This is a genomic window from Paenibacillus mellifer (assembly GCF_023195895.1).
Taxonomy (GTDB): domain Bacteria; phylum Bacillota; class Bacilli; order Paenibacillales; family Paenibacillaceae; genus Fontibacillus; species Fontibacillus mellifer.
The window spans coordinates 57672-519044 of record NZ_JALPRK010000001.1 but is presented as its reverse complement, the minus strand read 5'-3'; the positions used below and the strand labels follow the sequence as shown (position 1 = coordinate 519044).

Sequence of the window (461373 nt, the reverse complement as noted above, 5' to 3'; positions counted from 1 at the left end):
GTTTTCCTGTCCATAACACCAGTAAATAAAAGATCCCCGAAACGATGATCCCGAGCCGCAGGAATATCATTTTATCGCGTTCCTTCACCCATTTCCCGGCAATCCAAAAGACAAGCCCCAGCGCCAGCTGTTGGCTGAACGTAAACCAGGCGATCAAGCTGAAGTCCGGTTTGACTTTCCAGATGTAAACGTTCAGGAACGTGCCCGACAAGGCGCCGGCAAGCACGAACAGGCCGTTCACTGCCAGCAGCAGGATGGATTGGCTGTTCAGCTGTTTTTTCATGAATTTGCTCCCCCGCCAAACTTCGAGTTTCCCCCTGTAAGAGGTTGTGCAACTGTAAGATACCCAAAAATGGCCGAAGCATGAGACGTTCTCGGGAAGCCCGGGGACCCTTGGAAGCCAAAAAGCCCCGTCCGTAAAGGACAGGGCGTATCGCTGCCAATATTTTAATAACTTATTCGTTGTCTTCCTCACCAGAGATGGTGCGGATCATGGCGATCCGGGCCGGTTCATTCAAAAATCGGCTGACGTGGAAGCAAGCGGAGCAGACATATACGTTCAGCTCGGCCTCCTCCGGAAGGAGCGGGCGATCGCTTCCGGCCGGAATGGCCGCTTCAAACCCGCCGTCAGGGGAGATGAGCTTCTGCTTCCCGGCGTAAACCATATACTCCCGGCAATGCGGGCATTCCGGCACCTCGTCTTGTCCATCAAGCAGCTTCTCGACGCCGGTTTCGTATTTCAACCAATCACCGCCTGAAGCCGTAAACGCCTCGATGCGACGAACAGCGCCCAAATGTGCCTCCCCTTCTTCTTCCCAATACGACTCCCCGTCCTCGTCATCTTCATCGTGACGGTGCTTCCGATCCTGAAAGGGATGATCATTCTCTTCGTCTTCGAATTCCTCATCCCGGCCCAGCGAGATGTTGATCGTCCGATAGCCCTTCAATTCGTTGTGGCAGTGAGGGCATTCCTCCTCCGGCCCCAGTTCTTCATCCCAAACGATTTCCGTTTGGCACCATGGGCAAATCGTCGTTTCCATACCAAGTTCGTCCTTTCGTTACCAAATTAAGCATTCCATAAATAAATAATGCCCGCGGCCAAAAACAGGATAGAGGCGATAAATAACACCTTGACCAGGTTTTTCACGTCATTCTACTCCTTCAATTTAGATCCCTAACCGATACAAGCGCCGATCAAAAATGACACCGCCACCGAAACGGCCATCGCGATAAAACCGACACTCGAATTCCCTGCCGCAACTTCTTCATCGATGCGGAATACCGGTGTCAAAAACTCGAATAGCAAATAAGCGGCAAATAGCAGCAAGGCCCCGACCGAGGACCAAATCATAAAGTCATAAATGGACGGATGTGCCGCCGCATAACGAATGATGTTGGCTAGCCCAAATATTTTGCCGCCGGTCGCCAGCGACGCTGCCATGTTGCCGCGCTTAATCTCCTGCCAGCAGCGGTACCTTGCAAACAGTTCGAAGCAGGAAAGAAACACGATCAATTCCAACACCGCTACGGAAAAATATCCGATCATCAGCCCCAGCGGTTGCTCCAAGAGCGGATCAATGCTTTCCTTCATAGCGCCCTCTCCCCTTTGCCATGAGGCTATTCGTTTTTACTTCAGCTCGGCGACCGTCACACCGATACCGCCTTCTCCGTAATTCCCCAGGCGATAGCTCTTGATATGCTTATGCTTGCGAAGGTACTCGGAAATCCCTGTCCGTAAGATCCCTGTGCCTTTCCCATGAATGATATAAATCTGGCCTAAATTGCTTAAATAGGCTTCGTCAATGAAGCGGTCAACCTCGATTAACGCTTCCTCGAGGTTGGCACCTCGCAAATCCAGCTCGCTGCGAACGTTTTCATCGCGCGTACGTTTGACGTTTGGCGCCGTCCGTTGAACCGGCTTGCTGGCTGCCGGGGCTGCAGCGATCAGCTCCATGTCGTCCAGGCTCACCTTCATCTTCATGATACCGAGCTGAACAACCGCTTCTTTGCTGCCGGAGAGCTCCACGACATGGCCTTTCTGATTCAAACTGTACACCATGACCTCGTCGCCCGGTTCGATCTGCCGAGGCGGCTTCGCGGCTTTGTGGGCAGCCCCGGCTTTCTTACGACGCTGCGGTTCGGCTTCGTCCAGCTCCTTCCGAGCGGCGATCAGCTTATGCTCTTTGACGGCTGCGCCTTCCTCCAGCGCGAGTCGTCGCAGATCCGCGATGATCCGCTCGGCCTCCTGCCGTGCCTTAGCAATGATCGCCGACGCTTCCTCCTCCGCTTTCTCGAGGCGTTTATCACGCTGCTGCTCCAGCTTCTCCAGTTCCGTCTCGTGACGTTTGCGAAGCTCTTCCATCTCCCGCCGCAGCTGCTCGGCTGTCTCCCGCTCCTGTTCCGCACCGAGGCGGTTCTGCTCCAGCGAGGCGATCATATTCTCGACGCGCATGTCCTCTTCGGTCACTTCGCCGCGGGCATACTCCAGGATTCGCTCCGACAGGCCCAGCCGCTCGGCAATGGCGAATGCATTACTTCGTCCAGGAACTCCCACCAGCAGGCGATAGGTCGGACTTAACGTAGCGACATCGAACTCCATGCTGGCGTTGATGACGCCTTTCCGTTCGTAGGCATAGGCTTTCAGTTCGCTGAAGTGGGTCGTCGCGACCATCCGGCTGCCAAGGGAATGAATATGCTCCAGAATCGCGATGGCGAGCGCCGAACCTTCGGCCGGGTCGGTGCCCGCGCCAAGCTCATCCAGCAATACAAGGCTCTTCGGCGTCATCCGGCTCAAAATCGAAATGATGTTCGTCATATGGCTGGAAAATGTACTCAAGCTTTGTTCGATGCTTTGCTCGTCCCCGATATCGGCGTAAATGGCGTCAAATACGCAAAGCTGGCTTCCGTCTTCGGCGGGAACAAACAAACCGGACATCGCCATAAGACTGAGCAGACCAATTGTTTTCAGGGTGACAGTTTTGCCGCCGGTGTTCGGACCGGTTACGATAATCGTCGAGTACTGATTCCCCAGTTCTACGTCGATAGGCACGACCTGTTCGGCCGGAATCAGCGGATGACGGCCTTTCTTCAACTTGAGGTAGCCGCGGTCGTTCATACGTGGCAGTGTTCCCTTCAATTCCCGAGCCAGCCGGGCTTTGGCGAAAATAAAGTCCAGTTGGCCCAGCACGTCCCCGTCATACAGCAGCAGGTCCGCTTGCTCGCCGACCAGAGCGGTAAGCTTCTGCAGGATCACCTCGATTTCGCGTTCCTCGCGCAGCCGTGTCTCACGCAGCTTGTTGTTCATCGCCACAATCGATTCCGGCTCAATGAACAACGTTGCGCCAGATCCGGATTGATCATGTACGATCCCGCCGAAATGAGCGCGGTATTCCGCTTTAACTGGAATCACGAAACGGTCGCCGCGAATCGTAATCAGTTGATCCTGCAGCATCTTTGACACCGAGGACGAACGGATCATCGCGTCAAGCTTCTCGCGGATCCGCACCTCCCCGCCCCGCAGCTCTCGGCGGATGCTGGCGAGTTCGGAACTGGCCGAATCCAGTACCTCCGCGCTTTCATCAATGCAGCGCTTGATCGCGTCTTCCAAAGGCTTCTGTTCGCTTAAAGTATCGCTTAAATTAAACAGCAGCGGGACCTCGTGTTCCTCATGCATCGAAGCGACATACCGTTTGATTCGGCGCGCACCTTCCAGCGTAGTCGCAATGCCGAGCAGCTCGTGCGGATTCAACGTCCCGCCGATCCGAGCCCGCTTAACGGCCGGGGTGATGTCCACGATCCCGCCGAATCCGGGTGCGCCCTTAAGGCGATCCACCTTAAACGCTTCGTCAGTGGCTTGGAGCAGCCGCTTCACGTCCTCCAAATCGGTGACGGGCTGCAGCGCTTCCGCCGTTCTTTTTCCGAGCGCCGTTTGGGAATAGGCTGACAATTGATCTATAATTTTTCGATATTCCATGGTTTTAAATATTTTCTCGTCCAAGTACGTTCACAACTCCCCTCGGGCTATGATCTCATTATAGCGAAACCATTCATTTTTCGCCATTTACCCCACCGGACACATAAGAATGCACCTCGCGGAACATGCTAAATGCGTATAGCCAAACGTACTTACTTCTAAAAGGAGGCTATGTACCATGCATTTTCTGGGACACGTCGTGCGATTCATCGTCTCCGCCCTGGTTCTGCTGGTTGTGGGGTGGCTTGTACCGCAATTCAGCATCGGCGGATTCGGCAGCGCTTTGCTGCTCGCCTTGGTCATCGCCCTGTTAGGCTGGGCCATTGAGGGCATTTTCGGAACGAGGGTTACCCCGTTCGGGCGCGGAATTGTCGGTTTTCTTACGAGTGCGCTCGTGATCTGGCTTGCCCAGTTCATCATTTCCGGCGTATCCGTCTCCGTTATCGGCGCTTTGCTTGCCGCATTGGTGATCGGGATTATCGACTTGTTCATCCCTGTGGCAACTCCCTTTGACGCAGGTAAAGACAAAGCCAATCGTTAATGTTGGCGGTGCTCCAGATAAGAGACCGTTCCTCCGCAGATGTAACGTAGCGGAGGAATGGTCTCTTTCTCGATGTCATAAAAAAATAAACGTCTCACGGCAGCTTACTTATGACGGATGTCCCCCACGGATGTTCAACAATTCTTCAAACCTTGGGCATTCCGTCCCCTGCAAAATACGGTATGATATCCTTAAAATTGTCACATATATACTGTATCGCGAGGGATAATTGTGAAGAAAAGCATAGCCATCGTCGCAGGTTCCGTTTTGTTACTCCTTGTTACCGCTTGCAGCAGCGGGAATGCAGCTGAGACCAGCGGGTCTGCTGCCGATAGTAACATCAAGCCGGAAGCCGAGTTGGTCATTGAAGCCAGCAACTATCAATTCGATCAAACCGAATACCATTTAAAGAAGGATGTTCCGGTCAAAATCGTCTTTAAGAACGCCGCTGGCAATCATGGGGTCCTCATTCCCGGCCTGAAGCTGCAGCTTGACCGCAAGAACGACTCCGCCGTAATCGTCCCTACCGAAGTAGGCGAATTCGAAATGTCCTGCTCCGTGATGTGCGGCTCCGGCCACAGCGGCATGATCTCCAAGATCATCGTCGAATAAGCGAATCACGCATGCAACAAGAGCCCTCGGCGCACTGCCGGGGGCTCTTGTTGCATAATGCAATCCCTATCACCTTGTAGAGCTAATTCTGTTCAAGCAATTCGATCCATTCGTTATATTCCGATTGGAGTTTCGCATAATCGTCCTTCAGGCGCCGATATTCCTCATCCCGCTCAGCCTGCTGCTCCTGCTCTTTCTCCCGTTCGAGCTGCAGGAGCCGGAACTGATGGGATATCAGCTCGTAGCTGTCCGTGACTTCCTGCAGTTGCTCCGCTAACCGGCGTTTTTCTTCCTCGATTACCTCTACATCGCCGGCCATCGTCAATACACGCTCGCTTCCGGCTGCGCTCTCCTGCTGCCATTCTTCCAACTGGCGCTGCAGCTCGGATTCCTTCTCGCGCCAGGAGCTTAGTTCGCGTTCGGCCGAAGCCCACTGTTTCCGCCACTCCTGCTCCCGCTCCTCCGCTGCCTCGCGGTAGCGATCCAACTCGGATTCCAGCTCAGTGACCGCCTTGCGGCCGTCCTCAAGTTCCTGCAATCGCAGATTCAACTCGTCCCGTTCTTGCTCCAATTGCCGTTTCTCTTCTCCGGCTGTCTGCGCCGAAAGAAGGGCTTGTTCCCGCTCCTCCGCCGCACGCTCCGCCCGAGAACGCAGGGATTCCAGCTGAGCAGCTAATGCCCCGGCCTTATCTCGCTCTACCTGCAGCTCGGCTCTTGCTTCCTCCAGCCGGCTTGCTTCGGCCGCCAACTGCTCATTCAGTTGTTCGCTCTTGTCAGCGGCTTCGAGCAAGCTGATTTCCAGGCGGCTTAATTCCTCGCTGCGTTTCTCGGCCAGCTTCTGCCACGACTTCTCATTCTGCTGCGCCGTGCTCGCTTCGGCTCGGAGCTTGTCCTCCCGCTCCTTGGATTCCTGCAGCTTCTGCTGCAGTAGCTTGGTCTCCGCCTCCGCAGTCTGGAGCGTGCCCTGAAGCTGCTTGGCTTGCTCTTGAAGCTTCCCGCTTTGCTGCATCGCCCGCTGCTCGGCCGCCTTAGCGTCTTGCTCGCGCCGCTGCAGCTCGCTTACCTGCTTCTGCAGCTTGCCGGATTCCTCTTTCTCCTTCGCCGACTGCTGCTCGGCCTGGCGTAACTTGGTTTGGAGCTGCGAGTTGCTTCCTCGCTGCTCGTTCAACTGTCGCTCCAGCTCCTGCAACCGGGTGCGCAGCTTGCGAGTCTCCTCCTCCTGCCCCTGCAAAGAAGACTCCAGCTTCTCCGTTTGTCCAACGAGTTGGCGCTTCTCATTCTTCAGCTGCTGCTGTTCCTCCTGCAGCGCTTTATACATATTTTCCTGCTTGGCATGCAAATCCTGAAGGACGGAGTTTTCCTGGAGCAACACCGTTTTTTCCTGTTTGGCGTTCTGCAATTCGTTCTGCAACTGCTCGACCCGGATCGCTTCCTCGGCCATGCGCACGGCCGCCAGTACGGCTAACCGCGGCGTATCCAAATGGGGATAGGCTTGGGAGATGCTGCGCATATGTTCATCCACGCGGCGCGCCACCTGCTTCATATACTCCGCGCTGCTACCAACGATTTTATAAGAAGTTCCGTAAATTTCCACGTTTACGCTAATTCGGCCTTGGTTACTCAACGCTATGTGCCTCCTTCGGTCCTGTATGTCGTCTCTTAGATGCTGATATTTACACGAAAGTCACATCGAATCGGTCGTCCTTCAAATGATTCGATGTGACTTCGTGTAATTCCTGCTATTTTCTAAGTTCAGCCGCAAAAGTTTGCGACAGTCCTTCGACCACCCGGTCGTGGACCGAAGCCACTTCTTCGTCCGTCAACGTCCGTTCCATGTGACGATACACGAGCGATAAAGCCACACTCTTCTTCCTTTCGCCTAGTTTGGCTCCAGTAAAGACGTCGAATACCTCTACCGATTCAAGCAGTTCGCCTGCCGTTTCGCGAATCACGCCGATTAACGCTCCTGCTTCCACCTCGGAGCCGACAACGACGGCGATGTCGCGCTGCATCGCTGGATAACGCGGCAGCTCTTGGTAGACGTAAGCTTCGCCGGCGTAACGGTACAGCGGTTCAAGCAGCAGCTCGGCAACATACGTGTCGTCGAGATCCATCTCCCGCTGCAGCTCCGGATGAAGCTGGCCAAGCGAACCGATGCGCTCCTTCCCGGTTGTCCCGTTCAGGAACACCGAAGCCGAACGCCCTGGATGGAAGCCTTGCGGCCGATCCGCTTCATACGAAACTCGGTCAGCTAGGCCTAGGTACTCGAGCAGGCTCTCCAACGCGCCTTTGAGATCGAAGAAATCTACTTTCTCAGCCGGGGCATTCCAGCGTTTCTCCGCCCGATCTCCTGTCAATAACAGGGAAAGTACCGGCAGCTCGCTTGGCTGTTGAGTCAACTTCTCCTCCGAGGTCCGGAAAATCCCGCCGATTTCGAACAACGCCAGATTATCCTCCTTACGGTTGCGGTTGTAAACGGCGATATCGATCATCCCCGGCAATAGGCTGCCTCGCAGTACGCTGCGGTCCTCACTCATTGGCATAGCCAAGCGGATTTCCTTATCCCCTTCAACTAACTGTGGGAAGCTGGCGCTCACCCCTTCGCGGATGAAGGAGTAGCCCATGACTTCCTGCCAACCGCCATGTCCGAGCAAACAGCGAAGGGTCCGGCGCAGCGCCTGCGGTTTTGTGTAGCCGCCGATTGTCGTAACGCCTTCAATCATCGTTGTCGGGATGTTGTCGTAGCCGTACAGCCGAGCCACTTCTTCAATCAAATCAACGTCGCGCGTGATGTCACCGCGGCGTGTCGGCACACGGACCTCGATGACCTCCTCGGAGCCGGCACTTTCGAAGCGAAGCCGGGTCAAAATGGCTTTCGCCTCCAGGGAGGAGATGCTCGTGCCCAGGTAATCGTTCAGCTTTGCGAGCGACAAGGCGATAATCTTCTCTTCCGGCTCGCGATGAACGACTTCCACGATCCCCTGTGGCACATGGCCTCCAGCATGGGCTGCCATCAGCGCAGCCGCGCGATTCAAAGCTGGAATCACAGCCGCCGGATCCACCTCTTTCTCGAACCGTTGCGAAGCCTCCGAGCGAAGCCCCAATGTCCGTGACGTTTTGCGAACACTCCCGCCGGCAAATCTCGCCGACTCCAGCACGATGTTAACCGTTTGATCTGTCACTTCCGTATCGAGTCCGCCCATCACGCCGGCCAAAGCAACCGGACGATCCTCACCATCTACGATCAGCAAGGCGCCTGCTTCCAGCTCGCGTTCTTGACCGTCTAGCGTCACCAGCTTCTCGCCGGCTTTCGCCTGGCGCACGCCCAGCGTACTGCCGGCGATCTTGTCGGCGTCAAATGCGTGCAACGGCTGCCCGTATTCGAGCATCACGTAGTTCGTGATGTCAACGATATTGCTGATTGGCCGAATCCCTGCCGCCATCAATCGATTTTGCATCCACAGCGGCGAAGGGCCGATCTTTACGCCGGAGATGTAGCGCACCGCATAACGGCTGCACAGTTCAGGCGCGTCAATCTTCACTTGAATTCGATTCTTCGCCGACTCGCCTGGGTCGGCAAGCTTCGGCTGCGGCAGCTTCACGTCGCGGCTCAATATCGCCCCAACTTCATAAGCGGCCCCGAGCATACTCAAGCAGTCGGAACGGTTTGGCGTGAGGTCAAAATCCAGCACCTTGTCGTCCAGGCCCAGCAGGGCTGCGATCGGCGTGCCGATTGCAGCGTCCTCAGGCAATACGAGAATGCCCTCCTGCAGTTCCTTCGGCAGCAGCTTGTCGTTCATGCCCAGCTCCTTGGCCGAACAGATCATCCCTTGCGACAAGACGCCGCGCAGCTTGGCTTTCTTGATTTCCAGCCCGCCCGGCAGCTTCGCACCAACCAGCGCTACCGGAACCTTCTGGCCTGCGGCTACGTTCTTTGCGCCGCAAACGATTTGCAGTTCTTCCTCCTGCCCGGCGTCGACGAGGCAGATGTTCAGCTTGTCGGCATCGGGATGCTTCTCTTTGCTCTTCACAAAACCAACCACGACGTTAGTAACGCCTTGATTGCGATTTTCGATCGAATCGATTTCGATCCCGGAACGGGTGATTTGCTCTGCCAGCTCTTCAATGTTGACCCCTTCCAGGGAAATATAGTCGGACAACCACTCGGTTGATACTTTCATTGTCAGTTCCCTTCCCTCTTTACGATAAATTAAACTCTGGCAAACTGCTGCAGGAAACGCAGATCGTTATTGTAGAAGTAGCGGATGTCGTCGACGCCGTACTTCAGCATAGCGATCCGTTCCACGCCCATCCCGAATGCGAAACCGCTGTACTCTTCGGGATCATAACCGCTCATCTCCAGCACGCGCGGATGCACCATGCCGCTGCCGAGAATCTCCAGCCAGCCGGACTGCTTGCATACCCGGCAACCGTCGCCGCCGCATTTCATGCAGGTCACGTCAACCTCGACGCTTGGTTCGGTGAACGGGAAGAAGCTCGGACGCAAACGAATTTGCGTGTTCGGCCCGAACATTTTACGTGTGAACTCCAGCAGGGTGCCCTTGAGGTCGCTCATCCGGATTCTTTTGCCAACAACCAGCCCTTCAATTTGATGGAACTGGAACGAGTGGGTCGCATCATCGTCGTCCCGTCGAAATACGCGTCCCGGGCAGATGATCTTGACCGGCACTTCGCCTTGCATCGCCTCCATCGTACGCACCTGTACCGGTGACGTTTGCGTGCGCATCAACAGATCCTCCGTCAGGTAAAAGGAATCCTGCATGTCGCGGGCCGGATGGTCCTTCGGCAAATTCAGCGCTTCAAAGTTGTGGTAGTCGGTTTCCACCTCGGGGCCTTCCGCAATCCGATAACCCATGCCGATGAAAATATCCTCGATCTCCTGGATCACCTGGTTAAGTGGATGAATGCTCCCTTGTTTAAGCGGACGGCCGGGCAGCGTCACGTCGACTCTTTCGGCAGCCAGGCGCGCTTCGGTCTCCTGACGATGGAAGTTCGCTTGCTTCTCTTCGATCACCGCTTCGACCGCGGCTCTCACCTCATTGCCGACCTGGCCGATTACCGGCCGCTCCTCCGCGCTTAAGGATCCCATCCCGCGCAGGATTTCGGTTAATGCGCCCTTTTTGCCCAAATATTTGACTCGCAGGTCGTTCAAATGCCCGGCGTCCGTTGTTCCCGCCAGCTCTTTGAGCGCCTCTGCTTTTATTGCTTCTAGACGTTCTTTCATGGATTGCTCCTCCTAAAAATGTGATGAGCGCTGCTTCTCGATCGGTTTCTTACAAAACCTTTCCGAGTCCTAAGCGTCAGTTCAAAAAGTCAACCTCTTAAGACAAAATAAAAAGGCCTTCTCTCCCGTAAGGGACGAAAAGACCGTGGTACCACCCTTGTTAGAGCGCCGCATAACCTTCCTCAGCCTCAAGGCGCTGGGATTGCGCGTTGCTCTCACTTCAACGAAATAACGGCTCGTAACCGGTATCCCTTAATGTGCCGGCCTGCCCAACAAGCCTTACGGCTTTGCCCGTACAGCGACAGTTCAAGGAACTGCTCCGGAGCGAACTTCAGCAGCACCGGCTCCCTAGCGACGCTCTCAATCTTCGGCGTCCCTTCCCTGTTGGTCGGTTCTCTGCTTACTCTTCTCCATCAACGCATTTCATGTCATAATTAACTGCTATTATATGCTAAACCGGCTGCCGTTGGCAAGCCGCCGTGAAATTATGGTATCTTAGAGAAGTTATTTGGCTCCACAACCCTAACGCAAAGGAGAAACACGCCCATGAACGGCAATGAAAGAAAAAACATCGCGCCCGGCCTCACCGTGGACATCGTATTAAAAAAGGACCAGCCCACCGGCAAGCTGACCCGCGGCGTGGTCAAGGACATCCTGACCAATTCCGCTACCCATCCGCATGGCATCAAGGTCCGGCTGCAGGACGGTCAGGTAGGCCGGGTGAAAACCATCCTCCCGGGCAAAACCGAATAAACAAGGCGGCGATACAGCTATAGCCGCTTTACCGGATGCCGCAATACGGTTTTCATCTTCTCGGGCGCGGTTTTGCGCGGGTCCGACAAATAGATTTCATGATGTTTGCGAAGATCATCGAAATTCTCGGCTAATCCGTTCGCCTCAAGAAAGGAAGCCAACCGGGCCACCGATTCTTGTTCGGTCTTAAATGGACCCCTATGCATCACTTGGACGCAAAGCCCCTCCTCGAAGACGGCTAATCTTACGTCATTCAAATCGAGCTCGGGCTTCTTCTTCGCCGTCCGTACCTTCACCCGGTTCAGCAGCTCCTCTGTGACGAATTCAGGCTGGCGGATCATCGAGGTCCAAACCCACTTGTCCCGATTCGGATCAAACCCGATATTCTCCGAATCCCATAATCCCTCCAGCGGAGGAACGACATATTCGAAGTAACCGGCAGGCTTGTTTTCTCCCAATTTGCTCATTTTGATACCATACGATAAAGCGTACAGCTTCTGTACAGCCATTTGATAGCTCCCTCCATCGGGGTCGCCTTTACCGTCCACCATGAGGAACTGCATCGGCGGCACTCCAACCAGTACCGGCTCTCTCCCCGGTAGATACAAGTCTTTGTATTTCTTTTTGAAATCCAATTTATCTGCCATGATCCCACGCTCCATCCTAGTCTTGCTTCCAGCGCTTCAACGTCGGGAACCAGGCTAACATGGTCTCCTTCGCTTTGACCTTATCCGCAAACATGCCGGAATCCCCGCCAAACTTCAAGCATTGCTCGATCATTTCCTCCATCGTCACCTCGCTTGTGAACTGTCCTCCCTCGTAGCAGTACACGCAATACTCCTGATGTTTGCTGCCATCCCCGTTTGTGCCCAGTACCTCTTCGTTCGACAGCGGCATCCCGCAGCTTTGACAGAACGTTACGTTTCCCGTCTGATTCATATTCATATCCAATCCCTCCTCCTTAAGATGCCCTCATTTTAGCAAGGCGAATTTGACATCTGTCTGTCATATTAAGAAGGATTGGAATACATTTCGGCAATTTTCTTTGCTTTGGCTTGTAAAATATCCCGGATATGCGGCGGCGAAAGAACCTTCACATTCTCGCCAAAGGACAGTAGATAACCATATATCCAGTCATCCTCCGGATAGCTGGCCGTAACAAGGAAATAGTCGTCCTTCTGTTTGAGAATGCGGGTCCGCTCAAACTCATCAAAGATCCTGTACGCCATATGCGGGGGAAACAAGAGCTCAAGGTCCACGTAGGTGAATTGATCGTCCGGCATCGCGACATCCACAGGCTTAAGCTGAATGTCCCGGCGGAGCTCATACAACCGATCGGTGATCTCAAGCTCTTCAATCCGGCTGATTTTAAACGTGCGTAAATCTCGGCTCTGCAAACAATAACACTGCAAATACCATGAGCGGTTCTTAAACTGCAGCCTCATCGGCTCGACGTGCCGCTCCGTCCTCTTGCCATACGAGCTATAGTAAACAAACTTCGCAACCCGCTGCTCCAAAATGGCCGTCTTCAACAGTCCGAATTTGCTGCGCTCCACATCCCCGCTGTTCCAACCGGAGAAATCGACATCAATCCAGTGGACCTCCTCTTTTCGGAAAAGCGTGCTCAGTTTGGACAACACTTGGCTCGTCTGCAGGGCGTTCGTGGCTTCCAGACTCTGCAGTCCAAACAGGATTTCCTTCTGCTCGTCTTCTGACAACAGGGATTTGTTCAGGACAAAGTCCGGCAACAGCCCAATTCCGCCGCCTTTCCCTTTGCTGGCGTAGACGGGAATTCCCGCACCGCTTAACGTATCAATATCTCGGTAGATCGTACGGGTGGACACCTCGAACCGCTGCGCCAGCTCGGCGGCGGTCATCGTCTTGCGTTCCAGCAGCAAGTATACGATTTGGAACAGCCGGTTCATCTGCATGTGTACCCTCTCCTTTGAAATCAAGTATACCGGAGAAATGCGACATAGCAATGTCATATTAATAAAAGAAGGACTCTCGAGGAGAGCCCTTCTGCTTGGTTACTTCGTTACGCCATGTGCGGTTGTTTAGGCGCTGGGGTTTGCGTTCCAGCATCTTTTTTCTTATGAAACAGCTTGCGGAGGTAAGGAAGTACATAGTAGTCGAGGCCGATTTTGCCGGCGTTGGCCGCAGCGACGAGGACCAGGACTTCAAGAATCAACATTTGTGCGTTGGTGCTTACCGTACCCGAGAAGAGGAACGCGGCGTTCATCACGAAGCCCATCAGTGCGGCGAAGGTGGTGAAGGTACCGAGGATGAGACCGATGCCGACCAGGAATTCACCGTAAGGCACCAAGACATTGAAGAGGTCGACGTTTGGCAGGGCGAAGTGTTGTAAGAAGGTCGCCCACCAGCCTTGCACGGCGGGGTGTTCGCCGGTGCTGTTCGCGATCGCTCCGGTCAGGAAGCCCGCGGCATCGAAGCCGCCGGTCAGTTTATGATAGCCGGCTTCGATCCATTGATAGCCGAGATACACGCGGATGACGGTCAAGAGCCACATTGCCACTTTATTTGTTCTAAGGATATTGTTAAACATGATACCCACTCCTTTGGTTATGTACGATTTTGTTTTTCGGATGATCATCTTTGATGTCTTTATTATATGTGATATTTTTCACTATATATGTGATTTAAATCACAAATATTAAAAATTGTGTATTTAAATTTTTAGACGCCGCCGGTTCCAGCTTTAAAACGCAAAAAAATCCTTACCAGAGTAAGGATTTCGAATTCTTTCATATGGAGCGGGTGATGGGAATCGAACCCACGCTACCAGCTTGGAAGGCTGGAGTTCTACCATTGAACTACACCCGCAGATGACCTGCAACAGATAAAAATCATGAAGATCGGGACGACACGATTCGAACATGCGACCCCCTGGTCCCAAACCAGGTGCTCTACCAAGCTGAGCTACGTCCCGTTGTAAAATGCAGGCCCTTTTTGGGAAGGCAAAAATTAATATACCATGTTTCGAGGAGCGAAGCAAGCGGGAATTATTTACAATTTAAGATGAGCTGCGTAGCGCGAGCCGTGAACCAATAAAAAATCCTTAGCCGGCTAGCCGGCTAAGGAACTCGCTTTCCAATACGCCGGCAGGCACCGGCTTGCTAAATAGATATCCTTGTCCTTCGTGGCAACGCTGGAGCTTTAGGAACTCCAGCTGCTCCTCGTTCTCCACGCCTTCGGCCGTCACTTTCAGCTTTAAGTGATGAGCCATCGTGGTGATGGTGGAGACGATAGCTGCATCGTTTCCGTCGTACATGACCTCTTTCACAAAGGCCCGATCGATTTTCAAACGGTCGATCGGCAGGCTTTTTAAATAATAAAGAGAACTGTAGCCTGTGCCGAAATCATCAATGCTGATATGTATTCCTAAACGCTTCAAGCGATGGAGCTGGTCCAGCGCGGTTTCAATATCGTAGGTCATGCTTTCCGTCACTTCGAGCTCCAGATAACGCGGATCCATCCCAACCTCGCGCAGGATCGCGTCCACGCGCTCAGCCAAATTATATTGGCGGAACTGTCGCATCGATAAATTGACGGATACGCAAACCGGCTCAAAGCCGTCCAGCTGCCATTTTTTATTATGCAGACAAGCCGTCTTCAGCACCCATTCTCCGAGCGGAACGATGAGTCCGCTCTCTTCGGCCAACGGTATGAATTCGCTTGGCGGCAATAACCCCCGCTTCGGATGATTCCAACGGACGAGCGCCTCCATCCCGACCATTTTCCCCGTATCCAAACTGATCTGCGGCTGGAACTCCAGGAAGAACTCCTCTCGCTCCAACGCCTTGCGCATATCGTTCTCCAATTCCACCTTCGACTGGGTACGTTGCTTCATCGCCGCATCATATCGCATAAAGTCTACGCCATTCTCCTTGGCATGATGCACCGCCATATCCGCATATTGAATCATCTGATTCACCGCGTCCCCATCATTCGGAAACACGGATAAGCCCATGCTCAGGGAAATATGGTATTCGGTGTCGTCAATAAGCACCGCCGGATCCACGGAAGCCAGCAGCTGCTTGGCCCGCTCCTCAGCCGCCGCATCGTCCGGCAGTTCCGGGAAGATCACGGCGAATTCGTCTTCACCCATCCGATACACCCGTTGCTGCTGCCCCTCCAGCGCCGACAGGCGGCTCCCCAGCTCGGTGAGCAGCTTGTCTCCCGCGCTGTAGCCCAGGGAGTCGTTAATCGCTTTAAACCGGTCGATATTGATGACCGCGACGCCGGTGCAAGCCCTCGAGAACACCAGGAACTCGCCCAGCTGCTCTTTCATTTGTCGCAAATTCGGCAGACCGGTCAAATCATCGTGATAAGCCATATGCTTCATTTGGGCTTCCGCCAGCTGCTTGCCGCGCATCGGTTCCTCAATGGTCAGCCGGTAAACGCCTTTTAGTACGATGTAATAAGAAATGCCCATATACCATTGTCCCGCCGCTTGCGCCAAATCCCCGCCCTGTCCCGTTGGGAAGGTTAGCAGAACATGTCCCATCGCCATAAACAACAGCGCTCGGGTCACCGTCATGATAGCCGGCGGGCGTTCTGCGCGGTGCCGATACAATATCGCCATCGCGGTGATTACGTACAACAACGGAATGCCCGCTCGCAGGATGAACATCCCGAACTCCAAATCGAACAGAGACGGCAGGCTGGCTTGATACCGGTTTAAAAGAAGCAGTACCACTAAGGACAACAGACCTGCGCCTGTAAACATGGCGATCTTCTGATGTCCGTTCACCTGCTGATCCTCCGCGGCGAAAATTCGCAGCATCCCCAGCGCCCCCAGCGTATGCGAAATCACCAAAAACCAAGCCGCCAGACTTCCGCCCGGTTTGAATCCGAGCAAAGTGACGTCTCCGTGCGAAGCGGCGTAAAGAATATCCAAGATCCCGATCATGGTAAATAAAACGGCCGTATACAGCCGTTGCTTGGAAAGTTTATCGATAAACAGAATCCATCCCTGCGCAAATATGGCAAACGAAACAGCCAGGCACATCAACCCCGCCAGGAGATGCATCGTTTGAATGAGCGCGTCCGCCCCTGGTGGAAAATCGTTCCACGCCGACAGCCGGATCACCCCGACCATTGCCGCCAATCCGATTACCCCTTGGATGATTGTCGTTTGTTCCTCTGCCCTAATCCTCAATGCGTATCAACCTCCGGAGGTAAATTCTGTCTTCCGTCATGAAACTACTAATTCAACATATTCCGCTTATTTCCTGCCTTTTCTCCAAATTTGTCGATGAAAAAAAAGAAGCCCGAACGCGAGGCGCCGGGCTTGAAATCCTTATTTCTTTGTCCGATTAACCGTCGTCTCCGGTGTCGTCAGCTTATCGTAAAAATCGACGGCCTTATCCTTGTCCTCTGAAGCCCGAAGCGCCATCGCAGAGCGCGGATGCTCATCAAGCGTCCCCGTGATCATATAAGGGATCAAATACCCCCACTCCTCTTTCTCCCGAAGCGGGATGAGCAGCTCTTCTAAGACTTCCAGAATAGGGCGCAACTTATAATTTGTATTCTTCAGATGAGTCACAAGCAATTCGGTTGGGCAGTTGCCGGCCGCGCGTCCCATACCGTAAACGGAAGCATCCAGCAGCTCTACCCCGTGATCGGCGGCCACCAGGGTATTGGAGACCGCCAGCTGCATGTTGTTATGAGTATGCACACCTAATCGTTTTCCCGGCAGATGGGTTTTGAACTTGTTAACCAAATACTCCATGTCTTTATAGTCGAGACTTCCGTACGAATCCACGATGTAGACCACGTCAACGACGCTCTCCTTGATCATCTCGAACGCTTCCAGCAGCTCGTTCTCCATGACATTCGACAACGCCATAATATTCAGCGTGGTCTCGTAACCGCGGTCATGGAACAATTGGACCAACTGCAGTGCTTTGTCTACATCTTTTATGTAGCAAGCGACCCGAATCAAATCGAGCAGGCTTTCGCTGCGCGGTAAAATATCGTTTTCATCTACTCGACCAATGTCGACCAAAGCGGATAGTTTCGTCGTTCCTTTTTGAGGAATGACCTTGCGCAGGAATTCGTCGTCCAGAAACCGCCAAGGGCCAGCTTCATCCGCCCCCTTCAGGAGCTTGGGCGAGTTTTTGTAGCCGATTTCCATATAATCGACGCCTGCCTCATTTAAGCCTGCGTACAATTTTTGGACAAATTCTACGCTGAAGTCCCAGTTGTTCACCAGTCCTCCGTCACGTATGGTGCAATCGACGATTTTGCATTGGTTGGCTTTCATACCCGGCATATTCCTCTCCATCGTTTTACTATCCATCTTACTAAAGGTTGTTCGAAAAGTCATCTTTGCATCACGAAGATCTTTCAAAGAAGTTATGCGACGTCGAATCTTGAATTCAGCCGGGATTTCTGTTGCTCACGTAGATCTGTCAACGCTCCGCTATTCAATCCCTAACTTCATCCAGATATGAAGTTAATCACAGTACGGTTTGCCTGCTCATGATATATTACATTCAAATCCAATTGAGATTGATTCTCAATACCAATTGTCCAGCTAGAACCTACGCCGTTTACGGCTTACATACAAGACGCTACTGCTTACCATTTGATTAGGAAAAGGAGAGGTAATCCCATGACAACCTGTCGGTGCTGCCTGCTTGGATTGAAGCCCGGAACCTCATGTGCCATCACGCAATTCGGAAATATGGACCCGGTCCTGAAACGGCGCCTCGCCGATCTCGGCGTTCGGGAGGGAACTCGCGTTGTAGTGAAGCGCTACTGCCTCTGGGGTGGTCCGGTCACGTTGGAATGCGCCGGTCAACTGCTGGGCATCCGTCAGAAGGAAGCCGCCCATATCGAGGTGGCGGTCTCATGAACAATGCTGCATTGATCGGAAATCCGAATACCGGGAAAACCTCGTTGTTTAACACCTTGACCAGTTCCTACGAATATGTCGGTAACTGGGCCGGCGTGACGGTTGAGAAAAAGGTTGGCCAGCTGCGGAGCAAATCCGGCCAATTGACCGACCTGCCCGGGATCTACACCCTCCGCCCCCTCTCCCGGGACGAAGGAGTGGCGGCGGAATACCTGGCCGCTGAATCCCCGTCGGTGTTGGTGAACATCGTTGACGCTTCCAATCTGGAGCGCAATTTATATCTGACGCTGCAACTGCTCGAATATGGAAAGCCCGTGATCATTGGGCTTAATATGATCGATGTCGCCAAGGCGAACGGACTTCAGATCGATCCGGTGAAGCTGGCAGCCCGGCTTACAACTCCGGTTCTCCCCCTGATCGCCCGAACCGGGAAAGGCAGTAAAGAGCTGCTGCGGGCGATTGAGCAACGGCATCTTGAGGCGGCAGACGCCCCTCAGTATGCCATTCACTATGGCGAAGCGATCGAACGGGCGATCCGCGACATCTCCCGGGAGCTTACCGCCGGCTGGGAGGAGGGGCGTCCAGCCTTGCGCTGGATCGCTTTGCAGGTGCTTGAAGATAATCCAGCCGTCATCGCCGCGCTCCCGCCCCAAAGCGACTTGAACAAGCTGCAAGCCATCCGTGCTGAAGCGGAGAAGCAACTGGCCGCAGCTGGGTTCGACACCTCCGCAGAGGAGCATATCCGCAACGTCCGCACCAAGCACATTCGGGATATCTGCAGCGAAGCCGTTGACGCCTCCCAGAAGAAACCCCATACGATGACGGAACGTATCGACCGCATCGTCACCCATCCGATTCTCGGCATCCCGCTGTTTATGGCCTTCATGTTTCTTACTTTCCAACTGACGTTCGACTGGCTGGGCAATCCACTCTCCGACCTGCTCGATGGGTTTATCACCGGACCCCTGACCGGCGGTACGGAGAGTCTGCTGACGAATGTAGAGGCGTCGAGCTTCACGCATGCGCTGATCGTAGACGGTATCATCGGAGGGGTCGGCGGCGTGCTGGTATTTATTCCGCAGATCTTCATCATGTTCCTGATCATTTCCTTCATCGAAGACTCCGGTTATATGGCCCGCATAACCGTCATGATGGATAAATTGATGGAAATCGTCGGGTTAAACGGCAAGGCTTTAATCCCGTTTATCTTGGGCTTCGGCTGCAACGTGCCAGCCGTCATGGCTTCCCGCAGCATCGAGCAGCCAAAGGAGCGAATGCTGACCATGCTGCTGATACCGCTGATGTCCTGCTCCGCGCGGCTGCCGGTTTACGCTTTGTTTGCCGGTATCTTTTTTGCCGAGTCGCAAGGCCTGATCGTCTTTTCCCTGTATATGCTCGGCATCGTGTTGGCGCTTGTGCTGGCTAAAGTCTTCTCGATGTTCCTGTTCAAAAACGAACGTTCTTTCTTTATGGTCGAACTCCCGCCTTACCGAATGCCGCAAAGCGTTACTCTGTTCCGCAGTACCTGGGAGAAAGGCAAAGGCTTTCTGCGCAAAGCCGGCACCTTCATCCTCGGCGGTTCCGTGCTGATCTGGCTACTCACGTACCTGGGTCCGGGCGGTGTGGCGGAGAACATGGACGACAGTTTCCTCGCGGCAATCGGCGGTTTATTCTCGTCCGTTCTGCAGCCGTTAGGTTTCGGCACCTGGCAATCCGGAGCCGCCTTAATCACTGGCTTTATGGCCAAGGAGGTCGTGGTATCGACAATGAACATCATCTACCACGCGCCGGATATGGCTGGCCTGCAAGGCCAGATCAACGCATCCTTCACAGGGCTTCAGGCCTACAGCTTTATGGCCTTCGTCCTGCTCTACACCCCGTGCCTCGCCACGGTTGGCGTTCTCCGCAAAGAAACTGCTTCCTGGAAATGGACGTTCTTTTCGATCGCTTATTCGTTAACGCTTGCTTATCTCGTATCATTTCTAATTTATCAAGTCGGATTACGACTAGGTTTGGGTCTGGCTTAAAAGGAACGAATAGATCCGGAAACGAAAGGAGCAATTCATCATGATCGATATTGTGATCGTCGCCGCCATTTTCGGTTACGCCGCCTTTGTGTTATACCGCGGCTTCAAGAAAAGCAAAAAAGGCGCCTGCGCCTCCTGCTCGCAGCAGAAATCCTGTTCTGCGGCTTGCGGAAATTACGCGGCGTCCTCTTCGGTATCTCCGGCCAAGGGCCCAAAAGAATAAGCTATATGGCCAGCGGGAGCGAGATCACAAAGATCGTTCCCGCTCCTTTTAAGCTGTCCACGGTAATATTGCCTCGATGGTTCCTTATGATCCGGTAACTCACCGATAATCCCAATCCGGTTCCCTTCTCCTTCGTCGTAAAGAAAGGATCAAACAAGCGGCTTAGCATCCCTTTATCCATCCCGCCGCCGTTATCCTGCACCGAGATGTTCACCGATTTGCCTTCCATCTCCGCACGGATATCGATCACCCCTTGGTGGTCACCGCCTACCTCAGCGATCGCGTCCATGGCATTCTTGATAATGTTCAGCAGCACCTGCTTGATCTGCTTGACATCGATGGAAACGAGCAATTCCTCCTTCGGCTCATGAAGGATCATTTGGCACCCCTTCATCAGCGCCTCGCTTTCCGTGAGAAGAACGACCTCCTTCAGCAGAGAAGAAACGTTCACCGTCGATTTCTGCGGGGCTGACGGCTTGGAAGAATTAAGAAATTCGTGAATAATGTCGTTGGCCCGGTCGATTTCCGTCAAAATAATCCGAGCATACTCATCTTTGCCCAACTGGAGCAAATGCGGTCGAAGCAGCTGAATGAACCCGCGAATGGCGGTAAGCGGATTCCGAATCTCATGGGCAATCGCCGCCGAGATCTTCCCGAGCATCGCCAGCTTGTCGTTCTGATATGCCGTTTGTTCGATTCGCTTGAAATCGGAAACGTCCTTGACGCTTAGCAGAAAGTCTCCATCCATCTGATCCCCGTACGTGACCGTGATGAGCCAATGCCGGCCGTATTCGTCGATTAACTCATGATATTTTTTGCGATGAAAAATCGTCTCCCGGTAAATACGCAAAATCTTGCGTTTCTTAAATTGGTTGAGATGCGGGTGTCGCAGCATCTGCAGCAAGTTGCAGCCGATCAGGGATTGGCGCGGCATTTCGAGCAGTTTGGCCATCTGCACATTGATAAAGGTTAGAACCCCATCGCTGTCAAACAGCATTATTCCGCTGTCCAGGTGTTGGAGTACGTTCTCATACTTGTTTTTTACGAGCTGGGTCGATTGGTATGCTTTGACGGACTGGAGTAATGTCTCTTGAAATTCACTCAACAAGTGTGGTTCCCCCTTTACTCAAATGATCATACGATCACTACCTAGAAGAACTTACCCTGACTCGGCGCGTTTAACTCAACTTTCTATGCGATCTATGGCGTAGGATTTCACATCATGGCAATGGATGCATGTCCACGTAATCAAATCTAATAAGTCAAAAGCCACCTATTTCAATCATAGTCAAGTTTTCCAAATACCGTCAATCAGAGATACTGTCGAAAAAAGTTGGATGAGCGCAAAACGACTACCATAGTCCTAAAAAAGTGAAAATAGCCTCCCTTCCGGGAGACTATTTTCGAATCCATCAACGATTGTTGTGTTGAAGCCGAGCTCTACGCCGGCTCATGACAGCCAGCCTTTTTTTGAGTTCCTCCGTCCATTTCTCATCGCCGATTTGTTTGGCCACGGACAGGAGATCCAGCGAAATATCAATTTGGCTTTGTACGATCACCAAGGGATCTTCGTCTTCCCGATTGACGCAGTTTCCAAAGATGGACTCATCGTCCTCCATCACGAAATCCTGAAAGTCAATTTCCGAAACTCCGTCGCCATGCGCATATTCCGCCAGAATTTCGTATTCGTTCTCCACTTTATAATGAACCTCAACCCGATGGCACACTGGGCAAAATAACAGGGGTACATTATGAACCTGCGTACGATAATGCTTCAAAGTCCCCTTTGTTCCCAGCATGCTGGCTCCGCAGCAAAAACTCATTCCCCTTCACCCCTTCTCGCGTTCGGTTCATTCACGCCTCTCAGCCTTCTCAGGACGGGATTTCATATAATTTATTCGTGAAGCTTGCTTCAAATTCCTGCATAAGGCTTGTAAATCCTGGGACCCCATCCACTCCTCTACAGTCTCAGCTGTGGGGCAAAAAACCCCCGATTTGAGCTAAGCTCAAACAGGGGGTCCATCTTCTTATCTTTATCACATGGTAACATCGGCCATATGCAAAGTCAATTTTGTTGCTCGCTGCTGATTATTTCTTGATTGCGGCAACAATCAGGTCGCCCATTTCCTTCGTACCGACCGCCTGACCCTTGTCGACGGCGATATCGCCTGTGCGGTGACCGGCATTCAGTACGTCAGCGACGGCTGCCTCGATCGCGTCTGCGGCATCGGCATAACCGAAGGTCATGCGGAACATCAGCGCTACGGACAAAATCGTTGCAATCGGGTTAGCCAGATTCTGACCCGCGATGTCCGGAGCCGAACCATGAACGGGTTCATACAACCCGAAGCTGCCTTCGCCCAGGGAAGCCGAGGACAACATCCCGATCGAGCCGGTAAGCATCGCCGCTTCATCGCTCAGAATGTCACCGAACATGTTCTCCGTCACGATGACGTCGAAGCTGGCCGGACGGCGCAGCAGCTGCATCGCGCAGTTATCGACAAGGACGTGCTCCAGTTCAACATCCGGATATTCCGGTGCGACCCGATTCACAACCTCGCGCCACAACCGCGAGGTCTCCAGCACGTTAGCCTTATCGACGGAAGCCAGCTTCTTGCGGCGCTTCTGAGCAATCTCAAACGCCTGGCGTACGATCCGCTCGACCTCGCTGACGTTATACGCGCACGTATCAACGGCTTCCTGCCCCTGCTCCGTATCGCGGCGGTATTTCTCGCCGAAATAAATGCCGCCGGTGAGTTCGCGGACGACGATGAGATCCGTGCCCTCAAGCACTTCCGGCTTAAGCGTTGAAGCATCCTTAAGACAATCGAACACGACTGCCGGACGCAGGTTCGAGAACAAGCCGAGCGCCTTACGGATACCCAGCAGTCCGGTCTCCGGGCGTAGTTCCTTCGGATTGTTGTCCCATTTCGGACCGCCTACGGCCCCGAGCAATACGGCGTCGGCCTTTTGGCATACCTCCAGCGTCTCTTGGGGAAGCGGCGTCCCTTTCTCGTCGATAGCGATGCCGCCAAACAAGGCACGTTCCGTTTCAAACTTGTACCCGAACAGCTCCTCCGTCCGTTTCAACACTTTCTCCGCTTCGGCTACCACTTCCGGTCCGATACCGTCGCCTGCGATTACCGCGATTTTTTTGACTTCTGCCATTGCTTCCAGCTCCCTTTCGTGAACATCCTCTTCTTCAGTTGTAACACACCGGGTTAGGATAAACAAAGATATAGAATCTATTAAGGTCATAGGTTTTAACTATAAGCAGGCAAAAAAACAGCGAAGCTGAATAAATCAGCTCCGCTGCAACCGTCTCCCGGTTCGATTACGCCCGAATTGCGGAATTCGACTTTCTCTTCTCGATTAATCGGTTGAGCGCATCGACATAAGCGCGGGCACTCGCTTCCAAGATATCCGTGCTGACGCCGCGACCCTGCACGGAAGCGCCGTTCTGAGTCAGCACGACGTGAACCTCCCCTTGGGCATCCTTGCCGTGGCTCACCGATTTGATCGAGTAATCGGCCAGTTTGACTTCCTCGCCGGAAGCGAGGTCGATCGCGTTATAAATCGCGTCAACCGAACCGTTGCCTTCGGCTTCCTTCTCGATAATATCACCGGCAAGCGTGACCAGACGGACCTTCGCCGCCGGTGTCGCTTCGTTGCCGTAAGAGACGAAAATCGTTTCGAGGCGGAATTCCTCCGGTGTGTCGATCAGCTTCAGCTCGACGATTGCCAGCAGATCCTCGTCGGTGACTTCCTTCTTCTTGTCGGCCAGCGCTTTGAATTTGGCAAAAGCTTCGTTCAAACGCTCGTCGTCCAGCGAGTATCCCATATCCACCAGCTTCTCGCGGAACGCATGACGACCGGAATGCTTACCCAGAACGAGCTTGCTCTCCTTGAGCCCGATCGTCTCCGGGGACATGATTTCGTAAGTTGTTTTCTCCTTCAACATGCCATCCTGGTGAATGCCAGATTCATGGGCGAAAGCATTCGCGCCAACGATCGCCTTGTTCCCCGGCACGACCATCCCGGTCAAGCGACTCACCAGCCGGCTCGTACGGGCGATTTCCGTCAGTTCGAGCGACGTTTTCGCACCAAAGAAATCAAAGCGCGTTTCCAACGCTAACGCCACTTCCTCCAGCGCAGTGTTACCGGCCCGTTCTCCGATTCCATTGATCGTCCCTTCGATTTGGTCTGCGCCGCCTAAGATCGCAGCCAGAGAGTTCGCTGTCGCCAGACCCAAATCATCGTGGCAATGGGCGCTCAGCTGGATCTTCTCAATTCCAGGCACCTTCTCCTTCAGCGTGCGGAAGATGTTACCGTATTCCTCGGGATACAAATATCCGACCGTATCCGGAATATTCACTACCGATGCGCCTTCGCGGATCGCCATCGCCGTCATCTCGCAGAGGAAATCCAGTTCAGTCCGGCCGGCATCCTCACAGGAGAATTCGATCTTCGAAAAATACTTACTAGCATACCGCAACGCAGCCTGCGCCGTTTCCAGCACTTGGTCTTTGTCCATCTTCAACTTATATTTCCGGTGGATCGGACTGGTGGCTAAGAACAAATGGATGCAAGGATCCTCGGCCCCTTGCAGCGCTTCACGGACCGCATCGATATCCTGTGTACGCGACCGCGACAAACCGATGACCGTCGACTTCTTGACTGCACGTGCTACGGCATTCACCGCGGCCAAATCCCCGGGTGAAGCTGCGGGAAAACCCGCTTCGATTCGGTCGACCCCCAGCTTCTCCAGCTGATAGGCGATCTCCAGCTTTTCACGAGTATTCAGGTTCACGCCAGGGGATTGCTCGCCATCCCGTAGCGTCGTATCGAAAATATAGATTTTGCGCATGCCAAGCACCTCCTCCGAAAAGCTCCAATGCGGCTCACACAAAGGGGCGGCCGCATTGGGTATTCAGGCTTTTACTAATCTTACGTTATCCCCTAACGAGGGTATACCGTTTATTTCTTGATCCAGTGCATCAAGCCGCGAAGCTCTCTTCCGACCACTTCGATCGGATGGTTTGCTTCGTTGCGGCGAGTTGCGGTGAGGAACGCACGGTTCGATTGGTTCTCCAAGATGAAGTCGCGAGCGAATTTCCCTTGTTGGATATCGGAAAGCACAGCTTTCATCGCTTTCTTGGTTTCTTCCGTCACAACGCGAGGTCCTGTTACATAATCACCATACTCGGCTGTGTTGGAAATGGAATCGCGCATCGTTGCCATTCCGCCTTCATAGATCAAGTCAACGATCAGCTTCATTTCGTGCAAGCACTCGAAGTATGCCATTTCTGGAGCATAACCCGCTTCAACCAGCGTTTCGAAGCCGGCTTTGATCAGGGCGGTTACGCCGCCGCACAATACAGCTTGTTCGCCGAACAAATCGGTTTCGGTTTCTTCACGGAACGAGGTTTCGATGACCCCTGCGCGTGTACAGCCAATCCCTTTCGCATAAGCGAGGCCGATTTCTTTCGCTTTACCGGTAGCATCTTGGTGGATAGCGATCAGACCAGGAACGCCAAAGCCTTCCACATACGTGCGACGAACCATGTGGCCCGGCGACTTCGGAGCAACGAGCAATACGTCATTGTCCGGGGAAGGAACGATTTGACCAAAATGTACGTTAAAGCCATGGGCGAACAACAACGCGGCGCCTTTCTTCAGGTTCGGTGCGATTTCGCTGTTGTATACGGCAGCTTGCGTTTCGTCCGGCATCAGGATTTGCACTAGATCTGCGCGTTTGGTCGCTTCCGCAACGGACAATACTTCAAAACCGTCTTCCTTCGCTTTGTTGAAGGATTTGCCTTCCCGCAGGCCGACAACGACATTCAGTCCGCTTTCGCGCAGGTTTTGCGCATGGGCATGTCCTTGGCTGCCGTAACCGATGATCGCGATCGTTTTTCCTTTCAATACGCTGAGTTCTGCATCTTGTTCATAGTACAAAGTAACTGCCATTTCTTATGCCCTCCTAAGATTTGCGGGACAGTCAAGCTGTGCCCTTGATTAATATAAGTATGGTTTCCTCCGCCTGTGACGAGCGGGCGTTTCAATGGACCGACGCCTTTAAGCGATAAAGTGACATCTTGACTAAATCGATCCCCTCAAACACCCGCCCGTTGTCTGGCGGAGGGGTGAAGCCGCTGGTGGCGGCAAAATACGATTAGGTTTGAGCGCTTAAGCGTTCCCGCGGATCATGGCGGTGACGCCGGTGCGCGATAGCTCCCGGATGCCGTAGGGGCGAAGCAGTTCGATCATGGCGTCGATTTTCTCGGTATCGCCGACGACTTGGACCATCATGCTGTTCGTTCCGATGTCGACGACCGCGGCACGGAACGTTTCAACGACGCCCATGATTTCCGGGCGCTCCGCCGGCTCGGACTTCACCTTGATCAACGCCAGCTCGCGAGCAACCATCGGTCTGGAGCTGAGATTCACAACTTTGATGACATCAATCAGTTTGTACAGCTGTTTTTCGATTTGTTCAAGCGTTTTGTCATCGCCTTGCGTGACGATGATCATCCGGGACAATCCCTCTTCCTCGGATTGACCCACGGTGATGCTTTCGATATTGTAGCCGCGCCGGCCGAACAGACCGGCAACGCGCTGCAGAACCCCTGGCTGGTCGTTCACTAATACGGAAATCGCATGGTTTCTCATCATCATTCACTGTCCCCCATTAGCATTTGATCAATGGTGGAACCTTGGGTAACCATCGGATATACGTTTTCCTCTTTGCTGACCACGAATTCCACCAGAACCGGTCCCGGCGTGTCGAGCGCTTCCTGCCAAGCACGTCTGGCTTCTTCCTTGTTTGTTGCCCGCAGACCTTTCACCCCATAAGCTTCGGCCAACTTGACGAAATCCGGACTGCCTTCAAGATTGATATGGCTATAACGGTTGTCATAGATCAATTCCTGCCATTGACGAACCATACCGAGCACCTGGTTGTTTATAACGACTACTTTGACCGGGATCTTGTTGATGGCGCAGATCGCTAGCTCTTGGGCACACATCTGCATGCCGCCGTCTCCATTAATCGAGATGACCAACCGATCGGGATGCCCCATTTGCGCGCCGATCGCCGAAGGGAACCCGAAGCCCATCGTCCCGAGGCCGCCCGAGGTAATCCATGATCGAGGCTGGTTAAATTTGTAATACTGCGCCGCCCACATTTGATGCTGACCTACGTCGGTCGTGACGATCGCCTCTCCGCCTGTCGTGTCGTTAAGCAGCTCAATCACCCACTGCGGTTTCAGAACGGTATCCGAATCGATATATCTTAGCGGCTTCTCGATTTTGGAACGTTGGATCTGTGTTCTCCAAGCATCCGCTTTGTCCGCCCGCGAAACGATCGGGTTCAGCATCTCCAGCACGGTTTTCACATCGCCTACGATCGGAATGTCTGCGTGAACGTTCTTGCCAATTTCAGCCGGGTCGATGTCGATGTGCACGATTTTGGCCTTCGGTGCGAACCCGTCCAGCTTGCCGGTTACCCGGTCGTCGAACCGTGCCCCGATGTTGATCAGCAAATCGGATTGCTGAATCGATTGATTCGCTGTATAGGTGCCGTGCATACCGGGCATTCCCATCCATAGCTCGTGGCCGCTTGGGAAAGCGCCCAAACCGAGCAGCGTTGTCGTAATCGGAATTTGCGCCTTGTTCACGAATTCGAACAGCTGCTCATGTCCGCCGGAGTATACCACGCCGCCGCCGGCGATAATGACCGGGCGCTCGGCTTCCTGGATGGCCGCCGCCAATTTGTCCAGCTGCAGCCGATTCGGCACCACCGTCGGATTGTAGCCTCGCAGATTGATGGTCTGGGAAGGCTCGAACAAAGCCTTGTTCGCGGACACGTCCTTCGGAATATCGATCAGGACCGGACCTTTCCGTCCCGTGTTCGCAATGTGGAACGCTTCGTGGATAACACGAGGCAGGTCCTCAACGTTCCGAACAAGATAACTGTGTTTCGTAATCGGCATCGTGATGCCGGTAATGTCCGCCTCTTGGAACGCATCTGTGCCGATCAGGCTGGAGACGACGTTCCCCGTGATAATAACGAGCGGAACGGAGTCCATGAACGCGGTGGCGATCCCCGTCACCGTGTTGGTCGCTCCTGGACCGGAGGTGGCGATACATACGCCGACTTTCCCCGTGGCCCGGGCGTACCCGTCCGCCGCATGGATGGCGCCCTGCTCATGTCGGGTCAGCAGGTGGTGGAAATCGGTAAATCCGTACAACGCATCATAAATGTACAACACCGCTCCGCCTGGATAACCAAAGACGCACTCGACACCTTCCAAAAGCAAGCTGCGAAGCAGGATATCGGAACCTGTAATGACTTCCGGTTTCATCCATTTCTCTCGTAATTGTTCTGTGGACCGCGTTTCTGGAATTTGCGCGCTCATCAGTCATCCTCCTTCCAAATGATGTTCAAAAAGTCATCTTTCGATCACGATGCTAAATCATGCTGTGATTCGACGTCGAATCTTGAACTCACCCGGGCCTTCCGTTGCTCACGTACCCAATACGTACGCTCCGCTACTCAGTCCCTAGCTTCGTCCAACCTTCTCGGTGCTCGAGACCTAACTTTTTGAACTTGATCTAACTTTTTTCAAACCCCAGTACTTACCTAAACTAAAAAAACCTTCCGCCCGCCGGAACAGTTTCCTGCTCCGAGGGACGAAAGGTTTGATCCTCCGTGGTACCACCCATTTTCACCTGGCACCTCGCAGTGCCAAGCCTTGACGAGTAAAAGCGTGAGCCGCCTTACTCGTGGTCCGTAACGAGGACCAAACGATTTCCCCTAATAAGCTTTAGTCGCAATCGCCACCGCGGATGGATTGCAGCTTTTCAGGGAAACAGCTCCGAGGTGAGCTCGCAGTTAAGGGATTTTGGTGGTGGTCTCAGCAAATCCACCCACTCTCTGAGCAAAGAGCCCTTAAAGCTTCGTCCTCTTCATCGCCGATGCAAGATATGTCTTAAAATGTTTAGAAACATTATATGATTAGTTTACACCACGAGTCAATACCCTAAAGAATTAAAGTTTCTGACAGGAACCCATTCCCTCCTCCTTCTCATATGATAAAAGATAGCGCCTAAAATTATGCACGGTTAGGAGGAGATTCGCGCATGATTCGATACAGAAGGCCGAAACAGGACGATCCCATCATCCACGATTTGGTCCGTGGGGAGCTTGTCCCCTTCTCCCATCTGCCTCCACAGGACATCGAAACCGTCTTCAAGGATATCCCGCTGCGGCTGTCACGCGGCGTCTCGCTGGTGGCTTCCCCAACCTATGAAGCGGATCCGGTTGCCTTTATTCATTTTCTCATTCACGGCGATTTGTTATATATTGACATGATGGCGGTGGCGTCGGCTCATCAGCGGCAACGGCACGGCAAAACTCTGATGGCCCATGCGGAAAACTTTGCCACCTCCCGGGGATGTCTGCGCGCAAAAGTAATGGTGGACCGGGACAATACCCGAGCCCACCTATTTTACCGTAAATTGGGGTATCGAACCCAACGTTACGTCCCGTTATCCCAATGTTATGAACTGGAAAAAAGGCTGCCCAGTCGCACTTAGCGTTTTACCAGAAATACGGGTAAGGGTAACCTCCGCCATAGGGGACGCCACCATAGGGAACACCGCCGCCGTATGGAACACCGCCAAAGGCGTATGGAGCGGTGCCGATCGCCAGCAGATCGAACAAAACAAGCGGGATAATCGCTTTTGTTCTGACTTTCTTACCGGGGGCTTGGCGAACAATCAGACGATTGCCGCTGATTTTCACCAGTTTGCCCGTAACAACCGTACCATCTTTTTTATAAGCCGCGATCTGTTTGCCCAGCCATTTCTCGGCTTCTTTTCTCGTAACCGTTCTGCCCATCCTAATTCCTCCTGTCAGGTTAGATCCTATAGCCGCGAAAAACCGCTCTGGCCGAACCGTTTGAATCGGCTATTTTGTGTTCACCCCTAACCTATTCACTCGTCCCGATTCCTGCTTACACCATCGCCTTGTCTTCCAACAATCGGGCTTCTCCCCCTAAATAACGCAAAAAAAAAGGATGCTGCCCATGCAGCATCCTTTTGCTTCTTTCTAACGTTTCCCCGGATCGTATGGTGTACCTAGCGCCGCCGGCGCCGAGGAACGTCCTACCGCTCCAACGAGGACGATAATCGTCAACACGTAAGGGATCATAAAGATAAATTCCTGAGGAATGCTTCTCGACCATTCAAACAACTGTACGTAGTTGCGAATCGCCTGCGAGAAACCAAAGAACATCGCCGCTCCGAAAGCACCGAGCGGGTTCCATTTGCCAAAGATCATCGCCGCGATGGCAATAAAGCCCTGGCCGGAAATCGTGTTATGAGCAAACGTACTGGTCGTCGTCAATGTGATCGTTGCGCCGCCGATCCCCCCGAGCATACCGCTGAGGAGCACGCCGATGTAACGCATTTTCGTGACATTTACACCCAACGTGTCCGCCGCGCTTGGATGTTCGCCGACAGAACGCAGTCGTAACCCAAACGGGGTCTTGAACAGTACAAAGTAAATGACCACGACGAGGATCAATGCCAAATACGTCGTCGGATACGAGTTGAAGAAGCCCTCTCCGATAATGGGGATGTCGCGCAGAATCGGGATCGGGACTTTATGGAACACCGTAACGAGCGGGGTTTCGGCTGCCCCTTCAAACAGCAATTTGACGATGTATACGGTCAAACCCGCTGCCAGGAAGTTGATGACAATCCCGCTGATCGTCTGATCCGCCTTAAACGTGATCGTAGCAACGGCATGGATCAATGCGCCAATCGCACCCATCACCATAGCCGCAATGACCCCAACCCACGGTGAGAAAGCACCCATGCCTGCTTCTTGGGCATAATAGGTCCCTACGCCGGCGGCAAATGCGCCAAATATCATTAACCCTTCCAAGCCGATATTTACAACGCCGGATCGCTCCGAGAAAATGCCGCCAAGCGCCGTAAAGATCAACGCCGTCGAAAACACGAGGGTAGAGTTCAGCAATTGACCAAGCAGTGTAAGTACGTCCATCTTACGACACCTTCTCTTTCTTGCGCTTCAGGTAAAACGGCTTCAGCACGATTCTCACGATGCCCTGAGCGGCAATGAAGAATATGATCGAGCCGATCACGATCTTGATCAGCTCCGGAGGCACCCCGGCGCTGAAGCTCATCCCCGCCGAGCCGTAGGTCAGCACGCCGTACAGAATCGATCCAAGCACCACACCAAACGGATGGTTCATCCCAAGCAGCGCGACGGCAATGCCGTCAAACCCATACCCTGGAGAAGCCGCGAAGACCGATTGATAATGGAACACGCCAAGCACCTCGAAGGTCCCGGCCAGGCCGGCGAACACCCCGCTGATGAACATCGCTTTAACGATGTTTCGGCTAACATTCATCCCGGCGTATTCCGCCGCATTCGGGTTCAAACCAACGGAACGCATTTCGTAACCTTGCTTCGTTTTCCAGAGGTAAACAAAGAAGAATATCGCTGTCAGAAGAGCGATGACCGTTCCCCAATGGATCCGCGCATTGTTAAATACGTCATTCAGGAACGTCATCGAGGCGGAAGCTGCGATGTCTTCGGAACGGTTTTGGCCCTTCAGGAGATAGAAATTACGGATGACGTAATTTGATAAATACAACGCCGTCCAGTTCAACATGATCGTGGTAATAACCTCATTGATGCCCCGTTTGGCTTTCAGATAACCTGCAATGCCAGCCCAGAGACCGCCACCGATCCCCCCGGCAATCACTGCCAGAGGAACCAGGATGCCAGACGGTAGTCCTGAGAACGACAACGATACCGCCGTTGCCGCGGTCATACCGATTAAAACCTGGCCGTCCGCACCGATATTAAACATCCCGGAACGGAATGCAAACGCAACTGCTAGACCCGTAAACATAAGCGGCGTAATTTGCCGAATCGTTTCACCAAAGTCATAAGGATTGCCTACAACCCGCTGCAGCAGCGCGCTATACGCGACGATCGGATTGTATCCCCCGATCAGCATGACCACTGCGCCAACCAACAAACCAAGCACGATGGCAACCAGCGGCAGAATAACGCTGTCCAATGTAAATATTTTTCGCAATTTATCCAACGCTTTGACCTCCCCGTTCCAGGCTTCCCGCCATCATTAGGCCAAGCTCTTGATCGTTGGTTTCCTGTGGAAGCACTTCGCCGACGATCCGCCCTTCATAAATGACGGCAATCCGATCGGATACGTTCATAATCTCGTCCAGCTCGAAAGAGATCAACAATACCGCCTTGCCTTGGTCCCGCTGCGCAATCAGCTGCTTATGAACGAATTCGATTGCCCCAACGTCCAGTCCTCGCGTCGGCTGAGCTGCGATCAACAGGTCCGGGTTCTTATCTATTTCCCGCGCAATAATCGCCTTCTGCTGATTCCCCCCGGACAGGGAGCGCGCCTTCGTTTCCACGCTTGGCGTACGCACATCAAACGCCTCAACTAATTGCTTGGCATGTTCATCGATCGCCCGCTGATTCAGCAGACCACCCTTGCTGTATGGCGCTTGATAATATGTTTCTAGCACCATATTCTCGCTGACGGAGAAATCCAGCACCAAGCCATGCTTGTGACGGTCCTCAGGGATGTGGGACAACCCGCTTTCGATGACCTTTCGCGCCGGTAGATTGGTAATCTCCTTGCCCGAAAGATGGATCGAGCCGGATTCGATTTTGCGAAGTCCCGTGATTGCTTCAATCAATTCGGTTTGCCCGTTACCATCAACCCCGGCGATACCGACGATTTCTCCAGCACGCACCTCCAGGTTGAGTCCGTCCAGCACATGGAGGCCATGCTTGCCCTTGGCTTTCAAATCGCTTAGTTTCAAGACAGGTTGTCCAATTTGAGGTTCTTGTTTATCTACCTTGAAGGAGACTCCCCGGCCAACCATCTTCTCCGCCAACTCCTGCGGGTTCGTCTGATTCGTCACCACGGTATCGATGACTTTACCGCGGCGAATAATCGTAACTCGATCCGAAATCTCCATAATTTCCTTCAGCTTGTGGGTAATCAAAATGATCGATTTGCCTTCCGCCACCAACCGTCTCATGATGACCATCAATTCCTCGATTTCCTGAGGTGTAAGCACAGCGGTCGGCTCGTCAAATATAAGGATATCCGCGCCGCGGAACAGAATTTTCATAATTTCGACCCGTTGCTGCATCCCGACGGAAATATCGTGGATTTTTGAGTTAGGGTCCACTTGAAGGCCATACTGCTCCGACAATTTCGCCACCTGGGCGGACGCTGATTTATAGTCGATATTAAGTCCCTTTTTCGGTTCCATGCCAAGAATGATATTCTCGGTAACCGTAAAAGGCTGTACAAGCTTAAAATGCTGGTGAACCATACCGATTCCCAGCTTGATTGCCTTGTTGGGATTGTCGATCGTCACCGGTTGCCCGTTCATCTCAATCGAGCCTTCATCCGGCTGATAGAGGCCAAATAAAATGTTCATCAACGTTGATTTGCCCGCACCGTTCTCGCCGAGCAGGGCATGAATTTCGCCCTTTCGTAAGGTTAGGCTGATGGAGTCGTTGGCGACTACACCGGGAAAACGTTTTGTGATTTGCTTCAACTCGACTACGGGAGCTTCAGCGCTCATGAAACCACCCTCACCATTATGGGATTAACGCAAGCAACAAGGCCAGTTGATCCACTGGCCTTGCCTGCTTGAATGACTCTATTATATTCTACTGTCCATATGGACGTAAACGTCTCCGCTTGCTTTATTACTCGGCTGGTACTGTAACTTCGCCGTTAACGATTTTTTGCTTGAATTCTTCCACTTTGTCCAAGATTTCTTGGCTCACGTTTGGATTCTCTTCAGGCAAGCCTACGCCGTCTTCTTTCAGCGTAAGGTTAGTAACTTGACCACCTTTGAACGTACCGTCGATCACTTGTTGCGTTACGTTCTTAACGGCAACGTCAACGCGTTTCATCATCGAAGTCAATGTTACTTCGTCGCCGAATTCGAGCGATTGGTCTTTGTCGACGCCGATAACCCACAATTTGTTAGCACCGCCGGCTTGGTTGCGTGCAGTTGCTTCGTTAAATACGCCATTCCCCGTTTGTCCAGCAGCCGGGAAAATGATGTCGGCGCCATCGTTGAACAATTGAGTTGCCAAAGATTTGCCGATATCCGGCTTGTCATAAGCACCCGCATAAGTAACCGTTACTTTTGCGTCCGGGTTAACCGCTGCGACGCCTGCTTGGAAACCAACTTCGAAACGTTTGATAACCGGGCTTTCGGCACCGCCGATAAAACCGATTTTGTTCGTTTTCGTCGTCAGACCTGCTACTACGCCAACCAGGAAGGAACCTTCATTTTCGGCAAACGTAACGGATTCTACGTTTGGAGCGTCAACAACGTTGTCGATGATCGCCATTTTGACGTTTGGATTCGCGTCAGCGACCTGTTTTGTCGCATCGCCCAGATCGAAACCGATCGACCAAGTCAAATCGTAGCCGCCTTGTACAAATTGAGTCAGGTTTGGAACGTAGTCAGAGCTTTGGGAACTTTGCAGGTATTTGTGTTGGATCCCTTGCTCCTTGTTCATCGCTTCGAGCGCTTCCCATGCGGATTGGTTGAAGGATTTGTCGTTTACGCCGCCTACGTCGGTTACGAGACCAATCTTAAACTTCGATGCATCGGTTGCTGTGTTTCCGCCGTTACCCGCTTGCGTGTTGTCGGCCGTGTTGCCGGCGTTACCGGTATTGGCTGTACCACCGTTGTTCGCTGCATTGTTGTTGCCGCATCCCGCCAAAATCAGAGTAAATGCGAGCACCATGAGTAAAGATAGCTTGAAGGCTTTGTTCATTGCGGTTAATCCCCCTTAATATTTTGTGAGCCTTGTCTAAGTTGACCACACAGACCGATTATACCTGTAAAATATGCTAAAATCCATACTTTTAATAACCTTGGGTTAAATAATTTTCGTCTTTATTTTGAATAAAACGCTTACTTTTGACAAATTTATCATCCAATGTTCGCTTCATGTCAAGTCCATCCATAAACACTGCTATTCCCGAACACTCTGACGCATTTTCAACGAAATCTTCGGTATTCCCCCAGGTTCTTACGGATATGCGGATATGTTGTGCGGCTTACCTATAGCATTCCTAATTTCTCTATTTTCCATGCCTGCCCGGCGGATCTTTCGGCAGTGTTGGACAGTTCAGTTTGGCCCACCCCCACTAATTTCCAGCGAGAGTAAGATCAACAGCCGTTTCCTGCCGGGAGCCTGCCGGCTTCGCTTTATGTATCCGAGTTGCCTCGAAATCCCCAAAAAAAGCGCCGTCCCGGAATCAACCGGAAACAGCGCCTTAAACTTTTGAACTTAAGCGTTGATTTTTTCTTTAGCTACAGCTGCCAAAGAATTGAAAGCGTTCAGATCGTTTACTGCGAGATCAGCCAGCATTTTGCGGTTGATGTTCACTTCAGCGAGCTTCAGGCCATGCATCATTTTGCTGTAGGACAAACCGTTCATACGAGCCGCTGCGTTGATCCGGACGATCCACAGTCTGCGGAAGTCACGTTTTTTTGCACGACGGTCACGGTATGCGTACAGCAAGGATTTCATCACTTGCTCGTTAGCGGTTTTGAAAATACGGTGTTTCGAACCAAAATAACCTTTAGCCAGCTTCAATACTTTTTTATGACGACGACGAACGACGAATCCGCCTTTAACTCTTGCCATTTAAAAAACCTCCCAAAAAGTTGTGTTAATTGTATCTCGGTAATTACTTCAAGTTTGCCAGTTGTTGCTTCATGCGGCTAACGTCACCTGCGTAAGCAACAGGGCTGTTGGCCAAAACACGTTTTGCACGTTTCGACTTATGGGACAGCAAGTGATTGCGGTTCGCTTTGTAACGTCTTACTTTACCGGATCCGGTAATTTTGAAGCGGCCTTTCAGGCTGCTGTGAGTTTTCATTTTAGGCATTGTACTTCCCCCTCAAAGGTTTATGAACGCTAGCTTCCTCTTCCGAGTCATTCCACAGACGGAACGATCATATATAGAAGCAAACGCTTAGTTTTTCGGTGCCAAAATCATAATCATGCTGCGTCCTTCCAGCTTCGGAAGGCGTTCGATGGTAGAGATTTCCGCGACCTCTTCTTTGACGCGGTCGAGAATTTTCTTCCCGATGTCGGCGTGGGTAATTTCCCGTCCGCGGAAGCGTACCGAGCATTTTACCTTGTCGCCTTCTTTCAAAAATTTGATCACATTGCGAAGTTTCGTCTGGTAGTCGTGTTCCTCGATGTTCGCGCGGAACCATACTTCCTTGATGTCCACAATCTTCTGATTTTTGCGAGCTTCCTTCTCTTTCTTCTGCTGCTCGTAACGGAACTTGCCATAGTCCATAATCCGGCATACCGGCGGCTTGGCAGTCGGCGCAACGTTCACCAAATCCAGATTCAGGTCGATCGCCATCTGCAGCGCTTCGCGCAGCGGTGTAATTCCGATTTGTTCACCTTCGGCACCCACCAGACGGACCTCTTTCGCACGAATCTCATCATTGATCAAATGTTCCTTACTGATAATTCTCCACCTCCAAAAGGTCTTAAGTAATGACTTGGACCGGTACTCACACACATAAAAAGGATGCAGGTCCTCACCCGCATCCCTCATTGATCGTCGTTAGTCTTCATGAACATTCCATTCATAAATCAACGGATCAAGACCAGCCAACACGAACGTCGGTCAGGTGAGAAGCCGGGGCCTCTGCTTGCAATCCAATAACTTTCTTGCAACCTCAAATACTATATCATGTGCCTTGCGCCAAGTCAAGGGAAATTGAGAATGAAATCTTGCCTCCTCCCCGGTGTCCCTTCGAGTGACGTACGGCCATCCGATTTCGATCGGTTTGCGAATCGAATGAAGCGAATAAGGTGATTGAATCACCTTATAATCTCGATATCGATGTTTTGTAGGGAAATAGAGTGATTTTTTCACCTTATTTCGCTTAAACCACCCGAAAGTCCCTTGCCCGCCGTAAATAGGATGATGAAAGCACCTTATTGTACCAAAAATCCAGCGTCCTGCCGGAATAGCGTTACTATTTCACCTTAATCACACGGAGGCCCGGTTGAATTCAAGATTCGATGCCGAGCCCGCTACGTTAGCTATTACTTCGTGATCAGCCACCATGGTTTTGAACTACACTTTCAATCAAAAGTTAAAAACCGGCTTTTCAGCACCGAGAAGGTTGGATGAAGCAGGGACCGAGTAGCGCAGCGTAGGTGAGCCTACGTGAGTACACGGAGGGCCCGGCTGAATTCAAGATTCGATGCCGAGCCCACTTCGTTAGCTTATACTTCGTGATCAAAAGCTGGTTTTTAACTTACCTTGTTGCTTTGGACTTCTTCTAGGCGGACAACGCGCGTATGCTGCGTATGACTCCATTGCTTGTTGTTTTGCGTGAAGAACGCGTAGAACGTGATCGGCCACCAAGAAATCAAGTAAATCGGGAATAGGATTAGGTACGCATACACCTTCTTGGACTTCACCTTCTCCAGGAACATCGCCATCAGGAAAATAAAGACGTTCGCCACGATGGCCACGTAGGACACCCACATCGGCAGGTAACCGTACAGTGTATCGAAGTGTGGTCCGCGAAGCAGCGACTGGTCAACCCAGATAAACGCCGTCAGCAGGAACGTCAACAGCACGATATACACGTTAGCCCCGTAAAGCGCCATATCCAGCTTCACCATGTTCCGCTCCTTGATACTCTTCCAGAGGAGCGGGAAGAAGTAACGGCGCGCTACGGTGAAGTGACCTTGCATCCAGCGCAGGCGCTGGCGAGCCGACGCTTTAAACGTCAACGGCTTCTCGTCGAACAGCTTGGCGTCATAGTTAAATACCGGGTACACACCGCGCTCAACGCAGCGCATCGTAAACTCCAGATCCTCAACCAGACTAGTTGCGCCCCAACCGATTTCCTTGAGGAGCTCGGTCTCGAAGCACATGCCCGTGCCCCCGAGGAAGTTCGCCATCTTCAAGTTCGTCCGGGACAGCTGCCACAGACGGTTGCAATACCAATAGGAGATCCCGTAAGAAGCGGTGATCCAGGAATCCTCCGGATTCTTCGTGTCGATATAACCTTGAATGACCCGGGCGCCGGAGCAAAGATCGTTATTCATTTCACGCAGAAAATCCGGATGAGCTAAGTTGTCGGCATCGAACATTACGACCGCGTCGTATTGACGCGGCATTTTCCACAACTGTTTCAGCATCCATTCAATCGCATAGCCCTTCCCGCGCAAATTGGGATTGCTGCGCACGCAAGCATTCATGCCATGGCTGCGGACGATGCTTGCGGTATTATCGGTACAGTTATCACAAATGACAAACACGTCGTATAATTCTTTTGGATAGTTAAGCTGCTTCAAATTCTCCATCAAAGCTCCGACCACTTGTTCCTCATTGTGCGCCGCGACTAACACAGCAAAGGACTTGCTCGGTGCGTGCTGAACCTTGTTTTTCTTCCTGTACATGCCAAATAAAGCTAAACCAAATTGATACACCCCTACCACCGCAAGTACGACCTGCAGCGAGATCAAGATGACATCCAACATGATTTCTTGCCCCCTTTTACTCCGATGATTTGTTTTTGTTTGTTTTCGGAGTTTTTTTGTTTTTATGACCCTTTCGTTCTTCTTGCCCTTTTTTCATTGATACGAATAACCGGCTCTTTTGTTAAACCATTACGATTTTCCATGAGTTGACTGCTTTTGTCAAAACCACTGTGACCCCGCCGTCGCTCAAATACCTTGAAGTCCGGCAATTTTGGCACACGGGACCCCCGCATCCTGCTTTCAGGTACGGTTACATCTTATTTTCATCACTTTTGGCATTTTTTATTTCTATTTTCTTCTTTTTTTATCGACCGGCTAACGAAACATTGACGTTACATCTACATAAACGTGAGAACCCAGCAAAAAGTTTACAATTCTGCACCCTTTTTTTTAAACTTATTTGCTATGATTTGAATCATTGTACAGGGGCAATGGACGGAAAGTCAAAAAAGAGTACGGCAGGCAACACAAAAAACGTCCTTGAAAAGGCCATTGATTAAAAATATGATAAGTCTAACCTGAAAATGCCATGCTACTTGAAACGGACGGCCCTTGGACGGGCAGTTTTCAGGCTGATAGAACGCGGCCCAACATCGTGCGGAGGGATTTCATGATTCGTTTATTCCATAAGCTTCAACAACTTGACCGGCAGCTCTTTGTAGGGATCAACGGCCGCCTGCACCGCAGCTTCCTAAATTTCTGGCTGTACCATTTAACCCATTTGGGGGGAGCCTGGTTTACCATTCTCTCGTCCTTGCTCATTTGGTTGGCTGCACCGCAGCCGTGGAGCAAAATCGGCCTGCAATCCTGCGTTGCGCTTGCAATCAGTCATCTTCCGGTAGCGCTTGTGAAAAAAACCTATCCACGCCTCCGGCCCTACTTAACGTTGCCAGGCACGAACACTTTCCGAAATCCGCTGACAGACCATTCGTTTCCATCCGGTCATACAACGGCGATTTTTTCCGTCACTGTGCCGTTTATGGCGGCTGCGCCTGGTCTCATTTTGGTTCTTTTACCGCTGGCTCTGCTCGTCGCAGTTTCGCGCATTTATTTAGGTTTGCATTACCCTTCGGATACCCTGGCCGGAGCTGTGATTGGCTCCTCCGTAGCGCTCGGAACGGTTGCAATATGGGCTTAAAGGGGATATTGTAGACAGTAGGAAAACCTTGCAGGAAAAGGTGAAACCAGTGCAAAAACAGAGAGTCTTGCTTTTATCCGAGGGGTTTGGAGCCGGTCACACGCAAGCGGCCTACGCGCTCTCCAGCAGTTTACGAAAGATCGCGCCAAACGTGCAGACGAAAGTCCTGGAGCTTGGCAGTTTTTTAAACCCTAGAGTGGCGCCGATCATCATTACCGCTTACAAAAAAACGGTGTCCTCGCAACCTCGGCTTATCCGTATGATGTATCGCAGTAACTATAAAAAGTCTTTGAACCGATTGACGACGTTGGCTCTTCATCGGATTTTTTATACGCGTACGATTCAAATCATCCGTCAGCTTCATCCCGACGTGATCGTCTGTACCCATCCGATTCCAAGCGCGGTCATCTCACGCCTTAAACGGCTAGGCATGTTGGACGTCCCGCTTTGTACCGTGATTACCGATTACGATGTACACGGCGCCTGGGTTAGTCGAGAAGTGAATTGTTTCCTCGTCTCCACCGATCAAGTGCAGAAGAAACTGTTGGAACGCGGCGTAGACAAGAACAAAATTCGAATTACCGGCATACCGGTACACCCCAACTTCTGGGAGCGCCACCATAAGGAGGATATCCGCCTGCGATTCGGCTTGAAGGATATGCCTACGGTGCTCGTCATGGGCGGGGGCTGGGGCTTCATGAAGGATGAAGCGGTCAATTCGCTGCTCGCTTTGTACCGGGAGCAAATCCAGATCATCTTCTGCTTTGGTAACAATGAGAAATCGCTGGAGAAGATGAAGAAGGATCCCCGGTTCATTCATCCGAACATTCATCTGCTCGGGTTCACCAAGGAAATCGACAAGCTGATGGAAGTATCCGATTTGCTGATTACCAAACCGGGTGGCATGACCTGCTCCGAAGGGCTGGCTAAAGGCATCCCCATGTTGTTTCATAAGCCCCTTCCCGGACAGGAAGAGGAGAATTCTCATTATTTTACACAACAGGGATGGGGAACCCCCATCAATTCGTTAGACGACATAACCAATTGGGTCAAACGGTTAACTGAACAATACGACGATGTCGTTCGCAAGCGGGAAGAGGTCTTGAAACATATCGCCCTATTCCGGCCGATGCAAAGTGCCCAAGCTATCATCGATCTTCTAGCAAATACGAATTTCATCCGGAAATAAGCGGCCTGAAGGAAGGGCCTGTCGCAAAAAAAGCGGAGCTAAGGATATTCATCCTGCTCCGCTTTTGTTCGTTATTCAAACATCTCCATCTTCCGCTCCTGGTACCGCCGCACCGCCGCTTCACCAACCATGACCTCGCAGCGGTAAATCGGCATCCCTTGTCCAACGAATTTGCTCTCATACTCCGTCATGACATGGGCCTCGTTGATCCTGCCTTCATGCAAGCTGAGCGAGATGTCATTCATCTGCAGCCCCACAGCAGCGAAAGCATTCAGCGAGAACTCAAATAGCACACGTGAATCCGTCTTAAAGTGAATTTCACCGTTCTCATTCAGAAGCTGGCGGTACTTGTCCAGAAAACGCGGATGGGTCAGCCGCCGGCGCCAATGCTTCTTCTTCGGCCAAGGATCGCTGAAATTCAAATAAATACGTTCCACTTCCCCCGGCGCAAAAAACTCTTCAATCATTTCGATGTTGCCAAGCGCCAGACGAACGGTTTCCGGCTCCTTCGCTCCCTGCCCGTCCCACTTCGCGCGGACCTTCTCGCTAGCCCGGCGGATCAGCTCGTCGTACATATCCATCCCGATGAAATTCACGTCCGGATATTTCACACTCATGCCGCTGATGAACTGGCCTTTACCCATGCCAAGCTCGATGTGGATCGGCCGATCGTTGCCGAACACCTCCGCCCAGCGTCCTTTATATACCTGGGGATTCAGGACAACCAGCTCCTGCTGCTGTTCCAAATTCTCCCGTATCCCTTTTCTACCGCGTAAACGCATGTTATTCCTCCGCTTTCTTGTTATCCATTCCTTGCAATATTGTGCCGAAGATCGCCGCAAATGTAAAGCGCGTAATGAAAAAGGAACCAACCGTTCGCCGGGGAGACGAGACGAGTGATTCCTTTTTCGATATATTTTGGAATTGGGGTCCAACGTATTTGATATTTTCAAAATAACATATTCCGAAACCTGCCGCAAGGAATCAGGCAAGCACCCTTCCCCTTTTCGCGCGAAATTTGATACAATGAATCCAGTGGAAGCGGCGTAACGCGGGGCTTTCGCCGTTGTATAAATATGCATAAATTATTTTGCGACAAAATGAAGGAGCCACAATGAGTACACTGATGACGGACACTCCTACTTGGTGGGGAGACAAAAGATTTCATACATGGAATACCGAGATGCGACGCGAGTTTGGCGACAAGGTATTTAAGGTCATGCTGGATGCCGGATTCACTTGTCCCAACCGGGACGGCTCGATCGCGAAGGGGGGCTGCACTTTCTGCAGCGCTCGGGGATCGGGCGACTTCGCCGGGAGCCGAAGAGACGATCTGGTCACGCAATTTGCCACGATCCGCGACCGGCAGCATCAGAAGTGGCCGCATGCCAAGTACATCGGATATTTCCAGGCCTATACGAATACTTATGCGCCGGTGGTGGTCCTTCGTGAATATTACGAAGCGATCCTTGAGCAGCCGGGCGTCGTCGGTTTATCCATCGCCACGCGGCCGGATTGCCTGCCGGACGATGTCGTCGACTATTTGGCCGAGCTCAACGAGCGTACCTACCTCTGGGTGGAGATGGGCCTGCAAACGATTCACGAATCTACATCTACGATGATCAACCGGGCGCATGATACGCAGTGCTACCTCGATGCGGTGGAGAAGCTGCGCAAAAGAGGCATTCGCGTCTGCACGCATATTATTTACGGGCTGCCGCAAGAAACGCACGAAATGATGCTGGAAACCGGCCGCGCTGTGGCGAACATGGATGTGCAAGGGATCAAAATCCATCTGCTCCATCTGATGCGCAAAACGCCGATGGTGAAACAATATGAGGCGGGATTGCTGCGATTTCTGGAACAGGACGAATACGTCAAGCTGATCGTGGATACGCTGGAATTTCTACCGCCGGAAATGATTGTACACCGACTAACCGGGGACGCTCCGCGCGACCTACTGGTCGGACCGATGTGGAGTCTCAAGAAATGGGAAGTGCTGAACGCCATCGATGCGGAGCTTAAGCGCCGCGATTCCTGGCAAGGCAAGTTCTGGAGAGGACGCTGATCGAATATGGGCTTTCTCTCGGTATTAAGCTTCGCTCATAAGCTCGCGAGCGAGCGGCTTGCGCCCGGCGACGTCGCGGTCGACGCCACGGCGGGTACAGGCGCGGACACACTGTTCCTGGCCAAGGCCTGCGGACCGAAGGGGCGAGTTTTCGCCTTCGATATCCAGCCGCAGGCGCTGGCGCTCACGCGGGCTAGGCTGGACAAGGAGCCGTCGGACTCCATAGCCGGCGTGTCCCTGCTCCAGGCCAGCCACGCGGACATGACGGCCGTACTGCCGGCCGACGTTCACGGCCGGCTGGGCGCCGTGATGTTCAACCTCGGCTATCTCCCTGCCGAGGGCGCCGACCCGGCGCTGATTACGCTGCCGGACAGCACACTGCCAGCCCTAGAGGCTGGGCTCGGCTTACTGCGGCCGCACGGGATCTTAACCGCCGTCCTCTACACTGGCCATCCCGGCGGCGACGCCGAAGCGGCGGCGGTGGAAGCCTGGGCGGCGGCACTTCCCGCTTCCGCCGGACAAGCGATCCTCTACCGACAGCCGCAAAGGTCGGCAGCTCCGTATTTAATCGCAATCGAGAAGAGATAACAAACCATCAATTATTGGGGGTCATTCATATGGGGATTCGCAAAATCGAACATATTGGAATCCGCGTTTCGGCGCTGGAGGATTCCATTGAATTTTATGAACGAATTATCGGCATGAAGCTGCTATCCTCGATTGGTGAGGTGGGCGAACAGCTGCGACTGGCCTTCCTGACCTTCCCGGGGCAGGAATCGGTTGAAGTGGAGCTCGTATATCTCCGCGAAGGCGAAGATTTGCCGAATGAAGGCAAAGTTAATCACATCGCCTTTACGGCCAGTGATATTGAAGAGGAGTATGCCCGCATTTCCGCATTGGGCCTGTCGGGGCTCGATCCGGAAATCCGCAGTTTGCCCAACGGCTGCCGGTTCTTCTTCTTCAACGGCCCGGATGGCGAACGGATCGAATTGTTTCAACCGGCGTTCCTAGCTTGAGGTTCTTTATTAGTGCAAGTTCAAAAAGTCAGGTTTTCAGGGCCGAAGCGTATGCTTCCGAAGTGCGTTTTTTCAAAACGCTTTAGGTCGGATGAAGCTAGGGAGTGAGTAGCGGAGCGTACGTTTTGGGTACGTGAGCAACTGAAATGTTTCCGCAGGAAACATGCATCGGAAGCATAAGCTTGGGACCAGCTGAATTCAAGATTCGATGTCGAATCCACTTCGCATGCTCTGCTTCGTCATGGAAAGATGACTTATTGAACTACCTTTATTAAATTCAAGGAAAGAAGGGCTGTGCGTGGAAGAGCATACGTTTACCTTCGACAATGACACCGGCCATCGCGTCTTTGTGTACCGCTGGAGCGCTGTCGATTCCGGGGCTCCGCCGCGAGGCGTGTTGCAAATCGCCCACGGGATGGCGGAGACCGCCAAGCGCTACGAACGTCTGGCGCGGGTGCTGACCGCCCGCGGCTTCATCGTGTACGCGAACGACCACCGCGGCCACGGCCGCACCGCCAGGAGTCCGGAGGAACTGGGCTGGCCGGGCAAGCAAGGTTTTACCGGCATGGCGGAGGATATCACCCAACTCTCCGCCATCATCCGCCGGGAGCACCCGGACCTGCCGCTGTTTCTTCTCGGTCACAGCATGGGCTCCTTCCTGACCCAGAAGGTCATGTACCGGGCACCGGAGCCTTACGCCGGATTTATTCTCTCGGGGACGAACGGTCCACGAGGCCTGCTGGGCATCGGTCGTACCTTGGCCCGATTCCAAGCCCTGCTGCAAGGCGACAGCCACCCCAGCCTGTTGATGAACGCATTGACCTTCGGCAGCTTTAATCGGAACTTCCTTCCGGCGCGAACGCCGTTCGATTGGCTCTCCCGGGACGACAAGGAAGTGGATAAATACATAGCGGACCCGCACTGCGGTTTCTTGTGCAGCGCCGGCTTCTTCTTCGGCTTCTTCGGCCTGCTGCAGGAGATTCACCGTCCGGATAAGATGCGCGGCATCCCTAAGGAGAAGCCCATCTATATCTTCGGCGGCGATCTCGATCCGGTTGGCCGAAACGGTGCCGGCGTACGGCGGCTGGCCGAGTTATACACACGACTCGGCCTCAAGGATATCGCGGTAAAGCTCTATCCCGGCGGCCGCCACGAAATGCTAAACGAAATCAACCGTGACGAAGTGATGTCGGATGTGCTGGGTTGGCTAGAGAGCCGCATGCCGTCAGCCGCAGTTGCCGCAGAATAAAGACAAGAAAGCGAGCCTTCACACCGGAACCTCTAGAAGAGGAGACCCGGTCGCAGGCTCGCTTTTTTCTCTGTATTTTATACCATTACCCGTTTTAATTGCACCACATACCGCGAGCGAACTACCGCAAAGTACAGCAGCTGCGCCGCCAGGAAAGCACCAGTGGCCGTCAGCACCGGAACGGTGACATCCCCCAGCAGGAATCGGGCCCCTAGCAAAGACAAGACAACCATCGTCTGAATCCCCGAGATGACCACCGGGATGAAGAAGAGCAAGGCGATTTGCAGACTGGAGGAATAACGCATTTCTCGGTCTCCCAGCCCAATCTTCGACAACGAATGGTACATGCGCCGGTCCTGATTCAACTCGCTGTACAGTTTGAAATACAGAAAGCTGGCGGAGGACACCGAGAAAATTGCGGCGATAAAGATCCCAACGAAACTCAGCATCGAGAGCTGTTCCCGAGTTTCCGCATACGCCCGGCCACGGGAGCTCATGTAATTGTCGGTCACTCCGTTTTCAAGCCGGTTCATCATCCCATAATACAGGCTCTTCCCGATCACGATATTGGGGTCCTGAAGCCCAGGAGCCCCCTTCTGCTGCCAAGCCGGAATGTAGAAATCGATATTGCGATACAATCGATTCTGATTTTCTGCCGACAAGCCATTCTTCAACCCCGCAAAATCAGCGTCGGACAACACGACAACGGAGGTGTGGCTGTTGGTTCCGGTCAACGAAACCACGCTTGGCTGCAGCTCGAGCTGCAGGGGCTCCTCCAGAAACGATAGGGATAACGGGATCGTCTCCCCCTTCAGCACGTTCGCCGCCGCTGACCCCTCCATGGCATAAGCAATGGCCCGCCCCTTGCCTATCTCCGGTAAGGACTTCGCTCCCAGCAGTGCTGCAGCCTTGTTATATTCTGAACGTGAAACGACATCCACATAGAAATTCGATGAACCGATGTAGCCAAAGAACGACTCCCGCTCGAGGGTCTCATAACGGACTCCTTGTTTGGACAGCTGCTCATCAATCCAGGCCATGTCCGCCTCCACGAACTCTTGTTCATAGACGCCGTACGAGAAGGCAAATGGGTTGTCTGTATAAACCCGCTCATTTTGGGCATTGGCTGCCAGAATGACGCCAACGCTCATACATGCCAGCGAAATGGCAACGGTGACCATAAACAACATCCGTGCGTTATCTTTGATCTTGTAGGCCATTTCAGACACCCAAAGGAGCCGGGTCCCGCGCCATAACAGGCGGCGACTGCGCTTCAGCAGCCGGATGAGTGCCACCGTCACCTGGGTATAGAAAAAATAGGTCCCCCATATCCCCGTTGCGGCTGCCAGCATCACTTTAGAGAAGTCCAGGCCATCTCCGCCCTTCAGAAGCAGCACCGCACTGGTCAGCAGCGCTACGCCAAGCAGAGCCAACACCCAGGAAACCCGTGGCTCCGTCTTCGGCTTGCTACCGCCGCCGAGCAGTTCGATCACCCGATTTTTCCGAAAGAAGACCAATGTAAATACCGACAACACCACAAACAGAACGAGGAATGCAACCGCCGTGAATCCCATCGCCTTCCAAGGCATGTAGAACGGCAATCGGTTCATCCCCGTCACCTTCACGCTCAGTAGCAGGAACAGCTTGGACAGTAGAAGCCCCCCAGCCAAGCCCGCAGCGATGGACCCGACGCCAATGATCAGGTTTTCGAGGAATACAAGCCGATTAATAGAGCCGGTAGTCGCTCCCAGCAGCGACAACACGCCAAACTCCTTACTGCGCGCCTTCAAGAAACTGCCGATGGAAAATAACACGAACAGAATAGAAAACACGAAAATGATATATTCCGCCACTTCCATCCCAATCCCCGTCATCCGCCCCATTTCACTCTTTGCCAGATCCGGGTGAAAAATAAACATCGCATAGGTGAAAAAGATCATCACCATAAACGCGCTGCTCAGGAAATAAGCAAAGTAGGCCCGGGCGTTGCGTTTGACGTTGTTAAACGCGAATTGAAGAAAGTTCATGCGCATTCCCTCCCAAGTACGACAGCATGTCGATGATCTTCTGGAAAAAGGCCTGCCTGCTGTCACCCCGGTGGATTTCGTTCGTCAGCCTGCCGTCCTTGATGAACACAACTCGATCGCAATAGCTGGCTGCCAGCGGATCATGGCTGACCAGCATCATCGTGGTGCCTTCGGTGCGATTCAAGGTCTCCAGCAGCTCCATGACGTTGCGGGAGGCATTCGAATCCAGCGAGCCCGTCGGTTCGTCAGCCAACAGCAGTGAAGGCGAAGAGATCATTGCGCGTGCGATCGCAGCCCGCTGCCGCTGCCCTCCGGAAATTTCATAGGTTCGTTTGCCGAGAATGTCTGTGATCCCCAGCCGGTGAGCGATCGCCTGCAGCTTCTGCTCCATCTCCCGGAACGGACGATAATCCAGCGTTAAGGGAAGAACGATATTCTCCGCGACAGTAAGCGTGTCCAGCAGATTGAAATCCTGGAACACGAACCCCAGCTCGCGACGGCGAAAGGCGGCAAGCTCCCTCCGTTTCAAGGCATGTGGATTCTTCCTGTTGATCCGCACCTCGCCCGAGCTGGGCGTATCGATGGTCGAGACCAGATTGAGCAGGGTCGTTTTCCCGCTGCCAGAGGGTCCCATAATCCCGACGAATTCCCCTTTTTCAATCGTCAACTCTATGTCCTGCAGCGCGCGCGTCGCAATCTTTCCCGGGTATACCTTGTTTAAACCCTGGACCTTGAGCATTTCCATTTGTTACGAATCCCCTTTCGTGGAGCCTTCGGCGAGCTTGGTTATTGCCGCGGCTCGGGTGGTTATGGTAATACTCTAACCTATCGTCGGGTAGGGAGCCATCGAAGTAACTTAATGTAATCTTAAAAGTTTGTAAGGTTGTGTTCGGGCAAAAAAACACAGCGGTTCCGCTGATCCTTGAGAAACCGATCAACGATACCCCTGCGCTCTACAACGGCAGCTGCCGCTCAAACAGTAAGCTTACTGTCGTTCCTTGTCCCGGCGTGGACGCAAGTTCCACACGATGCCCCAGGCGGCTGCACACCTCATGGACCAAATAGAGCCCCATCCCGGTCGACTCGCTGTATTGCCGTCCGCGTTGTCCCGTGTAATAAGGCTCGAAGACACGGCGAATATCTTCTTTCAAGATGCCGATCCCATAGTCGCGAACGTCGAGTACCATCTTCTTGCCGCGTACGTACGCCGTAAACTCCACCTTGTCCCCTACCCCGGCCGAGTAATTCACCGCGTTCGTGATTAATTGGCCGAGCACAAACGTCAGCCACTTCTTGTCGGAATACACCTCAAGCTCCTCGCCGATGCGAATGTCCGGGTACACGCCCTTACGGATAAACCACTTGCGGTGGTCGGCAACGGCCTCATTCACCACATCCAGAAGCGGAACCGGTGCCACGTGAAAATCATGCTCGAACTGCTCCAGCCGGGAGGTGTACAATGCCATCTCCAGCCCCTTGCGTAATCGGTCAAGCTCCTCCTGAATGCTGTCGAGCACGGATTCCGGAAACGATTCTTTCTCACGTTCATTCTCCAGCGTGAGCTGGATGACTGAGATCGGCGTCTTCATCTGGTGAACCCAACGGCCCGAAAAGGCTAATTGCTGTTCGCGTTGCTTGCCGTTGCGATAAAACTCCGACTCATATAACCGGTACCCCGTCTCGAGCAGTTCATGCAAAGCCAAAGCAAGCGGAGTTTCCCCCGCCGGCTGCAGCAACTCCTCCAGTGTCTGCGGCGGTTCCATCATCCGCCGGTACACCCCCCGGTTGCTAACGTAACGGTAGATCAAGTAGAACAGCAGCAACGTAAAGCTAAGCAGTAGGGCATAAACGGCTATTTCGGCCTGGCGGTTCCCGGCCAACCAGTATAAGAAAGGAACCAACAGAATTTGCGGCACGAGAAACAGCAGCAGCGGGACATGTTCCTTCCAAAACAACCTCATTCCGAGGTCTCCCCGGCGTCAAGATGTCCATTCGCTTGCAGCAGATACCCTGCTCCGCGTACCGTCTCCACCGCTTCCTCCATACCTAACTCCTTCAGCTTTTTGCGGATGCGGGTGACGTATACGTTTAACGTATTGTCGTCGATAAAATGATGGCCCTGCCACATCAGATCCAGCAGCTTCTCCCGGCTGACGACGCGGCCTGCTTTTTGCAGGAGCGCTTCCAGGAGTACCGCTTCCTTCTGCGTCAGCAGCACGTTCGTCTCCCCCTTGGTCACGGTAAACCGTTCAGGGTAAAGGACTAGACCCGCCGCACTTACGGTCCGCTCCTCCTGCTTAGCGGAATAATCGCCATAGGCCCGCCGCAAGTGGCTGCGAATCTTGGCCATCACGACCTCGTAGGAGAACGGCTTGGTGATGTAGTCGTCGGCGCCGTTATCGAGCGCCATCACCTGATCCATCCCGCTTTCACGCGCAGAGAGGAACAGGATCGGGCAGGTGGATAACCCACGGATTTGCCGGCACCAATAGAAGCCGTCATATTTCGGTAAATTGACATCCAGCAGCACCATATCGGCGGCAGATTCCCGAAACTCGTCCAGCACCCGGCCGAAGTCGTTCACCCGCACCGCACGGTAACCATATTTCTCGATATGCCCGGATAACATCCCGGCCATTTTGGCGTCGTCTTCAACGATCAGGATCGTAAACATCCCTCAGTGCACTCCTCACTTGGCCAGGGTACGGTGCTGCAGGGACCAGGCACTTAAAGGCGCATGGAAGAACACCGGTTGCTCATCCGGCTCCTGCTGGTAGAGAACGACCAACAGCGTTCCTTGCGGCGTCCCTTCTGCGGTCCACGGCCCAGAAGAAATCTCCGCGTCTTCTCTAGTCAACACATCGCTTAGCGAGAACGGCAATTCCTCAATGCAGGCGTATTTCTGCAAGTCGCGTTCGTCCAGGCCGTATGACGCGAACCGTTCGGACAGGGCGGCCGGCGTATCTGCCAACGCCCGGAAATAATCGCTGCGACGGTCTTTGTCCATCCGGTCCTCCCACCATATTTTCCGCGGCTTGTACTTGTGTCCCAAGAGATAGTCGAGCTTCATCAGACCCAACATTATCTCCGGTTCTTTCAAGGACCGTTGGCCCAAAAATACATGAAGCCGGGAGAACAAATCCTCCAATTGATGACCGATGCGCTGCCAGCCTTGTTCCTCCCAATAATCGCCGAACCCTTGGAAGAAATCGAAAGGCGAGTCAAATTCATGGGTCACCAGGTATTCCAGCGTATGGTCCATCCGGTGAGCATTCCAATATTTCTCCAATACGTCCTCCAGCCGTTTCAGCCGGATCACATCCGTAAACGGCAGCACATCGTTGCCCAGGATTTCATAGGGTGCGTGGTCCATGAAAACATAGTTGTATTTGGCCGCGTCGTTGCGCAGCCCAGTCCCGCGCAGCATCTTCAAGAAGCCGAGCTGCAGTTCCTCGGGACGCATGGCGAACACGTCATTAAACGTCTTGCGGAACGTAGCGTAATCCTCTTCCGGCAGTCCGGCGATCAAATCGAGATGCTGGTCGATTTTGCCGCTCTCTTTGATTTTGGTCACGGTCCGGGTTAACTTGGTGAAATTCTGGCGGCGCTTCACCAGCTCATTGGTTGGATCATTCGTCGACTGGACGCCGATTTCGAAACGGAAGATCCCGGGCGGCGCGTTCTCCGCCAAATAATCCAACACCTCCGGCCGCATGATATCCGCGGTGATCTCGAACTGGAAGACACAGCCCTGATGGTTATTAATGAGAAATTCGAACATTTCCATCGCATAGCTGCGGTTAATATTAAAGGTACGGTCAAGGAATTTAATGATCTTCGCGCCATGCTCGATCAAGTACAAAATGTCCGCCTTCACCCGTTCAATATCGTAATACCGCACGCCTACCTCGATGCTCGAGAGGCAAAACTGGCAGCTGAACGGGCAACCGCGACTCGTCTCGAAGTAAACGATACGTTTGCCAAGGTTAGGGATATCCTCAGGGAAGCGATGCGGCGAAGGTAACGTGTTCAAATCGGACTTCGGCCGTCCCGGATTGAGCACGATCTCTTCACCTTTGCGGTAGGCCGCGCCAAAGACGAAGTGGAACTTCCGCTCTCCGGACAGTTCCTGCAGCAGATGGTGGAACGTCTCCTCACCATCCCCCATCACGATAAAGTCGACCTCTGGAGCACGCTCCATCCAATATTTCGTGTCATAGCTGACCTCGGGTCCGCCCAATACGATCTTCACTTCCGGCAGTACCTTCTTGAGTAACGCGACCAGTTTGATCGTCTCTTCGATGTTCCAAATATAGCAGGAGAAGCCAATCACATCGGGTTTGCGGCCAAACAAGTCCGCTACAATGTTCATGACCGGGTCCTTGATCGTGTATTCCGCCAGATCAATGTCAAACTCGTTGCCGCTGTAGGCCTTAAGCAGCCGGATGGCCAGCGAGGTATGGATAAATTTTGCGTTAAGCGTCGCCAATATGACTTTCACAAGCTCACAACCCTATTCCATATTTTGAAAAAACTCCAGAAACGGCTTTCCATATTTGCGATATTTCACTTCGCCGACACCTTTGATTCTCAGCATATCCGCTTCGTGGATCGGACAGACGACACTCATCTCGCGCAGCGTCGCATCGTTGAAAATAATGTAGGAAGGCACATGCTCCTTCTCGGCCAAATCGCGGCGGATCAGGCGCAGCTGTTCGAACACCGTCTCATTAACGGCGGACGGACCTTCGTCGTACCCGCGGCGCCGTGAACCGGAAGACGATTTGGATGGGACCGCCGGCTCCGGCGCGCGCATCATGACTTGATGGCGACCCTTCAGCACCTCGACCGCCAACGGCTGCAGCCGGACAACCGGGTACTGCCCTTCGGACAAAGCTAAATAGCCTTCCGCAACAAATACGTTGATCAGCTCGGAGATTTCCTTCTCCGTATGCGTTCGCAGCATGCCGTAGGTTGGCAGCTGGTCAAATCCATACTGCAGCACTTTCTTGTTCTGCGAACCCTTCAGCACGGAAGCGACAAGCGATACGCCAAATCGTTCTCGCATCCGGTGGATGCAGGAGAAGACAATTTGCGCGTCGCGGGTCATATCAACGAGCTCCCGTTCGTCTCGGCAGGAGCTGCAGATCCCGCAAGGCTTGTGGTCGTGAGCTTCGCCGAAATAATCCAGCATCGCCCACCGCAAGCAGCTGGTCTGATAGCAATATTCGATCATCTGCTGCAGCTTGCGATATTCGTTGCGCTTGCGATCCCCTTCCTGCGGATTTTGCTCGATCAGAAATTTCTGCGTCATGATGTCCTGCGGACTGAACAGCAGGATACATTCGCTGGGCTCTCCGTCCCGGCCTGCCCGCCCGGCTTCCTGTACGTAGGCTTCCATGTTCTTCGGCATATTGTAGTGGATTACGTAACGAACGTTCGATTTGTCGATCCCCATCCCGAAAGCGTTCGTTGCCACCATCACGCGAATGTCGTCATAGAGAAAAGCCTCCTGGCTCTCCTCACGCTCCTTGTCGGACAAGCCGGCATGGTAACGGCCGGCAGGAATGCCGGCGCGTCGCAGCCGCTCGTACAGGTCGTCGACCTCCTTGCGTGTCGCGGCATAGACGATGCCGGGCTGGTGGGCATGCGTGTTCGCGTAATTCAGGACAAATTCGCGTTTGTTCTCACCGCGCAGCACCGACATCGACAGGTTGTCCCGGCCAAGGCCGGTCACGAACACGGACGGTTCCGCAAGGCGCAACAGGCGGACCATGTCGTCCATGACCTCCGGCGTTGCTGTAGCCGTGAAGGCCGCCAGGATCGGCCGCTGCGGCAGCGACTCCACAAACGGGGAGACCGCCAGATAACTTGTCCGGAAGTCATGGCCCCACTGCGAAACGCAGTGCGCTTCGTCGACGGCGACGCAGGAGATCGTGAGCCCGCTCATTTCCTCGCGGAACCAATCCAGCTCCAGCCGCTCCGGGGCCACATACAGCAGCTTAATCTCGCCGCGGCGCGCCGCCCGGATGCGGTCGTTCACTTCCTTGCCCGACAGCGTGCTGTTGATGTAAGCGGCGGAGACGCCCATCGCCGTGAGCGCATCCACCTGGTCCTTCATCAACGAGATCAACGGCGACACGACCAAGGTTAGACCTGGCAGCATCAAGGCCGGGATCTGGTAACAGATCGATTTCCCGCCGCCCGTTGGCATGATGCCCAAGGTGTCCGCGCCGGTCAGAACGCTCTCAACGATCCGCCGCTGTCCTTCACGGAAATCGGGATAACCGTAATATTTTTGCAGCAGTTGCTGCGCATGTTCCATTGTTAGTACTTCCGTGCTCATTTCACCATTTCTCCTAACTTCCCATTAGGCCGTTATCCTCCCGGATTTCGGGACAGACCGGCTTTATGCACTTTTAAGTTTACCGGGGTTTGGGGAAATGGGCAACCGCTGCAGCGGGTACATAAACTTTTCCAAAAAAACCAACACTCTCTATTAATAAAGCGATAAGACCGGAGGCGGCGGATATGCTGGATTGGAAAGCCAATTACGAAGCATTTAAGAAAAAACATCCCTCACATCCAATTGAAACACCTTCTTCCTCAGACGCCTCCTCCGGCATGGGTAGCGAGCTGGGGCAGCTTGAAACCGATCTGGACGATAATTTGCGCTCGATTCAGAACAGAATAAGAAATTCTTCGGATATGGTAGTCCGCCGAGTGAAGATCATGGGCAGACGCAGCGCCGCTCTGCTGTTCCTCTCATCCCTGACGGATGCAAAGTTGATTCAGGAAGGGATTGTTGCTCCTTTGCAGGCTCCGCCTCTTGCCTTTGAGCCAAGAATAGAGGAGGATTTACATCGTCAAGTGGACCTATTTGATCTGGTATACCAAGAGCGGGTGCACGCCAACCTGGGTCAACGAAGCTCCGATTGGGACGTTCTCTTGGATCAGCTCATGAAGGGGCAAACGCTGTTGTTCATCGACGGCTATGCCGAAGCGATGACTTTCGATACCCGATTGGTTGAGAAGAGAGCGATCGAGCAGCCTCAGACGGAGCAGGTGATCCGCGGTTCGCGCGACGGATTTATCGAGCAGTTGGAGACGAACTTATCGCTCATCCGTTATCGCCTGCAATCCGCCGATCTAGTTATCGAAACCGGCGAGCTGGGCTCCCGCACCAAATCGAAGACGGCCGTCTGCTACATCGACGGCATCGCCAATCCAGATTTGATAAGTGAGGTGATGCGACGTCTGTCCAAAATCGATATTGACGGCATCATCGACGCCGGTTACATCGAACAGTTTATCGAGGATCAGCCGATTTCCCCGTTTCCGCAAATCCAAAACACGGAACGGGCGGACAAGACGGTAGCCGCCTTATTGGAAGGCAGGGTTGCCATCCTGGTGGACGGTTCCTCCTTCGCGTTAATTGCCCCTTCTTTGTTCGACCAATATTTCCAAACGATTGACGACTATTCGGAACGGTTTATGATCGCCAGCCTGCTGCGACTCGTCCGGTTGATGGCCTTGCTCTTCTCAGTGTTTTTTCCGTCTTTGTACGTCTCCGTCATCTCCTACAACCCCGAGCTCTTGCCAACCGATTTTGCCGTGGCGATATCCGGCGGACGCGCTGGTGTTCCCTTCCCCGCCATGCTGGAGGTGTTGATTATGGAAGCTTCGATGGAGATCCTGAGAGAAGCGACGATTCGCCTTCCGCAAATGATCGGCGGCGCGTTGTCGATCGTTGGCGTTCTGGTGATCGGACAAGCTGCCGTTTCCGCCGGCCTGTCGAGCCCGATCACCGTGGTGATCGTGGCCCTGACGACGATCGGCTCCTTTGCAACTCCCGCCTATAATGCGGCGATCGCCATGCGAATGCTGCGTTTCCCGCTGATCATACTGGCCGGCTTATTCGGATTGTACGGCGTCGTGTTGGGCAGCATTTTCATCATTAATCATATGTTGTACCTGGAATCGTTTGGCGTTCCGTTTCTGCAGTCCATCCTGGCTAAGAAACGCGCGGGGTTCGTGGATACGTTGATCCGGGCTCCCCTGTGGTGGATGGGGAAACGTCCCAGCTACCTTCATGCCCTAGATGATACGCGACGCGCTGAAGGTACATTCCAAGCGAATATCGATAAGATCTTTGATCCGGAGGAAAAAGCCGATGCAGAAAACGCAGAAAATCAGCACAACTCAGCTGGCCATCGTCATCAGTAGCACGATCTTTGGCCCCTACGTTCTGAGTTTTCCAAAAATTATCGCCGAAGCGGCCGATAACGCTGCTCCTCTTATGACCATTGCGGGCACCTGCTGCGCCATCTTCAGCTTGTTCGTGTATACCCGGATCAGCCAAAGATTCAGTGATCAGACGTTGTTTAGCTACAGTCAGATCGTGATTGGAAAGCTCCCTGCCCTGCTCGCTAACCTTCTTGTGTTCGCCTGCTTCTTCATCACATCGGCGATGTTATTCCGCCAGTTCGGGGAAGTGTTGTCTACCGTCGTCTTCCGAAGAACTCCCATCGAAATCAGTATCCTGATGATCTTGGTCCTGGTCGCCTTATCCTGCCGGAGGGATACGGTTAAATTCACCTATGTCCACCTGTTCTATTGGCCGTTTGTCATCCTGCCCTTCCTCTTCGTCATCATGATGTCCATGAAATCCGTGCATCTCCTAAATTGGCTGCCCCTGCTCGGCAATGACACCCCAAATGGGTTACCGGCATTGCTATCCCCGGCCTCCCTTTATTTGGGCTCCTTCATTATTACGATTATGCTTCCGATTACAGAGAAACCACGTCATGCGATGAAAGCGGCAATGCTGGGCATTACCGTCAGCGCCTGCTTATATCTGCTGTTGGTTTTGTCCACGATTGGGATTTACGGTGTTCAGGAGACCCTCCATTTGTTATATCCCACCTTGGAAATGGCGCGATCGATTGCAATTGGCGGTGATGTGATTGAACGTTTGGATGCGATTTTTATTATTATGTGGGTCATTAATGTGTACACGTCCATGTTTTCAACCTATTTTCTAACTTCTCTTTCATTAAGTCATATGTTTCAGCTACAAGACCATCGCCTTGTGACTACCTTGCTGATCCCTTTATTGTTTGCCGTTTCCTTACTTCCACAGGATCAGCTCCAGCTGTACAAATTCTCTCGAATCGCCGACGGGACCGGGTATCTCTTCCTGACCGGCTACGCTCTGCTTCTGTGGATCGTTGCCGTGATCAGACGAAAGGGCGGGCAGCCGCATGAGTAAAAAACAGGTTCGTTGGGTACTGGGCTTACTGAGCATGACTCTGGCGCTTCACTTGACCGGCTGCTGGGATCAGGTTGAAATTGAAAATCGTGCCCTGGTGCTTGGCTTAGCCATCGATGAGGCTCCTCCCGATACTGCGAAGCTGGAACCGGTCGTTTCCCATCAGAAGAATGAACCCTTACCGAAGAAGATGCTCCGGGTAACCGCCCAAATCGCAGTCCCCGGTCGAGTCCCCCTCGGTCCAAGCAACGGCGGCGCGGGGAGCGGCGGCGATGGAGAAAGCCCGGTGTGGGTTGTTCATGTATATGGGCATAGTCTGGACGAGGCGCTGAACAATTTGCAGCAGCAAATTGCCGATCCCCGTTACCTCATCCATTTGCGAGTGATCGTGATTAGCAAGGGCATCGCTGAAGACGGGCTGGACGAACTCAACGACTTTTTACGCCGTAATCCAGAAGTCCGTCGCCGTACGTGGCTGCTTGTCTCCGAGACCGAAGCGGCGAAGCTCATGAAGGTGGCTCCCCCGCTCGAGCGTGTGCCTACGCTATATCTTCAGGCAATGGTCGAGAAATCCATCATGATGGGAAAATTCCCTCCTAACTATATAGGCGAGTTTTGGATCGAGGAATCGAACTGGGGGCAAGACGGATATCTGCCTTACGTCACGATCCAAGGCAAGGAGAACATTCTCATTAAGGGGTTGGCTTACTTCAGCGGAGGACGTCTTGCCGGAACCAGCACGGCCGTTGATATCGGGGCTTATATGGCGGTCAAAGGATACAATCCCGGAGGTTATTCCGCTTTGATCCGAGTACCCGACCTCGGTTACGTCATGATCAAGATCACGGAACGGCATGCAAAAACCGATATTCGCATCGCTGGGGGTAAACCCCAAGTGAATCTCAAGATTCATGTCGAAGGGGTATTGGACGAGCATTTTGATTCAGGACGGAATGTCAGCTCTGAGACGGACATCGACGTCATCGAAGAAGCGTTTGAACATAATGCGACGAAGTTAATCCAAATGTTCTGCGAACAAACGCAGCGCCACCGTTCCGACATTTTTGGCTTTGGTGAATATGTGAGGGCTTATCATCCTGGATTCTGGAAGAGCAACATTCGCCAAAAAAGCGATTGGGAGCAAATGTATGCGGATATTCCGATCTCCATTAAACTAGCCATTTCGATCCGTCGAACCGGCTTAAAAGCAAAATAGGAGGTGTTGTTATGTATCGTGTCCTCGCTTATACCTCTGCCCTTTCTCTCTTCTCCGGGCTTGTCCTGCTCTTGGTAGATCACAGGGTTTATAAGGTTCGGCAGATGCCAAAAGAACAAAAATACGCGAGGATCTTCGGATGGGCCCAGCTCTCCTTGGCAATCGTTAGTTTCCTGATGAGCCTGCTGATGCAATAAGAGTCTATCAACACGGGCGGGTGATGGTGTCGGCGGGTTGCGCATGGTATATTGAGTCTAGTACAAACTTCAGTAGGATGGAGAATCGGGATAGATGAAAGAACGCAAATACTCCGGCAACCGCTCGGACAAAAAGCAGCAGCCCCAATCGAAGCCGTCCATCGCTAAACGGGAGCAGGCCGATGAGGTACGATCGGGCGACCGCATTGTCGTAACGATCAAGCGGCTTGGCATTAACGGAGAAGGCGTCGGCTATTACCGGCGGAAGGCCGTATTCGTCGAAGGTGGAATTCCCGGCGAGGTCATTAAAGCGGAAGTTACCCGCGTTGAACATAAATATATCGCCGCCGCGATTCGGGAGATCGAAAAACGTTCTCCGCATCGGGTGGATGCGCCATGCCCAGTGTTTGGCATCTGCGGCGGCTGCCAGATCCAACATCTGTCCTACGAGGGGCAGTTAGCCGGCAAAGAGGAGATCATCCGCGAAGCGTTTGCGCGTTATGCCGGCCTGCAAGAGGTGCGCCTCAAACCGATGCTGGGCATGGATCACCCTTGGGGTTACCGTAACAAAGCGCAGCTACAATTAGGCATGGCCCAGGAAGGAATGATCGCCGGCTTGTATGCCGCCGACTCCCATAAGCTGATCGATATTACCGGCTGCCCGATCCAGCACCCGAAGGTAAACGAAGTAGTGGACAAGACGCGGAACGTGCTGCAACGACTAGGTATTCCGGTATACAAGGAGAAAGGCAATCAAGGCCTTGTCCGTACGATTGTCGTCCGTGTTGGCTTTCAATCCAACCAATTGCAGGTCACACTCGTGACCGCAAGCGACAAGCTGCCGCGCCGGGAGGAACTGGTCAAAGAGCTGCGGCTCGCTATGCCGGTGCTGACCAGTATTGCCATGAACGTAAACCCGAAAAACACCTCGCTCGTCTTTGGCAACCGGACGGAAATTCTGTGGGGAGCGGACGGTATACAGGAATCGCTGGGCGATCTGGAATTCACCTTATCCCCTCGCGCCTTCTTCCAGCTGAACCCGCTGCAGACGGTCAAGCTGTATGAATCTGTACGTGCGGCCGCTGGATTAACGAGCCGGGAAACGGTCGTCGACGCATACTGCGGCACCGGCACGATCGGCCTGTGGCTAGCGCCTTATGCCAAGGAAGTCCGCGGCATCGAATCGATTCCCGAGGCCGTGGAGGACGCCAAGGCGAACGCCGCCCGTAACGGACGGAATAACGCTGCGTTTTACTCCGGTTACGCCGAGGAGCTTCTCCCCCGCTGGGTGAAGTCCGGCTTCGCACCGGACGTGATTGTCGCCGACCCGCCGCGCACCGGGCTGGATCCCCGCTTCCTTGAAGCGGTACTGAAGACGAAACCCAAGCGCTTCGTCTACGTCTCCTGCAACCCGTCCACGCTGGCGAAGGATTGCAAGGCGCTCCTGGACGGCGGTTATGCGCTGGAGTGGGTACAGCCGGTGGACATGTTCCCGCAGACGGCCCATGTGGAGACGGTTGTTTTGATGTCAAAAAAATAAATGACGGAGGCATGAATGCATGCCGGAGGAGTTTATTAATTTAACGCAGGAGAACCTGGTTGATGAACATTTATGTTGCATCATAAGAAGTAAGAAGCCTCATCCAGGGGTTGAAGCGAAAAGAGCATGGCTTGCAGAGCAATTGAAGGAAGGTCATGTGTTTAGAAAGCTAAACGCGAAGGGCTGCTGTTTTATTGAGTACGCACCCTTAAAATCAGCGTGGACTCCCGTGGTAGGCAATAACTATTATTATATTTATTGCTTATGGGTCTCAGGTGATTATAAAGGAAAAGGTTACGCGAAAGCACTGATGGATGATTGCATTTTAGATGCAAAAGAAAAAGGGATGTCCGGTGTTTGTATGCTTGGCGCAAAAAAGCAGAAGAACTGGCTTTCCAATCAGTCTTTTGCTAAAAAGTACGGGTTTGAATCGGTGGACACTACAGAAGACGGGTATGAATTATTGGCACTTTCATTTGACGGGACCCTACCGAAGTTTACAGATAAAGCAAGAAAACAACAGATCGAGAACCAGGAACTGACGATTTATTACAGTATGCAGTGTCCGTTTATCCTTCAGAAGATTGAAGATATTAAGCAGTACTGTAGTGATCATAAGGTTTCAGCATCAATGATTCAGATCAACTCGCTGGAAAAAGCAAAAGAGTTACCCGGTGTTTTTAATAACTGGGGTGCATTTTACAAAGGGAAATTTGTTACCGTAAACCTGCTTGATGTGGGCACGCTAGAAAAGATATTGAAGAGCTGACCCAGCCGTTTAGCCATGATACACTACCATTCTTTCTGCGATTCCAATGGATGAATTGCCTCGGAGTAACGTAACCTTAAATACGCTTCCTCTAGCCGAACACAACGCGACCGATCGTTGGGTCCTCCCCATCCCTTCCACCTTCATGATTGACGAGTCCGGCGTCATCCTCCGCGTACGTGAACCCGGATTTTATGAAAGCGCTGGGACCCGGAGGAGATTTTAGATGAATTAAGGAAGCTGTAAACCAACTTCGCCCGGCTCAAGAAATACACCCGTCTGATCTTTGGTTCAGTCACACAGATCCATACTGCCAAAAGAGTTTTGGCTTTGGCCGATCCTCTTTAACAGTTTGGATCTTTTTCGTATTTGCGTCTCATGACAGGTGACGAGCATTGTAGTACAATGCAAATATTGAATTTTTGCAAAGGGGAATTATCTTGATAAAGAAAGAAGTCGCTTATATCCGCAAACAGTTCAAGTTGGATCACGAAAGACTTAGTATTTACGACATTCTTAACGTCTATATTATGAAGGAAACGAATGAAATCTATCATTTTGAACGCACGCCGTTTGAGCTCTTGGAACGGGAGAAGCAGGAGCTGCACATGGGCAATTTCAAGAAGCTGCTGGCCGGTGATTTGGATCAGAAGCTGTTCGAGTTAAAGTTCCAGGAGCAGCCGGAATCGGACAAGCCGTCGCAGACGCTTCTCCATCAAGCCCTGGTCACCGGGGATACCGAGGAATGGCATGATTTAATGCTTCTGCTCGTGGAGAAAATGCTGGAGGATACGAAGTATGAACGGGACACGGTGATCACCTTCGTTCGCGGACAATACTACAAGCCAACCAAGGAACGTAACGAGGAAGCCGAAGAGAGCGAAAACGATGAGATGTTCGCGAATCCGTTTATTTTATGCAGCATCAATTCCACGGAACCGCAGCGCAAAACACTCATGTTTGACTATGTCGAACGCGAGTTCAAATACAATGTCATCGTCGATCCGATCATCAAGCTGCGTTCGCCGGAGCAAGGCTTCTTCTACCCTAGCGTAACGGACGGTTTCTCCGATGTGAATCGGGTGCTGTATTGCGCGGGCAAAGTAAACGATCCGAATCAGCATTTTATCGATCAAGTCCTGAATGCCGAGAAGACGGTAACCGCGCTAGAGGAGAGAGCGATCTTCGAGGATATCGTCAAGGAAATTGCGGGCGATCAACTTGACGCCTCCACGATTGCGAGCGTATACGAGGAAATTCAGCAGGTCATCGAAACCCATGAAGAGGAAGAACCGCCGAAGCTGGATTATAAAGATGTAGAGCGCGTACTGACGGCCAGCGGCGTAGAGAACGTAACTACGGAAAGGGTTGAGCTTGCCTACCAAACGGTCATCGACGACAAGAATTATGAGATCAAAGCGAGCAGCGTCGTGCCGAAGTTCACTTCGAAATCGATCAAGATCGATACGAAGGTGGCTACGATTTCGGTTAGCCCGCAGGATTTAAGATACGTGAAACAAGTTAATTATCACGGTAAACGATGCATCTTGATCGAGGTGGACGAGGACGCAGTGATTGAGGGCTTTACGCTCAATACGGAAGAACTATAGGGGTTAAGCATCAATAACTCTAAGGAGGCTTCATGATGGATAATATATCGCCCGAACAACTTGAAGAACTGCTCCAAGTTTTAAAAGCCCGTTTCGAGAATAATATGACCCGCCATCCCGGGTTCGAATGGATTCATGTCCAAGCGAAGCTGAAGGCTCAGCCCAAGAAGTTATGGTCGCTCCATGAAATGGAACGAACCGGCGGCGAACCCGATGTGGTAGGTTATGACGGCGAAACCAGCGTATACCTGTTCGTCGACTGTTCCGCGGAAACGCCGAAAGGCCGGAGAAGCATTTGCTACGATCATGAAGCGCTGGAATTGAGAAAGCAGCATAAACCGGAAAACAGCGCGATGAATATGGCGAAAGCCATGGGCATTGAGCTGTTAACGGAAGAGCAATACCGGGGCCTTCAGAAGCTTGGAAATTTCGATACGAAAACATCGAGTTGGGTCCAAACGCCGGCCCCGATCCGTAAACTCGGCGGCGCCCTCTTCTGTGACCGCCGTTACGATACGGTGTTCGTCTACCATAACGGAGCAGAATCCTACTATGGTGTTAGGGGATTCCGCGGCTCGTTGAGGGTGTGAAGTTCACTGCGAAACTGGAAAGTCAACAAGAGGAGTCGAGCATCATGGGAGAATCCGACGTGACCGTACAACAATCAGGCAACGTCATCTGGCAGGAGAAATGCATAGAAATTTCAAGTGAACATTGTTCGATAGCACTTCACCCAGAACGTTTTTCAAAGACACCGAAGCTGTTGAGTGAACTGCGAAATCGAGGTGTAGATACGGTGGGACAGCTGCCGAGCACGCTGGAAGCGTTATTGAAACTTCCAGCCGTCGGTTCGGTCGCTATATCGAAGTTTCTCGTTCAGCTTGAAGATCTGCTCTCGTTAGGGGATCAGCCTTCGGGGGGAGCTCTGGACAGAATAGCGGAACGGCCACTCGTTCATCAAACCGGATATATCATCTGGCAGGGAGAACGGTTAAACATTGGGGAGCAAGCTTTCCTACTAGAGCTCGAGCCTTCAACGTTTACGAAGACACCAAAGCTCACGGAAAAACTGGAGCAACGGGGAATTCGGACGGTGGGGAATCTCCCGGCTTCATTTGAAGAGTTGCAGCAATATAAGAGCGTTGGTCACAAGATGGTGACGAAATTTTGGGAGCAGCTCAAACATGAGCTTGTATCCCACCGGCAGCACTATGAAAGAGAACAAGCGGCCCACCGAAGCGAACAAGCCCTGATGAGGTTAACGGAAGAAGAACGCGTCACGAAGATGCTCCGGCGACTAGAAGCAAAATGGGCCGATTGGACCGGGCCCGAAGCAGCGGAGCATTCAACCGACCGAGCGATCCAGATGTTATACTACCGCTGGAGAAACCAAACGGACGGCAAGATTGCCACGCTGGAGGAAACCGGAGCCGCGTTTGGAATCTCGCGGGAACGGGTCAGACAGATCATTGTGAGGAAGCTGAAACGTCTTCAAGCGGATGTATCGGATTTAACGCACATGCTGCAGGTAGCTTGCGGGGAGAGGCGTTATTTCTGCTATCCGTTTCATCCAGAATGTAATTTTGCCCATAGCGTTATCGAACAAGTCCTCTCTTTGAATCAACTCATTTATATCGAAGAGTTAACGTATTGGACAACGGACTCCCGCCACCAGATCGATTTAACTTTCAAGGAGATTATAGCGTGGTTGCAACGACGGTATACGGGTGTTGTCGTCACGTCTTCCATGCTAACGGACGATTGCAAGGAATATGGAGCCAACCACGCCCTTCCCGAGCAGGTCGTAATGCTCATAGCCAGGGATACTTTGAGGCAGGCTGGAACCTTTGGCTATATTCTCGCAAACAGCCGCAAATATGATATCGTCGAAATGGTGCTTCGAGCTTTTCCGGAAGGTGTGGAGGTTCATAAACATTCGACTCAGCTGTTGACAATGGCCAATGGACTATCGGGTGGCCAGTTTGAATCGGTACGTGAATTGCTCTCCGTATTGCAACGCGATGAGTTCAGGGCAACTGCATATTTGTGGAGTCGCTGCACATATATCCATCATAGCTATGTTCAGGTTGATTTAGTGCTCCTTCGGGAGATAATTGAACAGGTGAATGACCGGTTCAATAAGAGGAGTGCGCGCTCGATGCAGGACTTCTTCGCCATAGAATCCTTGAGGCTGCAGCAAGCAGGGATTCCCAATGAACAGGTGCTATATGGGGTGATCAGGCGGCATTGCTCTGATTTGATTGAACATTACAGCTTTCCGGTTATTTGGTTTAAGTGAAACTGACAGGAGAATCGAGATCGAGATGAATGAAGCTACTCACAAACTATTCGCGCTCATGAGCAGTTACCTGAACCATGCGCCCGATCTGATCCAATCGTCGGAAATCGCCGAGGTCATGCAAAGCGGCGTCACGGCCGAATACGCGTTTAAGCTTCTGCTTGCTGCCAAGTTTGGGCTGGATATCGCCGGCCATACCCAGGACAAGGCGACTTTCAACACGTATTTTCATCACATGATCCATCAGCTCAATCCGGACGATTACGCACAAGACCCTTATTATCGCAATATTCGGTTCCCTGAAGCGCGCATCGGCGCTAGCGAACTTAAATACGAGACCTACCAACCCTATGAAGGATTCGTCTGCAATGATATCCTGTTTACGCCGGACGGTAGTCAGATCCCGCAAATCGGATTTTTTACATCTGAATTTAGGTATCCGGCAGTGTTGGAACAAGGCCGCATCTGGATGACAATTACGCCTAATGAAATCGAAACGATGAAGGAACCCATAGCCGGAGCCTTCGGCCGCGTTCTCACGTTTGGGTTAGGTCTCGGTTATTATGCCTATATGGTGTCGGAAAAGGAAAACGTCGACAACGTCACGATTGTAGAGATCAACGAGGACGTCATTCATCTGTTTTCACAGTACATCCTGCCTCAATTCAGACATCGAGAGAAGATCCGCATCATCCATGCCGACGCTTTTGATTTCGCTCGCACTCTACTAGGGACGAACTCTTACGATTACGTGTTCACTGATTTATGGCATGACGTTTCCGACGGGATCGCCCTGTATCTTCAGATGAAGCAGGTCGAAAGCCAGCATCCGGGAACTCCGTTCTCATATTGGATCGAAAAGTCGATCCAATGTTATTTATAGGACAAAGAAGAGAGGCGCGATTGCGCCTCTCTTCTTCTATATTTATAAATTCAAGGCAACCTTCTCCTGCACTTCGCTCATCACGTCTTCGTAAGTGATATTCAAGGCGATGGCCATCTCATTGAACAGGATGTTCTGGATTCCGAGCAGCAGTTGGTTATCCTGGTTGCCCAGCTTCTTATGATTCAGCTCGGCCCATTGTTTCTTTCGCATCAACGTACTGACGACTTTCCTAATCTCTTTTCGGTCCCCCGTTTTAACGATCGCGGAATAGCGGTGATGCCGTTCATTATTGTTATCAATCCATGGAATGCCCGGTGCCTGAAATGAATCGATTAATGTCTTGGCTTCCTCAGGGCCCATCAATTTCTGCATCAGCACCGATGCATTATCGACCGGAGTGCTAATTTTCAAGGTCTCGTTGCTGAGCGGATGCAATTCATAATAAGACTTGGAAACACCGGCTAGCGATTTGACGCAAACCTCGTCGATGCGGCAGACGCCATGCACCGAATAAATGATCAAATCCCCCTCATGAAACATGGTCGTGATCCCGCCTCTCTATTTTGTCAACTAAGTTGACTATTCTCAATATACTCGTTTTTCGACAAAATGTCAACTTAATTGACAATATACGGTTGTCTTTGTATAGTGTAGGAGAAATAGGACCAGGAACGGAATGGAGGAGCAGAGTGTACCTTGAATTCGAGGAATTGAATCTGATCGACCTGTTAAGCGAACGTCATGTCCAGCTTCGCTCCATCTGCGAGCAGTTGTGGAACGAACGTCATGTTATCTACATTTCGAATTCAGAGTGGTTTATTATGGCAAGGATTTATAAAAGAACTCCGACCATCTCGCAGGTGACCAGGCAAGTCGATATTTCACGGCAGGCTACCCACAAATTCATCAAAAGTTTGGAATCAAAAGGGCTGGTCGAGATTACCAAAGCCCAGAACAATAATAAGGAGAAATGTCTCAGGTTAACGCCGTTAGGCGAGAGCAGTTATGAGAAGAACACCTTAATAAAGGCATCGCTGGAGCAAAGAATTTCGGATGCTCTCGGAGCCGAACAGGTCGCCTTGTTGAAAAAGCTGCTCCAAGCAGATTGGGAACTTTGAACGAGGCATGAGTACTATCAGGAAGGAGGGGGCGCCTCCCTCCTTCCTGATAGTTACCTCCCGATAAACCCGTTTTACCGAAATTCCTCGATGAACTTCTGGGCCGCACTCGTAAGCGGCATATTACGCATATTCATGATCCCTACTTGCGACGGCGGCAGCTCCACGTCCAGCCGGATTTCAAACAACGAGCCCTCTTCCAGCTCCTTCGACACGAATTCCCGAGCTACATACGACACTCCCAGCCCTTTGCGCGCCAATTCGATCAACAGGTCAACGCTGCCCACCTCGATTTCCGGCTTCAACTCGTACCCGTACTCCTGGAACAATTCGGTGATCGCCATGCGAGCCCGGCTATTCCGCGAGAACAAGACGAGCGGATGCTCCAGCAGTTCAGCCAGCGGGATGACTTTATCCTTGAGATCGGCGTACGCGCAACCGGCCACGAAGCAATCTTGCAGTTGAATCCCTTCTCGCACCTCGATATGGGAATCAACGATTGGCATCCGGGCGACGCCAAGGTCGATTTTCCCCTCCTTCAAGTAACCCATGATTTCCGGCGTCGTGCCGTGAAGCAGCTGAATCCCGACGTCCGGATAACGATGGTGAAATCCCTCTATATACGGTAGCAAGTAGTGCTTGAATAACGAGTCGCTGCCGCCAATCCGCAATACTCCGGTATCGAGGTTTTTGAGCTCCGCCATTTTTTTCTCCGCAAGGGAGATGAGGATCTGCGATTGCTCGATATAGGAGTATAAGAGCGCGCCTTCCTGCGTTAGCGACACCCCTTTGGAGTTTCGGTAGAACAACGTGAGACCAAAGCTTTCTTCCAACTGCTTGATAGCATGGCTGACGCTCGGTTGCGTCAGGAACAACGCATTAGCTGCCTGAGTCAGACTGCCGGTTTTAGCCGCCCAATAAAACACTTTATATAATTCATAATTGTTTGTCATAAATACAGTCTATAGCTCCTGTCAAATATATTAATTTCACCTATGACGATATTCGTATTATAGTGGAGTCAGTCAAAATAATCCATAGCTTAGAGATGGGATTTAGGCGGTTACCCCGGAATCAAAACGGAGGCGCCCTCCCATGAACACATAGATGAAAAGCTATGCCGAGAGGAGAGAACCTGGATGGATGCCAATACGTTTGTATTGTTTGGGGCAACCGGGGATTTAGCGAAACGCAAAATTTACCCTGCCCTGTTTAACTTGTTTTTGGATGGAAAGCTGCCGGATGTTTTTTCCGTGATCGGCTTGGGCCGCAGAGAATGGTCCGACGAGACTTTTAAGGCAAACATCGAGCGGTCTCTGCACAGCTTTTCCCGGCGGGAAGCCAGCAATGCGGAGGCTGTGAACCAATTCCTCAGCTTCTTCCGCTATCATGTGCTGAACGTCGACCGTAAGGAAGATTATCAGAGCCTGCTGCAACGAGTCGAAGAAGGCGAACGAACCGCAGGAATAGCTCCGAACCGGCTATTTTATTTGTCGGTAGGTCCAGAGCTGTTCGAAACGATCGCCTCCCATATTGAGGAAAGCGGGCTTGGCGATACGAAAGGCTGGAAACGTCTTGTGATCGAAAAACCGTTTGGCCGTGATTTGCAATCCGCCCGGGATTTCAACGCGCAGCTTAGCAAAGCTTTTACCGAAGAGGAAATATTCCGCATCGACCACTACCTCGGCAAGCCGATGGTACAGAAGCTCCAGCTTCTGCAACAGACGAATCCGGTGCTCCAAGCTTCCTGGAACAACCGTTATATCGCTAACGTGCAAATCACGGCCAGCGAAACGGTCGGCGTCGAAGAAAGAGCCGGTTATTACGACCATTCCGGGGCGTTACGCGACATGTTCCAAAATCATATGCTGCAATTGTTGATGATGTTAGCCGGACACCTGCCAAAAGGTGACGATTCGGAGCAAGTGCGCAATAAGAAGAAACACGTCATGCAATCCTTGGAGCCATTGCTGCGTCAAGACGTCGCAACCCAGGTTGTCCGCGGTCAATATAGAAGCGGGTCGATTCAAGGGAAGCCGGTTGTTGGCTACAAAGACGAAGCCGGAATCCCGCAGGATTCCCATAATGACACGTTTATCGCCGCTAAACTGCAAATCGAAGATGATTTCTGGCGGGGGATTCCGTTTTATATCCGCACCGGCAAACGCATGAAGGAGAAAGCGACGCGGATCGTCATCGAATTCCGGGAGCCGATTAAGCAAATCGCTGCGGCCAACAACAGCGCACCGAACTTGCTCGTGTTCGAAATCAGCCCGAATGAAGGCATTTACCTGCGCCTGAATACGGAAGGCGAAGCGCAGCAGCAGGATCTCACGAAGGTCCTGATCGGTTCTCACAAGAGCGGCAGCGAAGTTCCTGAAGCTTACGAGAACCTGATTTACGACGCACTCCGCGGCGATTCATCCTTCTTCGCCCATTGGGACGAAGTGGAGTTATCCTGGAAATGGGTGCAACCAATCCTGGACGCCTATGCGGCGAATGATGTTCCATTACATGCTTATCCTGCGGGCAGCTTTGGCCCGAAGGCCGCGCAGGAGCTGCTTGCCAAAGACGGCTTCGAGTGGTGGTTCGATCAAGAAAGCGAAGCTGCATCCGCAAAAGTTCAAACAGGTACACCGTCGGTACAGGAACCCATGTCCATCAAATAACGGGGGATGACCGAGCTTTTCGCCCCGATATCTCAAATCTATATTTTACAAATTGGAGGGATTTGCGATGAAGTTTTTTGTTGACACAGCCAATCTGGAAGACATTAAAAAAGCCCATAAAATCGGCGTCTTATCCGGGGTGACGACCAACCCTTCTCTGGTAGCCAAGGAAGGCGTCAAGTTTGAAGACCGCATCGCCGAAATCCTGCAAGCCGTTTCCGACGTGGAATCCGTTTCGGCTGAAGTGACGCCGGATGCGCTCACGGCTGAAGAGATGATTACCCAAGCGGACGAGTTGATCAAAATCAACAACCGTGACTCGCGCATCACGATCAAACTTCCGATGACGTTGGCAGGACTTGAAGCAACCAAGTACCTGGCTCAGAAAGGCGTCAAGACCAACGTTACCCTGATCTTCACGGTCAATCAGGCCTTGCTCGCCGCCCGCGCCGGCGCTACGTATGTATCGCCATTTCTCGGCCGCTTAGACGATATCTCCGAAGATGGCGTGCTTTTGGTCGCAAAAATAGCGGAGTTGTTCCGGGTTCATGGCTTGGACACGCAGATCATCGCAGCCTCCGTTCGTCACCCGGACCACGTCACCCGTGTGGCATTAGCTGGGGCACATATCGCCACGATTCCGTTTGGCGTCATCGAGCAACTGGCTAAACATCCGCTTACGGATCAAGGGCTGGAAAAGTTCGCTGCCGACTGGACGAAGTCCGTTAAATAAGAGATTCCTTATAAATACTAGGATAGGTTTGGAGGTAAATTCGAATGAAGAAACAACAAATCGGGGTCGTCGGCCTGGCCGTCATGGGCAAGAACCTCGCCTTAAATATTGAAAGCAATGGCTTCTCCGTTGCCTTGTACAACCGTTCGGCCGAGAAAACCAAAGAGCTGCTGGAGGAAGCGCCGGGCAAAAATTTCGTCGGCACCTACAGCATCGAGGAATTCGTACAGTCGCTCGAAACGCCGCGTAAAATATTGATTATGGTGAAGGCCGGTAAACCAACCGACGACACGATTAACCAGCTCGTCCCTTATCTCGAGAAGGGCGACATCTTGATCGACGGCGGAAACGCGCACTTCCCAGATACGCAGCGCAGAAACAAACTCCTGGAATCCCAAGGCTTCCGCTATATCGGCGCCGGCGTGTCCGGCGGTGAAGAAGGCGCGTTGAAAGGGCCGGCGATCATGCCTGGCGGACAACGGGATGCCTACGAGCTGGTTGAGCCCATTCTGACGGCCATCTCGGCCAAAGTCAACGGCGATCCCTGCTCCACCTACATCGGACCGGACGGTGCCGGTCACTACGTGAAGATGGTTCATAACGGGATCGAATACGGCGATATGCAGTTGATTGGCGAAGCCTACCAGCTGTTGAAGGACGTACTTGGACTTGGCGTGGACGAACTGCATGACATCTTCACCGAATGGAATAACGGCGAGCTGGACAGCTACCTGATCGAAATCACCGCCGATATCTTTGGTAAGAAAGATCCGACTACCGGGAAGCCGATGGTGGACGTCATTCTCGATGCCGCCGGCCAAAAAGGCACTGGCAAATGGACCAGTCAAAGCGCCCTTGATCTGGGCGTCCCTCTGTCGATCATCACGGAGTCGGTGTTCGCGCGCTTCATCTCCGCGATGAAGGCGGAACGCGTCGCTGCCAGCAAACGGTTAAGCGGCCCGGCCGCCACGCCATACGCCGGCGACAAGCAATCATTCATCGAAGCGGTGCGCAAGGCTTTGTACGCCAGTAAAATCGCCTCGTACGCCCAAGGTTTCGCACAAATGCGGCTGGCTTCCGAGGAATATGGCTGGGACCTGAACTACGGTGCCATCGCCATGATCTTCCGCGGCGGCTGCATCATCCGCGCCCGGTTCCTGCAGAACATCAAGGACGCATACGATCGTGATCCGGAGCTTAGAAACCTGCTGCTGGACGATTACTTTAAGGACGTCGTGGAGAACTACCAAGACGCTTGGAGACAAGTCATTGCTACCGCCGTTACCCGCGGCATTCCGGTTCCGGCCTTCTCCTCCGCTCTAGCGTATTACGACAGCTACCGCTCCGAGCGGTTGCCTGCCAATCTACTGCAAGCGCAACGCGATTACTTCGGCGCTCATACATTCGAACGCGTTGACCAGGAAGGAACGTTCCATTTTCAATGGTTTGATAAATAATCGAAACAATAAGAAGCCGCGAGGTTCCTCCTCGCGGCTTCTTATTGCGCGTTTCTTATGCGAAAGGAACACACCCGGGATAATCTGTTCCCACTTTTGTTAAATAAATCCCGGAGCTCCTGAATGACTTGTTCCTGCTTGTTCATCGCCTGTCCTCCCGCCCGTTGTTGCATTATCCCAATTATAATTCTGCGGTATGTTCCAATAGATGGGCCTCACATCTGAAAGGAGGAACTCGGCCGACCGATGTCGAAACCTACTCTAGCATACTAGACCTGAGGTGAATTCATCATGACGATCTTACAAAACGACTGGGCCCCGTTCCTGGAGCCCGAATTCGAGAAACCGTATTATGTACAACTCCAGCAATTCTTGGCGAACGAATATCGCACCAAAACGATCTATCCCGATATGTATGATCTGTTCAACGCACTGCATTATACCTCCTTCGCCGACACCAAAGTGGTGATCCTCGGCCAGGACCCTTACCACGGACCGGGACAGGCGCATGGGTTCAGCTTTTCCGTGAACCCGGGCGTTAAAACCCCGCCTTCCCTGCAAAACATGTTCAAAGAACTGCGGGACGATTTGGGTTGCCACATTCCCAACAACGGCTATCTGGTTCCATGGGCTAAGCAAGGGGTACTGCTGCTCAACACCGTGCTGACCGTGCAGGCCGATACTCCCAACTCTCATAAGGACAAGGGCTGGGAATCGTTCACCGACAAGGTGATCGAAACGTTAAACGAGAAGCATGATCCGGTCGTATTCCTGTTGTGGGGCAGCCATGCCCAGAAAAAAGAAGCGCTGATCACAAACCGCGAGCATCATTTGATCAAGTCGCCCCATCCCAGTCCGTTGTCCGCCCATCGGGGATTCTTGGGAAGCAAGCCCTTTTCGCGGGCCAATCAATTTTTGCGCTCCAAAGGATTGGCTGAAATCGATTGGCAGATTCCCGATTTGTGATCGGATCGCCATAGAAAGGCGATTCGCTTAACCTCAAACGATGCTGCTAACCAATCCCCCGTCGATCCGCAGGGCAGCCCCATTGATCGCCGAAGAAAGCGGACTACTGATATACTTCTCTAGCATCCGCTGCAAATACCCGCGAGCTAGCCGCACCCCGCTCATCACGTTGACTTCAAAGAATCGGAACCTTTCCTCATCGGGAATGTCGAAGAACTCGGCCGGTTCGAAGATGCCTAGATTATTGATCAAAATGTCCAGATTCGGGTGTTCTTCCATCACTTTACGGCAGCCTTCCTCCGTGCCGAGGTCGGCGGCCGCAGGCTTCAGGACGGCTTCCGGCTGCTGCGCCCGGATTTCCGCGATCGCCTGCTCGACCTTCTCCGCGTTCCGGCCATTGATGATCACCGTTACCCCTTCCGCTGCTAACGAGACGGCGATCGCTTTGCCGATGCCAGCCGTAGATCCGGTGACGAACGTGATTTTCCCTTTCAATTGCAAATCCATGTTGGATCCGCCCCATAACAACACTGATATTTTTGACCCGTTATGTTATTATGCACCCGATAACCCTAGAATTAACAGTACGCACTTTCCGGTAACCTAGGTATCCTGAGGTGCCTTAGAAATGCTGCGTTCGCGGAATGAGGAGAACTAGGATGAAGCATTTAGCCAATGGCCTGACCTTAAGCCGCATGGTCTTGTCCTGCATCTTATTATTCACCCTGAACCAGCCTGCCGTATTTATCATCATCTATACGATTGCCGGAATTACCGATGTGCTGGACGGAAGTATTGCACGCCGAACGAGCACGGTTAGCGCGCTAGGGGCCAAGCTAGATTCCATGGCCGACCTGCTGATGTTTGGGGTAGCGACCCTCGCGATGGCCCGGTGGGCTGGAGAGGAGATGAGGATCATCTGGCCGTATTTGGCCGGAGCCATCACCATTCGCTTAGCATCTGCAGTTTATGCGGCCTGTAAATTTCGCACGGTAGCCATGATCCATACGTGGGGCAACAAAATCACCGGCTTACTCGTATTTGTCACTCCCTGGATGATGTTTATGGCGGGAAACCATCCGTGGGTGCTTATCGGGTTGGGTATCGTCTCGGCGGCGAGTGCCGCTGAAGAATTGCTGATTCACCTGACTTCAAAAGAGCTAGACCTGAATCGAAGAAGCTGGCTATAAGCGTCATGGAGAGAGATTATTTCGGCGTGCCCTGTTCTCCTGCCAGCGAAATTAGTTTACTTAACGTTTTCCAGTTACGCACCGTAGCATAGGCGTCCAATTTCTGCAGGTTCGCTGCCAATTTAGAATTCCGAACGCTTTCTTTAAATAACAAGTAAACCTCCCTGCCCGACGTGCGAAACAGCTCCTGCTCGTTGGCACAGGCCGCAAAGCGCTCCAGCGCTTCGGCGGTTGGTTCGCTCCTCAAAAAGGCGACATACAGGCATTCTCCTATCGATGATGCTTCCGCCGCGGCGATTTCTTCTGCCGTAAACGGGCAGTTTTCCGCCGTCGCCCGCAGCTCCGCCGCGGTTCGAAGGACCACCGGAACGTCCAGGCTAAAATCCCGGCGGATCACCTCTTCCAACCGCAAGCCCAGCGCCCCTTCCTCATCTTCCGAAGCGAATAGAATATTGCCGCTCTGGATATAGGTTTGTACCTCCCCAAAACCCTGTTCAGTTAGTGAACGCTTGAGCTCCGCCATTTTGATGATATTTTTGCCGCCGACGTTAATACCCCGCAGCAGCGCGATCCGGATGGTCATGATCATCGCCTCCGATTTATTAGTCTTGTGTAACCGGCGCCTCGCGGCGCACTCTTCTCATCAGCATGAAGCTGTATAGACAACCAGTGAGCGACAGTCCGGTCATAATTAGGTAAAGGACACGGCCTCCCCAATGGTCGAAAATAACCCCACCCGCAAATGAGGCTACAATCCCCGAAACCCCGAAGAACACAATCGCCAATATCGTCTGCCCTGTAGCGCGCCAAGCCTCTGGCACGATCGAATACAAATGCTGCATTGCCGCGGTATAAAAAAATACGAAGGTCACCCCTTGAAGCAGCTGCAGCAGAACAATCATCCCTGCCTGATCCGCGAAGGCGGTTAATCCGAAACGCAATACGTAAAACACGCCTGCGATAGCAATCAGCTTCAACTCGTTTCCCCGTTTCAAGAACCGGTGGACCACAGCGAAACCTAAAAACTCCACCATCGTCATGACAAACCAAGTTGTGCCGACAAACGAAAAACTCCCGCCCATATCCCGGATATAAATCCCGATATACGTGTCGTTGACGCGATGCGGCAGCGCTAGAAGAAAGATCAGCAGCAGGAAGGATACCGTCGATCGTTGGCCCAAAAAGGCCTTGAGCTCGCTAAGTTTCAATGGTTTCGTGCTTGCCTCTACATCCTCCAACGAAAACCCGATGATCCAGGTGGTCACGGCGTATCCAACAAAAACCCAGGCAAAGCCGGACGTCCCCGTCCAATCCGTCAAATAACCGATGGCAAATGAAGCCGTTGCATAGCCGAGCGCCCCAAACATCTTGATTGAGCCGTAATTCACCTTCCGTCTTAACGCGGATTGAAAGTTCAAGCTTTCCACCAGCGAGTCAGTGGGCATGAAGAAAAAGTACATCAACCCGACCAAGGGGACCAACGCCCAGGGAGAAGCTGTCCGAAACATCACAAAACCGACGATGGCCGAAATGGCCAGTGTGAGCAGAAGAATCCGGGTGATCGACTTCCTCCGGTCGCTGACCACGCCCCAAAACGGCTGGGAGAATAACCCGATGAACCCGCCCGTCCCAATCATCAGGCCGATCTCCGTTTCGGGCAGCCCGAGATTAGAGAGATACACCGGAAGGAAAGACAGAAAGATCGCGAATAGTGAAAAATAACTAAAATTGAACAACCGCAACTTAAACATGAGCTTCCATCCATTCCTTTCCATAACGGAAGAACCGCATTTTCGTTAGCGGCACTTCTTTTACTATACACCTACCCTAAGGCCTAAACCTAGGCTCGTCCAAAACGGAGATTCTGGTAACCGACGCCCACACGACGCATACGGTATAGGAAAACCGCCTAAGCGAAAGGGGAACGTACCTTGTTTAACACCTATTATCGGCAGTGCCCCGCAGAGCACTATCCTTATACCGTCCAGCCTGGAGACACGCTGAACTTGATTGCCTTCCGGCTGGAATCCAGCGTGATGCGCATCCTTACCGCGAACCCTGGACTTGACCCAAACAATCTTCAAATTGGCCAGATGATCTGCATCCCCTCCTGCCCGCCGAATCATGTCTCCCGCATCATTGAGCGCGGCGATACGTTGTTTCAGATCGCTCAGGATTACGGTGTCAGCGTCGCTAGTATCCTCGAAGCGAACCCGGGAGTGGATCCGAACTCTCTGCGGGTGGGGCAGCGGCTTTGCATCCCGCAGTTCGGCGGCGCTCCGGACGTGATCGGCCTGCGAGAAACGATTACTGCGATGCAAAGCGACATCCATATGCTGAAAGGGGATAACAGCGTACAGCAAACCCACGAGAGCAACTATGGATCGTCCACGCAGACAACCCGTGTCACTAGTGTAACCCCCAGCGAAATCCGGTTCGAGGCCGTACCGGTGACGTTTGCCGGCGCTTTCCGCGGTCACTTCACCGCCGGACGGCGTTACCCTTACTACCAGGACGCCTCCATGGGCGGGAGACGCACGATCACCGTCAAAGATAACTTCGGGGTATGGCACTCCTTCAATTATAGGGAACAGACACCCCAAGCCTGAAGTTGAGAAAACAGGGTAAAAAAAGGCGGAGCCCAAATATTCACCCAGGTTCCGCCTTTCTCTTCTATTTATCCTTCTCGATTTAACGTCCGCTTCAAAAACTCTCTCGTTCGCTCCTGTTTCGGGTCATTGAAGATCTGCTCCGGCGTCCCCTCTTCGGCGATAACGCCTTGATCCATAAACACGACCCGGTCTGACACCTCCCGGGCGAACTCCATTTCATGGGTAACCACGATCATCGTCAGACCGGAGTAGGCCAGCTCCTTCATCACCTTGAGCACCTCGCCTACCATCTCGGGATCCAGCGCTGAAGTCGGCTCGTCGAATAGCAGCACATCCGGATCCATGGACAAGGCGCGGGCGATGGCCACCCGCTGCTTTTGTCCGCCGGAGAGCTGTTTGGGCTTCGCATGAATGTATTGCTCCATGCCGACGTCCCGTAGGTATTTCATTGCGATCTCGGTCGCCTCTTCCTTGGAGCGTTTCAGCACCTTGACTTGTCCCACGACGCAGTTGCTGAGCGCGTCATGATTGTTGAACAGGTTAAACTGCTGAAACACCATCCCCAAATGCCGGCGGTACGACGAGACCTTATGCGAGTCCCCCAGGATGTTGTTGCCGTTGTAAATGATCTCTCCGCCGCTGGGCTTCTCCAGCAGATTGATGCACCGGAGCAGCGTCGACTTGCCGGAGCCGGAGGAGCCGATGATGCTGACGACTTCCCCTTTGCTGACCGATAGATTGATATCCTTAAGCACCTCGTTGGCGCCGAAAAATTTGCTCAAATGCCGAATTTCAATGACCTTTTCCATCCTCACTCCTGCTTTCTGCTAGCGCTGCAGCGTATAGCTTTCGGGGCCATCCAGCTTTTTCTCAATACGCTGTAATATCTTCGTTACGGCCAACGTCATAATCAAATACAGCACGCTGGCCACAAAAAATGATTCAAAGTACCGGAAGTTGTTCCCGGCAATCGACTTGGTCATAAAATACAGCTCTGATACGGAAATGACATTCAGGACTGAAGTATCCTTGATGTTGATAATAAATTGATTGCCCGTCGCCGGCAAAATATGTCGGACCACCTGCGGCAGCACCACGTTGCGCATCGTCTGCCAATGGGTCATCCCGATCGCATGAGCCGCTTCAAACTGCCCTTTGTCCACCGAATAAACGCCGCCCCGCACGATCTCGGCCATATAGGCTCCCGTATTGATGGAGACGATGAATACGGCCGCAAACGTCCGGTCCATATCGTAGTGAAACAACAGGGACGACCCGTAGAAAATCGCCATCGCCTGAACAATCATCGGCGTGCCCCGGAAGCATTCGATGTAAACGGTCAGCAGACCGTTCACGAGCTTGAGCAGCCAGCGCTTCATCCCGCGTTCCGGCAGCGGAATCGTACGGACAACCCCGGCCAGCAAACCGATGACCGCCCCGATGATCGTGCCGATCAGTGAAATGTACAAGGTGACCGCCGCTCCGCGCAAGAACATGGGCCAGTTATCGGAGATAATTTGGATAATCCACTCGTAAGTCATTTATTTTCCTCCCGCACTGCATAAAACCGACTGCAGTCCCGCTGCAGCCGGCTTACGGCAAATGCTTTAAATTAATTCGCTGCAGGTTGATTCTTGATGGCGTCGTTCATGATCGTGGCCCGCTCGTCTTCGGAAACGCCGGCCAGGATCTCGTTGATTTTCTCCGTCAGCTCGCTGCCTTTCTCCAATCCAACCGCGATGGCGGTATCATCGTCCGAGGTGGTGAAGCCTTCCTCGAATTCGACGTATGCGAAATTCCCGTTGGCCGCCGCGGCGCTGACGCCTTCCGGAAGCTCCGAGACATAACCGTCGATCGCACCCGATTCCAGGGCGACGCGCATCGCCGGGAAGTTGTCCATGGCCGGCTGTTTGTTAACTCCGTTAATTTGGTCGATGACCGAGTAGTGGAACGTATTCAATTGGGCCGTGATTTTGGCGCCGCTGAAATCTTGGATCGAGGTAGCCCCTTCATAAGAGCTCCCTTTCTTCACTACTATAACCAGGTTCGATTTATAATAGTTATCCGAGAAATCGATCGTCTTCTTGCGCTCCTCCGTCGGGGACATCCCCGCGATGATGGCGTCGATCTTGCCGGACGTCAGTGCCGGAACCAGACCGTCCCATTCGGTTTTCACGATGACCAGCTTCTTGCCGAGGCCGTCGGCAATTTTCTTGGCGATTTCCACGTCGTAGCCACCTGCATATTCAGCGCTGCCGTCAATCGGAACCCCGCCGTTCGCCTCACCGTTTTGCGTCCAGTTAAACGGAGCATAACCCGCTTCAAGCCCTACTTTAAACGTATTGTCGTCTTTGCTGCCAGAGTTGCAACCCGCCAGAACAAGCATTGCCGACAGCAGCATCAGGATAGATAAGGACCAAGTTTTTTTCATTTTTCTTCACTCTCCCTGCAAATAATAGATGAATAACAGAAACAAAAAAACGGCTTCGGGTATACTCCGAGGCCGTTTGATGGGTTCATTTCCGTCCTGACACCCACTTCTCCCCTCGACGAGATAGCGCAACTTGATAGATCGGGTAATCTATCAAGACAGTCCTGCAGTTCTTAACTGCAGACCCAGCAGCATACCGTGAGCCTGTACCCCGCTTCGGCGACATTTCCTTCTTCCCGGCTTCTTCGCTTGCTCAAGCTCCGCCGAGAACTGTTAAATACCGCGCCTCTACCTCACCATGAAGAACGTGAGGTCTTATTCAATTGTGTTTTAGGATACAATATCAACTCTATTCTGTCAAACTAACATCGGGTGGGAATTGAAGGAATTCAGCCGTTTACGCTACTCGATCGTTATGGAATTCATCTTCGACTTCTCATTGGCTCGCCCGGCTGCGGATCCGGTATTTACCTCCCCTGCCAACCGCTCCCTCAACGCTTCGTCCACCACGGTCAACAGCTCGGATTCGCGGGATTTGACCGTTTGCTTCACGGCTTCCGGCAGCGTATCGATCAATAGGTCGGCAACCCGGAATTTCAGCCGGATCAGCTCCTGCAGTACCGCATTATTCATGTTCCCCGCCTCCAAACCGGATTTTTAGCATATCCGCTTCGAATTTGGCCGCTTGAATGCCCAGGTTCAGCAGCGTCCGCGGCAGCGTTATATTTCTTTTGACGCTTCCGGCGCGAATGATCAGCTCCTCGCCTTTTTGGTTCAGGGCCAACTCCTTTTTCTCGGCGAAAGGCATGTAGATGGATAAGATATATTCGTTATCCTCCTTTACGACCTGTTGGGTTCGGGCACTATACTGGATACTTGTCGGATCCCCGTCCCCGAACGTGGCCTCGGCCATCCGTGACAACATTTCCAATCCGACGACTTCGCGTTCGAACAGCGGCGCTTCATAAACCGGTACTGGCGAGAAGCTTTCGAGCACCATCTCCTTATATTTGGCCTGAACCTCTTTCCAACCTCGAAAATAATCGTCGGTGATCTGCTGCGGGAACACTTTATTGATGACGATAGCGTCAACGTTATAGTCGTAAATGTTGAGATAGGTGAAGCTGCGCTGCGCCTCTTTGATCACCATCTTTTCGAGGTTTACCACGACGCGGATGCTCGTAATTTCCCGGTCGGACAGGATCTGCCGCATTTCGTCCAACTGGTTATAAATGTTCTCCAGCTCAGACATCACGCCGTCCGAAGGCATCGGAACGCCGAGCAGCGGTTCCACGATCGGCTTGACAAGCTTCACCGCCTTGCGTTTGACCGGGAACAGCTTCTCCATCCACCAGCGCAGTAGCTCGGGAAAGCTAAGCAAAGCCAGCGTTTCCCCGGTAGGGGCACAATCGATGATGATGACGTCAAACGTCTTCTCCTTGTAATACTGCAAGATCCGGAGCAAGCTCAACAAATCCTCCATCCCCGGAAAAACGGTCAACTCCTCTGTCGTAATATCCTTTACCGCCTTGGCCGTTAGCAGGGTGGTCAAATATTTCTGCACTTTTCCCCAGCTTTTCTCGACCTCGTGGATCGTATCGATTTCCTGCGCCCACAGGTTGTCGCAGATGAGCATCGGTTCGTTCGACAGTCTCACGTCCAGCGAATCCCCCAGGCTATGGGCCGGATCGGTACTCACCACCAGCGTCTTCCGCCCGCTTTGCGCACTTCGTAATGCCGTTGCCGCCGCGACGCTCGTTTTTCCGACTCCGCCTTTGCCGGTATACAATAAAATTCTCATTCAACCTGGCCTCTCTTTCATTTCGGATAACGAATATTTCGGATAACGAAATATTCGGCGAAAAGAAAACCTGTTTCTCCAAACAGGCTTAGTTATTCGATTTCGATTTTGGTGAGCGGGTTGGCCGCCGCTTCGCTTTCATGATCCGAAGCCGGTTTGGACGCTGTTCTGCTCAGGTTATCCAGCACCTTCAGGAAGATCTGAACCAGCAGCCGCTGCTCCTCTTCGCTGAGTCCTTGAACGAGGAGGTCGGTAAGCCGCCGGAGCGTATCCTTTAACTCCTCGGAGAGCGACGTTCCTTTACCGGTCAGTCGAATGGTCACGATTCGCCGGTCGGTTTCGCTCTTCACCCGAACGATATAGCCGTTCTTCACCAGGCGTTCGATCACGCCCGTCGCAGTGCTCATCGGCACGTTCATCGAGGACGCCAGTTGGCTCATCGTAATGTCGCCGTGTTTGTCGACCAACAGCAGCGCAAAGAGCTCTGCTTTGGAAAACTGCATATCCAGCGCAAGCCATTCCTCCGGATAGAAGATCTTCTTGAAATTGTCCAGTACCAAGTCAAACAAGCTGTCCGCCAACCTTTAATTCCTCCTTCGAATATTTCGCGCGCCGAAATATTATGGTTCCATCATAGCTTTTACGGACCCCCGTTGTCAATCCTGTCGGCAGGTCCCGCATAAAATTCGAGGTTTGCGGAACGAACGCCGATATACATCACTGCCGGCCGTCCCTGCCGGTGATATTCTCTACTCAACTTATGAAACGGAGCAGGGGAGGCTTGAGGCGGTGAAACCGGAAGTCGTGACCTATACGCTGCAGGCGAACGGTCTGGGAACGGAGGCCTACTATCGCGATGTCGCTCGGTTTGCGGATGAAGTACTGGAGAATGCCGGCGCGGAGCCTGGCATTCCCGAAATTGCCAAGTATGCTGTGAAGCGGGGCATGGAACCTGAGGACGTTCGGATTTCCGTACTTGAATTTCTGATGATCGGCGTGTTCTGGAGAAGCTACGGAAAGTTTGCGGCTCCCTTATCCCTGCGGGCGGCGAGTCGATGGCTGCCTCGGCTGTATGCCTGGAAAAGCAAAGGCCCCCGCGCCAGATGGACCGTCGACCTGCTGAAGGGCTGCTTGAACACGGCGCAGCTTAGGGTAAAACGGAGCGCGGAGCTTGGCATACATGTCCGCGGCTTCGGCAAATTGATTCGCTGGCTGCAGGCCTCCGGCGAATTCGGCCCGGAGTGCCGCAGACTGGCCGTCTGGCTGGCGTTTCTGCGAAGCTTGCCCGCGTCCGAGAGCCGGAACCTGCTGCTGCGGGCCATTCGCTTCGCGGGCTGGTTCGAGCGTAGAAGCCGATGCGAGCTCGGGAAATATACGCCGGAAGTAGATGCATTCATTAAAGCACGGCGGAACGCCTTGCGATGGAAGGAGAATTTGATGTTCTGCACGCGCGGACGGGTGGAATATCATCTGAATATGGTCGGTGCTGAACTGATGAATCGGGCTTACCGGGAGCGGTTTTTGCGAACAAAGAAGAGAAAGATGCTGCTTCCGATCTGCATGAGGTTAAAAGGCGAGGCAGCGTGCAAGGCTGTCCGGATGGATGAAGGATGGGTCTGCCAAGGCTGCGCGAAAGACTGCCAAGTGAACCGCATCTCGGCCATGGGGCGAGAGACGGGATTCACCGCGCTGATGATCCCCCACGCTTCGACCGCGTTCGATCGCCGCAATGCTGCAGACGTGCCGGGAGAAATCGGCATCATTGGCGTAGCCTGCATTCTCAACCTGATCTCCGGCGGCTACCGGGCGAAGGAGCTTGGCTTCGAGCCCCAATGCGTTCTCCTGAATTACGCAGGCTGTGTCAAGCATTGGCATCCTGAGGGGATCGCAACGTCGATCGACCTGAACCAGTTGCAGCGGATACTGCAAGATTCTCCGTAACTCGCTTCCTGATTTCATGCGGCATTGCCTTCCTGATACCTTAGCCTAACTCGGCCGTTTGACAAAACGGGCGAGTTCTATTGCTATCTGATTAGATCATTGTATAATTAGATATATGTTTAATTATTTGATTTGCGGAGGGATGCCATGATGCTGGAAGATCAACAAACGAAAATCAAGGAAAAGGTGCTCCGAAACTTTTTGGCTGAGGACGGAACGTTAAAGCACTTTCCCGCCCAGCTCAAGAAGAAACTGATCGTCCTGGAGCATTTGGCCGCCGGTCTGGAGGCTGGGCGAAGTTATACGGAACCGGAGATTAACGCGTATATCAAACGGTATGACGAGGATTATGCCACGATTCGCCGGGAATGGATCATCCACCGGTTCATGAGCCGGGAGCTGGACATCTATACCCTGAACCCGCCGGAGCAATGGACAAGATGGGATGAGCTGCATTAGCGGGACGTTTTTTTTCCAGAAGAAAAGGGAATAAACAATAGGGTACACCTATGCTAAGGGGGATTCCCTGATGAAGTTGACGCCGGAGCAGCGCATTCAGCTGCATGAGTTCAACAATCTGACCAAAACGTTAAGCTTCAATATGTACGATGTCTGCTACACCCGGACCAAAGAGGAACGCGAAGCCTATATCGCCTATATCGACGACCAGTACAATTCCGACCGCCTGACGAAAATCCTCAGCACCGTCTCCGAAATTATCGGCGCTCATATTTTGAATATCGCGAACCAGGATTACGTTCCGCAGGGGGCCAGCGTGACGATGCTGATTTCCGAGGGGCCCGTGGTGGAGGTGCCGACCGAGTCGTTTGACGAATCGCCAGGTCCGCTGCCGGACTCCGTCGTGATGCAGCTCGACAAAAGCCATATCACCGTGCACACGTATCCCGAATACGATCCGAACGAGAGCATCAGCACGTTCCGTGCCGACATCGACGTGTCGACCTGCGGGGAGATTTCGCCGCTGAAGGCGCTGAATTACCTGATCCACTCCTTCGAACCGGACATCATGACGATCGATTACCGCGTTCGCGGATTCACCCGGGACATCAACGGCCACAAGCTGTTCATCGACCATGACATCAGCTCCATCCAGAACTACATCCCCGACGAAGTGATCGAGCAATATCAGATGATCGACGTCAATGTGTACCCGGAGCATATTTTCCATACGAAGTGCAAGCTGAAGCAGTTTGACCTCAACAACTACTTGTTCGGGTATACGAAGGACGAACTGACCCCCAAGGAGCAGAAAGACATTACAGCGATGCTAGTAACCGAGATGGATGAAATCTTCTATGGCAAAAATATCGCTTCCGGATCACTGGAGGACACCTAAAAGAAGAAAAGCAGCCCTCGCCGCGAATCGGCTGGGGCTGCTTTGTGATTTCATAGCGAATCTCGGGCGAATTGCTACTCGTTTAGCGCCGCCTTCAAGGCATCGAGATTCTGGCGCATCAGCGACAAATAGTCTCGGCCCGCCGCTTCGTCATCGGCCGTTAACCCTTCGATCGGGTTAAGCACGGCCGTCTTCGCCCCGATTTCCCGGGCAATCGTTTCGGCTACTTTGGAAGAGACCAGCGTCTCGAAGAAGATCGTCTTCACCTGATGCTCCTTGGCGAACTTCACGATCTCCGTCATTTGCTCTGCCGACGGCTCCTGATCGGGGGCCAAGCCAGCGATCGGCACTTGGGTCAGCCCATACTCCCGGGCCAAGTAGCCAAATGCGGCATGCTGCGTAATAAAGTCTTTCCGTTTGGCCTTCGCCAATCCCTCGGTAAACTCCTGATTCAGCTGTTCGAGCTGAGCGACGTACGCGTCGGCATTGTGTTTGAAGTCGGCGGCATGCTCGGGGTCCGCCTTAGCCAAGGCTGCCTCAATGCTGCGGACTTCTTGGACTGCCAGTGCCGGTGACAACCAAACATGCGGGTCTAGCCCACCATGATCATGGTCGTGGTCATGCTCGTGAGCGGCTTCCCCAGCGTCGGCTTCATCATCCGGAGCTTGCCCCTCCTCGCCGGCATGTTCCTCCTCTTCGTGCGCATGCTCCTCTTCTTCTCCGCCTTCCATCATCGTGATTCCTTCACTAGCCTCTACAATCTCAAGCTTGCCGCTGGTCGTGGAGGCCTCCACCTGCTCCAGCCAGCTTTCCATCCCGGCGCCGTTCACGATCAGGAGATCGGATTCCACCAACTTCTGGATATCCTGTGGGCTTGGTTCCCAATCATGGGGCTCCACGCCGCCAGGAACCAGCAGCTCAACCTTCGCCAGATCGCCGGCAACTTGTCGCGTAAATTCATAGATCGGGTAGAAGCTGGTTTGAATCTGCAGTAGCTCCCCCTCAATGTTCCCTTTGTTGCTTGCCGCATTGCCCGTGGCATTGGCCTGGGTTGCCGTATTACCTCCAGCCTGCCCGCCACCGCCGCAACCGGCAATCATCAAAATTAAGCTCAGGCCGACCGCGGCGGCCGTCCGTTTTGCTACTCGCATCTTCATCCTCGTCTCTCTCCCTTATTCCATCGATAAATTTTCGCCTTCCTTGGCTGGTCGTTTCATAAATTCCGCGTTGCTTCGGGCAACGCGGTTAACGCTCCGGCCATTCCGCCGGACTAAACCGCTCCGAACCTTCTGCACCGAAATGCCGATCAGTAATAACAGCAGCAATATCAGTGCGATCGTCCCGCCCGGCGGCATATCCAGGTAATACGAAGCGGTTAACCCGCTGAATATCCCTGTTAGGCCGGCGGCGATCGAGATGGCGATCGCTGCGGCAAACCCGCGGGCGAGCCGGAGCGCCAGGGAAGCCGGCAATACGATCAGCGAAGACACCAGCAACACGCCGACGACCGGGATCGCCGCTGCTACCGCCATTCCGGTGAATACCGCAAATGATAACGACAGCCATCTCACCGGGATTCCGCCGATCCTGGCGGTCTCTTCGTCAAAGGTCAAGCTGTACAGCGGCCTCCGAAGCACCGTGAAATACACGGCGCCAACCAAGGCCACGCCAGCCATCAATCCCAGCTGAGTGTCACTCACCGCCACGATGGAGCCAAACAGATATGAGCTGAAGCTTTGGCTCAGGCTGCTGCGTAGGCCCATCAGCACGACGGCAAGTGCCAGCCCTGAAGTCATGACGATCGCCACCGGCATCTCGCTGTAAGCTCGGTAGCTTCGCCTTAACTGCTCAATCAGCAGGCCGCCGAGAATCGCCGCACCGAACCCGGCCATCGCCGGGTTCCAGCCCATCACCGCTCCGAGCGCTACTCCGGCAAGCGAAACATGGGACAACGTATCGGCCATCAAGGCCTGGCGTCGCAGCATCAAATAGACGCCAATCACCGGCGCGATGCTCCCGATCAACACACCGGCCCATAACGCACGCTGCATGAACGTGTAGTCAAACATTGCCATTCCTCGCTTTCCTGCTGTTCCAGAGAAACCAGGCGATCGAGATAGGTCTCCGTCTCCTCCGGCCCGTGGGTCACCATAATTACCGTCAAGCCGTGTTGGTCCGCCATATGTCGCATCAACTGATAAAACCCTTGACGGCTTTGCCGGTCCATCCCTGTTGTCGGTTCGTCCAGAACCAGCACCCCGGGCTGCCCGGCTAAGGCGCGGGCAATACAAATGCGTTGCTTCTGACCGCCCGACAGCTCGCCGATCTTCCGGTGGCGATGCTCCCACATGCCCACCTGCTTCAAGCTGCGTTCGACGAGCTGCTTCTCCTCCGGGCCAAACCGTCGAAACAAGCCAAGCCGGGGATAACACCCTGACTTCACCAGCTCCAGTACCCGGCTTGGGAACCCGCTGTTAAACGCGGCAACTTGCTGAGGAACGTAACCAACGTTTAATCGCCCTTCGACCAGCACCTCTTCGTTGATGCTCACACTCCCGCTCCAAGGCTTCAGTAGACCAAGCAGCAGCTTTAACAGCGTCGTCTTGGCCGCGCCGTTGGGTCCGGTAATGCCAACGAACTCACCGACGTCGATGTCGAGGGATACCCCGTCAATTACCGGTTTATCTTCATAACCAAACACGACGTTTTCCATTCTTGATAAAATCATGTTACCCCCTCTTCTTAAAGCGTAATTATTACGATTAACAGAGATGACAAGTCGCCCTTCTGCAGCTCAAGGTGAGGTCTCGTTATCGCGTCTCCCGATGAATCGTATATTTGCGCAGCCGCGGTGAATACTTTCGCAGCTCCATCCGTTCGGGATGCGTCTTCTTGTTCTTCGTTGTCGTATAGTTGCGATCTCCGCACTCCGTGCATGCCAACGTAATCACTACCCGCATGACATTCCCTCCTTCATCTAGTTAACGAATTTATTCGGTGCTCGCCGATGCCTCCGCTGACATCCACGGTAAAGGGTTCGGAAAAGCCGCCCAGTCCATCTGCATTTCCTCATCACTTAACAGGCAGCCGTCCAGCTCCTGTTCAATCCCAGAGCGATCCATCTCGATCCCGATAAACACCAGCTCGTTGATCCGGTCCCCCCAGTTCTCATCCCACCTGTTCCGCAGCTCCGGCTCTTGGGCAAACAGCGCCTCCCGCTCTGTCTCAGGCAGCGAGGCCAGCCAGTAACCCGCCGGACCAAATTGAATGGAAGGCCCTGCCTGACTAAGGTTTGCCGCCACATCTTGATCCGTCGCGATCCAAGCCAGACCTTTGGCCCGCACCACTTCCTCCGGCCAAAAACTCATGAACAACGCCAACCGCTCCGGATGGAACGGCCGTCTCCGTCGGTATACAAACGAACCGATGCCGTACTCCTCCGTTTCCGGCGTATGGCTCTCCTGCTGCAGCTCCTGGATCCAGCCGGCCGATTGACTGGCTTGCTCAAAATCAAACAACCCCGTGTTTAAGATTTCCTTCGGATCCACGCGGCCCATGGTTGAGCGAATCAGCTTGGCCGTTGGCTGCAGCTTGCGCAATACACCCTCCAGCTCCTTCAGCTCCTCCTCATTAACCAGGTCGCATTTGTTTAATATCAAGATATCGCATGTCTCGATCTGGTCGATCAGCAGATCAACTACATCGCGCGTATCCCCTTCTCCTGCCTGCTGTCCGCGTTCCAGCAGCGTGTCGCCGGAGGAGAAATCATGCCAGAACCGATAGGCATCCACCACCGTAACCAGACCGTCCAGCTTCGCCAGACTTGTCAAATCGACCCCCGATTCTTCATCCGCATAGGTAAACGTTTGAGCGATCGGCACCGGTTCGCTGATGCCCGTTGACTCGATCAATATGTAATCGAACCGTCCCTCGGCGGCCAGCTTCTGAACCTCTCGAAGTAAATCATCGCGGAGCGTGCAACAAATGCAGCCATTTGACAACTCCACCAGCTTCTCCTCCGTACGCGACAGACTCCCTCCTGCGTTGATCAGCTCCGCGTCGATATTGATCTCGCTCATGTCATTGACAATCACCGCAACCTTCAAACCCTGGCGATTGCTCAAGACATGGTTCAGGAGCGTTGTTTTGCCCGAACCCAAATATCCGCACAACACCGTAACCGGAATCTTACGCGTGGATTGTTCGTTCACGTTAACCCATCTCCTTTCTTTATCCAGGCCAAATGATCAGTCCATCGGGCTTTCTGCTTATTCGTAATTATTACGATTAACTTTCCATACTATATCTTCCTTCCCAGGGCTTTGTCAACAGCCAATACGATAATTCGCTCTATTCTATCAACACGGTTCTGAATGACCTTGGAAAATAATAGATATGATACTGCGCTGGATACCGAAAATGTCTATAAGGAGAACGCCATGTATAAACAAGCCTACACCCGGGTGCTTCCGATTCTTGTACCGGCTGCCTTTGCGCTCGCCTGTCTAACCGTCATGTACCCTTCTCTGATTCGGGCGGTGCCGCTGGATGAGCTGCAAACGTTCAAAACCAGCTTTCTCGGCATCTTGCTGGAGGCGTTGCCGTTCGTACTGGTCGGAGCGCTGCTGTCTTCGCTGCTGCACCTCTTCGTCTCCGAGAACACGCTGCGCCGCTTCATGCCCAAGCATCCCGTTCCAGGTATTCTATTCGCCTGCGTGCTTGGCCTGATCTTTCCGGTATGCGAATGCGGAATGATTCCGCTCATCCGCCGGATGATTCAGAAGGGGATGCCCGTTTACATCGCCGTCGTCTTCATCTTGTCCGGACCGATCCTGAATCCGGTCGTGTTCGGCGCCACTTACATGGCCTTTCGCCTGTACCCCGAAATGGTGTACGCCCGAATGGGACTGGCCTTTGTTGTATCCGCCTCAATCGGGCTTATCATCTACCTGACCTGGAAAGACAATCCGCTAAAGCACGCCTTCGCTGCCGGGGTGGATGCAGAAGGCGAACCCCATTCGCCCACCCATGGCGGAAGCAAGCTGGCTGCTGTATTCGTGCATGCTGCGGACGAAGTATTCGAAATGGGCAAATATTTGCTCATCGGCTGCATTCTCACCGCAGGCATTCAGTCGTTCGTCGCCCACGAGCAGCTCGCGAGCATCGGTGGCGGTCAGGTCAGCAGCTACCTGTTCATGATGGGTTTCGCGTTCCTGTTGTCCCTTTGCTCCACCTCCGATGCGTTTGTCGCTTCCGCCTTTTTGACGACCTTCTCCGGCGGTTCGCTGCTCGCTTTTCTCGTATTCGGACCTATGCTTGATTTCAAAAACCTGCTGATGCTGCTGTCCGTGTTCCGCACGAAATTCGTCCTGCTCTTGTCCTTCCTGATCTGTACCGTCGTGTTCACGGGTGCGGCGCTGGTCGGTACACTCTGGCTTCATCCCTAGTCGTCAGAAGCCCCGTCACGTCTGATCATGCATGAAAGGAGGCCACAAGTCATATGAACCATCCTCGGATCATCCGCCGGCATTATTTGGCCCGATCGCTGATCTTGCTTGGTTTTGCCTTATTCATCGCCCATCTGGTCCGGTCGGGTGCCCTGCATTATTACATCGGCCCCCGCATGGAGCCGTTGATTCGATTCTGCCCGATTCCGCTCGCCGTCATGGCGGTTTGCCTGGCTTACCAGGCGCTGTTCCAGCGGTCTGCCGTCCTCTGTGACTGCGAACGCCCTCTCTCTGTATCCAGATGGAGGAACGGGACGGTATACGGCTTGTTTCTGCTCCCTCTGCTGCTCGGGACCTTGCTTCCCGATCAGGCCCTCGGCAGCTCGGCTGCGGCCAAAAAGGGGATGAGCCTCACCTCGCCCCTGCTTGCAGCCGAACGGCTAGAGGAGGTCTTCCGGGCGCCGGATCCCTACAATTCTGAATTTGCCGAGCTGGCTAAACGGCTCTACCCGCAAACCATCGTCGAGGTGAAGCCGGAAATCTTCTCGGAAACGATTGGAGCGATGGAGCTGTTTGCGGAAGAGTTCCGCGGCAAAAGAGTCAAGCTAAGCGGTTTCGTCTATCAAGAGCCCAGCAGTCAAGGCAAGGCTAACGAGCTGATCCTCGGGCGGTTTCTCGTCCTGTGCTGTACCGCGGATTCCGCTCCGTTTGGTCTTGTGGTGACGTCGGATCAACCGCTTGTCGGGATAACACAAGACACCTGGCTTGAGGTAGAGGGAACGATCGAGCCGCAAACCCGCCAGGGTCAAGCAATCCTGACGGTCAAAGCGGAACGCATCCGGGAAATTACGAGGCCCAACACGCCCTACGTTTACCCTAGTGAGGACTCGGTGAAAGCTTGGAATAACCTGTCGGGGGTGGAAGATTAGCGGATATAGGCGTCTACACCGGTTTCATCACGGTCTAGTGAGCCGCTGCGGACGATCTCCACATAGACGCGGTTAGGTACGCAGATGATCGTTTCACCAGGCCGGGAGATAAAGCCCATCTGCATGGAGATTTTTTTCGGGCAATCGGCGTAGATCATTTGGATCCCGCCGTTAAAGACCTTTAGGGTATTGTTGCCGTATTCAGTGTGGATCTCAATCGTCTCCTCCCCGCCGCCCAACGGCACGCTGCGGTAGGAGTCTCCGTCCACCTTAATTTCGGCTCGCAGCGTTGCCGGATCGACCGACTCCCGGCTCTCCAGCACCTGACGCAGGAGGAGCCACGCCGAACCCAACAAGACCAGAATCACGATCAGCAGGACGTCGCCCCGTTTTATTTTCAGCAACCTCATCCCTCCTATCTCGGGTATTAAACGTAATTATTACGAATAAACATATCTTAGAAATAAGCTTTAGCCTTGTCAATGATCCATTCCGAAAGGAGTTTATTCATTCGATGAATACGGCGATGAAAATACCGGTTGTCATTCTCAGCGGATTTCTCGGCAGCGGCAAGACGACCTTGCTGATCAAGCTGCTGGAGGAGGCCGCCGCACGCGGGCTTAAGCCTGGTGTGCTCATGAACGAGTTAGGCAAAAGGGATATTGATGGGGAGTTGGTTACCCGCTCCACTTCAGCCCGCTTTCCGCTCGAGAAAATGTTGGACGGCTGCATCTGCTGCACCAAAAAAGACGAAATCCAGGCAGCCTTAGCCGGCTTGCTTCGGCAAGATCCTGATCTCCTGCTGCTGGAGCTCACCGGAGTGGCCAATCCTGAGGAAATCGTCGAACAATTGGCCGAGCCTAGTCTTATAGCCAAGCTGTACCTTCACCGGGTCATTACCTTGGTCGATGCCGAACATGCCTTGGAGTACAACAGCATTTTCGCCTCGGACAAACAACTCGTTCGCACACTGCGCAGCCAACTGTCCGCCGCCGATGATCTGATTATTAACAAAACCGATCTCATCCCGCCGGTCCACAGCAGCAAAGTCACTGAAATGGTCCGCAAATATAATGCCGAGGGACAGGTTCATTACGCCGTCAACGCGAATATCCCACTCACTTCCCTCTTCTCTACGATCCAACCGGCACCAAGCCGCTCCCCGCAGGCTACCGCAGCCGCAGGGGCTTCCCCGCGGGGAAGCCGTTCTCCGTTCCAGATCATACAACCGCACCCGCACCAACAGGCAACTCACACCTCAGCGACCGGTGAGGAGGCTTCCACCTCCTTCAGCCGTATCAACACGTTGAGTCTACCGATTCGCGAACCCTTGCAAATCCCCGCTTCCAAGCTGGAGCGTTTCATAAAGAAGTGGAGCCCCAGCCTGCTTCGTGCTAAAGGTTACGTGCGATTCACCCGGCCGGAGAAGGCGGCGTACCTGATGCAATATTCCGGCAAACGATTCAACTGGGAAGAGATCGATTATGACGGACCGCTGTACCTCGTGTTGATCGGTTATCGTCTTCCCGAGCAAGTGATCGCCGAAGAATGGGCAATTCTCCGTTGATCATTACAACCTCTATATGACCGATGTCGCATCTCCGCCTAAACATATCCAGATACAATAGACTTGATATCGAAATCGGTCGAATGGGAGGGTACGTGATGAGCACACTCATCGTTTATGCAGGAAAATACGGCACAACGGAAAAGTGCGTCAAAACCTTGGCAGCTAAGATCAACGACCCCGTGGAAATCCTTAATTTACGGCAGGAAGCCGTCCCCGATCTGACGGAGTTCGACAGCGTCATCGTTGGAGGCTCGATCTACTTCGGTCAACTTCAGCAGGCCTGCCGGCAATTTTGCCGTGATCATTCCACCGAACTCATGCGGAAGAAGTTAGGCCTGTTTATCTGCTGCGGAACCTTTGAGAAAACCGAAGATTTCCTGGACGCCTCCTTTCCGGCGGACCTGCTGGAGCACGCCACGGTCAAGGCCGGATTCGGCGGAGAGCTTAGCCTCAAGCAAATGAGTTTGTTCGACCGGTTTGTTGCCAGAATGGTCACACGTGCGGCCCGCAAGGAAGGGCGTTCGCTCCCGGCGATCCACTGGGATGAGGTTGAGCTGTTCTCGGCCGCAATCAACCGACAGGTCGTGTAAAACCTTCAGTTTAAGACGCAAAAAGGCCGTTCCTTCACGTCGGGTTATGACGTGAGAACGGCCCCTTTTCATTCAACGGTTATTTTTGATTTTGGCTGATAACGAGGTCCACGAGAATGTCGATTTGCTTCTCCAGATTCAGTCCGTCCACCATCCAGAACTCTTTGTTGTTCAGCAGATAGACGTGGTTTTTCTGAACCGCGGGGATACTTTTCCATACGGGTCCGTTCATGACTTCCTCTGCACGTTCCTTCCCGCCGTCCGGTTCATACACCGTCAGGAACATATGGTCCGCAGCATACTCTGGAACCACCTCCAGCGAAATATCCGCACCCGTGGTTGGGAATACTTCCTTCTCGATCTTCTCCTGCGGTTTCAGGCCAAACATTTCATACAGGTTATATCCGGCATCCCGAGTTTTCGGCCATACCCAGAAGTTCTTCGCCCAGATCGAATAGGTGCCGACGGTTTCGTTCGGACCGATAACCTCGCTAAGCTTTGCTTTGGCCTCTTCGGCTTTTTGCTTGTACCGAGTAATAAACTCTTCCGCTTGCTGTTCGCGGCCCAGCATTTCACCAACCGTCTTCACTTCCTCCAGCGGATCAATGCCTTCCCATCCGGCAGTCGCAAGCGTCACGACCGGAGCGATTTTCTTCAATTGCTCCACGATATCGGCCGGTGTGTAAGTCGGTACCATGATCAGGTCCGGTTGAAGCGCCAGTACCTTCTCGACGGAGATATCTCCGACGTTTTCTACGCCTTCCAGCTCCTTGCTCAGCAGCACCGAGTTTTCCAATGCGAGCGAGCCGGCGCCAATTGGCTTCACGCCAACAGCAAGCAGGTCACCCAGGTGTGTAACCGACACGATTCGCTCTGGATTCGTTGGAATTTCCACCTCTTGCCCGGTGAAGTCCTTATAGCTCTTCGTAGCCGCTTGTCCTTCAGCGCTATCGTTCGTCCCGTTGCCGGATTGCGTATTGCCCGCTGCGCCGTTGTTCGACGCGGCCGTATCATTTGCCGAGTTGCCGCTATTTTGGCCGCAGGCCGCGAGAATGACGGTCAGCAGCAAGACCATCGCCATTGTGAGAAAGCGGTGTTTAAAAACCTTCATCTGTATTGATCCCCCAATTTTCGTTGATAATGATTATCATTATACAGAAACCGGGACACATAATCAATCTTCCCCAAAAAAACAAAGGATCCTCCCAAGCCATCAACCGGATGACTCAGAAAGATCCCCCATCTGTACTTATCTACTCTGTCTATTCTCTAATGATCGTGATCCAACCTTCAGCGTCGAAGTCCACCGTTGCCCCGAGCGCCTCTGTCAGAAAACGCAGCGGTACATAAGTCGAACCATCTTTGTGCACAAAAGCAGGTTGGCTGAGCTGCACAACCTTGCCGTCCACCGTCGCTTGCTTCGAGCCGACCTTCAGGACGATCTGCTTGCCTGTAAGGTCATCGATTACGACCAATTGGCCGGAGCCCGGCGTCCATTTCACCTCGGCATCCAATTGCTCGGACAGGTAACGCAGCGGCACAAAGGAGGTGCCGTTCTTTGTGATGACACCATAGTATTCACTTTGGGTATCGAGCACAACCTGTTTATATCCCAATTGGAAATCTTCCTTGAGCAATTTATAAAGCGGTGTAACATCCTTAAAGTTGCGTAAAATTTGCCCCGGAGTTGGTTCTGTTTCGGTCACGTCGAGCACGCCTTCACGCGTATCCACTTGATCCGCGGTTACCGTCCCGCCGATGTTCCACATTTCACTGTCGCTGCGCACCTTGATCGCAGAGATCGGAAGGTCCTCGGAAGCCGGAAGCGTTACGTTCAATTCCATTGTTTGCTTGCGGATGTTCAGCTTGCTGTCGAAATAAAGATCCAGCTTCAGAACCGTATCTTTCCCGAACACCGTAGCAAGTTCCGGGGTTTCGGCGAACAAATCGGCCACATCTTCGTCGTAAGTGGCAAGCAGTTCTTCAATCGCTTGTTTAATTTCCGTGTACAGCTCATCGATGGCTTGTTTCTTCGTTTCCTGTGCCAGTTCCGGGGTAATTTCCGTATCCTCCGGAAGGTCTCCTAACGTGTTCAGGAAAGGAGTCAACACATCGTAATAGCCACCAATCAGATCCTTGAGCCCTTGCTCATCCTTCACCGCGCTGGAAAGAAATGGCTTAATCAGCCCGAACAGCTCGTCGCCACGCACTTCTGCGTGCAGATTCGTCAAGTTCAGCGTTTCCCCATTCACCTGCGTTGAGGTTTGCTTCACGGTCAATACCGAAGGATTCGGGAAATGCTTTAGAACAAATTCCGCCATTTTGACGGAAAGCTCCTGTGCCCCGGCTTCCATGTAGCTCGTATCTGCTAGGCCGGGAATAGCCGGCTGCAGGGATATGTACAATGGCTGCTTCGCGCCTTCAACCTCCAGCGCAATACCCTTGTCGTCCATGGAGAAGAGGAATGGAATCTTTTCCTCCTTCAATCCGACAGAGCCTTTCATGGAGATATGTTTGGTATCTTGCACCTTCGCGCTGTCGATATTCAGGGAGAACGAATTAATGAGATCGATCGCTTCTTGATCTTCTGCAGTCAGCTTTGCCGATGCAGCGGGAACAACTTCAACGGTAACGGTCTGCTTCGACTCGCTGCTCGTTGTCTTCACGCTGCTTGCCAGCGCCTTGGCCACGTCAAACCCGCCGACCGCCTGGCATCCTGTGAGCGCCACCAGCAGCAGGGCCAGTGGAATGGCCAGCCATTTGATTTTTCTCATGATATACCCTCCTTTAGTTAATCTCTTCCATTATCGGTTAATTCCTCTGGTTTGTGAACCGAAATTTCCTCCATTTTGTTAAAAAAATCGTTGATCTTCCCGGCCCTCCTCTCTTCCTAAACGAGCAAAATATGCTATAATGAGCTTTGTGCCTAGGGCCTTGTTCCCAAGCGCTTATGGAATTGAAGAAGAAGTCCATGTATCCCTGAATAGGGCGCATGGGAGAGGTTCGAGAACTCCCTCTATAAAAAACTATAAATGCCCAGCCTAGATTCGGCGGGTTCTTTCGTGCCCCTACGTTCGTTTGCTTATTCGCAACGAGACGCAGCGCCAAGGAACGCCATGCCGGTCGAACGGGCTTGTTTTTTTGTGATCAGTTCAAGAACTCTCTTTCTTCTGCCAATGAGCAGGAAAGCCACACTTTCCCGCTTCACTATTCAAGAAGACGGAGGGTTTTTTTATGCTTAAAAATGAAAAAGCCGTTGTTGTGTTCAGCGGCGGTCAAGACAGCACCACCTGCCTGTTCTGGGCCGTTCAGCAGTTCGGCGAGGTCGAGGCCGTGACCTTTGATTATGGCCAACGCCATAAGCTGGAAATCGATTGCGCCAAATCCATTACCGCCGAGCTCGGCATCAAACACACCGTGCTGGACATGAGCTTGCTCGGCCAATTAACGCAAAATGCTTTAACGCGCAGCGACATCGCGATTGAGCACCAGGAGGGCGAGTTGCCCAGCACGTTCGTAGACGGACGCAACCATCTCTTCCTAAGCTTTGCCGCCGTGTTGGCCAAAGGCGTAGGCGCCAAGCATATCGTCACCGGCGTCTGCGAGACGGACTTCAGCGGATATCCCGACTGCCGCGATGTTTTCGTCAAATCGCTGAACGTCACGCTGAACTTGGCGATGGATTACGAGTTCGTGATCCATACCCCACTCATGTGGATCGACAAAGCGGAGACCTGGAAGCTGGCCGATGAGCTTGGAGCCTTCGAGTTCGTCCGCGAACGGACGTTGACCTGCTACAACGGCGTCATCGGTGACGGCTGCGGTGAATGCCCGGCCTGCAAGCTGAGAAAAGCCGGGTTGGATAAATACTTGCTGGAGCGCCAGGAGGCGGATAATCGATGATCCGGACACCGGGAGAATTTCGCATCGTTGAAGCGTTGCAGAAGCTGGGCCAGGACATTGGCCAAGACCAGCTGCGTTACCACCGCCGCCGGGTGCTGGTCAGCAAGGAGTTCACTTTTGATGCGGCGCACCATTTACATGCTTATGACGGTAAATGCAAGAACTTGCACGGCCACACCTACAAAGTGGTGTTCGGCATCAGCGGTCGGCCGGACGAAATCGGCATGACCGTTGATTTTGGAACGATCAAGGAGATCTGGAAGAACGAAATCGAAGAGTACCTGGACCACCGTTATATTAATGAAACGCTGCCGCCGATGAACACAACCGCCGAGAATATGGTGGTGTGGCTGTTCGAGAAGATGGAGGAGGCGCTGCAATCCGAAGCCTACAGGAATCCGGCGCTTGAAGGCCGGACGGAGTTCGTTCGCCTCTACGAGACGCCGACCAGCTATGCCGAAGCAAGACGGGAGTGGATGCGGGATGAGTAAAGAGACTTCTGCTTCTGCACAGCTCATTGCACCGGAGTCATCCGTGCCTGTTCAAGGAACTGGAGAAACCCGCGAGCTGCCGATCCCCGTCCTGGAGATCTTTGGCCCCACCGTACAAGGCGAAGGCATGGTCATCGGGCAAAAGACGATGTTCGTCCGCACCGCCGGCTGCGACTACCGCTGCGCTTGGTGCGACTCGGCCTTTACCTGGGACGGCAGCGCGAAGGACATGATCCGCCGCCTAACCCCGGCCGAGATCCTCGGCGAGCTGCGCGACATCGGGGGCGACCGATTCGCCCACGTCACCTTGTCCGGCGGCAACCCCGCCCTTCTGCCGCAGCTCGTCGGCCTGGTCGAGGTACTCCATGCCGAAGGCATCGCCGTCGCAGTGGAAACCCAAGGCTCGCGCTGGCAGGAGTGGCTAGCCGCGGTCGACCAGGTGACGTTGTCCCCGAAGCCGCCAAGCTCGGGCATGGACACCGACTGGGACGTTCTGGACGACATCGTCGACAGGTTGGCCGCCCGCCCCCACCCGCTCGCCGTCAGCCTGAAAGTCGTCGTGTTCGACGATGACGACCTGGATTATGCGAATCAAGTGCACAGCCGATATCCCGCTGTGCCGATGTATGTGCAGGTCGGCAACCCGGACGTGAAACGGATGGACATCCAGGAGCATGCGTCTGACCTGCTGCGCCGTTACGAAGCGTTGATAGACAAAGTAGTCGCCACGCCGGACCTGAACAACGTCCGGGTATTGCCGCAGCTCCACGCCCTCGTCTGGGGCAACAAACGCGGCGTGTAGCGGTAGTTCAAAAATCGACCTTGGATCACGAAGCAGTTCGAAGAGACAAAGGCGGCGTCGAATTTTGAATTCAGCCGAGACCTCCGTTGCTCACACAGCTTCCAGCTACGCTCCGCTACTCTGTCTCGGGTTACGCTAGCTACCGAAGCCGCCTCCCTGCGGTTAACGGACTCCAGAGACGTTATTTGCCGCTCGGAGGGCATTCCCCGATTCTAACGGACTGAGGAGACCTTATTTCGTAGAAACGCAGCAAATCAGCTGCGATTAGGGCCAAATAAGGTCGCTGGAGTCCGTTACAGCGGGAAATGACCGGGAAATAGGCAAATAAGGGCTGTACGGTCCGTTAGAATCATCCGCCAAAGGCTTTGAGCGTAAAGCACAACACGCGACGCAAGCAACGCGAAATGAATATATTAAAAGGAGGGCCTCCCATGGCCGGAAGAAACCCCGAAGAAATGCAGGACGTCACGCTGCTGGGCAACCAGGGTGTGAAATATCCTTTTGACTATGCGCCTGAGGTGCTGGAGAGCTTTGACAATAAGCACCCGTACCGCGATTATTTTGTAAAGTTCAACTGTCCGGAATTCACCAGCCTGTGCCCGATCACGGGACAGCCGGACTTCGCCACCATCTACATCAGTTATATTCCTGACATCAAAATGGTGGAAAGCAAGTCGCTCAAGCTGTATCTGTTCAGCTTCCGCAATCACGGTGATTTCCACGAGGATTGTGTTAACATCATCATGAACGATCTGATCAAGCTCATGGAGCCGAAGTATATCGAGGTTTGGGGCAAATTCACCCCTCGCGGCGGCATTTCCATCGATCCCTACTGCAATTACGGACGCCCCGGCACCAAATACGAAGCGATGGCTGAACATCGCCTGATGAATCACGACATGTATCCGGAGAAGATCGATAACCGCTAATCAATCCCTTGACTTGAATCATTCAGACCTTCCCATTCGAGAGAGGAGTACATCATGAAACCGAAAGTGTTTATCTCCCGGCCGATCCCCCCGGAAGTCGAGAGTTACCTTGCCGAGCATTGCGAAATCTGCAAATGGCATGGAGACGAGCCGATGAGCCGTGACGAACTGCTAGCCAGTCTGAGCGACGCGGAAGGCTTGTTAACCGCAGACCGCAGTATTAATCAGGAGCTGCTGGACCATGCGCCTAAATTAAAAGTCGTCAGCAATATCAGCGTGGGCTACAACAACTTTGATCTAGATGCGATGAAAGCCCGCGGTGTAATGGGCACCAACACGTCAGCCGTCCTGAACGACACGGTCGCCGATCTTATCTTTGCCTTAATGCTGGACGTCGCCCGCCGGATATCCGAGCTGGACAAATACGTCAAGGCCGGGCAATGGAAACGCGGCGATGGCCAAAACCTGTTTGGGCTGGATGTCCACCACAAGAAGCTGGGAATCATCGGGATGGGTGAAATCGGCGAAGCCGTTGCCCACCGAGGGCAATTTGGCTTCGGCATGGATGTGTTGTACCACAACCGCAGCCGCAAACCGGAGGCCGAAGCCAAGCTGGGCGCCGTTTATTGCTCCTTAGACGATTTGCTGCAAGAAGCGGATTTCATCGTGCTGATCACACCGCTCACACCGGAAACCCGCAAGCTGATCGGTGCGCGTGAATTTGCCTTGATGAAGCCAACAGCCGTATTCGTCAACGCCTCGAGAGGGGCAACCGTTGACGAGCAGGCGATGACCGCCGCTTTGCAGAACGGACAAATCTACGGCGCAGGTCTCGACGTGTTCGAAAAGGAACCCATTGATCCGGACCATCCGCTGCTGAAATTACCCAACGTCGTAACCTTGCCGCATATCGGTTCGGCGACGGATCAGACCCGCAGGCAGATGGCGATGCGAGCTGCCGAGAACCTGGTCGCCGCACTGGAAGGCCGGACACCGCCGAGTCTGGTCAAGGAACTGCGGGTCTGACTGACGCAATCGATGGCAGTCCATTGTCCGTTGAAGGATGAAACAAGTTATACATTTCCTAACTAACGTACACCCTCCTCCTCGAATAAACGAAAAAACTCCCCTGGGAACGAACGTAAGCGAAAATCGCCTACGCTCCCCGGGGGAGTTTCTTATTCTTCTTCGTCCAGCAAATCGGCCGGATCGCGGTCGCCCAACCGCCCAGCCTCGGCATCCGCATAAAGTCGCTTCAGCCAGGCCAACTCCGTTCGGGCATGCTCGTAGCGACCGGCCATCAAGTGCAGTACGCTCCGCGGCACAATTCCGCGATGCTCTTCGTAGACCTGGTAGCTCAAATTCACCTGATGTTCCGCTTCCCGGATGCGATCCTCTAGCAAAGCCGCTACCTTGTCACGATCCCCGTGCCTAGCGAACACCAAAGCGACATGCAGCGGATGATAACCGGACACTTCCTCCTGAAAACGGTCGACCAGCAACTTGTGAAAATACCCCCGCCCTTTGTCCGTAATCCGGTAAACCTTCTTGTCCGGACGTCCATCGGTCTGGATGGTCTCCACCGCTTCGATATACGCAGCTTTGGCTAACTGGTCGACCGCGTAATACAGGGAGCCAATTTTAAAGTTACCGTGTTGATCGAGAAAGCGATCCCGGATGCGAATCAACATCTCGTAAGGATGTTGATCCTCCTCAAGCAGCAAGCCCAGGATGCAGAGGCGAATAGCTAACCCCTTCATATTCGCTTAACCTTGCTGATTTGAAGGCTTGGCCGTCATACGTTCGATCCGGTCCTTCGGCATCGCGATCACGACCAACACCGCGCAGACGGTCGGAACCAGCGCCCACATAAAGGTATTGGCGATCGAAGAGGACATCGCCTCCGTGATTTTATCCAAAATCTCTGGGGGAATCAGCGCTCTTTTCTCCGGACTTAACGCCTCCCGGGTATCCCCGAAATTCGCCCCGCCTTGTCCCATGCCGGCAAACGCATCCGTCATTGCTCCCGACATCAAGTTACGCTGCACGATACCAAAGATCGTAATTCCTAGCGTCATCCCCAGCGAGCGGAGAAACGAGTTCGTTGACGTCGCCGCTCCACGCTGCCGCATGTCGAAGTGATGCACGGACGCCATGCTGAGCACCGAGAAGGAGAACCCCACGCCAAAGCCCGTCAGTATGCTGTAAGCCGTAAGCAGCAAACGAGACGTATCGTTTGTTAACGTACTAAGCGCAAAGATCCCGCCGACGAAGCAGACAACCGACAAGGCCATCACCGTGCGGTAAGGAATACGCGAAGCCATCATTCCGCCCAGCATACTGCCGATCACCGAGCCGATCATCATCGGCATCAGAATAATACCGGAGTTGGTCGCAGAACCGCCGTATACCCCTTGCACGAAGATCGGGATGTATACCGTAGCGACGATAAATACACTCCCGTAAAATAAAGCCAGCAAACAGCTTGTTGCGTAAAGCCGATTTTTAAACATATCAAACGAAATAATCGGCTCTTGCGCTTTCGTTTCGAGCAGCATGAACGCGATGAAGAGCACGGCGAATCCCGCAAATAAGCCCAAAATCACGCCGGAATCCCAAGCGTATTTCTCGCCGCCAAGCTCCAGCGCAAACATCAGGCACACCACAGCTCCGACCAAGGTAAACGCCCCACCCCAGTCGATCTGCTGCTTCGCATGCGTGAGCGACTCCTTATAGTAGATAATGATCATCACCAGAGACACGATTCCAATCGGCACGTTGATGTAAAATACCCAGTGCCAGCTGAGCGCATCAGTGATGAAGGCTCCCAGCAGCGGACCGAAAATGCTGGACGTTCCAAATACGGCGCCCATTAGTCCGGTCATTTTCCCGCGCTTCTCTACCGGGAAGATATCGTAAATGATCGTAAACGCAATCGGCATCAGCGCGCCCCCGCCGATCCCCTGGATCGCCCGGAAGATGCTCAACTGCACAATGCTGCCGGCAAGGCCGCAGAGCACGGAGCCCAACAGGAACATCACGATGCCAAATAGGAAGAAGCGTTTCCGACCGTACATATCCGACAGCTTGCCAAAAATCGGCGTCCCTGCCATGACAGTAACCATATAAGCTGAAGTCACCCAAACGAATTGTTCCATCCCGCCGAGATCGGCGACAATCGTCCCCATGGCCGTCGTCACAATCGTGTTGTCCATCGCCGACATGAGAATCGCCAGCATCAGTCCGACCAGGATGAGGCGAGTATGATCTTTCTTGTCTGTAGCCAATATTTTCTCTCCTTTGTTTCTTATTCAAATTTGAATACATGACCTCTTCCTATTTTATTGAAAATATCTAAAAAGTAAACATTTTAATAATAATTCGCTTTGCTCTATAATGAAACAAGAGATCGAATGAAAGGAAGTTTTTTCAAAATGAATGAAAAATGGACCGAATTAGAACGCAAAATGCGCGAATCCGGCGTCAGCACGCTGCTAATTACAGATCCCAAGCATGTGTATTACCTCACCGGCTTCTTGAGCAATCCGCATGAACGCTTCCTCGGCGCCGTCCTTCAGTCGGGAAGCGAACCCTTCCTGGTTGTCCCGGCACTCGATGAGGAGGCAGCCCGCGAAGCGACCGACCTTACGGAGATCCTCACTCACGGCGATACGGACGATCCTTATGCCCTCCTGAATCAGCGACTGACAGGCGCGCTTGGCACGTTTGGCTTCGAGAAGGCGCAGGTATCCGTAGCCAACTTCGAACGGATGCAGGAGAAGCTGGCGTTCTCGAGATATATGGATGTCGGCCCCTGGCTCCGTGACATGCGGGTTCGCAAAAGTACGGAAGAGGTCGGCAAAATCAAACATGCCGTACATTTAATCGAACAGGTGCTCAGTCAATCGCTTCTGAAAGTGAAGGAAGGCGTAAGCGAAAGTGAACTCGTCGCCGAAGTGGAGTACCAGATCCGCAAGCTTGGCGCGGACGGTCCTTCCTTTGACTCGATGGTGTTGTCCGGTGAAAAAACAGCACTGCCGCACGGGGTTCCCGGCGACCGGTTGATCCGGCGCGGCGACTTGCTCATGTTTGACATCGGCGTTTACGCAGACGGCTACGCTTCGGATATCACCCGTACCTTTGGAGTCGGAGAGCTCTCCGGCGAGCTGATTCGCATTTATGAAACTGTGCTTGCCGCCAACGAAGCGGCGATCGCCGCCATTAAGCCAGGCGTCACCTTCGCCTCGATCGATCGCGCCGCCCGTGAGGTCATCGAAGCCGCCGGTTATGGACCTTATTTTATCCACCGGCTGGGTCATGGGCTGGGGATCGACGTACACGAATTCCCTTCTGTCCATGGAGAGAACGAACTGCTGCTGGCGGAGGGCAACGTCTTTACCGTTGAACCGGGGGTTTATGTCCCAGGGCTCGGGGGGGTCCGCATCGAAGATGATGTTCTGGTTACCGCGAGTGGCGTAGAAGTCCTAACGACTTACCCCAAACAGCTAACCCACCTCTAACATAGAATGTTACATTTATAGATAAAGAGCATTGCGATCCGAAAAACGAGTCGCAAGGCTCTTTTTTTCAACTTTTTCCGATCGATTTAGGTATGTATTTATGAAAGATCTTACGAAAACCAAAAAAAGTACGACTTTTTCGTTTTCAACGGACGTTTTTTCCTATAAAATGATACTTATGAACCATTGGTTAAAAAAGAGAGACCGCAGGTTCGATCCATGCATCGATATAAATCCATTATTTAAGGGGAACGGAGAGGATTTTCGTGTTCAAGGTCATTAATCGCTCCATAAGCCGCAGACTGATGAGTACCTATGCGGTGATCATTGTCGTATCATCTCTTTTGTTTAGTGTCAGCTTTTATAACATTTCTATGGGGATTATTGACCAGAATGTGCTGCCGCAGTTTGACAAAGTGTTGCAGACCAGTACCCAGGACATCTTCAAACGACTGGATACGACCCAATCCCTGCAATTGCTCAGCGGCAAAGATAATTCACGCTTCACGGTGGAGACGTATTTGACGAAGAGTGCCAAGGACTTTAACCTGAGCACCGCTTATCTGCTTCAGATTCAGGAGGATGGTGCTACCGTTTTGGCCACGAACGAGAATTCCGGCATGAAACCGGGCGACAAGCTGGACCTCCAACCGGCCATGTCCGAAGCATCCAAAGGCGGGGTACAAATCAGCGAGTTATATTCTGACGAATTCGGTTCGCACAAAACAGCTTTTATCGCAATTCCCGGCAGCAAAGCGATGTTGGCCGTAGGTCTGGATGCCACCTTCATCGATCAGAAGAAGGACCAAATTTTATACATATGTATCGGGATCACCCTGCTTGTCATTATCGCGGGGATGGCGGCGGCATACTTTGTCAGTACGCGGATCACGAAACCGATCAAGAAACTGGTGGCGATTACGGAGAAAATGGCCGGCGGCGATTTCCGTCAAACGATCGAAGTGAAGGGGAATGACGAAGTAGCCCAACTTGCCGGCAGCTTCCGGACAATGACCAACCAGCTTAAGGATATGTTCGCCGCCGTCATGGAAACGTCTCATGCGGTCGTAGGCGGCTCGGAAGATTTGTCTCGATCGGTTACAACGTTTGAGGATTTGATTTCGCGTTCGAGTGCAGCCACACGGGAAATCGAGGCTGGCAGCATCACGATTGCCTCCGCCGCAGCTGAAAACGCCCGGGCCATGGAAGAAATTTCGCAAGGCGTGCAGCATATCGCCGCTTCGTCCGGCGAAGTCACCGAACGGATCGGACAAGCTGCCGATGAAGCTGGAACCGGCAATACGTTGGCGCAGACGGCTGTGATGCAAATGCAGAACGTAGAGGATGCGGCCAACCGGACCCTTGAGCATATTCGCACCTTGAACGACCGTTCCGAATCGATTTCGAACGTTGTGGGGACGATTACGGAAATCACGAAGCAGATTAATATTCTGGCGCTCAACGCAGCGATCGAAGCCGCACGGGCCGGGGAGCACGGGAAAGGATTTGCTGTCGTAGCCGAGGAAGTCCGCAAGCTGGCCGAGCAATCCCGCCTGGCGATGGAGGAAATCGGGGAGAACCTGCTCAGCATCCGGGAAGAGTCGGAGAATTCTGTCAGCGCGATGCAACGAGCCAGCGAGGAGATCGTCTCTGGTACCGAGCGCGTGAAGCAAGCCGGACAAGCCTTCGAACAATTGACGGAGCTCATTCAGAACGTCAACTTGACGATCCAATCCGTCTCTGCATCCACACAGGAGGTGTCCGCCGGTACCGAGGAAGTGACCGCTTCCGTTGAGGAGTCGGCGAACATTACCGCCAAATCGTTGGCGAACATGGAGCAAATCGCCAATTATTCGCAGCAGCAACTCAGCGAAATGGAAAGCCACGCTCGCACGGTACGTTCGCTGCATGAACAGGCGTTGTCGCTGCAGGAATCGATTGCAAAGTTCCGTATTTAACGGACGACGCAAATCGAAATAAATGTACCCTGACCACTCCCCCAGAATTACCGGGGCTGACGGTCAGGGTACATTTATTTAACCGGTATAGGACATTTCGTTTACGGAATCAACTTCCTCCCACTCCCTCTCCGGCTTCTTCCAATAGGCTTCGCTGCCCGGTAGATCATCGAACCAAGCGGCCTCATCCGGACAAGGCAAGATCATGAATTTGCCATACTCATTGTCTCGCGACTGATGGTATTTGAGATAAGCATGGCCGTCATCGATCCCCAAAATTTCGATTTTGCCCGACGAATGACTCATCGACAGGCGCACCCGCTTGCCTAAACCCGATGTGCGAGCTTTCGCTTCCTCAACCAGCTGATACGCCCGTTTCAGCGGAATGACAAAGTCAGCATTTCCGGCGACCGGACGGTTGATGAAGAAATAATAAGGGGTGACGCCGGCCCAGGATAACCGATCCAGCAATTCGCCAAGCACGGCCGCATCGTCGTTAATGCCTTTGAGGATCGGGGTCTGATTAACCACAATTGCACCGGCGTCGTGCAGCGCCTGGAAGCCTTTCTTAGCCTCAGGGGTAATTTCGCGCGGATGATTGATATGCGCCATGACATAAATACGTTGGTCTACGGTCGAGAATTCCTTGATCAGATCCAACAGCTCCGGATCTTCATAGATTCGCATAGGATTAAAAACGGGGATTTTGGAGCCAAGCCGGATGATCTTGACATGTTCAATGGCCCGCAGCTGTTCGAGAATGGAACGCAGCTTTCTCGTGGCCAGGATCAGGCTGTCACCGCCGGTCAGCAGCACGTTGTTAATCTCGGGATGTTGAGCAATGTACTCAATGCCCGGCGTCACATCCGACATCGCCTCCTTCACATCGTTACGGAACAGCCGTTTGCGGAAACAATAGCGGCAGTAGGAGCCGCAAACCTCGGATACGATGAGCAGCGCGGTCGTCCGGTACTTGTGCTGGCAGCCGGGAACCGCATAGTTCGTCGCCTCGTCGGAAGCGTCCCAGCGCCCGTATTCTTTCAGTTCGCCCGTATTCGGGATCACCAGCTTGCGGATGGGGTCCTCCGGATCGTTCCAGTCAATCAGATTCAGATAGTAATCATTCACCCGAAAGACGAATTTGTCCGTTATCGGTTTCAGTTCCTGCCGCTCCTGCTCGGACAACTCGCTCACCTTGGCAATGTCGGTGATGTACTTCGGATTTGCCATAATCATCTCCTCCTTTAATGGGTCGATGGGTAAAGAAGAAGCCGGAAACCTTGCAGTGAATGTGAGTACTCCGCCGAATGCTCGGGTCATATCCCTTGAGAAACACAAAAAGACCCCGCTCAAATAAACAGGGTCATTAATTGATGACTGAATATATTTAAGATGACCCATCCACTGCAAACGAGGTTAGCTGACGGGCTCGGGAAAGATGGTTCCCTACGTTAGTACTAGCAACGATTCGCCCCAAAAAGTGGTTCCCCCGCTTTTCGACTTTACTCATCGAAAATTAAGCGTATTATCATGCTACCTTAGAATCACCTGATTTGTCAAAGCTTACCTTCTTCTACCCTCGGGCGAATTCCGGAGATTTCGTATACCAGGTCCATCCGCAAATGGCCGCGGACCTCATCGGCCAGTCGGTTGAAGGCCTCCTCCTTCCGTAAGGAGGACGCAAAGGTGGTCCCCAAGGGTTCTAGACCTTTGCCTGTACGCAGCCCATCCAACAAGGCACGTCGCCAAGCATCATTGTGGAATACCCCATGCAGATATGTCCCGAATACTCTCCCGTCTGCGCGGGCTGCTCCTTCCGGATGCGAATTCTCCTTCACTCCTCCTTGCCCTGGCTCTAGCCCTTCGGCTTGCAGCATAAACAAAGGGCGGATGTCCTGAAGCCGCTTCGTCGTGCCAGAGTGGATTTCATAACCCTCGATTGGGAGGAGGCGATCTGAAGGAACCAGCGGAACTGGCAGGTTGTCTACCGTATGGCCATAAACGCGGATGGTTCTCTTGCCCGGTACGAAGGTCGTCGATAAAGGCAGCAAACCGAGTCCCCTCGTAGATCTCGCTTGGCCGGATTCTACCGCTTCTGGATCATGCAGCTGTTCTCCCAGCATTTGATATCCGCCACAAATGCCAACTAGCTGGGTTTGGGTATCCCCTTCGATCAGTCTGCAAATCGCTCCTTCCAGTCCTTGTACCCGCAAGAATTCCAAATCCCCGATCGTGTCCTTAGTTCCCGGTAAAATGACGGCATCCGGACAACCAAGCTCCGAGGGGCTGCTCACATAACGAAGCGATACGTCCGGTTCGGCGGCCAAAGGTGCAAAATCAGTAAAATTAGAAATCCGCGGGTAACGAATAACCGCGATGTCCAACTCCTTGCCAACCGCCTTCTCCGAGCGGGTTGCGTAGGTATCCAGGACAACGGAATCCTCCGCTTCAATATCCAGATCTGGCAGGAAGGGAAGTACGCCCAGCACGGGAATTCCCGTTCGCTGCTCCAGCCAATCCAATCCAGGCTGAAGCAGGGACAAGTCGCCGCGGAACTTATTGATCATGAACCCTTTGACCCGGGCTCGTTCGTGCGGCTCCAGCAGCTCCAACGTACCGACGAGAAAAGCAAATACACCGCCTCGATCGATATCGCCAACCAGAATGACCGGAGCATCTGCCCACTCAGCCAGATTCATATTAACGATATCCCGCTGCTTCAGGTTGATTTCCGCCGGGCTGCCAGCCCCCTCCATGACAACGATACCGTGTTTCGTGCGTAATCTCCCGAGCGCTTCCATCACCAGCGACTTGGCGTGGGGCAGGAATTCCTCGCGATAGTCTGATGCGCTGAGATGTCGGTAAGGACGGCCGTGAACGACGATTTGCGAATGCATCTCACCCGTTGGCTTGATCAATACTGGATTCATGTCCGTGGTGGCATCGATCCCGCAAGCCTCCGCCTGGACCCCTTGCGCCCGGCCGATTTCGCATCCGTCAGGTGTAACGTAGGAGTTCAGAGCCATATTCTGCGATTTAAACGGAGCTGGACGAAGCCCATCCTGCGCGAAAATACGGCACAGCGCCGTCACGATGACGCTTTTTCCCACATCCGATGCCGTACCTTGGATCATGAGAACCGGGCTGGCCGCAGCGGCTGCAAACTCGTCAGACCCTTTGTTCACTTGAACTCCACTCCTTTCCGAATCGTGAGATTTGCTACCCCTGTAGGCGGCTTTGTACGATTATCCCTTTCGTTAAGGGTAAGCGCCCTTGTAACGTAATCAGCACCTTGAACATAAGGGATAATGGCGCAAAACCTGGGTTAGGACATGGACTTACCTCAACATTAACACCTGGGCCTTACCGCAATATCAACACGGCGAGCAGCAGAAGGACGGCCTCCAGCCCTTCACCAAGCGCCCCGTACGTGTCACCCGTCAAGCCGCCCAGCTTGGCACTGATCCGACGGGCCGCCCAGGTTCCCGCTGCCCAAGCAATCAAAGGCGCCACAACGATATAGAGTAATGAGCGAAGCAACGCGGTTTCGTCAGCTTCGCCCAGCGACAGGAGCAGGGTTAGCAGCAGCACCATGACGGTTAATGTGACTGCCATTATCGTGCCCCCCCAGGCATCCCGCTCACCGAAGCCGTGGAACTGCGCGGCTAACCCCTCACCTTGCCGCGCTTTCGGCCATCGATACATCGCCCGACTCATAAACCAGCGGCTCCATAAAGGGGCCATCAACAACACGAGCCCCATTGTCACCATGTCTCCTTGGAGGAGGGATGCCAACAACGAGGCCTTAAGCAAAAGCAAGAGAACGCAGGCCAATACTCCCATCGCACCAACCCGGCTGTCTTTCATAATCTCCAACATCTTCTCGCGTGACCGGTAGCTAAGCAGCCCGTCGGCCGTATCCATCCAACCGTCCAGATGCAGCCCTCCGGTTAACCAGACCCCGAGAATTAAGGCGAGTACGGCCGCCGGAAGCGGCGGAAGCAGCCAAGCGGCGAGCCAGCCTCCCGCCCAGACGGAGGCGCCGATCGCTGCTCCCACTAGCGGATAATAAGCGGTGCTGCGTCGCAACAGGTCCGGCGTAAATTCCAGTTCGGCCCGAACCGGGAAGCGGGACAGGAATTGGAAGGCGGCCAGCAACGGTTGCAGAGTACCCGATTTGTCCTTCCGGGCAGTAGTATCGCGTCTCGATACGGTCATAAGCGATACTCCAGGCTTTTCAGCTCGATGGGGATTCCCGCGGTGACCAGAAAGACCTGGTCCGATATTGACGCCATCGTGCGGTTCAGCAGGCCGGCCCAATCCCGGTATTGCCGGCCTAGCGGATACTCGGGAACGATCCCGCTGCCCACCTCGTTGGTCACCATCACCAGCGTGCCGGGAAAAGCTTCTACAGCAGCGGCCAGCCGCTCGATTTCCCTCGCCAACACGGCGTCGGAGGTATCCGGGCCATCACCTGCGCGAAGGAGCACGTTCGACAGCCATAGGGTCAAGCAGTCGATCAGCACGATCGGGCAAGTGACTTCCGAGACCGAGATCTCCTCCATCCTATCCGGTTGTTCACCTAACTCCTGCAACAGCTCAACCAGACCAAGCGGCGCTTCACGGGTTGTCCAAGCGAACCCGCTTTGCTCCCTCTGGAGACGGTGCAGGTTGATCCGGGCCTTCATCTCGTCGTCAAACGCTTGCGCCGTTGCCACATAACAGGCGGCCTTCGCCTGTTTCATCACCCAACGTTCGGCGAACGTGCTTTTGCCGCTGCGAGCGCCGCCGGTCACCAGGATTTTCATCGCGCCGTCTCCCCGTCATTTGCGCCCTGCTTGCCATCCGTGACGCCGGCGCTCTCGAACGTCGCCATCTCGGTCACGATGCGGCAGGCCGCATCGACGAGATGGAGCGCCAGCACGCCGCCCGTGCCTTCGCCCAGCCGCATGTCCAGCTCCAGCATCGGATTCAGCCCGAGCTCCTTCAAGAGGGCGCAGTGTCCTTGCTCGTGAGAGACATGCGAAGCGATCAGGTAACCGGCCGCCTCTGGCTTCAGCCGTACCGCCAGCAACGCGGCGACGGACGAAATAAATCCGTCGATCACGACCGGGCAGCGCCGGGCGGCGGCCCCCAGGATGACGCCGGTTAATCCGGCGATTTCCAGGCCACCCACCTTGGCCAGCACATCCAGCGGATCATCTGCATCCGGATGGTTAGTCTCCAGTGCCCGCTCCACAACCGCGATTTTGTGCAGCAGCCGTTCATCGTTGACCCCGGTTCCGCGTCCAACCGTCTGCTGCGGGGTAACTCCCGTCAGGCTGCTCATGATCGCAGCGCTGGCCGTAGTGTTGCCGATGCCCATCTCCCCGGTGACAAACAATCGTACGCCTTGGGACACCGCGGCATCAACCACCTCGACACCCACTAAGATAGCCGCCTCGGCTTCATCTCGGGACATTGCCGGTCCTTTAGCCATATTCCCGGTTCCGTAACGCAGCTTTCGCTGGACAAGAGCAGGATGCGATAACTCCGCATTCACCCCGATATCCACGCAAACGACGTCGGCCGAAGCCTGACGCGCCAGCACATTCACCGCTGCGCCGCCGGTCAAGAAGTTGTGCACCATCTGCGGAGTCACTTCTGCCGGAAACGCGCTGACCCCTTCCTCACAAACGCCGTGATCTGCCGCCATGACGATCACCGAACGTTTCGAGAACATCGGTCGGATCTCGCCCGTGATGCCCGCCAGCTTCTCAGCCAATTCTTCCAGCTTTCCGAGGCTTCCCGGCGGTTTCGTCAAACGGTCCACATGGACGCGCGCCCCTGCCATTGCGGCTTGGTCCAGTGGAGTTATCCCTTGTAACAGTTGCCCTAATGAATCATATCCCATAACTTTATTCCCCTCTCTTCCTTAAGCATTCCTTTCATACTTCCGACGCCTCTACAGCCGTTCCCTGCGCAGCAGCAGCTGCGGAACATCCGCATCCGGATGTATCACTTGATGAGCCTGAACCCCAAACACCGCAGCGACTAGCTCCGGCGACAGTATGTCCTCCGGCTCTCCCTGATCCACTATCCGGCCACCGCTCATAACAAGCAGATGACTGCAAAACAACGCGGCCAAATTCAGATCATGCATCACGGATACGACGGTAAGCCCTGCTTCACGCCGCCATTCGGCCACCAGCTCCATAAATTGCATTTGGTAACGCAGGTCCAGATAAGTCGTGGGTTCATCCAGCAATACCAACTCTGGTTGCTGGGCCATCACCTTCCCAAGCGCCACCCTCTGCCGTTGCCCCCCGCTCAGCACGTGAAGCGGACGATGCTCCAGCTCCTTCAAGTCGAGGCGATCCATAATTCCGTCGATGAGGCGACGGCCTGCTTCCGCCCCTCCGCTCTCCTTGCCGCGCCAATCCTGATGGGCAAATCGCCCCATTTCCACGACCTCGCGAACCGTAAACGCCACAGACGGAAGGCCGTCCTGCTGGAGCACGGCGACCTTACGCGACAATTCCTTGCGGGAGTAAGCAGCCAGCGAATGCCCCCCAAGCGCAATGGAGCCGACATCCGGCTGTTCCACGCCTGAGATTAGATTCAGCAAAGTCGTTTTGCCACTACCGTTTGGACCAATCAATCCCCAAAACTCACCGCGGCCAACCTGCCAGTCTACATCTTTCAACACCTCCAGCCGGCCAAACGCCTTCGCAACTCCCGACACCTCGATCAACGCAGTTCCTCCTCTCTTTGCTTCTTTTTCCGATACAGCAGATATCCAAAGAAAGGTGCCCCCACAAACGCGGTGACGATCCCCAGCGGAATTTCCGTGGGAGCCAGCAACGACCGGGCAGCCAGGTCGCTCCACATCATGAAGATCCCCCCGCCCAAGGCGGACAACGGGATAATCAAGCGGTAATCCGGTCCGGTGATTAGTCGGATCATATGAGGAACGACCAAACCCACAAACCCGATCACCCCCGACACCGACACCGCTGCCGCGGTCATTAGCGTGGCAACGAGCAGCACCGCCAGCTTCGTCCGTTCCACCGCCATTCCGGAATGAGAAGCTTGACGTTCGCCAAGAGTCAGCAGATTCAAGTGTTTAGCCCGGCTCCAGAGGAACAATGCTCCCAGCAGTAAATACGGCAAAAGGATGGCCGTATACGACCATCCGCGCAAGCTCAAACTTCCCATCGTCCAATAATAAATTTCATTGATCGTCTTCTTCGACATCGCCGTTAAGAAGGATACGACCGCACCTAGAAAAGACTGCATCACGACCCCGGACAAGACCAGGCTTTCGATCGGCAGCTTCCCGTTCTCCCGGGCCAACCAGATCACGATCCACAACGTAACCGCCCCCGTAACGAAGGCGATTATCGGTAACGTAAAGATGCCAAGCAACGAAAACTGCCATCCGAAAAAAATTAGCACAGCCGCACCAATCGCCGAACCCGACGATACGCCCAACGTGAACGGATCGGCCAGCGGGTTGCGCAGCACACCTTGAAACCCGGCGCCCGCCACGGCGAGCGAAGCGCCGACCAACATGCCGAGCAGCACGCGGGGCAGGCGAACCTGAACGACGATTTGCTCCGCTGCGGTGCTCCAATCCGGCGTAATCAGGCGACCAAGTCCCGGGAGCCGATGCAGCAGAATAGCCGCGATATCCCCGGCAGGCACATATACGGAGCCGATGCCGATGCAGAACAGCAGCGTCACGGCCAGCAGTACGAGCCCGGCCGCACCGTATCCTGCTAATCTGCCGCGCGTCATGGCTGGATCAAGTCCGGATGAACCGCCTTGGCGACTTCGATCAGCCCTTGCGTTACGCGAGGGCCTGTGCGGCTGAGGAGATTATCGTCTAAAGCGATAATTCGATTCTCCTTCACGGCCGTGATTTGGTCCCAGCCTGAACGACCTTTGATGATTTCGGCCAATGTCTTATTATTCTCGTCAATTACGCTTTTTGCATATAAAATGACGTCCGGATTCGCCTGGATAATCTGTTCCTCATTTATTTCGGACCACCCCTCGACATCGGAAGCGACGTTAATGCCGCCGGATAACGTGATCATCTCATCCATGAACTCGCCTTTGCCGACTGTCCAACCCGGGGAGAATTCAATATATACCTTTTGCTTCTGGTCCTCGCTCAGAGATCCAACCGCGTCGGTCACGGTTTGGATTTCCTGCTTCATCTTCCCGATCACCTCGGTCGCTTCGGCCTGCTGATTGGTAATTTCACCGATCGTTTGAATATGCTCCATCACCGCGTCAATCGTTTTCGGATTGGACTGTAAGACGGTTAGCCCCATATCTGTCAAGCTTTTGACCGTCGCCTCATCAATGAGATTAGCCGCCAGAATGAGATCCGGCTGCGCTGCCACGACCGCTTCAACGTTCACCTGGAATCCGCCCATCCGCGGTTTGTCCTTCACCGCTTCCGGATAGTCGTCTAAATCAGATACGCCGGCGACTTGTTCGTCCAGCCCAAGCGCAAACAGCACCTCCGTCTCTGAAGGCGCCAGCGAAACGATTCGTTCCGGCGCTGCGTTAAATGTGAACTCCTTGCCAGTGGAATCCGTTGCGGTATAAGGATAAGTCGTCTCCTGTACGGCCGGTTGATTCGCCTCCGCGTTCGTTCCTGCGTTTTGCGTTGGTTGCGCCGCCTCTGCTGCGTTCCTCGTTCCTTGGTTCACTGTGTTATTGTTACCGCAGGCAGCCAGCACCAGCAGTAATGCCAGCAAACCCAGGCTCCCGATTCGTCTCCAGTTCTTCATCTCCAAATCTCCCCTTTTTGTTCATTCCCGTTGGTAAAGAATCGCCTCGTGCTTCAGCGGTACGTCGTGCAGCCGGACTTCAAGTCCAGGCGAACACCATCCCGGCAACAAAGAAAAACCCCAATCCTGGCGGATGGGGTTACGTCTACAAAGTCATGCTGCGCGCCGACGAAGGGAAAATGCTCCACAGTCCGGCGCCAAGCCATGATATTCTTGGCAGAACGTTATCCTTTCCTCGAAGGACCGTCTTGATTTCCCGTGGCAGGTCTCCTGACTTCCAGGTATTGACGAAAGCTCGCCTTCCCATCTCCCTCGCGAGCGACAGTGGCATCATGAGCTCGTCCCTGTTTACAGTGGCGGGACCGTGCCGGATTTGCACCGGCTTCCCTTTTAACCCGAAGCGGCACGGCGTTCTTCACCGTTGCTTCAGGACCTACGGGCACAATTTGTACGCTTGTCTTAAGGCTTTCTTCTCTATTGGATTATAGGGGAAAAGAGGGCTACTGACAATATCTAATCCATTTCGCCATGAATTCGACTTCACTCCAGAGACAAATCAGCTCCCAGGACGCCGATCGCTTCGCCTCCGCGGCGGATGGGTACGGCCAGCGTCATACACCGCCGTTTCGTAATTGCCGAGATATACACCTCAGAGATGACTGTCTCCCCGGCAAGCGCACGGCGGAACCAATCCCGGCCTTTGGCGTTCAGCAGGCCGGCCTCCGGAATGGAAACGACAAAGGATCCATCCTCGCGGTTGGACCAAGCTGCCTCCAGGCCGGGTTCCGCGGTCAAGAGCTCTTCCAATGCCGCTCGGTGTCCAGCCGGTTCCATCGCCAGGAACTGTGGCTGATCGGCTGCTTGAAGCAGCTTCCGGGCATACACCTGCCCCAACGCCACCGTATCCTCACCTTCAGCGGCAGCATCCGCCCCCGAATACACCGAGTTAAGCGAAACCATCAGCTCGCCTTGCGCCCGGTCGAGTCCCACGACCACCGTCTGCAACTTGGCAATATGCTCGCGTTCGGACTCCATTCGAGTCAGCGCGCCCTCCACATGAATAATACTCCGGTTCAGAGCTTCATGGACCTCACCCAGCATGGCCTCCATGTTACGCGTCATTTCAGCTTGCTCCCGGCTGCGCTGCCCCGTCTCCGCAACCAGCCCGTTCACCCCAGCCACTTCCTCTGCAATGAAACGGATATCCTCCCCCATTCGCTTCATGAGGGTAATGCCCTCCATCGCCGAATCCCGACTTCCTTTTAACGTAGACTTCACGCGGTCAACGTCCGCAGTGATCTGCCGGAATAACGGCGCAGAGCGACTGATTGCCTCGGTACTTTGGTCCGCCAGTTGGCGCATGCGCACGGCTACCACATCGAACCCTTTGCCCTGGTCACCTAAGCGAGCCGCTTCGATCGAGGCATTTAGCGCCAGTAAAGCCACCTCCCCGGCAATCTCCTCCAGACTCCGGTACAACGTGCCCAGCTTGCGCGTATTGGTCTCCAACTCCTCCATCGGCTCGGCAATCGATTCCTGGGAGTCGGCCAACGAACGGATCGTGCCATCCGCCGTTTCAAGCGCCCCGGCCATACGCACCGCTTCGGCCCGGGTGTGCTCGCTGCGGCGAAGGAGATGCTCCGCGGCGTCATGGATTTGGGAAGCTGATGCAGCTACCTCTTCCATCGCTGCCAAGCTCTCCTGTACCTGTTCCAGCGAACGCTCGCTGCTGTGCTTCAGCTTCAAATCTTCCGCCGCTGCCACATCGGCTAATCTTTGCAGCTGCTCAAGGCTACCGCTCACTTCGCTGACCGCCGCCTGCAGCCGATCCGCTGCCACCAGCGATTCATTGACGACCGCCGTCCAATCAACCTCGTCCCGCTGATGTTCGCCGGCCCCTAACGCAATCGGCTTGTTTCCCAGCAACCTACTCCAGCGTGCAGACTCCCTGGTTCCCGCCTGCAGCATCGAGTATCCCCAGCAGAGAAGCATCAGTAACGTCAGAACCGTGATGTACCACGGCGTCTTCGCCCCTATCACATAAACCGCAAGAAGCACCGCCAATCCCGCCCCAAACCACGCGGCGTATTTTCCCAACCAACGAAGTCGATCCATGTCCCCACCCCTATATGTAAATTTTTCTAACATTATAGAATAGGACCAGAGTCATAGAAAGGGAAAAATTGGGGATTTCGAGCCCCTGTGCAAAAAATCGACGGATTTCTATAAATAAAAAAGAGGAGGGTAACACACTACGTTACCTTTCCCTGTTAACCACCCATACTTTTCGGACAAAATGGCCTTTGCTAACGGTACAGCGATCCGTAACAATCAATCCCGCTTCAGTCATATCTTGCTCCAGCGGCTCGGTGGAGACGATCACCGTTCTTGTCGAGATTCGCCTTACATTGTCCAGCATCCGCCGCCGCTCCACAGCAGGCAGCACCGAGCACAAATTGTAGGGAAGATCGACGATCGCAGCGTCGTACTCCCCGTCCAGCTCGTTCAAATCGCCGATTTTCACGATTGCTGTATCCTCATAACCGAAGTGACGCAGATTGCTTCTTGCTCCGCGGATTGCAACAGGATTGATATCCCGCCCAACGATGTCGATCCCCATCGACAACGCTTCGATCAGCACATTTCCCATCCCGCAGCACGGGTCGATCACTCGTTTGCCTTCCGGGTTGGGCACGGCAATATTGGCCAGCGCCCGAGCCACCACCGTCGTTAACCCGGTGGAATAGTTATTTGGCTTCTCCTTGTGCGCAAGCCAGACCGGTTCGGAGATGCGGCAAATCCCCAGTACCCAGTCGTCCTGCCGCGCCAGCAGTCCCAAGGTCACTTCAGGCTCGCGCATCTCCGCGATGCCGCGAATCCGGGCACCTATCCGGCGCTCGGCCTCACGCTCTCCTTCATAGGTTTGCCGCTGTCCACTTTTGAGATAACGGACCTTGAAGGTATAGCCCTCCAATTCCAGCAGCGACGCCAGTTCACCAAGCTCAGCCAAAGTAGGCGCGGTAAACAAAACATCTAACCGCAGCTGTACGAACGGACTGCGATTGGGCGGCAGCCGGAGCGGGCTTTCCAAATAGGCCGCTCCCTCTGAAGCCTGCCCGAACAGGGCGCGTTGCTCCATCAGACAGAGCTCCCGCTCGCTCTCATGGCTGGCAAAAGGATAAAAATACGTGATGGGGGATGAATTCAAATTGTAGCTTGGGTTCAATCTAGTGACATCCTCTCTTGTCCTTATCTCCCCATTGTACCAGAATGTTCAATCCTCCCGCATTTCGGTCAACTGCGCCCAGTATCGCTTGGGCATATGCGACATTTGCGCCCGCGGATTCAGCCGTTCCCGGATCGCCACGGTGTCGTAAAATTGCTTCCACAACCGGCGGTACACCCGTTCCTGCTCCCCCACTTCCGGCAGGACGAGCTCATCGAGATCCACGATTCCCGTCCGATCCGGAGTCGCCTCCTTCGGGCGGTGGATCAGCGCCTGACGATGAGTTTGATCGTAGATCAGAAACGCCTCCTGCCGATAACGGTTGCTAAAATGCGGGGCTAAGATCGGCAACACGCGGTTCTTGGGTTCAATCACCGAAACGAGCACATCGCCGTATACCGAGAAACGGACAAAACCCATCAAAGCGTGACTTTCCGTATTCAAATGTCTTACGGCTTTGCGCAGCCGATGCACCGTCGTCTCGGTCAGCATATCCATAACCGCCCGCCCATGCCGGAATCCAAGCCGCAGGAAGCGGTAGATCAGCAAATCCTTCTGCGGCTCGCAAGTCAGGAACCCACGGCGGACGAGCTCCTGGGCGTCCTGCGAGATGCTCCGCCTGATGGCGCTGTAGACCCTGGACGCCTTCTCAGGTGAGGTCTCCACCCACCTCGACTCAAATAACTTCACTTGCGGGTCATCGTCAGCTCGAAGATCGACCAGTTCTTCCTTGCGTTCATAGCTTTCGAATACACAGCTAAGCAGGCCGTCGAAGCTCCCGTCATAAGCGTAAGCCGCTCCCTTCATCCAAGCAGCCATGCGCCGAGCTCCCTTCCCGCTGTCCCCGCTAACTCCTCGTCGGAGAACAACGACAGCTGCTCCGCCTTCGGCTGTGGCAGGTACAGGTCCATTTCCTTGCGAGAAAGCAAGGATCTAAGAATTGTACTCTCGTTCACTTTCAACCCTTCCAGCCGACGGCCAGAACAAGTGAGGAAGTATTGCGCCCGCTTCAGCACGACACCCAGCTTCTTTAATCCATGAAAATCAAGCCGCCCCGTTCGCCGCGCCGCCACGATCCGTTTAGCGCTGCGTATGCCGATCCCGGGGACACGCAGCAGCGTTTCATAAGGAGCCGTATTGACCTCCACCGGAAAACGATCGATGTGCTGGACGGCCCAATGGCATTTCGGATCCATGAATAAATTAAAATTCGGCGTCCGTTCATCGAGCAGTTCCTTGGCTTCAAAGCCGTAGAAACGCAGCAGCCAGTCTGCTTGATACAAGCGGTGCTCCCGCAGCAGCGGGGGCTTGGTGTCCAGCGACGGCAACAGCGTATGCTCCGCCACCGGCGTATAGGCGGAATAATACACCCGCTTCAACTCATATTTGCGGTACAGCGCCTCCGTCAAATTCAAGATGCTTAGATCGCTGTCCGGCGTAGCGCCGATGATGAGCTGGGTACTTTGTCCGCCGGGCACAAACCGGGGGGCATGGCGGTATTTCACGAGCTCAGTACCGTTCTCGCGGATGCCTTGCCGAATGGCGCGCATCGGCTTCAGAATCGCCTCCTTGCTCTTATCCGGCGCAAGCTGAAGCAAGCTGTTCTGGGAGGGCAGCTCAATATTCACGCTCATCCGATCCGCAAGCAGCCCCAACCGGGCGATCAGCGCGGGGGCGGCGCCGGGAATCGCCTTCACGTGGATATACCCGGCAAATCCATATTGCTTCCTCAGCAGCTCCAGCGTCCGGATTAGCTGCTCCGTGGTATAATCCGGGCTGCGCATGATCCCCGAGCTGAGAAACAAGCCCTCGATGTAATTGCGGCGGTAGAAATGTATCGTCAGTTCCGCCAGCTCTTCCGGTGTAAACGCGGCACGGCGCGTGTCGTTCGAGCGGCGATTGACGCAATATTTACAATCATAAATGCAGGCGTTTGTCATCAGCAGCTTGAGTAGTGAGATGCAGCGTCCGTCGGCAGCAAAGCTGTGGCAGATCCCGCAGGCCACGGTATTCCCCACCGTCCGGCTGTCGCCGCTCCCCCCACTTCCCCGTTCGACGCCGCTAGAAGAACACGATACATCGTATTTGGCTGAATCCGTCAAAATAGTCAGCTTGTCATATAGATTCATTCCTGCAGCCTCCCTTTTGGCTGCATTATATTACGAACATACGTTCCTGTCAATGAACTGCCTCTCACGCCTAGCATGAGGAAAAACCTGCAATTGTGCAGGCTTTTGCCGCCAAAGGTCCCCTAAAAAGCAAAAAACCTGCAAAAGTGCAGGCTTTTGCGGCCAACAGGCCGATTTCCATCTATGACACGAAAAAAACTGTATTTTTGCAGGCTTTTTCTCCAGGACAGTCTATTCCACGAAAAAAGATGTATAATTGCAGGTTTTTGGTCAAGAGCACGAAAGCAGCAATCCCGACAGTCCTAGCAATCCCGTTTGTCACTTCACCTGCGACTCCTTCGTTCCGCCGCTGGCCAGCAAAATATTAATGTTCTGCTGCTGGCGGTATTCGTTAGGCGTCACGTGATATTTCTTGCGGAACATTTGCGTAAAATGACGCATGTCCTGATACCCAATGTATTCGGCGATCTCCGCGACCTTCAGCTTCGGGTTCAGCAGCAGCTGCTTCGCTTGCTCCAGGCGGAGCGAGGTGACGTACTCCTTGTAGCCGAGCCCAACCTTCTGCTTGAACAGCTGACTGAAATAGGCCGGATTCAGATAGACGATCGAAGCGACCTTTTCCAGGGAAATATCCTCGTTGTAGTGCTCCTTGATGAATTGCAAGGCGACGTCGATCGCTTTCTCCCCGCTGCCCTTCGGCGCATCCAGCAAGGTAACCGGCGAATCGGAAGCCTGCTTCATGCGCATGACCACCTGCGGCACGGCCTTGAAATCGTTGTTCAAGCCCGAGTGGACGATCTGGAAAGGCACCTTCAAATAATGCTTCATGTGTGCCTTCACTTCGTCTTGAAACTGGCCGATCCGTTCCGGATCCCGCGGCGTAATCAATCCCAGCAGACTTTGGCGGTCGTAGCTGACGACAAACCCCCGCCCATGCCGCTCGATCAGCTCGGACAGCACATTCTCCACGATGAAATGCTCCAGCCGCACGCTTTTGTCCCCGGCATCCATCTGGACCATCATCAAATAAAAACTGAGATGGTCCTCCATAAACGGAGTCAGGTCCAGATTCCCGATGTCCAGGCCGGAGGCCAGCCGCTGAAACACGCCTTCGCGCAAATATTTCAAATTGGCTTTCAAAAGTTCCTCTTCCTTGATCAGCTCGCCCTCCTCGCGGATTTCCGCCGCCAGGGTGCCGATAATCTCCTGCAGCCGGGTTTTCCCGATCGGTTTCAGCAGGTAATCTCTTGCCCCCAGCCGCACCGCTTCTTGGGCGTAGGCAAATTCGCTGTGGGCCGAGATGACCACCCACTTGACCTGAGGAAACTTGCGTTTGGAGATCCGCATGAATTCCAGTCCGTTCATCCCCGGCATCAAAATATCGGTCAGCACGATGTCAAATCGCTTCTCTCCCATCAGCTTGACCGCATCTTCCGCACCTTCCGCCAAATCCACCGCATATTCCGGATAGATCCGTTTGATCGTCCGCTTGATCCCTTCGCGAATCGCCCGTTCGTCGTCGGCAATCAGAATATTCACTTTGAAACGTCTCCTTCCATAGGAAGCGGCAGCATGACGGCTACCTTGGTTCCTTCATCGGGAACGCTCTCGATCTCCAGACCGTAACGTTCGCCGAACATGTGCTGGATACGGCGATGCAGGTTCTGCAGGCCGATGCCGCTGCTGCCCGTACCCGACTCTTTTGGGATTTGCCGGTTCAACGACTGTTTAAGCCAAGCCAGCCGCTCGGCATTCATCCCATTGCCGTTGTCCTCCACGATGATCTTGAGCACGTCCCCGACCTCCAGCGTATACAGTTTAAGCACGCCTTGTCGTTTCAAGGATTCGAGTCCGTATTTTACGGCGTTTTCGATGATCGGCTGAACGGTCATCTTCGGCAACCGGATATCCAACCAGCGCTCGTCAACCGACGTTTCCACCCGCAGCCGGCCCTCCAGCCGGATCAAGATGATCGTCAAATAATGATGAATCTGCTCCAGCTCTTCGCGTAACGTAACCTTGGCCCCGTCTTTCCACTCGCTGCTGTAGCGGAACATCGAAGACAATGACAAGATGAGCTCGCCTAGGCGGTCGTTCTCTTTCTCGTCGAGCAGCCAGTAAATCATGTCCAGCGTGTTATACAAAAAATGCGGGTTCACCTGCGACTGCAGTGCATGCAGCTCGGCATTTTTCTCGCTGACCGAGGAGACTTTGACCCGCTCGATCAACTCCTCGATCCGGCTAACCATCCGGTTAAACGAAGCGACGAGAATGTTGATCTCCTGGTAGGATGAGACATTCACCATCCCCCGAAAATTCCCGATCTCCACCTGTTTCATCTCGCGGATCAGCTGCTTTAGCGGCTTCGAGAACGTCCGGGACACCAGACTTGCGACGACGGCGGACACGATGATCAGGATCGAGATCACAATGAGCAAATACCGTTTCGTCTCCACCAGCTCGACGTTCAAATCTTGGCGCGGCGTGATGCTGACGACCGACCAGTCGGAGAAAGGCAGACGGGACGCAACCGTAATTCCGGAGTCCTTCTGCTCCACCACCAAATCGCGGGACGACTCCAGCTTGGGGAGGTTTGGCAGCACCGGTACCGGCTCGGTCAGCGACGAGACGACCTGACTCTGCTGGTTGATCAGATAGACCTCGCTATGCTCGCCCAGCTTCAAATTATCTAAGGCATCCAGCACAGGCCCGGGGTTCACCTCAAAGAGAGCAACCCCGATCGGCTTGTGTTCATTCAAATCGTAAATTTGCCTGCCAAAAGCAAATACCGGACTGTCTTCGTTCAAATCGATCAGTGAATGCGCATACACACCCAGCCACACCAGCTTCCCCGATGAATCGCGAAGCTGTTGATACCATTCTTCCTTCGGATAGCTTGAATCGAGCACATTCATCGAGTTGCCGTAATTATAGATTTTCCCCCGGTTGGTGATGACATGGATACCTACCAAATCGTCGCGCGAATAAAAAATCGCCCCAATAATGTTCGTAATCGATTGCTCATTAATATAAGCGATCGCTGGCTCGTCGGTTTTCTCGTTCAGCAGGCGGATCATTTCGAAATTGTTCGTGATCGACTTGGACAAGCTGTCGTACCCTTCGTACAGCAGGCTGAACAGCCCGGCGGTTTGAGCCACGTTTTTTTGCGACAGGTCGCTGATCTTCTCGTGATATTGCTCGGTGGTCCGGTTATAGTAAAGCAAGCTGACAATCAGCAAAATGCCCGACATGCAAAAAAGAAACAGCAAAAACAAAAGATGGTTGATGGAATGAAAGCCGTTTCGCAACTGTTTTCCCCCTCCCATCCTCGTGTCCTGCTGCTCCTCCATTATAAGTCCGCTTTCCTATTTTGCAAGATGATCCCTTTAACCTTTGACAGCCCCCGCAACCATCCCTTTCGTAATTTGATTCGACAGGAAGAAATAAATCAGAATGACCGGCAGCGCACCCAGCACGAGGAAAGCGCCGATCGCCCCATAGTTCACGGAATATTGGCTGACGAATGTATATACCCCAAACGGCAACGTCTTCAACTTCTCGGAAGAAATGAAGGTCGCAGCCAAGATATACTCGTTCCAAATCGTAATAAAGGTCAAAATACACACCGTCATCATCGGCGGCACGGACACCGGGATAATGATGCTGCGGAAGATCCGGTAAATGCTCGCTCCGTCGATAAAAGCCGACTCTTCGATTTCCGCCGGGATGCTCTTCATGAATCCGCTGAGGATAAACACGGCGATCGGGGTGGAAAAAGCGATATACGGCAAGATCAGCGACAGGTGGGTATTGAGAATATCCACGTTTTTGAAAATCACCATCAGAGGCAGCAGCGTGGCCTGCATCGGGATCATCATCCCCATCAGAAAGACGGTCATGACTAAGCCGCCGTACCTCCAGCGGAACCGCGAAATCGCGTAAGCCACCATCGAGCTGAGGAGGATGACGCAGATCATCGTGATCGCGGTGACCATCACGCTGTTGGATAAGTATTTCAAATAGCTGCCAGACTCGTAAGCGTCCTTGTAGTTGTGCCACTGCAGCGCCTTTGGCAAAGCGAAGAAGATTCCGCTCATGATCTCCTCATTCGTCTTCAAGGAATACAGCAGCAGCCACAACAGCGGGTACAGCTGAGTGACAACCGGAATCGCAAAGAGCAGGTATACGACTCCTTTTTTGATTTTGCGCATGGACCTCGCCTCCTTGGCTAGCTGTATTTTTTCTCAAGCTTGTTGAAGATGGAATTGATGATCGCCGTACAAACGAGGCACAACAGGACCAAGAACGTGGCAATCGCGCTGCCGTACCCGTACTTCAAGGACAGGAACGAGCTGTTGTACATATGCGTAGAGATGACATCCGTTGCATGCGCCGGACCGCCGGCCGTCATGACCATCACGAGGTCAAACGCCTGCAGGGATCCGATAAACGCCAGGACGATCGATATTTTAAAGATCGGGACGATCAGCGGCATCGTGATGTAACGGTCTGCTTTGAAACCTTCCGCCCCGTCGATTTTCGCAGCTTCATAAATTTCGTCCGGAATGTTCTGCACCCCGGTGTATTGGATCAACAGGTGGTAACCGAAATACTGCCACAGCGATACGAAATATAAGCTAAACATGGCGATCTTCGGCTCGGTCAACCAGTTATGCGTCCAACTGTCCAGTCCGAGAGCAATAAGCACCCCGTTCAACATCCCGCCCATCGAGGTCGGGTTATAGATGGTTTTCCAAAGTTGTCCGATAATAACGACCGACAAAATCACCGGCGTAAAATAAATCGATGCCAGCGTATTCCCTTTCTTCAAATAACGGCTGAGCAATATGGCAAAAAACAAGCAAAGCGGAATCTCCAGCATGGAGGCGACCGCATAAAGCAACGTTCTCCGGACCGACGGCCAGAAGACCGGATCATTCCAGAACATGTCGCGGAAGTTGGACAACCCCGTAAATTTCGCGGTGGTGATCCCGTCCCAATTCAACAAGCTGGTCCCAAATGATACGAGTATCGGAACAAACACCAGGCACACATACAACAACAGACAAGGCAATACGAAGACGGCTATTGTGCGTGCGGGCACCTTCAGTACTTTCATCTCTCCGCCCCCCAATAGAAATGCGATGCGAAGAAGCGCTCTAGCACGAATGCTCATAAGGCTACTTCGCATCGATGGAAAGGTAACTTTTTAGAATTGTTACGTTAGGGTTAGTTCATTATTGCTTATTGGCTTCGAAGGCGGTGTGATGTTCTTTGGCAACTTGAGCGGATTCCACTTTCTGTACAAACAGGTTTTGGATGCTGCTCAGGTGTACTTGCGCCGTTGCCGGATTCATCGTGTTGTCGAACGCCAGGTCGCCGCCCTTCACTTGGTTGAACAATTCAGCCACGTTAATAGCGAGGTCGGAGTAACCGGCTGCTTTCAGGTCGCCATCGACTTTTTGGCCGAGACCTACGGCGTTTTTGTTCTCAAATTGCTTCTTCGGGAAGTTCAGCGTAAAGAAGTTCAGGAAATCCTTCGTTTCCTGCAAATGCTCGCTATTCGCCGATACTGCAAACGCACTGCCCGGTGCGAGCATGAACTCGTTTGGATCCCCTTTGCCGTTCACGGTTGGGAATTGGAATGCGCCAACCTTGCCAGCTACAGACGAAGCATCGATGGCGCCTGTCTCCCAGGAACCGATCACCCACATCGCCGCTTGACCCGACTTGAAGATGTTGCCGCCAGCCGTTGCGTCAATGGAGGTTGCGCCGTCCGGGAACGCGCCGGCTTGCACCAGCTCTTGGAACTTGTCGACGGCTTCGATGAAGGCCGGATCTTCAAACGTCTTCTTGCCGTCCATCACGTCTTGCAGGAAGCCCGGACCGCCGTTCGTGCGAAGCAGGATGTTCATGAACAGGAACGAACCGGTCCAGGAGTCCTTCTCCCCGATCGCCAGCGGGGTGATGCCTTTTTCTTTGAATATTTTCACATCAGCCAGGAACTCGTCGAAGGTTTCAGGTGTCTTCGTGATACCGGCTTGCTCGAACAGTTCCTTATTGTAATAAACCACTTCGATATTGTTGCCGTCCGGCAGGGCATACACGTTGCCGTCAAAGCTGTAGTAATCCAACAATCCCGCTTGGTACGTGTCCTTCAGGCCGTTTTGGTCCAGCATATCGTTCAGCGGTGCCAGCAGACCGGCATCCACGAACGGTTTCATTTGCGCAGCCGGGTTTACGATCGTAATATCCGGAACCTCTTTGGAAGCGGCTTGCGTTTTGAGCTTGATTTTCTGCTGGTCAGTATTCAACGTGTCGAGCTCGATATGAATGTTAGGATGTGCTGCTTCATATTCTTCGACCAGCGCATGGATCGTTTTATAAGACGGAGTAGCCGGGTCTGGATAAATGTTCTGGAACGTAATGGTGATCTTCTCACCGCTGCTCCCGCTGTTCGCCCCGTTCCCGGCCGGCTCGTTCGCCGCTGCATTGTTCTTCGCCGCGTTTCCTCCGCAAGCCGACAAGCTCAGCGCCAGCACGGCGGTTAAAGCGATTGCCGAAGTTCTCTTCCATAGCTTCTTATTGACCATTGAATCATGCCCCCTGTGTTTAGGATAAACTCATTATTTCGCCTTTAAGCGCTTTCAACAAGGCGCGAACTTTGGATATCCGGTTGGTTTTTTTTAGGTATGTAGAAATTCCCCTGTTTCCTTGGAATTGGGAATGGGGGGGCGGGGGAGGGATGCGCGGGGGCTTAACTAATGTTGCAATTTCTGCAACATTAATGGCCGGCACTGGGTTGCCGACCTCATAATGTTGCATTTTGTACAACATTCCACAGTAAATCGGGCGTTCTGTCGCAAAAATGCTGCACTTTCTGCAACATTTAAGCCAGAACCCCGGTGGATCACGGTAAAATGTTGTACATTCTGCAACATATCATCAGCAGCACAGTTCGGCAAGAAGCCGATAGGAAAGCAGCCGTTCCTCGTAATCTGGGATCGGCGAGACGATCAAAAACTCGTCGTTAAGACACTCACGCTGCAGATTCTGCAGCTGTTCGCGGACTTGCTGTCCTGTCCCGACAAACCCTTGGTAAGGCGAACCTCCACGGGCGCGGAAACCTTCGGCCGCCTTCGCTGCCAGGGTTTTTGCCCGTTCTTCGGTCTCCGCGCAAACCACGCTCACGGCAAGCATGGCGGATGGCTCGGGGCGGTGAACGGAAGGGCCAAAGGCTTCGCGGTAGGTACGCAGGATCTCGGATCCGTCACTGTCGCTCATAAATTGGCCAAAGACGTAACCCGTCCCGAGCTCGGCCGCATAACTTGCGCTTTTGACATTTGTACCAAGCATCCACAGTTCCGGCGGGAGCTGAGGAATTGGCCTTGCGGTAACGGGATGATCCTCGTAGCGGTAACGATCCGCAAGCAGCTCAGAGAGATCCTTGGCGAGCTGCGGATAACGGCTTACCCGTTCCAGGAAATTGCCGCTTAACGCCATAGCAGCGTGCGCCTCCCCGCCGGGAGCTCTCCCGATCCCAAGGTCGATACGCCCCGGATACAGAGCCGCCAGCAGCCGGAAGTTTTCCGCTACCTTCAGCGGGCTGTAATGCGGCAGCAATACGGCACCTGATCCAAGTCGGATCGTCGGGTAGCCGCTCCAATAGCGGCCAGCAGCACCTCCGGCGCCGAGCTGGCCAGACCCTCCATATCGTGATGTTCCGCCGTCCAGTACCTTAGATATCCCAGATCTTCCGCTTGCCGGGCCAATCGGATCGCATGATCGAGCGCCGATTCAACCGCAGTCCCCGGCAGCCTGGGGACCAAATCCAGCACGCTTAGCTTCAACTTCATCTCAGGTTCATGCATCGAACTCCCCCTTCTCCCCCTCAGGTTCTCCTTGCCCCGGAAAATACAAACGTTGAACGCCGCCCGGCCCAACCCGGGTATCCCAGAAACCTAAACCTGGCTGCAACAGAGAACATAACATCGAGATTACGCCGCCATGGGTGACGATGAGCAAACGGATGGGTTCAGGGGGCTGTGATGGGGTTAGCGCCGAAGGCGGATGCCATCGAATCGTTGACGGCAGGGAGGTAGACCCCCGCAATCGGACGTTGGCTTGACCTGCTCCGGCCAAAGCTTCAGTATGTGCGAGTAACTCCCCGCACACTTCCGAGACACGTGCTTGGAAGGTCTGCCACGATTCGCCGTCAGGTGGCGTTACGGTCTGTGGGTCGTCTAGCCAGGCACGGTAGGACTCCTCATCCTTGAGCATCTCATAGGTCTGGCCTTCCCACCGGCCGAAATTTATTTCTCGCAGTCGAGCGTCATGTTGCGCGCCGTCTATTAGGTCCTGACGGACCCATGCCAGCGTTTCCCGGCAGCGCCGCAAATCGCTGGTGTAAACCGCGGCGAAGCTCAACCCCGCCAGTTCCCGGCGCAGCTCGGCCAAGCCCGATGCTTCACCCGGCAGCAGGGGGAGATCACTGTTCCCTTGATACCGGCGTTCGGCATTCCAGGCTGTCAGACCGTGCCGAACCAGCCACCATTCCACGTTGATCATCGTTCGTTCACCTCCCAAGGACTAAATCCAAACCCAATGACCGGTAATCGCGATCCAGATCGCCGTTCCTACGATCACCGTTGCATTCGCTGCCCAGAACATCAGCTTCGCCGTCTTCGCGACGTCTACGGGCGCCAGCTCTCGAGTCTTGTCGCCCATATAGGCGCGGAACGACACGACGCCGTGATAAGAATTTTCGCCGCCAAGACGCACGCCCAGCGCCCCCGCTACCGCCGCTTCCGGATAGCCGCTGTTCGGGCTCGGATGCTTGGCGGCATCTCGGCGCACCATTCGCCGCGCGCCGCGGGCATCCAGCCGCAAGGCCCATGCTGCGATGTAGAGCAGCAGCGCTGTCAGCCGCGCGGGGATGTAATTGGCGATATCGTCCAACCGGGCGGAAGCCCAGCCGAGATCGATGTATTTGTCGTTCTTATAGCCGACCATCGAATCGAGGGTGTTCACCGCCCGGTACGCCATCGCCAGCGGGGCGCCGCCCAGCAGGGCATAAACAAGCGGCGACACGACAGCGTCGACGATGTTCTCGGCGACGGTTTCGACGGCGCCGCGGGTGATTTCCGGCGCATCCAGGAGCGCCGTGTCGCGTCCGACGATCATGCCGAGCGCGCGGCGGGCGGCGGGCAGGTCACCGCGCAGCAGGTGCCCGGCCACGTCCATGCCCGCCTCGCGCAAGCCTTTGGCGGCGATCGTCGTCCAGATAAGGGCGGCCTCCACTGCGGCCGCCAGCCACGGGCTGACCTGGGCCAGCAGGCACAGCAGCGCCCAGGTCACGGCAAAGCCGCCGCCGGCGACGACCAGCGGCAGCAGCACCCCCGCCACCCGGTAGCGGCGGGGCGGAACGAGGCGGCGGATGGCCGCCTCGAGCGCGGCGATCGCCTTGCCCATCCCCACCACCGGGTGGGGAAGCCAGCGCGGATCGCCGAGCAGCCGGTCGAGCGCATACGCGACCGGCAACACCCACCACGCCGCCATCACCGACGTGCTCCCGCGCCCGCGCCTGCCGCCGCCGCGCGCAGCGACGCGCCTACGGCGGCGTACACCAGGCGGCCCACCGTGCCGCCCAGGTCCGTCGCGGTGCCCGCGTACGCGTGCAGCAGCGGCCAGTCGGCCCGCTGACTCACGCCAAGCGCGACCGCGTCGGTCGTGGTGCCGGTGGCCGCAAGCCCGTTCTCGGCGTCCAGCACGCCGAGATCGCTGAGCGCGGCCGTCTTGGCCTCCGTCGCCGTCATCACGGCGTTGACCATCGCCGCCGGCGTCAGCCGTCCGTCCACGGCCAGCAGCACATTGATCGTTCCCGGCGTCCATGAAGCCGGGAACGTCGTCCGCTGAACGCCGGCCCGCGCGGCGTTCGAAGCCCCTGCCGTGACGCAGCAGAAGACGGCGAAATCGTCGACCCGCTCCTCCGCCACCGCCGCATAGCGCATCGGCACCGCCGTCAACAGCCCGGCTGTTCCTTCAGCCGGGTGACCCCACTGCCCTAGCAGTTCTACGATATCTCTCGCAGGATCGTCGCAGCGGTATTTCCGGTCAACGTAAATGTTGACCATGCGGCGCAGCTGACTGAAGCCGCCGCCATATACCGCGCTGCTCAGGCCGTCCATCGCCTGCGGCGCCTCCAGCAGCAAATGGCGCTCCCCCAATTCCAGCTTCAAGCCGGGCCAGGCTTCGGATAGATAAGCTACACCCGGCTGCGCCTCCGCAAAAGGCATCTCCGTCCTCATTCTTCCCTTCCTCCCATCACCGCTTCTAACTCCCGCAGCAGCTTGCCGCAGGCCGGTTCATCCTTCACTGCCAAGCGGATGTCCCGGTTCGTCAGCCCCGGGTACATCGCGCAGCTGCGCACCAATACTCCGCGCCGTCCCAATGCGGTTTGCATCGCTTCGGCCGTCCAAGGCTCCGGCAGCCGGACGAGCAGGAAGTTCGCTTCTCCCGGCCAGTTGCGGCAGCCCAGCCGCGTTAGTTCTCCCATCAGCCGATCGCGCTGCCGCTTCACCAATGCCAATGTCGCCAGCTCGTACGAAGCATCTGCCCCTAAGCAATACTCTCCCGCCAACAAAGCCAGCGAATTGACGCTCCAGGTCACCTGCTTGTCCCGCATGCGCCGGGCCGTCTCCGGATGCGCGATCGCGTAACCTAGCCGGAGGCCCGGAATGGCGTAAAACTTCGTCATCGACCGGATCAGAATGAGATGCGGATATTCCCCCAGCTCCGGCAGCAGTGTCCGGCGCTCCGACTCCGGAATAAAGTCGATAAACGCCTCGTCCACCACCACGTACGTGCCGTGTCGCTCTCCGGCCGCGGCGAACCGCCGAAGCTCGTCCATCCCGTACTGCACCCCGTTCGGGTTGTTGGGCTGCCCGATGAACGTCAAATCCGTCTCACGGATCAGCCCTTCGATATCCTCCGGCGCTGCCCGAAAGGCTTGCTCCTCCGTTCCGAACACCGACAGCACCCGAGCGCCAAACTGCTCCGAAAGCGTGCGGTATTCGGAGAAGCAAGGCTCCACCACCCCGACCCTCTTCGGGGCGAGTCCGAGCAACGCCAGAGCCATATTTTCCGCGGCCCCATTGCCAACGGCCAGCGTCTCCTCCTCCACTTGAAGGCGGGACGCCAACTGCGTCACCAGCTTGCGATGACCGGGATCCGGATAACGTACAATGTCCGGCAGCGCCTCCCGAAGGGCATCCAGCAGCCCCGGCGGCGGCCCCAGCGGATTGATGTTGGCGCTAAAGTCCGTCCATTCCCCCGCCGCCACGCCGTACCGGGCCGAAGCCGTCACCAGGTCGCCGCCGTGGCCGTAAACTTCCAATTCCATGACTGATCCCTCTTTTCTTACGCTCTATGCAAAAATGAACGGATTTTTCAAACTCGTTCTAAAAAGTTCAGGTGTCCCCATTATCTGTTCCCGGTCACCTTCCGTCAATAAGGAAGCTTTCGGTTCTTTTTCACCAAATCTCCCTGCTCCCCCTTTGGTTTCGACACCAATTGGTTTACAATAAAATCGTATGCGTGTTTGACTATATACCGGGGCCTGAGATTCAGGCGGCCGGCCGCAAATAGGAGGATGGAGAACCATGCTGTTTATTGATAACGAAGGTATTACCGATGCGTCCGTCAATTTGGCCATCGAAGAATATGCCCTGAGACATTTGCCGCTGGAGGACGACAGCTATTTGCTGTTCTATATCAATGCCCCTTCCATCATTATCGGCAAGCACCAGAACACCATCGAGGAGATCAATCAGGAATACGTCAAGGAGAACGGCGTGCAAGTCGTGCGACGGCTTTCCGGAGGCGGCGCGGTATACCACGACCTGGGGAACCTGAACTTCAGCTTCATCACCAAGGATGACGGGCAATCGTTCCACAATTTCCGCAAGTTTACCGAGCCGGTGGTGCAGGCATTGAAATCACTGGGCGTGAATGCGGAAATGACCGGGCGCAACGACCTTCAGGTCGGGGAGCAAAAGATTTCCGGCAACGCCCAATTCGCCACGCGCGGCCGCATGTTCAGCCATGGCACGCTGATGTTTAATCTGAACCTCGACAACGTACAGGCATCGCTGCATGCCAATCCGGAGAAATTCAAATCGAAGAGCACCAAATCCGTGCGCAGCCGGGTCGCCAACATCATCGATTTCCTGGACCGCAAAATGACGATCGAGGAATTCCGCGCCGAGCTGCTGCGGCATATTTTCGGCATGGAGCCGAACGCGGTGCCTCAGTATAAATTGACGGAAGCGGATTGGACGAAGATCCATGAGATTTCCGCGCAACGCTATAAGAACTGGGATTGGAACTACGGTTTGTCGCCGGAGAGCAACGTGAAGCACGCGAAGAAGTTCTCGGTCGGCATCATCGACCTCCGCATGAACATCAAAGACGGGCATATTCAAGACATCAAGATCTACGGCGATTTCTTTGGCGTCGGCGACGTCGCGGATATCGAGGACAAGCTGAGAGGCGTGAAATATGAGGATTTGGCCGTACGCGCGGCGTTAAGCGGTGTCGATGTGAAGCACTACTTCGGCAATTTGGAGCTGGACGAATTCATCGGACTGGTTTTCCTTGAGGAATAACGAATCTGCTGTATCTTTGAAAAAGCCCACCATAAACCGGACCCGCTTGGCCGATATGGGCCTGCTGTTCGTCGCGTTCATGTGGGGCTGCACCTTCTTGATTGTTCAACACGCGGTGCGAGTGCTCCCGCCCCTGGCCTTTAACGCCATCCGCTTTATCGGGGCGGCGCTGCTGCTCGCTTTGATCATCGCCGCGTTTTATCGGCACGAATGGAAGCAATTATCTTGGAGCATGGCGGGGCATGCCGCGCTGCTCGGGTTGTTCCTGTTCCTAGGCTATTCGTTTCAAACGGTCGGCTTGCTGTATACCTCCACCTCGAACGCGGGGTTCATTACAGGCTTGTCGGTCGTCATCGTGCCTTTTTTATCGTTTTGGCTGCTAAAACATCGCATTTCCCGTTTCACCTGGATCAGTGCTTTTCTGGCCGCCCTTGGCCTCTATTTGTTGGCGTTCGCCGGCACCCGGGGTTTCGCTTTGAATCTCGGCGATGCTCTCGTGTTCTTATGCGCCATTGGCTTTGGACTGCATGTCGCCTACACCGGCGTATTTGCTCCACGTTATCCGGCGCTTCCTTTAGCCTCGCTCCAGATGCTGGTCGTCGGTGTTCTTAGCGCGGCCGGTTCGCTTCTGTTTGAACGTTCGACTTCCTGGAGCGAGACGGCCGGTCAACTGATGCAGCCGGAGGTATGGCTTGCACTGCTCGTTTCCATTGGACCGACCAGCGCGTTCGCGTTTTGGATTCAGACGGTAGCCCAGAAATTCACCAGCCCCTCCCGGGTTGCCGTCATCTTTGCCATGGAACCGGTGTTCGCCGCGGCGACCGGCGTGCTTTTCGGGGGGGAGCAACTAGGTTTGGCGGCCGGACTCGGCTGTTTGTGCATCTTGGGCGGTATGCTGCTGGCGGAATTGAAATCCGCCGGTTAGAGAGAGATCATTCATTTTTAAAGGAGAGAAACCATGTATAAACTGATTGCCATCGATATTGATGATACCCTAATTAATGACGACAAAGAGGTTACTCCCGCAACGCAGCAGGCGTTGGAGCAAGCGGTGTCCAAGGGAGTTGTCGTCACCCTGGCTACCGGCCGCGCCTATGCGTCGGCCCAAGCTATTGCCCGTCAGACCGGGCTGAATGTGCCGATTATTACGTACCAAGGAGCACTGGTCAAGAACCTGATGGACGAAAAGGTGCTCTACGAGCGTTACGTTCCGATGGAAGCGGCGCACAAGCTGTTCGAGTATTGCATCGAGCGCAACCTGCACCTGCAAACGTATATCGACGACAAGCTGTACGCCCGCGAGGAGAACCAGAAGCTGATCGACTATACCACGCTGAACCGGACCCGGTATTACGTGGAGCCGGATTTCGCCAAGTTGGTGGCCCAGCCGACCCCGAAAATGTTGATCATCGACGAGCCCGATTACCTGGACCAAATCGCGCCGGAGCTACGCGAGCTGTTGGGAGACGGCGTTCATATCACTAAGTCCAAGCCGAACTTCCTGGAAATCATGCATGCGGAAGGTACGAAAGGCCATGCCCTGCGTTTCCTGGCGGATCATTTCGGCTGCGACTTATCGCAAACGATCGCCATCGGCGATTCGTGGAATGATCATGAGATGCTGGAAGCCGCCGGCCTGGGCGTCGCGATGGGCAACGCCATCCCGGCGTTGAAGGACATCGCCGACTTCGTCACATTGAGCAACAACGAGGACGGCGTGAAGCATGTGATTGATCAGTTTGTGTTGAAGGTTTAGCGCGAAAAAAGACTAACCGGAGTTCCTCCCGTTAGTCTTTTCTTTTACATCAAGTCGATTTTTCGCATATAAATTGCCGCTAACGCTCCAATCTGCGAAATCTATTCGGTTTTTCATATAGATTCAGGGCATTTGAACCTGATTGGGGTGAATAAGTATGAAATTTCATATCCATTGGGTCCAAGTGACCTGTCGTGGGTGAAATGTATTCGAAATTTCGCATACATTCGGCAGAAAGTACCAGCAAAGGGCAAATTGTATTCGATTTTCGCATACATGATCCTCAAGCCCACCATCACTCCCCCGTCTGCAGCGCCACCCTCAACCCCGTTGCGGCAAACTCCACACCCTCCGGCAATCCATAATCACGGCGTAGGTCGATGTCATGCGACAGATGCGTGAACACCGTTTGTGCCGGGCGGACCTCGTTCAGGAGCTCCAGCGCTTCCTTCACATCATACACCGACCGGGTCGCGAACTCCGCCGTCTCGTGATAAAAGCTCGTGCCCAGCACCAGCAGATCGAGACCATGTAACGGCTCCTTTTGTTCCTCCGGCAAAGCGATCGAATCGGAGCAATAGGCCCAGGTGAAACCGCCTTTCTCCAAGCGATAGGCATACGAAAATCCGTTTTTGCCGTGGAACACCTTCCATGCGCGGATTCGCCACCCAGCCAGCTCGATGCCCTCATCGCCGATGGCGTGCAAATCCAAATGGCCGCCAAGCCACGGATATTGCCGAAGGATCGTCTCCAGTACCTCTTGCGGTGCATACAGCTGTCCTCTTCTTCCCAGCCAGCGACAAGCGTCCGCCCATTCGGGCAGCCCGCCAATATGATCGAAATGGGCGTGCGTGACCAGGATCTGCTCTGCAAAACGCTGCCCCCGCCGCTCCATGCCGGACCGCCAATCCGGGCCGCAATCAATTAAAAATCCGCCTTCATTGCCTTCAACCGCGACCAGAGCGCGATACCTTCGGTTCACGCCGCTGGTGCTTCGCGCTTCCCCGCAAACCACGCAATCGCAATACACCCTGGGAACGCCCATGGCGTCCCCGGTTCCGATAAACTCGAGCTGATCCATACCGAAAAAGTCTCCCTCCTGACGAGCCCATTGTCTATTTTTTACGTCGAAAGCTCCCGCCATCCAACCAGTCTGAAGGTTGACTAAGTCAAATACGCCGTATACTTATCGTCCCAGCAAATCCAACGAGATGGAATTCGGGACTTTATTCATGTCCTGCAACCCAGAAATCGGTTCAATCGTCAGCTCCAGATCGTCATCAACATTTAGCGTCCTATCCTTGACGTACAAATGCGCCCGATTCGCATGATATTGCAGCAGTCCCAAGCTGTCGCGTGCGCCTTCCTTCACGATCCAGACGCGGATCGTCTGCCCTTTGTCCGGGACGAGCCCGCCAACCAACATGAGCATTTCCCGAGAGGCTGCGTTGTACCACACCCTCCCGTTCTCCGGCTCCAAACGGCCCATCGCAATCGGATAAGAGATCGTATCTGGCTTGGACAGGACCGGCAGCGCTTCCGGCTCGTACGTTTGCACATAATGACCCCAGCCAGCCTCGGGCTGGTTCAGGTGATCCAAGGCGTATCCCATGCCCACCAGCAACATGAGAGCTGCTGCCATCGACACGGTCCACTTCCAACGTACCGTCAGCAAACGTAACGCCCGGCGCCGCCACCCGATCACTCTCACCCGACGACGCAAGCTGCGCCGAATCCGCTCGGAAGGAACGGCATCCGCCCAAGAGTCATGGCGCGGCATGGAAGGAGTGGTAGCATGTTCCGGCGAGTTCGGTCCCTCCGCTGACATGACTTGCGACAGATCCGGCTCTCCGGCTGTTGGCTTCCCCGGCATGTCCAGCTCTGATGCATCAGCGCCAGCCAACCCCAAGACGTCCTGCCAATATGTTTTCTGCCCCAGGCAGAACTTACAGGTGTCCAGATGTTTCGCCATTTCGGAGTGTTTCGCCTCCGTCAGCGTTCCCAGCAGCCAATCAATCCACTCCTGCTCGGAATACATCCGAAGGCATACACTCTCGTGTTCCGCACTACCGATGTTGCGAATATTATCTCCGGCTTGCCCGTTCATGCTCGTTCCCTCCTTCCAGCGGTTCTCCCCAGCCCTGCTTCTCCAGCTGCTTGCGTAAATTATTCAATCCGTAACGCACCCAGGACTTCACAGTACCGATTGGCACGCTCCAAGCCTCCGCCATTTCGCGTTGGGTCTGTAAGGCGAAATAGGAGCCCATAATCGCCTTCTTCTGCGGTTCCGGCAGCCCGTAAATCGCCGTGCGGAGCGCCTCCCGCTCCAACCGCGACAACGCTTCGTTCTCACCGGAGCCTTCTTCGTCCACCGCATCCCGGCGCAGCGCCTCGTCGCCCGGATACTGCAGTCGCGCTTTGCGCCGCAAGCGGTCCAAACTGCGGCTGCGGGTCATGACCGCCAGCCAGGCCTTGATCGAACCGCGTGACGGATCATAGTCCTGCCCGCGCCGCAGCACCTCCAGAAACACCTCATGGCAAATATCTTCGGCCTCCATCCGCTCCCCAACCAGACGGCAGGCCACCTGCATGACAAAAGGAAAATAACAGGCGTAGAACGTATCAAATGCCGACACCGAACCGTCGCACATTTCGCGCAGCCGCCTGGTCATCTCATCATTTTGCAGGTCCATGTTTGTCCCTCCCGCAAAATTTTCTCCTCTTCTTACCTCCCGTTTTATCAAAAATGGATTCGCTTGAAAACCCCAAAATTTTTTTGACTTATATAAATCCATGGGGGCGTTTCGTGCGTACCCTTGATGAACCATCAAAATTTTCATAGGGGGAACAAGAGATGTTTCAACAAACCTATCGAAAAGCGGCGTTCCTGCTGCTCATCCTGATCACGGCCATAGGCGGTGCTCTTTCCGGGGGTGGCAAAGCCTCGGCGGCCGGATCGCTGGAGCTCTACTCACCTTACTTAGAATGGTCCGCAGCGCCGGGCGAATCCGTGTCTTATACGATCGATCTCGTCAATCACGGCAGCAGTACAGCTTCGGCCAACCTCTCTTTGGAGACGCAAAGCAAGGATTGGACATACGAATTAACCGCAGGCGGACGCGAGATCTCGCGACTGGCGGTAAAGGCCGGCGAGACCCAAACCTTCAACCTCGACCTTGACGTACCCCTGCAAGTCAACAAGGGCCGCTACGTATTCAATCTCAAAGCGGATGAGGCCACGTTACCACTCGTCGTCAACGTTTCAGAGCAAGGTACCTTCAAAACCGAGCTGACCCTGGACCAGGCGAACATGGAAGGACATTCCGACTCCACGTTTACGTACAGCGCCGTGCTGCGCAACCGGACAACGCAGAAGCAGACCTATGCCTTCAGCGCGCAAGTCGAACAGGGCTGGGATGTCCGTTTCAAAGCGGACGGCAACAGTGTAACTTCGGTTGAAGTCGAACCGACCGCCGAGAAGACGATTACGATTGAAGTCAAGCCGCCGGAGCAAATCAAAGCCGGCACCTACGAAATCCCGATTGCGGCAACAAGCGGCGATTCCACAGCCAACGCCAAAATCGAAGCGGTCGTGACGGGGTCGTACGACATGAAATTTTCCACGACGGATGATCGGCTTAGCACGGACGTAGGGGCGGGCTCCGAACGTAAGTTGACCTTCGTCGTTCAAAATACCGGTTCCGCCGAGCTGCAAGATCTTTCCTTCTCCTCGTCCGCACCGACGGATTGGGAAGTATCCTTCGAGCCTTCGTCAATCACAACGATCGCCCCGGGCGAGAGCAAGCAGATTCAAGCCACGATCAAGTCGAGCAAAAAATCACTCCCCGGGGACTACGTAGTCAGTCTAACCGCCTCCTCCGCAAACAAAAGTGCGAACGCCGATTTGCGGGTGACCGTGAAATCGTCCGTATTATGGGGATGGGTGGGGGTTCTCATCATACTGGCAGTTTGCGGCGGCATCTACTACCTGTTCCGGAAATACGGGAGAAGATAATCCATGGTTACTAAGACCGGTATAAATATGGCACCCACCCTATCGGCCACCGGAGAACGTCCGGTCGTTGAGCTGATGCAGCTGACGAAGAAATATGTCGAGGCCACAGCCGTCGACCATCTGAACTTGAGCATCGCCCGCGGGGAGATATTTGGTTTACTTGGCCCCAACGGCGCAGGGAAAACCACCACGATCCTGATGATGTTAGGACTGACTGAACCCACCTCGGGGCAGGCGCGAATTTGCGGATTCGATCCGACGCGCGAGGCGCTTAAGGTGAAGCGGAAGGTGGGTTACCTGCCGGATGATGTCGGGTTCTACGAGGACCGGACGGCGCTGGATAATCTCGTGTACACGGCAAGGCTGAACGGCGTATCGCAACAAGAAGCTCTGCAGCGTGCCAAAGTGCTTCTGGAGAAAACCGGACTTGCGGACAATGCCGGCAAAAAGGTCGGAGCGTTCTCCCGAGGGATGCGGCAGCGCTTGGGTCTGGCCGATGTGCTCATCAAAAACCCGGAGGTCATCATCCTCGACGAGCCCACACTCGGGATTGACCCCGAGGGGGTGCGGGAGCTGCTCGCCCTCATCTCCTCGCTGAGCCGTGACGAGAAATTGACAGTGCTGCTGTCCTCGCACCACCTGCATCAGGTGCAGCAAATTTGCGACCGCGTCGGCTTGTTCGTTCAAGGACGGTTGATCGCCTCCGGCGACATCCGGTCTCTGTCCAAGCAACTGGATGCAGTCGGCAATGTCTATGTGGAGGTTGGCGCCAAAGGCTGGACGGAGGAGTTAGCCCGACAGATCTCCGGTTTGGAAGGTGTCCGCGACATCCGATACCCGGTTCAAGGCGACGATGATCATGAGCGCGGCGTAACTGCAACCGTAGTTTGTGATCGCGATCTTACCGCCCAAATCGCCGAAGCCGTCATTCACGGGGATGCGGAGCTCGTGTACATCCGCCGCAAAGAATACGGACTGGTTGACATTTATCATCGTTATTTTGAAAGAAGGAGTGAGCCATGATGCAGCCTAACAAAGCAGTCGAAAGCCGAACACTAAAGGAGCTGCTGCGCTTGAATGAAAGGCGGGAGCGCATAAGCAGATTGTGGGCGGAGCTGCGTCCCGCAGGCGAAGCGGACCGGCCACGGGAACGCTCGTCCTCCTCCTTTTGGGTCATGGTGCAGAAGGAAATCGGCGATCATTTGAGCAGTTGGCGCTTCGGAATTCTGATGGGCATTATCGTGCTGGCTTGCATCGGCTCGATTTATTCGGCCGCTACGGCCATTCGATCGGGTGGCAGTGCGGCTGACGGCGGAGTGGGCGATACGTTTCTGTTCCTGAAAATGTATACCTTAACCAGCTCCGCGCTGGCGGTTCCCTCCTTCTCCACGTTCCTGTCCTGGTTGGGACCGCTGATCGGGGCTACACTCGGATTCGACGCCGTTAACTCCGAACGGAATAAAGGGACCCTAGGCCGCCTGCTGTCGCAGCCTATTTACCGCGATGATTTCATCAAAGCGAAGTTCATTTCCGCTTTGGCGATGATCGCTGTCGTCGTATTTTCGCTCGGCTTGCTCGTGATGGGGCTTGGCTTGTTTACGATCGGGTATCCGCCGACGCCAGAGGAGTTTGCTCGCATCCTCATCTTTCTGCTCATCGCCGTCGTTTACATCGGCTTCTGGCTTTGCTTGTCGATCCTGTTCTCGATTCGCTTCCGCCAGGCGGCGACATCGGCGTTGTCGTCCATCGCGATTTGGTTGTTCTTCACCATCTTCTACAGCATGATCATCAACATGATCGACAGCGCGACGGCCGTGTCGCAGATGGCATCACCGGAAGCTCAGCTGCGGCAGATGAATCTCGTGCTGACGCTGAATCGACTGTCCCCGACGGAGTTGTTCTCGGAGACGATCTCGACGATGCTCTCGCCCGGTGTCCGTGCCCTTGGACCGCTGACGATGGATCAGCTCGTCGGAGCGATCGCCAGCCCTTTGTCGCTGGGCCAAAGCCTGCTGCTGATCTGGCCGCAGCTGACCGGTCTGCTCGCTGCCACGATGATCTGCTTTGGCTTGTCCTACGTCCTGTTCATGCGCCAGGAAGTCCGGTCGAGAGCGTAAACGAATACGAGAACGCAAAGAAGCCGCTGAAAAACCATTCAGCGGCTTCTTTTTCTTCCCGCCAAAATAGCGGTATTTGGGGGCCAATATTAAATCATCACGCTCAGCGGATCGCGCTTCAGGGGATTCTCGAGTATCCAGCTCCGCTCCTGGTCGAAGAGATAGGCGCGGTGCACCAGGACGCGCACCTCCTGGCCCGCCTTCAACGTTTCCTTCTCCAGGGAGCGAAACGTCGTCAGCGTATGCCCGCCAACCTCGACCTCCACCAGCCATTCGCTGCCTCGGAAGTGCAGGTGCTTCACGATGCCTGGGGCAGTTGCGGACAACAATGTAAATTCGTGATCGGTGCCCACTTCGATATATTCCGGACGGATCAAGGCTTTCGTCTCCGGCCCGCCGCTTTCCTCCTCGAAGCCCTTCAGGTCAACAGCACGCTCCACCAGCGTCGATTGCCCGATAAATGAAGCGACAAACGGAGTCTCCGGTTCCTTGTAGATATCCCACGGCGTCCCTTTTTGCTCCAGACGTCCCTGATTAATAATCATAATCTCGTCGGCCACTTCAATTGCTTCATCCTGGTCATGGGTGACGAAAATCGAAGTGATACCCACCCGTTCGATCAACTCCCGCAACCACGAACGCAGCTCCTGGCGGATCTTGGCGTCAATTGCGGCAAACGGCTCATCCAGCAACAACAGCTGCGGCTGCGGTGCCAAAGCACGGGCAAAGGCAACCCGTTGGCGTTGCCCCCCTGACAACTGATGCGGATAGCGATGCTCGAATCCCCGCAGTCCCGTCAACTCGACCAGCTCCATGACCCGCGCCCGCGTATCCGCCTTCGATACCTTCTTCACTTGTAATCCGAAGGCAATATTATCGAATACCGTCATATGCTTAAAAAGAGCGTAGCTCTGGAATACAAAGCCGATTCCGCGATCCTGCGGCGCCAGCTCGTTGACCCGCTTCCCATGGAACAGAATCTCCCCGCCATCCGGCTGCTCCAGTCCTGCAAGCATGCGAAGGATCGACGTTTTGCCGCCCCCGCTAGGTCCCAGCAAACCGATCAATTGCCCCTTTTTGATGCCAAAACTGACATTTTGGACGGCATGAAAGCTGCCAAAATGCTTATCTAAATTCCGCACTTCTACATGCATGCAAAACCACACATCCTTTCCGGTTTCGAAAGAACTGAATTATTATATATTCTGATGAATTTACTTGGATTTGTTTATAAGAATAGATTACCAAACCCCAAGCATTCCGTCAATCTGAAAAAAAGGTGTAGCCAAGCGGTTTTGGCGGCTTTTTTTCTCCAAATGTCACACAAAAAACCGGCCTGCCCCGAACATTTATGACGGGGTTGGACCGGTTTTGTCAATTAGTGTTATAAAGTATTGATGCAATAATGGTGTAATTGGATAAAGCGAGAAGTGAAAACAAAAACGCCTTATGACGTTATGCGGTAAATGCTGTGGCTTAACATTTTGACGTGCGCGACAGCGGCCGGCTTAATCTCTTCAAAGGTCAGCCGATCCTGGATGTAGTAAGAGATAAATCCATGCATACCCAAAAACATGCTGAGCGGAAGAGACGGATTGTTCTCCAGTGGATGCCTCTCCTCCTGCAAAAAACTGCGGATGATGGACTCAAACATATTGAAGCATTTGGCCTGTTCGCTGCGACAGTACGCCAATATTTCCTCGTCCCTGAGCATAAACATGATTTCGTATTGGTGCGGATGCTCCAAGCCGAATTTGATGAATTCCAGCATAAGCTGCTCCGCTTTGGTCAGCCCGTCGGTAGGCGGCCGCTTGGTCACCTGCTCGCACAGATGGGTCAGTGACTCGAAATCTTTCACCACGATGGCATAAAACAACTCGGCTTTTTCCTTGAAGTGATAATAAAGCGAGCCGTGACTGTATCCCAAATGCTGACCGATGCTCCTCATGGAAATCCCGCGGTACCCTTTGATAATGAACAAGTGCCGGGCCGCTTCCATAATTCTTTCTCTCGACAACTCCTGATCAACTGCTCTTCTTGCCATAGGCATTATTCCCCTTCAATAAAATAAACCTTTTCACCTTCCGTCATCACGGCCTGCCCTCCCGTCAAATCGGTCATCCAATCCTTGAAGGCTTGCGCCTCCGGATGATGCGGCAGACAGCATAGTGTCACCTTATCCGCAAACCCCGTATCTCCCGTAGTGATCCCGCGGTTACGCAATTCATTCTCCACTTTACCTAGCCAAGTGTAATCAAGCTCCACGAATACTTGCTGGTGAAGCACACGGGTAATGGCTTCCCCTGCTTCAATCGCTGCGACGGCTCCGTCAGTATATGCCCGAATGAGACCGCCCGCCCCCAGCATGATCCCTCCGAAATACCGGGTTACAACAATGGCGACGTTCTTGAGGCCCTGATTTTTGATCACCTCCAAAATCGGCTTGCCGGCTGTTCCGCTCGGCTCCCCGTCGTCCGATTGCTTCTGGATTTCATCCCGTTCCCCGATCATGTACGCGGAACAGTTGTGCGTGGCATTCCAGTGTTTCTTCTTGATCTCCTCAATAAACTGAAGCGCATCGGCTTCGGTTTCCACCGGTTTCACATGCCCAATAAACCGCGATTTCTTAATAACGATTTCTTGCTCTCCGGCTTGCCGAACTGTCTTGTACTTTTCCAACATATGAGACCATCCTTATGAATGTGCCAAGAAGCAGCTCCTCCGGTATGATCCGGCGAACTGCTTCCTGACAGTCTAACTTAAACGAATTTACCTGGCCTTACTTATTCGGAAAGACGAGCTTCCAGTTCGGCCTTTTCCTTCTCGTAACCCGGTTTACCGAGCAGCGCGAACATGTTTTTCTTGTACGCTTCGACACCCGGTTGGTCGAATGGGTTAACGCCCAGCAGGTAACCGCTAATGCCGCAGGCTTTTTCAAAGAAATAAACCAGATAACCGAAAGAATACGGTGTCATGTCCGGTACGTTCACAACCAGATTGGGAACTTGACCGTCGGTATGTGCCAGCAACGTACCTTGGAACGCTTTCTTGTTAACGAAATCAAGCGTTTTGCCGGACAGGAAGTTCAAACCGTCCAGATCGGCTGGATCGGATTCAATCGTGATGTGGCTCGGCACCTCAGTCACTTGAATCACCGTTTCGAAGATGTTCCGGTTGCCCTCTTGGATGAATTGACCCATGGAGTGCAGATCGGTGGAGAAATCAACCGAAGCCGGATAAATCCCTTTGTAATCCTTGCCTTCGCTTTCGCCGAACAACTGCTTCCACCACTCCGATACATAGTGCAAGGAAGGCTCGTAGTTTACGAGGATTTCCGTCACTTTACCCTTGCGATACAACGCGTTACGCACAGCTGCATATTGGTAACTGGCGTTCTCGGCGAGGTTCGGGTTGCTGAATTCCTTCGATGCATCGGCTGCGCCTTGCATCATTTCTTCAATATTAATACCGGCGGTCGCAATCGGCAACAGGCCAACTGCAGTCAGAACGGAATAACGTCCGCCCACATCGTCCGGAATCACGAACGTTTCGTAGCCTTCTTCGGTGGACAACTTCTTGAGCGCCCCTTTGGCTTTGTCAGTCGTCGCGTAAATGCGTTTACGCGCTTCTTCCTTGCCGTATTTCTTCTCCAGCGCAGCGCGGAAGATGCGGAAAGCGATCGCCGGCTCCGTTGTCGTCCCCGATTTGGAGATCACGTTCACCGAGAAGTCCTTCCCTTCAATCAGTTCAAGCAGGTGATTCACGTACGTCGAGCTGATGTTGTTCCCGGCAAAATAAACTTCCGGCGTCTTGCGCTTGTCCTTCGGCAGCAAGTTATAGAACGAATGGGACAACGATTCGATCGCCGCGCGCGCGCCCAGGTAGGAACCGCCGATGCCGATGACGATCAGAACGTCGGAATCGCTTTGGATCTTGGCTGCCGCTTTCTGAATGCGGGCAAACTCTTCTTTATCATAGTCGGTCGGCAGGTTAATCCAACCCAAGAAGTCGGAACCTGCCCCGGTTCCTTTATGTAGCTGCTCATGAGCCGTGCGAATCGGCTCCGCAAAATAATCGACCTCATGCTGCCCGACAAATTGCAGGGCTTTACTGTAGTCAAACGTCACTTTTTTGGACATTGCTGAAACTCTCCTCCGTCTAATATTTATCTCACTGACCTATCCAAGAGGAAACGTTCAAATGCTGCTGTCTGGTAAAAAAAGCCGGTCTGAACGCCGCCTCAAACAACTTAAAACTAGGATACTGTAAATTCCCGGCAATGACAAGGGCACAATATACAGGTTTCCACGCGCCGTGCTAAAATAATTAAATGATGTTCAATTCTTTTGGAAGATGGTGACGAACTTGAAAAAAATCGGATTTATCGGCCTCGGGACGATGGGTGCGCCTATGGCATCGAACTTGCTGAAAGCAGGTTATCCCGTAACCGTGTTTAACCGGACTACATCCAAAGCCGCCCCCCTTGCCGAACAGGGAGCCGCGGTAGCATCTTTGCCGAAGGAAGCCGCCGCCGGGGCGGACGTCGTAATCACGATGGTCAGCAACGATGAGTCTATCGTCGAAGTATATGAAGGTGAAAGCGGCGTAATGGCCGGAATCCGGCCCAGAACCACCGTCATCGACTGCTCGACGATCTCGCCCGCTCTTGTCCAACGGCTAGCCTCGCAGATCACTGAGCTTGGAGGCGCGTTCCTCGACGCTCCGGTCACCGGCAGCTCGCCGGCCGCGATCGACGGCACGCTTGTATTTATGATCGGCGGCTCCACGGACGCGCTCTCTCAGGTGATGGACTTGTTCGACACCATGGGCAAAAAGGTGCTGCACATGGGCGACAACGGCAGCGGCGCCGTCGCCAAGCTGGCCCATAACACGATCGTTGGCATCAACAATCTGGCGCTCGCCGAAGGGTTTGCTATCGCCTCCAAATCGGGTCTGCCAGCAGACCGCTTCCTGGAACTCGTGCAGTTGGGTTCCGCCGGCAGCAAAGCGGCGGAGCTCAAGGGACGCAAAATCATCGAGCATGATTTCACGAACCAATTCTCGCTGGCGCTGATGTTGAAGGATTTGAAACTGGCGTCCGCTTTAACCGACGGCTCGGGGATTCCGTCGCCGATGCTGAGTCTGGCCAAGAGCTTGTTCCAAGCGGGACAGACCCAAGGTTTCGGCGAGGAGGACCTCTCCTCCGTCGTCAAGCTGTATGAAGCTTGGATCGGCAAACAAATCGGCGAATAAGCTAACGGTAAAGAACATAAAGGCAGGTACAGCGAACAATTCGCTGATACCTGCCTTTTTGATTCGCTCAGGGGAGGCTTAAGCTCCTGCCCCATAAGAGCAGCAGTAATCGGTGACGCTGCGCACCTCCAGCTTGAAGGAAGACTTGGCAGGAACGGTGAACGTCCCGCGCCCGCTGATTTCCCGCCACAGCGTTTCGCCGGGAAGCAGCACTTTCAGATCTCCGGACAAAATGTCCATTACTTCCAGCGAGTCCGTACCGAATTCATATTCCCCGGGGAGCATGATCCCCAGCGTCAGTTTGTTTCCGTCCGGCAACCAAACGGTCCGGCTCGTGACTTTGCCGTCAAAATAAATGTTAGCTTGCTTCTCTACGGTCACATTTTGCAGTTGCTCTGTCACGTTCCCCTCTCCCTTCTTCCCCTTTAAGAGGTCCCTGCTATAACTTATTTCAATTGAGATTTCACGTGGTTAACGACGTTCTCTACGGTAAAGCCATACTCTTCAATCACTTTATCGCCAGGCGCGGAAGCCCCGAATTTATCGATGCCGATGACCGAACCTTTCTCCCCGACAAAACGATCCCATCCGAACGGGTGCGCCATTTCCACAGCAACGCGGGCTTTAACGTCCGGCAGGATAACGGAGTCCTTGTAAGCCTGATCCTGTTTATCGAACAGATCCACGCTTGGCAAGCTGATCACGCGGACATGGATCCCTTCTTCTGCCAGGGCGGCTTGCGCTTTAACTGCAAGCTGAACTTCGGAACCCGTTGCGATGATTTGCGCAACCGGTTTGCCGTCCTTCGCGTCGGATACGACGTAACCGCCGCGTTTGATCCCTTCGCGAGCCGCTTCCGCTGTTTTCTCCAGGATCGGCAGGTTTTGACGAGTCAGCACCAAGACCACCGGATTCGATTTGTTCTCTACCGCATAAGCCCATGCTGCCGACGTTTCATTGCCGTCCGCCGGACGGATGACCGTCAAGCCCGGGATGATCCGCAGGGAAGCAAGCTGTTCGATCGGCTCGTGGGTAGGGCCGTCTTCGCCGACCGCGATACTGTCATGCGTCAGCACGTAAGTGACCGGCAACTTCATCAGCGCGGACAAACGTACAGCCGGACGCAAGTAATCGGTGAACACGAAGAACGTGCCGCCGAACACTTTCAAACCGCCATGCAGCATGATACCGTTCATGGCAGCAGCCATACCGAACTCGCGTACGCCGAAATACAAGTTGCGGCCATCGCGGGTTTCCGGCGTATACATGGCCAGGTCGTTCAAATGCGTCATCGTTGAGCTTTCCAGGTCGGCGGAGCCGCCCAGCAGTTGCGGTACGTTCGGAGCAAGTCCGTTGAGCGCGTTACCGGAAGCTACGCGTGTGGAGACCGCTTTGTCGGTTACACTGTACTTAGGCAGCTTCGCATCCCAATCGGATGGCAGATCGCCGGCAATCGCTTGCTCGAATTGAGCGGCAAGCTCCGGATATTGCGATTGATATTTCTTGAAAGTTTCTTGCCAAGCTTGATACGCCGCAATCCCGCGTTCTTTGACTTTGGCAAAATGCTCGCGCACTTCTTGCGGAACATAGAAATCTTCTTCATAGACCCATTTGTAGTTCTCTTTGGTCAGCTTCGCTTCTTCAGCGCCCAGCGGGGAGCCGTGGGTACCGCCATGACCGCCTTTGCCTTGCTTGTTCGGGCTGCCGTAACCGATCACTGTCTTCACTTCGATCAGCGTTGGACGTTCGGTATCGCGTTTCGCTTCTTCGATCGCAGCTTCAATAGCCGCCAAATCGTTGCCGTCTTCCACGCGCAGCGTTTGCCAGCCGTAAGCTTCGAAGCGCTGAGCCACGTTCTCCGAGAAACTAAGGTTCAGCTTGCCGTCCAGCGAGATGTCGTTGGAGTCATAGAGGAAAATCAATTTACCCAGCTTCAGGTGACCGGCAAGCGATGCCGCTTCACTGGCCACACCTTCCATCAGGTCGCCGTCGCCGCAAATCCCGTACGTATAGTGATTGATCACTTTCAGATCGCCTTTATTGTATGTCGCCGCCAGTTGAGTTTCCGCAAGCGCCATCCCTACAGCCATCGCCAAACCTTGGCCAAGCGGACCGGTTGTCGCATCCACACCAGCGGTGTGGCCAAACTCCGGATGACCCGGCGTTTTGCTTCCCCATTGACGGAATTGTTTGATTTCTTCCATTGGGAGGTCATAACCAGACAGGTGCAGCAAGCTGTACAGCAGCATAGAACCATGGCCGGCGGACAAGACGAAACGGTCGCGGTTGATCCAGGTTGGTTCGTCCGGATTATGGTTCATCGTTTTAGCGAACAGCTGATAACCCATTGGGGCGGAACCCATCGGCATCCCCGGATGGCCGGATTTCGCTTTCTCGATCGCGTCGATCGCCAGCGTACGAATGGTGGTGATCGAGAGATTGTCGATCTTATTGTTGTCTGAAAGTGGCATTCGTGTTTCCTCCTTAATTATGAAAAGATCGTTGAAAACCATGAAACTTTTAACGCTCCGATTACAAAACAATCACTTTGAAAAAATCATTTTGACTTTATCTATTGTAGCACTTCCTACTCCCCTTTTCCATACCATTATTCCCAACCTTTCCCCCGCAAATGAGCTTTTTTGAGGTTGCTCCTGTCCGGTTATTAAATTCCTTGCTTTTTAAGAACACATGTTCTATACTATGTGAAAACATTCACCTCTAGATCTGGCACAAATCCTTAGAATTCAGGAGGCTTAAGATCATGATTACCCATTTTCCAACTCCGTTTAGCTATTCTTCCGCTGTCGCCGCCGGCGACTATGTATTTCTCGGGCTGCACCGAGGTTTTGGCGACGACTTCACCGCGCAAATTCACGATGTCTTTACTCATCTGAAATCCACCTTATCCGACTGCGGATGCCCGCTGGAACGGTTGGTGAAAGTGAATGTGTATCTCAAGCATATTCAGGACCTGCCCGAGATGGAGAAGGTATTTCTCGAGTACTTCGAGCAAAGTCATTGTCCAGCTCGCATGACCTCCACCACCGAATTCTTCGACAGCGATTGTCTGCTGATGATAGACGGGATCGCCTACCTGGGAGAAGTATAACGTAACAAAACCGGCATCTTGACGAGCGGACGCTCTGTCCATGATGCCGGTTTTGTTATTCATAATCATTTAACGTGGAGCCGGTTAATTGAACACGACCGTCTTGTTTTGATGCACCAAAATCCGGTCCTCGATGTGCCATTTCACTGCCCGGGCCAACACAACCCGTTCAATGGTCCGCCCGATTCGCTTCAACTCGTTCACGTCGTCGCGATGGCTGACGCGCTGCACGTCCTGTTCGATGATCGGGCCGCCATCCAGCTCCTCGGTCACGTAGTGCGCGGTTGCGCCGATGATTTTAACCCCGCGGTCATACGCTTGGGCATACGGCTTGCCTCCTACGAAAGCCGGCAGAAACGAATGATGAATGTTGATCAGACGGTTGCGGTACGGCTCGATCAACGCCGGGGATACAATTTGCATGTATCTCGCCAGCACGATCAAATCGACGTTGCCGCCGACGATCTCCAACTGCTTTTGCTCGGCTTCGCGTTTCGTCTCCGGCGTGACCGGAATGTGGTAATAAGGAATCCCAAACGATTCAACGTATTCCTTCATATCCGGATGATTGCTCACGACCATAGAAATTTCGGCGTCCAGATCGCCGGCTTGCCATTGCCATAACAGCTCAACCAGGCAGTGATCCTCCTTGGACACGAAGATCGCCAGCTTCTTCTTGCGGCTCAGCTGATGAATGTTCCAATCCATCCGAAACTGCGAGGCGATGACCTCGAAATCGCTCCTTAGCGCCGCAATCCGCCCATCTAATCCATCCAGATCGAATTCAACCCGCATAAAGAACATACCGCCCTCAGGGTCCATGGTATACTGGTCCGATTGCACGATATTCGCTCCATGCTCGTACAGGAAGCGAGATACCGCGGCAACGATCCCCGGCCCGTCCGGGCAGGAGATCAACATCCGCGCACGGTTGCTCTCATAAGGTTTGACGGGTTGTCCGCCCGTTTTGATATGCGTATCCATTGTTCTTCGATTCCCCTTGCACAAATGATGTCTTCGTTATTTACCCGCGCCGGCAAACCAAGCCACCAGGCGTTGGTTCACTTGCTCTTCCGTCAGCTCTGGGAACAGGCTGGCCTCCATCGCGAGGTCGTACAACCGTTCCATCGGTTCACGCGGATCCGCCTTCTTCGCTTTGGCGTCGTTCTTGAGCAGATTCCACGTATCCAATACAAAAGAACGTGCCCCGATGTCCTGCTTGTTGAAGAAATCAGCCAGACGTTCCACATCGCTCAGGAACGATTCGCCAAACCTTTCGCTTACGTTCCCGCGCAAAAGCGCGATCTCAACTTCGTACATCGGGCGCTGCGTTTTCGCATCCTTCCCAACCCAAGGTGTCTCCAGGATGAACGGCCGTCCCTGCAGCGATTCGTGATGAACAACGCGATTAATCGCTTCAAATCCAATCCAGCCGGAGCCGATGGGCGTATGACGATCTTTTGCCGCGCCTACCGGATTCTTGCTGTCATTGATATGAACCACTTCAATCCGCTTCAATCCAATTGTGTCGTCGAATTTCTTCAGAACTCCGTCCAAATCATTCACGATATCGTACCCGGCATCATGGATGTGACAGGTATCGAGGCAGATGGTCAGCCGCTCGTTGTGCTGAACTTTATCGATGATCTGCGCGATCTCCTCAAAGCTGCGGCCAATCTCCGTCCCTTTGCCGGCCATGGTTTCCAGCGCGATGCAAACGTCGGTTTCGCTCGTTCCGTTCAGCACCTCGTTCAGGCCTTCCGCAATACGGTTCACCCCGTACTCGGCATCCTTGTCCGTAAAGGCGCCGGGATGAAGCACAATGTTCCGTACGCCGAGCGCATGAGTGCGGCGGATTTCCTCCTGCAGGAAGTCTACGGCAAGCTGGTACGTATTGGATTTGTAAGAACCCAAATTAATAATGTAAGGCGCGTGAACGACGATTTCGCCGATACCGGCCTGATTCATCGCCGCTTGGCCTTCTTCAATATTCATTGATTCGATCGGTTTACGCCGCGTATTTTGCGGTGCTCCGGTGTATATCATGAAGGAGCTGGAGCCGTAGGTTACCGCCTCGGCCGTAGCACTAGGCAGGCCCTTGTCCGAGAACGAGACATGGGAACCAATTTTCAGCAAGGTATTTCCCCCCTTTTGGACATTAAATCGCTAAACAAACCTATTTTAGCTTGAATGCTGAAATAAATAAAGAAATAAGGTATAATTTTAGCAGATTATCTCAGTTTTAAAAGATTCAATTTCTACTATCATAATATCCGAATTTTTAGCAAAAAGCGAAATCCGTACCGAGGTGATGAATCGTGTTGCAATCTACCATTTACATATTAACCGCCCAAGGCCCGAATCGCTGGTTTATGAACAGCATCGCGTTTTGGGGTTTCGTGCTGCTTGGCATGATGACGATTGGCGGCTTCTTTATGTTCCGCAAATTTTTGAAGGTGCTCCCGAAGGCGGACGGCATGTCGAGGCTGGACTGGCAGAACCATTGGGTCGAGAAGAGCCGCCATCTATGGACGGACGAAGCCAAAGCGTTCCTCGATCGACTGGTTGAGCCTGTACCGGGGCCGTTCCGGGATATCGCCAAGCATTCGATCGCCGCGGAGATCGGCAAAATTGCGCTGCAAGAGGAAGCCTCCGAAGTAACCCAGGAGCATTGCATTCGAGGATATATCGTTGCCACGCCGAAACGCGACAACAAGTTCCTCGTCAAGTTTTTGGAGAATAATCAGATCGATTATCAACCCTACCGGCATTTGATGAACAAATAAGCGCATAAGTACAAATTTACATCCGGCTCCTTGTCTTGCACTAGGGCAGCCGGATGTTTTACGTTGAGGAGGATTTGGGAAAATATGAAAATGGTGATTTTCGGGGGTTCGGGGTTTATCGGCCGGGCGCTGACCGAATACTGGCTGAGCCTAGGGCATGAGGTAATGGTGGTCACGCGGGGAGGGGCCAGGGGAAATCGCTGGCTGCAGGAAGCTGCAATTTCCGAAGCGTCGTTTACTTCCGTAACGTGGGAGGAGCTTGAGGGAAAACCTTTGCTTCTGGAAGGCGTGTCAACCGTCGTGAATCTGGCCGGAGCCACGCTGAATCAGCGTTGGTCAAAACGGGCCAAACAGCGGATTTTGGAGTCCCGCTTGGAATCCACCCGGGCGGTTGCCCGTGCGGTTGAGCGAATGAACCAAAAACCCGAGGTTGTTGTACAAGGTTCTGCGGTTGGCATCTATGGTACCTCGCTTACAGACGCATTTAAAGAGAGCTCGGCTGTACCGACGCCTCCCGTCGATTTTCTCTCCGAAGTAACTTCGGCTTGGGAGAAAACGGCGGACCGGGAGTTCCGCGGAGTTCGCTTAATCAAGCTTCGCACCGGAGTCGTACTGGGGCAAGGCGGCGGCGCGTATCCATTGATGCGCTTGCCCTATCAGCTTGGCATCGGAGGCAGCATCGGCAGCGGCAAGCAATGGGTCCCATGGATTCATATTCAGGATATGGTGAGACTGATCGACTATTGCACGGCTCGTCCGGAAATTCGCGGTCCAGTGAATGCAGTGAGTCCACAGCCGGTGACGAACCTCGATTTCGGCCGCACCATATGCCGCGTGCACCACCGTCCCTTCTGGCTGCCGCTGCCGGCGCCGGTGCTCCGAACTGCGCTAGGCGAGATGTCCCTCCTGCTGCTGGAGGGACAGAAAGTCATCCCCCAGGCGGTACTAGACGCTGGATTCACCTTCGCATTCCCCGATTTAGAATCGGCGGTCGCCGATCTGAAGGCATAAAATGAAATACGGCCCGGTTGACTGGACTTCCAGTCTCCGGGCCGTTCGGATTATTAGATTTTCGACTTCGTAAGCAAATACAAGAAATAAGGCGCACCGATGATCGCCACCACGATCCCGGTTGGGATCTCTGCCGGCTGAAGCACCCAGCGGCCTAGTGTATCGCCTAGGATAACAAGCAAACCACCAGCCAGCGCGGAGGCCGGCAGCAAATACTCATGCTTGGGCCCAACCAACCGGCGGGCCAAATGGGGCGCAATCAGCCCGACGAAGGAGATTCCGCCGCCTACGGCAACGCAGGAGCCGGTCAAACCAACCGCGGCCGCCAGGAGACCAAGACGGGAACGCTCCAGTGGAGTGCCGAGGCCCGTCGCAGTTTGATCGCCCAGATTGAGTACATTTAATGCACGTGACTTCAAGAACACGTAAGGCAGCAGAACGATTAGCCAAGGCAACAGCGCCAGCACATACTTCCAAGACGTCCCCCAAATACTGCCAACCAACCAGATTTGCAGCATCTGAAAATTCTCCGGACGCAAGCGCAGCTGCAGCACGATCATGGCGGCGTTGATACCGGCAGCAACCGCGATCCCCACCAACACCATTCGGATGGGGAGTAGCCCGTAATTCTTTTTGAAGGAGAGCACGTAAATCAAGGTCGCAGCCCCGGCCGCACCAAGCAGAGCCAGTACCGGCATCAGATAGACGGGAGCGCTCGTCGTCGTCGGATAAAACGAAATAAACAAAGTGACCGCAAGGCCCGCCCCGGCATTGATGCCAAGTACACCGGGATCGGCCAACGGATTACGTGAAATGCCTTGAAAGATACACCCGGCAACCGCCATCCCCATTCCGATCAGCACGGAAATCACGATGCGCGGCAACCGGAATTCGAACAGAATCAGCTCTTGCTTATCCGTCCCGATACCAACCAAGGTCTTGAAGACATCGAGCGGCGACAGCCGGATATACCCGGTATTCATGCTAAAGATGAACACCGCAAGAATCAAAAGCGTAAACACAGTCATTACGATATAAGCCTTACGGGCTTTCTGCCGCAAATGCATAGGTGTTTCGATGCGGTTCATTCCAATCCCCCCTTCTGCTTCATGGCGAGGTAGAGGAAGAACGGCACCCCGATGACGGCGATCAATGCGCCAATCGGCGTCTCATGCGGAGGATGAACCATCCGCGCCAAAATATCCGCAAACACCATCAGCAAACTGCCAAGCAGGGCCGAGGACGGGATCACCCAACGGTAATCAACACCCACAAGAAAACGGGCTACGTGCGGAACCAGCAAACCAACGAATCCGATTGCTCCGACAATCGAAACCGCGCTTCCAGCTAGAACCAAAACGATGATCATGCTTAACGTTTTAATCAAGCGTATTCTTTGGCCCAAGCCGGTTGCCACCTCTTCGCCGAGGCTGAGCAGAGTAATCGATTTCGACAGCAGCAAAGCGCAGAACAACCCGGCGAACACCCAAGGTGAGACCAGTTTGATTTGCAGCCAGTTTGCACCGGCAATGGCTCCGGCGTACCAGAACGCAAGATCCTGTCCGATTTTGAAATAAATCGCAATCCCTTCGCTGATTGCAACCAGCAGCATACTGACGGCAGCGCCTGCCAACGTCAATCGAACGGGAGACATGCCCCCCTTGGATATAGACCCGATGCCAAATACGAGCCCGGCACCCAGCCCGGCTCCAATAAATGAATAAAACATCGTCACCAGGAATGAGGTACCCGGCATCAACGCGAAGCATATGGCCAGCGCCAGCCCCGCACCGGAGTTAAGCCCCAACAAGCCGGAATCGGCCATCGGGTTACGGGTCATCCCTTGCATGATCGCTCCGGCCACCGCAAGGGCAGCACCGATCAATGCAGCCGCCAGAGCGCGTGGAAGGCGCAACTCCATAATGATTTGATGCTGGGTTTGCTCCGCCTGAAAATGGAATAACGCATCCCAGACTGTAGCTAGCTTAATGTCCGCCGCCCCTACGGAAATCGAAAGACAAATGGCAAACAGCAGCAGCGCCGCACCGCCGAATAAGATCAAAGTAGCCGCAAGCGGGCGCGAACGGTAGCGTGATTTGGAAGATTGGGTTATTGCCGACATGTCGAGAACCATCCTTTAATCAATTTTGCCGAAAAATAAAAGCATTAAATATGTAATTGAGAATCATTCTCGTTCATTATACCCGCTTTTCCGGTGAGAATCTACGGCCATTTCAAATTTGATCGATAACCTTCCGGTCAGGTGTCTGCGAAGCCCCCCCTAATCCTTCTTCATCAAGAAACTTCCGCGCCGAATTTAAAGCTCGTTTCCGCTAAAATAAACATGTCATTCGCCTGCAACGGATATTCTTTATAAGGTGCCACACTCTCCCCGTTTAACTGAGTCCCGTTCTTTGATCCAAGATCCTTAAGTAAGCATCCTCGGGAAGTGACTAGGATCTCCACATGAGCACGGGAAACACCCGCAGTGTTCTCCACGTACTGAACGATCTCTTCAGAGCGGCCGATCACGAAGCTTCCTGGGGTTAGCGGAATCCGCTCCGGTGCACTGCCAGCGACTTCGAAACGCTCTAAATAGTAGTGCGGACTTCGGTCGCCTAACGATCCTTCTTGTCCCTGCAGCATGGACCGGCTCAGTAACACCGTAGGCGGTGATCCCTCCACTTCGGGTTCTGATTCGCTCGCTGCCGCTGCGGATTCCGACAGTCCATTCGATAGATCCACCCTTGGCACGAACGACTCCGCCGATGTCTTGGCCAGATAACCGCCAGAGGCCGACGTAAGAGCTCCCGCATTCCTGTTGTTAAATGAATAATCTGTTTGTCGTTCCACGGATAATCCAAGGAGTCCCGATACCCCCATTACCTCAGGAGCTTCCTCCAACATTCCCCCTTCCGCTTTTTCTTCCACAACCGTGGTATTCCGAAGGTTTCGCCAAAGAGCAAATCCGGCGACCCCTAGCAATATAGTAACTGCGACACTAAGCGATAACCCCAATAATCCAGGACGATCGAAGTAGAGAAGCTTCCAACCTAAAGCGTCCATAAGAAGAACCCCTAGCACAAGGTAGGTCGGTTTTATTCTCATCTCCTTCGGCACGTTCTCCTCTTCGAGGCCATGCCATGCTTCCCGTTTAGAGTTTGCATCATCAACGGCACCGCCTGTCCAAGTTCCCGACTCTTCCGGCCCTGGTAAAGGCAGATATTCCCTAACGAACGCAGAACGAGTTGGTTGAGGCGAAAGCGGAGAAGGCTCCGGCAGCCGCGATAACGGCTCATTAACTGCCGTTGGTGGTGTCCTCCTTACCACCGCATCGCTTTCCGGCTTGATGTCCGATTCGTCCGACAACAAACGCAACAGCATTTGTTTAAGTTCTCCCAAAGCAAAAAGCTCATCTCCACATAACCGCACCAGCTGCGGGATTCCATCCCCCTCGACACGGGAGACGCAAGTCAACAGCCGGGTTATTAACGATAACAGCATCTGGGACAGCGGGGGAGCGGCCGGTGCTTCCTTCCAAGGGACGTAGGTAAAATACATGGATCCGCTAGATAGCGGTTCCTCCACAAAAATATGCGCCTCGTCCAGCAAAAAGCAGGATGGCGACAACATATAACTCTTGCTGTCCTCCAGCACGGCAACAACCTGGAGCAGCAATCCGTAGAACTCCGGCATGCTGATTTTGTCACTGCGCAAGCATTGAGAGAGCATTCTTTTTCCCGTAATGTCGTAACGCAAACTGATCTGATAATCAACCTCGCGGATGTCCAGCCGCAACAGGTTTGGCACCGTCACCGCAGCCAACATGGCGCGCTGGACGCGATTTAATCGTTCGGGCTTCAGCCCCTCTTTGGCCTCCAGGATCATGTAGGTTCCGCCGTCCCTGACAAAATCGGCAACTAACTCCGGCATGGCACACCCCTCCTCGCACGTCACATATAGTAAATCGCCAGTATTGCTCCCGGCAGCACGGCTAACATAAATGGAAACTGCAGTTGGCCTTTGGCGGCCGCCTGGATGGGGGCCGCGCTTCGCAGCGCTGCCGCCCCAAGGACGCTGCCGGTGATCCGACGCAGACGAACCCGGGTCTCACCGCGCCAAATCAAGACGATTAAGCCGATGCAGCCTGCAGCCAGAATCGAGTACATCATCGTCGACAGAGTAAAAGCGATGCCCGTCCAAGCCCCAATACCTGCAAACAGCTTGACATCGCCACCTCCAACCGCGCGCAGTAAGTACAGTGCGAACATCAGCCCAAATCCGGTCGCTGCTCCGGCCACAGCGAACCAAGCCCCGCGCCAGCCCTCCGTCAATAGATGATAAGACAGTCCTGACCAGATTCCCGTTACCGTGATAACATTAGGAATTTTCATCGTCTTCAAGTCCGTGACGAAAGCCGCTAACAGTATCAATAAACAACCCCATACCTCAATCATCAACCCTTGCAACTCCCTCCTATTTCGAATGCGGACTAGCCACCTCAAACTGAGCTGTGGTGCGCAAGCCTTCACCCGTCTCAATCACGAAACTCCACGTCCCCGGCGTGGTGTTCCCCCCTACTAACCAAGTCCAAGTCATTCTGCCTTGATCATCCGCAATAGCTTCCCCCAAATACTTCGCCTGACTGGCTCCGCTTTTGTAATAAACGGTCAGACTAGCGCTTGCCCCAGGAGCAACCTGGGCAATGATCGTCGCCCGATGTCCGGCATACGCCGGGTCGGGCTTGGCGATCACAACCGCCGCTTCCCCGGTTTGGCCCTCTCCGCTTCCGGCTCCCGAATCTACCTCTCCGGTATCGCCGATCCATAAGCGCTCTTCTGCCCTCGTTTGCAGCACCATCCGCCAACCGGTAAACGGGACCTTCAGCGGAAGCTCGTAACTCACCTCAAGTCCGAAATAAGGTTGCTTGCCCGTCTTCAAGTCCGGAACCGTGACACGGCTTACATGCAAGCGATCTTCCTCCAGCAAGGTTCCCTGCAGAAACGGGCGTAATATCGGTTTGACCAACGGGTCCAAGACAGCCTCCGCCGCATTCGCCTTTAACTCCTGAAGCGGCTCGTCGCCTTTACGTGCGGCATCGGTTACCCAAGTCGATAGAGGGGCCGGAAGTTTTGCCGCATATTGTCCAGCCCATTCCTCCAGCGACAGGGACGGCATACGCCAGGAGAATGGGCCGTTCCCTGAAACCGTCCCTTTATTGCCGGAGTCCTCCGCTGCGATCGCCACCGGATAAATGTGAGCGGAGACCTGCTTAACGGCATTAGATACCGCCGTGTGCAATTGACCAGATAACAACGTCATATGGACAAGGAAAACAAACCAGAAAACGACCATCACGAATACCGGTGCGATTAGTGCAGCCTCTAAAGTAATGCTTCCTTCTGATCGCTTCTCCCGGAAGCGGCACGACCGCGATCTTTCAATACGAAAAGTCCGCTTGTTTGGCAACATAATACCGGCTTCCTTCCACGTTCCCTTTCAATACACCGACTTTCCCCAGCGCTTTGCATACTCCGGGCAAAAACCATAAAGGCATCGCCACCGTCACGCTCCCTTTGATGTATGTGGCCCGCTCCGCTGGATCGATTCCGGTATTCAGCGTAATAACAGCCAGCATTCGCGACAACCGTTGTTCGCTGCGGCCATGCAGCAGCAGGAACAACCGGAGATGATCCCGATAGGTCAGATCGACCTTGAGGTAGTCGCTCAACTGGATTTTCCCATCTCGCGTTAATGTCATCATATCCTGCTGGGCATGCTGCGCTCCGTACAGCAGGGCTGCGGCAAACACCAGCAGCGGATTTCCTTTGGCCGCGTTTTTGCTAAAGCCCTCCATCGTCCGAATCGCTAATCGCATGGCAAAAATCTCCCCGAACGCAGCGGCGATATTCCCTCCCGGATTGTGCATCCCGTACAAAATATACTCGACTTCTTGGCTCTCCGGCGCAAATTGCCCGCGGATCACCTCCAGCTTGTCTGCTTGGCCTTTGCCCTCGAGCAGACCATTCAAGGCGCTGACATCCAGGAAGTGAAAATAACTCGCAACGTACTCCATTTGAAATACGGAGTCTGACATCCCGCCCATCAGCCCGGCTAAACCACTGTACAATCCGTCCATGCTTGCCATGGAGGCTTGTCCCGCTTCGGTCGGATCATCATTTATTGCCGCTGCTGCAGACGCCTCGTCAGCAACTGATTGGTTAAAGGTTTGATTCGCCTCCATATTCGCTTCCAGCTGATCGAACTTGGCTTGGTGTTCTTTCAAACCGTTCTTGAGCTGTTCTATTTCACGGATCCAACCGGCCACCTCCTTCAATTTAGCGCTTGCTGCCTTCTCCGTCGCCTTTCGCTCCTTATCGGAAGACCGGTGACTTTCCAGCCGACGAGCGCTCGCATCCAGCACATTCGCTGAACTAGGAGTGACGAATTGCCGGAGATAGGCATCGCAAGCCCGAGCCGTGCTATTCACGCTCGAAGCGAAAGAAGGAGACGAAGCCGTCGCCGACAATACGGATCCACTTTGTGCTAGGAGCGAGGTTCCGGTGTTCCGGAGCCCGGCGAATGCCGCCGACTGCCGATTGATATCTGCGGCCAGATCGGCAAACGTCTCCTCCGATAGTAGCAGCGATCCGGCTTGAGACCGGATATCAGCGATGACATTGCCGTCGCCGACCGGAGCGGCGTTGCCACCGCGGGTGCTCGTCCCGGCTGACACTTCGTTATAACCCGCCTGCTCTGGACGCCGCTCCGCCTCTTCAATCGTTTGCCGCATCTGATCATTGTTCCGACGCGCTTCCTCCAGCAGATCCCGGGCCAGTGACAAGTGCGACGCATGTTTCTCCTCCGCACGATGCTGATTGCGATCAAGTTCCGCAAACAAACCGCTGGTAGCTGAGCGGTAGCGGCCGATTTCCGCCGTATACATCCGATCCTCGGGTTCCTTGTCCGCATCCGCCTCGACTTGGCTGACATATTCGGGAAATTCCGCCGCGGCATCGGACAGCGTGGAGATGTTGCTATTCCAGGCTCCCCCACGGGTCCCGCCGCCTCCCCCCGACAGGACTTCAGCATAAGGTGCCACCGTATCCGCTGCCTGCCGCTGCTTCTCTAGGAGTTCATCCAACTTGGCTTCACGCTGGTCGTACAACTTTTGTAATTTCCCCAACAAATCCACCGTATTCGAAGCTTCCTTCATCACTCCGGCCATGGGTTTAAAGCGATTTAACAGATCTAGAGTTACGTCAATCGGTGCCCGGTATTTCATTTGTTCGCGAATTTGCTGCTCAAACACGGGATAGATCCCGATGGGACGCAGCATTTCAATTGCGGAGGAATCCAGTTTGGCTTCTAACAGAGGCAGCCCCTCACTACGCTGGACCAGTTCGAAATGATCCTGAAGCACTTTCGACATGATGTAGTTCCCATCGGTTTGCCCATACGCAAATAGACCGTACCGTTCGGCCAACTCCCGGTCGTAAGCGGACAGGACAGACCTCGAAGCCGCATGCGTCAAAGCTTCTGCTTTGGCTTGCAAGGCGAACATTCTGGCAAAATCGATAAACAGGGCGACAAATGCGAATACTGCAGCAAATATCACGATAAAAAATACCGTAACCGCCCCTTGCTCCGAGCGTTTCTGTTGAAACACCGCCATCCGCCTCCTTTCCCCTCTTCCCGATTATTTGCCGAATAACTTCAGTGCTTCCTTAGCCTCCTGTTTATCCGTCCCGCCTTGTCCCTTGTCGCTCCGAAATTTCTCGCCGAAATAACGAGCAAGCTCCACCGTTCGGATCCATTCCACCGGCTCGACAACATAAGCCTCCGCGCGCACGCTCTGGTTGACATCGCCAATCCAGCCCTCCAACGGGGCCAGCGGGACGAGCCGTTCCAAGGCAACGCTCACTTTACGCAATAACAGCCGATTGTCGTAGCGCATCTCCCCGCTGATGCCTTCTGGCAATCCAGCCCCTGTCCGACTCAGCTTCTGAAGCGGAAGCGACTGACCCGCCTCCTCATTTCCTCCGGGCAAATCCAGCTTGACGGTCCCTCCCTCGCTGTTCCAGTCAAAGATGGCCTGCAGCATCCCGTCGTCTCCCAGACGCCAATAAAGAGAATCGTATTGACCTTCAGCGTTAGCACCGGTCAGCACATTCTTGTGGCTGTTATCCCAGGTGTAGGCAGTTCGCTCGGCTGCAACGGTGGCAGCCTGACCCAAAAGCACATGCTGGTAAAGATAGAGGCAGAAGAATAGAAGAAGGAGCACCGTGTAAAAAATCATCGGAAGCACCAAGGAGGCTTCGATCGTAAAGCCCCCACGTTGATCCCGCCATAGCCGCCTCACTACTCTCCGTCCATAAAGTCTTCGGTCTTCGACTTGGCTTTCCCGAGCAAGCTCTCGACGATATCTCTCAACTGATCGCGGAAGATCACTGCTATAATGACAATCACCGCAATGATCAGGATCATTTCAAGCATTCCCAGCCCTTCTTCATTGCGCCAAGCCCCTTTGAGTTCCTTGCGAAATGCAGTCAACATCTTTATTCCTCCTCTGCTTGAATTATAAGTTCATAATCATAAACGCCGGTGCGCCAACTAGAATCAATACGGCCATAAACAGCAATACCATCGGAAACACCAGCTTGGACGAGGCCTGCTCGCCTAGCGTCTTGCCAACGGCTTTGCGTTTCTCCCAGAGTGAATGAGACAAGTCCCGCAGAGCTAACGCAAAATCTTCCCCGCCACGGCGGTAATTTAATAGAACCGACGTCGTAAAGGCCGAGACCTCTTGAATTCCACAACGTTTACTGAACCCTTCCATCGCTTGCTGAAATGAATCTCCTCCTTCCCATTCCTTCTGCATTTGCAGCAGCTCCCGATATAATGGATGGTCCGTCTGCTCTCGCTTGCGCTCCAGACATAACTTGATCGCCTGCTGAACCGTGGAGCCGGCTCCCACCAGCAATACGATCTTGTTCAGCAGCTCTGGTAATTCCAGCAAGACAACCTGTTCCCGCCGCTGCACCTTTCGATGAAGATCGTTAATCAGTGCCATCGGCACCAGCACGGCCAGCAGACCGCCGATCGCCAAGCCGGTAGCGCCATTACTCAACAGCGCCATCAAGCATCCAAAAATGAGAAACAGAAAACCGTACGTCAGCGCTTCAGCTAAAAACAACAACGTCAATTCACCGCTGCGGCGGTTGCCGCTGATTTTCTGCACGGCGCGCTGGACCTTAAAGAAGACGCCGGGGAACCGCTGCGACACCTTGACGCGTTCCAAGAGCAGCAACATGGGGGGCGATATGCGGACAAGCCTTAACCCCTCCATGGTGAGTCCCACGTAACCGCGGTAGAGGACGCGGGTTTTCTGATAGGCAACTAGCCAGCTTCCTCCTAATATGAACAACAGCAATCCCGATACCAACAGGTACATCTCCGCAAACGCCCCCCCTCTATATCCGTATATCGATGATCTTGAGCATCAACCAGGCGCAGACCGCAAACAACACTAACGCCAGACCAGAGATCAACAACCCGACTCCTTGATGCAGAGGACGCATATAGTCAGGGGAGGTCATTTGCATAAATAGCAGAAACAATACGGGGGCCGCCAGCATCGCCTTGGCTTCGAACCGCTTCTGAGCGATCATCACGCCGATTTCCTGGCTAATCTCCAGCTTCTCTCCGATGAGGTTCGAGGTTCGCCGGACGACTTCCACCAAATCTCCACCGGAACGCTTACAGGTCGTAAATACATCCGCAAAGTTCTCGATATCCTCCAGTGCGGCACGGCGGCTGAAATCGAGAAGAGCTTCCTCAACCGGCTGTCCATAATCCATACGTGCGCAGATAATCGCAAGCTCCCGCATGACATCGTTGTCTCCATCCGGATAAAGGAGCTTTAAGTCGTCGATCGCTTCGCGAAAGCCATTCTCCACCGAGCGGCCGGAGGCTAGTGATGAGGACAGCGAATACAGCGCCTGCTTAAAATGCAGGCTCAGGTTCTGCCTTCTCCGACGCAACAGGTAGCCGCTCCAATATTTCGGCGCATATGCGCCGCAGAGCGATAACAGCAGCGCCAGCGGGACGACCCGGAAGAAAACAAATCCCAAGGTAAAGAAGGCCGCTCCGCCAACCAGCATGCAGATGACTTTTTGTCGCGGGGTCAATGGATACACCCGATAATCCGCCAGTTTTGCCGAGTTTTCTACAGAATGGAGCCCAACCTTCCATTGTTGCAAATTCGTCCGTCCTCTTAGCAACAAACCACCCCTCTCCTTCCTGCGCATTAACTGAGAGACATACCCGCCATGCGCAGCTTGTCCGTATGAATTAATCCCGTTTCGCTGCTTTGTAAGTTACCGACGATTCGGCCGTTCTGTTCCCCCTCTTCCCGGAACATAAACAGCGGCTGAAGCACCACCTCCCCTTCCCGCAGACCAACAACCTCAGAGATTTCTGTTACCCGGCGTGAACGATCACGCAGTCGCGATAAATGTACGAAAACATCGATGGACGAGGCGATCTGCTGCCGTACGACCGGAAGCGGCAATTCAGCTCCGCTCAACACCATCGTTTCCAGCCGACTGATCATATCTGCCGTGCTGTTGGCATGCCCGGTTGAAAGACTACCGTCATGGCCGGTATTCATTGCCTGCAGCATGTCTAGCGCCTCTGCTCCGCGCACCTCGCCGACGACAATCCGGTTGGGCCGCATCCGCAGCGAGGATCGGATCAGATCGCGAACGGTGATTTCGCCTTTCCCTTCCGTATTCGCATTTCGCGTTTCGAGCGATACCAAATTGGGCACAGTGACGATCTGCAGCTCGGCCGAATCCTCAATCGTGATCACTCTCTCATCTGGCGGGATAAACTGGGACAAAGCGTTTAGAAAAGTCGTTTTCCCCGAGCCTGTCCCGCCGCTGATGAAAATGTTGTATTTGCTCCGAACGAGCCGCTGCAGCAGATCCGCCGCTTCCTCGCTAAGCGAGCCGATCGTAACCAACTGCTCCATTGAAAGCGGCCGTTCCGGGAATTTACGGATGGTCATCGTCGGGCCCTTCAAAGCGACAGGCGGCAGTACGATATTGACCCGCGACCCATCCCGAAGCCGGGCATCCACGATTGGCGACGATTCGTTCACCATCCGATTAACCCCCGACACGATCGTTTGGATGATGTCCTCCAAGCGTTCCCGGGATTCGAAGCGGACAGGAATCCGCCTCACCTGCCCCTCTCGTTCAACGAAAATCTCCTCATGGCTGTTGATCATAATTTCTGTAACCCCTCGATCCTCGACGAGCGGTTGAAGGACATCGAGTCCGCGGAACGAATCATACAACCTGCGCACCCATTTCCGCTTCTCTGCTGCGGTTGCCCCACTCAACCTCCGGTCATCAAGGACACGACGCTCAATGTAGTCCAGAAGCTGGTCATCACTCAGGACGGAGGTGACGTCCAGCCCCTGGCGGATTTCACTGCGCAGCACCGCAAAGTCCGATTCCTCCATCGCTCATCCCTCCAGCGCCACCGGAATCGGATCCTCGCCATGGAGTTCGCGGCAAAGCCGAATCATGTCGCGTTGATATAGAGGGGAGTGTTGCAGTTCCCCTTGGCGGCTGCCTTGACTCCAAGCGGGTATATAGGCTAATGTAGCCTGAATTTTCATTTCCGACCTCGGCAAATCGGCCGACCTTTTCCCCGTATAGCGATTGAGTACAAACCGGATTCTCCCCACCAGAGACCGGTAAAAATCCGGACGCGAACGTTCCAGATGAGCCAGCCAAGCCCCGGTTTTACGCATCACTCCCCAATCGTCCGTGACGACCCAAACAACGCGATCCGCCCGCTCCAGGACCGCTTCCGTCCTGCCGTCCGGGAAGGAATCCATGTCCACAACCACCGAGTCATACAAGCCGCTCCCGGCAATATACTCAATCAACTCGGCCGTATCCTTACGTTCCATTTCCAGCAGCTCGTTAAGGTTGTCCGGAGGAGCCAGCGTATCCCCTTGAAGGACGGGATGCCTGTAGGTGTATGAGGATATCGGAAACCGTGGCGCCTCCCGACGATCATCCGCCGCCTTCAAGTCGTACAACAACCGGGCCATCCCCGCTCGCCCTTCTCTTAAGCCTTGTCCGACATTTGGCAGTTCACTGCCGATCGTCTCCAGGTTAAGGTAGAACACTTTCTCCCCTTCCATCGCCAGCTGCCGGGCCAGATGAAGTGCAACCGTCGTCTTGCCACAGCCGCCGACAGTTGAATAAACCCCAATGACCAGCGGCTGTCCGCCGGAAGGCATCGAGGTCCCCGGACCTCCTCGAACAAGCTCCACCACCGAAGACATCAACTGGTGCAACGGCTGATATTTCTCAACACATAAGCCGCCGATTCCCGAGGAATCACCGTTTTCCCCCAGCTTGATCCAGCAAAGTCCAGGTCGCTTCAACGGATCAACCGCCTCAAGAAAAATCGGATCCCCCAATATCGCGTCGATGTCCCCGCCGGATTCCAGCACATATTGGGTAAACGCCTCCTTCCGGCTGAATGCGGTCACCACCAAACGCCGTTCAAACTCGCTCTCATGCACGTACCTCAGAAACGGATCGATATACTCCTCTTCTTGCACGGCCAACACCAATTTAATCGGAACCATGATCCACCGTCCTTCTATGGAACGAAAACAAAAAAACACCGCCCAAAACCCGAAATAAAATCGGTTTATGGACGGTGCTACCGTTCCCGCATTCCTGAAATTTACAGTAAGAATATCACAAATATGGATTGCAGACAAGATCTATTTTATCGATTCAACGCCTCTAACCGTCTTCCAAAAACCGCTCCTTCAGCTCCCGGGTCGGAACCAGGCAGGTTTCGTCCTTGCCAAACCACCGGTAACGATGCTTGGCAACGAATTGATACGCTGCATCCCTAAGACCCCGCGGCACGATGATTAATGCATATAGCAGCGGCCAGAGATACCGCAACCCTCTGGCAATGCGCAGTGCCGCCGCCGAGCGGGTATAGGAAATCCCGTGTTCAATCAAAACAACGCTGTCCAGCGCCTCCACACGTGCCCCAGCAGCTTGCAGCAACCGGATACCGGCTTGTGATTGCAAGGAGGCAAAGCGAAATCGCCCGGCCGAGTCTCTCTTGATAATAAACTTGACGGCCCCCTGGCATAAATGACAAACGCCGTCGAACAAGATGACGCGCTCATTCCCCTTAATCGGTTCTTCTGACACGTTCTAGTCCCCTCTCCCTGTGGGATCGACGTTGTTCCTAAATCATTATATAAGAAAAAAGCACGGAAAGGTTCCCGTGCTCGCCGTCGCCAGATGGCACTATCGATTTACTTGGACGAAAGCTTGTCGAGCCACTGCCCTTCTACCATTTGACGGTTGATTTCACCCGAAAATTTCTCCATGCATTGGCAAATGAAGTCTTTACGGCAGACCGGGCAAGGTGTCTTTTGCAGCCTGCTGACGTTGGTTAACCGCCATTCGGGATTACGGTGGTAAAACACGCGGCACGCCGTACCGTCGGCCATATTCACGATAAACTCATACAATCCGTCCTTATCGTTACTGCCGGCCTTGGTTACATTTACAACATTCGGTCTGTAGGACATGTTATCACCCGTATTATCAAATTTCATTCCAGAGCGAAGCTCTTTTAGTACTTAGTCATATTAAATAATTTTTATCAGCATGTCAACTTGAAAACCCGCCCAGGCGGCCTGATCTGACGCACTTTGTGCAAGATGCCTATTAGAATGTGCAAATCTTCACCGCTCCATACCCGTAGACTTCGAAAAAATAAGCGGCATAACCAAAAAAAGAACCTCCCGGATTCCGAGAAGTTCTTTGTCGGCTTTATGGATGCGGTCGAGAGGACTCGAACCTCCACGGGCGTACGCCCACTACCCCCTCAAGATAGCGTGTCTGCCATTCCACCACGACCGCGATTGTAAAGACAGTTGTTCAGACGAACATGGATTATTATATCTTCGCGGTCATGAAAAGTAAAGTGGAATTATTTGTCCCTCCGTCCGGCCTTCAGCCTCCGATAACGGGTAAACTCGATGTACTCCCGGACGAAAGCTCTCTCTGATTCCGTAAGTGTGCCCACAAACAGGTTCCAATCTTTTTCGGTGGTGACATATTCCGTTCTTTGGTCTTGCACGAATCCGGCCTGTTTCTCTCTTCCGGTCATGAGCCAGTCCAGACTGACATCGAAAAAAGCGGCGATTTCAATCAATTTATTCGTACTCGGCGTGGATTTGCCGCGTTTCCAGTCCCCGAGATTCCCTGTACTGATCCCAAGCTCCAGGCAAAAGGCTTTTTTGGTCATGCCCGCGTTTTTGATCAGCAATTCGATACGCTCGTAAATCGACAACTTCTCTCCAACCTTCCTAACAAACATTAATGACGCATTTAAGTAATTTGGCCATTGTAGAACGACGTATATACGTATATAATAAATTGAAATACTGCGATACATTGCCATGCGTATTTTCGTTTCAAGAAAGGGCTTGTTTATGTAAACGTACGCCTATATCTTAACACAGGGCTGGCAAGTACTTAATAGGTCGGAAGACTGCCCTTATTTCATGACAGGAGCGCACCCGCCGTGAAAGAGAACCCCCATTGGAAAGAACCCTATCATTCGTTGAATCAAAGCATTGCGATCCTGGACCCTAACGGAACGATCGTCTCTGTCAATCGGACCTGGGCAACTCGTGCCTCTCAGCTAGGCGTTGCTCCCGGATGGGAGCAACCCGGTTTAAATCTATTTCAATTTTTCCAGTATGGACCGCATCATCTTACTTATTTTAACGTCCGCCAGCTGCTGGAGCAATTTTCACACATTTTAAACGGAGACACCGAGATATTCGCTGTCGAATTCATGGCGCCGACCAAGGAACAGGAACTATGGTTTCTCGCCGAAATGACCCCTTATGCCGAGGAGCCATCCTCCCCTCCCCAAGGAATCGTGATCACCTGCACTGACATCACCAGGCTGAAACGTCAAGAAATTCAAATGCAACATGATTTAGCCCATATTCGAACGCTCCGGGGGCTATTGCCGATTTGCGCGGTATGCAAGAAAATCAAGGACGAAAACGACCTGTGGAGCACAATCGAAGCCTACCTCATCAAGCATACCCACGCCGAATTCACCCATGATATTTGTCCCGATTGCATTCGAGCATTGTATCCCAAATATTCTTCAATTCTGGACCTGCCTGCCCAGCCAGAATAACCTATACACGGTTTAACGCATCGTTCTTTCCGAGTTGCCTTCGGGCTGGACGGGATTCATCCGCTCTGATCTCCTTCGACTGATCTGATGCCCTATCGTAGCGCCGGCCAAGCCTCCGGCGATCAAGCCGACACCCCCAAGCTGGAGCATCCCCGCCAAGGTAGCCAGTACTGCCCCACAACCTGCGGCGGCCAAATAAGGTAACGTGCGTTCCCCTCCGGCAAGCAAGGCGATGAAGAGTGCCGGCAGCGCAAAGGTTAGTACCTCTGCCAGCTCCGCGGTGACGAAGCTGCCCAGTCCCGTGCCTGCGGCTGTGCCGGCAACCCATGACCCATAAATGGCCAACGCGAAAGTTATATAGTAAGAAGGCAATATGACATTCCCTAGCGTTGCCCGGCTAGATATCACCGCAAACCCTTCGTCAGTGAGGCCAATCGCCGCCAGCCACTTCCGGGATTCCCGCCAATTAGCCAAATACGGTCCCATGGTCGCACCATACAACACATGACGCATGCTTAACAGGAGGAGTGTCGATACGATGGTTACAGGGGCCGCGGCTGAAGCAAACATGCCAAGCAGCATAAACTGAGCTCCCCCCGAGAAAATCCACACCGAGCTGAACACGGCGATTCCTTCGTGTAATCCTCCCGCCGTTGCGAGCACACCGTAGGTCATGGACAACGGAAAATAAGCCAACATGATCGGGAGCGCATCCCGCAGAGCCAACTGGATTTCTTCTCTTCGATTCGACCGATTCAATCGGTTCATGAGCGCTTATCCCCTTCCTTTCTAATAGTTCCTGCCGTCTACCCAAATAAGGCATGAAAGCCGGCATAGAATACGACGCCGGCAGCCACGGTTAACAAGAGCCGCCGCGACCACCAGGCGATGATCATCGTAGGAATAGCTGCAAACAACATCGAATTATTCGCAAGCGGAATCCACTTCCCCTCTTGGAGCAGCAGCAGCGGGCCAATCAACGCGCCAAGCACGGCAGGAGACACAAAGGACAGCCATTTCTTCGTCGATTCGGACCATCGGACCCGGCTCCCTAAAACTAATGAGCCTGCCCGTAATAAATAAGTTCCTGCTCCAATCAGAATAATAACCCAAAGCTGAGTTGCCACGTCTTGATCTCTCCTTGACCTGAAATGCATTTCATAATCTATACTCTAGCTAAACAGACAACGCCCCCAAACGATGGGCTAGGAGGAAACTACAATGAAACTGATCGCTGTGGATCTGGACGGAACACTGCTCACCTCGGACAGCCGCCCGAGTTCTCAAGGCTTGGACGCCATTTCGCATGCCGTAAGCAAAGGCCATACCGTAACGCTCTGTACCGGAAGAGCGAGTTTTGACGCCCGACATTTAACCGGAGAACTGTCCATCCCGATCATCGCTTCGAATGGAGCGGAGGTTTTCGACCGGGAAGGAACATTGCTTCGGGAAACACCAATTGACCCAAGCGCTGCTGCGGAGGCTGTTCGTTATCTATTGAAACACGACGTATATTTCGAAATCTTTTGCCCAGAAGCCATTTATTCGCCTTCCGACGGCGAGCAGAAGCTGCTGGCTGAAATGGATATTCTCGTCAGTGCGAATCCGGGGGTCGATCGGGATCAGCTCTGGGAAAGCGCCAAAATCCAGTTCGTTCAATTTGGCTTCCGGGGAATCGACCATCCGCTGCAACTGCTTGAGCAGGGCCGTCCGGTATATAAACTCTTGGTTTATACCTTCAACGAGGACAAGCTAAACGAAATTACGATGCATTTCAACGACCAACTGCAGGTGCATACTACTTCCTCTGCCAACCATATTGTGGAGATTATTGCGAAAGAAACCGACAAAGGAAGCGCTTTGCGATTCCTGGCCGGCCATCTGGGAGTGGACATGTCCGATACGGTTGTGATCGGGGACAGCTACAACGACATCTCGATGTTTGAAGCCGCCGGAACCAAAATTGCCATGGGCAATGCGGTGGAAGAAATCAAGCATCTGTCCACGATGACGACTCGAACCAATAACGACCACGGGGTTGCCTACGCTATTCGCTCGTTACTCGAAATCTAACCTCACGCTCACAGCTGCAGGTATGAAGAAAGAACCTTGCTAACCGCAAGGTTCTTCTCGTTTTTACTGGTATGCGGTAGAGAGGACTCGAACCTCCACGGGCGTACGCCCACTACCCCCTCAAGATAGCGTGTCTGCCATTCCACCACTACCGCATATTGAATTGGTGAATCTCATAATTCAAATGGTGACCCGTAGGGGATTCGAACCCCTGTTACCTCCGTGAAAGGGAGGTGTCTTAACCCCTTGACCAACGGGCCATGCATAACCATCGCCTTGAGGCAGCGACAAAAATGAGTATATCAAAAAGCAATGCACCTTGCAACCCTTAATTATTGGCATACTGGCATTCAAGCACGAGAAAGCCCTCCAGATCACCGGAGGGCTTTCTACATCCACGATTATACTCAACGGAGAGAGAGGGATTCGAACCCTCGCACCGCTTACGCAGTCTAACCCCTTAGCAGAGGGTCCCCTTATAGCCACTTGGGTATCTCTCCAAGAATGAAGTGGCTCCCCGAACAGGACTCGAACCTGTGACAACTCGATTAACAGTCGAGTGCTCTACCAACTGAGCTATCGGGGAACGAAAAATAACGAGAACATCATTTAATTTATCACGCTTCCGCGGCAAAGTCAAGATTCAAAGCGCTTTCGAACCCCTTCCTTCTTTCCCCAATCCGCTCTGGCACAAGGTAAATCACCCTTTAGAATACACTTGGACAAACTTAGCAAAAAAAGGTTGCATTCTTTCGAATATTCTATAAAATTAACATAACGTTAAATTAATTTTAACGTATTATTATTTTTAAAGGATGGGTGCCCATGAGTCAAGAAGTGCGGGTCAAAAGTCAACCATTTACCGGGTTTAGAGAACTAGCGGTTTATAAATCGTTTATGTACCTTCTGCTGGGCCGTGTGATTTCTCGATTTGGGGATTCCGTCGATTCCATTGCCTACAGCTGGATGGTATACATGCTAACCGGCTCCAAACTGTTGATGGGTACTCTGTTTGCACTCAATTTCATACCGAACATAGCCTTTAGTTTTTTTGCAGGAACGCTGGTGGACCGCTGGTCCAAACGAAAAGTCGTCGCAATTACTTATCTGGGACGCGGCCTGATCGTTTGCTTCACGGCTTTGCTCTATTGGCAAGGCTGGCTTGTCCCCTGGCATCTTTATGTGTTGACGCTACTCACCTCAACGCTGGAATGCTTCGCATCTCCTGCCGAACTGGCCCTAGTTCCCCAATTGCTGCCTAAGGAAAAACTGCTAAGCGGCAATTCCTTTAGCACCTCCGCCTCTCGGGCGGCTGAATTAGCGGGAATGGCTGCCGTCGGCGGCATCATTGCGAGCTTTGGAATCTCCACAGCCATCCTGATCGACGGTCTTACCTTCACCATTGCCGCTGCTTTCATCCTGCTGATCCGAGCGCCCCGCCAGCTTTCGCCTGAACCTCCTCACAACACCGCCCAGAGCAAAATCTCCTTCTTTCAGGAACTAAAAGTAGGGTTGCTGTATCTCAAATCCAATAAGCTGCTCATTACCATCGTCATGGCCGCGGCTTTCGTCAACTTCTGCTTGTCTCCGTTTAACGTGCTGAATGTCGTCTACGTGGATAAAATTTTGGATTCGGGCCCCGACGGTTTAAGTTTGATGGGGATTAGTTTGGTCTCTGGCACCATTGTCAGCGGATTATGGATTGGCAAAAGAGGCGCTGCCTACAAAAAAAGCCGGCTCATCTTAACCGGGTATCTGCTGCTTGGCATCAATTATGCGCTGATGTACTTGCCTGCAATCCTACCAATTCAACCGCTGGCCATGGCCACGTTGTTCAGCTTTGGCATTGGCTTGTCTGTCTCGTTATGCAGCACACCATCTACCACCTATTTTATGGAGACGGTGCCGAAGGAGCTCCTTGGCCGCGTGGGGGCGCTTTACGGAATGGTGTGTACTTGTGCGATACCCGCGGGGAGTGCCCTCGCCGGTATCCTGGGGGAATGGGTGCAAGTCCACCTGTTGTATGTGAGCTTTGGTATTCTCTTGCTGGTTCCCGTTTTTATGTTGATGAAACAGCGAAATTTCATGGAGATCTGATCCAATCATGCTTTGCGCAATTTATAGGCCCGAGCTATACTTATAATAAGTGACGGTCAACCGTCTTATGTTCGGGTAGGGGGCTTACAGGTGAACGAGGCGAAGGAATTGAAAACGCTGGAGGACATTCGGATCTATTCCGACCCATATCGTCTTCAAATCCTGGATACATTCAAGCAATTGAATCGTCCAGCGACAATGAAGGAAGTGGCGGATACGATGGGCGAGGTTCCGGCTAAAGTCTATTATCATGCCAAAAAGCTAGAGAGTATCGGTCTCTTGCAGCTCGTGGACACCAAGGTCATTAATGGCATCACCGCGAAATATTATGAACCTTTTGAGGGCGCCATTCATATTAAGAAGAGCTACTTCGACGATTCGCTCAAGCAGGTCGCTTTAACAGAAACCGAAAAGCTGCTGAGCAATTTATACGACGAAAGCAAGAAACGTTTTTTGAAATCATCTCGCTCCGATACGTCTTCCGGTCAGTTAAGCAACGATCACGTGTATTTGACTCCGCAGGAAGTTGAGGAATTTCAAGCGTGGATCTCGGCGTTTCTAAAAAAACACCAGTCCAAAACAACCGAGGATAGTAAGCAATACGAAATTTTTACGACCATAGCAAAAAGCAGCGAAACCGAGGACTGAAAATAAAAAGAACCATCGTCTCCGTAAGGGGAAGCGTGGTTCTTATATTTTTGCCGATGGAGTTGTTCCTGCTTCGTTTTCGTCTTTCGGGTTCGCAGATCTTGAAACGCGAACGGGCTGCGGCTGAGTTCCGGGCTGCGTTTTCCTTCACGAATGAGCTTTTGCCGCAGCTTCTTGGCTTGAGATTGCGCCATCTCTAATCACTCCTTATGTCGTTTGATCTAAGTATAACACATCCTTAGCCGCCGGATAACGTATAAAGGCGCAGCCGACCGGCGCATTTCCCGCAGCGGTACCGGTTCGGATCGACGCGGCGTTTTCGCAGATACTCCATCCCACATTCCGTGCACACCAGCTTGTATCGGTGCGGCAAGACCTTCCGTTGCTTGCTCCCGGGTAAAGAATGGCAATACCGGCTGCCGCCAACTTTTTGAAGCAGGGCCTTAAAGTCCGCATCGCGATGTTGATACCCTCGTCCCGCCAGATGCAGGTGGTAGTGGCATAATTCGTGCTTGATGATGCGCTCGACTTCCTCCTCTCCATAGGTGGCGAGCTGGGCGGGATTAATTTCGATATGATGGCTTTTCATAAAATAGCGGCCCCCTGTTGTTCGTAGCCGGCTGTTAAAACGGGCTTGGTGCCGGAAAGGCACGCCGAAGGAACGCAGCGAGATTTGCTCGATCCAGGCTTGCAGCTGCTCATCTGTCATCGTCCTCTCCCCCTCCTGTTGTCGTAAGTGCGAGAAATTTGCTAGATTCATTACTTGAATTTTAACTTCTCCTTACGCTACACTGTCAAGTAGGATGGATAGCAAAGGAGAATCGCAAGCATGTCCCATATGAGATACGTTATTTTGCAGCAAGGCTCGAATCTAGTTTTCGTAGAAATGCCCCGCGACTATGCCTATCAGCTCAGCGCTTTGAATCTGCGGCTGAACAAGGAAATCGATAAATTGACGGCCTCTGAGATTCCGTCGCTGCCGCGCGCAATTGCCGAATGCGACCAGCTCGATCTCCTGCAGGAATCGTTGCAGATCACGAGCGGCCTGGATTATATCAACGGACTGGAGTCCGCTTTTTCCGCGATCCGTGAGGAAAACTACCCCTTGATCTCGTTGCTCACCGAAATCCGCGCCCTCCAAGCTCAACTCGAGCAATGGTACGAGGAAGAAGGCGCGTAAAATTACGCACTGCTTGAACAGAACCAACCCGAGCCGACTGGACTAGCTTCTCATTGTGATGAGAGCGGTACAGCCGGCTTTTTACATTGTGAGATTCGGCCCATCCCCTTTGGTCCGGCATTGCTGCTTGCGAGTCGGTGTCGCTCTTAGTTAGTTGGCGTCACTCCTCCTTAGTCGCGTCGCTTTAACGGAACGTAGGGACCTTATTCGCTCATTTCCCGACGATTTCCCGCTCTAACGGAACAGAATGACCTTATTTAACCAAAATGGCAGCTGCTTCTCTGCTTTTGCCTCTAATAAGGTCTCCTCGTTCCGTTAGAATAGGATGATCCTGTCTTTCGGACAAATAACGTCTCTGAGTTCCGTTAGAATGGCCCGAGCAGCGGAAGGCCGGCTGAATTCAAGATTCGACGCCGAATCCTCTCCTCCGATCCCGCTTCGTGATCAAAAGCCGGAATTTTAGTCTCACATTCCAATAAAGACAAAAATGCAGGCTTTTCAGCACCGAGAAGGTTGAGTGAACCCGAAGAAGGAGGAGCGCAGTGTAGGTGGAGCCTACATGAGCACCGCACTTCGAGGGTGAGCGCAAGATTCGACGCCGAATCCCCTCCTTGACATTGCTTCGTGATCAAAAGCCGGAATTTTAGTCTCATCTATGAGGGGACTTGCACGGATTGGGGGAATGCCCCATACCCTAACCATACCAATGGGTTACCGGAGGAGGGGATACGCTTGCCGAACTGGCTCAGCAATCAGATCATGCGTGCCTTTAACAAGAGAGATCGTCGTCAGATTCGTCTGCTCAACGATTGTTGGTTTTTTTACTACAGTCGCCGAAATAGCCACACTGACAACACCAACCCGATGCAATAACGGCTGATCCAAAAAACAAGGGGCGGCTCCGCTGCGGCATGTACGCCGGCTTGGAACAGCCCCGTATTCTCGTTATAGGTTAGACTGAATCCCGTATTAGTCACGGCCAATCACCAACGCATGGAACTCCTCGTCTCGGACGACGAGATAACCTAGCACGTCGGTTAAAAACTCGGACTCTACATAGTACTTCCCGCCGATCCGCAATACACCTGACTGCCAAGCTGAAAACGTCACCCGCCACATTCCCTTCTTAAGAGAAAGTTCTTCCCGATCCGCAGACCACGTCACCTGTGCGCCCCACGCTTCAAACAACTCCCGCACCGGTAAATAGATGTTCTCCTGGCGAATGATCGGTTGTGTTGCTCCTGAAAACCGGACAAGCTGGCCGTCAAACCATACCTGAAGCTGGGCCCCGGCGGGCTCGAGATCGACGGTATCCAGCAAATCAACGCCGCTGCGCAATACGGGCAGCGCATCTGTACTCACCTGAATCTTCTGAACCACACCGCCGATGGCATCACTCATGTAAAGCTCCCCGGTGCGATAGGCAAGCCCGTAAGGCTGCGTGAGCCCCCCTGGCGCCAACGATCCCGCGGGTAGCTCTGTCAAACTGCCGGTTGCGGGAATCAGCACCGACGCTTTGCCGACATCCAGCGTTACTACACGTCCGGCAGGTGTAATGGCGCGTACTCGATGGTTCAGCCGATCGGCCACATAAAGGACCCCATCCCCATAGGCCAGTCCCGTTGGACGGTTAAACCGGGCTTGCTCCGGCTCACCGTTGCGGTAGCCTCCGCCCAAGTAGCCGGTGTCGCGGTCGAGTGCCCCCGGTACCCCGGCATAGGTCACCACCCCCTCCGCCCGGATGTGGCGAATGACCTGGTTGCCGCTGTCGGCCACATACAGCCCGTTATCTCCCCAGGCTAGTCCAACCGGCTCGTTAAACTGTGCCAATGATAGGTCTCCGTCCATATAGCCCCCCTTCTCCCCTGGTTGCCCGGCCCAAGTGCTGACCGAACCGTCCGGCGCAATCCGGCGGATCACGTGATTTAACGTATCGGCCACGTATAAATTCCCTTCGCCGTCCAGCGTAAGGCCCGTTGGATTGTGAAATTGTGCCTCCTTCGCCGCTCCGTCACGATACCCCGCCTCGCCGGTTCCGGCAAAAGTATATACTGTGCCGTTTTTGATTTTGCGGATGACCTGATTGTCCGTATCGCTGACATAAACGGTACCTCGGCCGTCACTAGTGAGAAAAGCCGGACGTTGAAACAAGGCTTGGCCAATCGAACCATCCCGGTACCCTCCATTCTCCGTCTCCGCCGCTAAACCAGTGTAGGCAGTCCAAGCGGTTCCGTCCCATGCCCAAATCCGGCTGGCACCCGCGTCGGTGGCCAGCAGCGTTCCATCGGAAGCAAAGGCAAGGCCCGTCGGCTCAATCATCTTGTCAGTAACGTTAGAAGCCAGCGCCTGCCCCACCGGGAAGGGGGTTAAAACACCTCCAGACAACCCAATCAAGAGCCCCGCGCTCAACAACGCAGTTCGAACACCGAATAGCACGTCCTTAATTAACACACTTAACCTCCCCCCGATATAACTTGCAAACGATCCCAGGTCTATGTCTTTAATTCTCAACCGTAATCATAATTACCGCATGATCCAAGACATCCAGATATTCAAACGGGATCTGAAGAATGTACTCCCCCGGATCCAACGTATTCAAGAAAGCTTGTCTTAACGTAAACCGCAGTTGAGAACCATCAATCTCCCAGTTGAAGTCTTGCAGCGACATCAAGCTTTGTGGATCCGCACCCGTCGGATCGGACAGCACCGTGTCATAATCATCGTCCGGACCAAAAGCATCTCCAAGGCCATTCACAAGCCATACGAGATCGCCCGGCTCCGATTTGCTGTAGGTCACTTGTTCACGGTCCGCATGCGGCTTCACTTCGGACGAGAGCTCGATAAGCGACTGCAAATCACCGGTATTCGGATTGCGAAGTAATCCTTCCTGAATATAGAAGGTGATTTCCGATTTGAACTCGAGGCTGCCGTCAAGCTTGATGATCAGACGGTTCCCTTCGATGCTCAAGCCGGACACAACTTTGGGATGGGGATTATCCGGATCATAAGCTGCGACATTCGTTAATGTGATCGCTGATTCTATCGGATCAGGCACTCTCCCACCCGTATTAAACTCGATTGCCGTCGTAAACGGAACAGAAATGGTCGACAGATCCCATACTAAGGAGTATGGCTCTTTCTCTATCAGCTCCATATCCAACTCCGGCGGTTGAGGCACGCGGGCATGCAGTTCGATCATCGGTAAATGAAAACCAGAGGCAAAAAACAGCTTCAACCCCAACGATTCAATTCCGCTCTCAACGCCTTGCATGTAGGAAGTCTGGATGACCAATACCGTTTGATCCGGATTCGCACCCGCCGCCACCACGTAATCCACACCCTCCACCAGATCCGTTTCCGTATCGGTACGCATCACCCTTATGATCCGATCTCCATACAGCTTCAACACAATACTCGCATCTGTGCGTTGCTCCGGATCTTGCTCAAATTCCGGTACGGAGATGATCGTCGGATAAGTAGGCGCCGGGTCTTGACCACCACCTGATCCGCCGCCTGAATTGCCGGAGGGCAAAGATCCCGGTGAGCTAATTCCACCCTCCTCTTCAAACCTTATAACCGGAGAAGCTGCCGTTGTTCCATTTTGCCGACTGCTGAGCTCCTCTTCCGTTTTCTGCTCAATGACCCGCTGTAACAAATCCATCACTTCAGGCAGGGCCCCCCCGGCCGAATTCAGATCTTCATAATGCTGCTCCAAAACAAACAACGGGAGATCTCCCCAATCAAGCGCTTCAACCGTCCCAGTGCCATCAGCCGTCCGCCATAGCTGCTCCCCGGGGCGAACCATGACATCCGCAGTCGCCTCCGCCGCGGTTGCCCTCCTTACCGCGACACGGCCTTCCAGAACGCCAACGTACGTCTGAGCCTGTGCGTACCCGACGATAAATTCCGTACCCATCACGCCCATCACCGTAGTTGGCGTTTTGATTTCGAAACGGGAGTCTTCGGTCAGCTTCTTCTTCACTTTGATCAACACGCTGCCTTTTTGGAGAGATAAACTTGTCTTTCCCTCCATCGCCTTTGCGCTTTTCACCAATTCATGAATGACCAGTTTCGTATCCGGACCGACATACACCAGCTTATCGCTGTCCAGCTCAAGCTCGATGTGTGCTTCCTCGCCGGTGATCAGTACGTCGCCTTCGGTCACAGCCATATTTTTCACGGCCTTGAACTTCTTCTCGCCGCCCTTTTTCACCACGGCGCTTCCGGTGACATCAAGGATTTTCCCGAACTTCTTCGTGTCCTTCGCCACCGCCGCCTCCGGCGTGAGCATCGTTACCGCCAGCAGCAGCAATAACGTGATCCTGATGAATTTCAAAGTAAACCCTCCACTTCGTACGCCACAATTTCCTGTTCTTTGCCTTTAAGTTGATAGAAGCCGGGTCTGGAGACGGCCACTCTTCCTTCAACTTGCATATATACGGCCTCGCTGAGCAAAATCCGTCCCGGCTCCGCCCGGTTCTCCAACCGCGCCGCCGTATTCACCGTATCTCCGATGGCGGTATAATCCATCCTTGTCCGCGAGCCGATGTTCCCAAATACCGTCGGTCCCGTATGGATGCCTATGCCAAACGTAATCTCGCGGTTCAGCCGCGTTTTCCATTTGCTCTCGAGCTCCGCGGCCCCCTTCTGGATCGCCATAGCCGCCTGTACAGCTTTGAATGCATGATCCTCCTGTTCCAGAGGCGCATTAAATATTGCCATTGCGGCGTCCCCAATAAACTTGTCCAACGTTCCTTCATACCGAAATACGCAGCGCGCGGCCAAATCCAGATATTCATTAACAATCGAAACAATCTCCTCGGGCTCCGAGGACTCGGACAAGGACGTAAATCCACGTATATCAACGAACATGACGGTTAAAGTGCGACGTACTCCCCCTAGCTTTAAGCCATCTTTTCCAGTCGTTAAAATCTGATTGACCACCTGCGGGGCCACATAACGTCCGAAGATCTCAGTCACTCTCCGCCGCTCCGTCCATTCGTAAAAATAACGCAGCAGCAGCGCCGCCAAATAGAAAGCCCCCAGGAACATCAGCGGATATCCGATAGGAACCAGCAGACCAAGGTCATAAAGCCATTTACCGCCGGCAAGCAACAGGGCGGCCGTTACCGCAAGCATCAACAGCGAATAGACCGGATGAACCAGACGGAACATTCCATAGGCAGCAGCACCCGCGACAAGCAGCAGCAATGCGGTCCAATACCATTCCACCGCTTTCTTGAAGTTGTTCTCTAGCAGGGCTTGTACGATGTTAGCGTGAATTTCTACGCCGAACATAAGGGTATGATGATCCAGAGGAGTGGCGTAGTTGTCTTGGAGGGAGGCCGTATAAGGCCCGATCATTACGATCTTATCTGCAAAATAATCCGCGGGGATGTCCCCATGCAACACGGAGGAATAGGAGAACATCTCATATTGCCCGGGAGTACCGGTAAATGGAATCACAAACCGTCCGAACTCATCCAACGGCGGCGGAGTGGGCGTACGTGTCCCGCCGGACGGCTCGCTGCGCTGCAATTGCACGGTATACAACCGGTAAATCTCCCAAGCAAAATGATTAACCGAACGGCCTTTATAGTCGAAACGAAGCAGGGAACGTCGTACAACCTGATCCTGATCCGTCATCACATTAATATGTCCTACGGCTGCGGCTACTTCGCGTAAAGCGTTAAACGGGTCGGCCAGCGTCAATGCCTGAACCACCCCCCGCTTCTGAGAAGACCCAAAGGTTCCATAGGTCGGCAGTACGACATTTCCTGCCTGCGAAACCGACTCTACCCACGTCGCATCTGCGTCAGGCGATGAGGACGGTACTTGAAAGGTCAGATCAAAAGCGACCACAGTCGGATGTCCGGACGAAATCCGATCCAACAGCTCGGCATGAACGCTACGCGGCCAAGGCCACTGTCCAAGCGAGCGGATACTTTCATCATCAATGCCGATTAGGACGATTCTCGAGTCGGCGAATCCCTGCCTCTGGTAAACCCGGTCCTCCACCCATGAATCCAGGTCGCTGGGGTATCCCCGGTAAACCAAGAACAAGGCGATGCCGATCAGCACGCCCCAAACGGTAATTAATCTGCGCCTCACACATTCACTTCCCGATCGGTTGTCATAATTCTAATTTAAGAATAACACAACTTTTGTCCTAGTCTCCGGTTTTTTTGGATAAAATCTCCTCGGAACCTCCATCCTTCCCGAAAATGGAAAGCCAGCGAATCCGATTCGCTGGCTCGGTAATGCGATTAAGAATGCAACCCCTCGCAGGAATGAAGCACGACAACGTCTCGCTTCATCGATAGATCCAATTCATAAGGAGAACGCACGCGGCTACCATCCGCCTCCCGAAGGATGCGAACAACCGGACGATGCGCGAAGCCATTGGCATTGGACGCAACCTCCGCGATTTGACCATTGCTCAGCTTGATGAGCATCGAAACTGGAAACAAGGAGATATGCTTAACGAATTGCTTGACGAGCTCTGCATCGAAATATCGATCCCCGGCCCCGAACAGAAATTCGATCGCCTCGTTCTCCGTATAGGCCTGCCGATGATACCGCGGTGAGGTCAAGGCATCAAAGACGTCGGCCATCCCTACCATTTGGGCCATCTCGGGGATTTCGCGGCCCGCCATACGGACGGGATATCCGCTGCCATCATAACGCTCATGGTGCAGCAGGGCACATTTGGCGGATTCGGACGAAACTCCGTCCAGCGCCATCATGATGCGATAACCTTCGATCGCATGGTTCTCCAGCATCTTCCGCTCCTCGCGGGACAGTCTCCGGTTCGCGCGGATCAGAGATCGCGGCATACGCGTCATGCCGATATCGAACAGGAGCCCCCCCACCGTCAAGTCCAACAGCCTGGCATTATCAAACTGGCGGGATACCCCCAGCATGGCGGTGAGCTTCGCGACGTTTAGCGAATGATCAAAGAGCCGCCGATCGCATTGCAGCATCAACGCCAGTTGGTCGATCAGCTTGGCATGCGAGGAAATATCGCAGATCATGCCCCGGAACAGCCGTTTGAAGCGTTCCTCAATCAAAGGCGTCGAAAGCCGGCCCTCGATTTTTCCCGGTAACGTTAACGCCACCAGTTCCTCCATCGCTTGTTTTCGAACCTGCGGATCCGGGACGTCAGTGCCGTCCACAACTTCCTCAGTTGATTCGGCAGCCTCACCCGACAACGAGATGGAAGGATCCCCCCCAAATTCAATCCTCGACTGCTCTGGAACCCCCCGCAAAAAAACCGAGGTAATGCCAAGCTCTTTGATCCGCTTGATGTAAGCTTCCGTAAACACCGTGCCTTCCTCCAGTATCGACAAACCCGAACGACTCAGTACGGCTCGTCCCAGAACATCGCCTGGCTTCAACAACTCCACACGTATCGATTTCATACTCCAACCCCCTATATTTCTACCTTCTCCGATCCGATATTTTGAGATGGAAGGAAAACTGTCGAATCATCGCGAATGTAATGCTTAGGGACTACTTTATCAGGATAAAACCCAATTTTTTGTGGCCCAAGCTACAAAATATGAAAAAAGTCACTGTTTTGCGATTTCAATACCGAAACCCGGATCGATGAAATGGGTCTTTCGGTCTGACGCCATTTTTGAGGAAGGAGGCAAGTTGATGAACGATTTTGAACTCATCCGGCGTTTCCCGTATTTCGAGCATCTGGATCCCGTGGATCTTGCCAAAATGGCGCCGCTGTTCATCACCCGGGAATACGATAAAGGGACTACAATTTTCTTGGAAGAGGAGGTAGGAGACGAGCTGTACCTGATCCAATCCGGCCTCATCCATATTTACCGAAACGATGAAAATCGGGAAATTATCCTATCGGTGCTGAGTGAAGGGGATTTCTTTGGGGAGATGGCTTTGCTGGAGAGTGTGCAGTTGCGATCCGCTTCGGCGAGGACGATCGAGAAATCGACCCTTTATGTGCTGAAACGGCGGGATTTCATCGGCCTGCTGCAGCAAAACCCGCTGATTTCCTTGAAAATCCTGGAGACGACGCTCGGACGCCTGCGGAAGGCCAATGAGCTGATCATGGACTTGACCCTGCTGGATGCCCGTACTCGAATCGTGCGGACGCTGCTGCGCCTGATGGAGCAGCATGGCACACCGAAATCGGACGGCATTCTCATTGCCTTCAAGCTGACACACCAGCAGCTCGCCGATATGTCCGGCACCGTGCGCGAAACGGTGACCAAGGTGATGCTGGACCTGCAGTACAGCGAGCTGATCCAGGTCGACAAGAAAATGATCCTGGTCCTCGCCCCGGACAAGCTTCGGCAATCCGCCGGGATGTAGAAGCAGGAGACACGCAAAAAAGAGCCGTAGCTGCGGAACATCCGCGGCTACGGCTTACTTTTTACCACCTTACATTACTGTGCCTTCACTTCGGCAGGGCCTCGCATCGTCAAGCCAACCCGGCCTTTCTTGATATCCACGTTCAACACCCATACGGTTACATTGTCCCCCACGGAGACGACGTCCATCGGATGCTTCACGTACCCGTTGCTCAGCTGAGAGATATGCACAAGTCCATCGTTTTTGATCCCGATATCCACAAAAGCGCCAAAATCGATGACATTACGTACGGTTCCTTGCAGCTCCATGCCTGGGACCAAGTCCTCGATCTTCAACACGTCGGTGCGGAAGATCGGCAGCGGCAGCTCCTCGCGTGGATCACGTCCCGGACGCTGCAGGCTTTCGAGAATGTCGCGCAGCGTCGGGACGCCGACCTCAAGACGTGGCGCCAGTTCGCCAGGGTCCAGCGAAGACAGCTTCTCATTCAGCTCCTTGGAGCCCAGCTGATCCAAAGAAACGCCCAGCTCCGCAAACAATCGGGTCACTACGTCATAGGATTCCGGGTGAATCGGCGTCTTATCGAGCGGATGCTCGCCTCCGTCAATCCGCAGGAAGCCGACACACTGCTCGAACGTTTTGGCGCCGAGCCGGGGCACCTTCTGCAGTTGCTTGCGGCTCTTGAATCGTCCGTTCTCCTCGCGGAATTTGACGATGTTCTTCGCGGTGGTTGCGTTAACTCCGGACACGTAGGACAAGAGCGCCGGCGAAGCGGTATTCACGTCCACGCCGACGTGGTTGACGGCCGATTCCACGACGTTCTTCAAGCTTTCGTCAAGATGCTTCTGGGAGACGTCGTGTTGATATTGTCCGACGCCAATCGCCTTCGGTTCGATCTTGACCAGCTCCGCCAGCGGATCCTGGAGCCGCCGAGCGATGGAGGCTGCGCTCCGCTCCGCGACGTCCAGATCCGGAAATTCCTCCTGCGCCAGCTTGGAGGCTGAATAGACACTCGCGCCCGCTTCGTTAACGATCAGGTACGCCAGCTCGCGGTCCTTGCCCTTGCGTTCGGCGATGACCTCGGCAACGAACTGTTCGGTCTCCCGCGAAGCGGTGCCGTTGCCGATGACAATCAGCTCGACGCCGTATTTGTCGATCAGCTCGTGGAACTTGGCGGCCGCCTCTAGTTTCTTGTTGTTCGGCGGCGTCGGGTAAGTGACCGCTACCTCCAGCAGCTTGCCGGTGTCGTCAACGACGGCGAGCTTACAGCCAGTTCGGTAGGCCGGGTCAACGCCAAGCACGTTCTTCCCGCGAACCGGCGGCTGCAGCAGCAAACTGCGCAAATTGCCGGCGAAAATTGAGATCGCCTGGGCTTCGGCTTTCTCCGTCAGCTCGCCGCGTACCTCCCGCTCGATCGACGGGGCGATCAGGCGCTTGTAAGCATCGTCGATCGCCGCACGCAGCACGCCCTCCGTCGCGGAACGCCCGCGGATGACCTGGCCGGCGATGTAGCGGCAGATCGCGTCGGCGTCCACTTCCAGCGACACCTTCAGCACGTTCTCCCGCTCGCCGCGGTTCATGGCGAGAATGCGGTGGGACGGCATTTTTTTGGCCGCCTCCCGGTAGTTGTAATACATCTCGTAAACGGATTCCTCTTCCGGCGACTTCGCCTCAGACACCATCATCCCGTGATCCATCGTATATTTACGGACCCAAGCACGGGTAGCGGCTTCATCTGCCACCTGTTCAGCGACGATATCCATCGCCCCTTGCAGCGCCTCCTCGGCCGTTTCCACGCCGTTTTCAATCCCGGCAGCGGCCGTGAACTTCGCCGCCTCCGCTAATGGATCGCCTTGCTTCGGCTGCGACAACAAACATTCCGCCAGCGGCTCCAGCCCTTTCTCTTTGGCCACGCTCGCCCGGGTTTTCCGTTTCTGCCGGTATGGCCGATATAGATCCTCTACTTCCTGCAGCTTCACCGCTTTGGTAATCGCCGCCGCCAGCTCGTCCGTCAGCTTGCCCTGCTCGTCGATGATTCGCACGACTTCCCGTTTCCGTTCCTCCAGGTTGCGGAGATATTGCGTCCGCTCCTCGATGCTGCGAAGCTGGTTCTCATCCAGCTCCCCGGTCATTTCCTTCCGGTAACGAGCGATAAACGGAATCGTGTTGCCTTCGTCCAGCAGCCCGATCGTTGTTCGCACCTGCTTCAGAGATAGTCCCAGCTCCTTGGCGATTTGGGCGATGATCCGCTCCTGTTCCCCCGCATCAGCCCCCCCTTGCACCGCTGTTCCGTTCGTCTCCGTTTGCGCCATGGCAGAATCCCTCTTTCATTCTAAAAATTGCGATTGTTTCTATTATCACAAACTTTGCGAACCTTTTCCAGCGGGTGTCATACAAAACAAAGAAACACCGCGCACAGAGCAGCGGTGTTTTAATGCGTAATCGTTTAGAACGTGCTGTACGTTGAATCCCACATGGTCGCGTACATCAAAACAGCGATAATGGCGAACACGATGATGATACCATACAACACCGTACCCACAATGCCGCAAACGAGGCCGGCAACACTGAGTCCCTTGCCTTGCTCGCCCGTGCGTTTGATCTCTTTGAACGACAGGCTGGAGAATACGATCGCAACGATCCCCAGAATAAAACCCACATAAGGAATGACGATCGATAAAATGCCCAACACCAGCGATACGATTGACTTCCCGTTCGTTTTAGCCGGCGCCGGCGGTGCCGATGGCGGATATTGGTTGAAAGTGGAATAAGAATAAGGCGTTTCAGACGGACGTTGATCCATGAAAAAAGGTTCCTCCCCGGAAAATGTTACATTCATTGTACTAGATCGTGCTGGAAGGCGCCATGAATTATTTTTACGCAACCCCCAAACTTATCATAATCCATTCAGAAAACTTTCAGCTAGACTTCAGGTTGCCCTCATCTTCATCCCTTAAAATAAGCTCGACTTGTTGAGTGTGAAGTGCCGTACAAGCCCGATGCTTGCTGGCGAATACATAAAGTTGGAGGGATTCTATTGAAGAAGAAGGGGTTATGGATCGGGATTGGAGCCGTAGGCGTTATCGTTATCGCCTTGATTTTGATCTTAACGATTCCAAACAAACCAAAGCAAGCAGCGACACCCGTTCAGAATACGACGCGGGTCAGCAAGGGCGACATTACCGTCAGCGTCACCGGTTCGGGTTCTACCGTCTCTACGGAGAGCGATAGTGTCCGCACGAAAGACGAAGGCAAGGTCAGCGAAGTTCACGTGAAGGCGGGGGATGTCGTGAAGAAAGGCCAAGTGCTGCTCACGTTTGAGGGCACCGATAACTCCGATAACCTCAAAGCACAGCAATCCTCCTTGGAATCGCAACAATTGGACCTGGTCGATTTGCAGGAGCAGTTTAAGCGGCAGGTTCAGGAAGGAGCCGATGAGCAGACGCTGAACACCACGAAAAAGTCGATCACCAAGCAGGAGCTGAACATCAGCAACACCGAAGCGGAGATTGCCAAGCTGAAGGAGGACATGGTGCCTCCCGATCCGTTAACTTCCCCCATCGACGGGACGGTTACCGCGGTGAACATCACAGCAGGCGAACAGGCCAAAAGCGGATCCGAGCTATTCGTCATTAACGATTATCAGAAGCTGAGCGTTAAGATCCAAGTCGACGAGCTGGATATCCCGAACGTTGAGGAGGGCATGAAGGCGACCGTACAGGTTGACGCCCTCCCGGATCAGACCTTTGAAGGTACGGTCTCCGACATCGCCGATGAAGGGACTGCCTCAGGCGGCGTATCGTTATTTGACGTCACGATTGCACTAAACGATTCCGAAGGCGTGCGAGTAGGCATGTCGGCGGAAGCGACAATTATCACCGAAGAGAAGCAGGACGTCTTGACCCTTCCGATCGAGGCAGTTCAGCAGCGGGGCGGCCGGTACGTGGTCCTGCTATCCGAGGGTGAGAGCGGCGAGTCGAGCGTGCCGGTTGGCGGGCAACCGCCGGACGCCGAAGCGACGCCGCCGCAAGCCGGTTCCGGCGCCCGTAGCAACGACGCCTCGGAGGCCCCGGCGAACCGCCAAGGCCGGGGAACCGGAGCAAGCGGAGTCGCCGGGGGTAACGGCGGCTCCGGCAGCATGGGTGGTCGCATGCAAGTCGTAGAGGTCGGCGCGCATAACGAAACGTTAATCGAAATCGTCAGCGGATTAACCGAAGGCCAGGAGGTCGTCATTCCTACCGTGATCAGCAACTCATCCGGTTCCGCCACCCAGCAGCAGACGAGAATGCAGGGTGGATTTGGCGGAAGCAGTGGTCTTAGCGGCGGTAGCGCTGGATTCAGCGGGGGTGCGGCTCCCGGCGGGGGCGGGGCTGCTCCAACCGGCGGCGGAGGCGGGTTCGGCGGCGGAGGTGGCAGATAATGACCATGGCAACTCCCCCATTGATCGACGTGCACAATCTCGGCCACGGTTACCGTATGGCCGGGGAAATGATGACCGTGCTAAGCGAGATCAGCTTCCAGATCGGACACGGCGAATTCGTAGCCATTATCGGGCCGTCCGGCTCTGGCAAATCCACGCTGATGAACATGCTGGGTTGCCTGGACGTAGCGAACGAAGGCGCATATCTGCTCGACGGACAGGACGTTCGCAAACTGTCCGACAATAAGCTGGCCACGATCCGCAACGAGAAGATCGGATTCATATTCCAGCAATTTAATCTGCTGCCCAAATTAACCGCCTACGAAAATGTCGAGCTCCCGTTAATCTACCGTAATGTTCCGCACAAGGAGCGAAGAAAGTCCGTCGAGGAGTCACTAAGCTTGGTGGGTTTGATCGATCGGATGCACCACCGTCCGTCCGAGTTGTCGGGCGGGCAACAGCAACGGGTAGCGATCGCCCGAGCCATTGCCGGCGCTCCGCCGATGCTGCTTGCGGATGAACCCACCGGGGCGCTCGACAGCAGAACCGGCGTTGAGGTGATGGATAAGATGAAGGAACTGAACGCACGGGGTCATACGATCATCGTCATCACCCATGACCTCTCTATCGCCGAGCAGGCCAAACGGGTCATTCGGATTCAGGACGGGCGGATCGTCGAAGATCGGAGGAACCCGGAATGAACCTTCTGCAAAGCGTCAAAATGGCTTGGAAAAGTATCGCCGGCGCGAAGATCCGCTCCTTTCTCACCATGCTCGGCATCATCATCGGCGTTTCTTCCGTGATTACGCTCGTCTCTGTGGGGCAAGGTACGACGTCGCAAATTACCGACCAGCTCGAAGGACTTGGAACCGACCTGCTTACGGTGAATATCATGGGGCGGGGCAGCTCCACCTCGCTGTCTTACGATGAAGCGATGGCTTTGGGAGACACCAAGGGGGTTAAAGCCGTATCCCCCATCATCAGCGGCTCCGTCACTGCAAAGAATGGGACAACCAACGATACCTTATCGATTGAAGGCATCGCCCCTTCTTACGAGGAGGTCCAGGATTTCCACGTCCAAGCCGGTCGTTACATCCTCGACATGGACAACGAGTTTCGCATGAAGGTCGCGCTGATCGGCACCGAAGCCGCCAGTACCTTCTTCGGCACAGATAACCCGGTTGGCCAGAAGATTCAGCTTAACGGCAGCAGCTTCACCATCGTTGGTTTACTGGAATCGAAAGGCTCGAGCCTGACCGCTTCCAACGATAACAAGCTGCTGATTCCGATCGCCACGGCGGAGCGCTTCCTGCAAAGCCGCGGAGTACGATCGATCACGGTCCAGGTGCAGGACACTAAGGAAATCGATACGGTCAAAACCTCACTGGAAGCTGCCTTGGACAAGAAGTTCCAAAACGCCGACAACGCCTACAGCATCTTTAACTCTCAGGAAATGCTGGATACGCTAAACTCGACTACCCAGATGCTGTCGCTGGCGCTCGGCGGAATCGCCGGTATCTCCCTGCTTGTCGGCGGCATCGGGATCATGAACATTATGCTTGTGTCCGTGAGTGAACGAACCCGGGAAATCGGCGTACGCAAAGCGATCGGCGCGAAGAAACGCGACATCCTGATGCAGTTCATGGTCGAATCGACGGCGCTGAGCGGGTTCGGCGGGTTGATCGGAATCGCGATGGGATACGGGGCCAGCGCATTGATTGGCCATTACTCGTCGCTGACGACTACGGTTTCGTTCCCGATCGTCCTCATCGCTTTTGGCTTCTCTTTGTTCATCGGCATCGTCTTCGGGATGATCCCGGCCAACAAGGCCGCCAAGCTCCGCCCGATTTACGCACTGCGAACCGAATAGAAATCACCTGATTCACCGGTTTCGGCGAGTTATATATGAAATTTCATATACAATGAACCCTCCGGGCACCGAAATCGTCCATTCTATATGAAAAATCGAATAGAATGCTCCAAATCCCGCGGTTTTGGCGAAATATATATGAAATTTCACATAGAATGTCCTCCCCGCGCTTCCGAATCCGATTCCTATATGAAAAATCGAATATATTTCGCCGCCCCGCCTCTGAATCAACCCAAAGAAAAAAGTGCAAGCCAAGGAACTCCCTTGCGCTTGCACTTTGGTTTTGGTTAGCGGTTTAGTTCACCCCATACACCGATGCCATACAATCCACGAACATCCGGTTGTATTCCTGCCGGGTCAGGTCCTTGTTGCATTGGATATCGCGCCCCAGGAACTGGTACCAGGTGATCTCAACCTGATCCTTCTTGTACAAGAACCGGCCATTCGCAAGCGAAAACTTGTCGTTTTCGAAAGTGGCCACGTTTTCGTAATCCAGCTTGCTGCCTTGTTGCTCCGCCACGAATGTCGCCAACAAAATCAACATTTTAAAGGGATCGTCATAGATTTCATATTGAGCGTTCAAGCGGCAACCTCTCCTTTATCCGTATTACTCTCATCGTACTCGAATTGCCTCCACTCGAAATAGCAAAATCATAAGATTCTAATATCAAAATTATCGGCAAAACAAAAAACGCCCCGGAGCTATTGTCCAGAGCGTTTGAAGCAATCTGTAAACGCATTAGTTTAAGAAGACTCAAAAATCGATTAAACCGAGGCTGATGAGCAGCGAATCATTCACTTTCTTCATCGTCTCATCGTCCAAATGCGTAATTTTATCCGTTAATCTTTGTTTGTCGATCGTTCGAATTTGCTCCAGCAAAATGACGGAATCCCTGTCAAATCCGTGCGTAGCCGCGTCAATCTCAACGTGGGTTGGCAATTTCGCCTTTTGGATTTGCGCCGTAATAGCAGCAACAATGGCCGTTGGGCTGAATCGATTTCCGATGTCATTCTGGATGATAAGCACCGGTCTGACCCCACCCTGCTCCGATCCCACTACAGGAGAGAGGTCTGCAAAAAAAACGTCGCCGCGCTTTACGATCAATGTTTACACCCCGCTTACTAGGCGGTCCAGAGTGATGTCTGCATCTTCTTCCGCGTGGAACGCTTCGGAGGCCATGGACAAATTGATTTTTGCCATCTCCATATAGCCGCGCTGCATCGATTCACGGATGAATCGTTTCTTCCGCTCGTTCAGATACAGCTTCATGGCCTGCCTGATCAACTCGCTGCGGTTAGAATTCTCCATCGCGACGATTCCATCGACTTCCTGCAAAAGATGATCCGGCAAACTGATCATAATTCTTTTGGTGTTGTGCATATTGGCCATCTTAAAACTTCCACCCCCAAAACCTACTCGACCCTGTTTCCTGATATCAGTATAGCATTATTCAAGGAAAATTATACAAAAGAAATATATGCCGATAGTATATCAAGTATGCTGCATTTCATTATAAACAAAAACGTGAATGCCGTACATACCTGAACATTTCCATGTTTAGTATTCGATAGACTCGGCATAAATTCCTTCCCTCAGGAAAAAGTTTTGTAGAATTTTGTCTGCCGCTCCATTCTGTCACAGCAGCGGGTTCAGCAATACGTCAGGTTCGCCTTTCCGCACGTAAACCCGGGGCACCCGGTGGGCCAGCATGCAAATCAACTCGTAATGGATCGTTCCCATGGCGGATGCCAGCTCCCCGGCGGTAATTTCCTCGCCGACTTGCCGGCCGATGAGTACAACCTCTTCGCCGACTTGAATTTCTTCGGCTTCCTCAGCCAAAGCTTGAAGCGATACCATACATTGGTCCATACAAATTACGCCTGCTACAGGGACGCGGCGTCCGCGTATCAGAACTTGTGCCTTGCCGTTCAGCATTCGCGAATATCCGTCGGCATACCCGATCGGAAGGGTGGCGATCCGCTCCTCCTGCCCGGTGACGTATTTCGCTCCGTAACTAACGGCGGAATGGGGCGGCAGCGTCTTGACCCGTACCGTTTCGGTTTTCAGCGAAAGGACCGGGGTTAGCCGCACTTGATCACGGCGCACCTCATCGGACGGATACAAGCCGTACAAAGCGATGCCGATACGAACCATATGGACTGACAGTTCTGGCATATCGATGGCGATTGCGCTGTTCCCCGTATGTATGATCGGGATACGAATTTCATGTTCCCGCAGCGCGTCCACCACACCCTGAAACCGGCGAAATTGTTCCAATGTATAGCTTTTGTCTTCCTCGTCCGCTGTGGCATAGTGGGTGAACAAGCCCTCCACTTCCACCTGCGGCGCTTGCGTGGCCTTGCGTATGAAGGCAACCGCCTCGTCTCCGGGCAGCAGTCCGACGCGGCCCATGCCAGAATCGATTTTGATATGGACTTTCAGCTTATGCGGGAAATCGTCGGGATGCAGCGCTTCGATCGCCTCCAGCACTTCCATGCTGAATACGTTCAGCGTGATATCTTGCTCCCACGCGGCGCGAACCCCATAGGGTGGCGTGTATCCGAGCACCAGAATCGGCAGCTTTATACCGGCTTTCCGGAGCTCCAGCGCTTCATCCAGGAACGCGACGCTGAGATAATCCGCGCCGATCCGTTCCAATTCCTTCGCCACGAGCACGGCGCCGTGCCCATAAGCATTAGCTTTCACACATGCCAGCATTTTCATGTCCGCCGGTTGTCTTCTCCGCAATTCCTCGAAATTGCTGCGCAGTGCGTCCAAATCAATTTCCGCACGGGTAGGTCGATACATCACTTGCACTTTCGGGTCACCTTCTCCAAAGATTGAGAGTCAAATATCTGAGCAATAACCTAATGGTAATGTTCATGGATGCGACTGTCAATTCTGCAAAAGAACCCAATTGGCGAGAGGGCCTGTTTTCGATTACAACCTCCATATAGAATAAAGAGGCGAATCGACGGGGCCGGTGGGAGAAGCCTCCCATCGGCACAGCCGCAATCCGCCTGTTCCTAATTTATTTACCGGTTTGATCCTGCATCGAAGCGGCAACTTTGACCATTTCGGTCACCGGTAAATTCTCGCTGGTAATCCGGAATTCCAGCCCGTCCACGGTCCACGTGAGGGTCCGCAGCGCATCGCCGGTCAGAAGTCCCCACGTAAAGCCCATGTCGACCAGTTCGCCCGGTACGAGCGAAGCGGTGCGGTCCGGGGAACGTGTCTCCGACAGCGTAAACTGATATGTACCATCATAACGCAGCATGACGGTCGTGCGATCGGCACCTTCCACGGCTTTGTCATCCTGGTACAAGACCCCTTCCGGCAGATAAGTCGGGATTATCACGCCAAAAGGCTCCGTTAAAGCCGGTGTAGCCGGAGTTTTCGCATCATCCGCTTCGCCGGATGCGGCTTCGCCGTTAGCGCCCGCCTCATCGGTTAGAGTCTTCTCCACAAGCATCCCGTTCTCATCGACTTCAAGCAACGTGCCTTGAGAATCCTGAGACGCCGTATCCAGATTATGCTGCATATCGAACGAGTTCTTGTCGAACTTGGCATCGAAGTCAAATGTATCGAATTTCACTTCGACGACGACTTTCGCTTCAGCATCGGATACCTGCACTTGCTTCGGCGCGTAGTTATCTTTGGCCAGCCAGATTTTTTGCCGCACTAAGGCATGCGTGTTGTAATTGGCCGCAACTTCGAAGATGTAGCTCTCCTTGTCGCTTTCGAATTGCCGCGAGCTATCGCTCAAAATGCTGCGAGCCAACGTTTGGTACAGATACACCTGACCTTGGTTCTCCGGCCAGTCGCTTTGGAAGCGGAAGCTCTTGTTCAGGCTAGGCGTTAGTACGAACACCCCTTGTTCATTGCGGAGCACGATTTGTGTGACGTCCTTCTGTGCATTGGTGAGTGCGATCCGGTAGAACGACGGGTTTTGATACCAAACTTCTACCTTGTACTCCTGAGGCTTGTCACCCGTATAAAGCGTCATCGTACCTGAACCTTGATAACTCTCCAACTGGGCAACCACTTTGTCCAAATCCTTGACGACGCCGTCGGCGTCCTTTTTCCCGCATGCAGCCAGCACGAAGCTTAAGGCTATCACGATGGTCAGCATCCACGTGAAACGGCGCATGAGATCATCCCCTCTGCAGTTTGATTTCCTAAACTGATACATGTCTATGAGGGAACTTGGCCGATTATGCAGACTAGCCCCTGCGCGAGGAAGACAAGTTGACGAATGCAGGTTACCCTGCCGCAAATGCAGTTTACCGATTACGGTATTGCGTATGCGAAAAATAGCGTGCTATGGTTATCTCACCAACTCATTCAACAGCGGATGTGGCTTACCCCGAACCCCGAGGAGTGAATCCTTTGAAACTGATCATTGAACAATCCCTCGATCACGAGGACGTAGAAATCACGATCAAATGCCAGTTGATCGACGCCGATTTGGAGAAGCTGATCGCCCAGATTCGGCTGTACGGTTTTGCTATCATGGGCAAAAAGGACGGTGCCGTCCATCCCTTGCGGCCGGAAGATATCTTCTACTTCGAATCGATCGACGACAAGACCTTTGCTTATTACGAGCAGGACGTCTACGATTGCAGCCTGAAGCTTTACGAGCTGGAGCAGCAGCTAGCTAAAGCCGATTTCGTTCGAATCAGCAAAAGCTGCATTATGAATATTGCGAAGTTATCCAGCGTCAGAGCCTTAATGAACGGGCGTTTCGAGGCTCGCCTCCAAAACGGGGAGAAGCTGATCATTAATCGCCATTACGTACAGGGATTTAAGGAAAAATTCAATTTTTAGGAGGGCTGAAGGATGACCCAATTTAAAACTTACTTCACGATCGATTGCATCTCGTTTACGTTCGTTATCTTGATTTTCTCAGGTCTGTCACTACTGGATCTGCTCCCTCCCTTAACAACCCTGATTGCCTTGCAGATTTTTGCTATGACGACATGCATCGCCTTCTTAATGACGCTCACCGATCGGATTCCCTGGAACAGCCTATGGCCATCCATCCTCGTTGATATCGGGACCGTGTTGTTTTCGGTATTTACCATCGGTTGGCTATTTCACGTATTTCCGATGGATTGGCCCAATTTCACGGTGATCAGCGGTATGTCGGTGGTGGTGTATTTTGCCGTATACGGCGTACTGATTATTAAGGATCGCGTAGATGCGGATAAAATTAACCAACAAATTCAATCCAAACATCATAAATAGTTGAACTCGGGAGGGAGTAACCCATGGGAAATATCATTGAGGTCACTGGGCTTAAGAAATCTTTTGGTTCGCTTGAGGCCGTAAAAAAAGTGGATTTTACAGTGAAGGAAGGTAGCTTATTTGCCTTTCTGGGCCCTAACGGAGCAGGCAAATCAACGACGATCGACATCATATCCACCCAGCTTCAGCCGGACGCCGGCGAGGTGATCATCGACGGGTATCGCTTGGGACAAGACGATGACCGGATCCGTTCGTCCATCGGGATCGTGTTTCAGGACAGCCTGCTGGATCCACTGCTCACGGTCGAGGAAAATTTGCAAATTCGAGGCCGATTATACGGGCGGCCTCGTCCGGAACTCCAAGCGGAGATTGAAGCCGCGGCAGAGACGGCGGGGGTCACTGAATTCCTAAAGCGTCCCTATGGCAAGCTGTCCGGAGGGCAACGTCGGCGGGCGGACATCGCACGGGCGTTAATTCACACGCCAAAGGTGTTATTTCTGGATGAGCCAACAACCGGGCTGGACCCGCAAACGCGCAAAAGAGTATGGGAAATGGTCCTCAAGCTGCAGCGGGAACAGGGCATGACGGTATTTCTGACCACCCATTATATGGAGGAAGCCGCTCAAGCCGACTACATCACGATCATCGATCACGGCGAAGTGTTGGCCCAAGGTTCGCCGCTGGAGCTCAAGAACCGGTATGCTTCGGATATGTTAAAAATCAAACCGGTAAATGACGTTGAGCTGACCGCTCTTTTGGAGGAGCTAGGACTGGCCTTCGAACGGGATGCCGCAGGTATCTACCATATAGCGCTAGATTCTACCGCAGAAGCGCTCGGGATCCTGGACCGGTGCCGGGACAATATCGCCAACCTGGAAATCGTCAACGGAACGATGGACGACGTCTTTATTAACCTGACAGGAACGGAGGTCAGAAGCTGATGTTAAGCATCGCAAACCGAAATTTGAAAATCTTCTTTAGGGATCGCGCCGCCGTTTTGTTTTCCCTGCTGGCCGTGTTCATTATTCTTGGACTTTATGTCGTCTTTCTTGGGGATACACTCGCAAGCAGTCTGCCGGTGATTGAAGGGGCGTCGGTTCTGATTAACAGTTGGGTCCTCGCCGGCATCCTGGCCGTCACTTCCGTTACCTCAACCATGGGAGCTTTCGGCATTATGGTCGAAGACCGCTCGCGTAAAATCCTCAAGGATTTTACGACATCCCCCCTCCGCAGAAGCCGGCTGACCGGCGGTTACATCCTCAGCGCTTGCTCCGTGGGCGTCATCATGAGCGTAGTCACCTTTATCCTCGGGGAGCTGTATATCCTGGTGCTGGACGGGGAGCTGCTGCCGCTGCTCAGTATCCTGAAAGTGCTTGGACTCATCGTGTTATCCGTCCTCGCCAGCAGCTCGATCGTCTTCTTCATCACCACGTTCCTGCGCAGTCAGAACGCCTTCTCGGCAGCCAGTACAGTGATCGGGACGTTGATTGGCTTCCTGACCGGCATCTACGTGCCGATGGGCAGCCTGCCCGAAGCCGTGCAGTGGGTCATTAAAGTCTTCCCGATCTCCCATGCCGGCGTGTTGATCCGCAACGTGATGCTGGAACATCCCATGGAGGTTTCCTTCAACGGGGCACCCGCCAAGGCACTGACGGAGTTCACGGATAGTATGGGCGTCGTGTATCATTTTGGCTCCTACCAAGTCGAGTCTTGGGTAAGCATTGTCATTTTGCTAGCGACAACGGTGTTATTCTTCGGCTTATCCCTGCTTAGCGTATCGCGTAAAAACAGATAATCAAGCGTCCGCCGCCGCGTTCGAGAATGAGTCCAGATGGGCCGTCAGAATGCGGCGGATTTTCTTAGGATCAAGCCGTACCGGATCGAGCAACGCATGCAGGGCAATGCCGTCGATCAAAGCGTAGAGCCGCTCCGTTTCCAGCTCCCGATCTGCCCCCGCTTGCAGCAGCCCATGCTGATCCATGGATGCGATCAAACGCTGCATCAAGTCGTACAACCCGTCATGGCGTGCATCGAACCCCTTGGGTTTGTGCCGGAAATAGGCGGTAAACGCCATCCACACCTCCATTTCCGCCCGGGTCTCCTCGCGGGTTGGCACGACCTCCAGCAAAATTCTAAGCACCTTCTCCTTCGGCGGAAGGTCCAACGCAGAAATGTCAAGGATTCGTCCTGCCGCCCTCTCCTTCACCAGGTTCATCGCATAGAGCAGCAGCTCCTCCTGCGAGCTGAAATCATGGCGCAGCGCCCCCGGCGAAAGTCCCGCCGCCCTGGCGATATTGCGAACCGTCGCCCCTTCCATCCCCTGCTCCAAAATCACCCGCCAGGTTGCTTCGGCTATAACTTGTTTTCTTTGTTCATGATCTACTTGTTTTGGCATGTCTCTAGTTTACCACCTCCATGGCCGATCACACAATTTATTTAGCACAGTTGTATTAATTAAAACGGGATGTTACAATACACTCGACATTTTCACATTCATTGCGTTAAGGGGGGCATTATGAACTTTGTCGCTTGGTTGATCGTCGCCTGTGAAATCGCCTTTTGGATCGTCATTATCGCGGGATTATCCGTCCGTTATGGGCTGAAGCGGCCAAAGCTGGGGTTGGCGCTGTTGGCCTTAACGCCGGTGATCGATTTGCTGCTGTTCGTCATTACCGGCGTAGACTTGTACAACGGTGCCGCAGCGACGACAGCCCATGGGATCGCGGCCGTTTATATCGGCGTGTCGATTGCTTTCGGCAAAAGCATGATCGACTGGGCCGACCGCTGGTATCGTTACCTGATCGCCGGTGAGAAGGAGGCTAGGCCGCTCAGACGGTATGGCCTGGAGTTTGCCAAGCAGGAGTTAAGGGGTTTTCTTCGCCATGCGCTCTCATTCCTGATTGGCGGAGCCCTGCTCCTCGGCATGATCACCTTCATCGACGATCCGGGCCGGACCGAAGCGCTGGGCGGGATTTTGCGGGTCTGGGGCCTGGTGCTCGGCATCGGGTCTTGTCATGATCTCCGCGTTCGTCTGGCCGAAGCAGCCGAAACAAAAACCGGACCGGGCATGAGTTGCCCGATCCGATTCTTTTGGCGTCCCCTGGCCAGCTATAGTCGATAACGTGAAAGTTGCGTTTAACTGTAAAATGTACCGTTAATTTCGATGAATGCAGCGTTTTTTTCGAATTAGATGGAAATTCTGACGTTAATTTCGCCCGAAACCGCTCAATGGCGCCACTTCCGGCCAATTAACAGTAGGATTTCCAGTTAATTGACTCCGTACCGCCAGATTGTCCTTAAATAACGGTAGAAAATCCAGTTAGTTGACCCGGCTATGCTCTGTATGGCTTCTAAAAGGCCGCGTAATTCACTCCAATATGCTGGTGGATATGTGCGCAGAGCCCCGTTACTGGTCAGCCCAGGAAACTAACTTGCAGGCAGCCCTGCAAACTAGCTTGGCACCCCCGCCTGGGCTTCCGCTTTCCCGGGCGCCGCTTCCTGCGCGGCCAAATGGCGTTTCGCCAGCAGCAGGAACGGCACGCCAAAGGCGGTCGTCAGCGCGATGATCGCAAAGATGAGGAGCGACTGCGAGACGCCGAAGGCGTCCAGCAGGAAACCGCCCACCAGCGGCGCAAGCACATTGCCTAATTGGTTGAAGCCAAACATACCGAAATACGTACCACGGAGTGTTGCCGGGGCAATGCGGTCGACCAGCACGTCGGTCATCGTAAACATCAACACCTCGCCGATCGTAAAGATGACGACGCCGAACAGGAACGCCCAGATCGTGTGAACGGAGCCGAACAGCAGCAAGCTGCCGGACACGAACAGATTTCCCGCAAGCAGCGGCACAACCGGCGAGAAGCGGCCGGCGAATTTGACGATCGGGAACTGCACCACCAGGACGACAACGGCGTTCAGAGACAGCATGTAACCAAATAATTTGGCCCCGTCTTGGATACTCGGCGTCATCTCTAGATACTGCGCCAGCGTGGAGCTGAAGTGACCATACCCAAGCACGCAGAAAATCATGCCAACCAGCACATACAAGAAGGTCCGGTCTTGTCCGGTCACCTGCATCGCGCCTTTCAGTGACAAGCGTTCACCCGCTCCATGCTCCGCCGTTCCGATCTCCTTATGCATCATAAACTGGAACACCAGAACCAGCCCATACACCAAATAGACAAGGCCGGCGAAATAGAAGGCGAGTCCCGAATCCGAAGCCCCCATTTGCAAACCAAGTATCGGCCCAACGACTACACCTAAATTAATTGCGGCATAACGCAGATTAAATACCAGCATCTTGCTTTCCTGCGGTGTGATATCTGCCAGCAGCGCCCGAGAAGTGGGTTCGAACAATGCCCGGCATAAACCATTTAAGGCATTCATGATAAAAAAGAGCCATACTTGATTCGCCAACCCAAATCCGATGAACACGAGCACCCAGCCGAAAATGGAGATGTACAGTACCCTCTTGCGTCCGATGACGTCCGAGATATATCCTCCGTAAAAGCTGGCGAACACCCCGATCAGCGAGCTAACCGCAACGACGATCCCGGTTTCGGACGGAGAGGCTCCAAGCGACTTAATGAGGTAGATGGATAAGAACGGAATGCTCATAGATGAAGCCATACGTCCAAAAATGGTCCCTACAATGATGGTCCACGATAAAGGGTGAATATTCCTGAGATGTGCGTTCATACGGTTTTCGCCTTCTTTGTTCACGAGTTGTACAAAACTATCTCCCTATTAAACCCGCGAAGTAAAAAAATGTCAAGGCGTGATAGAATCCGTATCTATGGAAGTTTCAGAGGCCCTGGAGCTCCCCGGAGTTCCCCCGGCCGACGGGACTGCCGGGAAGCGGATCAACACCGTTGTGCCGATGCCGGGACGGCTAAACATCCTCACCCCATACTCCGTACCGAAATGCAGTTGAATTCGGCTATGTACGTTACGTATACCAAAACCAGCCTCCGCCCCGGATGACGGATCAAAAATTTGCCGAAGCCGTTCCTGCGGCATGCCGATGCCATCGTCGATGATTTTGAAGCAAACCTCCCGCCCCTTGACATAACCCTGAACGCGGACGTGAATCGGATCGCCAAACCAGGCATGCTCCAACGCATTTTCGATAAACGGCTGCAGAACCAGCTTGACTGTGGACAAAGACAGAATTGCCGGGTCGACCTGGAAGTCGAAGGAAACCGCCTCGCCGAATTTGGTTCGCTGGATGTTGATATAAGCCTCCGCCTGGTCCAGCTCGCTGCGAATCGGAATAATCGTCCTCCCGTCGCTGAGCGACAAGCGGTAGAACTTCGCTAGATCAAGCACCATGCGCTGCAGCTTGTCTATCTCCCCGAACTTGGCGAGCCGACTGATCGAGGACAACGTATTATAGAGAAAATGCGGGTTGATCTGGGCCTGCAACGTCTCCAGCTCGGCTTCCTTTTTCTCCAATTGGGACAGATAGACCTGCTCGATCAGCCGCTCAATATTGTGCCCCATCTCATTGAGAGCAGAAGCAATCTGGGAGAACTCATCTTTCCCGCGGTAGCGCATCCGTTTATGGAGATCGCCTTCACGGAAGGCGTTCAAGACCGACACGATTTTCGTTACCCGAATCGAGAAATAACGAGAGATGAACATGCCGGCAAACGTAAACACAATCAGGCACAACACGCAGATCAGAGTCACGAACCAGCGCACCTTCGCCGAGTCCTGTTCCATAATGGTAAGCGGAACTCGCGCTGTCAGGACCCATCCCGGGCCGCTGACCTCCTCTCGAATCGTCAAATCCTCCGCCGTCTTCTCGCTGCTCCCACCTCCTCCGGACGCTTCAAGCCCGCCGGATTGGTACAACGTTCTTCCTGCTTCATCCTGGATCAGAAGCTGGCTGCCCTCGCCGATTTTGCGGTAGTCCAGCGCTTCGAATAATTCGCTGCTTGGCACGCTTAACCGCAAGAAGCCAATTTCCTGCAAATCAAGCGGCTTGTCACTGTCCACCAGCCGGCGCAGCAGCGAAATCCGGCCATACTCGATGTCCCTCTCCACCTCGCGCCAAACAAGCGTTTCCCCGTATTCCTCTTCCGGGAACTCCAGATACCACGGTTTGTCCTGAATCCTCCGAAGATGATAGATGTTGTATTGCCCCTCGAGCGCATCCGGGTTCTCATGAATAAATGAACCGTGATATACCTCGGGCAGCGTATCGTTCTCCAGAAACACATACATGGCCAAACTCAACCCCGTCGCGTTCATGGCGATATGGAGCTTCGGTTGGAGTACCGTGGTCGTGCGTTCGTAACTGCTCCAGCCCTCCTCATAGCTGCGCAGCTGCATGACCAGCGTGTAATCGTGGTATAGCATAGAAGAGACACGTTCCACGTCCGCTAGCTTGTATTCGATGTTATCGCGAATTTGCAGCAGCGTGCCCTGGATGTTGTTGCGTGTTTGCTTGCGAATCGACTCCTGATAAAGCGTATGGGAGAAATAGCCGATCGCAAGCACTGGAATCAGGATAAAGACGAGGTAAGTTAGCATCAGCTTGTAGCCGAACGGAAGATAACGCGGCGACTGGCTTGATGATACGCGGTGAATCTTCATCAAGGCGGCTCACTCCCGTTTGCGAAATTCCATCGGCGTCATCCCGAAGGTTTCCTTAAATTGTCGGCTGAAATAAGGCATATAACGGTATCCGACCTGACCGGCGACCTCATAGATTTTCACCCTTGGATCCTTCAGAAGCTCACGCGCTCGCTTCATCCGAAGCTCGGTCAGCATTTCGCTGAATCCTTGACCGGTTTCTTCTTTAAATAGATGTCCGAGATAGTTGGGTGAAAAAGCAAACTGTTGGGCGATATGCTTCAAAGTGAGATTCTCATGGAGACGCGCCTGCATCGTAGCCACAATTTCCCGGATCAACCGGCTGCTGCTCGACCTATTCTGCGGCTCCATGGGCTCCGGTTCGTCGAGCCGATCCCGGGCATCCGCTGACTTTTTGCCGTCCTGTGCTCCCCAAGCCTGCATCATTTGAAGGAGCTGTTCCTCCGTCCGTTTGCGATTTGCCTCGTACTCTAGCTCAAGGGTGATTTGCCGCAGCGAGGCCACCAATTCATCGTCGTCCATCGGCTTCAGAACATAGCTGCACGCTTTTAATGAAAGCGCTTGCTTAACAAAATGGAAATCCTGATGCCCGCTGACAAACACGACGCGAACGTCCGGCTTCCGATCCAGCGCTCGACGCGCCAGCTCCAGTCCCGACATATTCGGCATATTGACGTCCGTCACCAGAATATCAACGGACTGGCGTTCCATCAGCTCGCAGGCCGAGAAGCCGTTGCTTACGGCACCTACGACCTCCATCCCCAGCTCGGACCAGGGTATAAACGTCCTCATGCCCTCCAGGTCGAGATGCTCGTCATCGGCAAGCAGTACCTTATACAAGATCGTCAGCCCCCTTTTCCCTTGCGGAAATTCGGTTTCAGCTCCGTTTATCCCTAAGTATACCCGTCCCCCCCAGCGGTTGAGAACGGAGAAAATTCTCTAATCGCAGAAGGCAGTCGTGGAAATCCGTTATGCCGCACTCCGATCCGATGCAAGAAAGGGGAGCCCGGATAAATCGGGTCCCCTCACCGTATGTTCTGCTTCCTCGCCTAGTTGCCTTGGATCATCTTCAAATTTTCATGCCAGCGCTGAGTGTAATACTCCAGCAGCTTCTCGAACCCGAGGGACATCGTGTCGTCATGCGCTTTGTCCAGAATCGCCAGCGCTTCCTCATCTGTCTTTGCGTACAGGGCTTGAGCTCTCGCTTTCTGCCAAATGTCCTTGCCGCTTTGGAAGGTGATTCCCTCCTCCGTATCCGGCAGCGGGAACAAGTTGATGAACTCGGTCGCATCCCCTTGGGTTTTCCACGTGATTTCATATTGCCAATAGGTCGACCAGTTTCGCTCGTTTTCCGGCAGCGTTGCTTCGAATTTCCCCTTGATATCATCCACATATACGGTATTGCCGACCCACATTAACGGGTCCATCTTCGCTTGGTAGTCTGCGAGCTTCTCTTTGTCCTTCGTGTAATTCTCCGTAAACTTCGGCGTGATGCCGTCAGCTTCACGTCCCTGCCAGAACTCGCCCTCGACGCCCCACATTTGCAGGGTCATCCCTTCCGGACCGGTCCACCAATCCAGGAAAGCAAAGATCGCCTCCGGGTCTTTGGCGCTGGTCGTAATCGCAGCGGCATTCCAGCCGAGCATATTATAGGTGCCGGGATACGTTTTGTTTTTGTCCAGTCCTTCCTTGTGGATCGGCCAGATCATGAAATAGCCGGCGTCCGGATCCTTCTGAGTTAAAGCTGCATGGGCCTGCATTGCATACAAGGTTGGATTGGAGGAGGTATACACCGCCACCCGGCCGTTCATCAGCTTCTCTTGCACCTGATCCCGCGTTTGCGTCATCGCATCCTGCGTCATCAGCTTCTCGCGGAACAACTTCGCCGCGTAAACTACCGATTCACGGTAAGCTTCATCCTTGTAAATCGACGTCATCTTATCCCCGCTCGGAACGGCAAAATAACGCGGGAAGCTCAAATTGTTCTCCTTAAACGCGGAGTAAATTTGATCCAGGCCGTGGCCTTCGCTGGCCAGATCCGTCTCCAACGGTATCACGTCCGGATATTTCTCCTTCACGAGCTTTAAGTAGGCGTATAAATCATCGGTGGTTTCCAGTTTTGGCGAGCCCAGTTCCGTATAAATCTTCTTGTTCACGACCCACCCGGCATTGCCATTCGGACGGTTCGTATACCAGTTCGGGAACTGATACAGCTTACCGTCGGGGGATCGCAGCATATTCAACGCCTTCGGATCCAGCCACTTCTTCAAGTTGGGATACTTCTCGATGTAATCATCCAAAGGTACCAACAAGCCTGCTTCGCGCAACCGCTCGACGTCGGCTCCCCGTTCGCCCCAAATCACGTCCGGCAAATCCCCGGAGGCGATCATCGTATTTAGTTTTTGCACCGTATTCCCGCCGTTCGGAATCTCCGTGATGTTCACCTTCTTGTTCTCCTTGACCCAAGCGGTGGTCTCATCGGCGCCCCATTTCGGCATGGTGTACCAGTCGTAGTTGCCGTATAACGTAAATTCCAGCGGTTCTTTGCCAAGCTCGTAAAGCTGCGGTTCAGCAGAATCCGCTTGGTTGTTCTTCGCATTGCCGCTGTTCTCCTTCGGCGCTTCGGCGGTGTTGCCGCTGTTTGCGTTGTTCCCCCCGTTCCCACCGGAGCATCCCGCGATGAACAAGGCGATCGCCAGGAAAACAACCATCATCCGGCCTAACCGTATTCCCCTCTTTTCCATACGACTGTTATCCCCTTTCTACTTTCATTTTTATGTTCAAAGCAAAACCATTTGCTTCAAACCCCACGGCTACTCCTTCAAGGACCCTACCAGAACCCCTTTGACAAAATACTTCTGCACGAACGGATACACCATAACGATCGGGAGCGTTGCTACCATCATCGTCGCCATCGAAAGCGATTTGCTGGTGACGGTTTTGGCCTGCGCCATATGGGCCTGCGCCGCTGCGTCCAGATTCGCCGTCTGCTCGGAGACGATATTGGAAGCGAGAATTTGCTTCAAAATGGTCTGAATCGGCAGCAGCTCCTCCTTCGAAATGTAGATGCTGGCCACAAACCATTCATTCCAGTGCCCCACCGCCGTAAACAACGACAACGTTGCGATGACCGGTCCTGACAGCGGTAACACTATGCGGAACAAGGTGCCCCAATTGCCGCAGCCATCGATCTTGGCCGATTCTTCTAGCCCTTGCGGCAGCCCTTGGAAGAAGGTACGGAAGATGATCATGTTCCATACCCCGATGAGCGAGGGAATAATATAAACCCAAAATGAGTTGAACATCCCTAAGTTGCGGATGAGCAGAAAGGTCGGAATCAACCCGCCGGAAAAATACATCGTAAAGATACACATCAGCATGTAATACTTGCGTCCCATCAGCTCGCGTTTCGTCATGCCGTAGGAGAAGATCGCCGTTGCCAAGATTGCGCTGACCGTCCCGACGATCGTCCGGAGTACAGAAATGACGAAACCCGACATCAGCCGTTCATCCTGAAAGACAACCTCGTAATTTTCCAAAGTAAAGGCCCGCGGCCAGAGGGTAATTCCGCCTTTCGCGGTATCCAGCCCCTCATTCAGCGAGATCGCAATGGCGTTCAGGAACGGATATAACGTAGAGAGAGCAAAGACGATTAAGAAGACATAGATGAAAACAACCATAACCCGGTCACCTCTGCTGCTATACATCGCGAACACCTCCTCCTGATTACCATAAGCTGTTGCCGGATTTGCGGGCTACATAATTGGCGATAGTCAACAGCCCGACACTGACGACCGCTTTGAATAATCCAACGGCGGTAGCGTACGAATATCGGTAGTTGTTGATCCCGACCCTGATCACATACGTATCGATCACGTCAGATACATCCCGCAGCGCCGGGTTCACGGCCAACACGAGGATATCCTCGAAGCCGGCGCTCAGCAAATTGCCGATCGCCAAAATCATAAAGATCGAAATCACCGGCATGATGGATGGAAGCGTTATCAAATAAATTTGCTTGAAGCGACTGGCTCCGTCAATTGAAGCCGCCTCATACGTATTCGGATCTACCCCGGCGATCGCCGCCAGGTAAACGATGGAGCCGAAGCCGATTTCCTTCCACACGTTGGTCGTAATCAGGATGGTCCAGAAGTATTTGGGCAGCGACAGGAAGTTGATCGGTTCCTGAATCGTACCCAGCCGCTCCAGCAGCATGTTCAAGCTGCCATTGTCCGTTGCGAGCAGCGAGGCGACCAGTCCGCCGAGGATCACCCAGGACATAAAATGCGGTAAATACGTGATGGTCTGCACCACTCTCTTAAAGACCATTTTCCGTACTTCATTCAGCATTAATGCCAACAGGATCGGTGCTGGAAAACCGATGCAGAACTTCAGCAAGCTGATCACAATCGTATTGCGCATCACCGTATAGAAATCCGGTGAATGAAAGAAGTAAGCGAAATGCTTCCAGCCCACCCACGGACTGCCGGTAAAGCTGTGGCCGATCTTGTAATCTTGAAAGGCGATCAGGACGCCGTACATCGGAATGTAGCTGAACACGAATATGAGCGCCAGCGCCGGAAGTACCATAAGCTGCAGGTCGATTTGCCGAATAAAACGCGCGAACCCGTTGCTCCTTCTCTTATAAGGCACACGCGGCATGGCGGGTTGCATTTCCTGATCGACGGATAGCCGGGCCATACGCTTCTCCCCTTTTCGCTTTATTCATCTTGAGAGTTATTGTATATTGGCTCCGGGCGCTTGCCTACCTGACCAATCAACGAAATGTGATAATAATCAACCGGCTATGATTTCATTTCCTCTGCCTGGGGAATTAGTGTAATATAAGTCCGTATTGCATTTTAGGGCATTTCGAGGATTCAACTTCTGTTTAGGGGGCTTTATTTACGTGAAATCCGATTCTTCTACGCTGCAGAAAAAACTGCTGCCCCGCCATATCAGCTTCATGGCCATGGGCGGTGTTATCGGCACCGGCATCTTTAAAGGAAGCGCCGAGACCGTCAGCTTGGCGGGTCCTGGCGTCATCTTCTCCTACGTCTTTGCCGGCCTGCTGCTGCTTGTCGTCATGGGCGCGATTGCCGAGATGGCCACCGTGTATCCCGGCAGAAACATGAAGGACTTCATTCGCGAGGCGTTTGGGGAGCGTATCTCCTTCATCTTGGGTTGGTTGTACTGTTTCATGTGGCTGGCCGTTTGTGTGATTGAAGTGATCGCTGCCGGCAGCTTCCTGCAGTTCTGGCTGCCGGATGTGCCCCTGTGGGTGCTTAGCCTGGCCAGCGCCATCTTTATCCTCGCCATCAATATGATGAGCGTAGGCGGATACGGCGAATTTGAATTTTGGCTGGCCGGGGTCAAGATCGCGATGATTATTGTGTTTATCTTGCTAGGTGCGGCCATGCTGTTCGGCTTTATCCCGGGTGCTGAAGCTCCGTTTCCAAGCAATTACACCGACTACGGTGGCTTCTTCCCGAACGGATGGACGGCGATCTTCTCGGCGTTGCTGGTCGTCATGTTCTCCTATGGCGGCTCCGAGTTGATCGGACTGACCTTGTCGGAGGCCAAAGACGCAGAAAAGGTGCTCCCCCGGGTGGTCAAAAACTTTATTTTGCGCGTGGTGTTGTTCTATACCTTGCCGATCTTGATCATTTGCGGGCTGATTCCGTGGAATAGTCTCAGCGAGCAGACCAGCCCGTTTGTGCAGGTGCTGACGTCTGCAGGGCTGCAGGGCGCGGCGCATCTGATGAACTTCATTCTGATTACAGCTGTCTTGTCCGCAGCCAATTCCGGCATTTACGGTGCGACCCGGATGCTTCATTCAATGGCCACCGGCGGCGAGGCGCCGGCCAAATTGGCGCGAATTTCATCCAAGGGCGTGCCGATCAACAGCTTGATTCTCAGCGGGATTGTCCTGATCCTGGGCTCCATGCTCGCCGTTCTTAATCAAGCGGGATTGTTCCGTTTGTTGATGGCCGTGCCCGGTTTTGTCGTGCTGCTCGTGTGGATCACGATCTGCTTGTCCCAGCTGAAGCTGCGTCGGCGTTATCCGACCGTGCCGAGTTTTAAGGTTTGGGGATTTCCTTATGTTACGATACTGGCCGTGATCGGCTTAGCGGTCATCGCTCTGCTGTTCCTGTTCGACGCGCAGAACCGCATCAGTATCGGCGTATGCCTGGCCGTGCTCATCTTGTTAATCGCTTGGTCGGCCATCCGATTCCGCCCGCGCTCCAACCAAAGAGATTAGCTTGCAATTTCGACGTTCGGCCCCTGTATTCCCCTGTTCCTCCCCTTCCCCTGCCCATGTTACAATGATAGCAGAGGAGAGAATACAACTTTTGGGGGAGACCATGGAACTTCAGGTTGTTACGGAACTAGTGTTGCGCAAGCCAAAACGGCGTCACCGGATCGCTCGCCGCATCCGGAATGCCTACCAATACGATACCGCCTTCTGGCGATCCGCCGTTGCCGGCCCCTGGGGGGCTGGCATGTTCGCGTTTGGCCTGCTGGCGTTGGGCATGCCGACCGGGCTAGGAACCGCGGTCGACCTTCTGCTGTTCCTGCTGGCGGGAACGCTGGGGCTGTACCTGATCTCCCACGTCACCTCGCTGCTGCTGGCTTTGATCGGGTTGCCGATCCCCCGTTTGTTTACGGGGGCGGTCTTGTTTAACTACGCCGCCGCCTTCCTGATTTTCTACTATAACGAAGTATCTCTTGCTGCGGCTTCGATGGTGGCCGCGGTAATCAGCCTGGCGGGGATCGCCGCCGGGTTGCTGGCGGGAATGCTCGCCAGTCGGCGCCTCCGTCTTCCTCATAAAGCGGCGGCCACCTTGACGGCGGTGCTGCTCGTTGCAGCGGCCGCGAACTGGCCGTTCGCAGCGGGCAACGACTCTGCTGCTCCCGCCTTCCAAGGTGTGCAAAGCGCCGGGCTCCAAGAAGCCGGCGAAGTCGGGTTCGGCGGGCTTTCGTCCGATCCGCTGGATAACCCCGCCGAACCCGGGCCCTATGAAGTGTCGACCTTTACGTACGGCAGCGGGAACGACACTTGGCAACCCGAATTTGGTGAAGCCGTCGACATCACGTCCGAATCGGCGGATGCTTCCGCTTATATCAAGAAATGGTCAGTCTACCGGACCGCTTATTGGGGATTTAATCAACGTGCATTGCCGTTGAACGGGAGAGTCTGGATGCCGATGACGGCCGAGGAAAGCAACAACGCAGAGGGTCAAACCCGCTTTCCACTCGTCCTGATCGTTCATGGCAATCACTTGATGGAGGATTTCTCCGATGACGGTTACGCCTATCTGGGAGAGCTGCTGGCCAGCCGTGGGTTCATTGCCGTCTCGGTTGATGAGAATTTCCTGAATTACTCCGTGTGGACAGGGATTCCCGACAGCGATATGAAGGTCCGGGCCTGGGTCCTGCTCAAGCATCTGCAACAAATCGGCGATTTTGCCAATGAGCCTGGCAACCCGCTGTACGGCAAAGTCGACTTTGCCCGAATCGGCCTAACTGGCCATTCCCGAGGGGGGCAGGCGGTCGCGATGGCCGCCGATTACAAGGATTGGTTCGGAAGTGATACGGAGTTGATTCAGAGCCTCGCCTCGTACCGGATCGAGGCCGTTGCCGCCATTGCACCTACCGACAGGAAAGTGGACGGCAAGGTCACTCAACTGAAAGATATCAGCTATTTAACGCTCCAAGGCGCGCGGGACGGCGACGTCAGCGACTTCGACGGCGACCGGCAGTACATGCGAACGAGTTATTCGCTAGGTGAGGAGCGGTTCAAGGCTTCCCTGTACATCGGGGACGCCAATCACAGCCAATTCAACAGCAGCTGGGGCGGTCGCGACGTCAGCTATCCGAAGGGAATCCTGCTTAGCCGGGACGGGATGCTGTCGCCGACCAATCAGCGAAGCATCGCCAAGGTGTACCTCTCGGCTTTCTTCGAAGAAACGCTGCGTGACGGGGAGCCCGGGAACGACGGCGAACCAGGCCGGTACCTCCCGCTGCTGCAGGATTACCGCACCGGGCTAGCCTGGCTCCCGGACACCGCGTATTACAATCGGTTCGAGAGCGGTGTATTTACGGCTTGGGCCCGCTACGACGAGGATTCGAACCGAGTGACGTTGCCCGGTGGAGGAAAAGCGGCGGCCAGCGGGTTAGCCTGGAAGGAAGAGGATGCGAAGAACCGGCAAAACGGCGTCAAGCCGTCCCGAGGGATCGTCCTGGAGCGCCGGATGAGCGGCAATGAGCCGTCCGCTTACGCACTAAGCTGGGAGCAAGGCGCTCCGCTGCCAACCAGCGGCAAACCGGAGGAATTGGCTTTCTCGTTGACTGACCGCAGTTTTGAGCTGGAGGATAACGTTACGCCGGACGCCGCATTGGCCGAAGGAACCGTTCGAGTCGAGGTCGAGTTGACCGATGGCAACGGTACCTCCGTCCGCCTGCCCCTGACCAAATTTATGGACACCGAACCGTTGCCCGTCACTTCGTTCACGATCCACCCCTGGCTGGACCGTCACTTGTCGGGCGGGAAATACAAGCATCCGACGGAAGCGGTATTTCAAACGTACCGGCTGGCCCTGGCGGACTTCCAGGCAGCCAATCCGGCCTTTAACCCCGGCACCGGAATTCAGGGGTTGGCCTTCCGCCTAAGCGGTGGCTCTGCCAAGCTGATGCTGGACGATATCGGAGTCTACTGACACGCAAAAAAACGCTTATTCCCTGCAGCCAACGGATGGCGCCTTGGGATAAGCGTTTCTTTTTCTATATATAGAAGAGTTATTCCGTTTCCTTCGGGACCAGCTTGTAGATCTCTCCGCTTTCCATCGTATCGATCAACCGGTCCAGCCATTCATAATACTTCACCGTTTCCTTCATCTTGCGGACGTCTTCCTCCAGCACTCGGCGAAGCGGTCCTTCCGACTCCTCCGCCATCGCTTTGGTCAATTCCTCAATGGAGCGGCGCAGCACCAAGATATTACTTTCCACCGCTTTTCTCCATTTAATTGCGAAAAAGTCCGTAAACGTTTGGTACCAGTCGTACTCCACTTCATATAAGTCCTTGCGGGAGCCTTTCTCCCACACTTTATTGACCATTTTGAGATCCAACAGGGTGCGGACTCCCGTACTCATGCTGGTTTTGCTCATCTTCATCTCCATGCCCATCTCATCAAGGGTCATCGGTTTGTCGGCAAAGAATAATAGACCGTACAAGTGCCCTGTCGATAAAGAGACCCCATACAAATCCATATTTCGTCCAATCGCCTCGATCACACGCTTGCGTACCTTCATTAATAATACCTGTTGCTCATCGGTGAGCTGGTCCAAGCTCATGCTTGCAACCTCCTATCCATTTGCAAAAAAAACTCTTCGGCTGTAAAGTGTTGATCCCGCGAACTCTATGTTTCTATGCGGCTCAACGCTTATTCTATCTTAAGAAAGTCAAGACCAAATGTAAAGAAGCAGCCTAGGTAGCATTTGGGAGAATTCCGGAGTTATCCTGAAGTTCCTTACGTTCAGTTTTTTCTGTACGTACCTTATGTACGGTTTTAGGCTTTGCGTTCTTGACAGAAGGTTTGTTAAGCTTACATCACGGGTTGATGCGATACCGCCTCGCTAGGCCACTTTCTTGCAGCGAGCTGATATCGAAGGGGGAACTGAAGGATTTAGAAGAGGAGTGAATCTATGAATCAGCCATTATTGCAAGTACGTGAAGTCAGTAAGTTATTTGGCCCTCATCCAGAGCAGGGCATTCCCTTATTGAAGCAAGGTTACACCAAAGAACGTCTACTTAAAGACAAGGGGATCACGGTCGGCGTCGGACAGGTCAGCCTGGACATTCGGGAAGGCGAGATATTCGTCATCATGGGCTTGTCCGGGAGCGGCAAATCGACGCTGGTTCGCATGCTCAATCGCTTAATTGAGCCGACGGCCGGCGAAATCCTGCTGCACGGACGGGATCTCCGCAAAATGAACAAAGCCGAATTACGTGAAGTACGGCGCAAATCGATCAGCATGGTGTTCCAGAAGTTCGCCTTATTCCCGCATCGGACCGTTCTTCAGAACGTGGAATATGGACTGGAAATCCAGAAAGTTGCGAAAAAAGAACGCCGCGACAAAGCGATGCAGGCGCTCGAGCTCGTTGGTTTGAAAGGCTGGGAGCTCAAGATGCCGGATCAGCTCAGTGGCGGCATGCAGCAGCGGGTCGGCTTGGCTCGTGCGCTTGCCAATGATCCGGAAATCCTGTTGATGGACGAAGCGTTTAGCGCACTCGATCCCCTCATTCGCCGCGACATGCAAGACGAGTTGCTGGAGCTGCAGGAGAAAATGAAGAAGACGATCGTCTTCATTACGCATGATCTGGATGAGGCGCTGCGCCTCGGTGATCGGATCGCTTTAATGAAAGACGGCGCGCTCGTTCAGATCGGTACGCCAGAGGAAATGCTGATGAACCCTGCCAACCGTTATGTTGAACGATTTATCGAGGATGTGGATCTGTCCAAGGTGCTGACAGCGGCCCGCGTCATGCGCCGGCCGGAGGCGGTCACCCTGGATCGGGGGCCACGTGTCGCCCTCGAACTGATGCGCGAACGTGGGATCTCTAACCTGTTCGTCATCGGTCGGGGCAAACAGCTGCTTGGCGTAATTACAGCCGAAGATGCCTCCCGCGCCGCCAAATCCAGTATGGGCCTCGAGGAGATTCTGATCACGGACGGCCCTCGCGTGGCGCCGGACACCGTGCTGAGTGATCTGTTTGAGGTCACCAGCTCGTCCAAGGTGCCGCTTGCGGTCATTGACGAGCAAGAGCGCTTGCTTGGCGTAATCGTACGTGGCGCCGTGTTGGGAGCCCTTGCCGGAGAGAGCCATCATGAATCCAAGGAGGTGAGCCCAAATGAAGTCCATACCGAAATTGCCGTTAGCCGAGTGGATTGAATCGCTGGTTGACGGAATGGAACGGACACTCGGGGGATTTTTCGACGGATTGTCCCTGACGATCGAAACAATTGTTGACTTCTTCGCCGGGCTGTTTCTGCTGCCGCATCCCCTGCTCTTTATTGTTATCATCGGAATCATTGCTTATCTGATCGGAAAATGGCAGCTAGCCCTATTCACCGTCATTGGGTTCCTTCTGATTGACAACCTCGGTTATTGGGACGAAACCATGAGTACCCTAGGCCTGGTTATCACGTCAGGGCTGATCTCAATCCTGCTTGGGATTCCGATCGGCATTTGGAGCGCCTACAGCAAGTTGGTTCATCGAATCGTCTCACCTCTGCTGGATTTCATGCAGACGATGCCGGCGTTCGTTTATCTGCTGCCGGCCGTGACTTTCTTCAGCTTGGGTGTCGTTCCAGGGGTGATCGCTTCGGTGATCTTCGCCATTCCGCCGACAATCCGGCTCACTTATCTTGGCATCAAGCAAGTGTCCGGCGAGCTGACGGAAGCGGCCAACGCCTTCGGCTCCACGTCCTGGCAGAAGCTGTTCAAAGTGGAGTTGCCGCTCGCCATGCCTACATTAATGGCCGGGGTGAACCAAACGATCATGTTGTCGTTGTCGATGGTGGTCATCGCCTCCATGATCGGGGCGCAAGGCATCGGGGCTACCGTCTATCGGGCGGTCACCCAGTTGAAAATTGGGCAAGGGTTTGAGGCTGGTCTAGCCGTGGTCGTCTTGGCCATCGTGCTCGATCGCTTTACACAAAATTTGTTTAAATCCAAATCACAAAGGGGAGATTAAGATGAAAATGAAGTTGAAGACAACGAGGAAACTGATGGTGCTGGCAGGTCTGGTTGGGATGTTGGCATTGTCCGCCTGCGGACAAGCGAACAACTCCACGACGGGTGGCGGAAGCAATACACCTGAGGCTTCTGCGAACGGGGCGGGCAACTCCACAGCCAGTGCGGTTGGCGAGCAAGTCGATTACGAAATCATCGGGATCGACCCCGGCGCTGGAATCATGAAAGCGACAAGCCAAGCAATCGAAACCTACGGCTTGGCGGATTGGAAGCTGATCGAAGGCTCCGGCGCGGCGATGACGGCGATGTTGGATAAGGCGATCAAAGCCGAAGAACCGATCATTATTACCGGCTGGACGCCGCATTGGATGTTCGCGAAATACGATCTGAAATATTTGGAGGACCCACAGAAGGTCTACGGCGAAGCCGAGGAAATCCACACGGTAGCTCGGAAAGGCCTGAAGGAAGATCATCCGACCGCTTATGAATTCCTTGACCGTTTCGAATGGACATCGGATGAAATGGGAGCGATCATGACTGCGATTCAGGAAGGTCAGGATCCGGCTGAAGCCGCCCAAGCCTGGGCGGACGCCAACACGGACCGCGTTGACAGCTGGACCGAGGGCTTGACGCCCGTGGACGGCGACAAGCTCAAGCTGAGTTATGTCGCTTGGGATTCCGAGATCGCCAGCACAAACCTGCTAGAATACGTGCTGGAGAGCAAGCTTGGTTATGATGTTGAGTCCCTCCAGGTCGAAGCTGGCCCAATGTGGACCGGTGTCGCCAGCGGGGATGTCGATGCGACCGCGGCCGCTTGGCTGCCGCTCACCCATGCGGATTACTGGGACAAATACGGCGAACAACTCGACGACCTCGGCGCGAACATGACCGGCGTTAAAACCGGCCTGGTGGTTCCGGCATACGTGAATATTGGCTCGATCGAGGATTTGAAGTAAGGAAGGAACGGCCTTCGGAACGGCCTTCTCTTTCTAACGGAACTCAGAGACCTTATTCATCCATTTCCCGGCAATTTCCCGCTGTAACGGAACCCATAGACCTTATTTGGCTCTAAAGCCAGTAAATCAGCTGATTTTATCCGAAATAAGGTCATTGGGTTCTGTTAGAATCGGTGGACCTCTACAAAGTGTGAAATAGCGTCCCCTGGTTCCGTTAGCACTCTCAAGTGTGAGTAGCGGAGCGTACGTTTTGGGTACGTGAGCAACTGAAATGTTTCCGCAGGAAACATACATCGGAAGCATACGCTTGTACCGGCTGAATTCAAGATTCGACGCCGACTCAGCTCCTCTGGATCCACTTCGTGATCGGAAGATAACTTTTTGAACACCCTTTCGGAACAGGAAGAAGCCACCCCGGGCAGGGGTGGCTTCTTCACGTATATATCAATTAAGAAGAGGGAGTATCTAAAGAATAGCATTGGTTCCTTAAAGGAACATTACAGAAACCTGAAGATCAGCTTAAAATTCTATTTCCAAATCCGTTTTCGCTGCAGCGCCTCCTGTACGTACCCATAAACGGAAACCGGGCTCATCACCATTTGGTAGAGCAGCACATAGGCAATAAAGCCGAACAGATTCTTACGGATCCGTAGGTTGAGCGAGCGGAACACCTGACTTTGATACCGGTACAATATAAAGTTTTGGATAAACGTCAGTGGCAGTACCAGCAGCGTTGCCGGCCCGACGATCCAGAAGATGCCAAAAAAGGCGAGTACCAAACCCGGCAGCCAACAGAAGGTGTACACCAAATCCAAATACGGCATCAACAAATTGCAACCGGTTAAATACTTGGCATAAATGGACGGCTGGTTCCACGGCTTCAGCATTTTCAGAGCTTCGATCATCCCCCGAGCCCAACGGCTCCTCTGCCTGACGAGATGACGGAACGATTCTGGAACGTCCGTAAAAGCAACCGCCAGCGGTTCAAAATACACGCGCCACCGCCGGGCCAAGAACTTCCAGGTCAGCACGATATCCTCGCCGATCGCATCCGGCCAACCCTCTACAGCGCGCACGGCATCGGTTTTATACAGGGAGAAAGCCCCTTGTGCTACCAGGGTTCCCTGGAACATGCCCTGCAGCCTTTTAATACTGGCAATCCCGAGAAAATAATCCCATTCCTGCAGCTTGGCCCAGAAATTATGGCGGCTGTTACGGACGAGCACCGCTCCCGCAACCGCGCAAATATCCGGCGGCGCCGATTCCATGCGGGACACGATATGCTTGACCGCCAGCTTGTGCAGCAGCGTGTCTGCATCCAGTGTGATCATCAGATCGGTCTCCACCAAATTTAGAGCCGTGTTAAGCGCATGGTTTTTACCTGGCGTTTTCTCCTCGATCACGAGCAAGTCCAGCCCAAGCTCCCTGCCGGCAGCCTTGGCCCGCTCCGTCGTTAGATCCGAGCTATTGTTGTCAATTACAATGACCTTCATCGGCCCCGCGTACTCTTGCTCGGCTAAATACGCAAGCGTGGTCCTGATCCCTCGTTCTTCATTATGACACGCGATCAGCACGGTCACCGGCCATTCGGGAGACCCCTCCGGAAGCGGCGGCTGACGGTCCAGCAACAGGCTGACGATCATAAAAGCGTTCATGTATCCTGGAATATACGAGATCCCCGCGATAATCAGAATCGCTGCAGGCAGCGTCACAAACCTCGCAAAGTCTTGCAGCCACGGCATCGATACCCCTATGGAAAAGAGCATCCACAGACCTGCCGCCACATGGCTGATCCAAAATTTCTGCTTCACCGATATGTATATTCGTTTGGGATCGTCGTAGCTGCGATTCATGATGTTCTCCCTTATGTGAAATCGTTAGGTATGCCCATTATAAGCGGTGCCGGTCAACCCTGTAAATCATATAATTGCTTGGGAAATTTATCATTTACCGCCGCACAACCGATACAAAATGGAGAGGAGGTGACATTATGGATATTGCAGCAACGTCCGTAGCTATGAGCCAAAGCGCGCTTTCCCAAGCCGTTGGAATCCGCGTGTTAAGCATGGCCAAAGACCAGGCCGAAATCCAAGGTCAAAATCTCGTGCAAATGATGTCTCAAAGCCAAGCTCACCCGACGCTCGGGAAGAACTTGGATATCAAAGTATAACTCTCCCAGCTCCATAGGCCTTGTTTGCCGAGGGCAGGAATCGGCTCGGGAAGCGGACGCAGCTCGGTCAGTTCCCAGGCGTACCGGCCCGGTGCAAAGTCGCCGAACCGGTATTCCTGCCCTGCGGCTTCCAAACATCTCTCTCCAACACCGAGCCAGGCCGTCTCCCCGCTGTTGCTCCGCACGCAAAAACAATCATTCAACCGGCAAACGGCTACGATCGCACCTCTTGGCAGTTGATCCGCAGACGAGTATCCGTGCGCGAGTAAGAGGGAACGTATGGGTTCTGTCTCACAAGCCTTCCGATCTATCTGTTTACCAGCATGTATGCCAAGCTCACCCCGATAATTCGTTCTCCAGCTCCTCGTTTCTAATCGTTTAGCCCCTATTGCAATCAACGTCGCCCAGGGTTGTCGGATTGTGATGCAGCGCATGATCTCCCTCCACTCTTTTCTCCAATATAACCCATTTTCTATGAACTTTCAGCGGATGTTTCCTAGTTTTTATTCTCATCGGGTTTACGAAAAAGTATAATGGTTGTGATGTGGTCATGTTAGGCATGCTGGAACAAACAAGCAAAATCCCTCAGCCGATGGGGAACCTAACAAGGGGTAATTTCTATGGAATTCCAAGATCAAATCCGAGCATTAGCCAAAAGAGTACAAAAGTTAAAGGATAATATCCAAACCGAAGAAGCTACTAAAACATCGGTAATCATGCCGTTTTTTCAAACACTTAACTACGATGTATTTAACCCTGAAGAATTTATCCCCGAATTTACTGCAGATGTAGGCATAAAAAAGGGAGAAAAAGTAGATTACGCGATCATGAAAGATAAAAAGCCTATGATACTAATTGAGGCAAAGTCTATTCATGAAGAGTTAACTAAACACGATTCACAATTATTCCGATATTTTGGAACCACAGAAGCAAAATTTGCGATTCTTACCAATGGAGTTATTTATAAGTTTTATACCGATCTTGAAGAACAGAATAAGATGGATGCAACCCCCTTTTTTGAATTCAATTTGTTTGATATCAGAGATCATCAATTAGCTGAGTTGAACAAATTCAAAAAAGAAACATTTGATGTTGAGAGCATTAACACTACAGCGGCAGAACTGAAGTATACCAATGAAATTAAACGATTTCTGAAAATTCAATGGGAAAACCCTACAGATGATTTCGTGACCGCAATACTGTCCGAAGTATATCCTGGGAAAAAGACTAAACAAGTGATTGAGAAATTCAACGGCATTGTAAAACGTTCTTTTAAAGAATTTGTTAACGATATGCTAAACGATAAATTGCAAACGGCATTAGCTAATACGAACTCGGAAGTACCCGCCAATAAGGAAGCTACACCTATAGTTGAAGAAACCGAATCAACTCCTGAAGTGATAACAACGCCTGAGGAATTAGAAGGATACATAACAATTCGAGTTATACTTAGGGAACTGGTTGATCCGACTAGAGTACGTTATCGTGATAATCTTAGTTACTTCAACATCCTGCTAGATAACAATATTCGAAAATGGATTTGCCGACTATATCTAAATACCAACAATAAATCGGCGCAATTCAACGATGAAAATAAAACAACTATTAACTTAGATAACATCTCGGATTTAATCTCTTGGAAGGATAAAATCATCGAAACGACAAGAAAATTCTTATAAATGAATATAGAAAAGACTCCCTAAGACGGAGTCTTTTCTATGTTTTTATACTTAACAGTTTATATCACGTCTGCTTAAATCCTGGCTTCACCCGCCTAACCTCCGCCTTCAACTCATCCATCATCAACTCGGCTGCTTCCTCTCCAGCTTTAATGCAATCGGTCATTTTGGAGAAATCAAACGCGGACACATGCCCCACATCCGGCCGGATGACAATGTCCGCCAGCCGCAGGCTGGTATGCTTGCGCTCCGCGGTCATCAGACTGTAGGAGCGGTAGACAACCTCGATCATGTTACGGGGCGGCTTATTTTCATGCTCCCGGGTCACGTCGACCGCGATAATCAGCCCTACCTCCTTCCGCTTTAACTCCTGAACAGGCAAATTGTTCAACACCCCGCCGTCAACCAGCAATTGATCCCCTCGTACTAACGGAGCAAACACCCCGGGAAACGCCGTCGTTGCCCGCAGCGCCGTCCCCAAGTCGCCTCGATCCAGGATGACCTGCTTGCCCTGCATCAAGTCGACGGCAACGGCCTTAAACCGAATGGGAAAATCTTCGATATTCAACTCATCCTTACCATGCTGCTTCAGCAGTTCATTGACCGTGTGGTAAATTTTATTCCCGCCAATGAGACCCCGGTGGCGGATTCCTAAATCCATCAGCCGGTATTTCGGCGTGTGGTACAGCAAATCCTCGATGTCCCCCGCTGGAATGCCTGCCGCATACAAGCCCCCGATCGCACCGCCCATACTGGTGCCCACGATCGTGTCCACTGGAATCTCATGACGCTCAAATGTCTTCAGCACGCCTAAGTGAGCGAGTCCACGTACGGCCCCGCCGCCCAATACCAAACCCACTTGATCCATGGCCATCTCCCCGTCAGCCGTTCCTTTTTACTAAAATACATATTCTTCAGCTTGTCGGAAGTTCCTCCTCTTCCGAGCAAAGCGCCCCGAATCGATGGCAACATCGACCCGGGGCGAACCAGAGCAATTGAATGAACTTATTGGAAGGCGGAGTAAGGAATTGTGAATTCCGGCATCCCCGCCGCATAAGGCGTATATTCATATTGGGTAAAATAGATGACGACCCCGTTTCGGTTCAAGAAGAAATCGCGGTCTGCTTCGATCGAAGTAAACGGATTAAGCAGCTCCAGTTTACGCTCTTTAATTTGCTCCTTCACTTTATTGTTAATCATCGAAACGTAATTGGCGTTATTGTTCGCCACCTCTTTCAAGGTCAGCACTTTGCCGGTAGACAAATCAAATGTATACGGCACACGGGCGATCATCCCGTGAGCTCCTCCTAGATAAACATCATAGTCCACATAAAGGCTTAGCTTACCTTTTTCGTTATAGGTGACAGTGAACCGGCCGTCAAAGCTAGGCTGACGTACCGTTGCGTTCGGGTCCTTATCGAGAATATTGTTATTTTCCTCCGCAACCAGACCGATTTCCTTCGCCCCCGCAGCAACGTGCTTATCCGCTTCTTCCTTGAGGAAGGTATTAATAGTCTGCTGGACTCCACGATCCGCCAACCCGGAAAGGACCGGATAATAAACCAGCAAGGATCTACCGTCACCGTCCGCTCCAATTTCCTTAGCTCCAATCTTCACGTCATTCTCTTGAACGGCTTTAAGAGCGATAAGCTTCGTGGAGGAATCATAACCGACGAGATAACCCATTTGTTCGAGAATGAAGCGCATCGGCAAATAGGTCGTGTTATCCTGAACTACGAGCTGCGGCCCCCAAAGGAGCTGATCATTTAACTTAAAGGAGGTTGCGTTCAGGTTAATCTCTAGCACCCGGTTTTTTCCGGTGACTTTCACCACCTGCGTCGCTTTATCGAAGCCGATGCCCAGCCCAATTCCATTACTCAAATCACGCAGCGCGATATACGTAGTGCCATGTAGGTTGATGGTTTTGATCGCTTTCTTGGCACCTTCTATACTGAACGCTTGAGGAGACACCGTATATTTGGCTTTGGCCGCAGCTTCTGCCTGCTGACCTGGGAATGAAATGGCCAATGGAGCCGCCAAAAGTGATGCAGCAAGGGTGTAAATCATCCATTTATTGCGTTTCTTCATCGTAATGATTCCTTTCCGGTGTGGTTTGGGTAACTTGAAACGGATTACATGGGATAAACGATGCGAGGGGTGAAAAAGTTGCATATCTGGAGCCTCGGCTCAGCCGAAAAGCTCGAGGTGTAAAAGTGCATCTCTAAACGAAAGAGTGAAGGTTACTCGGACCAATGAGCCTCTCGGAGACCATAGGCGGGACTGGTATACCAAAGAACAAATCGATTACAATGTTATCAACAGTACATCGATAGGATGGAGGGTTCCCTATGTGCGGGCGATTTACGATTACACTTCCCCTGGACGAGCTGATCGTCAGGTATCTGATCTTTGAGAATCGGCTGGCGAAGTTCGCCCCGAACTATAACGTAGCGCCGATGCAATTCATCCCCGCCGTCATCTCGGGCAAGCAAGGCAACCGCCTTGGCGAGCTGCGATGGGGACTGGTGCCGTCCTGGGCCAAAGAGGACAAAATCGGCGGCAGTATGATCAATGCCCGAGCCGAATCACTAACGGAGAAACCGGCGTTTCGCAAGCTGCTCACGTCCCGGCGTTGCCTCATCCCAGCCGACGGCTTTTACGAATGGCAGCAGCGGGAAGGCGGTAAGCAGCCGTTCCGGATCGTCATGAAAGACGGAGGCCTCTTCTCCTTTGCGGGGTTGTACGATATTTGGACCGATCCCGAAGGGAACAAGCTGGCGACTTGCACCATCATTACCACGGAACCCAATTCGCTGATGGCTGAAATCCACACCCGAATGCCCGTCATCCTTCGTCAGGAGCACGAAGCTGAGTGGCTGGCGCGGGACCATGCAGACGCCGCATCGTTAGTTAAGCTCCTCCAGTCCTACGAAGCAGCGAAGATGCGAGCTTACACAGTATCTTCAGCCGTCGGGAACGTGAGGAACAATTCCAAGGAACTGTTGGAAGCGGTCAAATAGTCGAATAGATCCAGTCCGATCCCGAGAAAAGGGCATCGCCTTTCCGCGTGAGCAAGTTGATCCACCCTGCCGCGTAAAAGACGAAGCCCTATTCACTGTTCATTCATTGATCGTTGTTACTCGCCCACATTCCGCCGCCCGGCAATGGACAGGTCCGCTCCTTCAACCAGGCGACGACCGGGATAATGCAGCCGCAGGCCGTGCAAGTCATCTTGTCCATCAGCTTGGGACAGGCACCGCAAACGCGCAGCCTTTCCTGGTACTGCTCCTCGCTTACTCTTCGCTCGGGTGCAAACGCGGTCGTCTTCAGCAGGCGCTGCATTTGCTCGTCCGTGACCCGGTAATCGTCTCGGCATGCTTTGCATGAGGTATCCGCCATCCGACGTTAAGCCTTCTCCACCAGTTCAAGGGTCGTCACCGACATCGCCGGCAGGTTAACGGTCAACTTGCCGCCGTCCAGTTGAAACGACTCGAATGGCTGCGGCTTCACTGCATCCGGTTGGGCAAATGTATTATGGGCGTCGATGCGATCTCCCGTCAAAGTCGAGCCCGTCATCGTCAGGTCGTTCCCATTCAGGCCCCGAACATCGATCGTTACCTGCGCTTCCGCATTGTGCTGCAGGTTACAGAAGCTAAGATGAATCTTCCCTTGCGTATCGCGCGACGCCGTGGCAGTCACTGCCGGAATGTCGCTGCCGTCCAGCTTGTAGCTGCCCGTATCCAGCGACAGATCCAGCATCTCGGCATCCTGGTGAACCTTGTACATATCAAAAACATGATAGGTTGGCGTCAGAACCATTTTCTCGCCTTCGGTCAAGATAACGGCTTGGAGCACATTGACGGTCTGGGCGATATTCGCCATCCGTACGCGTTGGTTATGTTTATGGAAAATGTTCAGCGTCAGACCGGCGACAAGCGCGTCGCGCATCGTATTTTGCTGATACAGGAATCCTGGGTTCGTCCCCGGCTCCACGTTGTACCAAGTACCCCATTCATCTACGATCAGCCCTACGCGGCCTTCAGGATCATATTTATCCATAATCGTTCGGTGGCGGGTAATCAGATCGTCCATGCGAAGCGCTTTTTGCAGCGTGGTAAACCAGGCTTGCTCGTCGAACCCGGTTGCCGGCCCTTTATCCTGCCAGTTATCGGTTGGCAGCGTATAGTAATGCAATGTGATAGAATCCATGAACCGTCCGGCTTCCCGCATCAAGACGTCCATCCAGTTGTAGTCGTCGGAGTTCGGACCGCAGGCGATCCGGTGAATCCGGTTGTCGTCATAGTTGCGGACGTACGTCTGGTACCGGCGATACTCATCCGCATAATACTCCGGACGCATGTTCCCGCCGCAGCCCCAGTTCTCGTTTCCAACGCCAAAGTAAGTAACTTTCCACGGCTCCTTGCGGCCGTTATGCGTCCGAAGCTCAGCCATCGGCGACACGCCGCCAAACGTCAGATATTCAACCCACTCGGACATCTCCTGGACCGTCCCGCTCCCGAGATTGCCGTTAATATAAGGCTCGCAATCCAGCTGCCGGCACAACTCCATGAACTCATGCGTCCCGAAGTGGTTGTTCTCCACCACACCGCCCCAATGGGTATTAACCATCCGCTTACGCGTTTCCTTCGGTCCGATGCCATCTTTCCAGTGATATTCGTCAGCAAAACATCCGCCCGGCCAGCGCAGCACCGGAATTCGAATTTGCTTAAGCGCTTCCACAACATCGTTGCGAATCCCGTTGGTATTCGGAATAGGGGAATCCTCACCCACCCAAATGCCTTCATAAATACAACGACCCAAATGCTCGGAGAAATGTCCATAAATATTGCGGTTAATCGTTCCTTTGCCGGAATCGGCGTTCAGCACACCTCGTAGTGACATTCGTTGCTTCACTCCTTAGTTAATATATTTATTAATTAAATAACTATATCACTAATATTATAGGCAACCCCCCGCCGATTCGTCAAACGATTTCTAGCTAAGCTGTAAGTATGGCTGTTCTTGTCAAAACCACGTCTTTTCGTTAATATAATGATTAATTAAACTTCGGGTAAGGTGGGAAGACTGTGAAACTCGATTTAACTGAAAAATCACTGCCGGTGTATGAGGCGCTTGCGAGCCCAGTTCGTCTGCGCATTCTGCAGCTGTTGGCCAACCGCCCGATGAACATTAAGGAATTGGCCGCAGCGGTAGGGTTATCCAGCGCAATCATGACCATGCATGTGCGCAAGCTGTCCGAATGCGGCCTGGTCGATACCCAAATGGCCCCCGGCAAAAGCGGCTTGCAGAAGATTTGCTCGCTAGCTGTCTTCGGAGCGGAGATACTATTTCCGGCGCAAGCAACCGCCGAGCGCAAGAGCTACCGGGTCGAAATTCCGGTGGGGCATTACTCCGACTTTCACATCGAGCCAACCTGTGGCATCGCGACGACTGGCAAGATCATCGGCAGCTTTGATGATCCCCGCTATTTCTGGGATCCCGAACGAATTCATGCGGCCATCCTTTGGTTCGGCACGGGGTTTATTGAATACAAGACGCCGAATTATCTGCTGTCCAGTCAAGAACCCGAGGAGTTAGTCTTCACGATGGAAATCGCGTCCGAAGCCCCGGGCACAAGGGACGATTACCCTTCCGACATCACCATCACCTTGAACGGGAAGCAACTGGGCACGTGGACAAGTCCCGGCGATTACGGAGATCAGCTGGGCAAGTATACCCCCGACTGGTGGCCAAGGCAGGCGAATCAATATGGACTGTTGAAACGGCTGCGGATTACAGAAGACGGGACGTATATGGACGGCTTGAAAATGTCAGACATCACCCTTCGCGATATCGACATTCGGCAGAAGCAATGGACGTTTCGATTGTCCGTCGAACCGGACGCCCGTTACCCTGGCGGCTTGACCCTGTTCGGAAAAGGGTTTGGCAATTACGGCGAGCACCCGAGCGCGGAAGTGTTTTATGTGGAGAAGCAGGATAAGTGAAGCAAGCGCATTAAAACAATAATAAGGGACTGCCCCATTAGCCATCATGTATGGCTAATGGAACTGCCCCTTTTTCATTGATGATCTTGCTCCCCGTCTATTCCCAATACGACGCCCCGCCGCCCTTCAGCCGGGCGAGGCCTTCTACGAAGAAGTAATCGCCGTAAATGAGCGGCACATCGATGTTCGTCCCCTGCGGGTAGTTGCTCGTTCCGTGCAGGATTAGCCCCTCCTCCGCTGGATCGTCCCAAGCGCCGTAGTTCTCGTACAGCGACTTCAGGATGCGTTCGCCCCCCTCGCGGTACTTCGCCGCGGCCGCTGCGCTTGCGTCGCCGAGCTTCTCCGCCAGCAGCAGCAGCCCGCTGGCCGCGCAGGAACCAGCGGACGAGTCTCGCAGCTCGCGCAACGCTTCCGGCGCGCGGAAATCCCAGGCCGGCACCTGATCGTCCGGCAGCTGGCTCAAGAAGAAATCCGCCGCCCGCTGCGCGGCGGACAGGTATTCCGGCTTCCCCGTATGGTGGAAGCCCAGCGTCAAGCCGTAAATCGCCCAGGCTGCGCCGCGCGACCACGCCGATTCCGGCGCGTATCCTTGACCGCCTTGCGGCCCTACCACCTCACCCGTGGCCGGATCAAAGACCACGATGTGATAAACCGATCCGTCTTCACGGATAAACTGATCAAGCACGGTATCCAAATGCGCCTCGGCCACATGTGCGAATCTGGGGTCACCGCTTTTGCGGGACGCCCAGAATAACAGCGGCATGTTCATGCAGCAGTCGATGATCGCCCACCCTTCGTTCCGCTCCCCTTCTTTCCAAGGGTTCCAGGCCCGAATATAACGCCCCTTGAGATTAAAGCGCGCCGCCAAATAGTTTGCGGCCTTCAGTGCCCGAATTCGCGAGGTTTCGCTCCCCGTCAGCTTAAAAGAAGCGATGCTAGTCAATGTCCACATAAAGCCGAGGTCGTGGTCCAGCCGCACATAGCCATCCAACACCCCGTCCAGCTTAGCCTCGCATTCTTGCGCTAACGCCTTCAATTCCTCCTTACCGCTTTCCTCATACAGCAGCCACAGCAGTCCCGGCCAGAATCCCGCCGTCCACCAAGCCGGCTCGGCCAAATCATAAACCCCACCCTGACTTGCATGTGGGAACCCAGAACCGATTCTTGCCGTGTTCCGCAGTGTTTTGTCCAACGTCCTCGACCAAGCTTCTTCTACCCATGCTTTTCCGATCCCCATATGACTTTAGCTCCTCCTCCATTCCCTCTTTCCCTACTGCGTGACGAATTTGAATAGAAAATCGACCCCGAGATCTGTTTCCGGCTGCCGCACCCGAAAATCCAGCGCGTACCAAACCGTATCCTTCCCGTAATGATCTCGGTACGTCCGTTCCCTGACATCGGCCTCCAGCCGCTTCGGATCATAATGCAGCTCCAGCATCAGCATATCGCCGCCAGCTAATCGAAGCAGCCCCGAGCCGGCAACCTCCGGCCGGATCAGAGTCACAAACCGTTCCGTCAGACGCTCCGGCGCTTCCGTGAACCGGAATTCATCCCGAAGCGACAGGCTGGGCAGGTCCGTTTTATTCCAAACCCACCTTCTCTCGAACGACCGCAGATTTCCGTCTTCGTAAGCCCCGGACAATTCCAAATCCAAACGGCATACTTCCTCTGAAGTCTCGCATCGAACCACTGTAGCGGATCTCTCCGTTCCCTCTTGCTGATAACACCCGTCGATGATCGGGACGGAATGGCCCTGCGACCCGTTACAATCATACCTATATCGGGCCTCGCCAAAATAATCCCGCGTATATTCCCCGCACCCGAGATCGGACAAGAAAAACTTGCCCCCGCCCGCCAGCATGAAATGGCCCAGGTCGTTGTGGTTATGCGATTCGCCGTTATGCCCGCCTTTCGCGGCAAAACCAAACGCCTCTCCCGCGGCGGTAAACCGCGAGATTAGCCAGCCGGCGTCCTCGAACACAAAGTCGCCGTCCTGCCATTCTTCCGCCCCCGCCGCCGCGCGATCCCGCCAGATCAGGTTGCGCAGCGCCGGTGCCCACCGGCTGCAGTGATCTTCGCGATAGTCCGCATGGAGCGAGGCGGGCGGAGTTTCCACCCCCGCATACCGCGCCGCGAGGTAATGCGACAGCCCCCGGTGGACGCTGCCATAGGGTAACGTGTCGGAGAAATTGGCGACCAGCCGGCCGCCCATAAAGCTTTTTTGCTGGAAACCGGCAATTCGCCGAACCTTGTCCTCGCGGAACCAATCCCGCTGGCCACGGGTTCGCTTCAGCAGCAAATCCGCGTAATAAACAAAATAGCCAAACCCGTAATTCCAGTATCCCAGCCCCTCTGGACAAGCCCCGTCCTCGCCGAAGCCCTGCAAGTAGAAGGACATGCTGCGTTCAGTTTTCTCCAGAATCCGCGCCAGACGGGCGTGATCCTGCATCTCTTCCATCAACAGCAGCGCAGCCGAACCCATCGAGCCGGCGCAAACGGCCGACCAGTTGTTCGTCAGCTCCTCCCAGTGGAAAGGCCCCTTCTCGAGAAAGGGGCGGAACAACCGCTCATCAACCAGTTCGGCAATCCGCACGCGCAGCGGCTCCGGCAACCTGCCGCCCAGCAGCAGAGACAACTCAGCCAGCGCAAACCCCGTCTCCGCCGAGAACAGGTCAATCGTCTCCGAGACCGGGCGGTTTGCATCCACATGCGCGGGAAGGCACCAGGTGAACTCACTGCAGATCGCCCAGATCGCATCCCACAGCGCGGCCTCGTACGTCTCCGAATCCGGTTCGAGCAGTGACAGAAAGGCAAAGGTGTTCAGACGCCGCCTCTTCTCAAAATAAACCCGCTCATACTCCAGCCGTGACCCCTGCACGGCAAACAAGGAAAACAGCGAATAAGTCAGCTCTTCCGCCGGGGAGCTGAGAAGCCGCTCCCCCTCATCCCGGATCGCCTCCAGCTCGGCCCGGGCGTCCGGAGCCTCGCGCAGCGACTTCCAGAATGCCGTCCCGCCGCCGTTCTCCGGATAATAATCGTCCGCCCTCAAGGGAGACAGGCTTTCGGTCAGCTTCTCCCATTCCTCATGTTCTGTCATTGACTCTCCTCCTTCCGCCGCAGCCTGAAGCGGTACAAACTACTCCAACTCGATTCGGATCTCGTTCCCTTCGCAAGTCGTCAAGACGATGGCACGCTCCCTGATCACGAGGTTCAACGCTTCAGTCGTCACCGGCTGCCAGGAGACACCCGGTGACGGATCACCGAAAACAGCCGACGCAAGCACGTGAACTCCCGGCTTCAAGGAAGTGTGGAGCGTCGGAAGAACAGTGCGTGGTTGCAGGATATTCGTGTTGGCGTTCGGGCGGATGAGTTCAGCTGTCTCGTAGCCAAGCAGGTTCTGCACGCCGCTGGCTCCACAGGGACTTGCCGCCCCCGCCGCCGTTCGCTCGGCATTCATCCACTCCGTCAGCTCCGTTTCCATCCCCAGTGCGAATCCGCCTTCCGCCGCGTCGAGCGAACGTCCCGTATCAATGCGATGAATTCGGAGATGCCAAGGGAGCCCGGCCACGACCCAAGTACGAACTTCGACGTCGGACCAAGGTTTCCATAACGCATACAGCACGTTATCCTGAATCGACGTAGCCAGGTTACGGCGTCTAACCCGATACAGATTCTCCCCGCGTTCGCTGAGCGCGAGCATGGAATCGTACGCGCCTTGGGCCAAACCCCATTCCGCGCGCGGAACGCTAAACCCGAACCCGGTCGAATACGCGAACTTCTCGTATTTGGCCGAAGTATGGGTATGCTCGTTCGTACCGCGATGACCGGTGTTGAAGGCCGCCACATGACCGGAAGCGGAGTCGCGGGCGAGCACGAGATGAGCCGGGCGCTGGATCGAGAACGCCGGAAGCTCCGGCAGCGGCAGCTCCTCCGCCGTCCAGAACGGGTGATCCTCCGGCAAGGCCAGCGGCAGGAACGCCTTAAGCGCCCAATACGGTGAGCCGGGCGAGTTGTAATTCTCCGCCATCACCAGATTCGAATAGGCGTAACCCACCGTAAGAAGCCCGTCGGAGCTCCGAATCGGCTGGTTTAACCACCAGCGCAAGTTACGCAGCACCAGCCCCTTCAGTACGCCGGCCGGGAACCCCTCCACACCGGCGTAGGCCAGCGCGCTCCAGAATGCGGATTGAGCGAAACGATACGCCAGACTGCGCCCGTACGGCAGCGCTGCGCCATCCGGCGCAAACCAGGCCAGGAAATCGCCGGCGAACGCTGCAGCGCGTTCCTTGAACACGCGCGAACGCCGGGGATCCTCCTCTTCCATTAAACGGGCATATAGCAGCCCATAATAGTGAAACGCAAAGGGAACGTAATAGTCACTGTGTCCCCCGATCCCGTCGCTATACCAGCCATCCTCCAGATAAAATGCGTCCAACCGGTCTAAATTGCGCTCCAGCTGCACCGCATCGTAGGGCAAGCCCACTTTACGGAAACCCACGTTCACCAGGACGTTAAAGAATAGCCAATTGCAGTCGTAACAAGGATGCTGGTTCATTTGATTTAACCAACGGTGTAACCGATCCCGCTCTACCGGGCGGAGCGGTTCCCAAATCTGCTCAGGGATCAGTGCCAGCGCGTACCCAAAGGCCGCCATCTCCACCAGCCGCTGATCATAATCGGCGACCTCGCCCCAATATTCTTCATGCTCGGGATTCGTGCCGGAGCGAATGCCGTCCAGAACGATCTCCCATAACTCACTGGAACCTCCGCCTGCCAGCAGGGGAACCAGGCCCCACAATACCCGGGAGAACCCTTCCATCTCTGCCACCGTCGCCGGGTAGGACACGCCGGTTCGGCCAAGCGCTAACCGAGCGCCGCCTTGGCTGTAGAACGGCCGGAGGGGACTCACCAGCTGCTCCAAAGCTTTTACCATATCGCTTCGCGTTTGAAGCGGATTGTCGAAAGTCACGTTCATGTCGCCAACTCCTTCTACCCGAGATGATTACCCCTTGATGCCGGACGAAGCTACGCCCTGTACGAAATACTTCTGCAGCGCCAGGAACACAATCAACACCGGGATGATCGATACGACGCTGGCCGCCATGATCAATCCGTATTCGGCGGAATATTGCGTGATGAACATCCGCAGGCCGATCTGGATTGTTTTCAAGTCCGTTCTCGTCAAGTAAATCATCGGTCCGAGAAAGTCATTCCAGGTATTCACGAATGTGAAAATCGTGAGCGTGGACAACGCCGGTTTGGAGAGCGGTAGCATGATTTTTCCCCAGATTCCATATTCGCTGAGTCCATCAATCCGTGCCGCTTCGCACAGCTCATCGGGAATACTCTGATAGAACTGACGCATCAAGAAGACGCCAAACGCCGAGAAGGCCTGCAGAAAAATGATCGCGAGATGGGTGTTGTTCAGCCCCATGGAACGCATCATGATAAACTGCGGAACCATGTAAGCCTGCCACGGAATGGCGATCGTTGCGATATAGCCTAGAAACAGCAGGTTTCTCCCTTTGAACCGCAGCTTAGAGAAAGCATATGCGGCAAAGCTGGATGTCAGCAGCTGCAGCACCGTGACAATAACGGACAACTTCGCCGTGTTGTATATAAATCGACCGAGCGGAATCCGCGTCCAAATCTCCGCATAATTGAGCCAGCGGGGAGCGTCCGGGATCCAATGCATCGGAAACGAAAAGACGTCCTTGTTCAGTTTAAGCGAGGACGACAGCATCCACGCGTAAGGAACGAGCATACACAGAATGACCACCGCGAGGACCAGGTACGCAAAAATTTTAGCGACGGTTTTGGCTTGTTTGTTGGCTCTTGTCATTTTTGCATCCTCCTATTGTCCGTACTTCTTCTCGCCCTGGAACTGGATCAAGGTAATGCCCAGAACGAGCAGGAACAGCACAATCGCCATGGCGCTGGCGTACCCGTAATCCAGAGAGCGGAACGCGGTGTTGTAAATTTGATAAACAAGTACCCGGGTCGAGTTGTTCAACTGATTGTCGGCACCGGCAAACAGGTTGATAAAGATGTCGTATACCTTAAACGAGTTGATGACCAGAATCATCAGTACGAAGAACGTTGTAGGTGCCAGCTGCGGGATCGTCACGTTACGGAATCTCTTCCATGGCCCGGCCCCATCCAGCTCGGCGGCTTCGTACAGCTCGGGATTCACACCCTGCAGCCCCGCCAAATAAATCACCATGTAATACCCCATATTTTTCCACACTGTAAAAAGAACTACCGTAAACATAGCCCAGTCTTTATCCGCCGCCCAGCGGGGTAAATCCTCGATCGGAACCCCGGTGATCGCGTGCAGGATATTGTTGACCGGCCCCATCGTCGGGCTGAACACGAAATTCCATACGGCCGCTACAGCCACCAGCGAGGCGACATAGGGGAAGAAGAACACGGTCCGCATAAAGTTGCGCCCGAGCAGCTTCTGATTCAGCAGGATCGCCAGTCCAAGCGCGCATACCATCGTGATCGGCACGACGCCTACGGTATAAAGAATTGTATTCCAAAACGCTTTATGGAAGGTGCTGTCCTGAAGAAGCCGGGCGAAGTTGCGCAGCCCCACGTACTCCATCGGATTAGCCCCGTCCCATTTCACGAATGCGAGAACAAAAGCATAAATCATCGGTACCAGTGTAAATATGGCAAAACCGATAAAGTTGGGAGCAATGAAGCTGTACGCCACCAAATGATCCTTCAGGGTTTTGGACATCGCGTTTCTTTTTACCATTTCGTTACCTAACACGGGTTCATTCTGCATGAATTTCTCCTCCAAACCTGCTTGCTTGTGCTAGTGAATTCGGAAAAAAGAGGCGGGCTCTCAAGCCCGCCCCCGGCAGCACTGATACTGAATACGAGTTGATCGAATTAGTTGCCCAGCGCCTCTTGTACCCGTTTCTCCATATCCGCTATACCTTCGTCAATGGTTGCATTCTTCGTCATAATGTTGTCATGCGCTTCGTTCAGGATGACTTCGATATCTGCGCTCTTCTCATGTAATGGCATTTCCAGGTAAGTTCTATCTGTCGTCAGAGCCGCTTTACTGTTCTCGTCCGATGGGAAGCCATCAATGGAAGCAATGGAGTTAACAACCTCATCGTTTTTGATTGCTGGAATCGTCCCCGTGGATGCGATCACGGATGCGCCTTCTTCTCCGGTGACAAATTTCAGGAAGTCCAGAGCGGCTTCTTTGTTCGCGGACTTTTGATTCACCGCCAGCGAAGTGATCGTTCCCAGCGTCGTACCGGCTTTCACGCCGTCCGGATGCGGATACTTCACGATCCCCCAATTCGTAGCCTGGGATTCGCCGCTTTTCACTTTGTCGATTTGCGTGGCGATAAACCAACTGCCCATGTTCATCATGGCGACGGAGTTATTGTAGAACACGCCGGAATAGTGGGTGCTGGAGGTCTTCAGCGTCGCGTAATCCATCACGATTCCATCGTCTTGCTCTTTCAGGATCCGTTCGTAAACCGGTATCAAGAACGCGTATTTCCCGTCGACGATGGTGCTCTTCCCGTCCAGGATACCAAACAGTTGTACCGCGCTGCGCCAGGTGTGGTAGTGGGCGCCGTATACCTTCTCCGAGCCGCTGCCGGACGTCATTTTTCTAGCCAATTCATCATATTGGTCCAGCGTCATATCGTTTGTAGGATAAGGAACGCCGGCTTTATCAAACAAGTCCTTGTTATAGTAGACAATCCAGAAATCACTGCGGAAAGGCAGTGCGTACACGTCACCGTTCACTTGAATTTGCTCCACGGTTCCGCCATATACGGAAGTATCGATGCTATTGGAGTCCATGAAACCCTTCAACGGCTCCAGATGGTTCTGCTTCACCAAGTTGGCATAACCCGGAATATCCTTAATGGTCAAAATATCCAGGTCCGCGCCGCCGGAGAGCTGTGTGCTGAGCATCGTCATGTAGTCGGTGGAGCCCAGGTCGACATATTCAATCGTTACGTTCGGATGATCTTTCTTATAAGCGTCGATTAATGGCTGATAATAAGCCGTTGCTTCCCAGTCCCATAACGCCCATTTCAGCGTGACAGGTTCGTCGCTTTTCTCATTGGAAACGTTTGCAGAATTGTTCGTTTGAGGCTCAGCTGCAGGTGTTTTGCCCGAGTTTCCGTTATTTCCGGAACATCCTGCGAGCAGACCTACGAGGAGAACTGCTGCCAAGGTAAAGCCGAATACTTTCTTTCGTCTCATGTTCAAACCCCTTTTCCTCCTGTATTGAACTCCCGGATCGGCATCGCCAAATCCTTAGGTTCATGGTAACGAAACCACAAATGAAAGGGCATACATTTTTACGTTCTTTTCCTACACTTTTCTATTCGCTTCTTCAATAAACGGGCGGAAAGCTGTAAAATCATACTCAAAAGATGTAAAAATGGTTGTTTATGATCCATGCCGCTGTCTGTGCAGCCAAGTCATGTTATTGTAATTTATATCGGTTTATCCCGGCAGGAACCTTACTTCGGACGAGGTGATCGACACGAGCGCAAGAAAAGCCACCATCAAAAGCCGCATCATCTTGATCATGACCTTGTTTGCCTTGCTGATCGCGGGAATGCTCTCCTTTTTTAGCTATGAGCTGATCTCATATTTTCAGCGCAAAACGACGATCCAAGCAACGGAATTTAATCTGCAGCTCGTCTCCCACATCATTGACCAGGATCTCAACAATTTAACTGCCTTGGCTTTGGCCAGCAGTACGAACTCCCCTACCAATAACCTGATCCAGGATTACTTTGTCTCGCCGAACGCCAGCCCCAAGGATGGGCTGAACGTCTTCTCCTCCATGCAGGAGGACTTTCGGGTCAACCGGTCCAACAGTTATGTGCGTCGCCTGATCATCACCGACAGCCAAGCGAAATTTATTCAAGTCGACAATTCTGGAAGCGCTTCAGTTCCGCTGAGTATCCATAATATCAACCAACTTCCCGGGCTTTCCGCCAATGCGAAGGAAGCGTGGGAAAGAGTGATTCAGGATCCGTTCTCTCGTTCAAGCGGCATTCCGATCGTCTTACCGATTTACGGAGATCGAGCCGCCCGAATCGGAACCGTATACCTTCTGGCCAACACCTCAGTCATTACCGATAAGCTAAAGGGGTATGGCCTTCCGGAGGGCTCGGAACTGCTGGTCACACTGGGCAGCCAGAAATATCGGATCGAAGGGGACAAAGTGCAGCCCCTCTCTAGTCCTTACACCCTGTTTCCTTATGAGAAAAATGAAGCCACCGGGGCTCTCACCCAGCTGGCATGGATGGAGCAGGATGGGAAACGCCGTATCTCCGTGTCTTATCCGGTGAAGGAAGGCGTCCTCCTGTCACAGACGCTGGACGAGAAGCAATTCGCTCCGCAGCTGAACGCCTGGCTGCTCTTGATGATCGGCGTATCTTTGCTGGTGATTGCGTTAAGCGGCTTTATTACACTCTACCTTACCCGGACGATCAGCTTGCCGGTGGAGAAATTACGAAAGCGGATCGACAAGATCGCTCAAGGCAACTTCCTCATCGATCGGAATATCGAATGGAACAGCGAGCTGGGCGATGTGGGACGAGGCATCAACCGATTGTCCCATGATATCCTGACTCTGATGGATTCCCGCGTGGCGGATGAGAAGCAGAAGCAGGAGCTGGAGTACCGGATGCTGCAAAGCCAGATCAGTCCTCATTTCCTTTATAACACGCTGAACTCGATTAAATGGATGGCCACGCTCCAGAATGCTACGGGGATCGCGGAAATGACCACCTCCTTGTCCAGGCTACTTCGCAGCATCGCCAAGGATCATCGCAAGCTGGTTCCCCTGCGGGAAGAGCTCAGCTTAATGGACGATTATTTCCTCATCCAGAAATATCGCTACGGCAACACGATTACGATGGAACAGAAGCTGGAGGACGAGGAGTTATTGTCCGGCCTGATCCCCCGCTTTACCTTGCAGCCGCTGGTGGAAAACGCGATTTTCCACGGGATTGAGCCGAAGGGGCGGGGAGAAATTACCGTTACCGTAGCCAAAAGTGGTGTAAACGACATTCGGATCACAATTGAGGATAACGGGGTCGGGATGAATGAGGCGCAGATCGCCTCCATCTTGTCCCAGCAGGAACCCGGATCGAAAGGCTTGTTTGAAAATGTCGGACTGCGCAGCGTACATGATCGTCTGCGTTTGACCTTTGGGGAGCGTTACGGCCTATCCATTGAAAGCGAGCTAGGCCAATATACAAGCATGAATCTGTTATTGCCTTACCGAAAAATGGGATGATCCTTGGTTCAGTCTGCTTCGCGAACGTAAACCACACAAGGAAGTGATGGGATGATTAAATTACTGATCGCTGATGATGAGGCTCTGGTCTGCATCGGCCTGCAGTCCATGCTGAAATGGGAGGAGTATCAGATTGAGGTCGTCGGCATCGCCCATAACGGGGCTCAAGCCGAGGAGATGATCGAGTCTTTGCGTCCCGACCTGGTCATCACCGACATTAAAATGCCGGTCAAAACCGGCTTACAGGTCGCCGAATCCGTTCGCCATAAATATGGCCGGATCCCGTTGTTCATCTTTCTAACGAGCTATGAAGAATTCGAATATGCGCGCAGCGCGATTCACCTGCAGGCGGCGGATTACCTGGTCAAGCTGGAGCTGACTCCGCAGACGTTAGCCGAATCCGTACGGAAGGCCGTGACCCTGCTGGAAGATTACAAGACCGTGGAGAGTTACCCCAATATGCTCTATCGCAGCAATTTACATGCGCTTCGCGATAAATTCTTTATTCGGCTGTTTAATCAGCTGTTCGAGAACAAAAATCAGTTCCTCCTGCAACGAGATGATCTCGAGCTAGATTTATCGGCTACCGCTTATCTGGTCTGCACCTGTCGGATTCAGGGCCCGGAAAGTGTCCCTCCGCGCGGGGATAAGCTGGTCGCCTTATGCTCCAGCACGGTGCAGATGGCCAAGGATACCCTCGCCTCGGCGCGGCCTTGCTTCGTCACCAGCCTGGATCTGCGGAACTTCGCGATTGTGCTACCCGTTTCCGATAAAGACCCGCAGCACTGGATGCCGGAGGTCGAAGGACAACTTTACGATATGGCATCGGTGCTCCATGCCTATTTCAACGTGAATATTATCGGAGCCGCCGGTTACGCCGTAGACGACCCTTATCTGCTGCACGAGAGTTATCTGGCCGCCCGCCGGGCGCTGCCGATGGCGCTCGAACAGCAATCCTTCGTCTTCTTTGCCCAGAGCAACGCAGCCGAGCTTGCTCCTCCGGGTGATGACGATGCGGCCTCCCGCTCGGAGATCCGCCGCGCTTTCGAGGAGCTTGATATCGGCGCCTTAAACGCCATGATCACGAATCTCATCGACCGATATGAAGGCAGACCCGAGTTGCTGGTCCCAGCCACCGACGCGGCCTGCAACATATTATATATGGCGACCTCTTTGCTGGCCGATGGTGAGAATGTGGTTGAGCAAATTTTCGAGAACGAACCGGAGGGCTACCGCGCGATTTATAAGAAGCAAACGACCCAAGGCGTGATCGATTGGCTTGTCCAATTTCGGGACGGGTGCTGCGAGATCCTATCCTCGCGCAAACAGAGCTACAAGGAGCAAATCGTCCGAAACGTGCAGGATTACGTGAAACGAAATCTGAGCAGCAAGTTATCCCTTAACCAGGTTGCCGATGTGTTCAACTTTAGTCCCAACTACCTCAGCCATCTGTTCTCCAAGACCGCCAAAATCAATTTCGTGGAATACGTCACAGAGACCAAAATCGCGGCGGCCAAGGAAATGATGGTTCGCGGTGAGGGACGAATCTATGAGATCTCGCAAAAGCTGGGGTATGAAAGTGCCTTTTATTTCAGCAAGGTGTTCAAAAAAGTGGAGGGAATCTCGCCGCGGGAGTTCATGCAGCGTAAAGACAACTCGATTCCTTCCGGCTGATCAACGCCGCAGGATGCCCTTTCGGTGAATTTTCACGCGAGGGTCCACGATGGTGTAGAGCAGATCCGCCAGGAAGTTGGTGACCACCACGAATGCGGAGATAATCAAGATGCTCATGAGCAAAACGGGATAATTCCGGCTTTGCGCAGAGCTCACCGCCAAGCTTCCAAGACCGTTCCAGTTAAATACATTCTCTACCACGGCTGCGCCGGAAATCAGGGAAGGCAAGTCCAACATGATGATCGTGATGATAGGGAGCAAGGCCGCCCTCAACGCATGTCGATAAGTGACTCTTCGTTCCGAAACCCCTTTCGCTCGGGCGACATTGAGGAATTCGGAAGGAAGCACCTCGATCATGCTGGTGCGGACCATTTTCATATAATAAGCAATGAGGCCGATGGTTACGGTGGTTACGGGGAGAACCATGTGGTAAATAAGGTCGCCCATCTCCCCGGTTTTGTTCGGGGTATGCATGCTGCTTGGCGGGAACCAAAATAATTGGAAGGCAAAGATGTTTTGCAGCCAGTGCCCCAGCACAAATACGGGAATGGAGAATCCGATCAGGCTCAGGATGAGACCCAGCTTGTCAGAGAGTCCGTCCTGCCTTTTGCTGTTGTAGATCCCCCATGGGACGGCGATTAGTAGGGCAATGATCAATGACGTGCCTAACAAGGCGAAGCTGTTCCACACATATTTCCAGATGTAGTTATTAATCGGAGTACGGTAATAATCAAGACCAAAGTTCCCATGCAGGAGATCATTGACCCACCGGATATATTGCTGATAAATCGGGCGATCCAGTCCAAACAGATGCTTCTGCTCGTTTGCCCTTTGAATCTGCTCTTCCGTCATCCCTATGCTTAACGACCAGAAGTTCCCCGGCATCAAACGCATGATACAAAAGCACACGCTCATCACGATAAACAATACAATCAACGAATGAATCCCACGGCGGATCAGATAGGTCCACATCTTTGTCCTCCTCCTGATGGAATGAAATTTGTCATTCATTCTATCACAAATCGAGAACACCGTAAGCTGGAAATTGAAAATTAAATTGAAAATTTTTCATAAAGTTTCATAAGATGTGAGATCCAGGTGAGCAATTCCTTATCACTACAAACGTCCCTTGCCAGAAGAGCAAGGGACGTTTTAAATATAAACCTACGTATGAATTAAGGATTAATCATGACGTGGCAGCTCCACAGACACCTCGCGGCCCGATTCAGCGGATCGCAGAACGCCGTCGATGATCGCCTGTTGAATTAAGATTTGCTCGCCGGGGATCGGGGCGGGACGGCCGTCGCGAACCGCTTCAGCGAAATCCCGGACCTTCTCGTCGAACAGGTTCAGCTTGTGCTCAATGAGTGGAATCGGCGTCTGCGTGTTGCGGCCGTATTCGTCGTGGTACAGCGTAATCGAACCGATCGAGCCATCCCATACACCGGACCACGGACCGCTGCCTGCCGGCGTGATTTTGAGTCCTGCGTCGGTACCGAGGAACATCGTTGCGCCTAACGTGTCCATGTGCATCGCCCAGGAAATTTTGAACTGCAGCACCAGATCGTTCTCGAAACGTACCATCGCCACGCCAAAGTCCTCCACCTCGAATCTGGATGCTTCAGGATGATAGAGCGGGTTACGACCGAAATGGTTTGACGTAAACGCAGATACGGTGAGCGGGCGAGGATAACCTAACGTATTCAGCGCCATGTCCAGCGAATAGCAGCCGATGTCTGCCATCGCTCCGGCTCCAGCCAGCTTCTTGCTGATAAATGTGCCGCCTGGCATGCCGCGTCGGCGGCCACCGCCTGTCTCGGCGTAGTAGACCTTGCCCAAACGCTCGGATTGTACGATTTCCTGCAGCAGCTTCATATTCGGGTCATAGCGGGGCTGGAACCCGATCGTCAACATATTGCCCGTGTCGCGGGCGACTTGCGTCATCTCAAGCGCCTCCGCCAGAGTGACGGACATCGGCTTTTCCAGCAGCACTTGCTTGCCCGCTTTCAGCGAATCCACCGTCGTTTCATGATGCGAGACATTTGGCGTACAGATGCTGACGGCGTCCAGCTCTTGCTCGAGCAGCTTCCGATGGCCGTCATAAGCCGCCGCTCCGTCCAATTGCAGCGCCTCCACGAAATCCGCGGCTTTGCCGGGAATGACGTCGGCGACTGCCACAATCTCTACGAATGGAAGCTTGCGATAAGCCGATACGTGGGCTTTGGCGATTCCGCCGCTTCCAATAATGCCGATGCGTAAATGCTTACTCATATGCTCGCTTCCTTCTCTCGTTTGGAATGGGGCACCGAATGCTCTCCCGCATGCATTTTGCGGTATGCGCTTGGCGTCACTTCGTACTTGCTCTTGAATACCGGATACAGATAATTGGGATTTGCGTAACCGTGGGCAAGGGCGATCTCCTCGATCGCTTTGTCCGTTAGGATCAGGTCCGAACAGATCGCCGTCAGCCGTGTATGCTCCAAATAATCGTGGAACGTCGTCCGCCCTTCACTGCGGAAGATACGCTGAAGCTGTCGGGGACTGGTCCCGATCGCCTCCGCAACTTGCTCCAGCGAGATCGGCATGCTCTCATTGTCCTGAATGTATTGCGTGGACAGCTTGTAGCGATGGAAGCTCATATCCCGCTGCGGAATTCCCTTTCTATCGTCAGCCCGATCAAGCACACGAACCGTACGCAGCAAAATCCGCACGATTTCCTGCCTTAGCAGCGTGTAGAAGCCGATCGGCTGCTCCTCCAAAATGCGGTACGCTTCTAGAAAACCGCTCATCGCATGGAACCGGTCAACCACCGGGGCGATCGGCAAACGATCCAACGAGGTGATGCACTCCCTTGCCTCCGCCGCCTCCAACTCGTCTCCCCAGCCGCTAGGTTCGGCGGCCGCCGGCAGCGGCTCAATTTCCAAATGGAGGCAAAGCTCATACATCGGATCATCCGGGTCCGATTCCTGATAGTGTACCAGATCCGGTCCGGTCAAATAGAACATGCCCTCGTGGAGATCGTACGCCTGATCGATGAGAATCACTTTGCCCTTGCCTCTTGGAATATAATGAAACTCATATCCCGAGTGCTTGTGAAAATGAATGATATGTCCAGGTGGAAATGAGGCCAGATGGCAGCGCAGCACGCGAATTCCGTAATCTCCCCAGCGGAATTGCAGCTCTAGTCGGTCGAGCGCATCCTGCCTCTCCGCCATTCTGGCGTACGGAAAAGGACTTGCATTTCCGGCCGCTTTACGGTCCGCCGGCTTTCTCCCCGTCGATTCGCGTTGATCCGCCCGCATCTTGATCCCTCTTTTCCTTTGGTCATCCGTTATTCCGCCAGCTCGTCGATCCGGATCGGCCGGCTTTCCGCCACCGAGCGATTGGAAGCTTCCATGAGTCGGGTCAGATCCACAGCCGCCGCGATATTTTCCGTCGCCTCGGTCCCCTGCTTGATATGCTCCACCCATTGGCTGAACGCGTAGGGCACTCTGTCTTCCAACTCCAGCTTCTCCCATTGTCCGCTCCCACCGTTGTAACGAACGACGGGAACCTCATCCGGGAAGCCGTACAGCAGCGTGCCTTCGGTTCCGTGAAGCTCAATAGAGAACGGCGAATGGCTGTTCACAAAACCCGCTTCGACGATGCCCAGCGCTCCTTCCGCATAACGCAGCACAGCTACCGCGTTGTCTTCAACTTCCTTGCCTGTCACATAGCCGAAATTCGCACTTACACTTTCCGGCATCCCCAAGAAACGCCGGACAAGGTACATCGGATGGCAGCCCAGGTCGATGAGGGCGCCTCCGCCGCACTGCTCCTTCGAGTAGAAATGATCCGGCAGCCAGTTCGCAGTCGCGCCATTATGCGATAGCCGGACCCGAGCCAGGGTCAGCTTGCCAAGCTTGCCGCCTTGGAGCACGCGGTCGATCGTCTGCGTATAGCCGTCATACAGGCGCGGCAGGGAAACCGTCAGCCTCACCCCCGCTTTCCGGACAGCCGAGAGAATATCCGTGACTTCCTTTGCCGTAGGAGCGATGACTTTCTCCGTGAAAATATGCTTGCCGGCCTCCGCCGCCTTCACCATGATGTCGCGATGTAGATTCGTCGGCGCGTCCACGATGACGGCGTCGATATCGTCCTGCGCAAGCATTTCGTCGAGCGAGGCGTAATACGGCACGCCATATTGCGCCGCTTTGGCCTGCCCGCGTTCAGGAAGTTCATCCCAGATCGCGGCGAGTTCCGTGTCGGGATGCTCCAGTGCCTGCTTCGTGTAATCTTCTGCATGAACGTGCCAATAACTGATTTTGCCGATTCGAATCATAAGTAAGTAAGCCTCCTTGGCTATTTGACTTAAAATATACGACAACATAGTCAGATTACACAACTTTTATAGCCATTATAATGAGCATACGTGCCAATTAAACTATAAATTTGCGACATTTGCGTATAATAAGTGGTTGGTTTTAGTTTTATAACTGGGTTGGCGGGGATAAAGAAAAGAGGCCTCTCAAAAGTTCTATGAACTTAGGAGAGACCTCTAATTTTCGCTAAACCTTAGGGGTATAGGCTTTGCAGCCTTCCTTACATCATACCGCCCATGCCGCCCATGTCAGGCATAGCTGGTTTTTCCGGTTCCGGTTTGTCGGCGATCACCGCTTCGGTGGTCAGGAACAAGCCGGCAACGGATGCTGCGTGTTGCAACGCCGAACGAGTAACTTTCGCTGGGTCAACGATCCCTGCTTCGATCATGTTCACCCATTCGCCAGTTGCGGCATTATAACCAACGCCGACTTTTTCTTTCTTCAGGCGGTCCACGATAACGGAACCTTCTTCGCCAGCGTTTGCAGCGATCGTGCGTACCGGTTCTTCCAGGGCACGAAGCACGATGTTCACGCCGGTTTTTTCGTCGCCAGTTGCTTCAACCGCAGCTACAGCGCCATATACGTTCACGAGGGCAACGCCGCCGCCGGATACGATACCTTCTTCAACGGCTGCACGCGTTGCGTTCAGCGCGTCTTCGATGCGCAGTTTGCGTTCTTTCAATTCGGTTTCGGTTGCTGCGCCAACTTTGATCACCGCTACGCCGCCAGCCAGTTTAGCCAGACGCTCTTGCAGTTTCTCTTTGTCGAACTCGGAAGTGGTTTCTTCCAGTTGAGCACGGATTTGGTTCACGCGAGCCGTGATGTCACCTTTGTCGCCGCTGCCGTCCACAATCGTCGTGTTTTCTTTCGTAACGATCACTTGACGCGCGTTACCCAGTTGATCCACCGTGGTGCTCTTCAGATCAAGGCCGAGCTTCTCAGTGATCACTTGGCCGCCAGTCAGAGCCGCGATGTCTTGCAGCATCGCTTCGCGACGGTCGCCGAAGCCAGGAGCTTTAACGGCTACCGCGTTGAACGTGCCACGCAGTTTGTTCACGATCAGCATGGCTTGCGCTTCGCCTTCGATATCTTCAGCGATGATCAAGAGCGGTCTGGATTGTTGCACGATCTTCTCCAGAAGCGGCAAGATTTCTTGCGTGCTGCTGATCTTCTTGTCGGTGATCAGGATATAGGGGTTATCGAGTACGGCTTCCATTTTGTCCGTATCGGTAATCATGTAAGGAGATACATAACCGCGGTCGAATTGCATCCCTTCAACCACTTCGAGCTCGGTAGCAAAACCACGGGATTCTTCGACTGTGATCACGCCGTCCTTGCCGACTTTCTCCATGGCTTCCGCGATCAGTTCGCCGACTTCTTCGTCCGCGGCGGAGATCGCAGCAACTTGAGCGATCGATTGTTTGCCTTCGATGGCTTTGGAGATGTCTTTCAATTCGGCAACCGCAGCGCGAACCGCTTTGTCGATCCCTTTGCGCAGGCCGATTGGGCTAGCACCAGCAGTTACGTTCTTGAGGCCTTCACGGATCAGCGCTTGTGCCAGAACCGTTGCTGTCGTCGTACCGTCACCGGCTACGTCGTTTGTTTTCGTTGCTACTTCTTTGACGAGCTGGGCGCCCATGTTTTCAAAAGCGTTCTCCAGTTCGATTTCTTTCGCGATTGTCACACCGTCATTGGTGATCAGCGGGCTGCCGAATTTCTTCTCCAATACGACGTTACGGCCTTTCGGACCGAGTGTTACCTTTACTGCATTTGCCAAAGCGTCAACCCCACGAAGCATCGCGTGGCGGGCTTCTTCACTGAATTTAATGTCTTTTGCCATTGTTCAATTACCTCCCATATAGATGTGTATGTGTTCGTTCGTACGAGACTCTCTTCAGGCCGATTAGCCGAGGATCGCGTGGATGTCGCTTTCTTTCATAATCAAATACTCTTTACCTTCGTATTTCACTTCAGTGCCTGCATATTTGGAGAAAAGAACGCGGTCGCCTTCCTTCACTTCCAATGGAACGCGGACGCCATCTTTCAAAGTTCCGCTGCCAACAGCGATAACTTTACCTTCCTGCGGTTTTTCTTTGGCCGTGTCTGGAAGCACGATACCAAATGCCGTTGTCTCCTCTTGCTCGATCGGTTGCACGAGAACGCGTTCACCTAAAGGTTTGATCATGAAAAAACAGCCTCCTTTAAATATGTGGTGTTATGGGTAGATGTTTGTCATATGTATTAGCACTCGATCTACTCAAGTGCTAACAACCACTTTTATATTACTCAAGTTGCGAGTAGATTTCAAGTTCCTTTGTACAAATTTTTTTCTTTGTTTCATAGGGCTTCACCCGCGCCCTTCCCATTGTATCCTTGCGTTTGGATAAATATTCCGCTGGTAGCGGACAGGGCCTGCTAGCAGAGGGGCATGTCCCTCGTGGATCCACGATTCTGGATCCACGCTTCCGCGGCAACTTGGAGAGTGCCTGTCCGCTAGGTGCGCCGCGTTTGCCGCAAATGTTGCATAAAGTGCAGCATTTGCGTGAGGTTTGGCCGACTTCAGCCGGAAATGTTGCAATAAGTGCAACATTTCCGGGCGGATTGGGCCAAACCGGCCAGTAATGTTGCATATTGTACAACATTTATACCGGCTCAGGCTCGGCGAGCCCGAAATGTTGTAGGAAATGCAACATTTACTCCTGCGAGCGTAGAGGGACAGCGGTTGAATGCCCGCGATTCCCCCTCCCGATGCGGTCCTATCCGCTCCCCGGCGCCCTCAGCCCACCGACGAGCAAAAAAAACGCGCCCCGCATAAGCCAAGGCGCGCTCCCTCATCTATATTTCCGCCCGTTCCGCATCCGCCGCTTGCTGCTTGGCATAGACTCGCTTGGACAGGAACACGCTGAGCTCATACAGCAGGACGAGCGGGATGAGTACCAGGAAAGCGGAGAAGAAATCCGCCGGCGTAATCATCACAGATACGACGACCAGCGCGAAATACGCCGCCCGGCGCATCTTCTTGAGCCGATGCGGGTTCAAGATCCGCAGCTGCGTCAGGAACAAAATGACCAACGGCAGCTCGAACAACAACGAAATCGGCAACACGATATTGGTCAGAAACTTGAAATAGTCGGCCATCCCATAGGTCTCGACCAATCCCAGTTGCCTGTTCAGCGAGCCCGTAAACGTCATAGCCAGCGGGAATACCACGTAATAACCGAAAGCCAAGCCCGCTAGGAAGAAGACGAACACGTACGGAATATACCTTGCGGTCGCTTTGCGTTCCTGTGGCTTCAAGCCGGGGCTCACAAACGCCCATACCTGATACAACGTAAATGGCAACGTGATCCCGAGTGCGACCAGCATGGCGATTTTCATATAAACGCCCACGCCGTCCCAGAACGAAAAGGCATTAAGTTCGATGGCCACGCCGGAAATGGCGTTTTTCGTCACATAGTGGTAAATCGGATCAACCACGAAAAAGGCCGCCACCAGCACCACGATAAACACAATACCAACGATCACCAATCGCCGCCGCAGCTCTGTTAAGTGATCCACAAGACTTTGCGCATTGTCTTTCTCCGACATCTCCTGTTCTCCTTTCCCCGCCATGCTTCCCTTCAAATCTCAAACAAAATCCCTCCGCGAAGGAAGGGATCAAGGTTACGCCTATGTAACGGGCTCTGCCGTTTCCAATTATTCGGGAAGACGGCGATCGTCCGGTTTGGGGCCCTCTACCTGCGGTTGTGGAGCAGTTTCCGTTCTCCTAACTTCCGGTTGATCGTCCACGATATCCCGGGTAGCCTCCTTGAATTCACGGAACGTGCGGCCAACAGCCCGCCCCAGATCAGGTAATTTATTCGGACCAAACAGCAGCAACGCCGCGATGATGATCAACAAAAATCCGCCTGCACTCATGGTTGATTCTCCTTTCGTTACGGCAAATAAATAGACAGTGGTATTCCGGATCGATACATTCACTCGCCCACATCATACCATAACGAATATCACAGTTACAGTCTATTTATTTTACAACTTAACAAAGAAGTAGAGAATAAGGCCCTATAAAGATCTTTCATTATAAACGGAACTGCCCCGTAACCATCAGCAACGCTTCCGGTAGTTGGTCCATGATGGCCGCCAAATTTTCGTGTACGCCCTTAGGCGTTCCCGGCAGATTCACGATCAGCGTACGTCCGCGAATGCCCACAATCCCCCGAAATAGCATAGCTGCAGGGTTCTTCTGCATCAACCGGTACCGCATCGCCTCCGCCATGCCCGGCACTTCGCGCTCGATAACCCGGCGGGTCGCTTCCGGCGTCACATCCCGGATTGCTAGCTCCGTTCCTCCCGTAGTTAGCACCAAATCGGCGTGAAAATAATCGGTCATTTCAATCAATGCGGCGATAATTTCATCCGGTTCATCGGGGACGATCCGGTATTCCACGATTTCGCCGCCCAATTCCTCCTCCACCAGCTCACGGATCACTTGGGCGCTCGTATCTTCACGTTCTCCCCTGGCTCCTTTGTCGCTGGCGGTAAGGATCGCTGTTTTCCAAACCATGAAGTCACCCTCCTCATCCATATAGGAACTCCCTATGGAGTCCAACGTAATGCCGGATCATGTCGATTCATGCTGATTTCAACTACAAACTGCCATCTATATCTATATCAAAATCTAGTAGCCGCCGCAATGTCACGAACGCACGTAATCCCCGCTTTTGCCGCCCGACTTCGACCGCAGCTGCGTCGGGCCAATCACCATGTCCTTCTGCAACGCCTTGCACATGTCATACACTGTCAGCGCTGCGGCGGATACCGCGGTGAGCGCCTCCATCTCCACCCCGGTTTTCCCTTCGGTCTTCACCGTCGCCTCGATGTACAGCTCGTCCTGTCCGTTGTCGTCAAACGTAATGTTAACGCCCGTCAACGCCAGCGGATGGCACATCGGAATCCAATCGGACGTCCGTTTTGCCCCTTGGATCCCCGCAACCTGGGCCACAGCAAGCACATCGCCTTTGCCAACCCGTCCTTCCTTGATCGCCTCAAGGGTCGACGGAAGCATGGAGATCTTCGTTTCCGCCACAGCCACGCGAACAGTTGCCGATTTCCCGGAAATATCCACCATCCGGGCGCGGCCTTGTTCATTAAAATGCGTCATTCCTTGACCCGATTCCGAGTTTGCCAAGCTTATCACTACTTTCCTTCATATATATCGTTTCTTTCGCCGTAAACAGCAGATCCAGTCGGAAATCATGCGATTCCATCGGAATTTCCCCCTCCGGCAGAATCAGCTCCTGAAGGACGAGGGCGGCCAGGATGACCTGCCCGGTTCCGCCGCTGCGGCGGGCCAATTCATCGATCAGACGATCGTAATACCCTGCTCCAAATCCGATCCGCCCTCCGTTTAGGTCGAAGGCCAGTCCCGGAATCACTATGAGATCAATTTCGGGGTAACGCTCTGGCGGCCAATCAGCGGCATGCCCCGCCGGCTCCAATATCCCCCAAGTGCCGGGAACGAGGTCCTCCGTCCCGGAAATCTCGTGTAGGGAGAGACTGCGATTGGGTCCGATCCTCGGCGCGAGCAGCCGATCTCCCTGAGCGAAGCAGTTAGCCAGCATTGGCCAAGTATCCGGTTCATCGCGGAAAGCCATGTAGCAGAACAAGTTCAGCTTCCCGCCGCGCCGCGCCCGCAGGGGGCCTAGCACCTCACGTTCAGCTAAACGGCTGGCGGCCAGTGATTGCTCCGTACGGGATCCCTCCGGAATTTGGGCGCGCACCTTCAACATTTGCTGGCGCAGCTCTTTTTTGGCATCCGTTAATTCCATGCCATCCTCCCCTTCCGCTCCCGTCTCACGTTAGCCGGTCTTCCGCCAACCCCTAGCCGATCCGGCTTATCTCTCCCTTAGTGTATCATTGTTAAATGAAAATGAAAACCAAAGCACACGGTTTGCAAAACGCGGTCTTCCAAGCATTCAGCGATGCATTTCGCTTAGGTTTCATGTACACTGAAGGTACGAGTTTCAACGAACTCATGGTTTCCCAATCATGAACAGAACGCAAATCTTTTTTTGGAGGATCGAATCCGTTATGTTGCTTCAAGCTTCGAACATTACGAAATTATACGGCGTGACCCCCGTGCTGGAGGGGATCAACCTGCAGGTGTTGGAACGGGACCGTATCGGTCTCGTTGGCGTCAACGGTGCGGGTAAATCGACGTTTTTGCAAATTCTAGCAGGAGAACTCTCCTACGATGGAGGGCAAATCTTCAAAGCCAAAGAAACAACGATTGGTTATCTAGCGCAAAACAGCGGGTTACAATCGGATCGCACCCTCTGGGAAGAGATGCTGGCCGTGTTCGCCCCTCTGATTGAAACGGAACGCGAGCTGCGCCGAATGGAAGAGCAGATTGCAGATCCGGATTTAGCTCAGGACGAGAAGGCTCATCAGGAGCTGCTCGACCGTTATGCGCTTAAATCCGACTGGTTCAAGGACCATGGCGGTTATGAAATGGAAACCCGCATTCGCATGGTGTTGCACGGCATGGGATTTGGCGACTTTGCGCCGGACACTCCGATCGCAACGTTAAGCGGCGGGCAGAAAACGCGGCTTGCGCTCGCCCGTATTTTGCTGCAGGCTCCGGATCTCCTGATGCTGGACGAACCAACTAACCATCTTGACATCGAAACATTGACCTGGCTTGAGGACTACTTGCGCAATTATTCCGGTGCCCTGTTGGTCGTCTCACATGACCGATACTTCCTCGACCGACTTGTCACCGCGATTGTGGAGATCGAACGCCATCAATCACGCCGATATACAGGCAACTACAGCCGGTTCATCGATCTGAAGGCGGCGGAATACGAGAGTCAATTGAAGCAATACGAAAAGCAGCAGGATGAAATCGCCCGGATGGAGGCGTTTATCCAGAAGAACATCGTCCGCGCGTCCACGACGAAACGGGCGCAAAGTCGGCGCAAGGCGCTGGAGAAGATGGACGTCCTCGATCGGCCGCTCGGCGATCTGAAACGGGCGACCTTCTCCTTCGAAGCCGAGATCATGACTGGCAAGGAAGTCCTGCACATCAATAAACTTTCCTACACATTTGCGGACAAACCCAAACCGTTGTTCCAGAACGTCAACTTCGATTTATACCGCGGTGAAACCGTAGCCTTAATCGGCCCTAACGGGATCGGAAAATCGACGCTGCTGAAAATGCTGACCAGCGATTTACAGCCATCGGATGGTACCATTACCTGGGGAGCCAAGGTCAAGGTCGGTTATTACGACCAGGAGCAAACCCATCTGAACGCCGCTAATACCGTGCTTGAGGAAGTCTGGGGAGCATACCCCCACATCGAGGAAGCGCGTATTCGCAGCGTACTGGGCAATTTCCTGTTCAGCGGCGAGGACGTGCTCAAGAAGGTTGCGGCGTTAAGCGGCGGAGAGAAAGCTCGGGTCGCTTTAGCCAAGCTGATGCTTCAAAAAGCCAATGTACTGATTCTTGACGAACCAACAAACCATTTAGACCTATTCAGCAAGGAAGTCCTTGAATCCGCTCTAATCGAATACGATGGAACGCTGCTGTTCATTTCCCATGACCGTTACTTCCTAAACAAGATGGCGGAACGTATCGTCGAGCTGCATCCGAACGGTGCGGATCATTTCCTGGGTAATTATGACGATTATTTGGCAAAAAAACAGGAGCTTGCCGAGCTCGCTGCCGAGCAGGCGAACGCCGAAGCAGCGAAGTCGAGCGCAAACACGACCATCAAGCCGTCCGAACTGGATTCCTCCGCGGCCAAATCCGGCGCCGCTTCCTATGAAGCCGATAAACAGGCGAAACGCGAAGAGCGGAACCGTCAACGCCGATTAGAGCAGTTGGAGGAACTGATCTCAGATCTCGAAAACGAGATTGCTAGATTGGAATCCGAACTGACCCTCCCTGAGGTCTATCAGGACTACACCGCAGTCCAAGAGCGACAGGACGGAATCGACCGGCGAAAAGAACAGTTATCCACCGCCTATGAAGAGTGGGAATCCCTGGCTGAAGGATAAAATTCACAAAATTTTTTTATCCTTTTCACATTTCGATTTCTTCGGTTATACACAACTTTATCCCCACTATGCAGAAAATATTCGACCTCAAAACGGCCCTCGGGGCCGTTTTTTTCCGGGGAAATCGTCGTTTTTTGTCAGATTACTGTTTTATCCACCAATTTATCCACATTATCCACAGTTTTCTGAAAGCGTGACTGCCATTTTCCCCGACCTTGCTTCATACACTGGCACACAAGCTTTCATCCTTTTTTCATGAAGATAGCCAACAAGCTGTGGATAACCTTGTCCACAGCTTGACAAAACCTTCGTCTTAGGCCCAACTCCTCAGCCCGCTCCCAAATGCTGATTTTCTTCACATGAAATCGCCCAGGTTCGGACCTCATAGTTCTCCGCTCCCGATTTCACAAACGGATCGCGTTCCGCGATTTCCCTTGCCTCCTCCAGACTACCCGCTTTGACAATGACCATTCCGCCCTTGTAATCGATAAACGGCCCGCCTATCACCAGCTGACCGTTTCGGTCCAGTTCTCTTAAGTGGGCAACATGCCCGCGGATTAAATCCTCATCCAAACGCCGACCTGGATTTAAATTTAGCAGGATCACGTACCTCTTAAATTCGTCAAAAGATGGTACTTCGCTCATAGATCATTCCTCCTTTAACTAGTCTGATGCTTTATTCCCAATTCACTTCCATTTTCCATCTCCATTCGCTCCGCGCCCCTGAAACCATCCGAAATGCCTATTGCCCTGCCCTTTTTAAAATCATTATGATCTCTATAGAACTGCGGCAAAAAAACACATAGGCCGTCAAATACTCACCGAAAAGGAGAGAATGGAATGAAATTTGTCAAAGCCGCTTCAATCGCCGCACTAGGCGTTAGCCTCGTCTTTGTAGGAGGATGCCAAATGCTCGGCTCTTCTAAGGGCGCTTCATCCACGACTTCCCCTTTTACGGAGTCCAAGCTGCCCGGTGGAGGCCTAGCCCTCCCGCAGAACGAACGAATCCATTTGTCTACCGATAAGCAATGGATCGAAAAGGAAGGGCATTTATCCGACCTGATCCGCCTGCAGTGGACGGGGGACCGCGCCAAACCCGCGATCGCTTGGGCCGATGAGCAAGGTAAGGACAAAACGGCGATTATCTCGCATGATAAGGCAAACAATCCCGAACAACATGATCATAAGCATATTTCGATCGAAACAACGATGTCGCCAACTGGAGAGTACAAGGATCAATTATTTACCCGTTTGGAAATCCCCTACGATACCGACGTTGCCGAGATTCGCACCCACTCGTCCAACTTCAACGTGATGGACGGTATTCTGCGCGTGGCCGGCGAAGGCAATCGAGACGTGCAATTAGCCAACACCGGCAAGGATAACGCCACGTCCCCGCTATGGAGTCTTCGTGCCAACAGCGCCGAGCTCAAGGGTAACAATGCCGGAGCGGATTTTAACGTCATCCGTTACTCGGATGAAGGGGAAGTGATCGACAGTGCCCTGACGATTAAACGGGACGATGGACAAGTAGGCATCGGTACGGAGGATCCGCAAAGCGCGTTGGACATCAATGGAGACGGAATCCGTATCCGAGAGTCCCGCACGCCGGCTTCTTCCAAGGCCCCCGGAAATCCCGGCGACATCGCCTGGGATGAAAACTATATTTACGTCTGCGTTGCCAAAGACACCTGGAAACGAACGGAGTTGTCCAATTGGTGACCTTGTTCAATGATCGGCGGCTACGATACGTATACCCGTATCTGCTTGGATTTCCGTCTTCACTCGACCCTTGGCGTTGTTACCTACAAACTTGATGCGATACGTTCCCGGGCTAACCTTCAACTCCATCTTGCCTTCGCTATCTCCTTCGGCAAGCGTCGTCACCTCTCGATCCGGCCCGATCGCCAGCAGCTTGAATCGGCCGCCGTTGATCTCTTGTTGATGGAGGAAATTCACATTCCCCTTTGCCGAAGCATGGATGAACCAAATCGTTTCCATCCCGTAGAAGGAGGAGAAGGAAACCGTGTTCGACTCGTTGCTCGTTTCGCCAACCCGCTTCACATAGGTAAAAGTATCGCCTTCTTGGGCCAGCTCCGCTTCGTCGTCGTAAAGCTGCTTCTGCCGTTCCGTAGCCAGACTGCAGCCACCTATTACGGCCATCAGCGCCACAGCGCAGAGAAAGCCGAGAAGCAGCCGAATACCGCCGGGTAACCGAATAGCGTTGCCCGGCTTCCTTTGATTACGCATGTTTCTCCCTCCTAGGCGTTGTCACCAGATGACTTTCGATAATATCCTGCAACCGAAGGAAACACGGTCAACGCTTGGATTGCCAAGCCCCAGGCCGTATAAACCAAATGCACGACCGAGGAACTTCCAAGAATGTAGATTTGGACCGAAAGCCAGACGATTAATCCAAAGCCGATATAAAGGGAGAAGGCCCAAGACCAATGCCGGTCTTTAAATAGGTTCAGTTTCTCCCCCAACCCCCAGTTCCATTTCCATACCAGAGCTGTCGTTACCATAATCGGCAGCATACCAAAGGCCAGCAGCAGGATTACCCCTGGAATCAAATAATCCGGGAACAGCGAAATTTGCATCAGCTCGGTCGGCATCCCCAGCAAGCTGCCGGACGGGTCCAGGATTAATACTCCGCCGCCGAATACGGCACCGATTCCGAGCAACCCTTGCAATCCATTCAGCAGCAGGCTGGACACCGGTCTTCCTAGCGTTTTACCCATTCACTCACCCCTAGTGCAACATTCTATTTGTGATTCAATTCACCCATTCACAAAAAAAAAAGAAGATGAGGCCCATTTCGGCTCATCTTCGTTGTTACTGCTACTTTATCATAGGATGCTCGGGTTGGAAACGGAAAATTGTCGAATGGACGACGCCGCTTGAAAGAATAGGAGGTTCCCGAGTAGAATAGATTAAAACTTAAAATTTAAGAGAAAGGGGCCCCGCCGCATGAATCGGAAAGCAGTCCGAAGCATTACAGACCTGATTGGCGAAACCCCTGCCGTCAAGCTGAACAAACTGGTTTCCAAGCAAGACGCCGACGTATACGTCAAGCTGGAGTTTGCCAACCCGAGCCGAAGCGTAAAGGACCGGGCCGCCGCTCATATGCTAGAGACAGCTGAACGGGAAGACCGGCTCACTCCGGGCGCCACCATTATCGAGCCGACAAGCGGGAATACGGGCATCGGGCTGGCCATGAACGCTGCGGCCAAAGGATATCGAATCATCCTGGTCATGCCGGACAACATGACAAAAGAGCGAATCATCCTGCTGCGCGCTTACGGCGCCGAGGTCGTGTTGACGCCGGCCGCACTGCGCATGCCCGGCGCGATTGCCAAAGCCCGGGAGCTGCTGGACCAAATTCCGGGCAGCTTTATGCCGCAGCAATTTCAAAACCCCGCCAACCCGGAAATTCACCAACTCACGACCGGGCCAGAAATCATGCAGCAAATGGAAGGCCGGCTTGATGGGTTCGTAGCCACGGCAGGCACGGGCGGCACGATCACCGGAACCGGCGAGTATCTGCGAAGCGTATTGCCAAACATTCATATCACTGTCGTTGAGCCGCAGGGCTCCCCCGTCCTCTCCGGCGGAGAACCCGGCCCGCATAAGCTGGTCGGCACCAGCCCCGGCTTCATCCCGGCGGTACTCAATACCGCGGTTTATGACGAAATCGTCCAGGTCAGCGATGCGGATGCACTGGATACGACGCGGCGCCTGGCTGCATTAGAAGGCCTATTGGTCGGACCGTCGTCCGGCGCCTCGGTCTGGGCGGCGATTCGATTAGCTCGGCAGTTGGGTCCCGGAAAACGCGTGTTATGCATCGCACCGGACACCGGAGAGAGATACCTTAGCATGGGGATTTTCGATGAGCCAGCTAGCTCAGAAGGATGAACAGATAAGACAGTTAAACAATCCTATTGGAAAAGAGGAATGAATTCATGCCCCAACAAATCGGAGGCATCTCCCATTTCGACAAAGCGGAGTTGCATGCCATCCTTCAGGATCCTGCCAACGATATCGTCGTCATCGATGTCCGCGAGCCGTTTGAATACGAAGCTGCACATATTCCCGGAGTCCCATTGATTCCGATGGGGGAAATCCCCTACCGGCTTGATGAGCTCGACCCGGAACAAGAATACGTTCTGGTATGCCGCAGCGGCTCCCGCAGTTACGAAGTTGCCCGTTACTTGCAGGCACAGGGCTTCACGCGGGTCCACAATTTCCTTGGCGGCATGCTTGGCTGGGATCTTGAAGTCATGACCGAACTAGAAGACGATGTATCCCATTAAGAGAACAAAGGAGAACAGAATATGAGAAAACTAGTTCTTTTTCTACACGCATCACTTGACGGTTTTGTAGAAGGTCCAAACGGTGAAATGGATATTGGCTGGGTTTCCTACGATTCGGATCTCGAGCGACACGCGAAGGAAATTCTGAGTACGGCCGATACGGTCATTTGGGGGCGCAGAACTTATCAGATGATGCACAGTTACTGGCCGTCTGTGCCTTCGAACCCATCAGCCTCGCAGCATGAACGGGAGCATGCTGAGTGGATCGAAAAGACAGAGAAAATCGTTTTTTCCACTACGTTGGAGAAAGTCGATTGGAATAACTCCAGACTTGTGAACAAAGATATCGAGAAAGAGATCCGGCGCCTCAAACAGCAGCCTGGTAAGGATATGGTCATTCTCGGCAGTCCTAGGTTAGCGCACCACTTCATGCAACTAGATCTAATTGATGAGTATAAAATTACCGTATCCCCTGTCCTGATTGGGAAAGGATTGCCCTTATTCCAAGGTCTCAAGGAGAAGATTAATCTTAAGCTCATCGAAAACAAGACCTTTGACTCTGGAGCCATCGGTCTCATGTATCAAACGGTAAGATGATCTTGTCGCTTACGGTGGCGTTCCAACCATCTCACCGCATAATCAACCAATTCTCGTTGGGGCATCAGCAGCGCGGTTGCCCCGGCGACTTGGCCTTGTTTCACCAAGCCAGTCTCCCGTGCAAAGTCGGCCCCCAGCTGTTCGAAATCCTCCGAATCGTATTCAAGCTCGGGAAATTCCACCCACCGTCTTTCCCCGTTCACCTGCATCGGCGCCTTTGAGGTATAATGTTCCTTCCCCGGATAGTTCGCTCGACACTCCGCCAAATGGATCGACGTATTGTTGCCGTGACCCACGCCAAGCAGCAAAACATCACCTCGCAGCTCATAAATACGTGCAAGCGGAGAACGCTCGCCTAACCCGAATTCCAGGCCGTGATCCGCCGTAATGATCTTCGCTTCTGGTCCTCTGGCCGCAAACGATACCTGTGGATGCCCGCTGCGCAAGGCCCCTACTTGCCGCCGAAACGTGTCCGGAATGACGCCCATATACCAGAGCGACGTCAGTTCGAGGTCGTAGGCCGGCATTTGCTCCCGGATCGTGTCCCACCATTCTTTGGGGACCGGCGGATTTTGCCATCTGGCCGGGTCCCCAACGTCGCCAGAATGGGTGGGCATAACCAAGGTCCCTTTCTCACCCAACGCTGCCCCTAAGGCTAGGACAACCGCCGCCGGACCGCCGCACACCCATTTCCCCAGCGCTTTAAAAGACGAATGGACAAGCAGTGTAGACTCTTCTCGAACCCCTAAAGCCGTAAAATCTGACCGCAGTGTTTCTACCGTGTACAACTCGCCTTGAATTTCTTCCATCATGCTTCGATCTCTCCCACTTTCTCTACTCTGCAAACGACGACGGTAAACCGTCCAGGCTTACGGCGTTTTTCTGACGGCGGTATTCTTCCAGACCCAAATCACCTTTGGTTTCGGCCCATTTGACCAAAGTCTCGCGATCCCCGTCATAGCTGAACAGCGGTACGCCGTAGCCGCAGGATGTCTGTACGCCGTAAACAGAGACAAGAATGATTTGACGCGCCCCGGTTAACTTGGGAAACAACCCTTCGAGACGCCCCCAATCCGCCGAGTCCGGCAGAATAACTTGGCCTTTCCCATACAGGCGCAGGATCAATGGCTGCCCTTCGAAGGCGGCGAACATGATCGTAATCCGGCCATTCTCCTCGAGATGAGCCGCCGTTTCATTGCCGCTGCCGGTCAAATCCAGGTAAGCGACCTCGTTTGGCGAAAGGATCCGCAGCGAATCATACCCTTTTGGCGACAAATTGACGTGACCCTCTGCGTGAAGCGGTGCTGAGCCAACAAAAAAGAGATGCTGTCGGCGAATAAAAGCCTCATGCTCCGGCAGCATCGAATCGAACATTTTCCCCATGTCTACTCCTCCCATCTATAAATGCAACCAACGGCGCCGTTCTTACTTCCGGCTGTTTCTCATCGCGTTCAGCAGTTGGACATCGGTTGAAGCGGTAAACCGCTGATAATCCGGTGAGTCCATGCCGTAGATGGCGATTTTCCACTGCTCGTCATAATGCACGCCCCATCCATATTTCTTCGGAAGGGCTGAAGCCCGCAAGCATGGGTGCGGCTTGCTGAACAACTCCTCCCAGAGCTCCTGCCTTCGCTCCTGCACAACTTCCTTCGGAACTTGCTTATGGCGAATATGTACCTCGAACAGCAACTCCTCGTGATTGTACCGGTACGGAGCTTGCGAGAGCAGCTCGTATTGAATGAGGTGCGCTGGCTTCGCGGGTCTCGTCGACACCGGAACGATCGCATGATCGGTAGGACAATCGGTCGATACGCGAATGAAAGTATTTTTGTAGCTCACGGACCACGGCCTCCTTCACTTTTTTCCTTATTATACCTGAACCTTCAAATTTAAAGAATATGATCCTTCTTCGTCAGTTGTATTCGGTTTTTCGCATACAAAACGGTGTTGAAGCGCAGAAATCTGAAATGTACTCGATTTTTCATATATAATCTGCCAACATCGCCGGAAACGCCGAAATGTATTCGATTTTTCACATAAAAAAATCCGGCGGTGCATTCACCGCCGGAACAATCATTCGGATGCTTACGCCGGGTTTGGCTGTTGGCCGGCTTTATTCTTGGCCAGCTTCAAGTAACCCTGCACGTTCAGAATCTCGCTATTCTCTTCAAACCGCAAACGCATGGAGCCGGCCGCATCGATCAGATACGATTTCAGCGCCGCGGCGCCGCCGCCAAGTACATAGAAGCATTCGATGTCAGGGTACTTCTTCCAACGCTTGCGGATCAAGTCAACCAGCTTCTGCGCAGCTCGGCTGAAATACATATCGACGATCGGCCGAATATCCGCTTGTCCTTCCCCTACGCGCTGGATAACGAATTCGCGGTTCCGGATGCGTCCAATCAGCTTCGTACGGCTTGGGAAGCGGTAACCAAACTGATCCTCAACATCGCGGATAATTGAATCCAGATAGGTTGCCAGTCCGAACTGCTCCCCCGTACTGAACTGATTGTCGATGTTCATCCGCTTCACAACCGGGAAATCCGTCGTCAAAGCGCCGATTTCGCAAATGCCGATACAGCCGTTATGGAGTTCTTCATTCCGTACTTGCAGCGTATCGTTCGTCGCCAAATGGAACAGCGCCGCCGCGCCTTCCACCGAAACGATCGTACGGCGGATCTGGAGACGTACCGTGCGCCCGCGCAGCTCCGGCGTGGACAGGAACGTCACTTCGTGCTCACCGGTCAGCCGCTCCTCGAACGCTTGATGAAAAGCCACGTAGGAACGGACCGGAAGTCCTGTCCCAATGATGTACTCAACCTCTTCAATCCCGGTTCCCGCCGTCGGATAAGCTTGTCCAGACAGGGCGGCATAAGCCAGCGCCGTCAGTGCCACGACCAGGGATTGATCGCTGGTGGCTTTGTTGTCCGTCTCCTCCAACTCGGAATTGTCTTGGTCTTCCATCGCCAGCAAGCCTACGAAATACCGCTGGTTATTTCTCTTTAATTTAGGGCTATAGACCCGAACATCCAGCGCCTTCAGCGGAGAGTCCTCCTCTTGCAGCACATGTCTATCATATCCGGGAGAAACGATACTCGGAATAATGATCGGTCGTTGTGAACCGTCAACCACTACCTTAACGCTGTCGTTGCCAACGTCGATTCCGGCAATTCTGATCATAATAACCTCCTTACATTAGGAAAGAAGACACTTTTCCAATTATTTCTCATTTCGCTTCCCTTCGACAAATTCCTGCTTTAGGAGTGAAAATAGTTACAAAATTTTTTTAAATGAAAAAGGGATTTGCCACATTTTGCCGAAATAGTTGTATTGGCAAGTCGTAAGGAATGACCTTGGTCCTACATAATGGCATGTTCAACTCAAGAAGATCAGGAGGAAGTCATGAAGATCAGATTCAAAAAAAACGTGAACCGGCGCTACACGCTGCTGATCGTGCCGGAAGGCACCAGCCCGGTGTTCCGCTTTAAATTCCGCTTGTTCTATTTATTGGCCATCCTGATCACCACGGTGGTGCTGCTCAGCTCCGTGTTGGTCTTGTATGCCGTCAATCGCACGCATACGAACCGGATCGGGACGCTTGAAGCGCAATTATCCGATTCTTCTAATCAGTTCAGGAACACCGTCGTGAACAAGGAACAGGAAATCGACCGACTCTTAAACGAGCTCCTCGAGCTGTCGAAGAAGTCGAAGACCATCGAATCCAAGATGAGCGAGCTGGAGCAGTTGGAAGCCGAGCTTAAATCGATTACCGACGGCGGATCGACGAAAACGAAGGGCCAAACCGCAGCCGCAGACAAAAAAGCAGCGATGGACTCCCTTTCAACCGAAGGTGGAGTTGGCGGAGAATCGATCCCACTCACCGAACAGGATGTGTCCAAGCTGGTCAAAGAGACGAAGGAGAGCATCACCACTTCGTTGGCCGAGATGCCCGAACTGCAGCAACGGCTGGAGCAAACCAAGGTGTCGATTCAGGAATATAAAGCGCTGATGGCCATCTTACCAACCTTTTGGCCCGCCGATTCCGTCAGAGTCACTTCCGAATACGGTGAACGGGAAGACCCTTTTAACGGACGGTTGACCATGCACGCCGGAATGGATATCGGGGGAAGCATCGGCGATCCTGTCTACGCGGCAGCGAATGGCAAGGTCGTCGATACCGGCTACAACAGCGCACGCGGGAACTTTATCACGATTTCCCATCCTTCGGGATTGAAAACGAACTATATGCATTTGAGCAAAATCCTAACCAAGGTTGGCGCCACCGTCAAGCAAGGCGATACCATCGCGGAGTTGGGCTCCACCGGACGCAGCACCGGTCCTCATCTCCATATCGAAGTCGTAAAGAATGGCAGTACGGTCGACCCGGCCAAATACCTTAGAAAACCCGGAGAGGAAGAGTAATTCATGAAATTAAGGAATAACGCGAAACCTGTTAAGCTGGACCCGAACACCACCGACACCTTGATCGGGGAAGGCAGTATTTTCGAAGGGAAAATCCGCTCGGACGCCGGCGTACGCATCGAAGGACAAATTACCGGTGACATCGAATGCGAAGGCGACGTGACCGTTGGGGAGAAAGGTGTCGTTCATTCCAATATCCTGGCCCGGAACATCATTATTGCCGGCACCGTGAACGGCAACGTGCAAGCCAAGCTCAAGCTGTCCATTACCTCCAAAGGCAAGCTGTACGGCAACATGGTCGCTACCTCCCTCTCCATTGAGGAGGGCAGCGTATTCGAAGGAACTAGTAAGATGGGCGGTTCGGACAAACCCAATCCTGCGGCAATGAAGGAAACGGCGGCTGCGGTTGACGCCGAGCAAGCGCCTCCTGCCAAGAACAACGCGGAGTCGGAAAGTGATGCGGTTTATAAAACGTGGTGACACAACATCCCCGATAAGCAAAAGGCCGGACAACTTGTCCGGCCTTTTGCTTTGGGCGTACGCCTCGAGTTGAAGTTAGCTTGGGTTAACAGACCAGCCTTCCAGCGAAAGCGAAGGCTCGGCTTTTAGCTCCAAGCTGGAAAACTCACCGTTCTTCCATTTCAAATAAGCGGCTGCGCCAATCATCGCGGCGTTATCGGTACAGTATTTCAGCGACGGGATCAGCAAGGCAATCCCTTCGCGTTCGCAGCGTTCCTCGAGCGCAGCCCGCAAACCGCGGTTGGCCGCTACGCCGCCGCAAAGCAACAGTTGCCGCGCACCGGTGGCACGAACGGCACGAATCGCTTTTTCCACCAGCACCTCGATCACCGATTCCTGGAACCCTCTGGCAATCGCCGGTTGGTAGCCATCCTCGCCGCGCATCTTATGCTGGTTCACCGCGTTCAGTACCGCCGATTTGAGGCCGCTCAAGCTGAAATCGTAAGAGTCCGGCTCCAGCCACGCCCGCGGCAGCTCCTCCACTTCCTCCGCCTCCGCAGCCAGCTTGTCCACGAAGGGCCCCCCCGGATAAGGAAAGCCAAGTGCCCGAGCGACCTTGTCATAGGCTTCGCCAACGGCATCGTCACGCGTCCGGCCGAGCAGTCGAAAGCTTCCCTCCCGCTCCATCAACACCAGCTCCGTATGCCCACCCGAGACGACGAGGGCCATGGACGGATATAACATCTCCGCCTCCAAACGATTGGCGTAGATATGACCGGCGATATGATGAACGCCAATCAGCGGTTTGTCCAGCGCGAAGGCGAGGCTCTTGGCGGCCATAATCCCGACGAGCAACGCGCCGACCAAGCCGGGGCCTTCCGTCACGGCGATCGCCGACAGCGATTGCGGCGGTATCCCCGCCTCCTGCACCGCCTCCTCCAGCATTCGCGTAATGCTCTCGACATGCTTACGTGAAGCGACCTCCGGTACGACACCGCCGAACGCCCGGTGCGTCTCGATCTGGCTGGCGATGAGGTTGGACAACACCTCCGTCCCGTTCTTCACCACGGACGCCGAGGTTTCGTCGCAACTCGTTTCCACCGCCAAAATATATACATCCTGCTCTTGCTTTACCACAAACTTTCGCTTCCTTCCCCGGTCTCCGACTGCGATCCTGGCAGCTCGCACCACATTATGATTGCATCTTCATGATTATCGGAATAATACCCTTTGCGCACGCCCGCCGGGGCAAAGCCCATTTTCTCATAAAGCGCACGAGCGACCGTATTGGACACCCGCACCTCCAGCGTCATCCGGACCATCCCCAGCTCCGCCGCCCAGTCCATCATCCGGCTTAGCAGCTGCTCCCCGAGATGACGTCCGCGGTAAGCGGATCGGACCGCGATGTTCGTGATGTGAGCCTCATCGAGGATCGTCCACATCCCGGCGTACCCGATAGGTTTGCCGCCCATTTCCATGATTTGATATCGGGCAAAATGATTATGGGTTAACTCGTTATGAAATGCTTCCTCGCTCCAAGGGAGCGAAAACGACTCATGTTCGATCACCATGACGTCCGGCAGATCCGCGAGCTTCATATTACGGAATACGATATCTTGTTCCAGCTTCGCCGCCCCCTCGCCTTACGCGTTCCGCAGCCGTTTGGCTTCGGCTTCGGCCAGCTGCGTATAATTCGGCTCCAGCGCATGGACCTCGTCCGCCGGCAGCCACGTGCGCGCTAGGCCGGCGATCCCCATCCATGCGCCTTCCAGCTCGTAAGGTACGAACTGGACAAGCTCGCCGAAGGCGGCGATCAGCGGCGCGATCGCCGCTTCGTGCTTCTCGGTTTCGCCCACGAACCAGAGGCGGGCCGGCCGTTCGTCCATCGGCAACTGCTCCAGCTGCCGCTTCAGCTCGTCGGCCCACCCGTCCATGAGCCGGATCGCGTCAGGTTCGAGACGCTCCGGCAATCTGCCCGGCGCGGGCACACCGAACAGCGCCGTATAGGCCTGGCCGCGCCGCGCATCGATCAGCGGCACGATCCAGTGGCCGCCGGCGGTAGCGCGGCGGCCTGCTTCGCCCCGCCGCGCGGCGAGCTCGCCCAGCGCGGCGGCGTCTTGTCCGCTGGCGCCGGCCCAGCCGCCCAGCGCCAAAGCGGCCAGGCTCGAGACGCCGTAAACCGGAAGCCGCAGCGACCACGCCAAAGTCTTGGCGGTCGTGACGGCAATCCGGATCCCGGTGTAGGAGCCTGGCCCAATCCCGACGGCGATCCCGTCAATGTCCTGCTTGGCGATCCCCGCCGCCTCCAGGCAATCTCCGATCGCCGTGACCAAATAGGCCGAATGGTTCCGTTCGGCATGGATATTTCGTTCGGCCAGCACGCGGCCGCCCTCCGTAACCGCCACCGCCAGCGAGGAAGTGGCGGTGTCAAACGCCAACAGCCGCTGCGGTGGCCGTATGTTTTCGTATTCGTTCATGTTCAGGATACTCCATTCTCTCTCAGAGCGGACACCCAAGCTTCATAGGTTGCGCCCTGACCATTGATATGCATCCGCCGACCCGACGCCGACACCGTCTCTACGTAAATGCGAAGCACGTCTTGCGGAAGCAGCTCCTCAATCAAGCTGGCCCATTCCACCAAGGTGACGCCGTTCCCGTAGAAATACTCGTCCAGCCCCAGCTCATCCGCCTCATCCAGCGACAGCCGGTAGACGTCCATATGATAAAAAGGCAGCCTGCCCTCATACTCCTTGATCAAAGTAAAAGTCGGACTGTTCACCGTGTCCTTCACGCCGAGGTGTTTCGCGAACAGCTGGGAGAACGCGGTTTTGCCCGCGCCAAGATCCCCGTCCAGGGCGATCACCGTCCCCGGCTGGGCCAGCCGGGCCAAGGCTCCCGCGAGCCGCTCCGTCCCTGTTAGATCCTCGACTTCATATACCCATTGCGCGGGAGGGTTGCCCTTATGATCATCCATACTCACTCTAGCTTACCACCTTTATTGCGGCTCCAACGAAATTGCCCATCAGGTGCCGAAGTTCCGCTAACGGACCGTAATGACCTTATTCGCTCATTTCCCGGACATTTCCCGTGCTAACGGACCCAGAAGACGTTATTCCACCCTTCCGGCAGAAAAAACAACTCAAAACAAGCAAATAAGGTCTTTCCAGTCCGTTAGCGACCGGAACCTCTCACTTGCAGACAAATAACGTCCCTGATGTCCGTTACAGCGTCGCCCATCGATCTCCACGAGTACATGCAAAGGCACTGTCCTCATTATATCGGTCCGCCGCACCCCCCGCAACCGCAGAACGCAGGAACGAATTTGGCGAAAACGAGCGTAAATAGAAACCACTTTTATAACCATACTACGAATAGGCGAATCCATAGCGAGTATTCGAAGGAAAGAAGAAAGGGGTTATAAACATGCATACGGTCTGGAAGGGAGCGATCAGCTTCGGGCTGGTTCATGTGCCGGTCAAAATGTTTTCGGCCACCGAAGACAAAGACATCTCCATGAAATACATCCATAATGTGTGCGGCAGTCCGATCTCCTATGTGCGGCGCTGCCCGGCTTGCGAGGTGGATGTGAACTGGGAGGAAATCTCGCGGGGATATGAATACGAGAAGGGCAAATACGTGCTGTTCGAAAAAGATGAGCTCGAGCAACTCTCCGCCCACGCCGAGAAAACGATCAACATCATCGATTTCGTAGATTTGAAGGAGATCGATCCGATTTATTTTCAGAAGACGTATTACCTGTCCCCGGACCAGGCGGGCGGAAACGCCTATCAGCTCCTGCTGGAAGCGATGCGCCAATCGGGCAAAATCGGCATCGCCAAAATCGCCATCCGTTCCAAAAGCAGCCTCGCTGCCATCCGCGTGATGGAAGGGTGTCTGGCGATCGAAACGATCTTTTTTCCGGACGAAATTCGGCCGATAACCCAAGTGCCCAATCTGCCGGAGAACCTCCAGGTCAACGACAAGGAGCTGACGATGGCAAAGATGCTGATCGAGCAGCTATCCACTCCGTTCGAGCCGGAGAAATACACCGACGATTACCGCGAGGGACTGCTGCACTTGATCGAGCAAAAGGTAGCCGGCGAGGAAATCAGCTTGGCTCCAGCCAAGCCGGAGACCAACGTGATCGACTTAATGGCGGCGCTGCAGGCGAGCATCGAAGCCGTCAAACCGGTCGCCACCGATCCGGGGCCAGCGGCCGCCGCACCGGCGAAGCGTACGCGCAAGCCGGCGGCCAAGAAAGCAAAAGCCGAGCCAGAAGCCGAGCCCGCTGCAACAGATGTCGGTACCGCTACGCCAACCGTCGCGGTCAAGCCGAAGCCCAAGCGTCGCACCACGGCGAAGCCAGAGGCGAAGTAGGGGAACACGCTGTACCAAGCTGGGCTGAGCTGTTCCGTATTGAGCCCTACTTGCGACCTTCGCCGGCCCTGCCTACATGCTTTGCCCCATGTCGCACGCCTCGGGCGGGACATTCGCCCATCCCTGGATGATGGGGTGGCGCATCGTTCCGCCGGGCGTCCATTCCAAGAACTGAATCTTTACAGTGAGGGTCGGCTGAATCCAGACGACCCCTTTCATGCGTTCAGGGGCGTTTGCGAATGGCCGGTCCGATACGATCAGCGGCTTCACGTTCTCCGTCAGGTCGCGCCAGTCGGACACCTTCCATTTCCCGCTGCCGGCATGCCCAATATAGATGAACCGTCCCTCCGGATCGTACAATCCCAGTAAAATTGCGTTCACCCCGCCATCCCGGTACGTCACGCCGCCGATGGCCGCGTAGAGATCACGAGCCAGCTTCTTTTTGACCCAGCGACCATCCTTCCCTCCGATCGCATAAGCGCTGTCCAGCCGTTTCGAGACAATCCCTTCCCAACCCCGCTCCTGCATCAAACCGAACAACAACTCCCCGTCCGTCACATTTGGCACAACCTGCACCCGTTCGGAGGGAATCACGAGCTCTTGCAGCAGCTGCTGGCGATTCCTCAGCGGCTCCCCGTTCACCCATTTGCCGTCATGATATAAGATGTCAAAAATCATATATATCGCCGGAATCCGGCCGGACGCGAAGCGGATCTCCTGCTCCCGCCGCAGGCTGTCGCGGCGCATAATCTCATGAAATGACGGCTTCCCGCCGGAGAGCGCGATCATTTCACCGTCGAGAATAACTGAACCCGCGCGGCAGTATACCCCCGTATCCTGAAACTCCGGGTACTGGGGCGTCCGGTCGTTCCCTTTGCGGTTGATCAGCTTGACCTCGCGGCCGTCGCTGTACGTAAGCATCCGCACCCCGTCCCACTTCACCTGGGCCACCCACTCCTCGCCTTGCGGGATCGTATCGCTGCGTATCGGTTCAAACGGCGCGATCGGTCTTAATTCCATGCCCGTGTTTTGCCTCCTCTTGAACTCCATTCCATCTCCCCCAAGTTTGCCCCCAGCCCTCGGGTACCATTCCGATAACCAACCTAACCTATGCGCTCATAGTTTCCAGGTCCTCAGGCAAGCCTAACTATATATTCCAATCGATCCGGAAAGGAGGATCTGTCATGCCGCGAACGATCAAAGGAACCATCTCTGTCGAAGGCGAAGAAGTCCCCGTCTCCAACCCCGACAAGCTGCTGTGGCCCGAAGTCGGTATCACGAAGATGATGTATTTGGAGAAGCTGGCCGAGCTTTCACCCTACCTGTTGAAATCCTGCCGCAACCGTTTGCTGACGACCATTCGTTATCCCGGCGGTATCCACGGCAAGTTTTTTTATCAGAAAAATGCGCCTGATCCGCTGCCTCCATTCGTCCGCACCGCGGTTTATGAGAACATCAACTATGTCGTGCTGGACCGACTGCCCGTGCTGCTGTGGCTCGGGAACCTCGCCTGCATCGAATTCCATCCTTCCCTCCATTATGTCGGAGAGTCGTTGCCGTGCGAGTGGATGATCGATCTCGATCCCACGCTGGAGGACGAGCCGCGGATGATGGAGGCAGCTGCGATGGTCGGCGATATCTTGACGTCGCTGGGTCTGCAATCCGTGCCGAAGACGTCCGGCGCCACCGGCGTGCAGATCATCGTGCCGATCGAATACGGCGTGACCTTTGACGAGCTGCGTTCCATCGGCCATTTCGTCGCGAGGTACGTGACCGAGAAGCATCCGAAACTATTTACCATCGAGAGGCTGAAGAAGGACCGCGGCGACAAAATCTATTTCGACTATCTGCAGCATTACGGCGGTAAAACGCTCGCAGCTCCGTATACTCCACGGGCCCGAGTGGCTGCCAGCGTGTCAACCCCGCTCACCTGGGGCGAGGTGCGGAAGAATCCCAAACCCGCTGATTTCAATCTGCTGAATATCGGCCAACGGCTGAAGGAACGGGGGGATTTGCTGGAAACGGTCCCTCCGCAATCGTTGAAGCTGATTTTGCAGCATTTGAAGGCCCCGGTCCGCGCCTAAGGTTATTCCCTTACAAAAGCGGGGACAACAGCCGGGCCAGCAACTCCAGCCCTTTTTGCCACCGTGAGCGCTCCGCGAATGCCTTCGGCAGGATCGGCACCGAATCGGCCAGATCTTGCTGGAAGTCGCTCTCCAGTCGTGCGATCGTATCCGGATCAAACAACAAGGCGGTCATTTCAAAGTTGTAGAAGAAGCTGCGCATATCCATGTTCGCCGTCCCCACGGAAGCGAGCAGGTCGTCAATGATCATCACCTTGGCATGTATGAAGCCTTTCGTATATTGAACAAACTTAACCCCTGCCTGCAGCAGCTCTTCGACGTAAGATAACGAAGCCAGCTTAACCAGACGACTATCCGAATGATAAGGCATGATCACAATCACTTCGACCCCGCTCAGCGCCGCCGTTTTTAGCGCCAAATACACGCTGGGGTCCGGAATAAAATAGGGCGAAGCGATCCAAATCCGGCGCTTCGCCACCGCGATTGAATTAAAGCACATTTCCTGAATCAGGTTACGTGTCATATTGGGTCCACTGGTCAGGATCTGCACTTGCTCCCGCCCAGGCCCTTCATGGGCCGGAAACAAAGCAGGGTCTCCGAGATCCTGACCCGATGCCAGCAGCCAATCCTCAAGGAAGGTCAGTTGCAGGTAATGAACCGAATCTCCTTCCAGCTGCAGATGCGTATCGCGCCAAAACCCCATTTTCTCATAGAGACCTAGATAGTCGTCGCCCACGTTTAACCCGCCCACGAACCCGATCCGCCCGTCCACCACGACGATTTTGCGGTGATTGCGATAGTTGACCCGGCGATTGCGCACGGCGACCCGCGGCGGCAGAAAAAAATAAACCTCCACCCCGGCCTCCTTCAGCCGCTCGACGAAGGCAGTCTCCAGCTTGAAGCTCCCCAGTCCGTCGCAAATCATCCGCACCTTAACCCCTTCCCGTGCTTTACGGATCATCACCTCTGCAAAGGCCGATCCGATCATATCGCTGCGGAAGATATAAAACTCAAGGTGGATATGATCCCGCGCCTGCTCCATCCGCTCCAGCATCGCGCCAAAAGCCATCTCCCCGGAGGAATACACTTCCGTCCGGTTCCCGCCCGTGATCGGATTAACCGCATGGTGCGCCAGCAGCCGGTAAAGTCGCTCCTGATGAACAAACTCGGGGTTCCTCATCCCCTCCAAGGTCTCCAAGGTAGCTGACTGGGAGCGCAGTTGACCCCGGAGGCTTCGGAATTGGACGGGACCCCGATGCAGGAGCCTCTTGCGCTTCTTGTATTCGCGCGCCAGGAAATAGTAGAGAACGGGCCCCAACGGGGGACACAGGAATAAAATGAACATCCAGGCAACGGCTTTGCCGGGATTGCGGAATTCGAGCAGCAAGATCAGTGCGATATGTACGATAAAAACAAGCAAAAGGCCAATCAACCAGATCATGTCTACCACCCTCCCCTGCCTTCATCATTAACCATCCTGGCGGCGGTTTATTCATGAGTTCGCTCCGATTCAAGCGCGGCAGGCCGCCATTTATATTAGACAGGACCCGATTTTTGACATGATTTAAGAATCATAGGAATAGATAAGATATAGAACCAACGAAGCGTAGGGAGGGGATGCCATGAGGAGTGTAAGCGTACCGAATCCCAATCGGATGACGTTGCTTGTCCTTCGGGATGCCGGCCGGCCCGTCAAACAGGTGCAAGTGTCCAAGCCGCTTGTGGTTGCCGTGCCTTTGCTGGCGCTGCTGTCCATTTCCGGGCTGATTATCAGCCTGCAGGTTCATTCGGATCATACCGTTTCCCGCCTGGAAAGTCAGCTCAAGCAGCAAACCCTGGCCTTTGAAGCGGTGGTGACCAACAAAGACGAAGCGATTCAACGCTTGCAGAACGAAGTGATTGCCTTGTCTAGCCAATCGAAGGATATGATGGACCGGATGGAGCGGGTAGCCGAACTCGAAGCGGAGCTTCAGAAATTTATCGATAAATACGGAGACGGCGATGCGAAGAACCTGGGCAAGCTGTCTTCGTTGTCCTGGGATGAATCGCTGGATTCGCTTGGGGACAGCGGCGTCGGCGGCGAGTTCATTGCGGTCCACGAGAACGAAATCGAAGCGCTTGCTGCGGACACGCGGGACAATTTTGCTGCGATGAACGATATGCTCGACGAGATGGAGAAGAATGTGCCGCTCACCCTGAAAAAAGCAAAGCAAACGCAATATTCCCTCTCCGGTACCCCATCGGAATGGCCTACGTTGTCCACACGGCTGACCTCCAATTTCGGGTACCGTACCGATCCCTTCACCGGCCGGGCGGCTTTCCACGCGGGGATCGACATCGCCGGCAAAGTGGGCGATTCCGTGTATGCCGCGGCGGCGGGCAAAGTTATTACCGCCAAGCGGGACGGCTCCCACGGTAAATACATCGTGATTGAGCATCCGGGCGGTTTGCAGAGCTGGTACATGCATCTAAGCGATATCGATGTCTCCGTCGGCGATGAGGTGAAGAAAGGCGAAAGTATCGGCAATCTCGGCAACACCGGGCGCAGCACTGGGCCCCATTTGCATTTCGAGATCGTCAAAGGTGGCAAAGCCATCGATCCGCTGCCTTATTTGAAGTAATAAAAACTTGGAAAGGAGGACGATGACCCGCTATGTTCAAAGACAACAAAAAAGCCCCCCGACCGACCGACACCCTGATCGGTCAAGGCAGCCTGGTAGAAGGTAAGCTGGAATGCAAATCCAATCTGCGCGTGGAGGGCCAAATCCATGGAGAAATCGAATGCCAAGGTCAGGTCATCATCGGCGAAACGGGCGAAGCCATGTCCAACATTAAAGGCGCCGAGGTGATCGTTGCCGGCAAAGTCGTCGGAGACGTCTCCACGACAGGCAAATTGACGATTACGGCCAGCGGTCAGGTCGACGGCAACGTGGAGGTTGCCAAGCTGATTATTGTCGAAGGCGGCCTGCTGAACGGGTCGAGCAAGATGGATCGCATCGCGCCTATCCCCACTCCATCAGCCTCTTCCGGCAAGGGCAAGATGAAGAAGTCCGCACGCCCCGAAGCGGGGTAAGGCGAAATAAGGTGAAAAAAAGTTCCCGCCTGAGAAGGCAAACGGGAACTTTTTTTTGTCATTTTTTAGGCGGCGACGTCCCTTTTCTTGAACACCAGCCAGGCAACCGCCAGGAATAGCAGCACGTACGCCGCCAGTATCGCCGCGGAGAACCCTAACGTCATACCGGCCGGACCGATCTGCCCGCCGCGGTATTGCCCCAAGTCCATGTTAGCGAACAGCAGATATTTAGCCCAAGGATAGCGGACGGGGTTAAACAACATCGTAAAGATGTTGCCCGCGAACAGAATAAAGATCGACAGCCCGATCGCAATGCCGCTGGAGCGGAATACCGTCGATAGCATAAAGGAAAACGCCGCGATGACCAACAGGTCAATGTAGCTGTAAAGCAAGCTCTCCAATATTCGGCCTAACGGACCTTCTCCCGGCAGGAAAATTTGCGACGGCATATTCGGGAAGATCAGGAACGCGACCGCCAAGGCGGCGGCAAAAAAGACCACGCTCATGGCCAACGTAAACAGCAGCACGGCCGCCATCTTGGACAACAGGACCTTCGTGCGTGTCCATGGGCGGATCAGGAGCAGCTTAATCGTCCCCCAGGTGAACTCGCCGGCCACAATGTCGGCGGCCACGACCGCCGCATAAATGCTGACGAGGTAATACAGGAAGCTTAATTGATCCAGAGCATCCCAGGCGCTCATGCGGCGACTGCCCCCATCAAGCGAAAATAACACCCCAAACAAAATCGTCAGCAGGACAAGCAGCCCGAACATAATCCAGGTGCGGACCCGCCGGTAGATTTTCATGTTTTCGTTCTGGACCAACGCGAGAAAATTATTCAATGTCCTTCCCTCCCGTCAGTTCCAAGAATTGATCTTCCAGGGAACGCGTCACCGCTTGGATGGCGTAGACGTCGATCCCCGCCATAACCAGCTTCGTGTTGATCCCCGCCGCGGCTTCCCGGTCGGCGGACACAATCAGCTGGCTGCCTTCGACGCGCCCGCTCCCAACGAGCTCCGCCGCACGCTGCGGATCACTCACCTCGAAGGCCGTCTCCCGCTCACGGCCTTCTCCCGCCTCCGGATGCAGGGACTTGACGTCCACAAGCCGTCCCTGCTGGATCACAGCGACCGTGTCGCACATCAGCTCCATTTCCGACAGTAAATGGCTGGAGACGAACACGGTCGTGCCTTCCTCCCGCGCCAGCACCCGCAAATAATCGCGGAGCTCGCGGATACCCTGCGGGTCGAGCCCATTGGTTGGCTCGTCTAGCACCAGCAACTTCGGCCGATGCAGGATGGCCTGCGCGACCCCAAGCCGCTGGCGCATGCCCAGCGAATACGTTTTGACCTTGTCATGGATGCGGTTCTGCATGCCCACCCGCTCGACCGCCTCCCAAATCCGCTGCTTCGTGACCCCCGGGGACATGCGGGCGTAATGCAGCAAATTCTGATACCCGGTTAGGAACTTGTACATCTCCGGGTTTTCCACGATCGCGCCAACATGCGAAATCGCCTCTTCAAAACGATCCTTGATGCTTGCTCCTTCAATTAGAATGTCGCCTTCCGAAATGGACATTAATCCGACCATCATCCGAATCGTCGTCGTTTTCCCGGCCCCGTTCGGCCCCAGGAATCCGTAGACTTGTCCTCTCGGGATATCCAGCGTTAATCGGTCGATCAGCGTCTTGCTGCCGATGCGCTTGCTGACGTCTCGCATGCGCACGACCGGTTCCTGCGTCATCTCCATGGATATTCCCACTCCCTCTTCGTTCTGTATCCCGATCAGTCAGGATAATTCATCCTATTCTACCATAAGGCGCGGGGCGGCTAAAGCTTTGGCTAGTGATGTTGAAGTGACGGAGGGCTGATGAAGACGATGGGCCCAGCTGCGATTACCCGCTGCTAGTTGCCGCCCACCGAGTTCACGCCCCTCCGGCCTGCGACTCATCGCCGTACCATAACTGACGGAAGCTGGCGCTAGAGGCGAGCAGCTGCTCCGCCGTGCCTTCGGCTTCAATCGTGCCATCCTTCAGCACGATGATATGGTCCGCGTGCGAGAGCGCGGCCTTGCGGTGCGACACCACGAGGCAGGTCGCCTGGCCTCGTGTCTGGAACAACCGCTCCCACAGCTTACGTTCGGTTTCGACGTCGAGCGCGCTCGAAAGGTCGTCGAACACGTACAGCTGTGCCTCGCGCACGAGCATCCGGGCGGCCGCGGTCCGCTGGACCTGGCCGCCGGAGAGCTTGACGCCGCGCGGCCCGACCATCGTGTCGAGGCCGTGTGCCAGATGCGCCACGTCGTCCTCCATGACGGCGACGTGCAGCGCCTGCGTCAGGCTGTCCCCGGTCTCGGGCAGCCCGAGTAGGATGTTGTTCCTCAGCTTGTCGCTGTAGAGGCGCGGGATCTGCGCCGTATACGCGCTTTGCGGCGGAACGAAGAAGTCGGCTGGCGTGCGGACATGGCGGCCGTTCCAGCGGATCTCGCCGGCCTCCGCCGGCAGCAGGCCAAGCAGGGCCCGCAGCAGCGTGGTCTTGCCCGAGCCAATCATGCCGGTGACGACCGTAAACGAGCCGCGCGGAAGGCGCAGGCTGATGTTCTCGATGCCCCGGCCGGTCTCCGGATAGCGATACGTTAGTCCGTTCGCCTCCAGCAACCGCAGCGGCTCCGCCGGAAGGCTGATAGAAGCGCCCGACGGTCCCGAACTGGAGACGACTGGCCTGGTCAGAGAAGCTTGCTCCGTGTGATCAGCGTCCGTCTCCTTACGTTTGCCAATGCCGATGTAGGCCGGAAGCGTCAGCAGCTTAGCGGGCGCGCCCTGCAGCATTTGCTTCAATCGAGTGAAGCTGATAGCCATTTGCTTATAGAACGTCATGAAGTTGCCAACGTTTGAAATCAATTGGGTGACGAAGGTCAAGTAGTAGATGAACAACGACAAGTCCCCAACGGAAAACGATCCGCTGCGCATCTTATAACCGGCCAACACTAGGATCAAGCCGGTTCCGAGGTTGACGGAGTTCGTAAACACGGAGGACAGCGATTCGGTGATCAGCTTATCCTTGACCATCATTTTGCGTCGTTCGTCGCTTAAACGTTCGAACCGACGGACGATCCGCCCTTCCGCCCCGGCGACCTGGATGGCCTGAACATTCGCGAACATCTCGCTGATCGAGCCGGTAACCTTCGCCGTGGCGGCGCGGCTCGCGGCCCGGTACTTCTGGATACGCGCCGTGGCGATTTGCGCCGCCGTAACGACCAGAATCAGCGGCACGAAGACGAAGAACGTCAGCTGCGCATCGATCGAAATCAGGATATAACTGGACACGGCGACAAACCCGATCAGGCCAAACATATCAACCGACCAGCTCATCGCTTCCTCGGTTTGGTCCACGTCGTCGCGGAAATTGCTGATCGCTTCCCCCGGCGAGCAAGGAATCGCTTTGGCGCCGGGCTCCTTAAGCACGTGGGCCAGCATATTCCGCCGGAGCAGCATGCTGACCCGGAAGCGGTAGCCTCCATCCGTCCAGCAGCCTACGGCGATCAGTATGATACGCGCCAGCGCCACGCCGACAAACAGCGCCATCAGCCCTTCGACTCCGTACGGGAAGTCTGCGCTGCCCTCCAAATCATCGAAGAATGCCTTCGTAATCAGCCCTGGAAGCAGCGGAACCATATGGATGACCATCCAGGAGAACAGGTTCGCGAAATAATAAGCCGGACGATACAGCAGCAGCCTCCAGAAAAAATGTCGCGTGTTCATGCCAATACCTCCTCTAGGCCAACAGACAACATCCGACTGAACCTTGACCCCGGATCCGCGGCTAAATCAGCGCGTGGCCCATATTCCACAATTCGCCCGCTCTCCAAAATGAGGATCTGATCGGCGCGTTGTACCGTCGATAATCGATGCGCGATCATGATGCACGTCCTTGATTCCAACAGCCGGTTGATCGCCGTCTCAATCCGGTTCTCGGTCAACGGGTCGAGGCGTGAACTGGCTTCGTCCAGGATGACCAGACCCGGGTTGGTCAAGAACACCCGGGCAAACGCAAGCAGCTGCGCTTCGCCTGCCGACAGGCTGCCTCCACCCGAGGAGAGCACGGTGTCCAGTCCGTCAGGCAAGGCGAAGTACCACTCCTGCAATCCCAATTCCTTCAGTACGTCGATGATGTCCTCGTCCCGAATGCGTTCATCAAACAAAGCCAGGTTATCACGAACGGTGCCTTCCATAATCTCGATATTTTGCGTCACCATCGCGACCCCGCTGCGAAGCTCCTGCAGCTTACAGTTGCGGATGTCAATTCCCGACAGCTCGATCTTGCCCTGCTGAGGATCGTAGAACCGCAGCAACAGCCGCGCCAGTGTAGATTTGCCACTGCCGGTGCGTCCAAGCAGACCCAGCGTCTCCCCCGGCTTCAGCATCAGATCCAGCTCATGCAGCGTGGGTTCCCCGTCCTCCTCATAGGCGAACGTCATCCGGTCGAATTTTACGGACAACGGTCCCTGAGGGAGCGGCGCACCCGGACCGTCCGTAATGCGCGGCTTTGTATTCAGCAGGTCGCGGACTCGAATCAGGCTGGCGTCGGCTTTTTGCAGATCATCCAGTTGGGTCCGGATTTTCTCGATCGGCTGGGCCAGCAGCTCCGTATAATAGAACACGAGGTAGATCGAACCGATGGTCAGCTCGCCTCGTCTCCATAACCAGGCGCAGACCAGGAAGGCGGCAGCATTACCCAATGCGAACACCAGGATCGTTGTCCCCCACATCATCCCGAAGCCCAGCGAGGCGCGTATGCGTACCGGCAGCATCCGCCGCGCCATCGCATAAAATCGTTCCAGCACATAGCCGGCGGCCCCGTTCGCCCGAGTATCCTCCGTACCTTCCAGCTGTTCGCCGATAAACCCGTAAAGCTCGGCATTTTGCGCCCGCCATTTGGTCCAGACCGGGACGGTAAACTGGCGAATCTTACGGATGATAAAGATCGCGCCGACGACGAACAAGCTCATCGCTAAGCCAATCCAGACGCTTTCACGAAATAACAGCACCAGGATCCCCGTCATCAGCAGCAAATTGCCGAGCAAGTGGATTAAGAAGCTGGAGAAGAAATTAGCCAGCGCATTGACGTCGCCGTCCACCCTTTCGATCAACGCACCGGAAGTATTCGATTTGTGGAACGACATATCCAGCGACAGGCAATGTTTGACGAGGTCCGCCCGCAGCTTGTTGGTTGTGGTCCAGCCGAGGTTCTCGCTGAAGTAGGACGCGCAGACGGAAACCAACTGCTGGCTCAAGGAGAAGCCGATGAAGAGTCCAGCCGCAATATACAGGGGCTTCAAACTTCCTTCCCCTTGAGCAGTATCGATAAAATAACGAATGACCTGCGGATTGGTCAACTGCAAAGCGATCGAGATCAACAGCAACGCGGTCATTTTGAGCAGCAGCTTGCGCTGCGTAAACACGTATTTCGCCAGCATCTCCCGATAATGGCCCAGCGGCTTCGTCCTTCGATTACCGCCTTGCGTAGCATAAGTTGGTTCTGCCAAGGGCTGCCCCTCTCCTTCCGCAACCGAATTTCTAATATTCTCCAGATTATTGTATACAAAAACATATGTTCGTACAACTTATTTATTTCTATCAAAAATGCCGCCTCGTTGTCATAACTAGACAAACGGGCGGCTCTTTTGTTTGAAGTTTGTTTCAGATTAATTGTTACCGGCGCGGGCCAACTCGCGTGCATTTGCTTCAAAGGCAGCCAGCAGTGCGGCTTCGCCCTTCAAGCCCTCGTCTTCCACTTTACGGATTTGCTCCAGCATCCGCTTGTAATCCTTCGGAATGACGCGAACGAACTTCGGCAGGTACTCTTTCCACCGGTCCAGCACACGGCGTCCAACCGTACTATCGGTGTACAGAAGGTGGCGGCTGATCAACATCCGCAGTTGATCCCCTTCCGCCGGATCCTCCACCGCTTCCAGCAGCACCATTTCCAGGTTGCAGCGGCTGGCGAAGTCGCCGCTCTCGTCGAGCACATAAGCGATCCCGCCGGACATTCCGGCGGCAAAGTTTCGCCCTGTTCCGCCTAAGACGACGACACGTCCGCCGGTCATATATTCACAGCCATGGTCGCCGACGCCTTCCACAACGACGTTGGCACCCGAGTTACGAACCGCAAACCGTTCCCCCGCGATCCCGCGGATGTACGCTTCTCCGCCCGTTGCTCCATAGAACGACGTATTCCCGATGATAATGTTCTCCTCTGCAGCGAATGTTGCGCGCGGCGACGGCTTAACGATTACTTTCCCGCCGGATAATCCTTTGCCGGTGTAATCGTTGGCATCGCCTTCAATGGTGAGCGTCATGCCTTTCGGTACGAATGCCCCAAAGCTTTGACCCGCCGAACCCTCGAAATGGAACGTGATCGTATCTTCCGGCAGTCCCTGTTGCCCATAACGGCGGGTGACTTCGCTCCCCACGATCGTCCCGGTCGCCCGGTTCACGTTGCAGATTGGCAGTCTAGCGCTGACCGCTTCGCCCTTCTCCAACGCGGGCAGAGCCAGGCGCATCAGCTGCGCCATATCCAACGTCTCCTCCAACCCATGGTTCTGCTGCTTCGTGCAGTAGCGGTTGCTGCCTTCCGGCAGCTCCGGCATATGCAGCAGCGAGCTGAGATCGACGCCTTGCTTCTTCCAATGATCAACCGCATGGACCGTACCCAGGCAGTCCGTACGTCCGATCATCTCTTCCAGGGTACGGAAGCCCAGCTCCGCCATCCATTCGCGCAAATCTTCGGCCACGAAGGTCATAAAGTTGACGACGTGCTGCGGATCGCCGGTGAAGTTCTTGCGCAGCTCCGGATTTTGCGTCGCTACGCCGACCGGGCATGTATCGAGATGGCAGACGCGCATCATGATACAGCCAACCGCCACCAGCGGTGCGGTCGAGAAGCCGTATTCCTCGGCGCCGAGCAGTACGGCGACGGCGAGGTCGCGGCCGTTCAGGATCTTGCCGTCGGTTTCCAGTACGACGCGATCGCGCAGATTATTCAGCACCAGCGTTTGATGCGTTTCGGCCAGCCCCAGCTCCCAAGGCAGACCCGCGTGACGGATCGAGCTTTGCGGTGAGGCCCCGGTCCCCCCGTCATAGCCGCTGACCAGGATGACATCGGCGCGGCCTTTGGCTACGCCGGCGGCGATCGTTCCGACCCCGGCTTCCGAAACCAGCTTGACGTTGATGCGGGCCCGCGGGTTCGCGTTCTTCAGATCATAAATCAGCTCCGCCAAATCCTCGATCGAATAGATATCATGGTGCGGCGGCGGCGAGATCAGGCCGACACCCGGCGTCGAGCCACGTACTTCCGCTACCCAAGGATACACCTTGCGACCTGGCAGTTGACCGCCTTCGCCCGGTTTAGCCCCTTGGGCCATCTTGATCTGGATTTCGTCGGCATTCACCAGGTAGTTCGACGTGACGCCAAAACGTCCCGACGCCACTTGCTTGATCGCACTGCGGCGCAGATCGCCGTTTGCATCCGGTACATAACGCGCCGGATCCTCGCCGCCTTCGCCGGTGTTGCTCTTGCCGCCGATGCGGTTCATCGCGATTGCGATCGTCTCATGCGCTTCTTTGCTGATCGAACCGAAGGACATCGCCCCGGTCTTGAAGCGGCGCATGATCGAAGCTGCCGATTCCACTTCTTCCAGTGGTACTTTCGGTCCAACTGGCTTGAGCTCCAGCAGAGAGCGCAGGGTCAAATGCTTCTTATTCTCCCCTTGCACCAGCGCGGCGAACTTCTTATACAGCGGATAATCACCTGTCCGGACGGCCTGTTGCAGTAAATGCACGGTCTGCGGATTGAACAGATGCTCTTCCCCGCCGCTGCGCCATTGGTATTCCCCGATGGAATCCAACACCTTGTCGCTGCCATCCTTGTCCGTGAACGCCCGGAAATGGTGGGCCAACGTTTCGACCGCCACTTCCTTCAAACCGATGCCCCCGATCCGCGACGGCGTCCAAGTGAAATAACGGTCTACGAACGACGGCTCCAAGCCAACCGCTTCGAAGATTTGCGCCCCACGGTACGATTGAATGGTCGAGATCCCCATTTTGGACAATGTTTTGACGACCCCTTTGGTCGCAGCCTTGATGAAGTTATACACCGCTTTTTCATGCGAAACTCCCTGCAGCAAACGCTGACCAATCATATCCTTCAACGTCTCGAACGCCAGATACGGATTCACTGCACTAACGCCGTAGCCGAGTAATAGCGCAAAATGATGCACCTCGCGCGGTTCGCCTGATTCCAGCAGCAGACTGACCTTGGTCCGCGTCTCCTCGCGGATGAGATGGTGATGCAGGCAGGATACCGCGAGCAGAGCCGGGATGGCTGCGTTCTCTGCATCCATGCCGCGATCGGACAAGATCAGAATGTTATGACCTTTGGCGATCACACGATCGGCCGCTTCGCATAACGTATCCAGCGCTTTTCGCAGCCCTTCCGCCCCTTCAGCGGCCGGGAACAGGATGGGTATCGTGATCGCCTTGAAGCCTGGCCGGTGCAGATGGCGGATCTTTGCGAAATCCTCATTGGACAAGATTGGCGAATCCAAGCGGATTTGCCGGCAGCTTTCCGGCTCCGGTTGGAGCAGATTGCGCTCCGGTCCGATCGTCGTTGCAGTCGAGGTGACCAACTCCTCGCGGATCGCATCGATCGGCGGGTTAGTGACCTGCGCAAACATCTGCTTGAAGTAGTTGTACAAGCGCTGCGGCTGCTCCGACAATACGGCGAGCGGCGCATCGTAGCCCATCGAAGCGATATTTTCCTGACCGGTCAAGGCCATCGGCTCAAGCACTTTCCGAAGATCTTCATACGTATATCCGAACGCCATTTGGCGGCGCGCTATATCTTCATGGCTTTCCAGTGGCAGCTCCTTCGCTTCCGGAAGGTCTTCCAGCTCAACGAGATGCTCATCCAGCCACTCGCGGTAGGGGTTCTCGCGAGCAATTGCCGATTTCACTTCCTCGTCGGAAATGATCCGGCCTTCCCGCGTGTCGACAAGCAGCATGCGGCCCGGACGCAAACGGTCCTTGTAAAGCACATCCTCCGCCGGAATGTCGAGGACGCCAACCTCCGAGGAGAGGACGATCAAATCGTCTTTCGTCACGTAATAACGCGACGGACGTAAGCCGTTCCGGTCCAGGATGGCCCCGATCTGAATCCCGTCGGTAAAACCCATCGCCGCAGGCCCGTCCCATGGCTCCATCATCGTGCTGTGATACTCGTAGAAAGCCTGTTTCTCCGGGTCGATGTCCTCCCGGCCGACCCATGGTTCAGGCACCATCATCATGGCCACGTGCGGCAAGGAGCGTCCACTTAGATACAAGAATTCAAAGGTGTTATCGAACATCGCCGTATCCGAACCGTCCGGATTGATGATTGGCTTGACCTTCTCCAAATCGTTTCCAAATGCTTCGCTCTCGAACATCGACTGGCGGGCATGCATCCAGTTCACGTTGCCGCGCAAGGTGTTGATCTCGCCGTTATGAATCATAAAGCGGTACGGATGCGCCCGCTCCCAGCTTGGGAACGTATTCGTACTGAAGCGCGAATGCACCATCGCGATCGCCGATTCCAACGTCTCGTCCCGCAAGTCCAGATAGAACTGCCCCACCTGCTCTGTCGTCAGCATCCCTTTGTAAACGACCTTACGGCAAGACAGGCTGGATACGTAAAAAGCATCTCCATGCTCTTCGCCGCTGTAACGAATCGCAAGTTCAGCTCGGCGCCGGATCACGTACAGCTTGCGTTCAAAGTCCAAATCGTCTTGGAGATCCGCAGAACGCCCGATGAACACCTGGCGGACGAACGGCTTCGCCGCTTTAGCCGAATGGCCCAGCGTATCATCGCTGGTCGGCACCGTGCGGAAACCGAGGACACATTGCCCTTCCGCCTCGGCAATACGAACGAGTTCCTCTTCTTGTTTGGCCCGAGCCGTTTCGTCATGCGGCAGGAACAACATGCCAACGCCATACTGTCCCGCATCCGGCAGAGCGAATCCAAGTTTTGTCGCTTCGGCGGCAAAAAAACGGTGCGGGATTTGCAGTAAAATACCTGCGCCATCCCCTGAGTTTGGTTCACTGCCTTGACCACCCCGGTGTTCCATGTTCGCCAGCATGGTCAGCGCCTGGCTGACGATATCATGGGAGGTTTTCCCTTTGATATGGGCCACGAAGCCCATGCCGCAAGCGTCCTTTTCGAAAGCGGGATCATAAAGTCCCTGCTTGGGAGGTATAACGGTATGTTTCATCATCTGACGCAACCTTTCTATTTAGAGGTAGTTCAACATCATAAGCGAATAAAAATGGATCAGATCTCATGCCTTGCCACTGTGCCGGATAAGCCCGGATCAATCTTTCTTACTATTCTAACGGAAAATGTCACATCTGTTTTTGCATTATATTCTCTTTATTTTGCACTATTGATTAGAACTTTTTGGCCCTGACAGGGCGGTTTTGCCACGAAAGCGTCACCATATGAAGCGTTGTTGTTGTCCTGCTTGGCTCTTTGCACCATTATCCCTTTTGTTAAGGGAGCAGCTCCCGATGCAAAAAAAAAGATCCGCCCCCGGTTATCCGGAAGAGCGGATCTTTTAATTGATGAATACGATTAATGCGATTGCACGCTCAGGTTGGCTTCGGGACTAACGTCCACGCTGCGTTCATGACGCATGAAGTACACTAGCGTTATTGCCAGGAATACGACACCAAACGCGGCCAGTAAGCCGATGTTCTCCCAAGCGATCGGCATATCGCCGGTTGAGATCACCGCCTTGAAGCCTTTGACGCTGTACGTCATCGGCAAGATCGGGTTGAAGGCTTTCATCCAGTTCGGAATCAGCTCGAGCGGGAAGGTCCCCGCACTGGTCGTCAACTGGAAGATCAGCATCAGGATCGCCAAGAACCGCCCCGGGTTCTCCAACCAGGTCACCAGCGCTTGTATGATGAACATGTAACACAAGCTGGTGATAAAGGCGAATAGATAGAAAAGCGGAACGCTCTTGACCTCAAGCCCCAGTCCGTACAGGACCAGTCCGACGGCCAGCAGGGACTGAATAAGGCTCATGCCGGCAAAAGCCATCGTGCGGCTTACAAAACGGTTCCAACCGCTGGCTTCCGCCACCGAGGTTCCCCGCACCGGTACGACCAGCGTCGAAATCAATGCTCCAACGAACAAGCCAAGAGATAAGAAGTAAGGAGCAAACCCTGTGCCGTAGTTAGGCACTTCATTTACCTTCTGCTCATTGATTTCGATCGGCTCGGCATACATGTTCACGAGCGCGTCCGTCTTCTTCACGCCGGACGTTTGTACAGCCGCATCGGTCAGCTTCGAGGCCAACTCACCCGAACCTTCCGTCAGTTGATCCATGCCGTTCTTCAACTCGCCGGCGCCAGCGTCCAGCTGCTTCGAACCGTCAGCTAACGTGCCTACGCCGCCGGATAATTGCTCAACGCCGCCAAGCAGTTGTTTTGCGCCTGCGCTAAGCTGTCCGGCACCGTTTGCGAGCTTCTGCCCGCCGGCTTTCGCTTCCGACAGCTTGCTGCCGAACAGCTCAAGGCCGCTCGCCAGCTGCTCCTGGCCCGCGTTCAATTGCGATGTGCCTTGAAACAGCTGCTCTTGGCCAGCTGTCAACTGCTGTCCGCCATGAACCAGCTGTTGCTGCGCACTATGCAGGTTCTGGCTGCCCTGCAGCAGCTGCTGGTTCGCTTGGTGCAGGTGTTCGCTACCTTGGGCCACCGCTTTGCTGGCGGCGATCAGTTGCTGAACCGCAGCATTCTTCGCCAGCTCCGGATTGGCTTGGGCAAGCTGCTCCAGCCCTTGCGCCACGCCGGTTGCCCCTGCGGCCACTTTCGCGCTGCCTTGGACCGACGATTCCAATCCGGTTTGCAGTTGGGCGCTGCCTTGCTCGGACGCCTCTAAGCCGGCTTGCAACTTCTTCGCGCCTTCCAGCGACGATTGAAGGCCGGCCTGCAGCTTCGTACCGCCTTGATGCGCCTCTTTTGCCCCATTCTCCAACTGTTGATTTGCCGCTTCCAGCTGCGTCAAGCCGCCAGCCAAGCTGCCGGCCCCGGCTTTGACCTCATTGATGCCTTGGTACAGCGATTGCGTGCCTTTCTCCAGCGGCGCAACGCCGTTCTCCAGTTTCATCGTGCCATCAACCAGTTTGGCCAGATTCTCCTTCAGCTTCTTCGTGCCGTCGTCCAGCTTGGCTGCCCCGTCATTAAGGGTGCTGGCGCCGCTGCCGGCATCGCTGAGACCGCCGGAGATTTTTTCCACCTGATCAAACAGGGTTTCTGTATAAGCTTCCGTTACCTTCGCGGAAACTTTCGATTTAATTTCCTTAACTGCCGTTCCGCCGATTTGGGCGGCGAGGAAGTTATAACCTTCGTTTGGCTCGAAGATCAGCTGCGCCGGCGTTGGATTCTCATCCATCAGCGTGGTCGCTTGCGACGAGAAATTGTCTGGAATCACGATGGTCATGTAGTAGTCATTGTTCTTCATTCCGGTTTCCGCTTGCTCACGGGTGACGAATTTCCACTGGAAATCGTCGCTCTTCTTCAGCTCGGTGACGAGATCCTCACCGGCTTTGAGCTCTTTCCCCTCATACTGCGCTCCCTGATCCTCGTTCACCACCGCAACCGGCAGTTCGTTCATCTTCCCGTACGGATCCCAGAAGGCCGTCAGGAACATGCCGCTGTACAGAACGGGGATGAACAGCACGACCAGAATCGGGATGAATACTTTAGGATTCTTGAAGGTAGCTCCCATATCCTTGAAAAATACGCTTAATGATTTCATTTTTGCTTTCTCTCCCCTTGGTGGCTTCTTTCTCTACTTATTGATAGGTACCGCTTATGCTCTCGCTGGCAGAAGTAAGCCTCCCGCCAGAAAATCGCGGATAAACTCCTTGATTTGTTCTTTGCTCAAAGGCTCATTGTTTTTGTTCCAGTCCGACGTTATCGCGATATACAACTTAAACACGACGAAAGCGACCAGCTTGGGATCAAACGAGCGGATCTCTTCCCGTCTGGCTGCCCGGGACAGATGGCGCTCCAAGTACTCCAGGATCGCGTTCTCTACTTGCTCCAAGCCCTCTCGGGCTTTAGGGGTGCCGAAATCACGTACCTCTTGGGATAACTTGATCAGGAGCTCATGCTCGCCGCGGAATTCCAGCAGCGCATCCATCGCCCGGTGCAAGTTCTCGAAGAAAGGCTTCTCTTCGTCAATCTCCGGTTCGATGACCCGTTTCATTTCCGTGATGACGGAACGCAAGATCTCATCAAACAGCTCCTCCTTGTTCGTGAAGAAGGTGTAGATCGTTCCTTTGGCCACATTCGCAATTTTCGCCACATGGTCCATCGTCGTTGCTTTGTAGCCGAATAATGCAAAGGACTTTTCTGCCGCTTCGACTACGAGTTTACGGCGATCTACCACAGCCATCCTTGTCACCTCCCTGTTTTGGATTAATCAAATCTCATTTTCGAGCCAAAAATGACTAAAATCCAGTTTCGGTCATTTGGTCAATCCATACTTTACTCCTCCCGCATCCGAAATGCAAGATGTTTTTTCAAGTTCTTTCATTCATTTTCATCTGCTTGTCCGACGCTTCTCCGCAGGCTGTCTCACCCCGACCTAAGTCCAGTCGACTCACCCGTCCCCAGCCTCTTTAAGCTGGCATATAAACAACATAAACTTAGTATCAGAGGCAATGAATCGGAACTCCCTTGAAAGCAGGTGAAATAAACATGCGAAAAAGAAGAGTGTTAATTTTATCAGAGGGCTTTGGAAGTGGACATACGCAAGCCGGACATGCGCTGGCGGCAGGGTTGAAACGGATGGATCCGCAAATTCGGACGAAGGTGCTGGAGCTGGGCTCGTTTCTGAATCCGACGGTGGCGCCGCTGATTCTCTCCGCATACCGAATGACGGTCAATACCAGTCCCGCGTTGGTTGGCTTATTTTATCGACACAAATACGAGAAGCCGGTAGGTCGGTTAGCCCGTCTGGCCTTGCACAAAATGTTCTATCAGCACGCGGCCGACGTCATCGCTCAACTTCGACCCGATCTGATCGTCTGTACGCATCCGATTCCAAGCGCCATCATCTCCTACCTGAAGCTGGCCGCAGGTCTGGACGTACCGCTTTGTACGCTCATCACGGACTATGATGCCCACGGTTCCTGGATGAGTCCCGGGGTGGACCAGTATCTCGTCTCCGCGCCTGAAGTCAAGGCGCTGCTCGTTCAGCGCGGCGTTGCCCCTTACAAGGTACAGGTCACGGGTATTCCCGTGCACCCGGATTTTTGGAGCAAGCAGGAGAAGACGTCCGCCCGGGAAGATTTGGGGCTGAAACAGATGCCAACCGCCCTCGTCATGGGCGGCGGCTGGGGTTTGCTGTTTAGCGAGGAGCTGCTGGCCAAATTGGCGGCTTGGCGCGAGAAGATTCAGATCGTCTGCTGCATGGGCAGCAACGAGAAGCTCGCCGTTAAATTGCGTGCCCACCCGGCCCTGCAGCATCCGAATATCAAAGTGATCGGTTTTACGCGGGAGATCGGCAAATGGATGGATGCCTCCGACCTTCTCATCACTAAACCCGGAGGGATGACCTGCACCGAAGGGATGGCCAAAGGCATTCCGATGTTGTTCTTCGAATCGATCCCCGGCCAGGAGGAGAAAAACCGCGAATATTTCGTCCAGCGCGGCTTTGGCGCGAATTTGGATTCGCCGGACGTGCTGGACGACTGGTTTGATATCATTCACGGCCGGCACGCTGCCGTCAGCCAGGCCGATCCGGAGTCGGCAGCCCGGCAAGACGGCTATCGGCCCGACCGATGCGCAGGCGCCGTCATCAGCTTGCTTCATCCTTCAGCCGCACCGGCCCGCGTGCGCCTGCAGACGGCCGGCCCGGCCGAGCAGCGGGCCAACTAGGTCAGCATCGCCGAACCGACCACCTCGTACATCGGGCGCTCATGCATATGCGTCCGATAGATGACCAGGCGGTCGGCCGTCCAGGCGCCGAATTCCGGCATGGTCTTCAGCGCCTGAGGATCCAACCTTGCCCCTTCCGGGTACTTCCGGGCCAGCGTAATATGCGGGCTAAATCGCCGCTCTTCCGGTACAAAGCCTAGGTCGCGGTTCTCCGTTGTCACGCGCTGATGCAGTCCTTCCAGCCTGGCCACTTCACCGCGGATGCCGGCCCAAAGCACGCTGGGACTCGCCGGACGTCCGAAGGTACCGACCCCTGCCGCTTCCAAGCCAAACGGAGCCATCCCCATCGCCGCCCGCTCCAGCGAAGCCGTCAAATCCTCCAGGCGTTTCGGCGAGGTATCTCCCAGAAACTGCACGGTAATATGATAATCCTCGGCATGCACCCATTTTTTGAATGGCAGCGTTGTCTTCTGCTCCCTGCACCAGGCCTCCAGCTTTTGTTTGACCTCCTGAGGAAGAGGTACCGCGATAAACAATCGCCATTTCCCATCATTTTCTGACATTCCCTGTCATCTCCTGTGATATTTTTCTCTATTTATTCATTTTTTTCGACAAAATGAAGTGCGATTGATTACATCCCGCTAATTTATTCTCTATATAATGTGTCTTAGTGCTACTTACATATACAGTCATCAAACTTAATTGACGGGAGATGGAATATGAGCTTTTCACAAAAAATTACCTCCGTACTGATTGGACTGCTCATCCTGGTCGGTTCGCTGATCGGGTTATTTGGTTATCAGGTGACGTATCGCCAGGTCGAGAAATCCGTGGGGATCGAAACGGTGGGCTGCGCCAATATTACGACCGGGCTCGTTGACCCGGAAGCCGTCGCACGGCTCGCCGAAGGGGATCGTTCGGGCCTTGCGGAGCTCGAGAAGCGATTAAACTGGACAGTCGAGCACAAGCCGTTGTTTAAAGAAGTGTTCCTAATGTCGCTGGACGGCACCATTCTCGCCGCTGATCAGAACCTCCAGAGCCGGGGATACAAAGCCGGAGACGCATTTTACTTCAGTGAGCAGGACCGGGACATGATTCTCCAAATGAAACATTCCGTGTATACGAAGGTGTATTCGTTTGACGGAACGAAGCTGCTCAGCGGATATGGCCCGATTTATAAAAATCACGATCCGAATCAAGAAATTATCGGTTTGATGGTCATCAACTTCGACGCTTCCATTATCGGTGAAAGAACGCGCGACATCCTACTCGTGCCTTTCATCATCGGAGCCGGTGTTCTGGTCGCCGCAGTCGTGTTCGTATATTTCTTCATCCACCGGATGATTCGTCCGCTGGAAACGTTGTCCAATCAGGTCGAGCGGGTAGCACTCGGTGATTTGACCGTTCAGGCGGCTCTCCTTGACAGCCAGGACGAGATCGGCAAACTGACGCGCAATTTCGCGAAGATGGTGGATAACTTGCGGCAATTAATCGCCGAAGTGAACGACACGTCGATGCAGGTTGCTTCCTCTTCGCAGGAGCTGTCCGCCAGCGCGCAGCAAACCGGAAAAGCCAGCGAACAGACCGTGGAAATTACCTTGTCCCTAGCCGAAGGGGCGGAGCGGCAACTGCAAAACCTGGAATCCGGATCATCGATGCTTCGCGACATGTCTGAACGTATCGGACGAATTTCTCGCCACGCCGAAGGCGTCTCCGCATCGGCACAGCAGGTTTCCGCTGCATCGGTCAAAGGGGGACAAGCCATCGAGTCCGGAGTGGAACAGATGGCGACTATGGAGGCCAAAATCGTTCGCCTCTCCGCCATCATCGAGGAGTTGGGTAACCATTCCAAAGAGGTGCAGAGCATCCTCGACATCATGACCGATATTGCAGCCGAAACGAACTTACTTGCGTTAAACGCTTCGATCGAAGCGGCACGTGCTGGCGAATACGGCAGCGGGTTTGCCGTCGTTGCTTCCTCGGTCCGCAAGCTGGCGGAACGTTCCGCTGCATCGGCGCAGCAGATCGGCGAGCTCGTCGCCCACATTGTCGGGCAGGTGGATCTCACCGGCAATGCAATGGACGAGACCGTCCGCGAAACGAAACGTGGGGCCGATCTGGTGCGGAGCGCCGGAGCTTCCTTTGCGGAGATCAAAGCCTCGGCGCAATTCACGGCGGAGTCGATTGCCGATGTCAGCGATGGGGTCCGGCTTTTATCCGACAGCTCGCAGAGGCTGGTCCAGTCCATCGATGAAATCGTCCGATTTGCGGGCGATACGGCGATCAGCGCACAGAACATGTCGGCGTCCTCCGAGGAGCAGTTGGCCGCCATGCAGGAGGTCGACGCTTCGGCCAGCTTCCTGTCCGGTTTGTCGGAGAAGCTTCACGCCCTGATTGAGCGCTTCAAAGTCGTTTGACGCAGCTAATAAAAAAAGACCTTACCCGATAAGCACTTCTTCTGCTTCGGGCAAGGTCTTTCTCATTTATCCGGGGATAGCCTTATTTGCCAAGATAGGCATTCAGCATCCAGCGATGTTTCTCGAGCGAGGAAACGATACCAAGCAGCAGGTCGCCGGTAGCTTCGTCTTCCGCTCTTGCCGCTGCTTCCATGCCGTCTTTCAGCTCGCCGTCCAATTTCTCGAAATCGGCGATCACCGCAGCCACCATCTCATCAGCGGATTCCTTGCCACTAGCTTCAGAAATACTCGCAAGTGCAAGGGATTCGCGCAGGGTTGCCACTGGTGTGCCACCAATTGCCAGCAGGCGTTCGGCGATATCGTCGATATAACCTGCCGCTTCGTTGTAGAAGGATTCAAATTTCTCGTGGAGCGTAAAGAAGTTCGGGCCTTTAACGAACCAGTGGAAATTGTGCAGTTTCGTGTACAACACTGTCCAGTTTGCGATTTGCAGGTTCAGTTGTTTTTGCAGCTCTTGATCCGCTTGAGTCATAGTTTGGTTTGCCATCGTTATTTCCTCCATTCACCATATCAAAATATAAAGTAGCTATCTGTCTGATGCCTCATGATTGAATTACTTAAATTTAGACTAAATCTAAATCTTGTTTATATCATACCACTCTGCTTTCAGAGATGCAACCATTTGCTTCATGAACATCATGTGAAAATCCAAACCATCATCAGGTCTATTCTGTACCTCTTACGCCCTACATATGCAAAGAACCGAACCGGGCCACATCATCCGGTTCGGTTCTTTGCAATTACCGTTCGCCGCGGAGATGCAGTTTAAACTGCTCCAGGCTTCGCTCCATTTGGCGAATGCCATCCTCCACCAGCCTGCGGTCCACCGCATTCTCCAGATCAAACTGAGGTTTGCGGGCGGCCATGACCTTCTTTTCCTCTTCCCAATAGGCTTGCCGACGCTGGATTTCTTTATATTTGTCCAGCAGATCGGTAATGATATCGTAGAAGCGCTCATAATCGACGATAATGTCATCGAGGAATCGGTCGACTTCCTCCTTATCGTAGCCCCGCATTTTGGCGTCGAAATCTTTTTCGTGAATGGAGAGCGCATCCAGTTTGATCCCTAGCTGCCGAAACAGGTTTTTTTGATCCTCCAGTTTGCGCGCGTATTCGTCTTGCATTCCAAATCCCTCCGTACCTGCCTAAAAAGGTTATAAAACGCTTTTTCCTTGCAAAAGCAATCGTATCTACTATAATGTACCACATTTTTGGCCTTCCGTTCATCTTCACGGTATGCGGCGAGTGATTCAAGTATTCGACAATGTCCGAATTTCTTTCTATAATAGTCATTAGCTGAGTCTAACATCTGGTGGTGAGTAGCATTTTATACTTATTAACTTTTCTGTTATCGTTCCTGATCGTGTATTTTCTGATTCCGCCGCTCGGTAAGTTGGCTTTCCGCCTCGACTTCGTGGACAAACCCCGTGCGGACGTCGAGCGCAAAATCCATCGCCAACCGATCCCGCTGACGGCAAGCTATGCCATATTTATCGGGTTCTTCGCTTCGTATCTGCTGTTCACGCGGAACTTCTCCTGGGAGACAGGCGCATTGTTTGTCGGCGGTGTGCTGCTGCTGGCCATCGGTACGATCGATGACTGGTACAAAACGAAAGGCAAGGATTTCCCGGCGCTGCCTAAGCTGATCGTACAGGTATCTGCAGCTGTCCTGGTATATGCGGCTGGAATTACCTTTAGCGGCTTCGTTAATCCATTTAGCGGTGATTACGTCCTGCTTCCAGCGTGGCTCCAGTTCGTATTAACGATCCTGTGGATCTTTGGCGTTACTACCGTGATCAACTTCTCGGACGGCTTGGATGGCTTGGCCGGGGGATTGTCCGCCATTTCTGCAGTCACGTTGTTTGTGGTGGCCTTGACCAAAGGGCAAACCAACTCCGCTATGCTGTCGATCGCCCTCATCGGGGTGACGCTGGCCTACTTGCGGTACAACAAGCCGCCGGCTAAGGTATTTATGGGTGATGCCGGGGCGACCTTCCTAGGATTTATGTTAGCCGTGATTGCACTGGACGGCGCGTTTAAACAAGCGACGATCTTGTCCTTATTTATTCCAGTGCTTGCCCTCGGCGTACCGATATTCGATAATCTGTTTGTTGTGATCAAACGGATGCTGCAGGGGAAATCACCATATGTAGCGGATGCCAGCCAAGTGCATTACCGGCTGCTCCGGGCAGGGCTAAATCAGAAGCAGGTCGTCATGTTCCTGTATTTGATCAGTACCTGCCTGGGATTATCGTCCATCATTCTTCTACTGCTTCAGGTCTAACGATCTGTCTTCAAGTCGTTTAAGCAAACATAACGCGTGCTCGGGTTTCTTCCCGCAGGCACGCGTTTTTTATTGCTTCCGAATCTCAAAAAAAGAAAAAAGACCCCCGAAGGCGTCTTATCTAGTCGTATTAAGAAGATTTATTCGTTTCTGTCGCAGGTTGAATTTCTGTGGCTTGCGGCTTCTCGTCTTCGAGGATATCCCCGCGTGCGCCTCTCTTAAATTCCTTGAGCATCGTGCCGAAACTACGGCCCAGTTCCGGAAGCTTGCTGGGACCAAATAGTAAAAGCGCCGCGATCACTAGAAGCAGCAAATGGGTCGGACGCAACAAGTTTTCAAGCACATTTATCACTCCCAAACATTATCTTTGTGGTCATTATACTACTTTATTGGATGTAATGGAAACCCTTTATCGACAGTTCCGGCTTTCTCCTCGGACAAGATGACCGCTCGGCCCATAAACCAATTCCCTTCTCTGGGCATATGCTGTGTCATCATGTATTGCAAAGGAGCGAACATCATGGGTTCTTACAGTCTGTTGGCTGTCATCGCCATTGGACTCGCGTCCAACCTGGATAATGCGGGAGTCGGGATTGCCTATGGGGTACGAAAAATCCGCATTCCATGGTACTCCAATCTGGCCATCGCCATCATCTCTTTTTTGGCCACTCTGGTGTCGGGTTTTTTCGGAAGCTGGTTATCTTCGTGGATCCATCCTTGGATCGGGCAATTGTTAGGTACGGTTGTGATCGTTGGGGTAGGGGTTTGGGTATTGCTGCAGCCGTTCCTGGAGAAGAAGATCACCTCCGTTCAGGAGGAGGATGTGAATCCGCTAACGCGCTTGCTGCGGAATCCAGAAGAAGCGGACAAGGACAGCTCCAAATCCATTAACTTGGGGGAATCCGTTGTTCTGGGGATTGCTTTGGCCATGAATGCGTTAGCCGGCGGTTTCAACGCCGGGATTACCCATCTGAACGTCTGGTATACTTCCTTGTCCGTCGGTTTGTTCAGCTATTTGCTGCTGGCTGCCTGCGCCGGCTTTGGCGAGAAATTCGCCGCGGAGAAGTTCGGAAACCGGGCCACCGTCATCTCCGGATTGCTGTTAATTCTGATCGGCATCCATCAACTCTTCTAAACTATCGCAGCGTCAAACTTATTAGCCTCTTTCTTCTAGAAAGGGGCTTTGTTGGTTTTCCTTCAAACTACCTAATCTACAAATTCTCCTATATAATGTAGAGGATGGTTCCGAGATGAAGGAGGGAAAATGGAAGTGGATTGGTTAAGCCGCTTTGAACAGGACTTGAGCATAGCGTTCGAAGACTCCGAACGCATTCTAATGGAGATGCCGGAAGAATTCCGGGAACAGGCAATCAACTACTTGGATCGACTTCGACTCTTAAAAAATGCAGGATCTACAAACTACATCTGCTACTTGCTAGCGTTCTGGCTGCAAGAAGTCGCGAAGGTCAAACCGGAGGATAGTCGCCGATTTACCGTCGCCATGATTTTCGTAATGATGTATTACCATCTGATTGATGAGGTAATGGACGATCCGAATGCGGGCGATAAACGGAAGTTGCCGCTGGCCAATCTTCTTCAGCTGGAGTTTTGGAAGATTTATAGCAGTTACTTTCCTGCATCTTCCCCTTTCTGGATAAGTTACCGAAAGTATACCGCCGAATGGGCGCAAGTGGTGGCTCTTGAAAACCAAATAGATTTCTTCCAGGTAGAGCCCGTTCGAATTGCCCATAAAGCTTCTCCGGTAAAGCTGACGGTTGCCGGTATGCTGATGCTAAGTGCCAAAGAGGAACTGCTGTCTGACTTTGAAAAGGCGGTAGACATGGTATTAGTTACATTGCAAATGTTGGATGATTGGGAGGACTGGGAGAAGGATCTTCGCGAAGGCAGCTATAATGCGCTCATCTCCCATGTACAACGCGAACTGGAGATCCCTAAGGACCGCAGGCCAAATCATGAGGAGATGAAACATGCTATTTATGCGAGGGATACCCTTCTCTCCTATGCGGAACGAACGGATCATAACGCAGCCGTCCTTCACTCAACCGCACCTGCTCTCCCCTATTTGATAGACTTTCATGACTATCTCCGGAATAGTCTCACGCAAGGGGCGAAGAGCCTGCGGGAAGAGCGAGAGCTGTTGGCTCAGGGCGGATTAATATATTGGCTGTCGAAGAATAAGAACCTCTCCTAGCACATAGTCGAATTCCATGTTATAGTAATAAGGAAAAAATAACTATTTTTATGAGAAAGGGTGATCTTATGACAACAGGAGCTCTCCTTCAAACGCAAGTCGTCGAAAAAGCATGGCAAGACCCAAGCTTTAAAGCAAAGTTGCTTGCCGACCCGAAAGCCGCAATCCAGGAGGCACTGGGTGTAATTCTCCCGGATCACATCAAGATTAAGACCGTCGAAGAAAGTTCTGACGAATTTTATGTTGTGTTGCCGACAAAACCAGAGAATGTAGTGAAAAGCGATGTAAAACCAGCTGGTGCTTGGTTCTAACCTTTTAGACGACCTCACAGAGTGAGAAGGTTAAAGCCGGAGGAGCAGGGAATGATTAGCAATATTACTAGTACCCCCTAATTTGCGGAGGGAAACTGGATAATCGCTTCCGTCCCTGCTCCTTTTTTGCTCTTAAAATTGATCTCGCCATCCATCACCTCGATAATCCGGAACGTCACCATCAACCCCAGCCCGGTTCCCTTCGTTTTATTGGAGAAATAAGGCTCGCCTAATCTAGCCAACACTTCATCGTCCATGCCCTCTCCGTTATCCTTAATATGTATCACAACATGACCGTCTTTTTCATAACCCCAGATTTGAATATCTCCTTCGCCTCTAAGCGCTTCGATGCTATTCTTGATAATATTGATGAAAGCTTGTTTGAATTTGGAAGAATTCCCTCTTACATAAAGGTCTTTTGGGATATGGGTAGTAATTTTTCCGCCTTGCAAATTGGCAAGTGGAACTAGGATACCTTCAATATGAATAAATTCATCAAGCACGTTCAATTCCGTAATTTTCCCACCTTCCGGCTTAGCAAAGGTCAGAAAATCAGTAATAATTCCAGACGCGCGGTCAAGCTCTTCCAACGCCATACTTAAATAAACTTTATCAGCCTGCTGCTGTTTCTCGACTAACAACTGCAGAAATCCGCGGGTAACCTGCAACGGATTACGAACCTCATGGGCCACTGAAGCGGCAAGCTCACTGATGATCTCCATCTTCTCCGAACGCTGCAATTCATTGTTAAACATCTCTAATTGCTTGGAATATTCAACTACCTGTTCATGATTTGCGACAAATCTCCGGCTTAGTATAATGATCAATGAACCGAGAAACCCGATGATTCCCAATTTCCACAGGAATAAAGTATAATACCCTTCATTAAAGAAATACCAAAGCAATTCGCCTACACAGAGGAAGGCGAAAATTAAGAATCCGGCCAATAGAATGACGGCTTCTTTGTTCCCCTTATACACGTTAATTGTTAAGGTGCCTGCCAATATCACAAATTGAGCCACCATGATATAGCCCATGATTTGAACGGTAATAATGGTGTATAGCGTATTAAATAGATCTGCGGAGATCTCATTAAGTATCAGCATCAGAGCGCACAGAATCGAGTACGCAAACACAACCTTTCGCGACCGCCGTATCAAACCTTTGTATCCCGAACCGAAGGTTTGTTCAAAGAAATAAGTAAGGGCTGGAAGCAAGCTAAATAAGGCCAAGTCAAACAATAACATGAGCAACCTACCAGCAATCACAAAGTCAAACAGCCAATAGACAAAGGACGTATAGGTAAGCACGAGTAGTCCGCTTGAAAAAATGACTCCGCATAACGAGAACCACATAGGGATGTGTACATGTTTTAAAAAAAGCGCACAGACCAACATAATTGCAGCAATAAAGACCAATGTGCTGCCCAACACCAGATCCGGAACGTTATCTCTAATGAATTTTTTCATTAATCCCTGATAATCGCCGATTTTTATTGGAGCAAACAGACCAATCTTATAAGTCGCCGAAGTTGACCCAATATAAACCGTTTGATTGGAATTTTCGGCAGTGATCGGAATCACAATGTTGTTGATGGCATAATTAAATAGCCGTTTGGATTCGTATACGCGATCCCCGTCTATCAAAACCACAACATGACTTGCATTTATTTTATCGATAAACAAGATTCGGGAATTGTCCGTCAATTCGGGGAGTTGAAACCTGCTCCACTGTGCCATCCCGCCACTCGGTTTCTCAGGAATTACGTCATCCGCTTTCACGTCTTTCCAAACTTTAAGCGACTTCAGATTGTCCAAGCTTAATTGCGGATCGAACCGATCTGTCCAAGTGATCTGCCAATGATCTATTTGAATGGTATCCGAACCAGGATCATCGTAACCTTTGAATAAAAAGAAGCAAAGTGCCGCAAGGAGCAGCAGAAAAAACGCAATAATGCCTTTTGTCAAAGCCTTCATATAGCACCTCTGCAATTTTGATTAAGAGAACTAGTGCAGGAAATAGAATGAACAATACACATTTCGATATTCTTGCCACAAAAACCTTCAATTATATGGAAATAGTGATAAATATTTTTAGGATAGGCGTGCCACAGTTATTTTACCGTGTATAAGTTGTTTTATCTATGAATGTTTGCAATTTCTATCAAAAAAAACGCAGGAGCTATCTCCTGCGTTCCTAGGTTCGCCTTACAGGCGGACAGATCTATACTCCCTCCGTCGTTCGTTCCACGTCGCTTCGCACAACGGATGCTGTCTCCGCACGCCACAGCACTTTCCCCAGCGCAAGCACCAACAAGCCAAGCGCTCCAATTACTCCACCTAAATATACAAAGGTAGTCCCCGGTCCGATCCTTTCCACCAGAAGCCCGCCGAGCAACGGCGCTACGAACATCACTACTCCTAAGAGGGAGGTTTGGATGCCAAAGACACGACCGACCATTTCCGGGGGCGTTTCTTTCTGCAAGCAATAATTGAAGGTGACGACCACTAACCCATTGCCGACGCCTAAGCCAAATCCCAGCAACAGAATGGGAAATGCCGCACTCCCTGTGGGAATCAATCCCAGACCTCCGACAGCGATACCCATCAACCCGTATCCAGCTCCAAATTTCCAAGCGTAACCCGCCGCCCCTTTATTCCAACGGTTAAGCACCGCAATGACCAACACGGCCCCAATCCCCGCCGCAGCTACCATCCAACTGAGGTAAGCCTCCTTCAGAGGGGCAATTTCTCGAAACAGGCTGGTGAATTGAAAATCGATCATTTGGATGGCAGTCGTCGCCACAAAACCAAACAGCAGCGTTACCAGTAAAAGTCGGGTTTTCAGGATAAAACTTAAGCCTTCGAGCCACATCGTACGCAGGGACGTATCGACTGCAGTTTCCGGAGCGGAGGAGGAAGAACTGGCTGGATTTAGTCCGGCCTTCTTGAATTCGACTTCCGCCTTTTTGATCGTGAGCAGGGTCAGCAAGGAAAGCATACGAAAGCAGGCATTCAGCAGGATGCACCACTCTGGTGTTAATAGCGCCAGTGCAAAGCCGCCGAGCAGCGGACCGGCGATTTTGGAGCCCTGGTTGACGAAGCCATTCAGCGAGGTCGCTTGAAATAGCTGATCTTCCCGAACGATGCTGCGCGTCAACGATTGTTGAGCGGGAATCAGGAACGTTGAGAGGGTGGCTCTCAGTGTCAGCACCGGAAGCAGCCAGAGCATATTCGGAGCCAGTAGAATCAGCAAGGTTAGTACCGCTGTCAGCAGATCGCAAAGGCGCATCAACTTCAACTGGTTGATTCGGTCCGCAGCCACGCCGGCTAGGGAACCGAGCAAGACACTAGGTAGCGCGTTAGTTACGGGAATCAGCGCCAGCATGAGCGGTCCGGCCTCCCAGCGGTATCCCACCAGCACCTGGATGGCCAGCATATCAAACCAATCACCAAATGTCGCCGCTGTATAGGCAGCATATATCCGTGTGAAGATTTTGTTACGAAGTAGGCCGGAAAATCCGGCTTGTACATTGCCCATCATTTACACTCCCCCAAACAAAGCCAGTTTCGAATGAACTAAGCTCAATGTAACGGAGGAATGTCAGAGAATCATCAGAGCGATTGCTCCGATCAACCTAACTCGCCGCGGATGACGGTTTCAAGCGCGTCCGACAACCGGCTTGCACCTATCCGATCCAGTTCCATATCGAATAATTCCTTATACTTACGATGCAGCGCTAATGGAGGCGGGAACATGATGAAATAATGAACGATTCGGTACAGGGAGAGCAATCGGAGCGGCACGAAGCCAGACCGTTCCAGTACAGATAGCCCTTCGTCCAGCAGCTTTTCCGCCTCCGTCCCATCTCCTCGCCGCTGCAGCCATAATCCTTTGACCACTTTATAACTGCCAATCTCTCTTAAGAAAGGCATCTCAGTTAACATCCCATCTTCGATGGCATGCGCCAGCTTCTCGATTTTGCGCTCCGGTGATCCTGCTACAAGATGAGCCAATAGCTCAGAGATCGCGGTTTGCGGAATAAAACTGTCGTAATTCAACTCCGCGATGACGCGATAGCTAAAGCGTAAGCGCTCCAGCGCTTTCATCGGCTCACCGGCTAAGGTATAAATATCCAGGATCGTCAGAATCTCCATCTCCCTGTGATGAGGGGGCGACAGCAATTCCAAGGCAAGCATACGATCGCATACCGGTAAGGCCCGCTCCGGGCTTCCCGACAAGCAGAAGAACAGCAGCAAGTAATACAAGCGGTCCCGCAAATGGACTTCATTCTTATTCAAGAGCGAGTCCAGATCGCCTTGTACAAAATGGATATAAACGGAGTAGTCCGGATCCAGTTTATAGCCAAGCACATCCTGTTGGCGCGCCAGCGTCAGCATCGAACGCCCCTGGCCGTAGAGCTGATATTTGCCGAGAAGAGCTCGCATCGTCTCATGCAGCTCCGGGTCGGCTAGGGTTGGAATAGCCCCCTCCGAAGGGTGCGGAATGGGCAGCACCAGGCTGTAGCCTAAGCCCCGAATCGTTCGGATCTCCAGCCCGTGGAGAGGCTTAAGCTTCTTGCGAAGTCGGTAGATGTGGTCGTCCACCGTACGTTCGACCGGGTATTCCAGCGGCCACACCTTGTCCAGCAACTGCTCTCGGCTGAATGTCCGGCCGGCGTTGCGGTGCAAGAACTGAAACAGCGCGAACTCCTTCGGCAACAGCTCCACCGTAAGGCCTTCTGCGGTGACTTCGTATCGTTCGCTGTTAATATCCATATGCATTGGTGTTCCTTCCTTCCCCGCAACAAATGATCCCCTAATTATAACATCTGTGCGCATAAAAAAGACTCCGGAGAAACGCCAGGCATCGCTGCCCGGCATCCGTCCGGAGTGAACTTCCTTGTATGTCGTTTCCTTTAAGCTAATTCTGCCTCAATCCGCCGCACCACACCACTGCGGATCTCCTCGGCCAGCGAACCCTCGATGACGGAACCGTCGACGACTTGCTCCGTTCCATCCTGCTTCTGCACCACCATCCGGCGGATCGTTGATGCATCAGAGCCATAGGTGTCTTTCTTCTGTGGATTCCGGTAGACGACTTCCGTCGCACCTAAGAATCGGAAGGACACCTCGCCTCTCTCGTCAAAGAGCCACCCCGGCAGAAGGGGTTGGAGCGTAAGCCGAAGCTTGCCTTCGTACAGGCGGAAGATCCGTTTCCCGGCCATCATCATCATCCACATGCTGAGGAACTCGGCGGTGGATCCGCTGAGCCGGGCGACATAACCGCGGCCATGGGTATCCGGGTCCGGATTCACGCTCGTGGCGATAAAAGACGAGTTCTCCAACGTACTGCGGCCATACACCGCCGGATCGAGGAACGGAATCACCGAGGTTCGAAGTTCGGCGAAGAACTCCTCTGTCAAGCCGCTTTTAAGCAGTGCCAGCAAATACTTATAGCTCATATGCAGGAATACCGATTCCCGTTCCAGCCACCCCGCTGTAAAGGCGCGAATCCGCCCGATTTCATGGGTTTCCCCGTCCAAGCTAACCGAAGTTTTGTACATTTGCAGATGCTCGTCGAACAGGTCGCTGCGACGAATTTGCTCGTACGTCCGTTTAGCTTCGCCCTGATCCTCTACCGTCTTCAACCAACGGGCCGGGCCTTCCAGGAAATGCGGCAGCGGACGAACAGTAAATTTCTTCACGACCGCCTTAGGTAAGCCGTAACCGCTGATAACCGGCGCGCCTTGTGCATCCGTCACCGGCTCGAATTCCACCGCTTCGAAGGCGAAATACGTCGGCGTCACACCGTCGCCCAACCGGATAGCTTCCTGGATACCACGCTCGATTTGCTCCAGCATGCGAGACGCCAGGCTGCCGATCGAACTTAACTGCAGACGGACTTCCGTCCCGCTAATCCCGAAACGTATGGCTTCCCGATACTTCTCGCGGGCGGCGGCAACTCGGTCCCAATAGCCAAACGACTCAAGATTCCCTGCCAAACGGGCTTCCAGCAGGTCGCTCACTTCGACAAGCAAAGCGGCGAGCTCTTCCGGTACAGATACTTCATAGCCATCGCCATCAGCTTCGGCACTAGCCTCCTGAACAAATTTCAGAAGCCGTTTCAACTCGAACGTCTCACTCATTCCGGAGCCGAACAGTCCAGGCAGTCCATTCATCGCATCGTTCCAGCCCGGTTTGTTCGCTTCCATCTCCACGCCCATTCCGAACGGATCCAGCGTAGCGAACTTAATTAATCCCAGAGACAGCAGCTTTACAAACAAGGTCGTGCGATAGATTTCTCCGTTACCGTGCCCTGTCTTCAGCCAGTTGGTGCTCTTCAGCGTCAGCCCTTGCTTCGCCATTTTCTCTTCGTCATGAACCAATGCGCCATATTGGCGAACCTGCCCGCCGCTGATCACGTATTTCTCGCTGCGCGGCAGGACGCGGGCCGGACTGTCGAAGAACGTGTATTCCCGCTCCCCGAACAACAGCTGCTCCTTGCGATCTGGGAAAATATTCAGATAACTGTCGATTAAGTCCATATTGTAGGTCCAGTGATCCGACCAATAACCTTCGCCGAAGGAAGCTTCGATTTGCTGCTCGGCGAGAGACAACACGCCGGTTAACAGCTCATTCTCCCCAACCAGAAGCTTAACGCCGCGGTTAATGACGATCGAGATGACCTTCCCTGGGGTAAAAGAGCCCAGACAAAGCGCGGCAAGCTCATCCCGATGATTCGCCATAGCCTTCTCCAGGAAAGCGGACAGCTCCTTGGCCCGCTCCGCAGGGACCCGGAACGTCGTCCCCTCCACGCCAAGCGGATTGTAACCATCCGCTTGAATCAGGCTGAAAAACGTGCGGATATTAAACGTTCCAACCCGCGGATTGAAGTAGATATCGCTTCGCCGGTTTTGGTTGGCGTCCCGGAAGTTGCCGTTGCCCTGCGAATAAAATTCCGGGGCGATGGAGAAGAAATTGTAGTCCCGCTCAAGGTCCCCGTGTTTCCGAGAATACAGATGAACGACAAACCCATCCCGGCCGTTCTCGAAAATAAATGGATATCCGCCGCGCAGGAAATTGTCCAAATAGCTTTGCCGGCAGTAGGCGTCAAACAGTGGCAGAGCCGTCTTTGTAGCGATGTCCGCGGTGAGCTCGTCGGTCAGTTGACCGGCTTCCGCATTTTTACGAGCGATATAGTCCGGGCTTGTGATTTCAACCGCTTTGCTATTCAGCCGATCAACACTGTCGATATGCCCGATCAAGGTATAAATGTGGCGGCTTTCCCCAGGTGCCAATTCGGCGGTCAAGGCCGAAAAACCGCAGGGGACCTTGTTGGTGCAATACTGCGGCTCAGCGGTTAAAGTCGACAGCGGCTGCTCGGCAAAACGGTCCGGATAAGCGAGTGAAGTATTGTCACCAAAAATAACGGCAAAGTCGGCGATCGTCTTCAGCAGCTCGCCGTCCTCGCCGAAGGTCAGGTAGAAGTGGCCGCTTTGTATCTCGCTCACTTCGGCCTCATCATGCGTGCTGGAGCGGACCCGGTAGAACGGAATGCCCTTCTCCAGATTGTCGACCTCCATCCAACTGCGCAGCAAGTTGCCGATCTCCTTGTACCCGGCATTCTCCACCCCGTATGGCAGAATTTCCGGCATGCCGTCCAACATCTCCAATTGCAGCGGCGCTCCAGAAATATTCGTGACCTCCACTTGGCGAACCAAAGCCGCATAATCGTCATTTGGCATTTGGAAATAACGAACCTTCACTCGAAGCCCCTGCGCTTCGTTCGTTTCCTCAATCGTCAACTCATTCGCCAGAATCTGCATGCGGCGAACGGCAGACGGGTCGGGAAAGGCACTTTGAAAAGGCTCGAAAATTCCAGGCTTCCCCGTGGCTTTAATAAAGGTTCGGAAGCCTTTCATAGCTACCGATTGGTACGTGATGCTGGCCGGGGAGAATTCCATGATCGGACTGTTCTTGTCCCGAATCCCGAAGCTGCAAACCGCTTGCCCGCGGTTTACGTAGAAGGTCCACATTGGAATTCCCTTCAAGCCGGCAAGGCCGGGGAGAAAACTCGAGAACGGCTTCGCCCGGTCAAATTGTTCAATGACGAACGCATTTTCCTCAAAAGCATAATTAGGCATAAGGCTTATACCTCCGTTAAGTAAAAGTTGAGTTTAAGCTTGGATGATGTAGGTTGCAATCGAGTGGGCCGGCAGCGTTTCACTGGCAGCTTCTTCGCCCAGTTCCAATGCAAACGGCTGCGCTTCTTCGCTTTCGTTCTGCACAACCACCGCTACGCTGCCGTCCAGATTGCGGAATGCCGTAGCCAGCAACGATGGAACTTCGGTATCCAATCCGATGCGAACAGCCCCAGGTTGGATATATTTACTGAAATGACCAATGTAGTAATAAGAACTGTTGTAAAGAATCGTATCGGCCTTCGTATCCGCGATAATCGGCGCGTCGCATAGGTTGCCCACATGGTTCGGGCCGCCCGTTTCGTCAAGCACCAGGTTCCAATCCAGGAAGCCTTCGTTCCAATTGTTTAGGTCACCGATGATATTGCGTCCATAACGTTCGCCGGTAAACCATTCGCCCAGCTTCACCCCGCCTTCCTGACAGCCTTCCGTAAACAGGAGGTGCTTGTCGGGGAACAACTCATGGACCTTACCAACGTTTTCGAACGCTTCGCAGACATACCAGTGGAAGCCGGTTCCCCATACGTATTTGGCTGCTTCAGGATCGCTCAGGACGGCGGAGGCCCGCTCGATCATAATATCCCGGTTGTGGTCCCAGATCAGGATGTTGACGTCTGCCAGCCCTTCCTGATGCATCGTCGGCCCCAGGTGATCGCGAACGAAATCGCGCTCCTCCTCGCCGCTGTAAATACAGGAGTCCCAGGTTTGCACCGCCGCCGGTTCATTTTGTACCGAGATACCCCAGATGGGAATTCCCGCTTCGCGGTAAGACTTAATAAACTTCGTATAGTATTGCGACCAAGCCTCTCGGTATTCCGGCTTCAGCTGACCGCCGTGGTTCATGTCCCCGTTCGTCTTCATCCAGGCCGGCGGGCTCCAAGGAGAGGCTAGCATGGTGATGTCTTTCCCAGCCGTTTTCGCCGCATCATGAATCAGCGGAATCACCCACTTGTGATCGCGGGAGATATCGAACGTCTTCAGCTCAACATCGCCATCTTCGATATACGTGTAGTTTTCAAGCGCGAAGTCGCAGCTATGGATGTGCACGCGTCCTAGGGTATATCCCAGCCCCTCTTGCGGATCGAAATACCGGCGGATAACCTCGTCGCGTTTCTCCGGACTGATTCGGGATAACGTATAAGCAGTTGCTTCTGTAAAAGCTCCTCCAAATCCCATCACCGTCTGGAAGGTTTGCTTCGGCAAGACCTTCAACTTCCGCCCCGCGCCGGCAACCGCGCCGGATTGAGTTGTCAGTTCCCCTTGGGGCTGCAGCCGATCAGCAGAATCGCGCGAAGTGAGTACCTTTAACCATTTTGCCATCGTGAATCCTCTCCTTGGTTTCAAAATTCAATGTTCTTGGAATCGATTACATTTCATGCGGAAACAGTGTTGGCGGAATGCGCAGAAACCTCAACTTTCGAGGAATGGCGGTATCGAAACCGGTTTCGATTTCACTCAAAAAAATAGAGGCCGAGCGGTCTACAGCGATCGGCAAGAATCGCGAATGACCAGCTCCACCGGGATCACGCCTTGTTGCACGTCTTCCCCGCCTTCTATCGAATAGATTAACATGTCGGCCGCCCGGCTGCCAAGTACATATGTGTTTTGTCGTACCGTCGTTAAGGCGGGTGTTAGAAATTTCGCCATTTCTATGTCGTCGAACCCGATTAGCGAGATGTCCTCGGGTACGCGCAGCCCACGGCGTTTCATCGCCATCATGGCTCCGACTGCCAAGTTATCGCCGGCCGCGAATATGGCCGTGGGCAGCTCGTCCGCTTTCATCAACTCTTCCATCGCTCGGCTCCCGCTCTCTATGGTGTAATCGTAGCTGCCTTGCACGATATGCTGCGGATTAATCGTCAGTCCAAGCTCTTGCATCGCTTGTTGATAGCCGTTTAACCGATGCTCCCCAGCAAATGTCGGACCGCCGCCGATGTGTGCAATTTTCCGGTGGCCGATGGAATGCAGATAAGACACCGCCTGACGGACCCCTTCCGCATTGTCCGAGTACACGGTACTCTTGACGGTTGACTCCTGATCCAGCAGGACGCATGGGATGTTGGACTCCAGCAGCTCTTGGAAATAAGGATCGGACGCATCCGGCAATACCACCACCACGCCGTCGATACCGCGGATTTTACAGTGCTCCAAATAGCTGCTCCGCTTGCCGCCGACATCCTTGGAAATAAACATCAAGTCATATCCCTTGGAGGTAGCGACTTGCTTGAATCCCTCGATAACGCCGCCGAAATAGGGATGCAGAATCCCCGCGCCAGAAGGCTCAATAAACAGCACGCCAATCATCCAAGACCGTTTGGTCGTTAGCGAACGTGCGTGAGCATTCGGCACATAACCAAGTTCATCGGCGGCGTCCAGGATTTTGCGGCGTGTCTTCTCACTAACGTCGGAGTAACCGTTAAACACCTTGGATACTGTGGTCGGCGAAAAGCCGGTAAATTGCGCGATATCGTAAATCGTAATCAACGTCTCATCTCCTCTGCCCGGGTCCAAGCAAGCCCGTACCGGGATTCACAGGCCATTGTAGCCGCAGGTTGGCTGGAAAGTCAACCGGATTCTGCAAAGGACTATCAAGACCGCTTCGATGCCTGTCGGAAAAAAATCGCAAGGCCCAGGAAATCTCCCTGAACCTTGCGATATATAGAGATTGCTTTTATGGTGTACCCACATTCAGCCCAACAAGGTTCTCTTCACCGTAGGGATGCGGATCCAACCCTTCGGTCGGAGGATAGACCCATCTAAGCCCGATTTCATACGTCCCAGGCTCGGGTTCGAACGCCCCCCATTCCAGCCTAAAATCGCTGCCCGCTGCGAGCAGGGCGGCCAAAACGCCGGTTCCGCCTGTCAGGTAGGCGGTTCCGTTCTCGTCAACGACACCCGAGGCAATCGGTGTATCGTTATGATAAAGCGTCACCGGTACATCCACATACGGAGCTTCACCATAAATCGTGGCCTTCAACGCGAGTCGATAAGAGGGTAGGATATTCTCACCTTTGGCGCTAAACGCATAAGTCAGTTGTTCCTCTGGGGCCAGATTTACCGATGATTCCCCGCCCGTAAAGCTGATCGCCGGCATCACCTCGGACACCGTAAACTGGAACGACTGTTTGCCCAATGAAACCAGGGCATCCCCTTCCGTTTGGAAAGCCTCGACGGTAATGGTGTAATTGCCGGATTCCATCCAGTTGGCGGACAAAACGGCAGGCCAACCGTCGTCTAAGGCTCCGATGCCGTAACCCGCATCCTCCTCGGAAGGAAGCCAAGCCTCTCCGCAGCTGGCCGCCGTCGATGTTCCGCAGTCCTCCAGGCTCAGCTCGGTTTGTAACAACGAATCATATTTGAAATCGTAACGGATTGCGGAATATACCGCCTCCGGCACATTCGAGCTAAGCGTCACCTTGACTTTGAGCTTGTCCGACTTCGGCTCCACGCCTTCTTTCAGCGTCAAGCCAAAAGCCATGGTGTGTTGAATCCCCATTGGAATGGAGGTTTCATCCGCATATCGCCAGTTCAAAGTAAACGACGCCGAAGGAGTCGGATTCGGATTCGGGTTAGGGTTTGGATTTGGATTTGGATTCGGGTTCGATCCCGGATTCGATGGCGCTGAAGTCCCGCCGCTCGGCGCCGTTGGCCCTGCTGGCGTCGTAGACGGAGAAGTGGAACCACCTCGCTGTATTTTTTCTTGCTCCAGCCTCCGCTCCGCGGCCAGAAATTGTTCTCGATCCTGGGCCTGGAGTTGATTCAAAAATTGTTGCTGTGCTCTGGCTTGGGCCTCCTCTTGAGCTTTCCGATTCTCCTCCTGCAGCTTTTCCTGATGCTCCACAATACGTTGAATCAGTGCCTGGAGATTATTCTGTTGTTCCTGCAGCTCTCGATTCTTTTTCTCCTGCATTTCCTTAAGCAATTGTTCCTTTTTCACGGCTTCCGGATCTACTCCTGCCGTTGGATCCAGCGGCTGGACCTTGTCCAAATCGATTTTCCCGTTCCCCTCCAGAGAACGGTTGGCCTCGTCGATCAACTGCTGCACTTGTCCGGAAGACAGCTTTTGTTGTTTTACGGCTTCTTGCGCCAGGTTTCCGACCAGGTTGGACATATTCTCGCTTATCTTGTTGAGATCCCCCATCTGCAGTGGGAGACTCGGGTCTGCAGGCTGCTTAAGCGTATTCGCCTGTTCTTCAAGGCTCTTTTTTGTTTGTTCGTTTTCTTTTTGAATTTTCTCAGCGTTCCTGAGCAAGCTTTCGATGACATTGGCCGGCGCGTTTTGGATCAGACGGGTCGGATCGACCACACTGGGTCCGCTAGGTCCGCTGGCTTCGCCGCCCCCGAGGTAGATTTGCTGCGCTGGATAAATGACGGTTGGAGGCAACTGGTTTGGAGATCCCCCCGAAGCGGGTCTTGAGCTGCCAGCGCTCACCGCCCCGGCCATCACGCCTACGATGCTCGCCCCCGTGACTGGGTCTGTTGCAACGATGAAATGGGTCCCTTTCACATCCAGCGTGTGATTCCCGTTCACCACCTGAAACGTATCCGGTTTTCCGCGCAAGTCCGTCACAGCAAAGTAAGCCACCCCGGAGAGCATCGTCAGCTTTGTTGTTCTCCCCTGCAGCCCGCCGGACAATTGACTGATATCCAGCAAGCTGTACTCCCCGAGATTGATTTCATCCCTGGTGTCCTCTACCCGCAGTTGTGCGCTGCCTTGACCGACGATCAGCCGGTCTCCCTGCCACAAGGCCATTCCCTCAAACGCATCGTATTGCAAGCTTGATCCAGCCGGCTGCACCTTGGCTAGGCCCTGCAAATCCACAATGACAGCTGTTCTTAAAATGTCTTCTGCTCCTGCAGCCAGAGCCGATTGGCCAACAGCAAGTGTGATGAGCATCGCAGCTAGGCTCCCGCATAACTTTCTGATCCATTGTTTCATATCCTTCACCTCCTATTTATCCCTCATGATGGCCAGTCGAGCTTCCGACAGCCAATTAATTTCTTTATTCAGCAGCGCACCGGCTTCTCGTAGTGGGATATATACTTTCCCCCCGCTGACATAAGGTGCAGCCGCCAAAGTGAATGGCGAGACCTCTCCGGTCGAACTGACACTAACCTTCACCTCGGATTTACCGACATGAAGAGTGATAGACCGCTCCTCTCCTTGCACAACAACATCCCCATCTGAATTTGAGGTGACCGTGTAACCAACGGTCTCCGCAAGCAAACGAAGCGGGACATCTAATCGACCTTGATTGAGAAGGAGCTGCTCCTCCCCGGCTACCTCGCGCAGCTCATACAAGAATAGTGGCCCTTTGCGGTCCGCTGCGGATTCCGGGAGCGGATAAAGGCGCAGGATACGAACTTGGTGATTCATGGAATCGGCGACCCAGACTTCCCCAGTAGCCTCATCTACGGTTACATCCACCGGCAAGGAAAAAGCCGCACTAGCCTCCGTATGTCCTGCGCTTCCCGACGAACCGCCAACCCATGTCGATACCTTCTGATGCTGAAGCAGCCGGATGGCATGATTCAGGGAATCGGCGATCAGTAAGCCTTCTTTCGACCAGGCCAGTCCTTCCGGCGCATTAAACCGCGCCTCTGCCCCAGTCCCGTCTTTGTAACCACCGGATGCTGTCAGAAGGCGGTTCGATTCCGAATACAACGACTCCGTCCCGCCGCCGGCAACCGTCGAAACTGTTTTGGCAGCAAAATCGATATATCGTATCAGATGATTCCCGCGATCGCTGACATAGAGGTTCCCTTCATCGTCTAAAGCCAAGCCGGACGGCTCGTTGAACAACGCCTGCGACAAGCTGCCGTCAAGGTAGTCGCCTGCGGGAACAACCAGTCCAGGGTAGATCTCGGCTACGCGTTCCGAGGCCTTATTCAGCGTTGTGACTTGACCGTCCGGGGTGATCTCCCGAATGACATGATTCAGCGTGTCCGCCACGTAAACCGTCCCGTCCTCGGTGGCCGCGATCGCTTGAGGTGAATGGAATCTTGCGGTTCTCCCCTGGCCATCCTTGAAGCCGAACACCCCATCCCCGGCTAAGGTCTGAACCTGACCGTCTGAGGTGATTTTGCGAATGGCATGATTGCCCGTATCCGCGACATAAATGTTGCCGGAAGCATCCGTTGCCAGCCCTGATGGCAACTGGAACGCGGATTCCTGTAGTGGACCGTCAAGGAAGCCGCCAATCGGTTGATTCCGTTCATCCAGCTTCGCCGGAAATGGAAGTCCGGCAAAGGTGCTCACGACTCCGTCCTTAATTTGCCGAATCACCTGATTGGCCGTATCAGCCACCAACAGACTTCCGTCGGGTAATCGGAGCAGTCCCCCGGGAGTAAGAAAATCAGCCTCTCCCCTTGTTCCTTCCGTCCACCCGGCTTGTCCTGTCCCGGCATAAACGTCCACCCGCAGCAGCGGTCTATCGGCATCGCTTGTAGATCCGCCGAACTCAGCTGCCAAGGCAGGCGCTTGTGTCGCGACAAAACCGCAGAACCCGAGAAGGGCTGCCAGAAGTAACCTCCCCTTGCGTCTTATGTACCTTTTGGTTTGCAATCAACTCTCCCCCTTATCATGTAATTCCTAGACTAACCCGACAAGTTCCCAACAATCGGATATGATATTTATCACACAATTATAATATCGGAAATTTCTTCCTCTGGATAATATTCTGTAGTCGAATTCTGAGGTTTTTTTGGGGGTACACTTTGGGAGACTCGCAATTTCCAGGAAAGGAGACCGTTCATCATGGACGTATTAGATGACAGAACCTCTGCGGATTTCGAATATGAGCGGTACGAGCTGCTTAAGGAGTATCGCCCCGAGAATGACATACCCAGCGATGATCTGCTGCCTCACGATACACGGGTCGCCCAGGGAGTCAGTGAAGAAGAGACCTCGGCAGTTGGACAAGAGGATCCGTTTCCCGATGTACCGGATGCGGACGCGATCCAGAAAGACAGCCCGGTTGATCCCGTTGCTCCCGATCCGGATGCCATGCACGGCACCGATTTGCTCAATGGGTTTGACGGCGACGAAACCGAATAACCTTATACGACAAGAAGCCTTCCGCACCCGAGAGCGCGGAAGGCTTCTTCCTAATTCATAACGTTTAGTCCTTATACACTTTAAACTTACCAACCAGAGATTGCAGTTGCTCGGCCATGCGGCTTAAGTCGGCCGAGGACGAAGCGATCTCTTCCACGGAGGCAAGCTGTTCCTCTGCTGCCGCGGATATCGTTTGGGTGTTGCCGGCTGTCTCCTCGGAGAGTTGGCGAATTCGTTCGATCGCCTCCCGGGCTGCACTCGATTCCCCTGTCACTTCCTGCATCGTCTCGGCAGCAGTTTCGATCGCTCCCGCCGCTTCTACGACTGAACGGCTGATGGCTACAAACGATTGACTGGATAAATCAACGGCTCTCCTGCCTTCCGATACTTTGGCCTGGACATCTTCCATCGTAGCCACCGCCCGATTCATTTCCTCCTGGATTTGAGTAATTAAACCACGGATTTGGTCTGCGGATTGCCCCGATCCCTCAGCCAGCTTCCGGATCTCGCCGGCAACTACCGCAAATCCGCGTCCTTCCTCCCCGGCTCGCGATGCTTCGATCGCAGCGTTCAGCGACAACATGTTTGTCTTCTGAGCGATACCAGCCATTAATACGGCAATGCCGCCTATTTGCTCCGCATGATGACTCAACGAGCCGATCACGGAAGCCAATTCTGTAACTGTCCCTTCGACGCTGCGGATCTTCTCTTCAGCGCCAGCCACCAGCTCCGTACCTTCTTGGGCGGAGTCTGCCGTCCCCGACATCGTCCGGGTAATAAGCTGCATGTTACCAGAGACGTATTCCACCTGCCGGGCCATCGTATCCACGCTGGCGGCAACGTTTTCCACGCTGTTCAGTTGCTGCTCGCTGCCGACGGCCACATCCTGAATAGCCACGGTCACGTGTTCGATCGCTTTCGTCGTCTGCTCGGATCCAGCCGTTAGCTGTTCAGCCGAAGCCGAGACATTCTCGGTCATTTCCCGAACCCCTTCGATCATCACTCGTAAATTATCGACCATCAACTGAAAATTAACCGCCAGCTCGCCGATTTCATCGCGCTTGAAGCCGTCCAGCCTCTCGGTCAGATCGCCTTGACCGAGGATCGCGGTCGCCCGTTTCAACTTGCCGATCGGAATGAGAATCGAACGAATATTAAAGAAAATCAAGATCGCTCCCCCAACGAGCGAAAGCAAAACAACGAGAATTGCGGTATTGCGGATGTCCGCCGTTTCTCGTGACACCTCGCTTTGACTCATCGTCCCACCGATCCGCCAGCCGGTTAATTCGTTCTTGTGGATCGCCATTTTATATTTCTTACCGTTCATGACGTAGTCAAACGTTCCTCCGCCCATCGCAAACATCCCAGACACATAGCTGTCTTTCGCCTCTTCGCCGATGCCGCCAGCCGGATTCACGACCGTCTTCTTGGTATTGTCGAGAATCAGGATGTATCCTTCCTCGCCCACCTTCATGTTCGTCATTTTAGAGATACCTGATAGATTCAGATCAAGCGCAATGACACCTTGCCCGTCCTTAAGCACCTTGGAAATCGATACGACCGGACTGCCGTCAACGGACAAGTAAACCGGTGAAACGACTGCATCGGGAGTCTTTAACGCCTGCACATACCAATCCCGGGTTCTGGGATCGAAGTCAGGGGGCAACTCCTGGTCTACCCCAAGCAAGGTCCCCCCATTACTTGTGCCGACATAAATATTTAATACATCCTTATGTAAAGCTAGGTATTGATTCAACCGATTTTTTACCGCGGACCCGCCAGATGTCAGCTCCGCATTGACGGCCGTTGTATCCAGTTGGCCGGTAAAATAGTCCAGATCAGACACCATTTTCGCAAAGTTACTAGTAATCACCGAATCCGCGGTGTCCACACTCCCTTGAGCACTGTCCATCAGCTCTGCTTCGATCCTGTTGCTTGCCGTCAAATACGTCGTACCGCCAATAATCAAGCTGGGAATTAGCAAAATAGCGGCAAACGAAAAAATCAGCTTCTGACGAATAGATAATGTAAACTTTCGATTCATGATAATCCCCCCAATAAGTTAACTCATGGAAAACGGTAGGCATTTTTAGGAATAGGATCCTCGTAAAACAGGTCTACCGCTCGATACACCCGGTTTCGGCCCGCTGCTTTCGCTTGATAAAGGGCCTGGTCCGCCTTAACGATCAATTCCTCCTCATGTACGTTCGGGTACGTCGCGCTTCCCGCCGAAATCGTCAGCCTCAGCTCATCTCCACCCGGAAGAGTGAAGACGTGGTTGTCCACATTACTGCGCAGGCGTTCGGCAATGACCTTAATTTGCTCGGCATCGCAATGATCCACCAGGATGACAAACTCCTCGCCGCCCTTACGAGCAATGTGGTCCGATGGCCGGAATGTTTCTCGCATGACATCGGCGATCTGCAGAAGTATGGCATCCCCCGCCGGGTGGCCATGACGATCGTTAACTTGTTTAAAATGATCGATGTCGACAATAAGCAGGGTGAACGGAATTTTGTCCCGCTGGGCAGCGGCGATTTTCTGTTCCATTTTCACTTCGAACGCCCTGGAATTGTACAAGCTCGTTAGGAAATCTCGATTCGCCGCTTCCCTCATACTGCGGATGGAATCATCCTTGTTACGCAAATAACGCAGCATGGAGAACGTAAATATCCCCGCACAGATAAGCAGCGGGAAGTAAAGCCCAATCTCCTTGAAAGGAAGGCCATTGCTCAGAATGGAAATCACGATCACCGTACTCGTAGCGCTTAGCGCCAAAGCGAGGAACAGTCGCCCTGTCGTCGTTTTCCTTCCGCGCAGCAGCAAGAGCCCGATGAGAAACGTCACGGGCGCGTTCATCGCGGCGATCACGGAATGCATCCCGAAGCCATACAGGAACAGCAAACGATAGATTGCGATGAATACGGTGGTGATAACGCCCGAAATCCCTCCTCCCATATAAACCGAAATCAGGATCGGCAGCTGTCTGAAATCAGCTACAGCATGTCCGGAAATCGGAAAATTGTAATACATGAGGAGCACGCCAAGCAACCCAAGCGAGCTGCCCAGCAGGATCCGAACACACAGCGCTTTTTCCAGACGGTCTGGAATTTTGTGCTTGATCATATATCCAAAAAAGATTACCGTCGTTAGCAGCGTAAAATTGTTAAATAAGCTATGCAGCATCTAAAGTTCCTCTCTGATGTGTGGTGCAATGGTGAGTAGTGTTAGCATAACATATTAACGGGGCGAAAATAAGATATTTTTGCTAATTTTCGATTATATTCGACATTTTGTGACAAGTTTTGTCGAATCTCATGTCGAATCAATTTCTCTCCTCTTGCCGGCATGATATAATGGCTTCAGATTGCATGAAAGGGTGACGGCGATGAGCAGCACGGCTGCGGTCCAAGGACAGGAGCCTGTACGGGTATGCCTATTGGCGGGGAAAATCATGCTGCAAAGCGGTGCGGAAACGTACCGTGTGGAGGATACGATGACCCGGATGGCCGATGCGCTGGGGCTCTCCGGCTCACATAGTTATGTGACGCCGACCGGGATCGTCTTTCAATCCGGCGAGGCCGAATCGGCCAAGCTGATCCGGATCGTGGAGCGGACAACCGATCTGCAGAAAGTGGCTGCGGTGAACGATATCTCCCGGAAGCTGGGCAGCGGACATTTGACGGCCGCGGAGGCGTATGCTTTGCTTCTCGGGATTGAGTCGGTGAAACACGCTTATCCGATGCCGCTCCAAATGGCGGCGGCGGCCTTGTCGAGCGGCTGCTTCACCCTGATGTTCCGCGGCCAATTGACCGATTTCCTGCCGGGCTTATTGTGCGGCGGCTTAGGGTTTGCCGCATACCTGCTGTTCCATCGGCTGGTGAAGGTGAAATTTTTCGCCGAATTTACCGCGGCGCTGCTGATCGGCCTGCTCGCTCTTGGTTTCGTGCAGTTATCCATTGGCCGGGAGCTGGATAAGATCATTATCGGCTCCGTGATGCCTCTCGTCCCGGGCCTGTTGATTACGAATGCGGTCAGGGATCTGATGGCCGGGCATCTGGTGTCCGGGTTGTCGCGCGGGGCGGAGGCCTTCCTCACCGCCTTTGCCATCGGAGCCGGAATCGCCGTCGTGTTTACATTGATTTGACTGAACCGGAAGGAGACGAAACCGTCCGATGGTTATCTTGGTTCATTTGTTGGCGAGCTTTATCGCATCAGGGGCATTTGGCATCCTCTTTAACGCCCCCAAACGAACGCTGCTCCAATGCGGCTTGTCCGGCATGGTCGGCTGGATGGTCTACATCCTGCTGGAGCCGCGGATGGAGAGCGTATTTTCGACCGTTGCCGCGACTTTTCTGGTTGGCGTCCTAAGCCAGCTGTTTGCCCGCGCCTACAAGAAGCCCGTCATTATCTTCAGCGTGGCCGGCATCATTCCACTGGTCCCCGGCGGTCTAGCGTATGACGCCATGCGTCGCTTCGTGGAGAACGAATACGACCTGGCAGTCGAATTCGCCGCCAGAGCTTTTCTCCTATCCGGCTCGATCGCGATCGGGCTCGTATTGTCCGAGGTGCTGGGCCAGCTCTTGATCCGGCGGGTGCCGCGGCGCCTCCGCGGGCGAACGGCCAAATAAAAAAACGGCGCTGAACCGCTTACTGCGGCAGCGCCGTTTTCATCCAGAACGCATTCAGATAAACAAGTTCAAACCCACCTTTCAACATGTTCGAGTGGCTGGCCGAAGCAAACTCCACATCGGTGTAAACCCGCTTCAATCCAAGCGCCGCGGCCGTTTGCAGCCGGTGCCGGATCAATGCCGTTTGCACGCCGCGCCTCCGGTAATCCGGGAACGTGAAGTCGTTGGCCAAATAACCGGTGTCCCCACGGATGAACATCGATCCCATCCCGGCAGGTTCTCCCCCGATAAAGACAACGAAATTTTGAAAGTCCTCCCGGTAGAAATACCGGCTTTTCCGTTGCACGATCGCCTCATCCAACGCAGGAGAATCTCCGCCGCGCGACCGCTCGATCAGTCGGATAAAAGAATGGGCTTCTTCCTCGTCAGATATGCGGGAGATTTCAATTTCCGCATGCGGTGCGAGCCCTTCCGCAGGTTTCCTCCCCAAGTCCTCCCCATTGCATTCATTTTTGAGAAAAGCGAGCTGCAGCCTCGGCACGAACCCCTGCGCGGCCAAAGCTTCAGCCACCTCACCGGTTTGCCGGTCCGGGCTCATGTCGAAACACGGATCGATGCCCGCCGCCGCATAGATCCCGAGGATCTCGGACAGCCGATCCAAATCCGCCGGTCCAAAGCCGATCACGCGATTGTAGTAGCTCGACTGCGAGGACAGCTCGTCCGACAGCAGCGTCGTCCCGCCGATTTGTGTCACGGTAAGACGGGATTCCGCCAAATACAGGGAACGCTCGTTATTGAACTTCGTCAACTCCGTCTCCAGGTGAATCATCCGCTCCACGTCGCCAAGGACGGGATGGCTCTGCGGGGTATTGTTATTCATGTGCTTTCGCTCCTTTTGCGTGCCGCCCGTTTAATTTAATCCACAAGTCCGGCTTGATCTTTTAAGCCATTTTAGCACACCCGAAGGGCCGCGTGCATTTTGCATCTTCTATGCGTCTGCGGGCGTGATATAATAACAAGCGACTGCCTGTGAACGGTATTCAATATATGCGTTTAAGAAAGAAGTGAACATCTGGAGATGATCAGCGATATTGTACTGGACGTCGTTTTGCCCATTTTTGTCTTGATTGGATTAGGCGCATTGATGCAGCGGGCCTTTAAGCTGGATTTGTACACGCTCGCCAAGATTAACTTCTACTTCGTGACGCCTGCGGTCGTATTCGTAAGCATGTACGAATCGGAGATGTCCGCCGAACTGCTGGGAAGCGTTACGGGATTTTATATTTTATACGTCCTGCTGCTCTACGGGGTCAGCCTGCTCGTCAGCCGGCGCCTGAAGTTCGGGCCGGGCATGCGGGCTGCCTTCACCAATAGTCTGATTCTCGACAACTCCGGCAATTACGGGCTGCCGATCAACCAGCTGGCCTTTAAAGGCGATCCGTTGGCCGCTTCGGTGCAGACGCTGGTAATGACGTTCCAGAGCTTAGTCACGTTCACCTACGGCGTGATGTCCGTTCAACGGGCCAAATCCGGCGGCACGCTGAGAGCCGCATTGATCGGATTCCTGAAGATGCCCGTGCCTTACGCCTTGGTGCTCGGAATGGCGCTGCACTTACTCGGATGGCCGCTTCCTTATTTCGTAGCGAAGCCGCTGGGTTACATCGCCGATTCGATGGTCGCCATCGCTTTGCTGACGCTTGGCGCGCAAATCGTCAAATATCCGCTTCGGCTCGACCGGATCGACGTTTACGTCAGCGTAGTCCTGCGCCTGCTGATCGGCCCGGCCATCGGGTTTGCGCTCGTGTGGACGCTTGGCCTCAAGGGGATTCCGGCCCAAGCCCTGCTGATCGCTTCCGGCATGCCGACCGGCGTGAACAGCACGATACTAGCGGAAGAATACGACAACGAACCGGATTTCGCCTCGCAAACCGTGCTGATCTCCACGCTGCTGAACATCATCACGATGACCGCCCTGATTTCGTTATCACAATACGTGGGATAAAACTAAAGGACCTTCCGCCTCATCGGCGGAAGGTCCTTCTTATCGACGGGATCAATCTCCTTTCTGCAGCGCGGCTTCATGTTCTTTCACGAATTGTTCCGGCGTCACCGCTTCGCCGAACAAGGCCTGAATCATATTCAAATGCGTTTGCGCGGCGTTCCATTTCATCTGCACGTCGGCAAATAAAGTCAGGTTGCTGGCATTATTCAGCTCATCCAGCAAATCGATGTAGAGCTGCGGCAAATCCGAAGCGGAGGTGTCCACCTTCGTTGCCGGAATAACTCCCGCCGTGCTGACCGATTCGGCGCCCCACTTGCTGATGAAATACTCGACGAATTTCTTCGCCTCATCTTTGATTTTGGAGTTTTCCGCGACAAACAAGCCAACGCCAGGCCCGCCTACCCAGCTGTTGATGTCCCCCTTGCCGCCGGCGAAGGTCGGGAATTTGAAGAAGCCTACGTTCTGTTTGAAATTCTGGGGGACGTCCGGGTTGCTCGTAAAGTTGGGAACCTCCCAGGTCCCCGCCAGGAACATGGCAGCCTGCTCATTCAAGAATACGGATTTGCCTTCTTCATTAGACAAGCCGTTAAAGCCTTTGATAAACGCGTTCATGTCCACCAGCTTTTGAATTTCGGCTGCCGCCTGAATCAGCGCCGGATCCTCGAAAGTGCCGGAACGATCGATCGCCTTCTTCAGCGTTTCCGGTCCCCCGAGCCGGTCGGCAAGGTACATGTACCACATCGAGCCTGTCCAGCGGTCCCGGTTCCCCAGCGCGATGGGGGTTACCCCGTTGTCGTTCAACGTCCGGATCACGTCCAGGAACTGATCGTAGGTTTGCGGTACTTCCAGATGGTATTTTTCAAAAATCGCCTTATTATAATAGATCGGCGAAATGTTCAACTCGATCGGCAAGCCGTACGTTCTTCCCTGCACCGCGTATGCATCGGTTGCGCCCGGCACAAATTGGTCCTTTAAGCCGCGGTCCAGCAAATCGTCAAGCGGAGCGAACAGATCGCCCTTCACGTACGGGTCCATAAACCCGGCAGCCCAGGTGACGCCCACATCGGGCAGCTCGTTCGCAGCAGACAAAATTTTCAATTTGTTCTTATACTGCTCGTTCTCCAGCACTTCCTGCTGAATCGTTATATTCGGATGCTCGGACTGGTATTGTTCGATGATTTCGTTCACCAGCTTATTTTGCTGCGGCGAAGCGCCTGCAGGCCATAGATGCATGAACTGAATCGTTACGTTCCCGCCCGCCGCCGATGCCGGTTGGCCTTCCGTGCCGCCGCCCCCTGCTGTCCTATTACTTGCGCAGCCCGAGAGTCCCAAGAGCAGGAGAAGCCAAATCAATAGGATGGATGTTGTTTTTTGGTTGGACATGCTTGATCCCCCTAGTGATTCACGGCTATTTGGTGTAACCGCTTCAATCCCAGTGTATCACGATGATGATTCCGCTTCCATAGCACGGATAAGACGGGAGCCGGTCCTCCGCAAAAAATGTCGGATTCCCCGCCCTGCCTCTACGTGTCCGCCTCCGTCTCCTTCGTCTGGCTGCGGTATTTGCTGGGACTCATGCCTTCATAGCTTTTGAACACCTTGATGAAATATTTGTCGCTTTGGTAGCCTACCCGTTCGGCGATCTCCCCGACGGACAACGTCGTCCGAAGCAGCAGCTCTTTGGCGCGAAGCACCCGCAGCCGGCTGATATATTCACTGAAGGTCAGGTCCGTCTGCTCTTTAAACAGCACGCTGAAATAGCTGGGATTCAAATGCAACCGGTCGGCAACTTGACGCATCGTGATCGGTTCGTGCAAATGCTCGTCCAGGAAGCTCAGCGCCTCGCGCACCTGGGGAGTGTACTGCGTATCCGTCTCTTTCGTCTCCAGCAGCCGCGGATCGACCAGCTTCTCCATCGTCTCGATCCGGTGCCGGTCATCCTCGACCAAGAGCGCCTGTTCCACGGCCTGGACCAGCTTATGCTTATCCACCGGCTTCAGCAAATAATTCACGACACCTAATTGCATTGCTTTTTGCGCGTATTCGAACTCCGCATAACCCGATATGATGATGGCGACCGGTTTGAACTGCTTGTGGCGCTGTTGCATCTCGATCAGCTCCAGCCCGCTAATGCCGGGCATGCGGATATCCGTGATCAGCAGGTGAGCGACATGGTTCTCCAGCCAAGCCAGCGCAGCCTGCCCGCTGTCCATCGATTCGATCCGGTATCGGCCGGCGGACCAGGCTTCCAGCGTTTTCGTAAACCCTTGCCTCGTCCTCGGCTCATCCTCCACCACAAGAATCGTTTTTGTCTGCTTCATACCGTTCCCCCGTATTCGCTAGGTATTTCAAAGCTAACGGCCGTTCCTTCGCCAGGAAAGCTCGTCACCCGCAACCCATGTTTTTCCCCTTGCTCACCGTCAAAATACAAGCGCAGCCGCCGCTGCACATTCACGATACCGACGCCCGTCCCCTTGGTGGAAATGGAAGGCCCCCCTTCCATGGCCTGCATCAAGCCGAGCAGCGTATCTTCGTCCATCCCGGGACCGTTGTCCCGTACGGTGACTTTCACGTATCCCTCCCGCTCCGACGATTCGACGCTTACGCTCACTTTGCCCTGTCCGATTTGTTTCTCAACCCCGTGCAATATCGCGTTCTCCACCAGCGGTTGAATCAGAAGCTTCGGAATTTTAACGTGTCGGAACTCGCCGGCATCAATGGACCAGGTTAACCGGTCCGCAAGGCGAATATCCATCAACTGCAGGTAGCGTTCCACATGCTCCAGTTCGTCCTCCATCGTCACCCATTCGTCCTGGTTCGGGCTGCTGATGATGTACCGGAACAGGCTGGACATGCCGACCACCAGGTTCGCCAGTTCCTCTTCCCCCTTGTCCTCCAGCGACCAATAGAAGGCCTCCAGCGTATTGAACAGGAAATGCGGGTTGATTTGCGCCTGAAGCGCCTTTAATTCGGTGCGGCTTTGCAGGAGCTCCTTCTCGTATACGACGCGGATCAATTCGTTCATGTTGTCGACCATTTGGTTGTAGGAATTGTTCAGCTCGTTGATTTCCATCGTTTTCGAGAACATCGGGTTCGGTTGCAGCACCCCGAATCTCGCCCCGCGCATCGCTTTGATCAGCCGGAAGATTGGTCGGGTAATCATCGTGGACAGCGACAGCGACATGAATAGGAACAGCAGCACCCCAATAGCCCCCGAGGCGATGACCGCCGTTCGCAGGGCGGAAATCCCGCTGGTCACGTAGCTGATCGGCGTAAAGAAGACCAGCGTCCAGCCCGTCGCTTTGGAGGCCTGTTTCACCTCAATAAACTCTTGTCCATCTATCGTGATATTCTTCCCCTCGTTGCCCAGCAATCCCTGCAAATCCAAGTCCTCGGCGGGAAAGCTGAAATTCGTCGCGACCGGCCGTTGATTTCCATCGACCAGCAGGATGTATTCTCCGCCATCTCCGTCGATCTGCTCATGAATTTGGAAATAGGTCCGGTCGATCCGTACCATTAAATATCCCCCGGACGAAAACCAGCGGTCAAGCAAACTGACCCGTCGCAGCGCCAGTACGGAAGAGGGGTCGCGCGGATCAACGCCGATCCAAACGAGCGCCCCTTTCCCCCAATTGGCTGCATTAATCCATTGCGAGTCAATCGTGTCGATGAGTTGGGTCTCATTCAGCGGGAACAAGCGACGATAATCATTGGTATATAACTCAAGTGATTTGATGCCGGTCACATAAGCTTGATAATCACTAAACAAAGGCAGCAGCGATTGACGCGAGCTGAACGGCGTCTCTTGCCCTTGAACTTCAGCCAGCAGCAGTTGCTGTACGTAATCGTCGGTGGCAACTTGTGTCGTCAGGGTATTGATTTGGGCGATCAGCGCATCCAGGCGACCATTGGCCTGCAAGGCGGTTTGGCTGATATGTTTCTCGGCGTTGGTTTCTAGCAGTGCGGACACCCGGGAATACGTCAGTACGCTGGCGATCCCCAGGACAAAAACCATCAGCAGCATGAAACTGATGAAGATTTGATTTCTTAAAGTAAACCATCGTTTCGGTTTTTTCACGTCCGGTCCTAACCTTTCCGTCCAAAGTTGTACAACCCGCTCCCATCATATAACGAATCGGCCGGATGAAACTATGTATTTTTCGAATCTGTCACGTATAATGAGGAGGCGGCGATATCCGCAGCCCGCGCATACATAAGCATTTTAAAGGAAAAAGCCGAGGTTTTCTACTTCGGTCACTAGAGGGAGAAGAAGATCATCGCTATGAAACTCATTAACGTAAACCATGCAGTTTTTTTTGACGTCGACGATACGTTATACGACCATCTGCAGCCTTTTCGCGAAGCGTTGGAAGCGACCTTAGACACCGGGCCGGACTTTCCTTATGAGCCGGCCTATCATCGGATGCGCTATTACAGTGATTTCCTATCGGTTGAGGCCGGTGGCACGCCAACGCACGGCCAGGTGCTCGAATCGATGCGCACCGAGCGCTTCGTACGTTCGCTGGGAGAGTTCGGCCTGACGTTGTCGCCTGAAGAGGCCGCATCCGTTCAGGCGGCTTACCTGGACCGCCAATTTGATATTCGCCCGTTCACCGGGGCGTTCGAGTTGATCGGCAAGCTCCAGGAGTTGGGTGCCATCGTTGGGGTCATTACCAACGGACCGCCGGAGCACCAATGGCGCAAAATTCGAGCGCTGGGGGTAGATCGATTGATCCCCGCCGAGTTGGTATTCATCTCGGGAGCGGTAGGCTTCACCAAACCGGACACTCGGCTGTTTAAGCTTATCGAAGGGAAGCTGGGCAAGAGTGCGGAACAGTGTTGTTACCTCGGAGATTCCTGGCGTAACGACGTCGTTGGGGCCGTCGGTGCCGGCTGGCGGGCGGTTTGGTTTAACCATCGCGGAGTCCGCCCCGAGACGGACCCGCACCTCCTTCACACGCCGGTTAGCAGCTACGCTGAGCTTGCCCGGTTGTTGTTGGGTGAATCCTTATAAGAAGAAGCCAAAGAATGCTGCATGAGAATGCGGCATTCTTTTTTTGCGTATCCGATCCCTGGCCCGTCTTCCCTGCATAGTTCTTCCAAGGCTACACACAATAGAAGAAAATACCTCAGCTGGAGGAATTCCGCCTTGTTCTCCCGATTGATGAAATCCATCCTAACGATGGCCAGACAAAAACCACAACAGCAAACGTCCCATGTTTCCGAACCCCAGGCTCCAGGCCCGTTGTCGCTGGATCGCGTGTTGGATGAGTTCCAAGACTGCACCGACCTGGCTCACCGGAATTACCCGATACTTCAGGTCGATATCATCTACTTCGAACATCTGGTCGACAAACAGAAGTTCATCAACAACGTGATCATTCCGTTGGAAAACATCCGCCAGGAAGAACTGGGCGGGCTTCTGCGGCAATCCCAATTCAAGCTTGAGGACGATACAACGAAAGTCGTGCGCGGTATTTTGGACGGAAATGCCGCCTTGTTCTTGCCGCAAGGGATTTACTTAATTTCCGTTTACGGTCCAGAGAAACGGGCCATTGAATCGTCACAGACGGAGTCTACGATTGTCGGCCCGCATGATGCCTTTAATGAATCACTCGATACCAACCTGTCCATCATCCGCCGCAGGGTGAAAAGCAGCCGGTTAAAGGTCAAACAATTCGAGGTCGGAGAAATTTTCAAGACCAAGGTTTCTTTGCTTTACATCGACGAAATCGCCAATATGGACTTCGTCGACCGGATGTCGGACCGGATTCGAAGCATCGAGTACAGCGCGGTTTTTGACGGCAGCATGCTTGTGCAATTGATCGAGGATTTTCCATCCACGATCTTTCCGCTGTTCCTCACCTCGGAGCGTCCGGACGTCGCCGTTTCCAAGCTGAACGAAGGCCGGGTGGTTGTAATTATGGACCAAAGCCCGTCGGTGATCGTGGGACCTACGACGATATTCGAGTTTTTCACCTCGCCCGACGATTATTACAGCCGCTGGGCGGTCGGCACGTTTCTTCGGGTCCTGCGGTACGTCGCCTTCGTGCTAACGCTGACGTTAACCTCCATGTATGTGTCCATCACGACGTACCATTATGAGATGATTCCGCAAAATTTGCTGGCCTCGATGGCCGAATCGCGCAGCCGCGTCCCTTTTCCCCCAGTCCTAGAGGCCTTGATGATGGAAACAACCTTAGAGCTGCTGCGTGAAGCCGGCGCCCGTCTACCTTCCAAGATCGGGCAAACCATCGGGATCGTAGGCGGTATCGTCATCGGCACGGCAGCGGTGGAGGCGGGCTTTACCAGTAACATCCTGATCATCGCCGTAGCTATGTCCGCCATCGCTTCCTTTGTGATTCCCAGCTACACAATGAGCGGTTCGATTCGGATCATCCGGTTTGCTCTAATCATCTTATCGGGAATGCTCGGAAACTTTGGCTTCATGTTCGGGCTGGGGCTGGTGATCATTCATTTGTCCAAGCTGACCAGCCTGGGGGCCCCGTACACGCTTCCGCTCGCGCCGATCAAACCGGCCGACTGGAAGGATATTTTTTTTCGCGGGCCCTTTTGGATGTTCTCCAAGCGCCCGAAGCAATCCCGTACCCCTAACGAGACCACAAACAAAATGAAGAAATAGGTGACCCCATGGATCGGGAAAAATTGAATCGCTTCCATATCGCCCTTATGGTGTTTAACACCCAAAACGGGATCGTCCTGTTCACCTTACCACGGTTAACGGCACGCTACTTTGGAACTAACGGCTGGCTGATGCTGATCCCGATGTTCCTGTTCGTCACGCTGAACATTATGTTGATTTCAGCGGTATACCGGATGGGACGGGGCAAATCCGTCTTTGATATTCTCGGCGCATCAGTGCCGCGTTTTATTCTAATCCCACTTTATGTAGTTTTGTGGGCGTTGTTCAGCATGATCGGCTGCCTGGTCATCAGACAGTATGCGTTGATTTATCAAATGCTGATTTTTCCGACGACCTCGGACATGGTGCTCAAAATGTTTGTGGATGTGCTCGTGTTCCTCTATGTCGTGAAGGGGATCTACACCATGTCCAAGGCGAATGTCATTTTCTCGCTGCTGCTGCTGATTCAAATTCCGCTGGCCTTTTTCTTTATCCGGGAATTCGATTTGGCGCGACTAACCCCGTTTCTGTTCCAGGAGGGAACGGACATGATAGAAGGGTTTATCCGGCTATATGGCGCATACATGGGATACGAGCTATGCCTTTTTCTGTTTCCTTATGCGGAAAACAATAAAAGATGGCTGAAATACATCCATCTTGGAAATGGGATCACCATGTTCGTTTTCTGGCTGGTGGCCTTTTTGGCTTACGGTTTCTTCGGCCATAAGACCCTGACCCATTCGTCTTTCCCGATTCTCAATTTGTTTGCCTATTTACGTTTTCCGTTCATCGAACGCATCCAGTACTTTCTGTTCAGCCTGTACCTGTTTTCGGTCCTGCATACGGGGGGGATGTACTATTGGTCCAGCCAGGCAGTGATGACGCAGATCTTCCGCCGAATTTCCTGGAAATTGGTCGTATTCCTATCCATGGCCGCGACTATCGCCGTAGGAATGATCCCGAGGTCCTTGATCGAGGTCGAGTCCTGGTTTCGATATCTAACGATAGCACAGCTGAGCTTTTCCTTGGGGTTTCCCTTGCTTTTGATTTTGCTTCTGTTGCTGCAAAGGAGGTTCAAGAAACATGCCTAGACGCCTATTCCTTGCCGCGGCTCTCTGCCTTCTTCTCGCCGGCTGCAGTCAGGACCAGCGCATCCTGGAACGGATCGGCTACATTGAAACCGCCGCTTTTGACGCAGCCCCGGAGGACAAGCTGGAGGCAACGATCAGTATGCCGCTGGTCACGCAATTTGCCCGAGACGCCAAAACGACGGACGAATTGCTGGAAACTACCGCCACAAGCCCCAAGGAAGCCAAAGCCGCGTTATCCTTGCGGACGAGCCGAATCATCGTCAGCGGGCAGATCCGCACCTTTATGTTCGGGGAAGCTTTGGCCCGGCGGGGTCTTTGGGCGCATATGGATACATTTCTCCGCGACCCGAGCATTTCGATTCGGACCGCCATGGTCGTCGTCGAAGGAAAAGCCGGGGAGATCATCAGCCAAGAATATCCCCGCCATACGAAAACGGCCAACTATATTAACAAGCTGTTGCAAAAGGAATTCAACAAGCAGTCGGTGCCCCGGACTGCCTTGCATCAATTTACCCGCGATTATTTCGACGACGGGATGGATCCGATCGCCATTATGATCAAGGAGCAGGAAAAGGACATCACCATCAGCGGCATCGCCACGTTCCAGGGGGATAAGATGATCGACAAGCTGCCATGGAAGGATGTGTACTTGTTCTCACTCCTCTATCAAAATTTGTCGCAAGGCGAATTTAACCTGACGTCGGAGGACCCCGACCTAAAATCCATCTCGTTTCGTGCTGTCAAAAGCAAACGCCGGATCAAGATCCTAAAGGGCTCGTCCGGCGAATACGAAGCGGATATTTATTTAAAGGTTGAGGGGGGCGTGGAGGAATATATCGGTAACGCGAAACTGAGTACGCCCGAACGGACCAAGGTCGAAAAGCTGATTAGCGAGCAGATCAGCACAGAATCTCTGCGGGTTATCAAAACCCTGCAGCAAAACCATACTGACAGCTTCGGGATGGGCAAATACGTGCGGAACAAAATGAGCTATAAAGAATGGAAGGAAACCGACTGGCATGACTTATTCAGCCAAATGCCAGTAAGGGTCCATTGTTCTTTCCACATGAAGCAATTCGGAACTTATTTCGACTAGGCGTCTGACTGGCTTAGCCCTGCAACGCTTTCCGCACGCTGAGGATATACTTCGCCTGGTCCAGCGGATTAACGCCCCGCCGGGTCCGCTCGGCCTGAACGTCCGGCGGGCACGGCTCATAGCCGGCGAAGGAGGAAGCAAACGTACTTCGTCCCTTCGTATACGAGCTCAGTTCAATCGGGTAATCAAGCGAAGTCGCGAGCGGAACATGCCCTTCGATCACCACCCGCTCCCCTTGCAGCTGCGGCGGCTCGAAACGGCCGCGCATCTGCACGAGATCGTTCATCACCCGGCCGGCGTTCTCTTCGGGAACGACTAACCGGACATGCAGGATCGGCTCCAGCAGCACCGTGCCGACATTCGCCAGTCCGTCCATGATTCCCATTGGCGTAGCGACGGCAAAATCAAGAGGATGGGTATGCCAAACATGATGTTGTCCATAGGTGAGCGTCACCTTTAAATCGGTGACCTCCCAACCGTAAAGTCCTTGCTGCAACGCTTCGGGAACACGGCGTGCGACCTCATTCTGATATTGCGGCAGCAGATCCTCATCCCGCACGTAAGCTTCATAGGTCAGACCGCTCCCCCGCGGACCAGGTTCGATCTTAAACCGCAGGATCGCCCAGCAAGGCTTCGGCATCGTGTAAGCGATATAGCCCTCACCCGCCTGCTTCGGCGCTTCTTTATAAATGACGGACGGTTTGCCGAAGGTCACCTTCAATCCGAAACGCGAGGCTAATACGCTGCTTAGGATTTCCAACTGAATCGGGCCCATCACCTTCACGTGCAGTTCCCGCTCCTCCTGCAGCCATTGCACGTCCAGCAACGGATCCTCGTCAGACAGCTCCTGCAGGGCATCCGCCACGGCACGGTACTCCGCTTCATTAGCTGGATGCGCCCGCACGGTCAGCAGCGGAACGGCCAGCTTGGCTTCCGCCGGGATCGCTTCCGGACGCCCCAGCACGTCGCCGATGCGGATATGGGACAAGCCGCAGACGGCGGCGATGTCCCCCGCCCGCAGCACCCCGACATCCTCGGTTCGGTTTCCGTCGATTTTGCGAATCTGCGTCACCTTCTCGCTCAGATTCTGAGTATGGTTAAACACCGCATCGCGATTGTGGAGGCAACCTTCATAGAGGCGCACATACGCCATGCGTCCCATCGTCTTGTCGCGTTCGATCTTGAAGACGACGCCGGACAGCGGAGCCTCCGGATCGCCTCCCGCCGGAGGGAAATAGCGCAGCATCGCATCCAGCAGCGGAGCGATGCCCATCCCTTTGGCCGCCGCTCCATACAGCAGCGGGTAGATCCGGGCAGACCGGGCCAGCTCCCCCGCCCGGCTTTCCCAGCGCTCCGGGCCAACACTCTCTCCGCTTAGGTAGGCCTCGAGCAGCGCTTCGTCGCGCTCGGCCAAAGCTTCGATCAAGCGGCTTCGCGCGGCCTCGAACGCTTCCAGGCTTCCGGCTCCGGCTGCGGCTTCCTTGGCATCGTCGCGCCACAAATCCACCGCGCCGCCGTAATCCTGCCACGTTCCGAGCGGATGCTGGACCGGAACGATATCCGGGGACAGATAATTGCGCGCTTGCGCCAGCACCGCTTCGGGGTCCGCACCCACGCGGTCCATTTTGTTGATGAACAGCAGCGTCGGAATCCGCAGCTTCGCAAGCGCGTTCCAGATCATTTCCGTCTGTGCCTGAACGCCTTCCACCGCGGAGAGAACCAACACCGCGCAATCCATCACGCGCAGCGACCGTTCCACTTCGGACAGAAAATCGACATGGCCCGGCGTATCGATCAAATTCACCCGGGTTCCCTTCCAGGCAAACGTCGTCATGGCCGAGCGCACGGAAATACCGCGCTGACGCTCAACCTCCAGCGAATCGGTAAGCGCCGTGCCGTCATCCACGCTGCCCGGCATGCGAATCCGTCCGCTTTCGTACAAAATATGCTCCGTCGTCGTTGTCTTGCCCGCATCAACATGGGCGAAGATCCCCACATTCAAACGAGGCGCTTCCGTCATCTCGTTCCTCCCGCTCATCGTTCGCCGAAATACCACGCTAAGAACGCATCGGCGACCACTTTGCCTGCTGCACCGTTCGGGTGAGGGTCATCGGCCGAGCTCATGAACTCCTGGCACAGCCGATGTTCAAGCGGCGCGGGCTGGGACAGCCGGGCCGCCATGTCAAACACGCGGTCGACGCCCGGAAGCGAGGCGGAGCGGATTTGATCGTTGACCCGCCGCCATACCTGTTCCCGCTCTTCGCTGAAGTTAAACGGAGGAACGGTAAACAGGATGATTTCCGCAGACGGATCGTTTTGACGCAACACCGAAATGATGGTCGTCAAGTCGGCCAACAGCTCTTCGGAGGTGCGAGCCCCGATGTCAATATCGTTCACCCCAAGCGCCAGAACGATCTGGGTTTTCACCCCCGGAACCTGCACCAGCTTCGCCTTGTTCAGCCAAGCGCCGTCCGCCGCGGCATCATAGGCTCTTGCCCAGCCGGAACCGAGATTCCATACAGCGTAATCGCTTCCCAGGCCATCAGCGATCCGCGCGACCCAATATTCGTACCCGTCCCTGCGGGTCCTCACGCCTTGCGTAATCGAATCGCCAAGGAATACGAGACGCTGCTGCACCGGCTTCGCGCTGGCGATCAAGGCGGGCAGTACCAGCAGATTTTCCGACGGAGCAAAGCCTTCGGCACCTGCCGCATCGGCGCATGAACCCGGCGCATCAAAAGCGGTCACCAGCATCTGTTCGGTATTGTAAGGAACCGTTTTCCCCCCCGCCTCCGTTGAAATCGTCCAAGTGAACGCCAGCAGATGCCCTTCCGGCAGATCGACCTTGACCGGATCGCTCCAGAACTTCTCTCCGGGGGCAACCGACCGGGTTCTGCTGCCGCCGTCAAACGTGACGCGAACCTGCGAGCTGGCCTCGACTGAACCGTCCGGTACCACGCCGCCGTCCGCAACGTAGGCGGCTTCGATCCGCCATTTCCCGCCAAGGTCCCCGCCGCGGGCGACCAAACCGGTATCCCAGGTTGAGTCGATCGCGTTGCTGTGCCAGAACCGGAGCTCCAGCGCCCCGTGTTCTCTCAATTTCACATAGGTCCGGTAGGTGTGCGTGAACTTCTCCGGACGCTCCATAATATAATTGCATGCCGCCGAAACGACGGTGGCAGAAGCATATTGTTCCATCATCCGTTTTACTCCTCCATCCTGCCTGATGTAAACGACTTCTTTTTTGATTCTACCATGGGGAGTCCCTCCGAAAACAGAAACTTTTACGGGCGTGGAAACGTCTAGTTGCTATAGAACTTATTGGCATTTGTTATGGAAGGGAGCGTTTTGATTTGAGAAAGAAATTTATCCTGCTGCTATTGACGGCCTGCCTGGGGCTTGGAACGGCCGGGGTTCATGCCGCAGAGGAAGGCGGTAATCAGGGGAGCGGCAGTAAATCGTTGAAGGAGGCATTCAGCGAGCTAGCAATTATCCCCTATGACTATCAAGGCAAAGCGTTCATTCAAGGACGCAAAACGGATATTGGTGGGGATTACGAGGTCGTTCAGCGGAACGGACGCGTCCTCGTGCCGATTCGTTTGATGGGATACCTGGCCGAGCATACGACCGGTACGAATCAAGGTTATTGGAACATCGTCTGGAACGCGAAGACGCCTGACGATGTACTCCTCCAGAATCTTTCGTTGAAGAGAACGGTTAAGTTCAAGGTGGACAGCACAACCATGCTCTTGAACGGCAAATCGGTGAAGCTTGACGTTCCGCCGCAAATGATTGGCGGGCGGGTCATGCTGCCTCTGAGAGATGCCGCGACGGCGCTCGGCAAACGAATCGATTGGCTGGACGGCCTGATCCTGATCGGAGATGCGGCGATTGACCTCAAGAACCCTCAGACGCTGGCGGCGAAGGATTCCATCCGAACGCAGCTGACCGACCGGCGCAAACGGGTGGATTACGAGAAGTTGTCTACCCCGCTGACCCAATTCGGAAATGACGCGTATTACCTGAAAACCGTTTACCTGGACAACGGCGCTTCCTTGGAGGAGCAGCTGTTCCGACTAACGGGAAGCAAAAAAGCGACCCGAATCCAAGTACCCGGCAAACCGGTGTTTCATTCGGGAAAACGGATCGGCGATGTATTCTATTACGTTTCCACGGTGAACAACCAAGCTTACCTGTACGCGTATGACCTTGAGAAACAACAGCCGCAGAAAATTGCCTCGCTTGGCGATTGGCGGCCGGAAGACGGCTGGCTGTCGGATGTACGGAAATGGGATAACGATTTGTTCGTAAACCTCCATGTCGGGGATTTGACGATGGGCGGTGACACGCTGTACCGGGTGAAGAACGGGGCTTTGCAAGAGGTTTTATCGGCCAAAGACTTTGTTGGTGCCGTCAAAGACCGGGATACCCTCTACTACACCGATTTCCGGTTTATGACGGAGATGGCGAACAACTTGAGCCAGCTCGACATGAACACCGGGGAGGAATCGTTGCTTGGAGAGCCCGGGTATGCCTATGGCGTCGCCCGCTCCGTGGAAGAAAACGGAGGGGTCGGGTTCAGGAGCGACTCCACGCTCGTTCTGAAAGACGGCGTTTTGTACGCGATCGGCTTTAATGACAGCGATTCGAAGGATCCAAACTCTGTGTACCGGATCGATACGACCGGCCGGACACACAAGAGGCTGGCGACTGGCGCGAGCCGCTTCTGGCTGATCGGCGAACGGATGTATGTTCTGGATGGAAGCTCGGGGCGCTTGATGCAAACGGGACTGGATGGTGGAGAGACCGCTGCCGCCGTGTCGTCGCGGAGAATCTCCCAGATCCGTCTGTACGAAAACGCATTTTACTATACGGCATTTAACGGCAATGAGTTGGAGTTATTCCGATTTGACCCGGCCGCAGGCAAGGAGACGAAGCTGGCCTCCCTGGCGCCCGGCGCATCGGCCGACACGACCTTCGAGGTCAACAAGTCCGGTGTATACTACGTGTCCCAGGGCTACGAGCCCGGCATTTACCACATCGCTGCCGACGGCAAACAGCGCCGTTTGACCAAGGATGCCGTGGACCAGTTCGTATTAACCGAGTCGGGCATGCTGTATACGCTGGTGTACAAAGAAGGCGTCTATTCGGTGAAATAAAGCCAATCTCGCGGCAAAAAAAGGCGGCAGCCTCGGAACTTCAACTGCGAAGTCTGAGGCTGCCGCCTTTATTGAGTTGACTTTAGAGTACCCGCTGCAAAAAGGAACGGGTCCGTTCATGCTGAGGAGCTCCGAACAGCTGCTCCGGCCGGCCGGATTCGATGATCTCGCCGTCCGCCATAAACATCACGCGATCCGCTACCTCCCGCGCAAAGCCCATCTCATGTGTAACGACGATCATCGTCATCCGCTCTTCGGCGAGCTGTTTCATGACCTGCAGCACCTCGCCCGTCAGTTCGGGGTCGAGCGCCGAGGTCGGCTCGTCGAACAACAGGATCTCCGGGCTCATCATCAGCGCCCGGGCGATGGCGACCCGCTGCTTTTGCCCGCCGGACAGGTTGGACGGATATACCTCTGCCTTGTCGGATAACCCGACCTTCTCCAGCAGCTCTGAGGCTTTGGCGCGGATATCCGCAGCGGCCAGTCCTTTGACCAGCTTTGGCGCCAGCTCCAGGTTACCTCGTACCGTCAGATGCGGAAACAGATTGAAATGCTGGAACACCATCCCCATGCGCGCGGTGATTCCCTTAAGCTTGGCGCTGCTGGCATACCGTCCGTCCTTCGCCAACGTCTCGCCGCCGATGCGGATGCTGCCTCCATCGATCTCCTCAAGATGAGCCAAGGCGCGCAGCATCGTGCTTTTGCCAGACCCGGACGGTCCGATAACCGCCAGCACCTCACTGGCAGCGACGTGAAAAGAGACGTCCTTCAGCACCTCCAGGTCGCCAAACGATTTTCGTAAATGCTCGACTTCTACGATTGCTTGATCCATAACTCCAGCCCTCTACTCGAATTTAAACTTCCGCTCCAGCGCCTTGAACAGCACGGTAAGCACCAACGTCATCAACAGGTATAGCACGCCTGCAAGCACAAACGGCATGATCGTAAAATCTCGGTTGACCGCTGTTTGCGCAAAATGCAGCAGCTCGGGCACGGCCACCGCATAGAGCAGAGCCGTATCCTTGACCAACGTGATCGACTCGTTGGAGACAGCAGGCAACGCAATCCGCAGCATTTGCGGCAATACGATTCGCGTCGTGGTCTGCCAGCGGCTGAGGCCCAGCACCTTGGCCGCCTCGTATTGGCCTTTGTCGATCGCCAGCAAACCGCCGCGGAAGATCTCCGCGAAGTAGGCTGCGTAATTCAGCGTAAAAGCCACGCAGGCGGCCACAAAACGGTCCATCACGAGAAACTCGCCAATAACTGGAATCACCGGCAGACCAAAGCAGACGAACAGCATTTGCAATAGTAGCGGCGTGCCGCGCATGACATAGATATACGCGCCGGCAAACCAGACGACCGGTTTGATCCGGCTGCGAACCATAAAGGTAAAGGCAAATCCCAGCGGGATCGACGTCACGATCGCCAGCGCAAACAGTAGAATCGTGGTTTCCATCCCTTCCAGCATCGGCCCCAGGATACTTAACAAATACTCCATACTCATGGTCGCTCTCCTCAAATCCATCCATATTTATTCAGGCCATGCCCCGCCAACTTCACCAGGGCCAGCAAAAAACCGGATTCCCTTAGCAATCCGGTTTTTTAACGCAAGCTTCTACTTCAGTACTTTATCCTCACCAAACCATTTTTGCGAAATTTCGGACGCGGTCCCATCCTGGTTCAGCTCGTCAAGCGCCTGCTGCAGTTTGTTTAGCAGCTCCTCATTGCCTTTCTTCACGCCGATGCCGTATTCCTCGGGCGCCAACGATTCGTCCAGCAGCTTAAACGTCCCTACTTCTTTGGACATGTAATATCTCGCCACAACCTCGTCGATCACGACCGCATCGAGCCGCTCCGTCTTGAGATCGCTGAGCGCCAACACGTTGTCCGGGAATTCGGAAACGGTTTTGATCTCGCTCTTGATCGGAGCCGCGTTTAGCGCGTCAGCCGCGGAAGATAACGACTGCAGGCCCACTTCTTTACCGGCCAGATCACTAAGCTGAGCAATTTCCGAATCGGCGAGCGTGACGACCACCTGGCTATTTTTCAAGTAAGGTTTCGTAAACAACACTTTGCCTTTGCGTTCATCCGTAATCGTATATCCGTTCCAGATCAAATCGATCCGTCCGCTGTTCAGTTCGGATTCCTTCGCCGACCAGTCGATCGGCTGGAAGGTGGCCTCCATTCCCATTTTCCCCGCCGCCGCTTTGGCGTAATCAATGTCGAAGCCCACAATTTCATTATTTTCATCACGGAAGCCCATCGGTGCGAATTTATCATCGATCCCGATCACCAGCTTGTTGTCCTCTTTCCCCGAGCCTGAGCCCGAGCAGCCGGCCAGCATCGTCAATACTAGAGCCATCACAAGGCCCATCATGATCATTTTTCGATTTGTTTTCATCTGTCTCTCTCCCCCTGAGGTTAACCTCTGTGTGCAAGCTTCTTGCGTGCTGCTGTTCCTGCAATTGCTCCCCTGCGCACGCTTCTTTCGTGCTGCTGTTTCTGTGCTTGCATCAACAGAAGGTCTTTCACTTTAGTTCGCTAATACGTTATCAGACTATCATGATACCATACTACCAGAGAAGAGTCGATAGGATCCCCGACGTTTGTCAGAAACTCCCGGTTATTGTGACAGATCTCCGAACGATCCAATACCGTTGAAATTATGACGATCGATCATTCAATTTCGAGTCTTGTTATTCGAATCGGAACGTGCAAGGATAGAAGAGTAATGAAGCAGCATTAGAACTGAGTCTAGTAAGAGGAAATACACAAATTTGAAACCGTTTACTTAATCGATCGAAAAGAGGGATATGTCATGAACCAAACGTCCAGCACCCCTATGCCGCTGCGTCGAAGTATCGCCGTCAACCAGCTCGGATACCCGGCCGAAGCCGCTAAATCTTTTGTTTACGCCGGTCCGGGCGGTGAATTCGAAATTGTTGATACTTCTTCGGAAGAAGTAGTTTACCGGAGCACGACCGGGCCTTCGCATTGGGACGAAGCGTCGGGAGCAACGGTCTGCCGGGGTGACTTCGGGGATCTAAGAACGCCGGGAACCTACCGGGTTAGCCTGAATGGCCAAAGCTCGGCGGCGTTTGTCATCGACAGCAACCCCTATACCGATTTGCAGCAAGGCTTGCTGAAGGCCTTTTATTATTTGCGTTGCGGCATGGAGCTGGAGGAACCTTTCGCCGGCCCATGGAAGCATCACGCCTGTCATACCTCCGAAGGCATCGTTTACGACGACCCTTCCCTTCGCCTGGATAGCTGCGGCGGTTGGCACGACGCCGGCGATTATGGGAAATATACCGGCCCAGGAGCCAAAGCAGTTACCGATTTGCTCTTAGCTTATGAGGGGAACCCGGGGGCGTTTCAACGATCGATTCCGTTGCCGGAAAGCGATGATCGGATGCCGGATGTGCTACACGAATGCCGATACGAGCTAGAATGGTTGTTCAAAATGCAGGACCCTCGTACAGGCGGTGCTTTCCACAAATTGACGACCAAGCAATTCCCGCCACTGGACGTGATGCCGGAGGACGACCGGGCCGCCTTGTATTTCCTGCCCGTCTCCGCGACTGCGACCGCTTGTCTGGCCGGCGTTATGGCATTTGCCGCGAGAGTCTACCGGCCGTTCGACGACGCCTTCGCCACACGGTGCCTGCAAGCGGCTGAGCGCGCTTGGGCTTGGCTGGATCGCACACCACCTCATCCGGACGGTCCCGGCTTCAAGAATCCGTCCGATGTAGGCACGGGCGAATACGGCGATGCGAGCGACTTAGATGAACGCTATTGGGCCGCCGCCGAGTTATACCGTACGACCGGCGATGCGAACTATCATGAAGCGTTCCGCGAGTTGGCTGCGCTCCCCTTCGCCAAATATGAGCTAGGCTGGACCAATATGAGCGGCTACGGGACCATCGCCTACCTGCTTGGTGCAGAAGCGAGTGCCCATACAGATGCCGATTTACGCGCGACGTTGCAACAGGGACTGCTCGCGGAAGCGGAACGGCTAGCCCTCCGTTGCGCGGAAGACGGTTATCTAACCTCCATGCGCCCGGAGGATTATATTTGGGGTAGCAACATGTTGCTCATGAATAACGCGATGCTCTTCCTGATCGCACGCCGTCTTGGCGGTGAGGAACGTTACCGGGAGCTGGCGCTTGAGCATATTCACTATCTCCTGGGTCGCAACGTACTTGATATCAGCTACGTGTCCGGCTTTGGCGACCGCCCGGTCAATCATCTCCATTACCGCCCGTCCGTAGCGGACGACGTGGAAGCGGCCGTTCCCGGCCTCGTGTCCGGGGGTCCAAACCGCAACCTGAACGACGACTACATGCAGGAGCATCTGCAGGGCCTGCCTCCAGCACAATGCTTCGTCGACCACGAACTCAGTTACGCCGGAAATGAAGTAACGATCTATTGGAACTCGCCGGCCGTGTTCGCCGTCTCACAGTTTGTGAAGTAACCTTAAAAAGGACGCCGCAGAGAATGCCCTGTGTGCGTCCTTTTTCAGTGGCTTAATTAGGACGATCGGTGCGGTCACGAGGAATGAGAATGTATATGAAATTTCGAATAGAATCGCCGAGTTCACGCTCAAATAGGGAGTTATATATGAAATTTCGAACATAACTGCGTTTTCCACCCTCAAATCCGAAAATCTATATGAAATTTCATATAGAATGGCCTGTTAGGAGGTTAGCTGCTGCGAACGGATATGTTGTTTTGCGCAAAAAGACCGGTGTGATTCAGCTAACCCATCAGACGTGCGTAAGAAGCTACAAGTTACCAGTAACGTGCAGCGTGAACGAGATACTAGATACAAGTTGGAAATTGTGAGTTGTAAGTCATGAGTTGCTAATTACCCGTTTGCGGATTTGTGATTCGGGTTATGATTGCGAGTTAATGGCATGGTGAGTTGTGTGATGCCAGTTATGGTGCATGGCTAGTATTGAGTTGTGAATTACGGGTTGCTAATAGCAAGTTTTGAGTTGCGAGTTGTGAGTTAAGCGTTGTGACTTGTGAGTTATGGGTTACGTCTTGCGAGTTGTGTGTTACGAGTGTGTAGATACGTGTTGCGAGTTGTGAGTTACGAATTGCGAGCTGTCAGTTACGCGTGTGTAAATCCGGTGTACGAGCTACTAGTTACAAGCTTCGCGCTATTGGCCATCAAACTCGCTCCTTAAACGCCCCTCTTCCTCATCCGTTACTTCCCCTCACTTTAACGCAACGAACCACCGCCCAAATCGTAGTGGACGGTGGTTCACGATTGTTATCGCAAGTGGTTCGCTGCCGCTGCGAGAACAAACTCCACGATCGGCGTGACGTCGGGCAAGCTGTGCGGGTGATGACCGCCACCCGGCTTGAGGATCGTCGTCACCGCGCCGCCGTGGGCTTGGTAGGCGCGCTTCAGCACCGCGCCGTTCTCCTCGAACGGCACGTCGAGGTCCGCGTCACCGGAGACGAGCAGCACCGGCACGCCGGCGCGGGCCGGCGCAGCGAGCCCCGCCAGCAGGCGCTCCGTCACCTCGCCGGCAAGCCGGGCGGCCTCCGCCGGAGAAGACGCGGCTTGGGCGATGCCGTATGCTGCCAAGCAGTCGCGCCACTCCTCCGGCGCGCCTCGACCCGCACCCTGGCCCCCCGGCCAGCTGCGGATGTCCACCACCGGCGCGTCGAGGTACAACGCCGCGACGCGATCCGGGTACAGCGCGGCGTACCGCAGCGCGTACAGGCCGCCCCGGCTGAAGCCGAACAGCACCGGCTTCAGGGCGAGCGTGTATTTCGCGGCCACCTCGGCGCGAAAGGCTTCCATCTGCCCGGCAGCGTACGGGCAGCCGTAAAGATGGCTCAGCCGGCAATAGGCGATATGCCAGCCTTGCTTGAGCAAGGCGAGGTCGGCGTCCGCGAACGCGCCGAAGAACTCGCTCCGCCACACCCACGGCCGACCAGGCGCGGCCTCCTGCGGAGCGACCACCACGCATTCGCGGCCGCCGAAGTAAAAGTCGGTGCGCACATCCCCCATCCATTCGCGCACCTCCTCGCTCTCCGCGCCGCCCTCCGCTAAGGCGGCCCGCTTGATCGCCGGCAGCAACGCCTCCGCCTGCTGCAACGCCTCCGCGAGCGGCGGCGTCTCCATCTTGTTCGGGTTCGTATGCCCGACATGTTCCCGCCATGCCGCGTTCAGCACGGCTCGGCGCTCGCCGACTAGCCGAATGAACTCACGATTCCCGCTTTCCGCCCAATCCGGTATCCGCTCCATCTCCAGATGGAACACGCGGCTCAGAATCGTCCGCGCGATCACCCAATGCCCGTCTTCATTCGGGTGGATGCCATCGCCGTAACGATAATCGGGGTCCGCCTCCCGCCGCGCGCGGATCAAATGACCAAGCGGTTCGCGAAGATCCACGACCGTCAGCCCTTCGGCCTCGCCGTACTCGCGCACCCAAGCCCCATAACGTTCCAACACAGAGTTATAGTCGACGTAAGGGCGCTCAAACGAGTAATCGTCCATTCCTTCCGGCAGCGCCTCCCCGCCGATCGAGGCAACGTCAAACGGCGGCGGCGTCATCAGGATGACACGAGCTCCCGCGCCGCGCACCCGCTCAACAGCCCGGCGCACTCCGTCGCGATAAGCTTCGAAGCGTGATTCACCCAGCGGATGGTAGATGCCGTCGTTCATACCGTAACAAATAAATGCCCAATCCGGCCGCACTTCCGCCAAAGCGCGCTCCAAACGCTCGTGCACACAGGGACGGGGAAACGGATGATCCGCTTCGCTGGTTCCCGCCGCAGTTTCGCTGCTAACCCCCAAATTGATCCACTCCAGCCGGCTTTCCGGCAGATGCTTCAAGAAAAAAGCCTCCAAATTACGGATATACGTTCCGTTCTCCGTAATGCTGTCGCCAAAAAAGACGATTCGCTTGCGGAGCGGCAACGCGACAAAGTCAGCGCTTTCAATTTCTATGGTCAAAGCAGCCCATCCCTTTCTATATAAAGTTAAATATGAAACCTGGCTCTGAACTTGCCGGGCGATTCTCCGGTCCAGCGTTTAAACTGCCGGCTGAAATGTGCGATATCCTTGTACCCCAGCCTCATCGAGACGGCTTCCACCGACAGCTCCGGCTCCATCAGCAGGAGCTTGGCCTTCTTCAGCTTTAACGCCGATAAGTATTGGCGCGGCGACATCCCGTAGACGCTGCGAAAAATCCGGTTGCAGGAGGACGCACTGTAACCGAGCCCGGCGGTAACCGCCGCAACGGTTTCGCGCGTCCGATCCCCATCGCCACCGTCGTCGCCGTCGCCGCCGAAACCCTCGACCGTTACCGCGTTCCCAGCCTCCGACTCCTCGACGCTGCGCTCCAGACCGGCGGCAATCTCCGCCGCGATCCGGTTCGTCCGGCTGCCCGGAGCGCCGGCTTCCCGTTCCGCCAGCCCTTCGCTCAGGCCGGCGAACAGCTCGAACACCGCGGACAACGCCCGCATCTTGTCCGCCAGCTTCGCGCCTGCCCCATCCGAGGTCAACGTGATCAGCTTATCCAAGCTTGGCCGGATGATCGCGGCCAGCGGGCTCTCCGCCGTGTGCAGGAGCTCCTCGCCGCGGCAAAGCAACTCGCGGAGCACGGGCTCGTCGACGTTAAAATGCAGACAATAATACGTCATCGGCTCCGTCCCGAGCGCCCGGCTTTCGTGCACATCCTCGGGACGCAGCAGCAGGAAATCGCCAGGCTGCTGTACATACCGTTTGCCGCCCACGATCATCTCCTGACTGCCCGCCAGCAGCAGGTTCACCTCGAACAGCGGGTGGCTGTGCCGCGGGTACGACCACGCGCTCGTCACCGTCCGCAGATGCGCGGCAAAGAGCTTAAACGTCGAGTCCATATCCGGCAGCATATATTCCGTAACCTGATGTTCTCTAACCACCCTCGTCCCTCCGCTTCGCTGTTTGTGGTCCCCCTCCTCGCCGCCTTTGAACGTTTTGGATAAATCGATCGGCGGTTTGGATATGGGCGTTCCCCCAAAGCCTTGATATAATCAAACTAGCACAACCGCAATCATTTGAACAGGAGGTAATTAACTTGGGTAAAAATATATTCTTTAACGCGCATCACTCCCCGATGGGAGCCTTCGCCAGCTTTACGTTGGGACATCCCGGCCAAAGCGGCGGATTCGACCTCGAGCTGGGCAGCCCGCCTAAGCAGAACATCTACATCGGCTTGCAGGACGACGGGCAAGAACATTACCGGGCCCTGCCATTCTTCGGCGAAGGTCTGGACGAGCGGGATCGTTATACGACGGAAGAGAGCAGTGACGAGACCAGCGAACAGCATTCCGTTCAGAAAATAGAAAGCGGTCTCATCGAACCGTTCGGCCGCGGCGAGATCGTCCGCCGATTTGGTGCGGCGATCGACGAATGGCAAGCCGGCGATTTAACGTTCCGCCTGATCTCGCCGTTTGAAGGCGTGCCCGACCCTGAGACGGCGACCGAAGAGCAGCTGCGTTTCGCGCTCATGCCGGCCGTGCTGGCGGAAATTACCGTCGACAACACCCGGGGAACTTCGTCGCGCAAAGCCTTCTTCGGCTTGCAGAACATCGATCCGTTCAGTGCGATCCGACGCTTGGAGGATGTGACCGACGGCCGGATCTGCGGCATCGGCCAAGGCCGTCATACCGCGATTGCGGCGAATGACCCGCGAATTACGAGCGCAGGCTTTTTCACGATGGAAGCGATCCTGAAGCCAAAGGTTCCGGAGAACCTCCGATTTGGTCTCGGGCCAGTGGGCGCTCTGCTCATGGATACCCCAGCCGGCGAGAAAGCTACCTACCGCTTTGCACTCTGTTTCTATCGCGCCGGTTATGTCACCACCGGGATGGACGCGTCCTATTATTACACGCGGTACTTCGCCAATATCGAGGACGTGGCAGACTATGCGCTGGCTGAGTTCGACCGTAAGCTGGAGGTTGCGCGGAAGGCCGAGACGCTAGTCTACGACTCGAAGTTGACCGAGGACCAGAAGTTTATGCTCGCGCACGCCATCCGCAGCTATTACGGTTCCACCGAGCTGCTGGAGCAGGACGGCAAGCCGCTATGGGTCGTAAACGAAGGCGAATACCGGATGATGAATACGTTCGATTTGCTGGTCGACCAGTTGTTTTTTGAGCTAAAAATGAACCCGTGGACGGTCAAAAACGAGCTGGATCTCTACACCAGCCGCTACAGTTATCGGGACACGGTACGACTTCCCGGAGATGCGACCGAATATCCCGGCGGCATCAGCTTCACGCATGACATGGGCGTCGCTAACACGTTCTCGCGTCCGGGCTATTCGGTTTACGAGCTGCATGCGATTGACGACTGCTTCTCCCATATGACCCATGAGCAGCTCGTCAACTGGGTATTGAGCGCCACGGTTTACGTCCGTCAAACGAATGACCGCGAATGGCTGGATCGCAACCTGCCGATTCTGGAGCAATGTCTGGAAAGTATGGTGAATCGCGATCATCCGGACCCGGCCAAGCGGACCGGCGTGATGGGTCTTGACAGCTCCCGCACGATGGGCGGAGCCGAAATCACCACCTACGACAGCCTGGATGTCTCGCTGGGACAAGCGCGGAACAATATCTATCTGGCAGGCAAGAGCTGGGCAGCTTACGTAGCAATGGAAAAGCTGCTGCGTGCAAACGGACGCGAGGCGGCGGCCGAACTGGCCGGACGGCAAGCGGAGCTGTGTGCCGGAACGATCACCGCGCATCTGCTGCCCGGCGGCTATATTCCGGCGGTTATCCAGGAGAATAACGATTCCAAGATCATCCCGGCGATCGAGGGTCTGATCTTCCCGCTGTACACCGGATGCGAAGAAGCATTGGATAAGAACGGCCGATTTAGCGAATATATCGGTGCGTTGTCCAAGCACCTGAACACGGTGCTGCAGCCGGGCATCTGCCTGTTCGAAGACGGCGGCTGGAAGCTGTCCTCGACAAGCAACAACTCCTGGCTCAGCAAAATTTACCTCTGCCAATTCATCGCCCGTCAGATTCTCGGCCTGAATTGGGATGAACAGGGCAAGGCAGCCGATGCGGCGCATGTCGCCTGGTTGACCTCCGAGAAGAACGCCTTCTGGAGCTGGAGCGATCAGATGATGGCCGGCGTAATCTGCGGCAGCCGGTATTATCCGCGCGGCGTGACGGCAATTTTGTGGCTGGACGAGAACTAAACGGACAGGACCAATAAAGCAGAATAGGAACACAAAAAAGCGAGGTTTTCCAACCCCCGGCAGGGGCGGAAGACCTCGCTTCTGTTTATTATTTTCAGCAACAGGTTATTGCTTGGCGGCTCCCTGGCGGGAGATCAGGAACAACGTGCCCCAAATCAGAACGAAACCACACACTTGGGCAGGCGTAATCATCTGCTGGAAGGCAATCCAGTTGATTAGAACCCCAACCATCGGGAAGCTGAGTTCAGCTAATGTGGCGACCGAAGCTTTCGTTGTCGTCAGCCCTTTGTAGTATACAAGCAGGCTGAGCAGTCCTGGCAGCAACGCTTGTCCCAGCATGTTGAGTGAAAGTGCAGTAATTTGCGAGGTACCGGTAGGCAGGTTCCAGGCGGCCCCTTCGTTCCAGGTGATGGCCAGCAGCAACGGCAACGCCAATACAAACCGCAGCGACGTCACCGTCTCATATTTCATATGACCAACCATCATCCGGCCCATCACGGTGGATCCGCCCCACAACGCGGCGGCGCCCAGCGACAGCAAGCTGCCCACCTGCACGAAATCGCTCCAATGCCCGATTGGCATCGTAAATCCGAAGGTCAGCAAATACGTTCCGAGCAATGCAATGACCAAGAAGCCGAAGAAGAACCGCGGCAGCTTCTCTTTGAGCAGCAATCCGGCCAACAGGATGGCAAACAGCGGCTGCATCTTCTGCAGCAATAGCACAGCGTTCAGATCGCCGTTCGACAGCGCCATCGTAAACAGAATCGTGGCGATAGCCGAGCCGCCCCAGGAAATGAAGAGCAGCGCGCCCCCTTGCTTCCAGCCCAGCCCTTTGAGCTCGGCGCGGTTGTTCCATAAGACGGGTATGGCGATGAGTGCGATAATAAGGTGCTCAATGAGTACGATTTGCGCCGATGTCAGCGAGTCTAACAGGATGACTCGAAATAACGGGTCTACGCCCCACAGTGCCGCCCCCAAAACAACGAGCCAAAACCCGCTTCGCGATTTGCGAGCCTCTGCCTTCGCAGACGATTGCTGAACCTGGCCGGATGTGCCCGTAAGCGCCCCCGCGCCTGCTCCGGCTTGAATCCGGAGCCCGCTGTTCACATTTGCTTTTTCCATCGTGTTTGTCCCCTTCTTGAATAGAGGGTCTAAGTAGAAAACCCCCGCATTGACCTTCGTAAAGGTTTGCGGGGGCTGACCAAATAAGCCTGTGAGGAACCGTACCGGTCCCTGGATCAAACTCTAGCTTTATTGATCTTCTCCCATCCGGACTTTACCGTCGGCCTTGGAATCGCACCAAGTCAGTCGCGCGCGGCCGATAGAGCCACAAGCGAGTCGCGGGCTGCAGTTTCTGCGATCAGAAACCTCACCGCCGGTTAGGAATTTCACCTTACCCCGAAGATCTCTATTCATTTAAATTTTGATTACTAAACTTGTTTATATCATAACGCAGGACATTCGGGAACTCTGTTACAAAAATCACAAACTCCTCTCGCGTCCAATAAATTTGGTTCTACCCTCGTTTGACCACATCGAAATTGTTTTCGATTAGCAGCCAATTTTGCGGAAAACTCAAGCCCAGCTTCCAATAACTCATCCCGCGTAGCCCCAGCTCCTTGATCAAATTAAACTTGGCTTGGATCGAGCGGGCATCCTCAAACCATACTTCATGTTCCCGTCCTTCTCCATCCCAATAATGAAAAAACGGAGCCTGATCCCGGTCGCTGTATTGAATCGCGACGCCATGCCTTGCAGCGATTTGGATCGCTTGCTGGGGACTAACCGCCCGCGCGATACTTCCTTGCACAAAGGGCAGCGTCCAATCGTAGCCATACAGATTTTGCCCCATCATAATTTTGGAGCCGGGCATTTCGGACAACGCATATTCCAGTACCCGCCGGACCGGACCGATCGGTGATACCGCCTGGGCCGGCCCCCCGCTGTAGCCCCACTCATAGGTCATGATCACAACAAAGTCGGCGATTTCCCCGTGCGCCCGGTAATCATGCGCTTCATACCACAATCCCTGCTGGCCGGCGCTTGTCTTGGGCGCCAGGGCCGTGGACATCAGCCAACCTTGCTGCGCAAACCGCGCTTTGGCCTTATGCAGGAAAGCGTTGTAGGCTTCCCGATCGGCCGGTCGCAGGAATTCGAAGTCGAAATGGATGTCCCGGAAACCGTAATTGCTCGCCGTCGTGACGATGTTATCCAGAAAACGGTCCTGGACGGGGATATCGTTCAACAGAATCCGGCCCAGCTCATCGCTGAACTGATCGTTCTCCTGATTTGTGATCACCATCATCAGCACGACCTGATTCGCCCGAGCGATTTCCGGAAACTGATTTAACGGCGGTTCTTTGAGCGAACCATCCCGCTGCGCCTGAAAGCTAAATGGAGCCAGGTAGGTCAGGTGCTGCGCCGCTTCACGCGCGCTCTCCTCCAGCGCCGGAGCAACCGCCCCCCCGCGCGGCTCAACATAGGCGTTAAACTCGGCGCTTCTTCGCGGCCGCGGCGGGATATACAGGCGAAATCCGATCGATAGGGATTGATCGACAGCGATGGCGTTGACGCGGGCTAACTCCTGATAACTTAACCCAAAACGCTGCGCGATCGACCATAGGCTGTCCCCAGACCGAACCCAATAATAGCTGCCGACGATCGGGATAACCAAGGTTTGTCCAACCACAAGCTGTTCCGGGTTCGGCAGTTCGTTGGCTTCGACGATATCTTCATAAGGTACGCCATAAGCTTCCGCGATGCTGTAAGTCGTTTGGCCCGGCTGGACAGGATGAATCTGCATTAGCTCCCCTCCTTCATATGGATCATGTTATCACCATCCTATGAAGGAGCCAGTTTGACCTATTCCCGTTAGAACGCCGGAAGGGCGATCTCGTTGTAATTGTCCTCAAGGAATTTCTTGACTTCCGGGCTGGAAATTGCCTTTGCCAGCTTCTGGATCGGTTCTGAATCCTGATTGTCCTGACGGGCGACCAAGGTGATGGCAAACGCCGATTCAACGGTTTCTGTCAGCAAAGCATCTTTCTTCGGCGTAAGTCCCAGCGGGCTGGCATAGGCCGGAGTCATCAGTACCAGATCGGCGTCATCCAGCATCCGCGCCAGCATCAGCAGATCCACTTCTTCGAATTTGTAGTTATGGCTGTTTTCTACGATGTCGGCCAAGGTAGCCTGGATACCAACGCCTTCCTTCAGCTTGATCACGCCGGCTTTATCCAGCATATCCAGCGAACGCCCCCCGTTCGTCGCGTCGTTTGCGATCACGATAGTCGCCCCGTCCGGCAATTCTTCCATCGATTTATAGCGTTTGGAGTAGGCGCCGTACACGGCGTGATAGACCGGCTGAACCGGAACGAGAGTGGCGTTTTTATTCTTATTGTATTCCTCCATCCAAGGCACGTGCTGGAAGAAGTTCGCATCGACCTCCTTGTTCGCCAGCGCATCGTTAGGCTGAATATTGTCAGACAACACGACAACCTCCAGGTTGATGCCTTCCTCTTTGAGCTGCGGTTTAATGAGCTCCAGGATGTCCGTCATCGGCGGAATCAAAGAAGCCACCTTCAGCGTTGTCATTTCCTTCGTCTCGGACTCGGCCGCAGCCGGTGCGCCTACGCCCGTCTCTGCAGTCCCGGTGTTCGAAGCGTTCGAAGCATTGCCATTATTGCCACATGCGCTTAACACGAACATCAGTAACGCCAGCGTCATCATCCATTTCCCTGTCTTTATCATGGTTTCTCCCTCCGATATTAGCGTTTATCCAGCCAGCGGGATAACGCATTTCCTATAAATTGAATTCCTTGGACCAGAACAATCATTAGCAGGATCACCGCGGCCATCAGCTCGGTTTCGAACCGCTGATAACCGTAGCGGATGGCAAAATCACCCACTCCGCCGCCGCCGACCACGCCCATCACTGTTGAATAAGAAATAAAGCTGATCGTCGAGGAAGTCAGACCCAACACCAGGCCGGATCGGGCTTCCACGTATAGAAACTTCGTCACAATCTGAAGCTTCGACGCCCCCATGGACCGCGCCGATTCGATCACGCCTCGCGGCACCTCGAGTAAGGATTGTTCGACGAACCGCGCATAAATCGCAATCGCAACGACTGCGAGCGGGATGGAGGCCGCCAGCGTCCCGATCGCCGTTCCGACGATGAGACGGGTGAGCGGAATCATAAACACTACCAGCAGCAGGAACGGAAAGGAACGAATAACGTTTACCGCTCCGTTCAACAGACCGTACCCCAGGCGATGTTCATAAAGCTGGCCTTTACCGGTCAGATACAAGGCGGTTCCCGTCGGCAAGCCGAGAAGAACGGCAGCGAGCAGAGCGATTCCCACCATGGCGAACGTCTCGCCGACCGCTTCGCCAATTTGGCTGCGGTACTGGATGAAGTTGTCCCACATTAAGGTCATATCCAACCCCCTCACACCTCCGTTCCGCCAAGCAGCAGTTCCCGGTAAGAAGCGCTGTAGCCTGCGATACCGGAGGTTCCGGCTTCCGCTTCGTTACGTTCGAGCGTAAACGCATCGGTCAACCGGCCGTCCTCCATCACCGAAACCCCTTGGCAGATGCTGCGCACCACGTCCATCTCATGCGTGACGATCACAATTGTCACTCCCAATGTCCGATGGACATGCAGCAGGACTTCCAAAATTTCCGCGGTCGTCTTCGGATCCAGCGAGGAGGTCGGCTCATCGCAGAGCAGGATATCCGGCCGACTTGCCAGCGCCCGGGCGATGGCCACACGCTGCTTCTGCCCACCACTGAGGGAAGCCGGGTATTGGCCGGCCTTGTCCTCCAGACCCACAAAACGCAGGCACTCCCGTACACGGTTAAGGCGCTCCCTCCGCGGCAAACCCGCAAGTTCTAATGGTACGGAAACATTCCCGCTGACCGTGCGGTTATTCAGCAGATGGAACTGTTGAAAAATCATGCCAATCGAACGCCGCACTTCACGCCGCGTGGTCTCAGGGAGCGCAGTAAGCTCCCGGCCCAGTACCGTTACGGTTCCCTGATCCGGCAGCTCCAGGGCGTTCATCATTCGCAGCAGCGTCGATTTACCGGCTCCGCTGGGGCCGATGATACCGTGGATGGTACCTTGCGGAACTTGCAGAGACACGTTGCGAACCGCCTCAAACCGTCCGCTTGGCAAGTGATAGATCTTGCTGACATGCTCCAACGTGATGATAAGCGTCTCCCCCTCCCGATCCGCGTTCTGTATTACTTATTTATTTATTCTGTTACATTATGATTCACCTGTTGATTATAGACCATTAACAATACTGTGTCACTAATATTAATTATTTATGTAAATAGGGAGAATTCTAAGCAGAGGGGTGGAATCGTCTCGAAAGCTAGTGAATCCATCACGAAAACCCCCTATTTTTCAAAGGGGGTTGTGTCTCTCATTTTTTGAGAGTTAGGCAAAAACCGCTTTCTGTTTATGGAGGTCAATCGTCCAATCTTTCCGCGGAATAGACAATACACTAAGGTTGAATCAACTTATTGGAGGTGTAATGATTCATATGGGTATGAGCGAACACAAGCATCGCAAACACCACAAGCATCGGAAGCTTCACCGACTCCACAAACACCACAAGCTTCATAAACACCACAAGCTTCATAAACACCACATGCATCATGGCAAAGTGAAGAAGATTATTAAAGTTAAGGTGAAGCCAGAAATTAACGTGCAGGCTCCGCAGGGGCCCGCGGGAATTCAAGGTGTTCCCGGTCAACAAGGTCTACCTGGCGCACAGGGCATTCCAGGTCCTGCCGGACCCGTTGGACCCATCGGACCAGTAGGGCCAATCGGACCCACTGGACTTCAAGGACTACGGGGCCTTCCTGGCGAGCCTGGACCCATCGGACCCCAAGGGATTCCCGGGCTAGTCGGACCGGCCGGACCCCAAGGGATTCCTGGCCCTGAGGGTCCAGCAGGACCAGCAGGAGGGCCTCCTGGACCTCCCGGACCCGCAGGGCCAGCAGGACCCGCAGGGCCAGCAGGACCCGCAGGGCCAGCAGGACCCGCAGGGCCAGCGGGACCCGCGGGTGCAGCAGGACCCGCAGGACCGGCGGGAGGCATCTCCGACTTTTTAAGTATTTATCGTGTTGACCCCGGTACAGGAACCGATACGGTGCCTGGTAATACCGCCGTTGTTTTCAACGGGTTATTGGCGAACTCCGGCGGAGCTTTTACATTTACGCCTCCATCCGCTACAGTAACCATCAACGAAGCAGGGGCCTATTTGGTCAACTTTACAGTTCACAATCAGGGGAATGCGGATTTCAACCTGACCATAAACGGCGCTCCGATCACTCCTGCTCCGTTTACAGGAAACGGCGGCGGCCCTACTTCAGCGGAGGTCATCGTTAGTGTCCCAACCGTACCGACAACTCTTCAAATTGTAAACGCAAATGCGACTCCTGCTCAGCTGCATAACTTGTTAAACACGACCTTAACGATTTTGAAGCTAGCTTAGTAACGTTGATCTATCGATTCGTTTGGCCTGCCATGGATTTGGCAGGTCTTTTTCTATTAACGTATTCGAGCCTCATGTGGAGTGTGCAAGGATATCCGTCCTATCAGCTATTGAACCACGAGACAGAGTTACCCTATTGATAGGTAAGCTGGGTTCCGTTCCTATGAAAGGCTCAGCTCCCCTAGAGAGGAACCCCCCATACCTCCTGCAGAACGGAGCGGAACAATCCATCCAGCACGTCGATCAGAGCGCAATTTATATCCCGGTTTCCCGATTCCAGCGCGGGGGCAAGCTGCTCATAATAAACCAGACGCTCGGCCAAATATTCGTCCAATCTCAGGAGGCGGGGCTGTGGTTTCGGCAGAGCCTCCGCCCTTTTACGGGTCAGAAGGAGAGCGATCTCCTCCCGTAGCCCCTCGCCTTGGGCAGGCAGAGCCGCTTGTGCAAGCAGCTCAATTTCTAAAGGCGGCGGCGTACCGCAGCGTTCAACCCAGGCGCAGGCGAGCAGCGGCCGGAGAACGTGAAGGTATGCCTTGGGCTTAACTTGCTCACCCGCGAGTTCCATCCGCAAGTTACGCTTTGCCATATGCAGGTAGTGATACATCGCGGCTTTCGCGGAGAAGACTTGCGGCGCCAGCGCTTCCAGCCGCTCCCGAAGTCCATAAACCTCGGTATAGACGATCGGTGAGGCCAACCATTCGAACAGGGTGGGGTTCCCTTTGCCGAGCAGCGACAACGCCTTGCGTAAATCCCAGCCAGCCATATCAAGCTCGCCGTCATCCCCAGGCTGAGCCGGACCGGACCGATCTCCGTCAGGCCGCCCGCCTTCACAGCCATCACTTATCGGGAGCTCAATGACGTCTCTCTTCTCTCCGATCGACAAATACCATTCCACCGGCCGCACATATATGAACCTGACATCATAATCACTCGCGGCGGACGCGTATGCCCAGGCCCGGCTGCCCGCTTCACAGGCATATAGAATACGCATCTGTTCCGCCTCTTCCGTCTGCCGCAACTGCTTTAAGATCCAAGGTTGACCTTCTTCCACCGCTGCCACTGCCGCCGCCTCCTTCCTCGCCTAAATGGCCGGCATCACATTGCCACCGCTGACCGGGAGATAGATGCCCGTGATAAACCCGGCCAACTCGGAGACCAGAAATGCAACCGCATTGGCGATATCCTGATCTTCGCCTCGACGCTTCAACGGAACTTCGGCGATATAGGCGGCATCATTTCGTTCCGCCAGCTCGCGATCGCGTTCGCTGATCGTCCAGCCTGGGGCCACCTGATTCACGGTGATCCCGTGCTCTCCTACCTCTTTGGCTAAGACGCGGTAAACGCCGTCCATGCCTCTTTTTCCCGCCGTATAGGCCGATTGGTTCGGGAAGTTCTGCATGGCGCACTCCGTATTGATTCCGATGAACCGCCCCGATCCTTTGCCAATCATCGCCGGAATAAACGCCTTGGCTAGAAACACGCTCTGCAGCACGCAAGATTCGAATTGGCTAACATAATCATCCGCCGGTTGTTCAAGGACAGAGGTCCAGTTATATTGCACGACCGCATTGGCTACCACGATATCCGGATCACCAAGCTCCGCCGCCACCTTGACTTGCATCGCTCGAATATCCGCCTCCTTCGTAATGTCGCCCCGCACGGTGATGGCCGTTCCGCCGGCCACGGTTATCTCCCGCTGTAATTCCTGCGCCTTGGCCTCATTATGGACGTAGTGAATGGCCACCTTCGCTCCGCAAGCCGACAACGTCCTTGTCATGACCCGGCCCAATTGGCCGGTCGCCCCGGTAATGAGCGCGATTTTCCCCGATAGATCGATATGAAGCATAATGACGTTACCTCCTTGAACTGGGTGTTCCCCGCATGGACCCTCATCGGACATTACTTCCATTCTACCTTCCGACTATTGGAAAAGCGAACCGCAAAAAGGCCCGGCTTAGGAGAAACTCCCCTTAGCCAGGCCCTTTGGGATAGTAAACGCCAACGACCGTTTACTATGATTTGGCCGCAATCGAGAACACGACCGTCTTGGCGTAGTTATCAACCAGCACGCTCACCGAGAAGTCCCCGACCGTTGCCTGCTTGTCGGCCAGCGGGCGGCCCGCTTCCACTTCAGCGCAAATCGCGTCAAACCAGCGGCGAAATGCGATAGCATCGTAGGTGAACAGTTGGTTGGCAAACAACTCGATCGATTCCGTGTTTCGAGCTAATGTTCCCTCCCGAAGCCGGACAGTGATACCGTAAGTATTGTACGTCGGATCGAGCCAGATCGCCGCTTCCTCCGCCGCTGTCCCGCTGGATGCACTGCCTCCTCCTGCTGCTGTCGCCTGCTGTACCGCCGCCTTCTCCTTCTCGTCCTTGAACAGGCGCAGCGTTGTATCAAACAAATCGTAGTTTGTGCCGCGCAACTGACCGGCCTTCCGTAAGATATCATACGCATCCCACATCCGTTTATCAGGAAAAGCGACAATTCTTTGCCCCCCGCCGGCGGTCGGGACAAGACGTTGCAGCTTCCCTTCCTCGGGTTGAATCGGGATTCGTTTCGTTTTGTCTGTCAAACGGTTAAGCAGGACCAGTGCCTCGGCCCGCGATACGGTACGTCCGACACCAAAATTCCCGTCCGGGTATCCCTGCATAATCCCCTTGATCAACGATTCCGCGATAAACTTCTGCTGTCGGTCGCTCGCGCTGGTCAAATCCCCATAGGACGCGGCCACCGTCCGGCCGAACTGTTCATCCTCCAGAAATTCAGTCTCCTGCAGCGTGTAATATAGCACTTCCGCCACATTTTCCCGGGACATTCCGACTTGGAAATCATTGTATCGACTTTTGTTCAAAAAATTCAAATCACTTGCCACATCGATATACGGCTTGGCCCAATAACCCGTCATCGCCGGTTTGAAGTCGTAGTAACGATAATCCTGCTTCAGGATCGTTCGATTCTCTTCGCTAAGGGATTCGAGGAAAGACGCACGCCAAGTGCGTTCCAGGTTCGGGTGCTGCTCACTGTAGGATAAGATCAGCATCTTGATGAATTGATCCACCTGCACCGCTTCGTTAGGCCGGAAAGTCCCGTCCGGGAACCCGTTCAGAACTCCCTGTGCAACCATGGACTCGATTTCCTTCTGCGCCCAATGTCCCCGAATATCTTTAAATACAGCGGAATCTCCGGACGTCGCCGCTGCCCCGGCCACGGATGGACCGATAAATACATTCGCCAGCCCGTAACCTCCGGTTACGCTGAAGAATACAGTTAGCAAGCAAAACGCTGCTGCTTGGCGCCATCTCCGTTTGAAGATACGCTTCCAAATCTTTCTAATCATCACTACAGCCTCCCAAGTCTTGACACATGATGCGTTATGTACAGCACACGCAAATACGCTGCCACTACTCAGAAAACCATAATTCAGGACGGATGTGAATAGGTCGAACGGCAGCCGGAATTCCGACATGGCTGCCACTGCTTCGCCTGCTCCTAACGAACCGGCAATAAGGCCCGGAGCAGGGCTCCGGGCCTGGGTGGATCTTGGTTCTTCGTTACTCAGATATGGTGCTTTTATCCTTTGGATCGGATTTCTCGTAAGCCTGAAGAATCGAATCAAGCAAACCCGGAAAACGATATTCCAAATCTTCCTCCCGCACTGACATAAACCGCTGCGTGCCTTGGATGCGGGTAAACACAACACCGGCTTCCCGCAGCGCTCGGACATGGTGGGACAACGTCGATTTGGCGATTGGAACCTCGAAATAATTGCAGGGCCGTTCGCCGCTGCGGCGCATTTCAGCCACAACACTGAGCCGAATGGGATCACTCAAAGCGTACAGCACAGAGGACAACTGAATGTCATCCCGGTCAGGGTGATATAGAACTTTCATCAGGATAACTCCTTTATAATAAAAATTCGTGGTGAATTTAGGATTCCCTAATTGCATCATAAGCCAACGCATGTTATATTTCAATTGTTCGATAATATTCGAACATTAAAACAAAGAAAGAGTGGGTGAAATGAAAACCATGCGTACCCGTACCGTCTCCACCGAAGCCGTCCATCCCGTAGCGCCGGACACTTCGTCTCCCCAGATTAGAGAGGGGTTGTTAACCGCGTTGCTCTCTATTGCCGTCGTACTGGTTATCATGAACACGGCGATGTTTAACTTGGCGCTGCCGGATGTCACGGAAGCCTTTCACTTGTCGGCCGCCGTCACCTCGTTGATCGTCACCGGCTATTCGATCATGTTTGCCATTTCATCCATCACGTTCAGTCGGCTTTCTGATTTCCTGCCGATCCGGCGCTTGTTGGCGATTGGCCTAACGACGCTGGGGATCGCCGCCGTAACCGGATTATTTAGCCCGAATTTCTGGATTCTTCTCGCAGTCCGCGTCGTTCAAGCCTCTGGAGCGGGAGCCGTTGTCTCCTTATCCCTGGTTACCTTATCCCGTTACGTCCCCATCGAGCGACGCGGCAAAGCGATGGCTTTGATCATGTCGGCCGTGTCGCTGGGACTTGGCCTTGGCCCCGTCGCCGGCGGCGCGATCGTCGAATACTTCGGCTGGAGATACCTGTTTGTTATCACGGCGTTAACCTTGTTGCTGGTTCCGCTTTTTCTACGACACATCCCGAGAGAACAACCGGTTCGCGGGGCATTCGACACCCTCGGCGCGATATTCGTAGCCGTCGGTACGACCGGCCTGCTGCTGTTTCTGACCGAACACTCCTGGACGGCGCTGACGGTTGGCGCAGCCGCATTGGCCCTGTTCGTCTGGCGTATTCGCACCGCCTCCGATCCGTTCGTCTCGCCTGCGTTGTTTCGCAACGGGTCGTACCTTGCCTTATCGATCGTTGGCATCGCTTCGTATTTGTGCAGCTTTGCCACCTTGTTCTTACTGCCGCAAATCCTGGTGCATCGCTTCGGATTAACCGCCAGTCATGCCGGGCTGATCATCTTCCCAGGTTCGATCCTGGCGATGGTGGCTTCTCGCAAAGTTGGCTCCGTCATTGACCGTCACGGCAACGGCGCGATCTTGCGGTATGTTCCGCTGCTCGTGCTGAGCTCCATGGTCCTGTTCGCCTTGTTCAGCGGGCAATCCTGGCTAGCTATCCTATTCATCTATATGCTGATTAGCTTAGGATTTACAATGCTCTCAAGCAGCGTATCGAACGAAATCTCCCGTATTCTGCCGGCATCCCAGGTTGGTTCGGGGATGGGGCTCTTCCAGCTGCTGCAGTTCTTCAGCGGGGCCTTTAGCGTCGCTATGGCCTCCAGCGCGATGGAATGGCAACACGGTCTCTCGCTATCCGCCGCCTATTCTAATATTTTCTGGGGTCTGATGGTGATGGCGTTGCTCGCTCTCGGTTCGTCGTTTGTTTATTTGCGAAGCATTACTGTACAAGGAAACCCGCAGCAAGGCACCTCTGTTGAACTGTAACCCGGTTGAGCATAGTGAAACCCCTGGAGCACGTTCGGAACGTATGGCGTCCGACGCCACCCCAGGGGTCTTGCTGTTCCCGGTGATCCGGGGACCTATTCGGCTTCACGTAATCTCGCCACAATCGTTGCTCGCGACATCCTGCGGTAAGAAACCAAGGTCACGATGAAAGCCATCAAGACTAGCAGTGTGATCAGGCTTGCGAACGGCAAAGGACTCATTCGAAAATCCGTAAACGCCATACCGTCCGCGATCCCCTTGGCAACCAGATACGTCAATCCCATACCTGCCGTACCTGCGATCAAGCTAGTCAGGAATACGCTGTAGAGTCCTTCCAGCACAAGCATCGCTCTTAATTGCCTCCGGGTCATGCCAATGCTCTCCAAAATGGCAAATTCGCCCCGTCTTGACCACATGCCCGTCATCACCGTATTGATGTAATTGAGGAGCCCAATCAAGCCAATCACCAAGCTCAAGCTATACCCGATCGTTTGGAAAATACGAATGAAACCTTGCATCTCCTCCTTATAATCCTCCCGGGATTTGACGACTAAGCTGGGATGGGATGCTGTGAAGGACTTCACCGCCGACTCCACTTCACCCAGGTTCGTCGGATCGACATGAAGGGTCACAGACAATAGAATCGGGTCCTTCACCGACTTTACGAACTCGTCCGCCGGCCAAAACACCTTAAAGCCCCCGACGGTATAGAATTGAGTTCCCGCCGCACTCATCGCATCCGAATCTAATACCGCCATCACCTTGTAGCTTTTGTTCATTCCGTCGAACTGGATGGAATCGCCCGGCTGATAATAACGAGCATATTGATCGGACCCCAGCAAAGCTTCGGTCACAAGCACGTAATCGCCGGTGTCGAATTTGTCTCGATTAAACGTTCCGGCGACGATTTCCTTCGGATCGATCACCTCGTACCACCCCGGATCCAGACCATGGAACTGCAGATCGACAGACTTCTTCGCTTTGATCCAGGCTATCGAAGACTCATCCGGACTCTCCGTTGTGGATAGAGGTTCAATGATCCGCCGAATCTTCTCGTTCAACGGAAGCGAAGCCATGCGGTAGTATACTTTGTCCATGCTGGTAACTCCGGCAATTTGTTTTAACTTCCGAGAGAACTCCTCCGTTAACGCGGCGTCATCCGGAGCAGGAACACCTCCCCGGCCGCTGACGTCTTCCTTAATTACGAAATCCCCCGTAATAAAGCTGTTCAAATACTTATTAACGCTAAACGAAGAGATAACCGTATAGATTACACTGAACAAAATGATGCTTAATGACAAAGAGGCCAGCATGAGCAGCAGCTTCTTTTTGGATCGGAACAGATTCGCGAAGGCCATACGAGAGAGCTTGGCCCCGTGCGACGAACGTTTCATCTTCCGAACCAGACTCCGGTTCACGTTCCCTCTGATACCGGAGAATTTCACCGCTTCGATCGGGGAAATGCGCGACGCGGTACGACCCGGTTTACTCGCAGCGATCCGTACCGTCAGATAAGCAAAAAGCGCCGCCCCGATAAAAATCAAAGGGTTGCCGGAGCCCACCGTCTCCTCCGCCACTTGGCTGGAGAATCCGCTCATCAGCGGCATCAGACCTACACCGATTCCGTACCCCAACGCCAAACCAATGGGAAGGCCCGCCAGATAGAGATGATTCGCTTGCTTGGAAACGACGCGCTTCAGTTGACGCGGCGTCGTTCCGATGGTCTTTAAGAGACCATAGAACTTGATATCCCGTACCACGGAGATATGAAAAATATTGTAAATTAACAGATACCCGCTGATCATGATGATCAAAATGAGCACAAGAAACGGAATTACATTGGCCGGATCTTCCTCCAGGCCAACGCTGCTATATGCCCAGTTTACCCCGTACGGGGCATCCACTCCGGTATCTGACAGCACCTTTTGCAGCTTCTTCTCAATACCGAAGGAATGATCGAACATTACGTCCAGCCGAATCGTATTGACGTAACTGCCCGTTTTCCGGGTCTGCTTCGGATCGATCTGGGATAGATGCTGTTGGACGAAAGCCTCCGAGACGAACGCCATCCCCGCCATCGATAAATTCCGGTCCGCCGGAAAAACCCCCGACACCACAAATTCTTTCGTAACCGCTTGCCCGTCAATATCGAGTTCCAGACGCACCTTGGCCCCCACTTCATGGGGCACTCCAAGCAAATCCAGCACCCAGGTACTCGTAGCGATCCCATTCTCTTCCGTTGGCAAACCGCCCTCTAGAAATCGAATAAAACTATGTCTCGCCTCATTCTCGTCGATGTGATCAATTTCCAGCGTCGTGCCGCGGAATACGTCGCTGGTCGCTCGGCCAACCAACACAGATTGGCCGTACTCCTTGATCGACGAGTGATCACGGAGTTTCTCCGCCTCCTCGGGTGTCAAGTATTTGAAGCTGCCGTGATAGTCGCCGCCGGCGGTCTTCATCTTGGTCAACTGCATCGATTCATTGATGCTGAACGCCATCGTGAATACCGAGGTGAGCAGCAGCGTCGTAAGAATGATCGCACTGACGATCATCGCGTTACGCGGCAGATTCGCCCTCAGGCTTCGGTTGACGATGGTTGTGATCCCTGTTCGTCTACTCGTGCTCATTCGACGTTCCCGCCCCTCTTCCGGCGCGGCTGGAATGGCTGGCGATCCGACCGTCCTCGATCCGCACGATTCGATCCGCAGTGAGCGCGATCTCTTCATTATGCGTGATCATCACGATCGTCTGGCGGAATCGCTCGCTCATTTGCTTCAACAGGACCATCACTTCCTGGCTCGTTTTACTGTCCAGGTTCCCGGTCGGCTCGTCCGCTAATACGATGGAAGGTTTGGTGGCCAGCGCCCTGGCAATTGCCACCCGTTGCTGCTGTCCGCCGGACAGATTGGCTGGCAAATGGTGCACCTTATCGGACAACCCAAGCGCGCCGATCACCTGATCCACATGCTCCCGATCTACCCGAGCACCGTCCAGCTCGATGGGCAACACAATATTTTCATATACATTCAAGATGGGTATCAGATTGTAGCTTTGAAACACAAAGCCAACCGACCGTCGCCGGAAAATCGTCATCTTCTCGTCGTTCATGGCATAAATATCGTTTCCGTCCACGTGCACCTTGCCTTCGGTGGGACGATCCAATCCGCCCAGCAGGTGGAGCAGCGTGCTCTTCCCACTGCCGCTTGTGCCAACGATCGCAACGAACTCGCCTTTATCCACACTTAGCGAGATTCCATTCAGCGCCTTGACCGCGTTAGTCCCTTGACCATAAATTTTCTTCAACTCTTCAACTTGCAGGATCGGCATACCGTCTACCTCCCAATGAAAAAATCCTGTACCTCATTCGTACAGGACTTACTGTAGCAAACCAATCTTTCGTGCAGATGTCCGAAAAATAACAGGTTCGACATATTCAATCACCTTTCCTTACATGCAGGGCAGAAATAAAGAGAATACCGAACCTTCGCCAAGCTTGGACGACAGCTTGATGTACCCGCCCTGAGCAACAAGGATCTCTCGGGCTAGATACAAACCGATTCCGACGCCTTCCTGTGTGGCCGCTTGCTTACTGCGATAGAAGCGCTTGAAGATGTCGTTCCATTCCTGCTCCGCAATCCCCATGCCCTGATCCGCGACATCGATGCGGACAAACATTTCGCCCGCCACCACTGAGATATGCATATCGCTCCCAGCCATGCTGTATTTAACCGCATTTTCCAGTAAGTTAAACAACGCTTCCGCCGTCCATTTCGGATCATGCCGTGCCGAGATCACCGGGTCACAATCTATTGCAATTGGGATGCCTTTACGCTCCGCGGCAGCATAAACTTGAGAGACCGCTTGCGTAATCGTAGGAATCAGCGGCGATACCACGGATTGCAGAGTGATCATCCCCGCCTCGAGCCGGGACATTTTGACCAAGGACCCGATCAGCCAATCCAGCTTGGCGGCCTGCGTCTTGATCTGAGCCGCATACTGGCGGGCCTCTTCGCCCAAATCCGGGATTTCCTCCAGCAGTTCCCCGTATAGCATAATGCCGGATAGCGGCGTTTTCGTTTGGTGTGAAATATCGGAGAGAAGCGTCTGAAGATGTCCCCGATCCGCTTCAACTTGCCCTTCGCGCGCCCGGGCCAGCTCGACATAACGAATCACCTTGTTCTCGAGCGCCGAAAGCTCCGTCTCTTCATAGCCGGTAAGCCGCTGCCGGCCGGCGATCGCGGCATCTACGACCTCATAAGCCGCACGGATGGCGTTTGCGGACCTGGCCCGCAACGTCATAGCGAAAGAACCAGCTACGAGGAGCAACGCCGCCGCGAAAACGATGGGGATCCAAATCGGCGGGGTAAACACTTCCCCCGCCCATACCCAGGAAGCCAGCGGATAGCCCAACACGAGCAGGACAAACAGAGCTCCGTAGGCTGCGTAAAGCCAATCGAAGGCAAGCCCGCTGCGATGTATTGAAGAAGCATGTTCCTCCGCTCGCTGAATGCTGCGATATCCCATGAGCGGGGGAACTCCGTTCTCCCCGCTGGATTCTCCGCCCGTGGTCATGACTGCACCCCCGCGTCGGCCCACAGGTACCCCAAGCCGTATACCGTCTTGATATATTGGGGCGCAGCGGGATCCTCTTCGATTTTGGCCCGCAATCGCTTGATCGTGACGGTCAGCGCGTTTTCATCCACAAATTCGGATTCTTGCCCCCAAACCAGGTAGATCAACTGCTCCCGGGTCAGGACTTGTCCGCGATGGTTCACCAGTGCTTTTAGCAGCTTTTGCTCCGTCACACTCAGCGGGATGGCCGCGCCTTCCTTTCGGTAATCCATCCTGCCAAAGTCGAACGTGAGAGAACCGAGGTTCACTTTATCCTCCCGGCTGAGGTCGCAGCGCCGGAGCACCGCCATCACCCGAGACCGCAGCACCATCAGGCTGAACGGTTTCGTGATGTAGTCGTCTCCGCCCATCTCGAAGCCCATCACGATATCGGACTCCATATCGTTCGCCGTCAGGAAGATGACCGGCACCCGAGAAACTTCCCGGAGCTTGGCGCAGAAGTCCAGGCCGCTTCCGTCCGGCAGTCTGACGTCGAGCAGCACCAGATCGATCCCGCCTGCCGCAAACCTTTCTTCCGCCCCCGCCAGATCATAGGCCTGCTCCACGGCGATTCCTTCCCGCGCTAGTGTCAATGCGATCCCTTTGTTTAAGCCCACATCATCTTCCACAATTAGAATGCTCGTCATGATTCCGAACTTCCTTTCCTTCCGGTCATTCCTACAAGCAAATTATACATGAACGTAACATCGAAGAGAGGGGATGATCTATGACATAGATCCAACAGAAAACGCCGCAACCTGATTACAGGCAGCGGCGTTTTTAGAAGAAATACATGCGACTTTTACTTTTCTTACTTTTTCCGACTCCGCAACTCCTTCATAATTTTGCGGCCGGTTGGCGTTTGCGCCAACCCGCCCTGCGCGGTTTCGCGGTGACGGCTAGGCATTGCCGAGCCGACCTCCAGCATGACGTCGATGACTTCGTCCGATGGGATGGCGCTACGTACGCCGGCTAGCGCCATATCCGCGGCGGCCAGTGCGTTCACCGCGCCGAAGCCGTTGCGCACGATGCAGGGAATCTCCACCAGGCCGCCGACGGGATCGCAGATCAAGCCCAGCGTGTTCTTGAGCGCGAGGCCAACGGCGTGCACCGCCTGCTCCGGCGTCCCGCCGCGCAGCTCGACCATCGCCCCGGCCGCCATCCCGATCGCCGAACCAATTTCGGCTTGACAGCCGCCTTCCGCGCCGGAAATAAACGAGTTGTTGGCGATCACGTAGCCGATGGCCCCGGCACTGAATAACCCGCGCACAAGATGCTCATCCTCCCAGCCAAAGCGTTCCTGGGAGCTGACGAACACGCCCGGGATGATCCCGCAGGAGCCTGCCGTTGGCGTGGCGACGATCCGCCCCATCGAGGCGTTCACCTCCGACACCGCCAGTGCGTAAGCCATGGCCTGGCATGCGATGTCGCCGACGGATGCTTCCCCGCCACCGCGGTAGGCCTCAACTCTCTTGGCATCGCCGCCGGTCAGGCCGCTGGTGGAGACGATGTCCTCCGTCAGCCCCTTGTGTACCGCCGATTTCATAATTTGATAGTATTCGTTCATGGCGGCCAGAATCTCCGCCTCCGATTGCCCGCTCTCCGCCGCCTGATCCTGAATCATGATCCCGGAAATCGTCTGGGATTCCCGCCCGCATAACTCGACCAGCTCCCGCAAATTTTTAAATCGCATCGCGCCTGCTCCTTTCTTATCTCGTCAAATCGATATAGGCCACTTGGCTGACATGCTCCAAGAAGCTGATCGCCTCCATTAATTCCGGCGGGATGGAAGAGTCAGCTTCCACGACGGTCAACGCCTCGCCGGTGCGCCCCTTCCGATCGGTTATGATGTAGCCGATATTGACGTATTCCCGGCTGAACAAGGCGGTAATGCCCGCCAGAACCCCTTGCCGATCGGTATGGGATACAACGAGGGTCGGCAGCTCGCCCGAGCATTTCACCTCAAACCCGTCAATACTGCGAATGACGATCGTCCCGCCGCCGATGGAAGCTCCCGTCACTTCCGTATGCCGGCCGTCTGCGCCGGTTAATTTGATTTTCACCGTATTCGGATGAGCCCCAGGTTGGACCCCCGTGGAGAAGGTCACCTTGATCCCCTGCTCTGCGGCGTCCTGAAGCGAATGACGAATTCGCTCATCGTCCGTGAGGTAGTCGAGGATGCCGCCGACCACAGCCAAATCGGTGCCGTGACCGCTGTACGTTTCAGCAAAGGAGCCGTAGAAGCAAATCGCCGCTTGGGCTGGCAAATCCCCGAGCAGTTGACGAGCAAATCGTCCAATCCGCACGGCCCCGGCCGTATGCGAACTGGAAGGCCCGATCATCGCTGGTCCGATGATGGAGAATACATTTTTGAATCGCATGGATCATCTCTCCCTTATTTACAATCCGGATTACCCGCCAGCCTATCACAAAAAAGAGACAGGGCAAAAAGGCTGCTGCCTTTCGCTCTGTCCCCGTTACCTGAAAGTTTAATGTCCCCGGAAGACCATTTATCCGGCTCCATGTACCTCTTGGGTGGCTGTTCGCTCTCTCCAGAGTGGCGTCCGATCATGGTCCTTGTACCTGAGAGATTCGGCTGCCGGTTTGCAGAATCGGCCCTTTGCTCCTTCGGTGCCGCTCCTTGGCTCCCCTTCCGGTTCACCCTGCGGACTCTCCCATCATCCTCATTCGCCTGTATGAATTTGTACTAATGTAAAACGAAGTTAGCAAGATGTCAAGATAACTTACATAACATTCCGGTTTTCGTCAATCTATTCTAGTCATATTTTCCTATTTTTATGTGAAAATATGTATATTTTTCATATATGACCACTTGTACCCTTAAATTTACAGATATATACTGTCTCTAACAACTCCAGATTTTACCTTATTTTATGAATTGTTGAAAATAAGGTGCACTCCGCGTCAACTTTCCTTCACATCTAGACGACCTGCGTCAACTATTACCCGCTCGCTCCACACCTACGATTTCAAACTCACATCCACCATGGCTTTCTCGCATTGGCTTTACGACTTCGATTTAGGAGGTGATGAACAAAGGGACATTTGCTCGGTTCGAAGGATGCAGTTGGACTTTATAACCTAATAAAGGGAGTGAAGAAGTTGATAAGTCTCAAGAGATTTCGCAAATCTTTCTCGCTTGGCCTGTCGATCCTTCTAGCGTTGACCCTCGTTCCTGTCGCCTCTGCCGATAGCAGTGGTGTGTCAGGAAAAAGCAGCCTGAAGTCGATCTCGCCCCACGTGGCCGAAGCCAAAATCGACGCCAAATTGCAGACTCAATTTAAGCAGGACAACTTCGTCACCTACCTAGTCAAACTCAAAGAACAAGCCGATACGACCTCGGTCGCCAAGCTGGCTCTCCAAAAAGCGAAGCTGGAGAAAGCTACTCCTTCCGCCGCCAAGCTGTCCGCCCGGACTTCCGTTGTCAGCGCACTTCGCGAGACGGCCTCCCGCACCCAATTCGAGCTGGAGGACTACTTGCGGAAAGCCCAGGATTCCGGAGACGTAAAGGACTACCAAAGCTACTTTATCGTAAATGCCATGGCGGTGACAAGTACAAAAGAGGTACTGGAGCAAATCGCTCTTTTTCCTGAAGTGGAAAAGATTCTTCCCAATGAAGAACGTCATCTGCAAAAGGTTGACATCCATAAAGAACCGGTAACGCCTTCGGTTGAGGCGCCAACCGTAAACCCGGCCGACGGAAAGACGTCTCCGTTGGACGGTGCAGGTAAAAATCCGTCGGACGTTACACCAAGCAGCGTCGAATGGAATATTGCCCAAGTGAATGCCCCTGAGGTTTGGAATATGGGCATCGACGGGACAGGCATCGTTGTCGCCAACCTCGATACCGGCGTCGAGTTGAACCACCCGGCCTTAAGAAGCAAATGGCGCGGATTCGATGCCTCGGGCAATATTGTTGATCCCGAGCTCAGCTGGTACGATCCGCATAGCCATGCTACGCTGCCAACGGATGGCCACGGCCACGGTACGCACACCATGGGGACGATGGTTGGCTCGGAGCCGGACGGCTCAAACCAGATCGGCGTCGCACCTGGGGCCAAATGGATCGCCGTACGTATCTTTAACCCGTCCACCACGGATGCGATCATCCTGGATGGCGGTCAATGGCTGCTCGCCCCGGAGGATTCTGAAGGAAATCTCCATCCAGAGCTGGCTCCCGATGTGGTTAACAACTCATGGGGCGGGGGACCTGGCATCGACGAATGGTTCCGCCCGATCGTGCAGGCTTGGAGAAGCGCCCAGATCTTCCCCGAGTTCTCGGCGGGCAACGTCGATGAATTCAACCCCGGCGGTCCCGGTTCTGTAGCCGCACCGGCCAATTATCCCGAAGCGTTCGCAACCGGCGCCACGGATATCAACGGAAACTTGGCGGATTTCTCTTTGCGGGGACCCTCGCCTTACGATGAAATCAAGCCGGAGGTTTCTGCGCCAGGCGTGAACATCCGCTCCTCCGTTCCCGGCGGAATCTATGAGGGCGGCTGGGATGGCACCTCGATGGCGGGTCCGCATACGACAGCGATTGCCGCATTGCTGCTTCAGGCGAACCACTCCCTCACGGTGGATCAACTGGAGGATATCCTGACCAGCACGGCCACGCCGCGTACGGACGGCGAGTATGCGGCGGTACCTAATAACGGATACGGTTACGGTATCGTGAATGCGCTGGACGCCGTTGGCTCCGTCCTCGAGGGGGTTGGCACCGTCTCCGGGCGCGTGGTAACGGCCGGGGAAGACTTGGACGAACCGGTCCTGGAGCATACGCCGCCTACTTTAGTATATGAAGGCTTTGATGTGACGTTATCCGCTCATGTGAGCGACGAGGTGGCCGTCACGTCGGTCGAGTTTTATGCCAAAGAAGCAGGAACCAGCCATTATTTATATCTTCCGGCAAAACGGATCTCCGGAAACGAGAAGGACGGGGTATATGAAACCACCGTACCCGCCTTCCTGATCGGGACAGCTGGGCTTGAATATTACATCCGGGTGAACGACTTCGGCAACAACGGGTTTGACAGCAAGCCGTATGCCGTAACGGTGTCGGCCGGCATCGAACCCGGTTATTCGCAGGACTTTGAGACGGACGTTACCGGATTCATGTCTGGCGGAACCGGGAATACCTGGGCTTGGGGGACCCCAACCAGCGGACCGGGCAGCGCCTATTCCGGCGAGAAGGTGTACGCCAGCAATCTGTCCGGCAGCTACGCCTCCGGCGCGAACTCCTATCTGCTAATGCCGCCGATCGATTTAACGGATAGCCCGCAGGGGGCGTTGCTTTCTTTTAAACAATGGTATGACCTGGAAGCTGGCCGCGATTTCGGCACATTGTACATCGCTTCCTTGGACACCGATTACACTTTCGTCCCGCTGGCGGAATTCACCGGCACAAGCGGCGGCTGGAAGACGCAATACCTGGACCTGCGCGATTATGCCGGCGAGCAGATTTACTTGCAGTTTGGGCTGAGCACTGATAGCTCCGTTCAGAAAGCCGGATGGTACCTGGACAACCTTTCTCTGCAGGCACCTGACACCTCGGCACCTGAAGCACCCGTCGATCTGACCGGCTCCGTTAACTTCGCCGGCAGTGCCGAACTGTCCTGGTCTCCATCTCCCGATGAAGACGTGAAGCTGTACACCGTCTACCGCTCGACCACATCGGGATTCGGTTATGAGGCCCTCGGTACAACCATGCAAACGGAATTTACCGATACGACGACCGAGACTGATCAAACCTACTATTACGTGGTTGCCGCTACGGATTACAGCGACAATGAAAGCGCCAAGTCCAACGAGCTGGAGCTGACGGTCGTGCGTCCGGCGACGGTATTCAGCGACAACTTCGACGGCAGCAGCGATAACGGCTGGACACATAGCGGAACGCGGGACGAATGGGAACGCGGCACGCCTGTGGAACCCGGACCAGCTGCAGCCGTATCCGTACCAAACGTATGGGGAACCGATCTCGACAATAGCTATGAGAATGGAGCAAATGCTTCCCTCGTCTCCCCGACGATCGATTTGGGCAACGTCAATAATGCCACGCTGCTGTTTGATCAGTGGTTCGAAATCGAAACCAATTATGATAACGGCTACGTGGAGATCAGCTCCGACGGCGGGAATACGTGGAACGAGCTGGGCAAATTCTCGCATAACACCAGCGGCAAGCAGTGGAGCGCGGTTTACTACAACCTTGATGCTTACGCTGGAGAACAAGTGAAGGTGCGATTCCGATTAACAACGGACGGCAGCGTCGTGAAATCCGGTTGGTACATCGACAACGTTCAGGTCCTAAGCGCGTCTACGCCGGGATCTCTGGTAACGCAAAATGTGCTTGGCGAAGCAGGAATGAAAGCGGACAAAGCCGTGAAATCCGGGCCTGCCTACAAGCTGCTCCGTACGAGCAAGACCGAATACGAGCAGCTCGTGAAGCAAGCGAAGCCTGCCGGAGACATCGGCATCAGCAGTCTGCCGGCCAGCGCAACCGTGACCGTGCTGGAAACCGGGCGCTCGGTGAAAACCGATCCCGCCACCGGGCGGTACAGCTTGAATCACGTCGCCGGGGATTACACGCTGAAAGCGGAAGCCTATGGATTTTATCCGCAAACCGCAAATGTTACTATTGCCGATCAGACGAACGCCAAGGTGAACTTCAACCTGCAGCCGATTCCGAAGGGGACGCTCAGCGGGACGATCACCGATGAACGCACCGGAACGCCGATTGAAGGTGCAACGGTGATGGTGCTTGAAGATGCAACGATTGCCCCTCAATCGACCGAAGCTGACGGCAGCTTCTCGTTCGAGGTGCTGGAAGGCACCTATACGCTGTCGGTTAGAGCGGCCGATTATTACGGGAATACGCTAACCGTTACGGTACCGCCGAACAGTACAGCTGACGGCTCGTTGGCGCTCAAGCCGTTCGTGGGCTTGCCGGGCGAAATCGCCTACGATGATGGTACGGCGGAGAATGCCTGGGCCTTCAACGCGGCGAACAACGCCTGGGCTGTACGCATGACGCCGGAAGCCGGCGCAGTGCAAGTCACTGGCGCGTCGATCCGATTCTGGAATACCGAATGGCCGGTTCCGGGCGGTACCGCCTTCCAGTACGCCGTATACGATGCATCCGGCCCTGACGGGGCGCCCGGGCGGCAATTAGCCGGTCCGTTTGACGGCACCGCGCTGCGGAACGACCAATGGACCGTGCTCGAGCTGCCGGAACCGGTTACCGTCGAAGGCGACTTCTACATCGTGTACATTCAAACCTTAGCCGGAACGAGCGCTCCGGGGGTAGCCACCGATGAGACCAGCCCGAACGCCCACCGCAGCTGGAATCGGATCAGCGGAACGTGGGGCTTGACAGACGAAGAAGAAGGCAACTACATGATTCGCGCCATCGTGCGTTATCCGGTGAACGCGCCGGCCATTACGTCGCCGACGGACGGTGCTTACACGAATCAATCCACCTTCACCGTCACTGGAACCTCGCCAGCCAACAACGCCGACGTTAAAGTATATAACGGCACCGAGCTCGCGGGTGAAGCCACGGTTGAAAACGGGCAGTTCAGCCTGCCGATTGAGCTGCATGACGGAGCCAACGCCTTGTCTGCAGAAGTGATCGTGAACGGAAAAACAACCGACCGTTCGCAGCCGGTTACGGTTACGCTGGATACCGCAGCTCCGGAACTCGATGTCGTTTCCCCCGTGGATGGCTTCCGCACCAATTCGGAAGTGCTGAATGTAACGGGTTCGGCACTCGATGAGTTCATGAGCAAGCTGACGGTCAACGGTCAGGAGGTTCCGCTGGAAGGCGGCGGCGCGTTTGCGTACCGCATGCTGATCAATTCCGGCGAGAATCTGATCACCGTTACCGCGTCTGACCTCGCGGGGAACGAAACAACGGTCACTCGGACCGTATACGTGGATACGGAGCTGCCGGAGGTCGCTAATCTGTCGCCGGCAGAGGACGTGCATTTGACGGCAGGAGAAGCGTTGTCGGTATCCTTTGACAGCGTTCCGGGACTAACGGCTTCGTTCCGCATCGAATTACCGCTGTCGTTATCCGGCGGTACGGGCAACGGGATCCCGATCACGGAAACCACACCGGGTCATTATGAAGGAACGTATACGACACCCGCATCGCTGGTACTGGAAGGCGGCCTAATCGTGGTCACGATTCGGGACGCAGCGGGGAACATCGGGGACTTCCAGGCACCGGGCCGCTTGTTCGTCAGCGCGCCGGGCGAAGATCCGGGTGAGGATCCCGGAGAGGATCCGGGAAACACGCCGAACGCCCTCCCGGTTGCGGTGATCGATGCCGTGGAGCGTGCGGCCAAGAATAAGCAAATCGACTTTGACGGTTCTGCCTCTTCGGATGCCGACGGCCGCATCGTCCGCTATAGCTGGATGTTCAGCGACGGCGGCACCGAGCTCGGCCCCAAAGTCAAACACCGCTTCTCCGCCGCCGGCGGGCACACCGTCACCTTGACGGTGACCGATGACGACGGCGCGGTGAGCAGCGTGGTTCACAAAATCGTGATCCGGTAAATTTCGGACTCGATCCAAAAACAGATCAGCCCCAAGCGGTTGTTGCCGCTTGGGGCTGATTCTTTTTTAACTAAGAAGGTGCAATGACCTGCTCCCATACTTGTTTCAGTTTTTCTGATAATTCCGAATCCTCTTGTTGTGCCGCCGAGAAAAGGTATTCCTGATCAACATTCCAGATAAGTTACCTATAAAATAGCCTATCGCGCATCAAAAAAACAACCACACCACCGTTAGGAAGCCGAAAAGCTGCGGATCACCTCTTCAAACGCCGGCTCCGCCATATCGACGTCATCGATGTCGCCCCATTCGCTAAGCGCCCGGATGATCTCCATTGTCCCGATCTCATGGCGGTTCGCCTCGACAACCACCGTGTCGTCTTCAATGCCTGTCACCCGATACGGCAACCTCTCCACCTCGGTTTCCTCAGGAACCCGGAAGGGACCGCGGAACTTAACGCGAATCTCTGTCGGCAAACCGATTTGTTCCCGCAGCGTGGGAATTGTGCCGTCGTAGGTCAACTGACCTTGATCGATGACCATTACACGGCTGCAGAGCTGCTCAATATCGTCCATGTCGTGGGTCGTGAGCAGGATCGTTTTGCCGAAATCCCGGTTAAGCTGGCTCAAAAACTGCCGGATATTCCGCTTCGCATGCACATCGAGACCAATCGTTGGCTCGTCCAGGAACAACAGGTCCGGGTCATGCAGCATCGCCGCCGCGATGTCGGCCCGCATCCGTTGACCCAGGGACAGTTTGCGGACCGGGGTTAACCAGAATTCGCGCAGGTCCAGCAGCTCAGCGAATTGATCTAATCGCTGCGTCTTCTCGGCTCCGCTGACGCCGTACATCTCCGCCAGGATATCGTAGGAGTCCTTCACTGGTAAATCCCACCAAAGCTGACTGCGCTGCCCGAATACCACGCCAAGCTGACGCACTGCCTGCCGCCGGTCCCGGTGCGGATTAACACCGCCAACCCGCACCTCGCCAGAGGTCGGGTGGAGGATGCCGGTGAGCATTTTGATCGTCGTCGATTTGCCGGCTCCGTTCGGCCCGATGTATCCGACGAACTCCCCCCGCTCGACCTGAAAGCTAATGTCGCGCACGGCCTCCTTCAACCGGTATTCTCGCGAAAATAACGTACGAAGTCCGGAAAACCTCCCCTCTCGTACCACAGGCGTTTTGAAATCCTTCGTTAAGTTGTGGGCTTCGATCATCATCGTCTCGTTCCTCCTTAGCTTCCCGTACTCTGGTATTTGGTAATGCCATACCGCCAAAACCGCAGGCTCGCGAATATGCAGATGACAGCAACCCCCGCCGTTACGGCGAGCACCCACGGTCCCACCTCACCGCGCAACAGATACAGCGACGGCATGTAATTGACAAATCCAACCGGGATGGCGAACAGCAGCAGCGAAGACATCCACTTTGGATACAAGGTCAGTGGATATTGCGCTGCGGTGCGGGCCGCATCTTCCGTGATGTTCTGGAGCTCGACGATCCGGGTTGTCCAGAAACCCAACGTTGCGGTGGCCAATCCGATCGAGAACAGAATGACCGCCCCCGTCAGGATGATGAACAACGTCGCGATTACGGCAGTCCAGCCGACTTGTCCGGTGCGCATCATCGATCCCAGCGCCCAGCTCAGGATGAACCCGCCCTGCAGCAGCTCGGCGGGCATAAGCCGGAACTTCTGCGGCATCAGCGCCAACAGCACCGGCATCGGCCGGGTCAGCAACTGGTCGAGTTCGCCGCCGACAAGGTATTTTTCCAGATGGTGTACTTCGTCGGCAAACGTTCGGTAGATCGTCTTCGATAACGTCATCACCGCAAACAGATACCCAATCTCGTGCACCGACCACCCCCGGATCGCACCAAACCGATCCAATACGATCGCCACCATCAGAAATTCGGAGATTTGAACCAGTGCAGCCAGCAAGGTACCCACCACAAAGTTAAATTTGTATTGCATCCGGCTGCGAATCGTCGTGCGCACGAGCAGCCCGTAGAGTCTTAGCCAGGAGCGCAATTTTGCCAAGTTCATCCCCCTTGCACCTCCACCTTTCGCCGCATCATCCGGGTTGCGAGGAGGCATAGCAACGTCATTAGGGCGCACCAAAATACCGTCCCCCCTAATGCGAAGACGTCTCCATTTCCGAGATATAGGGTTGTCGGCACATACAGCAAATAAGGGTATGGCGTGAACCACGCGAAAGATTCGAGCCAACCGGGTAGCCACTCGAGCGGGATAAAAAAGCCGGCGAGCAAATTGACCAACGCATGATGACCCCAATACAGCCAGGAAGACTCGGTAGTCCATAACGCACTGACCCCGATGAGATAGTTGATACAAATGGATAAGTAGGAGGCTCCAAGCAAGCCGGCGGCGGTGAACAGAACGGCGGCTCCATCTCCCGGAACCGGTAGGGAGAAGACGAAAAAATACAGGAGATAAATCGGAATGGATTTGTACACGAGCTGGTAGGCGATTTGCCCCCATTCCTTGGACATCATGTGGGTGAACAGGTGAATGGGCCGCATCAGATCCAGGGCGATTTGCCCGGTCCTGACGGATTGCGGAATACCCAGTCCGTTCGTGATGAAGCTGGTGACCCAGAGGGCGGATTGCGTGAAGGCGATGTAAGCGACCATGCCTTGCGTTCCGTAGGTACCCAGCGAGTGGTCCCGGCCAAGCCCAATCCAGATGCACGCGTACATGAAGCCGAACATGGCGCTTGCGATATTATGCACCAGGTGGGCTCCGCGGTACTGCACATTGCGGGCGTAGGCTTTGGAAGCCAAGGTGAAATAAAGCCCAGGGTTAAACATTTGACACCTCCGATAAGCATGTTTAGAGCGAATCGTGTCGCTCTCCCGGACGGATATCCCGTCCACTTCAGTCAAGGCGAATATAGGAAAGAAGGTCACTAGCATACCGCAATTACTCGGGTGTGGCAAGGAAATTTTTCCTGACATGTGGGTCGATTTGAAATAGCGGAACTTTTTACCGTTACTTGAGTTCAACACGCTGAAATGTAGAAAATAACGACCATAAAGGGCGTTATTCTCCGGCTTTAGGTCGGATCTCGACCATTTGACGGCCATCATCGCAAAATAACGCCATAAAAGTCCCCGATCTCTTCGAATTCCATGGCGTCATCGGAAATAAGGGACTTTTTTACCGCTAAACAGGAACGTAAAGAAACCCCAACCTTTATGGGCTGGGGTTTGGGGTGATCGTTCATGTACGCGCGCGCTACGCTTCGCGAATCCGGTACAACACGCTGTCGAAGTCGCCGCGCAGCGGGAGCTCTAGGCCGATTCGCATTAGGCTCCGACCGCTCCGGGTGCCGGGCTGTCCTTCGATCACGTAGGATTTATCCGGCGCGAGGCCTTGCAGACGCAAGCGAGGCAGGCGGTCACCCAGCCGCTGCGAGTGCAGGAACGCCAGCAGCACGCTGTCACCGTACGCCTGATCCACGTACTGGACTGCGATTACGCCCCGGTGGGCCAGCGTATCCAGCCGGTACTGGTCGCCGAACTGTACCAGCGGGCGGATCGCTTTGTACTGCCGGACGAACCCGGCGGCCTCTTCGAGCTCCGCGTCACTCCAATGGTTCAGGTTCGCGCCGATGCCCAGCGTCCCCATCATCGCGCTGTGGAACCGGTACGGCAGCGACAGGACGCGGCGGTTCATCCCGGTGGGCGACTCGGTCACCCAGCAGGTCATCATCTTCGGCGCGTATACATAGGAGAAGCCCTCCTGGATGCTCAGCCGGTCAAACGCATCGGTGTTATCGCTGGGCCAAGCCTGGTCGGCATACCGGAAGATGCCAAGGTCGATCCGTGATCCGCCGCCTGCGCAGGTCTCGAATTCCACATGCGGGAAACGCCGGCGCAGCTCGGCCCAGATCTCATACAGGCTCTGCACATGGCGAATCCAAATTTCCTTCTGGCGTTTCAGCGGATGGTCCTTCAACCCCGGCTCCGTCACCGTCCGGTTCATGTCCCATTTGATGAACTTGATCTGATGCTGGCTAAGCAGATCGGTCATGAACTCGAGAATGTAGCTTTTGACCTCCGGTTTGGAGAGGTTTAGAAGCAACTGATTGCGCAGCTCCGCCCGGCCTCGGGTCGGAAAATGATACACCCAATCCGGATGGCTCCGATACAAGTCGCTGTCCGGGTTCACCGCCTCGGGCTCCACCCAGATCCCGAACTCCATGCCCAGCTCATGCACCCGATCGATCAGCTCGCTTAGCCCGTTCGGGAACTTCTCCCGGTTGACGACCCAGTCGCCGAGCCCGGCGCGATCGTGGTTACGCGCCCCAAACCAGCCGTCGTCAACGACGAACAGCTCGACACCCAGTTTGGCCGCGCGCTCCGCCAGGTCCATTTGGTCCTGCGCGTTCACATCGAAGTACGTCGCTTCCCACGAGTTGTACAGCACCTTGCGCGGCTCCCGGCTCGGCAGCACGTAATCATGCTGATAGCGATGCAGCTTGCGGCTCATCCCGCCGAACCCGGCAGCGCTGTAACCGCCGACAAACTTCGGCGCAGCAAACGTCTCGCCGGGGCCAAGCAGCCATGTGCTGTCAAAATCGTGGATGCCGCCGGTCACGCGAACGTGACCAAACGCGGTTTGCTCCGCGACGATTTTCCAGTTACCGCTCCACGCCAACGCCCCAAACCAGACGTCACCCCGTTCCTCCGTCGCCGTCCCGTCTTCGACGGCAAACCATGGATTGGCATGGCCGTCGGTAAAGCCGCGACGCGATTCCAGCATCTTTTTACCTTCGGACAAGAAAGTGCGGCGCAGTTGAAATTCGCCTGCCCATTTGCCAGTCACATGCGTGAACCGGTAGTCCCGCAGCACCGGCATTGTCCAAGCCGCCGATTGGATCGTCTCCAGCAGCACCGGCTCGTCGCCTAAATTCACGAGACTAACGGATCGTTCCAGCACGTCATGTTCGGAGATGGCCGCGTAGCTCAAGCGGACTTCAAACGGGTACACTTCGTCTCGAAACGTTAGTGTCAGCGTTTCTTTCCCGCTCTCCTGATCCACCAGATACCCGGTATATTGCGGGCAGAAATCGCGCACTCCGTCGGGCCAAGTCACTTTCAGCAAAGGCTCGACATACCCGACGCCGCCCCAGAAGCTGTACTCCTCCGCTTCCCGTTCGATCTCCGCGTCGAAGGAGCTGTGCCCCCATGTCCCGAGCAGCGGCAGCACCTCCGCCGGATCAATAGGCGCCCCCCAGTACAAATGCTGGAGCCGCCCTTTCTCGTTTAAGCCAAACACATAGGAGCTGCCGTTCGTTTGTAACGCGAATAATTGGTTTTGTTCATTGACCCAAATCGCCATGTTCTGATCACCGTCCGCTGAGTTTAATTATTTTGGCTTCCGCCGGCTCCAGGTCTACGACCAGTTCGCCTACGGTTTCCTGCTCCGTGCCTTCCCACAAATCAACCACCTGGTATCGCGCGTTTGGATCAAGCCCTGCCCGCTCCAGAGATACCGTCATCCGTGCTGCTGTCGTCCCATCGAAATTAAACACCGCAATATACAGCACATCGCCGGGAGCATCCAGCACGAACACATCAGACGCCCGGTCGCCGAAGCCCCACTCGAGCGGCCGGAACGTCCGTCCCAAGCGGGCGACGTCCATCACCGCGCGATTCCCGAGCCAGGCCTTGGCGCGCTCCGCAGCACCTTCCTTGCGGAAGTCGTCGCCAAGCAGCAGCAGCGTTCCGGCAATGACCGACGCCGTCAGCCGGCTCCGCCCTTCGTGCCAGTCGGTCTCTTCCTGATTGAAGCTTTTGTACAGCACCGTGTGGTCCGGGTCGTTGAAACGATACAGGCAGTCGTTCATCCACCAGCCATAAGTCAGCGAATTTAACAAATATTCGGTATCGCCGATCTGCCCAAATACATCGCAGGAGATACGGCGACTATGGGCAAAGGCATACGGGAAGAGCGGTGCGATCGACAGATTGATGAAAAACGGTCGTCCCGCCGCCTCCGGCGACAGCTTCGCCGCCAGATAAGATAAGCCGTAGTGATAAGCGGCAATCCCCGTTGTGATGGCCGGATCAAAATGCTGTCCTTCCAGCGCCCCATGCGCCATGAAGTCCAGTTTGATGTATTCGAAGCCCTCGCGGATCACCTTCTCTGTAAACCAATCGATCCGCTGCAAAGCCCCGGGATGCGTCGGGTCAATCGCCAGGCCGCCGGCGATGTCGGCGACAATCTCCCCCTGCGGGTCGCGGAGCAAGATCTCGCCGTACGTATACTTGCCGTCCGTGCCCTCCACTTTCCGGCGAAATTGCTCCGGTCCGCCCCAGAACGCAAACGGCGTCCAATACGTGCCCGGCTTGTGCCCGTTCTCCCGCACCCGACGCAGTGCGTCAGCCATTTCCTCCGCCGTCAGCCGGTCCCAGAAAGCGTCAAAATTGATATAGAGCGTGCCATCGCTCTCAAAACCCAGCGGCTGTACCTCGCGTTTCAAAAAATCGCTCGTCGAGGTATACAACTCGTAATCGAGCGTGCTCATTGCCGCCGACCAGCTGTTCCAGCCGAATGGCACGCCGCCCTCCCATTTCAGCGGTGGTTCGACCGCCGCGTTGGCTCGGCCGTACGCCTCCAACCCCTCGCGGTAGTCGTCGTAATACCCGGCGAATACGAGCGGGGATTGGACCCGGGGGCCCTGAACGTAACCGTGCGGCTGCGTATCGCGCGTCATCTCGCTGGTCGCCCCGGCATACAGCTCGAACTCGTCCAGTTTGCCGGCTTGTTCGCTGCGGATACGGATGCCTGTCTTCCACACGTCATGGGACACCGAGCCCGTCACGAAGCCCCGCCGACTCCCTGGATAGAACAACGCCGTCGCTTCGTAACTCTCCGTCTCCCAGGGCAGCGCCTTGGCGATGTAGCGTACCCATTTATCGTTATCGTAAGGGATGCGAAGGGCATGCAGCTGGTCCCCCCCGAACAGCCCGTTACCAGAGTCTTTTTTGATCTCCAGCTTAGCTGACTTCATCACCGCAATCCGGTTCAGCTTCAACTTGTCTTCGCCGGCCACAACGACCCGTATCAAAAAGAACGGCTGCTGCTCATAAAGGTAAAATTGCTGCTCCACCTCCGGAAGACCCGGTTTTTCATGCCGAATTACCACCTTTACGCCTTGCCCAAAGCGATCGTTCAGCTCATTCGGCTCCCCGTACGCCTGATGACTCTCGTACATGCCGGTATGGTATTCCCGGCCCTGCCACCGGAATGCGCTATGGATCCCGCTCCAGCTAAATGCGCCGCAGCAGCTAAAGGCGAATTCGCCGCCAGCCAGATCATAGGTTAATCGCGCAAGCCCGTTATCCAAATGCAATTGTGTATCCGATTCCGCCCAAAAGCGTACTTTTTCCGTTATATGGCCGTTTGTTGTCATCCCACTCCACTCCTTCTCCGCCTATTCGCCCTCATTATAAGGTCGAACTCCACTGGGTTCCATGCTACGATCTTCCGATCGATAGCGGGAAACGACTTTTTTGACTAGCCGGTATTGTGCGCTGCGGGTGATAGCAAGCCAATGTTGCAATTCCTGCAACATTTCGGGCTCACTTGACACCCTAAACCATAAAATGTTGCACTTAGTGCAACATTTGTATAAAGCCCCCTAATCACTTTGGACACTTTCAGGCTAAACAATATACAATAAATATAGCTGGAGGTAGTCCGTATGAGAGTTCAGCACAGCAAGTTCGACGAATTAAGAATACAGGTCGTCGAGGAAGCACTGGACCGGGGGAATGTGGCTTTAACTGCTCGTAAACATGGAATCTCCCCCTATTCCTTGTACAAGTGGGTGAAACAATATAGGGATGAGGTGGAGATAAACGTGGGTAAGAAAAAGGACATAAAGCATCTTAATGATCCACAGACAGCTCAAGAGTGGGAGCAGAAATATGAACAGGCAGCGAAACTCCTTGGCGAGAAAGAACTGGAGATCGCGATACTTCGAGATCTTGTAAAAAAAAAGTATCCCCACATCCAATTCAAGTGGCCCGAAAATGGATCCTAAAGGGCTACAAGGTAGCTCCTGTGCTTAAGATCTGTGGTGTTCCGCGTTCATCGTACTACTATTCGCTCAAGCTTACGAATCCTAAACAAGCCCCTCAAGGCGGGCGTCCCGTACCCGGATACTCCTATACCTTTGATGGGAAGAAAGTGACCGATACGCGGATTAAACACCTGATTATGAAGCTGCTGGAAGGTGAGGAATCCGCCTATGGATACCGAAAACTCACGATTGCCTTACGCCGGCAGCATCATCTTAAGATTAACAAGAAGAAGGTGTACAGGCTCTGCAAGGATCTCGATATCCTAGGCAAGCCGGTAAAACCTAAACAGTCTTATCCACGCCGTCTGGCCAACAATATGGAGGTTACAGGACCCAACCAGCTGTGGCAGATGGATATTAAATATGGTTATATCGCCGGCCTGGAACGTTACTTTTATACCGCAAGTATTATCGATGTATACGACCGAAATGTAGTTGGACAATACCGCGGTAAGGAGTCCAAGACGAAGGATCTGCTTACCACACTACACAAAGCCCTCTTAAAAAGAGGTGTGTACAACCAAGAAACACCGCTGGTTGTTCGTACCGACAATGGCCCGCAATTCAAGAGCCACAAGTTTAGAGAGTTTTTCGAGAACAACAAAGAGTTATTGATCCATGAGAGAACACCGAACCGAACTCCAAACAAAAATGCGTACATTGAGTCATTTCACAGTATCTTGGAGCGTGAGTGTTTCAAGCGGCACGTCTTTATGAGTTTTGAAGAAGCATTCGATGTTCTTGACCAATTCATGGACTTTTACAATAACCGCCGAATTCACATGAGTTTATACGGCTACTCTCCCACTAAATTTGCAGTGAAATTGGAGAGAAACGAAGTAAACGCGTTTAAAATCGCCGTTTAACTGCGTCTATCTTAGGTTTGATCCTAAAGTGTCCAATATTCGGGGGCCCGGCCGATTTTATGGCAGTTTGGGCCCACCGCCGCAAAGATGCTGCACTTTATGCAACATTTTAGCCGGAACCCCCGTGGTCCCGATTAGAATGTTGTACAAACTGCAACATTTGCCGTCGCAGGTGGGGGTGGCAGAGGTTCATTGGCACCACCACCCAGCTCCCCCAAAAAAACGCGAGCCGGCGGAGGAACCCAGTCCCCCGCCGCTCGCGTCACTCTGCCCTAGCGCTCTATTCCCACAATTTCATACGCTCTTCGTAGTTCTTGTTGTAGACTTCCTCCAGTTTCGGCAAGCCCGCAGCATCCACTTGCTTCATCATGGTGTCATACAAGGTGACCAACTCCTGCTCGCTTGGAGCCAGGGCCATCTTCAGGAAGAACTCGTTAATCGTTTCGTTAACCTTCGTCTCCATGATCGCTTCCGGCGTACCGCCGGCCGGGCCAAGACTATCGTAAGGGGCCGTGTCGAACGACGTGTCCGCGAGGTTCTTGATCGCAAGATCGGTTGTCGGATCGGTCATGCCGCGGCCGATCAGGTCATACGGCGTACCGTCGGAGCCCGGTCCGTTCTTGATCGTCCAGGTCCATTTGCGGATCCCGGTCGTGCGGGAAGCTTCCGCCCAATCCTTCTTGAAGGCATCCAATACTTCCTGACGCGGCACATGCTTGCCGTCCTTCATGTCCCAATGCTCGCCTTCTACGCCCCACATCATCATATATTGCCCTTCCTCGCTGGCGAGGAAATCGAGGAACTTGATTGTGCGTACCGGATCCTTGTTCGTTTTGCTGATGGTGATGCCGTCCCAACCGAGCGAACTCTTTGGCCCGTAAGAGGTTTGGTCCGGCCCAACGCCCGGCGCCAGCACTTTATATTGGTAGAACTGTCTCTCCTCCGCTTTGGCCGGGTCTGGGGCATCCGCCTTCAACAAACCATTGGACGTCCCTACGTTCCAGCCCGCATCGGCCGTGGCGAAGATATTCCCTGCCCCCAGCTTCTGCTCATATTGCTTCGTCTTCATCGTCACCCACTCTTTGTCGAGCAAGCCTTGGCGATACAGGGAATTCATATATTTCATCATGTCCAAATACCGTGGATCGCGGATATCCTTCAGCAGCTTGCCGTCTTTCTCGTAAAATGGCATAATGCCAAACATCCCTTTGAACGTCCCGGTCACGCCGCTCATGTTCTCGCCGTTCAGCGTCATTGGGATCGTTTCCTTGCCGTCGATCGTCGGGTATTTCTCCTTAAACGCCTTCAGCAGGTTCTCGAACTCTTCGGCCGTAAACGGCTCGCCGTTGTTCACCTTATCCCCTACGCCCAGCTCCTTCATCAAATCCATCCGCATCAGGAAGCCGAACACCGGATACTGCTCCAGCCCGTACCAGTTAGCCAAATAGTAGTTCTTCCCGTCCGAACTGCGCGTCTTCTTCAACGTATCCCCGTACATCTTCTTGATGTTCGGTCCGTACTTCTCGATCAAGTCATCCAACGGAATAACGGCTCCCGAGGAAATATACTTGTTCATAATGTCGCTGCCGCGGCTCATCAACACGATGTCCGGCAAGTCGTTGCTCGCCAGCATCAGGTTCAGCTTCTCCGCCGGATTCCCGGTCGGCTGTTGGATCTCTACCGTCACGCCGGTTTTTTCTGTAATCGCTTTCGCTACCGGGTTTGTAAAAGGATCCCCCGTGTTCTGGTCAAACAACGTTAACGTGATCGGCGATTTATCATCCGCCGGTGCCTCCCCGTTTGTTCCTCCGTTCGCCGCGGGCGAATTCCCCCCGGCCGACGGGGCGTTCCCGGACCCGCAGCCTGCAAGCAGGGCGAGGATCATCATAGAGGATACCATGAATAGCAGCTTCTTCTTCATTCGCGTAAACCCCTCTCTTGTGCTTTTGCGCTTGGACCTCAAGCTCACCTCAATTGTAAAAAGCCCCACCCTGTTTATCCATAACGCAATGTTACTATTCATAGTGGAAAACGACTTTCATCGATTAGGCCGCTATTCAGCCTATGTGCGGTCCATATTCAGCCCATGTTCAGCCGGGTTTCGAGCTCGGATGCGTTCGGATTCAGCGGCAGGCGAATCGTCACATTCGTCCCGATCCCCAGCCGGCTGAAGATTTCCACTCCATATTGTTCTCCATAGGCCAGCTTGATTCGGTCGTCAACGTTTTTGATGCCATAACCGGATTGATTGCTGGCTTTGTTGAACGCTTCTTCGAGCCGCTCACGGGTCATCCCCTGCCCGTCGTCGATGACCTTCAGCAGGAGATCCTCGCCTTCCGCCTTCAGCTTAACGTTAATATGAATACCAGCTTCGTTCCAGATCGCATGATTGATGCAGTTCTCGATAAACGGCTGCAGGATCAGCTTAATAACCGTCCGGTTAAACAACGACTCGTCCAAATCGTAATGCATATGAAGCATCCCGCGGAACCGAATCTCCTGGATCGAAACATAGTTTTTGACCAGCTGGATTTCCTGTTCCAACAGGACAACCCTTTTCCCTTTGTTCAGGGAGATCCGATAATACTTCGATAAGTGGCTGACCATCTGATAAACCTGGTTGCTGCCTTCCTTCAAAGCAAGCGAGGAGATCGAAGACAACGTGTTATACAAAAAATGCGGATTGATCTGCGCCTGCAGCGTCGTCAACTCCGAATCCTTCACGGCGATTTCCTTGACGTACACCTCGTCGATCAGCTCCTGGATTCGCGTGGCCATCTTCTGAAACGCGTAGGACAACTGCCCGATCTCATCGTTGCCCATCGGTTTGCGTTTGACTTGGAAATTCCCCCGCTCCACCTTGCGAATTTGCTGCAGCAGCACCTCAATTCGCTTCGTAATCACCTTGGCCGTCACGAAAATCAGCAACGCCGCTACCGCGATCACCGTGATGGAAATCCAGACAATGCGCTTGGTCGCCTTGTTTGTATTGGCCAACAGTTCGTCATACGGGACGGTAATCACCGTCGTCCAGCCATTGCTAAGCTTTTTGTACGTAAAAAACCGTTCCTGACCGTCGATCCGCGTGTCGAACTTCCCGCCGGACAACGTCAAATCCGCTTGAATCGGATAGACGTCAAAAAGCTGCCGTCCCTTCATCGCCGCATCTCCGGAGCTGATCACGCGACCCGTGTTGTCGATGATGTAAACGCTCTTATTGACATTTTCTTTTTCGATCAGGGAATAGATTTCCTTGTCGTCGATATTGATCGTCAGAATGCCGTAAGGATGCATCAGGCTGAAATAACTAAGCGAGCGTGCCAGCGTAACGTAGGACGGCCCCGTCTGGGGATCATCGATATGAATGTAAACCGGGCTGCCCGCCGCATTCAGCGCTTGCTGCTTCACCGTTTCCGGCAGCTCCTCCGTGTATTTAATGTACTGTTTATCGGAATATAACGTCTTGTTATCGATGTAAATGGTGATCCCCTGAATATTCGCGTTAGAAATCAACATGGAGGACATCGTACGATTGATATACTGGAACGCATCCAGATAATAAAAAGCTTGTTCGTAATCATTGGACAAAAAATTCCGCAGCTGCGCGTCCATATACAAAATATTCGTCAGCTGCTCATAGTAACCCAGCCGGTTTTCAAGGTTCGTATTGATCTGATTTAACGTGCCGCTTAACGAAGCGTACGTCTGCTCGGTGATCGTGTCCCGCGTGGAGGTATAGGAATAATAAATCAGCACAGAGCACGGGATGAAGGACACGATCAGGAAAATAATAAACAGCTTGTTACGCAAGCGGAGATTGGCAATCCAATGGTGCTTGAACAGAGATAATCGCCGAAATACAGGACTCCCGCCGTCCGTCTCCCTAAAGGTTTTTTCGATATTCATTGGGCGTGACTCCTTGATTTTTTAGGAATAAGGAAATGAAATAGGATGTGCTCTCATAGCCGATCTTCTGGGCGATATCCTGCACTTTTAGAGATGGATCCGCTAACATCTCCTTGGATTTCTCCAGGCGAATCCGTGTCAGGTAGTCATGAATGGTCATGCCGGTTTTATCCCGGAAAATGGACCGCAAATAGTTTGGCGACAAATAAACCTGACTGGACAAGCTTTGGATGGTAATCGGTTCATGAAACGTCTGGTCGATAATCTGACAGACTTGATGCACAAGCTTGGCGTTTTTGTCCGTAGACCGCTCCATCAAGAGGTTCAAATAGTGCGAGGTTGCCCGCCGGATGTTAGCCTCCATCTCCTGCAGCGTCTGGCAGTCATAAACGGATTGATAGAGGACCGCTCGTTTGACCGGTTCAGCATGGCCTTGCAGGCTGGGGCTGTGAAGTCGTTCCTCCAGTCGGGTCAGCAGGTCGATTGCCCACTCGTACACAAGCGGCTTGTCAATGCGCAGCTGACGCACATTTGCGAGGAATTCACGTAACATGCCTTCCGCTTCTTCGCCGCGAAGCTGCTGCAGCGCCTCCAGCCACTCCTGCTCAGGGAAAGGCGGCAGCGTGTCATAACGATACCCCGGTTTGACATCCCCGGCATCAATGATCTGTCCCGGCTCAAGATAGAACCTCTCGTCCCGCAGGCCACGCGCCTGTTCATATAGCCTGGCGATACCGACGGGATCCGCTTCTTCATTGCCAACCGCCAGCGTTACCGACAGCCCGAGCTGACCCCGAATCGTCTGCTGCAGCGTACCCCACTGCTCCCGTGTCACACTCGGCTGGCTTCCGGACTCCGCCTCGATAAAGATCACGAGCTCCCCTTCCTGAAGTGCGGCGACCACGGCGTCCTTGCGAACGGCGTGGAAATACTCCTCCGCCACCTCCGGAAGCCGGGAGATTGCCGCTTCCGATTGTTCGCTGCCCCGGACGGTGGATGTTTCTTCACCGCCGGTGAAATGGTCTACGCTGCAGAGCGCCAGCGTGTAAGAACCGGCGGTTTCCCGCCGTTCCAGCTTGCCGAGCTGGGCGGCGAATTGCTCCCGCCGGGCGGGGTCTTTTTCATGAAGCAGCTCTTTTAACAGCTTGGCTTTGGTCATTTGGATCGATTTATATTTTAAACGCACCTCTTCGCACTTCTGCTTCACTCGTCCCATCACCCCGGCAATTTCCTCCAGGTCCAGCGGTTTAAGTAAATAACCGACCGCGCCGACGTGCAAGGCCGATTTGACATAACTGAATTCGTCGTGACCGGTCAAGAAGACGATCTGCATCCAGTCGTAGTGTTCGCTGACCCACTTCGCCAGCTCCAGACCGTCCATTAGCGGCATCTGTACGTCCGTCAGCACGATGTCGGGTTGAATGGCATGAATTTTCTCCTGAGCGTCCTTCCCGTTGATGCCGACACCGGCCACGTAAATCCCCATATCCTCCCAACGGATGAAGTCCCGCATCATCTCCAATTCCAATTCCTCGTCGTCCACCAGAAAAATGCTGTACATGTCCGCAAGCCCCCTTCGTATGCAGCCTTTCCGTATCTAATAACCGTAAGGTTAGGCAGTTCCTTGTACTGCCTCCTCTTTGATTATAGCGCTTACATGCAGGCGAACTGAATCCTCCTTTCGCATGAAAGTTATTTTCAAGCATGATTCGATACATTGCTTTATCGACATTGAATTTTCGGGGGTCTTATAATTTTTTTAAGCAGTAATGCTGAATGCCACTACTAAGAAACCAATGCGAGGTGCCGTTATGCAAACCGACTTGAATCTACGCGAAGGTACGGAACTGAAAATTCCGCGCCGTAAATTATGGCCCGTCTTCAAACAGCAAAAATACTTGTTCCTCTTGATGCTGCCGGCGTTGATCTGGGCGATCCTATTCGCCTATACCCCCATGGCCGGATTGTATATGTCGTTCGTGAACTACCAACCGACGTTGGGTCGTTTCTGGTACAGCCTGTTCCACAGCGAATTCGTGGGGTTGCAGTGGTTACGTTATTTTTTCAATAACGGCGATTTCCTGATCATTATGCGCAACACGTTGGCTTCGACGTTAATCACGCTTTTATTCTCGTTTCCGATGCCGATTCTGATCGCGCTGGCGATAAACGAAATCAAGAACGTCCAATTCAAAAAAATCGTGCAAACGTCCTCGTATTTGCCGTATTTCATCTCTTGGGTTATTGCGGCCAACATTATCGTCACGCTGCTGTCCTCGGACGGTGCGGTGAACGCGCTGCTGAAATTTTTTCACATCACCAATGAAAGCATCTTGTTCCTGCAGAACGGCAAGTACTTCTGGTGGATCGTTGCGCTGGGCAACACGTGGAAGGATATGGGCTACAGCTCGATTATGTATTTGGCGGCTATCTCTTCGATCAACCCGGAATTATACGAGGCCGCTAAGGTGGACGGAGCGAACCGATTTAAGCAGATTCGGTTTATCACGCTCCCGCATCTGAAACCGACGATCGTCATCCTGCTGATTCTCGCCATGGGCGGCATTCTGAATGCCGGGTTCGACCAGCACTTCCTGCTGGGGAACGATCTGACGAAGGACTACTCCGACGTGCTCTCGACCTACTCGTTCCGCTACGGGATTCAGAACGGCATGTTCTCGTACGCCGCCGCCGTGGGCATGTTCAGCTCGGTTGTCGCCTTTATCATCGTGGTGATCGTCAATAACATCGCGAAAAAAATCAACGGCCAGTCCTTGTTCTAAACCTGGCATGGAGGGAACTGCATGAAAAACCAAAAGACGATTACCGAGTACCTGTTTGACGCGGCGCTGTATCTGTTCCTGACGGGTATCTTTCTCGTCACGTTTTACCCGTTCTGGAACATTCTCATCATCTCGCTGAACGATGCCACCGACTCGCTGCGCGGCAACCTGTATTACTGGCCGCGGGAGTTTACGTTCGCCAGTTACGTCACAATCTTCCGGAACCCGGAAATCTGGAGCGCACTGCAGGTAACGGCGCTGCGGACGGTGATCGGGACCGCGGTGTCGATCGTCTGCATCTCCATGCTGGCTTACACCTTAAGCAAGCGGTATCTGCTCGGTTGGAAGTATTTCTCGTTTTTCTTTGTCTTCACGATGTATTTTGGCGGCGGCTTGATTCCGACGTATATGGTCATCAAAGCGCTGGGTTTGATCGATTCGTTCTGGGTGTTTATCTTCCCGGGTCTGATCGGCGTGTTCCTGATGATCCTCGTGCGTACCTTCATCGAGCAGTTGCCCGGTGAGATCGAGGAGTCGGCCAAAATCGATGGCGCCAACGACCTGCAGATCTTCATCCGCATCGTTCTCCCGCTGTGCGTGCCCGTGCTGGCGACAATCGGGTTGTTCCTGGCCATCGGCCATTGGAATTCCTGGTACGATTCTTATATTTACACCTACAAGCCGGAGCTCAAGACGCTGCAGGCCGTCCTGGTCAAAATCCTGAACCAGTTCCAAACTGGCGGAATGATGACCGATGCTCAGCAGATGGCGCAAAACGCCAAACGGATCCCGGTTTCCAGCGAAAGCATCCGAATGGCGGTCACGATGGTCGCGACCCTGCCGATCATCATGGTGTATCCGTTCGTGCAAAAGTATTTCGTCAAAGGGATCATGATGGGCGCGATCAAAAGTTAACTTTGGTTTATATGAAGAAACCCGTCGCGGCGGTTGCCGGACGGGTTGTTTGTTGTGTGGGGATGTTTGCGTACTTACACTCACATTAACTTGCTTGCTGGTAACTCGCGAGTGTGAGCGGGCGGACGTTCCTCCACCAGTAGCCGAAAGAGCACAATGTTGCATTTTGTGCATCATTTTGCTCTCGCGGGGCGGGTTAAGGGAGAAATGTTGCATTTAATGCAACATTTTCAGCTCTTGCCGCCGTTACGCCGCCGAAATGTTGCAGTTATTGCAACATTTCAGCCGATTCGGCGGTTTTGCCTGCGAAAATGTTGCCCTATTTGCAACATTTCCTCACGGTCGAGCGCCGCTGCACGCATCTGGCCGCCAAGCGCCACCCGCCTAGGCCAACTTAGACCGGCTTAAGCTTACCCCAGCGCTTGTTCCCGCCGGATCAACTCCAGTAAAGCGCCGCAGCCCTGCTGTACCAGGCCGTAAACCTCTTCGAAGTTCCCCGTGTAATACGGATCGGGGACCTCCTTAAGTTGCGACTCTGACACCAGGTCCAGCAGCTTCACGATCCTCGCATCAGCCTGCCGAGCCAGCGCTTTCAAATCGCGTTCATTTTGGTTATCCATCGCGATGATATAGTCGAATTTGTCAAAATCGTCCTGTGCCACCTGTCGTGCTTGCAATCCCTCATAGGATATGCTGTACTGGTCCAAAATGCGGCGCGTGCCGTGATGCGGCGGATTCCCCGTATGCCAATTCCCGGTTCCCGCCGAATCGATCACAAACTTCTCGCCTAATCCCGCTTCGGTAACTAGATGCCGAAAGACGGCTTCCGCCATGGGCGAACGGCAAATGTTCCCCAGGCATACAAACAAAACTCCCACTTTGCGTTTGTCGTTATCCATGGTTCTCCTACTTCCTTCCTGTATAGCATATCTGCTCAACACTCTCTTAGCAGATATTACTATAGGTTAAGGCCGGAGAACAACCATAGCTCAGTTGGAGCTTCAGCCTTTACGCAATACCGGAATCCAGATTTCGCTTCGGTAATCGGGCAGCGATGTGTCCGGACTTTCGTTCCACAAGAGTTCCGGCCCTTCGGCCAGCTCGTAATGAGCGGACGGGAACCACTCCGAATAAATTCGTCCCCATACGTTTTGCAGCGTCTCCGGGAACGGGCCGACCGCGGTAAACACCGCCCACGTCGAAGCGGCCACCTCCAGCGAGGCATAGCCATCCGGGCAAGCGTGTGTTGTAGCCACTCCGAGGTAATGGTCCAGCTCCCCCTGCTCCTCCATGCGCCCCTCCGAGAAATTGGCCGACGCGCTGATCATCCCGGCGGGTTCGAGATCAGAAAGCCCCTTCAACTGAGCAATCCTCTCCGGGGTTAAGCTTTGCGCCATTTCCGCAATTTGCGGATTAACCCCTTGAAATTGGATCGGTACCCGTTTGTGCAGGCCGACGATCCGAAAAGCTTCCTTGTCCACGATCCGATAATTCATTTCGTTTCCTCCTTGTATGGTGAGTTGGAAGGTCATCCGAGGATAAGCTTTGAGCGGCGAACCCGGATCTTTCGCTTCCGACGGCGTGATCCCATGCAGGCCTTGGAATGCCCGGGTAAACGCGTCGGCGGAACCGTAACCGTATTTGACCGCCAGGTCGATCACCCGTACCGGCCCCTGCTGCAGCTCGAAAGCAGCCAGCGTCAGCCGGCGGCGGCGGATATACTCCGACAGCGGGATCCCGGCCAGGAACGAAAACATCCGCTTGAAATGGTATTCCGAGCAAACGGCGATCCGGGCTACTTCCTCATAAGCGATTTCGTTCGTCAAATTCCACTCAATATAGTTCAACGCTTCGTTCATATTTTTTAGCACATCCATCGTTTGCACCTCCTCTGGTTCCCAGCATAACAAGAGTCCTTCGGCCCCATCCGACTTTCCGCGCACCGGTTTTGCGGGGAGTCCAGACCGAGCCGGCGAAATGAGTTTGGTATCAGTATATCGAAATAGGAGGTTGTCACCAACTCAACTCAAAAAAAACAGAGGAAAGGCCCCACGGCCTTCCCCCTGCAGTTTCACCTTATGGTGTTTCCTCATCCTCCCAATCCGCGGACGTATACAGCGTAAAGATCAAATCCCGATTCGATTCCGCGGTCCAGGTTAACCCGCCATCCGTAGATAAATTCGCTTCCCCGCCCGCATAAGGGTCGGCGTCGCTGTAGGCAAACCCGTAGTTGTTGTCCGTGCTTGGCGTATAGTCGGAGCCCGGCGATTTCAGGATCAAACCATACGTTTTGCTCGTATCCAATCCTTTTAACTGAGGGTAAATCGAATACGGCGAGATCGAACCCGGGATGTTGTAAGCCGGAAGCGAAGCTGTAAACAACTTCTCCGCCGGTTGGCCCTGATCGTCCAGCACGACCAGCTCGAAATAATAAGCGTCTTTCGGCACCTCATTCCGATAGCTCTCGTAAATGTAGACATCCAGTTTCGGCAAATCCGCATGCTCTAACGTGAAGGTCTGCATCCGCTGAATTCCTGCCCGAACGTCGGAGTAATAATCATATCCAAGATCGCTGTCATCCTGATCGATACGGCTGCCGCTCTCCCCAGGAACGTAATAGGCTTCCAGCTCATAGATCGAAGGCACACCATAGTTCGTATTCAGGTAAAGTCTCAGCTTGGATGTCGTAACCTCCGGGAACGTCAACGTCCGGTTATCGCCTAACGTGAAACCTTTCGTAATGTTCCGGTAAGCCGAGCCATCCCAATACTGGAGTGTATAGTTGGCCGTTTTGAAATTCGGATCCCGGAACTCCTTGACGACGACCCGGTTCACCTTCGTTTCCGTGCCAAAATCAATTTCCGCCCATTGGTCGTTTTGTTGCCCATCAGCCGCATTCCAGCGTGTCGTGAGATCGCCGTCGGTCAGTTTATCGGCTTCATACCCGGGATCGCCCCAGGTTGAGGAGACGTTAACCGGCTTCCCTAAGGCCAGATTCAACGGCAGCGGATCCACAGGTTCCGGTTTACCCGAACCCTCGATTTGAATGACGGTCGAACCCTTCGCTTCCAGCGAGTACGTGAACGTTCCCTGCACTGTGCCAAGCGAGCGCCCGCTATAGAGCTCGGTCAGCCGGTATTTTTTGTTTGGTTTGAGTCCCAGATCGACCAAATCAACCTGGAGGTCCTGCGCCTCGTTCGTCCAGTTGGACAACCCGACCACGCGGTTGTCTTTCCCCTCCGTCAGCACCGTGACGGCAGGAGAATGTGCCTCATGATGGTAAAAGTCAGTCATCTGCAGCGGTTTCGCCGCCTGCCCTTTTTTCACCAAACCAAGCAGTTCCTCATTGTACAACCAAGCCAACCGGTCCTCGTCGATAAAAGGCAAGTTATCGCCAATCAAATAATGCCCCCCGCCCATCGTCACCGCGGTATTTAACAACTTGGCATCCTGCTGGCTGAATTTGTACCAGAACCCTTGGATCACGTATTGCGGAATGATCATGTCCGGGTCGTTGTATTCATAGAGCGTTCCGTTCGTCCACCACGAAGCCGCGGTATTAAACGCCTGCCGCTCAATGCCGGAATAGCTGGCTACGCCAAGCGACGTGTCGCAAGCCGCCCGCCGGCCATGGGCGAACGCGGCCGGCAGCAGCGGCGCGATCGACTCGTTGATGTAAATCGGCCGGTCCGCCGCCAACACGGCGTCGCGGATGATCCCCATCCCGATCCGGTAGTTCTGCATTCCGTTCACCGTCGGATCGTAATGTTGACCTTCATACATGCCCATATCGATGAAGTCCAGTTTGATGTAGTCGTAACCCCAACGGATATAATCGTCGATGTTCCGCTTCACGATTTGCTGGGAAACCGGGTGACTGAGATCCAGCGCATACGTACCCAGATACGTTTTGATCAGTTTCCCCTGCTCGTCCTTCAGGCAGATGTCGCGATGAGTCAAGCCCGTACCTTCGATCGGTAAATCGAGCCATTCCTCATAAATCGTAAACGGCGTCGAATATCCGCCTGCTTTCAGCCCTTTGGCATGCACGTAGTCGATGAATTTGGTGATCGATTGTTCAAAAGGCAGTCCGCTTTCCACTTGAAAACCGCCGTCCAGATTGAAATAGTCATACCCCAGCGGTTTTAAATGCTCCGCTACGTAATCGACCATTGCATACATGGCCTCCGCAGTAGCATAGCGATCATGGGAGTAGAAGGTGTTATATCCCATCGGCACGTCGCCGTCCCACTCCATATGAGGCTCACCCTGGTTATAAACGGTGCCGTATTCCTCCAGGCCAAGTTGGTAGTCGTCATAATACCCGAGGAAAAACCGATCGGAAGACACCGTCGTACCGCTATGACTCCCGCCCCAGTTGTACAAAGAAAATCCGGTCAGCGGCCCGTTCGGAATTTCGGCTTCGCCGAGCTTTTGGCTGCTTTTCCAATTCTGGACGGTGGCCGCCCCGCCAACGAAGCCGTGCTTGTTCTCGTTATCAAATACCGCCGCGACCCAATGGCTGATCCCGTTGAAGTCGTCCCAGGTCAGCTGCTCGCCGGCAAAGCGGTCGGCTCCGTTTTGGCTTTTGCCGAAATCGTCGACCGGGGCCACCCCGAAATCGAAGTTATTCGAATACGGCGTCGTAAAGATCTTCTTCGCATCGCCCACACCGATCTCGATCCGCTGCGCGTCCACGGGCGTCAGTTGCTCCACGGTCAGCCCGTCCCCCCGCTGCACCTGCATATCCGTAAGCACGTACGAAAACTTAGGGTACATGTAAAAGTTCAAATCAATTTGCTCGCCAGTTTCCAGTTGGTTGTGAATCGTCAGCTTGCGGCCGTTTTTGCCATACTTGTCCGGCTTCAGCTTGCTCCACTCCGCTGTGCTCTCCACGGCATCCCGAGTTGAGCGGGTTTCGCCGCCTTTCTCCCGAAAGCTCGCCTCGAACTGCTGCACGACCGGCTGTCCATTCCACGACAAGCTGCCGGTCCCTTGCGCCAAATCATAAACCAACGAAACCCTTCCGTTCGATGCCTGAACGATATTGCCGTTTCGAGCATAAGCCCCGGCTTCTTCCTCCGCCTGTACAGCCTGCGCCGATCCCAAGGGACCGGAGAAAGCGAATGTACCCGCTAACATCAGAATGAATGCAAGCGTCTTCTTCCCTGTCCGTAAACGTCTTCTCACCTTTACGCCTCCCTCAATCTTGATTGGGTGGAACCTCGGTTTACGATGCCAGATCTGGATGTTTTTTCTATCCTCATTCTAAAAAACAGCCCTGTCCCACAGCCATACCGCATTGTAATGATTCATGCAGGAAAACGCCTTACATCGAAGGTTGGCACAAAAAAGCCCGCTCCCTGCACATCTAAGCGTGCGTGGGGTGCGGGCGGTGCGGTTGGAGATCAGTTGGCGTATGTACGGTGCAGACTACCTTGTGCATGCCCGATAGACGGTAGGCGAGATCCCGGCATGACTCTTGAACTGGCGGGAAAAATGCGCCAGCTGCATACCCAGCCGTTCGGCAATGTCGGCGATGCTGTCGTCGGTGAAGGTCAGCAGCCGTTTGGCCTCCTCCATCCGTTTGCGCTGCACGTAATGCATGGGGGTGACGCCCATGATTTTTTTGAAATAAGGAATAAAATAATTCGGATGCAAATGGACGATGTCGGCCAGCGTTTCGATTTCAATCGGCCCGTACAAATGCTCTTGGATGTATTTCAGCACGCAGCTCAGCTTGTTCCGTTCCGTAAACTGCATATAGTCCTTCAAATAATCACGGTAACCGCCCTCCTCCAGGCAGCAGGCGAGCAGGTTCAGCAGACAAGCCTGCATGCGCAAACCGGCAAAAGGGCCGCCAGATTGAAATTGGCGGATCATTTCGTCGAAGGTGGCGCGGACGTACTCGGGATTTCCGGCATCACTGATGTATAGCTTGCTTCCGGCGTGGAACAGTGGCCATTCCCCCACCTGGGCGTCGAAATGACAGAAATACCGCGTATAGGGATCGTCCGGGTTCGTATACGTCGTTTGGCTGGTCCCCGCCGGCATAATCATCAGCTGGCCCGGCCGAGGGTAATACGTCTCCCCGTTGATGATCACCGAGCCTTCCCCTTCCGCAATAAAATACAGCCGGTTGAAGCTAGGAGCCAGCTCCGTCCGGTTCCAGCCGGGAAAACCGCTTCGCAGCTGCGCATGTGTCACGGTTACAGTCAAGCTCTCGGGCAAGCGCCCGGCGAGCAGATCCACCTCATTCATCATTCACCCATTCCCCTTGTCCGATTGTAAGCCTTTCCAATCCCCAAGATTCTGATCTCATTGTAACATCCTCATTTATCGAATACACCTTAATTTTGCGCAAAACCGTCTTAATCCGTGCCATTCTCAACCCTTACGTTTCAAGCTAAGCTAAAAGCGACAGGACTACATAAAGCTGACAGGATATTTAGTATGAGGTTCATTCACTTCATCGAGCCGGCCTCGTGATTCGAAGATGACTTTTTGAACTACCACTTCAATGAAGGTTCAAAACGTCAGGTTTGGAGCACCGAGAAGGTTGGATGAAGCTAGGGGCTGAGTAGCGGAGCGTACGTTGAGGTACGTGAGCAACGGAAGACCCGGCTGAATTCAAGATTCGACGTCGAGTTCGCTTCATCGAATCGGCCTCGTGATCCGAAGATGACTTTTTGAACTACCACTAAGAGAAAGGCAGGGAGCGATTTATATGGACAAAATACGTTTCGCCATCATCGGCATCGGCAATATGGGCACATCCCATGCGTTAAACCTCTGCGGCGGCGAGATTCGGGGCGCAGAGCTGACCGCCGTATGCGACACCAACCCCGAGCGATTGAAGTGGGTGAAGGAGCATTTGCCGGAGTCGGTGCAGTTCTTTGATACACCGGAAGCGTTATTTGCTTCGAGAGCGATGGACGCCGTGCTGATCGCCACGCCACATTATGATCATCCGACGCTGGCGGTGCAGGCTTTTGAGAGCGGTTACCATGTACTCGTGGAGAAGCCGGCCGGCGTATTCACTAAGGCGGTCCGCGAGATGAATGAAGCGGCCGCGAAGTCCGGCAAACAGTTCGGCATCATGTACAACCAGCGGACCAACCCGCTGTACGCCAAGCTGCGCGACCTTGTGTTGTCCGGCGAGCTGGGAACGATCCGCCGCACGAACTGGATCATCACGAACTGGTACCGCTCGCAGAGCTATTACGACTCCGGCGGTTGGCGCGCCACCTGGGCCGGAGAAGGCGGCGGCGTGCTGCTGAACCAGGACCCGCACCAGCTCGACCTGTGGCAGTGGACGACCGGGATGATGCCGAAGCGGGTCCGCGCGTTTTGCCATTTCGGCAAGTACCGCAACATCGAAGTGGAAGACGACGTGACCGCCTATGTGGAATATGAAAACGGCGCCACCGGCTTGTTCGTCACCACGACCGGCGAAGCGCCGGGGACGAACCGCTTCGAGTTGTCCGGCGACAACGGCAAAATCGTCGTGGAGGACGGCAAGCTCACGTTCTGGCGGCTGCGTGTGCCCGAGCCGCAGTTCAATGCGGAATATACCGGCGGCTTCGGCCAGCCGGAATGCTGGAAATGCGAAATCCCGGTAAGCGGCGGCGACGGACCGCAGCATAAGGGGATTTTGCAGAACTTCACGAATGCGCTGCTACGCGGCGAGAAGCTGCTGGCCCCAGGCGAGGAGGGCATCCACGGCCTGACGCTTTCCAATGCCATGCACCTGTCGGCCTGGACCGACGATTGGGTAGACCTCCCGCTGGATGAGGATCTATTCTACGCTAAGCTGCAAGAGAAGATCCAAGCCTCCTCGTTCCGCAAGGACGGCGGCAGCGGCAAGGTGCTGGACGTGTCGGGCACGCATTAAGCGGCGTGGGACCGGGATGGGATGATCCCGGCAAGCACGGAGCTGAGCATGACCCGGGCGGGGCTCTCGTGCACGCACTACGCGGCGGAAGTCCCGCCACATTGGCTACTTCCGGGCAAATAGCGGACTTTTTTTCCTCTATTTGCTCCAAAACCGCCCTTTGCGCCGGAATAAGGGCATAATTGGGCCTTATTTTCCTGAAATTCGCAAGTTTCGCCCGTTTTGCATGAGTCTCCATCAAAATAAGGACAAAAAAGTCCCTTATTTCACCGCATTCGTTTAGAACATGCAAAATAAGGCCATTTTTTACCTTTATTTAACTTTTGCTTCAAGGAGGAGCGATAGCCCATGTTGAAATTGTCCGTATTTACCGTATCTACCCCGGACTTGACGCCGGAGGAGCTGGTACAAGCCGCGCGGGAAGCCGGACTCCACGGCGTGGAGTGGCGTTTCAAGGAAGTCCCTGCCGAGGTTGCCGGCGAGAAGCCGTCGTATTGGCGCAACAATTTGTGCTCGATCGACCCGTCTTCATCCGAAGAGCAGCTGCTCCGTTTCAATCGCATCACCGAAGCCGAGGGGCTTGAAGTGGCCAGCATCACGCCTTATTTGAACTCGCTGGATCTGGAGGAGACGGAGCGGGTATTCGCCGTCGCCCGCCTGCTAGGTGCGAAGTCGATCCGCGTTGGCGCAGCCGGGTATGACGGTTCGACGCCATATCCCGAGCTGTACGACAAAACGGTGCGGTACCTGAAGGAAGCTGAACGTTTAGCCAAGCAATACGGCGTCAAAGGGGTCGTGGAAACGCATCATCTGACAATCGCGCCAAGCGCCGGCCTCGCCCATCGGCTGGTCAGCCATTGCGATCCCGATCAGATCGGCGTCCTCTACGATCCGGGCAACATGGTGCACGAAGGGTATGAGCAGTTCAAAATGGGACTCGAGCTGCTCGGACCTTATCTCGCCCATGTCCACGTCAAAAACGCCGCCTGGTCGCAAACCGGAACACGCGAGGACGGCACCGCGGCCTGGCGCTGCGAGTGGTCGTCCCTGGCGGACGGCGTGATCGACTACAGCCGGCTGCTCCAGGACCTGAAATCCGTCGGCTACGACGGTTACCTCGGGATCGAGGATTTCAGCGGCCACTTCGGTTCGAAAGAGATGCTCCGCAAGTTTGCCGAGTTTATCCACGAAAGGATGTAAGCCGATGACGACGCCGATGGATCAACAACAGCAGCCCTCTTTTCAAGCGAAGGACGGGATGAGCTATGCCCCCAAGGGACGGCCGAACGCCGTCGTGAAACCGGGCGAATTCGTATTTGCCGCGGTGGCCCTGGACCACGGGCATATTTACGGCATGGCCGGCGGCCTGATCGAAGCCGGGGCGACTTTGAAATGGGTTTATGATCCCGACCCGGCCAAAGTGCAGACGTTCGTGGAGCAGTTCCCGCAGGCCGCCCGGGCAGACAGCCTCGAGCAGGTGCTCGCCGACCCCGAGGTACGCTTAGTCGCTGCGGCGGCGGTGCCTTCGGAGCGGGGTCCGCTGGGCCTCAAGGTGATGGACGCCGGGAAGGATTATTTTACCGACAAGACGCCGTTCACCCAACTGGAGCAGCTCGAAGCGGCACGCCGGAAGGTGCGCGAAACCGGCCGTAAATATATGGTGTATTACAGCGAACGCCTGCATGTGGAATCCGCCGTGTATGCCGGCCAGCTCGTTCAGCAAGGAGCGATCGGACGCGTGCTGCAGGTGACCGGTTTTGGGCCGCACCGGCTGAATGCGGGTTCGCGGCCGGAGTGGTTTTTTGAGAAGGAGAAATACGGCGGCATCCTTTGCGACATCGGCAGCCACCAAATCGAGCAGTTCCTGTATTATACCGGGTGCCGGGACGCGCAGGTGCTGCACAGCAAGGTGGCCAACTACCATCATCCCGAATACCCCGAGCTGGAGGATTACGGCGACGCGACGCTGGTCGGAGATAACGGGGCCACGCAGTATTTCCGCGTCGACTGGTTTACACCGGACGGCCTCAGTACCTGGGGGGACGGGCGGACGTTCATTTTGGGCACCGAAGGGTATATCGAGCTGCGCAAATACGTCGACCTGGCCCGGGACGCGGAAGGCGACCATGTCTACCTGGTGAATGCAGACGGGGAGCAACACTTTGCCGTGCGCGGGCAGGTGGGTTATCCGTTTTTCGGCGAGCTGGTCCTGGATTGCCTGAACCGCACGGAGAACGCCATGACGCAGGAACACGCCTTCAAAGCCGCGGAGCTTTGTCTGAAAGCCCAGCAGCAGGCGCTTCACATCACCACATCCTATTGAGACGGGAAGGGAACCTAAGATGCAAGAACCGATAGGCGCAGCCATCGTCGGCTGCGGAGCGATTTTTCCGCTGCATGCCGGGGCCGTGCAACAGCTGGACGGCGTAAAGCTGAAGATGGTCGTCGACAGCGATCCCTCCAAAGCAGAGCAGGCCGCTGCGGAATATGCCTGCGAAGCCGCGAGCGATTACCTGACCTTGCTGGAACGCGACGATATTCAAGTCGTCCACCTATGTACGCCCCATCACCTGCATGCGGAGATGGCGACGCAGCTGCTTCGGGCTGGAAAACACGTGCTGACGGAAAAGCCGCTCGCACATCACCTGAAAGCGGCGGAGGACTTGCTGGCGGAAGCGCGCAGCAGCGAAGCGCAGCTTGGCGTCGTTTTTCAGAATCGATATAACGCCGCGTCCCGAAAAATCCGCGAATTCCTGGATACGAAAATGCTGGGTAAGCTGATCTGCCTGAAAGGCATCGTCACCTGGCACCGGGACGAGGCTTATTATACCGACAGCCCTTGGCGGGGGCGCTGGTCAACGGAAGGCGGCGGCGTGCTGATTAATCAAGCGATCCATACGCTCGACCTGCTCCAATGGTTCGGCGGCGAAGTCGTCTCCATTCAAGGAAGCGTTACCGCCGATGCCCTTGGCGACGTGATCGAGGTGGAGGATACGGCGCACGCCAGCATCCGGTTTGCGGACGGCGTCCGCGGGTTGTTTTACACCACCAATGCATATTTGGCCAACACTCCGGTTGAACTGGAGTTGGTGTTTGAAGGCGGCACGCTGCATCAGCGGGGCGATTGCCTGTATTTGACCCGGGACGGTCAAGAAAGCCTGGTTTGCGAGCCGCCGGCCAGTCTCGACGAAACGGGAAGGATCACCGGAAAATCCTATTGGGGCTCAAGCCACCGGTTATTGATCGCCGATTTTTACGACCACATCCGGACAGGAACGCGATTTGCGATCGGCGGCGAGGAAGGCCTCAAAACGCTGCGGCTCATCGCGGAGCTGTATCGTTCCTCCCGGACGCGGGACTCTAGATAAGAACAGGCAACCAGAACAAGGGACAGGGAACTAAGACATAAACAAACGGAAAATGGAATATCGTTGCGTAGAGAGTAGACCGTTTCTTACGAGGGGCGGTCTTTCTTGCATCGGGGAACTTGCCGGAGGATAAAGCCGGGGTTAGAGCATTCTTCTCATCCTAGAGAGGATGGAATTCAGTGCCGAATGAAAGCCTATGGGCACCTTAGTTCGCTCGTTCCTTGGCTTCTCCCGCTCTCTGCGCCGGATTTGCTCGGCCAGCAAGCACCGGTCCAGCTCCTTGCGAAGATCCCGGATATGCTGTTTGGCAACGTCCAAATCGTTCATATACATCACGCTCCCACCTCCTTTCATCATCAGTTAATCATCACCATAATTGGATAAACATTTCCTGCTTGATCCTTCCCTATCATAACGCCGCGGTTGCAGCCGCGTAAGGGTATAAAACGCCTTAAGTTCTTTTTTCCCTCTTTCTCCCCGCAAAAAAAAAGCGGCCACCTTTGTTTTATGCAAAGGGGTCGCTTTTGTTCACGGCGTTCCACACGCCAAGTGCTTTATTGATAGAAATTGCGGATCCAGCGATGGGATTTCAGCTTGGCAACCTGTTCGACGCTTAAGCCGCGGCCATCGCCGACCGGCATGTTGCGCTCGACGTTGCGGACCGTCCGCATCCCCGGGATAACCGTCGATACCGCGGGGTGGCTCAGCACGTAACGCAGCGCGATTTCCGGCATCTCCTCCAGCGAAACGCCCAGGTCAGCGGCGATCTTCTGTACCCGGTCGAACACTTCCTGCTTCCGGTCGCCGCGGAAATAATGGTTGCGAAAGTCGCCTTCATCGAACGTCGTATCCGGCGTCACTTTGCCGGTTAAGCCGCCTTCGTCCAATGCGACGCGAACGATCACGCCGACATTGTGCTTCTCGCAGGCCGGCAGCAGGTGATCCTCCGGACTTTGATCGAAAATATTATAGATGACTTGAACCGTATCCACGACCCCGGTCTCGATCAGTTTGATCGCATTTTCCGGCTGATGGTCGTTGATGGAGACGCCGAAATGGCGGATTTTCCCCTGCTCCTTCAGCTTCTGTACGCCTTCCAGCCAAGAGCCCTGGCCCACCCACTCGTCAGACCAAACGTGGAACTGCTGCACGTCGATCGTCTCCAGGCCGAGATGACCGAGGCTTCGCTCCGTGCAGGCAATCACGTGCTCCGCGGTAAACGTTTCGTCGGCGGACACGCCGGCGCGTGCGGGCCATTGGCCGTTTTTCGGCGGAATTTTGGTCGCTACGTAAATGTCCTTGCCCTTCGCCGCCTGCTCGCGGACGACCTGTCCCACCAGCTTCTCGCTGTGGCCGTCCCCGTACCCGAGCGCGGTATCGATAAAATTAAGGCCCAGCTCAATGGAGCGGCGCAGCGCCTGCAGCGACTCGTCGTCGCTGGCTCCGATCCATCCGGATTTGCCGATCCCCCAGGCCCCGTAGCCGATTTCGGAAATCCGCAGCCCGGTTCGGCCCAGCGTTCTGTAATTCATCGTTTTTCCTCCTGTCGCGTCCAAAATGGTCCTACGCCCCCATTATACGCCCGCCGGACAGGCCCCGCAAAAGGGACGCGCACCTTAGTTACCCAGGTGGCCGCCGGCTGGTTCGCGATCCGCCGATAATTCGCGCCGGACGGGTGCCTCGGGACGAATCTCAAGCCGCTCGCCATCGTGCAGGATGACCAAGCCTTCCCCTTCCTGCAGCGTATAGGTGACCTGCTCCCGGTCAAAGAACACCTCGATCCGCTGTCCCCGGTGCATCACCTTAAACCGGCAGCTCTCCCATTGCGGAGGCAGCACCGGTCGGAAACCCAACCTGCCGCCACGGTCAAGCCGCATCCCGCCAAACCCGTTCACGACCGCCATCCACGAGCCCGCCATCGCCGCGGTATGCAGTCCGTCCTTGGCATTGCCGTTGACGTCGTCCAAATCCATCCGCACCGTCCGGCCAAAATAGTCGTAAGCGGCCTCCATCTCGCCAATCTCGGCGGCGATGATGCTGTGGATGCACGGCGACAGCGACGAATCATGCGTCGTCAGCGGTTCGTAATACCGGTAGTTGCGGATTTTCTCTTCCCGCGAAAACTGCTCGCCCAGCAAAAACAGCGCCAACACCAGATCGGCCTGTTTCAACACCTGATGACGGTAGATGACGAGCGGATGGTAGTGAAGCAGCAGCGGATAGTTTTCCGGCGGCGTGTCGGCGAAATCCCATTTCCGCTTGGACAAGAATGTATCGTCCTGCGCATAGATCCCCAATTCATCGTCATACGGGACGTACATCTTGTCCGCCGCCCGCTGCCACTCGCGGATTTCCTCTTCGGCGAGACCGATCTCCCGCTCAAGCCGGGCATACTGCAAAGGGTATCGTTCGCGCAGCAAACCCACCGTCTCGCAGGCATAGCGAAGATGCTCGCGGGCCATGAGGTTCGTGTAGGCGTTGTTGTTGACGATCGCCGTGTATTCGTCGGGCCCGGTCACGCCGTCGATGCAAAAAGCGCCGTCCCGGCCCGGATCGTAATGGCCGAGGTCGACCCAAAACCGCGACGTCTCGAACAGGATCTCGGCACCCTGCCGGACAAGAAACGCCTCATCCCCCGTCGCCTGGACGTATTGGCGGATGCCGTAAGCGATGTCGGCGTTAATATGCGCCTGCGCGGTGCCCGCCGGGAAAAAGGCGGAGTTCTCCTCGCCGCCGATCGTCCGCCACGGATACAGCGCGCCCCGCTGCGCCATCACCTTCGCCCGCTCCCGCGCCTGCTCCAGCGTGCGGTAGCGGAACTCCAGCAAGGCCCGGCCGATCTCCGGCGTCGTGAAGGTAAAGAAGGGCAGCACATACATTTCGGTATCCCAGAAATAATGCCCTTCGTACCCTTCGCCGGTGAGTCCCTTGGCGGCCATGCTGGTCCGCCCGTCGCGTCCGGCCGACTGCAGCAGGCCAAACGCGTTAAACCGCAGCCCCTGCTGGAGCGCGGGGTCGCCTTTGATCTCCACGTCGGCGCGGCTCCAGAACGCGTCCAGGTAAGCGTGCTGCTCCTCGGCCAGCCCGTCGAAGCCGCGGCTTTCGGCCAAGCGCAGCGCGCCTTCGCTTTGCATCAGCAGCTCCTCCTCCCGGGTATCCCGGGACGTATGGTGGCTGATGAATTTGCTCAGCGAGAAGGTATCCCCTCGGCGCAGCGCCACGTCGTACTGCACCGACAACCGCTGCCTGTCGTGCTTCTCCGACAGGCTATACGAAGCGGACGGCGGCAGCGCCAGCCGGTGGCTCATCGCGGTCAGCAGCGCGAAGCGGCTATGCCGCGTGCGTTGCTTGAGCCAGCCGCCGCCGCGCCCGTCGCTCCCCGCCTCCTCGAACAGGAGGCTGGGCTCCGTGCGGCGCGCCCCCAGGCGCGGGTCCCCGCCCCGGTCCGGCGGCCCCTCCGCTTCGGCGATGTCCCCGTCCATCGCCGAGCAAAGGGACACGGTGCCGGCGAAGTTCAGCGCCGTCACCTCGTAGTGGATCGCCGCCAGATGCCGATGGGTCAGCGACACCAGGCGGCGGATATGGATCAGCACGCGGTGGCCGGCCGGGGACTCCCATTCGACCAGCCGGTGCAGCACGCCGCTTTGCATATGCAGCACTCTTTTGTAGAACCTCACATGCCCCCGGTTCAGATGAAAGGTCTCGCCTTCGACGGCCAGCTTGAGGATCCCGGCGTCGGTCACGTTCAGCATCGCCTGGCCTTCGGCCGGATACCCGTACGCCCCTTCGGGATAATGGATCGGCGCCGTGTCATAAAACCCGTTCACGTAATTGCCCCGCACCGAGGCGCCTTCCTTCCCGTGGTACCCTTCCTCAAAATAGCCGCGCATTCCGATGTACCCGTTCCCCAAGGCAAACAAACTTTCCTTGCGCTGATTGTCCTTCTCGTCGTAAGCATCCTCGACCAGGCTCCATTCCCTTGGCAATTGCAGTGCCGCCGGATGTCCTTCAGACCGCTTGTTCATCCTTTCACCGAGCCTCCCATCAGCCCTCTGACAAAGTATTTTTGCAGCAGGAAGAAGATCGCGAGCGGCATCAGCATGGAAATAAACGCCGCGGACGTCAGCAGATGCCAGTCGTTGCCTCTCGACCCGACGAGGTCGGCGATTTTCATCGACATCACCTGCACGCTAGGCTGGTTACCGATGAAGATCAGCGATACCAGGTAATCGTTCCATACCCACAGGAACTGGAAGATGCCGATCGAAGCGAGCGCCGGCACGGACAACGGCAGGATCAACCGGGAAAAGATCGTGAAATGGCTCGCCCCGTCGATGAAGGCCGACTCGAACAAATCCTTCGGCAGCTGGCTGATGAAGTTATACATAAAGTACGTCACGAGCGGCAAGCCGAAGGCGGTATGCGCCAGCCAGATCCCCAGATAGCTGCCGTTCAGGCCCAGCGCAGTGTAATCCTTAAGCACCGGGATGAGCGCGACCTGCAGCGGAATGACCAGCATGGCGATGATCACCACGAACAGCGTTTTGCGTCCGGGGAACCGCAGCCAAGCGAACGCGTAAGCGGCGAACGAAGCGATCAGCACCGGGATGACCGTCGCCGGCACGGCGATCGTCAGCGTGTTCCAGAACGCCTGGGACAACCCGGTCCCTTTCTGGATCGATTCGCTGCCGTCGGCCAGCTTCAGCTTATATTCCTTGCCGGACAGCACGTTCTCGTAATTCTCCAACGTCAGCGCCGGTTTGAACTCCCAGCCTTGCTCCTGCACGTTCAGCGTGCGGGCCCGGCGGTTCTCCCAAATCAGCCGCTGGTCGTCGCTTAGCACCCCGGCTTTCAGCTCGTCGTCGCTGTAGGTTTGCCCGTTCACCTCAATCGGCTCGCGCAAGTCAATGTCCTTGGAGAGCTGAATCGTCTCCGCATTCGTCCATTCCCGGTGGGGGAACACGTTCCACCAGCCGGTTTGCAATATATCCGACGCCGGCCGGAAGGAGGAGATCAACAGCCCTAACGTCGGGATAAGCCATAATAAGCAGATGACGCCCAGAACGAGATTCACGATCGTTTTGCCGCGTTTGCGCTTGGTTCCTGCCGTACGTCCCTGAATCGTACCTGCCATTAGAATCCCCCCTGCTTGCGAATTTGCCGCAAATTAAAGAAGATGACCGGCATGACGGCAATCAGCAGGACGATCGCCAGCGTGGAGCCGTACCCGAAGTTGCGGTACATGAAAAACTGCCGATAGAACTGCGTGGCCACCACCTCAGTCCCGTATTGCCCGCCCGTCATGACCATGACGACGTCGAAGATTTTCAGCGTAAACACGATGATGGTGGTCGTCACCGTCAGAATGGTCGCGGAGATAAACGGGATGATGATGCGGAAGAAAATTTTGATCTCTCCGGCCCCGTCCACGCGCGCCGCTTCCAGGATGTCGTCCGGGACGCCCTTGATCGCCGCGGAGAAGATCACCATGGCAAACCCGGTTTGCATCCAGATCAGGATCAGGATGAGAAACAGGTTATTCCAGGGCTGCAGCATGCTGGTCCAGGCCTGGGCTTCTCCGCCCAAGGCAGTGACGATGGCGTTTAGCAAACCGATCTGCTCGTCGCCGGGTTGGTAATAGTACACGAATTTCCAGATGACCCCCGCCGCGACGAACGAGATCGCCATCGGCATGAAGATGATCGACTTGGCGATCTTCTCGTAGCTGCTGCGGTCGGCCAGGATCGCGATCAGCAGCCCGAACCCCACGCAAGCCAGCGTGCCGAGGAACACCCAAAGCAGGTTGTTGCGCAGCGCCGTCCCCATCAGCTTGTCGGTGAAGATCGCCGCATAGTTGGCGAGACCGACGAATTTCTCCGACGAAGCGTTAAAGAAGCTTAAGTACAACGTCCGGACGGCAGGCAACACCAGCAACCATCCCAGCAGAAGAACCGCCGGGCCGATGAAAATAAACGGCAGCACCCTCCGCCGAACCTGCTCGGGATACTGCTCCACCGCCCAGTTAAAGGTAAAGTAAAGAAAATATACGCCGAGCACGCCCCACAGGACCGCGCACACTGCGGTAAGCAGAGGATTCAGCGTCGAGTCGCGGAAGAAGCGAAATATCAATCCGTGCCCGGCGGCATTGGAGAGCAAAATGACCAGGGTGAAGATCACGGCCCTTAGGCTGACGGTTCGCTTGGCCTCTGAACTCATCATGACCCCTCCTAAAAGTTTGGTGAGCGTTACTTTCTGAATCGATTTCATGCAAAACTTCTCTGACCGGCTGCTTAAATGGATGGATTCAAAGCAAAGAGGGGCGGTGTACCGGAACCCACGTTTCGGTTCGCGCGCCCCTCCTGCGGTGCAGTATTATGGCATGTCGTTGCGACCTAGCTCAATTTAGTTCTTCCAGCCATCCTGAATTTGCGCCAGCGCTTCATCCAGCGTAGCCGTGCCGCTCACGTAGTCGGTCATGCCTTTCCAGAAGGTACCGGCACCTACTTTACCCGGCATGAGGTCAGAACCATCAAACCGCAGCGTGGAAGCCTCTTGCACGAGCTTCGCCATGCGGCGGTCAGCCTCGGACGTATACCAGTCCAGCGAAGCGTCGTTCATCGGCGCAATGACGCCGCCGGATTGAACCCATGATTTAATCGATTCGCCGGTCGTGAAGAACTCCATGACAGCCCGAACTTCAGGGCGATCGTTGAACATTGAGTAGATATCGCCAGCGACAAGCACTGGTTTGCCATATTGCTCATCAATCGGCGGCAAGTAGAACCAGTCGTAGTCCTCATCGATTTTCGCCGTTTCCGGGAAGAAGCTGGTGATGAAGTTAGCTTGACGGTGCAGCCACACCTTCGGCGGATTGTCGAACATCGGAGCCGGCGAGTCGCCAAAGGCCGTAGTCACGATTGACTTCGTTCCGCCATACACGTAATCCGGGTTCATCCAGATTTCCGACATTTTTTCCACCGCATGCTTCACTTCTGGAGAAGTAAATGGCAGCTCCCCGCTTACCCACTTATCATAGTTCTCCGGCGAGGTCGTGCGGAGCATAATGTCTTCGACCCAGTCGGTAGCGGGCCAGCCCGTAGCCGCGCCGCTTTCGATCCCGATACCCCAAGCGGTGTCGCCATCTTTGGCGATTTGCTCCGTCAGGGCCATCAGCTCATCCCAGGTTTGCGGAATGGTGTAACCGGCTTCCTCAAACTGTTTCTTCGGATACCACACCAAGCTCTTCACGTTGCTGCGGTTCCACACACCCGCCATGATTTTGCCGTCCTTGCCGTCCATCGTCGCCATGTCAAGCCAGCTTTGATTGTAGTTGGCTTTCAGCTTCTCCTGATCGAGAACGCTCGTAAGGTCAATGACCTTGCCGGTTTTTGCTACAGCAGCCAGCAAGCCTGGCTGCGGAAAATCTGCGATATCGGGAGCGTTTCCTCCATCCACGCGGACGTTGATGGTTGCCTCGAACTCCTTAGAGCCTTCGTATTGGATATCGATGCCCGTCTTTTCCTCGAAATCCTTGATGCTGGTCTCGAATTTTACCTGGTCGGCATCCACGAATGGACCAAACATCGTCACTTTGGTGCCTTTATATTCGCCCTTCAACGCGAGCTCCAGCGGCGAACCGGTGGCTGCTGCGTCATTCGTAGCGGTATCTTCATTCGTGCTCTGCTCCGTGGTTCCGGTGTTGGCCGGGGCCGCCGGTTCGTTATTTGCCGCATTGTTCCCTCCGCCGCAGGCGCTGAGGAGAAGCGTGAGCGATAACCCGCTAACGAGAAGTAAAGAAGTCCATTTTGATCTTTTTTTCATTGACCCTACATCCCCTTCGATTTGTTATATGAAAAACCATCTGAAGGTCTGGCTGACAATGGAACGTTATTCGGCAAATCACCTCCTTGCAAAGCTTTTCAGAAGCGGATAAGGCTCTGCTGAATCCGTTTTCAATTTTGGTATAAGTGTATGACCTGCCTAGATGGAATGTTCCGTTTTTTTGAAAAGCTTTTCAAAAAAATAGTGGAATTCGTGTCAGTAGTGATCGTGTAGATGGTGTTGGATCGTGGTGCGTTCATGTGGGTTGTGTTCACGTTGGTTCACGTTGTTAAATCGTGGTGGCTCGTTCCCGCGACGATTCGCGGACGATGAGTTTGTGTTGGAGGACTTCTCGGGGCACCATCACACTGCCGGTAGTCAGCAGCTCATGCAGCTTCTCCGCCGCGCGGTGGCCCAGGTCATAGATGGGTTGGGATATCGTTGTCAGTTTTGGAATGTACATGCCGGCCATGCGGTGGTTATCGAAGCCAACGACAGACACCTGTCCCGGCACAAGAATGTGGCGATCCCGGAGGTACGAAATCGTACCCATGGCAAATTCATCCGCGACACAGAACACAGCGGTCAATTGTGGATGGTCGGTAAACAGCTCGTGTGCAGCCTGGTACGCATGTTCGAAATAATGGCTGGCAAATTTCACATTGGCGATATTGGACGTCAGTCCGTATTCCGTCATGGCTCGGACAAACCCTTCATACCGCGGCGGTCCGGAAATCGAGTTCTCGTGATTAAACCCGATCATCCCGATCTGGCGATGCCCCAGTTCGATCAGGTAAGCGGCCGCGTCATAAGCAGCCGCCTCGTCGTCGACTTCAACGCAAGGGATATCGTATTCATCCGAATGAGAGGACACCATGACGAAGGGAATCCGGCAGCCCACCAGCTTCTCGTAATACTCCGGGAACATTTTGTCGCTGGCAAACACAATACCGTCCACCTGCTTCTCATGGAACGCGTCGATGTAGGATATCATCCGTTCCTTATCGCGGTCCGTATTGCAGATCATCAGGCTATACCCCAGCTTGTTACAGGCATCTTGCATTCCCCGGATCATTCCCGCATAGTACATATTTTCGATATCGGGAATCAACAGTCCCAGGGTAAAAGACTTCTTGTAAATCAGTCCGCGGGCGAACGCATTCGGCTGATAGCTCAGCTCCTCAATCGCCGCCAGCACCCGTTGCCGCTTGTTCTCCACCACACTGGCCGGGGCGTTCATCACGCGCGAAACCGTGCTTATGGAGACACCCGCTTTATTGGCAACGTCGCGAATCGTTGGTTTGGTTTTGTTTTTGTTCATGTCGGCATCCTCGATTTGAAAAGCTTTTCAATGCGATTATAACAAGGGGTATTTTGGAATACAAGAGTTTTTTGAAGCGCTTACAAACTTGAGGCTTCATGGAGCCTTTTTCCGTCTTTTCACCATTATCCCTTTGGGTCCGGTTGCGCATGGGGCTAGCCTAGTGTTCGGTTTCGTATGTTAGATACGTACCGTATATCCCTTCTGAGTCCGGTATCGGCGTTAACGTTGCCCTGTTACTCGGCACACTTCCCGCCACTTGTTGCTGCGCCGTGGTTCTAACGGAACCAGATGACGCTAATGTCCATTTCCCGCGCTATTTCCCGTTCTAACGGAACGTAGGGGCGTTATTGGACGCAAACCAAGCCCGCTGCGGTTCATTTGAGTCAAATAACGTCATCTGAATCCGTTAGAATTTCAGCCACATGTTTTCCCACCAAATAAGGGCTCTACGTTCCGTTAGGAACGGTACGAGTACACCGGGACCCCGCGGTAAAAGATCGATCTTAGCATCATGTTCCCAATGTTCCTCGCCCTAAACTCAACCTGATCGCCGGCCGCACGCCGTCTCGCGCCAGACTGACATTGGCATAACTGCGGATACTCCGCCCGGGACCGATAAATTGAGCGCGCGAAGGCTTATTGCCCTGCGTGCGCAGCCACCACCAGGAACAGCCCTCCTCCTTGCCGTTTCGCAAAACATAATTGTCATTCTCATTCTTATCGTATACGTAGAGGCTGCAGCCGTCGGGCTTCTTCAATTTCGCGTAGTCCGTCCCTACGGCGGTCAACCACGCTTTGCCGAGGACGGGGGTTAACTCCTTAATCTCCGTGACGCTAAGCAGAAACACCTTGTCCTCCGTATCCGGACTCTCTTCCCCGTTATCCGCACAAAGAGACGTTTGGATCAACTCCTGCTCTTCGGAGCGAAAAGCGGTATTGTAGAACTCCTCGTTCAACCATTGCCGCAAATCGCAATCGCGCCAAGTGGTATCCACCGCATCACGCCACGAAATATCTGCGCTCTTCCCGTGATATCGCTTGCAATCCAAGATCTCCTCGCTCAACAGAAACAACTCGCTTCCCGCGTTTTGGAGAACCCGCCATTCGATAGGCCGTACTTCCCCGTCGGCTGACTGCGGGTACGAGCCGAAAGTCATCCGTTCGCCGGGCTGAATGGTATGATTCAGCACGGAAGCAGGTTGGTTGCCTCGATCCATTTCATTTCCCCTCCTTTTTTCCAGTCTATCTATCTTACAACAGGTTCCCGGGGGGACCGCAACCCTAAAACGACCGGAGTGCTTCAGGATCAACTGCCTCCAACCAACTTCAACTACCTTGACACACATAGTAATATGTTTTACATTGTTTTATAAAGAGGTGAACGCATGAACGACAGCGCCATTAGCCGGGATTTGATCCGCGGCCATATCGATACGATTATTCTCCGGGTGCTGCTGGAGGGAGATAACTACGGTTATGAAATCATGAAATCCATTTCCGTCATCAGCCAGGGGCGTTACGAATTGAAGGAGCCGTCGCTCTACACCAGCTTAAAGCGATTGGAGTCTCAGCGGCTGATCGAGTCCTATTGGGGGGAAGATCGCAGCTTAGGCGGGCGGCGCAAATATTACCATATCACCCTTGCGGGAGCCGAGGTTTACAAAGCCAATTTGTCGGCATGGAAAATCTCCCGCGAGATCATCGACGTTCTGATCGAGAAACAGGAGGGATCCCCATCGTGAATCCGCTGCAAAAACATGTGGACCGCTTATTTGCCGGTTACCCGGCAACCGGACGTATCCGTGAGCTGAAGGAGGAAATCGTCGGTAACCTGGAAGCCAAGGCCTCCGATTTCATGGCCGGCGGTATGGATTACGAACAAGCCGTCCAAGCTGCCACGGCCAGCTTAACCCGCATCGACGGGCTGATTGACCAGCATCCGTTAATCTATGTGAACCGCTATCGTCTGGAGCTCTTGCAAAGAGTGCTGTTTTTTACGCCATTTTGTGGATTTTCACCATTCCTTTACGCATGATCGAACGCACGCCGCTAAGCTTCTTGCTCTTGGTGCTCGTTCTATTGCTTGGAATCCTTTATCTGGCGCTGAACTTCGTCTGGCGCGGCAACGCGCTTGAAGCAACTTCACCGCGCAATATCGAGAGGGCCCGCCGTCGAAGCCGAATCGTGTGGCTGCTGTGGGGCCTGTTCATCCTTGTCACCGTGCTTGCGATCACGGCCCTCCGGTTCGGCAGCAATATCTGGTTTGGCTATCAAGTGAAAATCGGCGGTCCGTATCAGTTAACCGTACTAGGCATCCAATACGCCAAGCCGTTTCTCACGATCTTGATTCCGCTGGCTTTCCAGACGTACGTTGATTTCGAAACACGAAGCGGGTGAACAGCAATGGTGACGCGGCAACGCCTCAGACGTCGGAATATCGGCATACTCGCCTTGCTCCTCGCCGGACTGGTCTGCTTTGGCGTGGTGGAAGGTGTCGCGCTTCCTCGCCAGGATCAGATGGAAGCCCAGTATAACGCGGCGCAGAATAGCCCCCTAACCCATGACATCGCCCGTACTTCCCATTACGCAACGCGTTACATGGGCAATGCCTCCAAAGTGACGGGGCTGTTCCGTTCCCTCCCGCTCGGGCCGATTCGTTCCTTTGCCTTGGATCCGGACGTATTCACGGTGCAGGTGAATCTGGATGCCTCGGCACCGATGGCGGAAATCGATCGCGATCGGGCTTATCTATACAGCGCAACGGCGGCTTTCGCTTATATCGATAACCTGGAGGCGGTGATTTTCAACGAAGGTTCGGTGGCGTACCGCGTGACTCGCGAGGGTCTGCTGACCTGGTACGGCTTGGATGGGTTTGCGGCCTTAACCGCCGACAGCGCCGTTTGGAAAACGGAGGTGCAAGACAAACTGGCGGAACAAGACTACGCGCGGCGGGCATTCCAGGAGCTTTTCCGCGAATCAAAAACTCTATCCGTTTAACGCTTCCTTCTCCCAATGCTTTTATCCGATAAAGCCTTTTGCCGTACTCATCTATAAGGGAAATCCAGGCGCCCCGTTCACAACCGGTTTCAAAAAAAAGTCGATCAGGAATTGGTTTCCTGACCGACTTTTGTTCGTTTCGTGCGTCATTTCTCTTCTTCCTGCCTCTTGATCATCTCCAGAAACTCGAGAATGATGTCGGAAACGGCGTCCTCTTCGGACATATGGATAAACTTGCTTATATGCACAATGTCGCCCTTAAACAGCTCGATTAACTTTAACGTCGATTCGGGATCGTTTTCCCTGGCCTTTTGAAGCAAATTCAGGAACTCATCATCATCCGGGACAACTCTTTGATCATCTTTCGTTTCCATTTGTTCACCCCTTGCTGACTCATATTCAACTCGCGGGCGACTTCCCCCTCCGTTTTGTCCTGCAAGTAAATCTTGGAGATGATCGTTTTCCCCGTCGTGGAAGGAAGCGCGTTGATCAGCTGTCTCACAACGATTTTATTATCAGAAGATGAGGTGAAGCAGGTTACGGCCGGCTCGACTCCATTGAATGAACATTCCCGTTTTCTGACGACTCTCGCTCTGTATTGAACCCTCCATGCGATCCGATAAACTTCTTTCCGGTATTGCTCGTACACGGTATGTTGTTCCTTCAAAACTACCTCCCCCTTTCATTTTCATCTTCTATGTATAGGGAATTTTCAAGGGGGTTTTCACAACCAAATTTATATAGGTAATTATGATTATAACATTTTTTCTATATTTTGGTTGTACCTAGGCAAACTTTTTTTCCCCATATCGTGAAGGGCCCAAAAAATCCAAGGAGGTAACAATTATGCAGGTCGCGGATATTGTGTCGTTGGTTGCCAATGTAGGTTTTCCGGTCACGCTTTGCTTCATCCTGATCAAATATGTGCTGCAAACCGTCGGCGATAAACTGGGCAAAATCGAAGTTTCCCTGCAGGCCCTCTCCGAGGAGGTGCAGCGGCTGGACGCCATTCTGGACGAAGACCGGCAGCCCTCCGGAGCCTCCGGCAATAAAGAATCTAGGAAACTGTGAAAATTCGCAGGCCGAAGGTTGTACCGCGGAAGCGGGCAAAAAACACCCCTATTTATATCTATGACGGGCCTGGCAAAGTTAGAACATTTGATGTCAGAAAAAAAGCCCCATGCTCCGCGATCCCTTTCGTTACGGGGACTGTTCGTCGAAGCATGAGGCTTTTTGAGTTTCGGCGATCGGGGCTCTCGTTTACGGTTTGGCGAGCCCTTGGTGTAAGGCGTCCAGCAGCTGATGCGTCCGGTCGCAGCCGTACTCCCAAAACATCACGCCGGCCAGCTCCTGCGCCTTGACGTATTCGCATTTGCAACGAACCGACGTTTCATCGTCGTACGAGATAAACGTTTGGCCGTCGAACAGATACGGCGCTTTCGCCTCGTCGTCCCAGTAGCGGACAAATCCGTTACGGCCGATATACTCGGCGGTCAGCGCAGTAAAGTCCGGACCGTAGCCTCCCGGGCCGGGGGACATTTGATGCAGTCCGCGGTTGACGTTCGGCACGTCCTTCCACATGCGGGAATAAAACGCCGCGCCGATGACGATTTTCTCCTTCGGCACCCCGGCCCGGACGAACAGGTTCACCGAAGCGTCGACGCTGATGCGGAACAGGTCCCCTGTACCTGTATACAGATTGGTGTGGTGCCCGGTCAACGTCTGGAAGCCGCCGCGCATGTCTTAGGTCATCAACTGTACGAAATCGAGGTAACGCTGGACCTCGGCCATCTCCGTGCCGTCGATGTAATATTGGTCCGCCCCGGCGGCGATCGTCAGGCCATAATGGCGGGCGTCCCGTTCGCCATGCCGGTCCAGCGCCTCCCGCATCGTCCGCAGCAGCCGCGTGAAATTCGCCTTATCGTCCGGACGGGCGGCTATGCCCGCCTCGGCATAGCAGGGGTACTCCCAGTCCAGATCGACCCCGTCAAAAGCATGCTCCGTGACGACCCGAACCGCCGACTCGGCCATCGCCTGACGGCCGGCTTCCGTCGAGGCGGCTTCCGAGAAGCCGCCGGCGCTCCAACCGCCTACGGACAGCAGGACCGTCAGTCCGGGATGATCCCGTTTCAATTCGGGCAGCAGCCCCAAATTCTGCAGATGTCCCGTTTCGATCCGGTCCTCTCTCACATGTCCGAAGGCGATATTCAGGTGAGTCAGCTTCATCAAATCTTCCTTCGTCAGCTCAGGGAGATGGCGGTCGCTGATATATCCCGCCACCACATAGTTCCGGCTCATTTGCGCTCCTCCCTTGGCTTGCGCGGCCATCGGCGCAAACCTGTCGTCAATTTGTACGGCTAAGTGTGTACCGCTACAAGTCGCTTAATACCTGCAGCGCTTCCTTTCCGCTCCCCGGCTTATAGCCGGACTGCACGTAACGAATTTTCCCCTCGCGGTCCAGCGCAAACAGGTGCGGGAAGCCCCCGCTCCCTAGCGGGATGCCGGCGTCCGTTAACCGGCGGAGCGCCGAGTGGCCGGGATCGCTAGCGAATACCGTGCCGCCCGGCATCATTTTCTGGACTGGGAAGGACCAAAACTGGTCGAGGATCTGAACTCCGTCAAATTTCCCGTCATTCAGCCAACCGAAATGCTCAACCAAAACGGAACGATGCAGCAGTCGGTCTTGGCCTATCTCGTTCCCATTACGCCCAACAATCCGAATCCGCATGGGACATTAATGTACTTAATCCGGAAGTCGGAATTGACCGGACTGATCGATACGATTCTCGGCAACTACGAAGGATCTTCCTATATTTTCGATAACAACGGGCAGGTTATGGCCTCCAACAACAACCAAGAACAGCCGCTTCAGGGATCGGACCTGCAAAAAATGTTTACGCTTTCAACAGGCATCCACAGCGTCGATTTGGGCGGGGTACCGCATTCCGTCGTTTCCGTTAAGTCGGACACGAACGGATGGGAATACGTCACTTTGATGCCCAGCTCCCAGTTTCTAGGCAGCGTGCTGCACCTGCGCAGCTTGATGATCCTGCTCTTGACCGTGCTGGTGGTCGTCGGAACCGCAGCCGCCTTGATCTTGGCCCGGCGCCAGTTCCATCCGATCCACGATCTCCTCGAGTTCGCCGATTCCAAGTCGAAGCCTGGGCGACCAGCCGCTGAACCGCGGAAAGCCGGCAACGAACTGGACCGCATCCGTACGGCACTGCAGGAGTACAGCTCGCGCGCCGATTTGCAGGAGCCGTATGCGCGCAATCATTTTCTATTGATGCTGCTGAAATACGGAAATGCCCGCAGCCTGGTACCGCAGCTTTTGCACTCGCTGGAAATCGACCTGACTAAGGCTCATTATTTCGCCATGGTCATCGGCCGAGATGAGGAAACAAAGAGCAGGCTGGACAGTCATCATTGGCAAGCGATGATCGGCCGGCTGGCGGCGGCGGAGATCCCCGATTACGGTGCATGCCTGTACAGCGTCGAGCTGCCCAAGCCGGGGCAGATCGCGCTGATCGTCGGCTTCGATAAGGTCGATTCCTGGTCCGGACCCGACCAATTCCGCCGGATCGTGCATCGTATTCACGACGACCTGCTGGAGCGGTTCCGCATCGACCCCGTGATCGGCGTTGGTACTTATTACAACGATCCCGACCAATTGAACCAATCCTTCATCGAAGCCTGCTCGGCTTTCGAATCGCGGATGTTTGCCGGACACGGCAGCATCACGTTCTTCGAGAAGCTGTCCCAAACGCCGGAAGAAACGTCTTGGGTGCCGAAGAACGAGCTGCTGAAGCTGTCCCAAAGCTTGAAGCAAGGCAGCTATGAGGTCGCGGCCCAAACGATTGGCGAGGCGATGAATGTGTTGCGGGGCCCCGATCTGACCGTCGAGATGAAGCGCTGCATCAGCTTCGACATCCTGAACGCGATTCTGCGCACGGGAATGGAGATGGGCGTTCGCGACTGGACCCCCGATATCCCCGGATCCGATGCGTTTAATTCCTTGCAGGAGCTGGAGCGCCACTTCCTTAGCCTGGCCTCCCGAATCTGCGAGCTGGCCCTGCAGAACGAACGCAAGGAAGAGCATTCCCTCATGGACCGGATCATCGCCTACATCGACAGCAACTATATGGATCATGCGTTAAGCCTGGAGGCGATCTCCTGCAAATATTCGATTTCGGTATCCTATTTCAGCCGCTCCTTCAAGGACCAAATGGGGATCAACTTCGTCCAATACATTTGGCAAAAAAGAATGATGGCGGTCATGAACGATCTGACGTCCACCAACGATCCGCTCAAGGACATCATCCAGCGGGTTGGCTACCTCGACACACCGAACTTCATTCGCAAGTTCAAGAAGGAAACCGGCCTGACCCCGGGCCAATACCGCAAGCTCTACTCGCAGGCGGAGTCAACCGATCCGCCGATGCCGGACTCGGCCGGTGTCGGTTAATGGTTACAGAACGCCAAAAAAGGCAGTCTAAGCGCTCAAGCTTAGACTGCCTTTTTGTTGATATCACTCGGTTTACTTCCCGCAGCATTTCTTATATTTCAAGCCGCTTCCGCAAGGGCACGGTTCGTTGCGGCCAATCTTGTTGGAGCGGACCTGCTGAACGATATGTCCTCGTATGGAAGGCGTCGCCGATTGACCTCCGGACATCTCTTGCATCTGGCGCAGCTCGTCCAACGTGTGTCCGGCGTTCGACCACATCCGGGTATGGTCGTAAACATCGGTGATGAGCGCGACGGTTTGCTGTGCCTGCTTCTGCGACGTGAAATCCAGATCCCGTCTCTCGAACTCGTAGAGGAGATCCTCCAGGGAGGCTTCCATCGAGCAGGCGAGCTGAATGTCATCGACCAAATATTCCGCGCTTTCTGGATCCAGACGGAATTCCTTTGTGACGAATTCCCGCAGCGCTGTGAGCTGCGGAGTGATCTCGAAATAATCTTGATCCGCAAATTTGAACAGCTCTTGCTGGTCCGGTACGTAATAGGGTTTCCCTTGCACCTTGTCCACGAGGTCCTCAAACTCTTTGTCTTCCATATCCACCGACGCAATATATCCCTTCCGCAGCTCGAAATACTGATCCGTCCGCTGGAGAAATCCTTCAAGCTGTTGTAGCAATTCCTCTTCCGTGATGGATTCGCCTCCGTTCTGGGCATTGATGATTTCTACCAGCTTGGCGGGTGCGATGATTCCGTACAGATTGATCGCTGCCATCAGGTAGTTATAGAGTTGATGGCTTCTTTGCAACGCTTGGCGGAATGACGGCTGGTCCAGCTTCCGGATGGCGGATTTCACTTCGTCCGGAATCACCAAATGCAGCTGATTATTCTCAAAGAAGGTAAACAACAAGCCGCGGTCCAGGAAATAATAGTAGTATCCGAAGGGGGTCGCGTTGCTGGGTTGATAGGAACCGTCCAACAGCAAGCCGAACAGCTCCCACTCTTTGGGACGGCTATTGATTAAGGCCGCCTGAAGCGTATCCAACTCTTCAATGCCTGCCTGCACAGCGGCGGCCAGCTCCTCCTTCTTCATCTTCGAACGCCCGGAGATGTTATAGACGGAGGCGGCTGCGGCAAGCCTGTTCTTGGTTAGGCTTGGCAGGATATCCGCCAACCGATGCATGGCTTCGCCAATAATGGCGTGTTTAATATTATTTTCTTCCAGCAATTGATGGGTCTCATCGATCATTTAAAACTACTCCTTCTTGATATCATTCAAACGGATATTTCAAACCCCACTGCCCGCGGATTTGATCCATCAGACGCAGGATCGCCAGCGATTCATCCAGCGGAATGTCGCTGCTTTCGGTCAAGCCGGCATGCAAGGCCCGACCCACAGCTTCGGCTTCATAGGCATACCCCTTAAAAGCGCGGTCATCGCGGACCGTCTCTGGCTCCTCCCCATCGACATACAACGTGGCCAAGGTTGCGTTAAGGAAGCCCGGAACGTAAATCTTCCCGTTCGTTCCATGAATATAAGCGTCGTTGCCGATTGCCAGACGTACGGCCCCATTCAAGGAGGCGGTTGCCCCGTTCCCGTAAGTCAACAACACGGAGAAGTGTTCGTCAACCCCCGTTTCCCCGAGGTGCGCCGTGCTTTGAACGCTTTGCGGATGCGGACCCAGCACCATGGACGCGAACGAAATCGGGTAGATGCCGGCATCCAACAACGCCCCGCCGCCAAGTTCCGGATTGAGCAGTCGCCCGGCTGGATCCCAGCCAACGCGGAATCCAAAGTCGGCTTTCACCAGTCGAACTTCGCCTATCCGTCCGGCCGCCAGCCATTCCCGAACACGGCGAATGACCGGCAGGAACCGTGTCCACATCGCTTCCATCAGAAACAACTTGCGTTCGCGCGCATAGGCAACCAGCTCTTCCAGCTCGGCGGAATTGACCGTAAACGGCTTCTCGCACAGAACCGCTTTCCCCGCCCGCAGCGCGGTCATGACGTTGTCTTTGTGGTAAGGATGCGGCGTGGCTACATAAACGGCATCCACTTCTGGATCAGCCACCAACTCCTCGTAGCTGCCGTACGCCTTGGGAATCCCGAACTTCTTGGCAAACGCCTCGGCTTTCTCCAAATTTCTCGATCCGATGGCATACGCTTCGCCATTGCTGGCGTAAGCCAGGTCTCCCGCAAACGACTCGGCAATCCCGCCGGCCGCCATGATTCCCCACTTGATGATCGCCTCTCCCATAGTCCTTCCTCCTTTAACGCGATGATTACTTAGACTAATTATACCTTTTTGCGGTGGATGAGGAAACGGAACGTATTGGAGCAGGGCCTCTTCGACTGAAGATGTAAGAAATGTTGTACTTTCTGCAGGATTTCATTCCCCCTCCAGGCTCACAAGAATGAAATGTTGCAAATACTGCAGCATTTCGAAAATACAAGTCCAGTTGCCCCAAAAATACTGCAGTCTATGCAACATTTTCGAGCCAAACGGTCAGAACCCCGCAAATTTATTGCACAAAGTGCAACATTTTGACTTAATCCCGCATTAACGGCCGTATGCGCGCTCTGGTCTTGCCCGCCGATATGATATAATCGATAAGCGCGGGACGAGCCTTAACCATCGAATCCCGCAAATTTGCGATTTTGAGAGGTTGGGCAACATGCTGACGTTTGAGCAGAAACTGGAAGTCTTCAAGTCTTTCCCCGAGCTGGAGCAAAGGAACGTATCGCTGGGGCGGGTTAATTTTCACTACGAAGGCAGCGCTTATGATAAAAAAACCGTCGTCTACCACCTGCATCCGAACGGGAACGGTTATGTCTACGCCGGGCTGCTGGAGGGTTATGATGAGACCGATGATAAAGGATTTGTAAACATCCGAGATATGGCGGAACCGGAGCTGCGTCAACTAGTCAGAGAGTCGATTGACGCAATGTCCGTCCGGGAGGGCGAAGCCCCTGCTTCACGCCCTGAAGCCACGGAAGCTCCTGCCAGAAGCGCATCGCCCGGCGGCGTCTGGGTTAATAGCAAAGGCGAGAAGTTAACGCTCAAGTACGAAGACGATCTGTGGTATATCTACTCCGGCCTGAGCCTGGAGATGGCCTTCGAAACCCGCGAGGAAGCCGGCGAGTATTTGGCGGAGGAAGGTTTTTCCCCACTCAAAGGGTAATCCGATTCCCGGCACCAATAAATAACTAGGACGACCATGCCATTCTGGGGCATGGTTTTTTTGTTTTGCCAAAAAGACAATTAAAAAGTTCAATAAATTGTTTGATTTTTGACACAAAATGTTCAATAATTAAGTCAGACACAAATTGTTCACAATTTGTTTGGCCAGTGAATAGTAAAGGAGCGAATCCTCATGTGGCAACCGGAGAAATTGAAAGGCAACGCTTTCCTATGGATTGTGGGTCTAGGCACGTTTTACGCGGTGTTCTACACGGTATTTACCCTTCTCTCGATTCACGGTCAATAAGTCACCTATTATTGTAACCGCTGCCATGAGCGACAGGCGCTAACGTCTGATCCAGCGCTATGCCGTTCACCATACTTTGGTTCCAACGCAATCTGCCGCCTAGCCTGTGGGGGTTACCTCCCGTGCGAAGCGGTGTTTTTGTTTTTGCCCGAGAAGAAAGGCAAGGTATAATAGAGGGCATGGCCATACTCGGCTTCATCCATAGAACTTAAGGAGTTTTCCACTTGAAAAATCTGCTCGTCACCGGTTACCGCGCCCATGAACTCGGCATTTACAACCAGAAGCACCCCGGCATCCCTTATATCCGCCAAGCCATCGCTAACCGAATCATCCCTTTGCTGGAGGAGGGGCTGGAGTGGGTCATTACGCCCGGACAATACGGCGTGGACCTGTGGGCTTGCGAAGCCGTGTTCGACTTAAAGAAGCGATACCCGCAGTTAAAATGCTCCATCATCACCGCCTATAGCCATCAAGAGGAGAAGTGGAGCGACGAGAAAAAAGACTATTACACGCAAATTCTCCGCCAAGTCGATCATTATGCGGCGGCAAGTAAAGAGGCTTACGTTGGCCCTTGGCAGTTCACTGGCCGGGATGAGCTGCTGTTCCGCAAGACCGGCGGGATCCTGCTCGTCTATGACGAGGATGCGGGAGAGGCTAGCCCGAAATTTTTCAAAGAACGCGCGTTGAAGAAACAAGCCCAGGACGGTTATCTCTACATCAATATCGGCTCTGAAGAAATCCAGGCGATCGCTAATGAGGAACAAGAGCAGGCTTATCTCGACAGTGACATCCGCCCGGAGGAATCGGATCCAATTTAACTCTCTTGCCGTCCCTTTTCCCCGTTCCATCCTCCTGCTCTTCCACACCTAAAGCCTCTTTTGTCACCTTCCGCCCGCCTCCAGACTACACTGTTAGCAGAAAATCGCTTTCAGTACAGCAAGAGGCTTGCATAGCAAAGGAGGTATTCCCATGAGCGAAAGGCAGCTCCCTACCGTTGCTTATTTCAGCATGGAGTACGGTCTTCATTCCGATTTTAAAATGTATGCCGGAGGACTGGGCATTCTGGCCGGCGATTTCATCAAAGGGGCCAAAGACATTGGCGCCCCGCTCGTCGGTATCGGCATCAAGTGGAAGCAAGGTTATACCGACCAGCGGATCGGCGAGGATGGACGGCCTTACGATACGTTTACCGATCATGATTATGAATTTCTTGAGGATACTGGCGTGACGGTTATGGTGACGATTAAGAACGCCGAAGTCCCCTGCAAAGTTTGGAAAACAGAACGGTTCGGCAACAATCCGCTTTATTTACTGGATACCGACCTTCCGGGGAGCAACAACGGCTGGATCACCGCTCGTTTGTATGGCGGCGGCTTCGGCGAAGAGCGCATTGCCCAGGAAATTGTGCTGGGTATCGGGGGCGTTAAGGCGCTGCGCGCGCTGGGCCTCCCGGTGGAGGTCTACCATTTCAACGAGGGGCACGCGGCCTTGGCCGCCACAGAGCTCATTCGCGAGAAAATGCAGGCCGGCCTCACTTTCGAATCGGCCTGGCGGGATACCCGCGAAACGGTCGTCTTTACGACCCATACGCCGGTCAAGGAAGGCAACGAAGCCCATGCGCTGGAGGCGCTTGAAGCGATGTCCGCGTTTAACGGGATAACCCGCGACCAAATGGAGCGGATCGGCGGCAACCCGTTTAACATGACCGTCGCCGGTCTGCGCCTTGCGCGCCGCGCCAACGCCGTGGCTGCACTGCATGCGGAAACCGCAAACCGTATGTGGAAGGAGGTGTCCGGTCGCGCGGAGATTATCGGGATCACGAACGCGATCCACCTGCCGACCTGGGCCGATTCGCGGATGCTCCGCGCTTATGAAGAAGGCGGCGATTTATGGGCTGCGCATATGGAGCTCAAGCGTGAGCTGATCGATTTGATCCGCGAGCGCTCGGGAGCTGAGCTGGATCCGGAACGCCTGCTAATCGGGTTCTCTCGCCGGGCCGCGCCGTATAAACGGAGCGACCTGATCTTCTCCCGGCCGGACCTGATCGCGCCCTACCTCGAATCCGGCCGGATTCAGCTCGTGTTCTCGGGCAAAGCCCATCCGAACGACGAGACCGGCAAACAAATCGTCAGCAATCTGGTGGCGATGATGAAGCAGTACCCCGGCAGTGTCGTATTCCTGGAGAACTACGACATGACGATCGGCGCCAAGCTGACTCGCGGCGCGGACGTTTGGTTGAACAACCCGCGCAGGCCGCTGGAGGCAAGCGGCACCTCGGGGATGAAGGCCGCCGTCAACGGCGTGTTGAACTGCTCCGTTCTCGACGGCTGGTGGCCGGAGGCCTGCCTGGACGGCGAGAACGGCTGGCAGATCGGCGGCGGCTTCGAGTCGGCCGACCCGGGCGAGCTGGACCGACACGACGGGGAGGCGCTCTACGACACGCTGCTGCAGCGGGTCGTACCGACCTACTACGAGGATCGCCCCCGCTGGGTGCAGATGATGCGGCGCAGCATCGAAACGACACGCGAGGCGTTCTCAACCCAGCGGATGCTGGAGGAGTATTACCGGAAGTTGTATATGCGGTGAATGTGAGTGTGGCGAATGAAGCAAGCAACGTGGTGCGAGGGTCTCTCCCTTGCACCGTCCCTTTTTCAGGGTGGAAGTGACTCCACTCCCCCTATCCGCGCCAAATGTATATGAAAAATCGAATACAATTCCGATATTACTTAAAGAAACCACCTCACTACCATACATAAAAGGAGAAACCAGCTTGATGATTCGAACTAGAACCAATAGAACCACCAGTACTAGCACTAGAGCTATAACGCCCCTGTGCACCTTCACGAAACGCCTGCTCCCTCTTGGGCTTGCCCTGGTCTGCTTGATCTCCGCCGGCAGCAGCCTAGCCCCCGCTCCGGCGTCCGCCGCAGTCACAGCGGCGCCTGCCAAGAACGTCGTCCTGCTGGATGCCGCCAGCGGACATGCCTTCGTGCCCAGCCGGGTGCTGACGGGACTGGATGGCCTCCAGATCCAGTGGGACGCGTCCCGGCAACGGCTGACGATCGCGCAGGGCGAAGCCACTACCGCGATCTTGCAGGTTGGCTCCGCCAAAGCCGAGGTCAACGGCGAGCCGATCACCTTGGCCGATTCGCCATTCACCGAAGCCGGCGCGACCTACGTGCCGCTGCAGTTCATCAGCTCCACGTTCCAGCTCCCGGCGGAGTGGGACAAAACCGCCGGCTCGGTCCGCCTCGGCCAAGGCGATGCCCGCTTGACCCTGCCGTATGCAAACCGCGGTGCGGCAAGCAGCACCGGCGCCGGGAAAGCGATCATCAGCGAGCGCAAGACGTATAAAGTTGGCGGACGCTCCTTCACCGTACAGCAGGTCACCATCTCGCTGATGGATCCGAAGGTCCACCTGATGGTCGCGCTCGCCGGGGACACGGTTGGCAAAGTCGAGGAGCTGAGCAGCCTCGCCAAACGCCATAAGGCCGTTGTCGCCGTAAACGGCACGTTCTTCAACGCTTACACAAATGACGCGTACAAAGCCCCTTACGGCTACATCGTCAACGGCGGCGAGTTGAAGATGAAGGCCTCCGGCGACAAGCGCACGATTTTTACCTATGACTCCAATTTGTTGGCACGTTTGATCCCCGGCGCAGATTTCAATGAGGCCTTTGCCGCAGGTACGATGGAGGGAGCACTTCAAGCAGGGCCGCGTCTCGTGGTCAATGGTAAAGTCTCGGTTGACGTCAAGGCGGAGGGCTTCAAGGACCCGAAGATCCTCACCGGGGGCGGAGCCCGCAGCGCCTTAGGTCTCACTCGCGATCATAAGCTAATCCTGTTGACCTCCGGCGGCGCTACGATCCCCCAGCTCGCGGAAATCATGAAGCAGGCCGGTGCGTACCAGGCAATGAACCTCGATGGCGGAGCCTCGAGCGGCCTCTATTACAACGGCAAATACTTGACCCAACCGGGCCGCAAAATCAGCAACGCACTAATTGTCACCTATCAATAAAAAGCAAAGCGGCACTTCCAAGGAGTTCCCCCGACAGGGACCAAGCTCCAAAGAAGTGCCGTCTTTATGATCCGACTTTCTTATCTCAACCCTTTGCGCCGATTCGAAATGTCCAGCCAAACAGCAAAGACGAGGATCGAACCTTTAACCACATATTGCCAGAACGACTCCAGGCCCATCAGCGACATCCCGTTATCGAGCGAAGTCATAACGAGCGCGCCGATCAAGGCGCCCAGCACCGTACCCGCGCCGCCCATCAGCGATGTTCCGCCGATGACGCAGGCCGCGATGGCGTCCATTTCCGCCATGTTCCCAGCAGTGATGGTCGCCGAGGCAAGGCGCGACGTCAGAACGATCGAAGCGATCGAAGCAAGCAGGCCGCTGAGCAGGAAGACGCTCATCGTTTTGCGGCGGATGTTGATGCCGGACAGGCGGGCCGCTTCCAAGTTGCCGCCGATCGCGTAAATGTGCCGGCCGAAAGTCGTTTTCGTGGACAGGAAGAAGAAAATGGCCGCCAGCGCGATGACGAAAATGATCGGGAAAGGAATCCCCTTATAAGCATTCATGACGAACACGAAGGCGACGACCAGCAGGGAAAGCGCGGCCATCTTGATCACGTCTACGGCGAACGGTGCCACTTCAAAGCCGTATTTCTGCCGGGAGCGGCGCTTGCGCAGCGTGCTCCAGACAATCAGGCCGATGGCTAACACGCCGAGGACAATGCCGAACCCTTGGGCGAAATACGCATTGCCCAGCAGCGCCAACACCTTGTCGGAGACCGGAATCGTCATCGATTCGGTCACGCCCATGAGCGTGCCGCGGAATACCAGCATGCCCCCCAGCGTCACGATAAAGGCGGGGATCATTTTATAAGCGACCAGCCAGCCTTGCAGCAAGCCGAGTACAGCGCCGGCCGCCAGCGTACCGATAATGACGACAATCGCCGGCAGCTCCAGCCAATTGCTGAAAATCGCGGCAATCCCGCCGGTCAAACCGACGATCGAACCGACCGACAGGTCGATGTGTCCCGCGACGATGACCAACACCATGCCGATCGCCAGAATCGAGGTCACGGACATTTGCGTAAAGAGGTTGGACAGGTTCCGCGCCGTCAAAAATGTCGGGTCGAGCAGGCCGAACAGCACCCAAATCAGCACCAGTGCCCCCACCATCGTGTAGGCCCGCACGTCCATTTTGCCGAACAGGCTGCCCCACAGCGTCGACTTTGCGGCCGAGCCGTCCGTTTGTTTTCCGATTTCCTTTTGAAGCTCCATGTTTATTTCCCTCCCGTAGCGGCTTGCATGATATTTTCTTGGGTCGCTTCGCGCCAGTCGAACTCCCGAACGAATTTGCCTTCGCTCATCACCAGAATCCGGTCGCTCATGCCGAGCACCTCCGGGAGCTCCGACGAAATCATGATGATGGCCACGCCCTGCTCGACCAGCTGATTCATCAGATGATAAATCTCGTATTTCGCCCCGACGTCAATGCCGCGGGTTGGTTCGTCCATGATGAGGATTTTCGGGTCGGACATCAGCCATTTGCCGATGACGACCTTCTGTTGGTTCCCGCCGGACAACGTGCCGACAGGGGTTTCCAGAGACGCGGTTTTCGTCTTCAAATCATGCACATATTTAAGGCCCCAGCGGATTTCCTCGTTGTCGTTAATCAAGCCAAGCTTCGAAACTTTGACCATCGTGGCCATCGTCGTATTCGTCTTGACATCCATCCCCATGACGAGCCCTTGGCGCTTCCGGTCCTCGCTGACGAGGGCAAGCCCGGCGCGGATCGCGTCGGCGACGGAGCGGATACGCACCGATTTTCCGTCAACGAAAACCTCCCCCGTCGCCCGTCCGCCGTAAGCGCCGAACAGGCTGCTAACCAGCTCGGTCCGACCGGCGCCCATCAACCCGGCGATGCCGAGGATTTCGCCTTTGCGCACCCGGAAGTTGACGTCCTTGATCACCTTCTGGTTCCGCTTCTCCGGGTGCCACACGTTATAGTTTTTAACCTCCAGCACGGTATCCGATGGGTGATGCTCCACCCGCGGGTACCGTTCGGTCAGCTCCCGCCCGACCATCAGCGACACGACCTGGTCATCATCCGTTTCCTTGCGGTCCAGCGTCGCCACCGTATGCCCATCGCGAAGCACCGTAATCGAGTCGGCCAGAGCAAACACCTCCGGCATTTTGTGCGAGATATAAACGCAAGACACGCCTTCGCTCCGCAGTTGGTTCAGGATACCCATGAGGATCGCCACTTCGCTTTCCGTCAAGGCGGCTGTCGGCTCATCCAGAATCAGGATCTGCGTATGCTTGGACAATGCCTTGGCGATCTCCACCAGCTGCTGCTGGCCGATGCCGAGACTCCCTATTTTCGTTTCAGGGGAAATATGAAGCCCGACCCGCTTCAGCCACTGGGCCGCATTGTGATACAGCTCATCCCATTGGATCACGCCGCGTTTGGTCGGTTCCGCCCCGAGGAAAATGTTCTCGCCTACCGTCATCTCCTTCACGAGCGCCAGCTCCTGGTGGATGATGGCGATGCCAGCTTTTTCCGCATCGGTAATGTTGTGGAACTGCTTCTTCTCGCCGCCGATGACGATGTCTCCGCTATAAGTGCCGGCCGGGTACAACCCGCTCAGGACTTTCATCAGCGTGGACTTGCCCGCCCCGTTCTCGCCGCAGAGCGCGTGGATTTCCCCTTTGCGCACCTTGAAGTTCACGCGGTCGAGGGCCTTCACGCCCGGAAACTCTTTGCTGATATTTATCATTTCCAATACATGCATAGGCTTAGCTCTCCTTCTTTAGCCTAAGGATCGGCGAAAGAGCGAAACCAAGGAGACGCCGAACGCTCCCTGGTTTTCGCCGCTTCTGCCCGTTTCTTTGTCCAGTTCTTCTCTATCCGCTTTATGCTACATGCTTTTATTGCTTAGGCCATTGATCCTTCGGCACGTTTTTGTACACGTCTTCCAGTTTGTGGAACCCGTCTTCGATCACGACGTTCAGGCTGTCCTTGTCGACCGGAATCGGATCGAGCAGTACGGAAGGCACATCGATCTTGCCATTGTTGACGGTCTTGTCGGCTTTGACTTCCTCGCCTTTAGCAGCCGATACAGCCATTTCTGCGGCAGTGGTAGCAATCGATTTGATCGGTTTGTATACGGTCATCAGCTGGCTGCCTTCGGCAATCCGTTGAACGGCGGCCAAGTCCGCATCCTGCCCGGATACCGGGATTTTGCCAGCCATGCCTTGTGCCGTTAACGCCTGAATAACCCCGCCGGCCGTGCCGTCGTTTGCGGCAACTACGCCTTGCACGTCATTGTTGTTGGCGGTCAACGCGTTCTCCATATTCTTCAGCGCTTCTTCCGGCTTCCAGTCCTTGGAGAACTGATCGTACACGATCTTGATGTCGCCTTTTTCTTCAAGCGGCTTCAGAACGCTCATCGCACCTTCTTTAAACATGTGCGCGTTGTTGTCGGTGTCCGCGCCGCCGATGTAGACGATATTGCCCTTCGGCGCGGCTTCGGTTACGGCGCGGGCCTGGAACTCGCCGACCCGGACGTTGTCGAAGGAAATGTAGTAGTCGACATCCGAGTTTTTAATCAGTCGGTCATACGCGATGACCTTGATGCCTTCTTTATGCGCTTTTTCCACGATTGGCGCAGTAGCTTCGGCATTGTGCGCGATAACCACCAACACGTCAACGCCTTGCGAAATCAATTGTTCCGCTTGGCTCAACTGCGTAGCATCGTCTCCGTTAGCCGCGAGCACCTTCACTTCGCCGCCGAGCTCTTCGACTTTGGCGGTGAATAGGTCACGGTCTTTCTGCCACCGTTCTTCCTTCAGGGTGTCCATCGACATCCCGATGACGATTTTGTCGTCCTTGCCACCGGCCGCGCTGCCCGCATTGTTTTTCGTGCTCCCGCTGTTTGCGCTGCCGTCGGATACAACCCCGCAGCCCGCCAGGGAGGAAGCCAATAAAATGGCTGCCAAGCTTAACCGTACAAAATGACTGTGTTTTTTCACTATGCCTACGCCCCTTCTTTAAATAATCGTTTATTGATTACGCTTACAAAATCATCTTAGCACCGCCCCCATCCTTACGGTCAGGTCAAAGCCTGCACTTCTTTGTGCTGTGCCTGCACTCCCTTGCTGCGGGATGTAAAGGCTTTCATTAGCGCCGCTTTCACTGGATTTTTTTGTGCTGAAAACGCAAAAAAGTCCTTGTCTGGGACAAGGACCTGCACACGCATACGCTTCTTATTCGATTTGCTGACGATATTCGCTCGGGGTGATGCCAACGGATTTCTTGAACACCCGGCTGAAATAATTCGGGTCCTTATAGCCGACCTCATAACAGATTTCCTTCAAGCTTAAGGAGCGCTCGGCGATCAGCCGTTTTGCTTCCTCGATCCGCAGGCGAGTCAAGTAATCACTGAAGTTCTCTCCGGTTTGCAGCTTAAAAAGCTTACTGAAATAATACGGACTCAGATTCACGTATTCCGCTGTTTGCTCCATCGAAATGTCCTCCATGAACCGCTGGCTGACAAACAGGAGGGCCCGCTGCAGCACATGCGAGCGGCTGCGTTCTTTCCGCTCCCGCAGTCCGTCGATCCAGCCGCCAAGCCGGCGGAGCGCGCTCGAGCGCAGTGATGCCGGATCTTCGCAGGCGCTTAAGTCCTCAATTAGATCCGGGCCATCCCCCGCTTCCACGCCGCGGCTCAAATACAGGAGCAACCCGATCACGTCGCCGCGCAGACGTGGATAATGCCGCGGCTCAGCCGCCTCCAGGCGCTCGATCAGCTGGGCGAAGCGTTCGGTAACCTCCGGCTTGTCGTGCCGCAGCAGCGCATCGAGCAGCTTCTTCTCTTCGTCCAGCGGGATCGCCGGACGGCCCGAGCTTTCGGCGATATCATCGTAATGCCGGACGCTGACGATATCCTGTTCGTCCGCGCAGACACGCACGGCTTCCCGGTAGGAGCGGCTCAGCCCGTCCCAGCCCTCACGAATCGAGCCAATGCCAACCGAGAGCGTCAGCCCGAACCGCTCCTCCACCTGACCGCGCAGCCGTTCTCCCCATTCCAGCGCGATAACCCGCTGCGTATAACCCGGCCGTCCCCGCGGAAACGGGATAAACAACGCCATCTGATGGCCAACGACCGGGCTGACAATGCAGGACAATCCCGGCTTCACCGATTGCTTGACAGCGTCGTAAATCTCCTTTTTGGCCACCTGGAAGCTGGCCCATTCCTTCGGCGTGTGCTTCGCGAACGACAGCACCATCGCGTACCCCTTGCGCCACTGGAGGTTCAGCATCCCCGCCAATTGGTCGGCTTCGATCTCCTGAGCGTATTCCAGCATCAGCATCAGCGACAGCTCATTCTCCGCGAGCGGAAGCAGTTGGGACAATTTCTCCTGAAGAGCCAATTGCTCGTCCCGGGCACGCTTCGCTTCTTCGGTTTCGGCGATCAGACTCTTCAGCACGTCCAGCACCTCTTCCCGCCGCGCCGGCTTCAGCAGATAATCCCGCACGCCGAGCGCCAGCCCCTCCTTCGCATAGGCGAAATAATCGTGGGCGGTGATCATCACGACCTTGGCTCCCGGCTGCCGGGCCATAATTTCCCGCACGGCTTCCAAACCTTGAATCCCCGGCATTTTGATATCCATAAAGATAAAATCAGGCCGTCCCTCTTCCGCCAGCTGGATCGCCCGCCGCCCGTTCTCCGCATGAAGAAAACGGAACGTATCCGGCATCGCATGCCTGATCATCATTTCCAGGCCTTCCCGCTCCAACGCTTCGTCGTCCGCAATCAACAAAGTATACACCTTGGCTTCCCCCATTCCCCGTTTTATTCCATGCCCGTGCGAAGAGGTAGCGTAAACCTGACGGCCGTTCCGGCCCCTTCCTCGCTGTCGATGGCGATGTGTTCCTGCCCGTCGAAAAATAAATGCAGCCGTTTGAACACATTATGCGTGCCAAGGCCCGTCGATTGCCCTTTGCCTCCAAAACGCGGGGCCTCCTCGCGTACCGATTGCAGCAGCTTGTTCACCGTCTCGCGGTTCATGCCGACGCCATTGTCGCGGATTTCGATTTCAACCTGGTCCTCCTCGCCGAGGTGGATCGCCAGCTCCAGCACGGCCCCTTCCTCCATCTGCTCAATCCCGTGCACGAAGGCGTTTTCCAATATCGGCTGCAGGGTCAAGCAAGGGATCCTCCCGTCCAACGCGCGCTCGTCGATGTTGATCACGAAAGCGATCCGATCGCGGAACCGAGCCTTCTGGATGTTCATGTATTCGGTGACATGAGCCACCTCCTCGCGTAGCGGCACCGCCTGGTCGAGCTTCTGCAGATTATAGCGCAGCAGACGCGACACGGAAACGGCGAGATCGCTGGTTTTGGCGGCCCCCTCAAGGTAAGCCAGCTTAGAAATAGAGTTCAACGTGTTGAAGAGAAAATGCGGGTTGATCTGGCTTTGCAGCGTCTTTAGCTCCAGCTCCTTGACCAACCGATCCTTCTCCAAGTTGTTGATGTTCTCGGCCATCAGCTGCTGGATGTTGTCAATCATCCCGTTAAACGACCGGCACAAAATACTAATCTCGTCGTTGCTGTCGCTCTCCGGCGCTTTGGTGTCCATCCGACCCTTAGAAATCTGTTTCGCAGTCGCGACCAGTCGGCGGATCGGATTCGTGATGCTGCGTGACAGCCAAATTGCCAGCAGAATGCTAAAGGCCGCCGCAGTCACGACCAGCAGGATCCCCAGCTTGTTCAGCTTGCCGGTCGTGAACATCATATCCTCGTAAATCGGCTTGTATTGCTCCAACTCCAAGTCGACCAGCTCCTGGGCCTCCTCGCGGATAAAACGCTGGGTCTGCTCCGCTTCGATGTATGCCCCGGCCATCGTATCGGAATCCTCGTAGCTGATCTTCTCGATCATCGCCTCAGCCTGCTCCAGGAACGTATCGATCAGGTTGCGGTAATTCGCCAGGGCCAGGTCGCTCCCGCCGATCGTCTGGAGCCCGTCCAGATCAGACCTCAAGGTCTTCACAGCATTCAAGTGCTTCACGACTTCAGGCAAGCTTTCGGTATCCATCTGCATGATAAACCGGTTCATCGACCGCATATTCTCTCCTACTTCATAGGAGATTTCCTTATACAGCAAAATGCGCTTCATCATCAGGTGATAGCTTTCCTGGACGTTCTTTCCGCTTTGGAATAGAAAAAAGGACACCGAGCTCATAACCAGCACCAGCAGCGGAATAAACAGAAATAGCTTGCGGCGGATGCTCATAAGCTCTCCCCCTCCTCCACATTTCGTGCGTCCAGTACTTTCACTTCCGTAAAGTAGGCCTTCTTCAGTGGTTTTCCTCGGAAGTGCTCATAGAGTAGCCGAACCGCCGTATCCCCCATCAAAAAAGGCTGCTGTGCGACCGTCGCCTCGATCTCGCCCTTGCGGATCGCCTCCAGCGTTTCCTTCTGATTGTCGAACCCGATGATCGTCAGGTCGTCGCGGTTTTTGGCGGCTTGCAGCACGCCGAGGGCGTCAGTCGCGCTTGTGCCGACCATAATGTTGATCTCCGGATGGTTTCGGAGCATGTTGGCCGCTTGCTGGATCGCCTCCATATGAGAGATGTTCGAGCTGCGGACGTCGACGATCTCAAGCCCCTCGTGCTCGGCGACGATTTTTTTCAGCCCGTCCAACCGCTGCAGTTGGTTCGCAGCTTGATCGCTGCCAATGATCACACCGATCTTTCCCGTGCCGCCGGTTGTATCCACGACAAGACGGCCCAGGCGTTCGCCAGCGGCCAAATTGTCGGTGCCGACATAAGCCAGCCGCTTGCTGTCCGGCGCGTCAGTGTCGATCGTCACGACGGGGATGCCGCGCCGAACCGCCTTGTCGATGACCGGCGTGAACCGCTCTTCGTTCAGCCCCTGCACGATAATCGCATCGACGCGAGCGGCGATCGCTTTTTCCAACAAGTTCAGCTGTTCTTCCATGTTATTGCGCACCGGCCCCGTAAACTCGATGTCGATGCCGTATTTCTCCGCCGCTTCCGCCGCGCCCTTCTCCACCATTTCCCAATAGGGATGGTAACGTTCCTGTTCAATCAATACGATATGATAACGCGACTCGCCGCTCGCGGGCTGCCCTTGCAGCTCCTTGACGATGCTGCCGATTTTCCCGGAATAGCGGGCAAACCCGATAAATAAATAGACCAAAATAACGATGCAAATCATCATGCCGGCCAGCCATTTTTTGTCCTTGATCATCCTGTTCACCTCATCGATAATCCTATCTCAAGGGTGTAAACGGTTGCAATGAGAATTTTCTTCCTGACCTAACGGGATAATCGTCAAAAGGACCGGTCAGAGAAGGTCGCATCCTCCCCCCGTGGGGCGCAACAACAAATAATAACCCAAACCGGATTATCCGGCTTGGGCCCCGATCTAGCAGGTATTTACGTTGACTTTAAGCTTCGTCCGCCGGATATCGCAGGCCAAACTGGCGTCTCGTTTCCTCCATCAGCTCGGCGACGGCCAACGAACGGGCATGCGTATTGATCTGACTCTCCCGCTGTCCGCTCTGGACCAGCTCGATGAACTCCAGCGCCTCGTAATACATCGACTCCTGCGGCTGGGAGCGCGTCAGCTCCTCGGTCGTCCCGTCGCGGTACAGGATTTTGGCCTCATATGGCTGGTTGATTCGATCGATCACGATCGTCCCGTTCTCCCCCTGGATTTCCGTCGGTAAATAAGAGTCGGTAATCTTCGAATACATGATCACGCCGTCCATATCCGGGTACCGCGCGATCAGGCTGCCCTCTCCATCCACGCCCGAGGACAACATCACGGCGGAGGCCTGCACGGATTCCGGTTTACCGAAGAGCGTCACCATCGGGTAAATGCAGTAAATGCCGAGGTCCATCAAGGCACCGTTGGAAAACGCGGGATTAAAAGCGTTCATCACCTTGCCCTGTTTAAACGCGTCAAACCGCGAAGAATACTGGCAGTAACTTGAAAAATAACGCCGTACCCGGCCGATTTTGTACAAATTGTCATGGACTGCCCGGAAGTTCGGCATCAACGTTGATTTGAGCGCCTCCATCAGCAGCACATCGTTGCGGCGCGCCGCTTCGATCATCCGCCGGACCTCGGCCGCGTTGGAAGCCATCGGCTTCTCGCATAACACATGCTTGCCATGATCCATCAGCAAGATCGCCTGCTCCGCGTGTAGTGAGTTCGGGCTGGCGATGTATACGGCATCGATGTCGGTGCTGGACGCTAAGGCCACTAAATCGGTATACACCTTGGGGTCGCCAAACTTGGCCGCGAACTCCCTGCCCTTTTGCTCGGTCCGGGAGTAAACCGCCGTGAAGGCAAATTGCTCCGTTTCCAAAGCCGCCTGAATAAAACGCTCCGTGATCCAGTTCGTTCCAATCGTGGCGAAACGTATCAAAGTGATTTCCTCCCTTTGTTATGGTCGTTTTACCCGTATTCTCTCATTCCCTGTCACCCTTGTCCACTTTCGAACGCTAAACTAATTCGTTCCGATCGGTACAACTCACTTGCACTGGGCGCGACAACTAATCTACAATAGATGAAGAGAGAGGTGAGACTGTGAGCGACTATAGCAAATTTATTTTCAAAAATGAAATCAAGTACATGGTCAGTGGAGACTCCATATCGAAAGGCGTCATTTATGATGAACAACGCCATAAATACGTCGTCTTGGAGAACAATTACGTTTCGCTCTTACAGCAGAAGCTGAAGGGTGCGGTTCACAATACCGCTCGTTTCGGCAATACGTTGATGAAAGGGCTGACGAATCTCAAGAAAGACGTGGAGAAGGATAAGCCTCACATCGTATTGATCGAATACGGTGGCAACGACTGCGATTTCAACTGGAATGAAATTGCTGAACATCCCGACGCGGAACACAGTCCGAAGACCGATTTTACGTTATTTGAAAAGATGCTGACGGAAGCCATTCAATTCGTCAAGAGCCAGCAGATCGTGCCGGTGTTGATGAGCTTGCCCCCGCTGAACGCCGACAAGTATTTCAAATGGGTCAGCCGTAACGACCCGGAAGCGGAGCAGAACATTTTGAAATGGCTTGGGAGCGTCACGAAGATTTATTGGTGGCAGGAACGGTACAATTCGACGATCCTGAAAGTGTCGGAGATGACCAAGACCAAATTTATCGACGTGCGCGGCGCGTTTCTGGAGCATCCTGACTATACGAAATTCCTTTGCTCAGATGGCATTCATCCGAACGAAGACGGCCATCGGATCATTTGTGACAAAGTGCTTGAGTTCATCCGCAATAACTACCGCTTTTTGCTGCGAGACGGGAACGGCGGCGGCTTGGCTCTGGAGTAGATGAAGACGGAGATAAAGCGAAGAGACCTGGGGATTCAGGTCTCTTTTTTAGTGCGCTGCAAATCGCCCCATACCTTCTTGTTGCTGTAACGTTTGTCGGTGCTGATGTCAGGCCCAAACCAAGCCGGGGGTACGAAAGCCCTTGCTTCTTCCTCCGAGCCAAACTCAACTTCCAGCACGATAAAATCGATCTGATCGTAGACGTCAATTTCCACCGTAAGCTGGTTCCACTCTGCGGTCACCCGTCTTTTAGTAAGCGGAACCGCCTGATGAATCCCGGTGATTTGCGTGTACAGCCCCTCCGAAATGGACACCTCCACTTCCTCGCGAGACAAGCCAAACCCTCGTTTAAACGTATGCGTATAATGAATCTCTCCGGTACGTATATCCTCAATTCTGCGGACTCGCAGCTCCTGGTCCTCATGCAGAGCCAAATACGTCTGGTCGATCGCATGTTCCGACCGAACCACAAGCTGCCCCTCCCGAATCAGATGTTCCGGATACTCAGGCAACAGAAATTTGCGTTCAATTTCCAGCGGCAACGGAACTCCCCTCCTATTTTTACTTTCAGTAAACTTTCAGTCTTCATTCATATAGGATTCAGTCGTCCCATCTAGAATGAGTTACATCCATTATACGAGTACATAACTAGGGGGACAATCACGTGAAGCTCATCCAGAACCTAAAGATTGCCATGAAAATCCGGCTGCTTGCCTACTGTTTTTTTATTTTTCTATTAATTATCGGCTTGGTCGGCATCCGGCAAATATCCAGCGTCAATACCAAACTTGAGGAGTTAAACAACGCGCGGCTCGTGCCGATCGTAACCTTAGAAGATTTGAAATCCGACATGGAGGCGACGCGTACGCTAGCCAGCAGCTATATGGACGCCTCTGATGACGCTGAACGCACTTCTCTGACAGAGGAGATCACGGCAGCTCGTACCCATATCGACGAAGCGTTATCCGCATACACAGACGAAACCGAAAATGCGTTGGTGCAGCATGTATTTACTCAATACGCAGCCTATACCGCAGCGCTGGACAACTTCCTGACCGTGTTCCAGAACGGGATGACCGGCCCGGGCGGGCAACCCTCTACAACGGGCAGTGAGGCGGTAGAGACTTCCGCTATCGAAACCGCTGGAGAGGCAGGACAGCAGGGCGGGCCGCCGGAGGAAGTGACAGCCCTCGACGAATCCAAGGCCAAGCTGATTGAAGCGATGGAAGGCTGGATCAGCCAGCACATAAGCGAGGCGCAGCAGACCTACGAAGATAGTAAAGCCGTGTACCGCTCGACCTGGATCAGCATGGTGGTATTACTGGCGTTCTCCGCAATCATTACGCTGATTCTCGCTACGTTCATCATTCGCGGGGTCGTAGGTCCAATTGGTAAAGTAACCGCCAAGCTGAAGGAGATTGCTGAAAGCAACGGGGATTTGACCGGCCGAATCGATTATCGCAGTAAGGATGAACTTGGCGTGTTGAGTCAAAGCTTTGACGCATTTATCACCAAACTGCAGACCATCATTGGGGAAATCATCAACTCCACCGACACGATTTATTCAGCCAGCCGTCTGCTCAGCCGGGCTACCGGGGAGACGTCCTCTTCGTTGGAGAGCATCTCCGCCACCGTACAGCAGATCACGTCAGGCACGTCAGAGAACGCGGCCGTTGCCGAAGAGACGTCGGCAAGTCTGGCCGAAGTGGCTCGCTTCTCTGAGTCCACGGCCATCGCCAGCAAGAACACCGCCGAATCAAGCCAAGCGGTGGGGGAAGCTGCCGCCAGCGGCGCGGATAAAATTACGGAGATCGAGGCAGCCATGGGCGATATTGAATCGTCTACCCGCCTCGTCTCCTCGACGATCCGCCAGTTAAACGATTCCTCCCAGCGAATCGCCGACATGACTGCGATGATCACGGGGATCTCCGCGCAAACCAATCTGCTAGCGTTGAACGCGGCGATCGAAGCGGCCCGGGCTGGAGAAGCGGGTCGAGGTTTCTCCGTGGTAGCCGACGAAATTCGCAAGCTGGCCGATGAGAGCCGGATCGCCGCTCAGGAGATCGCCGACGTCGTCGCCGACAACCAAACCAAATCGGCGGCGGCCGTAGCTTCCGCGGAAGAGGTTGCCGATAAGGTACAAGAAGGCGTGGACAAGGCCTCTGACGCCAAGCGCAGCATCGGCGAGATCCTCACCGGCGTACAGGAGATTATCGGCCAGATCGCCCGCATCGATGAGGATAACGACCGCCAGGCGCAAAGCACCCGAGAAATGGAGAAAGCGATCGGCAGCATCGCCGTCGCCACGGGCGAAATCGCCGATGGGACGGAGCAGATCAGCGCCGGCATTCAACAGCAGCTAAGCACGATGAACGAAATCGACGGGACCGCGGACCAATTGTCCCACATGGCGCAAAAACTGCAGGATATGACCTCCGGCTTTACGGTGTAATCCCAGCTATATCATGAAAGTAAAAAGCCGTCCTAGGAGTTGCAAACTCCTGGACGGCTTATTTCTACAATCCAAGCATAAACTGGACGATCTTGTCTTGCATGCCCGGCAATCCTTCATGGCCGAAGTCCGGGAAGATCTCCAGCTTTTTCGGCGAAGGAATCGCATTATAGGCGGCAAATTGGGTGGATGGCGGACAAATCTCATCCATTAATCCAACCCCCATCAGCACTTCCGCTTGTATGCGGCTCGCCAGATGATGCACGTCGATATACCCCAGCTTGGCGAACAGCTCTTCCTCCCGCTCATGTTGCGGATCGAAGCGGCGGAAGTAAAGGCGAAGTTCTTCGTACGCGTTCCGAGCCAAGTCCATCTCCCACACCCGGCGGTAGTCGGACAGGAACGGATAGACCGAGGCTGCCCGGCGAACACGCGGCTCAAGCGCGGCGCAGGCTAACGTGATCCCGCCGCCTTGCGACCAGCCGGTTACGCCAACGCGGCTCTCGTCCACCTCCGGCAGATCCATGGCGATCCCCGTCAATTGTACGGCATCGAGGAAAATATGGCGGAACAGCATGTTTTGCGTATCCCCGTCCACCCCGCGGATGATATGGCCTTGCAGCGTATTGCCGACCGTCCCGCCGACATCCTCTGATTTACCGCCTTGACCGCGGCAATCCATTGCAAACACGTGGAAGCCCAGCGAGGCGTACCCCAGCTTCTCGCTCCAGTCGCCGGAATTTGCCGAATAGCCGTGAAACAGGACTACGGCCGGGGCGGGGCCTTCGAATTTCGCCGGACGCACATATTGGGCATGAATGCGCGCTCCCTTGACTCCGGTAAAATAAAGATGATAACATTCCACACCCGGCAGCTGATAGTTCGCCTTTTCAATCCGGACTTGGGGATCGACCGCGCGCATCTCCCGCAGCGCTACCTCCCAATACGCATCGAAATCCGGCAGCTTCGGGTTAATTCCTTTGTAGTTGCGTAATTCGTCTAAGGGCTTGTCGATAACCGGCATTGATCTCTTCCTCTCCACAATAAGGTTTGATTTCACCGTCCGGCTTGACTGCAGCCGCAGTCGCCGGGCCATCGCTCACAGTATAGCTTGACAACGCTTTCTGTACAAGAGGAAGGGAGATTATGACCGGATTTGCCTTGCATGGTACACTATCTTTATAGATAAATAAAAATGATGAACGGATAGGAGTTATCTCAAATGAACAACTACAAAATCGTTTTCTTTGACATCGACGGCACGCTGGTGAACGAGGACAAGCAGATTCCGGAGGATACGATTCAGGCCATCGCAGAATTGAAAGCGAACGGCATCGAGCCGGTCATCGCGACCGGGCGGGCACCGTATTTTTTTGAGCCGATCGCGAAGCTGCTGCACATCGAATCCTTCGTCAGCTTGAACGGCGCTTACGTCGTATACCGGGGCGAGCCGCTGTTCCAGCGCACCTTGCCCCCGCAAAGCCTCCGGAAGCTGGTTGAACTGGCTGGAAGCCATCAACATCCGCTTGTATTCCAGGGACATGAGCGTTACTACGCTAATACCGATACCCACCCGTTTATCGTCGAATCTATCGATTCCCTTAAGGTAGAACATCCGGGTTTCGATCCCGAGTTCTGGAGTAAAGCGCCGGTGTATCAAGCCTTCTTGCATAGTGAAGAGCAGGATGAATCCCTGTATGAAGGGCAGTTCGACGACCTGCGCTTGATCCGCTGGCACCCGAAGGCCATGGATGTAACGATTCGCGGCGGCTCCAAAGCCGTAGGTATCGAGGCCATGCTAGAACGTCTTGGCATCTCCCTTGCCGAGGCCGTAGCTTTTGGCGACGGCTTGAACGACAAGGAAATGCTGCAGGAGGTTGGCCTGGGCATCGCCATGGGCAATTCCCATCCGGACTTGCTGCCTTACGCCAATTACGTCACCGCCTCCGTGGATGAAGGCGGAATTCGCCAAGGGCTGCGTTATGCGGGATTGATTTCCTAAGATTCGCAAAAAAATTTGGATAACAAGTGAAACATCTCTAACACTTCCTGCGTCAAAGGGTTAAATCAAACCGTATCCGGGAGGAGGGAATTGATACCTTAAGCCTCGCCTCGTCGGGCATTGCTGAACTGTGGAGCATCCCGGCGGATATGATGCATTTAACTCACTATGGTTCCAGGAGGGAATTACGAATGAAAACCAAATCTCATCTATCCAAATTTCCGAAGCTGACGCTGCTGATGGTGATTGTGTTCACCCTAATGTTCGGCGGCACCGCCTCGGCTTTTAATGACATCAAGGGTGATAAGGAGCAGAAAGCGATCGAACGCCTTGAGAAGCGGGGAATCATTAAAGGAGATTTCCACGGCCGCTACTATCCGGCCCAGAAGCTGACCGGCGCTTCCGCCGTCTCCCTGATTGTTAAAACGTTGGACTTGAATTTTGATACGATTCGGTTCATCCAAATGCCAAAGGCTAGCGACTACTACACCAAAGTAAGCGATAAAGCCTGGTATGCCGAAGCTTTCATCATTGCTAACTACTACGGGCTGGACATTCCAAAGGACATCAATCCGGCCGCCAAAGTGACGAAGGAGCAGTTCAGCCACTGGCTGTTCAAGGCGCTGAGCACCAAGGGCGATTACATGTGGACGATGCAATATCTGAACATCAACGATGAGAAACAAATCAACAAGGCTTATATGAGCAGCATCCAGTCTCTTCTTCAAGCCAAAATCGTTACCTTGGATAAAAAGGGGAACTTCGGACCTAATCAACCGGTCTCCCGCAGCGAAGCCGCAGGTATGCTCGACCGGACGCTGCAGTTTATTGAGGACCGTCAGCCCGTTGAAAACCCGGTTCCCGGCAGCCTGTACGACTTCGGGATGAATACAGACAAAATCTCGAGCGACATCACGAAAGTGTCGATTACCGCGATGGCTCCGCACCCAGGTTACGGCCTGGAAGTTTCGAGCATCACATTCAAGGACGGTAAGGCCATTATCGACTATCGAGTTGTGGCACCTCAACCGGGACAATTTTACCCGCAAGTTATTTCCGAAGTGAAAGCCGTTACGTATATCCCGGCGGGCTACCAACCGGTGCTCGGCGCACAATCGAAATAATTGGCTTGAAACGAATAAAGAATGGACCTAAGACCCGGCAAGTTGCTGGATTCTCGCGGTCCATTCTTTTTTAGTGTTCATCCTCGGGGCTCTGGAGATCCAAATGTTCGAATCCAGCGATAACGGTTCACCTTCACAACGGCGACGAAGCATTTCAGGATTTGGTCGGATTTGAGACAAATAAACGTCAACAACGGCGACAGCCCAAACACCGCGGCGCACAGGAAGGCCGAAGGCAACACGATCAGCCACATGAAAATGAAGTCGTTGTACAACACAAACCTCGTATCCCCCCCACTACGCACAATTCCCGTTAGTGCCGGCATCTGGTAGGCTGTGCCTACCGCTGTAATCGAAAGCACCGTCATAAACTGGAGTGCCAATGCCTTGGATTCAGGGGATATGGCATAGAAGCCCAGCACCACGTCTTTGATCAAAAAGAGAACCGCCCCCGTCCCCAAACCGATCATCAAGTAAAGCACCTGCAGCGTCTGGGCGTAGGGCTTGATCTTCTCCGGATGCCCGGCACCAATCGTCTTTCCGATAATGACGGCCGTCGCACTGGCGGAAGCATACGTTACGACCGATACGATTTGAAATACCGTCGTCGCGATGCTGTTCGCGGCAATCGCCGCTTCCCCCATATGTCCCAAAATTCCAGACTGCACCGCCATAGCGAGTCCCCAGAGGGCATTGGACATCAGGATCGGCGAGCCGACATTTAAGTATTGTTTGAACGTTTGGCGATCAAAATGGAAGAAATCCCGCAACGTAAAGTTGATTTTCCGATCCACTCGCTTGAGATACACCAACACGATCGCGAGTTCGATGATCCGGGCCGTTAACGTCGCCGCCGCCGAGCCGCGGACCCCCCATGCGGGGAAGCCGAAATGCCCGTAGATCAGTAAATAGTTCAAGCAGATGTTGATGACTAACGTCGATAGAGAGAGAATAAATCCGACTCGGACCGTTTCTACACTACGTAAGGAAGCCAGCAGCAGATTGGTCGCTGCAAAGAAGAGATACGAGAAACCGATGATTCGTAAGTAGTTAGCCCCTTCGGCGATGACGCTGTCCTCGTTGGTGAACAAGGACAAGCACCCATGAGGGAACAAGAACACAGCCAACCACAACACCAAGGCGAGCGCCAGAGCAAGACGCATTCCGATGCTGGCCACCCTCTTGATGGTTGTCATGTCCCGCGCCCCCCAGGCTCGCGACGAGAGGATCACTACGCCCTCGCCTACGCCCATGACAAGCATTTGCAGCAGGAACTGCAGCTGATTGGCAAGGGCCACGCCGGACAAGGCCGATTCGCTGTACCCGCCAAGCATGATATTATCCGATAAGTTCACACCAAAGGAAATGACATTTTGCAGCGCAATGATCCAGGTGAGTCTGAAAAAACTGCGGTAAAATGCTTGATCCTGCACCATCAACTTCATGATTACCAGCCGAGCGATTTAAAGCGGATTTCCCGCTCCCAAAGGTCCTGTAATTGTCGCAGCGCAGCTTCAGGCAGCGCTTCGTCGCTGGCAGCCACATTCTCACGAAGCTGAGCGCTGTTCCGAACGCCGGGAATGATCGTCGTGACCTCCGGGTATGCCAAAATAAAACGCAGCGCCGCCATCGTCATCGTCGTTTGCTCATCCTCTAGAAAGCGAATCTGCTCCACCAGCTCCGCACGGGTTTGAATGACCTCCGGGGACCAGCGGCCGCGAACGCCCGAGAATGAGCTGGACCCATGGTATTTACCTGACAACCAGCCGGAATCAAGCGGCACCTTGATGATCAACGCGACATCCTTCTCTTTGGCTGCTTGGAATGCCTGCGCCGTCTCTTGATAAAAGATGTTGAACATCACTTCCATAACACCAGGTCGGGCATGCTCCAATACCTCAAGCATCTCGCGGCTGGAATCCACGGACACACCGTACGCCAGGATTTTGCCTTCCGCCTTAAGATCCTCCAGCACCTGATAATGTCCGTATTTGCCGTCCAGATGGTCGAACGGGGGATTGTGAATCAATACGGAATCGACATAATCGGTTTGCAGCCGCATTAAGCTGCGTTCAATTGAATTTCGAATTTGGGCTGCCGAATAATCCGTCCCTTCCGGGGAATGGCCGAATTTCGTATTAAGGACCGCTTTATCACGTTTTCTTTCCAGGGCTTTGCCAAGCAGCACCTCGCTTTTGCCTTGACCATAATTGGGAGCGGTATCAAAAAAGTTGACTCCCAGGTCCAGCGCTTCATGCACTAAACGCACGGCCTCCTCGTCCTCCATCGCCGCCCAATCCTGCTTGTTGCCGAGCTGCCAAGCGCCAAAACCAATTTCCGACACCTGCTTGCCGGTCGTGCCGTACCTTCTGTACTTCATCCTCTCACGCTCCTGCGATGTTTGGATTTAAATTTAACAGATCTCATGCCCAATTCTAGACTGATTGGGCTATGCGTGCAATAAGAGAATACGGTGTAGCGGTATGGCACCTGTCCCTCGTCTCAATAGCGAAAGACCGTCCGGGAAATAATTGGACGGTCTTTCGACTTGTGAGGAGTGAAGCTAACGGGTTAACGGCAGCGCACCTGAATGTCCAGCGGATAGCGCCCGGCGTTCCGGCCGTACAGCGCCAGCCCGCCTTCCCCGGCACGCAGCTCCAGCCGGAAGTTGCGGCTGCGATCCAATTTGGCGGCAATGCGACCGGGTACCTTGATGCGGCATAGATACCCGTACGAACCCGCCTCATCCAAGCGATTATCCACCGGCTGGTAATGCCAGGACAATATGCCGCGGGCATCCGCCGGATCGTCGGGGAGGTGCACGCTTCCGACAGGCTCGCCGTCGATGCAAACCGTCACCTTGGATTCATGGCGGATTTCATCCGTCATGTAGTAGGTGTTCGGGTTGTATTCGACGTTGGCGGAAGCCCCATGCATGTAGCCGATCCCGTGATCGCTCGTTTTGACGCCTTCGAGGTTGCGGGCGAGCACCCTTTTGGCGCCGGCTTCGAAGGCGATTTCGATGTCGCCGATCAACGCCATCTCCTCCCGTTCCGGCAGCCGAACCTCATACGCGAAGGCGCCTGCGCCCGCGCCGCTCGCCTTCGCTCCTTGGATCGACTCCCACTGCAGCGCAAACGTCTGCTGCGCAAAGCTTCCCACCGGGACGTTCACCGTATGAACGCCGGCGGAATCAGGAACGGTGCCATCGCCGCGGACGTCGAACGCGACGAAGTTGCGCGACACCGTCTCGCCTCCTTCGGCAACCAGCCGCAAGGCCAGCACCGCAACGACGTCCTGCTTAGGCATCGCGATCTCGAGCGTTGCCAGCTCCGCCACGCCGTAATCCTCCCAGGCGACGCCACGCTCGCCGCGGTCCGCAACGACGCGAACGCCAAGATCGTCGTGCCACAGCTCCCAAACGAGGTTGAGCGTGCGGCCGTGGTGACGGTCCGAAAAGCTGGAGCGTAAGAGGGGCACGGACACCTTCGCCCCGGCGGCGACCGTTTGCGAAGGAGGCGCGTCGATGACGATGAAGTCCGGCGCATGCAGGTCGGCGAGCGTCATGCCCGGCACGAATTCGCCGTAGCCGAAGTCTTTTTCCGTTCCGTCCAGCCGGTAATACCCGTTAAATTCGTTCGTCACATCCCGGAATTCCGTAAACACGAAACCGCACATTTTGTCATGGCGGCGGAATTCGTTCAGCATGTAATGGTAATGCCAGGCCAGGTCGCTGTCCCCCGCGCTGTGTTCGATGCCCCACACGTTGCCGCATTCGCTGTTCATCAACGGCGCGTCCGTCTGCATTCGCCCGCCGATATAGTTGAATGTTGACCCCGGATGCGTGCTTTCCACCACTTTACCGACATGCTCGCGCACCTTTTCATACCCGTTCAAGTAAAAATGCCACGTGTTCAAGTCCGTTTCGACATGGTCCCAGTTGCAGGCGGAATTGTCCTCCACGAGGCGCGTCGGGTCCGTCTCTTTGGCCCAGCGGTAAATTCTTTGGACCCATTCCTGGGTCTCGGGCAAATAATTCATGTTGCCCGATTCATCTCCGGTCAAGCTGCCTGCCGCTTTCCCCGATTTTAACCCCCAGGTTTCATTGAACATGATCCAGGAGAAAATCGACGGATGATTGTAGTCCCGCTCGATGACCTCGCGCGCTTCGCTTTCGTAGGCCGTTCGCGCCGATTCGCCGGGTTCGCCCCAGAAGCAGGGCATATCCTGCATGATGAGCAGCCCCAGCTTATCAGCCCAATACAGCTTGCGCGGTTCTTCCGGCTTGATGTGGATGCGCGCGAAGTTCAGCCCAAGCCGCTTCATCAAGAAAATTTCGTCCCGCATGTCCTCGTCCGTCGGATAGGTGAAATAACCGGTCGGGTGAAAAGATTGGTCCAGCGTACCGTTCAGATAAATCGGCTTTCCGTTCAACGTGATCCAGCGGTAATCCCGCTGCCCGAAACGGGCGGTGCCGATTTCGCGAATGCCGAAATACGTGGCGACCGCGTCCTCCCCGGAAGCCGCCGTCAGCCGCAGCTCCCCCTCGTAGAGATGCGGCGTTTCCGGGCTCCACAGCCGGGGCTCCGCTACCTGGAACGAGGTGCGGATTGTATTCTCGCCGGCGACCAACGTCAGTTCTTCCGTATGCTCTACGGCCCCGTCTTGAAACCGCAAGGCGAGCTTTGCCGCCGATGGTTCCTTTGCAAGGATGCGGGCTGTCACTTCAACCTGGCCGTCGAGAGACGTGCGGAACTTCGCGTCCTGCACGTAGGATTGCGGCCGTGCTTCCAGCCATACCGGCTGCCAAATGCCGCGAATCTCACCGTATCCCTGCTTGCCGCGCGCTTGATCGTCTCCGTCTGCATCTTCCGCGCGGACCAGGATCGTATTTTCCCCATCCGCGTCCCAACAGTCCGTCACCTCAAACTCGAAGTTGCCATATCCGCCCCGGTGCGATCCGGTATGGACACCGTTGACCCAAACGTCGCATTGATAATCGACGGCCCCAAAATGGAGGAAAATCCGCGATCCGGATGCCTCTGGATGCCAGGTGACGGTCCGCCGGTACCAACCGATACCTGCTTTGTTGTTGCCAATGCTGGACAACGGGCTGGACCAGGAAAACGGCACCTTAATCCGTTCTGGAAAATCCTTTGCTTCCCCATCCTCTCGGGACGTGCCGGCCCCTTCGCCAATCGGTTCGAACCGGAACGACCAGGTTCCGTTCAGATTGAGCCAATCCGGCCGCTGCCAATCCGGCCGGGGATGCTCCGGACGCGGAATCGCGGACGCTTCCGCCGTTAACGATGGTTTCGTCATCAAGTTTGCACACCTTTCATTTTTAACTGGAACAGGATAATTCGGATCATTTCGCCCCCATGATAGCATATATATTAGACATTCACAATGTATATTATAAATTTACAATATAACGTTTTTGAGGTACACTGGCTACAGGTTTGATGCCGATACGTGTTTTGACTTTATGACTACCGTTCGAAGAAAGGAATATGTAGATGAGTGAACCGCACCGTCAGGACACCCAACGATACCCGGCCTCTCGGATACTTGACGTGGCCAAAGCTTTGTCCGGAGACGTCCGCGTCCGCATCCTCGAAGCGTTGGGCAGACAGCCGATGAGCATCAGCCAGTTGGCCGAAGCGCTTGGCGTCGCCCAGCCGACCATTTCCATCAACGTGCAGATTCTGGAGCAGGCCGAGTTGATCGTCTCCGCCCCCGGGGCTAATCGGGAGAAAATCTGCTCGGTTACCTGCCGCTCCATTCTCCTGGAACTTCCGACCCAGCCTGGAGAAGGCCTCCATCATGTAGAGGAAATTCACATGCCCATCGGCATGTATTCCATCTGCTCCGTCAGCCCGCCTTGCGGCATGGTCGGACGCGACGCGGGCCTAATCGGCTCCCAGGACGATCCGCGGGCGTTTTATATGCCGGAGCGGACCGAGGCCGCGCTGCTCTGGTTCGCCGAGGCGGGGTACGTCGAATACTATTTTGCCAATCCGCTGCCGCCGAGCGTCGAACTGGAGGAGCTCTGCATCCGGGCGGAGGTTTGTTCCGAGGCCCCGGGGTTCCGGGAAGATTGGCCTTCCGACATTACGGTCAGCGTGAACGGCTTGCCGGTCGGCACCTGGACCAGCCCCGGCGATTTCGGCGAGCGCCAAGGCAAACTGACGCCTGAAAAGTGGAAAGGCGGTACCCAATACGGGCAGCTTACCGAATGGCGCGTGACTCGGGAAGGCAGCTTCGTCAACGGCGTTTCCGCCGAGCCTACCGCGATCGCCGGGCTGGGCTTGGCGTTCAACAAGCCGATCCGCATCCGCTTCGAAGTCCGTGAGGATGCCGCCAATCAACGCGGGCTTAACCTGTTCGGCAGCGGTTTTGGCGATTACCCGCAGAACATCGTGTTATCCTTCACCCGCCGTTCTTGATCATTTTCCAGCACAAAACCCCTACTCTGATGATCAGAGCAGGGGTTTTGTGTTAGGTAATATAACACAAATGAAGCGCATCATGATAAAAACCGGAAAAACCTCTTTACGAAACCCAGAACTTGGATTATGATGCCAAAGGTATGATACCTATTGTTACATGAGTTACGGAGCGTCGTGATAGACGCGCGGCACTCTTGGACCGAGCAAACAAACGACTTCATAATTGATCGTCCCCATCCAGTCGGCTACTTCGTCGATCGAAATCGACGCCCCCGCTGCCGTTCCGCCGAAAATCACGACCTCGTCGCCCGCGCGGACGCTTTCTGCCTCGGTCACGTCCAGCATGGCCTGATCCATGCAGATCCGGCCGATGATCGGGACCCGCTGCCCGCGCACCAGCGCACAGCCGCGATTGGACAGCGCCCGCGACAGGCCGTCGGCATAACCGACCGGGATGGTGGCGGTGATCCGTTCCGTGACCGCCCGGTACGTCCGGCCGTAGCTGACGGTGCGGCCCGGCTCGATCCGCTGAAGCGAGGCGATTTTCGTCTTCAGCTGCATCGCCTGACGCAGCGGGTATTCCGGCAGCCGCAGAAGCGGCGAAGGATATAACCCGTAGAGTGCGATCCCGATCCGCACCATGTCCAGATGCATTTGCGGGAACCGCATCGCCGCGGCACTATTACAGCAGTGCTTGATCGGGATGTGCAGGCCGCGGGCTTCCAAGGCGTCGATGCAGGCGCTAAGCCGGCCAAATTGCTCCAACGTGTACGCCGGATCGGGGCCGTCCGCATCGGCAAAATGCGTAAACAACCCTTCCAGCACGACGAAGGGAGCGGCGGTCGCGGCATGTTCGGCCATCTCGATCACCGCCTCGACGGTAGGCAGGCCGATTCGGGACATCCCGGTATCGAATTTCAAATGGATGCGGGCTTCACGTCGTTGTTTTTTCGCACAAACGATCGCCTCATCCAGCACCTCCTCGGTATACACCGTAAAAGTAATGCCGTGCTGAACGGCCGCTTCAACGCCAAACGGTGGCGTGTAGCCGAGCACAAGAATAGGCTGTGTTATACCGGCGGCCCGAAGCTGCAGTGCTTCATCGACGAGAGCAACGCCGAGGTATTCGGCTCCAGCACGGATTGCAGCTTGCGCCGCCTGCACGGCTCCATGCCCATAGCCGTTCGCTTTGACCACGGCCATCACCCGGCAGCTCTCGGCGGCTTGCTTGCGGAAGAGCCCCGTATTGTGGGCGATGGCATCCAGCGACACCTCCGCCCAGGTTTCACGGTAGCCGATGGATGAGAATATCCTCGTTTGCGTTGTCGTCATCACATTTACCCTCTTTCCGTTACCGATTGATGATTTTGAAAATATATAAGCATCGGAGGTGCCCCTATGCGAGAAGATCAGGACGACCCATTCGAACCTTACTCCGACAATCTGGAATTGCTTGCGGAGAAAATTAGCGACGTGCTGGGGCGTCCGGTCACAATCGAAGACGCCAGCCATCGGCTGGTTGCCTACAGCTCGCACGTGCCGGAGACCGACGCGGCGCGGCTGGCAACCATTGTCGGACGCCGGGTCCCTGATCAGATCATCGGCAGCCTCTGGCGGGATGGGGTCATCCCTCGCCTTCTGGAGAGCGAAACGCCGATCCGCATCGCCCCGATTCAAGAGGTGGGGCTAAACGGCCGCGTGGCAACCGCCATCCGCTCGGGCTCCCGGGTTGTCGGCTTTATCTGGGTGCTGGAGACGGAGAAGCCTTTTTCGGAACGGGAAATGGCGTTGTTCGCCCAGGCTGCCCAAGCCGCCCGCACCAAAATGGCGCAATGGCAGCTGCAGCGCCATAAGGAGGAAGAGGCGCATCGCGATTTCTTCTGGCAGCTGCTCACCGGGCATCTGTCCCACGAAAGCCTTATCCGGGATAAAGCCCACCGGATTGGGATTACCCTCCCTCCGCAATTCCATGTGGTCGTCCTGCAGTTTGCCACCGAAGTCAAAGAAGCGTTGCAGCGGCAGACGCTGGAGAAATGTGCCCCCCTCTCCGCTTATAGCCGAATTGTGCTGCGCGCCATCGATAAAAATCAGCTGATTTTGCTATTTGCGCCGCTAGCGCCTGATACCATGGATGGAGTTGCCAACCAGCTGGGGCTTCTTCAGCGGAATTTGCTTTCATTCTTCTCAGCGCAGTTTCTCGGATTGGCCAGCGGAGGGACGTTTAGCGAATACGGACGGCTGGAGGACAGCTATCGTGAAGCGCTTCTCCTGCTCCAGGTGAAGCGGCGGTTTCCCGAGGAAACCGGAGATCTGGTCATGTACGGCGATCTCGGTTACTACCGGTATTTGCCCCGAATCTGGGAGGAGCTCCAGAAGCACGGCCGCGCAGGAGGGCAACTGGCCCGGCTGCAGGCCTACGATCAGGAGCATCACAGCGAGCTGGCGCATACGTTGGAGGTGTTTTTGACACACGACAGCAATGCGAAAATCGCCGCCGACGCGCTGCACATTCACGCCAACACGTTGAATTACCGGCTGAAGCGAATCGCCGAAATCGGCCGGATCGACTTATCCAGCATGGAGCAGAAGGTGACCTTGTACCTGGAACTCAAAGCCGAGCGCTTCGGCGGCAGCCGCGATTTGTGATATTTCACAATTCTGGCTGTTTTTTTTCTTATAACTCCACAAACAAAAAGCGTCGTTCCTGTCCTATACTGATGTCAGATGGTGTGACAGAGGAGGTAACAAGATGATTGTAGGAGTCCCAAGAGAAATCAAAAACAATGAAAACCGGGTGGCCTTGACCCCTTCGGGCGCCTACTCTCTGGTCAATGCAGGGCATCAAGTGTGGATCGAGACCCAGGCGGGAGCCGGCAGCGGCTTTGAGGATACGGAATATGCGTCAGCCGGAGCTAAGGTGCTCGGCAGCGCCGCAGACGTGTGGTCTGCGGATCTGGTAATGAAGGTGAAGGAACCTCAGCCGTCGGAGTATGGCTTTTTCCGCCAAGGTCTGATCCTCTTTACTTATTTGCATCTGGCGCCGGAACCGGAGTTGACTCAAGCGTTAAAAGACCAGGGCGTGACCGCCATCGCATACGAGACGGTCGAAGTGAACCACACGCTGCCGCTGTTGACGCCGATGAGCGAGGTTGCCGGGCGGATGTCCGTGCAAATCGGAGCGCAGTTCCTGGAGAAGCCGCACGGCGGCAAAGGGATCCTGCTTGGCGGCGTGCCCGGCGTCAAGCGTGGCAAGGTGACGATCATCGGCGGAGGTGTGGTCGGGACGAATGCGGCCCGGGTAGCCATCGGCCTGGGCGCCGACGTGACGATCATCGACCTGAACGCGGATCGCCTGCGGCAACTGGAGGATGTCTTCGGCGCAAGCGTGCAGACGCTGATGTCCAATCCGCAGCACATCGCCGAGGCAGTCGGCGAGTCCGACCTGGTGATCGGCGCGGTGCTGATCCCCGGCGCCAAGGCACCGAAGCTGGTCACCGAGAGTATGGTCAAGGCGATGCGCCCCGGCTCGGTTGTAGTAGATGTGGCCATCGACCAGGGCGGTATCTTCGAAACGGTGGATCGGATCACCACCCACTCCGATCCGACGTATGTGAAACATGGCGTCGTCCACTACGCCGTGGCGAACATGCCGGGCGCGGTGCCGCGCACCTCCACGCTGGCGCTGGCTAACGCCACGCTGCCTTACGCGCTGGAGATCGCCTCGAAGGGCCTTTACACGGCGCTTAGCGAACGGGCAGCCCTTCGCAAGGGTGTTAACGTCGCCGGCGGTGCGATCACGTACGCCTCCGTCGCCCGGGACCTGCACTTCGAGTACGTGCCCGTCGAGCAGGTACTGGAGCTGGCCGGGAATCCCGCCAACTAGATGACTTTCGCAGCAGCTTGCTTAATCCAAGAGATCCGCCCCCTCGCGGCGGATCTCTTGTTTGTGTCGGCTGCGCGACTATGAAGGGCCTCCTAAGCGAGAAATGTTGAATTAATTGCAACATTTTCTCCCCCAAAGCCCACCTCAACCGATAATGTTGTACAGAATGCAACATTTACGTCTAGCTGTGGCTTTATGTCCCCAAAATGTTGTACTTTGTGCAACATTTCACGGCCAGAGGCCCCAGCTCTGACAGTAATGTTGCATTGAATGCAACATGATTACCGCTCGGCCAGCGACAGCTCGATGATCCGGTCGAGCAGTTCGCCATAACTCATACCGGCTGCGGCGGCGCTGCGGGGCAACAAGCTGTTCGCCGTCATCCCAGGCAGCGTGTTGACCTCAAGCACGTAGGGCACACCGTCCTGGAGGATCATATCGACCCGTGCGTATACGCGGCATTGAAGCAGACGGTAGCAGGCCAGCGCGGCCTCCCATACCCGCGACTCCACTTCGGCCGGCAACGTGATCGGGCGCTCCTCCGCCCCGCCGTCGCTGTATTTGGCTTCGTAGTCGAACCACTCCGCCCCATTGGACCGAATGCCCAGCACCGGAAGCAGCTCCCCGTCCAGGATCGGACAGGTAATCTCCTGGCCGGTTACCATGAACTCGACGACCACGGATGCGTCCCAGCGGAACGCCTCCGCAAGCGCCGCCCGCAGCGCCTCCTGCCGGTCGACGCGCTGCACGCCGATGCTGGAGCCTCCGGCGTTCGGCTTAACGAACAGCGGGTACGCAAGTCCCGCGACTTGAGCCTCCCACGATCCGTCGGCAAACATCGACCGATCCAGATAGACCCAGTCCGCGGTAATCACGCCTTCGGCTCGCAGCAGCCGCTTCGTCAGGTTCTTATCCATGCACAAGCTGCTGGACAACACGCCGCTGCCCGAATATGGGATCCCCATCGTCTCGAGCACTCCCTGCACCGTACCATCCTCGCCAAACGCACCGTGAAGCGCAAGCAAAGCGAAGTCGATGCCCCGCACCCGGTCGATCAGCTCCTCACGCTTCGCCACATCGATCGGCAGAACTTCATATTTACTTGGGTCCAGCCGTCCCACGATTTCCTTCCCCGTCATCAGCGATACCTCACGTTCCGAGGAGACGCCGCCCATAATTACGCCTACTTTCATCCAATTCCTCTCCTTCAACCGTTGTTCAAGTCCCATTCCTTAACCGCTTCTAACAACTTCGCCGCCGCAGCTCCAATCACCCGAATCCCTTTCTCGATGTCTTCCTCGGACACCCGCGAGAACCCGATCCGCATCGTGTTCCGTCCCCCTTCGTCCACGAAGAACATATCTCCGGGCGTAAAGAGTACACCCTGATCCGCGCAAAGCTCCAGCAGCTCCCACGTATCAAAACCATCCGGAAACTCCAGGAACAAATGCAGCCCCCCGCTGCCCGATAGCCGAGCATACGGCACATCCCGCTCGCAGCAGGCTTTCGTCCATTCGTATTTCCGCCGATATTCGGCCCGGGCCCGCTTCAGGTACTTCTCCAGGTTGCCGTTCAACAAATATTGATACAGCAGCGATTGGTCCAGCGTCGAAGTATGAATGCTGCGCGCCCGTTTGACGCTCTCCAGCACCTCGATCAGCTCACGGTCCGCCAGCACCCAGCCTACGCGGATGCCCGGGAATAACACCTTAGAGAAACTCCCCAAATAGACTACCCCGTTCCCCTGCCCTGCCATTGCAATCAACGGCGCGACATGGGAACCGGTGTACCTGAGTTCTTCATTAAACCCGTCCTCGATGACCGGCACCCGGTAGCGGCCAAGCAGCTCCAGCAGGGCCAGCCGTTTCTCGGCGGATGTCACGATGCCGGTTGGGTTGTGGTAGGACGGCACCAGAAACGCACCGTCGAACGACTGTGTCTGAAGCTCCCGCTCCAGCGCGGCCAAGTCCAGGCCATCCGGCTCCATCGGAATCCCGGTGATCTCGAACCCGTGCCGCCGCAAATTTTTGATCGCGGTCTGGTGCGTTGGATTTTCGCATAGCATGCGCCCGCCCGCACCGCCGTCCCGCCCGATCGCCGACAGGACGATGTCCAGCCCTTCGGTAAATCCACTGGTGATCAGCATATCCTTGCCCGTTAGATCCACGCCTTTGTGTTCCATATATTTAAGCAGATAATCGATGAGCGGTTTATATCCTTTGGCGTAACCGTAGTTCAATAGAACACGGCCTTCCACCGCCATCCGATCCAGGAAAGCGCGCTTTACGTTCTCCAGATCAAACAGCTGCTCGTCAGGGGCGATGCTCGTAAATAGAATGGTGCCTTTCTTCGCCCGCAGGCCGGGCTGATTGCGTTTCATATGATCGAGCTCCACGGACAACCGGGCTTGCCGGTTCATTCGTTCATGCCAGTTCATTCGCCAGGCCGGGATGGCATGTGCTCCTGGTGTGGACATCTCGGCCACGAAGCTCCCCTTTCCCGTAACCGCGTATGCGAGTCCTTCGTCGGTCAATGCCTCGTAAGCGGCAATGATGCTCCCCCGGCTAACCCCCAGCAACTCGGCCAGTTCCCGTGTCGACGGAAGCCGTTGACCCGCCTGCAAAGCCCCTTGCATCATCAGACGTTTGATATAATTTTTCACCTGCACGTACACCGGCGTCTCGGCCACGAGCTTGAAATCATTAAACACTACATATCGCCCCCACCCTCATGATGGCACATTCCAAGCCAAAAACAAAAGAACCACCCTCTCGCCTTTTTCGCAAGAAGGTGGTTCCCATCCTTTCGGGCCCCTGCCCGCTTACACCATCACTTTACAAATGTCGTTCGTAAATTCAACCGGATCGCTCACCGGCAATCCTTCGATCAAGAGCGCCTGATTGTACAACAGGTTCGTGTACAAAGCCAACTTTTCTTTGTCACTGTCGTAAGCCTTCTTCAACGACTGGAACACGTCATGGTTCACGTTGAGCTCCAGCACCTTGTCCGCTTTAACCGACTGCCCGTCCGCGCCAGGCATCGCATTCAGCACTTTTTCCATCTCGATCGTCAGCTCGCCTTCCGTCGACAAGCACACCGGATGAGATTTCAGGCGTTTGGATGCTTTGACTTCCTTCACCTTGCCTGTCAGCAAGTCCTTCATTGCCGCGAACAATTCCTTGTTCTCGTCCGCATCGGCCTTGTCTTCGGAAGCCTCGGCTTCGATGCCCAAGTCGCCGCTCGACACCGACTTGAATTCCTTGTCCTTGTATTTCATGATCATCTTGATCGCAAACTCATCGATGTCGTCGGTGAAATACAAGATTTCATATCCTTTATCAAGCACCAGCTCGGTTTGCGGCAGTTTCTCCAGACGTTCCACCGATTCGCCGGCGGCATAGTAAATATACTTTTGGTCCTCCGACATGCGGGAGACGTATTCTTCTAGCGTGACAAGCTTCTTCTCCTTGGACGAAGTGAACAGCAGCAGATCCTGAAGCACGTCCTTGTTCATCCCATAGTCGTTGTACACGCCAAACTTCAGTTGACGGCCAAACGAAGCGTAAAACTTCTCGTATTTGTCGCGCCCATCCTTAAGCAGCGTCTGCAATTGGCTCTTGATCTTGCTCTGAATATTTTTCGCGATCGCCTTCAACTGACGGTCATGCTGCAGCATTTCCCGCGAAATGTTGAGCGAGAGATCCTCAGAATCTACCATCCCTTTGACGAAGCTGAAATAGTCCGGCAGCAGGTCGGCGCATTTGTTCATGATCAGCACGCCGTTTGAATACAGCTCCAGCCCTTTTTCGTATTCCTTGGTGTAATAGTCAAACGGCGTCGTCTCCGGAATGTACAAAATCGCATTGTATACGACCGCGCCATCCGCCTTGATATGGATATGCGATACCGGTTTGTCGAACCCGTAACGTTTTTCCATATAAAAGTTCTCATAGTCCTCGTCCGTCAGTTCGGATTTGTTCTTGCGCCAGATCGGCACCATGCTGTTCACGGTCTGCTCTTCCGTATACGACTCGTATTCGCCTTCGCTGCCTTCCTTCGGCCGGCTGCCCGTGACGTCCATTTTAATCGGGTAGCGGATGAAATCGGAGTACTTCTTCACGATCGACTTCAACCGATATTCCTCGAGGTATTCGTCGTATTGGTCGTCTTCAGTGTTCTCTTTGATCTGCAAAATAATGTCTGTGCCGACCTCCGCCTTCTCGCACAGCTCAACCGTATACCCGTCAGCTCCCCGGGATTCCCACTTATAGGCTTCATCCGAGCCCAGCGCCCGGCTGATAACGGTAACCACGTCCGCGACCATAAACGCGGAATAGAAGCCAACGCCGAACTGCCCGATGATGTTATGGCCGTCCTTCAGCTCGTTTTCGTTCTTGAATGCAAACGAGCCGCTGTTGGCAATAATGCCAAGGTTGTTCTCCATCTCGTCCTTCGTCATCCCAATACCGGTATCGGAAATCGTCAAGGTACGGGTTTCCTTGTCCGCCTTGATCTTGATAAAATAATCATCCTTGTTAAATACCAGCTGGTCATCGGTTAACGCCCGGTAATAAATTTTATCGATGGCATCGCTGGCGTTCGAAATCAGCTCGCGCAGGAAAATCTCCCTCTGCGTATAAATCGAGTTGATCATCATTTCCAGCAATCTTTTGGATTCGGCTTTAAACTGTTTTTTCGCCATGAAACAAATCTCCTTTCGCCGCATGGGTTAACTTGTCTAACAATATATTAGCACTCTGAGGGACAGAGTGCTAATTCCTATGTTTTAGTTTATCGATCTGGAATTCGAGTGTCAATATGTTCTAAGGAGAGAGGGGGGTATAACCCGTTTGTTCCACTAAATACTGACCTTGCGGGGACAAAATCCAATCGATCAGCTTCTCCACATTCGGATTGTCGCTGCCCGCCGTTACCGCGTAGAACTCCGCCGCTAGCGGGTATTCGCCGCTGGCGATCGTTGCCCGCTCCGGCTTCACACCGTCAATACTCAGCAGGCAGATATTCCCATTCCTCACCATTTCCGTAGCATAAAAAAGGAACGAATACCCCAACGCGTTTTTGTAATTGCGGTAATCCGCGGTCCGCGAAATGATACCGCCCATCCCGGATTCGACATCCTCCTTGGGAGGTTTAGCCAGCTCCCGGCCGTCCATCACCCGAACCAGCATTGATTGGCTACCGCTATCCTCCGGCCGCTGAAACGCCCGAATGTTTCCTCCCTCACCCCCCACTTCGCTCCAGCGAGTGATTTCTCCCGAGTAGATCCCGCGAATCTGCTCCGTGGTTAATTCGGTCACCGGATTGGACGCGTTGACAAAGAAGACAAACGCCTCGCGGCCAATGGGGGTGAACTTCAATTCCTTGCCTTGCTTGCGGGCGGCGGCCTTCTGCCCTTCTGAAGGCGCAGCGACAAAGATGAGATCCGCTCGGCCTTCGATCAGATTCTTATAAGCTACGGGCGTTGTATTCACCATAACCTCACTCTGATAAAGATCGTATTCTTGGCGCGGATATACCGCCTGCGCAAATGCAGCATACAGCGGATAGAGCGCCGTTGCCCCGTCAAGCCGCGGCAGATCCTTCGTTATTGTCAATTTCGACGGTTCCGGCAGCAACGCCAGCTTGCCTGTATCCTCAAACGGCCGGTACGGCTCCATATTCACTTCCTGGTCGCTGAGAACCGGAATCCGGTTATGGTACGCCTCGCGGAGCTCGTAACCCGCCGTCGTCAAGCCTCCCAAGACAACGACAGCAAGCAGCGATACATACACCTTGCGCCGGTGTCGTGTCGGCAAGAATAAGAAGAAGGCCAGAAATAGGACCAATACAGCCGTCGCGACCAGCACCAGAGGTGCATAGAATATCGCCCCTCCTGAGAAGGAAACGATCAATCCGGCAAAAAATCCGAGAAATAGAATCACGCCGGATAATAAAACGAACAACACGATTTTCCCTACAAGTTCTCCGCCTTGCTTGCTCAAGCTTCAACACCCTCCCTTGCCTCTACATCTCGGGTATACACTGGTAAACGAATCGTAAACTTCGTTCCCGCACCGGGTTCGCTTTGCACATTCACCGTTCCGCCGAAAGAGAGGATCGCTTGGTAGGAGAAGGTCATGCCGAGCCCTGTTCCGGAAGATTTGGTGGAAAAATAGATCGAACCCAACCGTTTCGCTTGTTCTTCGGTCATGCCGACCCCGTTATCCTGAATGGTTAACGTGACCTTGCGAGCTGCGACCTGCAGCCGCAAAGTAACCTTACCGCGGGTATGCGGCACTTCGGCGCACGCTTCTACGGCGTTTTTGATAAAATTAACGAGCACTTGCTTCATTTTATCGGGATTGGCGAGAATCCATACCGGCTCCGGAGGATGACTGATTTCAAGCAGCACGTTGTGCATGTTAGCATACGGGCTCATGACATCCTTCGTGATCCGGAGCAACTCCTCAAGATCGGTGGGTTCCTGCTTATCGCCAATCGGCTTGGAAATGGCCAGATATTCAGACAGGATATATTCCGTCCGGGCAATTTCACTCATGCAGATTTCAATATAGCGTTCAATCCGCCCGCGGTCCGTTACGCCGTCGCGGATCAGCGTAAGAAATCCCTTCACCGCGGTCAACGGATTCCGCACCTCATGGACTAACGAAGCCGCGACGTGGCTAATGGCCCGCACCCGCTCGTGTTGCCCATAGCTAATGTACAGCTCCTTATCCGTGACTGCTTTTCTAAACAAAGTAATCAGCAGCCAGCAGCCCACCAAATTCTGCATCGGAATGACTAGTAAGTGAAAGCTCAAGTTATGAATGACCGATTGCGGATTTTCCAGATACACGAACAGAAGCGGCGTTACAGAGAAGAACATACCCGCCAACAACAAAACCAGTGATTTCCGTTCACTTTTCTGATAAATACGGTAAAGCAGGAAAGAACCCGTGAAAGTCACCAACATGATCACCATCGCAATGAACGTACCGTCGCCCCCGATATAAAAACGGTACAGAACAAATTCCGCTAAGAGAGCGAACCCCGTTTGCAAGCCTCCAAAGATCAAGCCAAAAAACATGATGGTATACCTAATGTCGTAAAAATAGCCGCTAACCACGCTAGCCCCGAAAGTCATCGAAATGAACAAACAAATCATGCTAGTGATCGCAATAAATTTTTGCGTGTAATTCTTGGACTGATCCCGATAGTACACGCTATACATGACAAACGGCATATGGGCAAAGAAGAGCTGAAGAATAATATCTTTAAGAATGGTCATGCGCGCTCACCCTTCATCGGCTGATTGGGTTTCACCCTGTTATGTATATCCCTTTTATTCCATATTTCACTCCATAAACCCTTTTTCTCCGGCAATAAAACGTGGATCACGAATGTGTCTTTGGCATGCCCGACTGTTTAGGCGCATAGGCTGTAGAAGCAGGACTAGCCTGCCATTCTATCTTCCTGAAGGATGATTTTCGTGTCGACGAAACGCGCCCCGGCCCGGGCTTATTTTCTACGCCGTTTATACCAAAAGAGCGCCCATATCTTCGCAGGCTCCTTAATTCAAGGTTTCGCCATGGGGGTATTCCTGTTTCCCCATTCGATCCCATCCGGCGGTGGCGCGGGAATCGCCGTGCTACTCAACTACTGGTTCGGGATGCCGATGAGCCTTGGCTTATGGCTGACCAATATCTCCTTTCTTCTCTTCGCCGTCCATTACTTGGGGCGGATCAGCGCAATAGGAACAATCATGGTCATCACGGTGACCTCGGTATCGGTCAACTATTTTGAAGTGTACTTCCATAGCCCCTTTGCCAACGTATGGGTTAACCTGCTCATCGGTTCTCTCTTTCTAGGTATCGGCATCTCCATCCTGTTTCGAGAACGGGTGACGAACGGCGGAATCGGCTTCGTTGCGCTCGCCATTGCCAAGCGGAAGCGGATCAACCCCGGATCTGCGTTATTTTGGATGAACGGTGGCATATTTCTCCTCACCGCGATCGTTATCGATTGGAAAATCATCATTCAAGCCTTGCTCTGTCAATGGTTGTCCACTCGAATCGTCAAATGGTTGCACACCCCTTCGGTCATCGGGAAGCGCCCCCTGTATTTCATGGCCTGGCGCAGGAAATGAGAGTTTATCCAATTTAGCCATGAAATTACTCCTAGTTTGATAACGTTTACAACACATTAGTTATGCTGTGGGATAATGGCCAGCATTTCGGCCGAGTGTCTTACAAGTGGTCAGACGAAGAGTTGTATCAGTTGATGAAGGCGAGTTGGAAGAAACGGGTCGCGACCGCCGAAACCCGATCTCGTGTATGTCCGGAAAGGTGCGGAGATCGAGGATATCAAGATCAAGCTAAACTTGAACGGCAATTCACTCACCGCCTTATACGTTTATGCGGACCTGGTGTCCGGACAAATCAAGCTGCTGCCAGAATTCTTCAAAGAGGTGAAGGACGGCGAGGTGACGCTGAAGTTCCACTTCTGGAGCGGGGAGATCGTCAGCTACAAGCTGACTAAAACCGGCACAGCCGTAGCGGAGTAAGATAAGTAAGCGATCAGGCGCCCGACTCAACCGATGGTTGAGCCGGGCGTTTTTTTCTAAGAACGGGTTATTGAACGGTTTCGTGGTTGCCCCCTACAATAGGGATATCAAGGAGCGTGATGCAAATGAAAGAACAATTGGCCCGCACGATCATCCGGTACCGTAAGGAAAAAGGACTAACTCAGGACGAGCTGGCTCAGAAACTTGGCTTGTCCTTTCAAGCCATCTCCAAATGGGAAAATGCCCAAACAATGCCTGATATCACCCTGCTAATACAGAATTCGATATTTTACATTCGAGCGGCGTATTGCATTATCTCCCGGCGGAGGAGCGGGCGGACGTCTTCGCGGGTTACCAACGTTATACCCGAGATGGCGGCTTACACGTGTTTAACGTGTTCGTGCAGAAACCTTTCATCGCCCCGCCGCCGGAGAACGAGCCCTTTGCCTACCCGTGGCATTCCGGCGAGTTACTCGCGTTATACCGCGACTGGCTGATCCGGGACAGCGCCGAGGTTGTATTCGACTGCAACTCCTCCGGCGTCCCTCACCAACACGCAATGGCGAAGATTGCCGCGCAAAAGGTGGGCGGGTAGTTTTAGGGACGAAGAGGGAGGGCGATTCGATCAATCGCCTCTTGGTCCCTCTTTTCATGATTATCCCCTTTGGTCAGGGAGACCAAAAATAGCTTATTAATGTTCCAACAACGTCCAGATCTGTTCATCCGGCGCCAAACTAGCTTTCCTCTTACTCCAAGCTGATCAAACGGGATCATCCTGCAAAGCGGGCGAACGACAGGCCTGAACCTGCCCCCCAACAACACTTTAGCTCTCCTCATCCTCCTGCACCTCCATCGCCCGCTGGATAAAAAGGAGCGGCAGCAGCCCGATTGCAATAACCGCGACAAGGAAGAGCGATAAACTTGCTTCGAGCCCGTCCGCCCCCCATCGGTAGATCCCGTACAGCAGTGCTACCCCGGTGATACGCCCAACACTAAGGGCCGCTTCCCGCCACACCATCAACTCGATGCGGAGCCGCCCCCCCTGGTCCCAACGGTTGACCGCATTAAAGGTTAGCGTATTAAACGGCGTGTCGAAGAAGGGCCGGGCGACCGAGCTGATCACGCCATACAATACAAGCGTCCAAGCCGCCAGATGCAAGGTGATTCCGAGCAGGGACACCCCCATCAGCAAAGCGCCGAGGACAAGGTAACGCCAACGGTAACGATCGCGTCCGAACCGGCCGATCAGGTAGAAGCTGGCGACGGAGAGCAGCGTCGTGGCGAAAGCAAACCGGCCGGTGGCGTTCTCGCTGCCAGTCGCGAGGAACACCCAAAGCCAGATCGCGATCGCCAGCACGCCGTCGCGGAAGGCTACGCCAACAAAGGCACAACTGAGGTAGCGCCACTCCCGATGGCGCAGCACCCCCAGCAGGCTGCGCCATTCAAAGACGCCGGCGGCGGCCTGCTTCGGCAGCAACAGCGCCGCCCCCAGCGATAACGCAAAGCATAGCAAGCTGGCAAGGAACACGGTGGCGTAACCGGCCAGCGCCGGCAGCGATTCGACCAGCGCGCCGGCGATCAGTGGCCCGGCCATCCCCGTCAGCGCGCCAGCCGCGCCGTTGATGCCGTTGAACCAATTGCGGTTGCCGGCCTCGGTCACGTCGATGGATAAGACGTTCATCGACATCCAGTAGAAGCCCTGGCCGATCCCGTACATCAATCCGAGCGGTAACAGAAACTGCGGCGATTCGCTCCCGAGCAGAAGCACGGCGACGTAAAACAGCATTTGCACCACGCTGCCAATCCACAGCGGTTTCGTGCGGTCCACGCGCTTGCTGAGCCAACCAGCCAGTATGAACGACGGCAGCCAAACCATGTAAGAAGCCAGGTTGAACAGCAACGTCTGTGACATATCGTTCGTCAACTTGTACCAATACACATTGATGAAAATGTTGGACAAGGTATTCCCGAGCGCATTCAACGAATTGACCAAGAGCAGCACTTTAGCTGGGCGTGCTAGCGCCGGTCCTGCGGAAACCGCGCGGGAGTTGGTGAGGACTGGCTTCATACGGATACGCCTAAGATCCCTTGCGCGATATAAACCGGATTGGTCAGGCAAGTCATCACGTCAAGCTCCCAATCGGGCAAGTATCGCCGCGCTTCTACACGGTAGAACAATCGATCCGCCGGCATTCGGCAAACGAGCTCTTGCTTGCCCTGCTCCACGGTCCATTCCTGCTCCAGCCCGTGGTCCGACCACAAGCTAACTCGATCCCCCTGTGCACTGCGAATCGTGATCAACAGCTCAACATCATCACGTCCGACCGCCACCTCTAGTTCATCTCCTACGCCAGCCCCATCCGCTGTCAACGTGATGAAGGTATCGTCCGGACCCATCGACAGCACGACCGCACCGCGCCTTACGGCATCGAGCACGGCCGCAACCGTCTCCTCTTCGACGTATACATGCGCCGTTGGCCCTCCGTGCCGGACGAACGGATCGTCTCGGTGCGTATCACTGCCGCCGACAGCCACGATGCGCCGGCCTTCGGTAAGGCGCTGCTGCCACCAGGCTACCGCCGTTTCGTTCAGCTCCCGCCACGGCCCGTTCCACACCTCAATCGCATCGAAGGGTACGTCGAAGCCAAGCTCCCATGGACAGTCCGGGCAAAATGGGTGATTCAGCGTGACCAGCGCGCCTTTCTCTTGTGCTTGCCGGAGCTCCTTGGCCGCTGCTTCTGGAGTCAACACGCGGAAATCTGTCAACGCGTCCGGATGCCCGAGCAGATTGGCATGGCCTTTATAGCTGGTCATCTCCACGCCGGGGATCATCAGCAGCGTTTCGTCCTGCGCCACCGAAAAGCGGTTTTGCGAAGCCGTGTTGTGATCAGTGAACGCGAGGAAATCGAGCCCTTTTCCCCGGCAAGAAGCCAGTGCCTCGCTGATTGTATAGCTTCCGTCGCTGTGAACGGTATGAGTGTGCAGGTCGCCTTTAAGCCAATGCCGATGCTTTAAAGTGATCTTGATTTCTAGTTCTACCAGAATCCCTTCATCAGGGACCTTATAAGCCCCTAACAGCACCGCCCATTCTCCGGGAAGAATGGGTCCCGCCAAATAACCGGGCGTCGCTTTTTCCAAACCTATCTGAAAACCGTCCCGTGCCCCGCCACTCCAACCGATGATCCGGTCCGGCGAACGTAAGCCGAGATCGACCACGGAACGGTCGTTTTTTTCATAGCGATAATGTACTTCAATGGATTCCGCCCCTTCCGGAACGGGAAAGGCGACCTCCGGATAACTCCGCTCTTGCTCATGAACAAGCTGAACTTGAACTTGGTGCTCCAACCGATTCTTTGCCATAACTTCGCAGCATCCCTTCTATTCCTTGCTAGCTCCCAACATGATGCCTTTCATGAAAAACCGCTGCACGAACGGATATACCGCAATCAGCGGGAGTATCGCAATCACGATGCCGGCCATCTTTACGTTGGTCGTTACCAGATAATTGCTCGACACGCTGCTCGTATCGATGATGATCGACTTGAGCGCGACTTGCAGCGTATACTTCATGCTGTCGTTAATGAAAATAAGCGGCGCCGTAAACATGTTCCAGCGCCCTACAAATTCGAACAGCGACACGGTGGCAAGTCCCGGCGCGGCCAGACGCAAATAGATTCTGGCGAAAATCCAGAAGTCCCCTGCCCCGTCTATTCGGCCCGCTTCGGCGATCTCGTACGGGATCCCCATGAAGAAGTTCCGCATCAGCAGGATCGAAAACCCGGACACCAACCCGGACAACACCAGCACCGTCAGCGTATTAATCAAATGAAAATCCTTGTTCACCACGTACAGCGGAATCAGCACCGCTTCCTGCGGGATCATCATCGTGAGCAAAATAAACGTAATCACCCCCTTCTTCCCCGGTACATGCGGATGAATCAGTACATAACCCGCGAGTGAGGATAACAGCACGTGCAGGACCGTTCCCACTACGGTAACAATCGTGCTGTTCAGGAACGGCCGCCACAGGTCCAGGCTCTCCCAGATCGTCTTGTAACCCTCGGCACTAAACTGCGCCGGAAACAGCACAACGTTCGGCTGCATCGAGGCAAGACCCGACGAAAACGACAAGGCCAATACATTAAGAAACGGGACTACCATCACGAGCATCAATATCAGCAGAAAAAGTAGGTTTACGGTGTCAAAAAGCTTATTTTTCCAGCCTAATCGTTCGAAACGTTCGCTCCCCATCGTTATCCCACCTCGTCGAATCGGGTTATTTTGCGCACGACCAACGTCAGTGCCAGGGTGAACAGCAGCACCATAAAGCTGGCGGCCGCGGCTACGCCGACCTGCATGTTCATAATCCCTTTTTCAAATGTATACACCATCAACACATCGACATCCGGTGCAGTAGATGGATTGCGCAGCACAAATACCTGGTCGAAGATCCGCAGCACGCCCATCGTATTCAACAGCAAAACAACCTTCATCGTGCCCAGCAGTTGAGGCAGCGTGACGTAACGAACCTGTTGCCAGCGGGTTGCCCCATCCATGCGCGCAGCTTCGTAGAGAGACGGATTAATCGTCACGATCCCGGCCATGAACAAGATACAGTTGTAGCCCATGTCCTTCCATGTCGCGACGAGGATCATGACAAGGCGAGCCCAAAACGACTCGGCCAGAAAGTGGATCGGCGGCGTGCCTGTCCAGCGCTGCAGCAGCAGATTAACCAGCCCGGTATCGGGAGACAGCAGGAAAATCCAGATCCCGCCGACGATGACCCAGGATAGTAGATGAGGAATGTAGAGCACCATTTGGGCTGTTTTTTTGAAACGGGTATGCAACACTTCGTTTAAGGACAACGCTAGCACTAGAGGAGCGACAAAGCCGAGAGCCAGGATGCCTCCCCCGATCACCAGGGTGTTCGTCAGCGACTTCCAGAAGAACGGGTCATGCCAGACCTGCGAATAATTCGCAAGCCCGGCATACGGACCGTTCCCCATGAGCCGATAATCCTGAAAGCTGACCTGCAACCCTTTAACGAGCGGATAATAACCATAGATGAGAAAATAGATGGCTACAGGAATCATCATGAGATATAAAGCCGCATACTTCCGAAGAGCTTTCATGGGTAATCGTCACATCCTATTCTTGGCCTATTCGTCGATGAGGTTCGCTGCCTTCAGTTCCTTCTGCATTTGCTTGACCGCATCGCCCGCCGGCATTTCTCCGGACATGGCCTTCAGGGCGTAGTTTTGCACGATTTTCTCTGCGTCTGCCCACTCCGGCAGGGACAACTCCAACGTGGCGTACTGCTTGACCAGATCCTGCGCCTCCTGCACCCCAGGAAGCTTGCCGAACGGCGGCTTCACGGTTTCGTTGTACCAGAACGGTACGCCGTGGTCCATGTTATGCTCTTTACCAGTCGCAGTCAGTGTGTATTGGTCGCCGTCCTTCGTGTAATCATCGCCTTCGATCCCCAGGCTACCCAACGTAATACCCGCTTCGGTGTGCCAAAACTCCAAGAACTTCTTCGCCGCGTCCGGGTGTTCGGCATTCACCGGCATCATCCAGTAATCCGGGTCCCCGCGGCGCATCAGCAGGTTGCCATCCGGTCCTGTCGCGCTGGCCAAAGCTTTGGCTTCAAACGTGGTGTTCGGGTCGGCTTCCTGGCGCGTGCTGTTGAACATCCCGACCCAGGCATCCCAATACGTGACCATACCAACACGGTCGGTCAGGAACAGGTTGCGCATCTTGCCCGTATCGTTCGTGACGAAGTTCGGGTCCATGATGCCTTCCCTCGTCAGCTTGGCAAACCATTCGTACATCGGAATAGCTGCTTCCGACGCATACGGAATTGTCCGTTTTCCGTCCTTCAGCACATAACGGTATTTCAAGCCGGCTGCGCTCATGAAACCCTGAATGTCATACAGCCCGGAGGTGCTAAGTCCGTATGTATCGGCTTTACCGTTGCCGTCCGGGTCCTGCTCCTTGAATGCCTTCAGCACGTTATAGTAGTCGTCCAGCGTTTTGGGCTCCTGCAGGTTCAGCTTGTCCAGCCAGTCCTTACGGACGATCGGCATTGTGCCGCCTTGGAACTTGGAGAATACGGCATAAATGTTACCGTCTTGGCCTTTCAGCTGATCCCACTCCGCGGATGGAACGACGCTGGGATCCGACAATTGGCTCGACCCTTGCACGAAGTCCGTTAAACTAGTCAGCGCACCTTGATCGACGAAGCTGTTCAGCTTGCCGAGATCACTGCCTTCGATGAGATCGTATTTCTCGCCGGAACCCAGCGCCGTCAGTACCTTTTGGTCATAGTCGCTGGCCGGGCGCTCAATCGTCACGTCGATGCCGGTTAACCGTTTGATTTCCTGCTCAAATTTGGCGTTCTCCTCCGGCGTTTTTCCGCCTACGTTGGCAGACAGGATACGCAGTTTCATGTCGCCTGCCGGTGTTTCCGATGGCGCTCCGGTTGAAGCACCATTTTGCGTTCCGCCATTTGCCGAGGTACCGTTATTAGGTGTATTTCCGCCGCAGGCCGACAGCAGCATCGAACCGATCGCCAGCAGCGCCATGAGATGAGTCGCTTTCCTTTTCACTGGATGATTTCCTCCTTGGTTTCTCTTCTAGATTCCTATCCTATCCTTGGGTTGGCGCGCAGGAACCACGTACCACGATCTCTGCCGGGATCAGCGTTCGTTTGGCGAGACGCTTGCCGGTTTCGAGCTGCTCCAGCAAGAGCAGCATGGACTCCTGCCCCAGTTGGTCGGCATGAAGCCGAACCCCGGTGAGGGGCGGTGAAAATTCCTGCGCCAATGGGCTATCATAAGCAAAGGACAACACGGACAGCTGCCCCGGTATGCTTAGGCCAAGCTGCTCCGCGGCCTGGTAGACGCCTAGCGCCATCGAGTCGGTGTCGGCCAGAACCGCTGTGATGCCGGGATCCGCACGCAGATGGGTCAACACCGTGTCACAGCCAAATGTCATTGACGAGGTGATGCCGTCCGGCTTGTGTACGATCATATCCTTCGGAGGTATTAGGCCGGCCTGCTCGAACGCATTCAGGTAGCCTTGTCCGCGGTCCACGGCCACGGTGCGGTTCGCTGGAGCATTCAGAAACAGGATACGACGGTGTCCAAGCGACATTAGGTACTGCGTTGCCTTCGCAGCGATACCGACATTATCGTTGTCGACATAGCAGACACGGGACTCGTCCTCCTCAGACGGACGACCGATGACAACGATGGGAAGGTCCCGCTGTAAACAATCCTCAATTCGGGGATCGCCGATCACCGCATCAAGGATAATCTCGCCGTCCACCGGATCGGAGGCGATATGTTCAACCTGATTTTTGTAGGTAGATGACACGGTGTTGATTAACAGGCGATACCCATGTTCATAACAGACGGGCAGCACCCCGTTGAGCAGCGAATACTGAAACTGGTTCAGCTTCGCCTTCTGCTCGCCCCGCATATTCAGGCCGATGATGCGCGTCGTTTTGTTCACCAGACTACGGGCCCAGTAGTTTGGCCGGTAATTCAGCTCTTTGGCCACCCGGAGAACCTCTGCCGTTACTTCCTTGCTGATCGGGCGTTTTTTGCTGAACACACTGGATACGGTGCTCTTGGATACCCCCGCCTTCTTTGCCACATCATCAATCGTTGCCACGGTCAATCGTTCCTCTCCACAATTCGTACTAGTACGAACCTAGATTAAACCGGTTTTGTTAAAACCGTTTCGGGTCCCCGTACGAAGTTTGTAAAATCGCAGACGAATGGTTCGCGAAACCGGTTTAATTGTTAAACTGTTGCAAGACGCAAAAAAGCGGCCTTTCGGCCGCTTCGCATCGATAGGATAAGAATGCGTCTTGCTAAATCTCTTATTCTAGTTATGGGTAACAACAGCACCGGAGCCGCCATACATTTCAATTGGCTCGGCAAACTCCTACTTCAGAACGGTAACGTGCTCGTGGCAATCCTCCGGCGTCATATAAATCCACGTCGTACCTGGAATGTTAAACCAAGGCACACCGCCATGAATGTCATAGTTCAGCCCCTTGCCCGAATGGAGGACGGTAATTCTGCGAATTGGGTTGCATAACCCCTTTAAGCAGACGTTTTCCTTCGGATCATCGTACACGAATAGATACAACGTCTTCCGGTCTTTACTAAGCGTGCTTCCTCCTAACCAATACCGGGTCATGATCCCCTCGACGGTCCCATACACCGCCTCATCGTGCGTTCGAATCCAATCGCCCAATCCGAGCAGGATATCGGCTTGTCTCGGATCGATCGTCCCGTCCTCGCGGGGACCGATATTAAGCAGCATGTTGCCGCCGATGGAGATACAGTCGCAGAACATGCGAATGATTTGTTTCAACGATTTATAGTTGTGGTCTTTCGGTTGATAACCCCATGACGTATTGATTGTCGTGCAGAACTCCCAAGGCCCTTCCGGTCTTGTGATCGGAAGCCCTTGCTCCGGCGTTTTGTAATCCCCGTGGCCGGCTAGACGCGAATTGAGGATGAGATCCGGGTTAAAGGACTGCAGATAAGTCTTAAACTCCGGTAATCCCCATTGCTCCGCGCTGCGTTCCCAGTCTCCGTCGAACCAGAGCAAATCAACGACGCCGTACCTCGTTAAGATCTCCTTCAGCTGATTGCGGTTGAACTCCAGGAAGCTCTGCCATCTCTCCTCGTCCTGGATGCCGTCCAGCGGCTCCGAGAAACGGTTAACCTGGTTCAAATCCTCAGGCACGACACCTCCTGGATACACGCTAGGGTAATCCGGATGCGACCAGTCGATCAGCGAATAGTACATCCCAAGTCGAATGCCCCGTTTCTTGACCGCTTCGGCATATTCTTTAACGATGTCGCGTTGGGCCGGCGTTCGCATCACCACGCTCAAGTCGCTGTATTGAGTATCAAACAGCGCTACGCCATCATGATGTTTCGTCGTCAACACCGCGTACTTGGCCCCGGACCGCTCGATCAATTCGGCCCACTGGTCCGCATCGAACCGGGAGGCCGTAAACCCGTCCAATTGTTTCATGTAGTCCTCATACGAAATCACGCCGTTATGAAAGGACCAGGATTCGGAAACGCCGTCAACCGCGTAAATCCCGTAATGGATAAAGATCCCCAACTTGGCGTCTTCAAACCATGGCTGCATCGTCTTGCCCTCCCCTGTCGTTTATTCCTCTCTAACGATAGACTTTAGGGGCTTGAGGGGTAAATATGTGGTTTTTATGATAAGTATGTCTTTTTTGGAGCAACTTACTGGTTTAACTTTGCAAAAAAAACCTTGAGTTCGCTTTTGACCTTCGCGTCCATAAGATGCCAACGTATCCCCCGAATGGATCCCTCCAACGCATAAAGCATGTTCAGGCATGCCGTAGGGTCTTGCAGCTTAATTCTTACAAAGGCTTCTTTACTGCCCATTGCATAAAGCTGCTCCGGCGTGTTCAGTCCGGCTTGCCGCAATTTACGCGCAATGACTGTACTGATATTGGGGAGGTCCTGAAGTTGAAGTTGCCGTTTCAACGCGCCCATTCCCATCCCTACCCTTCCCGTAGTTGCTCCTGCCAAGCCGGAAGCCGCGCCATCAAGCTTCTGGCGGCAGATTCGGCCGCTTGTATGTCCAGCCCTTGGGTACGTACAATAAAAGCCGTCATGGACTTCAACTTCTCTTCCAGTGACTGCATGGTACCGTCCGGCCGTGCACAATGTACGCAATAGTCCTTACTCGTGTCGCTTAAGGCGAACTCGGATGGCGCTTGCATTGGCATGCCGCAGGCAATACATTTTTTCATCTTGAACACTCCTTTTTAGTCTGGTTACGTACTCTTATCCCCGAGGCGCAAGCAAAAATAAATAATGCTCCAGCAATTCCTCCCCGTAACGCTCCAACACGGAGCCCCTCGGCGCGAACAAATCATCGTTCGCCAAATAATGATGGATCAAACCGATCCAGGTGTTGAACAGCAAATGAAGCGGCATCGTCCGGATTAAACCGGCCTGCATCTCCCGTTCCGCAGCGGCGCAGAGGTGATGAGAGACAACCGACTGGATCGCAGTCAAGAGATGCCGTGATTCGTCCGGCAGCATCCGACATTCTCTGACCAGTCGAGCATAAAATGCCTCTCCTTCCCGCAGCCCCGCCAAATGAGCCCGCAGCACCTCTCGCAGGCTGCTGCCCTGGGAAGCCAGCTCATGCAACCGGGCGGTCGTTTGCGCGCTAAACGTCTCGATAACCGCATTCATGAGCGCCTCCTGGGTGACGAAGTGGGCAAATAACGTGCCGTGCGACACCTCCGCCGCCCGGGCCACATCCGCGGTTCGGGTGGCTAACAGTCCTTCCCGGGCATACAGCGACAACGCCGTATCGATTAACCGCTGACGGGTCCGTTCCTTTTGTTGCTGACGCTGTGATTTAACCTTCTCCCCGTCGCCCTTCATTTCCAAGGCCATTCCCCTCTCCTTTCCGTCCGTGGTTGATGATTCATCCAATCTGCGCATGAAGCGATTCTCCGTTTCCATTATATTGAGTTATCACTCATTGAGTTTTTACTCAATATAAATCCGTTAAGTCTGATTGTCAACTTTTGGTTTTTCCTCAAACGCAAAAGGAGTGTTCCCTACGGACCACCCCCACTTCACTTCTTGAGGTTAAATATCGTAAACACTGCGAACGGTGAGTCGCTCTTGCAGCTCGGCTAGCTCCGCCGGGCGACTCATTGCCGATTTAAGGACGGTAACCGTCTTCTGTGCCCCGGCCGACAAATCAAAATAGTTATCGCTGAAAATCGCGTCCAGTTCCGCAACATCCAGCTCTACGAACCGAGCATACGCTTCTGAGGATAACGTTATCGTGAAGCGATCTACAGCCTCCGTGATCACGGCTTGGATGCCTGGGTGTACGAACCCGAAGTGCTTCGGTTTCACAAACAAGACTGTGCCGCCGCTTACGATCTCGCCGTCTTCGACCCAAGCATATTCGAGGTAGGTCTCCCGCAGCTTCGCTTTGGTGTCCACCTCGCCGGCAAAATCCAGCTGCTCCAGCTCCGCGGTGGCAAACGGAGCGATTTCGGCCGCCCGTTCCCCTTGCCGAAGCACTTCGGAGCGCGCATTCCGCAGCGTCCAGACCAGCTTGCCTTTTGCGGTCCGCTTGCTTTCGTTAGATACGTGCAAGGCAACCCGCGTGCCTTCCTCACAGGCCGATGCCAACACCGGGGCGAAGAAACGTTTGGCCTCGTACTGCAGCGCCTTCCAGCGCCCATAGTAATCGATGCTCGACCAGGAGGCCACCGGCCAGATATCGTTCAGCTGCCAGTACAACGCTCCCATGCAGCGGCCGCGGTGACGCCGCCAATGCTCGACCCCGCAGCGCATGCCTTCGGCTTGAATCAACTGGGAGGCATACAGCAAAGACGAGAAATCCTTCGGGTAACGATACGTCTCCCCGATGTAGTAGAGGATTTTTTCGTTCCCCGTTCCATTCTTCTGGTGGGATTCCATCACATACGAGAAGATGTTCCGGTCCTCGGGCAGCGTAAACGTCTCCACCGTCTTGAGCGACGGGAACGATTGCAGGCCGAACTCCGACATATACCGCGGATACAGCGTGCGGTAAGCGGTGAAGGGCTTTTTGCCGTGCCAGACGTCCCAGTAATGCATGTCCCCGTAATTCTCGTCGTTGGGCTTGTCGAAACTCCCCTTCGAGGACGGCGAAGCCCGCCAATAAAACGTGTTCGGATCGATTTCCTTCGCGATCTCCGGCAGCAGCACCTCGTACATCTTGATGTAGTCCGCCTGCAATTGCAGCGAGGTTTGCTCCGCCCAGTTCCACTCGTCCCAAGCCATCTCCTGCTCGTTGTTCCCGCACCAAAGCCCCAGCGAAGCGTGATGGCGCAGCCGCTTCATGTTGTCGATCGTCTCCTGCGTGATGTTCTCCTTGAATTCCTCGGTCAATTCATATACGCCGCACGCGTACATATGGTCCTGCCAAACGACGATCCCGTATTCATCGCACAGATCGTAAAAATAGTCCTCCGGATAATGCCCCCCGCCCCAAACGCGAATCGTATTGAAGTTGGCTTCGGCGCAGCTGCGGATTAGGTGCTCCGTGCGCGCTTTGCTGCGCCGCGGGAAGATGTTGTCCTCGGGAATGTAATCGGCCCCCATGGAAAAGAACGGAATCCCGTTCACGACGAAATGGAACGATTCGCCCCATTCGTCTTCTCCCTGCAGCACCGTCAGGGTGCGCAGGCCGATACGCAGCTCGCGCCGGTCCAGCTCCTGGCCCAGCTCGTTCAACACGATCTCCACTTCGTATAGCGGCTGCTCGCCTAACCCGTTCGGCCACCACAGCTCCGGGTTCGGGATCTCCACCGGAATATGCCGCTCCTGGAGAACGCCATCCGGTCCCGCCGTTGACTGCTCGGTTCGTTCCGAAACGCCGGTTTCGATCACGTTGCCTGATGGGCCGGTTACGCGCACGGCGATCCCCCGGCTCCCTTCCGCCCAGCCGTTGGTTCGTACGCGCACGTCCAAGCTGACCTTGCCAGGCTCATGGGCTTGCGTAACGTACACATCCTCGATCCGGGAGCGATCGTAGCCGCGAAGGGTCATATCTCTCCAGATCCCAAGGTCGGGGAGCTGCGGTCCCCAATCCCAGCCGAACATCGAATGTGCCTTGCGCAGATGGGAAATGCCCGGAACGGCGTCGGCGCAGCCGATCAGCGGCCGCTCCGCCTGCTTGCGCAGCACGTATTCCACGGGCGAGCGCAAAATGACGTGAATACGGTTTTCCCCGATGACCAGCAGGGGTTTGACGTCGACCTCGTACGTGCGGTGCATGTTGTCGGCGTTTAGGACAGGTGTCCCGTTCAGGTAAACCTCGGCCAGCGTGTCGAGCCCTTCGCATAGCAGCACCACCCGGTCATGGGCTACCGCAGACTCGTCCAACTGGAAGGTCCGTTCATATTCATAATCGTAGTTGGATAGCTCCAACACTTCGTATTCCTGATCGCGGAAGTAGGGATCCGGCATTTGTCCGGCATTCAACAAATCGTAATAAACCGAACCCGGCACGGTTCCCGGGAGCCATTCGGCCTGGTCCAGCCGTTTCATCCGCCAAGCCCCGCCCAAATCGACAAGCAGCATTCGTTTTGCCTCCTCATGTACTTTTTTATCCTGGATATGGTTTGATTGTACTAAAGAGGCCGGCGAGTTTCTTGTATTGTGTTCACTCAAGTCATGTGCTATTTTAACATCAACATGTTGCGGAAAGGTGTCATCCATGCTGAAATATACCGAGGAAAACTATATTGACCCGGAAGTGCCGGTCAACCCGTTTCGGGTGGAATCATTGTCCCAAGTATCGCCAGAGCATACCCATGATTTTTATGAGTTCTTCGTGATCGAAGAGGGGCGCTGCCGCCATGTCGTCAATGGGGTAAGCCAATCGCTTCGTGCCGGCTGCCTGGTCTTTATCCGGCCCGAGGACGTACATAAATACGAGAGGGAGGGGGAGGAGGACTGCCGGTTTTACAATGTCCCCTGCCGCCATAGCTTGATCGGCGAGGCGCTGGCTTATTTGGGAGAAACGGAGATGGCCGGGCAACTGCTGCAGTCGCATTTGCCCCGGGTGGCCATGCTCTCGACAACCGAAGTCGGCGAATTCGTCGCCTTGTTCGAACGCATCAAGCTGTTGTCCGCCATCGATAAGCCGAAGGCCCGCATCGTCCTCAAAGGCGGGTTGGTCGAGCTTCTGACCCGGTACTTTTTCAACCTGGACCCGGTGAAGCAGACAGAGATCCCGCTGTGGCTGGAGCACGCCCTCGGTAAAATGCAGCTAAAGGACAATCTCCACCGCGGGCTGCCCGCCCTGTATGAATTGTCGGGAAGGAGCGTCGGCCACGTGAACCGCGCCTTCCGCCAATACCTGCAGCAGACGCCGACGGAATACCTCAACCAGTTGAAGCTGAAAGCAGCCCGCAACCTGCTGCTCACGACGGAGCTGCGCGTCGTGGAAATCGCCCTGGAGTGCGGGTTCGAGAACGTGAGCCATTTTTATCATCAATTCAAAAAATGGTATCGCCAGGCGCCCCTGGATCTGCGCAAAAGCAGCAACCTCAAACGCGCGTCGTCAGCCGGTAGTAAGGAAGGGTAAGCGTCGGCACGAAGCCGAGTTTTTGCGCAAGCCGATAGGAGCCCTCATTCCCTCTGCGGCAGGCCCACACCGGCTCCAAACCGAGTCTTAGGCACTCGTCGATCAAAGCCTGCGAAACAAGATAGGCATACCCCTTCCCCTGGGAAGCTTCCGCCGTCTCGATGCCGATTTCCAGCTGCCGCTCGTTCCGGTAAGCCGAAAACGCCGTCGCCACATGCGCTGCACCGCGCAGCAAGCTATATCCCAAGCCAGCCTGCTCAAACGCTGCCGCGTTCCGCCAGAAATGCTTCGGTACCACGGAGCCCTCGATTTGGTCGAACAACGCTCCGTTCGTTTTGACGAGTCGATGCTCCTCCGGGACCACAGCTGCCGTGGCAACCAAATACCGTTCCCGGTCAAATGCAAAGTTAACCCGCTCATGAATTTCAACGCAAGGTCCGGCCGGAACGGTACCAGCCGGCTGCGCTTCCCCTACGTGAATCAGCTTCTCCCCCAGCATCCCGCGAATTTGCCCATTCCACGCATCCGGGTAAACCTGCAGCCATTCGTCGGCGGTTCGCACGCGGTATTCATCCAGCAAATAAGCCCGTAAAGCCCGATTGAAGTTTTCTTTCTCCGTGCTGCCGTACAATAACGACATCCCATAGGGATGGACGACATAAAAAACCTCCGGCCGCGCCAAATCGTCGGCGTAAATCTCCCCTTCCGCCTCCCCGCGGACTACGGACTCCGCAAACAACCGGTTGATTCCGACCTCTTGCAGCGGTTTTACGGCTTTGGCGTAATCTCGCTTTTCCAATTTGTACAATGCTTTCCCTCCATTCGAGGCCCTGACGTCCCTGTATGATGACCAGTGCCGATTTTTAACCGCCATTGTAAGGGGGGAATCCTGGGCCTGGCAAGGAGAGATTTCACACCGGCACGTCTGGGGTAACAAACGAAAAAGCCCGGAAACCAAATGGTTGAAGCCATCAGTTTCCGGGCGGAAGAGACTGCCAATAACCCCGATCATTAAAGAGGTCCTTTTGTTCAGTTTTCCGCGAGTCCCAGGCGTTGGAATTGTTCCTCCGGCGCTTCGGCCCGCTTCATTTCTTCCTTAAGCAGCCCCGTCATCCGTGCTTCCGTCGCAGGATCAGTTAAAGGGTGCTGCTGGGCGTAATCGCTCCTGATA

The 461373-nt window shown here is 54.2% G+C and carries 405 protein-coding genes, 7 tRNA genes, 5 pseudogenes and 6 riboswitches (2 of these 423 running past the window's edge); of the genes and pseudogenes, 141 read left to right on the top strand and 276 right to left on the bottom strand.

Annotated elements, in window-relative coordinates:
* From M0651_RS02340 to M0651_RS02325, 4 genes are all read right to left on the bottom strand, one after another.
* On the bottom strand, positions 1-283 hold the 5' portion of the coding sequence (locus M0651_RS02340) for an MFS transporter (protein ID WP_248550225.1). The gene continues 920 nt to the left of window position 1, outside the view; the window shows 283 of its 1203 coding nt (coding positions 1-283); the start codon lies at positions 281-283; the stop codon falls past the left edge of the window.
* Between the two features lie 172 nt (positions 284-455).
* Positions 456-1040: a hypothetical protein gene (locus tag M0651_RS02335; RefSeq protein WP_248550224.1), complete on the bottom strand. Its 585-nt coding sequence runs from the start codon at positions 1038-1040 to the stop codon at positions 456-458.
* 134 nt (positions 1041-1174) lie between these two features.
* The gene (locus tag M0651_RS02330; protein ID WP_248550223.1) at positions 1175-1591 is read right to left on the bottom strand and encodes a DUF350 domain-containing protein; all 417 of its coding nucleotides are present in this window, start codon (positions 1589-1591) and stop codon (positions 1175-1177) included.
* A gap of 36 nt (positions 1592-1627) precedes the next feature.
* Positions 1628-3997 carry an endonuclease MutS2 gene (locus M0651_RS02325; RefSeq protein ID WP_248550222.1) on the bottom strand — a complete coding sequence of 790 codons (2370 nt, stop codon included), beginning with the start codon at positions 3995-3997 and terminating at the stop codon, positions 1628-1630.
* A gap of 154 nt (positions 3998-4151) precedes the next feature.
* Here M0651_RS02325 and M0651_RS02320 point away from each other — a divergent pair, with 154 nt between their 5' ends.
* Together M0651_RS02320 and M0651_RS02315 are read left to right on the top strand one after the other, a co-directional pair.
* A complete protein-coding gene (locus tag M0651_RS02320) occupies positions 4152-4514 on the top strand; it encodes a phage holin family protein (RefSeq protein WP_248550221.1) in 363 nt (120 codons plus the stop codon).
* Positions 4515-4745: 231 nt separating this feature from the next.
* Positions 4746-5126, top strand: a complete 381-nt coding sequence (locus M0651_RS02315) for a cupredoxin domain-containing protein (protein ID WP_248550220.1) — start codon at positions 4746-4748, stop codon at positions 5124-5126.
* Between the two features lie 82 nt (positions 5127-5208).
* Here the strand turns inward: M0651_RS02315 and zapA are convergent, their stop codons facing one another.
* The 3 genes from zapA to pheS form a co-directional block, all read right to left on the bottom strand.
* Positions 5209-6750, bottom strand: coding sequence for a cell division protein ZapA (gene zapA, locus M0651_RS02310; RefSeq protein ID WP_248550219.1), 1542 nt, complete (start codon positions 6748-6750; stop codon positions 5209-5211).
* Between the two features lie 115 nt (positions 6751-6865).
* Complete coding sequence (pheT, locus tag M0651_RS02305; protein ID WP_248550218.1) at positions 6866-9307, bottom strand: phenylalanine--tRNA ligase subunit beta; 2442 nt, start codon at positions 9305-9307, stop codon at positions 6866-6868.
* Between the two features lie 29 nt (positions 9308-9336).
* Positions 9337-10371, bottom strand: a complete 1035-nt coding sequence (pheS, locus tag M0651_RS02300) for a phenylalanine--tRNA ligase subunit alpha (protein ID WP_248550217.1) — start codon at positions 10369-10371, stop codon at positions 9337-9339.
* Positions 10372-10917: 546 nt separating this feature from the next.
* Between pheS and M0651_RS02295 the strand changes: the two genes are divergently transcribed.
* Positions 10918-11124, top strand: a complete 207-nt coding sequence (locus tag M0651_RS02295) for a YwbE family protein (protein WP_248550216.1) — start codon at positions 10918-10920, stop codon at positions 11122-11124.
* Positions 11125-11141: 17 nt separating this feature from the next.
* Here the strand turns inward: M0651_RS02295 and M0651_RS02290 are convergent, their stop codons facing one another.
* The 8 genes from M0651_RS02290 to M0651_RS02255 all read right to left on the bottom strand — a co-directional run bounded on the left by M0651_RS02290 (position 11142) and on the right by M0651_RS02255 (position 17413).
* The gene (locus tag M0651_RS02290) at positions 11142-11774 is read right to left on the bottom strand and encodes a GyrI-like domain-containing protein (protein ID WP_308195439.1); all 633 of its coding nucleotides are present in this window, start codon (positions 11772-11774) and stop codon (positions 11142-11144) included.
* Between the two features lie 13 nt (positions 11775-11787).
* Entirely contained in the window at positions 11788-12069 is a 282-nt protein-coding gene (locus M0651_RS02285; protein ID WP_248550214.1) for a zinc ribbon domain-containing protein, read from the bottom strand.
* 65 nt (positions 12070-12134) lie between these two features.
* The gene (locus tag M0651_RS02280; protein ID WP_248550213.1) at positions 12135-13055 is read right to left on the bottom strand and encodes a helix-turn-helix transcriptional regulator; all 921 of its coding nucleotides are present in this window, start codon (positions 13053-13055) and stop codon (positions 12135-12137) included.
* Positions 13056-13162: 107 nt separating this feature from the next.
* Positions 13163-13690 (bottom strand): DoxX family protein, encoded by a 528-nt coding sequence (locus M0651_RS02275; protein ID WP_248550212.1) that lies wholly within the window; start codon positions 13688-13690, stop codon positions 13163-13165.
* Positions 13691-13894: 204 nt separating this feature from the next.
* Positions 13895-13968: transfer RNA gene (locus M0651_RS02270), tRNA-Gly, on the bottom strand.
* A 32-nt stretch (positions 13969-14000) separates the two neighbouring features.
* Positions 14001-14074, bottom strand: a tRNA-Pro gene (locus M0651_RS02265).
* A 129-nt stretch (positions 14075-14203) separates the two neighbouring features.
* Positions 14204-16306 carry a putative bifunctional diguanylate cyclase/phosphodiesterase gene (locus M0651_RS02260; protein WP_248550211.1) on the bottom strand — a complete coding sequence of 701 codons (2103 nt, stop codon included), beginning with the start codon at positions 16304-16306 and terminating at the stop codon, positions 14204-14206.
* A 141-nt stretch (positions 16307-16447) separates the two neighbouring features.
* Positions 16448-17413, bottom strand: a complete 966-nt coding sequence (locus tag M0651_RS02255) for an aldolase catalytic domain-containing protein (RefSeq protein WP_248550210.1) — start codon at positions 17411-17413, stop codon at positions 16448-16450.
* Positions 17414-17764: 351 nt separating this feature from the next.
* On the opposite strand from M0651_RS02255, the gene M0651_RS02250 reads away from it, so the two are divergent.
* From M0651_RS02250 to M0651_RS02240, 3 genes are read left to right on the top strand one after another with little or no spacing between them, the layout of a single operon-like run.
* Positions 17765-18007, top strand: a complete 243-nt coding sequence (locus M0651_RS02250; protein ID WP_248550209.1) for a FeoA family protein — start codon at positions 17765-17767, stop codon at positions 18005-18007.
* Complete coding sequence (gene feoB, locus M0651_RS02245; RefSeq protein WP_248550208.1) at positions 18004-20034, top strand: ferrous iron transport protein B; 2031 nt, start codon at positions 18004-18006, stop codon at positions 20032-20034. The genes M0651_RS02250 and feoB overlap by 4 nt, the downstream gene beginning before the upstream one ends.
* Positions 20035-20074: 40 nt before the next feature.
* Positions 20075-20257 carry a FeoB-associated Cys-rich membrane protein gene (locus tag M0651_RS02240; RefSeq protein ID WP_282577687.1) on the top strand — a complete coding sequence of 61 codons (183 nt, stop codon included), beginning with the start codon at positions 20075-20077 and terminating at the stop codon, positions 20255-20257.
* Position 20258: 1 nt separating this feature from the next.
* On the opposite strand, the gene M0651_RS02235 is transcribed toward M0651_RS02240, so the two are convergent.
* The 7 genes from M0651_RS02235 to ilvB form a co-directional block, all read right to left on the bottom strand.
* Complete coding sequence (locus M0651_RS02235) at positions 20259-21365, bottom strand: ATP-binding protein (RefSeq protein WP_248550207.1); 1107 nt, start codon at positions 21363-21365, stop codon at positions 20259-20261.
* A gap of 304 nt (positions 21366-21669) precedes the next feature.
* The gene (locus tag M0651_RS02230) at positions 21670-22080 is read right to left on the bottom strand and encodes a hypothetical protein (RefSeq protein WP_178022042.1); all 411 of its coding nucleotides are present in this window, start codon (positions 22078-22080) and stop codon (positions 21670-21672) included.
* A gap of 265 nt (positions 22081-22345) precedes the next feature.
* The gene (gene leuB, locus M0651_RS02225) at positions 22346-23425 is read right to left on the bottom strand and encodes a 3-isopropylmalate dehydrogenase (protein WP_248550206.1); all 1080 of its coding nucleotides are present in this window, start codon (positions 23423-23425) and stop codon (positions 22346-22348) included.
* A gap of 166 nt (positions 23426-23591) precedes the next feature.
* Positions 23592-25124, bottom strand: coding sequence for a 2-isopropylmalate synthase (locus M0651_RS02220; RefSeq protein WP_248550205.1), 1533 nt, complete (start codon positions 25122-25124; stop codon positions 23592-23594).
* A gap of 110 nt (positions 25125-25234) precedes the next feature.
* Positions 25235-26227 (bottom strand): ketol-acid reductoisomerase, encoded by a 993-nt coding sequence (ilvC, locus tag M0651_RS02215; protein ID WP_248550204.1) that lies wholly within the window; start codon positions 26225-26227, stop codon positions 25235-25237.
* 219 nt (positions 26228-26446) lie between these two features.
* Positions 26447-26935 carry an acetolactate synthase small subunit gene (gene ilvN, locus M0651_RS02210; protein WP_248550203.1) on the bottom strand — a complete coding sequence of 163 codons (489 nt, stop codon included), beginning with the start codon at positions 26933-26935 and terminating at the stop codon, positions 26447-26449.
* Complete coding sequence (ilvB, locus tag M0651_RS02205; protein WP_248550202.1) at positions 26932-28677, bottom strand: biosynthetic-type acetolactate synthase large subunit; 1746 nt, start codon at positions 28675-28677, stop codon at positions 26932-26934. The genes ilvN and ilvB overlap by 4 nt, the downstream gene beginning before the upstream one ends.
* A 724-nt stretch (positions 28678-29401) precedes the next feature.
* Here ilvB and M0651_RS02200 point away from each other — a divergent pair.
* On the top strand, positions 29402-29857 hold the full coding sequence (locus M0651_RS02200) for a GNAT family N-acetyltransferase (protein WP_248550201.1): 456 nt from the start codon (positions 29402-29404) through the stop codon (positions 29855-29857).
* Positions 29858-29861: 4 nt separating this feature from the next.
* Here the strand turns inward: M0651_RS02200 and M0651_RS02195 are convergent, their stop codons facing one another.
* From M0651_RS02195 to M0651_RS02155, 9 genes are all read right to left on the bottom strand, one after another.
* A complete protein-coding gene (locus tag M0651_RS02195) occupies positions 29862-30161 on the bottom strand; it encodes a hypothetical protein (RefSeq protein ID WP_248550200.1) in 300 nt (99 codons plus the stop codon).
* Between the two features lie 210 nt (positions 30162-30371).
* Positions 30372-31331, bottom strand: a complete 960-nt coding sequence (locus tag M0651_RS02190) for an ABC transporter permease (protein ID WP_248550199.1) — start codon at positions 31329-31331, stop codon at positions 30372-30374.
* Position 31332: 1 nt separating this feature from the next.
* The gene (locus tag M0651_RS02185; RefSeq protein ID WP_248550198.1) at positions 31333-32406 is read right to left on the bottom strand and encodes an ABC transporter permease; all 1074 of its coding nucleotides are present in this window, start codon (positions 32404-32406) and stop codon (positions 31333-31335) included.
* Positions 32399-33937: an ABC transporter ATP-binding protein gene (locus tag M0651_RS02180; protein ID WP_248550197.1), complete on the bottom strand. Its 1539-nt coding sequence runs from the start codon at positions 33935-33937 to the stop codon at positions 32399-32401. Before M0651_RS02180 ends, M0651_RS02185 begins: the two co-directional genes overlap by 8 nt.
* 127 nt (positions 33938-34064) lie before the next feature.
* Complete coding sequence (locus M0651_RS02175) at positions 34065-35153, bottom strand: BMP family lipoprotein (RefSeq protein ID WP_248550196.1); 1089 nt, start codon at positions 35151-35153, stop codon at positions 34065-34067.
* Positions 35154-35672: 519 nt separating this feature from the next.
* Complete coding sequence (gene rplT, locus M0651_RS02170) at positions 35673-36032, bottom strand: 50S ribosomal protein L20 (RefSeq protein ID WP_248550195.1); 360 nt, start codon at positions 36030-36032, stop codon at positions 35673-35675.
* 43 nt (positions 36033-36075) lie between these two features.
* On the bottom strand, positions 36076-36276 hold the full coding sequence (rpmI, locus tag M0651_RS02165) for a 50S ribosomal protein L35 (protein ID WP_059046389.1): 201 nt from the start codon (positions 36274-36276) through the stop codon (positions 36076-36078).
* 87 nt (positions 36277-36363) lie between these two features.
* Entirely contained in the window at positions 36364-36858 is a 495-nt protein-coding gene (gene infC, locus M0651_RS02160; protein ID WP_155607533.1) for a translation initiation factor IF-3, read from the bottom strand.
* Between the two features lie 812 nt (positions 36859-37670).
* The gene (locus M0651_RS02155; protein WP_248550194.1) at positions 37671-38912 is read right to left on the bottom strand and encodes a glycosyltransferase family 2 protein; all 1242 of its coding nucleotides are present in this window, start codon (positions 38910-38912) and stop codon (positions 37671-37673) included.
* A 610-nt stretch (positions 38913-39522) separates the two neighbouring features.
* Between M0651_RS02155 and M0651_RS02150 the strand changes: the two genes are divergently transcribed.
* On the top strand, positions 39523-40050 hold the full coding sequence (locus M0651_RS02150) for a phosphatase PAP2 family protein (protein ID WP_248550193.1): 528 nt from the start codon (positions 39523-39525) through the stop codon (positions 40048-40050).
* A gap of 49 nt (positions 40051-40099) precedes the next feature.
* The gene (locus M0651_RS02145; RefSeq protein ID WP_248550192.1) at positions 40100-41239 is read left to right on the top strand and encodes an MGDG synthase family glycosyltransferase; all 1140 of its coding nucleotides are present in this window, start codon (positions 40100-40102) and stop codon (positions 41237-41239) included.
* A 71-nt stretch (positions 41240-41310) separates the two neighbouring features.
* On the opposite strand, the gene trmB is transcribed toward M0651_RS02145, so the two are convergent.
* Positions 41311-42021 (bottom strand): tRNA (guanosine(46)-N7)-methyltransferase TrmB, encoded by a 711-nt coding sequence (trmB, locus tag M0651_RS02140; RefSeq protein WP_248550191.1) that lies wholly within the window; start codon positions 42019-42021, stop codon positions 41311-41313.
* A gap of 332 nt (positions 42022-42353) precedes the next feature.
* On the opposite strand from trmB, the gene mnmL reads away from it, so the two are divergent.
* From mnmL to M0651_RS02120, 4 genes are all read left to right on the top strand, one after another.
* Complete coding sequence (gene mnmL / locus M0651_RS02135; protein WP_248550190.1) at positions 42354-43307, top strand: tRNA modification radical SAM protein MnmL/YtqA; 954 nt, start codon at positions 42354-42356, stop codon at positions 43305-43307.
* 6 nt (positions 43308-43313) lie between these two features.
* A complete protein-coding gene (mnmM, locus tag M0651_RS02130) occupies positions 43314-43895 on the top strand; it encodes a tRNA 5-(aminomethyl)-2-thiouridylate-methyltransferase MnmM (RefSeq protein ID WP_248550189.1) in 582 nt (193 codons plus the stop codon).
* A 29-nt stretch (positions 43896-43924) separates the two neighbouring features.
* Positions 43925-44323, top strand: coding sequence for a VOC family protein (locus M0651_RS02125; RefSeq protein ID WP_248550188.1), 399 nt, complete (start codon positions 43925-43927; stop codon positions 44321-44323).
* 298 nt (positions 44324-44621) lie between these two features.
* Positions 44622-45572 (top strand): alpha/beta hydrolase, encoded by a 951-nt coding sequence (locus tag M0651_RS02120; RefSeq protein WP_248550187.1) that lies wholly within the window; start codon positions 44622-44624, stop codon positions 45570-45572.
* Between the two features lie 77 nt (positions 45573-45649).
* Here M0651_RS02120 and M0651_RS02115 read toward each other — a convergent pair whose 3' ends face one another.
* From M0651_RS02115 to recQ, 6 genes are all read right to left on the bottom strand, one after another.
* A complete protein-coding gene (locus tag M0651_RS02115) occupies positions 45650-47599 on the bottom strand; it encodes an FtsX-like permease family protein (protein ID WP_248550186.1) in 1950 nt (649 codons plus the stop codon).
* Positions 47574-48344 carry an ABC transporter ATP-binding protein gene (locus M0651_RS02110; protein WP_248550185.1) on the bottom strand — a complete coding sequence of 257 codons (771 nt, stop codon included), beginning with the start codon at positions 48342-48344 and terminating at the stop codon, positions 47574-47576. The genes M0651_RS02115 and M0651_RS02110 overlap by 26 nt, the downstream gene beginning before the upstream one ends.
* A 208-nt stretch (positions 48345-48552) precedes the next feature.
* The gene (locus M0651_RS02105) at positions 48553-49560 is read right to left on the bottom strand and encodes a sensor histidine kinase (protein ID WP_248550184.1); all 1008 of its coding nucleotides are present in this window, start codon (positions 49558-49560) and stop codon (positions 48553-48555) included.
* On the bottom strand, positions 49557-50273 hold the full coding sequence (locus M0651_RS02100) for a response regulator transcription factor (protein WP_248550183.1): 717 nt from the start codon (positions 50271-50273) through the stop codon (positions 49557-49559). The genes M0651_RS02105 and M0651_RS02100 overlap by 4 nt, the downstream gene beginning before the upstream one ends.
* A gap of 15 nt (positions 50274-50288) precedes the next feature.
* On the bottom strand, positions 50289-52100 hold the full coding sequence (locus M0651_RS02095; protein ID WP_248550182.1) for a B12-binding domain-containing radical SAM protein: 1812 nt from the start codon (positions 52098-52100) through the stop codon (positions 50289-50291).
* 12 nt (positions 52101-52112) lie between these two features.
* Complete coding sequence (gene recQ / locus M0651_RS02090) at positions 52113-53945, bottom strand: DNA helicase RecQ (RefSeq protein WP_248550181.1); 1833 nt, start codon at positions 53943-53945, stop codon at positions 52113-52115.
* Between the two features lie 185 nt (positions 53946-54130).
* Between recQ and M0651_RS02085 the strand changes: the two genes are divergently transcribed.
* The 10 genes from M0651_RS02085 to M0651_RS02040 all read left to right on the top strand — a co-directional run bounded on the left by M0651_RS02085 (position 54131) and on the right by M0651_RS02040 (position 65384).
* Positions 54131-55825 carry a spore germination protein gene (locus tag M0651_RS02085; protein WP_248550180.1) on the top strand — a complete coding sequence of 565 codons (1695 nt, stop codon included), beginning with the start codon at positions 54131-54133 and terminating at the stop codon, positions 55823-55825.
* Positions 55773-56870 carry a GerAB/ArcD/ProY family transporter gene (locus M0651_RS02080; protein WP_248550179.1) on the top strand — a complete coding sequence of 366 codons (1098 nt, stop codon included), beginning with the start codon at positions 55773-55775 and terminating at the stop codon, positions 56868-56870. The genes M0651_RS02085 and M0651_RS02080 overlap by 53 nt, the downstream gene beginning before the upstream one ends.
* Positions 56863-58086, top strand: a complete 1224-nt coding sequence (locus M0651_RS02075) for a Ger(x)C family spore germination protein (protein WP_248550178.1) — start codon at positions 56863-56865, stop codon at positions 58084-58086. The genes M0651_RS02080 and M0651_RS02075 overlap by 8 nt, the downstream gene beginning before the upstream one ends.
* A gap of 11 nt (positions 58087-58097) precedes the next feature.
* The gene (locus tag M0651_RS02070; protein ID WP_248550177.1) at positions 58098-58283 is read left to right on the top strand and encodes a CLC_0170 family protein; all 186 of its coding nucleotides are present in this window, start codon (positions 58098-58100) and stop codon (positions 58281-58283) included.
* A 94-nt stretch (positions 58284-58377) separates the two neighbouring features.
* Positions 58378-59823 carry a 23S rRNA (uracil(1939)-C(5))-methyltransferase RlmD gene (rlmD, locus tag M0651_RS02065; protein ID WP_248550176.1) on the top strand — a complete coding sequence of 482 codons (1446 nt, stop codon included), beginning with the start codon at positions 58378-58380 and terminating at the stop codon, positions 59821-59823.
* A gap of 19 nt (positions 59824-59842) precedes the next feature.
* Positions 59843-60592 carry a GNAT family N-acetyltransferase gene (locus tag M0651_RS02060; protein WP_248550175.1) on the top strand — a complete coding sequence of 250 codons (750 nt, stop codon included), beginning with the start codon at positions 59843-59845 and terminating at the stop codon, positions 60590-60592.
* Positions 60593-61032: 440 nt separating this feature from the next.
* Positions 61033-62202 (top strand): DUF4317 domain-containing protein, encoded by a 1170-nt coding sequence (locus M0651_RS02055; protein ID WP_248550174.1) that lies wholly within the window; start codon positions 61033-61035, stop codon positions 62200-62202.
* Between the two features lie 35 nt (positions 62203-62237).
* A complete protein-coding gene (locus M0651_RS02050; protein WP_248550173.1) occupies positions 62238-62792 on the top strand; it encodes a DUF4256 domain-containing protein in 555 nt (184 codons plus the stop codon).
* Positions 62793-62836: 44 nt separating this feature from the next.
* Positions 62837-64501 carry a sigma factor-like helix-turn-helix DNA-binding protein gene (locus M0651_RS02045; RefSeq protein ID WP_248550172.1) on the top strand — a complete coding sequence of 555 codons (1665 nt, stop codon included), beginning with the start codon at positions 62837-62839 and terminating at the stop codon, positions 64499-64501.
* Positions 64502-64526: 25 nt separating this feature from the next.
* The gene (locus tag M0651_RS02040; protein ID WP_248550171.1) at positions 64527-65384 is read left to right on the top strand and encodes a spermine/spermidine synthase domain-containing protein; all 858 of its coding nucleotides are present in this window, start codon (positions 64527-64529) and stop codon (positions 65382-65384) included.
* Between the two features lie 42 nt (positions 65385-65426).
* Here M0651_RS02040 and M0651_RS02035 read toward each other — a convergent pair whose 3' ends face one another.
* Positions 65427-65927, bottom strand: coding sequence for a CarD family transcriptional regulator (locus M0651_RS02035; protein WP_248550170.1), 501 nt, complete (start codon positions 65925-65927; stop codon positions 65427-65429).
* A 149-nt stretch (positions 65928-66076) separates the two neighbouring features.
* Between M0651_RS02035 and M0651_RS02030 the strand changes: the two genes are divergently transcribed.
* Positions 66077-66505 carry a MarR family winged helix-turn-helix transcriptional regulator gene (locus M0651_RS02030; RefSeq protein ID WP_248550169.1) on the top strand — a complete coding sequence of 143 codons (429 nt, stop codon included), beginning with the start codon at positions 66077-66079 and terminating at the stop codon, positions 66503-66505.
* Between the two features lie 74 nt (positions 66506-66579).
* On the opposite strand, the gene M0651_RS02025 is transcribed toward M0651_RS02030, so the two are convergent.
* Positions 66580-67458 carry a LysR family transcriptional regulator gene (locus M0651_RS02025; protein WP_248550168.1) on the bottom strand — a complete coding sequence of 293 codons (879 nt, stop codon included), beginning with the start codon at positions 67456-67458 and terminating at the stop codon, positions 66580-66582.
* A gap of 186 nt (positions 67459-67644) precedes the next feature.
* Here M0651_RS02025 and zwf point away from each other — a divergent pair, with 186 nt between their 5' ends.
* The 4 genes from zwf to M0651_RS02005 all read left to right on the top strand — a co-directional run bounded on the left by zwf (position 67645) and on the right by M0651_RS02005 (position 72330).
* Entirely contained in the window at positions 67645-69174 is a 1530-nt protein-coding gene (zwf, locus tag M0651_RS02020) for a glucose-6-phosphate dehydrogenase (protein WP_248550167.1), read from the top strand.
* Between the two features lie 67 nt (positions 69175-69241).
* A complete protein-coding gene (gene fsa / locus M0651_RS02015) occupies positions 69242-69907 on the top strand; it encodes a fructose-6-phosphate aldolase (RefSeq protein ID WP_248550166.1) in 666 nt (221 codons plus the stop codon).
* A 44-nt stretch (positions 69908-69951) separates the two neighbouring features.
* Entirely contained in the window at positions 69952-71364 is a 1413-nt protein-coding gene (gene gnd / locus M0651_RS02010) for an NADP-dependent phosphogluconate dehydrogenase (protein ID WP_248550165.1), read from the top strand.
* Between the two features lie 291 nt (positions 71365-71655).
* Positions 71656-72330: a uracil-DNA glycosylase gene (locus M0651_RS02005; RefSeq protein WP_248550164.1), complete on the top strand. Its 675-nt coding sequence runs from the start codon at positions 71656-71658 to the stop codon at positions 72328-72330.
* A gap of 114 nt (positions 72331-72444) precedes the next feature.
* Here the strand turns inward: M0651_RS02005 and M0651_RS02000 are convergent.
* Positions 72445-72837 (bottom strand): annotated as a pseudogene (locus M0651_RS02000) (SDR family NAD(P)-dependent oxidoreductase); the annotation flags it as partial.
* 152 nt (positions 72838-72989) lie between these two features.
* Between M0651_RS02000 and M0651_RS01995 the strand changes: the two are divergent.
* Complete coding sequence (locus M0651_RS01995) at positions 72990-73520, top strand: CDP-alcohol phosphatidyltransferase family protein (protein WP_248550162.1); 531 nt, start codon at positions 72990-72992, stop codon at positions 73518-73520.
* 16 nt (positions 73521-73536) lie between these two features.
* Here the strand turns inward: M0651_RS01995 and M0651_RS01990 are convergent, their stop codons facing one another.
* Together M0651_RS01990 and M0651_RS01985 are read right to left on the bottom strand one after the other, a co-directional pair.
* Positions 73537-74103: a DUF1697 domain-containing protein gene (locus M0651_RS01990; protein WP_248550161.1), complete on the bottom strand. Its 567-nt coding sequence runs from the start codon at positions 74101-74103 to the stop codon at positions 73537-73539.
* A 19-nt stretch (positions 74104-74122) separates the two neighbouring features.
* Positions 74123-75271, bottom strand: coding sequence for an MFS transporter (locus M0651_RS01985; protein WP_248550160.1), 1149 nt, complete (start codon positions 75269-75271; stop codon positions 74123-74125).
* A gap of 180 nt (positions 75272-75451) precedes the next feature.
* Here M0651_RS01985 and M0651_RS01980 point away from each other — a divergent pair, with 180 nt between their 5' ends.
* Positions 75452-76129: a LysM peptidoglycan-binding domain-containing protein gene (locus M0651_RS01980; protein WP_248550159.1), complete on the top strand. Its 678-nt coding sequence runs from the start codon at positions 75452-75454 to the stop codon at positions 76127-76129.
* Between the two features lie 68 nt (positions 76130-76197).
* On the opposite strand, the gene M0651_RS01975 is transcribed toward M0651_RS01980, so the two are convergent.
* The 6 genes from M0651_RS01975 to M0651_RS01950 form a co-directional block, all read right to left on the bottom strand.
* Complete coding sequence (locus tag M0651_RS01975; RefSeq protein ID WP_248550158.1) at positions 76198-76941, bottom strand: amino acid ABC transporter ATP-binding protein; 744 nt, start codon at positions 76939-76941, stop codon at positions 76198-76200.
* Positions 76942-76959: 18 nt separating this feature from the next.
* Entirely contained in the window at positions 76960-77673 is a 714-nt protein-coding gene (locus M0651_RS01970) for an amino acid ABC transporter permease (RefSeq protein ID WP_248550157.1), read from the bottom strand.
* Between the two features lie 71 nt (positions 77674-77744).
* A complete protein-coding gene (locus M0651_RS01965; RefSeq protein ID WP_248550156.1) occupies positions 77745-78563 on the bottom strand; it encodes a transporter substrate-binding domain-containing protein in 819 nt (272 codons plus the stop codon).
* 116 nt (positions 78564-78679) lie between these two features.
* A riboswitch (Lysine riboswitch) is annotated at positions 78680-78862 on the bottom strand.
* A gap of 103 nt (positions 78863-78965) precedes the next feature.
* On the bottom strand, positions 78966-79196 hold the full coding sequence (locus M0651_RS01960; protein ID WP_248550155.1) for a hypothetical protein: 231 nt from the start codon (positions 79194-79196) through the stop codon (positions 78966-78968).
* A complete protein-coding gene (locus tag M0651_RS01955) occupies positions 79189-80364 on the bottom strand; it encodes an ArsA family ATPase (RefSeq protein ID WP_248550154.1) in 1176 nt (391 codons plus the stop codon). Before M0651_RS01955 ends, M0651_RS01960 begins: the two co-directional genes overlap by 8 nt.
* A gap of 92 nt (positions 80365-80456) precedes the next feature.
* Positions 80457-80945 (bottom strand): MarR family winged helix-turn-helix transcriptional regulator, encoded by a 489-nt coding sequence (locus tag M0651_RS01950; RefSeq protein WP_248550153.1) that lies wholly within the window; start codon positions 80943-80945, stop codon positions 80457-80459.
* Positions 80946-81153: 208 nt separating this feature from the next.
* Between M0651_RS01950 and M0651_RS24170 the strand changes: the two genes are divergently transcribed.
* The 3 genes from M0651_RS24170 (at position 81154) to speD (ending at position 83662) form a co-directional block, all read left to right on the top strand.
* Positions 81154-82305: a DUF116 domain-containing protein gene (locus tag M0651_RS24170; protein WP_248550152.1), complete on the top strand. Its 1152-nt coding sequence runs from the start codon at positions 81154-81156 to the stop codon at positions 82303-82305.
* A 147-nt stretch (positions 82306-82452) separates the two neighbouring features.
* Positions 82453-82764, top strand: a complete 312-nt coding sequence (locus M0651_RS01940; RefSeq protein WP_248550151.1) for a DUF2087 domain-containing protein — start codon at positions 82453-82455, stop codon at positions 82762-82764.
* Between the two features lie 70 nt (positions 82765-82834).
* Positions 82835-83662 (top strand): adenosylmethionine decarboxylase, encoded by an 828-nt coding sequence (gene speD / locus M0651_RS01935; protein WP_248550150.1) that lies wholly within the window; start codon positions 82835-82837, stop codon positions 83660-83662.
* Between the two features lie 74 nt (positions 83663-83736).
* Here the strand turns inward: speD and M0651_RS01930 are convergent, their stop codons facing one another.
* The 5 genes from M0651_RS01930 to M0651_RS01910 form a co-directional block, all read right to left on the bottom strand.
* Positions 83737-84813 carry a metal ABC transporter substrate-binding protein gene (locus M0651_RS01930; protein WP_248550307.1) on the bottom strand — a complete coding sequence of 359 codons (1077 nt, stop codon included), beginning with the start codon at positions 84811-84813 and terminating at the stop codon, positions 83737-83739.
* A 21-nt stretch (positions 84814-84834) separates the two neighbouring features.
* Positions 84835-85737: a metal ABC transporter permease gene (locus M0651_RS01925; protein WP_248550149.1), complete on the bottom strand. Its 903-nt coding sequence runs from the start codon at positions 85735-85737 to the stop codon at positions 84835-84837.
* Positions 85683-86390 (bottom strand): metal ABC transporter ATP-binding protein, encoded by a 708-nt coding sequence (locus tag M0651_RS01920; RefSeq protein ID WP_248550148.1) that lies wholly within the window; start codon positions 86388-86390, stop codon positions 85683-85685. The genes M0651_RS01925 and M0651_RS01920 overlap by 55 nt, the downstream gene beginning before the upstream one ends.
* Positions 86391-86472: 82 nt before the next feature.
* Positions 86473-86622 (bottom strand): 50S ribosomal protein L33, encoded by a 150-nt coding sequence (gene rpmG, locus M0651_RS01915; RefSeq protein WP_248550147.1) that lies wholly within the window; start codon positions 86620-86622, stop codon positions 86473-86475.
* Between the two features lie 30 nt (positions 86623-86652).
* Positions 86653-87873 (bottom strand): GTP-binding protein, encoded by a 1221-nt coding sequence (locus M0651_RS01910; protein WP_248550146.1) that lies wholly within the window; start codon positions 87871-87873, stop codon positions 86653-86655.
* A gap of 228 nt (positions 87874-88101) precedes the next feature.
* Here M0651_RS01910 and M0651_RS01905 point away from each other — a divergent pair, with 228 nt between their 5' ends.
* Both M0651_RS01905 and M0651_RS01900 read left to right on the top strand, forming a co-directional pair.
* Positions 88102-89109, top strand: a complete 1008-nt coding sequence (locus tag M0651_RS01905) for a permease (protein ID WP_248550145.1) — start codon at positions 88102-88104, stop codon at positions 89107-89109.
* Positions 89110-89162: 53 nt separating this feature from the next.
* The gene (locus M0651_RS01900) at positions 89163-90038 is read left to right on the top strand and encodes a TIGR03943 family putative permease subunit (RefSeq protein WP_248550144.1); all 876 of its coding nucleotides are present in this window, start codon (positions 89163-89165) and stop codon (positions 90036-90038) included.
* On the opposite strand, the gene M0651_RS01895 is transcribed toward M0651_RS01900, so the two are convergent.
* The gene (locus M0651_RS01895) at positions 90035-90448 is read right to left on the bottom strand and encodes a NusG domain II-containing protein (protein ID WP_248550143.1); all 414 of its coding nucleotides are present in this window, start codon (positions 90446-90448) and stop codon (positions 90035-90037) included. The two genes, M0651_RS01900 and M0651_RS01895, sit on opposite strands and share 4 nt — an antisense overlap.
* A 104-nt stretch (positions 90449-90552) precedes the next feature.
* Here M0651_RS01895 and M0651_RS01890 point away from each other — a divergent pair, with 104 nt between their 5' ends.
* Positions 90553-91605, top strand: coding sequence for a CobW family GTP-binding protein (locus M0651_RS01890; RefSeq protein WP_248550142.1), 1053 nt, complete (start codon positions 90553-90555; stop codon positions 91603-91605).
* 98 nt (positions 91606-91703) lie between these two features.
* Positions 91704-92198, top strand: coding sequence for a flavodoxin domain-containing protein (locus M0651_RS01885; RefSeq protein ID WP_248550141.1), 495 nt, complete (start codon positions 91704-91706; stop codon positions 92196-92198).
* Positions 92199-92277: 79 nt separating this feature from the next.
* Here the strand turns inward: M0651_RS01885 and M0651_RS01880 are convergent, their stop codons facing one another.
* On the bottom strand, positions 92278-93309 hold the full coding sequence (locus M0651_RS01880) for an ABC transporter substrate-binding protein (RefSeq protein ID WP_248550140.1): 1032 nt from the start codon (positions 93307-93309) through the stop codon (positions 92278-92280).
* 151 nt (positions 93310-93460) lie between these two features.
* Positions 93461-94972, bottom strand: a complete 1512-nt coding sequence (locus M0651_RS01875) for a copper amine oxidase N-terminal domain-containing protein (RefSeq protein ID WP_248550139.1) — start codon at positions 94970-94972, stop codon at positions 93461-93463.
* A gap of 218 nt (positions 94973-95190) precedes the next feature.
* Positions 95191-95234: riboswitch (PreQ1 riboswitch) on the top strand.
* Positions 95235-95432: 198 nt separating this feature from the next.
* Between M0651_RS01875 and queC the strand changes: the two genes are divergently transcribed.
* The 5 genes from queC (at position 95433) to M0651_RS01850 (ending at position 99349) form a co-directional block, all read left to right on the top strand.
* A complete protein-coding gene (queC, locus tag M0651_RS01870) occupies positions 95433-96101 on the top strand; it encodes a 7-cyano-7-deazaguanine synthase QueC (protein WP_248550138.1) in 669 nt (222 codons plus the stop codon).
* A complete protein-coding gene (queD, locus tag M0651_RS01865; RefSeq protein ID WP_248550137.1) occupies positions 96098-96592 on the top strand; it encodes a 6-carboxytetrahydropterin synthase QueD in 495 nt (164 codons plus the stop codon). Before queC ends, queD begins: the two co-directional genes overlap by 4 nt.
* The gene (gene queE, locus M0651_RS01860; protein WP_282577685.1) at positions 96507-97394 is read left to right on the top strand and encodes a 7-carboxy-7-deazaguanine synthase QueE; all 888 of its coding nucleotides are present in this window, start codon (positions 96507-96509) and stop codon (positions 97392-97394) included. Before queD ends, queE begins: the two co-directional genes overlap by 86 nt.
* Positions 97395-97825: 431 nt before the next feature.
* Positions 97826-98323 (top strand): preQ(1) synthase, encoded by a 498-nt coding sequence (gene queF, locus M0651_RS01855; RefSeq protein ID WP_248550136.1) that lies wholly within the window; start codon positions 97826-97828, stop codon positions 98321-98323.
* Between the two features lie 54 nt (positions 98324-98377).
* On the top strand, positions 98378-99349 hold the full coding sequence (locus M0651_RS01850; RefSeq protein WP_248550135.1) for a 2-hydroxyacid dehydrogenase: 972 nt from the start codon (positions 98378-98380) through the stop codon (positions 99347-99349).
* Between the two features lie 152 nt (positions 99350-99501).
* Here M0651_RS01850 and M0651_RS01845 read toward each other — a convergent pair whose 3' ends face one another.
* Entirely contained in the window at positions 99502-100083 is a 582-nt protein-coding gene (locus M0651_RS01845; protein ID WP_248550134.1) for a PadR family transcriptional regulator, read from the bottom strand.
* A gap of 6 nt (positions 100084-100089) precedes the next feature.
* The gene (locus tag M0651_RS01840) at positions 100090-101562 is read right to left on the bottom strand and encodes an MDR family MFS transporter (RefSeq protein WP_248550305.1); all 1473 of its coding nucleotides are present in this window, start codon (positions 101560-101562) and stop codon (positions 100090-100092) included.
* 195 nt (positions 101563-101757) lie between these two features.
* Here M0651_RS01840 and M0651_RS01835 point away from each other — a divergent pair, with 195 nt between their 5' ends.
* Positions 101758-102843, top strand: a complete 1086-nt coding sequence (locus M0651_RS01835; protein ID WP_248550133.1) for a M24 family metallopeptidase — start codon at positions 101758-101760, stop codon at positions 102841-102843.
* 266 nt (positions 102844-103109) lie between these two features.
* Complete coding sequence (locus M0651_RS01830; protein WP_248550132.1) at positions 103110-104801, top strand: methyl-accepting chemotaxis protein; 1692 nt, start codon at positions 103110-103112, stop codon at positions 104799-104801.
* 78 nt (positions 104802-104879) lie between these two features.
* Here M0651_RS01830 and M0651_RS01825 read toward each other — a convergent pair whose 3' ends face one another.
* The 22 genes and pseudogenes from M0651_RS01825 to M0651_RS01720 form a co-directional block, all read right to left on the bottom strand.
* Positions 104880-106031 carry a KamA family radical SAM protein gene (locus tag M0651_RS01825; RefSeq protein WP_248550131.1) on the bottom strand — a complete coding sequence of 384 codons (1152 nt, stop codon included), beginning with the start codon at positions 106029-106031 and terminating at the stop codon, positions 104880-104882.
* Between the two features lie 160 nt (positions 106032-106191).
* Positions 106192-106334: riboswitch (cyclic di-AMP (ydaO/yuaA leader) on the bottom strand.
* Between the two features lie 23 nt (positions 106335-106357).
* Positions 106358-107935, bottom strand: coding sequence for a cobyric acid synthase (locus M0651_RS01820; RefSeq protein ID WP_248550304.1), 1578 nt, complete (start codon positions 107933-107935; stop codon positions 106358-106360).
* A 229-nt stretch (positions 107936-108164) separates the two neighbouring features.
* A complete protein-coding gene (gene cobS / locus M0651_RS01815) occupies positions 108165-109019 on the bottom strand; it encodes an adenosylcobinamide-GDP ribazoletransferase (protein WP_248550130.1) in 855 nt (284 codons plus the stop codon).
* Positions 109016-109609, bottom strand: a complete 594-nt coding sequence (gene cobU, locus M0651_RS01810; protein ID WP_248550129.1) for a bifunctional adenosylcobinamide kinase/adenosylcobinamide-phosphate guanylyltransferase — start codon at positions 109607-109609, stop codon at positions 109016-109018. Before cobU ends, cobS begins: the two co-directional genes overlap by 4 nt.
* Positions 109606-110694, bottom strand: coding sequence for a nicotinate-nucleotide--dimethylbenzimidazole phosphoribosyltransferase (gene cobT / locus M0651_RS01805; protein ID WP_282577683.1), 1089 nt, complete (start codon positions 110692-110694; stop codon positions 109606-109608). Before cobT ends, cobU begins: the two co-directional genes overlap by 4 nt.
* Positions 110695-110745: 51 nt before the next feature.
* Positions 110746-111534, bottom strand: coding sequence for an ABC transporter ATP-binding protein (locus M0651_RS01800; RefSeq protein WP_248550128.1), 789 nt, complete (start codon positions 111532-111534; stop codon positions 110746-110748).
* Positions 111531-112580: a FecCD family ABC transporter permease gene (locus M0651_RS01795; protein ID WP_248550127.1), complete on the bottom strand. Its 1050-nt coding sequence runs from the start codon at positions 112578-112580 to the stop codon at positions 111531-111533. Before M0651_RS01795 ends, M0651_RS01800 begins: the two co-directional genes overlap by 4 nt.
* The gene (locus M0651_RS01790) at positions 112577-113587 is read right to left on the bottom strand and encodes an ABC transporter substrate-binding protein (RefSeq protein ID WP_248550126.1); all 1011 of its coding nucleotides are present in this window, start codon (positions 113585-113587) and stop codon (positions 112577-112579) included. The genes M0651_RS01795 and M0651_RS01790 overlap by 4 nt, the downstream gene beginning before the upstream one ends.
* 243 nt (positions 113588-113830) lie before the next feature.
* A riboswitch (cobalamin riboswitch) is annotated at positions 113831-114040 on the bottom strand.
* 87 nt (positions 114041-114127) lie between these two features.
* The gene (locus M0651_RS01785; protein ID WP_248550125.1) at positions 114128-115702 is read right to left on the bottom strand and encodes a methyl-accepting chemotaxis protein; all 1575 of its coding nucleotides are present in this window, start codon (positions 115700-115702) and stop codon (positions 114128-114130) included.
* Positions 115703-115844: 142 nt separating this feature from the next.
* Positions 115845-116726 carry a TRM11 family SAM-dependent methyltransferase gene (locus tag M0651_RS01780; RefSeq protein WP_248550124.1) on the bottom strand — a complete coding sequence of 294 codons (882 nt, stop codon included), beginning with the start codon at positions 116724-116726 and terminating at the stop codon, positions 115845-115847.
* 135 nt (positions 116727-116861) lie between these two features.
* Positions 116862-117632 (bottom strand): TIGR03915 family putative DNA repair protein, encoded by a 771-nt coding sequence (locus M0651_RS01775; protein WP_248550123.1) that lies wholly within the window; start codon positions 117630-117632, stop codon positions 116862-116864.
* Positions 117617-118942 (bottom strand): putative DNA modification/repair radical SAM protein, encoded by a 1326-nt coding sequence (locus tag M0651_RS01770; RefSeq protein ID WP_248550122.1) that lies wholly within the window; start codon positions 118940-118942, stop codon positions 117617-117619. The genes M0651_RS01775 and M0651_RS01770 overlap by 16 nt, the downstream gene beginning before the upstream one ends.
* Positions 118943-119260: 318 nt before the next feature.
* Positions 119261-120481 carry a response regulator gene (locus tag M0651_RS01765; protein ID WP_248550121.1) on the bottom strand — a complete coding sequence of 407 codons (1221 nt, stop codon included), beginning with the start codon at positions 120479-120481 and terminating at the stop codon, positions 119261-119263.
* Positions 120478-122250 carry a cache domain-containing sensor histidine kinase gene (locus M0651_RS01760; RefSeq protein ID WP_248550120.1) on the bottom strand — a complete coding sequence of 591 codons (1773 nt, stop codon included), beginning with the start codon at positions 122248-122250 and terminating at the stop codon, positions 120478-120480. The genes M0651_RS01765 and M0651_RS01760 overlap by 4 nt, the downstream gene beginning before the upstream one ends.
* A gap of 78 nt (positions 122251-122328) precedes the next feature.
* Positions 122329-123153, bottom strand: coding sequence for a carbohydrate ABC transporter permease (locus tag M0651_RS01755; RefSeq protein WP_248550119.1), 825 nt, complete (start codon positions 123151-123153; stop codon positions 122329-122331).
* Positions 123154-123170: 17 nt separating this feature from the next.
* Entirely contained in the window at positions 123171-124061 is an 891-nt protein-coding gene (locus M0651_RS01750) for a carbohydrate ABC transporter permease (protein ID WP_248550118.1), read from the bottom strand.
* A 118-nt stretch (positions 124062-124179) separates the two neighbouring features.
* Complete coding sequence (locus M0651_RS01745) at positions 124180-125535, bottom strand: sugar ABC transporter substrate-binding protein (protein ID WP_248550117.1); 1356 nt, start codon at positions 125533-125535, stop codon at positions 124180-124182.
* A 352-nt stretch (positions 125536-125887) separates the two neighbouring features.
* Positions 125888-126813: pseudogene (locus tag M0651_RS01740) on the bottom strand (LLM class flavin-dependent oxidoreductase).
* Positions 126806-127510, bottom strand: a complete 705-nt coding sequence (locus M0651_RS01735) for a histidine phosphatase family protein (protein WP_248550116.1) — start codon at positions 127508-127510, stop codon at positions 126806-126808. Before M0651_RS01735 ends, M0651_RS01740 begins: the two are co-directional and overlap by 8 nt.
* Positions 127511-127531: 21 nt before the next feature.
* Positions 127532-128500, bottom strand: coding sequence for an adenosylcobinamide-phosphate synthase CbiB (cbiB, locus tag M0651_RS01730; RefSeq protein ID WP_248550115.1), 969 nt, complete (start codon positions 128498-128500; stop codon positions 127532-127534).
* The gene (locus M0651_RS01725) at positions 128500-129249 is read right to left on the bottom strand and encodes an adenosylcobinamide amidohydrolase (RefSeq protein ID WP_248550114.1); all 750 of its coding nucleotides are present in this window, start codon (positions 129247-129249) and stop codon (positions 128500-128502) included. The genes cbiB and M0651_RS01725 overlap by 1 nt, the downstream gene beginning before the upstream one ends.
* On the bottom strand, positions 129246-130343 hold the full coding sequence (locus M0651_RS01720) for a pyridoxal phosphate-dependent aminotransferase (protein ID WP_248550113.1): 1098 nt from the start codon (positions 130341-130343) through the stop codon (positions 129246-129248). Before M0651_RS01720 ends, M0651_RS01725 begins: the two co-directional genes overlap by 4 nt.
* Positions 130344-130602: 259 nt before the next feature.
* On the opposite strand from M0651_RS01720, the gene lplA reads away from it, so the two are divergent.
* From lplA to M0651_RS01705, 3 genes are read left to right on the top strand one after another with little or no spacing between them, the layout of a single operon-like run.
* A complete protein-coding gene (gene lplA, locus M0651_RS01715; RefSeq protein WP_248550112.1) occupies positions 130603-131607 on the top strand; it encodes a lipoate--protein ligase in 1005 nt (334 codons plus the stop codon).
* Between the two features lie 31 nt (positions 131608-131638).
* Entirely contained in the window at positions 131639-132532 is an 894-nt protein-coding gene (locus M0651_RS01710) for a DMT family transporter (RefSeq protein WP_248550302.1), read from the top strand.
* 33 nt (positions 132533-132565) lie between these two features.
* Positions 132566-133363: a Cof-type HAD-IIB family hydrolase gene (locus tag M0651_RS01705; RefSeq protein ID WP_248550111.1), complete on the top strand. Its 798-nt coding sequence runs from the start codon at positions 132566-132568 to the stop codon at positions 133361-133363.
* 295 nt (positions 133364-133658) lie between these two features.
* Here the strand turns inward: M0651_RS01705 and M0651_RS01700 are convergent, their stop codons facing one another.
* The 3 genes from M0651_RS01700 to M0651_RS01690 all read right to left on the bottom strand — a co-directional run bounded on the left by M0651_RS01700 (position 133659) and on the right by M0651_RS01690 (position 136056).
* Positions 133659-134444: an MBL fold metallo-hydrolase gene (locus M0651_RS01700; protein WP_248550110.1), complete on the bottom strand. Its 786-nt coding sequence runs from the start codon at positions 134442-134444 to the stop codon at positions 133659-133661.
* A 105-nt stretch (positions 134445-134549) separates the two neighbouring features.
* Positions 134550-135470, bottom strand: coding sequence for an anti-sigma factor (locus M0651_RS01695; RefSeq protein WP_248550109.1), 921 nt, complete (start codon positions 135468-135470; stop codon positions 134550-134552).
* Positions 135448-136056, bottom strand: a complete 609-nt coding sequence (locus M0651_RS01690) for an RNA polymerase sigma factor (protein WP_248550108.1) — start codon at positions 136054-136056, stop codon at positions 135448-135450. Before M0651_RS01690 ends, M0651_RS01695 begins: the two co-directional genes overlap by 23 nt.
* A 161-nt stretch (positions 136057-136217) precedes the next feature.
* On the opposite strand from M0651_RS01690, the gene M0651_RS01685 reads away from it, so the two are divergent.
* From M0651_RS01685 to M0651_RS01675, 3 genes are read left to right on the top strand one after another with little or no spacing between them, the layout of a single operon-like run.
* A complete protein-coding gene (locus M0651_RS01685; protein ID WP_248550107.1) occupies positions 136218-137378 on the top strand; it encodes a COG1470 family protein in 1161 nt (386 codons plus the stop codon).
* A gap of 3 nt (positions 137379-137381) precedes the next feature.
* On the top strand, positions 137382-138401 hold the full coding sequence (locus M0651_RS01680) for an ABC transporter ATP-binding protein (protein WP_248550106.1): 1020 nt from the start codon (positions 137382-137384) through the stop codon (positions 138399-138401).
* Complete coding sequence (locus M0651_RS01675) at positions 138398-139495, top strand: ABC transporter permease (protein WP_248550105.1); 1098 nt, start codon at positions 138398-138400, stop codon at positions 139493-139495. Before M0651_RS01680 ends, M0651_RS01675 begins: the two co-directional genes overlap by 4 nt.
* Positions 139496-139584: 89 nt before the next feature.
* On the opposite strand, the gene M0651_RS01670 is transcribed toward M0651_RS01675, so the two are convergent.
* From M0651_RS01670 to M0651_RS01655, 4 genes are all read right to left on the bottom strand, one after another.
* Entirely contained in the window at positions 139585-140649 is a 1065-nt protein-coding gene (locus tag M0651_RS01670; protein ID WP_248550104.1) for a sulfate/molybdate ABC transporter ATP-binding protein, read from the bottom strand.
* A 293-nt stretch (positions 140650-140942) separates the two neighbouring features.
* Positions 140943-141539 (bottom strand): TetR/AcrR family transcriptional regulator, encoded by a 597-nt coding sequence (locus tag M0651_RS01665; RefSeq protein ID WP_248550103.1) that lies wholly within the window; start codon positions 141537-141539, stop codon positions 140943-140945.
* A gap of 5 nt (positions 141540-141544) precedes the next feature.
* A complete protein-coding gene (locus M0651_RS01660) occupies positions 141545-142177 on the bottom strand; it encodes a YigZ family protein (RefSeq protein ID WP_248550102.1) in 633 nt (210 codons plus the stop codon).
* A gap of 101 nt (positions 142178-142278) precedes the next feature.
* Positions 142279-143634, bottom strand: coding sequence for a glucose-6-phosphate isomerase (locus M0651_RS01655; protein WP_248550101.1), 1356 nt, complete (start codon positions 143632-143634; stop codon positions 142279-142281).
* 226 nt (positions 143635-143860) lie between these two features.
* Here M0651_RS01655 and M0651_RS01650 point away from each other — a divergent pair, with 226 nt between their 5' ends.
* Positions 143861-144748: an NAD(P)-dependent oxidoreductase gene (locus M0651_RS01650; RefSeq protein ID WP_248550100.1), complete on the top strand. Its 888-nt coding sequence runs from the start codon at positions 143861-143863 to the stop codon at positions 144746-144748.
* A gap of 78 nt (positions 144749-144826) precedes the next feature.
* Here the strand turns inward: M0651_RS01650 and ppnP are convergent, their stop codons facing one another.
* A complete protein-coding gene (gene ppnP, locus M0651_RS01645; protein WP_248550099.1) occupies positions 144827-145150 on the bottom strand; it encodes a pyrimidine/purine nucleoside phosphorylase in 324 nt (107 codons plus the stop codon).
* 44 nt (positions 145151-145194) lie between these two features.
* Positions 145195-147219, bottom strand: coding sequence for a transketolase (gene tkt / locus M0651_RS01640; RefSeq protein WP_248550098.1), 2025 nt, complete (start codon positions 147217-147219; stop codon positions 145195-145197).
* Between the two features lie 293 nt (positions 147220-147512).
* Here tkt and M0651_RS01635 point away from each other — a divergent pair, with 293 nt between their 5' ends.
* Positions 147513-147860 carry a RidA family protein gene (locus M0651_RS01635; protein WP_248550097.1) on the top strand — a complete coding sequence of 116 codons (348 nt, stop codon included), beginning with the start codon at positions 147513-147515 and terminating at the stop codon, positions 147858-147860.
* A gap of 84 nt (positions 147861-147944) precedes the next feature.
* Here M0651_RS01635 and purU read toward each other — a convergent pair whose 3' ends face one another.
* Positions 147945-148844 carry a formyltetrahydrofolate deformylase gene (gene purU, locus M0651_RS01630; RefSeq protein ID WP_248550096.1) on the bottom strand — a complete coding sequence of 300 codons (900 nt, stop codon included), beginning with the start codon at positions 148842-148844 and terminating at the stop codon, positions 147945-147947.
* Between the two features lie 36 nt (positions 148845-148880).
* The gene (locus M0651_RS01625; RefSeq protein ID WP_248550095.1) at positions 148881-149996 is read right to left on the bottom strand and encodes a deoxyribonuclease IV; all 1116 of its coding nucleotides are present in this window, start codon (positions 149994-149996) and stop codon (positions 148881-148883) included.
* Positions 149997-150232: 236 nt separating this feature from the next.
* Here M0651_RS01625 and M0651_RS01620 point away from each other — a divergent pair, with 236 nt between their 5' ends.
* Together M0651_RS01620 and M0651_RS01615 are read left to right on the top strand one after the other, a co-directional pair.
* Positions 150233-150646: a DUF2621 domain-containing protein gene (locus M0651_RS01620; protein ID WP_248550301.1), complete on the top strand. Its 414-nt coding sequence runs from the start codon at positions 150233-150235 to the stop codon at positions 150644-150646.
* 84 nt (positions 150647-150730) lie between these two features.
* A complete protein-coding gene (locus tag M0651_RS01615; protein ID WP_248550094.1) occupies positions 150731-151657 on the top strand; it encodes a TIGR01777 family oxidoreductase in 927 nt (308 codons plus the stop codon).
* A 53-nt stretch (positions 151658-151710) separates the two neighbouring features.
* On the opposite strand, the gene M0651_RS01610 is transcribed toward M0651_RS01615, so the two are convergent.
* The 16 genes from M0651_RS01610 to M0651_RS01535 form a co-directional block, all read right to left on the bottom strand.
* A complete protein-coding gene (locus M0651_RS01610) occupies positions 151711-152745 on the bottom strand; it encodes a FecCD family ABC transporter permease (RefSeq protein ID WP_248550093.1) in 1035 nt (344 codons plus the stop codon).
* A complete protein-coding gene (locus M0651_RS01605; protein WP_248550092.1) occupies positions 152742-153779 on the bottom strand; it encodes a FecCD family ABC transporter permease in 1038 nt (345 codons plus the stop codon). The genes M0651_RS01610 and M0651_RS01605 overlap by 4 nt, the downstream gene beginning before the upstream one ends.
* A 173-nt stretch (positions 153780-153952) precedes the next feature.
* Positions 153953-155590, bottom strand: coding sequence for a DUF6382 domain-containing protein (locus tag M0651_RS01600; protein WP_248550091.1), 1638 nt, complete (start codon positions 155588-155590; stop codon positions 153953-153955).
* Between the two features lie 20 nt (positions 155591-155610).
* On the bottom strand, positions 155611-156114 hold the full coding sequence (locus M0651_RS01595) for an A24 family peptidase (protein ID WP_248550300.1): 504 nt from the start codon (positions 156112-156114) through the stop codon (positions 155611-155613).
* A 19-nt stretch (positions 156115-156133) separates the two neighbouring features.
* Positions 156134-157129, bottom strand: a complete 996-nt coding sequence (locus tag M0651_RS01590) for a pilus assembly protein (protein WP_248550090.1) — start codon at positions 157127-157129, stop codon at positions 156134-156136.
* Complete coding sequence (locus M0651_RS01585; RefSeq protein WP_248550089.1) at positions 157098-159332, bottom strand: TadE/TadG family type IV pilus assembly protein; 2235 nt, start codon at positions 159330-159332, stop codon at positions 157098-157100. Before M0651_RS01585 ends, M0651_RS01590 begins: the two co-directional genes overlap by 32 nt.
* A 24-nt stretch (positions 159333-159356) precedes the next feature.
* Positions 159357-160019, bottom strand: a complete 663-nt coding sequence (locus tag M0651_RS01580; RefSeq protein WP_248550088.1) for a TadE/TadG family type IV pilus assembly protein — start codon at positions 160017-160019, stop codon at positions 159357-159359.
* Complete coding sequence (locus M0651_RS01575; protein ID WP_248550087.1) at positions 160019-160213, bottom strand: Flp1 family type IVb pilin; 195 nt, start codon at positions 160211-160213, stop codon at positions 160019-160021. The genes M0651_RS01580 and M0651_RS01575 overlap by 1 nt, the downstream gene beginning before the upstream one ends.
* A 22-nt stretch (positions 160214-160235) precedes the next feature.
* Positions 160236-161111 carry a type II secretion system F family protein gene (locus tag M0651_RS01570; protein WP_248550086.1) on the bottom strand — a complete coding sequence of 292 codons (876 nt, stop codon included), beginning with the start codon at positions 161109-161111 and terminating at the stop codon, positions 160236-160238.
* A gap of 19 nt (positions 161112-161130) precedes the next feature.
* Positions 161131-161919: a type II secretion system F family protein gene (locus M0651_RS01565; RefSeq protein ID WP_248550085.1), complete on the bottom strand. Its 789-nt coding sequence runs from the start codon at positions 161917-161919 to the stop codon at positions 161131-161133.
* A gap of 47 nt (positions 161920-161966) precedes the next feature.
* Positions 161967-163187 carry a TadA family conjugal transfer-associated ATPase gene (locus tag M0651_RS01560; RefSeq protein WP_248550084.1) on the bottom strand — a complete coding sequence of 407 codons (1221 nt, stop codon included), beginning with the start codon at positions 163185-163187 and terminating at the stop codon, positions 161967-161969.
* Positions 163188-163190: 3 nt separating this feature from the next.
* A complete protein-coding gene (locus M0651_RS01555) occupies positions 163191-164333 on the bottom strand; it encodes a CpaE/TadZ family protein (protein ID WP_248550083.1) in 1143 nt (380 codons plus the stop codon).
* A gap of 163 nt (positions 164334-164496) precedes the next feature.
* The gene (locus M0651_RS01550; protein ID WP_248550082.1) at positions 164497-164922 is read right to left on the bottom strand and encodes a thiol-disulfide oxidoreductase DCC family protein; all 426 of its coding nucleotides are present in this window, start codon (positions 164920-164922) and stop codon (positions 164497-164499) included.
* A gap of 107 nt (positions 164923-165029) precedes the next feature.
* Complete coding sequence (locus M0651_RS01545) at positions 165030-165308, bottom strand: hypothetical protein (RefSeq protein WP_155606492.1); 279 nt, start codon at positions 165306-165308, stop codon at positions 165030-165032.
* A 251-nt stretch (positions 165309-165559) separates the two neighbouring features.
* A tRNA-Leu gene (locus M0651_RS01540) sits at positions 165560-165642 on the bottom strand.
* 70 nt (positions 165643-165712) lie between these two features.
* Entirely contained in the window at positions 165713-166102 is a 390-nt protein-coding gene (locus tag M0651_RS01535; protein ID WP_372490861.1) for a helix-turn-helix domain-containing protein, read from the bottom strand.
* A gap of 207 nt (positions 166103-166309) precedes the next feature.
* Here M0651_RS01535 and M0651_RS01530 point away from each other — a divergent pair, with 207 nt between their 5' ends.
* Positions 166310-166942, top strand: coding sequence for a PAS domain-containing protein (locus M0651_RS01530; RefSeq protein ID WP_248550080.1), 633 nt, complete (start codon positions 166310-166312; stop codon positions 166940-166942).
* Between the two features lie 12 nt (positions 166943-166954).
* Here the strand turns inward: M0651_RS01530 and M0651_RS01525 are convergent, their stop codons facing one another.
* Complete coding sequence (locus tag M0651_RS01525) at positions 166955-167710, bottom strand: AzlC family ABC transporter permease (RefSeq protein WP_248550079.1); 756 nt, start codon at positions 167708-167710, stop codon at positions 166955-166957.
* Between the two features lie 38 nt (positions 167711-167748).
* Positions 167749-168069, bottom strand: coding sequence for an AzlD domain-containing protein (locus tag M0651_RS01520; protein ID WP_248550078.1), 321 nt, complete (start codon positions 168067-168069; stop codon positions 167749-167751).
* 94 nt (positions 168070-168163) lie between these two features.
* Here M0651_RS01520 and M0651_RS01515 point away from each other — a divergent pair, with 94 nt between their 5' ends.
* On the top strand, positions 168164-169015 hold the full coding sequence (locus M0651_RS01515) for a Cof-type HAD-IIB family hydrolase (protein WP_248550077.1): 852 nt from the start codon (positions 168164-168166) through the stop codon (positions 169013-169015).
* A 72-nt stretch (positions 169016-169087) separates the two neighbouring features.
* Here M0651_RS01515 and M0651_RS01510 read toward each other — a convergent pair.
* The 4 genes from M0651_RS01510 to M0651_RS01495 all read right to left on the bottom strand — a co-directional run bounded on the left by M0651_RS01510 (position 169088) and on the right by M0651_RS01495 (position 169601).
* Positions 169088-169170: transfer RNA gene (locus M0651_RS01510), tRNA-Leu, on the bottom strand.
* Positions 169171-169200: 30 nt separating this feature from the next.
* Positions 169201-169275 (bottom strand) — tRNA-Glu (locus tag M0651_RS01505).
* Between the two features lie 151 nt (positions 169276-169426).
* Positions 169427-169515, bottom strand: a tRNA-Ser gene (locus M0651_RS01500).
* Positions 169516-169525: 10 nt separating this feature from the next.
* A tRNA-Asn gene (locus M0651_RS01495) sits at positions 169526-169601 on the bottom strand.
* A 239-nt stretch (positions 169602-169840) separates the two neighbouring features.
* Here M0651_RS01495 and M0651_RS01490 point away from each other — a divergent pair.
* Both M0651_RS01490 and M0651_RS01485 read left to right on the top strand, forming a co-directional pair.
* Complete coding sequence (locus M0651_RS01490; RefSeq protein WP_248550076.1) at positions 169841-171112, top strand: MFS transporter; 1272 nt, start codon at positions 169841-169843, stop codon at positions 171110-171112.
* Between the two features lie 90 nt (positions 171113-171202).
* Positions 171203-171760, top strand: a complete 558-nt coding sequence (locus M0651_RS01485) for a helix-turn-helix domain-containing protein (RefSeq protein ID WP_248550075.1) — start codon at positions 171203-171205, stop codon at positions 171758-171760.
* Here M0651_RS01485 and brfA read toward each other — a convergent pair.
* Both brfA and M0651_RS01475 read right to left on the bottom strand, forming a co-directional pair.
* Positions 171649-171954 carry a ribosome rescue factor BrfA gene (gene brfA / locus M0651_RS24355; protein ID WP_504928342.1) on the bottom strand — a complete coding sequence of 102 codons (306 nt, stop codon included), beginning with the start codon at positions 171952-171954 and terminating at the stop codon, positions 171649-171651. The genes M0651_RS01485 and brfA overlap by 112 nt on opposite strands.
* A 44-nt stretch (positions 171955-171998) precedes the next feature.
* Positions 171999-172469 carry a SprT family protein gene (locus M0651_RS01475; protein WP_248550074.1) on the bottom strand — a complete coding sequence of 157 codons (471 nt, stop codon included), beginning with the start codon at positions 172467-172469 and terminating at the stop codon, positions 171999-172001.
* Positions 172470-172589: 120 nt separating this feature from the next.
* Here M0651_RS01475 and M0651_RS01470 point away from each other — a divergent pair, with 120 nt between their 5' ends.
* Together M0651_RS01470 and cmpA are read left to right on the top strand one after the other, a co-directional pair.
* Positions 172590-172940 (top strand): hydrolase/acyltransferase, encoded by a 351-nt coding sequence (locus M0651_RS01470; protein WP_248550073.1) that lies wholly within the window; start codon positions 172590-172592, stop codon positions 172938-172940.
* A gap of 732 nt (positions 172941-173672) precedes the next feature.
* A complete protein-coding gene (gene cmpA / locus M0651_RS01465; protein WP_155606484.1) occupies positions 173673-173813 on the top strand; it encodes a cortex morphogenetic protein CmpA in 141 nt (46 codons plus the stop codon).
* Here cmpA and M0651_RS01460 read toward each other — a convergent pair.
* The 5 genes from M0651_RS01460 to M0651_RS01440 form a co-directional block, all read right to left on the bottom strand.
* On the bottom strand, positions 173765-173917 hold the full coding sequence (locus tag M0651_RS01460; protein WP_248550315.1) for a hypothetical protein: 153 nt from the start codon (positions 173915-173917) through the stop codon (positions 173765-173767). The two genes, cmpA and M0651_RS01460, sit on opposite strands and share 49 nt — an antisense overlap.
* The gene (locus M0651_RS24160; RefSeq protein ID WP_248550072.1) at positions 173910-175391 is read right to left on the bottom strand and encodes a stalk domain-containing protein; all 1482 of its coding nucleotides are present in this window, start codon (positions 175389-175391) and stop codon (positions 173910-173912) included. Before M0651_RS24160 ends, M0651_RS01460 begins: the two co-directional genes overlap by 8 nt.
* Positions 175392-175440: 49 nt before the next feature.
* Positions 175441-177276 (bottom strand): FecR family protein, encoded by a 1836-nt coding sequence (locus M0651_RS01450; protein WP_248550071.1) that lies wholly within the window; start codon positions 177274-177276, stop codon positions 175441-175443.
* Positions 177273-179051 carry a CHASE2 domain-containing protein gene (locus tag M0651_RS01445; protein ID WP_248550070.1) on the bottom strand — a complete coding sequence of 593 codons (1779 nt, stop codon included), beginning with the start codon at positions 179049-179051 and terminating at the stop codon, positions 177273-177275. Before M0651_RS01445 ends, M0651_RS01450 begins: the two co-directional genes overlap by 4 nt.
* Positions 179052-179206: 155 nt before the next feature.
* Positions 179207-180361 (bottom strand): HD-GYP domain-containing protein, encoded by a 1155-nt coding sequence (locus M0651_RS01440; protein ID WP_248550069.1) that lies wholly within the window; start codon positions 180359-180361, stop codon positions 179207-179209.
* Positions 180362-180599: 238 nt separating this feature from the next.
* Here M0651_RS01440 and M0651_RS01435 point away from each other — a divergent pair, with 238 nt between their 5' ends.
* A complete protein-coding gene (locus tag M0651_RS01435) occupies positions 180600-181283 on the top strand; it encodes a Crp/Fnr family transcriptional regulator (protein ID WP_248550068.1) in 684 nt (227 codons plus the stop codon).
* Positions 181284-181357: 74 nt separating this feature from the next.
* On the opposite strand, the gene M0651_RS01430 is transcribed toward M0651_RS01435, so the two are convergent.
* Together M0651_RS01430 and M0651_RS01425 are read right to left on the bottom strand one after the other, a co-directional pair.
* Positions 181358-183592 (bottom strand): Tex family protein, encoded by a 2235-nt coding sequence (locus M0651_RS01430; RefSeq protein ID WP_248550067.1) that lies wholly within the window; start codon positions 183590-183592, stop codon positions 181358-181360.
* A gap of 134 nt (positions 183593-183726) precedes the next feature.
* Complete coding sequence (locus M0651_RS01425) at positions 183727-184083, bottom strand: DUF4190 domain-containing protein (protein ID WP_248550066.1); 357 nt, start codon at positions 184081-184083, stop codon at positions 183727-183729.
* A gap of 234 nt (positions 184084-184317) precedes the next feature.
* On the opposite strand from M0651_RS01425, the gene M0651_RS01420 reads away from it, so the two are divergent.
* From M0651_RS01420 to M0651_RS01410, 3 genes are read left to right on the top strand one after another with little or no spacing between them, the layout of a single operon-like run.
* On the top strand, positions 184318-185700 hold the full coding sequence (locus tag M0651_RS01420; protein WP_248550065.1) for an efflux RND transporter periplasmic adaptor subunit: 1383 nt from the start codon (positions 184318-184320) through the stop codon (positions 185698-185700).
* Positions 185700-186401: an ABC transporter ATP-binding protein gene (locus M0651_RS01415; protein WP_372490859.1), complete on the top strand. Its 702-nt coding sequence runs from the start codon at positions 185700-185702 to the stop codon at positions 186399-186401. Before M0651_RS01420 ends, M0651_RS01415 begins: the two co-directional genes overlap by 1 nt.
* Positions 186398-187570 (top strand): ABC transporter permease, encoded by a 1173-nt coding sequence (locus tag M0651_RS01410; protein ID WP_248550064.1) that lies wholly within the window; start codon positions 186398-186400, stop codon positions 187568-187570. Before M0651_RS01415 ends, M0651_RS01410 begins: the two co-directional genes overlap by 4 nt.
* Positions 187571-187865: 295 nt before the next feature.
* On the opposite strand, the gene M0651_RS01405 is transcribed toward M0651_RS01410, so the two are convergent.
* The 5 genes from M0651_RS01405 to M0651_RS01385 all read right to left on the bottom strand — a co-directional run bounded on the left by M0651_RS01405 (position 187866) and on the right by M0651_RS01385 (position 191721).
* Positions 187866-188153 carry a hypothetical protein gene (locus M0651_RS01405; protein ID WP_248550063.1) on the bottom strand — a complete coding sequence of 96 codons (288 nt, stop codon included), beginning with the start codon at positions 188151-188153 and terminating at the stop codon, positions 187866-187868.
* A 171-nt stretch (positions 188154-188324) separates the two neighbouring features.
* Positions 188325-188675: a type II toxin-antitoxin system PemK/MazF family toxin gene (locus tag M0651_RS01400; RefSeq protein WP_059046614.1), complete on the bottom strand. Its 351-nt coding sequence runs from the start codon at positions 188673-188675 to the stop codon at positions 188325-188327.
* A 3-nt stretch (positions 188676-188678) separates the two neighbouring features.
* Positions 188679-188960, bottom strand: coding sequence for a CopG family ribbon-helix-helix protein (locus M0651_RS01395; RefSeq protein WP_018750966.1), 282 nt, complete (start codon positions 188958-188960; stop codon positions 188679-188681).
* A 246-nt stretch (positions 188961-189206) separates the two neighbouring features.
* Complete coding sequence (gene alr, locus M0651_RS01390) at positions 189207-190388, bottom strand: alanine racemase (protein WP_248550062.1); 1182 nt, start codon at positions 190386-190388, stop codon at positions 189207-189209.
* A 214-nt stretch (positions 190389-190602) separates the two neighbouring features.
* Positions 190603-191721 (bottom strand): LolA family protein, encoded by a 1119-nt coding sequence (locus M0651_RS01385; protein ID WP_248550061.1) that lies wholly within the window; start codon positions 191719-191721, stop codon positions 190603-190605.
* 239 nt (positions 191722-191960) lie between these two features.
* Here M0651_RS01385 and M0651_RS01380 point away from each other — a divergent pair, with 239 nt between their 5' ends.
* From M0651_RS01380 to M0651_RS01365, 4 genes are read left to right on the top strand one after another with little or no spacing between them, the layout of a single operon-like run.
* Positions 191961-192398 (top strand): LytTR family DNA-binding domain-containing protein, encoded by a 438-nt coding sequence (locus M0651_RS01380; protein WP_248550060.1) that lies wholly within the window; start codon positions 191961-191963, stop codon positions 192396-192398.
* Between the two features lie 12 nt (positions 192399-192410).
* On the top strand, positions 192411-192818 hold the full coding sequence (locus tag M0651_RS01375) for a DUF3021 family protein (protein WP_248550059.1): 408 nt from the start codon (positions 192411-192413) through the stop codon (positions 192816-192818).
* Positions 192819-192841: 23 nt separating this feature from the next.
* Entirely contained in the window at positions 192842-193759 is a 918-nt protein-coding gene (locus M0651_RS01370) for an ABC transporter ATP-binding protein (protein ID WP_248550058.1), read from the top strand.
* Positions 193759-194613 (top strand): ABC transporter permease, encoded by an 855-nt coding sequence (locus M0651_RS01365; RefSeq protein ID WP_248550057.1) that lies wholly within the window; start codon positions 193759-193761, stop codon positions 194611-194613. The genes M0651_RS01370 and M0651_RS01365 overlap by 1 nt, the downstream gene beginning before the upstream one ends.
* On the opposite strand, the gene M0651_RS01360 is transcribed toward M0651_RS01365, so the two are convergent.
* Positions 194614-195213, bottom strand: coding sequence for a TetR/AcrR family transcriptional regulator (locus M0651_RS01360; RefSeq protein ID WP_240267515.1), 600 nt, complete (start codon positions 195211-195213; stop codon positions 194614-194616).
* Positions 195214-195333: 120 nt separating this feature from the next.
* Here M0651_RS01360 and M0651_RS01355 point away from each other — a divergent pair.
* Positions 195334-195889 (top strand): annotated as a pseudogene (locus M0651_RS01355) (hypothetical protein).
* Between the two features lie 379 nt (positions 195890-196268).
* On the opposite strand, the gene M0651_RS01350 reads toward M0651_RS01355, so the two are convergent.
* The 6 genes from M0651_RS01350 to M0651_RS01325 form a co-directional block, all read right to left on the bottom strand.
* Positions 196269-197519: an MDR family MFS transporter gene (locus tag M0651_RS01350; protein ID WP_248550056.1), complete on the bottom strand. Its 1251-nt coding sequence runs from the start codon at positions 197517-197519 to the stop codon at positions 196269-196271.
* A gap of 72 nt (positions 197520-197591) precedes the next feature.
* Entirely contained in the window at positions 197592-199421 is a 1830-nt protein-coding gene (locus M0651_RS01345) for a cache domain-containing sensor histidine kinase (RefSeq protein WP_248550055.1), read from the bottom strand.
* A gap of 9 nt (positions 199422-199430) precedes the next feature.
* Positions 199431-200261, bottom strand: coding sequence for a response regulator transcription factor (locus tag M0651_RS01340; protein WP_248550054.1), 831 nt, complete (start codon positions 200259-200261; stop codon positions 199431-199433).
* 209 nt (positions 200262-200470) lie between these two features.
* Positions 200471-202165, bottom strand: a complete 1695-nt coding sequence (locus tag M0651_RS01335; RefSeq protein ID WP_248550053.1) for an extracellular solute-binding protein — start codon at positions 202163-202165, stop codon at positions 200471-200473.
* A 69-nt stretch (positions 202166-202234) separates the two neighbouring features.
* Positions 202235-203128 (bottom strand): carbohydrate ABC transporter permease, encoded by an 894-nt coding sequence (locus tag M0651_RS01330; protein ID WP_248550052.1) that lies wholly within the window; start codon positions 203126-203128, stop codon positions 202235-202237.
* A 19-nt stretch (positions 203129-203147) separates the two neighbouring features.
* Positions 203148-204122 carry an ABC transporter permease gene (locus M0651_RS01325; protein WP_248550051.1) on the bottom strand — a complete coding sequence of 325 codons (975 nt, stop codon included), beginning with the start codon at positions 204120-204122 and terminating at the stop codon, positions 203148-203150.
* Positions 204123-204330: 208 nt separating this feature from the next.
* On the opposite strand from M0651_RS01325, the gene M0651_RS01320 reads away from it, so the two are divergent.
* On the top strand, positions 204331-205683 hold the full coding sequence (locus M0651_RS01320) for an amino acid permease (protein WP_248550050.1): 1353 nt from the start codon (positions 204331-204333) through the stop codon (positions 205681-205683).
* Positions 205684-205774: 91 nt separating this feature from the next.
* Positions 205775-208141 carry an alpha/beta hydrolase family protein gene (locus M0651_RS01315; protein WP_248550049.1) on the top strand — a complete coding sequence of 789 codons (2367 nt, stop codon included), beginning with the start codon at positions 205775-205777 and terminating at the stop codon, positions 208139-208141.
* A 79-nt stretch (positions 208142-208220) separates the two neighbouring features.
* Here the strand turns inward: M0651_RS01315 and M0651_RS01310 are convergent, their stop codons facing one another.
* A complete protein-coding gene (locus M0651_RS01310; protein WP_248550048.1) occupies positions 208221-208775 on the bottom strand; it encodes a GbsR/MarR family transcriptional regulator in 555 nt (184 codons plus the stop codon).
* A 351-nt stretch (positions 208776-209126) separates the two neighbouring features.
* Here M0651_RS01310 and M0651_RS01305 point away from each other — a divergent pair, with 351 nt between their 5' ends.
* The 3 genes from M0651_RS01305 to M0651_RS01295 are packed head-to-tail and all read left to right on the top strand — an operon-like array spanning position 209127 to position 212134.
* Complete coding sequence (locus M0651_RS01305) at positions 209127-210374, top strand: quaternary amine ABC transporter ATP-binding protein (protein WP_248550047.1); 1248 nt, start codon at positions 209127-209129, stop codon at positions 210372-210374.
* Positions 210334-211179, top strand: coding sequence for an ABC transporter permease (locus tag M0651_RS01300; RefSeq protein ID WP_248550046.1), 846 nt, complete (start codon positions 210334-210336; stop codon positions 211177-211179). Before M0651_RS01305 ends, M0651_RS01300 begins: the two co-directional genes overlap by 41 nt.
* 7 nt (positions 211180-211186) lie before the next feature.
* A complete protein-coding gene (locus M0651_RS01295; protein WP_248550298.1) occupies positions 211187-212134 on the top strand; it encodes a glycine betaine ABC transporter substrate-binding protein in 948 nt (315 codons plus the stop codon).
* A gap of 527 nt (positions 212135-212661) precedes the next feature.
* On the opposite strand, the gene M0651_RS01290 is transcribed toward M0651_RS01295, so the two are convergent.
* On the bottom strand, positions 212662-213987 hold the full coding sequence (locus tag M0651_RS01290; RefSeq protein WP_248550045.1) for a glycosyltransferase family 2 protein: 1326 nt from the start codon (positions 213985-213987) through the stop codon (positions 212662-212664).
* A 137-nt stretch (positions 213988-214124) separates the two neighbouring features.
* Between M0651_RS01290 and M0651_RS01285 the strand changes: the two genes are divergently transcribed.
* Entirely contained in the window at positions 214125-214304 is a 180-nt protein-coding gene (locus tag M0651_RS01285; protein ID WP_155606460.1) for a YjfB family protein, read from the top strand.
* Here M0651_RS01285 and M0651_RS01280 read toward each other — a convergent pair.
* Entirely contained in the window at positions 214265-214738 is a 474-nt protein-coding gene (locus tag M0651_RS01280) for an ASCH domain-containing protein (RefSeq protein WP_248550044.1), read from the bottom strand. The two genes, M0651_RS01285 and M0651_RS01280, sit on opposite strands and share 40 nt — an antisense overlap.
* Positions 214739-214924: 186 nt before the next feature.
* Between M0651_RS01280 and M0651_RS01275 the strand changes: the two genes are divergently transcribed.
* Entirely contained in the window at positions 214925-215983 is a 1059-nt protein-coding gene (locus M0651_RS01275) for a type I restriction endonuclease (protein WP_248550043.1), read from the top strand.
* A gap of 64 nt (positions 215984-216047) precedes the next feature.
* Here the strand turns inward: M0651_RS01275 and M0651_RS01270 are convergent, their stop codons facing one another.
* A complete protein-coding gene (locus M0651_RS01270; protein WP_248550042.1) occupies positions 216048-216851 on the bottom strand; it encodes a patatin-like phospholipase family protein in 804 nt (267 codons plus the stop codon).
* Between the two features lie 137 nt (positions 216852-216988).
* Positions 216989-218071: a stalk domain-containing protein gene (locus tag M0651_RS01265; protein WP_248550041.1), complete on the bottom strand. Its 1083-nt coding sequence runs from the start codon at positions 218069-218071 to the stop codon at positions 216989-216991.
* Between the two features lie 260 nt (positions 218072-218331).
* Between M0651_RS01265 and M0651_RS01260 the strand changes: the two genes are divergently transcribed.
* Positions 218332-219003, top strand: a complete 672-nt coding sequence (locus tag M0651_RS01260; RefSeq protein WP_248550040.1) for an SOS response-associated peptidase — start codon at positions 218332-218334, stop codon at positions 219001-219003.
* A 103-nt stretch (positions 219004-219106) separates the two neighbouring features.
* Here the strand turns inward: M0651_RS01260 and M0651_RS01255 are convergent, their stop codons facing one another.
* Positions 219107-219382 carry a DUF6171 family protein gene (locus M0651_RS01255; protein WP_248550039.1) on the bottom strand — a complete coding sequence of 92 codons (276 nt, stop codon included), beginning with the start codon at positions 219380-219382 and terminating at the stop codon, positions 219107-219109.
* A gap of 6 nt (positions 219383-219388) precedes the next feature.
* Positions 219389-220885 (bottom strand): alpha-N-arabinofuranosidase, encoded by a 1497-nt coding sequence (locus M0651_RS01250; protein WP_248550038.1) that lies wholly within the window; start codon positions 220883-220885, stop codon positions 219389-219391.
* Positions 220886-221070: 185 nt separating this feature from the next.
* Between M0651_RS01250 and M0651_RS01245 the strand changes: the two genes are divergently transcribed.
* Complete coding sequence (locus tag M0651_RS01245; protein WP_248550037.1) at positions 221071-221988, top strand: ArsR/SmtB family transcription factor; 918 nt, start codon at positions 221071-221073, stop codon at positions 221986-221988.
* 97 nt (positions 221989-222085) lie between these two features.
* On the opposite strand, the gene M0651_RS01240 is transcribed toward M0651_RS01245, so the two are convergent.
* The 6 genes from M0651_RS01240 to M0651_RS01215 all read right to left on the bottom strand — a co-directional run bounded on the left by M0651_RS01240 (position 222086) and on the right by M0651_RS01215 (position 230232).
* Positions 222086-223225 (bottom strand): glycoside hydrolase family 88 protein, encoded by a 1140-nt coding sequence (locus tag M0651_RS01240; RefSeq protein ID WP_248550036.1) that lies wholly within the window; start codon positions 223223-223225, stop codon positions 222086-222088.
* Positions 223226-223258: 33 nt separating this feature from the next.
* Positions 223259-225085, bottom strand: a complete 1827-nt coding sequence (locus M0651_RS01235) for a heparinase II/III family protein (protein WP_248550035.1) — start codon at positions 225083-225085, stop codon at positions 223259-223261.
* Positions 225086-225124: 39 nt separating this feature from the next.
* Positions 225125-226963 (bottom strand): DUF2264 domain-containing protein, encoded by a 1839-nt coding sequence (locus M0651_RS01230; protein ID WP_248550034.1) that lies wholly within the window; start codon positions 226961-226963, stop codon positions 225125-225127.
* Between the two features lie 27 nt (positions 226964-226990).
* Positions 226991-227830 carry a carbohydrate ABC transporter permease gene (locus tag M0651_RS01225; protein WP_248550033.1) on the bottom strand — a complete coding sequence of 280 codons (840 nt, stop codon included), beginning with the start codon at positions 227828-227830 and terminating at the stop codon, positions 226991-226993.
* 12 nt (positions 227831-227842) lie between these two features.
* Entirely contained in the window at positions 227843-228781 is a 939-nt protein-coding gene (locus M0651_RS01220; RefSeq protein WP_248550032.1) for a carbohydrate ABC transporter permease, read from the bottom strand.
* Between the two features lie 107 nt (positions 228782-228888).
* The gene (locus tag M0651_RS01215; protein ID WP_248550297.1) at positions 228889-230232 is read right to left on the bottom strand and encodes an ABC transporter substrate-binding protein; all 1344 of its coding nucleotides are present in this window, start codon (positions 230230-230232) and stop codon (positions 228889-228891) included.
* Positions 230233-230509: 277 nt separating this feature from the next.
* On the opposite strand from M0651_RS01215, the gene M0651_RS01210 reads away from it, so the two are divergent.
* Entirely contained in the window at positions 230510-232288 is a 1779-nt protein-coding gene (locus M0651_RS01210; RefSeq protein WP_248550031.1) for a sensor histidine kinase, read from the top strand.
* 51 nt (positions 232289-232339) lie between these two features.
* Complete coding sequence (locus M0651_RS01205) at positions 232340-233962, top strand: response regulator transcription factor (protein ID WP_248550030.1); 1623 nt, start codon at positions 232340-232342, stop codon at positions 233960-233962.
* Here M0651_RS01205 and M0651_RS01200 read toward each other — a convergent pair whose 3' ends face one another.
* The 11 genes from M0651_RS01200 to M0651_RS01150 form a co-directional block, all read right to left on the bottom strand.
* Positions 233963-234934, bottom strand: a complete 972-nt coding sequence (locus tag M0651_RS01200; protein WP_248550029.1) for an ABC transporter permease — start codon at positions 234932-234934, stop codon at positions 233963-233965. It lies immediately after the preceding gene.
* Between the two features lie 210 nt (positions 234935-235144).
* Positions 235145-236233 carry a Gfo/Idh/MocA family protein gene (locus M0651_RS01195; protein WP_248550028.1) on the bottom strand — a complete coding sequence of 363 codons (1089 nt, stop codon included), beginning with the start codon at positions 236231-236233 and terminating at the stop codon, positions 235145-235147.
* The gene (locus M0651_RS01190; protein ID WP_248550027.1) at positions 236230-237264 is read right to left on the bottom strand and encodes an AraC family transcriptional regulator; all 1035 of its coding nucleotides are present in this window, start codon (positions 237262-237264) and stop codon (positions 236230-236232) included. The genes M0651_RS01195 and M0651_RS01190 overlap by 4 nt, the downstream gene beginning before the upstream one ends.
* Positions 237265-237293: 29 nt before the next feature.
* Positions 237294-238283, bottom strand: a complete 990-nt coding sequence (locus M0651_RS01185; RefSeq protein ID WP_248550026.1) for a Gfo/Idh/MocA family protein — start codon at positions 238281-238283, stop codon at positions 237294-237296.
* Positions 238284-238543: 260 nt separating this feature from the next.
* Positions 238544-240163, bottom strand: a complete 1620-nt coding sequence (gene groL / locus M0651_RS01180; protein ID WP_193415549.1) for a chaperonin GroEL — start codon at positions 240161-240163, stop codon at positions 238544-238546.
* A 63-nt stretch (positions 240164-240226) separates the two neighbouring features.
* Positions 240227-240508 carry a co-chaperone GroES gene (gene groES, locus M0651_RS01175; RefSeq protein WP_155606444.1) on the bottom strand — a complete coding sequence of 94 codons (282 nt, stop codon included), beginning with the start codon at positions 240506-240508 and terminating at the stop codon, positions 240227-240229.
* Between the two features lie 650 nt (positions 240509-241158).
* On the bottom strand, positions 241159-241911 hold the full coding sequence (tatC, locus tag M0651_RS01170) for a twin-arginine translocase subunit TatC (protein WP_248550025.1): 753 nt from the start codon (positions 241909-241911) through the stop codon (positions 241159-241161).
* 108 nt (positions 241912-242019) lie between these two features.
* On the bottom strand, positions 242020-242241 hold the full coding sequence (locus M0651_RS01165; RefSeq protein ID WP_248550024.1) for a twin-arginine translocase TatA/TatE family subunit: 222 nt from the start codon (positions 242239-242241) through the stop codon (positions 242020-242022).
* A 160-nt stretch (positions 242242-242401) separates the two neighbouring features.
* Entirely contained in the window at positions 242402-242887 is a 486-nt protein-coding gene (locus tag M0651_RS01160; protein WP_009226288.1) for a MogA/MoaB family molybdenum cofactor biosynthesis protein, read from the bottom strand.
* Between the two features lie 132 nt (positions 242888-243019).
* Entirely contained in the window at positions 243020-243484 is a 465-nt protein-coding gene (gene moaC / locus M0651_RS01155; RefSeq protein WP_248550023.1) for a cyclic pyranopterin monophosphate synthase MoaC, read from the bottom strand.
* Positions 243471-244151, bottom strand: a complete 681-nt coding sequence (locus tag M0651_RS01150) for a 5-formyltetrahydrofolate cyclo-ligase (protein ID WP_248550022.1) — start codon at positions 244149-244151, stop codon at positions 243471-243473. The genes moaC and M0651_RS01150 overlap by 14 nt, the downstream gene beginning before the upstream one ends.
* A gap of 262 nt (positions 244152-244413) precedes the next feature.
* Here M0651_RS01150 and M0651_RS01145 point away from each other — a divergent pair, with 262 nt between their 5' ends.
* Positions 244414-246381: an ABC-F family ATP-binding cassette domain-containing protein gene (locus M0651_RS01145; RefSeq protein ID WP_248550021.1), complete on the top strand. Its 1968-nt coding sequence runs from the start codon at positions 244414-244416 to the stop codon at positions 246379-246381.
* A 327-nt stretch (positions 246382-246708) separates the two neighbouring features.
* On the opposite strand, the gene M0651_RS01140 is transcribed toward M0651_RS01145, so the two are convergent.
* Complete coding sequence (locus tag M0651_RS01140; RefSeq protein WP_248550020.1) at positions 246709-247026, bottom strand: YciI family protein; 318 nt, start codon at positions 247024-247026, stop codon at positions 246709-246711.
* Positions 247027-247221: 195 nt separating this feature from the next.
* Here M0651_RS01140 and M0651_RS01135 point away from each other — a divergent pair, with 195 nt between their 5' ends.
* Positions 247222-248103, top strand: a complete 882-nt coding sequence (locus M0651_RS01135) for a hypothetical protein (RefSeq protein WP_248550019.1) — start codon at positions 247222-247224, stop codon at positions 248101-248103.
* Positions 248104-248109: 6 nt separating this feature from the next.
* Here the strand turns inward: M0651_RS01135 and M0651_RS01130 are convergent, their stop codons facing one another.
* Together M0651_RS01130 and M0651_RS01125 are read right to left on the bottom strand one after the other, a co-directional pair.
* Positions 248110-248631: a hypothetical protein gene (locus tag M0651_RS01130; RefSeq protein WP_248550018.1), complete on the bottom strand. Its 522-nt coding sequence runs from the start codon at positions 248629-248631 to the stop codon at positions 248110-248112.
* Between the two features lie 11 nt (positions 248632-248642).
* Complete coding sequence (locus M0651_RS01125) at positions 248643-249122, bottom strand: hypothetical protein (protein WP_248550017.1); 480 nt, start codon at positions 249120-249122, stop codon at positions 248643-248645.
* Positions 249123-249351: 229 nt separating this feature from the next.
* On the opposite strand from M0651_RS01125, the gene cysK reads away from it, so the two are divergent.
* Genes cysK through M0651_RS01110 form a run of 3 tightly spaced genes read left to right on the top strand, consistent with a single transcriptional unit; the run spans position 249352 to position 251291 of the window.
* The gene (gene cysK, locus M0651_RS01120) at positions 249352-250296 is read left to right on the top strand and encodes a cysteine synthase A (protein ID WP_248550016.1); all 945 of its coding nucleotides are present in this window, start codon (positions 249352-249354) and stop codon (positions 250294-250296) included.
* Positions 250297-250343: 47 nt separating this feature from the next.
* Positions 250344-250694, top strand: coding sequence for a rhodanese-like domain-containing protein (locus tag M0651_RS01115; RefSeq protein WP_248550015.1), 351 nt, complete (start codon positions 250344-250346; stop codon positions 250692-250694).
* Positions 250695-250715: 21 nt separating this feature from the next.
* The gene (locus M0651_RS01110) at positions 250716-251291 is read left to right on the top strand and encodes a dihydrofolate reductase family protein (RefSeq protein ID WP_248550014.1); all 576 of its coding nucleotides are present in this window, start codon (positions 250716-250718) and stop codon (positions 251289-251291) included.
* Here the strand turns inward: M0651_RS01110 and M0651_RS01105 are convergent.
* The 4 genes from M0651_RS01105 to M0651_RS01090 all read right to left on the bottom strand — a co-directional run bounded on the left by M0651_RS01105 (position 251276) and on the right by M0651_RS01090 (position 254471).
* Positions 251276-252100 (bottom strand): AAC(3) family N-acetyltransferase, encoded by an 825-nt coding sequence (locus M0651_RS01105; protein ID WP_248550296.1) that lies wholly within the window; start codon positions 252098-252100, stop codon positions 251276-251278. The two genes, M0651_RS01110 and M0651_RS01105, sit on opposite strands and share 16 nt — an antisense overlap.
* A 25-nt stretch (positions 252101-252125) precedes the next feature.
* Positions 252126-252674, bottom strand: a complete 549-nt coding sequence (locus M0651_RS01100) for a pyridoxamine 5'-phosphate oxidase family protein (RefSeq protein ID WP_248550013.1) — start codon at positions 252672-252674, stop codon at positions 252126-252128.
* 42 nt (positions 252675-252716) lie between these two features.
* Positions 252717-253130 carry a DUF6157 family protein gene (locus M0651_RS01095; RefSeq protein ID WP_248550012.1) on the bottom strand — a complete coding sequence of 138 codons (414 nt, stop codon included), beginning with the start codon at positions 253128-253130 and terminating at the stop codon, positions 252717-252719.
* A gap of 246 nt (positions 253131-253376) precedes the next feature.
* Positions 253377-254471, bottom strand: coding sequence for a ParM/StbA family protein (locus M0651_RS01090; RefSeq protein ID WP_248550011.1), 1095 nt, complete (start codon positions 254469-254471; stop codon positions 253377-253379).
* 222 nt (positions 254472-254693) lie between these two features.
* Here M0651_RS01090 and M0651_RS01085 point away from each other — a divergent pair, with 222 nt between their 5' ends.
* Both M0651_RS01085 and M0651_RS01080 read left to right on the top strand, forming a co-directional pair.
* Positions 254694-255713 (top strand): M23 family metallopeptidase, encoded by a 1020-nt coding sequence (locus M0651_RS01085; RefSeq protein WP_248550010.1) that lies wholly within the window; start codon positions 254694-254696, stop codon positions 255711-255713.
* A gap of 3 nt (positions 255714-255716) precedes the next feature.
* On the top strand, positions 255717-256193 hold the full coding sequence (locus tag M0651_RS01080) for a bactofilin family protein (RefSeq protein WP_248550009.1): 477 nt from the start codon (positions 255717-255719) through the stop codon (positions 256191-256193).
* 75 nt (positions 256194-256268) lie between these two features.
* Here the strand turns inward: M0651_RS01080 and tsaD are convergent, their stop codons facing one another.
* Genes tsaD through tsaE form a run of 4 tightly spaced genes read right to left on the bottom strand, consistent with a single transcriptional unit; the run spans position 256269 to position 259146 of the window.
* Positions 256269-257309: a tRNA (adenosine(37)-N6)-threonylcarbamoyltransferase complex transferase subunit TsaD gene (tsaD, locus tag M0651_RS01075; RefSeq protein ID WP_248550008.1), complete on the bottom strand. Its 1041-nt coding sequence runs from the start codon at positions 257307-257309 to the stop codon at positions 256269-256271.
* Positions 257303-257770 (bottom strand): ribosomal protein S18-alanine N-acetyltransferase, encoded by a 468-nt coding sequence (gene rimI, locus M0651_RS01070; RefSeq protein ID WP_248550007.1) that lies wholly within the window; start codon positions 257768-257770, stop codon positions 257303-257305. Before rimI ends, tsaD begins: the two co-directional genes overlap by 7 nt.
* A gap of 45 nt (positions 257771-257815) precedes the next feature.
* On the bottom strand, positions 257816-258649 hold the full coding sequence (gene tsaB / locus M0651_RS01065; protein WP_248550295.1) for a tRNA (adenosine(37)-N6)-threonylcarbamoyltransferase complex dimerization subunit type 1 TsaB: 834 nt from the start codon (positions 258647-258649) through the stop codon (positions 257816-257818).
* A 2-nt stretch (positions 258650-258651) separates the two neighbouring features.
* On the bottom strand, positions 258652-259146 hold the full coding sequence (gene tsaE, locus M0651_RS01060; protein WP_248550294.1) for a tRNA (adenosine(37)-N6)-threonylcarbamoyltransferase complex ATPase subunit type 1 TsaE: 495 nt from the start codon (positions 259144-259146) through the stop codon (positions 258652-258654).
* Between the two features lie 449 nt (positions 259147-259595).
* On the opposite strand from tsaE, the gene ku reads away from it, so the two are divergent.
* Positions 259596-260549 carry a non-homologous end joining protein Ku gene (gene ku / locus M0651_RS01055; protein WP_248550006.1) on the top strand — a complete coding sequence of 318 codons (954 nt, stop codon included), beginning with the start codon at positions 259596-259598 and terminating at the stop codon, positions 260547-260549.
* Between the two features lie 72 nt (positions 260550-260621).
* Here ku and M0651_RS01050 read toward each other — a convergent pair whose 3' ends face one another.
* Entirely contained in the window at positions 260622-261569 is a 948-nt protein-coding gene (locus M0651_RS01050) for an ATP-dependent DNA ligase (RefSeq protein WP_248550005.1), read from the bottom strand.
* 164 nt (positions 261570-261733) lie between these two features.
* Here M0651_RS01050 and ligD point away from each other — a divergent pair, with 164 nt between their 5' ends.
* Positions 261734-262633 (top strand): non-homologous end-joining DNA ligase, encoded by a 900-nt coding sequence (gene ligD / locus M0651_RS01045; RefSeq protein WP_248550004.1) that lies wholly within the window; start codon positions 261734-261736, stop codon positions 262631-262633.
* Between the two features lie 10 nt (positions 262634-262643).
* Here ligD and cls read toward each other — a convergent pair whose 3' ends face one another.
* The gene (gene cls, locus M0651_RS01040) at positions 262644-264074 is read right to left on the bottom strand and encodes a cardiolipin synthase (RefSeq protein WP_248550003.1); all 1431 of its coding nucleotides are present in this window, start codon (positions 264072-264074) and stop codon (positions 262644-262646) included.
* Between the two features lie 181 nt (positions 264075-264255).
* On the opposite strand from cls, the gene M0651_RS01035 reads away from it, so the two are divergent.
* Entirely contained in the window at positions 264256-265254 is a 999-nt protein-coding gene (locus M0651_RS01035; protein ID WP_248550002.1) for a M23 family metallopeptidase, read from the top strand.
* Between the two features lie 32 nt (positions 265255-265286).
* Entirely contained in the window at positions 265287-265706 is a 420-nt protein-coding gene (locus M0651_RS01030) for a bactofilin family protein (protein WP_248550001.1), read from the top strand.
* 65 nt (positions 265707-265771) lie between these two features.
* On the opposite strand, the gene M0651_RS01025 is transcribed toward M0651_RS01030, so the two are convergent.
* The 7 genes from M0651_RS01025 to M0651_RS00995 all read right to left on the bottom strand — a co-directional run bounded on the left by M0651_RS01025 (position 265772) and on the right by M0651_RS00995 (position 279199).
* A complete protein-coding gene (locus tag M0651_RS01025) occupies positions 265772-266548 on the bottom strand; it encodes an ABC transporter permease (RefSeq protein ID WP_248550000.1) in 777 nt (258 codons plus the stop codon).
* A complete protein-coding gene (locus M0651_RS01020; RefSeq protein WP_248550293.1) occupies positions 266541-267449 on the bottom strand; it encodes an ABC transporter ATP-binding protein in 909 nt (302 codons plus the stop codon). Before M0651_RS01020 ends, M0651_RS01025 begins: the two co-directional genes overlap by 8 nt.
* A 181-nt stretch (positions 267450-267630) precedes the next feature.
* On the bottom strand, positions 267631-269466 hold the full coding sequence (locus M0651_RS01015; RefSeq protein ID WP_248549999.1) for an ABC transporter ATP-binding protein: 1836 nt from the start codon (positions 269464-269466) through the stop codon (positions 267631-267633).
* Positions 269463-271181 carry an ABC transporter ATP-binding protein gene (locus tag M0651_RS01010; RefSeq protein ID WP_248550292.1) on the bottom strand — a complete coding sequence of 573 codons (1719 nt, stop codon included), beginning with the start codon at positions 271179-271181 and terminating at the stop codon, positions 269463-269465. Before M0651_RS01010 ends, M0651_RS01015 begins: the two co-directional genes overlap by 4 nt.
* Before the next feature lie 228 nt (positions 271182-271409).
* A complete protein-coding gene (gene gltB / locus M0651_RS01005; protein ID WP_248550291.1) occupies positions 271410-276008 on the bottom strand; it encodes a glutamate synthase large subunit in 4599 nt (1532 codons plus the stop codon).
* Between the two features lie 359 nt (positions 276009-276367).
* Positions 276368-278557 carry a YhgE/Pip domain-containing protein gene (locus M0651_RS01000; RefSeq protein WP_248549998.1) on the bottom strand — a complete coding sequence of 730 codons (2190 nt, stop codon included), beginning with the start codon at positions 278555-278557 and terminating at the stop codon, positions 276368-276370.
* A 54-nt stretch (positions 278558-278611) separates the two neighbouring features.
* Entirely contained in the window at positions 278612-279199 is a 588-nt protein-coding gene (locus M0651_RS00995; RefSeq protein ID WP_248549997.1) for a TetR/AcrR family transcriptional regulator, read from the bottom strand.
* Between the two features lie 305 nt (positions 279200-279504).
* On the opposite strand from M0651_RS00995, the gene M0651_RS00990 reads away from it, so the two are divergent.
* Positions 279505-280686, top strand: coding sequence for an MGDG synthase family glycosyltransferase (locus M0651_RS00990; RefSeq protein ID WP_248549996.1), 1182 nt, complete (start codon positions 279505-279507; stop codon positions 280684-280686).
* Here M0651_RS00990 and thpR read toward each other — a convergent pair.
* Entirely contained in the window at positions 280683-281249 is a 567-nt protein-coding gene (gene thpR / locus M0651_RS00985; RefSeq protein ID WP_248549995.1) for an RNA 2',3'-cyclic phosphodiesterase, read from the bottom strand. The genes M0651_RS00990 and thpR overlap by 4 nt on opposite strands.
* Before the next feature lie 156 nt (positions 281250-281405).
* Between thpR and M0651_RS00980 the strand changes: the two genes are divergently transcribed.
* A complete protein-coding gene (locus tag M0651_RS00980) occupies positions 281406-283103 on the top strand; it encodes a methyl-accepting chemotaxis protein (RefSeq protein ID WP_248549994.1) in 1698 nt (565 codons plus the stop codon).
* Between the two features lie 82 nt (positions 283104-283185).
* On the opposite strand, the gene M0651_RS00975 is transcribed toward M0651_RS00980, so the two are convergent.
* Both M0651_RS00975 and M0651_RS00970 read right to left on the bottom strand, forming a co-directional pair.
* On the bottom strand, positions 283186-283650 hold the full coding sequence (locus M0651_RS00975; protein WP_282577680.1) for a Dps family protein: 465 nt from the start codon (positions 283648-283650) through the stop codon (positions 283186-283188).
* 253 nt (positions 283651-283903) lie between these two features.
* Positions 283904-284287: a DivIVA domain-containing protein gene (locus M0651_RS00970; protein WP_248549992.1), complete on the bottom strand. Its 384-nt coding sequence runs from the start codon at positions 284285-284287 to the stop codon at positions 283904-283906.
* A gap of 185 nt (positions 284288-284472) precedes the next feature.
* Here M0651_RS00970 and M0651_RS00965 point away from each other — a divergent pair, with 185 nt between their 5' ends.
* Positions 284473-285447: an MraY family glycosyltransferase gene (locus M0651_RS00965; protein WP_282577705.1), complete on the top strand. Its 975-nt coding sequence runs from the start codon at positions 284473-284475 to the stop codon at positions 285445-285447.
* Positions 285448-285577: 130 nt separating this feature from the next.
* Here M0651_RS00965 and M0651_RS00960 read toward each other — a convergent pair whose 3' ends face one another.
* On the bottom strand, positions 285578-285790 hold the full coding sequence (locus M0651_RS00960) for a twin-arginine translocase TatA/TatE family subunit (protein WP_248549990.1): 213 nt from the start codon (positions 285788-285790) through the stop codon (positions 285578-285580).
* Positions 285791-285967: 177 nt separating this feature from the next.
* Here M0651_RS00960 and ytaF point away from each other — a divergent pair, with 177 nt between their 5' ends.
* The 3 genes from ytaF to M0651_RS00945 all read left to right on the top strand — a co-directional run bounded on the left by ytaF (position 285968) and on the right by M0651_RS00945 (position 287970).
* Positions 285968-286582 (top strand): sporulation membrane protein YtaF, encoded by a 615-nt coding sequence (gene ytaF / locus M0651_RS00955; RefSeq protein ID WP_248549989.1) that lies wholly within the window; start codon positions 285968-285970, stop codon positions 286580-286582.
* A gap of 129 nt (positions 286583-286711) precedes the next feature.
* Positions 286712-287659: a hypothetical protein gene (locus M0651_RS00950; protein WP_248549988.1), complete on the top strand. Its 948-nt coding sequence runs from the start codon at positions 286712-286714 to the stop codon at positions 287657-287659.
* Between the two features lie 68 nt (positions 287660-287727).
* On the top strand, positions 287728-287970 hold the full coding sequence (locus M0651_RS00945) for an NHLP leader peptide family RiPP precursor (RefSeq protein WP_248549987.1): 243 nt from the start codon (positions 287728-287730) through the stop codon (positions 287968-287970).
* 77 nt (positions 287971-288047) lie between these two features.
* Here the strand turns inward: M0651_RS00945 and M0651_RS00940 are convergent, their stop codons facing one another.
* From M0651_RS00940 to M0651_RS00905, 8 genes are all read right to left on the bottom strand, one after another.
* On the bottom strand, positions 288048-289946 hold the full coding sequence (locus M0651_RS00940) for an ATP-binding protein (protein ID WP_248549986.1): 1899 nt from the start codon (positions 289944-289946) through the stop codon (positions 288048-288050).
* 247 nt (positions 289947-290193) lie between these two features.
* Positions 290194-291513 (bottom strand): MFS transporter, encoded by a 1320-nt coding sequence (locus M0651_RS00935; RefSeq protein WP_248549985.1) that lies wholly within the window; start codon positions 291511-291513, stop codon positions 290194-290196.
* An 89-nt stretch (positions 291514-291602) separates the two neighbouring features.
* Positions 291603-292754, bottom strand: a complete 1152-nt coding sequence (locus M0651_RS24020) for a winged helix-turn-helix domain-containing protein (RefSeq protein WP_282577678.1) — start codon at positions 292752-292754, stop codon at positions 291603-291605.
* A 134-nt stretch (positions 292755-292888) separates the two neighbouring features.
* A complete protein-coding gene (locus tag M0651_RS00925) occupies positions 292889-296116 on the bottom strand; it encodes a cellobiose phosphorylase (protein WP_248549984.1) in 3228 nt (1075 codons plus the stop codon).
* Between the two features lie 33 nt (positions 296117-296149).
* Positions 296150-297493, bottom strand: a complete 1344-nt coding sequence (locus M0651_RS00920; RefSeq protein ID WP_248549983.1) for a glycoside hydrolase family 30 protein — start codon at positions 297491-297493, stop codon at positions 296150-296152.
* 159 nt (positions 297494-297652) lie between these two features.
* The gene (locus M0651_RS00915; RefSeq protein WP_248549982.1) at positions 297653-298657 is read right to left on the bottom strand and encodes a LacI family DNA-binding transcriptional regulator; all 1005 of its coding nucleotides are present in this window, start codon (positions 298655-298657) and stop codon (positions 297653-297655) included.
* Between the two features lie 187 nt (positions 298658-298844).
* Complete coding sequence (locus tag M0651_RS00910; RefSeq protein ID WP_248549981.1) at positions 298845-301112, bottom strand: FecR family protein; 2268 nt, start codon at positions 301110-301112, stop codon at positions 298845-298847.
* Positions 301113-301124: 12 nt separating this feature from the next.
* A complete protein-coding gene (locus tag M0651_RS00905) occupies positions 301125-302738 on the bottom strand; it encodes a stalk domain-containing protein (protein WP_248549980.1) in 1614 nt (537 codons plus the stop codon).
* A 192-nt stretch (positions 302739-302930) separates the two neighbouring features.
* On the opposite strand from M0651_RS00905, the gene M0651_RS00900 reads away from it, so the two are divergent.
* Positions 302931-303230 (top strand): hypothetical protein, encoded by a 300-nt coding sequence (locus M0651_RS00900; RefSeq protein WP_248549979.1) that lies wholly within the window; start codon positions 302931-302933, stop codon positions 303228-303230.
* A gap of 64 nt (positions 303231-303294) precedes the next feature.
* On the opposite strand, the gene M0651_RS00895 is transcribed toward M0651_RS00900, so the two are convergent.
* Positions 303295-305274 carry a methyl-accepting chemotaxis protein gene (locus M0651_RS00895; protein ID WP_248549978.1) on the bottom strand — a complete coding sequence of 660 codons (1980 nt, stop codon included), beginning with the start codon at positions 305272-305274 and terminating at the stop codon, positions 303295-303297.
* A gap of 23 nt (positions 305275-305297) precedes the next feature.
* Positions 305298-306416 (bottom strand): diguanylate cyclase, encoded by a 1119-nt coding sequence (locus M0651_RS00890; protein WP_248549977.1) that lies wholly within the window; start codon positions 306414-306416, stop codon positions 305298-305300.
* Positions 306417-306618: 202 nt separating this feature from the next.
* Here M0651_RS00890 and M0651_RS00885 point away from each other — a divergent pair, with 202 nt between their 5' ends.
* On the top strand, positions 306619-307377 hold the full coding sequence (locus M0651_RS00885) for a threonine/serine exporter family protein (RefSeq protein ID WP_248549976.1): 759 nt from the start codon (positions 306619-306621) through the stop codon (positions 307375-307377).
* Between the two features lie 28 nt (positions 307378-307405).
* Complete coding sequence (locus tag M0651_RS00880; protein ID WP_248549975.1) at positions 307406-307861, top strand: threonine/serine exporter family protein; 456 nt, start codon at positions 307406-307408, stop codon at positions 307859-307861.
* Between the two features lie 19 nt (positions 307862-307880).
* Here M0651_RS00880 and M0651_RS00875 read toward each other — a convergent pair whose 3' ends face one another.
* The gene (locus tag M0651_RS00875) at positions 307881-308741 is read right to left on the bottom strand and encodes a GNAT family N-acetyltransferase (protein ID WP_248549974.1); all 861 of its coding nucleotides are present in this window, start codon (positions 308739-308741) and stop codon (positions 307881-307883) included.
* 198 nt (positions 308742-308939) lie between these two features.
* Here M0651_RS00875 and M0651_RS00870 point away from each other — a divergent pair, with 198 nt between their 5' ends.
* The gene (locus M0651_RS00870; RefSeq protein ID WP_248549973.1) at positions 308940-309863 is read left to right on the top strand and encodes an AEC family transporter; all 924 of its coding nucleotides are present in this window, start codon (positions 308940-308942) and stop codon (positions 309861-309863) included.
* Positions 309864-309914: 51 nt separating this feature from the next.
* Here M0651_RS00870 and M0651_RS00865 read toward each other — a convergent pair whose 3' ends face one another.
* The 3 genes from M0651_RS00865 to M0651_RS00855 all read right to left on the bottom strand — a co-directional run bounded on the left by M0651_RS00865 (position 309915) and on the right by M0651_RS00855 (position 313941).
* Entirely contained in the window at positions 309915-311246 is a 1332-nt protein-coding gene (locus M0651_RS00865) for an extracellular solute-binding protein (protein ID WP_248549972.1), read from the bottom strand.
* A gap of 140 nt (positions 311247-311386) precedes the next feature.
* Positions 311387-312184, bottom strand: coding sequence for a response regulator transcription factor (locus M0651_RS00860; protein WP_248549971.1), 798 nt, complete (start codon positions 312182-312184; stop codon positions 311387-311389).
* Positions 312181-313941, bottom strand: coding sequence for a sensor histidine kinase (locus M0651_RS00855; RefSeq protein WP_248549970.1), 1761 nt, complete (start codon positions 313939-313941; stop codon positions 312181-312183). The genes M0651_RS00860 and M0651_RS00855 overlap by 4 nt, the downstream gene beginning before the upstream one ends.
* A 204-nt stretch (positions 313942-314145) precedes the next feature.
* Here M0651_RS00855 and M0651_RS00850 point away from each other — a divergent pair, with 204 nt between their 5' ends.
* The 4 genes from M0651_RS00850 (at position 314146) to M0651_RS00835 (ending at position 318693) form a co-directional block, all read left to right on the top strand.
* On the top strand, positions 314146-314877 hold the full coding sequence (locus M0651_RS00850; RefSeq protein WP_248549969.1) for an HAD family hydrolase: 732 nt from the start codon (positions 314146-314148) through the stop codon (positions 314875-314877).
* Between the two features lie 135 nt (positions 314878-315012).
* Positions 315013-316506, top strand: a complete 1494-nt coding sequence (locus tag M0651_RS00845) for a spore germination protein (protein WP_248549968.1) — start codon at positions 315013-315015, stop codon at positions 316504-316506.
* Between the two features lie 8 nt (positions 316507-316514).
* Positions 316515-317597 carry a GerAB/ArcD/ProY family transporter gene (locus tag M0651_RS00840; protein WP_248549967.1) on the top strand — a complete coding sequence of 361 codons (1083 nt, stop codon included), beginning with the start codon at positions 316515-316517 and terminating at the stop codon, positions 317595-317597.
* Positions 317590-318693 carry a Ger(x)C family spore germination protein gene (locus tag M0651_RS00835; RefSeq protein WP_248549966.1) on the top strand — a complete coding sequence of 368 codons (1104 nt, stop codon included), beginning with the start codon at positions 317590-317592 and terminating at the stop codon, positions 318691-318693. Before M0651_RS00840 ends, M0651_RS00835 begins: the two co-directional genes overlap by 8 nt.
* Positions 318694-318706: 13 nt before the next feature.
* Here the strand turns inward: M0651_RS00835 and M0651_RS00830 are convergent, their stop codons facing one another.
* Both M0651_RS00830 and M0651_RS00825 read right to left on the bottom strand, forming a co-directional pair.
* The gene (locus M0651_RS00830) at positions 318707-320713 is read right to left on the bottom strand and encodes a GTP-binding protein (RefSeq protein ID WP_248549965.1); all 2007 of its coding nucleotides are present in this window, start codon (positions 320711-320713) and stop codon (positions 318707-318709) included.
* Between the two features lie 14 nt (positions 320714-320727).
* Positions 320728-321894, bottom strand: a complete 1167-nt coding sequence (locus tag M0651_RS00825; RefSeq protein WP_248549964.1) for an SGNH/GDSL hydrolase family protein — start codon at positions 321892-321894, stop codon at positions 320728-320730.
* Between the two features lie 152 nt (positions 321895-322046).
* Here M0651_RS00825 and M0651_RS00820 point away from each other — a divergent pair, with 152 nt between their 5' ends.
* Positions 322047-323852 carry a stalk domain-containing protein gene (locus M0651_RS00820; protein WP_248549963.1) on the top strand — a complete coding sequence of 602 codons (1806 nt, stop codon included), beginning with the start codon at positions 322047-322049 and terminating at the stop codon, positions 323850-323852.
* 82 nt (positions 323853-323934) lie between these two features.
* Here the strand turns inward: M0651_RS00820 and M0651_RS00815 are convergent, their stop codons facing one another.
* From M0651_RS00815 to M0651_RS00805, 3 genes are all read right to left on the bottom strand, one after another.
* Positions 323935-324684 carry an amino acid ABC transporter ATP-binding protein gene (locus tag M0651_RS00815; protein ID WP_282577677.1) on the bottom strand — a complete coding sequence of 250 codons (750 nt, stop codon included), beginning with the start codon at positions 324682-324684 and terminating at the stop codon, positions 323935-323937.
* 12 nt (positions 324685-324696) lie between these two features.
* The gene (locus M0651_RS00810) at positions 324697-325356 is read right to left on the bottom strand and encodes an amino acid ABC transporter permease (protein ID WP_248549962.1); all 660 of its coding nucleotides are present in this window, start codon (positions 325354-325356) and stop codon (positions 324697-324699) included.
* Between the two features lie 111 nt (positions 325357-325467).
* Positions 325468-326253, bottom strand: coding sequence for an amino acid ABC transporter substrate-binding protein (locus M0651_RS00805; protein ID WP_248549961.1), 786 nt, complete (start codon positions 326251-326253; stop codon positions 325468-325470).
* Between the two features lie 417 nt (positions 326254-326670).
* Between M0651_RS00805 and M0651_RS00800 the strand changes: the two genes are divergently transcribed.
* The gene (locus M0651_RS00800) at positions 326671-328326 is read left to right on the top strand and encodes a glycoside hydrolase family 9 protein (RefSeq protein WP_248549960.1); all 1656 of its coding nucleotides are present in this window, start codon (positions 326671-326673) and stop codon (positions 328324-328326) included.
* Positions 328327-329130: 804 nt separating this feature from the next.
* Here M0651_RS00800 and M0651_RS00795 read toward each other — a convergent pair.
* Entirely contained in the window at positions 329131-330828 is a 1698-nt protein-coding gene (locus M0651_RS00795; RefSeq protein ID WP_248549959.1) for an SGNH/GDSL hydrolase family protein, read from the bottom strand.
* A 26-nt stretch (positions 330829-330854) separates the two neighbouring features.
* The gene (locus M0651_RS00790; RefSeq protein WP_248549958.1) at positions 330855-331778 is read right to left on the bottom strand and encodes an AraC family transcriptional regulator; all 924 of its coding nucleotides are present in this window, start codon (positions 331776-331778) and stop codon (positions 330855-330857) included.
* 155 nt (positions 331779-331933) lie between these two features.
* Between M0651_RS00790 and M0651_RS00785 the strand changes: the two genes are divergently transcribed.
* On the top strand, positions 331934-334069 hold the full coding sequence (locus M0651_RS00785) for a glycoside hydrolase family 52 protein (protein WP_248549957.1): 2136 nt from the start codon (positions 331934-331936) through the stop codon (positions 334067-334069).
* Between the two features lie 105 nt (positions 334070-334174).
* Here the strand turns inward: M0651_RS00785 and M0651_RS00780 are convergent, their stop codons facing one another.
* From M0651_RS00780 to M0651_RS00760, 5 genes are all read right to left on the bottom strand, one after another.
* On the bottom strand, positions 334175-335191 hold the full coding sequence (locus M0651_RS00780; protein WP_248549956.1) for a DMT family transporter: 1017 nt from the start codon (positions 335189-335191) through the stop codon (positions 334175-334177).
* A 131-nt stretch (positions 335192-335322) separates the two neighbouring features.
* A riboswitch (FMN riboswitch) is annotated at positions 335323-335479 on the bottom strand.
* Between the two features lie 106 nt (positions 335480-335585).
* Positions 335586-336872 (bottom strand): glycoside hydrolase family 18 protein, encoded by a 1287-nt coding sequence (locus M0651_RS00775; protein ID WP_248549955.1) that lies wholly within the window; start codon positions 336870-336872, stop codon positions 335586-335588.
* Positions 336873-336940: 68 nt separating this feature from the next.
* Positions 336941-337816: a MetQ/NlpA family ABC transporter substrate-binding protein gene (locus M0651_RS00770; RefSeq protein WP_248549954.1), complete on the bottom strand. Its 876-nt coding sequence runs from the start codon at positions 337814-337816 to the stop codon at positions 336941-336943.
* Between the two features lie 17 nt (positions 337817-337833).
* Positions 337834-338505 (bottom strand): methionine ABC transporter permease, encoded by a 672-nt coding sequence (locus M0651_RS00765; RefSeq protein ID WP_155606538.1) that lies wholly within the window; start codon positions 338503-338505, stop codon positions 337834-337836.
* An 11-nt stretch (positions 338506-338516) separates the two neighbouring features.
* Positions 338517-339281, bottom strand: a complete 765-nt coding sequence (locus M0651_RS00760; RefSeq protein WP_248550288.1) for a methionine ABC transporter ATP-binding protein — start codon at positions 339279-339281, stop codon at positions 338517-338519.
* Between the two features lie 337 nt (positions 339282-339618).
* On the opposite strand from M0651_RS00760, the gene M0651_RS24015 reads away from it, so the two are divergent.
* A complete protein-coding gene (locus M0651_RS24015; RefSeq protein ID WP_282577675.1) occupies positions 339619-340575 on the top strand; it encodes a collagen-like protein in 957 nt (318 codons plus the stop codon).
* A gap of 181 nt (positions 340576-340756) precedes the next feature.
* Here M0651_RS24015 and M0651_RS00740 read toward each other — a convergent pair whose 3' ends face one another.
* The 4 genes from M0651_RS00740 to M0651_RS00725 all read right to left on the bottom strand — a co-directional run bounded on the left by M0651_RS00740 (position 340757) and on the right by M0651_RS00725 (position 344469).
* Positions 340757-341635 carry a nucleotidyltransferase domain-containing protein gene (locus tag M0651_RS00740; RefSeq protein WP_248549951.1) on the bottom strand — a complete coding sequence of 293 codons (879 nt, stop codon included), beginning with the start codon at positions 341633-341635 and terminating at the stop codon, positions 340757-340759.
* 21 nt (positions 341636-341656) lie between these two features.
* Entirely contained in the window at positions 341657-342421 is a 765-nt protein-coding gene (locus M0651_RS00735) for an SDR family NAD(P)-dependent oxidoreductase (RefSeq protein ID WP_248549950.1), read from the bottom strand.
* Positions 342422-342587: 166 nt separating this feature from the next.
* Entirely contained in the window at positions 342588-343916 is a 1329-nt protein-coding gene (locus M0651_RS00730; protein WP_248549949.1) for an S-layer homology domain-containing protein, read from the bottom strand.
* Between the two features lie 214 nt (positions 343917-344130).
* The gene (locus tag M0651_RS00725; protein ID WP_248549948.1) at positions 344131-344469 is read right to left on the bottom strand and encodes an ArsR/SmtB family transcription factor; all 339 of its coding nucleotides are present in this window, start codon (positions 344467-344469) and stop codon (positions 344131-344133) included.
* A 130-nt stretch (positions 344470-344599) separates the two neighbouring features.
* Here M0651_RS00725 and M0651_RS00720 point away from each other — a divergent pair, with 130 nt between their 5' ends.
* Positions 344600-346021: an MFS transporter gene (locus M0651_RS00720; protein WP_248549947.1), complete on the top strand. Its 1422-nt coding sequence runs from the start codon at positions 344600-344602 to the stop codon at positions 346019-346021.
* Positions 346022-346116: 95 nt separating this feature from the next.
* Here M0651_RS00720 and M0651_RS00715 read toward each other — a convergent pair whose 3' ends face one another.
* From M0651_RS00715 to sdaAB, 6 genes are all read right to left on the bottom strand, one after another.
* The gene (locus M0651_RS00715) at positions 346117-348651 is read right to left on the bottom strand and encodes an ABC transporter permease (protein ID WP_248549946.1); all 2535 of its coding nucleotides are present in this window, start codon (positions 348649-348651) and stop codon (positions 346117-346119) included.
* Complete coding sequence (locus M0651_RS00710) at positions 348638-349351, bottom strand: ABC transporter ATP-binding protein (protein ID WP_248549945.1); 714 nt, start codon at positions 349349-349351, stop codon at positions 348638-348640. Before M0651_RS00710 ends, M0651_RS00715 begins: the two co-directional genes overlap by 14 nt.
* A gap of 120 nt (positions 349352-349471) precedes the next feature.
* A complete protein-coding gene (locus tag M0651_RS00705) occupies positions 349472-350596 on the bottom strand; it encodes a sensor histidine kinase (protein WP_248549944.1) in 1125 nt (374 codons plus the stop codon).
* On the bottom strand, positions 350593-351282 hold the full coding sequence (locus M0651_RS00700) for a response regulator transcription factor (protein WP_248549943.1): 690 nt from the start codon (positions 351280-351282) through the stop codon (positions 350593-350595). Before M0651_RS00700 ends, M0651_RS00705 begins: the two co-directional genes overlap by 4 nt.
* Positions 351283-351446: 164 nt before the next feature.
* Positions 351447-352328 carry an L-serine ammonia-lyase, iron-sulfur-dependent, subunit alpha gene (sdaAA, locus tag M0651_RS00695; protein ID WP_248549942.1) on the bottom strand — a complete coding sequence of 294 codons (882 nt, stop codon included), beginning with the start codon at positions 352326-352328 and terminating at the stop codon, positions 351447-351449.
* Positions 352329-352344: 16 nt separating this feature from the next.
* Positions 352345-353016 carry an L-serine ammonia-lyase, iron-sulfur-dependent subunit beta gene (sdaAB, locus tag M0651_RS00690; protein ID WP_248549941.1) on the bottom strand — a complete coding sequence of 224 codons (672 nt, stop codon included), beginning with the start codon at positions 353014-353016 and terminating at the stop codon, positions 352345-352347.
* A 180-nt stretch (positions 353017-353196) separates the two neighbouring features.
* Positions 353197-353323, bottom strand: a riboswitch (glycine riboswitch).
* A 435-nt stretch (positions 353324-353758) separates the two neighbouring features.
* Between sdaAB and M0651_RS00685 the strand changes: the two genes are divergently transcribed.
* On the top strand, positions 353759-359215 hold the full coding sequence (locus tag M0651_RS00685; protein WP_248549940.1) for a S8 family serine peptidase: 5457 nt from the start codon (positions 353759-353761) through the stop codon (positions 359213-359215).
* 230 nt (positions 359216-359445) lie between these two features.
* Here the strand turns inward: M0651_RS00685 and M0651_RS00680 are convergent, their stop codons facing one another.
* The 5 genes from M0651_RS00680 to M0651_RS00660 form a co-directional block, all read right to left on the bottom strand.
* Positions 359446-360429, bottom strand: coding sequence for an ABC transporter ATP-binding protein (locus M0651_RS00680; protein WP_248550287.1), 984 nt, complete (start codon positions 360427-360429; stop codon positions 359446-359448).
* Positions 360430-360446: 17 nt separating this feature from the next.
* Positions 360447-361256, bottom strand: coding sequence for an ABC transporter permease (locus tag M0651_RS00675; RefSeq protein ID WP_248549939.1), 810 nt, complete (start codon positions 361254-361256; stop codon positions 360447-360449).
* Entirely contained in the window at positions 361253-362041 is a 789-nt protein-coding gene (locus tag M0651_RS00670) for an ABC transporter permease (protein WP_248549938.1), read from the bottom strand. The genes M0651_RS00675 and M0651_RS00670 overlap by 4 nt, the downstream gene beginning before the upstream one ends.
* 427 nt (positions 362042-362468) lie before the next feature.
* The gene (locus M0651_RS00665) at positions 362469-364577 is read right to left on the bottom strand and encodes an alpha-galactosidase (protein WP_248549937.1); all 2109 of its coding nucleotides are present in this window, start codon (positions 364575-364577) and stop codon (positions 362469-362471) included.
* A 7-nt stretch (positions 364578-364584) separates the two neighbouring features.
* Positions 364585-366654, bottom strand: a complete 2070-nt coding sequence (locus tag M0651_RS00660) for an alpha-galactosidase (protein ID WP_248549936.1) — start codon at positions 366652-366654, stop codon at positions 364585-364587.
* Positions 366655-366945: 291 nt separating this feature from the next.
* Between M0651_RS00660 and M0651_RS00655 the strand changes: the two genes are divergently transcribed.
* Together M0651_RS00655 and M0651_RS00650 are read left to right on the top strand one after the other, a co-directional pair.
* Positions 366946-367287: a helix-turn-helix domain-containing protein gene (locus tag M0651_RS00655; RefSeq protein ID WP_248549935.1), complete on the top strand. Its 342-nt coding sequence runs from the start codon at positions 366946-366948 to the stop codon at positions 367285-367287.
* Positions 367288-367307: 20 nt separating this feature from the next.
* Positions 367308-368192: an IS3 family transposase gene (locus tag M0651_RS00650; RefSeq protein ID WP_248549934.1), complete on the top strand. Its 885-nt coding sequence runs from the start codon at positions 367308-367310 to the stop codon at positions 368190-368192.
* A 280-nt stretch (positions 368193-368472) separates the two neighbouring features.
* Here the strand turns inward: M0651_RS00650 and M0651_RS00645 are convergent, their stop codons facing one another.
* The 3 genes from M0651_RS00645 to M0651_RS00635 form a co-directional block, all read right to left on the bottom strand.
* Complete coding sequence (locus M0651_RS00645; RefSeq protein WP_372490857.1) at positions 368473-370113, bottom strand: extracellular solute-binding protein; 1641 nt, start codon at positions 370111-370113, stop codon at positions 368473-368475.
* A gap of 158 nt (positions 370114-370271) precedes the next feature.
* Positions 370272-372098 carry a sensor histidine kinase gene (locus M0651_RS00640; protein WP_248549933.1) on the bottom strand — a complete coding sequence of 609 codons (1827 nt, stop codon included), beginning with the start codon at positions 372096-372098 and terminating at the stop codon, positions 370272-370274.
* Entirely contained in the window at positions 372076-373659 is a 1584-nt protein-coding gene (locus M0651_RS00635) for a response regulator (protein WP_248549932.1), read from the bottom strand. Before M0651_RS00635 ends, M0651_RS00640 begins: the two co-directional genes overlap by 23 nt.
* Before the next feature lie 250 nt (positions 373660-373909).
* On the opposite strand from M0651_RS00635, the gene M0651_RS00630 reads away from it, so the two are divergent.
* Together M0651_RS00630 and M0651_RS00625 are read left to right on the top strand one after the other, a co-directional pair.
* Positions 373910-374881, top strand: a complete 972-nt coding sequence (locus tag M0651_RS00630) for an ABC transporter permease (RefSeq protein WP_248549931.1) — start codon at positions 373910-373912, stop codon at positions 374879-374881.
* 21 nt (positions 374882-374902) lie between these two features.
* A complete protein-coding gene (locus M0651_RS00625) occupies positions 374903-375796 on the top strand; it encodes a carbohydrate ABC transporter permease (protein ID WP_248549930.1) in 894 nt (297 codons plus the stop codon).
* Positions 375797-376206: 410 nt separating this feature from the next.
* Here the strand turns inward: M0651_RS00625 and M0651_RS00620 are convergent, their stop codons facing one another.
* The 4 genes from M0651_RS00620 to M0651_RS00605 all read right to left on the bottom strand — a co-directional run bounded on the left by M0651_RS00620 (position 376207) and on the right by M0651_RS00605 (position 382057).
* Complete coding sequence (locus M0651_RS00620; protein ID WP_248549929.1) at positions 376207-376695, bottom strand: low molecular weight protein-tyrosine-phosphatase; 489 nt, start codon at positions 376693-376695, stop codon at positions 376207-376209.
* Positions 376696-376797: 102 nt separating this feature from the next.
* The gene (locus M0651_RS00615; protein ID WP_248549928.1) at positions 376798-377673 is read right to left on the bottom strand and encodes an AraC family transcriptional regulator; all 876 of its coding nucleotides are present in this window, start codon (positions 377671-377673) and stop codon (positions 376798-376800) included.
* Between the two features lie 199 nt (positions 377674-377872).
* Positions 377873-380986 carry a discoidin domain-containing protein gene (locus tag M0651_RS00610; protein ID WP_248549927.1) on the bottom strand — a complete coding sequence of 1038 codons (3114 nt, stop codon included), beginning with the start codon at positions 380984-380986 and terminating at the stop codon, positions 377873-377875.
* A gap of 243 nt (positions 380987-381229) precedes the next feature.
* Positions 381230-382057, bottom strand: a complete 828-nt coding sequence (locus M0651_RS00605) for an AraC family transcriptional regulator (RefSeq protein WP_248550285.1) — start codon at positions 382055-382057, stop codon at positions 381230-381232.
* Positions 382058-382523: 466 nt separating this feature from the next.
* On the opposite strand from M0651_RS00605, the gene M0651_RS00600 reads away from it, so the two are divergent.
* The 4 genes from M0651_RS00600 to M0651_RS00585 all read left to right on the top strand — a co-directional run bounded on the left by M0651_RS00600 (position 382524) and on the right by M0651_RS00585 (position 387058).
* The gene (locus M0651_RS00600) at positions 382524-383690 is read left to right on the top strand and encodes a Gfo/Idh/MocA family protein (RefSeq protein ID WP_248549926.1); all 1167 of its coding nucleotides are present in this window, start codon (positions 382524-382526) and stop codon (positions 383688-383690) included.
* A gap of 351 nt (positions 383691-384041) precedes the next feature.
* Positions 384042-384890: a sugar phosphate isomerase/epimerase family protein gene (locus M0651_RS00595; protein WP_248550284.1), complete on the top strand. Its 849-nt coding sequence runs from the start codon at positions 384042-384044 to the stop codon at positions 384888-384890.
* Positions 384891-384894: 4 nt separating this feature from the next.
* Positions 384895-386013, top strand: a complete 1119-nt coding sequence (locus tag M0651_RS00590) for a Gfo/Idh/MocA family protein (RefSeq protein ID WP_248549925.1) — start codon at positions 384895-384897, stop codon at positions 386011-386013.
* Positions 386014-386032: 19 nt separating this feature from the next.
* Positions 386033-387058 (top strand): Gfo/Idh/MocA family protein, encoded by a 1026-nt coding sequence (locus M0651_RS00585; protein WP_248549924.1) that lies wholly within the window; start codon positions 386033-386035, stop codon positions 387056-387058.
* A gap of 141 nt (positions 387059-387199) precedes the next feature.
* Here M0651_RS00585 and M0651_RS00580 read toward each other — a convergent pair whose 3' ends face one another.
* The 8 genes from M0651_RS00580 to M0651_RS00545 all read right to left on the bottom strand — a co-directional run bounded on the left by M0651_RS00580 (position 387200) and on the right by M0651_RS00545 (position 397420).
* Complete coding sequence (locus tag M0651_RS00580) at positions 387200-387391, bottom strand: hypothetical protein (protein ID WP_240271569.1); 192 nt, start codon at positions 387389-387391, stop codon at positions 387200-387202.
* Positions 387392-387612: 221 nt separating this feature from the next.
* Positions 387613-388590, bottom strand: coding sequence for an aldo/keto reductase (locus M0651_RS00575; protein WP_248549923.1), 978 nt, complete (start codon positions 388588-388590; stop codon positions 387613-387615).
* A gap of 84 nt (positions 388591-388674) precedes the next feature.
* Positions 388675-391083 carry a glycoside hydrolase family 65 protein gene (locus M0651_RS00570; RefSeq protein ID WP_248549922.1) on the bottom strand — a complete coding sequence of 803 codons (2409 nt, stop codon included), beginning with the start codon at positions 391081-391083 and terminating at the stop codon, positions 388675-388677.
* On the bottom strand, positions 391080-392192 hold the full coding sequence (locus tag M0651_RS00565) for a carbohydrate ABC transporter permease (protein WP_248549921.1): 1113 nt from the start codon (positions 392190-392192) through the stop codon (positions 391080-391082). Before M0651_RS00565 ends, M0651_RS00570 begins: the two co-directional genes overlap by 4 nt.
* A complete protein-coding gene (locus M0651_RS00560; RefSeq protein ID WP_248549920.1) occupies positions 392192-393277 on the bottom strand; it encodes a carbohydrate ABC transporter permease in 1086 nt (361 codons plus the stop codon). Before M0651_RS00560 ends, M0651_RS00565 begins: the two co-directional genes overlap by 1 nt.
* A gap of 183 nt (positions 393278-393460) precedes the next feature.
* Entirely contained in the window at positions 393461-394879 is a 1419-nt protein-coding gene (locus M0651_RS00555; RefSeq protein WP_248549919.1) for an ABC transporter substrate-binding protein, read from the bottom strand.
* A gap of 289 nt (positions 394880-395168) precedes the next feature.
* Positions 395169-396200 (bottom strand): LacI family DNA-binding transcriptional regulator, encoded by a 1032-nt coding sequence (locus M0651_RS00550; RefSeq protein ID WP_248549918.1) that lies wholly within the window; start codon positions 396198-396200, stop codon positions 395169-395171.
* A 512-nt stretch (positions 396201-396712) separates the two neighbouring features.
* Positions 396713-397420, bottom strand: a complete 708-nt coding sequence (locus M0651_RS00545) for a DUF6273 domain-containing protein (protein WP_248549917.1) — start codon at positions 397418-397420, stop codon at positions 396713-396715.
* A gap of 168 nt (positions 397421-397588) precedes the next feature.
* On the opposite strand from M0651_RS00545, the gene M0651_RS00540 reads away from it, so the two are divergent.
* From M0651_RS00540 to M0651_RS00525, 4 genes are read left to right on the top strand one after another with little or no spacing between them, the layout of a single operon-like run.
* The gene (locus tag M0651_RS00540; RefSeq protein WP_248549916.1) at positions 397589-397945 is read left to right on the top strand and encodes a PadR family transcriptional regulator; all 357 of its coding nucleotides are present in this window, start codon (positions 397589-397591) and stop codon (positions 397943-397945) included.
* Positions 397942-398238, top strand: coding sequence for a permease prefix domain 1-containing protein (locus M0651_RS00535; protein ID WP_248549915.1), 297 nt, complete (start codon positions 397942-397944; stop codon positions 398236-398238). Before M0651_RS00540 ends, M0651_RS00535 begins: the two co-directional genes overlap by 4 nt.
* The gene (locus M0651_RS00530) at positions 398235-398600 is read left to right on the top strand and encodes a hypothetical protein (RefSeq protein ID WP_248549914.1); all 366 of its coding nucleotides are present in this window, start codon (positions 398235-398237) and stop codon (positions 398598-398600) included. The genes M0651_RS00535 and M0651_RS00530 overlap by 4 nt, the downstream gene beginning before the upstream one ends.
* Positions 398601-398606: 6 nt before the next feature.
* Positions 398607-399200, top strand: coding sequence for a DUF4825 domain-containing protein (locus M0651_RS00525; RefSeq protein ID WP_248549913.1), 594 nt, complete (start codon positions 398607-398609; stop codon positions 399198-399200).
* Between the two features lie 146 nt (positions 399201-399346).
* Here M0651_RS00525 and M0651_RS00520 read toward each other — a convergent pair whose 3' ends face one another.
* The gene (locus M0651_RS00520) at positions 399347-399520 is read right to left on the bottom strand and encodes a hypothetical protein (protein WP_248549912.1); all 174 of its coding nucleotides are present in this window, start codon (positions 399518-399520) and stop codon (positions 399347-399349) included.
* A 2-nt stretch (positions 399521-399522) separates the two neighbouring features.
* Complete coding sequence (locus M0651_RS00515) at positions 399523-399867, bottom strand: DUF1492 domain-containing protein (RefSeq protein WP_178024568.1); 345 nt, start codon at positions 399865-399867, stop codon at positions 399523-399525.
* Positions 399868-400046: 179 nt separating this feature from the next.
* On the opposite strand from M0651_RS00515, the gene M0651_RS00510 reads away from it, so the two are divergent.
* A complete protein-coding gene (locus tag M0651_RS00510; protein ID WP_240270921.1) occupies positions 400047-400271 on the top strand; it encodes a hypothetical protein in 225 nt (74 codons plus the stop codon).
* A 189-nt stretch (positions 400272-400460) separates the two neighbouring features.
* Here the strand turns inward: M0651_RS00510 and M0651_RS00505 are convergent.
* Positions 400461-401498 (bottom strand): annotated as a pseudogene (locus M0651_RS00505) (glycoside hydrolase family 18 protein).
* Between the two features lie 73 nt (positions 401499-401571).
* Complete coding sequence (locus M0651_RS00500) at positions 401572-401928, bottom strand: hypothetical protein (protein ID WP_248549911.1); 357 nt, start codon at positions 401926-401928, stop codon at positions 401572-401574.
* A gap of 9 nt (positions 401929-401937) precedes the next feature.
* Here M0651_RS00500 and M0651_RS00495 point away from each other — a divergent pair, with 9 nt between their 5' ends.
* The gene (locus M0651_RS00495; protein WP_248549910.1) at positions 401938-403665 is read left to right on the top strand and encodes a helix-turn-helix domain-containing protein; all 1728 of its coding nucleotides are present in this window, start codon (positions 401938-401940) and stop codon (positions 403663-403665) included.
* Positions 403666-403737: 72 nt separating this feature from the next.
* On the opposite strand, the gene M0651_RS00490 is transcribed toward M0651_RS00495, so the two are convergent.
* Both M0651_RS00490 and M0651_RS00485 read right to left on the bottom strand, forming a co-directional pair.
* Positions 403738-404907 (bottom strand): SEC-C metal-binding domain-containing protein, encoded by a 1170-nt coding sequence (locus tag M0651_RS00490; RefSeq protein ID WP_248549909.1) that lies wholly within the window; start codon positions 404905-404907, stop codon positions 403738-403740.
* Positions 404908-404929: 22 nt separating this feature from the next.
* Positions 404930-405916 (bottom strand): Gfo/Idh/MocA family protein, encoded by a 987-nt coding sequence (locus M0651_RS00485; protein ID WP_248549908.1) that lies wholly within the window; start codon positions 405914-405916, stop codon positions 404930-404932.
* Positions 405917-406334: 418 nt separating this feature from the next.
* On the opposite strand from M0651_RS00485, the gene M0651_RS00480 reads away from it, so the two are divergent.
* The 4 genes from M0651_RS00480 (at position 406335) to M0651_RS00465 (ending at position 411165) form a co-directional block, all read left to right on the top strand.
* Entirely contained in the window at positions 406335-406841 is a 507-nt protein-coding gene (locus M0651_RS00480; RefSeq protein ID WP_248549907.1) for a hypothetical protein, read from the top strand.
* Positions 406842-407371: 530 nt separating this feature from the next.
* Entirely contained in the window at positions 407372-407965 is a 594-nt protein-coding gene (locus M0651_RS00475) for an SLOG family protein (protein ID WP_248549906.1), read from the top strand.
* Positions 407966-408116: 151 nt separating this feature from the next.
* Positions 408117-409733 (top strand): alpha-glucan family phosphorylase, encoded by a 1617-nt coding sequence (gene glgP / locus M0651_RS00470; protein ID WP_248549905.1) that lies wholly within the window; start codon positions 408117-408119, stop codon positions 409731-409733.
* Positions 409734-409920: 187 nt separating this feature from the next.
* Positions 409921-411165 carry a phosphodiester glycosidase family protein gene (locus M0651_RS00465; protein ID WP_248549904.1) on the top strand — a complete coding sequence of 415 codons (1245 nt, stop codon included), beginning with the start codon at positions 409921-409923 and terminating at the stop codon, positions 411163-411165.
* Between the two features lie 80 nt (positions 411166-411245).
* On the opposite strand, the gene M0651_RS00460 is transcribed toward M0651_RS00465, so the two are convergent.
* From M0651_RS00460 to M0651_RS00430, 7 genes are all read right to left on the bottom strand, one after another.
* The gene (locus tag M0651_RS00460) at positions 411246-412439 is read right to left on the bottom strand and encodes a sugar ABC transporter permease (protein ID WP_248549903.1); all 1194 of its coding nucleotides are present in this window, start codon (positions 412437-412439) and stop codon (positions 411246-411248) included.
* 2 nt (positions 412440-412441) lie between these two features.
* Positions 412442-413953, bottom strand: coding sequence for a xylose ABC transporter ATP-binding protein (locus M0651_RS00455; protein ID WP_248549902.1), 1512 nt, complete (start codon positions 413951-413953; stop codon positions 412442-412444).
* A 136-nt stretch (positions 413954-414089) separates the two neighbouring features.
* Entirely contained in the window at positions 414090-415193 is a 1104-nt protein-coding gene (gene xylF, locus M0651_RS00450) for a D-xylose ABC transporter substrate-binding protein (protein WP_248549901.1), read from the bottom strand.
* 234 nt (positions 415194-415427) lie between these two features.
* Positions 415428-416993: a helix-turn-helix domain-containing protein gene (locus M0651_RS00445; protein WP_248549900.1), complete on the bottom strand. Its 1566-nt coding sequence runs from the start codon at positions 416991-416993 to the stop codon at positions 415428-415430.
* A 23-nt stretch (positions 416994-417016) separates the two neighbouring features.
* Positions 417017-418456, bottom strand: coding sequence for a sensor histidine kinase (locus M0651_RS00440; RefSeq protein ID WP_248549899.1), 1440 nt, complete (start codon positions 418454-418456; stop codon positions 417017-417019).
* Positions 418453-419436 (bottom strand): sugar-binding protein, encoded by a 984-nt coding sequence (locus M0651_RS00435; RefSeq protein WP_248549898.1) that lies wholly within the window; start codon positions 419434-419436, stop codon positions 418453-418455. Before M0651_RS00435 ends, M0651_RS00440 begins: the two co-directional genes overlap by 4 nt.
* 199 nt (positions 419437-419635) lie before the next feature.
* Positions 419636-420619 carry a Gfo/Idh/MocA family protein gene (locus M0651_RS00430; protein WP_308195436.1) on the bottom strand — a complete coding sequence of 328 codons (984 nt, stop codon included), beginning with the start codon at positions 420617-420619 and terminating at the stop codon, positions 419636-419638.
* A gap of 164 nt (positions 420620-420783) precedes the next feature.
* Here M0651_RS00430 and M0651_RS00425 point away from each other — a divergent pair, with 164 nt between their 5' ends.
* Positions 420784-421545 carry an SGNH/GDSL hydrolase family protein gene (locus M0651_RS00425; RefSeq protein ID WP_248549896.1) on the top strand — a complete coding sequence of 254 codons (762 nt, stop codon included), beginning with the start codon at positions 420784-420786 and terminating at the stop codon, positions 421543-421545.
* Between the two features lie 35 nt (positions 421546-421580).
* Here M0651_RS00425 and M0651_RS00420 read toward each other — a convergent pair whose 3' ends face one another.
* Positions 421581-422087 (bottom strand): CYTH domain-containing protein, encoded by a 507-nt coding sequence (locus tag M0651_RS00420; protein WP_248549895.1) that lies wholly within the window; start codon positions 422085-422087, stop codon positions 421581-421583.
* A gap of 122 nt (positions 422088-422209) precedes the next feature.
* Here M0651_RS00420 and M0651_RS24155 point away from each other — a divergent pair, with 122 nt between their 5' ends.
* On the top strand, positions 422210-423997 hold the full coding sequence (locus M0651_RS24155) for a methyl-accepting chemotaxis protein (protein WP_248549894.1): 1788 nt from the start codon (positions 422210-422212) through the stop codon (positions 423995-423997).
* 64 nt (positions 423998-424061) lie between these two features.
* Here the strand turns inward: M0651_RS24155 and M0651_RS00410 are convergent, their stop codons facing one another.
* Complete coding sequence (locus M0651_RS00410; RefSeq protein WP_248549893.1) at positions 424062-425021, bottom strand: alpha/beta fold hydrolase; 960 nt, start codon at positions 425019-425021, stop codon at positions 424062-424064.
* Between the two features lie 198 nt (positions 425022-425219).
* Between M0651_RS00410 and M0651_RS00405 the strand changes: the two genes are divergently transcribed.
* Both M0651_RS00405 and M0651_RS00400 read left to right on the top strand, forming a co-directional pair.
* Positions 425220-425999, top strand: a complete 780-nt coding sequence (locus M0651_RS00405) for a Cof-type HAD-IIB family hydrolase (protein ID WP_248549892.1) — start codon at positions 425220-425222, stop codon at positions 425997-425999.
* Between the two features lie 191 nt (positions 426000-426190).
* Positions 426191-427123, top strand: coding sequence for an S-layer homology domain-containing protein (locus M0651_RS00400; RefSeq protein ID WP_248549891.1), 933 nt, complete (start codon positions 426191-426193; stop codon positions 427121-427123).
* Between the two features lie 77 nt (positions 427124-427200).
* On the opposite strand, the gene M0651_RS00395 is transcribed toward M0651_RS00400, so the two are convergent.
* From M0651_RS00395 to M0651_RS00385, 3 genes are all read right to left on the bottom strand, one after another.
* The gene (locus tag M0651_RS00395) at positions 427201-428568 is read right to left on the bottom strand and encodes an MATE family efflux transporter (RefSeq protein ID WP_248549890.1); all 1368 of its coding nucleotides are present in this window, start codon (positions 428566-428568) and stop codon (positions 427201-427203) included.
* 2 nt (positions 428569-428570) lie between these two features.
* Complete coding sequence (locus M0651_RS00390) at positions 428571-429503, bottom strand: aldo/keto reductase (protein WP_248549889.1); 933 nt, start codon at positions 429501-429503, stop codon at positions 428571-428573.
* 191 nt (positions 429504-429694) lie between these two features.
* On the bottom strand, positions 429695-432445 hold the full coding sequence (locus tag M0651_RS00385) for a glycoside hydrolase family 2 protein (protein ID WP_248549888.1): 2751 nt from the start codon (positions 432443-432445) through the stop codon (positions 429695-429697).
* A 197-nt stretch (positions 432446-432642) separates the two neighbouring features.
* Between M0651_RS00385 and M0651_RS00380 the strand changes: the two genes are divergently transcribed.
* Positions 432643-433572, top strand: a complete 930-nt coding sequence (locus tag M0651_RS00380) for an ArsR/SmtB family transcription factor (RefSeq protein ID WP_248549887.1) — start codon at positions 432643-432645, stop codon at positions 433570-433572.
* Between the two features lie 165 nt (positions 433573-433737).
* Here the strand turns inward: M0651_RS00380 and alr (M0651_RS00375) are convergent, their stop codons facing one another.
* The gene (gene alr, locus M0651_RS00375; RefSeq protein WP_248549886.1) at positions 433738-434907 is read right to left on the bottom strand and encodes an alanine racemase; all 1170 of its coding nucleotides are present in this window, start codon (positions 434905-434907) and stop codon (positions 433738-433740) included.
* A 66-nt stretch (positions 434908-434973) separates the two neighbouring features.
* On the opposite strand from alr (M0651_RS00375), the gene M0651_RS00370 reads away from it, so the two are divergent.
* Together M0651_RS00370 and ald are read left to right on the top strand one after the other, a co-directional pair.
* The gene (locus M0651_RS00370) at positions 434974-436221 is read left to right on the top strand and encodes a PucR family transcriptional regulator (protein WP_248549885.1); all 1248 of its coding nucleotides are present in this window, start codon (positions 434974-434976) and stop codon (positions 436219-436221) included.
* A 103-nt stretch (positions 436222-436324) separates the two neighbouring features.
* Positions 436325-437458, top strand: a complete 1134-nt coding sequence (gene ald / locus M0651_RS00365) for an alanine dehydrogenase (protein ID WP_248549884.1) — start codon at positions 436325-436327, stop codon at positions 437456-437458.
* A gap of 281 nt (positions 437459-437739) precedes the next feature.
* On the opposite strand, the gene M0651_RS00360 is transcribed toward ald, so the two are convergent.
* The 5 genes from M0651_RS00360 to M0651_RS00340 all read right to left on the bottom strand — a co-directional run bounded on the left by M0651_RS00360 (position 437740) and on the right by M0651_RS00340 (position 444746).
* Complete coding sequence (locus M0651_RS00360) at positions 437740-438651, bottom strand: D-alanine--D-alanine ligase (RefSeq protein WP_248549883.1); 912 nt, start codon at positions 438649-438651, stop codon at positions 437740-437742.
* A 14-nt stretch (positions 438652-438665) separates the two neighbouring features.
* Positions 438666-440168, bottom strand: a complete 1503-nt coding sequence (locus M0651_RS00355; RefSeq protein WP_248549882.1) for an aminotransferase-like domain-containing protein — start codon at positions 440166-440168, stop codon at positions 438666-438668.
* Between the two features lie 111 nt (positions 440169-440279).
* Complete coding sequence (gene htpG, locus M0651_RS00350; protein WP_248549881.1) at positions 440280-442160, bottom strand: molecular chaperone HtpG; 1881 nt, start codon at positions 442158-442160, stop codon at positions 440280-440282.
* A gap of 121 nt (positions 442161-442281) precedes the next feature.
* The gene (locus M0651_RS00345) at positions 442282-443460 is read right to left on the bottom strand and encodes a PstS family phosphate ABC transporter substrate-binding protein (protein WP_248549880.1); all 1179 of its coding nucleotides are present in this window, start codon (positions 443458-443460) and stop codon (positions 442282-442284) included.
* On the bottom strand, positions 443457-444746 hold the full coding sequence (locus tag M0651_RS00340; protein WP_248549879.1) for an ATP-binding protein: 1290 nt from the start codon (positions 444744-444746) through the stop codon (positions 443457-443459). The genes M0651_RS00345 and M0651_RS00340 overlap by 4 nt, the downstream gene beginning before the upstream one ends.
* A 201-nt stretch (positions 444747-444947) precedes the next feature.
* On the opposite strand from M0651_RS00340, the gene M0651_RS00335 reads away from it, so the two are divergent.
* From M0651_RS00335 to M0651_RS24225, 4 genes and pseudogenes are all read left to right on the top strand, one after another.
* Entirely contained in the window at positions 444948-445604 is a 657-nt protein-coding gene (locus tag M0651_RS00335) for a YitT family protein (protein ID WP_248549878.1), read from the top strand.
* 183 nt (positions 445605-445787) lie between these two features.
* A complete protein-coding gene (locus M0651_RS00330) occupies positions 445788-446021 on the top strand; it encodes a hypothetical protein (protein ID WP_248549877.1) in 234 nt (77 codons plus the stop codon).
* A 119-nt stretch (positions 446022-446140) separates the two neighbouring features.
* A pseudogene (locus tag M0651_RS24230) lies at positions 446141-446239 on the top strand (helix-turn-helix domain-containing protein); the annotation flags it as partial.
* An 89-nt stretch (positions 446240-446328) separates the two neighbouring features.
* The gene (locus tag M0651_RS24225; protein WP_372490854.1) at positions 446329-446616 is read left to right on the top strand and encodes a transcriptional regulator; all 288 of its coding nucleotides are present in this window, start codon (positions 446329-446331) and stop codon (positions 446614-446616) included.
* A 228-nt stretch (positions 446617-446844) separates the two neighbouring features.
* Here the strand turns inward: M0651_RS24225 and M0651_RS00320 are convergent, their stop codons facing one another.
* From M0651_RS00320 to M0651_RS00270, 11 genes are all read right to left on the bottom strand, one after another.
* On the bottom strand, positions 446845-448089 hold the full coding sequence (locus M0651_RS00320) for an MFS transporter (protein WP_248549876.1): 1245 nt from the start codon (positions 448087-448089) through the stop codon (positions 446845-446847).
* Positions 448086-449381, bottom strand: coding sequence for a CehA/McbA family metallohydrolase (locus tag M0651_RS00315; protein WP_248549875.1), 1296 nt, complete (start codon positions 449379-449381; stop codon positions 448086-448088). Before M0651_RS00315 ends, M0651_RS00320 begins: the two co-directional genes overlap by 4 nt.
* Positions 449382-449399: 18 nt before the next feature.
* Entirely contained in the window at positions 449400-450272 is an 873-nt protein-coding gene (locus M0651_RS00310) for a carbohydrate ABC transporter permease (RefSeq protein WP_248549874.1), read from the bottom strand.
* A 2-nt stretch (positions 450273-450274) separates the two neighbouring features.
* Complete coding sequence (locus M0651_RS00305) at positions 450275-451153, bottom strand: ABC transporter permease subunit (protein WP_248549873.1); 879 nt, start codon at positions 451151-451153, stop codon at positions 450275-450277.
* 27 nt (positions 451154-451180) lie between these two features.
* Positions 451181-452629, bottom strand: a complete 1449-nt coding sequence (locus M0651_RS00300) for an extracellular solute-binding protein (protein WP_248549872.1) — start codon at positions 452627-452629, stop codon at positions 451181-451183.
* Between the two features lie 40 nt (positions 452630-452669).
* Positions 452670-453698, bottom strand: a complete 1029-nt coding sequence (locus tag M0651_RS00295; RefSeq protein WP_248549871.1) for a LacI family DNA-binding transcriptional regulator — start codon at positions 453696-453698, stop codon at positions 452670-452672.
* 276 nt (positions 453699-453974) lie between these two features.
* Complete coding sequence (locus M0651_RS00290) at positions 453975-455201, bottom strand: alpha-L-fucosidase (RefSeq protein ID WP_248549870.1); 1227 nt, start codon at positions 455199-455201, stop codon at positions 453975-453977.
* Positions 455202-455305: 104 nt separating this feature from the next.
* On the bottom strand, positions 455306-455587 hold the full coding sequence (locus tag M0651_RS00285) for a TfoX/Sxy family protein (protein WP_248549869.1): 282 nt from the start codon (positions 455585-455587) through the stop codon (positions 455306-455308).
* Positions 455588-455589: 2 nt separating this feature from the next.
* Positions 455590-455841: a zinc ribbon domain-containing protein gene (locus tag M0651_RS00280; protein ID WP_248549868.1), complete on the bottom strand. Its 252-nt coding sequence runs from the start codon at positions 455839-455841 to the stop codon at positions 455590-455592.
* Between the two features lie 34 nt (positions 455842-455875).
* A complete protein-coding gene (locus tag M0651_RS00275) occupies positions 455876-456547 on the bottom strand; it encodes a TetR/AcrR family transcriptional regulator (RefSeq protein WP_248549867.1) in 672 nt (223 codons plus the stop codon).
* A 150-nt stretch (positions 456548-456697) separates the two neighbouring features.
* Positions 456698-459193, bottom strand: coding sequence for a beta-mannosidase (locus M0651_RS00270; RefSeq protein ID WP_248549866.1), 2496 nt, complete (start codon positions 459191-459193; stop codon positions 456698-456700).
* A 136-nt stretch (positions 459194-459329) separates the two neighbouring features.
* On the opposite strand from M0651_RS00270, the gene M0651_RS00265 reads away from it, so the two are divergent.
* The gene (locus M0651_RS00265; protein ID WP_248549865.1) at positions 459330-460202 is read left to right on the top strand and encodes a helix-turn-helix domain-containing protein; all 873 of its coding nucleotides are present in this window, start codon (positions 459330-459332) and stop codon (positions 460200-460202) included.
* On the opposite strand, the gene M0651_RS00260 is transcribed toward M0651_RS00265, so the two are convergent.
* The gene (locus M0651_RS00260) at positions 460165-461010 is read right to left on the bottom strand and encodes a GNAT family N-acetyltransferase (RefSeq protein ID WP_248549864.1); all 846 of its coding nucleotides are present in this window, start codon (positions 461008-461010) and stop codon (positions 460165-460167) included. The two genes, M0651_RS00265 and M0651_RS00260, sit on opposite strands and share 38 nt — an antisense overlap.
* Positions 461011-461231: 221 nt before the next feature.
* Positions 461232-461373: the end of a sulfatase family protein gene (locus M0651_RS00255; RefSeq protein ID WP_248549863.1), read on the bottom strand. The gene runs 1328 nt beyond the window's last position; the window shows 142 of its 1470 coding nt (coding positions 1329-1470); its start codon lies beyond the right edge, outside the window; it ends in the stop codon at positions 461232-461234.

Coding starts and splice junctions, on each gene's coding strand:
- M0651_RS01725 (WP_248550114.1), bottom strand. CDS start 129,249: ATGAGGACGGAGATGCCTTTTGCGGAGGCGCAGCCGGGTGTAGCTTAT.
- M0651_RS02070 (WP_248550177.1), top strand. CDS start 58,098: ATGTATCGTGTCCTCGCTTATACCTCTGCCCTTTCTCTCTTCTCCGGG.
- M0651_RS00680 (WP_248550287.1), bottom strand. CDS start 360,429: ATGATCGAAGCCCACAACTTAACGAAGGATTTCAAAACGCCTGTGGTA.
- M0651_RS00370 (WP_248549885.1), top strand. CDS start 434,974: ATGCGAGAAGATCAGGACGACCCATTCGAACCTTACTCCGACAATCTG.
- M0651_RS01905 (WP_248550145.1), top strand. CDS start 88,102: ATGTATAAACAAGCCTACACCCGGGTGCTTCCGATTCTTGTACCGGCT.
- M0651_RS01695 (WP_248550109.1), bottom strand. CDS start 135,470: ATGAACGGGCAAGCCGGAGATAATATTCGCAACATCGGTAGTGCGGAA.
- M0651_RS00670 (WP_248549938.1), bottom strand. CDS start 362,041: ATGTTTAACCCTGGGCTTTATTTCACCTTGGCTTCCAAAGCCTACGCC.
- M0651_RS01595 (WP_248550300.1), bottom strand. CDS start 156,114: ATGATTGAGGTATGGGGTTGTTTATTGATACTGTTAGCGGCTTTCGTC.
- M0651_RS01225 (WP_248550033.1), bottom strand. CDS start 227,830: ATGACAAGAGCCAACAAACAAGCCAAAACCGTCGCTAAAATTTTTGCG.
- M0651_RS01415 (WP_372490859.1), top strand. CDS start 185,700: ATGACCATGGCAACTCCCCCATTGATCGACGTGCACAATCTCGGCCAC.
- M0651_RS01280 (WP_248550044.1), bottom strand. CDS start 214,738: ATGCGCTGCATCACAATCCGACAACCCTGGGCGACGTTGATTGCAATA.
- cobS (WP_248550130.1), bottom strand. CDS start 109,019: ATGACCGTATCGAGACGCGATACTACTGCCCGGAAGGACAAATCGGGT.
- sdaAB (WP_248549941.1), bottom strand. CDS start 353,016: ATGCGATTCAAAAATGTATTCTCCATCATCGGACCAGCGATGATCGGG.
- M0651_RS01965 (WP_248550156.1), bottom strand. CDS start 78,563: ATGAAAAAAACTTGGTCCTTATCTATCCTGATGCTGCTGTCGGCAATG.
- M0651_RS01575 (WP_248550087.1), bottom strand. CDS start 160,213: ATGTTGACTGCATTTCGCAAGGAACTCAAAGGGGCTTGGCGCAATGAA.
- M0651_RS01285 (WP_155606460.1), top strand. CDS start 214,125: ATGGATATTGCAGCAACGTCCGTAGCTATGAGCCAAAGCGCGCTTTCC.
- M0651_RS00605 (WP_248550285.1), bottom strand. CDS start 382,057: ATGAATGAGGTGGATCTGCTCGCCGGGCGCTTGCCCGAGAGCTTGACT.
- M0651_RS01675 (WP_248550105.1), top strand. CDS start 138,398: ATGATGCAGCCTAACAAAGCAGTCGAAAGCCGAACACTAAAGGAGCTG.
- M0651_RS01720 (WP_248550113.1), bottom strand. CDS start 130,343: ATGGAATTGGAAGTTTACGGCCACGGCGGCGACCTGGTGACGGCTTCG.
- M0651_RS00580 (WP_240271569.1), bottom strand. CDS start 387,391: ATGTATATGAACGATTTGGACGTTGCCAAACAGCATATCCGGGATCTT.
- M0651_RS00265 (WP_248549865.1), top strand. CDS start 459,330: ATGCTGAAATATACCGAGGAAAACTATATTGACCCGGAAGTGCCGGTC.
- M0651_RS01490 (WP_248550076.1), top strand. CDS start 169,841: ATGAGTCAAGAAGTGCGGGTCAAAAGTCAACCATTTACCGGGTTTAGA.
- M0651_RS02335 (WP_248550224.1), bottom strand. CDS start 1,040: ATGGAAACGACGATTTGCCCATGGTGCCAAACGGAAATCGTTTGGGAT.
- M0651_RS01440 (WP_248550069.1), bottom strand. CDS start 180,361: ATGAAATCGATACGTGTGGAGTTGTTGAAGCCAGGCGATGTTCTGGGA.
- M0651_RS02285 (WP_248550214.1), bottom strand. CDS start 12,069: ATGAATATGAATCAGACGGGAAACGTAACGTTCTGTCAAAGCTGCGGG.
- M0651_RS00585 (WP_248549924.1), top strand. CDS start 386,033: ATGCAAGAACCGATAGGCGCAGCCATCGTCGGCTGCGGAGCGATTTTT.
- M0651_RS01840 (WP_248550305.1), bottom strand. CDS start 101,562: ATGCTGGCGATTCTCATGTCGGCGATGGACAACACGATTGTGACGACG.
- M0651_RS01270 (WP_248550042.1), bottom strand. CDS start 216,851: ATGGATCAAGTGGGTTTGGTATTGGGCGGCGGGGCCGTACGTGGACTC.
- M0651_RS00935 (WP_248549985.1), bottom strand. CDS start 291,513: ATGATGGGCAATGTACAAGCCGGATTTTCCGGCCTACTTCGTAACAAA.
- queD (WP_248550137.1), top strand. CDS start 96,098: ATGATCCGGACACCGGGAGAATTTCGCATCGTTGAAGCGTTGCAGAAG.
- ligD (WP_248550004.1), top strand. CDS start 261,734: ATGCCGCGAACGATCAAAGGAACCATCTCTGTCGAAGGCGAAGAAGTC.
- M0651_RS00510 (WP_240270921.1), top strand. CDS start 400,047: ATGCAGGTCGCGGATATTGTGTCGTTGGTTGCCAATGTAGGTTTTCCG.
- M0651_RS00950 (WP_248549988.1), top strand. CDS start 286,712: ATGGAAGTGGATTGGTTAAGCCGCTTTGAACAGGACTTGAGCATAGCG.
- M0651_RS00805 (WP_248549961.1), bottom strand. CDS start 326,253: ATGAAAACAAATCGAAAAATGATCATGATGGGCCTTGTGATGGCTCTA.
- M0651_RS01230 (WP_248550034.1), bottom strand. CDS start 226,963: ATGAACGTGACTTTCGACAATCCGCTTCAAACGCGAAGCGATATGGTA.
- M0651_RS01290 (WP_248550045.1), bottom strand. CDS start 213,987: ATGAATCGCAGCTACGACGATCCCAAACGAATATACATATCGGTGAAG.
- M0651_RS02240 (WP_282577687.1), top strand. CDS start 20,075: ATGATCGATATTGTGATCGTCGCCGCCATTTTCGGTTACGCCGCCTTT.
- M0651_RS00630 (WP_248549931.1), top strand. CDS start 373,910: ATGCAAACCGACTTGAATCTACGCGAAGGTACGGAACTGAAAATTCCG.
- M0651_RS01030 (WP_248550001.1), top strand. CDS start 265,287: ATGTTCAAAGACAACAAAAAAGCCCCCCGACCGACCGACACCCTGATC.
- pheS (WP_248550217.1), bottom strand. CDS start 10,371: ATGAAAGAACGTCTAGAAGCAATAAAAGCAGAGGCGCTCAAAGAGCTG.
- M0651_RS02200 (WP_248550201.1), top strand. CDS start 29,402: ATGATTCGATACAGAAGGCCGAAACAGGACGATCCCATCATCCACGAT.
- M0651_RS01275 (WP_248550043.1), top strand. CDS start 214,925: ATGGAATTCCAAGATCAAATCCGAGCATTAGCCAAAAGAGTACAAAAG.
- recQ (WP_248550181.1), bottom strand. CDS start 53,945: ATGAGCACGGAAGTACTAACAATGGAACATGCGCAGCAACTGCTGCAA.
- M0651_RS01555 (WP_248550083.1), bottom strand. CDS start 164,333: ATGGTTCCGATTAAATTGGTGTTGGCCGTGCAAGAAGAGGAGTATATC.
- M0651_RS02080 (WP_248550179.1), top strand. CDS start 55,773: ATGCAGAAAACGCAGAAAATCAGCACAACTCAGCTGGCCATCGTCATC.
- M0651_RS01135 (WP_248550019.1), top strand. CDS start 247,222: ATGAAATTTGTCAAAGCCGCTTCAATCGCCGCACTAGGCGTTAGCCTC.
- gltB (WP_248550291.1), bottom strand. CDS start 276,008: ATGAAACATACCGTTATACCTCCCAAGCAGGGACTTTATGATCCCGCT.
- M0651_RS00830 (WP_248549965.1), bottom strand. CDS start 320,713: ATGACGGAAGCGCCTCGTTTGAATGTGGGGATCTTCGCCCATGTTGAT.
- M0651_RS01325 (WP_248550051.1), bottom strand. CDS start 204,122: ATGGCCCGGCTATCCGTCGATCAGGAAATGCAACCCGCCATGCCGCGT.
- M0651_RS01845 (WP_248550134.1), bottom strand. CDS start 100,083: ATGAAGGGGTTAGCTATTCGCCTCTGCATCCTGGGCTTGCTGCTTGAG.
- M0651_RS01600 (WP_248550091.1), bottom strand. CDS start 155,590: ATGCCGGAGTTAGTTGCCGATTTTGTCAGGGACGGCGGAACCTACATG.
- M0651_RS02005 (WP_248550164.1), top strand. CDS start 71,656: ATGACGATCTTACAAAACGACTGGGCCCCGTTCCTGGAGCCCGAATTC.
- M0651_RS01425 (WP_248550066.1), bottom strand. CDS start 184,083: ATGGATCAACGTCCGTCTGAAACGCCTTATTCTTATTCCACTTTCAAC.
- M0651_RS01820 (WP_248550304.1), bottom strand. CDS start 107,935: ATGATCCAAGGTACGGCATCGGATGTGGGAAAAAGCGTCATCGTGACG.
- rpmI (WP_059046389.1), bottom strand. CDS start 36,276: ATGCCTAAAATGAAAACTCACAGCAGCCTGAAAGGCCGCTTCAAAATT.
- M0651_RS01955 (WP_248550154.1), bottom strand. CDS start 80,364: ATGAGAATTTTATTGTATACCGGCAAAGGCGGAGTCGGAAAAACGAGC.
- M0651_RS01090 (WP_248550011.1), bottom strand. CDS start 254,471: ATGATCAGAATTGCCGGAATCGACGTTGGCAACGACAGCGTTAAGGTA.
- M0651_RS01215 (WP_248550297.1), bottom strand. CDS start 230,232: ATGAGACGAAAGAAAGTATTCGGCTTTACCTTGGCAGCAGTTCTCCTC.
- M0651_RS02230 (WP_178022042.1), bottom strand. CDS start 22,080: ATGAGTTTTTGCTGCGGAGCCAGCATGCTGGGAACAAAGGGGACTTTG.
- M0651_RS01610 (WP_248550093.1), bottom strand. CDS start 152,745: ATGAACCGCATCGAAACACCTATGCATTTGCGGCAGAAAGCCCGTAAG.
- lplA (WP_248550112.1), top strand. CDS start 130,603: ATGCTGTTTATTGATAACGAAGGTATTACCGATGCGTCCGTCAATTTG.
- M0651_RS01660 (WP_248550102.1), bottom strand. CDS start 142,177: ATGTTGGAAAAGTACAAGACAGTTCGGCAAGCCGGAGAGCAAGAAATC.
- M0651_RS01130 (WP_248550018.1), bottom strand. CDS start 248,631: ATGCGTAATCAAAGGAAGCCGGGCAACGCTATTCGGTTACCCGGCGGT.
- M0651_RS00540 (WP_248549916.1), top strand. CDS start 397,589: ATGAACGACAGCGCCATTAGCCGGGATTTGATCCGCGGCCATATCGAT.
- tkt (WP_248550098.1), bottom strand. CDS start 147,219: ATGCCACTTTCAGACAACAATAAGATCGACAATCTCTCGATCACCACC.
- mnmM (WP_248550189.1), top strand. CDS start 43,314: ATGGGCTTTCTCTCGGTATTAAGCTTCGCTCATAAGCTCGCGAGCGAG.
- M0651_RS01190 (WP_248550027.1), bottom strand. CDS start 237,264: ATGCGGGCGGATCAACGCGAATCGACGGGGAGAAAGCCGGCGGACCGT.
- M0651_RS00880 (WP_248549975.1), top strand. CDS start 307,406: ATGGTTATCTTGGTTCATTTGTTGGCGAGCTTTATCGCATCAGGGGCA.
- M0651_RS00645 (WP_372490857.1), bottom strand. CDS start 370,113: ATGAAGAAGAAGCTGCTATTCATGGTATCCTCTATGATGATCCTCGCC.
- M0651_RS01410 (WP_248550064.1), top strand. CDS start 186,398: ATGAACCTTCTGCAAAGCGTCAAAATGGCTTGGAAAAGTATCGCCGGC.
- M0651_RS01785 (WP_248550125.1), bottom strand. CDS start 115,702: ATGGATCGACTTCGTTGGTTGGGAAAATACGCCGCGTGGTTTGGGGCG.
- M0651_RS00575 (WP_248549923.1), bottom strand. CDS start 388,590: ATGAATTACAGAACGCTGGGCCGAACCGGGCTGCGGATTTCCGAAATC.
- M0651_RS01115 (WP_248550015.1), top strand. CDS start 250,344: ATGCCCCAACAAATCGGAGGCATCTCCCATTTCGACAAAGCGGAGTTG.
- M0651_RS00875 (WP_248549974.1), bottom strand. CDS start 308,741: ATGAATAACAATACCCCGCAGAGCCATCCCGTCCTTGGCGACGTGGAG.
- M0651_RS02295 (WP_248550216.1), top strand. CDS start 10,918: ATGAACGGCAATGAAAGAAAAAACATCGCGCCCGGCCTCACCGTGGAC.
- M0651_RS01705 (WP_248550111.1), top strand. CDS start 132,566: ATGTATAAACTGATTGCCATCGATATTGATGATACCCTAATTAATGAC.
- M0651_RS01545 (WP_155606492.1), bottom strand. CDS start 165,308: ATGTCCTACAGACCGAATGTTGTAAATGTAACCAAGGCCGGCAGTAAC.
- M0651_RS02255 (WP_248550210.1), bottom strand. CDS start 17,413: ATGAAAGCCAACCAATGCAAAATCGTCGATTGCACCATACGTGACGGA.
- M0651_RS00765 (WP_155606538.1), bottom strand. CDS start 338,505: ATGACCTTAATGTGGGACAACTTCATCCAGTACCGCAGCCAAATTGGC.
- M0651_RS00675 (WP_248549939.1), bottom strand. CDS start 361,256: ATGAACTTGGCAAAATTGCGCTCCTGGCTAAGACTCTACGGGCTGCTC.
- M0651_RS01240 (WP_248550036.1), bottom strand. CDS start 223,225: ATGGGGATCGGAAAAGCATGGGTAGAAGAAGCTTGGTCGAGGACGTTG.
- M0651_RS01875 (WP_248550139.1), bottom strand. CDS start 94,972: ATGAGAAAAATCAAATGGCTGGCCATTCCACTGGCCCTGCTGCTGGTG.
- M0651_RS00480 (WP_248549907.1), top strand. CDS start 406,335: ATGCTGACGTTTGAGCAGAAACTGGAAGTCTTCAAGTCTTTCCCCGAG.
- M0651_RS02220 (WP_248550205.1), bottom strand. CDS start 25,124: ATGCGCAAAATCTATATTTTCGATACGACGCTACGGGATGGCGAGCAA.
- M0651_RS01375 (WP_248550059.1), top strand. CDS start 192,411: ATGACCCAATTTAAAACTTACTTCACGATCGATTGCATCTCGTTTACG.
- M0651_RS00640 (WP_248549933.1), bottom strand. CDS start 372,098: ATGAATATCGAAAAAACCTTTAGGGAGACGGACGGCGGGAGTCCTGTA.
- M0651_RS01125 (WP_248550017.1), bottom strand. CDS start 249,122: ATGGGTAAAACGCTAGGAAGACCGGTGTCCAGCCTGCTGCTGAATGGA.
- M0651_RS00705 (WP_248549944.1), bottom strand. CDS start 350,596: ATGACCACGGGCGGAGAATCCAGCGGGGAGAACGGAGTTCCCCCGCTC.
- fsa (WP_248550166.1), top strand. CDS start 69,242: ATGAAGTTTTTTGTTGACACAGCCAATCTGGAAGACATTAAAAAAGCC.
- M0651_RS02045 (WP_248550172.1), top strand. CDS start 62,837: ATGGGAGAATCCGACGTGACCGTACAACAATCAGGCAACGTCATCTGG.
- M0651_RS01775 (WP_248550123.1), bottom strand. CDS start 117,632: ATGGCTGCTTGGATGAAGGGAGCGGCTTACGCTTATGACGGGAGCTTC.
- M0651_RS00390 (WP_248549889.1), bottom strand. CDS start 429,503: ATGAAGTACAGAAGGTACGGCACGACCGGCAAGCAGGTGTCGGAAATT.
- M0651_RS01970 (WP_248550157.1), bottom strand. CDS start 77,673: ATGACTTACGAGTGGATTATCCAAATTATCTCCGATAACTGGCCCATG.
- M0651_RS00615 (WP_248549928.1), bottom strand. CDS start 377,673: ATGGATGTGCTAAAAAATATGAACGAAGCGTTGAACTATATTGAGTGG.
- M0651_RS02250 (WP_248550209.1), top strand. CDS start 17,765: ATGACAACCTGTCGGTGCTGCCTGCTTGGATTGAAGCCCGGAACCTCA.
- M0651_RS00490 (WP_248549909.1), bottom strand. CDS start 404,907: ATGATCGATGAGACCCATCAATTGCTGGAAGAAAATAATATTAAACAC.
- M0651_RS01335 (WP_248550053.1), bottom strand. CDS start 202,165: ATGGAAAAGAGGGGAATACGGTTAGGCCGGATGATGGTTGTTTTCCTG.
- M0651_RS00280 (WP_248549868.1), bottom strand. CDS start 455,841: ATGAAAAAATGTATTGCCTGCGGCATGCCAATGCAAGCGCCATCCGAG.
- M0651_RS00560 (WP_248549920.1), bottom strand. CDS start 393,277: ATGATGAGTTCAGAGGCCAAGCGAACCGTCAGCCTAAGGGCCGTGATC.
- alr (WP_248549886.1), bottom strand. CDS start 434,907: ATGACGACAACGCAAACGAGGATATTCTCATCCATCGGCTACCGTGAA.
- M0651_RS00995 (WP_248549997.1), bottom strand. CDS start 279,199: ATGGCTGTGGTAGATCGCCGTAAACTCGTAGTCGAAGCGGCAGAAAAG.
- M0651_RS01990 (WP_248550161.1), bottom strand. CDS start 74,103: ATGACCATCCGGATCGCGCTGCTGCGGGGTATTAACGTCGGCGGCAAA.
- M0651_RS01020 (WP_248550293.1), bottom strand. CDS start 267,449: ATGACGCAGGAACCGGTCGTGCGCATGCGAGACGTCAGCAAGCGCATC.
- rlmD (WP_248550176.1), top strand. CDS start 58,378: ATGAAAGAACGCAAATACTCCGGCAACCGCTCGGACAAAAAGCAGCAG.
- M0651_RS00730 (WP_248549949.1), bottom strand. CDS start 343,916: ATGATTAGAAAGATTTGGAAGCGTATCTTCAAACGGAGATGGCGCCAA.
- M0651_RS00800 (WP_248549960.1), top strand. CDS start 326,671: ATGAACCAAACGTCCAGCACCCCTATGCCGCTGCGTCGAAGTATCGCC.
- rpmG (WP_248550147.1), bottom strand. CDS start 86,622: ATGCGGGTAGTGATTACGTTGGCATGCACGGAGTGCGGAGATCGCAAC.
- M0651_RS01880 (WP_248550140.1), bottom strand. CDS start 93,309: ATGAAGGTTTTTAAACACCGCTTTCTCACAATGGCGATGGTCTTGCTG.
- M0651_RS01670 (WP_248550104.1), bottom strand. CDS start 140,649: ATGCATGTAGAAGTGCGGAATTTAGATAAGCATTTTGGCAGCTTTCAT.
- M0651_RS01200 (WP_248550029.1), bottom strand. CDS start 234,934: ATGTGGACCTATCTGATCCGCCGTGGGATTCATTCGTTGATTGTATTG.
- M0651_RS00635 (WP_248549932.1), bottom strand. CDS start 373,659: ATGTACAGCATTTTTCTGGTGGACGACGAGGAATTGGAATTGGAGATG.
- M0651_RS00410 (WP_248549893.1), bottom strand. CDS start 425,021: ATGCCGGTTATCGACAAGCCCTTAGACGAATTACGCAACTACAAAGGA.
- M0651_RS00285 (WP_248549869.1), bottom strand. CDS start 455,587: ATGGGAATGGGCGCGTTGAAACGGCAACTTCAACTTCAGGACCTCCCC.
- M0651_RS01585 (WP_248550089.1), bottom strand. CDS start 159,332: ATGGCGGTGTTTCAACAGAAACGCTCGGAGCAAGGGGCGGTTACGGTA.
- M0651_RS01525 (WP_248550079.1), bottom strand. CDS start 167,710: ATGAACCGATTGAATCGGTCGAATCGAAGAGAAGAAATCCAGTTGGCT.
- M0651_RS00775 (WP_248549955.1), bottom strand. CDS start 336,872: ATGCAGATTCATCCTGTCCAGCCGGGCCAAACGACTTACAGCATCGCG.
- M0651_RS01470 (WP_248550073.1), top strand. CDS start 172,590: ATGTCCCATATGAGATACGTTATTTTGCAGCAAGGCTCGAATCTAGTT.
- M0651_RS02040 (WP_248550171.1), top strand. CDS start 64,527: ATGAATGAAGCTACTCACAAACTATTCGCGCTCATGAGCAGTTACCTG.
- M0651_RS01165 (WP_248550024.1), bottom strand. CDS start 242,241: ATGAGTGCAGGCGGATTTTTGTTGATCATCATCGCGGCGTTGCTGCTG.
- M0651_RS01015 (WP_248549999.1), bottom strand. CDS start 269,466: ATGAACACGCGACATTTTTTCTGGAGGCTGCTGCTGTATCGTCCGGCT.
- M0651_RS00890 (WP_248549977.1), bottom strand. CDS start 306,416: ATGCTGCATAGCTTATTTAACAATTTTACGCTGCTAACGACGGTAATC.
- gnd (WP_248550165.1), top strand. CDS start 69,952: ATGAAGAAACAACAAATCGGGGTCGTCGGCCTGGCCGTCATGGGCAAG.
- M0651_RS01940 (WP_248550151.1), top strand. CDS start 82,453: ATGATGCTGGAAGATCAACAAACGAAAATCAAGGAAAAGGTGCTCCGA.
- M0651_RS00665 (WP_248549937.1), bottom strand. CDS start 364,577: ATGGCGATTTGGGTCAATGAACAAAACCAATTATTCGCGTTACAAACG.
- M0651_RS02180 (WP_248550197.1), bottom strand. CDS start 33,937: ATGAGCGCTGAAGCTCCCGTAGTCGAGTTGAAGCAAATCACAAAACGT.
- M0651_RS01160 (WP_009226288.1), bottom strand. CDS start 242,887: ATGGTTTGGAAAACAGCGATCCTTACCGCCAGCGACAAAGGAGCCAGG.
- M0651_RS00770 (WP_248549954.1), bottom strand. CDS start 337,816: ATGATAAAGACAGGGAAATGGATGATGACGCTGGCGTTACTGATGTTC.
- M0651_RS00885 (WP_248549976.1), top strand. CDS start 306,619: ATGAGCAGCACGGCTGCGGTCCAAGGACAGGAGCCTGTACGGGTATGC.
- M0651_RS00715 (WP_248549946.1), bottom strand. CDS start 348,651: ATGAGCACGAGTAGACGAACAGGGATCACAACCATCGTCAACCGAAGC.
- M0651_RS00565 (WP_248549921.1), bottom strand. CDS start 392,192: ATGGCAGGTACGATTCAGGGACGTACGGCAGGAACCAAGCGCAAACGC.
- M0651_RS00850 (WP_248549969.1), top strand. CDS start 314,146: ATGAAACTCATTAACGTAAACCATGCAGTTTTTTTTGACGTCGACGAT.
- tsaE (WP_248550294.1), bottom strand. CDS start 259,146: ATGGATGATCATAAGGGCAACCCTCCCGCGCAATGGGTATATGAAGTC.
- M0651_RS00305 (WP_248549873.1), bottom strand. CDS start 451,153: ATGAAAGCTCTTCGGAAGTATGCGGCTTTATATCTCATGATGATTCCT.
- M0651_RS01105 (WP_248550296.1), bottom strand. CDS start 252,100: ATGGAAGAAATTCAAGGCGAGTTGTACACGGTAGAAACACTGCGGTCA.
- M0651_RS00990 (WP_248549996.1), top strand. CDS start 279,505: ATGCGAAAAAGAAGAGTGTTAATTTTATCAGAGGGCTTTGGAAGTGGA.
- M0651_RS01475 (WP_248550074.1), bottom strand. CDS start 172,469: ATGACAGATGAGCAGCTGCAAGCCTGGATCGAGCAAATCTCGCTGCGT.
- queF (WP_248550136.1), top strand. CDS start 97,826: ATGGCCGGAAGAAACCCCGAAGAAATGCAGGACGTCACGCTGCTGGGC.
- M0651_RS01535 (WP_372490861.1), bottom strand. CDS start 166,102: ATGTTTGTTAGGAAGGTTGGAGAGAAGTTGTCGATTTACGAGCGTATC.
- M0651_RS02050 (WP_248550173.1), top strand. CDS start 62,238: ATGGATAATATATCGCCCGAACAACTTGAAGAACTGCTCCAAGTTTTA.
- M0651_RS00395 (WP_248549890.1), bottom strand. CDS start 428,568: ATGAAGTTGATGGTGCAGGATCAAGCATTTTACCGCAGTTTTTTCAGA.
- M0651_RS01235 (WP_248550035.1), bottom strand. CDS start 225,085: ATGACAGAACATGAGGAATGGGAGAAGCTGACCGAAAGCCTGTCTCCC.
- M0651_RS00920 (WP_248549983.1), bottom strand. CDS start 297,493: ATGGCAAAATGGTTAAAGGTACTCACTTCGCGCGATTCTGCTGATCGG.
- M0651_RS01735 (WP_248550116.1), bottom strand. CDS start 127,510: ATGATCAACGTGGAATGGTGGCTGGTTCGGCACGGTCTGACAGCCTGG.
- M0651_RS00925 (WP_248549984.1), bottom strand. CDS start 296,116: ATGCCTAATTATGCTTTTGAGGAAAATGCGTTCGTCATTGAACAATTT.
- M0651_RS01755 (WP_248550119.1), bottom strand. CDS start 123,153: ATGCGCAAAATCAAAAAAGGAGTCGTATACCTGCTCTTTGCGATTCCG.
- M0651_RS01195 (WP_248550028.1), bottom strand. CDS start 236,233: ATGAGTAAGCATTTACGCATCGGCATTATTGGAAGCGGCGGAATCGCC.
- M0651_RS01885 (WP_248550141.1), top strand. CDS start 91,704: ATGAGCACACTCATCGTTTATGCAGGAAAATACGGCACAACGGAAAAG.
- M0651_RS01825 (WP_248550131.1), bottom strand. CDS start 106,031: ATGGCAAATCCGAAGTACATCACCGACATTGCCAAGGTGAGCGAGTTG.
- queC (WP_248550138.1), top strand. CDS start 95,433: ATGCTTAAAAATGAAAAAGCCGTTGTTGTGTTCAGCGGCGGTCAAGAC.
- M0651_RS02100 (WP_248550183.1), bottom strand. CDS start 50,273: ATGTTTACGATCCTGATCGTTGAAGACGACGCCAAAATGGCCGGGATG.
- M0651_RS01300 (WP_248550046.1), top strand. CDS start 210,334: ATGAAGTCCATACCGAAATTGCCGTTAGCCGAGTGGATTGAATCGCTG.
- M0651_RS01895 (WP_248550143.1), bottom strand. CDS start 90,448: ATGAGGTTGCTGAAAATAAAACGGGGCGACGTCCTGCTGATCGTGATT.
- M0651_RS01975 (WP_248550158.1), bottom strand. CDS start 76,941: ATGGAAAAGGTCATTGAAATTCGGCATTTGAGCAAATTTTTCGGCGCC.
- M0651_RS00860 (WP_248549971.1), bottom strand. CDS start 312,184: ATGAAGCAGACAAAAACGATTCTTGTGGTGGAGGATGAGCCGAGGACG.
- M0651_RS01590 (WP_248550090.1), bottom strand. CDS start 157,129: ATGTTGCCAAACAAGCGGACTTTTCGTATTGAAAGATCGCGGTCGTGC.
- M0651_RS01250 (WP_248550038.1), bottom strand. CDS start 220,885: ATGTCACTACGAGGTGTGCTGAACGCCGATTCCGGCAAAGGAACGATT.
- M0651_RS00555 (WP_248549919.1), bottom strand. CDS start 394,879: ATGAAAAAAAGATCAAAATGGACTTCTTTACTTCTCGTTAGCGGGTTA.
- M0651_RS02195 (WP_248550200.1), bottom strand. CDS start 30,161: ATGGGCAGAACGGTTACGAGAAAAGAAGCCGAGAAATGGCTGGGCAAA.
- M0651_RS02190 (WP_248550199.1), bottom strand. CDS start 31,331: ATGGACGTACTTACACTGCTTGGTCAATTGCTGAACTCTACCCTCGTG.
- M0651_RS00315 (WP_248549875.1), bottom strand. CDS start 449,381: ATGGCAAAGAATCGGTTGGAGCACCAAGTTCAAGTTCAGCTTGTTCAT.
- M0651_RS01685 (WP_248550107.1), top strand. CDS start 136,218: ATGTTTCAACAAACCTATCGAAAAGCGGCGTTCCTGCTGCTCATCCTG.
- M0651_RS24020 (WP_282577678.1), bottom strand. CDS start 292,754: ATGCATATGGATATTAACAGCGAACGATACGAAGTCACCGCAGAAGGC.
- M0651_RS01295 (WP_248550298.1), top strand. CDS start 211,187: ATGAAGTTGAAGACAACGAGGAAACTGATGGTGCTGGCAGGTCTGGTT.
- M0651_RS01395 (WP_018750966.1), bottom strand. CDS start 188,960: ATGGCCAATATGCACAACACCAAAAGAATTATGATCAGTTTGCCGGAT.
- M0651_RS00825 (WP_248549964.1), bottom strand. CDS start 321,894: ATGATGGAACAATATGCTTCTGCCACCGTCGTTTCGGCGGCATGCAAT.
- M0651_RS01890 (WP_248550142.1), top strand. CDS start 90,553: ATGAATACGGCGATGAAAATACCGGTTGTCATTCTCAGCGGATTTCTC.
- M0651_RS00840 (WP_248549967.1), top strand. CDS start 316,515: ATGGATCGGGAAAAATTGAATCGCTTCCATATCGCCCTTATGGTGTTT.
- pheT (WP_248550218.1), bottom strand. CDS start 9,307: ATGAAAGTATCAACCGAGTGGTTGTCCGACTATATTTCCCTGGAAGGG.
- M0651_RS00545 (WP_248549917.1), bottom strand. CDS start 397,420: ATGGATCGAGGCAACCAACCTGCTTCCGTGCTGAATCATACCATTCAG.
- M0651_RS02280 (WP_248550213.1), bottom strand. CDS start 13,055: ATGCAGATGAACCGGCTGTTCCAAATCGTATACTTGCTGCTGGAACGC.
- M0651_RS00980 (WP_248549994.1), top strand. CDS start 281,406: ATGAGCTTTTCACAAAAAATTACCTCCGTACTGATTGGACTGCTCATC.
- M0651_RS01360 (WP_240267515.1), bottom strand. CDS start 195,213: ATGCCAAAACAAGTAGATCATGAACAAAGAAAACAAGTTATAGCCGAA.
- M0651_RS01265 (WP_248550041.1), bottom strand. CDS start 218,071: ATGAAGAAACGCAATAAATGGATGATTTACACCCTTGCTGCATCACTT.
- M0651_RS01920 (WP_248550148.1), bottom strand. CDS start 86,390: ATGATTTTATCAAGAATGGAAAACGTCGTGTTTGGTTATGAAGATAAA.
- moaC (WP_248550023.1), bottom strand. CDS start 243,484: ATGACGCATTTTAATGAACAAGGCCGCGCCCGGATGGTGGATATTTCC.
- M0651_RS00385 (WP_248549888.1), bottom strand. CDS start 432,445: ATGACGAAACCATCGTTAACGGCGGAAGCGTCCGCGATTCCGCGTCCG.
- M0651_RS00485 (WP_248549908.1), bottom strand. CDS start 405,916: ATGGGAGAGGCGATCATCAAGTGGGGAATCATGGCGGCCGGCGGGATT.
- cls (WP_248550003.1), bottom strand. CDS start 264,074: ATGATCTGGTTGATTGGCCTTTTGCTTGTTTTTATCGTACATATCGCA.
- M0651_RS02035 (WP_248550170.1), bottom strand. CDS start 65,927: ATGTTTCATGAGGGGGATTTGATCATTTATTCGGTGCATGGCGTCTGC.
- M0651_RS00320 (WP_248549876.1), bottom strand. CDS start 448,089: ATGAAGCCAGTCCTCACCAACTCCCGCGCGGTTTCCGCAGGACCGGCG.
- M0651_RS01835 (WP_248550133.1), top strand. CDS start 101,758: ATGAATGAAAAATGGACCGAATTAGAACGCAAAATGCGCGAATCCGGC.
- M0651_RS01330 (WP_248550052.1), bottom strand. CDS start 203,128: ATGTATAGCAGCAGAGGTGACCGGGTTATGGTTGTTTTCATCTATGTC.
- M0651_RS00290 (WP_248549870.1), bottom strand. CDS start 455,201: ATGCAGCCATGGTTTGAAGACGCCAAGTTGGGGATCTTTATCCATTAC.
- M0651_RS00600 (WP_248549926.1), top strand. CDS start 382,524: ATGGACAAAATACGTTTCGCCATCATCGGCATCGGCAATATGGGCACA.
- rimI (WP_248550007.1), bottom strand. CDS start 257,770: ATGAAGCTCGCGGATCTGCCGGACGTCATGGTGATCGAACATGAGTCG.
- M0651_RS00910 (WP_248549981.1), bottom strand. CDS start 301,112: ATGAAACAATGGATCAGAAAGTTATGCGGGAGCCTAGCTGCGATGCTC.
- M0651_RS01700 (WP_248550110.1), bottom strand. CDS start 134,444: ATGGATCAGCTCGAGTTTATCGGAACCGGGGACGCCATGGGCGTTCCC.
- M0651_RS00810 (WP_248549962.1), bottom strand. CDS start 325,356: ATGAGTATGGAGTATTTGTTAAGTATCCTGGGGCCGATGCTGGAAGGG.
- M0651_RS01570 (WP_248550086.1), bottom strand. CDS start 161,111: ATGTACCTGTTGGTATCGGGATTGCTGTTGTTCATATTAGGAGGAAGC.
- htpG (WP_248549881.1), bottom strand. CDS start 442,160: ATGGCGAAAAAACAGTTTAAAGCCGAATCCAAAAGATTGCTGGAAATG.
- sdaAA (WP_248549942.1), bottom strand. CDS start 352,328: ATGCGATTTAAAAATTTGCGGGAGCTGGTCGAGTTATGCGGGCGGGAA.
- M0651_RS00735 (WP_248549950.1), bottom strand. CDS start 342,421: ATGCTTCATATCGATCTATCGGGGAAAATCGCGCTCATTACCGGGGCG.
- M0651_RS01010 (WP_248550292.1), bottom strand. CDS start 271,181: ATGCTGGCGAAATACGTGTTTACGCAGCGCAAGCTGCTGCTCAAAATG.
- M0651_RS01185 (WP_248550026.1), bottom strand. CDS start 238,283: ATGATTCGAATCGGCAAAATCAGTTATTGGCACGTTCATGCAGAAGAT.
- cobU (WP_248550129.1), bottom strand. CDS start 109,609: ATGAAAATCCTGGTGACCGGCGGCGCTCGCAGCGGCAAAAGCACGTTC.
- M0651_RS01615 (WP_248550094.1), top strand. CDS start 150,731: ATGAAAATGGTGATTTTCGGGGGTTCGGGGTTTATCGGCCGGGCGCTG.
- M0651_RS00405 (WP_248549892.1), top strand. CDS start 425,220: ATGAACAACTACAAAATCGTTTTCTTTGACATCGACGGCACGCTGGTG.
- brfA (WP_504928342.1), bottom strand. CDS start 171,954: ATGGCGCAATCTCAAGCCAAGAAGCTGCGGCAAAAGCTCATTCGTGAA.
- M0651_RS00435 (WP_248549898.1), bottom strand. CDS start 419,436: ATGATCAAGGACAAAAAATGGCTGGCCGGCATGATGATTTGCATCGTT.
- M0651_RS02125 (WP_248550188.1), top strand. CDS start 43,925: ATGGGGATTCGCAAAATCGAACATATTGGAATCCGCGTTTCGGCGCTG.
- M0651_RS01350 (WP_248550056.1), bottom strand. CDS start 197,519: ATGAACGCACATCTCAGGAATATTCACCCTTTATCGTGGACCATCATT.
- M0651_RS00530 (WP_248549914.1), top strand. CDS start 398,235: ATGATCGAACGCACGCCGCTAAGCTTCTTGCTCTTGGTGCTCGTTCTA.
- M0651_RS01770 (WP_248550122.1), bottom strand. CDS start 118,942: ATGAATCTATATGACAAGCTGACTATTTTGACGGATTCAGCCAAATAC.
- M0651_RS01365 (WP_248550057.1), top strand. CDS start 193,759: ATGTTAAGCATCGCAAACCGAAATTTGAAAATCTTCTTTAGGGATCGC.
- groES (WP_155606444.1), bottom strand. CDS start 240,508: ATGATCAAACCTTTAGGTGAACGCGTTCTCGTGCAACCGATCGAGCAA.
- M0651_RS00870 (WP_248549973.1), top strand. CDS start 308,940: ATGATCAGCGATATTGTACTGGACGTCGTTTTGCCCATTTTTGTCTTG.
- M0651_RS00660 (WP_248549936.1), bottom strand. CDS start 366,654: ATGACAACAAACGGCCATATAACGGAAAAAGTACGCTTTTGGGCGGAA.
- M0651_RS00460 (WP_248549903.1), bottom strand. CDS start 412,439: ATGGAGCTTCAAAAGGAAATCGGAAAACAAACGGACGGCTCGGCCGCA.
- groL (WP_193415549.1), bottom strand. CDS start 240,163: ATGGCAAAAGACATTAAATTCAGTGAAGAAGCCCGCCACGCGATGCTT.
- M0651_RS01050 (WP_248550005.1), bottom strand. CDS start 261,569: ATGGAATTAAGACCGATCGCGCCGTTTGAACCGATACGCAGCGATACG.
- M0651_RS01960 (WP_248550155.1), bottom strand. CDS start 79,196: ATGAATAATGCGGTACTGCAGGAGCTGATCCGGCTGAAATTCCGGGTT.
- M0651_RS01795 (WP_248550127.1), bottom strand. CDS start 112,580: ATGACGCGCGGCAGATTAGCAGGATACGGTGCGGCCGGGCTCGTACTG.
- M0651_RS01385 (WP_248550061.1), bottom strand. CDS start 191,721: ATGCGCCGTTTCACGTGGATGCTGACCATCGTGATAGCCTTAAGCTTC.
- M0651_RS00720 (WP_248549947.1), top strand. CDS start 344,600: ATGAAAACCATGCGTACCCGTACCGTCTCCACCGAAGCCGTCCATCCC.
- mnmL (WP_248550190.1), top strand. CDS start 42,354: ATGAGTACACTGATGACGGACACTCCTACTTGGTGGGGAGACAAAAGA.
- M0651_RS01605 (WP_248550092.1), bottom strand. CDS start 153,779: ATGTCGGCAATAACCCAATCTTCCAAATCACGCTACCGTTCGCGCCCG.
- M0651_RS00710 (WP_248549945.1), bottom strand. CDS start 349,351: ATGCCGATCCTGCAAGTTGAAGAGTTGAAGAAAATTTATGGTCAAGGG.
- leuB (WP_248550206.1), bottom strand. CDS start 23,425: ATGGCAGAAGTCAAAAAAATCGCGGTAATCGCAGGCGACGGTATCGGA.
- M0651_RS02175 (WP_248550196.1), bottom strand. CDS start 35,153: ATGAACAAAGCCTTCAAGCTATCTTTACTCATGGTGCTCGCATTTACT.
- zwf (WP_248550167.1), top strand. CDS start 67,645: ATGGATGCCAATACGTTTGTATTGTTTGGGGCAACCGGGGATTTAGCG.
- M0651_RS00780 (WP_248549956.1), bottom strand. CDS start 335,191: ATGGAAAAAGCAAATGTGAACAGCGGGCTCCGGATTCAAGCCGGAGCA.
- M0651_RS01305 (WP_248550047.1), top strand. CDS start 209,127: ATGAATCAGCCATTATTGCAAGTACGTGAAGTCAGTAAGTTATTTGGC.
- M0651_RS01850 (WP_248550135.1), top strand. CDS start 98,378: ATGAAACCGAAAGTGTTTATCTCCCGGCCGATCCCCCCGGAAGTCGAG.
- M0651_RS01690 (WP_248550108.1), bottom strand. CDS start 136,056: ATGGACCTGCAAAATGATGAGATGACCAGGCGGCTGCGCGAAATGTGC.
- M0651_RS01205 (WP_248550030.1), top strand. CDS start 232,340: ATGATTAAATTACTGATCGCTGATGATGAGGCTCTGGTCTGCATCGGC.
- M0651_RS00340 (WP_248549879.1), bottom strand. CDS start 444,746: ATGACCATTCTTAAAGATATTATTCTTCAGCTCTTCTTTGCCCATATG.
- M0651_RS02320 (WP_248550221.1), top strand. CDS start 4,152: ATGCATTTTCTGGGACACGTCGTGCGATTCATCGTCTCCGCCCTGGTT.
- M0651_RS01260 (WP_248550040.1), top strand. CDS start 218,332: ATGTGCGGGCGATTTACGATTACACTTCCCCTGGACGAGCTGATCGTC.
- tsaB (WP_248550295.1), bottom strand. CDS start 258,649: ATGAACGAATACGAAAACATACGGCCACCGCAGCGGCTGTTGGCGTTT.
- cysK (WP_248550016.1), top strand. CDS start 249,352: ATGAATCGGAAAGCAGTCCGAAGCATTACAGACCTGATTGGCGAAACC.
- M0651_RS01635 (WP_248550097.1), top strand. CDS start 147,513: ATGATTACCCATTTTCCAACTCCGTTTAGCTATTCTTCCGCTGTCGCC.
- ilvB (WP_248550202.1), bottom strand. CDS start 28,677: ATGAGCGCGCAAATTCCAGAAACGCGGTCCACAGAACAATTACGAGAG.
- M0651_RS00725 (WP_248549948.1), bottom strand. CDS start 344,469: ATGAAAGTTCTATATCACCCTGACCGGGATGACATTCAGTTGTCCTCT.
- M0651_RS00455 (WP_248549902.1), bottom strand. CDS start 413,953: ATGCATGTATTGGAAATGATAAATATCAGCAAAGAGTTTCCGGGCGTG.
- M0651_RS01370 (WP_248550058.1), top strand. CDS start 192,842: ATGGGAAATATCATTGAGGTCACTGGGCTTAAGAAATCTTTTGGTTCG.
- thpR (WP_248549995.1), bottom strand. CDS start 281,249: ATGTCAGAAAATGATGGGAAATGGCGATTGTTTATCGCGGTACCTCTT.
- M0651_RS00550 (WP_248549918.1), bottom strand. CDS start 396,200: ATGAACAAAAACAAAACCAAACCAACGATTCGCGACGTTGCCAATAAA.
- M0651_RS01000 (WP_248549998.1), bottom strand. CDS start 278,557: ATGAAATCATTAAGCGTATTTTTCAAGGATATGGGAGCTACCTTCAAG.
- M0651_RS00360 (WP_248549883.1), bottom strand. CDS start 438,651: ATGAAAGTAGGCGTAATTATGGGCGGCGTCTCCTCGGAACGTGAGGTA.
- M0651_RS02075 (WP_248550178.1), top strand. CDS start 56,863: ATGAGTAAAAAACAGGTTCGTTGGGTACTGGGCTTACTGAGCATGACT.
- M0651_RS00895 (WP_248549978.1), bottom strand. CDS start 305,274: ATGAATCGAAAGTTTACATTATCTATTCGTCAGAAGCTGATTTTTTCG.
- M0651_RS24015 (WP_282577675.1), top strand. CDS start 339,619: ATGGGTATGAGCGAACACAAGCATCGCAAACACCACAAGCATCGGAAG.
- trmB (WP_248550191.1), bottom strand. CDS start 42,021: ATGCGTTTACGCGGTAGAAAAGGGATACGGGAGAATTTGGAACAGCAG.
- M0651_RS01035 (WP_248550002.1), top strand. CDS start 264,256: ATGAGGAGTGTAAGCGTACCGAATCCCAATCGGATGACGTTGCTTGTC.
- glgP (WP_248549905.1), top strand. CDS start 408,117: ATGAGCGAAAGGCAGCTCCCTACCGTTGCTTATTTCAGCATGGAGTAC.
- M0651_RS01995 (WP_248550162.1), top strand. CDS start 72,990: ATGAAGCATTTAGCCAATGGCCTGACCTTAAGCCGCATGGTCTTGTCC.
- M0651_RS00940 (WP_248549986.1), bottom strand. CDS start 289,946: ATGAAGGCTTTGACAAAAGGCATTATTGCGTTTTTTCTGCTGCTCCTT.
- M0651_RS00270 (WP_248549866.1), bottom strand. CDS start 459,193: ATGCTGCTTGTCGATTTGGGCGGGGCTTGGCGGATGAAACGGCTGGAC.
- M0651_RS01085 (WP_248550010.1), top strand. CDS start 254,694: ATGAAGATCAGATTCAAAAAAAACGTGAACCGGCGCTACACGCTGCTG.
- M0651_RS02060 (WP_248550175.1), top strand. CDS start 59,843: ATGCCGGAGGAGTTTATTAATTTAACGCAGGAGAACCTGGTTGATGAA.
- M0651_RS01220 (WP_248550032.1), bottom strand. CDS start 228,781: ATGCAGAATGAACCCGTGTTAGGTAACGAAATGGTAAAAAGAAACGCG.
- rplT (WP_248550195.1), bottom strand. CDS start 36,032: ATGGCAAGAGTTAAAGGCGGATTCGTCGTTCGTCGTCGTCATAAAAAA.
- M0651_RS01430 (WP_248550067.1), bottom strand. CDS start 183,592: ATGGCGCAAACGGAGACGAACGGAACAGCGGTGCAAGGGGGGGCTGAT.
- M0651_RS01655 (WP_248550101.1), bottom strand. CDS start 143,634: ATGTCCAAAAAAGTGACGTTTGACTACAGTAAAGCCCTGCAATTTGTC.
- M0651_RS01930 (WP_248550307.1), bottom strand. CDS start 84,813: ATGCGAGTAGCAAAACGGACGGCCGCCGCGGTCGGCCTGAGCTTAATT.
- M0651_RS00900 (WP_248549979.1), top strand. CDS start 302,931: ATGGACGTATTAGATGACAGAACCTCTGCGGATTTCGAATATGAGCGG.
- M0651_RS01310 (WP_248550048.1), bottom strand. CDS start 208,775: ATGAGCTTGGACCAGCTCACCGATGAGCAACAGGTATTATTAATGAAG.
- M0651_RS00525 (WP_248549913.1), top strand. CDS start 398,607: ATGGTGACGCGGCAACGCCTCAGACGTCGGAATATCGGCATACTCGCC.
- M0651_RS02155 (WP_248550194.1), bottom strand. CDS start 38,912: ATGTTGGATGTCATCTTGATCTCGCTGCAGGTCGTACTTGCGGTGGTA.
- M0651_RS01745 (WP_248550117.1), bottom strand. CDS start 125,535: ATGGTCAATAAGAAGCTATGGAAGAGAACTTCGGCAATCGCTTTAACC.
- M0651_RS01515 (WP_248550077.1), top strand. CDS start 168,164: ATGAAACTGATCGCTGTGGATCTGGACGGAACACTGCTCACCTCGGAC.
- M0651_RS01790 (WP_248550126.1), bottom strand. CDS start 113,587: ATGAAGAACTGGAGACGAATCGGGAGCCTGGGTTTGCTGGCATTACTG.
- M0651_RS01925 (WP_248550149.1), bottom strand. CDS start 85,737: ATGGCAATGTTTGACTACACGTTCATGCAGCGTGCGTTATGGGCCGGT.
- M0651_RS02275 (WP_248550212.1), bottom strand. CDS start 13,690: ATGTTTAACAATATCCTTAGAACAAATAAAGTGGCAATGTGGCTCTTG.
- ku (WP_248550006.1), top strand. CDS start 259,596: ATGCATACGGTCTGGAAGGGAGCGATCAGCTTCGGGCTGGTTCATGTG.
- M0651_RS00400 (WP_248549891.1), top strand. CDS start 426,191: ATGAAAACCAAATCTCATCTATCCAAATTTCCGAAGCTGACGCTGCTG.
- M0651_RS00865 (WP_248549972.1), bottom strand. CDS start 311,246: ATGTCCAACCAAAAAACAACATCCATCCTATTGATTTGGCTTCTCCTG.
- M0651_RS01680 (WP_248550106.1), top strand. CDS start 137,382: ATGGTTACTAAGACCGGTATAAATATGGCACCCACCCTATCGGCCACC.
- M0651_RS02115 (WP_248550186.1), bottom strand. CDS start 47,599: ATGAACTTTCTTCAATTCGCGTTTAACAACGTCAAACGCAACGCCCGG.
- M0651_RS02025 (WP_248550168.1), bottom strand. CDS start 67,458: ATGACAAACAATTATGAATTATATAAAGTGTTTTATTGGGCGGCTAAA.
- M0651_RS01665 (WP_248550103.1), bottom strand. CDS start 141,539: ATGGCAAGAAGAGCAGTTGATCAGGAGTTGTCGAGAGAAAGAATTATG.
- M0651_RS00700 (WP_248549943.1), bottom strand. CDS start 351,282: ATGACGAGCATTCTAATTGTGGAAGATGATGTGGGCTTAAACAAAGGG.
- M0651_RS00625 (WP_248549930.1), top strand. CDS start 374,903: ATGAAAAACCAAAAGACGATTACCGAGTACCTGTTTGACGCGGCGCTG.
- M0651_RS00975 (WP_282577680.1), bottom strand. CDS start 283,650: ATGGCAAACCAAACTATGACTCAAGCGGATCAAGAGCTGCAAAAACAA.
- M0651_RS00970 (WP_248549992.1), bottom strand. CDS start 284,287: ATGCAAGACGAATACGCGCGCAAACTGGAGGATCAAAAAAACCTGTTT.
- ytaF (WP_248549989.1), top strand. CDS start 285,968: ATGGGTTCTTACAGTCTGTTGGCTGTCATCGCCATTGGACTCGCGTCC.
- M0651_RS00275 (WP_248549867.1), bottom strand. CDS start 456,547: ATGCGCAGATTGGATGAATCATCAACCACGGACGGAAAGGAGAGGGGA.
- M0651_RS00310 (WP_248549874.1), bottom strand. CDS start 450,272: ATGGGGAGCGAACGTTTCGAACGATTAGGCTGGAAAAATAAGCTTTTT.
- ilvC (WP_248550204.1), bottom strand. CDS start 26,227: ATGGCAGTTACTTTGTACTATGAACAAGATGCAGAACTCAGCGTATTG.
- M0651_RS01560 (WP_248550084.1), bottom strand. CDS start 163,187: ATGGAGGAATCGGACTTTGCGGTGCTGCGCAGTGAAATCCGCCAGGGG.
- M0651_RS02330 (WP_248550223.1), bottom strand. CDS start 1,591: ATGAAGGAAAGCATTGATCCGCTCTTGGAGCAACCGCTGGGGCTGATG.
- M0651_RS01255 (WP_248550039.1), bottom strand. CDS start 219,382: ATGGCGGATACCTCATGCAAAGCATGCCGAGACGATTACCGGGTCACG.
- M0651_RS00570 (WP_248549922.1), bottom strand. CDS start 391,083: ATGAACAAGCGGTCTGAAGGACATCCGGCGGCACTGCAATTGCCAAGG.
- M0651_RS02110 (WP_248550185.1), bottom strand. CDS start 48,344: ATGGAAATGCTCAAGGTCCAGGGTTTAAACAAGGTATACCCGGGAAAG.
- M0651_RS00465 (WP_248549904.1), top strand. CDS start 409,921: ATGATTCGAACTAGAACCAATAGAACCACCAGTACTAGCACTAGAGCT.
- M0651_RS01620 (WP_248550301.1), top strand. CDS start 150,233: ATGAACAGCATCGCGTTTTGGGGTTTCGTGCTGCTTGGCATGATGACG.
- M0651_RS01345 (WP_248550055.1), bottom strand. CDS start 199,421: ATGAAGATTCACCGCGTATCATCAAGCCAGTCGCCGCGTTATCTTCCG.
- cobT (WP_282577683.1), bottom strand. CDS start 110,694: ATGGGATATGATTCATTAGGGCAACTGTTACAAGGGATAACTCCACTG.
- M0651_RS01900 (WP_248550144.1), top strand. CDS start 89,163: ATGAACCATCCTCGGATCATCCGCCGGCATTATTTGGCCCGATCGCTG.
- M0651_RS02150 (WP_248550193.1), top strand. CDS start 39,523: ATGATTCGTTTATTCCATAAGCTTCAACAACTTGACCGGCAGCTCTTT.
- M0651_RS01780 (WP_248550124.1), bottom strand. CDS start 116,726: ATGGAGCAACGCGCCCTGTTCGGGCAGGCTTCAGAGGGAGCGGCCTAT.
- M0651_RS01100 (WP_248550013.1), bottom strand. CDS start 252,674: ATGGGGAAAATGTTCGATTCGATGCTGCCGGAGCATGAGGCTTTTATT.
- M0651_RS01140 (WP_248550020.1), bottom strand. CDS start 247,026: ATGAGCGAAGTACCATCTTTTGACGAATTTAAGAGGTACGTGATCCTG.
- M0651_RS00655 (WP_248549935.1), top strand. CDS start 366,946: ATGAGAGTTCAGCACAGCAAGTTCGACGAATTAAGAATACAGGTCGTC.
- M0651_RS00590 (WP_248549925.1), top strand. CDS start 384,895: ATGACGACGCCGATGGATCAACAACAGCAGCCCTCTTTTCAAGCGAAG.
- M0651_RS00835 (WP_248549966.1), top strand. CDS start 317,590: ATGCCTAGACGCCTATTCCTTGCCGCGGCTCTCTGCCTTCTTCTCGCC.
- M0651_RS01080 (WP_248550009.1), top strand. CDS start 255,717: ATGAAATTAAGGAATAACGCGAAACCTGTTAAGCTGGACCCGAACACC.
- M0651_RS00815 (WP_282577677.1), bottom strand. CDS start 324,684: ATGGATCAAGCAATCGTAGAAGTCGAGCATTTACGAAAATCGTTTGGC.
- M0651_RS00440 (WP_248549899.1), bottom strand. CDS start 418,456: ATGAGCATCCGCCGCAAGCTATTTCTGTTTATTCCGCTGCTGGTGCTG.
- tatC (WP_248550025.1), bottom strand. CDS start 241,911: ATGTCGGAGAAAGACAATGCGCAAAGTCTTGTGGATCACTTAACAGAG.
- M0651_RS01435 (WP_248550068.1), top strand. CDS start 180,600: ATGAACGATTTTGAACTCATCCGGCGTTTCCCGTATTTCGAGCATCTG.
- M0651_RS02085 (WP_248550180.1), top strand. CDS start 54,131: ATGCTGGATTGGAAAGCCAATTACGAAGCATTTAAGAAAAAACATCCC.
- ilvN (WP_248550203.1), bottom strand. CDS start 26,935: ATGATGATGAGAAACCATGCGATTTCCGTATTAGTGAACGACCAGCCA.
- M0651_RS00495 (WP_248549910.1), top strand. CDS start 401,938: ATGTACTTAATCCGGAAGTCGGAATTGACCGGACTGATCGATACGATT.
- feoB (WP_248550208.1), top strand. CDS start 18,004: ATGAACAATGCTGCATTGATCGGAAATCCGAATACCGGGAAAACCTCG.
- M0651_RS00500 (WP_248549911.1), bottom strand. CDS start 401,928: ATGCGGATTCGGATTGTTGGGCGTAATGGGAACGAGATAGGCCAAGAC.
- M0651_RS01985 (WP_248550160.1), bottom strand. CDS start 75,271: ATGTTTAAGTTGCGGTTGTTCAATTTTAGTTATTTTTCACTATTCGCG.
- speD (WP_248550150.1), top strand. CDS start 82,835: ATGAAGTTGACGCCGGAGCAGCGCATTCAGCTGCATGAGTTCAACAAT.
- M0651_RS00380 (WP_248549887.1), top strand. CDS start 432,643: ATGAGTGAACCGCACCGTCAGGACACCCAACGATACCCGGCCTCTCGG.
- M0651_RS01110 (WP_248550014.1), top strand. CDS start 250,716: ATGAGAAAACTAGTTCTTTTTCTACACGCATCACTTGACGGTTTTGTA.
- M0651_RS00945 (WP_248549987.1), top strand. CDS start 287,728: ATGACAACAGGAGCTCTCCTTCAAACGCAAGTCGTCGAAAAAGCATGG.
- M0651_RS01150 (WP_248550022.1), bottom strand. CDS start 244,151: ATGGAATTAACGGATGCCAAAAAAGAGCTGCGCCAGCAAATGTTGAAG.
- cbiB (WP_248550115.1), bottom strand. CDS start 128,500: ATGGCGGCGTGGTGGGTGTTGCCGGTCGCGTATGCGCTCGACCGGCTG.
- ald (WP_248549884.1), top strand. CDS start 436,325: ATGATTGTAGGAGTCCCAAGAGAAATCAAAAACAATGAAAACCGGGTG.
- M0651_RS02105 (WP_248550184.1), bottom strand. CDS start 49,560: ATGAGGTTGTTTTGGAAGGAACATGTCCCGCTGCTGCTGTTTCTCGTG.
- purU (WP_248550096.1), bottom strand. CDS start 148,844: ATGGATACGCATATCAAAACGGGCGGACAACCCGTCAAACCTTATGAG.
- M0651_RS01750 (WP_248550118.1), bottom strand. CDS start 124,061: ATGAAAGTACTGAAGGTGCCCGCACGCACAATAGCCGTCTTCGTATTG.
- M0651_RS00620 (WP_248549929.1), bottom strand. CDS start 376,695: ATGGATAACGACAAACGCAAAGTGGGAGTTTTGTTTGTATGCCTGGGG.
- M0651_RS01145 (WP_248550021.1), top strand. CDS start 244,414: ATGTTGCTTCAAGCTTCGAACATTACGAAATTATACGGCGTGACCCCC.